Source organism: Stenotrophomonas sp. YJH_SMC_25 (genome assembly GCF_059369595.1).
Genome location: NZ_JCAFSV010000002.1, coordinates 56,173 through 390,490 on the forward strand (window position 1 = coordinate 56,173; position 334,318 = coordinate 390,490).

At 67.3% G+C, this 334,318-nt stretch carries 298 protein-coding genes, 1 tRNA gene and 2 riboswitches (1 of these 301 cut by a window edge); of the genes, 129 read left to right on the forward strand and 170 right to left on the reverse strand.

What is annotated here, in order from left to right:
• Positions 1–1,651 carry the 3' portion of a TonB-dependent receptor plug domain-containing protein gene (locus AC5P7E_RS03235; protein ID WP_005407725.1) on the forward strand. 1,208 nt of this gene lie to the left of the window's left edge, so only the last 1,651 of its 2,859 coding nucleotides appear in the window; its start codon lies off the left edge, out of view; its stop codon occupies positions 1,649–1,651.
• Between the two features lie 207 nt (positions 1,652–1,858).
• Here AC5P7E_RS03235 and rarD read toward each other — a convergent pair whose 3' ends face one another.
• Positions 1,859–2,755 (reverse strand): EamA family transporter RarD, encoded by an 897-nt coding sequence (rarD, locus tag AC5P7E_RS03240; RefSeq protein ID WP_012478888.1) that lies wholly within the window; start codon positions 2,753–2,755, stop codon positions 1,859–1,861.
• Positions 2,752–3,657, reverse strand: a complete 906-nt coding sequence (gene yedA / locus AC5P7E_RS03245) for a drug/metabolite exporter YedA (protein WP_043035189.1) — start codon at positions 3,655–3,657, stop codon at positions 2,752–2,754. The genes rarD and yedA overlap by 4 nt, the downstream gene beginning before the upstream one ends.
• A gap of 223 nt (positions 3,658–3,880) precedes the next feature.
• Between yedA and AC5P7E_RS03250 the strand changes: the two genes are divergently transcribed.
• The gene (locus tag AC5P7E_RS03250) at positions 3,881–5,215 is read left to right on the forward strand and encodes an MFS transporter (RefSeq protein WP_043035190.1); all 1,335 of its coding nucleotides are present in this window, start codon (positions 3,881–3,883) and stop codon (positions 5,213–5,215) included.
• A 67-nt stretch (positions 5,216–5,282) separates the two neighbouring features.
• Positions 5,283–5,582: a hypothetical protein gene (locus AC5P7E_RS03255; protein ID WP_005407716.1), complete on the forward strand. Its 300-nt coding sequence runs from the start codon at positions 5,283–5,285 to the stop codon at positions 5,580–5,582.
• Between the two features lie 219 nt (positions 5,583–5,801).
• Here AC5P7E_RS03255 and AC5P7E_RS03260 read toward each other — a convergent pair whose 3' ends face one another.
• From AC5P7E_RS03260 to AC5P7E_RS03275, 4 genes are all read right to left on the reverse strand, one after another.
• Positions 5,802–7,454 (reverse strand): M28 family metallopeptidase, encoded by a 1,653-nt coding sequence (locus tag AC5P7E_RS03260; protein ID WP_099484558.1) that lies wholly within the window; start codon positions 7,452–7,454, stop codon positions 5,802–5,804.
• Positions 7,455–7,559: 105 nt separating this feature from the next.
• A complete protein-coding gene (locus AC5P7E_RS03265; RefSeq protein WP_099484559.1) occupies positions 7,560–8,492 on the reverse strand; it encodes an MBL fold metallo-hydrolase in 933 nt (310 codons plus the stop codon).
• Between the two features lie 249 nt (positions 8,493–8,741).
• Entirely contained in the window at positions 8,742–9,038 is a 297-nt protein-coding gene (locus AC5P7E_RS03270; protein WP_099484560.1) for a hypothetical protein, read from the reverse strand.
• A gap of 210 nt (positions 9,039–9,248) precedes the next feature.
• Positions 9,249–10,541 carry a tryptophan--tRNA ligase gene (locus AC5P7E_RS03275; RefSeq protein ID WP_062606004.1) on the reverse strand — a complete coding sequence of 431 codons (1,293 nt, stop codon included), beginning with the start codon at positions 10,539–10,541 and terminating at the stop codon, positions 9,249–9,251.
• A 108-nt stretch (positions 10,542–10,649) separates the two neighbouring features.
• Between AC5P7E_RS03275 and AC5P7E_RS03280 the strand changes: the two genes are divergently transcribed.
• Positions 10,650–11,459 (forward strand): hypothetical protein, encoded by an 810-nt coding sequence (locus AC5P7E_RS03280; RefSeq protein WP_049449498.1) that lies wholly within the window; start codon positions 10,650–10,652, stop codon positions 11,457–11,459.
• A gap of 73 nt (positions 11,460–11,532) precedes the next feature.
• Here the strand turns inward: AC5P7E_RS03280 and AC5P7E_RS03285 are convergent, their stop codons facing one another.
• The 3 genes from AC5P7E_RS03285 to rocF form a co-directional block, all read right to left on the reverse strand.
• The gene (locus AC5P7E_RS03285) at positions 11,533–11,754 is read right to left on the reverse strand and encodes a CsbD family protein (protein WP_004153772.1); all 222 of its coding nucleotides are present in this window, start codon (positions 11,752–11,754) and stop codon (positions 11,533–11,535) included.
• 207 nt (positions 11,755–11,961) lie between these two features.
• Positions 11,962–12,099 carry an entericidin A/B family lipoprotein gene (locus AC5P7E_RS03290; protein WP_005407710.1) on the reverse strand — a complete coding sequence of 46 codons (138 nt, stop codon included), beginning with the start codon at positions 12,097–12,099 and terminating at the stop codon, positions 11,962–11,964.
• Positions 12,100–12,259: 160 nt separating this feature from the next.
• Complete coding sequence (rocF, locus tag AC5P7E_RS03295; RefSeq protein WP_005407709.1) at positions 12,260–13,180, reverse strand: arginase; 921 nt, start codon at positions 13,178–13,180, stop codon at positions 12,260–12,262.
• A 130-nt stretch (positions 13,181–13,310) separates the two neighbouring features.
• Between rocF and AC5P7E_RS03300 the strand changes: the two genes are divergently transcribed.
• Positions 13,311–13,658 carry a hypothetical protein gene (locus AC5P7E_RS03300; protein ID WP_005411961.1) on the forward strand — a complete coding sequence of 116 codons (348 nt, stop codon included), beginning with the start codon at positions 13,311–13,313 and terminating at the stop codon, positions 13,656–13,658.
• Positions 13,659–13,682: 24 nt separating this feature from the next.
• On the opposite strand, the gene AC5P7E_RS03305 is transcribed toward AC5P7E_RS03300, so the two are convergent.
• The gene (locus AC5P7E_RS03305) at positions 13,683–14,453 is read right to left on the reverse strand and encodes a DUF3011 domain-containing protein (RefSeq protein ID WP_005411960.1); all 771 of its coding nucleotides are present in this window, start codon (positions 14,451–14,453) and stop codon (positions 13,683–13,685) included.
• Positions 14,454–15,047: 594 nt separating this feature from the next.
• Between AC5P7E_RS03305 and AC5P7E_RS03310 the strand changes: the two genes are divergently transcribed.
• Together AC5P7E_RS03310 and AC5P7E_RS03315 are read left to right on the forward strand one after the other, a co-directional pair.
• Positions 15,048–15,455, forward strand: a complete 408-nt coding sequence (locus AC5P7E_RS03310) for a hypothetical protein (protein ID WP_005407705.1) — start codon at positions 15,048–15,050, stop codon at positions 15,453–15,455.
• Between the two features lie 80 nt (positions 15,456–15,535).
• Complete coding sequence (locus AC5P7E_RS03315; RefSeq protein ID WP_005407704.1) at positions 15,536–15,835, forward strand: hypothetical protein; 300 nt, start codon at positions 15,536–15,538, stop codon at positions 15,833–15,835.
• Between the two features lie 257 nt (positions 15,836–16,092).
• On the opposite strand, the gene AC5P7E_RS03320 is transcribed toward AC5P7E_RS03315, so the two are convergent.
• From AC5P7E_RS03320 to birA, 6 genes are all read right to left on the reverse strand, one after another.
• A complete protein-coding gene (locus AC5P7E_RS03320) occupies positions 16,093–16,395 on the reverse strand; it encodes an addiction module antidote protein (protein WP_005407703.1) in 303 nt (100 codons plus the stop codon).
• A 40-nt stretch (positions 16,396–16,435) separates the two neighbouring features.
• Positions 16,436–16,741: a type II toxin-antitoxin system RelE/ParE family toxin gene (locus AC5P7E_RS03325; protein WP_005407702.1), complete on the reverse strand. Its 306-nt coding sequence runs from the start codon at positions 16,739–16,741 to the stop codon at positions 16,436–16,438.
• 191 nt (positions 16,742–16,932) lie between these two features.
• Positions 16,933–17,008: transfer RNA gene (locus tag AC5P7E_RS03330), tRNA-Thr, on the reverse strand.
• 40 nt (positions 17,009–17,048) lie between these two features.
• On the reverse strand, positions 17,049–17,903 hold the full coding sequence (locus AC5P7E_RS03335; protein ID WP_005411958.1) for an SPOR domain-containing protein: 855 nt from the start codon (positions 17,901–17,903) through the stop codon (positions 17,049–17,051).
• 9 nt (positions 17,904–17,912) lie between these two features.
• On the reverse strand, positions 17,913–18,644 hold the full coding sequence (locus AC5P7E_RS03340; RefSeq protein ID WP_005407698.1) for a type III pantothenate kinase: 732 nt from the start codon (positions 18,642–18,644) through the stop codon (positions 17,913–17,915).
• Positions 18,641–19,606, reverse strand: coding sequence for a bifunctional biotin--[acetyl-CoA-carboxylase] ligase/biotin operon repressor BirA (gene birA, locus AC5P7E_RS03345; RefSeq protein WP_043035430.1), 966 nt, complete (start codon positions 19,604–19,606; stop codon positions 18,641–18,643). Before birA ends, AC5P7E_RS03340 begins: the two co-directional genes overlap by 4 nt.
• Before the next feature lie 144 nt (positions 19,607–19,750).
• On the opposite strand from birA, the gene AC5P7E_RS03350 reads away from it, so the two are divergent.
• Positions 19,751–20,029: a hypothetical protein gene (locus AC5P7E_RS03350; protein WP_005407696.1), complete on the forward strand. Its 279-nt coding sequence runs from the start codon at positions 19,751–19,753 to the stop codon at positions 20,027–20,029.
• Positions 19,996–20,787: a M90 family metallopeptidase gene (locus AC5P7E_RS03355; RefSeq protein WP_165931275.1), complete on the forward strand. Its 792-nt coding sequence runs from the start codon at positions 19,996–19,998 to the stop codon at positions 20,785–20,787. Before AC5P7E_RS03350 ends, AC5P7E_RS03355 begins: the two co-directional genes overlap by 34 nt.
• A 603-nt stretch (positions 20,788–21,390) precedes the next feature.
• Here AC5P7E_RS03355 and AC5P7E_RS03360 read toward each other — a convergent pair.
• The 4 genes from AC5P7E_RS03360 to dusA all read right to left on the reverse strand — a co-directional run bounded on the left by AC5P7E_RS03360 (position 21,391) and on the right by dusA (position 25,217).
• On the reverse strand, positions 21,391–22,815 hold the full coding sequence (locus AC5P7E_RS03360) for an ATP-binding protein (RefSeq protein ID WP_032953760.1): 1,425 nt from the start codon (positions 22,813–22,815) through the stop codon (positions 21,391–21,393).
• 25 nt (positions 22,816–22,840) lie between these two features.
• The gene (locus AC5P7E_RS03365; protein ID WP_004136763.1) at positions 22,841–23,524 is read right to left on the reverse strand and encodes a response regulator transcription factor; all 684 of its coding nucleotides are present in this window, start codon (positions 23,522–23,524) and stop codon (positions 22,841–22,843) included.
• Positions 23,525–23,597: 73 nt separating this feature from the next.
• Positions 23,598–23,972 (reverse strand): hypothetical protein, encoded by a 375-nt coding sequence (locus AC5P7E_RS03370; protein ID WP_043035428.1) that lies wholly within the window; start codon positions 23,970–23,972, stop codon positions 23,598–23,600.
• A gap of 213 nt (positions 23,973–24,185) precedes the next feature.
• Positions 24,186–25,217 carry a tRNA dihydrouridine(20/20a) synthase DusA gene (gene dusA / locus AC5P7E_RS03375; RefSeq protein ID WP_043035427.1) on the reverse strand — a complete coding sequence of 344 codons (1,032 nt, stop codon included), beginning with the start codon at positions 25,215–25,217 and terminating at the stop codon, positions 24,186–24,188.
• Between the two features lie 217 nt (positions 25,218–25,434).
• On the opposite strand from dusA, the gene AC5P7E_RS03380 reads away from it, so the two are divergent.
• Positions 25,435–25,854: a lysozyme inhibitor LprI family protein gene (locus AC5P7E_RS03380; protein ID WP_219625293.1), complete on the forward strand. Its 420-nt coding sequence runs from the start codon at positions 25,435–25,437 to the stop codon at positions 25,852–25,854.
• A 42-nt stretch (positions 25,855–25,896) separates the two neighbouring features.
• A complete protein-coding gene (locus AC5P7E_RS03385) occupies positions 25,897–27,678 on the forward strand; it encodes a peptidoglycan-binding domain-containing protein (protein ID WP_062606025.1) in 1,782 nt (593 codons plus the stop codon).
• Positions 27,679–27,971: 293 nt separating this feature from the next.
• Here the strand turns inward: AC5P7E_RS03385 and AC5P7E_RS03390 are convergent, their stop codons facing one another.
• A complete protein-coding gene (locus tag AC5P7E_RS03390; protein ID WP_043035432.1) occupies positions 27,972–28,151 on the reverse strand; it encodes a hypothetical protein in 180 nt (59 codons plus the stop codon).
• A 104-nt stretch (positions 28,152–28,255) separates the two neighbouring features.
• Between AC5P7E_RS03390 and AC5P7E_RS03395 the strand changes: the two genes are divergently transcribed.
• Positions 28,256–29,236, forward strand: coding sequence for a cation diffusion facilitator family transporter (locus AC5P7E_RS03395; protein ID WP_043035425.1), 981 nt, complete (start codon positions 28,256–28,258; stop codon positions 29,234–29,236).
• A 112-nt stretch (positions 29,237–29,348) separates the two neighbouring features.
• Positions 29,349–29,774: an organic hydroperoxide resistance protein gene (locus tag AC5P7E_RS03400; RefSeq protein ID WP_014035621.1), complete on the forward strand. Its 426-nt coding sequence runs from the start codon at positions 29,349–29,351 to the stop codon at positions 29,772–29,774.
• 148 nt (positions 29,775–29,922) lie between these two features.
• Here AC5P7E_RS03400 and mmsB read toward each other — a convergent pair whose 3' ends face one another.
• From mmsB to AC5P7E_RS03425, 5 genes are read right to left on the reverse strand one after another with little or no spacing between them, the layout of a single operon-like run.
• On the reverse strand, positions 29,923–30,813 hold the full coding sequence (mmsB, locus tag AC5P7E_RS03405) for a 3-hydroxyisobutyrate dehydrogenase (protein ID WP_043035424.1): 891 nt from the start codon (positions 30,811–30,813) through the stop codon (positions 29,923–29,925).
• The gene (locus tag AC5P7E_RS03410) at positions 30,810–31,985 is read right to left on the reverse strand and encodes an enoyl-CoA hydratase/isomerase family protein (protein ID WP_043035423.1); all 1,176 of its coding nucleotides are present in this window, start codon (positions 31,983–31,985) and stop codon (positions 30,810–30,812) included. The genes mmsB and AC5P7E_RS03410 overlap by 4 nt, the downstream gene beginning before the upstream one ends.
• Positions 31,982–32,779 (reverse strand): enoyl-CoA hydratase, encoded by a 798-nt coding sequence (locus AC5P7E_RS03415; RefSeq protein WP_005411946.1) that lies wholly within the window; start codon positions 32,777–32,779, stop codon positions 31,982–31,984. Before AC5P7E_RS03415 ends, AC5P7E_RS03410 begins: the two co-directional genes overlap by 4 nt.
• Positions 32,776–33,942, reverse strand: a complete 1,167-nt coding sequence (locus AC5P7E_RS03420; protein WP_005407684.1) for an acyl-CoA dehydrogenase family protein — start codon at positions 33,940–33,942, stop codon at positions 32,776–32,778. The genes AC5P7E_RS03415 and AC5P7E_RS03420 overlap by 4 nt, the downstream gene beginning before the upstream one ends.
• Positions 33,943–33,956: 14 nt before the next feature.
• A complete protein-coding gene (locus AC5P7E_RS03425; RefSeq protein ID WP_114618803.1) occupies positions 33,957–35,462 on the reverse strand; it encodes a CoA-acylating methylmalonate-semialdehyde dehydrogenase in 1,506 nt (501 codons plus the stop codon).
• A gap of 115 nt (positions 35,463–35,577) precedes the next feature.
• Here AC5P7E_RS03425 and AC5P7E_RS03430 point away from each other — a divergent pair, with 115 nt between their 5' ends.
• On the forward strand, positions 35,578–36,945 hold the full coding sequence (locus AC5P7E_RS03430; protein ID WP_012478808.1) for a helix-turn-helix domain-containing protein: 1,368 nt from the start codon (positions 35,578–35,580) through the stop codon (positions 36,943–36,945).
• A gap of 328 nt (positions 36,946–37,273) precedes the next feature.
• Here the strand turns inward: AC5P7E_RS03430 and AC5P7E_RS03435 are convergent, their stop codons facing one another.
• Positions 37,274–39,166 (reverse strand): patatin-like phospholipase family protein, encoded by a 1,893-nt coding sequence (locus AC5P7E_RS03435; protein ID WP_099484575.1) that lies wholly within the window; start codon positions 39,164–39,166, stop codon positions 37,274–37,276.
• A gap of 193 nt (positions 39,167–39,359) precedes the next feature.
• Here AC5P7E_RS03435 and AC5P7E_RS03440 point away from each other — a divergent pair, with 193 nt between their 5' ends.
• The 4 genes from AC5P7E_RS03440 (at position 39,360) to pncA (ending at position 43,777) form a co-directional block, all read left to right on the forward strand.
• On the forward strand, positions 39,360–40,409 hold the full coding sequence (locus AC5P7E_RS03440) for a bifunctional nicotinamide-nucleotide adenylyltransferase/Nudix hydroxylase (RefSeq protein WP_005411941.1): 1,050 nt from the start codon (positions 39,360–39,362) through the stop codon (positions 40,407–40,409).
• Positions 40,410–40,473: 64 nt separating this feature from the next.
• On the forward strand, positions 40,474–41,883 hold the full coding sequence (locus AC5P7E_RS03445; protein WP_114618802.1) for a nicotinate phosphoribosyltransferase: 1,410 nt from the start codon (positions 40,474–40,476) through the stop codon (positions 41,881–41,883).
• Positions 41,884–42,016: 133 nt separating this feature from the next.
• A riboswitch (cobalamin riboswitch) is annotated at positions 42,017–42,246 on the forward strand.
• Positions 42,247–42,407: 161 nt separating this feature from the next.
• Entirely contained in the window at positions 42,408–43,094 is a 687-nt protein-coding gene (locus AC5P7E_RS03450; RefSeq protein WP_005407678.1) for an epoxyqueuosine reductase QueH, read from the forward strand.
• A 56-nt stretch (positions 43,095–43,150) separates the two neighbouring features.
• Positions 43,151–43,777 carry a bifunctional nicotinamidase/pyrazinamidase gene (gene pncA, locus AC5P7E_RS03455; RefSeq protein ID WP_329761749.1) on the forward strand — a complete coding sequence of 209 codons (627 nt, stop codon included), beginning with the start codon at positions 43,151–43,153 and terminating at the stop codon, positions 43,775–43,777.
• A gap of 171 nt (positions 43,778–43,948) precedes the next feature.
• On the opposite strand, the gene purU is transcribed toward pncA, so the two are convergent.
• Positions 43,949–44,800: a formyltetrahydrofolate deformylase gene (purU, locus tag AC5P7E_RS03460; protein ID WP_005411937.1), complete on the reverse strand. Its 852-nt coding sequence runs from the start codon at positions 44,798–44,800 to the stop codon at positions 43,949–43,951.
• Positions 44,801–44,914: 114 nt separating this feature from the next.
• Between purU and AC5P7E_RS03465 the strand changes: the two genes are divergently transcribed.
• Positions 44,915–45,826: a LysR family transcriptional regulator gene (locus AC5P7E_RS03465; RefSeq protein WP_060380447.1), complete on the forward strand. Its 912-nt coding sequence runs from the start codon at positions 44,915–44,917 to the stop codon at positions 45,824–45,826.
• Between the two features lie 3 nt (positions 45,827–45,829).
• Here AC5P7E_RS03465 and AC5P7E_RS03470 read toward each other — a convergent pair whose 3' ends face one another.
• The 3 genes from AC5P7E_RS03470 to AC5P7E_RS03480 form a co-directional block, all read right to left on the reverse strand.
• Positions 45,830–46,930 (reverse strand): NADH:flavin oxidoreductase/NADH oxidase, encoded by a 1,101-nt coding sequence (locus tag AC5P7E_RS03470; protein ID WP_114618801.1) that lies wholly within the window; start codon positions 46,928–46,930, stop codon positions 45,830–45,832.
• 181 nt (positions 46,931–47,111) lie between these two features.
• Positions 47,112–47,927, reverse strand: coding sequence for an NAD-dependent protein deacetylase (locus tag AC5P7E_RS03475; protein ID WP_099523372.1), 816 nt, complete (start codon positions 47,925–47,927; stop codon positions 47,112–47,114).
• A 55-nt stretch (positions 47,928–47,982) separates the two neighbouring features.
• Entirely contained in the window at positions 47,983–48,384 is a 402-nt protein-coding gene (locus tag AC5P7E_RS03480; protein WP_005411933.1) for an acyl-CoA thioesterase, read from the reverse strand.
• A 152-nt stretch (positions 48,385–48,536) separates the two neighbouring features.
• Here AC5P7E_RS03480 and AC5P7E_RS03485 point away from each other — a divergent pair, with 152 nt between their 5' ends.
• Positions 48,537–49,172 carry a LysE family translocator gene (locus tag AC5P7E_RS03485; RefSeq protein WP_114618800.1) on the forward strand — a complete coding sequence of 212 codons (636 nt, stop codon included), beginning with the start codon at positions 48,537–48,539 and terminating at the stop codon, positions 49,170–49,172.
• A 39-nt stretch (positions 49,173–49,211) separates the two neighbouring features.
• On the opposite strand, the gene AC5P7E_RS03490 is transcribed toward AC5P7E_RS03485, so the two are convergent.
• The 5 genes from AC5P7E_RS03490 to AC5P7E_RS03510 form a co-directional block, all read right to left on the reverse strand.
• On the reverse strand, positions 49,212–49,469 hold the full coding sequence (locus tag AC5P7E_RS03490; RefSeq protein WP_005411932.1) for a hypothetical protein: 258 nt from the start codon (positions 49,467–49,469) through the stop codon (positions 49,212–49,214).
• Positions 49,470–49,832: 363 nt separating this feature from the next.
• A complete protein-coding gene (locus AC5P7E_RS03495; RefSeq protein ID WP_005407669.1) occupies positions 49,833–50,852 on the reverse strand; it encodes a ribonucleotide-diphosphate reductase subunit beta in 1,020 nt (339 codons plus the stop codon).
• A gap of 144 nt (positions 50,853–50,996) precedes the next feature.
• Positions 50,997–53,399 carry a ribonucleoside-diphosphate reductase subunit alpha gene (locus AC5P7E_RS03500; RefSeq protein ID WP_005407668.1) on the reverse strand — a complete coding sequence of 801 codons (2,403 nt, stop codon included), beginning with the start codon at positions 53,397–53,399 and terminating at the stop codon, positions 50,997–50,999.
• Positions 53,400–54,032: 633 nt separating this feature from the next.
• Complete coding sequence (gene zapE, locus AC5P7E_RS03505) at positions 54,033–55,133, reverse strand: cell division protein ZapE (RefSeq protein WP_044569373.1); 1,101 nt, start codon at positions 55,131–55,133, stop codon at positions 54,033–54,035.
• Positions 55,130–55,801: an alpha/beta hydrolase gene (locus AC5P7E_RS03510; RefSeq protein ID WP_049460816.1), complete on the reverse strand. Its 672-nt coding sequence runs from the start codon at positions 55,799–55,801 to the stop codon at positions 55,130–55,132. Before AC5P7E_RS03510 ends, zapE begins: the two co-directional genes overlap by 4 nt.
• 43 nt (positions 55,802–55,844) lie before the next feature.
• Here AC5P7E_RS03510 and AC5P7E_RS03515 point away from each other — a divergent pair, with 43 nt between their 5' ends.
• Positions 55,845–56,702 (forward strand): EamA family transporter, encoded by an 858-nt coding sequence (locus AC5P7E_RS03515; protein WP_114618799.1) that lies wholly within the window; start codon positions 55,845–55,847, stop codon positions 56,700–56,702.
• A gap of 301 nt (positions 56,703–57,003) precedes the next feature.
• Here the strand turns inward: AC5P7E_RS03515 and AC5P7E_RS03520 are convergent, their stop codons facing one another.
• From AC5P7E_RS03520 to AC5P7E_RS03530, 3 genes are all read right to left on the reverse strand, one after another.
• Positions 57,004–58,449: an ExeM/NucH family extracellular endonuclease gene (locus AC5P7E_RS03520; RefSeq protein WP_005411927.1), complete on the reverse strand. Its 1,446-nt coding sequence runs from the start codon at positions 58,447–58,449 to the stop codon at positions 57,004–57,006.
• A 310-nt stretch (positions 58,450–58,759) separates the two neighbouring features.
• Positions 58,760–59,278 (reverse strand): c-type cytochrome, encoded by a 519-nt coding sequence (locus AC5P7E_RS03525; protein ID WP_005407662.1) that lies wholly within the window; start codon positions 59,276–59,278, stop codon positions 58,760–58,762.
• A gap of 205 nt (positions 59,279–59,483) precedes the next feature.
• Positions 59,484–60,092: a TetR/AcrR family transcriptional regulator gene (locus AC5P7E_RS03530; protein WP_005407661.1), complete on the reverse strand. Its 609-nt coding sequence runs from the start codon at positions 60,090–60,092 to the stop codon at positions 59,484–59,486.
• A gap of 161 nt (positions 60,093–60,253) precedes the next feature.
• Between AC5P7E_RS03530 and AC5P7E_RS03535 the strand changes: the two genes are divergently transcribed.
• From AC5P7E_RS03535 to AC5P7E_RS03545, 3 genes are read left to right on the forward strand one after another with little or no spacing between them, the layout of a single operon-like run.
• Complete coding sequence (locus tag AC5P7E_RS03535) at positions 60,254–61,417, forward strand: isovaleryl-CoA dehydrogenase (RefSeq protein WP_005407660.1); 1,164 nt, start codon at positions 60,254–60,256, stop codon at positions 61,415–61,417.
• Between the two features lie 10 nt (positions 61,418–61,427).
• Positions 61,428–63,038: a carboxyl transferase domain-containing protein gene (locus tag AC5P7E_RS03540; protein ID WP_100438222.1), complete on the forward strand. Its 1,611-nt coding sequence runs from the start codon at positions 61,428–61,430 to the stop codon at positions 63,036–63,038.
• A gap of 8 nt (positions 63,039–63,046) precedes the next feature.
• Positions 63,047–65,062, forward strand: coding sequence for an acetyl/propionyl/methylcrotonyl-CoA carboxylase subunit alpha (locus AC5P7E_RS03545; protein ID WP_414490342.1), 2,016 nt, complete (start codon positions 63,047–63,049; stop codon positions 65,060–65,062).
• A 21-nt stretch (positions 65,063–65,083) separates the two neighbouring features.
• Here the strand turns inward: AC5P7E_RS03545 and AC5P7E_RS03550 are convergent, their stop codons facing one another.
• Entirely contained in the window at positions 65,084–66,253 is a 1,170-nt protein-coding gene (locus AC5P7E_RS03550; RefSeq protein WP_043035409.1) for a putative peptide maturation dehydrogenase, read from the reverse strand.
• Positions 66,254–66,396: 143 nt separating this feature from the next.
• Between AC5P7E_RS03550 and AC5P7E_RS03555 the strand changes: the two genes are divergently transcribed.
• Positions 66,397–66,702, forward strand: a complete 306-nt coding sequence (locus tag AC5P7E_RS03555; protein ID WP_033833258.1) for an NHLP-related RiPP peptide — start codon at positions 66,397–66,399, stop codon at positions 66,700–66,702.
• Here the strand turns inward: AC5P7E_RS03555 and AC5P7E_RS03560 are convergent.
• The 4 genes from AC5P7E_RS03560 to aceB form a co-directional block, all read right to left on the reverse strand.
• Positions 66,675–69,212, reverse strand: coding sequence for a putative peptide modification system cyclase (locus AC5P7E_RS03560; protein ID WP_114618798.1), 2,538 nt, complete (start codon positions 69,210–69,212; stop codon positions 66,675–66,677). The two genes, AC5P7E_RS03555 and AC5P7E_RS03560, sit on opposite strands and share 28 nt — an antisense overlap.
• A gap of 17 nt (positions 69,213–69,229) precedes the next feature.
• Positions 69,230–70,270 (reverse strand): GGDEF domain-containing protein, encoded by a 1,041-nt coding sequence (locus AC5P7E_RS03565; RefSeq protein WP_024956231.1) that lies wholly within the window; start codon positions 70,268–70,270, stop codon positions 69,230–69,232.
• A gap of 416 nt (positions 70,271–70,686) precedes the next feature.
• Positions 70,687–71,988: an isocitrate lyase gene (aceA, locus tag AC5P7E_RS03570; protein WP_114618797.1), complete on the reverse strand. Its 1,302-nt coding sequence runs from the start codon at positions 71,986–71,988 to the stop codon at positions 70,687–70,689.
• A 64-nt stretch (positions 71,989–72,052) separates the two neighbouring features.
• A complete protein-coding gene (aceB, locus tag AC5P7E_RS03575) occupies positions 72,053–73,675 on the reverse strand; it encodes a malate synthase A (protein WP_114618796.1) in 1,623 nt (540 codons plus the stop codon).
• Between the two features lie 110 nt (positions 73,676–73,785).
• Here aceB and AC5P7E_RS03580 point away from each other — a divergent pair, with 110 nt between their 5' ends.
• Positions 73,786–74,754: a LysR family transcriptional regulator gene (locus AC5P7E_RS03580; protein ID WP_005407651.1), complete on the forward strand. Its 969-nt coding sequence runs from the start codon at positions 73,786–73,788 to the stop codon at positions 74,752–74,754.
• Between the two features lie 313 nt (positions 74,755–75,067).
• Positions 75,068–75,985 (forward strand): LysR family transcriptional regulator, encoded by a 918-nt coding sequence (locus AC5P7E_RS03585; protein WP_060380489.1) that lies wholly within the window; start codon positions 75,068–75,070, stop codon positions 75,983–75,985.
• A gap of 129 nt (positions 75,986–76,114) precedes the next feature.
• Here AC5P7E_RS03585 and AC5P7E_RS03590 read toward each other — a convergent pair whose 3' ends face one another.
• A complete protein-coding gene (locus AC5P7E_RS03590; RefSeq protein WP_114618795.1) occupies positions 76,115–77,371 on the reverse strand; it encodes an MFS transporter in 1,257 nt (418 codons plus the stop codon).
• 122 nt (positions 77,372–77,493) lie between these two features.
• Entirely contained in the window at positions 77,494–78,120 is a 627-nt protein-coding gene (lepB, locus tag AC5P7E_RS03595) for a signal peptidase I (protein WP_099531056.1), read from the reverse strand.
• A 175-nt stretch (positions 78,121–78,295) separates the two neighbouring features.
• Between lepB and AC5P7E_RS03600 the strand changes: the two genes are divergently transcribed.
• A complete protein-coding gene (locus AC5P7E_RS03600; RefSeq protein WP_005407647.1) occupies positions 78,296–78,697 on the forward strand; it encodes a hypothetical protein in 402 nt (133 codons plus the stop codon).
• A gap of 3 nt (positions 78,698–78,700) precedes the next feature.
• Positions 78,701–79,147, forward strand: coding sequence for a 3-dehydroquinate dehydratase (locus AC5P7E_RS03605; protein WP_004153636.1), 447 nt, complete (start codon positions 78,701–78,703; stop codon positions 79,145–79,147).
• 380 nt (positions 79,148–79,527) lie between these two features.
• On the opposite strand, the gene dcp is transcribed toward AC5P7E_RS03605, so the two are convergent.
• From dcp to arfB, 3 genes are all read right to left on the reverse strand, one after another.
• Positions 79,528–81,684 (reverse strand): peptidyl-dipeptidase Dcp, encoded by a 2,157-nt coding sequence (gene dcp, locus AC5P7E_RS03610; protein ID WP_065183506.1) that lies wholly within the window; start codon positions 81,682–81,684, stop codon positions 79,528–79,530.
• Between the two features lie 111 nt (positions 81,685–81,795).
• Positions 81,796–82,398: a lysophospholipid acyltransferase family protein gene (locus AC5P7E_RS03615; RefSeq protein ID WP_005407645.1), complete on the reverse strand. Its 603-nt coding sequence runs from the start codon at positions 82,396–82,398 to the stop codon at positions 81,796–81,798.
• 4 nt (positions 82,399–82,402) lie between these two features.
• A complete protein-coding gene (gene arfB / locus AC5P7E_RS03620; protein ID WP_005407644.1) occupies positions 82,403–82,834 on the reverse strand; it encodes an alternative ribosome rescue aminoacyl-tRNA hydrolase ArfB in 432 nt (143 codons plus the stop codon).
• A 133-nt stretch (positions 82,835–82,967) separates the two neighbouring features.
• Here arfB and AC5P7E_RS03625 point away from each other — a divergent pair, with 133 nt between their 5' ends.
• Complete coding sequence (locus AC5P7E_RS03625) at positions 82,968–83,495, forward strand: DUF2059 domain-containing protein (RefSeq protein ID WP_005407643.1); 528 nt, start codon at positions 82,968–82,970, stop codon at positions 83,493–83,495.
• A 76-nt stretch (positions 83,496–83,571) separates the two neighbouring features.
• On the opposite strand, the gene AC5P7E_RS03630 is transcribed toward AC5P7E_RS03625, so the two are convergent.
• Together AC5P7E_RS03630 and AC5P7E_RS03635 are read right to left on the reverse strand one after the other, a co-directional pair.
• On the reverse strand, positions 83,572–84,312 hold the full coding sequence (locus AC5P7E_RS03630; RefSeq protein ID WP_005411909.1) for a pseudouridine synthase: 741 nt from the start codon (positions 84,310–84,312) through the stop codon (positions 83,572–83,574).
• 155 nt (positions 84,313–84,467) lie between these two features.
• A complete protein-coding gene (locus tag AC5P7E_RS03635) occupies positions 84,468–85,055 on the reverse strand; it encodes an O-methyltransferase (protein WP_114618794.1) in 588 nt (195 codons plus the stop codon).
• Positions 85,056–85,220: 165 nt separating this feature from the next.
• On the opposite strand from AC5P7E_RS03635, the gene AC5P7E_RS03640 reads away from it, so the two are divergent.
• The 4 genes from AC5P7E_RS03640 to AC5P7E_RS03655 are packed head-to-tail and all read left to right on the forward strand — an operon-like array spanning position 85,221 to position 88,353.
• Positions 85,221–85,832, forward strand: a complete 612-nt coding sequence (locus AC5P7E_RS03640) for a PIG-L deacetylase family protein (RefSeq protein ID WP_043035697.1) — start codon at positions 85,221–85,223, stop codon at positions 85,830–85,832.
• Entirely contained in the window at positions 85,832–86,971 is a 1,140-nt protein-coding gene (locus AC5P7E_RS03645) for a glycosyltransferase family 2 protein (RefSeq protein ID WP_043035696.1), read from the forward strand. Before AC5P7E_RS03640 ends, AC5P7E_RS03645 begins: the two co-directional genes overlap by 1 nt.
• Positions 86,958–87,563, forward strand: a complete 606-nt coding sequence (locus AC5P7E_RS03650; RefSeq protein ID WP_197590925.1) for an LbetaH domain-containing protein — start codon at positions 86,958–86,960, stop codon at positions 87,561–87,563. Before AC5P7E_RS03645 ends, AC5P7E_RS03650 begins: the two co-directional genes overlap by 14 nt.
• Before the next feature lie 4 nt (positions 87,564–87,567).
• Entirely contained in the window at positions 87,568–88,353 is a 786-nt protein-coding gene (locus AC5P7E_RS03655; protein WP_114618792.1) for a YaiO family outer membrane beta-barrel protein, read from the forward strand.
• A 52-nt stretch (positions 88,354–88,405) separates the two neighbouring features.
• On the opposite strand, the gene ubiB is transcribed toward AC5P7E_RS03655, so the two are convergent.
• Both ubiB and AC5P7E_RS03665 read right to left on the reverse strand, forming a co-directional pair.
• Positions 88,406–90,061: a ubiquinone biosynthesis regulatory protein kinase UbiB gene (gene ubiB / locus AC5P7E_RS03660; protein WP_114618791.1), complete on the reverse strand. Its 1,656-nt coding sequence runs from the start codon at positions 90,059–90,061 to the stop codon at positions 88,406–88,408.
• Positions 90,058–90,693 (reverse strand): ubiquinone biosynthesis accessory factor UbiJ, encoded by a 636-nt coding sequence (locus AC5P7E_RS03665; protein ID WP_005411902.1) that lies wholly within the window; start codon positions 90,691–90,693, stop codon positions 90,058–90,060. Before AC5P7E_RS03665 ends, ubiB begins: the two co-directional genes overlap by 4 nt.
• A gap of 427 nt (positions 90,694–91,120) precedes the next feature.
• Between AC5P7E_RS03665 and ddlA the strand changes: the two genes are divergently transcribed.
• Entirely contained in the window at positions 91,121–92,215 is a 1,095-nt protein-coding gene (gene ddlA / locus AC5P7E_RS03670) for a D-alanine--D-alanine ligase (protein WP_059034202.1), read from the forward strand.
• Between the two features lie 76 nt (positions 92,216–92,291).
• Here ddlA and AC5P7E_RS03675 read toward each other — a convergent pair whose 3' ends face one another.
• The 3 genes from AC5P7E_RS03675 to oleC form a co-directional block, all read right to left on the reverse strand.
• Positions 92,292–92,447, reverse strand: coding sequence for a DUF1328 domain-containing protein (locus tag AC5P7E_RS03675; RefSeq protein WP_005407633.1), 156 nt, complete (start codon positions 92,445–92,447; stop codon positions 92,292–92,294).
• Positions 92,448–92,528: 81 nt separating this feature from the next.
• On the reverse strand, positions 92,529–93,521 hold the full coding sequence (oleD, locus tag AC5P7E_RS03680; protein ID WP_114618789.1) for a 2-alkyl-3-oxoalkanoate reductase: 993 nt from the start codon (positions 93,519–93,521) through the stop codon (positions 92,529–92,531).
• A complete protein-coding gene (gene oleC / locus AC5P7E_RS03685; RefSeq protein ID WP_114618788.1) occupies positions 93,518–95,176 on the reverse strand; it encodes an olefin beta-lactone synthetase in 1,659 nt (552 codons plus the stop codon). Before oleC ends, oleD begins: the two co-directional genes overlap by 4 nt.
• A 104-nt stretch (positions 95,177–95,280) precedes the next feature.
• On the opposite strand from oleC, the gene AC5P7E_RS03690 reads away from it, so the two are divergent.
• A complete protein-coding gene (locus AC5P7E_RS03690) occupies positions 95,281–95,712 on the forward strand; it encodes a YkgJ family cysteine cluster protein (protein WP_005407630.1) in 432 nt (143 codons plus the stop codon).
• Between the two features lie 114 nt (positions 95,713–95,826).
• On the opposite strand, the gene AC5P7E_RS03695 is transcribed toward AC5P7E_RS03690, so the two are convergent.
• The 4 genes from AC5P7E_RS03695 to AC5P7E_RS03710 all read right to left on the reverse strand — a co-directional run bounded on the left by AC5P7E_RS03695 (position 95,827) and on the right by AC5P7E_RS03710 (position 101,311).
• Positions 95,827–96,717 carry an alpha/beta fold hydrolase gene (locus AC5P7E_RS03695; RefSeq protein ID WP_043034983.1) on the reverse strand — a complete coding sequence of 297 codons (891 nt, stop codon included), beginning with the start codon at positions 96,715–96,717 and terminating at the stop codon, positions 95,827–95,829.
• A gap of 94 nt (positions 96,718–96,811) precedes the next feature.
• Positions 96,812–97,828, reverse strand: a complete 1,017-nt coding sequence (locus tag AC5P7E_RS03700) for a 3-oxoacyl-ACP synthase III (protein WP_004135358.1) — start codon at positions 97,826–97,828, stop codon at positions 96,812–96,814.
• A gap of 103 nt (positions 97,829–97,931) precedes the next feature.
• Positions 97,932–98,249, reverse strand: coding sequence for a DUF4156 domain-containing protein (locus AC5P7E_RS03705; RefSeq protein WP_005407628.1), 318 nt, complete (start codon positions 98,247–98,249; stop codon positions 97,932–97,934).
• Positions 98,250–98,461: 212 nt separating this feature from the next.
• On the reverse strand, positions 98,462–101,311 hold the full coding sequence (locus AC5P7E_RS03710; RefSeq protein ID WP_495222823.1) for a M16 family metallopeptidase: 2,850 nt from the start codon (positions 101,309–101,311) through the stop codon (positions 98,462–98,464).
• Between the two features lie 415 nt (positions 101,312–101,726).
• Here AC5P7E_RS03710 and AC5P7E_RS03715 point away from each other — a divergent pair, with 415 nt between their 5' ends.
• Both AC5P7E_RS03715 and AC5P7E_RS03720 read left to right on the forward strand, forming a co-directional pair.
• Entirely contained in the window at positions 101,727–102,203 is a 477-nt protein-coding gene (locus AC5P7E_RS03715; RefSeq protein ID WP_005407626.1) for an XAC0231 family protein, read from the forward strand.
• A 69-nt stretch (positions 102,204–102,272) separates the two neighbouring features.
• Positions 102,273–102,752, forward strand: a complete 480-nt coding sequence (locus AC5P7E_RS03720) for a tRNA (cytidine(34)-2'-O)-methyltransferase (protein ID WP_005407625.1) — start codon at positions 102,273–102,275, stop codon at positions 102,750–102,752.
• Positions 102,753–103,159: 407 nt separating this feature from the next.
• On the opposite strand, the gene AC5P7E_RS03725 is transcribed toward AC5P7E_RS03720, so the two are convergent.
• Positions 103,160–104,323, reverse strand: a complete 1,164-nt coding sequence (locus AC5P7E_RS03725) for an acyl-CoA dehydrogenase family protein (protein ID WP_114618787.1) — start codon at positions 104,321–104,323, stop codon at positions 103,160–103,162.
• 315 nt (positions 104,324–104,638) lie between these two features.
• On the opposite strand from AC5P7E_RS03725, the gene AC5P7E_RS03730 reads away from it, so the two are divergent.
• Together AC5P7E_RS03730 and AC5P7E_RS03735 are read left to right on the forward strand one after the other, a co-directional pair.
• Positions 104,639–106,315 (forward strand): electron transfer flavoprotein-ubiquinone oxidoreductase, encoded by a 1,677-nt coding sequence (locus AC5P7E_RS03730; RefSeq protein ID WP_099485217.1) that lies wholly within the window; start codon positions 104,639–104,641, stop codon positions 106,313–106,315.
• 65 nt (positions 106,316–106,380) lie between these two features.
• Positions 106,381–106,782: a c-type cytochrome gene (locus AC5P7E_RS03735; RefSeq protein WP_005407622.1), complete on the forward strand. Its 402-nt coding sequence runs from the start codon at positions 106,381–106,383 to the stop codon at positions 106,780–106,782.
• Here the strand turns inward: AC5P7E_RS03735 and AC5P7E_RS03740 are convergent.
• Entirely contained in the window at positions 106,776–110,375 is a 3,600-nt protein-coding gene (locus AC5P7E_RS03740; protein ID WP_060380539.1) for an ATP-binding protein, read from the reverse strand. The two genes, AC5P7E_RS03735 and AC5P7E_RS03740, sit on opposite strands and share 7 nt — an antisense overlap.
• Positions 110,376–110,450: 75 nt before the next feature.
• Here AC5P7E_RS03740 and AC5P7E_RS03745 point away from each other — a divergent pair, with 75 nt between their 5' ends.
• The 7 genes from AC5P7E_RS03745 (at position 110,451) to pnuC (ending at position 119,303) form a co-directional block, all read left to right on the forward strand.
• Positions 110,451–111,089, forward strand: a complete 639-nt coding sequence (locus tag AC5P7E_RS03745) for a response regulator (RefSeq protein ID WP_005407620.1) — start codon at positions 110,451–110,453, stop codon at positions 111,087–111,089.
• A 378-nt stretch (positions 111,090–111,467) separates the two neighbouring features.
• Positions 111,468–112,238: a hypothetical protein gene (locus AC5P7E_RS03750; RefSeq protein WP_005407619.1), complete on the forward strand. Its 771-nt coding sequence runs from the start codon at positions 111,468–111,470 to the stop codon at positions 112,236–112,238.
• 112 nt (positions 112,239–112,350) lie between these two features.
• Positions 112,351–114,342, forward strand: a complete 1,992-nt coding sequence (locus AC5P7E_RS03755) for a peptidoglycan-binding protein (protein WP_114618815.1) — start codon at positions 112,351–112,353, stop codon at positions 114,340–114,342.
• Positions 114,343–114,587: 245 nt separating this feature from the next.
• Positions 114,588–114,995 carry a glycine zipper 2TM domain-containing protein gene (locus AC5P7E_RS03760; RefSeq protein ID WP_014645533.1) on the forward strand — a complete coding sequence of 136 codons (408 nt, stop codon included), beginning with the start codon at positions 114,588–114,590 and terminating at the stop codon, positions 114,993–114,995.
• Positions 114,996–115,120: 125 nt separating this feature from the next.
• Entirely contained in the window at positions 115,121–116,245 is a 1,125-nt protein-coding gene (locus AC5P7E_RS03765; RefSeq protein WP_099485218.1) for a phosphotransferase enzyme family protein, read from the forward strand.
• 123 nt (positions 116,246–116,368) lie between these two features.
• A riboswitch (TPP riboswitch) is annotated at positions 116,369–116,464 on the forward strand.
• Between the two features lie 71 nt (positions 116,465–116,535).
• Complete coding sequence (locus AC5P7E_RS03770) at positions 116,536–118,725, forward strand: TonB-dependent receptor (protein ID WP_197596191.1); 2,190 nt, start codon at positions 116,536–116,538, stop codon at positions 118,723–118,725.
• A gap of 8 nt (positions 118,726–118,733) precedes the next feature.
• Entirely contained in the window at positions 118,734–119,303 is a 570-nt protein-coding gene (gene pnuC / locus AC5P7E_RS03775; RefSeq protein ID WP_114618814.1) for a nicotinamide riboside transporter PnuC, read from the forward strand.
• Positions 119,304–119,407: 104 nt separating this feature from the next.
• On the opposite strand, the gene AC5P7E_RS03780 is transcribed toward pnuC, so the two are convergent.
• The 5 genes from AC5P7E_RS03780 to AC5P7E_RS03800 all read right to left on the reverse strand — a co-directional run bounded on the left by AC5P7E_RS03780 (position 119,408) and on the right by AC5P7E_RS03800 (position 122,985).
• The gene (locus AC5P7E_RS03780) at positions 119,408–119,824 is read right to left on the reverse strand and encodes a hypothetical protein (protein WP_114618784.1); all 417 of its coding nucleotides are present in this window, start codon (positions 119,822–119,824) and stop codon (positions 119,408–119,410) included.
• A 160-nt stretch (positions 119,825–119,984) separates the two neighbouring features.
• Positions 119,985–120,959 (reverse strand): Dyp-type peroxidase, encoded by a 975-nt coding sequence (locus AC5P7E_RS03785; RefSeq protein ID WP_012478755.1) that lies wholly within the window; start codon positions 120,957–120,959, stop codon positions 119,985–119,987.
• Positions 120,960–121,082: 123 nt separating this feature from the next.
• Positions 121,083–121,451, reverse strand: coding sequence for a VOC family protein (locus AC5P7E_RS03790; protein WP_114618783.1), 369 nt, complete (start codon positions 121,449–121,451; stop codon positions 121,083–121,085).
• A gap of 67 nt (positions 121,452–121,518) precedes the next feature.
• Complete coding sequence (locus AC5P7E_RS03795) at positions 121,519–122,286, reverse strand: helix-turn-helix transcriptional regulator (protein ID WP_114618782.1); 768 nt, start codon at positions 122,284–122,286, stop codon at positions 121,519–121,521.
• Positions 122,287–122,409: 123 nt separating this feature from the next.
• Positions 122,410–122,985: an OmpO family porin gene (locus AC5P7E_RS03800; protein ID WP_005411880.1), complete on the reverse strand. Its 576-nt coding sequence runs from the start codon at positions 122,983–122,985 to the stop codon at positions 122,410–122,412.
• A 206-nt stretch (positions 122,986–123,191) separates the two neighbouring features.
• Here AC5P7E_RS03800 and AC5P7E_RS03805 point away from each other — a divergent pair, with 206 nt between their 5' ends.
• The 3 genes from AC5P7E_RS03805 to AC5P7E_RS03815 all read left to right on the forward strand — a co-directional run bounded on the left by AC5P7E_RS03805 (position 123,192) and on the right by AC5P7E_RS03815 (position 125,479).
• A complete protein-coding gene (locus AC5P7E_RS03805) occupies positions 123,192–124,142 on the forward strand; it encodes a DUF2268 domain-containing putative Zn-dependent protease (RefSeq protein ID WP_114618781.1) in 951 nt (316 codons plus the stop codon).
• A gap of 214 nt (positions 124,143–124,356) precedes the next feature.
• A complete protein-coding gene (locus AC5P7E_RS03810) occupies positions 124,357–124,629 on the forward strand; it encodes a hypothetical protein (RefSeq protein ID WP_005407606.1) in 273 nt (90 codons plus the stop codon).
• Positions 124,630–124,786: 157 nt separating this feature from the next.
• A complete protein-coding gene (locus tag AC5P7E_RS03815) occupies positions 124,787–125,479 on the forward strand; it encodes a L,D-transpeptidase family protein (protein WP_114618780.1) in 693 nt (230 codons plus the stop codon).
• A 34-nt stretch (positions 125,480–125,513) separates the two neighbouring features.
• On the opposite strand, the gene arsH is transcribed toward AC5P7E_RS03815, so the two are convergent.
• A complete protein-coding gene (arsH, locus tag AC5P7E_RS03820) occupies positions 125,514–126,242 on the reverse strand; it encodes an arsenical resistance protein ArsH (RefSeq protein ID WP_114618779.1) in 729 nt (242 codons plus the stop codon).
• 17 nt (positions 126,243–126,259) lie between these two features.
• On the opposite strand from arsH, the gene AC5P7E_RS03825 reads away from it, so the two are divergent.
• From AC5P7E_RS03825 to AC5P7E_RS03840, 4 genes are all read left to right on the forward strand, one after another.
• Positions 126,260–126,589 (forward strand): ArsR/SmtB family transcription factor, encoded by a 330-nt coding sequence (locus tag AC5P7E_RS03825; RefSeq protein WP_005411875.1) that lies wholly within the window; start codon positions 126,260–126,262, stop codon positions 126,587–126,589.
• A 37-nt stretch (positions 126,590–126,626) separates the two neighbouring features.
• Positions 126,627–127,130, forward strand: coding sequence for an arsenate reductase ArsC (locus AC5P7E_RS03830; protein WP_114618778.1), 504 nt, complete (start codon positions 126,627–126,629; stop codon positions 127,128–127,130).
• Positions 127,131–127,143: 13 nt separating this feature from the next.
• Complete coding sequence (arsB, locus tag AC5P7E_RS03835) at positions 127,144–128,175, forward strand: ACR3 family arsenite efflux transporter (RefSeq protein ID WP_114618777.1); 1,032 nt, start codon at positions 127,144–127,146, stop codon at positions 128,173–128,175.
• A gap of 480 nt (positions 128,176–128,655) precedes the next feature.
• A complete protein-coding gene (locus tag AC5P7E_RS03840) occupies positions 128,656–129,030 on the forward strand; it encodes a hypothetical protein (protein ID WP_114618776.1) in 375 nt (124 codons plus the stop codon).
• A 60-nt stretch (positions 129,031–129,090) separates the two neighbouring features.
• Here the strand turns inward: AC5P7E_RS03840 and AC5P7E_RS03845 are convergent, their stop codons facing one another.
• Positions 129,091–129,765, reverse strand: a complete 675-nt coding sequence (locus AC5P7E_RS03845) for an Ivy family c-type lysozyme inhibitor (protein WP_114618775.1) — start codon at positions 129,763–129,765, stop codon at positions 129,091–129,093.
• 136 nt (positions 129,766–129,901) lie between these two features.
• Here AC5P7E_RS03845 and AC5P7E_RS03850 point away from each other — a divergent pair, with 136 nt between their 5' ends.
• Positions 129,902–130,357: a YybH family protein gene (locus AC5P7E_RS03850; RefSeq protein ID WP_043034939.1), complete on the forward strand. Its 456-nt coding sequence runs from the start codon at positions 129,902–129,904 to the stop codon at positions 130,355–130,357.
• A 149-nt stretch (positions 130,358–130,506) separates the two neighbouring features.
• Here the strand turns inward: AC5P7E_RS03850 and AC5P7E_RS03855 are convergent, their stop codons facing one another.
• The 5 genes from AC5P7E_RS03855 to AC5P7E_RS03875 all read right to left on the reverse strand — a co-directional run bounded on the left by AC5P7E_RS03855 (position 130,507) and on the right by AC5P7E_RS03875 (position 133,591).
• Positions 130,507–131,532, reverse strand: coding sequence for an NAD(P)H-dependent glycerol-3-phosphate dehydrogenase (locus tag AC5P7E_RS03855; protein ID WP_005407597.1), 1,026 nt, complete (start codon positions 131,530–131,532; stop codon positions 130,507–130,509).
• Positions 131,533–131,552: 20 nt separating this feature from the next.
• On the reverse strand, positions 131,553–132,071 hold the full coding sequence (gene secB, locus AC5P7E_RS03860; protein WP_005407596.1) for a protein-export chaperone SecB: 519 nt from the start codon (positions 132,069–132,071) through the stop codon (positions 131,553–131,555).
• 99 nt (positions 132,072–132,170) lie between these two features.
• Complete coding sequence (locus tag AC5P7E_RS03865; RefSeq protein ID WP_005411869.1) at positions 132,171–132,608, reverse strand: rhodanese-like domain-containing protein; 438 nt, start codon at positions 132,606–132,608, stop codon at positions 132,171–132,173.
• Between the two features lie 57 nt (positions 132,609–132,665).
• Positions 132,666–133,091: a hypothetical protein gene (locus AC5P7E_RS03870; RefSeq protein ID WP_005407594.1), complete on the reverse strand. Its 426-nt coding sequence runs from the start codon at positions 133,089–133,091 to the stop codon at positions 132,666–132,668.
• Between the two features lie 32 nt (positions 133,092–133,123).
• On the reverse strand, positions 133,124–133,591 hold the full coding sequence (locus tag AC5P7E_RS03875) for a YiiD C-terminal domain-containing protein (protein ID WP_005407593.1): 468 nt from the start codon (positions 133,589–133,591) through the stop codon (positions 133,124–133,126).
• 35 nt (positions 133,592–133,626) lie between these two features.
• Here AC5P7E_RS03875 and AC5P7E_RS03880 point away from each other — a divergent pair, with 35 nt between their 5' ends.
• The 3 genes from AC5P7E_RS03880 (at position 133,627) to AC5P7E_RS03890 (ending at position 136,820) form a co-directional block, all read left to right on the forward strand.
• The gene (locus AC5P7E_RS03880) at positions 133,627–134,436 is read left to right on the forward strand and encodes a uroporphyrinogen-III synthase (RefSeq protein ID WP_049452643.1); all 810 of its coding nucleotides are present in this window, start codon (positions 133,627–133,629) and stop codon (positions 134,434–134,436) included.
• Positions 134,437–134,540: 104 nt separating this feature from the next.
• Positions 134,541–135,518 carry a uroporphyrinogen-III C-methyltransferase gene (locus tag AC5P7E_RS03885; protein WP_012478740.1) on the forward strand — a complete coding sequence of 326 codons (978 nt, stop codon included), beginning with the start codon at positions 134,541–134,543 and terminating at the stop codon, positions 135,516–135,518.
• Positions 135,519–135,524: 6 nt separating this feature from the next.
• Positions 135,525–136,820 (forward strand): heme biosynthesis HemY N-terminal domain-containing protein, encoded by a 1,296-nt coding sequence (locus AC5P7E_RS03890; protein ID WP_012478739.1) that lies wholly within the window; start codon positions 135,525–135,527, stop codon positions 136,818–136,820.
• A gap of 110 nt (positions 136,821–136,930) precedes the next feature.
• On the opposite strand, the gene AC5P7E_RS03895 is transcribed toward AC5P7E_RS03890, so the two are convergent.
• Complete coding sequence (locus tag AC5P7E_RS03895) at positions 136,931–138,226, reverse strand: acetyl-CoA C-acetyltransferase (protein ID WP_012478738.1); 1,296 nt, start codon at positions 138,224–138,226, stop codon at positions 136,931–136,933.
• A 93-nt stretch (positions 138,227–138,319) separates the two neighbouring features.
• Here AC5P7E_RS03895 and AC5P7E_RS03900 point away from each other — a divergent pair, with 93 nt between their 5' ends.
• Positions 138,320–139,207, forward strand: coding sequence for a hypothetical protein (locus AC5P7E_RS03900; protein WP_033834616.1), 888 nt, complete (start codon positions 138,320–138,322; stop codon positions 139,205–139,207).
• A gap of 99 nt (positions 139,208–139,306) precedes the next feature.
• Positions 139,307–140,374 (forward strand): TonB family protein, encoded by a 1,068-nt coding sequence (locus AC5P7E_RS03905; RefSeq protein WP_114618713.1) that lies wholly within the window; start codon positions 139,307–139,309, stop codon positions 140,372–140,374.
• Positions 140,375–140,474: 100 nt separating this feature from the next.
• Here the strand turns inward: AC5P7E_RS03905 and AC5P7E_RS03910 are convergent, their stop codons facing one another.
• The 11 genes from AC5P7E_RS03910 to glnA all read right to left on the reverse strand — a co-directional run bounded on the left by AC5P7E_RS03910 (position 140,475) and on the right by glnA (position 152,821).
• Entirely contained in the window at positions 140,475–141,101 is a 627-nt protein-coding gene (locus AC5P7E_RS03910; RefSeq protein WP_114618714.1) for a superoxide dismutase family protein, read from the reverse strand.
• A 31-nt stretch (positions 141,102–141,132) separates the two neighbouring features.
• A complete protein-coding gene (locus tag AC5P7E_RS03915; RefSeq protein ID WP_005407586.1) occupies positions 141,133–141,702 on the reverse strand; it encodes a superoxide dismutase family protein in 570 nt (189 codons plus the stop codon).
• A gap of 93 nt (positions 141,703–141,795) precedes the next feature.
• On the reverse strand, positions 141,796–143,244 hold the full coding sequence (gene ntrC / locus AC5P7E_RS03920; protein WP_099472779.1) for a nitrogen regulation protein NR(I): 1,449 nt from the start codon (positions 143,242–143,244) through the stop codon (positions 141,796–141,798).
• Positions 143,237–144,298 (reverse strand): two-component system sensor histidine kinase NtrB, encoded by a 1,062-nt coding sequence (locus AC5P7E_RS03925; protein WP_033834635.1) that lies wholly within the window; start codon positions 144,296–144,298, stop codon positions 143,237–143,239. Before AC5P7E_RS03925 ends, ntrC begins: the two co-directional genes overlap by 8 nt.
• 114 nt (positions 144,299–144,412) lie before the next feature.
• Complete coding sequence (locus AC5P7E_RS03930; RefSeq protein WP_197596190.1) at positions 144,413–146,476, reverse strand: TonB-dependent receptor; 2,064 nt, start codon at positions 146,474–146,476, stop codon at positions 144,413–144,415.
• A gap of 107 nt (positions 146,477–146,583) precedes the next feature.
• A complete protein-coding gene (locus AC5P7E_RS03935; protein ID WP_021204073.1) occupies positions 146,584–146,898 on the reverse strand; it encodes a hypothetical protein in 315 nt (104 codons plus the stop codon).
• A 109-nt stretch (positions 146,899–147,007) separates the two neighbouring features.
• Positions 147,008–148,174, reverse strand: coding sequence for a murein transglycosylase A (mltA, locus tag AC5P7E_RS03940; protein WP_114618747.1), 1,167 nt, complete (start codon positions 148,172–148,174; stop codon positions 147,008–147,010).
• A gap of 67 nt (positions 148,175–148,241) precedes the next feature.
• A complete protein-coding gene (locus tag AC5P7E_RS03945; RefSeq protein WP_114618717.1) occupies positions 148,242–148,988 on the reverse strand; it encodes an N-acetylmuramoyl-L-alanine amidase in 747 nt (248 codons plus the stop codon).
• Between the two features lie 285 nt (positions 148,989–149,273).
• Entirely contained in the window at positions 149,274–150,704 is a 1,431-nt protein-coding gene (locus AC5P7E_RS03950; RefSeq protein ID WP_114618718.1) for an ammonium transporter, read from the reverse strand.
• A 21-nt stretch (positions 150,705–150,725) separates the two neighbouring features.
• The gene (locus tag AC5P7E_RS03955) at positions 150,726–151,064 is read right to left on the reverse strand and encodes a P-II family nitrogen regulator (RefSeq protein WP_004134334.1); all 339 of its coding nucleotides are present in this window, start codon (positions 151,062–151,064) and stop codon (positions 150,726–150,728) included.
• Positions 151,065–151,411: 347 nt separating this feature from the next.
• Complete coding sequence (gene glnA, locus AC5P7E_RS03960) at positions 151,412–152,821, reverse strand: type I glutamate--ammonia ligase (protein WP_005407550.1); 1,410 nt, start codon at positions 152,819–152,821, stop codon at positions 151,412–151,414.
• A 223-nt stretch (positions 152,822–153,044) separates the two neighbouring features.
• Here glnA and AC5P7E_RS03965 point away from each other — a divergent pair, with 223 nt between their 5' ends.
• The 3 genes from AC5P7E_RS03965 (at position 153,045) to AC5P7E_RS03975 (ending at position 155,359) form a co-directional block, all read left to right on the forward strand.
• Positions 153,045–153,839, forward strand: a complete 795-nt coding sequence (locus AC5P7E_RS03965) for an undecaprenyl-diphosphate phosphatase (protein WP_012478726.1) — start codon at positions 153,045–153,047, stop codon at positions 153,837–153,839.
• A gap of 73 nt (positions 153,840–153,912) precedes the next feature.
• Positions 153,913–154,740 (forward strand): META and DUF4377 domain-containing protein, encoded by an 828-nt coding sequence (locus tag AC5P7E_RS03970; protein WP_005407548.1) that lies wholly within the window; start codon positions 153,913–153,915, stop codon positions 154,738–154,740.
• Between the two features lie 142 nt (positions 154,741–154,882).
• Complete coding sequence (locus AC5P7E_RS03975; RefSeq protein WP_043034985.1) at positions 154,883–155,359, forward strand: META domain-containing protein; 477 nt, start codon at positions 154,883–154,885, stop codon at positions 155,357–155,359.
• Positions 155,360–155,444: 85 nt separating this feature from the next.
• On the opposite strand, the gene AC5P7E_RS03980 is transcribed toward AC5P7E_RS03975, so the two are convergent.
• The 9 genes from AC5P7E_RS03980 to AC5P7E_RS04020 all read right to left on the reverse strand — a co-directional run bounded on the left by AC5P7E_RS03980 (position 155,445) and on the right by AC5P7E_RS04020 (position 164,414).
• Positions 155,445–156,056 carry a YbhB/YbcL family Raf kinase inhibitor-like protein gene (locus AC5P7E_RS03980; protein ID WP_114618719.1) on the reverse strand — a complete coding sequence of 204 codons (612 nt, stop codon included), beginning with the start codon at positions 156,054–156,056 and terminating at the stop codon, positions 155,445–155,447.
• A gap of 10 nt (positions 156,057–156,066) precedes the next feature.
• Positions 156,067–158,136: a tetratricopeptide repeat protein gene (locus AC5P7E_RS03985; RefSeq protein WP_012478722.1), complete on the reverse strand. Its 2,070-nt coding sequence runs from the start codon at positions 158,134–158,136 to the stop codon at positions 156,067–156,069.
• 56 nt (positions 158,137–158,192) lie between these two features.
• Positions 158,193–159,182 carry a YheT family hydrolase gene (locus AC5P7E_RS03990; protein WP_032965474.1) on the reverse strand — a complete coding sequence of 330 codons (990 nt, stop codon included), beginning with the start codon at positions 159,180–159,182 and terminating at the stop codon, positions 158,193–158,195.
• Between the two features lie 52 nt (positions 159,183–159,234).
• A complete protein-coding gene (locus AC5P7E_RS03995; RefSeq protein WP_024956258.1) occupies positions 159,235–160,026 on the reverse strand; it encodes a lysophospholipid acyltransferase family protein in 792 nt (263 codons plus the stop codon).
• A 120-nt stretch (positions 160,027–160,146) separates the two neighbouring features.
• Positions 160,147–160,581 carry a hotdog fold thioesterase gene (locus tag AC5P7E_RS04000; protein WP_005407542.1) on the reverse strand — a complete coding sequence of 145 codons (435 nt, stop codon included), beginning with the start codon at positions 160,579–160,581 and terminating at the stop codon, positions 160,147–160,149.
• A 10-nt stretch (positions 160,582–160,591) separates the two neighbouring features.
• Positions 160,592–162,640, reverse strand: a complete 2,049-nt coding sequence (locus tag AC5P7E_RS04005; RefSeq protein ID WP_005407541.1) for a phospholipase D family protein — start codon at positions 162,638–162,640, stop codon at positions 160,592–160,594.
• Positions 162,637–163,254, reverse strand: coding sequence for a YceI family protein (locus AC5P7E_RS04010; RefSeq protein ID WP_114618720.1), 618 nt, complete (start codon positions 163,252–163,254; stop codon positions 162,637–162,639). The genes AC5P7E_RS04005 and AC5P7E_RS04010 overlap by 4 nt, the downstream gene beginning before the upstream one ends.
• Before the next feature lie 4 nt (positions 163,255–163,258).
• A complete protein-coding gene (locus tag AC5P7E_RS04015) occupies positions 163,259–163,735 on the reverse strand; it encodes a SixA phosphatase family protein (protein WP_005407539.1) in 477 nt (158 codons plus the stop codon).
• Between the two features lie 49 nt (positions 163,736–163,784).
• Positions 163,785–164,414 (reverse strand): nucleotide-binding protein, encoded by a 630-nt coding sequence (locus AC5P7E_RS04020; protein ID WP_005407538.1) that lies wholly within the window; start codon positions 164,412–164,414, stop codon positions 163,785–163,787.
• A gap of 123 nt (positions 164,415–164,537) precedes the next feature.
• Between AC5P7E_RS04020 and AC5P7E_RS04025 the strand changes: the two genes are divergently transcribed.
• Complete coding sequence (locus AC5P7E_RS04025; RefSeq protein WP_005407537.1) at positions 164,538–166,022, forward strand: AAA family ATPase; 1,485 nt, start codon at positions 164,538–164,540, stop codon at positions 166,020–166,022.
• Between the two features lie 586 nt (positions 166,023–166,608).
• Here AC5P7E_RS04025 and AC5P7E_RS04030 read toward each other — a convergent pair.
• Positions 166,609–167,244 (reverse strand): tetratricopeptide repeat protein, encoded by a 636-nt coding sequence (locus tag AC5P7E_RS04030; protein WP_005407536.1) that lies wholly within the window; start codon positions 167,242–167,244, stop codon positions 166,609–166,611.
• 171 nt (positions 167,245–167,415) lie between these two features.
• Here AC5P7E_RS04030 and AC5P7E_RS04035 point away from each other — a divergent pair, with 171 nt between their 5' ends.
• From AC5P7E_RS04035 to AC5P7E_RS04045, 3 genes are all read left to right on the forward strand, one after another.
• Complete coding sequence (locus AC5P7E_RS04035; RefSeq protein WP_114618722.1) at positions 167,416–171,102, forward strand: indolepyruvate ferredoxin oxidoreductase family protein; 3,687 nt, start codon at positions 167,416–167,418, stop codon at positions 171,100–171,102.
• Positions 171,103–171,263: 161 nt separating this feature from the next.
• On the forward strand, positions 171,264–171,521 hold the full coding sequence (locus AC5P7E_RS04040) for a helix-turn-helix domain-containing protein (protein ID WP_005407534.1): 258 nt from the start codon (positions 171,264–171,266) through the stop codon (positions 171,519–171,521).
• Between the two features lie 3 nt (positions 171,522–171,524).
• Positions 171,525–172,847, forward strand: a complete 1,323-nt coding sequence (locus AC5P7E_RS04045) for a type II toxin-antitoxin system HipA family toxin (protein ID WP_114618723.1) — start codon at positions 171,525–171,527, stop codon at positions 172,845–172,847.
• Here AC5P7E_RS04045 and AC5P7E_RS04050 read toward each other — a convergent pair whose 3' ends face one another.
• The gene (locus AC5P7E_RS04050; RefSeq protein WP_111174323.1) at positions 172,848–173,462 is read right to left on the reverse strand and encodes a DUF938 domain-containing protein; all 615 of its coding nucleotides are present in this window, start codon (positions 173,460–173,462) and stop codon (positions 172,848–172,850) included.
• 686 nt (positions 173,463–174,148) lie between these two features.
• On the opposite strand from AC5P7E_RS04050, the gene AC5P7E_RS04055 reads away from it, so the two are divergent.
• The 9 genes from AC5P7E_RS04055 to AC5P7E_RS04095 are packed head-to-tail and all read left to right on the forward strand — an operon-like array spanning position 174,149 to position 186,500.
• Positions 174,149–175,780 (forward strand): TldD/PmbA family protein, encoded by a 1,632-nt coding sequence (locus tag AC5P7E_RS04055; RefSeq protein ID WP_162792552.1) that lies wholly within the window; start codon positions 174,149–174,151, stop codon positions 175,778–175,780.
• Between the two features lie 30 nt (positions 175,781–175,810).
• Positions 175,811–177,445, forward strand: a complete 1,635-nt coding sequence (locus AC5P7E_RS04060; protein ID WP_005407530.1) for a TldD/PmbA family protein — start codon at positions 175,811–175,813, stop codon at positions 177,443–177,445.
• A gap of 21 nt (positions 177,446–177,466) precedes the next feature.
• Complete coding sequence (locus AC5P7E_RS04065) at positions 177,467–178,801, forward strand: TldD/PmbA family protein (protein ID WP_005407529.1); 1,335 nt, start codon at positions 177,467–177,469, stop codon at positions 178,799–178,801.
• Positions 178,801–179,511: a DUF4159 domain-containing protein gene (locus tag AC5P7E_RS04070; RefSeq protein WP_114618724.1), complete on the forward strand. Its 711-nt coding sequence runs from the start codon at positions 178,801–178,803 to the stop codon at positions 179,509–179,511. The genes AC5P7E_RS04065 and AC5P7E_RS04070 overlap by 1 nt, the downstream gene beginning before the upstream one ends.
• Before the next feature lie 16 nt (positions 179,512–179,527).
• Entirely contained in the window at positions 179,528–180,511 is a 984-nt protein-coding gene (locus AC5P7E_RS04075; protein WP_005407527.1) for an AAA family ATPase, read from the forward strand.
• A 7-nt stretch (positions 180,512–180,518) separates the two neighbouring features.
• Positions 180,519–181,415 carry a DUF58 domain-containing protein gene (locus AC5P7E_RS04080; protein WP_114618725.1) on the forward strand — a complete coding sequence of 299 codons (897 nt, stop codon included), beginning with the start codon at positions 180,519–180,521 and terminating at the stop codon, positions 181,413–181,415.
• Positions 181,412–182,533: a BatA domain-containing protein gene (locus AC5P7E_RS04085; protein WP_114618726.1), complete on the forward strand. Its 1,122-nt coding sequence runs from the start codon at positions 181,412–181,414 to the stop codon at positions 182,531–182,533. The genes AC5P7E_RS04080 and AC5P7E_RS04085 overlap by 4 nt, the downstream gene beginning before the upstream one ends.
• Positions 182,530–184,695 carry a hypothetical protein gene (locus tag AC5P7E_RS04090; protein ID WP_114618727.1) on the forward strand — a complete coding sequence of 722 codons (2,166 nt, stop codon included), beginning with the start codon at positions 182,530–182,532 and terminating at the stop codon, positions 184,693–184,695. The genes AC5P7E_RS04085 and AC5P7E_RS04090 overlap by 4 nt, the downstream gene beginning before the upstream one ends.
• Positions 184,692–186,500 (forward strand): amino acid adenylation domain-containing protein, encoded by a 1,809-nt coding sequence (locus tag AC5P7E_RS04095; protein ID WP_076738892.1) that lies wholly within the window; start codon positions 184,692–184,694, stop codon positions 186,498–186,500. The genes AC5P7E_RS04090 and AC5P7E_RS04095 overlap by 4 nt, the downstream gene beginning before the upstream one ends.
• Before the next feature lie 60 nt (positions 186,501–186,560).
• Here the strand turns inward: AC5P7E_RS04095 and AC5P7E_RS04100 are convergent, their stop codons facing one another.
• Both AC5P7E_RS04100 and AC5P7E_RS04105 read right to left on the reverse strand, forming a co-directional pair.
• A complete protein-coding gene (locus tag AC5P7E_RS04100) occupies positions 186,561–187,235 on the reverse strand; it encodes a hypothetical protein (protein WP_012478708.1) in 675 nt (224 codons plus the stop codon).
• 40 nt (positions 187,236–187,275) lie between these two features.
• A complete protein-coding gene (locus AC5P7E_RS04105) occupies positions 187,276–187,794 on the reverse strand; it encodes a hypothetical protein (RefSeq protein WP_024956323.1) in 519 nt (172 codons plus the stop codon).
• Between the two features lie 211 nt (positions 187,795–188,005).
• On the opposite strand from AC5P7E_RS04105, the gene AC5P7E_RS04110 reads away from it, so the two are divergent.
• The 3 genes from AC5P7E_RS04110 (at position 188,006) to AC5P7E_RS04120 (ending at position 191,895) form a co-directional block, all read left to right on the forward strand.
• A complete protein-coding gene (locus AC5P7E_RS04110) occupies positions 188,006–190,495 on the forward strand; it encodes a DEAD/DEAH box helicase (RefSeq protein ID WP_114618728.1) in 2,490 nt (829 codons plus the stop codon).
• The gene (locus tag AC5P7E_RS04115; RefSeq protein WP_114618729.1) at positions 190,492–191,514 is read left to right on the forward strand and encodes a ribonuclease H-like domain-containing protein; all 1,023 of its coding nucleotides are present in this window, start codon (positions 190,492–190,494) and stop codon (positions 191,512–191,514) included. Before AC5P7E_RS04110 ends, AC5P7E_RS04115 begins: the two co-directional genes overlap by 4 nt.
• A 66-nt stretch (positions 191,515–191,580) precedes the next feature.
• Positions 191,581–191,895: an I78 family peptidase inhibitor gene (locus AC5P7E_RS04120; RefSeq protein ID WP_005407518.1), complete on the forward strand. Its 315-nt coding sequence runs from the start codon at positions 191,581–191,583 to the stop codon at positions 191,893–191,895.
• Between the two features lie 67 nt (positions 191,896–191,962).
• Here the strand turns inward: AC5P7E_RS04120 and AC5P7E_RS04125 are convergent, their stop codons facing one another.
• Positions 191,963–193,951, reverse strand: coding sequence for a M56 family metallopeptidase (locus AC5P7E_RS04125; RefSeq protein ID WP_114618730.1), 1,989 nt, complete (start codon positions 193,949–193,951; stop codon positions 191,963–191,965).
• Positions 193,952–193,954: 3 nt separating this feature from the next.
• A complete protein-coding gene (locus tag AC5P7E_RS04130; RefSeq protein ID WP_005407516.1) occupies positions 193,955–194,341 on the reverse strand; it encodes a BlaI/MecI/CopY family transcriptional regulator in 387 nt (128 codons plus the stop codon).
• 191 nt (positions 194,342–194,532) lie between these two features.
• On the opposite strand from AC5P7E_RS04130, the gene AC5P7E_RS04135 reads away from it, so the two are divergent.
• Positions 194,533–195,630 (forward strand): serine hydrolase domain-containing protein, encoded by a 1,098-nt coding sequence (locus AC5P7E_RS04135; protein ID WP_114618731.1) that lies wholly within the window; start codon positions 194,533–194,535, stop codon positions 195,628–195,630.
• On the opposite strand, the gene AC5P7E_RS04140 is transcribed toward AC5P7E_RS04135, so the two are convergent.
• The 3 genes from AC5P7E_RS04140 to AC5P7E_RS04150 form a co-directional block, all read right to left on the reverse strand.
• Positions 195,589–196,239 (reverse strand): hypothetical protein, encoded by a 651-nt coding sequence (locus AC5P7E_RS04140; protein WP_223846457.1) that lies wholly within the window; start codon positions 196,237–196,239, stop codon positions 195,589–195,591. The genes AC5P7E_RS04135 and AC5P7E_RS04140 overlap by 42 nt on opposite strands.
• Positions 196,240–196,404: 165 nt before the next feature.
• The gene (locus AC5P7E_RS04145; protein WP_099523764.1) at positions 196,405–197,820 is read right to left on the reverse strand and encodes an XVIPCD domain-containing protein; all 1,416 of its coding nucleotides are present in this window, start codon (positions 197,818–197,820) and stop codon (positions 196,405–196,407) included.
• Positions 197,821–197,943: 123 nt separating this feature from the next.
• Complete coding sequence (locus AC5P7E_RS04150) at positions 197,944–199,062, reverse strand: SDR family oxidoreductase (protein ID WP_099485048.1); 1,119 nt, start codon at positions 199,060–199,062, stop codon at positions 197,944–197,946.
• A gap of 219 nt (positions 199,063–199,281) precedes the next feature.
• Here AC5P7E_RS04150 and AC5P7E_RS04155 point away from each other — a divergent pair, with 219 nt between their 5' ends.
• On the forward strand, positions 199,282–199,590 hold the full coding sequence (locus AC5P7E_RS04155) for a putative periplasmic lipoprotein (RefSeq protein WP_005407511.1): 309 nt from the start codon (positions 199,282–199,284) through the stop codon (positions 199,588–199,590).
• Here AC5P7E_RS04155 and AC5P7E_RS04160 read toward each other — a convergent pair.
• A complete protein-coding gene (locus tag AC5P7E_RS04160) occupies positions 199,568–200,623 on the reverse strand; it encodes a DNA topoisomerase IB (RefSeq protein WP_005407510.1) in 1,056 nt (351 codons plus the stop codon). The genes AC5P7E_RS04155 and AC5P7E_RS04160 overlap by 23 nt on opposite strands.
• Positions 200,624–200,734: 111 nt before the next feature.
• Here AC5P7E_RS04160 and AC5P7E_RS04165 point away from each other — a divergent pair, with 111 nt between their 5' ends.
• The 3 genes from AC5P7E_RS04165 (at position 200,735) to AC5P7E_RS04175 (ending at position 207,283) form a co-directional block, all read left to right on the forward strand.
• On the forward strand, positions 200,735–201,124 hold the full coding sequence (locus AC5P7E_RS04165) for an I78 family peptidase inhibitor (RefSeq protein ID WP_005407509.1): 390 nt from the start codon (positions 200,735–200,737) through the stop codon (positions 201,122–201,124).
• 174 nt (positions 201,125–201,298) lie between these two features.
• A complete protein-coding gene (gene gltB / locus AC5P7E_RS04170) occupies positions 201,299–205,753 on the forward strand; it encodes a glutamate synthase large subunit (RefSeq protein WP_114618733.1) in 4,455 nt (1,484 codons plus the stop codon).
• Between the two features lie 84 nt (positions 205,754–205,837).
• Complete coding sequence (locus AC5P7E_RS04175) at positions 205,838–207,283, forward strand: FAD-dependent oxidoreductase (protein WP_114618734.1); 1,446 nt, start codon at positions 205,838–205,840, stop codon at positions 207,281–207,283.
• On the opposite strand, the gene AC5P7E_RS04180 is transcribed toward AC5P7E_RS04175, so the two are convergent.
• A complete protein-coding gene (locus AC5P7E_RS04180; protein WP_087802885.1) occupies positions 207,269–209,677 on the reverse strand; it encodes a response regulator in 2,409 nt (802 codons plus the stop codon). The two genes, AC5P7E_RS04175 and AC5P7E_RS04180, sit on opposite strands and share 15 nt — an antisense overlap.
• 168 nt (positions 209,678–209,845) lie before the next feature.
• Between AC5P7E_RS04180 and AC5P7E_RS04185 the strand changes: the two genes are divergently transcribed.
• The gene (locus AC5P7E_RS04185; RefSeq protein WP_049449746.1) at positions 209,846–210,712 is read left to right on the forward strand and encodes a methylglyoxal synthase; all 867 of its coding nucleotides are present in this window, start codon (positions 209,846–209,848) and stop codon (positions 210,710–210,712) included.
• Between the two features lie 402 nt (positions 210,713–211,114).
• Here the strand turns inward: AC5P7E_RS04185 and AC5P7E_RS04190 are convergent, their stop codons facing one another.
• The 3 genes from AC5P7E_RS04190 to ttcA are packed head-to-tail and all read right to left on the reverse strand — an operon-like array spanning position 211,115 to position 213,816.
• The gene (locus AC5P7E_RS04190) at positions 211,115–211,894 is read right to left on the reverse strand and encodes a M48 family metallopeptidase (protein ID WP_060380963.1); all 780 of its coding nucleotides are present in this window, start codon (positions 211,892–211,894) and stop codon (positions 211,115–211,117) included.
• A gap of 59 nt (positions 211,895–211,953) precedes the next feature.
• Positions 211,954–212,859, reverse strand: a complete 906-nt coding sequence (locus AC5P7E_RS04195) for a recombination-associated protein RdgC (RefSeq protein WP_005411825.1) — start codon at positions 212,857–212,859, stop codon at positions 211,954–211,956.
• A gap of 36 nt (positions 212,860–212,895) precedes the next feature.
• On the reverse strand, positions 212,896–213,816 hold the full coding sequence (gene ttcA, locus AC5P7E_RS04200) for a tRNA 2-thiocytidine(32) synthetase TtcA (protein ID WP_171956739.1): 921 nt from the start codon (positions 213,814–213,816) through the stop codon (positions 212,896–212,898).
• A gap of 90 nt (positions 213,817–213,906) precedes the next feature.
• On the opposite strand from ttcA, the gene AC5P7E_RS04205 reads away from it, so the two are divergent.
• Positions 213,907–214,110 carry a YdcH family protein gene (locus AC5P7E_RS04205; RefSeq protein ID WP_005407501.1) on the forward strand — a complete coding sequence of 68 codons (204 nt, stop codon included), beginning with the start codon at positions 213,907–213,909 and terminating at the stop codon, positions 214,108–214,110.
• Positions 214,111–214,198: 88 nt separating this feature from the next.
• On the opposite strand, the gene plsB is transcribed toward AC5P7E_RS04205, so the two are convergent.
• The 4 genes from plsB to AC5P7E_RS04225 form a co-directional block, all read right to left on the reverse strand.
• Positions 214,199–216,835, reverse strand: coding sequence for a glycerol-3-phosphate 1-O-acyltransferase PlsB (gene plsB / locus AC5P7E_RS04210; protein WP_044569309.1), 2,637 nt, complete (start codon positions 216,833–216,835; stop codon positions 214,199–214,201).
• Positions 216,835–217,788, reverse strand: coding sequence for a hypothetical protein (locus AC5P7E_RS04215; RefSeq protein ID WP_012478691.1), 954 nt, complete (start codon positions 217,786–217,788; stop codon positions 216,835–216,837). The genes plsB and AC5P7E_RS04215 overlap by 1 nt, the downstream gene beginning before the upstream one ends.
• 424 nt (positions 217,789–218,212) lie before the next feature.
• Positions 218,213–218,938 (reverse strand): orotidine-5'-phosphate decarboxylase, encoded by a 726-nt coding sequence (gene pyrF, locus AC5P7E_RS04220; RefSeq protein ID WP_005411820.1) that lies wholly within the window; start codon positions 218,936–218,938, stop codon positions 218,213–218,215.
• Complete coding sequence (locus AC5P7E_RS04225) at positions 218,935–219,858, reverse strand: 5'-nucleotidase, lipoprotein e(P4) family (protein ID WP_021202272.1); 924 nt, start codon at positions 219,856–219,858, stop codon at positions 218,935–218,937. The genes pyrF and AC5P7E_RS04225 overlap by 4 nt, the downstream gene beginning before the upstream one ends.
• A gap of 101 nt (positions 219,859–219,959) precedes the next feature.
• Between AC5P7E_RS04225 and AC5P7E_RS04230 the strand changes: the two genes are divergently transcribed.
• A complete protein-coding gene (locus AC5P7E_RS04230; protein ID WP_012478689.1) occupies positions 219,960–220,613 on the forward strand; it encodes a YceH family protein in 654 nt (217 codons plus the stop codon).
• A gap of 77 nt (positions 220,614–220,690) precedes the next feature.
• On the opposite strand, the gene AC5P7E_RS04235 is transcribed toward AC5P7E_RS04230, so the two are convergent.
• Both AC5P7E_RS04235 and AC5P7E_RS04240 read right to left on the reverse strand, forming a co-directional pair.
• Entirely contained in the window at positions 220,691–221,215 is a 525-nt protein-coding gene (locus AC5P7E_RS04235; protein ID WP_012478688.1) for a GNAT family N-acetyltransferase, read from the reverse strand.
• A gap of 260 nt (positions 221,216–221,475) precedes the next feature.
• Positions 221,476–223,452 carry a UvrD-helicase domain-containing protein gene (locus tag AC5P7E_RS04240; protein ID WP_012478687.1) on the reverse strand — a complete coding sequence of 659 codons (1,977 nt, stop codon included), beginning with the start codon at positions 223,450–223,452 and terminating at the stop codon, positions 221,476–221,478.
• Between the two features lie 99 nt (positions 223,453–223,551).
• Here AC5P7E_RS04240 and AC5P7E_RS04245 point away from each other — a divergent pair, with 99 nt between their 5' ends.
• From AC5P7E_RS04245 to AC5P7E_RS04255, 3 genes are read left to right on the forward strand one after another with little or no spacing between them, the layout of a single operon-like run.
• On the forward strand, positions 223,552–224,280 hold the full coding sequence (locus tag AC5P7E_RS04245) for an SEL1-like repeat protein (RefSeq protein ID WP_049418736.1): 729 nt from the start codon (positions 223,552–223,554) through the stop codon (positions 224,278–224,280).
• A gap of 38 nt (positions 224,281–224,318) precedes the next feature.
• On the forward strand, positions 224,319–225,050 hold the full coding sequence (locus AC5P7E_RS04250; protein WP_049395482.1) for an SEL1-like repeat protein: 732 nt from the start codon (positions 224,319–224,321) through the stop codon (positions 225,048–225,050).
• Between the two features lie 9 nt (positions 225,051–225,059).
• The gene (locus AC5P7E_RS04255) at positions 225,060–225,680 is read left to right on the forward strand and encodes a thymidine kinase (protein ID WP_005407490.1); all 621 of its coding nucleotides are present in this window, start codon (positions 225,060–225,062) and stop codon (positions 225,678–225,680) included.
• Between the two features lie 549 nt (positions 225,681–226,229).
• Here AC5P7E_RS04255 and AC5P7E_RS04260 read toward each other — a convergent pair.
• The 4 genes from AC5P7E_RS04260 to AC5P7E_RS04275 all read right to left on the reverse strand — a co-directional run bounded on the left by AC5P7E_RS04260 (position 226,230) and on the right by AC5P7E_RS04275 (position 230,304).
• Positions 226,230–227,834, reverse strand: coding sequence for an OpgD/OpgG family glucan biosynthesis protein (locus AC5P7E_RS04260; protein WP_012478684.1), 1,605 nt, complete (start codon positions 227,832–227,834; stop codon positions 226,230–226,232).
• A gap of 106 nt (positions 227,835–227,940) precedes the next feature.
• The gene (gene mutM, locus AC5P7E_RS04265; protein WP_043035299.1) at positions 227,941–228,753 is read right to left on the reverse strand and encodes a bifunctional DNA-formamidopyrimidine glycosylase/DNA-(apurinic or apyrimidinic site) lyase; all 813 of its coding nucleotides are present in this window, start codon (positions 228,751–228,753) and stop codon (positions 227,941–227,943) included.
• A 19-nt stretch (positions 228,754–228,772) separates the two neighbouring features.
• Complete coding sequence (locus AC5P7E_RS04270) at positions 228,773–229,105, reverse strand: EF-hand domain-containing protein (protein WP_111174011.1); 333 nt, start codon at positions 229,103–229,105, stop codon at positions 228,773–228,775.
• Entirely contained in the window at positions 229,102–230,304 is a 1,203-nt protein-coding gene (locus tag AC5P7E_RS04275; RefSeq protein ID WP_111174010.1) for a DesA family fatty acid desaturase, read from the reverse strand. The genes AC5P7E_RS04270 and AC5P7E_RS04275 overlap by 4 nt, the downstream gene beginning before the upstream one ends.
• A gap of 151 nt (positions 230,305–230,455) precedes the next feature.
• On the opposite strand from AC5P7E_RS04275, the gene AC5P7E_RS04280 reads away from it, so the two are divergent.
• A complete protein-coding gene (locus tag AC5P7E_RS04280; protein ID WP_005407485.1) occupies positions 230,456–231,277 on the forward strand; it encodes an ABC transporter ATP-binding protein in 822 nt (273 codons plus the stop codon).
• A gap of 268 nt (positions 231,278–231,545) precedes the next feature.
• Here AC5P7E_RS04280 and AC5P7E_RS04285 read toward each other — a convergent pair whose 3' ends face one another.
• Both AC5P7E_RS04285 and AC5P7E_RS04290 read right to left on the reverse strand, forming a co-directional pair.
• Positions 231,546–232,748, reverse strand: a complete 1,203-nt coding sequence (locus AC5P7E_RS04285) for a DUF4785 domain-containing protein (protein ID WP_099472596.1) — start codon at positions 232,746–232,748, stop codon at positions 231,546–231,548.
• 11 nt (positions 232,749–232,759) lie between these two features.
• Positions 232,760–233,638, reverse strand: a complete 879-nt coding sequence (locus AC5P7E_RS04290; protein ID WP_005411808.1) for a lipase family protein — start codon at positions 233,636–233,638, stop codon at positions 232,760–232,762.
• Between the two features lie 262 nt (positions 233,639–233,900).
• Here AC5P7E_RS04290 and AC5P7E_RS04295 point away from each other — a divergent pair, with 262 nt between their 5' ends.
• Positions 233,901–234,740: an acid phosphatase gene (locus AC5P7E_RS04295; protein ID WP_005411807.1), complete on the forward strand. Its 840-nt coding sequence runs from the start codon at positions 233,901–233,903 to the stop codon at positions 234,738–234,740.
• Positions 234,741–234,852: 112 nt separating this feature from the next.
• Here AC5P7E_RS04295 and AC5P7E_RS04300 read toward each other — a convergent pair whose 3' ends face one another.
• The gene (locus tag AC5P7E_RS04300; protein WP_043035292.1) at positions 234,853–237,123 is read right to left on the reverse strand and encodes a TonB-dependent receptor; all 2,271 of its coding nucleotides are present in this window, start codon (positions 237,121–237,123) and stop codon (positions 234,853–234,855) included.
• 158 nt (positions 237,124–237,281) lie between these two features.
• Here AC5P7E_RS04300 and AC5P7E_RS04305 point away from each other — a divergent pair, with 158 nt between their 5' ends.
• Positions 237,282–238,298: a TIGR00266 family protein gene (locus AC5P7E_RS04305; protein ID WP_043035291.1), complete on the forward strand. Its 1,017-nt coding sequence runs from the start codon at positions 237,282–237,284 to the stop codon at positions 238,296–238,298.
• Positions 238,299–238,632: 334 nt separating this feature from the next.
• A complete protein-coding gene (locus AC5P7E_RS04310; protein WP_005411784.1) occupies positions 238,633–239,625 on the forward strand; it encodes a patatin-like phospholipase family protein in 993 nt (330 codons plus the stop codon).
• A gap of 39 nt (positions 239,626–239,664) precedes the next feature.
• Here the strand turns inward: AC5P7E_RS04310 and AC5P7E_RS04315 are convergent, their stop codons facing one another.
• Positions 239,665–240,150 (reverse strand): Lrp/AsnC family transcriptional regulator, encoded by a 486-nt coding sequence (locus tag AC5P7E_RS04315; RefSeq protein WP_114618735.1) that lies wholly within the window; start codon positions 240,148–240,150, stop codon positions 239,665–239,667.
• A gap of 125 nt (positions 240,151–240,275) precedes the next feature.
• On the opposite strand from AC5P7E_RS04315, the gene phhA reads away from it, so the two are divergent.
• A complete protein-coding gene (phhA, locus tag AC5P7E_RS04320) occupies positions 240,276–241,169 on the forward strand; it encodes a phenylalanine 4-monooxygenase (protein WP_005411781.1) in 894 nt (297 codons plus the stop codon).
• A gap of 110 nt (positions 241,170–241,279) precedes the next feature.
• On the opposite strand, the gene AC5P7E_RS04325 is transcribed toward phhA, so the two are convergent.
• Complete coding sequence (locus AC5P7E_RS04325; protein WP_032966127.1) at positions 241,280–242,335, reverse strand: LacI family DNA-binding transcriptional regulator; 1,056 nt, start codon at positions 242,333–242,335, stop codon at positions 241,280–241,282.
• A 238-nt stretch (positions 242,336–242,573) separates the two neighbouring features.
• Between AC5P7E_RS04325 and AC5P7E_RS04330 the strand changes: the two genes are divergently transcribed.
• From AC5P7E_RS04330 to AC5P7E_RS04345, 4 genes are all read left to right on the forward strand, one after another.
• The gene (locus tag AC5P7E_RS04330; RefSeq protein ID WP_005411799.1) at positions 242,574–243,164 is read left to right on the forward strand and encodes a cysteine dioxygenase family protein; all 591 of its coding nucleotides are present in this window, start codon (positions 242,574–242,576) and stop codon (positions 243,162–243,164) included.
• A gap of 113 nt (positions 243,165–243,277) precedes the next feature.
• Positions 243,278–243,916 (forward strand): bifunctional 4-hydroxy-2-oxoglutarate aldolase/2-dehydro-3-deoxy-phosphogluconate aldolase, encoded by a 639-nt coding sequence (eda, locus tag AC5P7E_RS04335; protein WP_005411778.1) that lies wholly within the window; start codon positions 243,278–243,280, stop codon positions 243,914–243,916.
• A 96-nt stretch (positions 243,917–244,012) separates the two neighbouring features.
• Entirely contained in the window at positions 244,013–245,041 is a 1,029-nt protein-coding gene (gene adhP / locus AC5P7E_RS04340; RefSeq protein ID WP_005411777.1) for an alcohol dehydrogenase AdhP, read from the forward strand.
• 167 nt (positions 245,042–245,208) lie between these two features.
• On the forward strand, positions 245,209–245,601 hold the full coding sequence (locus AC5P7E_RS04345; protein ID WP_005411776.1) for a hypothetical protein: 393 nt from the start codon (positions 245,209–245,211) through the stop codon (positions 245,599–245,601).
• Positions 245,602–245,672: 71 nt separating this feature from the next.
• Here the strand turns inward: AC5P7E_RS04345 and ligD are convergent, their stop codons facing one another.
• The 3 genes from ligD to AC5P7E_RS04360 form a co-directional block, all read right to left on the reverse strand.
• Positions 245,673–248,159, reverse strand: coding sequence for a DNA ligase D (gene ligD, locus AC5P7E_RS04350; RefSeq protein WP_062606458.1), 2,487 nt, complete (start codon positions 248,157–248,159; stop codon positions 245,673–245,675).
• A 3-nt stretch (positions 248,160–248,162) separates the two neighbouring features.
• Positions 248,163–249,083 carry a non-homologous end joining protein Ku gene (ku, locus tag AC5P7E_RS04355; protein WP_062606457.1) on the reverse strand — a complete coding sequence of 307 codons (921 nt, stop codon included), beginning with the start codon at positions 249,081–249,083 and terminating at the stop codon, positions 248,163–248,165.
• 164 nt (positions 249,084–249,247) lie between these two features.
• Positions 249,248–249,646: a hypothetical protein gene (locus AC5P7E_RS04360; protein ID WP_012478657.1), complete on the reverse strand. Its 399-nt coding sequence runs from the start codon at positions 249,644–249,646 to the stop codon at positions 249,248–249,250.
• Between the two features lie 146 nt (positions 249,647–249,792).
• Here AC5P7E_RS04360 and AC5P7E_RS04365 point away from each other — a divergent pair, with 146 nt between their 5' ends.
• Positions 249,793–250,131, forward strand: coding sequence for a hypothetical protein (locus tag AC5P7E_RS04365; protein WP_005411772.1), 339 nt, complete (start codon positions 249,793–249,795; stop codon positions 250,129–250,131).
• Positions 250,132–250,212: 81 nt separating this feature from the next.
• On the opposite strand, the gene AC5P7E_RS04370 is transcribed toward AC5P7E_RS04365, so the two are convergent.
• Positions 250,213–252,306, reverse strand: a complete 2,094-nt coding sequence (locus AC5P7E_RS04370) for a TonB-dependent receptor family protein (protein WP_049395278.1) — start codon at positions 252,304–252,306, stop codon at positions 250,213–250,215.
• 171 nt (positions 252,307–252,477) lie between these two features.
• On the opposite strand from AC5P7E_RS04370, the gene AC5P7E_RS04375 reads away from it, so the two are divergent.
• The 3 genes from AC5P7E_RS04375 to AC5P7E_RS04385 all read left to right on the forward strand — a co-directional run bounded on the left by AC5P7E_RS04375 (position 252,478) and on the right by AC5P7E_RS04385 (position 255,749).
• A complete protein-coding gene (locus tag AC5P7E_RS04375; protein WP_005411770.1) occupies positions 252,478–253,680 on the forward strand; it encodes an amino acid aminotransferase in 1,203 nt (400 codons plus the stop codon).
• A gap of 233 nt (positions 253,681–253,913) precedes the next feature.
• A complete protein-coding gene (locus tag AC5P7E_RS04380) occupies positions 253,914–254,930 on the forward strand; it encodes a class 1 fructose-bisphosphatase (protein ID WP_043035283.1) in 1,017 nt (338 codons plus the stop codon).
• A 108-nt stretch (positions 254,931–255,038) separates the two neighbouring features.
• Positions 255,039–255,749 carry a 2OG-Fe(II) oxygenase gene (locus AC5P7E_RS04385; RefSeq protein ID WP_024958796.1) on the forward strand — a complete coding sequence of 237 codons (711 nt, stop codon included), beginning with the start codon at positions 255,039–255,041 and terminating at the stop codon, positions 255,747–255,749.
• 62 nt (positions 255,750–255,811) lie between these two features.
• Here the strand turns inward: AC5P7E_RS04385 and AC5P7E_RS04390 are convergent, their stop codons facing one another.
• The 4 genes from AC5P7E_RS04390 to AC5P7E_RS04405 form a co-directional block, all read right to left on the reverse strand.
• Entirely contained in the window at positions 255,812–256,282 is a 471-nt protein-coding gene (locus tag AC5P7E_RS04390) for a hypothetical protein (RefSeq protein WP_197633364.1), read from the reverse strand.
• Positions 256,283–256,969: 687 nt separating this feature from the next.
• The gene (locus AC5P7E_RS04395; protein ID WP_223846460.1) at positions 256,970–257,152 is read right to left on the reverse strand and encodes a hypothetical protein; all 183 of its coding nucleotides are present in this window, start codon (positions 257,150–257,152) and stop codon (positions 256,970–256,972) included.
• 9 nt (positions 257,153–257,161) lie between these two features.
• Entirely contained in the window at positions 257,162–257,389 is a 228-nt protein-coding gene (locus AC5P7E_RS04400; protein WP_062606456.1) for a hypothetical protein, read from the reverse strand.
• Between the two features lie 114 nt (positions 257,390–257,503).
• Positions 257,504–258,100: a hypothetical protein gene (locus tag AC5P7E_RS04405; RefSeq protein WP_223846461.1), complete on the reverse strand. Its 597-nt coding sequence runs from the start codon at positions 258,098–258,100 to the stop codon at positions 257,504–257,506.
• 315 nt (positions 258,101–258,415) lie between these two features.
• Between AC5P7E_RS04405 and AC5P7E_RS04410 the strand changes: the two genes are divergently transcribed.
• Complete coding sequence (locus tag AC5P7E_RS04410; protein ID WP_138970112.1) at positions 258,416–258,721, forward strand: hypothetical protein; 306 nt, start codon at positions 258,416–258,418, stop codon at positions 258,719–258,721.
• A gap of 148 nt (positions 258,722–258,869) precedes the next feature.
• Here AC5P7E_RS04410 and AC5P7E_RS04415 read toward each other — a convergent pair whose 3' ends face one another.
• From AC5P7E_RS04415 to dnaA, 15 genes are all read right to left on the reverse strand, one after another.
• On the reverse strand, positions 258,870–259,961 hold the full coding sequence (locus tag AC5P7E_RS04415; protein WP_062606454.1) for a PA0069 family radical SAM protein: 1,092 nt from the start codon (positions 259,959–259,961) through the stop codon (positions 258,870–258,872).
• Positions 259,962–260,062: 101 nt separating this feature from the next.
• Positions 260,063–260,806: a pyridoxine 5'-phosphate synthase gene (locus AC5P7E_RS04420; protein WP_062606453.1), complete on the reverse strand. Its 744-nt coding sequence runs from the start codon at positions 260,804–260,806 to the stop codon at positions 260,063–260,065.
• Between the two features lie 9 nt (positions 260,807–260,815).
• Entirely contained in the window at positions 260,816–261,085 is a 270-nt protein-coding gene (locus AC5P7E_RS04425) for a hypothetical protein (protein ID WP_012478631.1), read from the reverse strand.
• 40 nt (positions 261,086–261,125) lie between these two features.
• Positions 261,126–262,586, reverse strand: a complete 1,461-nt coding sequence (gene cls, locus AC5P7E_RS04430) for a cardiolipin synthase (protein WP_099474034.1) — start codon at positions 262,584–262,586, stop codon at positions 261,126–261,128.
• 102 nt (positions 262,587–262,688) lie between these two features.
• Entirely contained in the window at positions 262,689–263,102 is a 414-nt protein-coding gene (locus AC5P7E_RS04435) for an ExbD/TolR family protein (protein WP_005411740.1), read from the reverse strand.
• Positions 263,103–263,105: 3 nt separating this feature from the next.
• Positions 263,106–263,531, reverse strand: coding sequence for an ExbD/TolR family protein (locus AC5P7E_RS04440; RefSeq protein ID WP_005411739.1), 426 nt, complete (start codon positions 263,529–263,531; stop codon positions 263,106–263,108).
• 62 nt (positions 263,532–263,593) lie between these two features.
• On the reverse strand, positions 263,594–264,355 hold the full coding sequence (gene exbB, locus AC5P7E_RS04445; RefSeq protein WP_005411738.1) for a TonB-system energizer ExbB: 762 nt from the start codon (positions 264,353–264,355) through the stop codon (positions 263,594–263,596).
• Between the two features lie 94 nt (positions 264,356–264,449).
• A complete protein-coding gene (locus AC5P7E_RS04450; protein ID WP_005411737.1) occupies positions 264,450–265,118 on the reverse strand; it encodes an energy transducer TonB in 669 nt (222 codons plus the stop codon).
• Positions 265,119–265,261: 143 nt separating this feature from the next.
• Complete coding sequence (locus AC5P7E_RS04455; RefSeq protein ID WP_005411736.1) at positions 265,262–266,449, reverse strand: tetratricopeptide repeat protein; 1,188 nt, start codon at positions 266,447–266,449, stop codon at positions 265,262–265,264.
• Between the two features lie 132 nt (positions 266,450–266,581).
• Positions 266,582–267,388 (reverse strand): M48 family metallopeptidase, encoded by an 807-nt coding sequence (locus tag AC5P7E_RS04460; protein WP_005411735.1) that lies wholly within the window; start codon positions 267,386–267,388, stop codon positions 266,582–266,584.
• Between the two features lie 71 nt (positions 267,389–267,459).
• The gene (locus AC5P7E_RS04465) at positions 267,460–268,305 is read right to left on the reverse strand and encodes a CPBP family intramembrane glutamic endopeptidase (protein WP_111686694.1); all 846 of its coding nucleotides are present in this window, start codon (positions 268,303–268,305) and stop codon (positions 267,460–267,462) included.
• A 67-nt stretch (positions 268,306–268,372) separates the two neighbouring features.
• Positions 268,373–270,832, reverse strand: a complete 2,460-nt coding sequence (gene gyrB, locus AC5P7E_RS04470; RefSeq protein WP_005411733.1) for a DNA topoisomerase (ATP-hydrolyzing) subunit B — start codon at positions 270,830–270,832, stop codon at positions 268,373–268,375.
• Between the two features lie 112 nt (positions 270,833–270,944).
• Positions 270,945–272,039: a DNA replication/repair protein RecF gene (gene recF, locus AC5P7E_RS04475; protein WP_062606450.1), complete on the reverse strand. Its 1,095-nt coding sequence runs from the start codon at positions 272,037–272,039 to the stop codon at positions 270,945–270,947.
• A gap of 995 nt (positions 272,040–273,034) precedes the next feature.
• Positions 273,035–274,135 (reverse strand): DNA polymerase III subunit beta, encoded by a 1,101-nt coding sequence (gene dnaN / locus AC5P7E_RS04480; protein WP_005411731.1) that lies wholly within the window; start codon positions 274,133–274,135, stop codon positions 273,035–273,037.
• A gap of 275 nt (positions 274,136–274,410) precedes the next feature.
• On the reverse strand, positions 274,411–275,742 hold the full coding sequence (gene dnaA, locus AC5P7E_RS04485) for a chromosomal replication initiator protein DnaA (RefSeq protein WP_005411730.1): 1,332 nt from the start codon (positions 275,740–275,742) through the stop codon (positions 274,411–274,413).
• 256 nt (positions 275,743–275,998) lie between these two features.
• On the opposite strand from dnaA, the gene rpmH reads away from it, so the two are divergent.
• The 6 genes from rpmH to AC5P7E_RS04515 all read left to right on the forward strand — a co-directional run bounded on the left by rpmH (position 275,999) and on the right by AC5P7E_RS04515 (position 283,818).
• The gene (rpmH, locus tag AC5P7E_RS04490) at positions 275,999–276,139 is read left to right on the forward strand and encodes a 50S ribosomal protein L34 (protein ID WP_005411729.1); all 141 of its coding nucleotides are present in this window, start codon (positions 275,999–276,001) and stop codon (positions 276,137–276,139) included.
• Between the two features lie 5 nt (positions 276,140–276,144).
• Positions 276,145–276,639, forward strand: a complete 495-nt coding sequence (rnpA, locus tag AC5P7E_RS04495; protein ID WP_005411728.1) for a ribonuclease P protein component — start codon at positions 276,145–276,147, stop codon at positions 276,637–276,639.
• The gene (gene yidC / locus AC5P7E_RS04500) at positions 276,639–278,354 is read left to right on the forward strand and encodes a membrane protein insertase YidC (RefSeq protein WP_012481686.1); all 1,716 of its coding nucleotides are present in this window, start codon (positions 276,639–276,641) and stop codon (positions 278,352–278,354) included. The genes rnpA and yidC overlap by 1 nt, the downstream gene beginning before the upstream one ends.
• A gap of 163 nt (positions 278,355–278,517) precedes the next feature.
• The gene (locus AC5P7E_RS04505) at positions 278,518–281,190 is read left to right on the forward strand and encodes a polysaccharide deacetylase family protein (RefSeq protein ID WP_114618739.1); all 2,673 of its coding nucleotides are present in this window, start codon (positions 278,518–278,520) and stop codon (positions 281,188–281,190) included.
• Between the two features lie 3 nt (positions 281,191–281,193).
• Positions 281,194–282,543, forward strand: coding sequence for a tRNA uridine-5-carboxymethylaminomethyl(34) synthesis GTPase MnmE (gene mnmE / locus AC5P7E_RS04510; protein ID WP_114618740.1), 1,350 nt, complete (start codon positions 281,194–281,196; stop codon positions 282,541–282,543).
• A gap of 159 nt (positions 282,544–282,702) precedes the next feature.
• Entirely contained in the window at positions 282,703–283,818 is a 1,116-nt protein-coding gene (locus AC5P7E_RS04515) for a glycerophosphodiester phosphodiesterase (RefSeq protein WP_005411724.1), read from the forward strand.
• Between the two features lie 112 nt (positions 283,819–283,930).
• On the opposite strand, the gene AC5P7E_RS04520 is transcribed toward AC5P7E_RS04515, so the two are convergent.
• Together AC5P7E_RS04520 and AC5P7E_RS04525 are read right to left on the reverse strand one after the other, a co-directional pair.
• Positions 283,931–284,701 carry a rhomboid family intramembrane serine protease gene (locus tag AC5P7E_RS04520; RefSeq protein WP_059033054.1) on the reverse strand — a complete coding sequence of 257 codons (771 nt, stop codon included), beginning with the start codon at positions 284,699–284,701 and terminating at the stop codon, positions 283,931–283,933.
• Positions 284,702–284,794: 93 nt separating this feature from the next.
• Entirely contained in the window at positions 284,795–285,757 is a 963-nt protein-coding gene (locus tag AC5P7E_RS04525) for a TerC family protein (protein ID WP_005411722.1), read from the reverse strand.
• 349 nt (positions 285,758–286,106) lie between these two features.
• Between AC5P7E_RS04525 and AC5P7E_RS04530 the strand changes: the two genes are divergently transcribed.
• Positions 286,107–287,276, forward strand: coding sequence for a class I SAM-dependent rRNA methyltransferase (locus AC5P7E_RS04530; protein ID WP_005411721.1), 1,170 nt, complete (start codon positions 286,107–286,109; stop codon positions 287,274–287,276).
• Between the two features lie 210 nt (positions 287,277–287,486).
• Positions 287,487–288,728 (forward strand): dipeptidase, encoded by a 1,242-nt coding sequence (locus AC5P7E_RS04535; RefSeq protein ID WP_043035318.1) that lies wholly within the window; start codon positions 287,487–287,489, stop codon positions 288,726–288,728.
• A gap of 92 nt (positions 288,729–288,820) precedes the next feature.
• Here AC5P7E_RS04535 and AC5P7E_RS04540 read toward each other — a convergent pair whose 3' ends face one another.
• The 5 genes from AC5P7E_RS04540 to AC5P7E_RS04560 form a co-directional block, all read right to left on the reverse strand.
• A complete protein-coding gene (locus tag AC5P7E_RS04540) occupies positions 288,821–290,248 on the reverse strand; it encodes an amino acid permease (protein WP_005411719.1) in 1,428 nt (475 codons plus the stop codon).
• Between the two features lie 166 nt (positions 290,249–290,414).
• Positions 290,415–291,113: a suppressor of fused domain protein gene (locus AC5P7E_RS04545; RefSeq protein ID WP_005411718.1), complete on the reverse strand. Its 699-nt coding sequence runs from the start codon at positions 291,111–291,113 to the stop codon at positions 290,415–290,417.
• Positions 291,110–291,532, reverse strand: coding sequence for a hypothetical protein (locus AC5P7E_RS04550; protein WP_005411717.1), 423 nt, complete (start codon positions 291,530–291,532; stop codon positions 291,110–291,112). The genes AC5P7E_RS04545 and AC5P7E_RS04550 overlap by 4 nt, the downstream gene beginning before the upstream one ends.
• Entirely contained in the window at positions 291,529–292,158 is a 630-nt protein-coding gene (gene leuE, locus AC5P7E_RS04555; RefSeq protein ID WP_005411716.1) for a leucine efflux protein LeuE, read from the reverse strand. Before leuE ends, AC5P7E_RS04550 begins: the two co-directional genes overlap by 4 nt.
• A gap of 14 nt (positions 292,159–292,172) precedes the next feature.
• Positions 292,173–293,144, reverse strand: a complete 972-nt coding sequence (locus tag AC5P7E_RS04560; RefSeq protein WP_049395268.1) for a LysR family transcriptional regulator — start codon at positions 293,142–293,144, stop codon at positions 292,173–292,175.
• A 91-nt stretch (positions 293,145–293,235) separates the two neighbouring features.
• Here AC5P7E_RS04560 and AC5P7E_RS04565 point away from each other — a divergent pair, with 91 nt between their 5' ends.
• Complete coding sequence (locus AC5P7E_RS04565; RefSeq protein ID WP_059035992.1) at positions 293,236–294,243, forward strand: zinc-binding alcohol dehydrogenase family protein; 1,008 nt, start codon at positions 293,236–293,238, stop codon at positions 294,241–294,243.
• Positions 294,244–294,322: 79 nt separating this feature from the next.
• On the opposite strand, the gene AC5P7E_RS04570 is transcribed toward AC5P7E_RS04565, so the two are convergent.
• Positions 294,323–294,928: a glutathione S-transferase family protein gene (locus AC5P7E_RS04570; RefSeq protein ID WP_099481640.1), complete on the reverse strand. Its 606-nt coding sequence runs from the start codon at positions 294,926–294,928 to the stop codon at positions 294,323–294,325.
• A gap of 45 nt (positions 294,929–294,973) precedes the next feature.
• Between AC5P7E_RS04570 and AC5P7E_RS04575 the strand changes: the two genes are divergently transcribed.
• The 3 genes from AC5P7E_RS04575 to AC5P7E_RS04585 all read left to right on the forward strand — a co-directional run bounded on the left by AC5P7E_RS04575 (position 294,974) and on the right by AC5P7E_RS04585 (position 297,675).
• The gene (locus tag AC5P7E_RS04575; protein ID WP_005411712.1) at positions 294,974–296,533 is read left to right on the forward strand and encodes a DNA recombination protein RmuC; all 1,560 of its coding nucleotides are present in this window, start codon (positions 294,974–294,976) and stop codon (positions 296,531–296,533) included.
• Between the two features lie 71 nt (positions 296,534–296,604).
• Entirely contained in the window at positions 296,605–297,003 is a 399-nt protein-coding gene (locus tag AC5P7E_RS04580; RefSeq protein ID WP_099484837.1) for a hypothetical protein, read from the forward strand.
• 126 nt (positions 297,004–297,129) lie between these two features.
• Positions 297,130–297,675: a glutathione peroxidase gene (locus tag AC5P7E_RS04585; protein WP_114618742.1), complete on the forward strand. Its 546-nt coding sequence runs from the start codon at positions 297,130–297,132 to the stop codon at positions 297,673–297,675.
• Positions 297,676–297,781: 106 nt separating this feature from the next.
• On the opposite strand, the gene AC5P7E_RS04590 is transcribed toward AC5P7E_RS04585, so the two are convergent.
• The 6 genes from AC5P7E_RS04590 to AC5P7E_RS04615 are packed head-to-tail and all read right to left on the reverse strand — an operon-like array spanning position 297,782 to position 301,881.
• Entirely contained in the window at positions 297,782–298,798 is a 1,017-nt protein-coding gene (locus AC5P7E_RS04590) for an MlaA family lipoprotein (protein ID WP_043035321.1), read from the reverse strand.
• Position 298,799: 1 nt separating this feature from the next.
• Entirely contained in the window at positions 298,800–299,111 is a 312-nt protein-coding gene (locus tag AC5P7E_RS04595) for an STAS domain-containing protein (protein ID WP_005414956.1), read from the reverse strand.
• The gene (locus AC5P7E_RS04600; RefSeq protein ID WP_049417748.1) at positions 299,101–299,763 is read right to left on the reverse strand and encodes an MlaC/ttg2D family ABC transporter substrate-binding protein; all 663 of its coding nucleotides are present in this window, start codon (positions 299,761–299,763) and stop codon (positions 299,101–299,103) included. Before AC5P7E_RS04600 ends, AC5P7E_RS04595 begins: the two co-directional genes overlap by 11 nt.
• The gene (gene mlaD, locus AC5P7E_RS04605; protein ID WP_099484836.1) at positions 299,760–300,284 is read right to left on the reverse strand and encodes an outer membrane lipid asymmetry maintenance protein MlaD; all 525 of its coding nucleotides are present in this window, start codon (positions 300,282–300,284) and stop codon (positions 299,760–299,762) included. Before mlaD ends, AC5P7E_RS04600 begins: the two co-directional genes overlap by 4 nt.
• 59 nt (positions 300,285–300,343) lie before the next feature.
• The gene (locus AC5P7E_RS04610) at positions 300,344–301,093 is read right to left on the reverse strand and encodes an MlaE family lipid ABC transporter permease subunit (RefSeq protein WP_005414955.1); all 750 of its coding nucleotides are present in this window, start codon (positions 301,091–301,093) and stop codon (positions 300,344–300,346) included.
• Entirely contained in the window at positions 301,093–301,881 is a 789-nt protein-coding gene (locus AC5P7E_RS04615; RefSeq protein WP_005411704.1) for an ABC transporter ATP-binding protein, read from the reverse strand. The genes AC5P7E_RS04610 and AC5P7E_RS04615 overlap by 1 nt, the downstream gene beginning before the upstream one ends.
• A gap of 189 nt (positions 301,882–302,070) precedes the next feature.
• Here AC5P7E_RS04615 and recC point away from each other — a divergent pair, with 189 nt between their 5' ends.
• From recC to recD, 3 genes are read left to right on the forward strand one after another with little or no spacing between them, the layout of a single operon-like run.
• Complete coding sequence (gene recC / locus AC5P7E_RS04620) at positions 302,071–305,418, forward strand: exodeoxyribonuclease V subunit gamma (protein ID WP_114618743.1); 3,348 nt, start codon at positions 302,071–302,073, stop codon at positions 305,416–305,418.
• Positions 305,415–309,095, forward strand: coding sequence for an exodeoxyribonuclease V subunit beta (gene recB, locus AC5P7E_RS04625; RefSeq protein ID WP_100438165.1), 3,681 nt, complete (start codon positions 305,415–305,417; stop codon positions 309,093–309,095). Before recC ends, recB begins: the two co-directional genes overlap by 4 nt.
• Positions 309,092–310,972, forward strand: a complete 1,881-nt coding sequence (gene recD / locus AC5P7E_RS04630) for an exodeoxyribonuclease V subunit alpha (protein ID WP_114618744.1) — start codon at positions 309,092–309,094, stop codon at positions 310,970–310,972. Before recB ends, recD begins: the two co-directional genes overlap by 4 nt.
• A 462-nt stretch (positions 310,973–311,434) precedes the next feature.
• On the opposite strand, the gene AC5P7E_RS04635 is transcribed toward recD, so the two are convergent.
• From AC5P7E_RS04635 to AC5P7E_RS04660, 6 genes are all read right to left on the reverse strand, one after another.
• On the reverse strand, positions 311,435–311,833 hold the full coding sequence (locus tag AC5P7E_RS04635; protein WP_005411700.1) for a hypothetical protein: 399 nt from the start codon (positions 311,831–311,833) through the stop codon (positions 311,435–311,437).
• 94 nt (positions 311,834–311,927) lie between these two features.
• Positions 311,928–313,967 (reverse strand): FUSC family protein, encoded by a 2,040-nt coding sequence (locus AC5P7E_RS04640; RefSeq protein WP_005411699.1) that lies wholly within the window; start codon positions 313,965–313,967, stop codon positions 311,928–311,930.
• 3 nt (positions 313,968–313,970) lie between these two features.
• A complete protein-coding gene (locus AC5P7E_RS04645; protein WP_114618745.1) occupies positions 313,971–315,440 on the reverse strand; it encodes an efflux transporter outer membrane subunit in 1,470 nt (489 codons plus the stop codon).
• Positions 315,437–316,354 (reverse strand): efflux RND transporter periplasmic adaptor subunit, encoded by a 918-nt coding sequence (locus AC5P7E_RS04650; protein ID WP_005411697.1) that lies wholly within the window; start codon positions 316,352–316,354, stop codon positions 315,437–315,439. Before AC5P7E_RS04650 ends, AC5P7E_RS04645 begins: the two co-directional genes overlap by 4 nt.
• The gene (locus AC5P7E_RS04655; RefSeq protein WP_005411696.1) at positions 316,351–316,560 is read right to left on the reverse strand and encodes a DUF1656 domain-containing protein; all 210 of its coding nucleotides are present in this window, start codon (positions 316,558–316,560) and stop codon (positions 316,351–316,353) included. Before AC5P7E_RS04655 ends, AC5P7E_RS04650 begins: the two co-directional genes overlap by 4 nt.
• A gap of 109 nt (positions 316,561–316,669) precedes the next feature.
• Positions 316,670–317,125, reverse strand: a complete 456-nt coding sequence (locus AC5P7E_RS04660) for a MarR family winged helix-turn-helix transcriptional regulator (RefSeq protein WP_012481667.1) — start codon at positions 317,123–317,125, stop codon at positions 316,670–316,672.
• A 685-nt stretch (positions 317,126–317,810) separates the two neighbouring features.
• Here AC5P7E_RS04660 and folE point away from each other — a divergent pair.
• The 4 genes from folE to AC5P7E_RS04680 all read left to right on the forward strand — a co-directional run bounded on the left by folE (position 317,811) and on the right by AC5P7E_RS04680 (position 324,089).
• Positions 317,811–318,422: a GTP cyclohydrolase I FolE gene (gene folE, locus AC5P7E_RS04665; protein ID WP_004141296.1), complete on the forward strand. Its 612-nt coding sequence runs from the start codon at positions 317,811–317,813 to the stop codon at positions 318,420–318,422.
• 112 nt (positions 318,423–318,534) lie between these two features.
• Positions 318,535–320,004, forward strand: coding sequence for a DUF3375 domain-containing protein (locus tag AC5P7E_RS04670; RefSeq protein WP_005411693.1), 1,470 nt, complete (start codon positions 318,535–318,537; stop codon positions 320,002–320,004).
• Positions 319,991–320,692 carry a DUF4194 domain-containing protein gene (locus tag AC5P7E_RS04675; protein WP_005411692.1) on the forward strand — a complete coding sequence of 234 codons (702 nt, stop codon included), beginning with the start codon at positions 319,991–319,993 and terminating at the stop codon, positions 320,690–320,692. Before AC5P7E_RS04670 ends, AC5P7E_RS04675 begins: the two co-directional genes overlap by 14 nt.
• A 16-nt stretch (positions 320,693–320,708) precedes the next feature.
• Entirely contained in the window at positions 320,709–324,089 is a 3,381-nt protein-coding gene (locus AC5P7E_RS04680) for an ATP-binding protein (RefSeq protein ID WP_005411691.1), read from the forward strand.
• A gap of 386 nt (positions 324,090–324,475) precedes the next feature.
• Here the strand turns inward: AC5P7E_RS04680 and AC5P7E_RS04685 are convergent, their stop codons facing one another.
• Positions 324,476–325,255, reverse strand: a complete 780-nt coding sequence (locus AC5P7E_RS04685) for a sulfite exporter TauE/SafE family protein (RefSeq protein WP_005411690.1) — start codon at positions 325,253–325,255, stop codon at positions 324,476–324,478.
• A gap of 102 nt (positions 325,256–325,357) precedes the next feature.
• Here AC5P7E_RS04685 and AC5P7E_RS04690 point away from each other — a divergent pair, with 102 nt between their 5' ends.
• Positions 325,358–325,750, forward strand: a complete 393-nt coding sequence (locus tag AC5P7E_RS04690) for a YchJ family protein (RefSeq protein ID WP_005414942.1) — start codon at positions 325,358–325,360, stop codon at positions 325,748–325,750.
• A 3-nt stretch (positions 325,751–325,753) separates the two neighbouring features.
• On the opposite strand, the gene AC5P7E_RS04695 is transcribed toward AC5P7E_RS04690, so the two are convergent.
• Entirely contained in the window at positions 325,754–327,034 is a 1,281-nt protein-coding gene (locus AC5P7E_RS04695; protein ID WP_495222824.1) for a GGDEF domain-containing protein, read from the reverse strand.
• 150 nt (positions 327,035–327,184) lie between these two features.
• Here AC5P7E_RS04695 and egtB point away from each other — a divergent pair, with 150 nt between their 5' ends.
• The 5 genes from egtB to AC5P7E_RS04720 all read left to right on the forward strand — a co-directional run bounded on the left by egtB (position 327,185) and on the right by AC5P7E_RS04720 (position 332,511).
• Positions 327,185–328,456 (forward strand): ergothioneine biosynthesis protein EgtB, encoded by a 1,272-nt coding sequence (gene egtB, locus AC5P7E_RS04700; RefSeq protein WP_049395802.1) that lies wholly within the window; start codon positions 327,185–327,187, stop codon positions 328,454–328,456.
• Complete coding sequence (egtD, locus tag AC5P7E_RS04705; RefSeq protein ID WP_062606420.1) at positions 328,453–329,427, forward strand: L-histidine N(alpha)-methyltransferase; 975 nt, start codon at positions 328,453–328,455, stop codon at positions 329,425–329,427. The genes egtB and egtD overlap by 4 nt, the downstream gene beginning before the upstream one ends.
• A gap of 84 nt (positions 329,428–329,511) precedes the next feature.
• Complete coding sequence (locus AC5P7E_RS04710; RefSeq protein ID WP_062606418.1) at positions 329,512–330,780, forward strand: lytic murein transglycosylase; 1,269 nt, start codon at positions 329,512–329,514, stop codon at positions 330,778–330,780.
• Between the two features lie 40 nt (positions 330,781–330,820).
• Positions 330,821–331,687 carry a D-hexose-6-phosphate mutarotase gene (locus AC5P7E_RS04715; protein WP_062606416.1) on the forward strand — a complete coding sequence of 289 codons (867 nt, stop codon included), beginning with the start codon at positions 330,821–330,823 and terminating at the stop codon, positions 331,685–331,687.
• 50 nt (positions 331,688–331,737) lie between these two features.
• Positions 331,738–332,511 carry a DUF2628 domain-containing protein gene (locus AC5P7E_RS04720; RefSeq protein WP_005411683.1) on the forward strand — a complete coding sequence of 258 codons (774 nt, stop codon included), beginning with the start codon at positions 331,738–331,740 and terminating at the stop codon, positions 332,509–332,511.
• Positions 332,512–332,517: 6 nt separating this feature from the next.
• On the opposite strand, the gene AC5P7E_RS04725 is transcribed toward AC5P7E_RS04720, so the two are convergent.
• Positions 332,518–333,705 carry a benzoate/H(+) symporter BenE family transporter gene (locus AC5P7E_RS04725; RefSeq protein WP_005411682.1) on the reverse strand — a complete coding sequence of 396 codons (1,188 nt, stop codon included), beginning with the start codon at positions 333,703–333,705 and terminating at the stop codon, positions 332,518–332,520.
• Positions 333,706–334,318 lie beyond the last annotated feature (613 nt).

Sequence of the window (334,318 nt, forward strand, 5' to 3'; positions counted from 1 at the left end):
CTACATGTACAACCGCAATGAAGGCGAGCGCATCGGTACCGGCAGCATGTACCAGCCGCACGTCGACCTGGCGGTCGGCCCATCCTTCATGGATGGCACCGTGGCACGCTGCGGCAGCCCGGGTGCAGTGATCGCCGGCTGCGTGCCGTGGAACCCGGCCGCGCCGATGGGCTATGCGGGCCCGGGCTCGCTGAGCAACCAGGACGTGCAGGACTACCTGTTCACCCGCTTCGTCGACAAGATGAAGAGCACCACCAAGGTCGCCAGCGCCAACATCTCCGGTTCGGTGTTCACCCTGCCGGCCGGCGACGTGATGGCCGCGATGGGCTTCGAGCACCGCAACGAAGAAGCCAGCTACACCCCGGACCTGATGGTGCAGAAGGGCCAGATTGCCGGCACCACCGGCCAGCCGACCCGTGGCGACTACTCGCTCAACGAGGTCTACCTGGAACTGCAGGTACCGCTGCTGGCCGACATGCCGTTCGCGCGTGAACTGTCGCTGGACCTGGCCGGCCGCTACACCGACTACAACACCTTCGGATCGACCACCAACAGCAAGTTCGGCCTGAAGTGGAAGCCGATCGACAGCCTGCTGGTGCGCGCGACCTATGGCACCGGCTTCCGTGCGCCGACCGTGGACGACCTGTACGGCGGTGCGGTGAAGAGCCGTGATTCGTTCACCGATCCGTGCGATACCTCGTTCGGCATTGCTGCCAGCAGCGCGACCGTGGCCGCACGCTGCCAGGCGCTGAAGGTGCCGGCTGACTTCCGCCAGCAGACCGCGTCGGAAGGCAACGTCGCCAACCGTCCGGGCCAGCAGGGCATCGCCGATTTCGACTCCGGTTCCAATGCGAACCTGAAGCCGGAAACCGCCAAGACCTGGACCGTGGGCCTGGTGTACAGCCCCGAGTTCGTGCCGGGCCTGGACGTCAGCCTGGACTGGTGGAAGATCCGCATCGACAACGCGATCGTGGGTGAGTCGGCCACCGACATCCTCAACCAGTGCTACGTGCAGGGCGTGGATTCGGCGTGCGGCCGCTTCACCCGTTCCACCAGCGCCAAGACGCTGGGTCAGGTGACGTCGCTGGACCGCTCGCTGGTCAATGCGGGCTACCGCGAAACCGCCGGCTACGACTTCAGCCTGCGTTACCGCCTGCCGGAAACCGCGTTCGGCCGCTTTGCCGCCACCTGGAACACCACCTACACCGACTACCTGGAGCAGCGCAACGACAGCGCCGCCACCACGCCGGTGGAGCAGAAGACCGGCTGGCAGGGCAACTTCCGCGTGCGTTCGACCTTCAACCTGGATTGGCAGTACGGCGACCTGGGCATCGGTTGGACCGCCCGCTACTACTCGGGCATGAAGGAAGCCTGCTCGTATGACCTGGCCGGTGGCCCGGACTGCAACATGGCCGGCTTCGTCTCGCCGTACACCGATGCGCAGCCGAGCCGCAAGGTGGGCTCCAACACCTTCCACGACCTGCAGGTGCGTTACAGCCTGCCGTGGGACGGCACCGTGTCGCTGGGCGTGAACAACGTCTTCGACCACCAGGGTCCGATCATGTACAGCCAGCCGAACAGCAGCTTCACCTACTACGGTGGCTTCGACATCGGTCGTTTCATGTACATGAAGTACCAGCAGCGCTTCTAAGCCTGCAACCGCGTTCCCGCCACCGCCATCTCTCTCTCCTGGCGGTGGATGGAAGCAGAACGGCGCCCTTCGGGGCGCCGTTCTTTTTTGGGTGGAAGCGGGTCGGATCCCTTCGCCCTGCGAAGGGCTCTGACCCCACGCGACGGATAGAACAGGGTCAGAGCCCTCCGCGTTGCGGAGGGATCCGACCCCGCAGCCCCGCCGGCGCTAGCGCTTGGCGCGCATCGTGCGGATGTTGTCACCGACGAACAGGATCAGGCCGGCCCAGATCGCGGCGAAGCCGATCGCCTTGGCAGTATCGAACCCTTCGTGGAAGAAGAACACGCCCAGCAGCAGCTGCAGGCTCGGCGCGATGTACTGCAGGATGCCGACCAGCGACAGCGGGATGCGCTTCACGCCGTAGGCGAAACCGATCAGCGGCACTGCGGTCACTGCGCCACCGAAGACCAGCAGCAGGTCATTGCGCCAGCCCCAGCCATGGAAGAACGCGCCGCCATGGCCGTTTTCCGCCCAGATCGCGAAGGCCAGCGCCGGCAGGAACAGGTACATGCTCTCCACGCCCAGGCCGGCCACCGGATCGACCGAGACCAGCTTGCGCAGCAGGCCATACAGGCCGAACGAACAGGCCAGGCCCAGCGCGATCCACGGCGGCGTACCCGCGTCGATGGTCAGCCAGGCCACGCCCACCGCCGCCATCGCCACCGCCACCCACTGCAGGCGCCGCAGCCGCTCCTTCAGCACCAGCACGCCCAGCAGCACGTTCACCAGCGGGTTGATGAAGTAGCCCAGGCTGGTCTCGATCACATGGCCGGCGTTGACCGCCCAGATGTACAGGCCCCAGTTGAAGGCGATGGTCAGGCTCGACACCAGCAGGATCGGCAGCGCGCGCGGCTGCGCGGCGATCTTCTGCCACCAGCCCAGGCGCGAGCTGATCAAGAGCCAGCCCAGCACCATCACGGTGCTCCAGATGATGCGGTGGGCGATGATCTGGAACGAGGGTACCTCGTTGAGCAGGTGCCAATAGACCGGCACCAGGCCCCAGATCACGAAGGTGGATGCGGTAACCAGCAGGCCCCGGCGTTGTTCTTTCTCGTCCATGCTCACTTCTTTCTCGTCCTTGCCATTGTCAGCACCACCACACCCAGGAGAATCACCGCCATCGCCAGCAGGTCGCGCCAGCCGAAGCGCTCGCCGTTGAGCAGCGCGCCCAGCAGCACCGCGATCACCGGATTGACGTACGCATAGCTGCCGGCCAGCGCCGGCCGCACGTTCTGCAGCAGCCAGACGTAGGCGGTGAAGGCAACGATGGAACCGAACACGCACAGGTAGGCCATCGCCAGCAGGCCACCGGTATCGGGCAGCGTGGTCGGGCGCTCGCCGACCGCCAGGCCGATCAGCACCAGCAGCACGCCACCGCAGATCATCTGCCCGGCGGCGGTCATGAACGGGCCCGGCAGGTCCAGGCCGCGCGCCCACACCGAACCGAAGGCCCAGCCGATCGGCGCGATCAGCAGCAGCACCAGCCCGGTCGGCGAGGCCGTCAGGCTGCTGCCGGCGTTGAGCCAGACTACGCCGAGGAAGCCGATGGCGATGCCCAGCCACTCACCGCGGCTGGCATGCTGCCCGCGCAGCGCCGAGAACAGCGCCATCCACAGCGGCACCGAGGCCACCGCTGTCGCGGCCAGGCCCGAGGACACCTCACGCTCGGCCAGCACCACCATGCCGTTGCCCAGCACCAGCATGGTCACGCCCATCACCACCAGGTTGCGCCACTGCCGCAGGGTCGGGTTCGGCATCTTCCAGAACAGGCGCAAGGCCAGGAACATCAGGCCACCGGCAATGATGAACCGGCTGCCGGAAACCATCGTCAGCGGCAGCGCGCCGCCGTGCAGGGCCTTGGCGATGCCCAGGTAGGTCGAGCCCCAGACCACGTAGACCAGCAGCAATGCCAGCGCGACAAGGCCACCCCGGGGGGCAGCCGCAGACGAAGAGGGGGGAACCGACATGACACACCAGGGAGCCGGGGGAAGGCGGATTCTAGGACGTTTTGAGTATGGTCCGGCACCCCGGACGGTGGCACGCTGTCATCCATCCATGCACCCTGCTCTGGTCTGCTACCCCGTGTTGACGGCCGATGCAGTACCAAGAGGGCTGCCCGGCCGCGCCGCCCCAAGGCCGGGCGCCGTTTTCCCTGCGCACGGACGCGCCGCATCGAGGATTCCCACCCAGATGAGCACCACGTCCCAACCTGCCGTACCCGCGAACGACCGCGCTGCCCTGCGCCGGTCGATCTCCAATACCCTCAAAGGCTCCGCCGGCAACCTGGTGGAGTGGTATGACGTCTACGTGTACTCGGTGTTCGCCGTGTACTTCGAATCGCAGTTCTTCTCGCCGGACGACAAGAACTCCACGATGTACGTGTGGGCGATCTTTGCCGCCACGTTCCTGATGCGCCCGATCGGTGCCTGGTTCTTCGGCCGCTTCGCCGACCGCCACGGCCGTCGGTTGGCACTGACTGTCTCGGTCACGCTGATGGCGCTGTGCTCGTTCCTGATCGCCATCACCCCCACCGCCGCCAGCATCGGCATCTGGGCCGCAGTCATCCTGCTGTTCGCGCGCCTGCTGCAGGGCTTCGCCACCGGCGGCGAGTACGGCGCCAGCGCCACCTACATGTCAGAGGCCGCCATTCCCGGCCGTCGCGGCTTCCTGTCCTCCTTCCACTACGTCACCCTGGTCGGCGGCCATGTGCTGGCCCAGCTGACCCTGCTGCTGATGCTGACCTTCTGGGGCAAGCCGGAGATCTCCGAGTGGGGCTGGCGCATCGCCTTCGGCATCGGTGGCATCGCCGCGGTGGTGGTGTTCTGGCTGCGCCGCGGCATGGACGAATCGCTGTCGGAGTCGTCGATCGAAGCTGCGCGCGAGGGCAAGGCGCAGAAGTCCGGCTCCATGTACGAGCTGTTCGTGCACCAGTGGCGGCCGCTGCTGCTGTGCTTCCTGATCACCGCCGGTGGCACCGTGGCCTTCTACACCTACTCGGTGAACGGCCCGAAAATGATCCAGAGCGCATTCGCGGGCAACGACCCGATGACCGGCACCCTGATCAACCTGGGCGTGCTGGCGTTCCTGATGGTGCTGCAGCCGGTCGGCGGCTGGCTGTCGGACATCATCGGCCGCAAGACCCTGCTGGTGTTCTTCGGTGTCGGCGGCGTGCTGTACAGCTGGTACCTGATCACCCAGCTGCCGCACCAGCACGACGCCACGCTGGCGTTCCTGACCCTGGCACTGGCCTTCGTCATCCTCACCGGCTACACCTCGATCAATGCCGTGGTAAAGGCCGAGCTGTTCCCCACCCACGTGCGTGCGCTGGGCGTAGGCCTGGGTTACGCGCTGGCCAACTCGCTGTTCGGCGGCACCGCCCCGCTGCTGTACCAGGGCGCGCTGAAGACCGGCCACGTCGACTGGTTCGCCATCTACGTGACCGCAACGATCGCGGTATCGTTGGTGGTCTATGTGTTCTTCCTCACCAACAAGGGCCCGAACTGGCTCGACGGCACCCGCAAGTAAGCGCGTTGCCGTGATCGCGGCCACCGGTGCACTGCCGGTGGCCGCTGCATCTCCCGCCACGCCACTGATGTGGATCGCGGCGGCGCTGGCCGCAGCCACGGCACTGGCCTGGCTGCTGCGCCGCCCCAACGCACAGGCCGCGTGGCCACGCACCGGGTTCGGGGTCGCCCTGCTGGTGTTCTGCTCCGCGCTGGCGCTGCAGCTGGCGGTGGACCTGGGCAGCGGCCACAGCTCGCTGCAACTGCGCCTGCATCGCGGCATCAATGCAGGGTCGCCGGTTGGCCTGCGCACGATGGTGGCGTGCTATCTGGCAGCGCTCGCTGCCGCCGGCTGGGGCGCATGGACGCTGCTGCGCCGGCGCAGGTAGTGCCGGCCGCTGGCCGGCAATCCGCAATCGGCAATCGGCAATCGGCAATCGGCAATCGGCAATCGGCAATCGGCAATCGGCAATCGGCAATCGGTAGAGTCGACTGTTGGTCGACTGCTCTCTCTGTCGGCACCGAAAAACCCGCGCTGCGCGCGATAGTCGACTGGCAGTCGACTCTACCCCCGGCGAAATGACATGACACCCCGCCGGTCCCGAGCCTCAGCGGCGGGCCGCTTCGCTCTTGTCGCGCGCGCCGCGGAACTCCGATTCCTTCTCCCACGTCGGCCAGCGGCGGCTGTTGGCCAGCTCGGCACCCAGGTCGTAGACCAGCAGAGTGTCAGCCGCGTGGCCGCTCGGATCCCAGCTCGGGGTCCAGGCATCGCAGGCCTGGTGGTAACAGTCGGCGAAATACTTCTCGCGCAGCGCGCGGCCGGCTTCAACACCGCCGTCCAGCTTGTCCAGGCCCGGGCCGATGGTGATCGCCGGCACGCCCAGGCGGGCAAAGGCGAAGTGGTCGGCGCGGTAGAAGAAGCCGGCCTCCAAGTTCGGGTCCGGGCTGTAGCTGCGACCGCGGGCCTTGGCCACGCGTTCCAGATCGCCTTCCAGCGACACCCGGCCCTTGCCCCACGAAGCGATGTCGCGGGTCGGGCCATCCGGGCTGAACATCTCGATGTTCAGCACTGCAGCGGTCTTGTCCAGCGGCGCCAGCGGATGCGCGGCGTAGTAGCTGGCGCCCAGCAGGCCCTTCTCTTCGGCGGTCAGTGCCACGAAGTACAGCGTGCGCTGCGGCTGCGGGCCGGCGGCGAACACGCGGCCCAGCTCCAGCACCGTGGCCACGCCGGTGGCGTTGTCGATCGCACCACGGCGGATGCGGTCGCCCTTGGCGTCGGCTTGGCCGATACCGAACGCATCCCAGTGCGCGGAGAAGATCACGGCCTCGTCGGCGTGTTCACCACCGGGCAGCTTGGCCACCACGTTGCGGGTGACCACCTGCTCGCGCTTGAGTGCGAAATCCACGCTCAGCTTCGCGTTGTCCAGTGCCACCGGGCGGAAGTCGGCACGCATCGCCTTGCGCTTCTCGGCATCGAAGTCGAGGCCGGCGTCGGCGAAGATCGCCTCGGCAAGTTCGCGCTGCATCCAGCCACGCAGCGGCGTGTGCTGCGCCATCGCCTCGGCCTGGCCGCGTTCGATGTCGAACAGCGGCGAGGTGCCCGAGCTCTTCACAGTGGCCCAGCCATAGGCGGCCGGCGCGGTCTCGTGCACGATCAGCACACCCTCGGCACCACGGCGCGCGGCTTCCTCGAACTTGTAGGTCCAGCGGCCGTAGTAGGTCACCGCCTTGCCATCGAACGCGCCCGGCGCATCGGCTTCGAAATCGGCGTCGTTGATCAGCACCACGGCGATCTTGCCGTGCAGGTCCACGTCCTTGTAGTCGTTCCAGTGGCGTTCCGGTGCGTCGATGCCATAGCCGACGAACACCAGTGGCGCGTCTTTGATCTGCACGCGCTTGCGCGGCTGCAGGCTCTGCAGGGTCACGTCCACGCCGTTGGCCAGCGCGCGCTTGCCCTGCTTCAGCGACAGGCTGGCCTTGGCCGGGCCGTCCAGCTGCGCGCGCACCAGCGGCACCGGCTGCACCCAGCTGCCATCCACGCCACCCGGCTGCAGGCCGTAGCTGCGGAACTGCTCGATCAGGTACTGCACCGTGCGCTCTTCGCCCTCGGTGGCCGGCGCGCGGCCCTCGAATTCATCCGATGCCAGCACACGCACGTGCCGCGACAGTGCCTGCGGATCGATGCCGCCACCCGGCAGGTCGTTGGCCGCATGGGCCAGCCCGCCGACGAACAGGCAGGACGACAGCAGCAACACGCGCATCGGATTCACGGCAGTACCACGGCTAGCTTGGAAGTCACCAGAGTGTAACGTGGTCGTGACACCACGGCGCAACCTGGGCCCACGTCATCCACGCATGGCGTGGATCTACCTGCTGATGCGGTCCAGCCAGCAGGCCAGGCCCTGCGCGTTGAGTTCGATGTCCATCGCCAGAACAGCGATCACCGCCGCATCGTCCAGCGCACAGCCATGCAGCTGTGCACGTTCCAGGTACAGCGCCTGCAGCGCGGCCAGCAGGCAGCGGTGGCGGTCGGGGCGGCCATCGCACTGGCGGCCGATGGTGGCCATCGCATCGATCTGTTCGAACAGGTCGTTGGCCAGTTTCTGCACCTGCTCCACGCGGCCGTAGTGGGTCAGGTACATCGCCTGCGGGCCATAGCCCAGCATGCGCTGGATCGAGGCCTTCATCGCTTCCGGGTCGAACTGCACCGGCGACGAGGTCGGGAAGATGAAGGCCCCCTGCGCGCTGTCCAGCTCGCGGTAGGAAATGCCGAAGGTATCGCCGGTGAACCAGCTGCGGCTGCGCGCATCCCACACGCAGTAATGGTGCAGTGCGTGGCCCGGGGTGTGCAGCAGCACCAGCTCGCGGCCGGCCAGGTCGATACGGTGGCCGTCCTCGGCCACCACCACACGATGTTCGGGAATGGCCTCGATACGACCATAGCTGCGCGCGATTTCCTCGGCACCGTACACCGCCGTGGCACCGGCAATCAGCCGGGTCGGGTCGATCATGTGCGGCGCACCGCGCGGGTGCAGCACTGCCTTTGCGTTGGGCAGCTGCTGCATCAGCAGGCCGGCGCCGCCGGCGTGGTCCAGGTGCACGTGCGTGAGCAGCAGCCAGTCCACCGCGTCAACGGCCAGACCCGCGGTGGCCAGCGCCTGCAGCATCGCCGGCACCGACAGGCCGGTGCCACAGTCGACGAACGCGGCGCGGTCGTTTTCAACGATCAGATAGGCCGCGTCGAAGTCGGGACGCTGGAAGCCGGTATCGATGGTGTGGATGCTGGGGTCGGCGATCATCGGCACGCACCTGGCAGGATCGGGAACAGACGCCCATGGTAGGCGCGCGGGCGGTCCGGGTTCGATGCGGCTTTGGTCGGGTAGTGCCGGGTTGTGGCCGGGTAGAGTCGACTGTCAGTCGACTGTCGCGCGCAGCGCGGGCTTCCAGAAGAGCAGTCGACTCACAGTCGACTCTACCAAGGGCAAGCGCAGGCAAGGGCAAGCGCAGGCCAACCAACCGCAGGTCCATCGGGTGCGCAAGGGCCAGGTTCAGCGCAATGCGAACCGCGGCCGCAGCAGCAGGGCCAGCACCAGCACCGCCAGGAATGCGCCGTAGGCGTACAGCACCGCCAGTACCTGCGGCCAGATCGGGCCGGCGCCGGGCTGTGCCAGTCCAAGTCGATACCCCCACAGCATCGAGACGATGCTCAGGGCGAAGGCCAGCAGCAGGGTGGAGCCATCGAACAGGCGCCGCCGCGGGGTGCGCGGCTGGCGCGGGAACAGCCAGTACAGGCTGCCCAGCAGCAGGAACCAGGGCAGGAACAGCAGCAGCGACAACCAGGCCATCGCAGACTCCATGTCATCGCGCCTGAGGCGCGCGGACATCATGCCATGACCTTCGTTCGCGGGTAGGGCCGGCCGCTGGCTGGCGTTTTCCTATGCAGTGCCGTGGTAGTGCCGGTCGCTGGCCGGCGTTTTCCTATGCAGTTGCCGTGGTAGTGCCGGCCGCTGGCCGGCATTTCCTATGCAGTTGCCGGCCAGCGGCCGGCCCTACCCTTACGCTTCGCGCAGCATGGCCAGGGCCGCCAGCACGGCGTCCACTTCGGCTTCCAGCTTGAACAGTTCGCTCTGCAGCTGGTCACCCTGCTCCGCCTGCTTGATCACGGCAATCAACTGCCCCGCGTCGCGCGGCGAATCGAAGCCTTCGCTCTGGATCAGCAGCGTGCCGTCACCGGCGGTCAGCTTGAAGTAGAAGCGGCCGTCCTTCTCGCGGTACTGCTTGAACAGTGGCGGTGCCACGCGGGCCACGCCGGCGTCCTCGCTGGCGATATCGCCTGCGCTGGACAGGTCACGCAGGCCCACCGCATGGCGCAGCTCGTCCAGCAGCGGTGCCGCCAGCTGCTCGCGCAGCTGCTGGCCACGGCGCTTGAGCAGCGCCTCGATCTTCTCCGGCTCGGCCATCAGCGCGTTGTAGCGCTCGCGCAGCGGCGACAGCTCGCTGTCGATGCGCTCGAACAGCTGCTGCTTGGCGTCACCCCAGCTGATGCCGGCGGCGAACGCCTTGGCGAATTCGGCGGTCTGTTCCGGGGTTGCGAAGGCCTGGTACATCTGGAACAGCGCCGAGCCCTCGGTGTCCTTCAGCTCGCCGGGTGCGCGCGAGTCGGTCAGGATCGAGAACACCAGCTTCTTCAGCTCCTCGCGCGGCACGAACAGCGGAATGGTGTTGTGGTAGCTCTTGCTCATCTTGCGGCCATCCAGGCCCGCCAGCGTCGCCACCTGCTCGTCGATCACCACGTCCGGCAGCGGGAAGTACTCCTTGCCATACACGTGGTTGAAGCGCTGGGCGAAGTCGCGCGCCATCTCGATGTGCTGGATCTGGTCACGGCCCACCGGTACCTGGTTGGCCTTGAAGATGAGGATATCTGCGGCCATCAGCACCGGGTACATGAACAGGCCGGCGCTGACGCCTGCGTCCTCGTCCACGCCTTCCTCGCGGTTCTTGTCCACCGCCGCCTTGTAGGCGTGCGCGCGGTTGAGGATGCCCTTGCTGGCGATGGCGGTCAGGAACCACATCAGCTCGGTGGTCTCGCGGATGTCGCTCTGCCGGTAGAACCACACGTGTTCCGGGTCCAGGCCACAGGCCAGCCAGCTGGCCGCGATCTCCAGGGTCGCGCGCTGGGTGCGCTGCGGGTCCTGGGACTTGATCAGGCTGTGCAGGTCGGCCAGGAAGAAGAAGCTCTCGATCCCCGGCGCGCGGCTGGCCGCGATGGCCGGACGGATGGCGCCAACGTAGTTGCCCAGGTGGGGCGTGCCGGAGGGGGTGATGCCGGTAAGGACTCGGGTGGTCATGACTGCGTGGGGTAACCTTCGATGAACGGGGCCAGTTTACCTTGCACGCCACCAACCCCGTCAGGGCCTGCGGCGCGTTCATTCACGCAACCCCGCTGGAGACACCCGATGAAACGCCTGCTGCCCCTGCTGTTGATCCTGCCCCTGGCCGGCTTCCGCCCCGCCCCGGTGCCGCCGCCGGCCTACGAGGGCGGCCCCGTGCGCATGTCTCTGGTCGACCGCGACCGCGGCACCGAATTGCGCAGCTACCCTGCCGAGGGCCAGCGCTGGGTGGCCGGCGAGCGCGGCCACCGCTACGCCGTGCGCCTGTACAACGACAGCCCGCGCCGGGTGCTGGTGGTGCTGTCGGTGGACGGCGTCAACGCCATCTCCGGCGAGGATGCCGATCCGTCGCAGACCGGCTACGTGCTCAACCCCGGCCAGCGCGCCGACATCACCGGCTGGCGCAAGAGCCAGGATGAAGTGGCGCAGTTCGTGTTCAGCAGCCCCAGCGGCAGCTATGCCAGCCGCACCGGTCGCCCGGACAACATCGGCGTGGTCGGCGTGGCGGTGTTCGAGGAAGCGCGCCGCTGGCGTCCGGATCCGATCCTGCGCCGCAGCCTGCCGCTGCCGGCACCGGCCCCGACGGCCGAAGCGGCGGCCGATGCCAGCGCCAGCAACAGCCGCATCGAGGGCTATGCCAGCAAGTCACAGGCCCCTGCGCTGGGCACCGGCCACGGCGCACGCGAGCAGTCGTCGGTACGCGATACCGACTTCGAACGCGCCAGCCGCAGCCCGGCGCAGGTTCTGCAGCTGCGCTACGACAGCGCCCGCAATCTGCGCGCGCGCGGCATCCTGGTCGATACACCGCCGTCGCGCCTGCCGCGCGAACCGCAGGCGTTCCCCAACCGCTATGTGCCGGACCCGCCGGCGCGTTGATCGGCCGCCCAGACAGCACAACGCCCGCAACCTCTCGGTGCGGGCGTTGTGCCGTGGGGGAAAACCGTAGCGCTTACTTGTAGTCCGGGTAGTCCTTGCTCACGGCATCCTGGAACTCACGGACTTCCTTCTCAGCGCGATCCTTGGCCCAGCCATAACGTTCCTGCAGGCGGCCGGCCAGATACTCGGCATTGCCTTCAGCCACATCGAAGTCGTCGTTGGTCAGATCGCCCCACTTGGCCTGGGCCTTGCCCTTCAGCTGCGACCACTTGCCGGAAATGATGTCTTTGTTCATTGCTGGGAGTCCTTGGTTGCAACGGCGTTCTTACCGTGGCTACAGCTTCGCGCAGCGGCTGTTGAGCGCCGGTCAACCGACCATGAAAGCACTGCTCACCTGCTTGAATGGTTCACTACGCTTCGACACGTACGCTGCAGAAAAACGCGCAAGAAAAAAGGCCGGGGAGGTCCCCCCGGCCTTTTTGCTTTCCGTTCCACTTCAGGCTCAACGGCCCTTGGCGGCATCTTCAACCTTTTCGCCAGCCTTCTGCACGTCCTTGCCGGCACCGGCAACGGTGTTGCAACCGGCCAGCAGGGCCACCGAGAACATCGACAACAGCATCAGGGCAACTACGCGCTTCATGGGCTTCTCCTTGGGTTCGCCGCTATACCGCTTCATTCGCGGATGGGGTTCGGTCGCTCGGCGGAAGGAGCCAATGCCACTGCCGCCGCGTGATGTGCAATCTGGCGGCAGGGGCGTGGAGCGGGTGTGAACGGATCATCGATCCGTTCAGGCGGAGAGCTCAGTCGCGCATCAGGGTGGACTTGCCGAACAGGCTTTCGACCAGGTCCACGGCCAGTTCGGCGGTGGCATTCTGCTTGTCCAGCAAGGGGTTGAGCTCGACGATGTCCAGCGAACCCATGCGCCCGGTGTCGGCAATCATCTCCATCACCAGCTGCGCCTCGCGGTAGTTCACCCCGCCCGGCACGGTGGTGCCGACGCCCGGTGCGATGCTCGGGTCGAGGAAATCCACATCGAAGCTGACATGCAGGTGGGTGTTCTCGTCGATGCCCGCCAGTGCTGCCTCGACCGCGCGCTTCATGCCGTTCTCGTCGATGTAGCGCATGTCGTAGACATCCACCTTGTGGGTCTTGATCAGGCGCTTCTCTTCCGGGTCCACCGAACGGATGCCGATCTGGTGCACCTGGATGGGGGTGATCGCCGGTGCGCTGCCGCCGAGGTGGGTCAGCGCCTTCGGGCCGAGGCCGCACAGGCAGGCCACCGGCATGCCGTGGATGTTGCCCGATGGAGTGACATCGCTGGTGTTGAAGTCCGAATGCGCATCCAGCCACAGCACGCGCAGGGTCTTGCCCTGCTCGCGGCACCAGCGTGCCACGGCAGTGATCGAACCGATGCCCAGGCAGTGGTCGCCGCCGAGCATGATCGGCATGCGGCCGGCCTGCAGTTCGGCATAGCTGGCTTCCATCAGCGCGTGGTTCCACGCCACCACTTCATCCAGGTGGCGGTAGCCTTCCACCGGCGCGGTCCACGGATTGCGCGGACCATCCAGGTTGCCCAGGTCGCGCACATCCACGCCGCGCGCCTCGAGCGCTTCCGGCAGCCCAGCCACGCGCAGCGCTTCCGGCCCCAGCCGTGCACCGCGATGGCCCGCACCCACATCGGTGGGAACGCCAATCAGCGATACGGAAATGGGATGGGCCATGGGTGCCTCCTGCGGGGGAAAAAGAAGCACAGTCTAGCCAGAGCTGTGTGACACCACTCGCGGCGGTGCAGCAGGGCCATTGCATGGCATGATGCCGCGCGGTCCCGACCACCTTTCATGGAAGATTGCGATGTCGCCCTTCATCAACACCGCCTGGCCACGCTTCTTCATGGGCGCGCTGCCCATCGCCGCTTTTGCGGTTCTGTTGAGCAGCTCGATCGATGCATCGCCGTACCGCTGGCTGATGCAGGCGACGCTCCTGCTGGTGCCGCTCTCGACCCTGGTATTCCTCGGGTTGGGTTGGCAGCGTCTGCGCAAAGCACACGCCGAACACCCGATTCTGAAAAGCGAGCTGCCCCGTGTGGCGACGGCATTGATCGGCAACGTGAAGCTGGCGGCGCTATGGTTCGGCCTGACCTTCGTTGGCATGTTCACCCTGATGCTGGCGTGGGTGTTGCTGTATAAGTCCTGCGGCTGAAGCCTGCCCCAACCCGCTGCGCGCTCAGCGTCCGCGGCGGCGAACCGGCGTCAGGCTCTGCACCTGGCCGTTGTTGCGCATCATGCACAGGAAGCGGCCGTCGGGATAATCGATGATCAGTTCCTGGTAATCGCTGCCCACCGGCATCTGGGTGACCAGGGCGCCCTGCGCGCCCTTGCGCACATTGCAGGCCCCCAGTGCGGTATCGCCTGACGGCGCCGGGGTGGTCACCGAAGACACATTGCGGAACACCGCGCGGCAGCCGCCATTGACCCACACCGAGTGCCGCGACAGGCCCCAGTTCTTGCCTTCCTCGCAGCGGGTGCGGCTGAGCTGGCGCACGATCTCCACATTGCCACGGGTATTCAGATCGCACGACACCTGCTGCTGGCCGGTGGATTCGCAAGTGACTTCGCGCGGTAGCGCGGCATCCCCGGTGGCAGCGTCGCCAGGGCGGGCGCTGTTTGTGGCGGGCGCGGGCGCACCACGGCTGCTGACCTGGCAGATGCCAGTGGCGCCGCCTCGGCCGGTGTAGCTGACCTGCGGCGAGCCGTCATCGTTGCGGCTGATCGACAGGGTGATGCCGCTGTTGGCATCGCGTGCTTCGAAATAGCGGTCGTTGAAACGTTTCAACGCCGTCTCGCGGCCTTGCACGTAGACCGGACCGCCTTCGTCGGCGTGCACATCGATGCCGCCCGGGCAGCTGGCGTTGAAGAACGGTACCGCGGCCATGGCTGGGACCACGAAGGCGGTGGATACCAGTGCGACGGTGAGCGACAGGGCATGGCGACGCATGTGCGGATCCCGAAGGGGCCCAGGATGGGCGTGTGGCGGCAGTATGCGGTGGAGCGCTGCGGGCTGTCCGTGAGGAATATCAATTTCCGGGTAGCGCGCGTGGGGATTCATGTCTGGTAAGGTGTTCTGGAAGCCCTGCCGGGGAAGTTAAGCCAGCTTTACTTCCTGGGCGATGAAAGGCCCTGCGACAGCAATGACGCACCAGGATTCATCGTTGGTTGCAGCCCCGCGCGAAATGTCGCTTCTGGCATTGCAATGCTCGAAACGGGCCAAACGCGATAATTCATTTTTCCTTTCAGATCACCCGATGCCATCGAAACAAACGACTGGCAGGCGGTGATTTCACGTGCGCATGATGAATCGCCACCTGCGAGGGTGGCCGGGACTTCCAAGCCCGTGTTGTCAACGATGTATACGCTTGCCAGCCGGCGTCGTCCTCCCAAGTACGGCGCCGGCTGGCAATCCGTTAGCCGATCGACGGCGGGCGGTGCGTGGGGGCCTCGTGCCCGCCGATTCGTTGACCCGGTCTTGGAAGCCACGCATCGCCCGCCACCCTCCTCGGGTGGCACCTCTGTTCCCGACGAGGATGCCCGCATGCCCAAGGCCCATCACCCGTACCTGACCGCCACCCTGGGCGAGGCTGCCCTGCGCCTGCCGCCCGAACTGGCGCAGCCGTTGGAAGCCGCTTTCGCCGCCGCCAACGAGGCCCCTGCGCCGATCAACCTGCCCGGATGCCTGCAGCGCATCCGCGCCGGTGATGCCGCCGACGGACAGCCGTGGACGGGGCCCGCCAGCACACCCGGCCAGGCCGTGGCCGCCGCACGCCGGGATCGCGCCGCAGTCGGCCTGGTGTCGTTGTTGGAGCTGTATCACGCCGCAGAGCGCGTGCGCGTGGACGGGGAAGAGAAGGACGATATCGGCGATGGCACGCGCGAAGGGCTGATGCTGGCCTGTCGGGGGCTGGCGGAGTATGTGGCGTTGCAGGTGGGCGGGGCTCAATAATGCGGAACATTGGCGTCTCCAACGCACAGATTCAACACGCCGCAACCCCGACGAACGAATCAGGCAGACCCGCTGCTGGAATGAGCACACCCTACCCAAACCTGAAACCTGTCCTCGTTGAGCTGCGGCTGGACGAAGTGGATTCGCGCGGCGGCGCTGTTGCCGAGATGATCGCCTCCACCGCGCGCCCCATGGCGCTGTCCATAAGCCCTGAACTCATGTGGTACAGCTTCGTGCTGAATGACAGAGCCATCGCCCGGATCCGTCCTGGAACGCGGGCGAATTGCACAATCTCATTCATCAATTACGAAGGTGCGAAGGAGGTGTTCACTTGTGGCACGTTGGCCGCCTTCGGAGACGGATCATCAACAAAGGGTTGATCCGCATCATCCGGTTTGATTGAACCTGTTCGCGCCGAATGCCTTGATCTGGCAACGGCAGACGCGTGAGGCATCAATGCGCAGCGTGGCACACAAGCTGCTTCGAGCCAGAATGGCCAAACGACTCCTCCTTTGCCGCGTCATTGAGTTGACTCACCGGCTTGGGACGAAAAAACCGCCGAAAGGCGGTTTTTTCATGCTTTTCCGTGCGCTTTACGTCCAGCGACGTGCCAACGCATCAAGGTCCGCACGTACGCTCATGCAGCGCTGGCATGCAGGCGCACACCCAGGGCACGAGTCACCTTCAGGATGGTCGAGAAATCAGGGCTGCGCTCGCCAGACAGGGCACGATACAGACTCTCCCGCGACAGGCCCGCCGCACGTGCGACCTTGCTCATCCCTTGGGCACGCGCGATATCGCCCAGCGCCTTGGCGATGAATGCCGAATCGCCGTCGCTTTCTTCGATGCATGCATCGAGATAGGCCGCCATTTCCTTCGGTGTATGAAGGTGTTCGGCCACATCAAATGCTTCGAGTTCAACTTTCTTCTTGATAGCCATGATGGGACAGCTCCAGTACTTCGGTATTGAGTCGTTTCGCCTACAACCAGTTCGATGCTCGCAGGGCACGCGCAATCTCCTTGGCCTTCTCTATATCGCGCTGTTGCGAACCCTTGTCGCCTCCGACCAGAAGAATCACCAACTGCCTGCCCCGCTGGGTGTAGTACACGCGGTAACCGGGTCCTGCATCGATACGCAATTCAGAAACGCCATCCGCCAGATAGCGGTGATCACCAGGATGGCCTTCAGCGAGCCGACCGATACGGGCCAGGATGCGAGCGCGTGCGGTTACGTCCTTGAGAGCGTCAATCCATGTCGCGAACTGACGGGTACGCTGGATCTTCATGGAGAAATGTAGCCTACTGGCTACATACTTTCAACAATCAGGTTCAACAATCAGGATCGCGCGCAGGGAAGTGCAGAGCGACGCATCACACGCCGCGAGGGAGAACAGCGGAGAAGGAAGGAGGGGGGGCGGGATCGGCGCCCGACTGGCCAACGCGCAGCCGCTGCAAAAAGAGATTGGCAGATGCCCATTGGTGCCGCTTATCCGAATCGAACGGATGACCTACTGTTTACAAGACAGTTGCTCTACCAACTGAGCTAAAGCGGCATGGGTGGATCACCGGCGGCAGCGCCGCGGTCCGGGGATTCTAGCGCAACCTTGCGCATTCCAGCGACCGGCTCTGTGCCGCCCCGCTGCGCTGCTGGGCCTGGGCCGGTTGCGTGCCTGCCGCCAGCTGCCCTTCCAGCCACCACTGCCCGGCGTCGCCGCTGGCGACAAGGCGCGGCTGGAAGCCGGCGGCCTGCACCGCCGCCATGCGCCGCTCGGCGCCTTCGCGGTTGCGGTACTGGCCCAGCGCCACGGCGTTGGCCTCCTCGCCTTGGCTGATGATGTAGTAGTCGCTCAGGCCAGCGGCGACGATGCGTTTCACGGTGGCCTGGGCTTCTTCGCGGTTGGCGGCGGCCGGCAGCATCACCCGGTAACGGGCACTGCCGCTGGCAGCAGGCTGTTCGCGCAGGCGCACCTGGCTGAGCAGCGTGCTGGCCTTGCCCTGCGCACTGGTAGCGGCGGCGCGGTCGGCGAACGGGCCCAGCGCGACGCAGCGCGGCGGCTCGGCGGCCGCGGGCGGGGTTGCGGGCTTCTCCGGTGCCGGGGTCGGGGTCGGTGCAGGCGGTGTTGCCGGCTTGGCAGCGGCAGCAACCGGCGTAGCCTCAGCCGCCTGCGGCTTGGCAATCTCCGGCTTGGCCGGGGCGGCGGGCGCCGGCGTTACAGCCACGGCCGTCTTCTCCGCCGGTTCGCGCTCCATCAACGGCGCGGTCGGCGCGGCGGCCGTGGCTTCGGCGGCCGCAGCGGCATCCACGCCACCGGGCACCCAGCGCAGCTCGGCCACGCCGGCGGGTTGCGGCGGCGGCGCAGGCTTCTGCGGTGCATCGCGCAGCAGCCACCAGCAGGCGACGCCAAGATTGAGGATGGCCAGTACGACGATCAGGGCACGGGTCAGCATGCGCGGATACTAGCCTGCGGGCTGGTGCACCGCCCAGCGGGCGAGGCCATCCAGCACCAGCGAGGGGTGGTAGTCGGCGCCAGGCAGCAACGGCATCAGCGCCGGTGCGCCGCCACCATGCACCAGCAGCGAGGGCGCAACGCCCAGCAGCGTGTGCGCCTGCTGTGCGCTGCGTTCGATCAGTGCCACGGCCGCACCATCGCAGCCGGAGGCGAGCGCGTCGGCGGTGTCGTTGGCGAATTCGCTGTAGTCACCGCCGGTAGCCGGCAGCTGCACCGCGCGGGCATGCAGTGCTTCGCGCATGGTGGTGGGCGATGCGGAAATGCGGCCACCGTGGTGCTGGCCGTCGGCGTCGAGCAGATCAATCGTCAGTGCGGTGCCCACCCCGACCACCAGCACCGGGCGCTGCGCCTTGGCCGCGGCCAGCAGGGCCAGGAAGCGGTCCACACCGAATTTTTCGGGCTTGGCATAGGCAATGCGCACACCGGCGCATTCGGCGCTGGTACGCACCACGTGCACGTGCTCGAAGCGACGCTGCAGCTGGTCCAGCATCGCGCTGGTCAGCGACGGTGCGGCCACGCTGGCCACGAACGCGGTGGTGCCGCTGGGCAGGCTGTGCGGCGGCTGTCCGGCCATGCCTTCGGCGCCATGCGCCCAGGCCTGCACGTCACCGGCACGGTCACCCTGCAACGGCGCGAACTTGAAGCGCGAGTTGCCGAGGTCGAACAACCAATCGCTCATGCCGCCCTCACGCTGACTTCGCCGGCGTGCAGCAGGCGCTCACGGCCATCGATGCGCACGCGCAAGGCGCCGTCATCAGCCAGGCCGAGTGCGGTGCCATGCTGCCACTGCCCTTCAAGTTCCACCCGTACTTCGCGACCGGCCAGCATGTCGAACGCGGCGTAGCGCGGCAGGAAGGGAGCGAGGCCTTCGCGATCGAATTCTTCCAGTGCCGGCAGCAGGCGCGCCAGCACGGCAGCAACCACCACGTTGCGGTCCACCGGCTTGCCGGCCAGCGTGTCCAGGTCCACCCACGGCTGGGTGATCTGCTCGGCGAAGGACGGCGGCATGTGCGTGTTGATGCCGATGCCGATCACCGCGCGCGCCGGGCCGGCGTATTCGCCACCGCCTTCTGCGAGCAGGCCGACCAGCTTGCGGCCATCGACCAGCAGGTCGTTCGGCCACTTCAGCTGCGCCTGGGTGTAGCCCAGGTCGTGCAGCGCTTCGGCCACGGCGATGCCGGCCACCAGGCTCAGCCCGGCCAGGCGACCGAGGCCACCGGAAAACAGCCGCAGCACCGACAGGTAGATATGCGCGGCCAGCGGCGACGCCCACGTACGGCCGCGACGGCCGCGGCCGCCGGTCTGGCGCTCGGCCAGCAGGACGCTCACCCCGCGCTGGGGCGCGCTGCAACGCAGCAATTCGGCGTTGGTCGAGTCCACTGTCCAGGCGACCTGCAGGTCGTGCAGCAGGGCTTGGACGCCGGCAGGCAGGCCGGCACGGATCGCGTCCGGGTCCAGTAGGTCGACCGGGCGGGTCAGGCCATAGCCCTCACCTGCACGCCCCTCGATGTCTACACCGGCGGCTCTAAGTCCTTGAATACGCTTCCAAATGGCCGCCCGGGTCTGGCCCAGCTCACGGGCCAGGGCGTCGCCGGAGAGGCGACCGGCAGCGAGTTTGGCCAGCAATTGGCGGTCGTCCACGGCAGCTTCCACGAAGTCAGGAAGGAATTATGCGGGAAAGCCGCCAGCGGCGCCCGCCACGCTGGGTTCCGCGGGGGCTTCCAACGGGGCGCCGGGTTCGGGCTAGAATCGGGAACTCACCTTCCCTTAACGTGGATGTCGTCAATGCGCCGTTATGCCCATTGCCTGATCCTGCTGACGATGCCCTTCGCGGCGTCTGCGACGGCAGCGCTGGACGACAGCCGCGGCGCCTGCGTGTCCTCCAACGGCGATGCCGCTTCGCAGCGTGCACCGACCGCGACCGCTTCGGCCGCCACCACCAAGCCGGCACCGGTCCGCCCGGCAGCCAGCACCAGCACGGGCGGCGGTGGCAGCGATGACGACGTGCTGCAGCGCATCCGCGCACCGAAGTGGCACAGCTACCTGCCGGGAATGTTCCGCTGATCAAGTCGTTGCTGCAGTGGCTGCGGCCTGCACCGCGGCCGATCGACGATGCACTTTGGGATGAGGCCTGCCGCCGTGCGGCCTGGCTGCGCGGTCTGGACGACGAACGCCGCGCGCGATTGCGCGTACTGGCCACGCGCTTCCTGCACGAGAAGACCATTACCCCGATCGGCGAGCTGCAGCTGGAGGCCGGCGATGGCGTGCTGCTGGCGGCACTGTGCTGCCTGCCGCTGCTGGAGTTCGGCGAGGTGGGTCTGGAAGGCTGGTCGCAGCTGATCGTCTACCCCGATGCATTCCGCGTACATCGCAGCCACATGGATGCGGCCGGCGTACTGCATGAGTGGGATGACGAACTGATTGGCGAGTCGTGGGACAGCGGTCCGTTGATCCTGTCGTGGGCCGATGTGCAGGCCGACCTGGCGACGCCGCACGAGGGCTACTGCGTGGCGGTGCACGAGATGGTGCACAAGCTGGATGCGCTGGATGGCGCGATGGACGGCACGCCGCCACTGCCGCGCGAGTGGCAGCGCGAGTGGGCAGCCACCTTCCAGCGTTCCTACGACGCCTTCTGCGCGCAGGTGGATGCCGGCGAGGAGACGTTGATCGACCCGTACGCGGCCGAGGCGCCGGAAGAGTTCTTCGCGGTGGCCAGCGAGTATCACTTCTCGGCACCGGATCTGCTGCAGCAGGCGTTGCCGGAGGTGGCCGCGCAGCTGCGGCGGTTCTACGGCGAGCCGCCAAAGTTCGAAACACGGTAGTGCCGGCCGCTGGCCGGCAACCTGGCAATGCCACCGAAGATCATGAGGTTGCCGGCCAGCGGCCGGCACTACCGGACTACGCACGCGTTGTTGCGCCAGGCGATGTCCGGCGGACGGGAACGCGTGGCTGCGGCGGTTCCACGGCGAGCCGCCGACGATCGAAACACGGTAGTGCCGGCCGCTGGCCGGCACCCTGGCAATGCCACCGAAGATCATGAGGTTGCCGGCCAGCGGCCGGCACTACCGGAACACCCTGCGTTGTTGCGCCAGGCGATGCCCGGCGGACGGGCGGGAACGCGCGGCTGCGGCGGTTCCATGGCGAGCCGCCGACGATCGAAACACGGTAGTGCCCGCCGCTGGCCGGCAACCCGGTAATGCCACCGAAGAGCATGAGGGTGCCGGCCAGCGGCCGGCACTACCGGAACACCACGCGCTGTTGCGTCAGGCGATGCCCGGCGGACGGGAACGCGTGGCTGCGGCGGTTCTACGGCGAGCCGCCGAAGATCGAAACACGGTAGTGCCGGCCGCTGGCCGGCAACCCGGTAATGCCACCGAAGATCATGAAGTTGCCGGCCAGCGGCCAGCACTACCGATTGCGAAGGTTTACGGCCCCGGCGGCAAACGCACTTCGAAACGGGCGCCGCCCAGTTCGCTGGAACGGCCGACGGCCAGTTCGCCGCGGTAATCCTTGATCAGGTCCTGCACGATCGACAGGCCGATGCCGTGGCCCTGCACGCGCTCGTCGCCACGCACACCACGCTGCAGCACCTTGCCGATGTCGTCCGGGGCAATGCCCGGGCCATCGTCGTCCACCGCCAGCAGCAGGCCTGCGCGGCGCGCGTTCGGTGCCGGCAGCGGCTGCGCGGTCAGCAGCACGCGGCGGTTGGCCCACTTGAAGGCGTTTTCCAGCAGGTTGCCGAGCAGTTCCTGCAGGTCGCCCGGTTCGCCGTGGAAGCGCGCGGCCGGATCGATGTCGAACTCGCACAGCACGCCCTTGGAGGCGTAGACCTTCTCCAGGCCACGTACGATTTCCTCGGCGTTGGACTCGATCGGAAGCGGCGCGGAGAACAGCTTGTGGCCCGACGACGCAGCACGTGCCAGCTGGTACGAAACCAGGTTGTTCATGCGCTGCAGCTGCACGTCCAGCTCTTCGCGCAGCGCGCCATCGCCCGCGCCGCTGTCCATCTGCGTGCGCAGCACCGCAATGGGCGTCTTCAGGCTGTGTGCCAGGTCGGCCAGGGTGTTGCGCTGGCGCTCGAGGTTCTCGCGCTCGCTTTCAATGAAGGCGTTGATGCTGTCGGTCAGCGGTTCCAGCTCGCGCGGGTGGCGCTCGCTCATGCGCTCGGTCTCGCCGCGCTGCACCTTGGTCAGCTCGGTGATCACGCGACGCAGCGGACGCAGGCTCCACTGCAGGATGACGGTCTGCAGCAGCAGCAGGATCAGGCCGATGCCGCCCAGGTAGAACCAGACACGGCCACGGAACACGCGCAGCTGCGCGCCCAGCGCGCGCGAGTCTTCCATCACATAGATGGTGTACGGGAATTCGGTGGCCGGGTCGGCGTCGGCGTCCCACACCAGGCCCAGGCCATAGCGGTACACCGAACCCTGGCTGCCGTCGATCTGGATCATCGGCAGCGGGCCTTCGAACACTTCCTGGCGCGGTGCCAGCAGGCCGCCGCCGACGGTGGGCAGCATCGGGCCTTCGGCGGACATCGAATTGCCCTTGCCGTGCGGCATCACCACCTGCAGGTACAGGCCACTGCCCGGCACGTCGAAGCGCGAATCCGGCGGCTGCTCGCGGATGTACAGCGAGCGGTCGCGGGTGAAGTCGATGCCGGCCGCGTACGCGGTGGCGTAGTTCTTCAGGCGCTCACGCAGGTTCGCCTTCGCCGTATCGGCGAAGGCGGCGTCGAGTGCGTAACCGGCCAGGGCCAGGAACGCGACCAGGCCCACGGACGCGGCAAGCATCTGGCGCGCCTGCAGGGAGCGCGGCCGCCAGCGTCGGAAGAACCACAGACGGCCGGACATCATGGTCTCGCCAGGCTGAGCCGGCTCAGCCCTCGTTGCGCGGAATCGCGAAACGGTAGCCGCGGCCGCGCACGGTCTCGATCGGCTTCAGTTCGCCATCCGGGTCCAGCTTCTTGCGCAGGCGGCCGATGAACACTTCCAGCACGTTCGAGTCGCGGTCGAAGTCCTGCTGGTAGATGTGCTCGGTGAGGTCGGCCTTGGAGACCAGTTCACCGGCGTGCATCATCAGGTACTCCAGCACCTTGTATTCGTAGCTGGTCAGGTCGACATTGCTGCCGGCCACGCTGACGGTCTGCGCAGCCAGGTCCAGAGCGACCGGGCCGCATTCCAGGGTCGGCTTGCTCCAGCCGGCGGCGCGGCGCAGCAGCGCGTTGACGCGGGCCAGCAGCTCTTCGACGTGGAACGGCTTGACCAGGTAGTCGTCGGCGCCCTGCTTCAGGCCTTCGACCTTGTCCTGCCAGCTCGAACGCGCGGTCAGGATCAGCACCGGGAACTTCTTGCCTTCGTCACGCAGGGCCTTGATCAGCTCCATGCCCGACATCTTGGGCAGGCCGAGGTCGATGATGCCGACATCGAACGGAACTTCGCGCCCCATGTAGAGGCCTTCCTCGCCGTCCTGCGCAGCATCGACGGCAAAGCCTTCGCGCTTGAGCCGGGCTGCCAGGGTCTCACGCAGCGGGGCTTCGTCTTCGACCAGAAGGATACGCATGAACTCTCCCTAGTGTCCTGGGTGTGGCCCGGAGGCCTGTGGGGTACGGGTTGATAGCGACAACTATCCCTGTTCAGGGGTTATCGCCGCGTAGTGATGACATATCCGACCGCGGCGTGCGCGGCTGTGAACGCGACGGTGCGGGGTCGTCCATGTAGCGGACCCGGCCCCGGTCGTCCATGTACTTCACCCGGTTGATGTCACGCCCATCGAACGGCACGCGCTCGGCGCCGAGGATGTGGCCGCCGGTGGTGCGCTGCACGCGGCGCACGGCATCGGACAGCGAGCGCTCGTCGCCACGGCCACCGCGCTCGCCCCGCTCCATCATCTCCGCGCGCCCCTGATCGCCACGCGGCGGCTGTTGCGCCAGCGCCGAAGACAGCGGCGCAGCCGCCAGCACCACGCAGGTGGCCAGGGCAATGCGGCGATGGAGGGGAGCGGAAGACATCGATGCGATCCTAGCCGAGCACGGCGATTCGTTCAAAAGTCGTAAATCCGGGAGCCGGGTTCGGGACCCGGCGCTTTACAAATCCTTTGCAAATTCTTGGTTTGGGGCAGTGAATCCGGTCTGAACTTTTCCGGCCCTGCGCTCGCGTCGTTCATCTAGGTGAACATTCGGGACGAATCGCCGCCCCTTGTCAAGTCAGGACTGTGACCGACGTCACGCTGCGGTGCGATCAGCTTCGCGTTCGGTGACCGCCAAGGCCTGTTCGATCAGGCTCCAGCCGGCGCCCGGGCGGTGTGCGCCCTCGCTCAGCACCTGGCGGAATGCGCGACCACCGGGCTGGCCATGGAACAGGCCGAGCAGATGGCGGGTGATGTGCTTCAGCGCCAGGCCTTCGCCCAGCCGCGCCTCGATGTAGGGGCGCATCGCGCGCAGCAGGTCACCACGTGCCTGTAGCGGGGCGCCGGTGTGCAGCGCCTCCAGCTGATGCAGCAGATAGGGGTCGTGATAGGCCGCCCGGCCCAGCATCACGCCATCGACGTGCGCGGCCTGCGCCTGTACCGCCTCGATGCTGGCCAGGCCACCGTTGATCACCACCGGCAGTGCCGGGCGCTCCTGCTTCAGGCGGTAGGCCCAGTCGTACTTCAGCGGCGGAACCTCGCGGTTCTCCTTCGGCGACAGGCCCTTCAGCCACGCGTTGCGGGCATGCACCACCACCATCGCCGCACCAGCGGCGACCTGGCGGTCGACGAAGCTGGCAAACACGTCGTAGTCGTTGTCCTCGTCCACGCCCAGGCGGCACTTCACCGTTACCGGGATGTCGACCGCATCGACCATGGCCGCCACGCACTCGGCCACCAGTACCGGCTCGCGCATCAGGCAGGCGCCGAAACGCCCGGCCTGCACGCGGTCGGACGGGCAGCCGCAGTTGAGGTTGACCTCGTCGTATCCCCACTCGGCGGCAATGCGCGCAGCCTGCGCCAGCAGGGCCGGATCGCTGCCGCCCAGCTGCAGCGCCAGCGGCTGTTCGCTGCGGTCGAAGCCGAGCAGGCGCTCGCGGTCGCCGTGGATGACCGCGTTGGCGTGCACCATCTCCGTGTACAGGCGTGCACCCGGCGCCAGCACGCGATGGAACACGCGGCAATGGCGGTCGGTCCAGTCCATCATCGGGGCAACGGACAGGCGCAGGGAATCAGCGTAACGGGCGGTGGCGGACGTCATCGGGGTGTTGATCGTGGAGACTAGCATTGCCAGTGAGATCAATAGTTTACACCGCCCGGCTGAATGGCGGCGGCTGGCGCCCGGATAGCGGGGCGCCCGGGCCCGAGGGCCGTCCGCAAGCCGGGCGGCGCCACCCCACAATGACGGGCAACCGGTCACAGTTGTCGCGATTCGTTGACGACGACGAAATATTGACGCCGTTATAGTCCGTCGCTCGCAATGGATTGGACGTGTGGAGCAGATGATGCAGCACAAGCGTTTGAGCAGGACCCTCGCCACCGCGCTGGCGGTCGCCGTACTGGCCATCGGCACGGCAACCGCAGCACCGGCTGCCACCGGGCTGAGCCCGGCCTTCACCACCTGCCGTGACAAGGCACAGGGTGCGATCGAGCAGGCCGCCTGCCTGACCTCGGAAAGCGCACGCCAGGACCAGCGCCTGAACCAGGCCTACCGCCAGCTGCAGGCAAAGCTGACTGGCGCAAAGAAGACCAAGCTGGTGAATGCCCAGCGCGCGTGGCTGCAGTCGCGCAGCCGCGATGGCGAACTGGATACCGCGCTGTACGACGATTCGCAGCCCGGCAACCTGCAGGGCGAGCTGAACGATGTGATGCGCCTGAGCGCGCGTGCCGACCAGCTGCAGAAGTATCTGCAGCTGCTGGACTGACCCTTGAGGGGCAGACCCTCTGACTGCACAAGGATGTAAGACATGCCAACCAACATCGATACCCATGATCTCGATGCCACCTCCGGCGCCGTGTATTTCGCCGTCGGCCGTGGTACCGAAGGTGGCCCCGCCTCCTATCATCTGGCCATCGCCGGCATCACCCAGGGCGTGACCGAACCGCACTGGGGCACGGTGAACAAAGTCGCGCAGAACAGCGGTTACAGCCTGGGCGCGATCCAGGTCGACTTCGGCCAGCGCGGCGAGTGGGCGCTGGGCGCCATCGACGGCCACGCACTGAAGGCGGGCGAGACGACCTATGTCGACGCCGTGATCGATCAGGCCAGCACCTATGCCAAGGCGCACAACCTGCCCTTCACCCAGGACCACGCCGACCTGCGCCGCGACCTGCTCAGCCACGGCAATGGCCTGAGCGGGCGCAGCTCGATCCAGTTCATCGATACCAACACGCGCGACAGCATCAACGCCTGGGCCGGTTCGGCCGAGGGCAAGCAGTGGATCCACGCGAACATCGACTACCCGCAGGTGCGCAACGCCACCCGGATCGGCATGGCGATGGTGGACGCACACGGCAGCGGCATCGCCGAGGAAAACCGCTTCGAAGCGATCAGCCTGATCGCCAAGACCGCCAACCAGTTGCCCAGCCAGCTGCCCAAGCTGCAGAAGGTGCTGGAAGAAGGCGGTGACTACGAGGCGCTGCGCGCGAAGGCCGGGCAGATCCGCGAGACCTACCAGTACTTCGACGCGCCCAAGGCCGGCGACATCGCCGTGCGCTACGAAAATGCCTACGCCAACAACAAGGACGCAATGGACCGCGCCCATGCCAAGGTCAGCAGCCGCGACTACTCGCCCGCCGGTGAGCACAATGATGCGGACATCAAGGTGGCGCTGGACCAGATCGGCGCACCGCGCCAGCAGGCCGGTTCGCAGACGTTGAAGGAAGGGTCCAGCGGCCGTGACGTGCTGAAGCTGGAGAGCAATCTGGTCACGTTGGGCTATGCCAGCGCTGGCGGCCAGCAGACGCTGAATCCGGACCGGCGCTTCGATGCCACCACCCGCAAGGCGGTGGAGGACTTCCAGCGCGCACACAACCTGGACCCGGTGGACGGCAAGGCCGGGCCAGCCACGCTGGCCGCGATCGACCGCGACGCGCGCGAACTCCAGGGCAACCTGGCCGCGCTGGGGCTGACCGACGCCAAGGGCCAGGCCATCGGCAGCGATGGCTATCTGGGCGGTGGCAGCCGCCATGCGATCAACGCTTTCCAGCAGCAGCATGGCCTGCCCGCGACCGGCATTGCCGATGCGGAAACCCGCCAGGCGCTGGCCAATGAAGTGCAGCAGCGTGCGCAGGCACAGGGCAACACCCCGGGGCAGCAGGCCGCGGCCGAGCCTGCGCGCGAGACGGTGTACCCGATGTCCGACCCGCGCAGCCCGCAGAACTGGCTGTACACCGAGACCCTGGTGCAGGTGAAGTTCGCCGAGGAAGCGCGTGGCCTGCCCTCCGGCGAGCACAGCGAGAAGCTGGCCGCTGCGCTTACCGTGGAAGCTGCACGTGCCGGCCTGTACCGGGTTGATCGCGTTGAGCTGAACCAGGATGGCTCGATGGCGCGCGCGGTGCAGGCCAATGCACTGCACGACGAAAGCGCGTTGAACCGCAATACCGCGCCGGTATCGACGGCGGACGCGATGCGCCAGAGCGTGCAGGAAAACAGCGAGCGGGCATTGCAGGTGAGCGATCAGCAGCGCGAGCAGCAGAAGATCGACCAGCAGACCCAGCAGCACGGCCCGCGGGCCATGATGGCGTAAGAGAGCGGGCCCACGGGCCCCTGAGTGCCATTGCCTTGCTCACCCCTCGTCGGCTTGAGGTCGACGGGGGCATTGGTTGAGGTGCGTCGAGGATTGTCGCAAATGCGAGGTCTTGCGCCCCGGAGCGTGCCCACGCTTCGAGGGAGTCGGCCTCGCGGTGTAATCGATCCGGTTTGATCGCGTCGACGCTTTGACGACAGATAAGTCCGTCCCGAGCTTTCCCCAAGTGGTCAGTACCCGCCATCCATAGGCGGTCTGCTTCTTGAAGCACTGCCGCCTCAGGCGGTCAGGTCTCACAGGTGGGCGTCGCGCAGATCAATCTGTACCCTCGGCGCCACGTGCTGGTAATCGAACACCGCACCCAGATGGCCGGCCGAGGCAAGGAATACCTGCCCACGCACGTGGTAGACCTGCGTGTCACCGGCATCGTAGCGCTGCATATCCCGCATGCGGCCGAGGAACTCGATGACCATGTTGGCCACGCCCTGGGCGACGCATTCGCGATCACGCTCGCTGGGCGTCTCGGCGATGTCCTCGACGTTCTGCGACGATGCCGGACAGCGGAAGACAGCGAGGCATGCCGCCGCTCTACAATCGGGCCATGGCCACCCACCGCCCGCAGTTCTTCGACCCCGCCACCGAACAGGGCGTGCTGCGCCTGTCGATCGCCGCCTCGCTGCTGCTGGCCGCCGCCGCAGTGGTATTCGGCCTGCTGGCCAATTCCTCGCTGATCATCTTCGACGGCATCTACGGCCTGATCGATGTGGTCATGACCTGGCTGTCGCTGCTGGTGGCACGGCTGATCGCGCTGTCCACCCAGACCGACGCGTTGCAGTCGAGGCTCAACCAGCGCTTCACCATGGGCTTCTGGCACCTGGAACCGATCGTGCTGGGGGTCAGCGGCACGCTGATGATCGGTGCGGCACTGTATGCCCTGGTCAATGCGGTGGATGCGTTGATGTCCGGTGGCCGCCACATCGCACTGGGCCCGGCCATTGCCTTCGCCGGGCTGTCCATCGTCGGCGAAGGCGCACTGGCCTGGTTCATCCTGCGCGCCAACCGCCGCATCGGCTCGGAGTTCATCGCACTGGATGCGAAGAACTGGGTGATCGCGGCCAGCATGTCGGCCTGCTACCTGCTGGCCTTCCTCGGCGGCGTGCTGGTGCAGGGCACGTCCTGGGCCTGGGTCGGGCCGTACATCGACCCGGCCATCCTTGCCTTCGTCTGCGTGCTGGTGATGATCGCCCCGCTCGGCACCGTGCGCCGGGCGCTGGCCGGCATCCTGCTGGTCACCCCGCCGGAGCTGCAGGCGCACGTGGATGCCGTGGCACGCGCGATCGTGGCCAAGCATGGCTTCGTCGAGCACCGCAGCTACGTGGCGCGGGTGGGGCGAGGCGAGCAGATCGAGCTGTTCTTCGTGGTGCCGGAAAACGATCCGCCGCGGAAGCTGGTGGAATGGGACCAGCTGCGCGACGAGATCGGCGACGCGCTGGGCGAGGCCTCGCCGGACCGCTGGCTGACCATCATGTTCACCACCGACCGCGAGTGGACGATCTAGGCCGACAGGACGATCGATCAAGTTTTTCGTACGCCCTGCAACCCAACGTACGCGGAAACCGGGCAAAGTAGGCTCCAACGCAAACATCCACCCACCGACCAGGAGCATCCCGATGTCCATCGAAAAGGTTCTGTACACCGCCCAGGCCACCTCCACCGGCGGCCGTGAAGGCCGTTCCGTCTCCTCCGACAACGTGCTGGACATCCAGCTGTCGACCCCGCGCGAGCTGGGCGGCGCCGGTGGCCCGGGCACCAACCCCGAACAGCTGTTCGCCGCCGGCTATTCGGCCTGCTTCCTGGGCGCGCTGAAGTTCGTGGCCGGCCAGGCCAAGGTCGCGCTGCCGGCCGACACCACCGTCACCGGCAAGGTCGGCATCGGCCAGATCCCGACCGGCTTCGGCATCGAAGCCGAGCTGACCATCAGCGCTCCGGGCGTGCCGCGCGAGCAGCTGGAAGAGCTGGTGCAGAAGGCGCACATCGTGTGCCCGTACTCCAACGCCACCCGCGGCAACATCGACGTGACGCTGATCGTTGCCTGATGGGGTGCTGCCGGCCAGCGGCCGGCACTACCAACGTAAAGAGCAAAAAAATGGGCGGATGCCGGTCGAAACCGAACATCCGCCCATCCCACCTTCGTTGTCCCACAGGGGGGCATGAGGTTGCCGGCCAGCGGCCGGCACTACCAGGTCATTTTTCGCTGGTGATGAGCTGCACGACGCTGGAGAAATCCAGCTTGCCGCGGCCGGCCTGGTGGTTCATCGAGTACAGGTTGCGGGCCACTTCGCCCAGCGGAATCGAGGCACCGACACTCATCGCCGCTTCCACCGCCAGGCCCATGTCCTTCAGCATCAGATCGCTGCCGAAACCGCCGCTGTAGCCGCGCGAGGCCGGCGCGTTTTCCAGCACGCCCGGCCACGGGTTGCACACTTCGGTGGCCCAGCTGCGGCCGGTGCTGACCGCCATCATCTGCGACAGCACCTTCGGGTCCAGGCCGTGCGCCACGCCCAGCGCGATGGCTTCACCGGTCACCGCCATGATCACGCCCAGCGCCATGTTGTTGCACAGCTTGGCGACCTGGCCGGCGCCGCTGGCGCCCACGTGGAAGATGTTCTTGCCCATCGCCTGCAGCACCGGGCGCGCGCGTTCCAGCGCGTCCTCTTCGCCACCGACGATGAAGGTCAGGGTGCCGGCCTGGGCACCGGCGGTACCGCCGGATACCGGCGCGTCGATCATCTGCAGGCCACGTGCGGCAGCGGCTTCGGAGACCTTGCGCGCGCTGGCCGGGGCAATGGTGCTGCAGTCGATGACCAGTGCACCCGCCGGAATCGCGGCGAGGATGCCGTCGTCGCCCAGGTACACGCCTTCGACATGGCGGCTGGCCGGCAGCATCGAGATCACCACCTCGGCATCGGTCAGGGTGTCGCGCGCCGACGACGCAGCACTGGCACCGGCGTCAACGGCGGCCTGCACCGCGGCCGGGACGAGATCGAACACGCGCACGCTGTGGCCGTTCTTGACCAGATTGGCGGCCATCGGGCCACCCATGTTGCCCAACCCGATGAATGCAATGCGGCTCATGCAAGGCTCCTTTCAACAAGGGGAGTGCCCAGGTCGGCCAGCGGATGCGCGGCATCGGCCCAGGGGGAAGCGAAGAAGGTGTCGGCCCACGCGCCGGTGGCCTCGGCCAGGGTGGCCGGGTTCCACTGCGGATTGCGGTCCTTGTCGATCAGCAGCGCGCGGATGCCTTCGGCGAAATCACCGTGGGCGGCGCAGTGCAGGGCGACGATGTACTCCAGGCGATAGATCGCGGCCAGGTCCTGGCCGGCACTGCGGCGCTGCAGTTCGTACGCCAACCGTGCCGAACCGGGTGCACCGGCGGCGAGAGTCTTCTGTGCGGCCTGCAACCAGGCGTCGTCGGTCTGCAGGCCGGCAATGCGCGCCACGATGGCCTGCAGGTCATCGCCCTCGCACAGCGCCTCGACCTGCGCGGCATTGGCCAGCAGCGGGCCGGTGGCGGCATCGCTGGCATGCGACTGCAGCAGATGGGTCAGGCGTTCGTGGTTGTGTGCGGCATCGCTGGACCAGGCCACCTGCAGCAGCGCATCGAACACCGCGCTGCGGCGTTCTTCGGCCACGTGCACGTCGGCCAGGCCGGCGTAGATGGCGTCGCCCGGGTTGAGCAGCGCGCCGGTCAGCGCCAGGAACAGGCCGCCCTTGCCCGGTACGCGCGGCAGCAGCCAGCTGCCACCCACATCGGGGAACAGGCCGACGGTGATTTCCGGGAAGGCCAGCTTGGAGCGCTCGCTGACCACGCGGTGGCTGGCGCCGGACATCAGGCCGATGCCGCCGCCCATCACGATGCCATGGCCCCAGCACAGGATCGGCTTGGCGTAGGTGTGGATGAGATGATCGACGCGGTATTCGACGTCGAAGAACTCGGCGGCGTAGTCGTTCTCGCGGATGTCGCTGCAGCCGGCCTCGCGGAAGGCGACCATGCTCTTGTACAGGCTGTGCAGGTCACCGCCGGCGCAGAACGCCTTCTCACCGGCACCCTGCAGCACCACCATGGCGATGCCGTCGTCGTCGGCCCAGACATTCAACTGCTTCAGCAGCAGGTGCGCCATCGGCAGCGAGAAACCATTGAGCGTACGCGGCGCATTGAGCGTGGCGATGCCGATGCGCGCGCCGTTGCCGGCCACGCGCTCCTCGAACAGCACCGGTGCGTCGTCGGCAACGGTGTCGGTGCTCATGCGTTCTTCCACTGCGCGGTGCGCTTTTCCAGGAAGGCGGTCACGCCCTCGACCTGGTCGGCGGTGTCGAACAGGTCGACGAAGGCTTCACGCTCGGCCACCAGCGCCGAGGCGTGGGTGCCGGTGCGGGTGGACTGCACCAGGGTCTTGCAGGCGGCGATGCTGGTCGGGCTCTGCTTGCCGGCCTTCTTCGCCCATTCCAGGGCCAGTGCCTTGGCTTCGCCCTTGCCGACCTTTTCTTCGGCCAGGCCAATGCGCAGTGCGGTCTCGGCATTGATGCGCTCGCCCAGCAGGATCATGCGCTTGGCCCAGCCCTCGCCGACCAGGCGCGGCAGGTTCTGGGTGCCACCGGCACACGGCAGCAGGCCGACGGTGGCCTCCGGCAGCGCGACCTGGGCGTGGTCTTCAATGATGCGCAGGTCGCAGGCCAGTGCGCATTCCAGGCCACCGCCCATGGCGTAGCCGTTGATCGCGGCGATCGACACGCCACGGAAACCGGACAGCGCTTCGAAGGCTTCACCGAAGCGGCGCGCGGCCTCGCGTGCAGCGGCCTTGTCGCCGGAGGCGAACTGGTTGAGGTCGGCACCGGCGGAGAAGAACTTCTCGCCGTCACCGGTGATCACCAGCGCGTAGATGTCGCGGTCTGCGTTGAGCGCGCCCACCAGGTCGCGCAGCGCCGACAGGCTGTGCACGGTCCAGGTGTGCGCCGGCGGGTTGTTCAGGGTGACCACGGCGGTGTGGCCATCGACCTCCACCTTCAGGCCCACGTGCTCCTGGGTACGCCAATCCTTCATCGCAGTTCCTCTTCGGTGTTGAGCAGGTGACGGGCAACGATCACCCGCATGATCTCGTTGGTGCCTTCCAGGATCTGGTGCACGCGGCAGTCACGCAGCAGGCGCTCGATCGGGTATTCGCGGATGTAGCCGTAGCCGCCGTGGATCTGCAGCGCTTCGTTGCAGACGTTGAAGCCGGCATCGGTGGCGAAGCGCTTGGCCATCGCGCACCACACGTTGGCGTCGCTGGCACCGGCATCGAGCTTGCGCGCGGCGGTGTGCACCATCTGCCGGGCGGCGACCAGCTGGGTGACCATGTCGGCCAGCTTGAACTGCAGCGCCTGGAACTCGGCCAGCGCCTTGCCGAACTGGCGGCGCTCGCCCATGTAGCGGCGCGCGGCATCCAGCGCACCCTGCGCGGCACCCAGCGAGCAGGCGGCGATGTTGATGCGGCCGCCGTCCAGACCCTTCATCGCCAGCTTGAAGCCGCCGCCTTCCTCTCCCAGAAGGTGGCTGACCGGCACGCGGACGTTTTCGAAGGTGATGCCGCGGGTGGGCTGGCTGTTCCAGCCCATCTTCTCTTCCTTGCGGCCGAAGCTGATGCCCGGCAGGTCCGACGGCACCGCAATGGCGCTGACACCGCCGGCACCGGCACCACCGGTGCGCGCCATCACCACCAGCAGCTCGGTGGCACCGGCGCCGGAAATGAAGGCCTTGGAGCCATTCAGCACATAGAAGTCGCCATCGCGCACGGCGGTGGTCTTCAGCGAGGCCGCATCGGAACCCGCACCCGGTTCGGTCAGGCAGTACGAGGCCAGCTTGAGGCCCGAGGACAGATCGGTGCCCCACGCATCGCGCAGGGCCGGCTGGCCCCACTTGGACACCATCCACGAGGCCATGTTGTGGATGCTGATGTAAGCCGCGGTCGACGGATCGACGTTGGCGAGCTCCTCGATGACGACGGCGGCGTCCAGTCGGCTCAAGCCGCTGCCGCCCACTTCCGGGTCCATGTACAGGCCGCAGAAGCCCAGTTCACCGGCCTTGGCGATCGCCTCGCGCGGAAAGATGCCCTCCGCATCCCATCGCGCGGCGTGCGGCGCCAGTTCGGCCTGTGCGAAGTCGCGCGCCGCCTCGCGGTACGCCTGCTGCGCTTCTTCCAGTTCCGTCGTCATCGAGTGGCTCATGGCTGCTCCTGCCGTTACTTCAGGCTGATCGTGGTGTTGACGCCGTGGCTCAGCGTCTCGTCATCGAACCAGCGCGCGGTGACCGTCTTGGTCTGGGTGTAGAACAGCACCACCTGCTTGCCGTACGGGCCCAGGTCGCCCAGCTTGGAGGCGCGCGAACCGGTGAACGAGAACAGCGGCACCGGCACCGGGATCGGCACGTTGATGCCGACCTGGCCGACGTCGATGTCTTCCTGGAACTTGCGCGCGGCAGCGCCGGACTGGGTGAACAGTGCGGTGCCGTTGCCGTTCGGGTTGCTGTTGACCATCGCGATGGCCTCTTCCAGCGTTTCCGCTTCAAGGATGACCAGCACCGGCCCGAAGATTTCTTCCTGGTAGATGCGCATGTCGGTGGTGACACCGGCAAAGATGGTCGGGCCGACGAAGTTGCCCTTCTCGAAACCATCGACCTGCGGCTTGCGGCCATCCAGCACCAGCTTGGCGCCCTGCTCCACGCCCGAGGCGATCAGGCCTTCCACGCGTTCGCGGGCGCCGCAGGAAATGACCGGGCCGACGTCGGTACCGGACACGGTGCCGGCGCTGACCTTCAACGTCTTGGCCTTTTCGACCAGGTCCTGCACCCAGTTGCGCGCCTCACCGACCAGCACCAGGGTGGAAGCGGCCATGCAGCGCTGGCCCGCAGCACCAAAGGCGGCACCGACCATCGCGTTGAGGGTCTGTTCCTTGTTGGCGTCCGGCAGCACCACGGCGTGGTTCTTGGCGCCCATCATGCACTGCACGCGCTTGCCGGCCAGCGAGGCGCGGTTGTAGACGTGGGTGCCGACGCGGGTGGAACCGACGAACGACACGGCCTTGATGTCCGGGTGGTCGCAGATCGCGTTGACCACTTCCTCACCGCCGTGGACGACGTTCAGCACGCCCTTCGGAATGCCGGCTTCCAGGGCAAGCTCGACCAGGCGCATGGTGACCATCGGGTCCTGCTCGGACGGCTTGAGGATGAAGGTGTTGCCCGTTGCAATCGCCATCGGGAACATCCACAGCGGGATCATCGCCGGGAAGTTGAACGGGGTGATGCCGGCGCACACGCCCAGCGGCTGCATGATCGTGTAGGTGTCCACGCCATTGGCCACGTTGTTGGCCAGCTCGCCCAGCTGCAGGTTGCCGATGGCGGCGGCGTGCTCGACCACTTCCAGGCCGCGGAACACATCGCCTTCGGCGTCCGGCAGGGTCTTGCCCTGTTCGGCGGTGAGGATGTGGGCCAGCTCGCTCATGTTCTCGCGGATCAGCTGCTGGTACTTCAGGAAGATGCGCGCGCGGGTACCGATCGGGGTCTTGCGCCAGGTCCTGAAGGCTTCCTTGGCGGCGGCGACGGCGGCGTCCACTTCGCCGGTGGTGGCGAACGGCACCTTGGCCAGCACGTCCTGGGTGGCCGGATTGATCACGTCCTGCCAGTGGGAGGTGGCCGATTCAACGAACTGGCCATCGATCAGCATGCGGATACGGGGCGCTGCAACAGTCATGACGACAATCCCACGGGGTGCGAAAGATGCTTGGCATTATTCACAGCACCCATCTCGATTTCCGGGCTGAATCCGCTTAATCTGGCCAACACGCCAGACGATTCATGTTAATTCTGTGAATTATTCAGCCACCCAGCGGCAGCTTGGCCTGCGCTTGCTACGGCTGCGCGAACAGCGCGGCTACAGCCAGGTGGACCTGGCCCGCGCCTTGGGCCTGTCGGCCAGTTACCTGAACCAGATCGAGCGCAACAAACGCCCACTGACCCCGGCCGTACAGAAGAAGCTGGGCGAGGTATTGGGCGATGTTTCCTCACTGTTCGACGAAGATGAGCCCGCTGCCCTGCAGGAAGCCCTGGGCGAGACCCTGCGCGACCTCGGCTTGGCCGAAGTCAGCGCGACCGAGCTGCGCGCCCTGGCCGGCAACCTGCCGCAGGTCAGCCGCGCGCTGCTGGACCTGCACCGCCGCCACCTGGCGCTGCGCGAGCATGCCGCCGCGCTGGAGTTCCAGCTGGGCGAGCCCGGTGCCGGCAGCACCCTGCCCGCCGGTGACCAGGTGCGCGAGTTCTTCAACCGCATGCACAACCACATCCCCGAACTGGACGAGCTGGCCGAGCAGCTGTTCGCCGAATGGGGGCTGTCGCCCGGGCATGTGGCACCGCGGCTGCGCCAGCTGCTGGCCGACCGCCATGGCGTGCTGGTGGAAGTGGCCGCACTGCAGGCCGGGCGCGAGAAACGGCAATACGATGCCGGTGCGCGGCGGCTGTGGCTGCCCGATTACCTTGAGCCCGGCCAGCAGGCGTTCCAGATGGCGGCCGAGCTGGCCCTTCACGGCTACCTGCCGCAGATCGATGCGGTAGTGGCGCGCGCTGGCTTTACCGATGAGGCACGCATCGCGCAGGCGCGGATTGGCTTGTCGAATTACTTCGCCGGTGCGTTGGTGATGCCGTACATGCGTTTCCTGCGTGCGGCCGAGGCCAGCAGTTACGACATCGAGCTGCTGGCGCACCAGTTCGGCGTGGGCTTTGAAGCGGTCTGTCATCGGCTGAGCACGTTGGCGCGGCGCAGCGCGCCCGGGCTGCCGTTCTTCTTCATCCGCGTGGACCGTGCCGGCAACGTGTCCAAACGCCATTCGGCCACCGATTTCCATTTCTCGCAGGTGGGAGGGTCGTGCCCGCTGTGGATCGTCTACGAGGCGTTCAACCAGCCCGGCCGCATCCTCACCCAGACCGCGCGCATGCCCGATGGCCGCCGTCATTTCTGGCTGGCGCGGCAGGTCAGCAGCGGGCCGGTGGGCCATGGCCAGCCACGCAAGACGTTCGCGGTGGCGTTGGGCTGCGACCTGCAGCATGCCGAACGCCTGGTGTATTCGCTGGGGCTGGATGTACAGAGCCCGGGGAACTCGGTGTCGATCGGGCCGGGTTGCCGGGTGTGCCCGCGCGAGGACTGCATGCAGCGCGCGTTCGCGCAGTTGCCGGGGCGATAGGGTTGGTTCGGCAGGGCTGCGCCCTGCACCTGCGGTAGTGCCGGCCGCTGGCCGGCAACCTCAAAAGCAACAGCGGGCTTTCCGTGGGATGGCGGGGCGGTGTCGGATTGCGGGGACGCCGTGAACCCGTCCCTGAAGTGACCCCCGGCATCCATGCCGCGGACACCCCGCAATCCGACACCCCCCCGCCTTCGACAGTTTCCTCCTGCTGCTGGAACCTGATGCTGATGGTGATGCTGATGCTGCTGATGGTGGGTGCCGACCGTTGGTCGGCACGCTCTGGCCCTGCGCGAAATGCATCCACGCATGGCGTGGATCTACTACCGGCTCAGTAGATCGGCGTCACCTTCATCTGCGGCAGCGGACGCGGTGCGCCGTCGGTAAGGTCCGGGCCGAGGTCTTCCCAGGTACGTCCCTGCTCGACCATCAACCCCCACAGCTGCTGCGAGGCCAGCCGCTTGTCTTCCGAGCCCAGCTTGTACGACGGCGGTGCCGGTTCCCCGCGGGCAACCATCGAATAGGCCGCGCGGTAGGCCAGTACCTGCTGCGCCGGATCATCGGTGCGTGCCACTTCCAGCGTGTAGCGCTGGTAGGCCGAGGCCAGGTTGCGCCAGCGGATCCAGTAGTGGTTCTCGAACGAGAACGAACAGAAGCGCGCACCGGCGAGGCTGCCCTTGTCGGCGATGCGGGTCAGCACCTCCTGCGGCATGTCCAGGTTCATGCCGCCTTCGTCGCCCTGCAGGCTGACGTGCACGATGCGGTCGCGGTAGCCCGGCGCGCGCGCCTGCAGCAGATCGCGCCAGTTCTGCATGGTCGCCACCACCGCGAACAGGAAGCGGCCCAGCTCGGCGGCCGCCAGCGGTGTGGCGATCGACTGGTAGGTGCGCTGCCAGCCGTGTCGGTTCTCGGTGGGCAGGAACACCGCGTGCTCCAGCGACTGGCGGCCATTGCTGCCGTGGTTCACCTCTTCGGCGTGCTGCGGGTAGACCAGATTGATGGCGAAGGTAGGCCAGCGCGGCAACGCGGCATCGAACAGATGGATCGGGAAATTGCTACTGATGCCACCATCGGAGAACCAGCAGATGCGGAAGGCGGTGATCACCGGGCCGCAAGCCTGCCCGGCGCTGGTCAGCCCTTCCATGCTGTCGGCCACGTTGTGCTCGGGGTCGGCCGCCGGCGCGGTCGGCTCGCAGCGTCGTTCGCGGCGTGAGGGTTCATGCAGCGGCACCGCGCTGATCAGCAGCGGGAAGCTCAGGCTCATGCGCGTGGCCACCAGCACCGGCAGCTTCGGGCCCGGCGGCAGGTGGTAGTACTGCCGACCTTCCACCTCCAGCGGCGGGCCGGCCTGCGTCACCAGCCACTGCACCACGCTGGCCGGGAACAGCTGCTCGAATTCCTCGCGCAGGAACCAGAACTGCGCGCCGCCCAGCGGCAGCGTGCGCGGCTCGTTGTGCGACACGCAGGTGGTGATCATCTGCAGGCTGATCGCATGCGGGCTGTCCGGCTCGCCGGCATAGCGCGGCGCGTCGTGCAGGTCGGCGAAGGTGAGCGGTGCATCCAGCGGCCTGCCGGACAACTGCTGCAGGCATTCGTGCAGCCACTCGGTCAGTGCCGGCGTGCGTGCATCGCGGCCGAGGCCGCTGCACAGGCCCAGCAGATTGCGTCGCGCCACGCGTGCCACACGAAGCGCGGCACCGGCCACACCCGCACCGTACGCGCACAGCAGCGACGGCAGCAGCGTGGCCGCCACCCCGCTCCAACCACCGCCCCACCAGCCCAGGCCGAGCAGCAGCGCCAGCGACACCAGCACTTCCAGCGGCGCGATCTCGAACACGGCAACGGCCAGGCACAGCAGTTTGTGCGGCAGGCTGGCATTGCCGGTCAGCACCACCAGCAGGCGATAGGCCGCGCGTGCCCCGCGTGCGGGCTGGAACAGGCTGTAGATGAAGCCGCGCCGCGACAGCTGCGCCGACACCGCCGACAACCCGCCATAGCCTGCATCGCCGGGCAGGTGCTCGCCGGCCTGCTGACGACGATCACCGCAGGCCGCCGCAGCCGCCACGGCGGCGGCGATGGCGCCGGCCGAAGTGCCGCCGATGCTCTTGAAGCGATACTCGCGCGCCAGCGCCAGTACCGCATTGGGGTACACGATGCCGCTGGTGATGCCGCCTTTCATGACCAGATCGCAGTACTTGTCCGCCACTGTCTTGCCCCCGAGCATGCCGTCCGCCGCGTGGGTGCCAGTATGGCGCAGAGGCTTCTCAGGGCCTGAGAACAACGGCGCAGTCCGCGCACGCGATGCGCCGTTCAGCAGAAAGCACGGCTGCAGGCTTGACCCGCCCCGCCATCGGCGTAGCATCTGCAGCAAGCCAAGGGACAGACCCGCGGCTGCCACAACGACATGAGGGATTCTCATGGAATTCGACTATCTCGTCTTCATCGGGCGATTCGAGCCCTTCCACAACGGCCACGCCGCCGTTGCCCGCCTGGCCCTGAGCCGGGCCCGCAAGCTGATCTTCCTGGTCGGCTCTGCCGATACCCCCCGCAGCCTGCGCAATCCCTGGACCGTGGCCGAACGTGCCGTGATGATCCAGGCCGCCCTCGATGGCCACACCGACCGCCTGCTGATCCGCCCGCTGCGTGACCACCTGTACAACGAAGCGCAGTGGATCGCCAACGTGCAGCGCCAGGTGGCTGAAGCCCTGCGCAACGACGGCGCCGCCGCCGATGCGAAGGTAGGCCTGATCGGCATGGACAAGGACGCGTCCAGCTACTACCTGCGCGAGTTCCCGCAGTGGCCGCTGGTGGACGTGCAGCACACCGCCACCCTGTCGGCCACCGAGCTGCGGCGCTACCTGTTCGAAGCCGGCGACGTCGACTTCCACGGCGCGCTGCTGATGCTGCGTGGCAATGTGCCGGCGCCGGTGTACGACATGCTCGAAGCGTTCCGCAAAAGCGCGCCTGCCTATGGCCAGCTGGTGGCCGAGTACCGCTTCATCGAACAGTACAAGGCCGCGTGGAAGGATGCGCCCTACGCGCCCACCTTCGTCACCACCGATGCGGTGGTGGTGCATTCAGGCCACGTGCTGCTGGTGCGTCGCCGCTCGGAACCCGGCAAGGGGCTGTGGGCACTGCCCGGCGGCTTCGTCGGCCAGGAACAGAGCCTGCTCGACAGCTGCCTGCGCGAACTGCGCGAGGAAACCCGGCTGAAGATTCCGCTGCCGGTGCTGAAGGGGTCGCTGAAGGGCCAGCAAGTCTTCGACCACCCCGACCGCAGCCAGCGCGGCCGCACCATCACCCACGGTTTCCACTTCGAATTCCCGGCCGGTGACCTGCCGCCGGTGCGCGGCGGCGACGACGCCGACAAGGCGCGCTGGATACCGGTGAGTGAAGCCCTGGACATGGGCCCGCAGCTGTTCGAAGACCACCTGCACATCCTGGAGTATTTCCTCGGCCGCGGCTGACAGGCCCGGCCTCCCCACTGGCGGATAGACCGCTGGTGTCACTCGACGCGAAGGAGCTTCCGTCATGCACTACCTCGATAATCTTCTCCTCAACACCGACAGCTACAAGGCCAGCCATTGGCTGCAGTACCCGCCGGGTACCGATGCCACGTTCTTCTACGTCGAATCACGTGGCGGCCTGCACGATCGCACGGTGTTCTTCGGCCTGCAGGCGATCCTCAAGGACGCGCTGGCACGACCGGTCACCCACGCCGACATCGACGACGCTGCTGCGGTATTCGCCGCCCATGGCGAACCGTTCAACGAGGCCGGCTGGCGCGATATCGTCGACCGGCTTGGCGGCCACCTGCCGGTGCGCATCCGCGCCGTTCCCGAGGGCAGCGTGGTGCCCACCCACCAGGCACTGATGACCATCGAGTCGACCGATCCGGCTGCGTTCTGGGTGCCGTCGTATCTGGAAACGCTGCTGCTGCGCGTGTGGTATCCGGTCACCGTGGCCACCATCAGCTGGCACGCACGGCAGACCATCGCCGCGTTCCTGCAGCAGACCAGCGACGACCCGCAGGGGCAGCTGCCGTTCAAGCTGCACGACTTCGGCGCGCGCGGTGTATCGAGCCTGGAATCGGCCGCGTTGGGCGGTGCCGCGCACCTGGTCAACTTCCTCGGCACCGATACCGTGTCGGCGCTGTGCCTGGCACGCGCGCACTACCACGCGCCGATGGCCGGCTATTCGATTCCGGCCGCCGAGCACAGCACCATCACCAGTTGGGGCCGCGAACGCGAGGTGGACGCCTATCGCAACATGCTGCGCCAGTTCGGCAAGCCCGGTTCGATCGTGGCGGTGGTGTCGGACAGCTATGACATCTACCACGCGATCAGCGAACACTGGGGCACCACCCTGCGCGATGACGTGATCGCGTCGGGCGCCACCCTGGTCATCCGACCCGACTCGGGTGACCCGGTGGAGGTGGTGGCCGAAAGCCTGCGCCGGCTGGATGAAGCCTTCGGCCACAGCCTCAACGGCAAGGGCTATCGCGTGCTCAACCACGTGCGGGTGATCCAGGGCGATGGCATCAATCCGGACACCATCCGCGCGATCCTGCAGCGCACCACCGACGACGGCTACGCTGCCGACAACGTGGCCTTCGGCATGGGCGGTGCACTGCTGCAGCGACTGGACCGCGATACGCAGAAGTTCGCGCTGAAGTGCTCGGCGGCGCGGGTCGAGGGTGAGTGGATCGACGTCTACAAGGATCCGGTCACCGATGCCGGCAAGACCAGCAAGCGTGGCCGCATGCGCCTGCTGCGCCGCCTGGATGACGGCAGCCTGCATACGGTGCCACTGCCGGCCAACGGCGACGACACCCTGCCGGACGGCTTCGAGGACGCAATGGTGACCGTGTGGGAGAACGGCCGCCTGCTGCACGACCAGCGGCTGGACGACATCCGCACGCGGGCGGCCGTGGGGCATTGAAGGCGCATCCCGACCGGGGTCAGAGCCCGCTGCGTGGCAGCGGGATCCGACCCCTTCCTTCCGCTGGGGTCGGATCCCGTTGCAGCGCAGCGGGCTCTGACCCCTGCGCTCTTGACCGGCGCCACCAACAGGTCCACCTTGCACACGCCGAAGGTATCCCTCCCATCGCTGCGGCGCGGGGAGGGGTTTAAACGGGAATCCGGTGAAGGCGCCTCGCGCGTCCATTCCGGAGCTGCCCCGCAGCGGTGAATGGAAACGAATCCTGCCAACAGCACTGGGCTCGCGCCTGGGAAGCGGCGGGTAGTAGGTGGGCTGCGGCCCGTGTCCATCAGCCCGAATACCGGCCCCGGCCGGGGGACACGACCGTCCCCTGACTCGACCTGGAATCTCCGCGGGGAGGTTGCCGGGGCCGTCGTCGTCCTGCGCGTGCAGGCGGTGTGGCCGCGCGCGTCCTGTTCACGGTATCCGGCCAGACCCGTTCACCCACGCGCTGATGCATGGGCCACCGCCGTTGCCGGCGGTCCATGCGGTACCTGACGATGACCGAGCTCCAACGCCCCACCCTGACCCTGCCCGCCGACGGCAAGCGCCTGCTGCTGCATTCGTGCTGCGCGCCCTGTTCCGGCGAAGTGATGGAGGCGATCACCGCCTCCGGGATCGACTACGCGATCTTCTTCTACAACCCCAACATCCACCCGGTGAAGGAGTACGAGCTGCGCAAGCAGGAGAACATCCGCTTCGCCGAGCAGCACGGCATTCCCTTCATCGACTGCGACTACGACACCGACAACTGGTTCAGCCGCGCACGCGGCATGGAAAACGAGCCCGAGCGCGGCATCCGCTGCACGATGTGCTTCGACATGCGCTTCGAGCGCACTGCGTTGTACGCGCACGAGCACGGTTACGACACCATCAGTTCTTCGCTGGGCATCTCGCGCTGGAAGAACATGGCGCAGATCAACGACTGCGGCATCCGCGCCGCCTCGCGCTATGAAGGCCTGCAGTACTGGGACTACAACTGGCGCAAGGGCGGCGGTGCCAGCCGCATGATCGAGATCAGCAAGCGCGAGCAGTTCTACCAGCAGGAATACTGCGGCTGCGTGTACTCGCTGCGCGATGCCAACCGCCATCGCCGCGAGAATGGCCGCGAGCGGATCAAGATCGGCCTGTTGTACTACGGTCAGGACGCTGGGACGCCGCAGGACGATTGACGCGCAGGCATGGGGCGGCCACGCTGGTCGCCCCTTGAGTTCGTGCTGGATCTGCCATGACCGCCCTGCCCGCCGATGTCGCCCTGCTGGTGATCGACCTGCAGCCGGACTTCATGCCCGGTGGTGCCCTGGCCTGCGACCAGGGCGATGCGCTGGTGGCACCCATTGCCGATCTGCTGGCGCAGCGCCGCTACCGCACCGTGGTGGCAACACAGGACTGGCACCCGGCCGACCATGCCTCGTTCGCCAGCCAGCACCCCGGCCAACGCCCGTTCGAGACCATCCTGCTGCACGCGCAGCCGCAGACCCTGTGGCCGGACCACTGCGTGCAGGGCAGCGCCGGTGCCGCCCTGCACCCGGGCGTGGACTGGACCGTGGCCGACCTGATCCTGCGCAAGGGCACGCGCCAACAGGTGGATTCGTACAGCGCCTTCCGCGAGAACCACGGCCCCGATGGCAAGCGCCCGGCCACCGGCCTGGCCGGCTGGCTGCATGAACGCCGCATCCGCGAAGTGCACGTATGCGGCCTGGCCCGTGACTACTGCGTGCTGTGGAGCGCGCAGGACGCGGTGAAGTCCGGCTTCCGGGTGAAGTTCCTGTGGGAGCTGACCAAGCCGGTGACCGAAGCCAACGACGTGATGGTGCGCGAGGCGCTGGGCAAGGCGGGGATCGCGATCGTCTGAGGCGTGACCGCCGGGCATGGCCCGGCGCTACCGCGCACGAAATCAGGATTCGGTAGTGCCGGGCGCTGGCCGGCAACCTCGGGATCTCTGCAGTTGCCGGCCAGCGGCCGGCACTACCGGATAGCACCCGTGGTAGCGCCGGGCCATGCCCGGCGGACGCGGGATGGGCGATTACCGGAACACCACCGTGCGATGCCCATTGAGCAGGATGCGGTGCTCCACATGGCGGCGAACCGCGCGTGCCAGCACCAGCGATTCGGTATCGCTGCCCAGCCGCACCAGTTCGCGCGGTGCCATCGCATGGTCCACGCGGGCCACGTCCTGTTCGATGATCGGGCCTTCGTCCAGGTCCTCGGTGACATAGTGCGCGGTGGCGCCGATGATCTTGACCCCACGCGCGTGTGCCTGGTGGTACGGCTGCGCGCCCTTGAAGCTGGGCAGGAAGCTGTGGTGGATGTTGATGGCACGGCCGGCCAGCGCGCGGCACAGCGTGGGTGACAGGATCTGCATGTAGCGCGCCAGCACCACCAGGTCGATGCGTTCGCGCTCGACCAGGTCGATGATCTGCTGCTCCTGCACCGCGCGTGTATCGGCGGTCACCGGCAGGTGGTGGAACGGCACCTGGTAGGACGCCGCCAGCGGCGCGAAGTCGGCGTGGTTGGACGCCACTGCTGCGATGTCCACCTTCAGCTGGCCGCTGTGGGCGCGGAACAGCAGGTCGTTGAGGCAATGCCCCTGTTTGCTGACCAGCACCAGCAGCCGCGCGCGGCGTCGGCCATCGTGCAGCTGCCAGTCCATGCCGAAGCCCTCGGCAAGCGTGGCCATGGCGGCGTGCACGGTTTCCAGCGGCAGGCCGGCATCGCGGTCGAAGTGCACGCGCAGGAAGAAGCGGCCACTCTCCTCATCGCCGAACTGCTGGGCGTCGAGGATGTTGCAGCCGTGGTCGAACAGCAGGCCGGACACGCGGTAGACGATGCCGGTGCGGTCGGGGCAGGACAGGGTAAGAATGGAATCGGGGCGCATCGCCACAGTGTAGGGCAGCGCCCTGCCCAGCGGCCGGATGATCACGGGTGCAACCGACCTGCTTGGTTCAGTACCAAGCGATACTTGGACCTTCCCGTGGCAAGCTGGTCGGTCATGAACCTGTTGCAACTGATCCGCAGCTTCACCCGCACCGCAGAGACCGGCAGTATTGCCGCCGCGGCCCGCATCCTTGGCATCAGCGCCACCGCGGTCGGCCAGAACATCAACCGGCTGGAGGCCCATCTGGGCGTACGGTTGCTGAACCGAAGTACGCGGCAGCTGGCGCTCAGCGAGGCCGGCGCGCTGTACCTGGCGCAGGTGCGCCACATCGAAGCCGACCTGGCGCGCGCGCAGGCGATGGTCACCGCCGGTGACATCGAACCGGCCGGACCGCTGCGCATCGCCAGCAGCAGCGCCTTCGGTCGCCACGTGCTTGCCCCCTTGTTGCCTTCACTGCAGCAGCGCTACCCACAACTGCAGCTGGAGCTGCGCCTGACCGACCGCGCCGTGCAGCATGGGCCGGAAGCGGTGGATGCCAGCATCCGCATCGGGGCGCAGCTGGAGGACGGCGTGGTCGCGCGGCAGCTGGCGCGTGTTCCGTTCGTGTTCTGTGCCTCGCCGGCCTACCTGAAGGCGCACGGTACCCCGCAACAGCCTTCCGATCTGGGCGGTCATCGCGGGTTGCTGCACCGCTTCCCCACCGATGGCCGACCATTGCGCTGGGGCCTGCTGAAGGACGGCCAGCGCGTGGACGCCGCGCTGCCACCGAGCATGGTCTGCGATGACATCGATGCGCTGGCGACGCTGGCGGCGGCCGGTGCCGGCATCACCCGGCTGGCCGCATTCGTGGCCGAGCCGTACCTGCGCGATGGCCGCCTGCAGGCGGTGTTCGGCGCCGACACCGCGTGGCGCCCGGAACCGATGGAGGTCTACTTCTGCGTCAGCGACCGCCGCGATTTCACCGCCAAGATCCGCGCGCTGTTCGAACACCTTCAGGCCGGCATCGCGCCGGCCTGGCGGGTGTGAGCCTCAGCGCGTCTTGAACACGCCGCGCGCGTCGCGCGGCTCGCAGCGCAGGTACTGTGGCGCCGGTTCCACGCTGTCGCGCAATGCGGCAGCGGCATGCCACGGCCAGCGCGGGTCGTAGAGGATGCCGCGCGCCAGGGCCACGGCATCGGCGTGGCGATGGCGCAGGATCGATTCGGCCTGCTCGGGCTCGGTGATCATGCCCACGGCGATGACCGGCATGCGCACCTTGGCCTTGATCGCTGCCGCGAACGGCACCTGGTAGCCCGGACCGACGGTGATCTTCTGGCGTTCGTCCAGGCCACCGCTGGAGACATGCAGGAAATTGCAGCCGCGCGCGTCCAGCACCTGGGCCAGCGCTTCGCTCTGCACCAGATCCCAGCCGCCATCGACCCAGTCGCTGGCGGAGATGCGCACGCCCACGGCGACCTTGTCCGATACCGCCGCACGCACGGCGTCGAACACTTCCACCAGCAGGCGCAGGCGGTTCGGCAATGAGCCACCGTAGCCATCATTGCGACGGTTGCTCAGCGGCGACAGGAACTGGTGCAGCAGGTAGCCGTGGGCGGCATGCAGCTCGATCAGCTCGAAGCCGAGGCGCTCGGCACGCACCGCACTGGCGGCGAAGGCGGCGATGACCTCGGCGATGCCGGCCTCGTCCAGTTCCTGCGGTGCCGGATCGGCGGCGTGGAACGGCAGCGGCGACGGCGCCACGGTGGCCCAGCCACGCGCATCGTCGGCCGGCAGCTGGCCACCGCCGTCCCAAGGGCGGTTCACCGAGGCCTTGCGACCGGCATGGCCGAGCTGGATGCCCAGCGGCATCGGCGACCAGCGGCGGACGCTGGCCAGTACCTGTGCCAACGCGGCCTCGGTGCCGTCATCCCAAAGGCCCAGGTCGGCCCAGCTGATGCGGCCACGCGGCTCGACTGCGGTGGCTTCCAGGATCAGCAGGCCGGCGCCGGATTGCGCCAGGTTGCCCAGGTGCATGGCATGCCAGTCGCTGGCGCGGCCGTCTTCGGCGGAGTACTGGCACATCGGCGCGACGACGATGCGGTTGGACAGGGTCAGGGGGCCGAACGAGATCGGCGAAAACAGCTGGCTCAAGACAGTGATGGACGACGTAGGGGATGCGTATTGCACCGCCGCACGGCTCCGGGATCAACCATCTGGATGGATCGCTGTTTCGCGGCGGCTGGTGGCCTGTGGAGTCGACTGACAGTCGACTGCATTTCCAACGGCCGTCGAGAAGCCCGCGCTGCACGCGATAGTCGACTGACAGTCGACTCTACCCAGCCGATGGTTCGATAACCGACGCCAGCGCCTCAGCACAATCGCGTTCATCCTTGAACTGCAGCAGGTCGTCTGCACGGGTGCGGCCACGGTTCAGCGCCGCCACCGGCAGTCCTGCTTTGGCCGCCGCCTGCACGAAGCGGAAGCCGGAATAGACCATCAGCGACGAGCCCACCACCAGCACGGCGTCGGCCTGCTGCAGGTGCTCGTGCACCGCCTCCACCCGCTCGCGGGGCACGTTTTCGCCGAAAAACACCACGTCCGGCTTCAACACCCCGCCGCAGTGCGGGCACCCGGGTACCACGAAGCTGGAGAAATCGGTCTCCAGGTCGGCGTCGCCATCAGGCGCGACGCCGGCCTCCAGCGCATCCCAGCCGGGGTTGGCGTCGAGCAGGCGCTGCTGGAAGTCCTCGCGGCCACTGCGGCGCTCGCAGCCCATGCAGCGCACCAGGTCCAGGCGGCCATGCAGGTCGATCACGTTACGGCTGCCGGCGCGCTGGTGCAGGCCGTCCACGTTCTGGGTCAGCAGCACCTGCAGCTTGCCACGGCTTTCCAGTGCGGCCAGGGCCTGGTGGGTACCATTGGGCCGGGCCAGGCCGAAGCGCGGCCAGCCCAGCAGGCTGCGCGCCCAGTAGCGCTGGCGGGCAGCCGTCTCGCCCATGAAGGCCTGGTAGGTCACCGGTGGCGTGCGTTTCCACTGGCCGTCGCTGTCGCGGTAATCGGGAATGCCCGAGGCGGTGCTGCAGCCGGCGCCGGTCAGCACGAACAGGCGCTGGGCGCGGTCGATGAAGTCGGTCAGTGGCGGGGTCATGGCTGCCAGATGGGGGCGCCGCAGCGCCCCCGCAAGCGCCGGTCGGTTGGCCGGGTCAGTCCGCCGGCAGCGGCGGCACCGCGATCGGGTGGCCTTCCTCGTCCAGCGCGATCATCACGAAGTGGCCGCGGGTGCACAGCTTGCGCTCGCCGCTGTGCAGGTCTTCGGCGACCAGTTCCACCTCCACCTTCATCGAGCTGCGGCCGACTTCAACGATGCGGCCGATGGTTTCCACCATCTGGCCGATGCGGATCGGCAGTTTGAAGTCGACCTGGTCGCTGCGCGCGGTCACCACGGTACGGCGCGAGTAGCGGGCGGCGGCCAGGAATGCGGCCTTGTCCATCCACGCCAGTGCCTGGCCACCGAACAGGGTGCCAAGGTGGTTGGTATGGTTGGGGAAGACGATTTCGGCCATGCGCACTTCGATGGGCGGCACGGTCTCGGGGATCGGGGTCATGGGGGAGCTTCAGTGTGGGGTGCTGCGGATTCTAAGCGACCGGCGTGACGGCCATCGGAATGCACGTGCAACGGTCACCCGGCAGCGGTGCCTGCGCAGGCCGCGCCTGCAGCAGGCGTTACACTGCGCCACGCCCACTGCCAGGACCTCCCATGCCCGCCACTTCCGACCTGCTGGCCTTTGCGCTGGTTTCGCTGGCCATGGTGCTCACGCCCGGGCCGAACATGATCTACGTCATCTCGCGCTCGATCTGCCAGGGGCCGATGGCGGGACTGATCTCGCTGGGCGGGGTGGCGCTGGGCTTCGTGTTCTACATGCTGTGCGCGGCATTGGGCATCACCGCCCTGCTGATGACCGTGCCGTTCGCCTACGATGCGCTGCGCATCGGTGGCGCGCTGTACCTGCTGTACCTGGCCTGGCAGGCGCTCAAGCCGGGTGGCCGTTCGCCGTTCGCGGTCCGCGAACTGCCGGAGGACAGCCCGCGCAAGCTGTTCACGATGGGATTCCTGACCAATCTGCTGAACCCGAAAGTGGCGGTGATGTACCTGTCGCTGCTGCCGCAGTTCCTGCACCCGGACAGCGAAGGCAGCGTGCTGATGCAGTCGATCGTGCTGGGCTCCACCCAGATCCTGGTCAGCGTCAGCGTGAACGGCATGATCGCGCTGACCGCCGGCAGCATCGCCGGCTTCCTGGCCGCACGCCCGACCTGGCAGATGGTGCGGCGCTGGCTGATGGGCACGGTGCTGGCCGGACTGGCGGTGCGCATGGCGGTGGAAGGGCGGCGCTGATCGCGGCGTGCCCTCAAGGCGATACGCCCGGCCCCGTAATCAGAACAGTTCAGCGTGGTAGAAGCTGGGTTGTGCCGACCAGGCCTTGATATCGCCACATTGCGGCACGCTGGTGTAGTACAGGCGGATGGGTATGGCGGAGACCTTCGCACTCATCAGCATGGCGTAGGTTGCCTTGCAGACCTCGGGCGGCATGCTGAAGTCGCCTTTGCTGACGATGTTGCAGACCGCGTGGATGGGCGAGACGGTGGTCGCCACGAACACCTTGCCGCTGGCATCGATGGAAACGTTGGTCACCTTGGAATCGCAGTTCGTGCCATGGGCGAGGGGCGGACAGGCGACCAGGACGGCGAACAGTCCCCCCATCCACCCACGAAACACGGTCCTGCGGGTTGCTGTTCCAGGCACTGCAGTCTCCATTGCGACCTCCGGGGTCCATTCAGTTGCGCCACCATGGCAGGACCACGCGCACGGAAACCCGGCGCTGGGATTGTCCACGCGTCATTCCTGCAGTCGCTTTCCCTTTTCCTCCAGGCCCGGCAGGGGTACGACGCACTGCCGCCACTGGTGTCCAGCGAGAATAGCTCATCCTTCTGATGCGCAACGAAAAACCCCGGCATTGGCCGGGGTTCTTCGTTGCGACAGGCCGGGCCGGTTCGATCAGAAGTTCATGTCGAAGGCGACTTCGCCCTGCACGCCGACCTGGTAGGCCGAGACGCGGCGTTCGAAGAAGTTGGTCAGCTCCTGCACGTCCTGCAGTTCCATGAACGGCAGCGGGTTGCGCACGTTGTACTTCTTTTCCATGCCCAGCTTGGCGAAGTGCTGGTCGGCACAGTGCTGCAGGTACTGGCGCATGTCGCGGGTGGAGATGCCGGCCACGCCGCCGGACAGCACGTCCTCGGCGAACTGCACTTCGCATTCGATGGCTTCGGCCAGCATGTCGTAGACCTGCTGCTTCATCTCTTCGTCGAACAGGTCCGGTTCTTCCTCACGCACCACGCGCACCGACTCGAACGCGAACTCCATGTGCGCGCTCTCGTCGCGGAACACCCAGTTGGTGCCCGAGGCCAGGCCCGGCAGCAGGCCGCGCGAACGGAAGTAGTACACGTAGGCAAAGGCCGCGAAGAAGAACAGGCCTTCGATGCAGGCGGCGAAGCAGATCTGGTTGAGCAGGAACTGGCGGCGCTGTTCGCGGGTCTCGATGCGGGTCAGGCTCTGGATCGAGTCGATCCACTTGAAGCAGAAATCGGCCTTCTTCTTGATCGAGTCGATGTTCTCCACCGCCGAGAACGCCTTGGCGCGCTCTTCCGGATCCGGCAGGTAGTTGTCGAGCAGGGTCAGGTAGAACTGCACGTGCAGCGCTTCTTCATACAGCTGGCGCGACAGGTACATGCGCGCTTCCGGCGCATTGAGATGCTGGTACAGGTTCAGCACCAGGTTGTTGGAGACGATCGAGTCGCCGGTGGCGAAAAACGCGACCAGGCGGTGGATCAGGTGGCGCTCGCCCGGCGACATCTTGCTGTGCAGGTCGGTGATGTCGATCTGGAAGTTGATCTCTTCCACCGTCCAGGTGTTCTTGATCGCGTTCCGGTACATGTCATAGAACTGCGGGTAGCGCATCGGGCGCAGGGTCAGTTCAAAACCGGGATCGAGCAGCATCTGCTTGGGCTTGTCGGCCATGGGTGTTTCCTTGAATTCCTGGGTGAGCCGCCGGGCGTGGCCCGGCGCTACCGTGGGTGTTTTTCCGCAGCCGAGCATGGCTCGGCTCTACAGGTGCGAGGTGTTCGAGTGCCGACCAACGGTCGGCACCCACCGCGCGGTGTGTTACTGGCAGGCCTCGCAGGCTTCCGGGTTTTCCAGCGAGCAGGCGATGGCTTCGTCCGGGCTGAATACCTTGGCCGGGGCCGCAGCGCTCACCGTGGTCTTGGCGATCTTGGTGGCCGGGCGCGAACGCAGGTAGTAGGTGGTCTTGATGCCCTGCTTCCAGGCGTACATGTACATGGAGGACATCGCGCCGATGTTCGGGCTTTCCATGAACAGGTTGAGCGAGGCCGACTGGTCGATGAAGGCGCCACGCTCGGCGGCCATGTCGATCAGCGAACGCATCGGCAGTTCCCACGCGGTGCGGTAGACCTCGCGCAGCGTTTCCGGAATCTGCGCCACGCCGGCGATGGAACCTTCGGCCAGCTTGATGGCATCGCGCATTTCCGGCGTCCACAGGCCCAGCTTCTTCAGCTCGTTCACCAGGTAACGGTTGACCTGCAGGAAGTCACCGGACAGGGTCTCGCGCTTGAACAGGTTGGATACCTGCGGCTCGACGCACTCGTAGCAGCCGGCGATCGAGGCGATGGTCGCGGTCGGTGCGATCGCGATCATCAGCGAATTGCGCAGGCCGTGTTCCTTGATGCGGGCGCGCAGGGCGTCCCAGCGTGCGGTGTCTTCCGGCACCACGTTCCAGGCGTCGAACTGCAGTTCGCCACTGGCGGCGCGGGTGTCGTTGAACGACGGGTGCTTGCCACGTTCCTGGGCCAGCTCGCAGGAGGTTTCCAGCGCGTGGAAGTAGATCGCTTCGGCAATCTTCTTCGAAAGGGCGCGGGCTTCGGCGCTGTCGAACGGCAGGCGCTTGCGGAAGAACACGTCCTGCAGGCCCATGCAGCCCAGGCCGACCGGACGCCAGCGCAGGTTGGCGCGGCGGGCGGTTTCGATCGGGTAGAAGTTCAGGTCGATGACGCGGTCGAGCTGGCGCACGGCCAGGCGCACGGTCTCGGCCAGCTTCTCGAAATCGAACTCGTTGTGCTCGTCGAAGTGGTTGCCCAGGTTGATCGAACCCAGGTTGCACACCGCGGTTTCATCGTTGGAGGTGACTTCCAGGATTTCCGTGCACAGGTTGGACAGGTGGATCACGTTGCCCGGACGCAGGGTCTGGTTGCTGGCGCGGTTGCACTTGTCCTTGAAGGTCATCCAGCCGTTGCCGGTCTCGGCCAGCGTACGCATCATGCGGGCGTAAAGCTTGCGGGCAGAGATGGTGCGGTTGGCCTTGCCCTGGGCTTCGGCCTGCAGGTAGGCGGCCTCGAAGGCTTCGCCGAACAGGTCGGTGAACTCCGGCACGACGCGCGGATCGAACAGCGACCATTCCTGGTCGGCTTCGACGCGCTTCATGAACAGGTCCGGCACCCAGTTGGCCAGGTTCAGGTTGTGCGCGCGGCGGGCTTCGTCACCGGTGTTGTCACGCAGCTCGAGGAAGTCCTCGATGTCGGCGTGCCAGGTTTCCAGGTACACGCAGGCCGCGCCCTTGCGCTTGCCACCCTGGTTCACCGCGGCCACGGACGAATCCATGGTCTTCAGCCACGGCACGATGCCGTTGGAGTGGCCGTTGGTCGACTTGATGAGCGAACCACGCGAACGCACGCGGGTGTAGCTGACGCCGATGCCGCCGGAGAACTTCGACAGCTGGGCGATGTCGCCGTACTTGGAGTAGATCGACTCCAGCGAGTCCTGCGGCGAGTCCAGCAGGAAGCACGAGGACAGCTGCTCGTGGGTGGTGCCGGAATTGAACAGGGTCGGGCTGGACGGCAGGTAGTCCAGGTTGCCCATGCGCTTGTACAGCGCCAGGGTCTCGGACACGTCCTCGCTCAGCGCGCTGGCGATGCGCAGGAAGAACTGCTGCGGGGTCTCGATCACCTTGCGGGTGTGCGGGTGGCGCAGCAGGTAACGGTCGTACAGGGTACGCAGGCCGAAGTAATCGAAGTTCAGGTCCAGCGAGATGTCGATGGCATCGTTGAGCTTGCGCGCGTTGGTCTGCACGAAGTTCAGCAGGCGGTCGTTGATCAGGCCGACTTCATGGCCACGGCTGACCGACTGCGAGAAGGCGTAGATTTCCTGGCCCGAGACTTCCTTGGCGATGTAGTTGGCCAGCAGGCGCGCAGCCAGGCGGCCGTACTCGGGCTCTTCACCGATCAGCAGGGCGGCGGTGCGGATGGACAGTTCGTCCAGCTCGCGGGTGGTGGCGCCGTTGTACAGGCCGGAAATGGTGCGGGTGGCCACGCGCATCGGATCGACGGCGTGCAGGCCTTCGGAGGAACGCTGCACCGCGCGCACGATCTTGTTCAGGTCCACCAGTTCGGTCGTGCCATTGCGCTTGGTCACACTCATCGCGTTGGCCGTCGGCGGCGACGTCAACAGGAATTCGCTTTCCTTCTCGATGGTGGCGCTGGATTCGGTGGTCACGGCGTGTGTCCTCTTGGCGTGATTGGTGGGTGCTCGATGCATCGGGTGACGCAGCCCGGGACATGACAGCCCAGGATGGCAGGACGGCGTCGCAGCGGATGAGACCCTGCGCCTGCCACTGCCGTTGACGATCGCGGATGGGTACCCGGGCATCCCTAGAATTGGGGTTGCTGCGACCGACGGCCACAAGATAGTGGGGGTGATGGGGCCCGTCAACGCCAAATGTAGTGAAATTCGGCAATCCCTTGCGCCGCAAGGATCGTGCCACCGGCGTCCGGATCAGACGCTTCAGACCTGCCGGAACGGGCTGCGCAGTCAAGCCCGAAAGACGTCATTGCGGTGGTACAACGCACCGCGAAAACGGAACAATGACAGCTTCACATGACAGTGATGAAACTGGCTAGGGACAACCCTGTGGATAGGTGGTGGGCAGCCGGTGGGAATCCGGTGGACGCCGGGACCGCCCGCCGGGCAGCGACGCGAGGCTGCATGTGTCGGCCAGGCCGGAGGAGCGGCCGCAGGGAAACGCCGTTGCACCCTTCCCCCGATCATTGCCGGCCAGCGGCCGGCACTACCGGAATTCCAGGGTGGTCGTGCCGGCCGCTGGCCGGCAACGCACGCCCTCAGGCCCCCTCACGCCCGGTGCGGGGTACCCAGGTACTCGGCGCTCTGCATTTCGATCAGGCGCGAGGCGGTGCGTTCGAAGGCACCTTGCAGGCGCTGGCCGGTGTACAGCTCGACCGGCGAGGTGCTGGCGGTGCAGACCAGGTTGACGTGGCGGTCGTACAGCTCGTCGATCAAGTTGACGAAGCGGCGCGCGGCATCTTCGTTCAGGCGGTCGAAGGCGGGAATGCCGCCCAGCAGCACCGTGTTGAACTCGTGCGCGATCTCGATGTAATCCGAGGGCCCGCGCGGGCCTTCGCACAGCGCGGCGAAATCGAACCAGGCGATGCTCTTGCCACGGCCGCGCACCGGAATCTTGCGGCCCTCGATCTCGATGTTGCCGGGCTTGGCCGGCTGGCCGCCGCTCAGCTCGTTCCAGCGCGTGGCCAGCCACTCATCGCTGTCGGCCGCCAGCGGTGCGCGGTATACCGGCGAGCGGGTCAGCGCGCGCATGCGGTAATCCTCGGTACCTTCGGCGTACAGCTCGACGCAGAAGCGCTGCAGCAGGCCGATGGCCGGCAGGAAACTCTCGCGCTGCAGGCCGTTGAGATACAGATTCTCGACCGCGGTATTGGAGGTGGTGACCAGGGTCACGCCCTCGGCGAACAGGCGCTCCAGCAGCCGCGCCAGCAGCATCGCATCGCCGATGTCGGTGACGAAGAACTCGTCCAGCACCAGCACGCGCAGGTTGCTGCGCCATTCCTGGGCTATCTTCGCCAGCGGGTCGCTCTGGCCCTGGTGCTCGCGCAGGCGCTCGTGGACGCTGCGCATGAAGCGATGGAAGTGGGTGCGGTACTTCTGCTTGATCGGCAGCCCGTCGTAGAACAGGTCGACCAGGAAGGTCTTGCCGCGGCCGACGCCGCCCCAGAAGTACAGGCCCTTGACCGGCTCGGGCTTCTTCCAGAACGAGGACAGGCGGTCCAGCCAACCGTCCTCGGCACTGTCCAGCAGGCCCAGGTGGATGCGGTCCAGCTCGGCCAGCGCCGCATGCTGGGCCGGGTCGTTCTGCCAGTCGCCACGGGCAACCCCTTCCGCGTACCGCTGCGACGGGGTCAGTTCCACGTCGCTCATGCCGCCGCGCCCAGCCAGTGCTTGACGCCGTGGGTCAGCGCGCCGCGCAGGTCGATCAGCTTGCGGTGGAAGAAGTGGCTGGTCTCGGGCATGCGCACCAGCTCATGCGGGAAATCCAGCGAGTCCAGCCACTGGTAGACAGCCTGCGGGTCGACGATCTCGTCCTGCTCGCCCTGGATCACCAGCCAGCGGGCCGGCGGTGCGATGCCATCGAAGTCCCAGCGACCGGCCGGCGGCGCGATCGAGATCAGCGCTTCCGGCTGCAACTCGGCTGCGGCCTTCAGTGAAACGAACGCGCCGAAGCTGAAACCGGCCAGCCACAGGCGGTCGTCCGGACGCTGGCTGCGCACCCAGGCGGCGACGGCCTTCAGGTCGTCCTGCTCGCCCACGCCATGGTCGAACTCACCGGCCGAACCACCCACGCTGCGGAAGTTGAATCGCACCGTGGCGATGCCCAGCTCGCGCAGGGTGGTGGCGGTCATGGTGACCACCTTGTTGTGCAGGGTGCCGCCTTCGGTGGACAACGGGTGGCAGATGATGGCCACGATCGGCTGCACCGGCACATCGGCCTTGGGCAGGTCGACGACCACTTCCAGCGGGCCGGCCGGGCCGTCCAGTTCGAGGCAGGCGGTTTCGCCGGGGGCGACGGGGAACGAGTGCTTGTGCATGGCACCATGATACCGTCCCCCGCCCCTGCCCTGTGCCCGTCCCATGCTCTACCTGTCTTTGGCCGTGATCTGCAGCGTGCTGGTTTCGGTGTTGTTGAAGGTGGCCGGACGCCGCCAGCTGGATGTTTCGCAGATGGTCACCTGGAACTATCTGGTGGCGGCAACGCTCACCGCCGTGGTGCTGCAGCCGCCGCTGGATTCGCTGCGCGCGCCGCACGCGCCGTGGCTGTCATTGCTGGCGCTGGCGGTGGTGCTGCCCTCGATTTTCCTGGTGCTGGGCCGCGCGGTGGCGGTGGCCGGCATCGTCCGCAGCGACGTGGCGCAGCGGCTGTCGCTGCTGCTGTCATTGGCCGCCGCCTTCCTGTTCTTCGGCCAGACTGCCACGCCGTGGAAGCTGGCCGGGCTCGGCCTGGGCCTGCTGGCGATGGTAGCCATCAGCCTGCGCCCGCGCGGACCGGCGGTGGCGTCCTCGCCCGGTGGCTGGGGCTGGCTGCTGGGGGTATGGGCTGGGTTTGCGGTGGTGGACGTGCTGCTCAAGCAGGTGGCGCTGTCCGGCACGCCGTCGATGGCGGCGGTGCTCGCCAGCTTCAGCGTGGCCTTCGTGCTGATGCTGGCGCTGCAGCTGTGGCGGCATGCGCGTGGCCGCAGCCGGCTGGCCTGGCGCAATCTGGGCGCGGGCGCGCTGCTGGGCCTGCTCAATGGCGGCAACATCCTCTTCTATGTGCACGCCCACCAGTCGATGCCGGACAACCCGGCCACCGTGTTCGCCGGCATGAACATCGGCGTGGTGGTGCTGGGCGCGCTGGTGGGCGTGTTCGCCTTCGGCGAGGCGACCACCCGGTGGAACCGCGCCGGCCTGGCGCTGGCGGTGCTGGCGATCGGGTTGATCGCCTGGGGATGAGCGTTGGTTGCGGCGGGCCATTTCCGCGCCCGCGGTGGGATGTCACTTTTCTTTTCGCGCGAAAAGAAAAGTAACCAAAAGAAACGCGCCGCCAGCCGCGAGCCGGTGCTGTGCACCGGTACCCTGCGCTTCTCGATTAACCAGGGGACGGCGCCGAACTCGCTGCGCTCAAACATCGGCGCCTCTTCGCCCCTGATTCACCTGCGATGCTCGGCTCGCTTGAAGACGGACTGGAAGATCAAAAGCAACGGCAGGATCCGTGCCGATCAAGGTCCCTCCCAGAGCAGATCCCCGCCGAACCTTATCTGTCGAAACCCAACAACAGCGGGTCGTGGTCGGAGCTGCGCCACGGGCCCTGCACGTTGCGGCCCTGGTAGCCGCTGGCGTCCTGTTCGTCGGCATTGCTGTGCCACTCGGCGGCACCGCGCAGGCGCTTGGCCATGCCCGGGCTCAGCAGCGCGTGGTCGAGGCGGCCAGTATGGCCGTTGTAGACGTAGCTGTAGGGATGCTCGACCTTGGCGACCTTGAACGCGTCCTGCCAGCCCAGGTCATGCAGGGTGCGGATCGGGTCTTCCATCGCGTAGGCATTGAAATCGCCGAGCAGCACCACGTCCTTTGCACCGGTACCGGTCGGGTCGGTCTGCAGCCAGGCGTGCAGCTGCTGCGCCGAGATCACGCGGGTGGCGTTCCAGCAGCCCTGGTTGTCGTTGCGGTCGGCGTCGGCACCGGCGGCGTCGCGGCAGCCCTTTGACTTGAAGTGGTTGGCCACCACCACGAACGGCGCGCCCTGCTTGCCCTGGAAGGCCTGCGCCAGCGGCACGCGGCTGTGCTCGACGAACGGGCCACCGGTCAGCGTGGCCGGCTTGCCCAGCGGCTGCAGGCGGCTGCTGCGGTAGATGATGCCAACCCGGATCGGATTGTCGCCGGGGCCGTTGCCGGCATCGACGAAGCGCCAGTCGCCCTGCGCGCCACGGTCGCGGTTGAGTGCGTCGACCAGTTCGGCAATGGCCGACTGCGGACCATAGCCATCGTTCTCCAGTTCCATCAGCGCGGCGACATCGGCGCCCAGCGCGTTGACCGTGGTGACCAGCTTGGCCACCTGCGCCTTGTGCTCGTCCAGCGTGCGCGCACCACGCAGGGTCGGGAAGCCACCGCCCTGGCCATCACCATTGAAGAAGTTCTCCAGGTTGAAGGCCGCCACGTGCAGGCTGCCCGGCACGGTCGGCACCGCCGGACGCTTCAGCTCCGGCAGCTTCAGCACGCCTTCGACCTGCAGGCGCGGATGGCCCTGTGCGTCCACGCGCACGATGCCCTGCACATCGCGCAGCTGCATGCCGGTGCGCAGCACCGGGTGGGCCGGCAGGTAGGCCACGCTGGCCGGGTCGCGGGCATCGCTGCCGTCGTCCAGCACCAGCCGGCGGCGCTGGTTGTCGGCCATCACCTGCTCGTAGCCGGCAGTACCCGGCGCGGCCACTTCGGTGGGCTGCCAGAGACGGCCATCGAAGGCCACGGTGAGCTGGCCAAAGCGCTCAAGGCCGTCGGTACCGGCCAGGGTGAGCGGTGCGGCGATGCGCACGCGCTGGCCATCCAGCACACGCCAGTCGGCCGGCGCGGCGGTCAGCACCACGGTGGCGCTGCTGCGCGCGGCCGAGGGCGACGCGACCGGTGCGGCCTGCGGCTGGGCCTGGGCAAAGGCGCCGGCCGGCAGCAGCAGGGACAGGGCAAGGGCGAGGGAACGGCGGCGCATCAACGGGCGACTCCATGGAAGAGGCGCACAGACTAACCCTGAAATGCGAAACCCCAGCGACGCGCGCGGTTTTGGCCTTGGCCGGCAAAGCCGCCGGCGGCAGACGGAGAACGACCGCGGCGATTGGGGCGACCGGCGGGTAGAGTCGACTGTTAATCGACTATCGCGCGCAGCGCGGGCTTTTTCGGTGGCGTTGGGAAGAGCAGTCGACCAACAGTCGACTCTACTCCCTTCCCGCGGTTCCGCCATCCCGTTCGGCGGTTCCATGTTTCGACGTTTCCGCCGTTTCGCGGTTTGGCCGTCCCGGCGCCTACTTCAGGTTGCCCAGCATCCAGTCCACGGTGGCGTGGATCTGTTCCTCGGTCAGCGCCGGGTTGCCACCCTTGGGCGGCATGATGCCGCCATCCGGGCCGGTGTAGCCCTCGATGGCGTGCTTGTAGAGGGTGTCCTTGCCCTGCGCGATGCGCTTGTCCCAGTGCGAATGGTCCAGCGTCGGCGCCATGCCCACGCCAGTGGTGTGGCAGGCGGTGCACAGGTTGTCGAAGATGACCTTGCCGTCCTTGGTGCCGCCGTAGGCCACCTGCGAGGCGGCCTTGGCCAGCGCGGCGGCCTTGGCCGCAGCCTGCGCGGCGGCGCCGGTGCTGCCGGCATAGACCGCGCCGGTGGGCGAGATGCGCTGTTCGGTGCGCTTGGCCGCAGTCGGCGACACCTCGGGCGGAATCCGGGTGTGGATGTAGGCGGCTAGGAGGATGAGGCCGAGGGTGATGGTCGCCAGCAGCGCGATCACCATGGAGAAGCGTTTCAGGAACTCCAGATCGTAATTCCGCACTCTTCGTTACCCCTGGCTGATAGTCGTTGGACCACGGCTGAGCGACTGCGTGATGGACCGAGTATAGAACGCGCTTTGCGTGCGACAACAGGCGTCACTGCTGGTGCGGCGCAACATGCCGGCCCGGTAGTGCCGGCCGCTGGCCGGCATCGCCATCCCGCCGGATGGATCGTGCAGAAGCCGGCCAGCGGCCGGCTCTACCACGTTACCGGGCGCCGATCGCGCGCAGGCAGAAGCTGCAGATCGCATCCACCAGCGCGTCTTCGTCGCGGTGCGCTTCGCGGCTGGGTGCGGTCGGGCCGACCATCGCCTCGGTGAAGGCGCCGACCAGGCAGGCGGCGGCCACATGCGCGTCCTGCGCCGGCAGCTCACCGGCGGCCACGCCCTCCTCCACCAGCCGCAGGAAGACATCCCCAAAGGCACGACGGCCACGCATGCGTTCGGCTTCCACGTCCGGGTCGACCGGCTCGACGATGAAGGCATGCGCCAGCCCCGGCCCGGCCAGGGCGCGGCGAACGAAGGCGGTGATCGCCAGCCGCAGGCGCTCGCTGGCCACCTCCGGACCACTGGCGATGCGCTCCATGATCGCGACCTCGTGGGCCACCGCGGCGTTGAGCACCTCCACGAACAGCTCGGCCTTGGACGGGAAATGGCGATAGATCAGGCCAGTGGATACCCCCGCCTGGGTTGCCACGGCGGTCACCGGGGCGTTGCGCCAGCCGCCGGTGGCGACCAGCTCACGGGTGGCCAGCAGGATCCGTTCACGGGCCCCAGCCAGGCGTTCTTCCATCAGTGCAGAGCGTTTGTAGGCCATGTTTTGATTCTGGTTTCAATTTTTGAATTTGTATTCACTTCTTATCCGAACCCCGCTACGCTGGGGTCCAATCGCCCGTGCGGGCAGCGGTCCTGCAGACCGCCGCCCGCTCCCCCGCCGGGTGCGTCCATTTCCTGCCATCCCGTCGTGGAGCCACCACAATGCACGTGCCATCCCTGAACTTCGACCTTGGCGAAGACATCGACCTGCTGCGCCAGAGCGTGGCCCATTTTGCCGCCGCCGAGGTCGCACCGCTGGCCGCCGAGGCCGATGCCAGCAACCAGTTCCCGCTGGCCCTGTGGCCGAAGCTGGGCGAACAGGGCCTGCTCGGCCTCACCGTGGAAGAAGCATACGGCGGCACCGGCATGGGCTACCTGGCCCATGTGGTGGCGATGGAAGAGATCTCGCGTGCCTCCGGCGGCATCGGCCTGTCCTATGGCGCGCATTCCAACCTGTGCGTGAACCAGCTGCGCAAGAACGGCAACGAAGAACAGAAGCAGCGCTTCCTGCCCGGCCTGTGCGACGGCAGCCTGGTCGGTGCGCTGGCGATGAGCGAGCCGGGTGCCGGTTCGGACGTGGTGTCGATGAAGCTGCGCGCCGACAAGCGCGGCGACCGCTACGTGCTCAACGGCAACAAGATGTGGATCACCAACGGCCCGGATGCCGACGTGCTGGTGGTCTATGCCAAGACCGACATGGACGCCGGCGCCAAGGGCATCACCGCGTTCCTGGTCGAGAAGGGCATGAAGGGCTTCTCCACCGCGCAGAAGCTGGACAAGCTGGGCATGCGCTCCTCGCCCACCTGCGAGCTGGTGTTCCAGGACTGCGAAGTGCCGGAAGAAAACGTGCTGGGCCAGGTTGGCGGTGGCGTGCGCGTGCTGATGTCCGGCCTGGACTACGAGCGCGTGGTGCTGTCCGGCGGCCCGCTGGGCCTGATGGCCGCGGCGATGGACGTGGTGATGCCGTACGTGCACGAGCGCCACCAGTTCGGTGAGGCGATCGGCAGCTTCCAGCTGATCCAGGCCAAGATCGCCGACATGTACGTCGGCCTGGGCGCCTGCCGCGCCTATGTCTATGCCGTGGCGCGCGCCTGCGACCAGGGCCGCACCACCCGCCAGGACGCCGCCGGTGCCATCCTGTACGCCGCCGAGAAGGCCACCTGGCTGACCGGCCAGGCGATCCAGATCCTGGGCGGCAACGGCTACATCAACGAATACCCGACCGGCCGCTTGTGGCGCGACGCCAAGCTGTATGAAATCGGCGCCGGCACCTCGGAGATCCGCCGCATGCTGATCGGCCGCGAACTGTTCCAGCGCACCCTGTAAGGCCACCGCGATGACCGTCCTGAACAGCCAGCTGCAACCGGGCAGCGATACCTTTGAAGCCAACCGCGCGGCCATGCAGGCCGTGGTCGACGATCTGCACGCCACCCTGGCGCGCACCGCGCTGGGTGGCAGCGAAGCCGCACGCGCCAAGCACACCGCGCGCGGCAAGCTACTGGTGCGCGACCGCATCGACGCCCTGCTCGACCCCGGCAGCGCCTTCCTCGAAATCGCGCCGCTGGCCGCGCATGGCATGTATGAAGACGCCGTGCCAGCCGCCGGCGTGGTGGCCGGCATCGGCCGGGTGAGCGGCGTGGAGTGCGTGATCGTGGCCAACGATGCCACGGTCAAGGGCGGCACCTACTATCCCATGACGGTGAAGAAGCACCTGCGCGCGCAGGAGATCGCCGAGCAGAACCACCTGCCCTGCATCTACCTGGTCGATTCCGGCGGCGCGTTCCTGCCGCTGCAGGACGAAGTCTTCCCCGACCGCGACCATTTCGGCCGCATCTTCTACAACCAGGCCAACCTGTCGGCGCAGGGCATTCCGCAGATCGCCTGCGTGATGGGCAGCTGCACCGCTGGTGGCGCCTACGTGCCGGCGATGAGCGACGAGACGGTGATCGTGCGCGAGCAGGGCACGATCTTCCTCGGCGGCCCGCCGCTGGTGAAGGCGGCCACCGGTGAAGTAGTGACCGCCGAGGAACTGGGCGGCGCCGAAGTGCACACCCGCATATCCGGCGTGGCCGACCACATGGCTGACAACGATCTGCAGGCACTGGCACGGGTGCGTGCGATCATCGCGCAGCTGAACTGGCGCAAGCCGGAACCGGCGATGGCGGTGCAGGCCAGCGAAGAACCGCTGCTGCCGGCACACGAACTGTACGGTGTGATCCCGGCCGATACGCGCAAGCCCTACGACGTGCGCGAAGTGATCGCGCGCCTGGTCGATGGCTCGCGCTTCGACGAGTTCAAGCCGCGCTATGGCGCAACGTTGGTCACCGGCTTCGCCCATCTGAACGGCTACCCGATCGGCATCATCGCCAACAACGGCATCCTGTTCTCCGAGTCGGCGCTGAAGGGCGCGCACTTCATCGAGCTGTGCACCCAGCGCAACATTCCGCTGGTGTTCCTGCAGAACATCACCGGCTTCATGGTCGGCCGCAAGTACGAACAGGGCGGCATCGCCAAGGACGGCGCCAAGCTGGTGATGGCGGTGGCCTGCGCCAAGGTTCCCAAGTTCACCGTGGTGATCGGCGGTTCGTTCGGCGCCGGCAACTACGGCATGTGCGGCCGCGCGTACTCGCCGAACTTCCTGTGGATGTGGCCGAACGCACGCATCGGCGTGATGGGCGGCGAGCAGGCCGCCAGCGTGCTGGCCACGGTCAAGCGCGATGGCATCGAAGCCAAGGGCGGCCAGTGGCCGGCTGCGGAGGAAGACGCGTTCAAGGCGCCGATCCGCGACCAGTTCGAGCAGCAGGGCCACCCGTACTACGCCAGCGCGCGCCTGTGGGACGACGGCGTGATCGATCCGGCCGACACCCGCCGGGTGCTGGCCCTGGCGCTGTCGGCCAGCCTCAACGCCGCCCCGCAGCAGACGCGCTTCGGCGTGTTCCGCATGTAATCCATGCCATGACCGAGCACGCTCCCATGAAGCCCGTTGCCATGTTCACCAAAGTCCTGATCGCCAACCGTGGCGAAATCGCCTGTCGCGTCATCGCCACCTGCCGCCGCCTCGGCATCGCCACCGTGGCGGTGTATTCCGATGCCGACCGCAACGCGCGCCACGTGCGCCTGGCCGACGAAGCCATCCACATTGGTCCGGCCGCCGCGCGTGAGAGCTACCTGCGCGGCGATGCGCTGCTCGACGCGGCACGCGCGACCGGCGCGCAGGCCATCCACCCCGGCTACGGCTTCCTGTCCGAGAATGCCGACTTCGCCGATGCCTGCGCCGCCGCCGGCATCACCTTCATCGGGCCGCCGGCCAGCGCCATCCGCGCGATGGGCGACAAGAGCGCGGCCAAGGCGCTGATGGCCAAGGCGGGTGTACCGCTGACCCCGGGCTACCACGGCGACCAGCAGGCACCGGACTTCCTGCGCACGCAGGCCGACGCCATCGGCTACCCGGTACTGATCAAGGCCAGCGCCGGTGGCGGTGGCAAGGGCATGCGCAAGGTCGAGCGCAGCGAGGACTTCGTCGATGCGCTGGCCAGCTGCCAGCGCGAGGCGGCCTCGGCGTTCGGCAACGACCACGTGCTGGTCGAGAAGTATGTCGAGCGCCCGCGCCATATCGAGATCCAGGTATTCGGCGACAGCCACGGTGACGCGGTGTACCTGTTCGAGCGCGATTGCTCGGTGCAGCGCCGCCACCAGAAAGTACTGGAAGAGGCTCCCGCCCCAGGCATGAGTGCCGAGCGCCGCGCCGCGATGGGCCAGGCCGCGGTCGATGCCGCGCGCGCGGTGGGCTACGTCGGTGCCGGCACGGTGGAGTTCATCGCCGGCCCGGACGGCGATTTCTACTTCATGGAAATGAACACCCGCCTGCAGGTCGAGCACCCGGTCACCGAGTACATCACCGGTACCGACCTGGTGGAATGGCAGCTGCGCGTGGCCTCGGGCCAGCCGCTGCCGCTGCGCCAGGAGCAGCTGGCCATCCACGGCCACGCGATCGAAGCGCGCCTGTATGCCGAAGATGCCGACCGTGGCTTCCTGCCCTCCACCGGCACCCTGCGCCGCCTGCGCCTGCCGGCCCCGTCGGCCCATGTGCGCGTGGATACCGGCGTGGAGGAAGGCGACAGCATCACCCCGTACTACGACCCGATGATTGCCAAGCTGATCGTCTGGGACGTGGACCGCGATGCCGCGCTGCGCCGCATGAGCCAGGCGCTGGCCGACTGCCAGGTGGTAGGCGTGACCACCAATGCCGGCTTCCTGCGCCGGCTGGTGAATACCGATTCGTTCGCGCACGCCAGGCTGGATACCGCGCTGATCGAACGCGAACAGGCGGCATTGAGCGCAGTGGGCGACACGGATGATGCCCTGTGGCAGCTGGCCGCCGTGGCCGCTGTTGCAAGCACTGCCGGTGCCACCACCGATGCCCGTGACCCGCATTCGCCATGGCAGGCACAGGACGGCTGGCGCCTCGGCGCGTCTGCGCCGCGCGTGCTGCCGCTGCAGCAGGGCGAGCGCCGGCACACGCTGAAGGTCTGGACGCAGGCCGGTGGCTGGCGCGTGCAATGCGATGACGCGGCACCGATGCGGGTGACCGGCACGGCCGATGCACAGGGGCTGGCGGTACAGCTGGGCGAGCGCCGCTGGACTCTGCAGCTGCTGCGCGACGGTGACCAGCTGTATCTGTTCGGCGCCGATGGCCAGCACCGTTTCACCCTGCATGATCCCGTGGGCGAATCAGACCACGCCGTGGCCGATGCCGGCAGCCTGCTGGCGCCGATGCCGGGCAGGATCGTCGCCACGCTGGTCGCCGCCGGTACCGAGGTCAAGCGCGGCACGCCGCTGGTGGTGCTGGAAGCGATGAAGATGGAGCACACCCTGCAGGCACCGGCCGATGGCACGGTGAAGGGCTATCGCGCCAAAGCCGGCGACCAGGTGGGTGATGGCGCGGTGCTGGTGGACTTCGACGCGGCGTGATGCAGCAGAGGCCGCGCGGGGTCAGCCCGCGCGGTCTTCAAGGTTCCAGATCACGCCTGCCGGGTCCAGTTCGCTGGTCGTCATCCGTGATGCACGCCATCCGAAACCGCAGACCGCGAGTACCCCCTCGTTGATCGTGTCCAGGCCCAGGGCACGTTCGATGGGCTTTTCGTTGATCGCTGCAGTAATGAATGCTCCCAGGCCGGCATCCGTGGCCGCCAGGTACAGCGTCTGGGATAGATGTCCCGCCTCCATCGCGACAACCCGATAGCTTTTCCCATGCTGGCGATACTTCCAGTACGTCCTGTTGAAACGCGGGGCCAGGACCACCAGCACGTGCGCATCCGCGAACCAGTGCTGCTGCCCGACCATGGACATCACGAAGTCGCGATCGATGGCCACGGGGCACTCAACCGGCATCAGTCCGTGGCCCTGCGCTCGATAGAGGTACATGCCCGCGGCAAGTCCATCGACATTGCGCACCAGCACGTAGGCTTCCACAGGATGCAGTCCGCCGCCCGAAGGTACGTTCTTCTTCAGGAACACCAGATCATCGCCTTCGCGCTGGCAGCTGCTGCTGCCGAATGCCCGTTGCAGCATCTGGCTCAGCAGGGACAGCGGCAGTGATCGGGTGACATCGAAGTTCCGGCAGGTGACGCGCCGCGCCAGCAGTGCGTCGAAATCGTTGGACTGCTGAGGCGGCAGTGGTACCAACCCAGCGTCGGCAGCGGCAGCGTGCGGTGGCGGCGGTCCCAACGTCCTGCGCATCTGCGAGGCCGTTTCGATCTGTGATTCACGCATGTTGCGAACGGCGTCAACATCCTCCCAGCGTGAGAAGGCATGCATGACCGCAGCCAGGGGGTGCCAATGCGTTGCACGCAGCCGCTCGTCACGAGCGGCAACATCGTCATCCTGTCCGCGGATCAACACCAGGCCACTGGCGATCAGCAGGTCCATCGCGGGTGAACAGGCCTCCCCTGCCTCAAGCGTGGTCCATGCACTTGGGCTCAGACTTCCCAGCAGTGCCTGTGCCGCAGCGTCCAGCACCACCGGTCCATCCAGGTGGGGGGCGAGTGCCTCCCAGGCAAGCGTGCGCACCAGCCCATCACCACCGCGCAGCAGGCCCTCAAACTCAAACCGGATCTGCTCGGTGGGCTGTACCACTACGATCGCGCAGCGCCTGACATCCATCGGATCAGCCCTTCCTTCATCGTGAATCCACGTTATCGAACCGCGACCCGATTCCTTTACATCTCCCGCTCTACCCTCTCAAGAACCGCTTTGCCAAGCCGACATCACCACTGCCCCTCGACACTCCATGGATGCAGGACACAATGCCCACGTTGACGCTCTCGCTGCCGGTCGCAAGGACGCTGGTTCAGCGCCTCGCCACCGATGACACCTTCCGCCAGCTCTTCGCCACCGACACGGCTGCCGCGATACTGCTGGCTGGACACGTTCCATCCAACCCGGCTGACCTTCAGCAGTTCGTCCAGGATTGCTGCAAGAACATCTGCCTGGCGGAGAAAGACGTCATCGCACAGGCCGAAGACCAGATCATCGCCATGCTGACCAGTGGTACCGGCTACTCCGTGCCGATGCTGGAGGACGGTTACGGCTCGCCGCGCACGCTGCGCTGAGGCATCGAGGCCATGGTGTCGGCGGCCTCGATTGCCGGCGCCGCCATGAGCCTCCGCACATCCACTACGTTAAGCGCCTGCAGGCAGAAGCTGCATTGCGCTTCTGCATATGCAAATCCGGGGCGATCACGCAGCCAACGCGTCTGCTCCTGGGCAACATCCTTCAGGCCCGCCTCCAGCGCCAGGTCACGCACTGCCAGCCGCACCTGCAGGCGTGGCTGCTTCTTCAACAGCGGTACGAGCAGGTCCAGCCCGGCCTGGGGCCGGCCCTCATGCTGCATCATCCGCCCGGCCAACAGGGTGACGTACTGGCGCAACACGCTGCTGTCAGGGAGATCCTGAAGCGCGTTCATCCGGGCCTGGACCGCCTTGGCCGGTGCGGCATCGCCCAGTCTCAGTGCCAGCAAGGCTGCCGCGTGTGCTGCAACCAGGCGATCCACTACCTCCACCGCGGGTTCGCCGCTCAGCTCTGCGAACGGCGCGGTCGCGGCCACGCGCGCCACCATCAGCGCCTTCGACCTTCTGCCGGCCATCATGTAGGCGACGGCCAGGGGCATGTCGAAGTTGTACCGATCCATGCCCTGGCGCTGTCCGGCAAGCATCCTTCCCTGTTCGGCGAGCTTGATGGCGCCCTCGACATCGCCTTGGTCAAGCGCAATCGTGGTAGCGAAATTGCCAGCATGGAAGTTGCCTGGATCGATCCGCGCAAGCAGCGCATTGGCCTTCTCGAACTCGGAACGCGCTGCCGCCACCGTCGCCTGGCGCATCAATGCACCTTCCCAACCATTGCCGGCGGCACGACTGAACGCGATGTCAGCCTCTGCGTAGCGCTCGCTGGCCAGCAAGGCGCGGCCGTACTGGTCCTGCGCGATCTCAGGCAGCTCGACCCTGCTTTGTGCAACACGCCTGGAAAGCGCCAGGGCCTCGGCAAGGCGGTTCTCGTGGAAAAGATTCAGACCGGCGTTGTAGCTTGCAGGCATGTAATCCGGATACAGCTCCGCCATGCGCGCCCAGCCATCGGTGGCGCGATCCGGATCACTGATCTGCAGCGCCCAGTTCTGCACGTACAGGCGCTCGCGTGGCGTAAGGTGCCCTGATCGACGATCAGCCTCTGCCAGCAGACGCCGGGCATCGCGGTAATTCATCATGGCGAAGCGACAGCGGGCTTGGCCCAGCCATGCCAGGGCGAACTCAGGATCGACCTCGATCGCCTGCCCGAAGAATGCCATCGCGCCGTTGAAATCTCCTCGGCTGTAGCGCTTCTGGCCCAAGGCAAACGCACGCAACGCATCCATGCTGCCCGTGGTCACCTCCGGCAGGGATTGGCTGTCGCGCTGGATCAATGCGGGCTCTTCGCCCAGGCGATCGCGCAGCTGGCGCGAAACATCGTCCACCGCCGCCAGTACCGCACCCGCCTTCGCATCGGCGGATACCACGGCCAGGGTGCGCAGCGTCGACGGCTCGACCACCTCCACGCTGAAGCGGGTTCGGCCGCCGACATCGGTCGCCGATGGCACGAACACCAGGCGGGCGCCCGTGCGCACCGCCACAGCGGCGGCATCGCGACGTTCACGGACACCGCGATCCGGCGGTTTCCGCATCATCTCAAGGGTGCGGCCGACGCGGTCGTCACTGACGACGTTGACGTAGCGGGACTGCTCGAGACTGATCCGGAACGCCTGGTCCAGGGCGTCATCGAGCAGTCGATTGCCGGTGAGGTTATGCAGCCCGCCGAGCACCACCCAGTCGCGTTCGGCGAACGCGATGGCCGGCTGTGGCCGGGTCAGCAACCAGACGCCAAGCACTGCGGCCAGCAGTACGGCGGCCTGCGCCGCCATCGCCAGCGGACGGCGCCACAACGGAAGATCACGCCGGGCCTTGGCCGTGTGCCGCAGCCGCCCCGGGGTGGGCATGCCCGCCGCCTGCACGCCGTAGACTTCGGCTGGCTGGCTCACGCCCTTGAAGCGCCATCGCCCGAACGACCGCCATTGCAGGCCTTCAGCCATCGCGCCCAGCGACCCACTGGAGCGACGCACGATGGATTCGGCCACCGCCGAAAGCAGGATCTGGCCCGGGCGTGCCAACTGCATCAGGCGCGCCGCCGTCGGCTTGGCCAGGCCTTCGACTTCAATCGCCTTGGCGCCAGCCCGCACTGCCTCGGCGCTGTTCTCCCAGGTCAGCACATCGCCCACATGCAGACCGGCCCGCGCCTGCAGATGGATCTCGTGTCTCTGCCCCAGCGGCTGCAGCCCACGCTGGTAATCCAATGCGAAGCCAAGCGCGTCGATCGGGCGCTCGAACAGCATGAACAGCCCGTCGGAGCGATCGATCAGCTGGCCGTTCCAGCGCTGCTGCAGCGCCAGCACCAGGCGGTCGTGTTCCCGGAACAGTTCGGCGGCAGCGACATCGCCGATGCGTTCGACCAGCAGCAGTGAGTCACACAGGTCGGTGAACAGCAGGGCGCGCAGTTGCTGGTTGTGCGGCGCCGACGTTCCGTTGTCGCCATTCATCGCCTATGTCTCCCGATCTAGGGTGAGTCCACTGCGTCTGCCCAACGCAGGCAGTTGCCACCATCACGCTTGGCCTGGTACAGCGCACGATCCGCGCTGGCGTACCACTCGCTCCAGCCCGCATCCGGGTCCAGCAGGCTGGCGCCGATGCTGACCAGGCTGACGTGCGGCGTGCCGTGGCTGCGCTCAAGCAGGCCGTGTACCGCGCTGAGGATGAACTCTGCCGCGTGCTGCACGATCTCGTGGTTGCCACGACGCAGGATCAGGCAGAACTCGTCACCGCCGAGCCGGCAGGCCAGGTCCTGCTCGCCAGCCATCGAGCGCAGGATGTTGCCCATGCTCTGCAGCACGCGATCGCCGGCCTGGTGGCCATGGCGGTCATTGATCTGCTTGAAGCGGTCGCAGTCGATGAGCAGCAGCGCCTGCGGCAGCCCACTGCCATCGGCGCGGCATTCCTGCAGGTACAGGGTGAGGCCACGGCGGTTGTGCAGCCCGGTCAGTTCATCGGTACGCACCAGTTCACGGGTGTGGGTCAGCTGGTGGGTAGTGATGTACAGATTGTCCAGCGCGGTTTCCAGATCATGGTTGCGCCGGCGCAGCTGGCTGATCAGGGCCTGTTCGTTGGTCAGCACGCGCATGATCGTGCGGCGCAGGAAGTAGGCGACCAGGCCCGGATCGGATTCCACCAGACGATGGAAGTCGGCGGGCCCCAGCTCAAGCACCTCGCAGTCCACCAGGGCGCGCGCACTGGCGCTGCGCGGGTGATCACCCACCAGCAGGCCCAGCTCACCGAAGAACTCCTGCTGCCCGAGGGTCTTGATCACCAGGTCCTCGCCGAAATCCAGTTCGATCTGGCCTTCCAGGATCACGTACATGCGCTCGCCACGGTGGCCACGCTGGAACAGCCACTGCCCGGCATGAAGCTTGCGTGGACGGGCAAATCTGGCGAACAATGCGACCTCGGCATCGGACAGCAGCGCATGCACGATCTCGGCCATCGCCACCCGGGCGATACCTGACGTCACATCACTGTTCTCGGCCGCACCCCTGCCGGTCATTCCCTGCACCCGCCGCCAGCGTCCCCTGGTGAGCCGCGGAGCATAGCACCGCTTTAAAATGTGCGCCCTATCTCATTTTGAGCCGTGTGGTCCGCTTTCCCGGTGTGAAGGCGCACGGTGGCCGTTCTGCCCGCCACGGTCCAGGGAAAAGTCGTTCCGGATCAATCTGATGGCCACCTTCACAGGGTTTCGGCCAAGTTGCCGGACTGTGGGGTGCGCTGGATTGACGCTGCATGCGTTCATCGCGTTTCCATCGATACAACAACGCCGGCAGGTCCCCCGACCGGCCGGCGTTGCCTGGCCCTTCCCTGGCCACCCTGATCGCTCTGAGGCCCGGTAGTGCCGGCCGCTGGCCGGCAACCCATCGATGTTCCCGAAGTCCATGTAGTTGCCGGCCAGCGGCCGGCACTACCCGCTCAGGCGGCGCGTTCGCTGCGGCCGCCGTGGAACTGCTCTTCTTCGGTCGAGCCGGTCAACGCGGTGGTCGAGGACTGGCCCTGCTGGATCGCCTGGGTCACGGCATCGAAGTAGCCGGTGCCGACCTCGCGCTGGTGCTTGACCGCAGTGAAGCCACGCTCGGCCGCTTCGAACTCGGCCTCCTGAAGTTCCACGAACGCGCTCATCTGTCGGCGTGCATAGCCGTGGGCCAGGTTGAACATGCCGTAGTTCAGCGCGTGGAAGCCGGCCAGGGTGATGAACTGGAACTTGTAGCCGTAGCTGCCCAGCTCGCGCTGGAACTTCGCGATCGTTGCGTCGTCCAGGTTCTTCTTCCAGTTGAAGCTGGGCGAGCAGTTGTAGGCCAGCAGCTTGCCGGGGAACTTCGCATGGATCGCCTCGGCGAACCTGCGGGCGAACTCCAGGTCCGGCTTGCCGGTCTCGCACCACACCAGGTCGGCATAGGGCGCGTAGGCCAGGCCGCGGCTGATCGCCTGGTCCAGGCCATTGCGGGTCTTGTAGAAGCCTTCCACGGTGCGTTCGCCGGTGGCGAACGGCTTGTCGTTGCCGTCGATGTCGCTGGTCAGCAGGTCGGCGGCTTCGGCGTCGGTACGCGCCACCAGCAGGGTCGGCACGCCCAGCACGTCGGCAGCCAGGCGCGCGGCGTTGAGCTTCTCGATCGCCTCTCGGGTCGGCACCAGCACCTTGCCGCCCATGTGGCCGCACTTCTTCACCGAGGCCAGCTGGTCCTCGAAATGCACGCCGGCGGCGCCGGCCTCGATCATCGCCTTCATCAGCTCGAACGCGTTGAGCACGCCTCCGAAACCGGCCTCGGCATCGGCCACGATCGGCTGCAGGAAGTCGATGTCATCCTTGCCTTCGGCGTGGTGCAGCTGGTCGGCGCGCAGCAGCGTGTTGTTGATGCGCTTGACCACCGCCGGCACCGAATCGGCCGGGTACAGCGACTGGTCCGGATACATCTGGCCGGCCAGGTTGGCGTCGGCCGCCACCTGCCAGCCGGACAGGTAGATCGCCTTCAGCCCAGCCTTGACCTGCTGCATGGCCTGGTTTCCGGTCAGTGCACCCAGCGCGTTGACGAACTCGCGCTCATGCAGCGATGCCCACAGCTTCTCCGCGCCCAGGCGGGCCAGCGAATGCTCGATGTGGACGGTGCCGCGCAGGCGCACCACGTCAGCGGCGCTGTAGTTGCGCTTGATGCCTTCCCAGCGCGGGTTGGTATCCCAGTCGTGCTGGATCTGTTCGGCAGTGGGCAGCTTGCTCATGTCTTTCTCCAGTTCGGTTCGTGCGTGCAGCGGGGAGGGAAACGGCGGGATTGCGGGCAGTCGGTCAGTCGATGCGCGCGTAGGCCGGCAGGGTCAGGAAATCGGTCAGTTCGTTGCTGCGGCTCAGTTCGGCCAGCAGCGCGATGGCTTCACCGATGCGTGCACCACCGGGCAGCGCGGCGGTATCGCCCAGCCGCGCCGGCAGCTGCGCCAGCGTGGAATCCAGCAGGGCCAGGTCGATCGCGGTGCCATCGTCCAGTTGCTGGCCCGGCGTGTGCAGCCACTGCCACAGCTGGCTGCGGCTGATCTCGGCGGTGGCCGCGTCCTCCATCAGGTGGTGGATCGGCACGCAGCCGTTGCCATCCAGCCAGGCGGCCAGGTAGCGCACGCAGACTTCCACGTTGCCTTCGAAGCCGGCACGGGTGATGGTGCCCGGCGGCCGTGCGATCAGCTCATCGCGACCGACGCGCACGTCCTGGCGCAGCACGCTGTGCTGGTTCGCGGTAGGCATGTGCTCATCGAAGATCGCCATCGCCACCGGAATCAGTGCCGGGTGCGCGACCCAGGTGCCGTCATGGCCGGCGGTCACTTCGCGCAGCTTGTCGGCGCGCACGCGGGCCATCGCCTGCTCGTTGGCGGCGGCATCGTTGTTGATCGGGATCTGCGCGGCCATGCCACCCATCGCATGCGCACCGCGGCGATGGCAGGTCTGGATCAGCAGCTCCGAGTACGCCTTCAGGAACGGCTGGGTCATGGTCACCTGGCCGCGCTCGGGCAGCACGCGGTCGGCGTGGCGGCGGAAGGTCTTCAGGTACGAGAAGATGTAGTCCCAGCGCCCGCAGTTCAGGCCGACGATGCGGTCACGCAGCGCGTGCAGGATCTCGTCCATCTCGAACACCGCCGGCAGCGTTTCGATCAGCACCGTCACCTTGATCTGGCCATGCGGCAGGCCGAGCATGCCTTCGATGTGCGACAGCGCGGTCTCCCACAGCGCCGCCTCTTCCATGCTCTGCAGCTTGGGCAGGTAGAAGTACGGGCCGCGGTCCTTCGCCTGCAGGGTGCGGGCGTTGTGGAAGGCGAACACCGCCGCGTCGAACAGGCCACCGGCCAGCGGCTGGCCGTCGATGGCCACGTGCTTTTCGTCCAGGTGCCAGCCGCGCGGGCGCACGATCAGCACCGCCTGCTCGTCGTACGGGCGCAGGCTGTAGTGCTTGCCATTTGCAGCGGTGAATTGCAGGTCACCGCGCACCGCCGCCGCCAGCGACTGCTGGCCGGCCAGCAGGTTGCGCCAGGTCGGCGAGGTCGAATCCTCGAAGTCGGCCATGAACACCTTGGCGCCGGAGTTCAGCGCGTTGATGACCATCTTCGGGTCGGTCGGGCCGGTGATCTCGACGCGGCGGTCCTGCAGCGCGGCCGGCAGCGGGGCAACGCGCCAGTCGCCGTTGCGGATCGCGGTGGTGTCTTCGCGGAAGTCCGGCAGGCCGCCCTGGTCGAAGAACGCCTGGCGCTCGCGGCGGGCCTGCAGCCGTGCCTGCCGGTCCGGTTCCACCGCACGGTGCAGCGACACCAGCAGGGCCAGCAGCGGCGCCGGCAGCACGGTGTCCTGGCCGGCCACGCGGGTCGCCAGGGCGATGCCGGGGGTAGCCTTGCTGGCAGGGGTGGGAACAGCGGAAGCGACGGCGGACATGGGGCGACTCCAGCGGTGGGGGAACGTCTCCACGGTGCCGCTGGGCCGGAGTATTTGGCAAAACAGTTTTTGCAATGTTCTACATAAGTTGTGCTAATACTCGTGACACGATGAGCACACGCACCCCGCCAAGTCCGCGTTTTTCCTACAAATCCGACCGGCTGAAGCCGCTGCGCGCGTTCTGCCAGACCGTGCGCCTGGGTTCGGTCTCACGGGCGGCTGAGGCACTTTTCGTCAGCCAGCCGGCGATCAGCCTTCAGTTGCAGGCGCTGGAACGGGAGCTGGGGGTGCCGCTGTTCGAGCGCAGCGGGCGGCGCCTGGTGCCCAGCCGCGAGGGCCAGCTGCTGTATGAAATGGCGCAGCCACTGGTGGAAAACCTGGACGGGCTGGAGGCGCGCTTCCGCGACAAGGTGCGCGGACTGGATGCGGGCGAACTGAACATCGCCGCCAACAGTTCCACCATCCTCTACCTGCTGCCGAAGATCGTCGAACGCTTCCGCCTGCATCACCCGGACGTGCGCCTGACCCTGCACAACGCGATCAGCGCCGACGGCACCGACCTGCTGCGCGAGGATGCCGCCGACCTGGCGATCGGTTCGATGACCGATGTGCCGGCCGACCTGAGCTACGCCCCGGCCTACCGCTTCGAGCAGGTGCTGATCGCACCGCACGATCATCCGCTGGCCAGTGGCGGCGAGCTGGAGCTGGCCGACATCGCGCGCTATCCGCTGGTACTGCCGCCGAAGCGGCAGATCACCTATCGCCTGGTGGACCAGGTGTTCCAGCGCCACCGCATCGCCTACACAGTGGCACTGGAGGTCGGCGGCTGGGAGGTGATCAAGCAGTACGTGGCGATGGGCATGGGCATTTCGATCGTGCCGGCGCTGTGCCTGAACGAGGCCGACCGCGAGCGGTTGGCGGCGCGGTCGATGAAGCGCTGGTTCCCGGAACGCAGTTACGGGGTGATCGTGCGCCGGGGCAAGGCGCTCTCGGCGCAGGCGCGGGCGTTCATCGAGCTGATCCAGCCGGAGTTGTTCAGCCCGCGCGATTACGACCAGAGCGGGCATTCGGAGCGGTAAGGGGTGTTCGGCAGGGCTGCGCCCTGCACCTGCCGAATCAACGTCAACGGCAACGGCAACTGCAACGTCAAAAGCCGGGCTTCCGTGAGTTGGCGGGGTGGGTCCGGTTGCGGGGGACGCTGCAAGTACGTCCCTGTAAGCTCGGTCGCCGCATCCATGCGGCTCACGCCCCCGCAACCGGACCCACCCCGCCTTCGACAGTTGGTTGCTGCTGTTGGTGCCAGCTGCTGTTGGTGGGTGCCGACCGTTGGTCGGCACGGGATCGGATCCCATCTCTGATTCATTTCCGGCTGACGATGAATAAACTGGCCGCATGTCCATCGAACTCCGCCACCTGCGTTACTTCCTCGCTGTTGCCGATACGCTGCACTTCGGCCAGGCGGCGGAGCGGCTGGGCATGTCGCAGCCGCCGCTCAGCCAGCAGATCCGCCAGCTGGAGGACCTGATCGGTGCGCGCCTGTTCGTGCGCAGCCATCGTCGTGTGCAGCTGACGCCTGCGGGCGAGCTGCTGCAGGAACGTGCACGCGCCATCGTGCAGCAGGTGGAGACGGCGGTGGACGAGGTACAGCGCGCGCAGCGCGGTGAGCAGGGTGAACTGCACATCGGCCTGACCCGCGCCACGCCGCTGTCGCCGCAGATTCCGCGTTCGATCCTGCATTACCGCCAGCAGTATCCGCAGGTGCGGCTGCAGCTGAGCGAGATGAACACCCTGCAGCAGATCGACGCGCTGCTCGACGGGTCACTGGATGTGGGCATCATCCGCAAGCGCGCGTTGCCACCGGAACTGGTGGCGCACAGCCTGTTCGTCGATCCACTGGCGTTGATCGTGCATGCCGGGCACCCGGCCCTGCACCGGCTTTCGAAGCAGGGCACGCTGTCGCTGCGCGACTTCGCGCAGGAACCGTTCGTGGCATTCCGGCGCAGCGCGGGCGCGGGCATCCACGACCACATGATCGCGTTGTGTGCGGCTGCCGGATTCACGCCGCGCATCGTGCAGGAGGCGGGTGAAGCCTCGACGCTGATCAGCCTGGCCGCCGCGGGCCTGGGCGCCGCGATCCTGCCGTCTTCGTGCGATCACATCCGGGTGGAAGGATCGCGCTTCGTGGCGCTGGCCGATGCCGGTGCCCATTCGGAAGTGCAGCTGGCGTGGCATCGCGAACGGGTAACCCCGTTGATCCGCAATTTCGCCACGCTGCTGCGCGGGGCATTCGCCGATAGAGTCGACTGTTAGTCGACTATCGCGCGCAGCGCGGGGTTTTCGCGATCTGATGGAAGAGCAGTCGACTAACAGTCGACTCTACCTCGGCAAACCCGCCACACCGTGGTTGCCGGCCAGCGGCCGGCACTACCGTGCGTTGGGTCACGCCGTGACCGGCTGTGGCGCGCGCTGCTGCAGCGTCCAGACGATGCCACCGCCGATCAGGGTCAGCGCGGCGGCGAACGCACACACGCCAAGCCAGTCCCAGGCTGCATAGGCCAGGCCACCCACACCGCCCAGCACGCTGGACCCCAGGTAGTAGGCGAACAGGTACAGCGCCGAGGCTTCCGCACGCATCGCACCGGCGCGGCTTCCAACCCAGCTGCTGGCCACGGAATGACCACCGAAGAAGCCGAAGGTCACCAGTGCAATACCCAGCGCCATCGTGCTCAGCCACGGCATCGCCAGCAGCGCGATGCCGGCGCCGATCAGCGCGAACGAGATCGACAGGATGCGGCCGCGTCCGTAGCGCGTGGCCTGCTGGCCCATCCACGCCGAACTGAAGGTACCCACCAGATAGACGCTGAAGATCAGCCCGACCACGGTCTGGCTGAGATGGTAGGGCGGCGCCAGCAGGTGATAGCCCAGGTAGTTGTAGAGGGTGACGAACACGCCCATCAGTACGAACGAGGTGGCGAACAGCCACGGCAGGCCCGGGTCGGCGAACAGCGTGCGCCAGCGCGACGGCAACTGGCGCAGGCCATCACGGCGGGGCTGGAAGTGACGCGACGGCGGCAGCTGCAGCCACAGCAGCACGGTGCTGGCCACGGCGATGATCGAGACCACACCGATGCCCCAGCGCCAGCCCCAGTGATCGGCGATGATGCCGGCCAGCAGGCGCCCGCTCATGCCACCGATGGCGTTGCCGCCGATGTACAGGCCCATCGCCAGGCCCAGCGCACGGCTGTCCATTTCCTCGACCAGGTAGGTCATCGCCACCGCCGGTACGCCGCTCAGCGCCAGGCCAAGCAGGGTGCGCAGCACCAGCAGCGTGGTCCAGTCGTCCACCAGCGCGGTGCACAGCGACAGCATGGCCGACGCCAACAGCGCAACGATCATCAACGGGCGACGGCCGACCGCGTCGGACAGCAGGCCGGCCAGCAGCATCGCCACCGCCAGCGTGCCAGTGGTCAACGACAGCGACATCGCGCTGCCGGCGGCAGACACGCCGAAGTGGCGGCTGAACTCGGGCAGCAGTGGCTGCACCGTATACAGCAGGCCGAAGGTGGAGAAACCGGCCAGGAACAGCGCCAGCGCAGTGCGACGGAAGGCCGGCGTGCCCTGCTGGATGCGGGTCTCGGCGATAGGATCGACAGTGGGGGGGCGGCGTTCGAGGGCCGCCGCGGTTTCGCCAGTCATGGGATCGATGGGCCGGTGGGGCGGCCGGGCGTGGGAGGGAACGGGCCCAGACTAGGCCCGTCCATCCAGTCGATCCATAACCCGATAAGTCAGGATTGATATGCCTGACGTATTGATTCAGCTTAGAGACGCTGCCACTCGAAACCGTCGCCGCGGCGGTAGTACACCGCCACCGCGCGGCCGTAGACCTTGTCGGCATCTACGAAGCCGAAGAAGCGGCCATCGAAGCTGTTGCCACGGTGGTCGCCCAGCACCAGCACCTTGCCGGCCGGTACCACCAGATCGGCGATGTCCGGACCGCCGCCCATGTCCAGGTCCAGGCGGGCATGGCGCTCGCCGAAGGCTTCCACATCCTGCAGGTCGGCGATCTGCAGTGGCTGGCCATTGATGCTCAGGTGGCCCTCGCGCATCTGCACATGGTCACCGGCCACCGCCGCCACGCGCTTGATCAGCCGGGTGCCATCGGCCGGCGAATCGAATACCGCCACTTCGCCGCGCTGCGGCGTGCCGGTGGACATCAGTTCCCTGCTGGTGAATGGCAGGCGCAGGCCGTAGGCGCGCATGTCCACCACCACCCGGTCGCCGGGCTGCAGGGTCGGCTGCATCGAACCGCTGGGCACCACGTAGTGGTTGGCGAGGGTATCGCGGGCGGCGGCGAGCAGGCCAAGCATCACCAGCAACGGCAGCGCCTCCTTCTTCAGCCAGGCCAGCGCGCGATCGGAAAAGGGAGGGCGGGCAACGGCGTCCATGGCAGGCTCCGGGTGGGTGGTAGCTGCATCAGACCACACACGGGGGGAGAGGTTCCCGGTAGTGCCGGGTTACGCAGGTTTTACGCGCGGGACCGGCCGCGGGCATCGCACCTTTACGGCCAGCGCGCGCATCGTGTGCCCACCGCGCCGCAGGGCGCATTCCGCAAGGTGTTGTATGACCCTCCTGGTGATCCGCCACGCATCTTCGTCCGCGCCGCGCCCGCAATTGCCGGCGCAGCTGAACGGCCATCGCGTGCTGTGCAGCGACTGCGCCAGCCTGTCCGAAGTGCGCCAGTGCCTGTGCCAGCCGCAGGCGCGTTCGGCCGACTGGGTGCTGCTGGATGTCGGCGTGGCCGACGAGGCGCAATGGCAGGCCGAGGGCGGTGCGCTGCAGGCGGCGCTGGAACGGCTGCCGGCGCAGTACATCGAGTTGCAGGCACCCAGCGAGCCCGGCCTGGAGGCGCGCCTGCGACTGCAGCATGGCCCCGCGGCGGTGGTCATCGACCAGCGCAGCCAGCAGGCCGGTTATCCGTTGTCGCTGGCCATCGTCGGCCGCCGCCTGGCGCAGGAGGGCTGAGCCATGTCGATCTTCATCATCCGTGGCCCGGAAGCCGCCGGTGCGCTGATCCGTACCGCCATGCCGCTGCCGGCACCGGTACTGAAGTCGTTGGTGCACCGGGCGATCGACGCCGGCACCAGCGTGGCGATACGCGCCTGCGGCTCGGAACAGGAACTGCTGGACGCCCTGCGCGTGGCCGACCACAGCCGCGGCGAGGTGACGCTGCTGGACCCGGGTGCGTGTGCAAACAGCCTGCGTCTTCAGCGCCTGCTGCCCTACCTGCACAACGCCTACGTGGAAGTACATGACGACGGCGCGGTGGCCGAGCCGTGCCTGCCGGCCGGTGTCGGCCAGCGCCTGGGCATCGCCGCCGGGTACGGTGCGCAGAGCTATGTGCTGGCGCTGGACATCGCGCTGGATCACCTGGGGCTGGCCGAACAAGCCAACCGGGTACACGTGGGGACGTGATGGCCGGGCTGTGCCCGGCACCCGGTAGTGCCGGCCGCTGGCCGGCAACCTCAACAGCAACAGCAACAGCCAAAGCCGGTTTCCTGGGGGATGGCGGGGTGGGTCCGGTTGCGGAGACGCTGCAAGTACGTCCCTGTAAGCTTGGCCGCGGCATCCATGCCGCGGACACCCCCGCAACCGGACCCACCCCGCCTTCGACAGATCTCCGCGAACTGTCGGAACAGCATGGCCTGCTTTTGGTAGGTGTCGACCTTGGTCGATACATGGATCCACGCCATGCGTGGATGAGCGGCAAACTGCGGAATCTGTCGATGGTATCGATTCAACGAAAAACGGCGGGGTTTCCCCCGCCGTTATTTCTTTCGTACTCCAGGTCGCGCTTATTTCAGCCCGCGGAACTTCAGCAGCGGTTCCACCGACGGGTCCTTGCCGCGGAAATCGCGGTACAGGGTCGACAGCTCCACGCTGTTGCCGCGCGAGAGGATCTTGTCGCGGAATTCCTGGCCATTGGCGGCGGTCAGGCCACCGTGTTCGGTGAACCACTGGTAGGCGTCATGGTCCAGCACTTCCGCCCAGAAGTAGGCGTAGTAGCCGGCCGAGTAACCGCCACCCCAGATGTGGTCGAAGTAGGTGGTGCGGTAACGCGGCGGCACCTGCGGCAGGTCGACCTTGAACTTCTTCAGCGCGCTCGCTTCAAAGGCGCCGACATCCTGCAGCGGCGCGTCAGCCTTCTGCGTGTGCCAGGCCAGGTCCAGCAGTGCAGCCGACAGGTACTCGGTGGTCGCATAGCCCTGGTTGAAGCTGCGTGCCTTGAGGATCTTGTCGACCAGCTCCTGCGGCATCGCCTCGCCGGTCTTGTAGTGCTTGGCGTAGTTGGCGAACACCTTCGGGTCCAGCGCCCAGTGCTCGTTGAACTGCGACGGGAACTCGACGAAGTCGCGCGAGGTGGCGGTGCCGGCGATCGACGGATACTTCACGTTCGAGAACATGCCATGCAGTGCATGGCCGAACTCATGGAACATGGTGGTGACGTCGTCGAAGCTGATCAGCGCAGGCTGGCCGGCGGCCGGCTTGGTGAAGTTGCAGACGTTGTAGACCACCGGCTTGGCGCCGGTCAGGCCGTCCTGCTCGACGAACACGTCCATCCAGGCGCCGCCGGACTTGCTGTCACGCTTGAAGTAGTCGGTGTAGAACAGGGCCAGCGAGGTGCCGTCCTTGTCGAAGACTTCGTACACCTTCATGTCCGGGTTGTAGGTCGGAATGTCGGTACGCGGCTTGAAGGTGATGCCGTACAGCTGGGTGGCGGCGTAGAAGACGCCGTTCTGCAGCACGTTGTCCAGTTCGAAGTACGGTTTTACCTGCGACTCGTCCAGATCGTACTTGGCCTTGCGCACCTGCTCGGCGTAGAAATCCCAGTCCGAGGCGGCAACCTGGAAACCGCCCTTCTGCGCGTCGATCACCTTCTGGATCTCGCCGGCTTCGGCGCGGGCCTTGGCGGTGGCGGCCGGCACGGTGTCGGTCAGCAGCTTCAGCGCGGCGGCCGGGGTCTTGGCCATCTGGTCGCCCAGCTGGTAGTCGGCGAAGGTGTCGAAGCCAAGCAGCTTGGCCTTCTGCGCACGCAGCTGGGCCAGGCGCTGCACGGTCTGCCGGGTGTCGTTGGCATCGCCGCGCTCGGCGCGGGTTTCCGAAGCCTTCAGCACGGCGGCACGCTGGTCGCGGTCACTCAGCGAGCCGAGCACCGGCTGCTGGGTGGTGTTCTGCAGCGGCAGCAGGAACTTGCCATCCAGCTTGCGCTCCTTCGCTGCGTTGGCGGCGTTGTTGATCGCATCCTCGTCCAGGCCGGCCAGCTTGGCCTTGTCGTCGACGACCACGGCGGCGGCCGCGGTGGCAGCCACCAGGCGAGTATGGAACTGGGTGGAGAGCGTGGTCTCTTCCACGTTGAGCTTGCGCAGCGATGCCTTGTCGGCGTCGGACAGCTGTGCACCGGCGCGCACCAGGCCATCGTAGTAGTGCTCGACCAGGCGCTTCTGCACCGGATCCAGTTCAAGGGTGTCGCGCTGGTCATAGATCGACTTCACGCGCGCGAACAGCTTCGGGTCGAGGTTGATCTCGTCCTGGTGCGCGGCCAGCTTCGGCGCCACTTCTTCCTGGATCTTCTGGCGTGCATCGTTGGTATCGGCCTGGACCAGGCCGAAGAAGATGCGCGACACGCGGGTCAGGGTCTCGCCGCTGCGCTCCATCGCCACGATGGTGTTGTCGAAGGTGGCCGGCTCGCTGCTGTCGGCAATCTTGCGAACGTCGGCCAGGTGCTGGCGCATGCCTTCTTCGAAGGCCGGCAGGTAGTCGCTGTCCTTGATCTTGTCGAACTGCGGCGCCTGGAACGGCAGCGTGCTAGCGCTCAGCAGCGGATTGGTGGAGGCTTCGGCCGGTTGCTGGGCCGGGGCTTTCTGGGCATCGGACACGGGGGTGGACTCCTTGCCGGAACAGGCCGCCAGCGCCAGGCTGATGGCGGCGGCCAGGACTACGGTACGCGACATGTAAAACGCTCCTTGGGCAGACGGTATGGAATACCAGCCCTCCACCCTACTCCTGTCGCGCTCGCCCGGCATGTGCCGGACGTGGCGTCTATGCGACGGCCTGCGACCGGCTCAGACCGTGCCGCGGGTCTTGCCGATCCACGGCCGGTAGAACTCGCGGATGGCGGCCATGTCGGCAGCATCGTCGCCGGTCGGCTGGAACAGCGGGCCGATGCCGATGGTCTTTTCCGGGTAATGGAAATAGGCGGCCAGGATCGGCACGTCGGCCATCCGGGCGATCTTCAGGAAGCCGGCCTTCCACTCCTTCACCGCCTTGCGGGTGCCCTCGGGGGTGATGGCGAACCACATCTTCTCGTTGTTGCGCAGCAGGTCCACCGCCTGGCCCACCGTGCCCTGCGGCGAGCTGCGGTCCAGCGGGATCACGCCCAGCTTGTGCAGCAGCGGCCCCAGCGGCCACCAGAACAGCGAGGCCTTGCCCAGCACCTTCACCTTCATGCCCAGCGCGATCTTGGCCGCCATGCCCCACAGGCCGTCCCAGTTGGACGAATGCGGCGCGATGATGAACACCAGGCGCGGGATGTCAGGCAGGGTGCCGGTCACCTTCCAGCCGCCCATGCGCAGGGTGCAGCGCGCCAGCCAGCGCAGGAAGGCATTGGGTTTGACCTGTGGCATCTGCGGCGGCACGGCCGGCAGCAGCGGAGTCGGGTTGTTCAAGCAATCACTCCCAGTCACGTGATGAGCGCCCGCGCTTGATCTGCGCGCGCCCGCGTTTGGCGTCCAGACGACGCAGTTTCGACCCGAGGGTCGGCTTGGTGGCCTTGCGCGGTTTGGGCACGCTCAGCCCGGCCTGGATGAAGGCCGCCAGCCGCTCGCGCGCATCCTCGCGATTGCGATCCTGGGTGCGGAAACGTTGCGCGTCGATGACCAGCACGCCTTCGCCGGTCATGCGCCGGTCACGCCGCGCCAGCAGGCGCGTGCGCAACGGTTCGGGCAACGAGGGCGAGTTGGCCACGTCGAAACGCAGTTCCACCGCAGTGGAGACCTTGTTGACGTTCTGGCCACCGGCACCGCTGGCACGCACGAACCGCTCGACGATCTCGCCGTCGGGGATTTCAAGCTGCGCGTTGATGGTGACCGGTCCACTGCCCATCCGCGCATTGTAGCGGCAGCCACGTGTCGGAGTGCGCATCGCGCGCCGTATGCCGCCGATCAGGTACCGAACACGCCGCCTTCGCCTTGGCTGCGGGTATGCTGGCCGTCCCATGTACCGCAGGAAGCTTCGCATGACCCGCTCCGCACCCGCCCTGCCCTCCCTGCTGCGCCGCGCCGCCCTGCTGCTGGCGCTGGCCGTGGCCAGTGTCCCCGCCCTGGCCGCGCCGCCGACCGATGGCGACATCAACCGTCTGCTGTCCGCGTCACGTGCGCAGAGCATGATCGACACCATGCTGCCGCAGATCGAGGCGATGCAGCAGCAGCAGTTCCAGCAGGTGGCCGCACAGCGCCAGCTCAATGCCCAGCAGCAGGAGCAGCTGAAGCGGATCCAGGCACGGACCAGCCAGACCCTGCGGCAGGCACTGTCCTGGCAGCAGCTGCGGCCGATGTACGTGGACCTGTACAAGAAGACTTTCAGCAAGGAAGACGTGCTGGCGATGGCCGAGTTTTACGAGAGCGCGGCCGGCCAGAGCCTGCTGGACAAGACCCCGGCCCTGATGCAGAACGTGATGGTGGCGATCCAGGCGCGCATGCAGCCGCTGTTCGCGGACCTGCAGAAGGACCTGGAAGCGATCGTCAACGAGCCGGAAAAGAAGTGAGGTCGTGCCGGCCGCTGGCCGGCAACCTCGTACGGTTGGGATCAGGCAGATGCCGGCCAGCGGCCGGCACTACCGTCTATAGGTCCACCTGCCAGCCGAACAGGTCCAGCGCCTTCTGGAACTCACGATCCAGCGGCGCACTGACATCCACGTTGCCACCCTCAGGATGCGGGAAGCGCAGGCGCTCGGCGTGCAGCAGCATGCGGTGCACGCCCTGCATGCGGAAGATGCGGTTGTGGCGGCCATCACCATGGCTGGTGTCGCCGATCATGTGATGCGACAGGTGCTTGAGGTGCCGGCGGATCTGCCGGAAGCGCCCGGTCTGTGGCTGGCAGCGCAGCAACGCATAACGCGAGCTGGTGAATTCACCGACCGGCACCGACAACTCTCCGGTGGCCAGGCGCTGGAAGTCGGTGACCGCCGGCTTTTTCACCGGTTTGCCCGGGCCGCCGTCCAGATCATGATCGACCTGCCAGGCGAGTTCGGCCGGCCAGCCCCGGCAGACGGTCAGGTAGTCCTTCAGCACCTCGCCACCCATCAGCGCCTTGCCCAGCGCACTGGCGGTCTCGCGGTCAAAGGCCAGCAGCAGGCAGCCACTGGTGGCCCGGTCCAGGCGATGCACGAGGAAGATCGGGCGGCCCAGCTGCTCGCGCAGGCGGTCGGCCAGGAAGTCGTCTTCGCCACGGGCCAGCTTGCTGTCGTGGACCATCAGCCCGGCAGGCTTGTTGACCACAGCCAGGCGCTCATCCAGGTGCAGCAGCTGCAGGGGCGCGGTTTCAGTCTCGACCGCGGCGAGGGTATCGGGTTCGGTGCTCACGGCGGGATTATCGAGGCTGGGCACTGAATACGGTAGAGCCGGCCGCTGGCCGGCTGCCTGCGGATCGTCTGGCTGCTGGGCTTGCCGGCCAGCGGCCGGCACTACCGGATCAGGCGCGGGCAGCACTACCGGATCAGGCGCGGGCAGCACGGCGGTCAGGCGTTGCGTACGGCCAGCAGCTCGCCGTTGCCCACCGGCACCAGGCTGGTGCTGAAGTTCGCGTCAGACTCCAGCAGCACGCGCAGCGGTTCCATCTCTCCCGCATGCGAGGTGGCGTTGTCCACCACCAGCAGGCCACCCGGCCGCAGCACGCGGCGCAGCTGCGGCCACCAGCCGGCGTATTGCCCGCGGTCCGAATCGAGGAACAGCAGGTCAATGCTGGCATCGGCGGCCTCTGCCAGCCACGGCCCGGCATCGCCGTGGACCAGCGTGATGCGATCGGCCAGGCCACTGCGCGCGAAGGTGTCACGCGCCATCGCCGCCTTGTCCTCGGCGTATTCCAGCGTGGTCACGTGGCCGTCGATGGCGGCGGCGGCCTCGGCCAGCCACAGCGTCGAATAGCCGTTGGAGGTGCCGATCTCCAGTACGCGGCGCGCAGTGCCGAAGCGCACCAGCACCGCGAGGAATTCGCCCGTATCTGGCGTGATGTTGAGCATGCGGCGGCCGCGTTCGACTTCACGGGCGTCGTTTTCGGCACCGAAGTGGGCCAGTTCGTTCTTCAGTTCCGACAGTTCCAGGGCCATTTTCCGCTGAGCTCGCCATGACGCAGCGTCCATTCTTACCCGAATCCCGGAATTTCGTATGAATCCTAGAGCTGCTGCATTTTCACGCTGAGATAGTTTCCGCCTCCTTCGCGCGGGGACAGCATGCCTGGCCGCCGCGCACCCGGCTTCCGCTAGGACACGGCCATGACATTGAACATTCTGGCAATCGGTGCCCATCCAGATGACATCGAACTCGGTTGCGGTGGCAGCCTGGCAAAGCTCGCTCGCGCCGGCTCACGCATCCATGCACTGGTACTCAGCCGCGGCGGCCGGGGCTGCCACGCCGGCATCGATCGCAGCGATGAATCGCATCGCGCCCTGCGCCGGCTCGGGGTGGCCGAGGTGATCCAGCAGGATTTCCCGGACACGCGATTCCCCGCCTGCCGCAACGACATCATTGCGTCGATCGAACAGGTCTGCACGCTGATCGAACCAGGCCGCATCTACACGATGTGTGGTGAGGATCATCACCAGGACCATCGCACCGTTCACGAAGCGTCGATCATCGCCTGCCGCCACATTCCGCAGATCCTCTGTTATGAGAGCCCCAGCACCCTGCCGCAGTTCGCGCCGCAGGTGTTCGAGGACATCAGCGCGCAGCTGGAGCTGAAGATCCACGCGCTGCGCGAGCATGCCAGCCAGGGCGATCGCCACTACATGCAGGAAAGCCACCTCCGCTGCCATGCGCAGTTCCGTGGCCAGCAGATCGGCATCGGTCCCAGCGAGGGCTTCCTGCCCTACCGTCTGGTGCTTTGATGAAGACGCTGTTGTTCCTGGCCATGTGCGCTTTCATCCTGGTACGAATCTGCGTGCAGGCCTCGCGCCGGCCCAGCACCCGCCTGTACAGCATCGACGCGATCGTGCCGGCCTACAACGAAGCCCCATGCCTGGAGCGCTCGCTGGCCAGCCTGCTGGAAAACCCGTACGTGGCGCGGGTGATCTGTGTCAACGATGGTTCCACCGACAACACGGCTCAGGTGCTTGATGCGCTGCAGGCGCGCTGGCCCGGGCGCCTGGTGGCCGTGCACCAGGCCAACACCGGCAAGGGCGGTGCGCTGATGCACGGGCTGCAGCACGCAACCGCCGAGCAGGTGTTCCTGACCGATGCAGATACCCATATCGATCCGCGCAGCCATGGCCTGGGTTATCTGCTGGCCGAGATCGAGCGCGGCGCCGATGCGGTTGGCGGGGTCCCCTCGTCCAGCCTGCAGGGCGCCGGCTTCCTCCCCCATGTGCGCGCCAGCCTGAAACTGCCGATGATCGTGATCAAGCGCAGCTTCCAGCAATGGCTGGGCGGCGCACCGTTCATCGTTTCCGGCTCGTGTGGCCTGTTCCGTACTTCGGTGCTGCGCAAGGTCGGATTTTCCGATCGCACCCGCGTGGAAGACCTCGACATGTCCTGGTCGCTGGTTGCGCAGGGCTATCGGGTTCGCCAGAGCATCCGCTGCGTGGTCTACCCGCAGGAATGCAACACGCTGGTGGAGGAATGGCGGCGCTGGCGACGCTGGATCGTCGGCTATGCGGTATGCATGCGCCTGCATCGCCACCTGCTGCTGACACGCTTCGGCATTTTCAGCATCCTGCCGATGATGCTGCTCGCCCTGGCCGGCATCATGCTGTCGCTGCAGGTATGGTTCGGCGCGGCCCGGCTGCACGGACCGGGTGGCCTTGCCCTGTCGGTGATGCCGCTGTTCTGGACCGGCATCGTCATGCTGCTGGCAGTGATCAGTGCCATCCACCACCGACGCGCGTGGCTGGTGCCGGCGGCGGCCTTCTCGATGCTGTATGTACTGCTCGCCTATGCGATCTGGCTGTTTCATGGCCTGGCGGGGCTGTTCACCGGCCGCGAACCCGTGCGCGACAAACCGACGAGGTACCCGCATGTGGTGGAATGACCTCGCCGCGATGGCCGAGGCACTGTCGACACTTGCGCCCCACACTGATCCCCACGCGGGGGTCTCGCCACGGGCCACCCTGCAGGGCGCCGTACGGATCGGTGCCGGCAGTCGCATCTGCGACGGCGCCCATGTCCAGGGTCCGGTGTCGATCGGCCGCGACTGCCTGATCGGCAACAACGCACTGCTGCGCGGCCCGCTGTGCATCGGTGACGGCACGCGTATCGGCTTTGCCAGCGAACTGAAGAACGCACGGTTGGGCAACCAGGTCAGCATCGGCCCGCAGTGCTTCATCGCCGACAGCCGCATCGATGACCGGGTCTATCTCGGCGCCCTGGTGCGTACCAGCAACCATCGCCTGGATGGGGCAACGGTCACCGTCCACATCGACGACACCGTCATCGACAGCCAGCGCGACAAGCTCGGCGCCTGGATCGGCGAAGGTGCCGCGCTGGGCGTCGGCGTGATCATCCTGCCCGGCCGCATCGTCGCGCCGGGAAGCCAGTTCGGGCCGCGCATCACCGTGGAACGAAACCTGCCGCCCGGCCGCTACCGGCTGCTGCAGTCATTGCATTCCCAACCCCTGGAGTAACCCCATGCGATTGATCATCCGTGGCGCACTGCCATGCGCCCTGCTGCTGGCTGTCTGCAGCGCCCACGCCGGCGTCGACCGTGTCACGGTGCAGCTGGACCATGCCGACTACAGCGATGGCTTCGGCAAGCGCGACGTACAGACCGTGGACGTGGCCGGACGCAGTGGCGGCAGCCGCTGGCACCTGGGGTTGGCCCATGGCGAGCGTGACTACGGCAGCAGGCGATTCAGCGGCAACCGCATGCAGGGCTCGCTGCACCATCGCTGGAGCCCGCGCCTGTCCACCCGCACCGCTGTCACGGCATCCAACGATGATCCGGTGTTCGTCAACCGCCAGGTCAACCAGGACATCCAGTGGAAAGTGACACCGCAGACCGTACTGAGCGTGGGCGGCAAATACGCCCAGTACCATGCCGGCGCCCATGTGAGCGGCTGGTCGGTGGGTGCCTCGCATTACTTTCCGCGCGTGACTGCCTCACTGCGCCACGAGCGGCACCGCCAGTCCAATGGACCGGATGGGCATGGCACCACACTGTCGCTGCGGCTGAAGGATGGGCAAGGCCGTGGTTCGACCCAGCTGTGGCTGGGCAGCGGCACGTCCGGCTATACCGCCGAGTCCGATCCGCTGCTGCTGCGCGAGCACGATGCACGGCGTGCCTTCCTGCGCCGCAGCCAGCCATTGGGTGAGCATCTGGTGCTGGACGTGGGTATCGGCAAGACCTGGCACAAGACGCGCCTGGACAGCTTCCAGAGTGTGCAGTCGCACCTGGGCCTGGGCTACCACTGGTGAGCCTGTAATTGATCGGCGGCGTACCGTGCCGCCGATCTTCAATCTGCCGGGGTCAGCGCCACCACGCGCGCACCAGCGCCACCACGCCGACCGCACCGGACAGCCAGCTCCACGCCGGCACGTCGCCCCAGTACCAGCCCGGCGGCTGCAGCACATACATCAGTGCAGCGATGGCGAGCAGGCCCACACCGGTGATCGCGCCAACGGCGCGCTTCTGCAGGCGCTGCAGGCTGGCGTCGAGCGCGACCAGATCGCGCGAACGCATCGCCAGTTCGTGGCGGCCTTCCACCTGCTGGGTCAGCCAGGCGTGCACCAGCCGCGGCATGTCCGGCGCATGGGTCATGATTTCCGGCAGGCGCTTGCCCAGCTCGCGCACCACCCGGCGCGGGCTGTAGCGCTCGCGCAGGATCTTCGCCAGCACCGGCTTGGCCACCGCCCAGATGTCGATCTGCGGGTCCAGCTGGCGGCCGACGCCCTCGATGTTCAGCAGGGTCTTCTGCAGCAGGATCAGCTGCGGCTGCAGCGTCAGCTGGTAACGCTGGGCCACCCGGAACAGCTTCATCAGCACTTCGGCCAGCGAGATCTGCGACAGCGGACGGGTGAAGTACGGCTCGCACACTGAACGCACGGCCGCTTCCAGATCGTCGATGCGTACGTGGTCGGGCATCCAGCGTGCCTGCACGTGCAGTTCGGCGATGCGGCGGTAATCGCGGTTGAAGATGGCCATGAAGTTCTCGGCCAGGTAGTACTGATCTTCCTGCGAGAGCTGGCCCATGATGCCGAAGTCCAGCGCGATGAAGCGCGGATTGGCACGGCGCGCCGGATCGGTGTCGACCCAGATGTTGCCGGCGTGCGCATCGGCGTGGAAGAAGTTGTCGCGGAACACCTGGGTATAGAACACCCGCACGCCCTTGGCGGCCAGCGCCTTGCGGTCGATGCCGGCCTTGTCCAGCGCAGCGATGTCATCGGACGGAATGCCCCAAACACGCTCCAGGGTCAGCGCGCGCTCGGCGGTATGGCTCCAGATCACTTCCGGCACGTACAGGTCGTCGCTGTTTTCCCAGAAGCGGCGCAGCACGCTGGCATTGGCGCCTTCGCGCTGCAGGTCCAGCTCGGCGGCCAGGGTGTTCTCGACCTCGGCCACCACTTCGCGCGGCCGGATCTTGTCGGCGCGCGGATGGGTGCGCTCGACCAGGGCGGCCAGCGAATTGAGCAGGGCGATGTCGGCGTCGATCTGCTTCTCGATGCCCGGGCGAAGTACCTTGACCACCACCTGGCGGCCATCGGCCAGCGTGGCCGCATGCACCTGCGCGATCGAGGCCGAGGCCAGAGGTTCGGTGTCGAAGCTGGCGAAGGCCTCGCTGACCGGCAGGCCGAGCGCGTCCTCGACGATGCGGCGCGCGGTCTCACCATCGAACGGCTTGACCCGGTCCTGCAGCAGGGTCAGTTCGTTGGCCACGTCCGGCGGCACCAGGTCGCGGCGGGTGGACAGGATCTGGCCGAACTTGACGAAGATCGGGCCGAGATCCTGCAGCGCCAGGCGCAGGCGCGCACCGCGCGACTGCGAGGCGATGCTGGCCGAGGCGCGCGGCACGAACGGCTTGGCCAGGCGCAGCCAGCGCTCGGCCGGCGTGTCCTGCAGCAGGTCGTCGAGGCGGTAACGCAGGATCACCCGGCCAATGCGGCTGGCCCGCAGCACGGCCTTCATGCGGCACCCCGCAGGCGCTGCACGCGTGCACCAAGGCGCTCCACGTCATCGCGCAGCACATCCACGTCGTCGTGGAAGGCATCCAGCTCGGCGCGCGGCACCACATCGCGCGACTCCTCGGTGATGAACTCAGCGGCGCTGTGGGCCAGGTCGATCGCCCCCTGGCGCGCGTGCTGCAGGGCGCTGCGCAGGGTGTTGGCGACCTGCACGCCCAGTACTTCGCCGAATACGCTGACGAAAGGCTGCTGCCAGTCCGGATCGAAGCCCTTGGCCAGCTGCTGCAGGCGGCGCGCCAGCTCGGCATCGCCGGCCACGCGCACGCGGCCCTTGCCGTTGTTGTCGCCGCGCCGCGCGTTGGCCAGCAGCGGCAGCTGCGCCAGCACGCCGGCCAGGCTGCTGCGCACGGCCAGGTCGGCTTCCTGTGCATCCACCGGGCCGACCCGCAGCTGGTCGCCGTCGACGCTGATGCGCATCGCCAGCGACGGCGCTTCCAGGGTCAGGTCGATATGCCGGCCGTCGAGGCTGGCCAATGCATGGCGGGTATCCGGATCCAGCGCCAGCGCGCGGTTCAGGGCGATCTGCAGGGCGCGGCCAGCGACCGGCTTGAGGGACTTGAGCAGGGAGAGAGCCATGTGTGCATTCTACCTGCGTGGGTGGGGGGCTTGGGCCGGGCTGCCGGGCTGCCGGGCTGCCGCCCGGCACCCGTGGTAGTGCCGGCCGCTGGCCGGCAAGATCAACATCAAAAGCTGGCTATCCGTGGGATGGCGGGGTGGGTCCGGTTGCGGGGGACGCTGCAAGTACGTCCATGTAAGCTCGGTCGCCGCATCCATGCGGCTCACGCCCCCACAACCGGACCCACCCCGCCTTCGACAGTTTCCTGTCGTCCGTGGGGTCGGATCCCGTTGTAGCGCAACGGGCTCCGACCCCTGTTGATGGGCCATGAGGACGGTAGATCCACGCCATGCGTGGATGGATTTGTGGTTCATCTGTGCCTCACGCGGAGGGCCGATGAAGGTTCATGCTATGGGGCCACGCAACGCACAGGACATCGCATTCCCCATGGCACGGACCCGGGTTGGCATTATTTTCGGGGGCAAGTCTTCCGAGCACGAAGTTTCGCTGCAGTCGGCGAAGAACATCCTCGATGCGCTTGATCGCGAGCGCTTCGAGCCGGTGCTGGTCGGCATCGACAAGCAGGGCCAGTGGCATCTGAGCCAGCCGGATACCTTCCTGATCAATGCCGATGATCCGTCGCGCATCGCGCTGCATCGCTCGGGCCAGTCGCTGGCGGTGCGCCCGGGCGCCGAGCAGGCGCAGCTGCAGCCGTCCGATACGGCCAGTGCGCTGGGCCAGATCGATGTGGTGCTTCCGATCGTGCACGGGCCACTGGGCGAGGACGGTGCGCTGCAGGGCCTGCTGCGCATGGCGAACCTGCCCTTCGTCGGTTCGCCGGTACTGGGCTCGGCGGTGGCGATGGACAAGGACGTGACCAAGCGCCTGCTGCGCGACGCGGGGCTGCAGGTGGCGCCGTGGCTGTGCATCCGTCGCCATCAGGCCGCGGAGGTCGATGCCGATGCGGTGATCGCCCAGCTCGGCCTGCCGCTGTTCGTGAAGCCGGCCAACCAGGGTTCGTCGGTGGGTGTGAGCAAGGTCAAGGATGCGGCGGGCTTTGCCGAGGCACTGGCATTGGCGCTGCGCTACGACCACAAGGTGCTGGTGGAATCGGCGGTGGTCGGCCGCGAGATCGAATGCGCGGTGCTGGGCAACGAGCACCCGCAGGCCAGCGTATGCGGCGAGGTGGTGGTGCACGACGAGTTCTACGCCTACGACACCAAGTACATCAATGCCAATGGCGCTGACGTGGTGGTGCCGGCCGACATCGACGCCGCCACCCAGGCGCGCATCCAGCAGATCGCGCGGCAGGCCTACCAGGCGCTGGAGTGTGCGGGCATGGCGCGCGTGGATGTGTTCCTCACCGCAGACGGCGAGATCGTCATCAACGAGGTCAACACGCTGCCGGGCTTCACCCGCATCAGCATGTACCCGAAGCTGTGGGGCGCCAGCGGTGTTGACTACACCACGCTGATCACGCGCCTGATCGAACTGGCGCTGGAACGCCATGAGGCCGATCGCGGGCTGCAGAGCGCTGTGTAACGTGGTGATCGCCCGCAGAGTCGAGCATGGCTCGACTCTGCGGAAAGCGATGCCGGCCAGCGGCCGGCACTACCGGCTAGCCTCGCTTGCGGAACATCGAGATCACCGCAAGGATCAGGAACACCACGAACAGGATCCAGGCGATGTTCGTTGCGGCGCCGGCGATACCGGAGAAACCCAGAACGGCGGCGATGATGGCGATGACAAAGAAAATGATGGCGTAATGCAGCATGGCGCTCCTCGCGGGTGGTCGAGCCTTGGATGGCGTGGGTCCATCCTCCCGATCCTGCGGTGTGCAACCAGTGACGGCGATCTAAGCAGCAGATGAAGCCTTCAGCCTGCGCAGCCCTTCTTCGATGCTGACCTGCGGCACATAGCCGAAGTCACGGCGGGCGGGCTCCATGCTGTACCAGTGCGGCGTGCACAGCTGTTCGGCCAGGAACCGGGTCAACGGCGGCTCGCCACGCAGGCGCAGCAGCGGCCACAGCCGCTCGCAGATGGCGCCGATACGGTACGCGGTCTTGAAGCTGATCGCCTTGTCCACGGTCGGTGCACCCACCGCCTGCAGCAGCTTGTTGACCAGCTCGCGCATCGGCAGCGGTTCGCCGTTGGAAATGAAGTAGGCCTTGCCTGCACATGCGGCACCGGGCGCCAGTGCCTCGAAGGCGAGGAAGTGGGCAAGCGCGGCGTTGTCGATGTAGGTGGTATCGACCTTGTTGCTGCCATCGCCCACGAGGCGCAGGCGGCCCTGTCGTGCACGTTCGGCCAGGCGCGGTACCAGTTGCTGGTCGCCAGGGCCCCAGATCAGGCGCGGACGCAGCGCCACCGTCGCCAGCGAGGCGTCATTGGCTGCCAGCACGCGCTGTTCGGCAATCGCCTTGGTGGCCGCATAGGGCGCCTGGAAATCTTCGCCGTACGGCACCTCGTCGGCGCCGAGGCCTTCCACCGGGTGGGTGGCCCGGTGCGTCACGCTGGGCGTGGAGGTGTAGACCAGCCGGCCGATACCGTGCGCACGGCAGGCGGCGATGACGTTGTCGGTGCCGACCACATTGGCCTGGTGGTAGCTGTCATAGCTGCCCCACGCACCGGCCTTGGCACCGTTGTGGAATACCGCATCGACGCCGGCCACCGCATGCAGGACCGCCTGCGGGTCGGCCAGGTCGCCACGGATCTGGCCCACGCCCATCACCTGCAGCTCCGGGTAATGGCTGCGGTTGAACGCCAGTACCTGGTGGCCACGTTTGACCAGCCCGCGGCACAGCGCCTGGCCAAGGAACCCACCACCACCGGTGACCAGGATCTTCATGCGCGCTTCTCCAGTTCGACGCTGGCCCAGACGGCGAGCTTCTCGCGGCCGATCTTGGCGTTGTGACGGATATCGACGGGGAACGCCGGATGCACCAGGAAGTGCTGCAGGCCGGCCTCAGGCGTGCGCGCTGCGGCATGCGCACGCAGCGCTTCCTGCAGCGCCGGGCTGTCGGACTGGCCGCGCAGCAGTTCCACGCACAGCACCGGCACCTGCGCACCGGCGGCGCCGACACCGACCAGCGCGGTGCGCGCCACGCCTGCGACGGTGTTGAACACCGGCTCGACCTGTTCGGTGTACAGCGGTCCGCGCGCGGCTTCCACGCGCTGCGTCTTGCGCCCGCAGAACCACAGGCGACCCTGCGCATCGAAGTAACCGACGTCGCCCATGCGATGCACCACGCGGGTGCTGCCATCGGCCAGCGTCTCGCGGATCTTCGCTGCAGCCGTGGCCTGCGGGCGGTTGAAGTAGCTGTCGGTGGCGGTCGGGCCAGCCACCGTGATTTCTCCCACTTCGCCAACCGCCAGCACGCGCGCCTGCGACCAGTCGGCCAGCGGCGCGTCATCGATGGCGATGATGCGCACTTCGTTCGGCGCCACCACGCTGCCCACGCAGGTGCCGGCACCGGCCTCGGTGGCGGCGCGCGTGCGTTCCAGCTCGCGGCCTTCGACCACCGCCACCGGCAGGCACTCGGTGGCGCCATACGGCGTCCAGAACTGCGCGTCGGCCGGCAGCAGGCTGCGGATGGTGGCGACCACGTCCGGCGGCACCGGCGCACCCGCCGAGGTCACCCGGGTCACCGTCGGCAGCGGCCGGCCATGCTTCGCCAGCACCCGCATCAGCGCCGGCGAGCCGAACAGCTGGGTCACGCCGAAGCGCTGGATGGCGTCATGCAGGCGGGCCGGGTCGGCCTGTGCCGGCCGGGTCGGGTCCATGTCCGGGATGACCGAGGTCAGGCCCAGCGCAGGATCGAACAGGGCGAACGGCGGGAAGGTCGGCAGGTCCACCCCGCCCGCTTCCATGCCGAAGGCGCTGCCCAGCAGCTGGATCTGGCCGACGAAGTGGCGGTGGCGGTAGACCACGCCCTTGGGCACGCCGGTGGAGCCGCTGGTGAACAGGATCGCGGCCATGTCCTCGCCGTCGGTGGCGGCCAGCATCGGCCCACCCTTGGCGCCGGCGCGCTCCAGCGCGGCCAGCGTGGTCCCGCCCCAGCCGAGGCGGCGGCCCACGGTCACCAGGCGCGCCGCCGAGGGGGCCCAGCGCAGCACCAGCCGCGCCACGTGCGCCAGCGGAATGCCGATGAAGGCCTCCGGCTGCGCCTCGTCCAGGCACTGCTTCAGCGCGCGCCTGTCGATGCCCGGGTCGACCAGCACCGGCACCGCGCCCAGCTTGAACAGGGCAAACATCAGCAGGAAGAACTCCGGCGACGGCCGCACCATCACCACCGTGCGCACTCCACGGCCGATCCCGTAGCCGGCCAGGCCGGCCGCCATGGCGTCGCTGCGGGCGTCCAGCTGGCGGTAATCCAGGGTCACGTCGTAGGCGGCCATGCCGTTGCCGGCGCCACGGCGGCCAGGGCAGCGGATGGCGATCTGATCAGGCCGTTCACGCGCCAGTTCAGGCAAGCGGGCGGCAATATTGCAGGGTCGGTTCATCCGTTCATTGTCGCCGCTTACGGAATTTCTTGCGCGGCGGCCCACTTCGTGGAAAATCCGCACCCTCGTTCCTGATTCCGACTGCCGCCCGAGGCGGCTTGCCCATGCAACATCCCTGCATGACCTGCGGCGCCTGCTGCACCCAGTACCGCGTGGCCTTCCACTGGATGGAATCAGACGAGGTCACCCCCGGCGGCGTGCCGCACCAGCTCACCGAGGTGCTGGACCCGCACCGCCTGTGCATGCGCGGCACCCATTCCAAGCCGGTGCGCTGCGTGGCGCTGGATGCGCAGATCGGCGTGTATTCACGCTGCACCATCCATCCCAACCGGCCCAGCGTGTGCCGCGAGGTGGATGCATCGTGGGAGTACGGCAAGGCCAGCCCGCAGTGCGACAAGGCGCGCATCGCCTATGGCCTGGATCCGTTGACGCCGGCCGACTGGCGCTGGCGCGATGACGCCGACAACGACGACGACCATCCGGACGACAACGGCAACAGCCCTTCCTCGCCGCCGCAGGCGCCGGTCGCCGCGTAATGGTAGTGCCGGCCGCTGGCCGGCAACCTCATCAACCGTTCGGGTGTGCCGACCAACGGGCGGCGCCCACCGGAAGAGGAAGGGGTGGGTGCCGACCGTTGGTCGGCACACCGATCAGATCGGGTTCTTGTCCAGAAAGGCGCGGATCTCCGGCACCAGCACCTCGTGCTTGTCTTCCAGCACGTAATGCCCGGCATCCTCGAACGCATGTACCTGGGCCCGCGGCAGCGCGGCCTGGAAGCCCTTCAGGAAGTGGTGGTCGAACACGAAGTCGCGCAGGCCCCAGCCGAGGAAGGCCGGCCGGTCGGCGAACGACGGCAGCGCCTTGCCGGCACGCTCCAGCAGCGACCACGCCTTGTCGGCCGGCGACAGCGGGATGTCCTGCATGAAGCGGATGGTGCTGATGCGGTTGGCCCAGCTGTTGTACGGCGACACGTAGGCGCGGCGCACGTCGGCCGGCATCTTCCGCTCCACGCCCAGCCACGAGGCACCGGAGGAGAACGCGTTGAAGGTCCGGATGATCCACTCGCCGATCTTCCAGTGGCGGCCCAGCGCGATCTGCCACGGCATCTTCTTCGCCGCCGGCATCGGGAATGCAGCGGTATTGAGCACCACCAGGCGCTTGACCTGGTCGTGGTGCGACAGCGCCCAGCCGAAACCGATCATGCCGCCCCAGTCGTGCACCGCCAGGGTCACCGGACCGGTGATGCCCAGGTGCTTGAGCAGCGCATCGAGGTCGTCCACGCGCGACTGCAGCGTGTACTCGTAGCGGCTGTCATCGGGCTTGTCCGACAGGCCCATGCCGATGTGGTCCGGCACGATGCAGCGGTACGTGTCCGACAGGCCGGCGACCAGCGTGCGCCAGTAATAGCTCCACGACGGGTTGCCATGCACCATCACCACCACCTCGCCGTCGCGCGGGCCTTCGTCGAGATAGTTCATCGACAGGCCGGGGCGTACCTCGAAGCGCTGCGGGTGGGCGGGGTAACCGGGAAGCTGGGACATCGGATCGCACCTGTAGAAAGGGCCGGTAAACCGGCCCTTGAACACTTGGAAAAATCATCGCTGCCCGTCGTGCAGCAGGTCAGCGGTGACTCTTTTACCAGACCACTTCAGCCATCGAGCAGTTCAGGCCCGAGCCGATACCCAGAAGCGCGATGCGATCGCCCTTCTTCAGCTTGCCCAGCTGCTTGAGCTTGCTCAGCACGATCGGCACCGAGGCCGGGCCGATGTTGCCGTGCTCGCCGAAGATGGTCATCACCTTCTTCGGGTCGATGCCGAAGTTCTTGATGAACGCGGCGGTGTGCGGCTGGCTGACCTGGTGGATCACGAACTGGTCCAGCTCTTCCACGGCCCAGCCCAAGGCGATCTTGGCAGCGGTGAAGGTCTTCTGTGCCAGCTTGATGCCTTCGATCAGCAGCAGGCGGGTGTCGGTGACCATGCGGTCCAGGTTGCCCAGGCACAGCTGGTTCCACTCGGTGGCCGAGCGCGTCACGCCGCCCTTGTAGCGCGGCGCGTCCGGCACCAGCTCCGAGCGCGCCATCACCATCGCCGCGGCACCCGAACCGGTGGTCAGGGCGGCCAGCTCGTTGCGGAAATCGTCAGCGGTGACGTCCGGGGCGGTCATGCGCTCCAGGGTCTTCTCGTACACCAGGTTGGCGGTCTCGCCGTCCACCACCAGCGCGTAGTCGATGTCGCCGCGCTCGATCATGCGCGCGGCGATATCCATGCCGTTGATGAAGGCCAGGCAGGCATTGGCGACGTCGAAGGTCATGCACTCGTCGCTGACGCCGAGGTTGCCCGAGACGATGGAAGCCGTGGACGGCTCCAGGTAGTCGCGGCTGACCGAGGTGTTGACCAGCAGGCCAACCTGCGTCGCATTGATGCCTGCGTCTTCCAGTGCCTTGCGGCCTGCCATGGTGGCAGCGTCGGACGCCAGCACGCCGTTGTCCCACAGGCGGCGCGCGTGGATGCCGGCGATGTCGCCGAGCACGTCGGTGCGGATACCCAGGCGATCCAACGTCGGCTGCAGGCGTTCGTTGATTTCCTTGGTGGTCAGCGTATGCGGCGCGTCGACGTGTGCCAGGCCGGCGATCGAGACATTCTTGAAGAGCATCGAGGTTAGCGCCAAGGCTCAGGCAAAAGGGGGCGCTATTCTATAACCCCCGGGGCCTTCACCGCATCTTTACGAATTCAGCCTTGGCCGTATGGTGAAGCGTTCAGCGCGGCGGGCACTGGAATGCGGCGAAGCGCTGGCTGCCATCGGCCGGGGCCGCGGCGGCCTGCACGGCATTGGCGCCGGCGCTCGGGGCCTCGTTGCGGGCCAGGGTTTCCAGCTCTTCCTGCACGCGCAGCGGGTTGCGGTTGTAGAAGCCGACCTTGCTCTTCACGGTCACCACCACCTCGCCCTTGGCAATGCAGCCAGCGGGAACCGGGCCTGCCGGCAGCACGCGGGTCGCCTTGCCGGCCGGTTCGATCGGCACCCAGGTACAGGCGGTGACGGTGAGCAGCAGGGAGGAAAGCAGCAGAACGCGCATGGGCAGATCCTGGAAGGGTATGGAGGGATTCTGCCTGAACCGCCTGAATCGGGGGTAGCCGGTGGGGGAACGGATCCCCCGCAGGGGGTTGTGACCCCGCCTTCGGGTCACGGCGTTGCCGGCCAGCGGCCGGCACTACCAGAGCAAGGTTGCCGGCCAGCGGCCGGCACTACCTGGGGAGGCCTGCCCGCGGGGGCGGGCAGGCGCATCCCTCATTTCTTGACCGGGTTGCCTTCGGCGTCGATCACCGTCACCTCGCCCAGGTTCAGCGCACGCACGGCCGCTTCGGTCTGCTTGAGATCACCCACCACCACCCAGGTCAGCGCCTGTGGCTTGATCTCGGCGGCGGCCTGCTGCACCTGCGCCGGGGTCATCGCCTCGATCTCGGCCTTGCGACGCAGCACGTAGTCGTCCGGACGCTTGAACTGCACGATCGAACCGATGGTCGAGGCGACCGCGCTGGCGGTCTCGTAGGCACCGGGCAGGCTGAGGGTCTGGATGTTGCGGATGCGGTTGACCTCGGCGGCGGTGGCCGGCTTGCTGCCATCGGCGAACGCGGCGATTTCCTTGCGCATTTCCGCCATCGCCGGGCCGGTCTTGTCGATCTGCACCGGCGCGCTGGCCATCCACGGGCGCTGGCCCACCGAGTTGATCGCGCTGCTGCGCGCACCGTATGACCAGTGCTTGTCCTCACGCAGGTTCATGTTCAGGCGCGAGGTGAAGTCGCCGCCGATCACGCCGTTGGCAATATCGAAGCGGGTCGAGCTGGTGGCGCTGGACGGCGCCACCACCTGCCCTGCGAACAGGTTGGCCTGCACCGCACCCGGCTGGTCGATCAGGAACACGCGCGGGCCCTTCGGCAATGCCACATCGGTGGCGGCCTTCACCTGCGGGGCGTCGCCCGCAGCCTTCCAGTCGCCCAGCTGCTTGTCCAGCAGCGGCACGATCTCGGCCAGGGTGGTGTCACCGACCACGATCAGGGTGCCGTTCTGCGGCCGCAGCCAGTCGTGGTGGAAGTCGACCAGGTCTTCGCGGGTCAGGCCGTTGATCGCTGCTTCGTCACCGCTGCCGGTGAACGGAATGGCATACGGGTGGCCCTTGCCGTACAGCAGCGGCGGCAGCACGCGCATCGCCACCGCACCCGGGTTGACCTTCTCCTGCTGGATGCCGGCAATCCAGCTCGCCTTGACCCGGTCGATCTCGCCCTGCTCGAAGCGCGGTTCGCGCAGCAGGTCCCGATACAGCGCCAGCGACGGTGCCAGGTTTTCCTTCAGCGCCGACAGGTCCACGCTCATGGAGTCCAGGCCGGCCGAGGCATCCAAGCTGGCGCCCAGTGCGTCTGCGGCATCGGCGAAGGCCAGCGAGCCGAGCTTGCCGGCGCCTTCGGTCATCAGGCTCATGGTGAAGTTGGCGGTGCCCGGCTTGCGGCCCTGGTCGGCGCTGAAGCCACCCGGGAACTGGTAGCTGAACTGCACCACCGGAATCTCGTGGCGCTCGGCCAGGATCACCTGGGTGCCGTTCTTCAGCGTGGCGCGCTGCAGCGCCGGGAACTTCAGCTGCGGGAACTCGCGGGTCTGCGGTACGCCGGCCTTGCGGTCCACCTGCTCGGGCAGCGTGCTGTACTTGGGGTCCACCGCCGGCACGTTGAACGGCTTCGGCGCCTGGCTCGGGTCTTCCTTCAGCGCCACGCGCTCACCCGGTGCAATCACCAGGGTGTGGCTGCCCTTGTCCAGCCACTGCGCGCCCAGACGGCTCAGATCAGCAGCACTGGCCTTCTCGATGTTGGCCAGCGAGGTGCGGAAGCAGCCCGGGTCGCCGGTGAACACCGCGCACTCGGCCAGTGCGCCGGCCTTGCCGCCGAAGCCGCCGATGCGTTCGATGCCGCGGATGAAACCGGCGCGGGCACCGGTCTTGGCGCGTTCCAGCTCGGCCGCGGTCGGGCCCTGCTTGATCAGCCGGTCCAGTTCCTCGTCGATGATCTTCTCGACCTTGGCAGGGTCCTGGCCCTGCTTGACCGTCGCCATGATCACGAAGTTCGAACCCAGCTGCGACGTCGACAGGCCTGCCGCGATGCTGTCCACCAGCTTGTCCTGGTGCTGCAGGCGCTGGCTCAGCCGCGAGGACTTGGCGCCGCCCAGTACCTGCGCGAACAGCTGCAGCTGATCGACCTCGGTGGTACCGACCTGCGGCACGTTCCAGGCGCGGTAGATACGCGCCTGCGGCACCTTGTCGGTCATCGTCTCGCGCGTATCGGTGCTGCGCTTGGCCACGTTCACCGCCGGCTGCGCCATGGTCGGGCCGGCCGGGATGCTGCCGAAGTACTTGCCAACCTTTTCCTTGGCGGTGGCCAGGTCGATGTCGCCAGCCAGCACCAGCACGGCGTTGTTCGGGCCGTACCAGGTGCGGAACCAGGTCTTCACGTCATCCAGCGACGCCGCGTTCAGATCGTTCATCGAACCGATCACGCCGTGGTGGTACGGGTGGCCAACTGGATACAGCGCCTTGTTGAGCTGGTCCCAGGCCTGGCCGTAGGGCTGGTTCTCGCCCTGGCGCTTCTCGTTCTGCACCACGCCACGCTGCTCGTCCAGCGCCGCCTGGTCGATCGCACCGACCAGATGGCCCATGCGATCCGATTCCATCCACAGCGCCATGTCCAGCGCAGTGGTGGGCACGTTCTCGAAGTAGTTGGTGCGATCGGTATTGGTGGTGCCGTTCTGGTTGGTGGCGCCGACCTGCTTGAACGGCTCGAAGAATTCGCCGTCGTGGTTTTCGCTGCCCTGGAACATCAGGTGTTCGAACAGGTGCGCGAAGCCGGTGCGGCCGGCCGGTTCGTCCTTGCTGCCGACGTGATACCAGACGTTGACCGCGACGATCGGCGCCTTGCGATCGGTGTGCACGATCACGCGCAGGCCGTTGGGCAGGGTGAACTGCTCATACGGGATATCGACCTTGGCCGGTGCGGCCGGCTTTGCCGCCAACGCATGGGAAGGCACAAGCGTGCCCAGGGCGGTGCTGAGGGCAACGGCCAGCAGCGCAGTGCGCGGGCGAAGGGCGAGAGACATATCCGGATCCTTGGTCACATAGGTGAACCCCGATCCTAGCGTGCGCGCGCAACGGCAGGAATCGGTCGCCAGTCACTGGGGGTGTTTGCCCCTGTGCGCCATCCGCAGCGCCGATCTGCCCTGTCCGAGCCGTCACAAGCACCCGCCAGCAACGTCCGGACAGTGTCCGCAGCACATCGAATGGACAGGTGTCCGCCCGCCGGACACTTTTCGATGACCATAAAACCCTTGCAAATCAATAATTAAAAGTTGGCACGGGGATTGCTTGGTACTTCCTGCACCAGGAAGGGCTTCAGACAAAAGCTGACTGAAGACTGAACAAACGCAGGAAATCGAAAATTTTCCTTGCAAGCCCAGAATTGGTGTACTACCTTACTACCACACCACTGATCACCAACACTAAACAGGCCCCGTCATGAACGCCAAGACCATTGCCATCGCCATCGCCCTGATCGCCGGCACCGCGGTTGTTTCGTCGGTGCAGGCCTCCGAATCCATCAAGACCCTGTCCACCGTGCAGGTTCGCCCGGCCGCCGACCAGCTGGCCCAGCAGGCCTGGGAACAGGCCAGCGGCATCCCGACCCTGGCCACCGTGGAAGTGCGCCCAAGTGCCGACCAGCTGGCCGAGCGCAGCGGCTACGTCGCCGCCCCGGTCGCCGCCGCGATGCCGATCACCACCCTGGCCTCGGTGGAAGTGCGCCCGAGCCTGGAACAGCGCGTCGCCCTGGCCGCCGAACTGGAAGCCCAGCGCTACGCCGCGACCCTGGCTGCCGCCGCCACCAGCGTCGCCAACCAGGTGATCGTCAACCTGCCGGCCCTGCAGGTGCGTCCGAGCGCCGCCGACCTGCAGGCCCTGGCCACCGAAACCGCCCAGGTCCTGCTGCGCCCGTAAGCGGTGCCGCCCTGCCTCGCGCAGGGCGTGCGCCGTAAAGGCGGCGGTCGTCGCAGGTACACTGCGCCGATGAATGCCGCGCCCCAGTTCCACGTGATCCTGTTCCAACCGGAAATCCCGCCCAACACGGGCAATGTGATCCGGCTCTGCGCCAACACCGGCGCGCAGCTGCACCTGGTCGAGCCGCTCGGCTTCGCACTGGAAGACAAGCAGCTCAAGCGCGCCGGCCTGGACTACCACGAGTATTCGCGCCTGCAGGTGCACCCCGACCTGGACACCGCGCTGGCGCGGATCGCACCGAAGCGGTTGTTCGCCCTCAGTACGCGTGCCAGCGTCCGCTATGACAGCGTGGCGTTCGAAGACGGTGATGCCTTCCTGTTCGGCCCGGAAAGCCGCGGCCTGCCGCAGGACGTGCTCGATGCCTTGCCCGATGGCCGCCGCCTGCGCCTGCCGATGCGGCCGGACAACCGCAGCCTCAATCTTTCCAACACCGTTGCCGTGGTGATGTACGAAGCGTGGCGGCAGCATGGGTTTGCCGGCGGCGCGTAACGCCACGCGTCTCTCTTCTGCCTGGTCGTTGCTGTGGCGGGCGCATGCGCTCATGGGCGTTACTTTTCTTTCCGCGCGGAAAGAAAAGTAACCAAAAGAAACGCGCCGCCATCCGCGAGCCGGTGCTGCGCACCGGTGCCCTGCGCTCCTCGGCCCGCCGGGGGACGGCGCGGAACTCGCTGCGCTCAGACACCCGCGCCTCTTCGCCCCCGCCGGACCTGCGGTGCTCGGCTCGCTTCAAGGCGGACCCAACAGCCGCGCGGTACAGGCTGTCCTTGAACCCATCTCGGTACGGTGCGCGGTTCGGTACACCGATCGCTCGCCTGCGAATACGCTACTGGGCAATGCCGGCCAGCGGCCGGCACTACCAACTCAATGCCGGCCAGCGGCCGGCACTACCGGTGCACTCAGAACGCGTTGATGCCGGTCAGTTCGCGGCCGATCACCAGCTGGTGCACGGTCTCGGTGCCTTCATAGGTGATCACCGATTCGAGGTTCAGCGCGTGGCGGATCGCCACGTGTTCGGTGGTGATGCCGGCGCCACCCAGCAGGTCACGGCATTCGCGGGCGATGTCGATCGCCATGCGGCAGTTGTTCCACTTGGCCAGGCTGACCTGCTGCGGCTGCAGCTGGCCGGCTTCCTTCAGGCGGCCCACCTGCAGGGCCAGCAGCTGCGCGGTGGTGATGCGGCGGGCCATCTCGGCCAGCTTGATCTGCGCGCTCTGCGTGGCCGCCAGCGGGCGACCGAACAGCACGCGCTCCTTGGCATAACCCAGTGCTTCATCCAGGCAGGCAATCGCCGCACCGATCGGGCCCCAGCTGATGCCATAGCGGGCCTGGGTCAGGCAGCCCAGCGGCCCCTTCAGGCCCTTCACGTTCGGCAGCCGGTGGCTGTCAGGCACGCGCACGTCATCGAAGAACAGCGCCCCGGTCAGCGATGCGCGCAGGCTCATCTTGTGCTTGATCTCCTGCGTGGTGAAGCCGGCCATGCCCTTTTCCAGCACGAAACCCTGGATGCCGTCCTCGGTCTGCGCCCAGACGATGGCCAGGTCGGCCACCGGGCCGCTGGTGATCCACATCTTGCTGCCGCTGATGCGCCAGTCGCTGCCGTCACGCACCGCGCGGGTCTTCATGCTGGCCGGATCGGAACCCCCATGCGCCTCGGTCAGGCCGAAGCAGCCGATCAGTTCGCCGCGCGCCATCGCCGGCAGCCACTGCTGGCGCTGTTCCTCGCTGCCATAGGCGTAGATCGGGTACATGCACAGCGAGCTCTGCACCGAGACGAAGCTGCGCAGGCCCGAATCGCCGCGCTCCAGCTCCTGGCAGATCAGGCCGTAGCTGACCGCGCCGAGGCCACCACCGCCGTACTCGGTCGGCAGGGTCGCACCGAGCAGGCCCAGTGACGCGATCTCCGGCACCAGTTCATCGGGGAAGCGGGCCTGGTCGAAGGCATCGCCGATGATCGGCAGCACGCGCTCGTTGGTGAAACGGGCGACGCTCTCCTGCACCGCGCGCTCTTCCTCGTTGAGCAGGGAACGGACATCGAACAGATCGTACGGATGCAAAGCCATGGCACTCACGCGCAGTCAGGACCGGGCCATTGTCGGTCATCCGCAAGCATCGCGTCTGGTAGGTGTGGACCTTGGTCCACACGGATGCAGGTCCGGGCGGTGAAACAATGTGCCAACCAAGGTTGGCACCTACCCGGCCACGAGCATTACGCTGCACCGCAGCAATCATGACGTGAACATCGGCGATCTAGCTCGATCACGCGCGTCCCGGTACCCTGACACATTCAAACAACCGTTTCGCCCGTGGCCGCACGCGCGATTCCCAGGCACCGCCGGTGGCCCCGATGCCGGCCCTACCCACGAGTCATGCAATCGATGAGCGCTGAAGCCAACGCCCTGCCCCCGCGTGAAGTAATGGAATTCGACGTGGTGATCGTCGGCGCCGGCCCCGCCGGCCTGGCCACCGCGATCCGCCTGCGCCAGCGCGCGATCGAAGCCGGCCGCGAATTGTCGGTGTGCGTGCTGGAGAAGGGGTCCGAACCAGGCGCGCACGTGCTGTCCGGCGCGGTGATGGATCCGCGCGCGCTGACCGAACTGTTCCCGGACTGGGCCGAGCGTGGCGCACCACTGAAGCAGAAGGTCACCCGCGACGAATTCCTGTTCCTCAGCGAAACCGGCGCACGCAGCACGCCCAACGCGCTGCTGCCGGAGTGCTTCCACAACGAAGGCAACTACATCATCAGCCTGGGCGAAGTGACCCGCTGGCTGGCGCAGCAGGCCGAGGCGCTGGAAGTAGCGATCTTCCCGGGCTTTGCCGCCGCCGAAGTGCTGTATGGCGACAACGGTGAAGTGATCGGCGTGGCGACCGGCGACATGGGCATCGAGAAGGACGGCAGCATCGGCCCGGCCTTCGAGCGCGGCATGGCGCTGCACGCCAGGTACACGATCTTCGCCGAAGGCGCACGCGGCCACCTGGGCCGCCAGCTGATCGCCCGCTACAAACTCGACGAAGGCAAGGATCCGCAGGCCTACGGCATCGGCGTCAAGGAGCTGTGGCAGATCGACCCGGCCAAGCATGAGCCGGGCCTGGTGGTGCATGCCGCCGGCTGGCCGCTGGACAGCGACACCTACGGCGGCGCGTTCCTGTACCACGCCGACGGCGGCAAGGTCGCCATCGGCTACGTGGTCGGCCTGGACTACAGGAACCCGTGGCTGAGCCCGTTTGAAGAGTTCCAGCGCTTCAAGACCCACCCGTCCATCCGCAAGCACCTGGAAGGCGGCACCCGCATCGGCTACGGCGCGCGCGCGATCACTGCCGGCGGTCTGCTGTCGCTGCCGAAGACCGTGTTCCCCGGTGGCGCGCTGGTCGGCTGCGAGGCCGGCTACCTCAACGCCAGCCGCATCAAGGGCAGCCACGCCGCGATCAAGACCGGCATGCTGTGTGCCGACGCCGCGTTCGATGCACTGGCCGCCGACCGCCAGCACGATGAACTGAGTGCCTACCCGACGGCGTTCGAAGCCAGCTGGCTGTTCACCGAACTGCAGCAGGCCAAGAACTTCAAGCAGTGGTTCAAGAAGGGCCAGACCGTGGCCACGCTGATGACCGGCGTGGAGCAGTGGCTGCTTCCCAAGCTGGGCGTGCGCAACCCGCCGTGGACCCTGCACCGCACCCAGCCCGACCACGCCTGCCTGGAACCGGCCGCCAAGCACACCCGCATCGCCTACCCGAAGCCGGATGGCGTGCTGACCTTCGACCGGCTCAGCTCGGTGTTCCTGAGCAGCACCAACCACGACGAGAACCAGCCCAGCCACCTGACGCTGAAGGACCCGAGCATTCCGGTGAAGGTGAACCTGGCCGAGTACGCAGGCCCGGAAGCGCGCTACTGCCCGGCCGGCGTGTACGAGTTCGTCGGCGAAGCCGACAGCGCGCGCCTGCAGATCAACGCGCAGAACTGCGTGCACTGCAAGACCTGCGACATCAAGGACCCCACCCAGAACATCGTGTGGGTGACCCCGCAGGGCGGCGGCGGCCCGAACTACTCGGGCATGTGAACGCCACGGGCTGCGACCGAGCGTCGCAGCCCGTCGCTTGCCACGCACCGCTATCCTGCCCGCCCATGCGTGCATCATTCCTGCTCATCGCTGTTGCCGTGGCCCTGGCCGCCACGGCCTGCCAGCGCCCGCCTGCAGCGCCCGCCACGCCGGAACAGGCGCAGCAGCAGGCCATGCAACGCGCGTTCGAGTTGTGTGCCGGCTGCCACACCGTGCAGCCTGGCGGCATCCACCGCTTCGGCCCGAACCTGCACGGCGTGATCGGCCGGCGCGCCGGCAGCCTGCCCGACTACGGCTATTCCGACGGCATGCGCCGCGCCGACATCACCTGGTCCGCGCAGACCCTGGATGCGTTCCTGCAGTCGCCCACCCATGTTGTACCGGGCACACGCATGTACAACGCCTTCCCCAGCGCCGAACGCCGTGCGCTGGTGATCGCCTACCTGCAGCAGCAGTCGGCTCAGTGAGCCAGGCGCTGCAACTGCTGTTGCAGCCGCGCCACGAATGCCGCCACCGCGGTGAACAACGGCACCGGATCGGTCTCGGCCGCATCCTGCAGGCGCTCGACCAGGGCATTGGCCTGCGCGGCCAGCACCGTCGCTCCCACCGCGCCCAAGCCACCGGCCTGGCGATGCAGGTGCAGCGCGGCAGCCTCACGGTCGCCGGCCTCCAGCGCGCGCTGCACAGCGGCCAGGTCACCTGCACTGGCCTGCAGCAGGCTGTCGCGCAACTGCTCGGCCACCGCACGTGAGCCGAAGCGCCGCTGTAGGCTGTCCAGATCGGGCAGCGTCCTGTCATCGACGGCAGCGGACTCGGCCAGCGGCTCCTCGAACCGTTGCCCCTGCGCCTGCGGCAACCAGCGCAGCAGTGCCGCGCGCAGTGTCGCCAATGACAATGGCTTGGCCAGCACCTCATCCATCCCGGCTTCACGGCAACGACGTGCATCGTCGTCCAGCACGCTGGCGGTCAGCGCCAGTACGGTCAGCCGCGGCTGGCCGTTGCGGCCTTCGCGTTCGCGCAGCAGGCGGGTGAAGGCGAAACCATCCAGTACCGGCATCCGGCAATCGGTAATGACCAGATCAAAGTGCTCCGATGCCAGGCGATCCAGCCCCTGCTGGCCATCGCCGACCAGCACATGCGGTACACCCAGTTGCTGCAGCCGCCAGGCCATCATCGCCTGGTTGGTCGGATGATCTTCGATCACCAGCACGCGTGCCTGGCGCAGCGCCGGCGGCAGCAGCGCCGCCTGTTCCTGCTCGGCGACCAGCGCTTCAACATCACTGCTGCCGGCTTCCACCAGCGACAGCCGCACCTCGGCGCGGGTGCCCTCGCCCAGCGTGCTGTGCAGTTCCAGCTCGCCGTCCATCATCTGCACCAGGCGCTGGCAGATGCTCAGGCCCAGGCCGGTTCCACCGTGGTCGCGCTGGATGTACGCACCGGCCTGGGTAAACGGCGCAAACAGGTGCTGCAGCTGTTCCGGTGCGATGCCGATGCCGGTATCGGTGACGCTCAGGCACAGCGGCTGGCTGCCGTCTTCGGCGGTCGGCCCCAGCACTTCCAGCTGCAGCCGCACTTCGCCGCGCACGGTGAACTTGATGGCGTTGCTGAGCAGGTTGAACACGATCTGGCGCAGGCGCACGCCATCCACTTCGTGCGCGGCTGCCAGCTGCGGATCAATCTGCACGTGCAGGTCCAGCCCACGTGCACTGGCCTGCGCCGACAACAACCGGCACACGCTTTCCAGCAACGGCCGCAGCGGCTGCGGTACCGGCTCCAGCCGCAATGCGTTGGCCTCCAGCCGCGAGTAGTCAAGGATGTCGTCAAGGATCTGCCGGAGCATCTGCGCCGAATCCTCGATCACGCCAAGGATGCGTTTCTGTTCTGCATCCAGCGGTGAGTGCGCCAGCACTTCCAGCATCCCCAGCACGCCACTCATCGGCGTGCGGATCTCATGGCTCATGGTGGCCAGGAAGCGGGATTTCGCCTCGGCCGCCTGCTCGGCCTCGGCCTTGGCTGCGGTCAGGGCATCCGCTTGTGCACGAGCCTCGCTGGCATCCACCCAGTAGCCACTCCAGGTCACCACACCGGCTTCGGCGGCATAGGGTTGCGCCTGGGTGCGCACCCAACGCGGGCCTGCTCCATTGCCCCGCAGGCGGAATTCCAGCATGAGCGGTGCGAACTGGTGCGCGGCCTGTTCGACCGCCTGCAGGATGCGCGCGCGATCGTCCTCTTCGACGCGTTCCAGCAACATTGTGGCGTCCTGCTCAGCCTGCTGCCGGGTGATCCCGAACAGCGCCTGGAGGTCACCGGCAATGAACGGGAAGCGGAGCGTGCCATCAACCTCGCGACGGGCCTGGTAGACCACGGCAGGCAGGTTGTCGGTCACTTCGGCCAGGCGCTGCTCCAGCTGGCGGCGCCCGGCCACCTCGCGGCGCAGGCGCCAGTAGCCGATGCCATGCACCAGCAGCGCGGTCAGCAGCACCAGCAGCAGCGGTACACCCCAGCGCAGCGTGCTTCGCCAGTCGATGCCGTTGTGGTACTCCACCGCCAGCCAGTCGCCGCGCAGCGCTTCGCGCTCGCGTGGCGTCATCTGCAGCAGCAAGCGATCGAAGGTCGTGGCGAGCGCCGCATGCCGGCGCTCCACGGCCAGTGCCAGCTGGTCGTTGAAGCCCGCGGGCGCGGCAACCTGCAGGCGCCCCGGGAAACGCGTGCGCAGCAGGTGGTCGACCAGGGCCAGATTGCCCACGTAGGCGTCGGCCTCGCCATCGATCAGGCGTTGCATGGCCTGTTCGGCACTGCGCGCGGCGACGATCCTGGCCTGCGGCGCCTGCTGCAGCACGTAACCGCGTACGCGCTCCGGATCCGACAGCAGTACGCGCTTGTCCTGGAGGTCGGACAGGCCCAGCAGCGCCGGGCTGTCGTGGCGGCTGACGATCACGTTCGGCACGCTGATGAAGGGTTGGCTGTACACCCAGTCCGGGCCCAGATAGTGCGAATCGACCGGAATGCCCATCACCGCCTGCAACTCGCCGCGGCGCGCCTTCTCGCGCACCTCGTACCAGTCATGGCTGTTCTGCGCCTGCAGGTTGGCACCGGCCTGCATCAGCCGCGCCAGGTACTCGCTGGCCAGGCCGCTGGGCCTGCCATCCTCGTCAGCGAACGACAATGGGGCGGCGTTCGGCGCGAAGCCGATCTTCAACGGCTGTTGCAGAACCCGCTTCTCGGCCTGGCTGAGCGCCAGCTGCGCCGATGCCGACCACTGCGGCAGGGGCAGCCAGCGTTGTGCCAGTGCATCGCGCTGGGCCTGGCTGGTCGCGGCCAGCGCCAGGTCCAGCGCTTCGGCCAGCGGTTGCTTGCTGTTGGGAACGCCGAAGTGCATCCGTTCGGGGGGCAGGTCGCTCGGACGCAGCAGGACGACACCCTGCAGGTGCTGGCGTGCGATCAGTTCGGTGGCAACGTAGGCATTGCCTATGTAGACATCAGCTTTGTCGTCTCTGACCATCTGCAGCGCAGCCAATGAGCTGTTTGCGACAAGCTGCACCGCACGCGGGAAACGTGCCCGCACCTGCGGTCCGGTCAGGAAATCCTGCTCGATGACCACCCGCAATCCGTCCAGGTCGGGCATGTTCGAAGCACGCAGATCGCCCGGCCTCCCCACCAGCGCCAACGGCGCCTCGCCATAGGCAGCGGTATAGACCATGCACTGGGTGCGGTCGGCACTGAGACCGACATTCATTACCACGTCGATCTCGCCACGACAGGCCGCATCCAGCACGGATGTCCAGTCGGAATAACGCCTCGCCTCGACCTTCACACCCAGCTGACGGGCGAGAAGCGACAGATAATCCGGCCCCAGGCCAACCTGGTGGCCATCACGGAGGGACTCGAACGGCGGCCAGCCGCTGTCATACTGGCCCACGACGATGCTTGGATGGGCGGCGAGGTACTCGCGCTGCAGGGGACTGAGCGGCAACAGCCCGGGCACTGCCTGTGCCAGCGCCACGGGCAGCACCAGCACGGCCAGCAGCAGGACCAGCCCGCGAACAGCCCAGCTACGCATCGGCGTCGATCTCCTAGAATCCTGACAGGGCCGCGATGGTCGCGGCCCGGCTTGCCCGGTGGCCATACTAGAGCAATGAGCTTGCGCATCATCATCGCAGACGACCACCCTGTGGTCCGTATCGGTACCCGCGCCGTCATCGAATCGAGCGGGGTCGGCCGCGTGGTCGGCGAGGCTGACAGCGCGCAGGCGCTGATGGCCCTGCTCGGCAGCCAACCCTGCGACCTGCTGGTGACCGACTATTCCATGCCGGGCAGCCCACAGGCCGACGGCTTCGCCATGATCGGCATGATCCGCCGCCGCTTCCCCGACCTGCCGGTGCTGATGCTCAGCGTCTCCAACAACCTGGCGATCCTGCGCATGGTGCTCGACAGCGGCGTGCTCGGCCTGGTCGACAAGAGCTCGTCGATGGACGAACTGCCGCAGGCCATCCAGGCGGTCTATCGGGGCCAGCCCTACATCAGCCGGAGCCTGCGTGAGCGGGTCGAGGCTGCGGGCAGCTGGCGCATGCGCGAGGGCGACGGCAAGCCGTTGTCGCCACGCGAGGTGGAAGTGCTGCGGCTGCTCGGCACCGGCATGACGGTGAAGGAGATCTCGCTGCAGCTGCACAAGAGCGTCAGCACCATCAGCCGGCAGAAAGGCGACGCCATGCTCAAACTGGGCCTGAAGGGCGACGCCGAACTGTTCGACTACCTGCGCGACGGCAAGATCTGAGAACCAGATCACACTGTGAGGGGATCTGTCACCGCCCTCTTTGACCGGCCGTCGTTCTGTGCCAAGATGACCCGGCATGGGTTTTCAATGCGAGGTCGAAGGAATCGACCGGCTCATGTCCTCGCTCCCGTCCCAGGTGGATGGGGTGCGGTTTCCTGCCGGCCGTCTGGCCCGGCAACGCTGACCATGGAGAGGCGCATGCATCACCCCCCCGAGCCATGTTGGACCCTGCCGTTGCGGCCCCTGCGCGCATTCGCGGCGTGCCTGCTCGTCTCTCTTTCCGCTGCGGCCTGCAGCGCCGCCGATCCGGCCCCCTCGTCCTCCCAGCCTGGCGCTCCCGTGCAGGCTGCCGATGCGCCCCGACAGGATGTTGCCCCGATGCAGAACACCTCTCCCGACACCGCCGTCACCCCGCCCGACGCGCCGACCGTGATGTATTTCACCTACCAGGTGGACGGTGATGGCGCGACCTCCTACGAGGTCCAGAACGGCAGCGTGGCGACCTTCTGGTTCGGCCACACCTTCACCCTCGATGGCACCACGTATTACACGGGTTTCTCCTGGGATACCCGCGAGCACTACGGCAAGCCGGGCGAGCAGTCGCCGGCCGGTCCGGATGATCGCGCCAACCTCGCCGAGGCCACTTTCGTGCTGGCCGGCGCCGACGCGAAGAAGCCATGGAAGTTCCGCGGCCAGGAATGGACCATCGGCGCGCTGGGCGCGTACGACAAGGCCGACGATGTCGATACCCGGCGCAAGCCGCTTGAACATCGCACCGCCGACGGTCGCCTGCTGCTGGCGGTGCCGACCAGCAGCTTCGACCGCGGCATCAGCAGCACCGGCTATGCACTGCTGCTGTTCAACCCCAAGCGCAGCGAAGACGACGTGGACAGCAAGGTCTGGCGCTATGTCGGCTCGGTGCGTACGGGCGAGGACAACAGCGCCGCCTGCGACGAAGGCAACGTAATGCCCTGCACCGACAGCGATGGCGAACTGGCCTTCGCTGCCGACGGCAACGGCCTGCCGCGACTGACCGTGACCTTCAAGGGCACCACCATCGAAGGCCCCGGCAAGACCCGTGCGCTGGGTGCCGGCGACGCCGTGCACTACACCTTCGACAGCGCGACCCAGCAGTACGTCGCGCCCTGATAGCACCCGCCCACGCGCGGGTTTCCTGTTGACCGACATGTTCTTGACTCACGGATGAGTCCGGTTGGCGATTCGCGGCATGCGCCGCTCCATCAACCCCGAGGAAAACGTCATGGCACAGCATGACTACAGCAGAAAGGAAGTCCTGGACATCGTCGAGCAGGTCGCCCGGCAGAAAGGCCTTCCGGTCGATGACTTCATGCGCTTCGCGCACATCGAGACCGGCGGCACCTTCAACGAGCGCGCCCACAACACCTCGTCCGGCGCCAAGGGCCTGTTCCAGTTCGTGCCCGGCTCCGCGCGCCAGTACCACCTGACCGGCCACGAGTTCGACCCGACCCGCAACACCGAAGCGGCCGCAAAGATGTACCAGGACAACCTGGACTCGATGGCACGCCGCAACGAGCGCACCGGCCACCCGTACCTGTCCGGAGGCAGTACGCCGACCGGCCTGGACCTGTACCTGGCCCACCAGCAGGGCAGCGCCGGCTATGGCTCGGTGCAGACCGCGATTGCCACCGGCACCTTCGGCGTGGTCCGCAACGGCCACGGCGAAGAGATCAACATGCGCCGCAACGTGCTGAACCAGATCGGTTCCGACGCGAAGGCGCTGACCGGCCACACCCTGGCCGAGATGCGCGGCATGAACGATGGCGAACTGGCGCGGGCGTTCTCCAGCTACTACATCCACAAGTACGCGGCGATCAGCATTCCGGAAAAGAACATCGCCCCGCAGACAGTGGCGCCGGGCCAAAGCCAGGCCCCGGCAGCGCCTGCACAGGCCAGCGCAGCCGTGGCGGCGGGTGCAGCCACGCTGGCGGCAACCACAGCGGCGGCTACCGCGCCGAAGCCGGGCATCGAACTGCACGCCGCCTACGAGGCCGGCGTGAAGTACGACCACGTGAAGTACGCCATCAACATTCCGGGTCACGCGCTGTACGTACCGGGCAAGACCGGCAAGAACGTGGAGCAGGGTTACATCGACTGTTCCGGCTGGGTCGGCACGCTGCAGAACCGCACCATGGACGAGATCAACCAGAAGGCCGGGCATGCGGTCTTCAGCAAGGCCGATCGTATCGACCTGGGCAACCTGGGTTCCGGCGGCATCGTGCGCAAGGCATTCGACCAGTCCGGCGTGCTGCTTGACCGCGACGCGATCCTCAAGCCCGGTGCGCTGAAGGAAGGCATGATCATCGGCCTGGATACGGCCAGGACCCGCCACGAGCACTGGAACGGCATCGACCACATCGTGATGGTGGTGCGCGACCCCACCACCGACAAGCTGCTGATCAGCCAGTCCACCGGCAGCAAAGGCGTGCACACCATGCCCGTCGAGGACTACCTCAAGCAGGTGAAGGACCACCCGAACTGGAAGCTGTACGCCTCCGATCCGCTGTCCAAGGCGCGCGACCTGCTGGAAAGCCGCACCCAGTCGCATGAGCAGACCCAGGGTAAGCCTGCCGCCGAGCACAAGGCCGCTGCCACCCCGCACGCCGAACTGTACAAGCAGGGCGCACACAGCGAGGGCGTGCGCACGGTGCAGGAGCAGCTGGGCCACCTGGGCTACGTCGGGGCCGATGGTAAGCCGCTGGTCGAGGATGGCCGCTTCGGCCGCAACACCGACGCGGCGGTGCGCCAGCTGCAGAAGGACAACGGCCTGGTGGCCGACGGCATTGTCGGGGCGAAGACGCTGGAGGCCATCAAGGAAGCCCGCGAGCGCCCGCTGCTGAACGACGAACGGCACCCGCGCAATCCGCTCTTCATCCAGGCCAGCAAGGGTCTGGAACTGTTGCCGGCCGGCACCTTCAAGGATCGCCACGCGCTGGAAAGCGCCGCCGCGGCCCTGACCAAGGAGGCGCACGCCGCCGGCCTGCAGCGCATCGACACGGTGGTGCCCAGCCCGAACGGTGAACGCCTGTTTGCCGTGCAGGGCACGATCGGTGACCCGGCGGCCAGCCGCGTGGCGGTGGAGGCCCGAGCCGCCAGCGAGCAGAGCATCGCGCTCAGCAGCGGTGCCGTGCAGGGCGCGCCGAACGTGCTGCACCAGCAGCAGGACGCGCAGCAGGAACAGGCCCGCCAGACGCAGAAGGCGATGGGCGTCTGAGCCCGCAACGCCTTGGCAGAGAAGGGAGGGCCACGTCCGCGTGGCCTTTTCCCTTTCTGCCAGCTGAGCGGCCGAGGCCGCTTTCAGCCTTGCTTCATGCCGCCTGCCGCTAGATGAATGCGCAAGCCGCACGGTGGACCAGGCAATGTTCCGGCAATGTTGGAACGTCAGCGTGGTCTCCACGGCAGCCGGGGCGCCCGCGCCCTCCCTGCCCAGCGTGGCATGCACCTCACAGGAGAACGAACATGCTCAGTACTTCCACACTCAGCTTCCGTGGTCTGGCGATGGCCCTGGCACTGGTGGCCGGTGTCGCCGTGGTCAGCGATGCCAGCGCGATGTCGAGGAAGGACAAGCGTACCCTGGTCGGTGCCGTGGTCGGTGGCGTGGCCGGCAACCTGCTCTCCAACGGCGATCCTGCGGCCACCGTCGGTGGTGCCGTGGCCGGCGGCGCGATCGGCAACCTGACCACCTCCGACCGCCGCGACCGCCGTTACTACGACAATCGCCGTTACGACGACCGCTACGATCGCCGTTACGACCGTGGCTACTACCGCAGCGGCTACTACGACCGCGGTGATGACCGTCGCTGGCAGCGCGAGCGCTACTACGACAACCGCTACTACCACGACCGCGGTCGCCATCGCGGCTGGTAAGCAGCGCGGCATCTCCCATGCCGATGCACGGACGGGCGGGTCGATGACCCGCCCGTTTGCGTTGGCCGCGTGCATGGCGTTGAATGCGCAGCCTTGGATGTGACTTTCCCCACTGGGGCTTCGGCATGACGTCTTCCTCCCACCGCGTGCAGGGCCTCAACAACGACGAGGTCGCTGCCGACTGGCCACCGATCAGCGCGGCGGACATCGCGTGGCTGCGCCAGCACTACCCGCAGCTGGACGAGCGCAGCCAACCGCACTGGCACAGCCCGCGGCCGCTGTCGGCTGCCGCCATCGTCAACGGCGCGAACGGAGCGGTGTTCGTCAAGCGCCATCACCACAGCGTGCGCAGTGCGGCCTGCCTGGAAGAAGAGCACCACTTCATCGCCCATCTCGCCGCAGCGGGCGTACCGGTGGTGCAGGTGCTGCCAGCGGCCGATGGCCACACGGCGGCCGAACATGGCGAATGGACGTTCGAGCTGCATGCGATCGGCGTCGGCGAGGACCTGTACCGCGACGCCGTGTCGTGGTCGCTGCTGACCGATGTCGCGCAGGCCCGCGAAGGCGGGCGCACACTCGCGCAGCTGCACCGGGCCGCCGCCAGCTACCACGCGCCCCAGCGCAGCACCCATGTGCTGGTCGCGCGCGACGATCTGATCCGTGCCGACGATCCGATCGCGGCCATCAAGGCAGGGCTGCACGAGCGTCCCGGGCTGGCCCGCTACCTCGCGCGCATTCCATGGGAAGCGCAGCTGCAGCGCGACGTGCTGCCGTGGCATGCCGGCCTGGCCGAGCGCCTGCGCGATGAGCCACGGTTGTGGGCGCACAACGACTGGCACGTTTCCAACCTGCTGTGGCGCGATGGGCAGATCAGTACCGTGCTGGATTTCGGCCTGGCCTCGCCCACCAGTGCGCTGTTCGACCTCGCCACGGCGATCGAGCGCAACGCGGTGGCGTGGCTGGAACTGGAGCGCGGCATGGAGGCGGTGCGCATCGATATCGCGCTGGCCCTGCTCGACGGCTACCGCCAGGTGCTGCCGCTGTCGGCGGCACGCGTGCACCTGCTGGCCGACCTGCTGCCGATGGTTCATTTCGACTTCGCACTGTCCGAAGTGGAGTACTTCGAAGGCGTCACCGGCTCGACCGCCAATGCCGACGTCGCGTGGCAGCCCTTCATGCTGGGGCATCCGGCGTGGTTCCACAGCGCGCCGGGACAGGCACTGCTGCAGGCGCTGCACGCGGCGGCGTGACCCGGTTGGCGCACCATTGGGGTCAGATCCCTTTCCTGCGGAAAGGGATCTGACCCCGCAGCCTGGACCCCGCAGCCTGAAGGACGCCGGCTCGCAAATCCGTACCATTTGTAGTGAAATGGTCACCTGAAGCGGGGGTGCCTGGATCTGCCAGGCTGAGAGAGTCCCTTGGAACCTGATCCGGTTTGCACCGGCGTAGGGAGCTTTGAGCCGCAGCCACACCCCCATCATGGGCCCTGTGCACCTGCGCGCCGTCGCTTCGTCTCCCTTGTTGTCCGAAGACGAACCGAATGAACCGCTGCCTGCGCCCCACCCTGCTCTCCCTCGCCCTCTGCGCTGCGCTGCCACTGCACGCCAGCGAGGCCGATGCGTCCCCTGATGCGGCTGCCACCGGCGCCGAGCGCTCGCCCACCGAACTGGCGGCGGTACGCGTGCAGGCCGGCAAGCCGAAGGCCGATACCTCACACGTGAACGCCTTCGGTGGCGGCAGCTGGAAGGACACGCCGGCCTCGGTGAACGTGCTTGAGCGCGATTACCTGGACCGTCGCCAGGTGCGTTCGCTGTCCGAGCTGGCCAGCAACGATGCCTCGCTGGGTGATGCGTATGCGCCGGTGGGTTACTACCAGAACGTCGCCATCCGTGGCTTTGCCCTGGACGCCGCCACCGGCTACCGCTTCAACGGCCTGTCCATCGCCGGCGAACAGCGCCTGGCGCTGGAGAACGTGCAGTCGGTGGAGATCCTCAAGGGTGAAGCCGGCCTGGCCGCAGGCGTGATGGCGCCGGGCGGCATCATCAACTACATCGGCAAGCGCCCGGCCGAAGTGCGCACCGCCACGCTCAGTACCGATTCGGAAGGCTCGCGCTACGTCGCCGTCGATGTCGGCCACTGGATCACCCCGCGTTTCGGCCTGCGCCTGAATGCCGCATGGGATTCCAGCAACTCCTATGTCGAGCACGCCGACGGTCGCCGCAACTTCTACTCGCTGGCCGCCGACTGGCTGATTGGCGAGCGCGGCAAGCTGGAAGTGGATGCCAACTACCAGACCAGCTCGCAGCGTTCGGTGTCCGGCTACCAACTGCTGGGCGCACGCGACCTGCCGCGTGGCGTCGACCGCGAACACCTGCTGGGTTACCAGCCGTGGCAGCGCCCGGTGGATATCGCCAGCACCAACATCACCGTGCTGCATACTTACGACTTCAACGAGGCCTGGCAGTCGCGCGTCTCGGTCGGCCACAGCCGTTCGGTGATCGATGACAACGTCGCTTTCGCCTACGGCTGCTACTACGCCGTGCAGTGCGCCGATGGCAGCGTGCCGGGCAACTACTTCGCGCCCAACGGCGACTACGACGTCTACGACTACCGCAGCCCGGACGACACCCGCCGCAACCAGCAGGCCCGTGCCGAGCTGCGTGGCCGCTTCGAGACCGGCAGCGTCGGCCATGAGCTGACCGTCGGTGCCGACTACTTCCGCCGCACCGTGGACAAGCGCCCGAGCGTCAACGAGTACGTCGGCACCAGCAACATCCACGAAGCACCGGTGCCGGTATTCGCGCCGTCGCCGAAGATGCCGGGACCGTCCGCACGTCGCCTGGACAGCCGCCAGACCGCGTTCTTCGCGCTGGACCGGATGAGCTTCGGCGATGACTGGCAGTGGCTGGCCGGTGGCCGCTTCGTGCGCCTCGATGAGCGCGCCTACGACAAGCGTGGCACCCCGCAGCGGCACAGCCGCTTGTCGCGCTTCCTGCCGCAGACCGCGGTGGTGTGGAAGGCCACCGACCAGCTCAATGCCTATGCCAGCTACGTGCGCGGCATTTCGCTGGGCCAGGAAGCGCCGTTCTGGACCAGCAACGCCGACACCTTCCTGCCGTCCGTGCAGTCGCGGCAGCTGGAAGTGGGCGTGAAGTACGTGCCGGTCGAAGCGCTGACCCTGGGCGCGGCCGTGTTCCGCATTTCGCAGCCGTACCAGTACGCCAGGCCAGACAGCAGCGACGTCGGCTACACCTTCGTCGAGGAAGGCACGCAGACCCACACCGGCCTGGAGCTGACCGCCAACGGCCAGCTGACCGACGCACTGCAGATCGTGGCCAGCGCCAGCGTGCTGCAGGCGCGCGCGCGCGACACCGGCACCCCGGCCTATGAAGGCCATCAGCTGGTGAACGTGCCGAAGGTGCGCGCCAGCGTGCACCTGGCCTATGCGCTCCCGTTCGTGCAGGGCCTGGATGTGACCGGCGGCTGGCGCTATGCCGGTGCCAACGTGGCCCGCGCCGACGGCGGCGTACGCGCACCGGACTACTCGGTGTTCGATGCCGGCCTGCGTTTCCAGCATCGCCTGCACGAACGCGCGGTGACCTGGAACCTGTCGGTGGACAACGTGTTCAACCGCTTCTACTGGCGCGATACCGGCAGCAGCGGCGGTGACTACTACCTGTTCCCCGGCGCACCGCGACAGGCCCGCCTGTCGGTGACGTTCGCGCTGTGAGCGGCGTGATGCTCGAGTGGACCGCCGCACTGTGCAGCATCCTCGGCGTCTGGCTGATGGCCCGGCGCCGGCTGGCGGCGTGGCCGGTGGGCCTGCTGTCGGTGGCGCTGTATGGCCTGGTGTTCGCCGAGGCCAAGCTGTACTCGGACACCCTGCTGCAGATCGCCTTCGGTGGTTTCCTGGTCTATGGCTGGCTCAACTGGCGACAGCATGCCGCCGATGAGGGCAGCATCCGCATCGTGCCGCTGGCACGCGGCACGCTGCTGCGCGACCTGGCCATCGGCCTGTCCGGTGGCGTGGCGCTGGGTGCAGCCATGCACAGCTTCACCGACGCTGCCCTGCCGTGGTTGGATGCGCTGCTGACCGGTCTGAGCCTGGTCGGGCAATGGTGGCAGGCCCGCCGCCACGTGGCCTGCTGGTGGGTGTGGATCGCAGTGGACGTGGTCTATGTGGGTGCGTACCTGTTCAAGTCGCTGCACGTGACCGCCGCGCTGTACGTGTTCTTCCTCGGCCTGGCCGTGTTCGGCCTGCGCGCATGGAGCGCCGCCGCTCGCGAGCCACAGGTGGCAACGCAGTAGAGCCACGCCATGCGTGGCTGGGCTACCGGTAGTCGCCAACCTTGGTTGGCGTGCGTGCCGACCAAGGTCGGCATCTACCCAGAACATCCACGCATGGCGTGGATCTACTGGGTAAGCACCAAACCCAGCCGCAGCGGCTGGCGCATGTCGGCCGGTGGCGCGGCCTGCAGGGGTGCACTCTGCAGGGTCGCGCGCAGGTCGGCGTCGACCTGGGCATCGCCCAGGCTGTCGAATTCCAGCTTCGAGATGCGGCCATCCGCCGCGATCCACACGCTCACCGGTAGCGGCGTGGGTGCGTCCGGATGTGCCTGCAGCCATTCCAGCACGCGCTGCGCCTGCGGGTCCTGCTCCTGCTGCAGGCGCTGCTGCAGCAGCCCCCCCACGGCGGCGGCATAGGCCATCCAGTGTGCAGGGGCTTCCTGCGCGGAAACGCTGGCACTCCCCAGTGCCAACGCGCCGAACAACGCGGCCAGTGGCCGCCACCAGCGGCGTGCACCGGTTGTGTTCCTTGCCATCGCCATCGCCCGCCCCTGCGCTCTCATCCAACGGCTGATGGTCGGCGCGGTAGATGACAGGCAGATGGCGGCACAGTAGAGCCACGCCATGCGTGGCGTGGCGTGGCGTGGCGTGGATCTACTGGAACAGAGCGGCCAGTAGCATGCGCAAGGACGAGAGCCGCGATCAGTCGCCCAGGTCGGCCAGCACCTTGCGCGAGGGCGCGAAGAAGGTCACGCCGGTGGTGGCGGTGGAGAAATCAAGGATGCGGTCATGCAGCGGTGCGGGATTACCGATGAACATGCGCTCGAGCATCTTCTCGATCACCCACAGGCGGCGCGTGTAGCCGATGAAGTAGGTGCCGTACTCGCCGCGACCCGGGTTGGCGAACGGCATGTTGTCGCGCAGGATCTCGTGCTCGCCGTCGGCATCCTCGATGGTGCACAGCGTCTTGTGCGACTTCTGCGCATCGGCCGGCGCATCGTCCAGCTCGATGTTGTCGTGCTTGGTGCGGCCGATGATCGCTTCCTGCGCTTCGGTCTTCTGCGCGCGCCAGGCATCGAGGTTGTGCAGGTACTTCTGCACCACCACGTAACTGCCGCCGGCATGCTCCGGGTCTTCCTCGCCCACGATGGTGGCTTCCGGCAGTGACAGCCCTTCCGGGTTGGCGGTGCCGTCAACGAAATCGAGCAGGTCGCGGCCATCGAAATAGCGGAAGCCGGCCACGTCATCGACCGTCTCCACCGCATCGCCAAAGGCCATCAGCAGGTTGCGCTCGAACGCCACGATCAGATCCATCGTGCGTGCACGGATGTGGTACAGCAGGTCGCCCGGCGTGGACACAGCGGTATGGGTCGCGCCCTTGATCTCGCGGAACGGCTGCAACTCGCGCGGCGGCGTGGTGCCCACCAGCGGCTGCCACACGCGGTGGCCGATGGCCACGTTGCAGGTGAAGGTGCGTTCGATCTCGCGGATGGCGGTGTTCTTGATCAGGTCGTCGGTGCTGGCCAGCACCTCGCGTGCCTTGGCGATCGACGCCTCGTCATCCTTCACCTTCAGCACCAGGAACGCCGCCGAATGGGTCAGTGGCGCGGTGATCTGCTGCGGCTCGTTGTCGAGCGTGTGGTTGACGGCGGTGATCGGTGCGGGCTGGGAGTTCACGGCGGTTCCTGCTGGCTTGAGGCGGGCGCATCGCGTGTGGCGATGTGCGGGCGATCATAGCGGAACCGCCTGACCGGGGACGGAGCGGTTCTCGTTCCGTCCACCGGCGAAGCTACGAAGGCCTCAGTCCACATCACTCCAGACCGCCAGTTCGTAGCCATCCAGATCGCGGAAGTGGAAGCGGCGACCACCCGGGAAGGCGAACACCGCCTGCACCACCTCGCCACCGGCGGCGATCACGCGTTGCTGTGCATCGGCCAGGTCCGCGCAGTAGAGGATCACCAGCGGCCCCCCGTGGGCACGCACCGCCGCGTCGGCCACGAAGCCACCTTTCAGACGGCCGTCGTCGAACTCGGTGTAGGCCGGGCCATAGTCGGTGAAATGCCAGCCGAACACCTCGCCGTAGAAGCGCTTGCTACGGTCAATGTCGGCGACGTTGAATTCGATGTTGTCGATGCGGCGTTCGGCATCGTGGGGCGCGGCAGGATTCATGGCGTGGCTCCGTGGTGGGAGCCCAGCATCGATCAATGCAGCACAGTGGTCTTGAACAAAACGGCCATCATTGTCCCCACTCCAGGCGCAGCTCGCTGGCGGTCATGCCCGCCAGTTCACGCGCCTCGCGGCTGAGATGGGCTTGGTCGGCATAGCCGGCATCAGCGGCCAGCATCGCCAACGAATGCAGTGGCAGCGCGCGACTCTGGCGCAGGAAACGTTGCAGCCGCAGGATCCGCTCCAGCGTCTTGGCGCCGTAGCCGAACTGCGACTGGCTGAAACGCCGCAGGCTGCGCGGGCTCAGGCCCAGGTGCGCCGCCAGCGTATCCAGCGTGGCATTACCCGCGGCGAGCGCCTGGAACAGGACATGGGCGCGCTGCGCCGGCATATCGAGCGCGGCCGCACCCATGTGCTGTTGCAGGCAGTGCGCCATTCGCTGCAGGCGCTGTGCAGGCGCGGTGTCGCCGATGGAGGCCGCCGCCTTGTTCGCCCACGCGCCCGTCAGGTCGGCCAGTGGCACGGCCTGGCCGATGATCCCGGCCAAGGGCAGGCCCAGCGCGGCCAATGCCTGGCCGGGACGGAAGCGTGCGCCCAGCACCTGCGCACCGGGTGCCAGCGCCGGGTGCGCGGCCACGCGGTCCGGGCCGACGACGAACAGCGCACCGTCGCGCCAGAGGATATCCACGCAGCCATCGGGCAATACGGTGATGTGCCCATCGGCATCGGCAGGAAGCTGGCTCTGCCACAGCTGGCCAAATTGGCCGCGCAGCGGCGCAGGCGCCAGATGCTCCTGGTAGGTCGTGCCGGTGCCTGCAAGAGAGGAAGGGGCGCCCATGCCGCATTGTGGCGCCACGGGGCCCATAAAAGTGAAGCCCGGCGCGAGGCCGGGCTTCGGTTGGCGTGTGGGAGAGAGAGAGAGTCACACGCCAGCACAACACGCACTAACGACAGGCGTTTGTTACCAGGTGAAGCGCGGGCCCACGAACCACTCGCGGTCGCCGGCCTTGGCCAGCTTCACTTCGCCACTCAGGCCCCAGTTCTGGTTGAACTTGGCGGTGGCGCCGACACGGCCATAGAACTCGCCGTCCGGGTTGATGCCGTGCTTCTTGGTGTAGTCCTCGTAGCCGGCCATCACGTAGCCTTCCACGTACGGGTTGAACGCGGTGCGCACGCCAACTTCGGTCGAGTAGCCGTTGAAGTCCAGGCCATGCTTCATGTCGAACTTCTGGTACGCAACGCGAGCCACCAGGTCGGTGTTCGGTGCGATGCCGTAGTTGTAGCCGGCGCCGATGCGCCACTGGTCGACGTCATTCTTGAACTTGTCGGTCTCCTGCGCGCTGTAGTCGCCGAAGATGTGGAAGTTCGGGTGCACCGCCACCGAACCCTTCACCTTCCAGCCGTCGGCGTCGCCGCCCTTGGCATCGGTGTTCACGTAGCCGCCTTCAACATAGTTGTACGACAGGCCATCGGTTGCCGATGCAGCGAACGGCAGAGCAGCCAGAAGACCCAGGGCGAGCAGCGAATTCTTGTTCATCGGGACACACCTTTAATTATTTTGGTTTCGTCGGCCGCCTCCCGGGAGGGGGAGAGAGAAGAGGCGGTCGACAGGTGTGAATTATCCGTTAGGGGGTCTAATCAACCCTGAATATTGAACTGACTGGTGTATAAATAAGGCTGGCGTTCAGGGAACTCCGCATGGGACCGCTGTCGGCTTCTTGCGCGCACCACGCTCGATGCTTGATGCGGTCACTGATCCTGATCGCCTCGCCGGTTGCGCTGCCGCAGGCACAGGCGGCTGAGCGCATCGTTGCTACCGGGCACATCGTCGTACAGACAGACGATGTCACGCGCTTCTTCAAGGTGCTGGACGCCAACCAAGGGCGCCCAAGCGCCGATGATCTGCAACACGGCTATCTGGATGCGGGTACGGATGCCCTGCGCAGCTTCACCGACCGCCGTATCGGCTCGATGGAGCGGCTGGCCAGGGCCATCCAGGACAAGCCGGCATTGTTTGCGAAAGCGAGAACCTGCGCGACCGCATTGCCATCGATCCGCACGCGCGTCGCCGCTGCCGTCGATCGACTTGGCGCCCTGTTGCCGTCTGCGCGCTTTCCCCCGGTCACCGTACTGGTGGGCCGCGGCAACAGTGGTGGCGTGACTACCGAAGCGGGTGTGGTCATCGGACTGGAAGCACTGTGCAACGCCGACTGGATGCAGACCGACGTAGGTGACCGCTTCGTGCATCTGATCGCGCATGAGTATGTGCACGTGCAACAGCCCGGTGCACGCGTGGACATCGAGCAGCCCACCCTGCTCTATCAGACCCTGCTGGAAGGGGGCGCCGAATACGTGGCCGAACGGATCTCCGGGCAACCGGCCAACGCGCATCTGCAGCGTTGGACACAGGGTCGCGAGTGTGCGCTGGAGCGCGCGTTCCTGCAGGACAGCACGGGTACCGATCTTTCGAGGTGGCTGTACAACGGTCCCGGCGACGATGCGCGCCGCGGAGATCTCGGCTACTGGATCGGCTATCGCATCGCCCATGCCTACGTTGCGCGCGCGGCCGACACGCGCAGCGGCGTCGCCGAACTGCTGGATGTCCAGCCTGGGAACGCTGCAGCGCTGCTGGAAGCAAGTGGATGGCAACCTGCGTGCGGAGCAGGCGGAAGCACGCAGACGCGCATGCCGTGATGCCGGCTTCATGCAGGTGAATGGGTAACGTTTAACAGGCGCAAGGCGCCCCGCCGATGCAGATCAGTTCGCTTGATCCCGCTTGTTAAGGTTTGTTGATCTACAGGCCTTCACAGCCCATCCACGTACTCAAATTCCAGCTGAAAGCACGGGCTAGCGCCGGGAACAAACGCCGCTATATTCCAGCTTCCCCAGACGAAGGAGGGAGTTGGAAATGAAACTGACCAAGCAGCACATCAACGCAGCACGCGCCATCACCGTCGCCATCGTGGCCACCGTAAGCCTCGGCGCTTGCGCCACCTACAAGGACGAGTTCGCAACCATCAACTCGCGCCTCGATCAGCTCGACGTAAAGGTGCAGGGCGCTGCCCAGAGTGCCGAGTCCGCCAACCAGTCGGCGCAGCAGGCCAACCAGCGTCTGGACCAGATCGAAGGCCGCGTACAGCAGCTTGAAAGGGCACCGGCCGGTCGCAAGCCGCGCGGCTGATAGCTCCCTCATCCTTTGAATTGATCCACCTCTGTATCGGGAACCAGTGGCCTTCGCCGGCCACTGGCATCCTTCCACCCAGGATTGCATTGCAAGGAGCCGTCCCATTCGTACCTCCTCCTCCCCTGAACGCCGCGTCCTCCATGCCGCACTGGCGATGGCACTGGTCGTTGCGTGTAGCGGCGCAGCCAGCGCCAAGGGCAAGGACAAGGAAGCGCCTGAACAGCGAATTGCCGCCGTTGATGAACTTCCACCCGACCAGAGCGTGTCCGAAACAGTGATCGAGCTGGCCGGCTGGGTGGTTGCCAGCAAGGACAACCAGGGCTACCCGTTCGCAATCATGGACAAGGCCGCCGCGCAGGTCCTGATCTTCGGCGGCGACGGTAAGCTGCGCGGCGCGGCACCGGCGCTGTTCGGTTCGGCCATCGGTGATCACTCGGCCCCTGGTGTTGCCAAGCTCGCACTGAGCGCGATTCCCGGCCATGACCGCACCACCCCTGCCGGCCGTTTCATTGGTGGCTACGGCCCCTCCGACGATGCCGGGCGCGTGCTGTGGGTGGACTACGATTCCGCCGTCTCGATGCACCCGCTGCCGCCAGGCACCCCGAAAGAGAAACGCGCCCAACGGCTGGCAACGCCGACGCCGGACGACAACCGCGTCACCCACGGCTGCATCAACGTCTCGCCCGCGTTCTACGAGCAGATCGTGCAGTCCACGTTCGAGAAGGGCGGTGTGTTCTACATCCTGCCGGACAAGGATTCGATCGCGGAGACGTTCCCGGAGTTCGCGCAGAGCCGTGGCGATGCGAAGGACGAAGACGAGAAAGGCGCGCGGCGCGCAAGCAAGTAGAAGTCGGTAGTGGAAAGCGTTTGCGTACCGGAAGTCAGGAAGCCGCAGCGCCCGCCGCCCGCACCAATGCAGCGGCATGCGCATCGCCCTTCCTCTCGCTGTAACGGTCCACCAGGTAGTCCGTCCTGCCACGCGTCAGCAGCGTGAACTTCACCAGCTCTTCCATCACATCCACCACCCGATCGTAGTACGGCGAGGGTTTCATCCGGCCGTCGTCATCGAATTCCTGCCAGGCCTTGGCCACCGACGACTGATTGGGGATGGTCAGCATGCGCATCCAACGGCCGAGCACGCGCAACGTGTTGACCGTATTGAACGACTGCGAGCCGCCACTCACCTGCAGCAGCGCCAGCGTCCTGCCCTGCGTGGCCCGCACGCTGCCATCTTCCAGCGGCAACCAGTCAATCTGGTTCTTGAACACGCCGGTGACCGTGCCATGCCGCTCGGGGCTGACCCAGACCTGGCCTTCCGACCACTGCGACCATTCGCGCAGTCGCTGCACTTCAGGGTGGTGCGGGTGCACGCTGTCCAGCATGGGCAGCGCATGCGGATCGAACACGCGGGTCTCGCACCCCAGGTGACGCAACAATCGCTCGGCTTCCAGCGCCAGCTTGCGACTGAACGACTGCGGCCGAAGCGAGCCGTAGAGCAGGAGGATGCGTGGCGGTCCAGGATCAGCCGCGGCGAGCTGGTGGTGATCGGGCTGGGGCAGCGAGGCGTCTACCAGATTCGGTAGATGAGGGCTTGTGATGGGCTTATTCATTCGATTATTCTAGAAATATGGAAACGTTGAATGCAATTGCTGCCCTGACTGCCCTGGGCCATGCCACCCGCCTGGCTGCCTTCCGCCTGCTGGTGGAGGCTGGCCCGGCAGGTCGCATGGCGGGCGACATCGCCACGGCCCTGCAGGTCCCCCCAGCCACGCTCAGCTTCCACCTGAAGGAGCTGGTGCAGGCCGGCCTGGTGGAGAGCGAAAGCCAGGGTCGCCATGTCTGCTACCGCGCCAACTTCAATGCGATGAACGGCTTGATCGAGTACCTGACGCACAACTGCTGCGCGGGCTCGCCAACCGAGCAATGCATGCCCACGGCGCCCGCCTGCAAGGGCTGACCCCACACAGATCCTCTCCACTCAAGGCAATTGCTCCATGACCCGCAATGTCCTGTTCCTCTGTACCGGCAACAGCGCCCGCAGCGTGCTGGCCGAAGCCACCCTGCGTGCATGGGGCGGCGATCGCTTCACCGCCTTCAGTGCCGGCAGCCAGCCCACCGGCCAGGTCAATCCGTTCGCGCTGGCACAACTGCATGCCGAAGGAATGCCCATTGAAGGGCTGCGCAGCAAGTCGTGGGATGAGTTCGTGGATGCGGCACCGATGGATCTGGTGATCACCGTGTGTGATGCAGCCGCAGCGGAAGCCTGCCCTGTGGTGTTCGGTGACTTCGTCCGCAGCCACTGGGGCCTGCCCGATCCGGCCGCCGTGGCAGGCAGCGATGCCGACAAGACCGCAGCCTTCGCGCTGGCCCATGCCATCGTGAAGGCGCGGCTGCGTGCGCTGCTCACACTGCCTGCATCATTGTGGTCCGACCGCGAGACGCTGCGGCACGCGCTGGACCAGATCGGCCAGTTGTTGCCGGCCGACGGCGCGCAGTAACGGTGCCACTGCCATGAGCCTGTTCGAGCGGCACCTGACCCTGTGGGTTGTGCTGTGCATTGCGGTCGGCACGCTGCTGGGCCACGTCCTACCCGGTGCCTTCGCGGTGCTGGCCTCCGCCGAAGTCGCCAAGGTCAACCTGCCGGTTGCCGCGCTGATCTGGCTGATGATCATCCCGATGCTGCTGAAGGTCGACTTCCGCGCGATGCGCCAGTTGCAGCAGCACTGGAAGGGCATCGGGGTAACACTGTTCATCAACTGGGCGGTCAAGCCGTTCTCGATGGCGCTGCTGGGCTGGCTGTTCCTGCGCCATGCCTTCGCGGACTGGCTGCCCGCAGCACAGATCGACAGCTACATCGCCGGTTTGATCCTGCTGGCGGCCGCGCCCTGCACTGCCATGGTGTTCGTCTGGAGCAACCTGTGCCGCGGCGATGCCAACTTCACCCTGAGCCAGGTGGCGTTGAACGACGCGATCATGGTGGTTGCCTACGCGCCGGTGGTTGCACTGCTGCTGGGCCTGTCGGCGATCACCGTGCCCTGGGATACGCTGCTGCTGTCGGTGGGCCTCTACATCGTGGTGCCGGTGCTGGTGGCGGCGTTGCTGCGGCACTGGATCCTTTCTTACAGTGGCGAAGCGGGCCTGCAACTCGCGCTTCGAAGGCTGGGGCCGCTGTCCCTGTCCGCGCTGCTGCTGACGCTGGTGGTGCTGTTCGGGTTCCAGGGCCAGCAGATCGTGAAGCAACCGCTGGTGATTGCGTTGATTGCAGTGCCGATCCTGATCCAGGTCTACTTCACTTCAGGCCTGGCCTACCTGCTCAACCGCCGCTTGGGCGTGGCGCATTGCGTGGCCGGCCCGTCAGCGCTGATCGGGGCCAGCAACTTCTTCGAGCTGGCTGTGGCCACAGCGGTGGGACTGTTCGGCGTGCACTCGGGAGCGGCGCTGGCCACCGTGGTGGGTGTGCTGATCGAGGTACCGGTCATGCTGTCCGTGGTGCGGATCGTGAACCGTACACAAGCCTGGTACGAGAGACGCGAAGAGCACTGACAGATCAAAGTGTGTGGGAATCGATTTACGTTCTTCGCCCCGCACTGTCGTCATCGACTTGGTGGGGTGCCCGTACGCCACGTCATCAACTTCGACCCATGTCGCATATTCCCCATGCCGCTACGGCCGTTGCGGCGCCTGCGTCTGCGACAGCTTAACAGCGTGCAAAAATGCCAAAAGCGTCTTTGATCAAGCGTTGAATGCAACTGTTCTGATTGGCACCGCGCAGCAGCACGCGTACAGATGACGTGCCATCGAAAAAGGATGGCCGGGCTTCGAAAACCCGTGCGCTTGTTTGACAACGCTTGCCCGCCGGCGTCACCCCTCGTGGCGCCGGCGGACAATCCGTCTGCCGGCTATGGCGGGCGGAGCGTGGAGGCCCTGTGCCTGCCGGTTTCAACAAGCGCCCGGTTTTCGAGCCACGTCTCCGCCCGCCACCTTTGCGTGGCGGCTGCCGTCTGTCCTGCACGGAGCATTGCCATGAGCACACCCGAATCCTCCCGACTACGCACGCAGTACGTGCCCGCCAGCGCGGACGCGCCTTCGGAAGCACTGCACCCGCACGATCCGCACGGTTTCATCGCCACGCTCGACCGCATCGGCAAGGGCGCGGCCGCCGACGGCCAGCCCTGGCCCGAACGTCATCAGATGCCAGGGCGCCGCATGGCGCTGGCCGACGCGGACTGTGCGTTGGCCGGGCTGCGCGTGGCGCTGGAAATGCTGCTGGCTGCCGAGCGCGTGCGCCAGAACGGACCCGACGAGGAGTACGTGGGCGACCGCGTGATGGAGGGCCTGATGATGGCCAGCCTGTCGCTGGCCGCACAGGTCAGCGCACGCATGCGGCCGGAAGGGTAATACGGGGAACAACGCACACTGCAGCGCCGTGCGCGGCCCGGCGCTGCGGCGCGCGCCACATCACTCGCAGAGCGCGCTGTCTTCCTTCAACGCGGCATCCTGCAGTGGTTGGCGCTGTTCGATCTGCGCACGCTGTTCCGCCGTCGGCTCGCCCAGCCACCACACACGGCAGCGCGCGGTAAGACGGCCGACCAGCTTCGACTGATCGGGCGAGTACAACATCGCCAACGCGGTGCCAGGGCAGTCGTGGGCCTGGCAGGCGGTGTAGAACCACCACGGCTCACCCTGCAGCACTACCAGTTCGCCAGGACCGCTGGGCCCGCTCAACAGGCGTTCGCGCAGCGATGGAATCTCCTTGTCAGCGGATTCGGCTGCGGCCGTGTTCTTCATCAGGGCGTTGAACGCGGCCAGCACCTTCGGATCCTTGCGGCCGCAGTCGTCCACGGTATTGCCGCCCACCAGGGTGAAGAAATGCGTCGCCAGCGGGTTGTCCGCGCAGGTGAGTTCCCCGCCGGCGCTCGGGTCTTCCGGTTCGCCTTCGTTGTCCCACACCGAGGGGTCCACACCGTCTTCGGCGGACGGTTCCTTCTCGACCACCGTCGCCGCGGCGGCCGGTGCTTCGGCGGTCGGTGCCGGCGCCACAGCAGGTGCAGTCTCGCCAGTCTTCTCCGGTGCCTGTCCGCAGGCTGCCAGCAGCGCGGCCATCATCGCCATCCCTGTGATTCGCATCTTCATTCCGTGTCCTTGTCTGATCTGCGCTGCGTCCGCCGAATCGGCGGCCGCGTGATTCTAACCAGCGGCGCGCTAGGATGCGTCTGAAGCCTTCCCATCATCGCCAGGGCCTGGACGCATGCGCCGCACACGACTCGCCATGATCTTCTGCAGTGCCCTGCTGATGGCATCGCCGGCAATTGCCCACGATGCAGAAGGCGCGAAGCCCGCACAGCCGCTTCCCGATATCGCGCTGCCCGCACCGCTGGACCGTGTACTGCGCGACTACGAGCAGGCGTGGCGCACGGGTGATGCCAAGGCATTGGGTGCGCTGTTCGCCGAGGATGGCTTTGTGCTGCAGAGCAACCAGCCGCCGGTGCGAGGCCGCAGTGCGATCGAGGCCGCGTATGCCGGCCAGGGCAGCAGTCCGTTGCGGCTGCGTGCCTTGGCGTATGCGGTGGAGGGGAATACGGGCTACATCATTGGTGCGTACAGCTACGGCAACAACGTGGGCGATACCGGCAAGTTCACGCTCACGTTGAAGCGCGTGGGGGATGGGCCGTGGCTGATCTTTTCGGACATGGACAACACCAGCGCGCCGCCACGGGCGCGGTGATCGGCGTTGCAGTAGATCCACGCCATGCGTGGATATGCAGCGCGCGTGATGCCAAGCAAGCTTGGCACCCACCAAAGCCTGTCTCCCGTCCGGCACCCGCGTGTACTCCCTGATGAAAAAACCCCGGCACGTAGCCGGGGTTTTTCGATTCACTTGAACAGCGTGTCCGGGTATTCCGGTTTCTGTTCCCGCGCCAGCAATGCGCGCAGGCCTTCTTCCGGCGTCTGCTCGCCATGCAGCACGGCACGCACGCGGTCGGAGATCGGCAGGTCGATGCCATGGCGGCGCGCCTGTCGCATCACTTCGTCGGCGGTCTGCACCGATTCGACCACCTGGCCGATTTCGCGCACGGCATCCTGCAGCGTCTGGCCACGGCCCAGGGCCAGGCCCAGGCGGCGGTTGCGCGACAGGTCGCCGGTGCAGGTCAGCACCAGATCGCCCAGGCCCGCCAGGCCCATCAGCGTTTCCGGCTTGGCACCGATGGCAGCGGCCAGGCGCAGCATCTCGTTGAGGCCACGGGTGATCAGGCCGGCACGGGCGTTGAGGCCCAGCTGCATGCCATCGGCCACGCCGGTGGCCACGGCCAGCACGTTCTTCATCGCGCCGCCCAGCTCGGCACCGACCATGTCGTCGCCGGTATAGGCGCGGAACGCCGGGCCATGCATCGCCTCGGCCACCGTCTGCGCGAACTCGGGCACGTCGCCGTGCACGGTGATCGCGGTCGGCAGGCCCTGGGTGACTTCCTTGGCGAACGACGGCCCGGTGACGACGGCCAGCGGCACGTCCTCACCCAGCACTTCGCGCGCCACTTCATGCAGGAAGCGGCCCGAACCGGGTTCGAAGCCCTTGGTGGCCCAGGCCACGCCGGCACCGGCCGGGCGCAGCGGCGCCAGCGCACGCACGGTTTCGCCGAAGGCATGCGAGGGGGTCACCACCAGGATCCAGGCCGCGCCCTCCACCGCCGACGCCAGGTCGGTGGTGGCACGCAGGCTGTCCGGCAGCGGGATGCCCGGCAGGTAACGCGGGTTCTCGTGGCGCTGGTCGATGGCTTCGACCACGGCAGCATCGCGCCCCCACAGCACGGTCGGATGACCGTGCCGTGCGAGCAGGCTGGCCAGCGCGGTTCCCCAGGAACCGGCGCCAAGCACGGCGATCTTGTCAGCGGTAGTGCTCATCCGTGACGTCGCGGCAGGAATCAGGCGTTGCCAGCCGGCTCGGAGTCAGCCAGCGACGGTGCGTCGCCCTGCTCCTGGCGCTGGCGCAGGGTTTCTGCGTACAGGCCTTCGAAGTTGATCGGCTGCAGGAAGAACGGCGGGAAGCCGCCAGCCTGGATCAGGTCGCTGATCAGCTGGCGCACGTACGGGAACAGGATATTCGGGCACTGGGTGCCGAGCAGCACGTCGATCGACTGCGGGTCCAGGCCGACCAGGCCGAACACGCCGGCCTGCTTCACTTCGGCCACGTAGGCGGTGCGCTCACCGGCCTGGCAGGTCAGGGTCACGGCCAGCACGACTTCGAAGGCGTTCTCACCCAGGCGCTGCACCTGCTGGTTCAGGTTCAGCTGCAGCTCCGGCTGCACCTGGTCATTGAAGATGGTCGGGGCGTTCGGCGACTCGAAGGAAACGTCCTTGACGTAGATCTTCTCGACGGTGAAAGCGGGGCCGGTGGCGGCATCGACCGGCGCAGCAGCGCCGTTGGTGATCTCTTCGGACATTTCCAGTAACTCCAATGAATGCAATGAAAACGATGGTCGAATTACTGCGATGGGGGCGGGATCAGGCCCATACAAGGCCGGATCCGCCACCTGCGGCAATCAGTTGCGGCCCTTGACCAGCGGCAGCTCGGCCTGCTGCCAGGCGGGAATGCCGCCGTCGAGCACGTAGACCTTCTCGAAGCCGGCCTTCTTCAGCGCCTTGGCGGCGGTTTCCGAGGCGTTGCCGCTGCGGCACACCAGCACCACCGGCGACTGCTTGGCGTTGGCCACCAGCTTGTGGTCCGGGCCGAAGGCACTGGCCTGGGCGTTGCGGCTGCCGGCAATGTGGCCCTTCTCGAAGTCCCCGCTGGCCGACAGGTCGACCACCACCGTGCCGCCCGCGTTCATCAGCTGGGTCAGTTCGGCGGGCTTGATGCCCTTGAAGCCCCGGAACAGGCGGCGGATCTCGGTGACGATGATGGCCACGGTCAGGCCGACCAGGGCCGCGGACAGCATCGGGTTTCGGCCTGCAAAGGCCAGCAACTCTTCGTAATTCACTCAGGTCACGGGTCGATTAAGCGGGCGCCGATTGTCGCACAAGCCGGACGCGGCCCGTCACTGCCCCTTCCACAGGTCCGGCAGGCCGGCGGTCTGCCACCAGCGCTTGGCCTCCGGATCCCAGCGCCAGCGCTCGACCACCATCACGGTGCGTTCGGCCTGCGTGTTCTGGTTGATCACCCCGATTTCGACCCGGCGCTCGACCAGGCCGCCTTCCAGCGCCGCGCTGCTGCGCTCGCGGTAGGACGACACGCGCAGCTGCGCGTAGCGGTTGAGCTCGAACTCGGTGGGCGGCTTTTCCTTGCGCAGCTTGGGATCCAGATAGCCGATGGCATCGTCCATGCTGCCCCAGCGGATGGTGGCGCCGTAGGCGATCTGGGTCTCTTCCAGCAGCTTGCGCTGCTTGCGGCTCAGGTCGTCGGCCGAAGCCACGGCACTGACCAGCAGCAGGGAACACATCAGGAACTGGATGAGGCGGCGCATCGGTGGTTTCCCCAGAACGTCAGCCTGCCATCCTACCCTTTGGCGAAGGCAACAAAGCGACCGCTGAACTCGGCGGCAGGCTTGCCATCGGCACCGGGTTGGGTGGCGATGATGCTGATGCGGGCCTTGCGGCGCTGGCGGAAGGTGTTCAGGAAGGCGTCCCAGCCGGTGGCCTCGGCCGCTTCGGCGTGGGCGTGCAGGTCTTCGTAGACCGGGGCCAGGTAGCGCAGGTTGCTGTCGGCCACGTAGACCTCGGCATCGTGGCCGGCCAGGCGCAGGCGCAGGCTGACCAGCGCCCAGCCGGACAGGGTCAGCACCGAGGCCAGGCTGCCACCGAAGGCGTTGCCCTTGTCGTTGACGTTGGCGGCCAACGGCGCGGTGATGCGCAGCACGCCGTCGGCATAGCCGTCGAGCTGGATCTGCATGGCGCGCACCGCCGGCATGCAGTCCAGCACGTCCTGCAGGGCGGCCAGCGAGGAAGTCAGAGCATCAACGGACATCGGAGCAGAGACCACGACAACGAAGGGCCCGCATAATGCAGGCAATGGCCGACCATACGATACCCACTGGCGCCGCCGGTTCCGACGCGGGCTGGACCCTGGTTTCACTGCGCCCGCAGGGCCAGCATGTGGCGCTGCGCCGCGCCGTTGCTGGGCTGGGCGGGCATGTGCTGGCCCTTTCGCCGTGGCGCCTGCAGCGCCTGAAGGGCACGCCAGTGGTGCGCCAGCTGCAACGCGCGCTGAACTGCGATCGGGTGGTGTTCACCAGCCCGGCCGCCGTTGCCGCAGCCGCGTCCCTGCTGCCACTGGCCGAGGCGCAACGCAGCCCGTGGCTGACCGTGGGCGAAGGCACCGCGCGCGCACTGCGGGCGCAGGGCGTCGGCGAGGTGCATGCACCGCAGCGGATGGACAGCGAGGGCCTGCTGGCGCTGCCGGTGCTGGCCGAGGTGCAGGGCCTGCGCATCGGACTGGTCACCGCCCCCGGCGGACGCGGCCTGATTGCTGCCCACCTGCAGGCCGCAGGCGCCACGATCGAACGTGCCGATGTCTACCAGCGCCGCCTGCTGCGCCTGTCGCCCCGCACGCTGGCTCGATTGGCGCATTCAGCGCAGCCGTGGGTGCTGGCGGTGAGCAGTGGTGAGGCGTTGCTGCATTTCTGGCAGCAGCTTCCGCCGGCATTGCAGCAACGCCTGCAGGCCCAGGCCACCGTCGTCGTGGCCAGCGAACGGCTGGGCGATCAGGCGCATGCACTGGGGCTGCAGCGCGTGGTGCGCGCGGCCGGGCCCACCACGGCACAGCTGGTGGCCGCTGCACACGCCATGCTCACCGTCCCGGCAGCGACCTGAACAGGGACGTGGGTCACGCTTGCCGCTGTGGTCGGCAACAGTGATGCTGTGCACAACGCGGCCTGCCGGATCCTGACCGGCGACGTTGCCGACAAGGAAGCCCCATGAACGAGACTCCGCCCGTTTCCCCGCCCCGTCGACCCGTGCGCTGGCTGCTGCCGCTGGCCGGGGTGGTCGTGCTTGGCGTGGGCGGCTATGCCGGCTGGTACGTCTGGCAGCAGCAACAGCACGAACAGGAAGCGCAGGCACAGACCATGGCCGTGCAGCTGCAGGGCCTGGAGGCGACGCTGGATGCACTGCGCCGCGACCAGCGCGCGACCAGCCAGCGCCTGCAGGATGCGGCGACCACCAACCGCGTGCTGCGCGACGAGATGCTGGGCCTTTCGCAGCGCAGTGCGCTGCTGGAAGAGAACCTGGCCAAGCTGGCCGACAGCGCCAACCAGGGCCGCCAGGCGGTACAGCGCGATGAGGCCGAACTGCTGCTGACCCAGGCGGCGCAACGGCTGAATTATGCCGACGACGTGGAAGGCGCGCGCCGCCTGTATGCACAGGCCGCCACCGCGCTGGCCGATCTGCCCGACAGCGATGGCCTGAACCTGCGCCAGGCATTGGTGCAGGAGCGCGATGCACTCGATGCGCTGGGCGCCGGCCCGCGCGTGCAGTCGCTGCAGCGGCTGGATGCCTTGGCCAGGGCACTGCAGGGGCTGCCGTCGCAGGTGACCGGCAACGCTGCGACCGACACCGCAAAACCGTGGTGGCAATCGACGCTGGCCCCGTTCGTGGACATCACCCCGAGCCGCCAGAATGGCCCGCTGACCGCCGCCGAACGTCGCAATGCCGACGACGCCCTGCAGCTGGAACTGACCCTGGCGCGCGCCGCGATCGAACGCGGCGACCGCACGGGCCGCGATACCGCACTGGAACGCGTGGAGCACTGGGCACAGCGGCGCTGGCCGGATTCACCGGCCCTGCGCGCGCAACGTGCTGAACTGAAGGCCTTGCGCGAGCTTCCGCTGCAGGCCAGCAACACCGTGCTTGGCAGCACCCTGCAGCAACTGCGCACCCAGACCGACCGGAGGTAATCCCGCATGAAACCCCTGCAATCCCTGGTTGTGCTGTTGCTGGCGGTGGCCATCGGCGTGGTGGCCGCGCAATGGCTGGGCGCCGATGACCTCAACCGTTTCGGTGAAGTGACCCTGCGCTACGGCGGTTACGACTACCACAGCAACCTGCCGAAGGTGGCGCTGCTGTCGGTGATCGCAGTGCTGGTGCTGTGGCTGCTGTGGAGCCTGATTGCCGCACCGTTCCGCGCCTGGGGCCGCTACCGCCGCAAGCAGGGCCGGGTGCGCCTGATCGACGGCCTGCAGGCCTACGAGCACGGCCAGTGGCAGCGTGCCGAGAAGCTACTGGATGGCGCTGCCAAGGACCCGGAAGTGAGCGCGGTGGCGCTGGCCAATGCCGTGCGCAGCGCACAGGCACGTGCCGACGGCCCCGCCGGTGAAGCGCTGCTGCAGCGTCTTGGCGAGAGCGATGCCACCCTGCAGGCACTGCTGCGCGCCGAACAGCTGCTGGCGCGCGATCTGCCGGTGGATGCGATCAATGCATTGGACGTGGCGGCGATCCAGCCGCTGCCGCCGCGCGGCCTGTGGCTGCGTACCGAAGCGCTGGCGCGTGCCGGCCGCGCACACGAGGCCTATGGCCAGCTGGGTGCGCTGCGCCAGAGCAAGGTACTGCCGGCCGAATCAAACAGCGAACTGGAAGCCCGCCTGGCCGCACAGGCGCTGCTGGAAGCGGCCGACGTCAACGCATTGGCCGCACAGTGGGAAGCCACGCCGAAGGCGCTGCGGCCGACCCCGGACGTGGTGGGCGCCTATGCCAGCCGCGCGGTGGCCCTGAACTGGGATGAGCCGGCGCTGCTGGCGCTGGAACAGGCGCTGGACCAGCGCTGGGACGACGAACTGGTGGCGCTGTACGGCCGCCTGCCGGCCGAGCGCCTGGCCACCCGCCAGGCCAACCTGGCGCGCTGGCGCAATGTGCATGATGGCTCGGCCGCACTGCATCTGGCGCAGGGCCGCGTGGCCCTGGCCCAGCAGCAGTGGGATGCCGCCGATACGTTCCTGCACGAGGCCATCGCCGCCGGCGCCGGTGCCCCGGCGTGGGAAGCGCTGGGCGAACTGTTCGCGCAGCGTGGCGAGCACGCGCTGGCCGCGCAGTGCCTGGCCAATGCGCTGCGACTGCAGCGCGGCGAGGACAGCGTGGCGCTGGTGCGCGGCAGCGAGGCGCCGCTACGTGCCACGGTGGAAGAGCAGCCGATCGCGGTGCAGCCGCCAGTGTATGACGCCAATGAAGAGCGCGACGAGTTCGGCAACCCGCGGTTGCCGTGAGGCGTGCCGACCAACGGTCGGCACCCACCGGAGCAACAAAAAAAACGCCGCCCATTGGGCGGCGTTTTCGTACCAGCGCTGCCGGCCAGCGGCCGGCACTACCGTGATGCTCAGCGTTCGACGATCGCCACCACGCCCATGCCGCCGGCGGTGCAGATCGACACCAGCGCGCGGCCACCGCCGCGTTCGGCCAGCTGCTTGGCTGCGGTAGCAATCACACGTGCACCGGTGGCGGCGAACGGATGGCCGGTGGCCAGCGACGAGCCCAGCAGGTTGATCTTGTCCGGGTCGATACGGCCCATCGGCGCATCCAGGCCCAGGCGGTTGCGGCAGTAATCCTCGCTCTCCCACGCACGCAGGGTGCACAGCACCTGTGCAGCGAAGGCCTCGTGGATCTCGTAGATGTCGAAGTCCTGCAGGGTCAGGCCATTGCGCTTGAGCATCTCCGGCACGGCCACGGTCGGTGCCATCAGCAGGCCTTCGCCATGCACGAAGTCCACCGCAGAGACGTGCGCATCGCGCAGGTACGCCTGCGGCTCATGGCCGTGCGCACGCGCCCACTCTTCACTGGCCAGCAGCACCGCGGCGGCGCCATCGGTCAACGGCGTGGAGTTGGCGGCGGTCAGGGTGCCACGGCCGGAGACCTTGTCGAAGGCCGGCTTCAGCGTGGCCAGCTTTTCCAGCGAGGTATCCGGACGCAGTATGTTGTCGCGCTCGACGCCACGGAACGGTGCGATCAGATCGTTGAAGAAACCGCGCTCATAGGCAGCGGCCAGCTTCTTGTGCGAGGACACCGCCCACTCGTCCTGCGAGTCGCGCGAGATGTTCCATTCCTTGGCCATGTCCTCGCAGTGGTCGCCCATGCTCTTGCCGGTGCGCGGCTCGGCCACGCCCGGGAACTCGGGCTTGAGCTCGGAGAACTTGAAGCCGGAAGTGAGCGCGCGGATCTTGTCGCCAGTGCTCTTGGCACGGTTGGCGGCCAGCAGGCGCGCGCGCAGCTTCTTGCCGTAGACGATCGGCACGTCGGAGGTGGTGTCCGAACCGCCGCCGATGCCCGATTCGATCTGGCCCAGCGCGATCTTGTTGGCGACGGTGATGATGCTGTCCAGCGAGGTGCCACAGGCGCGCTGCAGTGTGATGCCCGGGGTCAGCGGCGACAGGCCGGACGACAGCGTGGCTTCACGGCCCAGGTTCCAGTCGCTGGAGTGCTTGATCACCGCACCCATCGCCACTTCACCCAGCTGCTGGCCGTGCAGGCCGAACCGTTCGACCAGCGCGCCCAGCGTACGGACCGACATGCCGAGGTTGCCGACATCCGAATACGCGGTGTTCTGGCGGCAGAACGGAATGCGGACGCCACCGAGGATGGCGACGGGACGAGCGTTGGGCATGGAGATACCTGGCATGGATGAGGGTGTCTGCAACATGGCCTGCACGGCGGAGCAGGCATAATGGAGCCAAGTGTAGCTGCCGCCCTGTGATGGGCCAACCGTGGAACCATGAGCAAACCCGACCCCGCGATGAATGCCCTTGGCGTGCTGGCCCTGGAACTGGCCGGCGGTGAAATCCCCCGCCAGGCGGTACTCAGCGCCGAACAGGCCGGTGAACTGGCCGATCGCGTCGGCCGCGACCTGTCCAAGCTAGTGCCGCAGGTGGCCGAGCTGGACCTGGTGTTCGCCGCCGCCCATTTCGACCCGGCCGAGGTGCTGCGCCCGGGCTGGCCGATCCATCGCCGCCTGGAAGAACTGCAGATGCGTGCGCCGGGCCGCAACCAGGGCCCGCGCCTGCTGGCCTTTGGTACCGACGCCCAGGGCGACGTGCCGCTACCGTTCCAGGCCGACGCCAGCCTGGTGGGCGGCGGCCTGCGCGTGGTGCCGTTCCTGCTGACTGGCAGCGACGTGGCGACGACCAATGCGGTGGCCGAGGCGCTGGAAGACACGCTGCTGGCCAACGGCATGGCCCATGCCGACACTGCGTTGATGGCGCAGAACACCTTCGGTGCCCGCATCGAGCACGCGCGCTATTTCACCGTGAATGATCTGGCCGCGATGATGTCGATGCAGTACGACAACCAGGGTCTGGCTGCGCTGTGGCCGCTGATCGAGACCGCGATCATGGCCCCCGGTGAAGACGAATGGCTCAACGCCGCGCCCGAGCCGCTGCTGCGTTACACGCATGGCGAAGCACGCATGGCGCTGTTCGATCCGGCCGGCTGGTGCGCGCACTACGATTACGGCAAGAACGATTGCGACCGCCTGAAGGGCATCTACGAGCAGTTCCTGATGCGCCAGCGACAGATGGCCGCGGTGCTGGAAGCACATGGCGTGCCGGTACTGTTCGTGCACTGCGAGGCCGGCCAGGACGCGCGCGAACTGCTGGCGCGCTGATCAAGCCGCACCACGCGCCGCCAACCGGTTCGGCGGCGCGATGTGCCACCATTGCGGGCTTGTGCATGGATCACTCATGCGCGATCAAGGACGAACTGCATGCTGTATACACTTCAATGCGCAGGGCTGACCCTGCTTGCCGCAGCCGTCTGTGGCCTTCCGATCATGGCCCAGGCAGCGGTACCGGTTGCCGCGACACCCACCTGCACAGTTGCGCCGGCCTTCGCTGCTGCCGTGGCGGAGCCCGAGGTCTATGACAGCCATATCAGCTTCAGCAACACGGTCAAGGTGCAGGTCAACGTCGATGCGCAGGGCCGCGCCCACGATGCGCGCGTGCTGAACGGCTCCCACAACCGGGTGCTGGATGATGCAGCCCGGCAGGCGGCCCTCAGCTGGAAGTATCAGTGCAAGGGCCTGGGCGGCATCGCGCAACCGGTCGTGCCTGTTCCGGAACCGGCTTGCCGGCTGGACCGCCTTAGCTGGGCGGACAACGAACCCAGGTTCTCCAGCGCAGTGCGGTCCAGCGGTTTGCGCGGCTCGGCGGAAGTCTGGTTGCGCCCGGTGGCCGGCGATCCGGCAAAAACGGAGGTGAAGATCGGCCGGAGCAGCGGGGATGCACGCATTGATGACACGGTGCTCAACGCCGCACGGAACTGGCGGCTGACCTGCCCGCCGGACGCGCCCGTGAAGCACCCCTGGATCAGCTTCACCCAGTCATTCAACTTCGAACCGCGGCGCCAGCCAGCGGCCACGGAGGCATCAGAGCCGGAGCCAGATGATGTGGTGATTGCAAATGATGCCCTGCTGGAATTCGGCACCGTCGCCGGCTTCGTCGAAGCGCTGCCGAAGATGAAGGGTGTAGATCTTGCGCCGGATCAGTCGAGTCAGCCGGGGATGACGCTCTACAACACCAGTCTTGGCGCGATCATGCGGGAAATCGAGATGACCGAGGGACGGTTGAAGCCGGTGACCATGACCCACTGGCTGGTGATGGTGCCGCCCCACCGCACGGCACCGGCCGTGGTGCGCACCTTCAAGCGCGAAGTGATCGATGCCAAGACGGGCAAGGCCCACATGCAGACCGATATCTCGATCCTGTGTGAAAGCGGCCCTGCCGAATGCGCTGAACTGCGGCAGCGACGCGACACATTGCTGCGATCCCCCTGACCGCAGCAAAGGCAGCCGAGCATCGGCTCGGCTCTACAGGAAGGGATGCAAGAAAAACGCCGGCTTGCGCCGGCGTTTTCCATTTCCAGCAGGAGCGCGCTTACGGCGCCTTCTGGATCACCGCACACGCCAGGCGCGCGCCGGCATTGCCGGTCGGCTGGGTCTTGTAGTCATCCGCATCGGCGTGGACGATCAGGCCACGGCCGATGATGTCGAAGTCATCACCCTTGCCGATGTTCACGTTGCTCGACACCGGGCCGTCGATGGTGGCCACGCCCTTGTCGTCGGCCTTGATGTTGGGCATGTCGCCGCCGTGGTGCGGATCGGTGGCGACACTGCCGTGATCCTGCTTGCCCGGGTTGAAGTGGCCACCGGCGCTCATGCCGTCCGGGGCGCTGCAGTCGCCCTTCTCGTGAATGTGGAAGCCGTGCTCGCTGCCCGGCTTCAGGCCGCTGATCTGGCCGGTCACGTGGACCTTGCCATCGACCACCTTGAAGGTGACGCTGCCCTTGGTCTCGTTGCCCTGGGTCGGTGCCAGCTCGGCGCTGGCCGTAGCATCTGCAGCCGGTGCAGCCGCCGGGGCCGGCGTTGCAGCCGGTTCGGTGGTGGCACCGTCGGCCGGCGCGGCCGGCGGGGTTTCAGCCTGCGGCGCGGCCGGCTGCTGGTTGCAGGCCGCCAGGCCCAGCGCAGCAATGGCTGCGAACAGCGAAGTGTGGATCAAGCGCATGGAATCTCTCCCTGGATGATGCCTGCAGTGATCAGCGGACAACCCGGATCACGCCACAGGCGATGCGGACGCCGGCATTGCCGGCGGGCTGGCTGCGATAGTCGTCGGCGTTGGCATGCACGACCAGTGCACGTCCGGCGATATCGGTGGCGGCGCCTCCGCCAAGGGTAACTCCCTTGAGGTGGATATCGACGTTGGCGCGGCCCTGGGCGTCGGCACGCAGATTGTCCATGTCGCCCAGGTGGTGCTTGCCGGTGCCGGCGCGGCCATGCGCGGCGCCACCGGGGTTGAAGTGGTTGCCGGCACTGCTGGCATCCACCGCACTGCAGTCGCCGCGCTCGTGGATGTGGAAGCCAGCCTGCTGCATCGGCTGCAGGCCACCGATCAGGCCGGTGATGTGGATACCGCCGGGCTCCACCATCAGTGCGATGCGGCCACTGACAATGCTGGCCGAGGCCGGCGCAAGATTGGCCTCGCCCTGCTTCGCTGCGCTGACCACGGTCGGCGGCGGCGGAGTAGGTTCGGTCTTTTTCGGCGCGCTGCCACAGGCAGACAGCAGCACGGCGGCGGACAACGGCAGGATGGCAAAGGACAGACGCATCAAAGACTCCTTGCAGATGACACTAAGCGTTGCATCGTCCATGAACGATCAACGGTTCGGCAAGCGGGCGCGAGGATCGCGTGCAGGGGCCGTTCAATGGCCCCCGCGGCGGCGCCCGGCGCCCAGCTTGCGGGTAAGGGTATTGCGGCCAAGGCCCAGGCGGGCCGCGGCTTCGGCACGGCGGCCGTGGGTGATCTGCAGCGCGGCCTCCAGCAGGGCATGGTCGACCCGCTCGCGCACCTGCGCGTGCAGCCCTTCCACGCCTTCGGCCAGCTGACGGCGTGCCCATTCGGCCAGCAGCGCTTCCCACTGCCCCGGATCGGCGCTGGTGGTGCTGCTGCGACGACCGCGCGTACGGTTGAGCGCGGTATCGACGTCGGCCACGCCGATGGTGTCGGCGGCCGCCAACGCCGCCATCCGCCAGCACACGTTTTCCAGTTCGCGCACGTTGCCCGGCCAGTCGTGTTCGCGCAGCGCCTGCAGTGCGGCCGCGGTCAGGCGCTTCGGCGGCGTATCCAGCTTGCGCGCGGCGGCGGCCAGGAACGTACTGGCCAGCTGTGCGATGTCCTCGCGGCGCTCGCGCAGCGGTGGCAGCTGCAGGCGCACCACGTCGAGGCGGTGCAGCAGGTCGGCGCGGAACTTTCCTTGTGCAACCAGCCCTTCCAGGTCCTGGTGGGTGGCGGCGACCACGCGCACGTCGACGCGGATCAGTTCACGGCCACCGACGCGGAAGAACTCGCCCTGCGCCAGCACGCGCAGCAGCCGGGTCTGCAACGGCAGCGGCATGTCGCCGATCTCATCCAGGAACAGCGTGCCGCCATCGGCCTGCTCGAAGCGGCCGATATGGCGGCGCTGCGCGCCGGTGAAGGCGCCGGCTTCGTGGCCGAACAACTCGCTTTCCAGCAGCTCGGACGGGATTGCAGCGGTATTGAGCGCGACGAAGGGCCCCTGCGCGCGCGGTGATTCGCGATGCAGCGCATTGGCCACCAGCTCCTTGCCGGTGCCGGTCTCGCCGGTGATCAGCACCGCCAGCGGTGCCTGCGCCAGGCGACCGATGGCGCGGAACAGCGCGCGCATCGGCGGGGTATCGCCCACCAGTTGCGGCGGTTGGTCGCTATGCGCTTCGGCCGCAGGTGTGGCCGCCGCCAATGCCGGTGCGACGGCCGGCAGCACCCGTTGCGCCAGTGCCACCGCATCGTCCAGATCGAACGGCTTGGACAGGAATTCATGCGCGCCACCGCGGAACGCGCCGGCCGTGCTGGCTACATCGGTATAGGCCGACATCACCACCACCGGCAGCTGCGGCAGCGCGGCCTTGAGCTTGTCCAGCAGCACCAGGCCATCGTCGCCGGGCATGCGCACATCGGTGAACAGCAGCGCCGGTGGCGGGCCTTCGCTCAACGCCTGCAGGGCGGGTGCGGCGCTGTCGAAATCGAGGACCTGGTAGCCCGCCTCGCGTAGCGCGGTGCACAGCACGAAGCGCACGGCCCGATCGTCATCGACCACCCAGATGCACTGCGGGGACGAAGAGGACTCAGACATCGCGCGGGACCTCCTCGGCCGGGGCGGCGCCGCTGACGATCGGCAGCAGCAGAGTGAACACGGTATGGCCCGGGCGCGAGCGGTAGGTCAGCGTGCCGCGATGCTCGCGCGCCACCTGCTGGGCCAGCGCCAGGCCCAGGCCAGTGCCTTCGGCACGGCCACTCACCAAGGGCAGGAACAGGTGTTCAGCCAGTTCCTCGGGAACGCCACGGCCGTCGTCGGCGATTTCCAGGCGCAACGCCAGCGTGTGCAGCTGCTCGGCAATGCGCACGCCATGCTCCACGCGGGTGCGCAGGGTGATGTTGCCGGCGCCGGCCTGGATCGCGTTGCGCACCAGGTTCCAGACCGCCTGGGTGAGGCGGTCGGCGTCACCATGGAATTCGGGGATGCTGGGGTCGTAGTCACGCTGCAGGCGCACCGCCCAGCCGGCTTCGCTCTCGGCCAGGCGCAGCACGCGTTCCAGCGCGGCATGGATGTTCAGTTCGGCATGCGGCGCGGCCGGGGCCGGCGACAACAGCTGGTCGAGCAGGCCGTTGAGGCGCTCGATCTCCGAACCGATCAGTTCGATCAGCTCACGTTCGCCGGCGTCGCGCTGAGCGGCACGCCGCGCCAGCAGCTGCGCCGCGCCCTTCAGCCCGGCCAGCGGATTACGCAGTTCGTGGGCCAGCCCCTTCAGCGCCGCGCTGAGCGCGCTGGGCAGCGCCTGGGTGGGATCGAGTCCTGGGAACTCATCGACCGGATGCGCCTCCAGCAGCCAGCCGCCATCGTCGCGGCGGCTCATCCAGCCCTCGGCGAAGCGCGGCGCCTCGCCGGGCACCGCCAGCGCCAGCCGGTTCAGGCGCAGGCTGTCGCGCTCGTCGCGGGCCAGGAAATGGGCCAACGCCTCGCCCTGCACTTCCAAGGCGACCAATGGCCGACCCAGCAGGCGCCGGACGCTGACGCCCAGCCAGCGGGCGAAGGCCGGATTGCAGCCGGCAATGCAGCCATCGGCCCCGGCCCAGGCCAGCGGCGTGCCCAGGGCATCGAGGGACGGCGGGGGTGCGGGGTCGGACATTGCACCAATGTAGTGCAAAACAGGGGTCCGGGGTCGGATCCCTTTCCGTGAGGAAAGGGCTCTGACCCCTGCCGCAGGTCGAGCAAGCTCGACCACTACCAGATGCGTGGCCGGTTACAGCTTCATGTTCAGGCCGACGAACACGCTGCGGCCCGGGGCCGGCGAGAACATCGGGCGGGCGCGGTCCCAGAAGAAGCTGTCGTACCAGGCGTAGGCGTACTGGCGGCCGGTGACGTTCTTCAGCTGCAGGTCCACGCTGAAACGCGGGGTGAGCTGATAGGCCGCACTGAGGTCGAGCACGGCGAAGCCACCGAACTTGCCGGCCACGTTGCGTTCTTCCAGGTAGTAATCGCCCTGTGCACGCGCCTGCAGGCCCAGCCGCAGCGCATCCGTGGCGCGGTAATCCACACCCAGATTGCTGATATGGCGCGGGGTGGCAGCCACTTCGCGGCCCTGCAGGGAAATGCCGGCATCGCGGTCGTCGCGGGTGATCTTCGCTTCCTGGTAGGCGTGCGAAGCCCATACCGTCCAGTCGTCGCCCAGTTGCAGGCTCAACTGCGCATCCACGCCTCGTCGGCGGGTCTTGCCCAGGGTGACCGTGGTGCCAGTGGCCGGCATGTTGGATACCTCGTTTTCCGCGTCCTGCTGCCACACCGCCAGGCGCGCCTGGGCGCCCTGGAACGGCTGGAACTTCAGGCCCAGCTCCATGCCGGTGTTGGTGGACGGCTGCATCGGTGCCTGCCCGGGGGTGAGGTAGGCCGGCGCGGTGGACCCGGTCAGTACCTGGAAGGTGCGGCCCCAGTTCGCGTAGACGTGGGTGGTCTGGCCCAGGCTGTGGATGATGCTCAGCTTGGGCTGACCGATGGTGCCGTAGTCCTGCAGGCGTCCGCGGACGCCGTTCATCAGGTGCGTGCTGCCACTGAAGCGATCGATACGATAGGCCGGCACGATCTTCCAGGCCTCGACCGGCTGGTAGATGGCCTGCACGTAAGCGCCCCAGTTGTCGAAGCTGTGGCGATCGTTGTTCTGCACCCGCGCCGGCGGCTGGCTGAAATCAGTGGGTTCGGCGTAGGCGTAGCGCTCGCGGATGTAGCCGTTGTCCTGCTGCTCGTAGTTCAGGCCGCCCTCGACAGTAAGCGCGGAACTGGCCTGCCAGGTCAGGGTGCTGAGCAGTCCGGCCTGACGCTCGTCCCACATGCGGCGCTGGCGCGGCAGGTTGCCGGTGGGCAGGTCGCTGAAGGTCACGCGGCGGTCGTCTTCATAGCGGTTGTAGTAGAGCCGCGTGCCGAAGGTGAGTGCGTCGGACAGCTTCAGGTCGACGTGCGCGGCGATCTGCCGCATGTCGCGGTCATCGCCATCATTGCCGTTGCGCAGCTCGCTGCCACGGCGGAGCGTGCGCAGTTCCTCGGCGGTCATGAAGCCCGGTTCGTCGGCCTCATGGTGGTAGGCGCGCGCCGTCAGGCCCACGCGCAGCCCTTCGTCCAGCGTGCCGAAGAACCACTTGCCGCCCAGCGAGTACTTCTTCGAGGTGTCGTGGTCGCGATAGCCATCGCTGGCCTGGGTGCCGACAAAATAGTTCTGCGCGAAGCCATTGGCTTCGCGGCCAACCGCCAGCTGTGCATCACGGGTGTTGTAGCTGCCGTAGGCCAGGCGCGCATCGGTGTAGCTGCCGCCTTGGCGCGTACCGAAGTTCACGTTGCCACCGATGTTGTGCAGCCCATAGCGCGGGTCGTTGGTCCCGCGCACCACTTCGATGTAGCTGATGTCCAGCGGGAACAGCATGTCGATGAAGCGCTGGTTGCCGCTGTTGACGTTGCTGGGGATGCCATCGATCAGCGTCTTGATGGCATTGAGGTAACCCTCGCCGTTGAAGGCGCGGAAGCTGACCTTGCCGGATTCGGCGCCCTGCCGGGTTTCGGTGAGCTGGATGCCGGGCATCTGCCCGAGCAGTTCCCAGCTGTGCGAGACGTTGCGGTTTTCGATCTGGTCTGCACCCAGGACGTCCACCGAGGTCAGCACCTGGTGCGCACTGAGCTGGCCTTCGCCGTGCTGGTGCACCTGCACCTGCACCTGCACCTGCACCTTGCCGAGGGTGAGCGCGGCATCGGCGGACTGTGCGAAAGCTTCAGGGGCGAGCGGCGCGGCCGCCAGGGCGGCCACAAGGGTGGGAGTCTTCATGGGAAGGGGTGGCTGCGGTGAAATGTAATCATATAACATTTCACATGCCCACTTTTGCAGCGTCGAGCAAGGCTCGGCGCTACAAGGGCGGGTGCCGGGGGCTTGGATTACACCGGGTAGCCGGTGGCTTCCCGTGCCTTCTTCCAGGCGGCTTCGAATTCACGCGCGGAGATTTCGTCGTCCTCGTCGAAATCCAGGAACGACACTGGCTGGTCGGCCAGCAGGAAGCGGTCGTCGCTGTGGGCATGCTCGTCGGCCCAGACCATCCTGGTGCCGTAGATTTCCACTTGGCGCACGATCTTCTCGCCACGGGCTTCCATCAGCACGTTGCCCTTGCCCAGGCCCGATTCGGCCCAGTGCTTGTAGTACTTCTTTGCGGCGGATTTCGCGCCGGGTTTTGCGTTGTGCTTTGCGTAGGTCATTGCAGGGGTCCTGGCCGCAGGCGCGGCCGGAAAGTTCGGAATGGCGCCATTATCAGGCATCCGGGGTCAGAGCCCTTCCCTTTGGAAAGGGATCCGACCCCCTGCTGGTTCAGTTCGGCAGGGGCACGCCCTTCGGCCACAGCATCCAGATATTGCCCTTCTGCTTCATGTCGCCGGCCAGCTTGCCGGCGGCATCCCCGCTGCCCCAGTACAGGTCGGCGCGCACCTCACCGGCGATGGCGCCGCCGGTGTCCTGCGCGGCCACCGGGCGCACCACCGGGGTGCCGTCCGGGCGCGTGGTGGAGAGCCACAGCAGGCTGCCCAGCGGCACCACGCTGCGGTCCACCGCCACGCTGTAGCCGGCGGTAAGCGGCACGTTCAGCGAACCACGCGGGCCTTCCGGGCTGTCCGGGTTGCGCACGAAGAACACGTAGCTGGGGTTGCTGCGCAGCAGTTCCGGCACGCGCGCGGGATTGGCCCGTGCCCAGGCGCGGATCGCGTCCATGGTGACGTCTTCCTTCTTCAGCTGGCCCTGGTCCACCAGCCAGCGCCCGATGGCGCGGTAGGGGTGGCCATTCTGTTCCGCATAGGCCAGACGCACCTGCTTGCCATCGGCCAGGCGCACGCGGCCGGACCCCTGGATCTGCAGCAGCTGCAGGTCCATCGGGTCGGTCAGCCAGGCCAGCACCGGGGCGTTGGCGCCCTTGGCCGCGATGGTGCCGGCGTCGTCATAGGGCTTGAGCACCTTGCCTTCGACGCGACCGCGCAGGCGCTTGCCCTTCAGTTCCGGGTAGAGGCTCTCCAGCTGCACCACCACCAGATCATCCGGCGTGCCGTAGACCGGTACGGTCGCCGTGGCGGTACGGGTCAGGCTGCCGGCATAGATCGGCTCGTAGTAGCCGGTAATCAGTCCGTCGGCCTGGTGGCCACCGGCACGCAGCGCATAGGCATCGAGGTCGCGCTGCAGGAACTGGCGGATCGCGGCCGGGTCCTTGTCTGACACCGCTGCGGCGGTGGCGCAGGGTTTGGCCCAGACCGCATCGTTCTTCAGGCGGGTGCAGCTGCTGCGCCAGGCAACGAAACCGGCCTGCAGATCGCTGTTTGAGACCGCTGGCAGGGCTTTCCAGTCGACCCTGGCGTAGGTGGCCGCCGGCGGTGAGGTCGGCGTGGGCGCTTCGGAACCCGTGCGGGGAGCGGTGGTGGCGCAACCGGCGAGCACCGCCGCTGCCAACAGGGTCCAGTGCTTGCGCTTAAAGAAGGTAGCGGAATCGATCATGCCGCCATGGTGGCGGGCCGGCCGCTGGGCGGCAACCCAGCGCGGGGTCAAGCGTTCATGCGCGGGGTCACGGTGTCTGCAGCAGCAGCGAATGCAGGATGCGCGCGTCTTCGGCATCCAGCGTCTTTGGCAGGTCGTCGCGGCCGCGGAAGCGGCGGTGGAATGCAGCGACAGTGGCTTCACGGTTGTCCAGCGGATAACCGAAGCGGGCCAGCGCATTCCACGCGTCGAAGCCTTCCGGTGCCGCGCCGTCAGCGGCGCGCGGCCATACCCCGAAGCCAGCCTCGGCCAGCTGTTGCCAGGGGAAGAAGCGGCTCGGATCCTGCTTGCGCGTCGGCGCCAGGTCGGCATGGCCGATCACCTGTCGCGGCGGAATGTTCAGGCGGGTGGTGAGATCGCGCAGCAGCACGATCAGCGATTCGATCTGCGCCGCACTGAACGGGCTGCGGCCATCGTTGTCGAGCTCGATACCGATGGAAGCCGAGTTGAGATCGGTGATGGTGCCCCAGCGCCCGGCGCCGGCGTGCCAGGCGCGGCGCTCATCGGCCACCAGCTGGTAACGATGGCCATCGGCGCCGACCAGGTAATGCGCACTGACCGGTCCACCGCTGTTGGCTGTACGCAACGTATGCAGGCTCTGCTGCACCGACTTCTGCTCGGTGTGGTGGATGACGATGATGACCGGCGTGCGCGCGTTCTGGTTGGGTGATGGCACCCAGGTGGCGAGCGGGTTGCGGGTTTCCTGCGGCGCGGAGGCACAGGCAGCCAGCAGCAGGCAGGCCGAGAGCATCAGGACAGTGCGGATCGGGTGCATGGCCTGATTGTGCGCGATCAGGCGCGATGATGCATGCCGCCGTGCAGAGCAAGCTTGGCACCCACCAGAGAGGATGCGGTAGATCCACGCCATGCGTGGATGGGCTACCCGCTGTGCCGACCAACGGTCGGCACCCACCAGAGCAGACCCAGACCCTGTGCCAAGCAAGCTTGGCACCCACCAGAGCAGGAGCAGTGCCAGGCAAGCTTGGCACCCACCAGAACAGTAGAAGTGCCGACCAACGGTCGGCACCCACAACATCAATGCAGTAGCTCCGCCGCTACTTCAGGCCTCGTAGGCGGATTCGCCGTGCGAGGTCACATCCAGGCCGGTGCGTTCGGCCTCTTCGGTCACGCGCAGGCCAACCACGCTGCGCACCACCAGCAGGATCAGCGTGGTCACCACCGCCGACCACACCACGGTGAGACCGACGCTGACCACCTGCACCCAGACCTGGTGCGCGATATCCAGATCCGCCTTGGTACCACCCAGCGACTGTGCACTGAACACACCGGTAAGGATCGCGCCGACGATGCCGCCGACACCATGCACACCGAACACGTCGGCGGTGTCATCCACTTTCAGCAGGCGCTTGAGGCCCGTGACGCCCCAGACGCAGACCACGCCGGCGACGAAGCCGATGATGATCGCGCCGAGTGGGCCGACGGTGCCACATGCCGGGGTGATGCCGACCAGGCCGGCCACCGCGCCCGAGGCCGCGCCCAGTGCCGACGGCTTGCCCTTGCTGATTGCTTCCACCAGCGTCCAGCCGAGCACCGCAGCTGCCGTAGCCAGCACGGTATTGAGGAAGGCCAGCGAGGCCACGGTATCGGCCGCCGCCGCCGAGCCGGCGTTGAAGCCGAACCAGCCCACCCACAGCAGCATTGCGCCGATGTAGGTAAACGGCACGTTGTGCGGCTTCAGCGCGGTCTGGCCATAGCCCAGGCGCTTGCCGACGAACCACGCGGCAACCAGGCCTGCAACGCCCGCGTTGATGTGCACCACGGTACCGCCGGCGAAGTCGATGGCACCCAGCTCACCCAGGTAGCCGCCACCCCAGACGATGTGGGCCATCGGGATGTAGCTGAGGGTGAACCACAGCGCCGAGAACAGCAGCACCGCGCGGAACTTGATGCGCTCGGCGAAGGCACCGACGATCAGCGCGGTGGTGATACCGGCAAAGGTCGACTGGAACGCGACGAACAGATAGTCCGGCAGGCCCTTGATCGGTGTGTTGCCGACCGACTCGGGGGTGAAGCCCTTGAGGAAGGCGAACTCGGTGAACGACCCGAAGAAGGGATTGCCCGCGCTGAACACCGCGCTGTAGCCGTAGGCCACCCACAGCAGCAGCACCAGCGAGAACACCACCAGGATCTGGCTGAGCACCGACAGCACGTTCTTCGAGCGCACCAGCCCGCCGTAGAACAGGGCCAGGCCCGGCACCACCATCAACAGCACCAGCAGGGTGGAGGTGAGCATCCAGGCCACGTCGCCATGATCATAGGCGGCGGCCGCTTCGGCCACGGCCGGTGCAGCGGCTGCAGCTGCAGGGTCCTGCAGCGGTTCAACGGCCACGCTTTCGCTTGGCAGCGGCGACACCTGCGCCTGGGCGTGGGCATTGCCCGGCCAGGCACCCGCGGCCAGCGCGCTGAGCAGCATCAACAGGCACACGATATGGAACCGGGCTTGCCACCCGGTGAGAAGGCGCATCTTCATGGGGGAGTCTCCGGAAGGGGGTTACAGCGCGTCGGCACCGATTTCGCCGGTGCGGATACGGATGACCTGTTCGACGGCGGTGACGAAGATCTTGCCGTCACCGATCTTGCCGGTGCCTGCCGACGATTGGATCGCTTCGATCACCGCATCGGCACGCTCGTCGGTGACCACGGTTTCGATCTTGATCTTGGGCAGGAAGTCGACGACGTACTCGGCGCCGCGATACAGCTCGGTGTGGCCCTTCTGGCGGCCGAAGCCTTTCACTTCGGTCACGGTGATGCCCGACACGCCTGCATCGGACAGGGCCTCGCGGACCTCGTCGAGCTTGAACGGTCGGATGATGGCGGAGATCAGTTTCATGCGCATGTCCCGAGGGTGGATGGGGCCAGCGCGCCAGTGCGCGTTGGCATCAGGCAACCACGGGTCATCAGGATGATGACCGTGGCTGTTGCACCGGACACGTACAGGGCCGGGACGGCCGTGCCTCTCTCCTTGCACGACCGACGCGGGAGGGAGGGCGGCCCTGGTCGCGTATCCGGTCTCTCTCTTGCCCCTGGATAAGCGGGCCAAAGGCCCGCGTTCCAATGCAGCGGACTGACAGTCCGCTCTACAACGGCGGGCCTGCGCCCGCCTTGCGGCTCCCCAGCCGCGAAAACGGAAGCGATGGCGGCGGGTGGGAGGGGGAAGCCCACCGCCATCGCATCCGGTCAGCTGGCGTAGTACAGCTGGTACTCCAGCGGGTGGGTGGCCGCGCGGAACTTGGTCACTTCCTGCATCTTCAGCGCGATGTAGCCGTCGATGAAGTCATCGCTCATCACGCCACCGGCCTTCAGGAACTCGCGGTCCTTGTCCAGCGCTTCCAGCGCCTGGTCCAGCGAGGAGCAGACCTGCGGGATCAGCTTCTCTTCTTCCGGCGGCAGGTCGTACAGGTCCTTGTCGCTCGGTGCGCCCGGGTCGATCTGGTTCTTGATGCCGTCCAGGCCGGCCATCATCAGCGCAGTGAAGGTGAGGTAGCCGGACTGGATCGGGTCCGGGAAGCGCATTTCGATACGGCGCGCCTTCGGGTTGGAGACCCACGGAATGCGGCACGAGGCCGAACGGTTGCGGGCCGAATAGGCCAGCATCACCGGCGCTTCGAAGCCCGGCACCAGGCGCTTGTAGCTGTTGGTGCCCGAGTTGGCGAAGGCATTGATGGCCTTGGCGTGCTTGAAGATGCCGCCGATGTACCACAGCGCCAGCTGGCTCAGGCCGCCGTAGCCGTCACCGGAGAACAGGTTGGTGCCGCCCTTGGACAGCGACTGGTGCACGTGCATGCCGCTGCCGTTGTCGCCGACGATCGGCTTGGGCATGAAGGTGACGGTCTTGCCGTTGCGGTGCGCGACGTTCTTGATCACGTACTTCATGCGCAGCAGTTCGTCGGCCTTCTGCACCAGGGTGCTGAACTTGGTGCCGATCTCGCACTGGCCGGCGGTGGCCACTTCGTGGTGCTGCACTTCCACTTCGATGCCGACCTGTTCCAGGGTCTTGCACATCTCGGCGCGCAGGTCGTGCAGGGTGTCGGTCGGCGGAACCGGGAAATAGCCGCCCTTCACGCCCGGACGGTAACCGCTGTTGGCGCCGTCGTACTTGGCGCCGCTGTTCCAGGCGGCTTCTTCGGAATCGACCTTGAAGAAAGTGTTGCCCATTTCATTGGCGAAACGGACAGAGTCGAAGATGAAGAATTCCGGCTCCGGGCCGAAGAACGCGGTTTCGGCAATGCCGGAGGACTTCAGGTAGGCCTCGGCGCGCTTGGCGATGCCGCGCGGGCAACGGCCATACGGCTGCATGGTGGCCGGGTCGAGGATGTCGCAGCTGATCACGATGGTCGGATCGGCGTAGAACGGGTCGACGTAGGCGCTGGCGGTATCCGGCAGCAGCACCATGTCCGACTCGTTGATGCCCTTCCAGCCGGCGATCGAGCTGCCATCGAACATCTTGCCTTCTTCGAACAGCGACGGTTCGACGATGCTGACCGGGAAGGTCACGTGCTGCTCGACACCACGCATGTCGACAAAGCGCAGATCGACGAATTCGATCTGGTTGTCCTTGATCAGCTTCTCAACGTTTTCCACGGACATCGGTACGACCTCGGATGGGGATGAATGCCTGCTGAGGTAGAGCAACGACCGTGCCAACTTTTTACAGCCCGCAAGTCATTGATTTCAAAAAGAGTGCCCCGGACCGGTGCAAATTGGTGCGCACCAATGAGGTGCGCCCGCCACCAGACGCACCCGTTTGGTGCAGCACGGATCGTCTATCCTCTCGCCCTTCTTCCTTCCGCCGCGCGTGCACGCACCGTCCATGTCCGACCTGCTCTCCGCCCTGCTGCTGGGCATCCTCGAAGGCTTGACCGAGTTCCTGCCGATCTCCAGCACCGGCCACCTGCTCATCGCCCAGCACTGGCTGGGTGCCCGTTCGGACTTCTTCAACATCGTCATCCAGGCCGGCGCCATCGTGGCCGTGGTACTGGTGTTCCGCCAGCGCCTGCTGCAGCTGGCCACCGGCTTCAACCAGCGCGGGAACCGCGAGTACGTGTTCAAGCTGGGCGCGGCGTTCCTGGTCACCGCGGTGGTCGGCCTGGTGGTACGCAAGGCCGGCTGGTCGCTGCCGGAAACGGTCAGCCCGGTGGCCTGGGCGCTGATCATCGGTGGCGTCTGGATGCTGCTGGTGGAGGCCTACACCGCGCGCCTGCCCGACCGCGACCAGGTGACCTGGACGGTGGCGATCGGCGTCGGCCTGGCGCAGGTCGTGGCCGGCGTGTTCCCCGGCACCTCGCGCTCGGCCTCGGCCATCTTCCTGGCCATGCTGCTGGGCCTGAGCCGCCGCGCGGCCGCCGCCGAGTTCGTGTTCCTGGTCGGCATTCCCACCATGTTTGCCGCCAGCGCCTACACCTTCCTGGAAATGGCCAAGGCAGGGCAGCTGGGCAGCGAGGACTGGGCCGACGTGGGCGTGGCCTTCCTTGCCGCGGCCATCACCGGCTTCGTCGTAGTGAAGTGGCTGATGGGCTACATCAAGTCGCACAGGTTCACCGCCTTCGCGATCTACCGCATCGCACTGGGCGCGGCGCTGCTGCTGTGGTTGCCCTCCGGCAGCTGAACAGCACCGGGGCATGGCAACCCCGTTGCCGGCCCTACCCCGTTTCCCCCACGGTTCCCCAAGGAGAATCACCATGAACCGCAAGCTCACCCTGCTCCTCCCGCTGGCCCTGATGGCCGCCTGCAGCCAGACCCCGGCACCGGCCGGCACCGGCGGCGACGACGTGGCCCCGGCCGCGGCCAAGGCAGCAGACCAGCAGACGCTGGCGCACCTGGATGCGCAGCGCCTGCAGAGCCAGCACTGGCTGCTGCAGCAGGCCACCGGCGCCGACGGCAAGCGCATCGACGCGCTGTTCGCCCGCGAAGACAAGCCGGTCACCCTGGACTTCGCTGATGGCCGCCTGTCGGTCAGCAACGCCTGCAACCACATGGGTGGCGGCTACACCCTGGCCGACGGCAAGCTGACGGTCAGTGCGATGGCCTCGACCATGATGGCCTGCACCGACAAGGCGCTGATGGCGCTGGACGAGGCCGTGTCGAGCCGCCTGCAGGGCGAGCTGAAGGCCGAGCAGGATGCCGATGGCAAGCTGACCCTGACCACCGCCAAGGGCGACGTGCTGGTGTTCAACCCGGAACCGACCGCTGAAACCCGCTACGGCGGCGCCGGCGAAACCGTGTTCCTGGAAGTGGCTGCGAAGACCGAGAAGTGCTCGCACCCGCTGATCCCGGACTACCAGTGCCTGCAGGTGCGCGAAGTGAAGTTCGACGACAAGGGCCTGAAGCAGGGCGAGCCGGGCAAGTTCGAGAACTTCTACGGCAACATCGAGGGTTACACCCACGAAGACGGCGTGCGCAACGTGGTGCGCGTGAAGCGCTACGAGGTGAAGAACCCGCCGGCCGATGCGCCGTCGCAGGCGTACGTGCTGGACATGGTGGTCGAGTCGGCCATCGAGAAGAAATAAAACGATGGAAGGGCGGCCGAGAGGCCGCCCTTCTTCATGGTCGGTAGTGCCGGCCGCTGGCCGGCTGCCCTGCGCGGCACCGCCAACACACGGATGCTGCCGGCCAGCGGCCGGCACTACCCGGATGCATCGGGAGATCGGCATGAAGCACGTCCCCGTCCTCATCATTGCTGCGCTGCTGGCCATGTCCGCGAATGTGGCCGCTGCCAGCACGCCCAGCACGCCCAGCACCGATCAGCTTGAAGCGCACCTGTGGCAACTGGTGCGTGCCACCAACGCGCAAGGAAAGCGCATCGACGCGTTGTTCGTCCGCGGTCGCGCGCCCTACACACTGCGCTTCCAGTCCGGTTTCATGAGCGAGTTGAACCTGTGCAACCACGTCAGCAACGAGTACCGGCTGCAGGGCAACCTGCTGATCCTGCGCAACAGCGTGCAGACCACAGCGCTATGCGTCGATCAGAGACTGCCCACGCAGCAGAAGCTCGCCGGAAAGCTGATGCACGGCGAAGGCTCGGCACCGACGCTTGCGCTTGACGACCGCGGCGCGCTGGTGCTGCGCAACGCGAGGGGCGACACCGCAGTGTTCGAACCGGCGGCGCTGCAAGCGGATGGAAGGTAGCGCCGGCCGCTGGCCGGCATCTTCCCTGTGTTGCCGCCGTTGCCTGCAGCAGCCGGCCCGCGGCCGGCTCTACCCTGTGTGCTGCTCAGCGCAGCGCCGGGTTCAACGTGTAGGTGCCGTGCAGTGCGGCTTCGGCCAGCACGTGGCCGTGCATGGCGCGGTACGCGTCGGCGGCGGTGAAGTGCTGCGGCAGGTCCAGCGACGCCACGTCCAGCGCGAATACCCGGAAGAAATAGCGGTGCATGCGCTCGTCGTTGAACGGCGGATACGGGCCGTCATAGCCCAGGTAATCACCGGCCATGTCCGGGTTGCCCGCGAACCAGCCGGTGAAGTCGTTCAGGCCCTGGCGGCTGCCGGCCGGGCCGGCGGGTGCGGGCTTGCCCTTCACCACGAAGCCGTCGCTGCAGCTGCCAGCGGCGATCTCCTGCACCGTGGCCGGGATATCGGCCATCACCCAGTGCACGAAATCGCAGCGCGGCTGGTCGCGCGGCACGCTCATGTCGCCGCGGCCAACCGTCTCCGGCACGGTCGGTACGTCCGGGTCCACGCATACCAGCAGGAACGAACGGGTGCCGGCCGGCGCCCCGCTCCAGGCCAGGTGCGGGTTGCGGTCCGGGGCGAAACCGTTGGCGTCGCCCGCGGCGAACTCACGATCGATCGGTGCGCCGTTGGTCAGGCTGTGGCTGGTCAACTGCATCGGACTATCCTCACTCTTCCGGGTAACCCAGGCGCACCGCAACCGGGGTGAGCTGGGCGAAGGCGGCGCTCATCACGTCGCGGTAGTTGCGCCAGTGGCCGGCAGGCAGGCGGGGGGCTCCCAGCTGTGCCGCCGGCGGCATCGGCCGCTCGAACAGGCGGCCCAGCAGTTCGGCCATCGCCTGCGGATCGTTGCCGATCTGGTCGATGCGCAGCAGCACGTGCGGGTACAGGTCGTCCTCATGCAGCGTGGCGATCTGGGTCAGCGCGCGGGTCAGCCATTCACTGGCTTCGGCCAGCGACGTCATCGCCAGCGGCGCGGCGGCACCGTAGGCCACCCAGTCCAGCAGCATGTCGCGCGGGTCGCGCAGCACCAGCACCAGGCGGCCCTGCGGCAGCTGCGGGCGCAGCGCCCACAGCAGGGCGTTGTCCCACCACAGCAGCCAGTCGATCACGGTGTCGCTCTGCAGGCCACGTGCCGGCAGCTGTTCACGCCAGCGCTGCACCAGCCGCTCCGGCGTCAGCACGCCTGAGGCCAGGTCCTGCAATGTGTTGTAGTTCTGGAACGCATCATCGGGCGGCGTGTTGGTGTAGCGGTCGCTGCGCAGCACCGGGCTGGCAGCAGCCAGGCCGGTCGCCACCCGCTCAACGCCCGAACCCGGCGGGCCCCAGAGGAAGATCGGCGCGGAGCTGGCATCGCCGTCGATGCTGCCCTTGTCCGGCCAGCTCGGCGGGGACTTGGCCTGTGGCGGCAGTGGCAAGCGCTGCGGCGCCTGGTCAGCCTGCAGCGACAGCCAGGTGCGCAGGGCGTCCTGCGGCTGCCCGGCGCGGTCCTGGATCTCGCCCATCCACGTCCGCAGGTCGGCGCGATGCTCTTCCGGCGCCAGCTCGATCAGCGCCTGCACGCGGGCCACGGCGGCGGCGGGATCGCGCTGCAGCAGGCCTTCGACCAGCCGGGTCTCGCCGCTGACGCGGCCCGGTTCCAGGCTGACGATGCGTTCGGCGATCGCTTCGGCCTGAGCATGTTCGCCGGCCATGTCATGCAGGCGCAGGCGCGCCTCCAGGGCCGGCAGATGCGCGGGCATCGCCGCCATCCAGCGCTCGACCGCGGTCACGGCGCTTTCGCTGCCCACCTGCTCGATGGCCAGCCGTGCCAGCCACACATCGTGCAGCTGGTCATCGGTATCCAGTACCGCATCCAGGCGTGCACGCGCTTCATCCTCGCGCCCCAGGCGCTGCCATGACATCAGCAGCAGCTGCAGCACCTGGCGGTCTTCCGGCTGCGTCTCCAGCAGCGGCAGCAGGTAGTCCAGGGCCTGCAGCGGCTGGCCATTGCGCAGCGACAGTTCACCCGCCAGGCGGCGCATCGACGGTACGTCCATCTCCGGCTGCTGCAGGGCCACCTGCATGGCTTCGGCGGCGGCCGGTACGTTGCCCTGGCGCAGTGCCAGCTGCACCACCAGCCCATGCAGCGAGGACAGCGACGGATTGAGTTCCAGCACGCGGCGGAACGACTGCTCTGCAAACGCCAGCATGTCCTTGCCCAGGTAGGCAAAGCCCAGTGCGTACAGCACGCGGGTATCGTCCGGCAGTGCCTTGCTGGCAGCCGACAGCAGCGCCAGTGCACGGTCGGCGTCACCGCGGCGCAGTGCAACCATGCCGTCGATGGTCAGCAGTTCCGGATGATCCGGCTCCACGCGCGCGGCCAGGGTGGAGATGCGCTGCGCTTCGTCGAAGTCATTGCGGCCGATCGCCAGGTGCGCCTGCATCAGATAGGCGGAGAACGAGTTCGGATCGAGGCCGGTGGTGCGCACCAGTGCTTCGTCGGCACCCTCGAACTGGCGCAGTGCCAGCAGCAGGCCGGCATGCTGCAGGTGCAGCTGGGCGTCGTCCGGGGCCAGCCGCAGCGCCTGCTGCAGGGCCTCCATCGCCTCCTCGGCGTTGCCCTGCTGCTGCAGCGCAAGCGCCAGCCAGCGGTGGGCGTTGGCCTGGCCGGGTTCGTCACGGGTCCACGCCTGGGCCAGCTGCACGGCCTGGTCGGCCTGGTTCTGGCGCAACGCTTGGATGATCTGGTCTTGCATGGCAGTCCGGTTCAAGTGCAAAGCCGCATTGTAGCGGGCTGCGCGCTGTCGCCGGTTCAGGCCTGCAGGACCCGCTGCAGGCGCTGGGCGACCCAGCGCTCGGAGAAGCCGTCGCCGCGCCAGTTTTCGATGAACCCGCAGTGGCCGCCCCAGCAGGCGGTTTCCAGGCGCGCCTGGCCCGGCAGCTGCCAGTTGCTGAAGGTCGCGTACGGAATCACCGGGTCATCCTGCGCCATCAGGATGTCGGCCGGTACCTGCAGGGTCGACAGGCGGTCGCCGGCGATCGAGTAGCCGTCGAAATAGGCCTGCAGCGAACCGAAGCTGGTGTGGCGCTCGACCAGCCAGGCGGTCAGCGCGCGGATGTCCAGCTTCAGCACGCGGTCGTCGCAGTCGCTCAGCTCGGGGAACAGATCGCGCTTGCGGCGCAGCGAGCCGGCCCACTTGCGGCGGAAGTACCAGTCGTACATCGCCGGGCCGTTCTCGATGCTCTCCATCGTCAGCGCCGGGTCCAGCACCGGGCACACCGAGGCGACGCGCAGCAGCGGCACGCCGGCCGCCGGCGCGCGCAGGGCCAGGCGCAGCACGAAGTTGCCACCCAGCGAATAACCGGCGGCCACCAGCGGCAGCTGCGGCCAGCGCTGGGCGATATCACCCGCGGCGTGCACCACTTCATCGATGAGATTGGAGTGGAAGATGCCGGGGTTCAGGTGATGGGTGTTGCCGTGGTCGCGGAAGTTCAGCCGCACCACGTCGAAGCCCTGCTCGATCATGCGCGCGGCGGCCATGCGCATGTAGCTGGATTCGGCACTGCCTTCCCAGCCATGCAGCAGCAGCGCGATGCCCTTGGGCTCGCGGCCTTCGACATGGCTGTGCCAGCCCTGCAGGCGCACGCCATCACCACCATCGAGGATCAGCTCTTCGCTGACCGCACCGGTGGCCGCCAGCAGCAGCAGGCCGCGCTGCAGGCGCATGCGGCTGGAGCTGAGCATCGACTGCAGGTGCGGATTGCGCAGCCAGCGCGGCGGCTGATAGTCAGCCGCATGCAGCGTCGGCGTACCGGCGTCCAGGACAGGTGGCGGGATCAGGGCCACCGCAGCCTCACCCGGCGCTCATGGCCGCCACGATGCGCGCGCGCGAGGTTTCCGCGATGCGCCGACGGCCTTCCAGGTCCTGTGCACCGATCGGCGCCAGGAAGTGCACTTCCGCACGTCGCGCCGGCTCGCCGAGCAGGCGCAGGAAATTGGCAAAGAAGCTCTCGTTCGGACCGAACGCGACGATGGTCTGCGCGTCGCCCTTCGCCCCGTACACCAGGGCCACCGGCTGCACCGGCACGCCGGTCTCGACCGCGGCCTGGAAGATGCGGGCGTGGAACGGGCCCACTTCGTGACCGCCGCGGGTCCGCCCTTCCGGGAACACGCCCACGGCCTTGCCCTCGCGCAGGCGGTCGGCCATCACCTGCATCACGCCACCGAGCGATTCGGTGTTGCCACGCTGGTGGAAGATGGTCTGGCCACGCGCGGCCAGCCAACCCACCAGCGGCCAGCTGGCGATCTCGCGCTTGGCGACGAAGCCCATCATGCGCTGGCTGTGCAGGATGCAGATATCCACCCAGCTGACATGGTTGGCCACGAACAGCACGGCACCGGGCAGCGGCGCGCCGACCTGCACCAGGCGGAAGCCGAAGATCCACATCAGCCCGCCCTGCCACCAGTTGACCACCTTGGCGCCGAAGGTCGCCTCGCCCACGCGCAGTTCGCCCCACGGCGGAAGCATGCCGATCAGGATGAGCGGCAGGAACACGATGATGTGGACCAACAGCAGCGGTACGCGGTACAGGTAACGGCACACACGCGCCACGCCGCCACGGGGGGCCGGAGTGGGGGAAGTCATCCGCGCACGATACCGGAGGGCCGTCATCGCTGCCAGCCGATTTAGGCCATAACCGCCATCGACCGGGGCAATCGGCGGGGAACGCTGGGTTCCGCTGCCGTCAACGAGCCCCAGGGGGGCTCAGCCGTGACCGGCAGCCACCACCGCCAGGGTCAGCCGCGAGATGCATACCAGGCGGCCCTGCTCGTCCTCGATGCGGATCTCCCACAGCTGGGTGCTGCGGCCGACGTGCAGCGCGCGGGCGGTGCCGGTGACCGTGCCCGAGCGCACGGCACGCACGTGGTTGGCATTGATTTCCAGGCCCACGCAGACCTGCTTGCCGGTATCCACGCACAGGTTGCCGGCGCTGCTGCCCAGGGTCTCGGCCAGCACCACCGAGGCACCGCCGTGCAGGATGCCGTAGGGCTGGCGGGTGCGCTCATCCACCGGCATGGTGGCCTGCAGCCAGTCCTCGCCGGCGGCACTGAAGACGATGCCCAGGGATTCAATCGCCGTGTTGCGGCTGAGCGCGTTGAGCTGCTCGATGGAAACGGCTTCGCGGAACACCTGGGCCATGCGGGTACCTTCAGAGGATGGGAACGAGACCGGCGCCGAATGCGGTCAGCATGCGCACCAGCAGCCACTTCGGGCCGACGTTGACTTCGGGGAAGTCGCCGACGGCGACGTAGCAGCGATGGAAATCAGGATCCTGCCGCGGCAGCGGCTGCGGGCACTCCGGGCCGGGCTTGAACTCGTAGTCGGTGGCGTAGCGCCAGGGCCAGAAATCAAGGATGGGCAGCGCTTCGGAGGCCTTGCCGACGCTGTAGTTCAGCCCCGACAGCACCGGTGGCTTGGCCCGTGGCGCCACCGTCCAGGAGTTCTGTGGGTGGGTGTCACGCAGGATGCTCTGCGCCAGTTCCTCGGCAAAAACCGGGTCGTCGATGATCACCGCGCCTTCGGTGTTGTAGTTCTCGCTGCGCGGATCGAAGTTGTGGGTGCCGACCACGCCGATGCGGCGGTCGACCACCAGCGACTTGGCGTGCAGGCCCATGCGCGCGCCCTTGCGGGTGACCGGCAACGGCTTGTTGACCGCCTTGCTGCCCAGGAACGACGGCCGCGTCTCGGTGCGCAGCAGGCGCGTTTCCACCTCGCTGCCGGCGGCGCGACGGCGTGCGCGTGCGTTGTCGTAGGCACCATCGCTGTGGCGATTCAACGGGCCCTGCCTGCTGCCGGCATCCGAACCACTGCTGCTGCCACCGCGTGCGTTGCTGCCGGCAGCACTGCCACCGATCAGCGGATTGCGACCGCCCTCGTCTTCCCCCCCGGGCGCAGCGATCGGGTCGGGCAGCAGGTTGCGGTAGTCAACCGGCGCGTCCAGCGGGAACGGCTTGTATTCGAAGATGTTGAAGCCCAGTTCGCGCATGTTGCGCCGCTTGTACTTGTACGACAACGCATACACGATCGGGTTGTCGGTCGCCGCCAGGCTGTTGCTGGACACCACCACGCGCGGTGGCTGCGGGCGCTTGCGCAGTTCACGGAACAGCTTCTGCGCCGGCTTGGACAGCACCAGGTACGGCGTCTGCAGGATCACTTCCTTCTGCGCACTGGCGATCAGCGCATCCAGCTGGGGCTCGGTCACATGCTGGCCGGCCAGCGGTGCATCGGCCTTCTCGCGGCGATGCTTGCGTGGCAGGTCGGCCACGTAGCGCACCGAAGCCACCGGTAGCGCGGTATCGACGAAGGAACGGGTGACGAACTCGGTGTCGTTGGCTTCGGCACTGACCCGCTGTACCCGTTCCGGGCGGCGGAAGCTGGCCGGCGGCAGCGTTGGCACGCCCTCGCGCAGCAACGTGCGGCCCACGTCGTTGAGGCGCTCGGCCGGCACGCTGCGGTGTGCGCGCCAGAACGCGTCGAAGTTGGCCGCCATCGCACGTGCTTCCGGGCCGGCGATCAGTACATCGCGGTCGCGGAAGTTGTACTCGCGGTCCCAGTCGTAATAGTCGTCCTGGTAGTTGCGGCCACCGACCACGCCGATCGCATCGTCGATCACCAGCAGCTTGTTGTGCATGCGCTGGTTGAACCGGCGGAAGCAGCACAGCACGCTGCCGGCATAGTCGAAGTAGTTCAGCCGGGCCTTGCCGAAGGTCGGGTTGTAGACCCGCAGCTGGAAGTTCTGGTGGGCGCCGGACAGGGCGCCGAGGATCTGCAGGTCGGAGATCGCCGAGAGCTGGTCGATCAGCAGCCGCACCTTCACCCCGCGCCGCGATGCGGCCAGCAGTTCGTCGATGACCAGACGGGCGCTGTCGTCCTTGTCGAAGATGTAGGTCTGCAGGTCGATGCTGCGGGTGGCGCTGCGCAGCAGGTTCAGGCGTGCGACCAGGGCGCCCTCGCCCTCATCGAGCAGGGTGGCGTAGTGGCGCGGTCGTTCCGGGGTGGATTCGGTGAACGCCCGGCCGGCCAGCGCCCGCAGCGGCGAATCCTGTGCACAGCGGTCTGCACGCTGGCAGTCGACCACGGTCGAACGTGCCTGCACGGCGATTGCCTCGGCGCGGTCGCGCTCGGCATTCGACAGCGATGCACAACCGCTGCCCAGCAACACGGTTGCCAGCGCCAGTACACGCAGCAGGAGGTTCACGGTTTCGGCGCCTCGCTCAGGCGCGCACGCAATACGAAAGTCACTCGGTCACTCAAGGCAAGCTGCCAGCTGTCCATGCCATACCGGCCTCGCTGCACGGTACCGCGGCCGACGACGTCGCAATCATAGCCGGGTCGGGCGCACTCCGCCTTCTCGACCTTCAGTGTCTCGGGGTGGCTGATCCCGCGCAGGGTCAGCCGGCCGTTGATGTCGCCACCACTCTCCACGGTTTCCGGCCAGTACGGCAGCGAGTCGAACTCGACCACCGGATGGCGGCCGGCATCGAAGAACTCCTCGCCGCGCATCCATCCGGTATAGCGCGCCTTGCCGGGGATCTCGACCGAGCGCGTGAACATCTTCAGGTGCACCTGGTGGCGGCCGTCGGAGAGGATCTCGATGCGCCCTTCGAAGTGCGGGAACAGGCCTTCGATACGCTGCCCGAAACGGGTGCGCACCTCGAAGCCGATCTGCGAACGCTGGGTATCCAGGCGCATTACCCGGTGCGCTTCGGCGACCACCGGTGGCAGGGTGGTCGGCGTGGGCACGGCCGCCCAGGCCGGGCCGAGTGCCAGCAGCGCGGGCAGCAGATAGCGGCTGCGCCGCGCCAGGCTCATCGGATCACGGCCACCAGAATGCGTTCAGGCTGGCCACGCCTGGCTCGATCGAGGCCTCGCGCGGGAAGCCGAGCACGGCGATGCCGGCCGGCGGCATGCCGCGGTAGTCGCTGCTGGTGCCCTCGGTCATCAACGCCACCAGCCGCTCCAGGCCCGGGTTGTGGCCGACGATCAGCACCCGGTCGAGATCACGGCGGTCGTCCACCAATGCCGCCAGGGTGCCGGGGGTGGCTTCGTAGATGCGGTCTTCCAGGCGCTTTTCCACGTAACCGATGGTGCCGAGCACGGCTTCCAGGGTTTCGCGGGTACGCCGCGCCGGTGAGCACAGCACGCAGTCCGGCAGCAGGTTGTTCTCCTTCAGCCACTTGCCGGCGGCTTCGGCTTCGGCGAGCCCCACCGGCGACAACGGCCGGTCGAGGTCGGCCTGGCCGGGGGTAGCCGGTTCGGCATGGGCATGGCGCAGCAGGATCAGTTCACGCATCGCGGGTTTCCATGAAGAAGAGGATGCAGCAGGAAGAGTGACGCAGGCATCAAAGCTTGAGCCAGGACAGCAGCGGCTCCCAGTCGGCCTGATGCTCGCGCACCTGGGCCGAGCGGTAGTCGAACAGGCTGCGGCCGAGGCCGGTCATGACCACGTAGCTCTGGCTGTCACGCAGCTGCGCGACCACCGGGTACGGCCATTCGGCCAGCATCTGCAACGCCTGCTGCGAGGTCTGGGTCCAGGGCTTGGTGCGGTTGAGGACCAGCCCCACCGGCAGCTTGCGGCTGTGCACCCGCGGGTTCTGGGCCAGGCTGTTGAGGAAGCCGACGATGGCTTCGATGTCGAGCGCCGAGGGCAGCACCGGCACCACCACCGCGTCGGCAGCGTCAAGAAAATGGGGGATATCGTCGGCCAACGCACCCGCCGGTGCATCGATGATGACGGTTTCGGTGCCATCGGGCAGCTTCTGCGCCCACTGCTTCTTCCGATACACATCAATGGGGAGCACCGCGCTTTCCAGCCCGGCCCGCCGTTGCGCCCAGCGGGTGCTGGAGCCCTGAGGGTCGGCGTCGGCGATCACCGTGGCCCTGCCCTGCAATGCCGCGTACGCGGCCAGGTGGGTGGCGACGGTGGTCTTGCCCACCCCGCCCTTGGAACCGGCCACCAGGATCGTCTTCATGCCAGCCTCGCTTCCGGGTACGTGCCCCGAGCGTACACCGGCGGTGGTGACGGGAGGTAGCACCGCGCTGAACCTGCGGCCATCGCCTTTGCTATCGTGGCGCCCCCGAAGGATCGAACCGGCATGAGCGAGCTGCAGGACCTGAGCGCACTGATCCGCGCCAACACCCCCCTGATCGTGATCGAGACCCAGGACGAGGGTCGCATCGTCGACCTGTTCCGGCAGACGCTGATGCACGTCTGGCGGGCGCTGCACCGGTGGTCGATCACCGAGGGTCTGCGCCGCATCGACCTGGACAGCGAAGACCCTCCGGTCGGGCCACCCGATGCCAGCGCGGCCCTGCAGATGATCCGCCAGGCGGACCAGCGCGGGGTCTACCTGCTGCTCGATTTCCACCCCTACCTGGGCTATGCCAGCCACCAGCGCGCCCTGCGCGACCTGATCCAGCGCCGCCACAGCGAACCGCATGTGCTGGTGCTGATCGGCGCCAAAGTAGAACTGCCGGCCGAGCTGGAAGCACTGGCGGTGCGCTTCAACCCGCGCCTGCCCGATGCCAACGCCCTGCTGAAGATGCTGCGCGAGGAGGCCGACGCCTATGCGCGCGAGCATGGCGGCCGCCGGGTAGAAGTCGACAGCGAGGCGGTGAAGAAGATCCTGAAGAACCTGCAGGGCCTGAGCCTGGTCGATGCCCGGCGCATCGCCCGGCAGCTGATCTACGCCGACGGCGCGCTGCGCGACGACGACCTGCCGCAGCTGGCACGGCTGAAGTTCGAGCTGCTCAACCGCAGCGGCCACCTGTTCTTCGAGCATGACAGCGCGCGGTTCGGCGACGTGGCCGGCGCCAACCGGCTCAAGCGCTGGATCAACCAGCGGCGTGTGGCGTTCATCGCTGGCTCCGCACCGGCCGGGCTGGACCCACCGCGCGGCATGCTGCTGCTGGGCGTGCAGGGTTGCGGCAAGTCGATGCTGGCCAAGGCCACCGCCGCCGGTTTCGGCGTACCGCTGCTGCGCCTGGACGTGGGCGCGCTGTACAACAAGTACCACGGCGAGACCGAGGCCAACCTGCGCCAGGCCTTGGCCTCGGCCGAGCAGCTGGCGCCCTGCGTGCTGTGGATGGATGAAATCGAGAAGGGCCTGGCCAGCGGTGGCGAGGACGGTGGCGTGTCACGCCGCGTGCTGGGCCATCTGCTGACCTGGATGGCCGAGCGCAAGGCACCGGTGTTCATCGTGGCGACTGCCAACCAGGTGCACGAGCTGCCTGCCGAGCTGCTGCGCAAGGGCCGCTTCGACGAGATCTTCTTCGTTGACCTGCCTTCGCCGGAGGTGCGCGTGGAACTGCTGCGACTGCATCTGGGTCGGCGCCAGCTCAATGCCGACGACTTCGCGCTGCCAGCGCTGGCGGCCGCGGCGAATGGTTTCTCAGGTGCGGAGATCGAGCAGGCGATCGTGGCCGGGCTGTATGCGGCGCACGCCGAAGGGCGGCCGCTGGATACCGAGCTGCTGATGAACGAGATCCGTGCGACGCGGCCGCTGTCGGTGCTGATGGCCGAGCAGGTCGAGGCACTGCGGGCATGGGCGTCGGGGCGGACGGTTTCCGCGGACGATTGAGGTTTCCAGCGAACGGCGCAGCCCCTCGTGGCTGGTCGCTGAAAGCAACAGCCGCAGTTGGCCGGGCGGGTAGGCCGCGCAGGGGACGCTGCAAGTACGTCCCTGTAAGCTCGGTCGCCGCATCCATGCGGCTCACGCCCCTGCGCAGCCTACCCACCCGGCCCCTGACAGTTTCCGGGGGCGATCAGCCACGTAGAAGGAAGAAGAAGAGCAAAAGCGCTTGGCTGGCTGCTTTTTGTAGAGCCGAGCCCACGCTCGGCTGCGCTTCGATCAGATATCGAATACTCGATTCCGATGCAGATTCATCCACGCATGGCGTGGATCTACCGTGTCGACCAAGGTCGACACCTACCAACAGCAGCGTTGAACCGTCAGAGGTGGGGCGGTGTGGGTTGGCAGGACCGTTGGCGCCATGGATGGCGCCATCGAGCCCCCAGGGACGGGTTTACGGCGTGTCCTGCCAACCCACACCGCCCCGCCATCCCGCGGATTGCCCGCTGTTGCTGTTGCTTCGGCTGTTGCTTCGGCTGTTGCTTCAGCTGTTGCCTCTGCGGGTGCCGGGTGCAACCCGGCCGAACCTCCTCCCTCAGGGCCAGGCAGGCGGTGCGGCCGCCCAGGCCTGCTGCACCTCGGCCAACGACGCGCGCTCATCCTCGCGCCACTGCGGCAGCAGCTGCGCGTAATTGGCACTGGTGCTCCATTGCGACGGCTCGGTACGCACTGCTGCGGCATACCACTGCACGGCCTCCTGTTTCTGCCCCATCCGCCATAGGGCCAGCGCGTACGTGGGTGGCACCCAGCTGGGCTTGCTGCGCGCATTGCCGGCCGACGACAACCATTGCTCCAGCGCCGCCTCCGGCTTGCCCTGGCGCAGCAGGTCCCAGCCATAGTTCCAACGCACGCTGCGGCCCGCGCTGCTCTGTGCCGGCGCCTCCTTCAGGGCCTCGCCATACAGCTGGTCGGCCAGCTCGGCACGGCCCTGGGTGCTGGCCACCGAAGCCAGCTGCACGGTGGCTTCCACCGCGCGCCGGCCGCGCTCGCGCAACCTCACCAGCTGGGTGACCAGCTCATCGCCCTCGCCCTGCATCGCCACCATCGGTGCCGCCGCCAGGTCGCTGTCAAAGTAGAACTCCTGTGGTGCCGGCATGGCCGGCGCGGCCCACGCCGTGGCCGCTCCCGAGGCCAGCAGCACGCTGGCCAGGATCTTTCCTGGAACTGACATCCCTTCTCCCCAGGCTGCACAACCGCAGCCTCCCTCTCTCGCCCCGATCCTAACCCCAGCAGCGGCGCGGGCGCGAGTGCCGGGCCCACCACGGCCCCGCTGCTACAATTCGCGCCTTTCCCGCCGCGTGCCCGCACGCGGCCGGTGCCAGCCGATCCTACCGGGCCAGCCATGACCAGTACCGCGCAACTCACTTCGCCCTCCTCCGCCGACCTGCTCGACCGTGATTACACGCTCGACCACAAGTACACCCGCAACGAGGGGCGGATCTACCTGAGTGGCGTGCAGGCGCTGGTGCGGCTGCCGCTGATGCAGCGCCTGCGCGATGCCGCCGAAGGCATCGACAGCGCCGGCTTCGTCAGTGGCTACCGTGGCAGCCCGCTGGGTGGCTTCGACCTGGAACTGTGGCGCGCGCGCAAGCATCTGGAAGCGGCCAAGGTGAAGTTCACCCCCGGCCTGAACGAGGACCTGGGCGCCACCATGGTATGGGGCACCCAGCAGACCAACCTGTTCCCCGGCGCCAACGTGCAGGGCGTGTTCGGCATGTGGTACGGCAAGGGACCGGGCGTGGACCGCTGCGGCGACGTGTTCAAGCATGCCAATGCGGCCGGCACCTCGCGCTATGGTGGCGTGCTGGCACTGGCCGCCGATGACCATGCCTGCCGCAGTTCGACCCTGCCGCATGGCAGCGAGGACGAGTTCGTCAGCGCGATGATGCCGGTGCTGAACCCGGCCGGCGTGCAGGACATCCTCGACATGGGCCTGCTGGGCTGGGCGATGAGCCGCTATACCGGCCGCTGGGTCGGCTTCAAGACGATCGCCGAGACGGTGGAATCGTCGGCGTCGGTGCAGGTCGATCCGATGGCGCGCCGCATCGTGCTGCCGGAAGACTTCGAGATGCCGTCGGGTGGCCTCAACATCCGCTGGCCGGACCCGCCGCTGGACCAGGAAATGCGCCTGCACCGCTATGCGGTGAAGGCCGCGCAGGCCTTTGCCCGCGCCAACGGCATCGACAAGGTGGTGATGGATGCGCCGCGCGCGCGGCTGGGCATCGTCACCACCGGCAAGAGCTACCTGGACGTGCTGCAGGCGCTGGAGTACCTGGGCCTGGACGAAGCCGCGTGCGCCGACATCGGCATCCGCGTGTACAAGGTCGGCATGACCTGGCCGCTGGAACCGCAGGGCATCGCGCGCTTCGCGCAGGGGCTGGAAGACATCATCGTGGTGGAGGAGAAGCGTGCCTTCATCGAGCGCCAGATGAAGGAACAGTTCTTCAACTGGCCGGCCAGCTGGGGCCAGCGCCCGTCCATCGTCGGCAAGTACGACGAGAGTGGCGAATGGATCCTGCCGTCCACCGGTGAACTGACCCCGGCCACCATTGCCGGCGTGATCGGCCGCCGCATCCAGAAGTTCTTCAACAACGAATCCATTGAACAACGCCTGCAGTGGATGCAGCAGAAGGAAGCCGAGCTTGCGTTGCCGCGCGCCAGCTTCCCGCGCGTGCCGCACTACTGCTCGGGCTGCCCGCACAACACCTCCACCCAGGTGCCGGAAGGCTCGCGGGCACTGGCCGGCATCGGTTGCCATTACATGGTGACCTGGATGGACCGCAGCACCGACACCTTCACCCACATGGGCGGCGAAGGCGTGACCTGGGCCGGGCAGGCGCCGTTCACCGATACCCCGCACGTGTTCCAGAACCTGGGCGACGGCACCTATTTCCACAGCGGCTCGCTGGCGATCCGCCAGGCGGTCGCGGCCGGCGTCAACATCACCTACAAGATCCTCTACAACGACGCGGTGGCGATGACTGGCGGCCAGCCGGTGGACGGCCCGTTGAGCGTGCCCGACATCGCAAAGCAGATGCGCGCCGAAGGCATCCACACCATCGTGGTGCTGTCGGACAACATCGGCAAGTGGACCGGCCAGCGCGAGCACTTCCCCAGCGACGTGGAGTTCCACGACCGCAGCGAACTGGAGGAGGTGCAGAAGCGCCTGCGCGAAGTGAAGGGTGTTTCGATCCTGATCTACGAACAGACCTGCGCCACCGAGAAGCGTCGCCGCCGCAAGCGCGGCAAGCTGGAAGATCCGCAGAAGCGGGTGCTGATCAATTCGCTGGTCTGCGAAGGTTGCGGCGACTGCGGCAAGAAGAGCTTCTGCGTGTCGGTGCTGCCGAAGGAAACCGAGTTCGGGCGCAAGCGCGAGATCGACCAGTCCAACTGCAACAAGGACTATTCGTGCGTGAACGGGTTCTGCCCGAGCTTCGTCACCGTACACGGTGGCCAGCCGCGCAAGGGCAGCAAGCGCGATGCCTCCACGCTGCTGGACAATCTGCCGGCACCAACCATCCGCGGCACGCTGGAACAGCCCTGGAACATCCTGATCACCGGCGTCGGCGGTACCGGCGTGGTGACCATCGGTGCACTGCTGGGCATGGCCGGCCACCTGGAAGGCAAGGGCGCGACCGTGCTCGACCAGACCGGCCTGGCGCAGAAGGGTGGCGCGGTGACCACGCATATCCGCATCGCACGCCGCCCGGATGACATCCACGCCGTGCGCATCGCCGCCGGTGAAGCCGACCTGGTGCTGGGTTGCGACATGGTGGTGGTCAACGACTACTGGGCGCTTTCGAAGGTGCGCGCCGGCCGTTCGCAGGTGGTGCTGAACACCTACGAAGCGATGCCGGGCACGTTCACCACCCGTCCGGACATGCAGTTCCCCGCCGCCGACATCATCGCCGGCGTGCGCGTAGCCCTGGGCGGCCAGGAGCCGCTGCTGCTCGATGCCACCCAGCTGGCCACCGCGCTGCTGGGCGATGCCATCGCCGCCAACCTGTTCATCCTCGGCTACGCCTGGCAGCAGGGCCTGGTGCCGCTGTCGTTCGAGTCGCTGATGCGCGCCATCGAACTCAATGGCGCCGCCGTGGCGATGAACCAGCAGGCCTTTGCCTGGGGCCGCCTGGCCGTGGTCGACCCGCAGGCCGTGCAGCAGGCCGCCGGCCTGGTGCGCAACCGCCACACCGATACCGAGTCCACCCCCGGCCCGCTGCATCCGCTGCCGCCGGGCGAGTGGGAGGGCAACGAATGGGGTGCCACCGCGGCACCGCGCAACACCGGCGACGAACGCGAGCTGCGTGGCTTGCCCTCGCACGGTGGCGACGTGGCATTCCTGCCGCTGGACGACTCACGCCTGTCGCGTTCGCTGGACGAAATGATCGAGCGTCGCGCCGCCTTCCTGGTCGATTACCAGGACGCTGCCTACGCCAACCGCTACCGCAGCCTGGTCGAGCGCGTGCGCGCCGCCGAAGCCGAGCGCATCGGCGGTTCCACCGCGCTGACCGAGACCGTCGCCCGCTACCTGTTCAAGCTGATGGCCTACAAGGACGAGTACGAAGTGGCCCGCCTGTACACCAGCGGCGACTTCCAGCGCCGCCTGCAGCAGCAGTTCGAGGGCGATTACCAGCTGCGCTTCCACCTGGCGCCGCCGCTGTTCGCGAAGAAGGACGAGCAGGGCCGGTTGCTGAAGAAGGAATACGGCCCGTGGATGTTCAAGGCCTTCGGCCTGCTGGCCAAGCTGAAGTTCCTGCGTGGCGGCCGACTCGACGTGTTCGGCCGCACCGAGGAACGCCGCATGGAGCGCAAGCTGATCGGTGACTACGAGGCGACCGTGCAGGTGCTGCTGGATGGCCTGGATGACGACCGCCTGGCGCTGGCGGTGGAGATTGCCAGCATCCCCGAGCACATCCGCGGCTTCGGCCACGTCAAGGAAGCCCACTTCGCGCAGGCCAAGGCGCGGGAAGCCACGCTGCTGGCGCAGTGGCGGAACCCGAAGGCACTGCACATCGTGCAGGTGGCTTGACGCGGCGCTGCGTCATGGAAAGGCAACCTATAGGTTGCATAGCGATATAGCAATCGATAGGTTGCCTCCTCAGCGAGAAAGCGATAGGTTGCTTGTCGTAAAGCAACCTATCCTTTGCGTACGCGTTGGCGTACGGTCATCTTTCCTTGAGGACTGCCGGTATGGACAGGCCGCTGCACACAGTGAGGACAGCCCAACAACTTGCGCCCCTGATGCGTGCTTTCCGGCGCCAGGCGGGCCTGAGCCAGGCTCAGCTGGCGGAGCGACTCGGGATCAGCCGCCAGGCAGTGGGCGCGCTGGAACGCGACCCTGCATCGGCAAGTTTTGAACGCCTGATGCGGATCTGGGCGGTGCTGGGTCTGGAGGTCAGCCTCCAGCAACGAAGTCCCCAGGAGAACACGTCGTCATTGGAGTGGTGAGCCATGGGTACGCTGCAGGTCTGGATGAATGGTGTGGAAGTCGCACTTTGGGATGATGTCCGGAACGGGTCATCCCGGTTGTCGTATGTCAGCCAGTGGATCAGCTCGCCCCAGTCCCGACCGTTGTCGCTCTCTCTACCCCTGCTCCCAGATGGCGAGAGCCATCGGGGCAGCGTCGTCAACGACTACTTCGATAACCTTCTTCCCGATAACGTCGCCATACGCAACCGGATCCGCGACCGGTTCGCCACGCGCGGCAGCGATACGTTCGATCTTCTTGAAGCCATTGGACGGGATTGTGTCGGCGCAGTGCAGCTGTTGCCGCCAGCGCGTCCACCCGAAGACATCCAGCAGATCACGTGCGAGGTGTTGGACGAAGCAGGTGTCGCTACGATCCTGCGTCAGGTGACGACAGGGAACCTGCCTGGCGCACCCAGCCGTGATGATGCATTCCGCATTTCCATCGCCGGTGCGCAGGAAAAGACCGGTCTTCTGCTGCATGCTGGCAAATGGTGCATTCCTACCGGCAACACACCATCCACTCACATCTTCAAGCTGCCGCTTGGCATTGTTGGCAACATGCGGGCAGACATGCATCAGTCCGTGGAGAATGAATGGCTGTGCATGCATCTGCTTTCCGCCTTTGATATCCCCGTGGCCGAGACGCAGATGGGCCGCTTCAACGACCAACGTGCTCTCATTGTCGAGCGGTTTGACCGTCGCCTGTCTGCCGACCGCCGGTGGTGGCTGCGACTGCCACAGGAAGACATGTGTCAGGTCTTTGGTCTGCCGGCTGCCAGAAAGTATGAATCCGATGGCGGCCCCGGTATCGTTCCGATCATGGATCTGCTTCGACAGTCCGAACACCCCGAGGATCGCGCGATCTTCTTCAAGACGCAGATTCTTTTCTGGATGCTGGCCGCAACCGACGGCCATGCCAAGAATTTCAGTGTTCACCTGGAAGCCGGTGGACGCTTCCGCCTGACGCCCGTCTACGACGTGCTGTCGGTATATCCCATCCTCGGCAGGGGACCCAATCAACTCGATCCACGAAACGCACAGCTCGCCATGGCCGTACATGGCAAGAACCGCCACCGGAAACTGCACCTTGTGCGACGGCGGCACTGGAATGAAACCGCGCGCGCCTGCGGCGTTGCCGATGGTGCAGAACCATGGATCAAGACATTGATCGCGGCCGTCGAGCCCGCCATCCAGCAGGTCACCCGTCAGCTCCCGGATGACTTCCCCTCAAACGTGTCCGAACCGATTTTCAACGGACTTCGTGCTGCGGCAGCACGCCTTTCCAGCATGGCCCCCGAGGCTTGATCACCCCAACCGCCACAGCAGGAGGCGGTTGTTGGCCGGCATCACCACGTCGCGCAGGCGGGTGAAGCCGTTGTCCTCGGCCAGCGCCTGCACGGCTTCCACATCGCGTATGCCGCTGCGCGGGTCACGTGCCTTCAGCCACGCATCGAACTGCGCGTTGCTGTCGCTGGTGTAGCGGCCGCCGTAGTTGAACGGGCCGTAGACCGCCAGCAGCGCACCGTGGCGCAGCAGCGGCGGCAGCGCGGCAAACAACGCCTGCACGTGCTCCCAGCCCATGATGTGCAGGGTATTGGCAGTGAACGCCGCATCGAACGTGCTGCCCTGTGGCAGGCTGAGCCCGGGCGCCGGTGGCAGTTCCACCTGCAGCGCCGCCGGCGGCAGCAGGTTCAGCAGCGCCGCCTCGGCGCGCCAGGCCTCGATGCCGGGCAGATGGTCCGGGTGATCGCTGGGCTGCCAACGCAGCCACGGCCAGCGCTCGGCGAAGAAGGCCGCATGCTGGCCGGTGCCACTGCCGATCTCCAGCACCCGATGGCGGTCGCCCATCCACGGGTCGAGCGCGGCCGCGATCGGTTCGCGGTTGCGTTCGCAGGCTTCTGAATACGGCTTGCTCGACATCAGGACGGGGTCCAGGCGGGGTCGGCTCCATTGTGCACGAGGGGGTGTTGCTCGGCAGGGCTGCGCCCTGCACCCGCAGAAGCCGGAGCAACGGCAACAGCCAAAGCAACAGCAACAGCGGGCTTCCTGTGGGATGGCGGGGTGGGTCCGGTTGCGGGGGACGCCGTAAACCCGTCCGTGGGGGCTTGGCCGCGGCATCCATGCCGCGGACACCCCCGCAACCGGACCCACCCCGCCTTCGACAGTTGGCCGCGATCTGTCGGAAACACTCTTGGGGTCAGATCCGTTTTCCGCAGGAAAACGGATCTGACCCCGAATTTCATTCGATATCTGACAGATGTGCCGACCAACGGTCGGCACCCACCAACAGCCACCGGCCAGCTGTCAGAGGTGGGGCGGTGTGGGTGGGCAGGACCGTTGGCGCCATGGATGGCGCCATCGAGCCCCCAGGGACGGGTTTACGGCGTGTCCTGCCCACCCACACCGCCCCGCCATCCCTCAGCAAGCCCGCTGTTGCTGTGGCTGTTGCTCCGGCTCTGAGCAGGTGCAGGGCGCAGCCCTGCCGAAACACCCCCAACCATGACTGCAGTCACTTGTCCCCACGCCCCGCGCTGGCGAAAGTCGAGGAGTTGACGTGATCGGTCCGGCCCATTGCCAACCGCACGCAAGCGAGAGAGAGAAACGCTGTGCAACGACGTGAGTTCCTGGCTTTTTCCGGTCTGGGCCTGGCGGGCCTGCTGCTGCCGCATTCCCGTGCCATCGCCGCCGAGCAGCTGCTTGCCCCGGTCGATACCGCCCAGCGCAGGCGCCTGGCGGACGTGGCGCTGGCCACCGCACGCACCGCCAAGGCCAGCTACTGCGATGTCCGCATCGGCCGCTATCTCAACCAGTCGGTCATCACCCGCGAACACCAGGTCGGCAATGTGACCAACCGCGAGTCGTCCGGCGTGGGCGTGCGCGTGATCGTCAACGGCGCCTGGGGCTTCGCCGCCACCCATCAGCAGACCGAGGCCGCCGTGCGCGCCGCAGTCGAGCAGGCGGCCGCGATCGCACGCGCCAACGCCAGCATCCAGACCCGGCCGGTGCAGCTGGCGCCGACGCCGTCGGTCGGCGAGGTGCGCTGGCAGACCCCGATCCGCAGGAACGCAATGGCGGTGCCGATCCAGGACAAGGTCGAACTGCTTCTGGCGCTCAACGCCGCCGCGCTGAATGCGGGTGCCGACTACATCAATTCCACCCTGTTCCTGGTCAACGAACAGAAGTACTTCGCCTCCAGCGACGGCTCGTTCATCGACCAGGACATCCACCGCATCTGGCTGCCGTTCACCGCCACCGCCATCGACAAGGCCAGCGGCAGGTTCCGTACCCGCGCTGGCCTGTCCTCGCCGATGGGCATGGGCTACGAGTTCCTCGATGGCGATGCGAGTGGCAAGGTGCAGCTGCCCGGCGGCATCACCGCCTACCGCGATTCCTACGACCCGGTCGAGGACGCCATCGCGGCCGCCCGCCACGCGCGCGAGAAGCTGAAGGCGCCGTCGGTAAAGCCCGGCAAGTACGACCTGGTGCTGGACCCGTCCAACCTGTTCCTGACCATCCACGAGAACGTCGGCCACCCGCTGGAGCTGGACCGCGTGCTCGGCTACGAAGCCAACTACGCCGGCACCAGCTTCGCCACCCTGGACAAGCGCGATGCGGGTTTCCGCTGGGGCAGCGACATCGTCACCTTCTTCGCCGACAAGACCCAGCCGGGCAGCCTCGGCGCCGTCGGCTACGACGATGAAGGGGTGAAGACGCAGCGTTGGGACCTGGTGCGCGACGGCATCCTGGTTGACTACCAGGCCACCCGCGACGAGGCCCATATCCTCGGCCGCGATGCATCGCATGGCTGCAGCTATGCCGATTCCTGGTCCAGCGTGCAGTTCCAGCGCATGGCCAATGTCTCACTGGCACCGGGCAAGCAGCCGCTCAGCGTCGAGGACATGATCAAGGACGTGGAGAACGGCATCTGGATCCACGGCCGCGGTTCGTATTCGATCGACCAGCAGCGCTACAACGCGCAGTTCGGCGGCCAGCTGTACTACCAGATCAAGGACGGAAAGATCGCCGGCATGGTCGAGGATGCGGCCTACCAGATCCGAACGCCGGAATTCTGGAATGCCTGCACGGCCATCTGCGATGAACGCGATTTCCGCCTGGGCGGTTCGTTCTTCGACGGCAAGGGCCAGCCTGGCCAGGTCTCGGCGGTCTCGCACGGTTCGTCCACCACCCGCTTCAACGGCATCAACATCATCAACACCGCGCGCAGTCTCGGCGCTTGAGCCACCCATCCTTCGACATGGAGAGCAGCCTTGCAAAGACGTGACTTCCTGGCCCTGACCGGGCTTACCGCGGGCGGGCTGATCGTGCCCTCCTTCTTCGGCAAGGTGATCGCTGCCGAACAGCTGCAGAGCTCGCTGGACCTGGGGCTGAAGAAGCGCCTGGCCGATGCGGCGCTGGCCGCCGCCCGCCAGGCCGGCGCCACCTACTGCGACGTGCGCATCGGCCGCTACCTGCGGCAGTTCGTGATCACCCGCGAGGACAAGGTGCAGAACGTGGTGAACACCGAGTCCACCGGCGTGGGCATCCGCGTGATCGTCAACGGTGCCTGGGGCTTTGCCGCCACCAATGCGCTGGGTACGGCCGATGTGGCCAAGGCCGCGCAGCAGGCGGCGGCGATCGCCAAGGCCAATGCCGGCGTGCAGACCGCGCCGGTGCAGCTGGCCAAGGCGCCGGGCGTCGGTGAGGTGAGCTGGCGCACGCCGATCCGCAAGAATGCGATGGAGGTGCCGATCAAGGACAAGGTCGGCCTGCTGCTGGACGTCAACGCCGCCGCAATGGGCGCCGGTGCCAGCTTCGTCAACTCGATGCTGTTCCTGGTCAACGAGCAGAAGTACTTTGCCTCCACCGACGGCTCCTACATCGACCAGGACGTGCACCGTATCTGGGCGCCGATGACGGTCACCGCCATCGACAAGTCCAGCGGCAAGTTCCGCACCCGTTCGGGCCTGTCCTCGCCGATGGGCCTGGGCTACGAGTACCTGGATGGCGCCGCCGCAGGCAAGGTGGTCGGCCCCAATGGCGTGGTCAACTACAGTTCTTCCTACGACATGAAGGAAGACGCCATCGCCGCTGCCAGGCAGGCGCAGGAAAAGCTGAAGGCACCGTCGGTGAAGCCGGGCAAGTACGACCTGGTGCTCGACCCGTCGCATACCTGGCTGACCATCCACGAATCGATCGGCCATCCGCTGGAACTGGACCGCGTGCTCGGCTACGAAGCCAACTACGCCGGCACCAGCTTCGCCACCCTGGACAAGCGCGAACAGCATTTCCAGTACGGCAGCGAACTGGTCAACATCTTCGCCGACAAGACCCAGCCGGGCAGCCTCGGCGCGGTGGCGTACGACGATGAAGGCGTGAAGTGCAAGCGCTGGGACCTGATCAGCAACGGCAAGCTGGTGGACTACCAGACCATCCGCGACCAGGCCCACATCCTCGGCAAGACCGAGTCCGACGGCTGCTGCTATGCCGACTCGTGGTCCAGCGTGCAGTTCCAGCGCATGGCCAACGTGTCGATGGCACCGGGCAAGAAGCCATTGAGCGTGCCGGACCTGATCAAGGACGTGGAGAACGGCATCTACATCATCGGTGATGGTTCGTTCTCGATCGACCAGCAGCGCTACAACGCGCAGTTCGGCGGCCAGCTGTTCTACGAGATCAAGAACGGCCAGATCACCCGCATGCTGGAAGACGTGGCCTACCAGATCCGCACGCCGGAGTTCTGGAACGCCTGCACCGCCGTGGCCGACGAGCGCGACTACCGCCTGGGCGGTTCGTTCTTCGACGGCAAGGGCCAGCCGGGCCAGGTCTCGGCGGTCTCGCACGGTTCGTCCACCGCGCGCTTCAACGGCATCAACGTCATCAACACCGCACGCAGCCTCGGCTGATCGGTCAGGAGCCCTTACACCATGAGTATCTTCACCGAAGCCCAGGCCAAGGCCATCCTCGACAAGGTCATCGCCCTGTCCAAGGCCGACGAATGCACCGCCGTGCTGGCCGGCGCGATCGACGGCAACATCCGTTTCGCACTGAACAATGTCTCCACCAGCGGCATCGTCGACAACACCGAACTGGCGGTCACCGTTGCGTTCGGCAAGCGCGTCGGCACGGCCTCGATCAACGAGTTCGACGATGCCGCGCTGGAACGCGTGGTGCGCCGTGCCGAAGACCTGGCCCGCCTGGCCCCGGAGAACCCGGAGTTCATGCCGGCCATCGGCAAGCAGACCTACCGCGCCAGCCCCACCTTCAGCGAATCCACTGCCGCGATCGATCCGGCGTTCCGTGCCAAGGTTGCCGCAGATTCAATCGCGCCGTGCCGTGGCCATGGCCTGATCGCCGCCGGCTTCCTCGAAGACGGCCAGGGCTTCCAGGCCACCGCCAACAGCAACGGCAACTTCGCCTACCAGCGCACCACCAACTTCAATTACACCTGCACCGTGCGCACCGAGGATGGCCGTGGTTCGGGCTGGGTCGGCCGCAACCTGAAGGATGCGGCTGACTTCAAGGCGGACCAGGACATCCGCATCGCCATGCGCAAGGCCACCGAATCGGCCGAAGCCAAAGCGCTGGAACCGGGCAAGTACACGGTGATCCTGGAGCCGGCTGCGGCGGCCGGCCTGATCAGCTTCATGATGAACTTCTTCAGCGCACGCTCGGCCGATGAAGGCCGCAGCTTCCTGTCCAAGAAGGGCGGCGGCAACAAGCTGGGCGAGCAGGTCTACGACCCGCGCGTGACCATGATCGCCGACCCGTGGCACCCGGACGCACCGGTGCTGCCCTGGGACAACGAGGGCCTGCCCCGCGAGCGCATGGCCATCATCGAGAACGGCAGGATCGCCAACCTGGACTACTCGCGCTTCTGGGCGCAGAAGCAGGGCAAGACCGCCAAGGCGTCGCCGGGCAACCTGCTGATGAGCGGTGGCGACAAGAGCACCGCCGAACTGGTTCGCGGCACCCAGAAGGGCATCCTGGTTACCCGCACCTGGTACATCCGCATGGTGGATCCGCAGACCGTGCTGCTGACCGGCCTGACCCGCGACGGCACCTTCTACATCGAGAACGGCCAGATCAAGCATCCGGTGAAGAACTTCCGCTTCAACGAATCGCCGGTGATCATGCTCAACAACATCGAAGAGCTGGGCAAGCCGGTGCGCGTGGCCGGTGATGAATCCAGCTACGTGATGATGATCCCGCCGATGAAGCTGCGCGATTTCACCTTCACTTCGCTGTCCGACGCGGTCTGATGGATCGCCGGGCCTGCCTGCGCTGGTTGGCCGCTGCCGCTTCGGCGGCGGCGGCGCTGCCAGCCTGGGCACAGGCAGGCCCGCGCAGTTCGCGCTACGACTTCTGGTTCACCCGCCTTCAGTACGACTCCGGTGACTGGGACGTGGACGCGCGCATGCCGTCCAACCTGATCACCTCGCTGATCGACTACACCTCGCTGCGCGTGGACCCGCAGGAACACGTGGTGGCGCTGGCCGACCCACGCATGCTGGAAGCGCCGTTCTGCTACCTGGCCGGGCACACGCTGGTGGAGTTCAACGCCGCCGAACGGCAGAACTTCGTGCGCTACGTGCGCAATGGCGGCTTCGTCTTCGTCGACGACTGCAACCACGATATCGACGGCCTGTTCGCTACCTCGTTCGAGGCGCAGATGGGTCGCCTGTTCGGGCCCAGGGCATTGCAGAAGCTGCCCAACAGCCACCCGCTGTACCGCAGTTTCTTCCGCTTCCCGGATGGCCCGCCTGCCACCAGCTTCGAACTCAACGGCTGGGGCGACGACCTGGTGCACGACTACCTGAAGGGCATCGAGGTCGACGGCCGCCTGGGCCTGCTGTACAGCAACAAGGACTACGGCTGCGAGTGGGACTACGACTGGCGCAACAAGCGCTTCCTGGCCGAAGACAACACCCGCTTCGGCGTCAACATCGTGATGTACGCGTTGAACAACTGATAGGACCTGCACGCCCATGACCTCCCCCGACCTCGATTCCCTGCTGCCGCGCCTGGATGAGCTGCGCGCCGCGCTCGCACGCGCAGTAGTGGGCCAGAACACCGTGGTCGAGCAGCTGCTGATCGGCCTGCTGGCCGGCGGCCACTGCCTGCTGGAAGGCGCACCCGGGCTCGGCAAGACCCTGCTGGTGCGCTCGCTCGGCCAGGCACTGGAGCTGCAGTTCCGGCGCGTGCAGTTCACCCCCGACCTGATGCCCAGCGACATCCTCGGCACCGAGCTGCTGGAGGAAGACCACGGCACCGGCCATCGCCACTTCCGCTTCCAGCAGGGCCCGATCTTCACCCACCTGCTGCTGGCCGACGAACTCAACCGCACCCCGCCCAAGACCCAGGCCGCACTGCTGGAAGCGATGCAGGAGCGCACGGTCAGTTACGCCGGTACCACCTACGCGCTGCCCGCGCCGTTCTTCGTGCTGGCCACGCAGAACCCGATCGAGCAGGCCGGAACCTACCCGCTGCCGGAAGCGCAGCTGGACCGCTTCCTGCTGCACGTGCTGGTGGATTACCCCAGCGAAGACGAGGAGCGGCAGATCCTGGAACAGACCACCGGCGGTGCCACCGACGCGGTGCCGAAGGTGATGGATGCCGACGCGGTGATCGCGCTGCAGGCCGCGGTGCGCCAGGTGCATGTCAGCCCCGATGTGCTCGCCTGGATCACCCGCCTGGTGCGCGCCAGCCGGCCCGGCGACGGTGCTCCGGCGGCGATCAACCAATGGGTGAAGTGGGGCGCCGGCCCGCGTGCCGGCCAGTCGCTGGTGCTGGCAGCGAAAGCGCGCGCACTGCTGCAGGGCCGTTTCGCCGCCACCCGCGAGGACGTGCAGGCGCTGGCCGCGCCGGTGATGCGCCATCGCCTGCTGCTGTCGTTCGCCGCCGAGGCCGAGCAGAAGCGTGCCGACGACGTGGTCGCCGCGCTGCTGCAGGCCGTGCCCTTCCCGGGTTGAGCCACGCGTGAACGCAGGTACGCCGTTGACCCTGCCGCCCGAACTGCGTGCGCGCCTGCGCATGTTGCGGCTGCGGCCGCGCCTGGCCAGCGGTGCCAGTGGCATCGGCCAGCACGCCAGCCGCAGCCGCGGTGCCGGCCTCGAATTCGCCCAGTACCGTGCCTATGAGCCTGGTGACGAACTCCGCCAGATCGACTGGAAGCTGTATGCACGCTCGGACCGCTTCTTCGTGCGCGAGTCCGAACGCGAAAGCCCGATCACGGTCTGGCTGCTGCTCGATGCCACCGCCTCGGCCGGCCAGGCGGATCGCGCGGCACCGCAGCACTCGCGTCTGGACCATATGCGCGGCGTGGCCGCGTGCGTGATTGAGCTGGCCTTGCAGCAGGGTGACCGTTTCGGCCTGCTGGCGATCAATGGCGATGGCCTGCAGCTGGTCCCCGCGGCGAACGGCGCGCGCCAGCGTGATCGCGTGCATCTGCAACTGCACGCCCTGCAGGCGCGCGGCGCCTGGCCTGCGGCCGATCGCCTGCGCCCGCTGTGGGAGCGCGTGCGCCCGGGCGACCTGCTGCTGGCAATCGGTGATGGCTTCGACGACGCCGGCATCGTGCTGCTGGAACAACTGGCCAGCGCGCGCCGCGAAGTGGCACTGCTGCAGATCCTCACCGCCGACGAGCGCGACTTCCCGTTCGACGCCGGCCACCGCTTCCGCGACCCGGAGACCGGCGAGGAACTGCTGGGCGATGGCGCGGCGATCCGCGCTGACTACCTGCAGCGCTTCGTCGACGCACGCAGCGCATTGCATGCGCGCCTGCAGGCCAATGGGATTGCCAGTGCCACCGGCTGGCTCGACCAGCCGCTGGACCAGGCGCTGCAGGCGCTGTTTGGCCGTGGGGGCGATGCATGACCCTGCTGTTCCCGCTCGGCCTGGCCGCGCTCGCTGCAGGGTTGCTGCCGCTGCTGATCCACCTGGCCCGCCGCCATCCCTACACGCCACTGGATTTCGCCGCGCTGCGCTGGCTGCGCGCGCAGATCCGGCCGCGCCAGCGCATCCGCTTCGATGACTGGCCGTTGCTGCTGGTGCGCCTGCTGTTGCTGGCCGCGCTGGCCCTGCTGCTGGCACGACCTGCGTTGACTGGCCCGACGGCGCCTCCCGCTGCATGGACCGTGGTAGCGCCGGGACTGGATGCTACGGCCCTGCGTGGAACGGCCGAGGATCGCAACTGGCACTGGCTGGCACCCGGCTTCCCCGGCATCGATCAGGCGCCACCTGCATCAACCGCCCCCCTGCCCAGCCTGTTGCGCGAACTGGACGCGCAGCTGCCCGTTGGCACCGCATTGACCGTGCACGTTCCCGATCCCCTGCCCAGCTTGGATGGGGCCCGCCTGCAGCTGTCGCGCGACGTGCAATGGCACACGCAGCCGATGCCGGTCACTGCGCAGCCGAGTGCCGCGACGTCGCCGCGCCTGCGCGTGCACAGCGATGCTTCGGCCACTGCCCAGCGCTGGTTGAACGCACTGCAGCGCGCGTGGGGCGTGCAGGCACCGCTTGCTCCGCTGCCGGCGGATGCCCTGCCGGAGCGCGGTGAGATCGGCGTGTGGAGCCGCAGCGATGCACTGCCGGCGAACTGGCAGGCGTGGCTGCGCGGCGGCGGTCGTGTCTTGACTGCCGGCAAGCCTGCTGCCAGCGCCAGCATCCTGCTGCGCGATGCCGAGGGCGCACCGCTGCTGTGGCAGCAACGCATCGGCCACGGCTATCTGCTGGCGCTGCCGGGTGGCTGGGATGCCGCCAGCAACCCTGCGCTGCGCGATCCGCGCCTGCCACGTGCCCTGCTGCTGGCGCTGCAGCCGCCTACGGCCCCGCGCCTGGGCGATGCACGTGACCAGGCACCGCAGCGGACCGCATTGCCTGCTGCAACACCACCGCTGCGTGAGCCCACGCCTTGGCTGTTGCTGGCCGTCGTGCTGCTGTTCGCGCTGGAACGCTGGATGGCCAGCAGCGCCCGGCGCAGGGTGGCCGCATGAACACCCTGCAGCACGCCTGGCAACGCGCACGCCGCCGCCGTGCGCTCATCACCCTGCTGTTGGGCCTGCCATGGGCGCTGGCCGCCACGGTGCTGGCCCTGCGTCTTGCAGGCTTCGATATCGCCTGCGTCGTCGGCACGGTCAGTCTGCTCGCCTGCGCGGTCTTCGCCACTGCGCGTGCCCGCCAGCTTGACCGGCAGTGGCTGCAGCGCCAGCTCGATGGCAGCGGTGCCAGCGAGGACAGTGCCGATCTGCTGTTCGCCGATGCCGCCACGCTCAATCCGCTGCAGCAGCGCCAGCGCACGCATGTGCTGGCCATGCTGGAATGCGCGATGCCGGAGCTGCGTCCACGCTGGCCGCGTGGGGCATTGGCGCTGTGCTGGATCGCAGGCCTGGCCATTGTTGTGCTGGCATTCGGCTGGCCACGTTCCAGTCCCGGCTCCGTGCCTGTCCGCACGCCGGCGCCTGGCAGCGCTGCTGCTGCGGCCCCGCTGCGCCTGCAGTCCACCCGCCTGCGCATCGACGCGCCGGCCTATACCGGCCAGGCCACGCTCACCCAGAATGCGCTGGATGCGAAGGTTGCCGCCGACAGCCGGCTGTCCTGGTCCCTGCGCTTCGACCGCGCCCCGGACAGGGCATGGCTGCAGTTCCACGATGGTCGCCGGTTGCCACTGAGCGAGCGCGAAGGACAATGGCAGGCGCAGGATGTGGCACGTATGCCGCTGCTGTACCGCGTGGTGAGCGAACCGGCACTGGCAGAGACCCGCCTGCATCGGCTGGATGTGGTGGCCGACCGTGCACCCAGCGTGCGCGTACTGGAGCCCACGGCCAGCCTGGTGCTGGGCACGCCGGGGCAACGGCAGTGGGCACTGCGCTTCGAGGCCAGCGACGATTACGGTGTCGCGGCGCAGGCAACGCTGTCGATCACCACCACCCAGGGCAGCGGTGAGAACATCACCTTCGTGAAGCGCAGCGTCACGCTTGCCGGCAGCGGCGAAGCCACCGCGCGACGTTTCGCCCACACCCTTGATCTGGCTGCGCTGGGCGCGCAGCCCGGCAACGATGTGATCGCCCAGCTGGAAGTGCGCGACAATCATGCGCCCATGCCGCAGACCGGGCGCAGCAGCAGCGTGATCCTGCGCCTGCCCAGTGCTGAAGTCGCGCTCGGTGCGGAGCTCGAGGGCCGCATCAAGAAGACCCTGCCTGCGTACTTCCGCAGCCAACGGCAGATCATCATCGATGCCGAAGCGCTGATCCGGCAGCGACGCAGCCTGGCCGCCGAGGACTTCGTGAAGCGCAGCGATGCGATCGGTGTCGACCAGCGCATCCTGCGTCTGCGCTACGGCCAGTTCCTGGGCGAGGAAAGCGAAGGTGCGCCGAAACCGCCGCCGACCAGCGACCTGCCCACCAGCGATGCGCCGACCGCAGACGGCCACAACGACGATCACGAACACGACCATGGCGCGCAGGCCGGCGCGCAAGACGACCATGGCCACGATCATGGCAGTACAGCCAACGCAGATATCCCGCCGGTGTTCGGCAGCGAGACCGACGTGCTTTCCGAATACGGGCACACACATGACCACGCCGAGGCGACCACCCTGCTCGATCCGCAGACCCGCGCCACGTTGAAGGCCGCGCTGGATCAGATGTGGTCGGCCGAAGGCGAGCTGCGCCAGGGCCGCCCGGAGCAGGCGCTGCCATTTGCCTACAAGGCGCTGGGCTTCATCAAGCAGGTGCAGCAGGCCGAGCGCATCTACCTGGCCCGGGTCGGGCCGGAGCTGCCACCCATCGATGAAAGCCGCCGGCTGGGCGGTGATCGCGCCGGACTGGCCAGTCGTGAACTGCCGTTGGCCGCGCGAACCCCGCCGGACCCGGCCATCGTTGAAGCCTGGCAACGCCTCGGTGATGACAACGGCGCACCGGATCTCGATGCGCTGGCGGCCTGGCAGCAGCGCAACGCCGCCTACCTGCCCGATGCACTCGATCTGGCTGCGGCCATCGAGCAGCTGCGCATCGAGCCCGACTGCGGCGACTGCCGCCAGCGCCTGCGCGCACAGTTGTGGCGGGCGCTGCAGCGTCCGCTGCCACAGGCGATGCGGCGCAGTGCCGCCGATGCGATGGGCCAGCGCTACCTCGACGCGCTGGAGGCGCAGCCATGAATGCCTCCGCTGTGAACCTGTGGATTGCACCGGCACTCGCCCTGATCGTGGTCATCGCCAGCGTGCGCCAGCTGCGTGCGGACACTGCGCACCCCGGCCGCCGGTGGGTCGTGATCGCACTGCAGATCATCGTCGCCACGCTGCTGTATTTCTGCCTGGCGCCCCCCACCCGCCAGCAGCCCGCAGGGGGGCTGGTCGTGCTTGGCGTCGATGCGGGCAAGGCCGGCGCACTCCCGGCCAGCGAAGGCCCGCTGTTGCTGTTGCCGGAAGCTGCCGATGTGCCCGGCGCACAGCGCGTACCCGACCTGGCCACCGCGCTGCGCCAGCATCCGGCCGCCACGCTGACGCTGGTCGGTGCGGGCTTGGTCGCACGTGACCGCGACGCGGTGCTGCCGCCGGATGTGCATTGGCAGGCTGCACCGGAGCCGCGCGGCTGGATCGCGCTGCAGCCGCCGGCCGATGTCGCACCCGGTGCCCGCTTCGACGTGCAGGCACAGGCGCGTGGCGCGGCCAAGGCGAAGGCCGAACTGCTCGACCCGGCCGACAGCGTGGTCGATCGCACGGAGGTTGCCGACGACGGCCGCGTGCAGCTGAGTGGTGTCGCCCGCGCCGAAGGCCGCAGCGTGTTCCAGCTGCGCCTGCTCGATGCCGACGGCCATGTGGTGGACAGCGTACCGGTGCCGCAGCAGACCCTGCCGTCCGCACCGCTGCGCCTGCTGGTGCGCGCCGGCGCGCCGGGTCCAGAGCTGAAGTACCTGCGGCGCTGGGCAGCCGATGCAGGCATCCGTGTGCAGGTGCTGGCGGATACCGGGGCCGGACTCAGCATCGGCGATGGCGCGGTGTCGATCGATGCAGCATCGCTCACGCGCAGCGATCTGTTGCTGCTGGACGAGCGCAGCCTGGCGGCATTGAGTGCGGGCCAGCTGGCCGCCGTGCGCCAGGCGCTGCGCGATGGACTGGGCGTGCTGGTGCGCAGTGCGGGCGCACCTTCGGCCAGCGCGCGGCAACGCCTTCGCGATCTGGGCCTGCCAGTGCAGGGTGATGGCAGCAGCCACTCCCTCGAACTTCCCGGCGATGGCGAAAGCGCGGTCCTCGCCGCACGCCGTGGCCCGCTCGCCGCTGGCACATTGCCGACCGGCTACGGCGAAGAGGCCGACCGCAGCTCGCACAGTGCCGCGCTGCCTTCGCTGGAAGCACTGGCGTTGCAGGCGCCGGGCAGCAACGCGCTGCTGCACGATCGGGGCGGCCAGACCGTCGGCGGCTGGCGCGCGGTCGGCAAGGGCCGCATCGGCCTGCTGCCGCTGACCGACAGCTGGCGCTGGGTGCTGGCAGGCCGCGATGACCGCCACGGCGAACTGTGGAGCGACGTGGTTGCCACGCTGGCACGCGCGCAGGGCAGCGGTGATGCGCTGTGGTCACCACAGCCGATCAGCTGGGCAGGCGAACGGCAGGCGCTGTGCGGCGTGCAGGCGCCGCTGCAGGCCTTCAACCCGCGTGGCGACAGCGTGCCGCTGATCGCCGATGGTGCAACGTCGGCGCTGCGCTGCGCCGGCTGGTGGCCCCGTGAGGCAGGCTGGCAGCGCCTGCGGCATGGCGACAGTATCGTCTGGCGCTATGCATTCGACCCGAAGGACGCACCTGCACTGCATCGGCAGGCGATGATCGATGCGACCACGCAGGCGTTGGCCTCCAGCACGTCGGCGAACGCGTCGGTGATGCAGCCCGTGCCGGGCTCACGCTGGCCGTGGTGGCTGGCGTTCGTGTTGTGCGCATCGCTGCTGTGGTGGCTGGAACGGCGGCGCTGACCCCGGGGTCGGATCCCTTTCGCCCGCGAAAGGGCTCTGACCCCCTCCGTCAGGCGTTCTTCAACGCGAGCCCGCGCGCCGGTACACGCCGTTAAAGCGCACGTTCATGCCACCGCATTCGCTGTTGTCGGCCACGATCAGCACCTCGCCCAGCGAATGCACGCGTACCTTGCAGGTATCCTCGACGAACTCGACGTCGGCACCGCGCGGCGCGGCGCGCGCTTCCACCTGGCCCATGTTCGGTCCGTAGGGACGCTGCTCCGGCGTGGGGTTGGCGGAGGGCCAGTAGGCGTCCCCCTCCACATGCAGTTGCCCACCCTGCACGGTGATGCGCAGGCCGTTGTCGCCGTCCTTCCAGTTGCCCGCCCAGTCCTGCAGCGACGGCACGGCCACCGGCAATGGCTGCAGCTTGCTGCGGTCCACCCAGCCGGCACTGCCACCCACCCTGTTCGGGAAGAACGCGCAGCGATAAGCGCCCAGGTCGCGCCCGGTCACCACCGTATCGCCGTTGACCACATAGCTGCGCTGTCGGCAGGCCGGTTCGCCCTTGGCCGGGCAGCCGTCCATGTCGCCAAGCAGGTACAGGCGCGGAGCATCGACCACCCGTGCCAGTGCGAACCGGCTCTGTTCGGACGGGAACGCGCCATTGCGGCAGGCGCCGTCATCGGCGATGCCGGAAGCGAAGGCGGAGGCCGGCAGCAACGCGGCCAGCAGGCAGAACGAACGCAGGGACATGGCGATGGCACCGATGGGGAAGCCGGCAGGATATACCGGCCTACTTCACCGGCGACGCATCACCCGCACCTTGCTCCTGGGAGAACCGCAGCGCACGCTGCTGCTGTTCGGCACTCAGCTCCGGCGGTGGCCGCGCCACCGCGGCCTGGATCTGCGAAGGCCCGCCGGTGAGTTTGTTGATTCCCTTGGCCGCCGCCATCACACCCTTGACCACGCCCATCATGATGTAGCCGCCGCCCATGCTCACCTGCTCCGGCGATGGCGGTTCGCTCCAGTCACGGCTGAAGCGGTTGTCGCCGAACTTCACCGGGTTCTTGAAGCGGTAGAGATCCAGCGGCTCGTCTTCCGGCTTGAGCGCACGCACTTCGCCGAGGGTGGTGACGTTGTCCTGCGGCAGAGCGGTGGAGATCGGTGCGGTGGTTGCCGCCGAAGCATCCACCGGGGGAACGGGCGCCGGATCGGGCACCGCCACCGGCGCGGCCTGCTGCGCCTGCGCGATGCCGGCCAGCAGCATGCCGGCCAGGAGGGCTCCCTGCGTTCCACGTCGTGCCACAGCCATCCACCTGTTGGTTGCGTCCAGCGCCCAAGGATACGGATGCCGGCTTCAGATTTCGTTGCTGCACTGGCAGCTGTTCAGCCAGGGGAGATGCGGCGACGCCACGGGACGCCGGCACTGAACGGTTCACGCCCTCCGTGTGCGGTGTCTCACATCCTGAGACGTGAGTGTGGTGCCATGTGACCCCTCGCAATCCGTCCCGGCTCCATCTTCCATGGCCTACGAACTCGCCAAGCGCACCGCCGATGCCGAGCAGAAGCTCGCCACGCGCGACGGCCTGCCCGCCCGCGACGGCGCCCTGCTCAGCGCGCGCCTGCAGCGCCGCTACCAGGACCGCATCACCGGCAGCTTTGCCATTCCCGGCCGCGAAGGCCGTTATGCGCCCATTCCCGATTCAGTTCCGCCTGCCCTGGCCGCTGCGCTGAAGGCGCGTGGCATCGAACAGCTCTACAGCCACCAGGCCGAAGCCTGGGAGGCCAGCCAGCGCGGCGAGCACGTGGCCATCGTCACCCCCACCGCCAGCGGCAAGTCGCTGTGCTACACCCTGCCGGTGGTCAGCGCGGCAATGCAGGACAAGGCCAAGGCGCTGTACCTGTTCCCGACCAAGGCACTGGCCCAGGACCAGGTGGCCGAGCTGCTGGAACTCAACCGCGCCGGCGATCTGGGCGTAAAGGCCTTCACCTTCGATGGCGACACGCCCGGCGATGCACGACAGGCCATCCGCCTGCATGGCGACATCGTGGTGTCCAACCCGGACATGCTGCACCAGGCCATCCTGCCGCATCACACCAAGTGGGCGCAGTTCTTCGAGAACCTGCGCTACGTCGTCATCGACGAGGTACACACCTACCGCGGCGTGTTCGGCAGCCACGTCACCAACGTGCTGCGCCGGCTCAAGCGCATCTGCGCGTTCTACGGCGTGCAACCGCAGTTCATCCTGTGCTCGGCCACCATCGGCAACCCACAGGCGCATGCCGAGGCGCTGATCGAGGCCCCGGTGACTGCCATCACTGAATCCGGTGCGCCCAGCGGGCCGAAACAGGTGCTGCTGTGGAACCCGCCGGTGATCAATCCGGACCTGGGCCTGCGCGCCTCGGCGCGCTCACAGAGCAACCGCATCGCGCGCATCGCGATCAAGTCCGGGCTGAAGACCCTGGTGTTCGCGCAGACACGTTTGATGGTGGAAGTGCTGACCAAGTACCTGAAGGACATCTTCGACCACGACCCGCGCAAACCGCCGCGCATCCGCGCCTACCGCGGTGGCTACCTGCCCACCGAGCGGCGCGAGACCGAGCGCGCGATGCGTGCCGGCAACATCGACGGCATCGTCAGCACGTCGGCACTGGAACTGGGCGTGGATATCGGCAGTCTGGACGTGGTCATCCTCAACGGCTACCCCGGCAGCGTGGCCGCCACCTGGCAGCGCTTCGGCCGCGCCGGCCGCCGCCAGCAACCCGCACTGGGAGTGATGGTGGCCAGCTCGCAGCCGCTGGACCAGTATGTGGTTCGCCACCCGGACTTCTTCGCCGAGGCCTCGCCCGAGCACGCGCGCATCGCGCCGGACCAGCCGCTGATCCTGTTCGACCATATCCGCTGCGCGGCCTTCGAACTGCCGTTCCGGGTCGGCGATGGCTTCGGCCCGATCGATCCGGAGGTATTCCTGGAAGCGCTGGCAGAGACAGAAGTGATCCACCGCGAAGGCGAGCGCTGGGAATGGATCGCCGACAGCTATCCGGCCAACGCGGTCAGCCTGCGTGCGGTGGCCGACGGCAACTTCGTGGTGGTCGACCGCAGCGATGGCCGCCAGCAGATCATCGCCGAGGTCGATTACTCCGCCGCCGCGCTCACTCTGTACGAGGGCGCCATCCACATGGTGCAGTCCACGCCGTACCAGGTGGAGACGCTGGACTGGGAGGGGCGCAAGGCCTACGTCACCCGCACCCACGTGGACTACTACACCGACAGCATCGACTTCACCAAGCTCAAGGTGCTGGACCGTTTCGATGGCGGCGTGGCCGGCCGTGGCGATTCGCATCATGGCGAAGTGCACGTGGTGCGCCGCGTGGCCGGCTACAAGAAGATCCGCTATTACACCCACGAGAACATCGGCTACGGACCGGTGAACCTGCCCGACCAGGAACTGCACACCACTGCGGTGTGGTGGCAGCTGCCGCAGGCGCTGCTGCTGCGCGCGTTCGCCAGCAAGCAGGATGCGCTGGATGGCTTTCTCGGCGCCGCGTATGCACTGCACATCGTCGCCACCGTGGCGGTGATGGCCGATGCGCGCGACCTGCAGAAGTCGGTGGGCAACGGCGATGGTTCCTGGTTCGCGATCGCCGACCAGAGCGGCCGCGGCCAGCTGCGCGGCAGCGAGGGCGATCCCGGTGGGGTGGAGCTGCTGCAGGAGTTCGTGCCCACCGTTTACCTGTACGACAACTTCCCCGGCGGCGTCGGCCTCAGCGAACCGCTGTGGCAGCGCCAGGCCGAACTGGTGCAGCGCGCGCGCGAACTGGTGCAGCGCTGCGACTGCAGGGCCGGCTGCCCGGCCTGCGTGGGCCCGGTGCTGGCCGCGCAGGAAGACGATGAGACTTCGCCGCGCGCGCTGGCGCTGCGCGTGCTCGACCTGTTCGATGCCGACGCCTGCCAGCACGTGCCCGACGTGGTGGTGACCTCGCGCGACCCGATGGAGCTGCTGGCACCGTGAGCCTGAGCCTGGACAAGCTGCGCCTGCTGCGCAGGCAGGCCGGCGACACGAAGGCGAGCACACCGGCCGCGCCGGACGTGCCCCCTGCGCCACCGGCGCCCGTGGCCGCGAACGATGCGCGGCAACCACCGGCCGAACGTTCGGTGTTCGCCTGGGTCGAACAGGAGATCCGCCACAAGCCGACCGGCGCTGCGGTCTCCACACCGGCACCCGCACCGCTGCGTCGGCCGGAAGTGGGCGGTCTGCATCGCCTGCTCGGCCTGCGTTCGCGCGGTGGAGCCGCGCCGGCGCGCGCCAGCGCGCAGGATCGTCAGCTACCCGGCGAGGAGATCGCGCCGGGCCTGTTCCTGATCGAATCGCTGCAGCCGCAACCAATCCCGACCGCCCCGCTGTCATTGGCCTTCGCCAAGCGCGAGGACCAGCACGTAGCTGCGCGCGACCTGCTGTTCTTCGATACCGAGACCACCGGCCTGGCCGGTGGCACCGGCACGCGTGCCTTCATGATCGGCGCCGCCGACTGGCACGTGTGCCCGCAACGTGGCCAAGGCCTGCGCATCCGCCAATTGTTGATGTCGGCCATGGCCGCCGAGGACGCGATGCTGGCCACCTTCGCCAGCTGGCTGCAGCCCTCCACCGTGTTCTGCAGCTACAACGGCCGCAGCTACGATGCGCCGCTGCTGAAGGCGCGCTACCGGCTGGCGCGCCAACGCGATCCGATCACCGCGCTGGACCATGTGGACCTGCTCTACCCCACCCGTCGCCGCTATCGCGGCACCTGGGAGAACTGCAGGCTGTCCACCATCGAGCGCCAGCTGCTGCGCGTGGTGCGCGAGGACGACCTGCCCGGCTCGGAAGCGCCGGGCGCATGGCTGCGCTTCCTGCGCGGCGGCGACGCGGTGAACCTGCGCCGGGTGGCCGACCACAACCATCAGGACGTGGTGACCCTGGCCCTGCTGCTGCAACGGCTGGTGCACGAGGAGCAGCGCGAGCGCGAGACGCTGGCGCTGGTCGGTCAATAGGCCTTGACGCGGCCTGACGGTGGCAGCGGTGACACTGCCGCCACCATCCACGCCTGGAGCCCGACGATGCGCCTCAATCCCCTGGTCCTGCTCGCCATCCTGCCCTTGGCCGCCTGCAGTCATGCCGGCAGCAGCACCTCCCGTGATCCCGCGCCAGCGCCCGTGGCCGATGCCGCGCACGAATGCAAACCGGAGGCGCTGGACGCCTTCACCGGCAGGACCGCCGACGAAGCCACGATCAAGAAACTGGTGGCTGACAGCGGTGCGCGCAATGCTCGGGTGGTCAAGCCGGGCATGGCGGTGACCATGGACTTCCGCCAGGACCGCGTGACCGTGCAGGTGGATGCGCAGAACCGCATCGAGCGCGCCAGCTGCGGTTGATGTTCCCAGGGTAGTGCCGGCCGCTTGCCGGCACCCCCCATTGCCGGCCAGCGGCCGGCACTACCGATCAGAGTCGCTCGGCCTTGCCACTGGCCAGTGCGCGCGCGATCACCTGCTGCGCCTGCTGCGATGCCTGCGCATGCACGCGTGCCTGGCGCTCGCCCAACGCGGCCTGTTGGCTGCCCAGCGCCGCCTGGCGGCTGGCCAGTTCAGACTGCTGGCTGGCCAGACGCTGCATGGCGCGGGTGCGGCTGGCACGCGCGGTTTCGTTGTCCACTTCCTGCATCGCACGACGCGCCTCGGCGGCAGCCTCACGTGCGGCCTCACGTGCAACCGCCGCGTCGTTGGTCGCGCCCCGCGCCGCCTTCGCCGCTTCGGCCGCCGCTTCGCGATTGATGTCATGCGCGGCCATCGCACTGCGCGCGGCCTCCGCTGCGGCCAGTGCCAGGCGGCGCGCCTCTTCACCCTGCAGACGCCCCATCTCACCCATCTGCTTGCCCAGGTCGCCCTGCTGGCGGCCCAGCGCACTCTGCTGGCGGCCCAGTTCGCTCTGCTGGCGACCAAGGTCCGCCGCACCGGCATAGGCGCGCTGCAGCGACTGGATCAACATCGGGTCGCGCACCACATAGCGCTTGTCGCCCTGGCGGAACCACAGCGCCGGGCCCTTGCCGAGCTGCCTGCGGGCCACCATCACGTCGTCCATGCCGCCGTTGGCGAAGGTCGAATCACCATCGACCAGCACGAAGGCCTCCCGGGGCGACTTGCCCAGATCGAGGCGACCGTAGGTCGTGATGGAGGAGGTGGTGGTCGTGCCGTCATGGTCCTCATCCATGCCAGCGGCATCGTCGACATCGGCCACATCGGCATCGTCAGGACCGGAGGGTTCTTCCATATCGGCCGGTTCTGCGGGCGGTGCGGGAGCCACCGGCTCGGCCGGAACGCGCGCGGCCGAGGCTGGTGCGGGCGGGGCTTCCGGAGCCTTCGGCGGGGGCGGCACCACGGCCTTCGGGGCGGCCGGAGGTGCGGGCGGGGCCGGCGGCACCGGCGCTGCGACCAGCCGCATCGGTGCCACGCCCACCACCACCACCACAGCGGTCAGCGCCACCGCCAGCAGACGCGGGCAGGACCGATGCGACTGCAGCGAAAGCAGGCGACGCTTGAGGCTGGTGGTGCTCGGTGCGGCGCTGGCCACGCCCAGATGCGGCTGCGGGGCCACGCCCAGCTGCAGCAACAGGCGGCCATAGGCCTGGCGGCTGGCGCCATGCTGGCCGACCACCGCCGCGTCCACGGCTTCCTCGCGGGCCTGCGCGTATTCGCGCACCGACAGGCGCAGCAGCGGGTGGAAGAAGAACAGGTGCTGGGCCAGCGCGGGCAACAGGCCCCATTGCAGGTCACGGCGCTGCAGGTGCTGCAGTTCGTGGGTCAGTGCCAGGTCCAGCGCATCGCCCTGCAGGACGTTGTCGCCGGCCGGCAGCAGCAGCACCGGCCGGAACGGCCCGACCAGCTGCGGTGCGTCCACCTGCGTGCTCATCCACAGCCGCGGCGCACGGCGCACGCCGTGGGCATCGGAGGCCAGCTGCAGGGCCTGCACCAGCGCCTCGTCCTCGCAGGGATACGCCGCAGCCAGCAGTGCGCGGCAGCGGCGCCACTCACCGAAGGTGCGCAGCGCCATCACCAGCACGCCGGACAGCCACAGCGCGGACAGTGCGACTGCCCACCATGCAACTGCCGGTACTTCGGCCGTGGGCAGCGGCATCGCGGCCAGCAACTGCGCAGAGGCCTCCGGGGCCAGCGGGTAGACGATGTCAGCGGCCACGTCGGTCGCGGTCATCGCCACCGCCTGCGGCGCCGGCAGCCAGGCCAACTGCAACGGCTGGCTCCAGAACAGGCCGAGCACGGCCTGCAGCGAGACCAGCCACCACAGGCGGCAGCGGGTCGCCGCCGACAGCGACGGCAGCGCGCGGCACAGGCCGTACACCAGCGCCACCAGCAGCACGGTCTGCAGGCTGGTCCAGCCCAACCGTTCCAGCATCGGGATCAGCATCGTGGTGTCCATGGCTCAGCCCTCGTGGCGACGCGATTGGAGTTGGGCGACCAGCGCTTCCAGCTCGGCCAGTTCGTTGTCGCTGACCTGCTGGCGCTGCGACAGGTAGGCCACGAACGGCGACACCGAGCCCTGCAGGGTGTTGTCGACGAACTGGGCCACGGCACCCTGCAGCACGCTCTGCGGGCCACGGGTGGCCTGGTAGCGGTAGACGCCGTCCTGCTGCCGGCGCTGAAGATACCCCTTCGCCCGCAGCCGCTCCATCATCGTCAGCACGGTGGAACGGGCCAGGCCGCGGGCCTCGCCGTAGCCACTGGCGACCTCGCCGACCGTGGCCGGCGCATGTTCATCGATGTACTGCAGCAGGGCCAGTTCCTGGTCCCCGATGGTCTTGCCACGCATGACACCACTCCCTTGACTACACGTGTCGTCACTGTCAGCTTGACGACAACTGTAGTCAACCCCCCGGAAGTCATGGGCCGACGAACGGTAGGCACCACCGAGCGCTTAAACCTTTGACCCGCCCGCTGCATCCGATCCGCAACGCCCCGCTGGAATTCCGCATGTCCCGCCCAATGCTCCGAGTCCTGCTCATGCTCATCAGTGCACTGCCCTTCGCCGCTGTCTCTGCCAGCCAGGACCAGGCCAACGACCAGACCCGCCGCCTGATCCGCCAGATCATGCTGGAGCAGCGCATCCCGGGATTGCAGATCGCGGTGGTCAAGGACGGGCAGACGGTGTTGTCCGAGGCCTACGGGCTGGCCAACGTGGAGAACAGTGTGCTTGCCTCGCGCGACACCCGTTTCCCGCTCAATTCGGCCACCAAGGCGTTCACCGGCGTGGCCGCCGCGCAGCTGGCCCAGCAGGGGCAGCTGGATCTGGACGCACCGGCCTCGCGCTACCTGGATGACCTTCCGCCAGCGTGGAGAGACGTACGCATACACCAGCTGCTGGCGCATACCTCCGGCCTTCCGGACATCCTTGATGCGAAGGGACTGCTGGGCGGTGGCTCAGAAGCGCAGGCGTGGGCGGCCGTCACTGCGCAGCCGCTCGAAGCCGAACCCGGGCAGCGCTTCGCCTACAACCAGACCAACTACGTACTGCTGGCACGGATCATCGCAAAGCAATCCGGCATGCCCTACGAACGTTTCCTCGCCACCGGCCAGTTCAGCAGCGCGCGCATGGCCCGCACCACCTTCGGCGACAGCTACGACCTGATTCCGGATGCGGCGACGATGTACAGCCTGGCCCCGCGTGCCACCGACGCTGCGGATGCACCGTCCCGCCTGTCGCACTGGTTCTACGACATACCGCCTTCGCTGTGGGCCGGTGGCGGCATCCTCACCACCGCCGACGACACCGCGCGCTGGCTGGTCGCGCTGACCGAAGGTCGCCTGCTGCCGGAGACCGCCCTGCGGCGGATGTGGAGCGCAGAGCGCCTGGCGGATGGCCGTGCCGGCCCGTGGGCGGGGGGCTGGCCGGTACTGCGCGCATCGCCCGACCTTCAAGTGGCCGGTATCGGCGGTGCGCGCTCGGCGTTCGTGGTCTATCCCGAGCGCGGCGTGGCGGTGGTGGTGCTGACCAATCTTGTCGGTGCCAATCCGCAGCAGTTCATTCCACGCATTGCCGATTTCTATGCGCGCGATGCATCAACGCCCAGTCACGAACGGGTCGCCCCTGCACGGCAATAGCGGGCTGTCATCGCAAGGCCATAGCCCGGCCGGCACGGTCCTGGCCACTTCGAAGTGATCCTGGTTCCAGCGCAGGAAACCGCCGTGGATGACATTGCCATGGTCGAAGCTGCGCGCAGCGTCGGCCAATGGCTGCTCGGGGTCGGCTTCGGCCACCCAGCGCACCACCGGCACCTTGTCCAGCTGCCCGATGAAGGCGAACAGATCGCCCGCGCCCCTGTCCTGGTAAGCCGTCATCGTCGCCGCATCAGGCAGCTCGGCCTGCGCCAGCAACGACGCGGTGACATCCTGCAGCGGTGCGGCTCCCTGCGCGATGTAGGCGCGCATGCCCGTGGTGGTTGCTGGGCAGTCCTGCAGCTGCACGAGATACCCGGTGGTACCGCCACTGCTGGAGAACGAGCGCATCCAGTAGCGGAAACGCGGTCCGCTGCGATCGGTGACCATGAAATCCTGCTGGCCACCCTGCGCGGGAATGGAAAGCACCTGCGCATTGCCGGCACTCTCCACGTTGCACTTCAACTGCGCCAGCACCCGCCTGGCCGGTTCGGGCAGCGCAGCGTAGCGGCCGCCGGAATGGGCGCTGCCGGAAGCTTCCGGTAACGCAGGCAATCCGCGTTCAGTGGGTCCTGCCTGCGCAGGCAAGGTCTCCGGTTTCGCCTCAGGCTTCGCAGCGGGTGCGACCGGCACGGTGTGCTCCCCGGCGGGTGCGCATGCGCTGCACGCCAGCAGCAACACCCACGGCAAACCGGACATCAAGGGTAGACGGACCATCCTTCAACGTCCTCCCATCGCGGGTGCTTCGTGCTGCTGTGCCGGCGCGGGCACGGGTGCACCCTGTTCGCGCGCTTGCTGCTGCAGCTGGCGCAGGCTGGTTTCCACCGCAGTCTCGCGCACCTCGGCTGCGTTGACGCCTGCGCGCACGGCCGCCGGATCGCCCGGACTGCCCTGCACCAGGAACAGTGTCTCACCCGCAGCGCGGCCGCCACTGGGATTGCTGGCCACGATCTGGTCGACCCGGGTGATGCCTGCGGCCTTCGCTTCGCGCAGCATCACCAGGCTGTAGTCATCGGCGTGCTCGGCGTAGCGCCCACCCAAGGCCTGCAGGTGCGTGCTGATCTGCTGCTGCAGGGCATGGTCGCGGTGCTGCGGCTGCCGGGGATCGTCATTGGCCGCGAGCGGCGTGTCCTGTCCCAGCCCGCGCGCCTGGCCCGGCGCAACCGAGGTCAGCACATACTGCCAGCGGTTCTGCCCGGGGGTGCCGCGTACCGTCGCCACGAAGTCGTCGTACTCACCGCCGCCGATGGTCTGGCAGCCCGCCGAATCGGTATTGGACCGGCTGCCACGATGGATCTTGAAGGTGTCGTTGAGGTCCTGCACGCCCTGGGTATCGCGCGCATCGAACCAGCCATCGCCATTGCTGTCGCGCTCCACCCGTCCAGCGCCGGCGGTGATGGCCGCCTGCGAAGGGCGCAACGCGAACTCATCGGGATGGCCGTTGCGCGGATGCGTGGTCGCGCGCATCTCGGTGGTGCCTTCGCCCAACCGTCCAAGATCCTTGACCCGGTCGCCGTTGACGTCCTCGCCCTCGGTCTTGGTACGCGGCGCCACGTTGCCGAAGCCAGAGCTGCGTGGCGTGGTCTTGGCGTGTCCGTCGTACTGGGCGGTCGGTTCTGTCGTGGCCTGGTTGAACTCGCGCACATGGCCGTGGCCCTGCGCATCCTTCCACAGCACCACGATGCGGTCGTCGTAGACACCACGTCCTCGCGCCTCGGTGGTGCGGTTCTCGTCGCGCAGCCCCAGCACCACGCGATCCTGCGTGGCCATCGCATCGTTCGCCGCGGCGTTGCCGCGCTGGGCCACGATGCTGCCATACACGTCGTACTGCTGGGCCTGGCTCAGGCCCGCAGTCTCCGCGGCGTCGGGCATGCGCGGTGGGCGCGTCGCGTCGCTCAGGCGATCCAGCATCGGGTTGACCGTGGCCGCGTCGGTGGCGGATACGCCACCACTCCGTCGCAGCGCCTCAAGCTCGGTGGCGCCCCGCGCCGCGATGTAGCGATCCAGCGATTCCTGCACCACCCCACGCTGGCCGTTGTGCAGGGCCTCCAGGCGGGCGGCCGCGCCACGGGCATCGTTCTGCCGCAACAGGGCGACGACTTCATCGGCCGCTGCGTTGATATCCATCTCCGGCATGATCTTTCCCTGAACGTGATCGGTATGGGAGTCCAGCCTACCCCACCGCACCGGCGCAGCCGTTGACACACGCCACACACCTGCGCGAAGCCCCGTTCAGCAGACGCCACGCCGTAGTGCTGTTCACCCGCGTGGCCCACCCATCACCGGCAGGATCACCCCGCTGATGTAACTGGCACAGGCCGGCGAGGCCAGGAACACGTAGGCCGGCGACAGTTCCTCGGGCTGCGCAGGCCGGCCCATGTCGCTGTCCTTGCCAAATTCCGCCACGTCCTGCGCCGGCTTGTCGGCCGGGTTGAGCGGCGTCCATACCGGCCCCGGCGCCACGCAGTTGACCCGGATGCCGCGCGGCAGCAGCTGGCTGGCCAGCGATTTGGTGAACGCGTGGATCGCGCCCTTGGTCGCCGAGTAATCGATCAGCGCCTTGCTGCCGAAGATTCCCGTTTCCGAACCGGTGTTGATGATGCTGGCGCCCTCGCCCAGATGCGGCAGCACCGCGCGCGCCATCTGGATGTACCCGCCGATGTTGGTCTGCAGGGTCTCCTGCAGGTGCGCGTCTTCCAGGTCTTCCAGCCGCTCGCAGTGCAGCTGGAACGCGGCGTTGTTGACCAGGATATCGATGCCGCCGAACGCCTTGGCCACCTGCTTCACCGCTTTGTTGCAGAAGCGCGGATCGCGCACGTCACCGGCGATCACCACGCAGCGACCGCCTTCGCGCTCCACGTGCTGGCGGGTGATGTCCGCGTCCTCGGCCTCGTCCAGGTGCAGCACGGCCACGTCGGCACCTTCGCGTGCGAACAGCACCGCCACCGCGCGGCCGATGCCGGAATCGCCACCGGTGACGATCGCACGCATGCCCTGCAGTTTGCCGCTGCCGGTGTAGTCGGGTGCAAGGAAACGCGGCGCCAGCTCCAGTTCGTGTTCGTGCCCGGGCTTGGCCAGCTGCTGCGCCGGCATCGCCTCCGGCTGGCGTCGTGCTCCGGCCTGGGTCGCGGTCTTCTTTGTTGCCTTCTTGGTTGCCTTCTTGGCCGCGCGGGCGTCCTTGGCCTTCTCCTGGTCCTGCAGGCGCCGCTGCCGTGCCGCAACGCGGGCGGCGCGGGGATCGCTGGCGGCGGCCTTGCGGGTTGCAGTCTTCACCACGCGCGGGCGATCAGGGTCGGCGATGGTCCTGGTTGCAGTGCTGCCTTTGCGCACCTTGGGTGAGGCTTTGCGGCGGGCGGGGGTTTTCCTGGTGGTGGCCATGCAGGTCTCCTCGGGGGGGGGGAATGGGATTGCCGGCCAGCGGCCGGCACTACCGGGCGCATGCGCCGCAGTACCGGGGGCGGCATCCGCCGCTCCTGCAGTGTCTCCGCCCCTGCTGTTGGCGGCAGTGAGCGCGCCGTGTCCATGATGTGCACGGCATTCATTCCGCCACCACGTGCGCCGTCGCACCCTGCACGCAATCACACAAGGAACGCCTCCATGAAACACGCCATCGCCACCGCCGCCGTCTGCTTTGCCCTCGCCGCCTGCAGCAGCACACCGGTGGCCCAGGTACAGCCGATCGACGGTGTGATTTCCGGCCAGTGCCACAGCGACAGGGTGCGCGGCGCACTTGGCCTGGCCGCGTCGGACGCCACCGTCGCACGCGCACGGGTGGACAGCGACAGCCTGCACGTACGGGTACTGCGCCACGACGGCCCGCGGGTGCCGCCGGCCAGCGAAGGCGGCGACCGCCTGACCATCGAAAAGGGCCGCACCAACAACATCACCGCGATCTACTGCGGCTGAGCCGGCGCGCCCTGCGCAGCACGCGCAGGGTCGCCTGTTCCCACTGGCGCGGCCCACGCAGGCCGGCCAGCGTGGCCAGTTCGCCGCGCTCCCAGCCGGCGAACACGCAGGGGTCGATATAGGCCTTGCGGCACACCGCCGGGGTATTGCCCAACAGCGACGCCACTTCGCACACCACCGCGCGCTGCGCCTGCGCCAGTGCGCGCTGGCTGGCCGGTTCCGGCAGTTCGGTGGCGGCAAACGCCTGCACCGCCGCAACCGTCCCGCCCCAGGTGCGGAAATCCTTGGCAGTGAAGTCCTCGCCCATCACCTCGCGCAGGTAGTCGTTCACCGCGCCGGAGTCGACCGGCTGCAGCGCACCGTCGTCATCGCGGTACTGGAACAGGGCCTGCCCCGGCAGCTGCTGCAGGCGCCGCACCAGCAGCCCCAGCCTGCGGTCGCCCACGGTGACCTCCTGCAGCTGCCCGGACTTGCCGCGGAAGCGCATGCGCACGCGGCCACCGCGCAGCAGCTCCAGATGCCGGTTTCGCAGTGTGGTCAGTCCGAACGAACGGTTCTGCTGCGCATAGGTCTCATTGCCGACCCGCACCAGCGTGTCCGCCAACAGTGCGACCACCATGGCCAGCACCTTCTCCTTCGGGAAACCGGGGCGCTTGAGATCCCGCGACAGCCGCCGCCGCAGAGTAGGCAACGCCTCGCCAAAGGCGATGATGCGATCGAACTTGCCTGCATCGCGCTCCCTGGCCCAATCGGGGTGGTAACGGTACTGCTTGCGACCGCGCGCATCACGACCGGTGGCCTGCAGGTGGCCGTTGGCGTGGGCGCAGATCCACACCGCGGTGTAGGCCGGTGGGATCGCCAGTGCGCGGATGCGTTGCAGGGTGGTGGCGTCGCGTATCGCGTGGCCATCAGCATCGCGGTAGCTGAAGCCCTTGCCGGCGCGGCGCCGGCTGATGCCCGGCTGGGTGTCGTCGACATAGCGCAGGCCGGCCGCGCGCGCTGCCTGTCGTTCGGGGGTGGAGGGAGTTGGCATGCCGCCAGTGTCGCCGTCGCCATGCCGCGATCCTGTCGATAACACAAGACAAACACGTGAGGGCCGGTTCGCCGCTATGCTCGGGTCTTCACAACCCCTTCCGGAGTCATGATGTCGTTCCCGATTCGCGCCCGTTCGCTCTCCGCCCTGTTGCTGCCGGCCGTGCTGGCCCTGACCGCCTGCCAGGCACCGGCGCTGGATGAACAGGATTCGGCCACCGCCCACGCCCAGCAGGCCGCCGAAGCAGCCAAGGCGCCGGCCGACGACGCCGGCAAGGCCACCGAGGCTCCGCCGGTCGGCACCTGCGATGCCAGCCAGGTACAGAGCCTGGTCGGCCAGGCCTACACCGATGCCCTCGGCAAGCAGGCACAGGAAGATGCAGGTGCCAGCCAGGTGCGCGTGCTCAAGCCCAATGATGTGGCCACGATGGAGTTCCTCGGCGACCGCCTGAACATCGAAGTGGACGACAAGGGCGCCGTCAGCGGCGTGCGCTGCGGCTGAGTCCCGCCCCGCGCCGGCACTGGGTTGCCGGCGCGTTCCGTTGCACCTGCAACCGTGTATTGCGGCGTTGCAGCAACCTGTGATCTAGTCGAGGCATCCGGTGGCCTCACGATGCGCTCCAGGGAATGAGCGGGGACGAGTGTCGCCGCCAACCCTATACGCATCGAGGTAGAGATGGCCCCCCGCAACCGCCAAGGGCTTTACGACCCGCGCTCCGAGCGCGATGCCTGTGGATTTGGCATGGTCGCCCAGCTCGACGATCAACCATCGCGCCTGTTGGTTGATACCGCCATCGCCGCGCTTTCGCGCATGACCCACCGTGGCGGTGTCGCTGCCGATGGCCTGACCGGTGATGGCTGCGGCCTGCTGCTGCGCCGCCCCGATGCGTTCCTGAAACTGCTGGCGAGTGAGGCCGGCATTGCCGTCGCCGCACGCTTCGCGGCCGGCCTGGTATTCCTGCCGCATGACGCCGACGCTGCGCAGGCCTGCCGCGCGCAGCTGCAGGCGCAGGTGGAAGCGGTGGGCTGCAAGGTCGCTGGCTGGCGCGAGGTACCGACCGACGACAGCGTCTGCGGCCAACTGGCGCGCGACACGCTGCCGCGCATCGAGCAGGTGTTCGTCGATGCCGGGGTTGGCAAGGATGATGCCGGCTTCGCACTGGCGCTGTTCCTGGCCCGTCGCCGCAGCGAACAGCAACTGCGCGAACACGCCGACTTCTACGTCGCCACCCTCACCCCGGATGCGATCAGCTACAAGGGCATGGTGCTGCCGGACAAGCTCAGCCGCTTCTTCCCGGACCTGCAGCGCCGCGAGCTGGCCTCCAGCGCGATCGTGTTCCACCAGCGCTTCTCGACCAACACGCTGCCGCGCTGGCCGCTCGCCCATCCGTTCCGCATGCTCGCCCACAACGGCGAGATCAACACCATCGAGGGCAATCGTCGCTGGGCGCAGGCGCGCAGCAAGGTGTGGAAGACGCCGCGCTTCGATATTGGTGAATTCGACCCGGTCATCTCCATGCACGGTTCGGATTCGCAGAGCCTGGACAACATGCTGGAGCTGATGGTCGCCGGTGGCATGGAGCTGATCCAGGCGCTGCGCATCCTGGTGCCGCCCGCCACCCAGTCGCTGGAATTCAAGGACCCGGACCTGGCCGCGTTCTACGAGTTCCACGGCCTGAACAGCGAGCCGTGGGATGGCCCGGCCGGCATCGTCGCCTGCGACAGCCGCTATGCGGTGTGTACGCTGGACCGCAACGGCCTGCGCCCGGCGCGCTGGATGCTGACCGCCGACCGCCACTTCCTGGTCGCCTCCGAGGCCGGCGTGTGGGAAGTGCCGACCGAACGCGTGGTGCGCAAGGGCAAGCTCGGCCCCGGCGAGATGATCGCCATCGACCTCAAGCGCGGCGACCTGCTCGACTCCGACGCGGTGGACCGCATCAACCGTGGCCGCGCGCCGTACAAGCAGTGGCTGCAGCAGGGCGTGACCTACCTGCAGACCGAACTGATCGACCCGTCGCTGGTGGAAGAGCCGTTCGACGAAGCCACCCTGCGCAGCTACCACAAGCTCTACCAGCTCAGCAGCGAGGAAGTGGAGCAGGTGCTGCGGCCGCTGGCCGAGACCGAGCAGGAAGCCACTGGCTCGATGGGCGATGACACGCCGATGGCGGTGCTGAGCCAGCGCAGCCGCCCGCTGTACGACTATTTCCGCCAGGCCTTCGCGCAGGTCACCAACCCGCCGATCGATCCGCTGCGCGAAGACTGCGCGATGTCCCTGTCCACCCAGCTCGGCAAGGAGACCAACATCTTCCATGCCGGCCCGGAGACGGTGAACCACGTCATCCTCAACTCGCCGGTGCTGAGCCAGCGCAAGCTGCGCCAGCTGCTGAAGATGGAGCAGTACGTGCAGGCCAACCGCCTGCTCGACCTGTCCTACAGCGAGGACGAGGGCCTGCGCGCCGGCATCGAGCGCATCTGCAGCGAGGCCGAACAGGCCGCGCGCGATGGCATGGTGATGCTGCTGCTGTCCGACCGCTACCCGGTGGCCGGGCGGCCGATGGTGCACGCGCTGCTGGCCACCAGCGCCATCCACCACCACCTGTCGCGGCTGGGCCTGCGCTGCGACGTGAATCTCATCGTCGAGACCGGCACCGCGCGCGACCCGCACCACATGGCCTGCCTGCTCGGCTTCGGCGCCACCGCGGTATACCCCTACCTGGCCTACCAGACCCTGTTCGACCTGGGCCGCCGCGGCATCCTCAAGCTGAGCAAGGGCGGTGAGCAGTCGCAGATCGGCCGACGCTACCGCAAGGGTGTCTACAAGGGCCTGTCGAAGATCATCTCGAAGATGGGCATCTGTACCGTGGCCAGCTACCGCGGCGCACAGCTGTTCGAGATCATCGGCCTGGAACCGGAAGTGGTGGACCTGTGCTTCCCGGATACGGCCTCGCGCATCGGTGGCGCTGGCTTCGCGCGCCTGGATGCCGACGCACGCGAGCTGTGCGCACAGGCCTGGGACGCGCAGCAGGACGTGGACGTGGGCGGCCTGCTGAAGTACGTGCACGGCGGCGAGTACCACATGTACAACCCGGACGTGGTCACCACCCTGCAGCGCGCGGCCCGCAGCGGTGACCCGCGTGCGTGGCAGCAGTACTGCGATGCCGTGCATGCACGTCCACCGTCGGCGCTGCGCGACCTGCTGGAACTGGTGCCGGCGGCCACGCCGGTACCGCTGGACGAGGTGGCTCCGGCCAGTACCCTGTTCCCGCGCTTCGATACCGCGGCGATCAGCCTGGGCGCACTGTCGCCGGAAGCACATGAAGCATTGGCCATTGCCATGAACCGCCTCGGCGGCCGCAGCAATTCCGGCGAAGGCGGTGAGGATCCCGCCCGCTATGGCACCGCAAAGCGCAGCAAGATCAAGCAGGTGGCCTCCGGCCGCTTCGGCGTCACCGCCGAATACCTGGTCAACGCCGAAGTGCTGCAGATCAAGGTCGCGCAGGGCGCCAAGCCCGGCGAGGGCGGCCAGCTGCCGGGCCACAAGGTGAACGAACTGATCGCGCGCCTGCGCTATGCCCGGCCCGGGATCGGCCTGATCTCGCCGCCGCCGCACCACGACATCTATTCGATCGAAGACCTGGCGCAGCTGATCTACGACCTCAAGCAGGTCAACCCGACCGCGCTGGTGTCGGTGAAGCTGGTCAGCCATGCCGGCGTGGGTACGATCGCCGCCGGCGTGGTCAAGGCCGGTGCCGACCTGATCACCATCTCCGGCCACGACGGCGGGACCGGTGCTTCGCCGGTCAGCTCGATCCGCTATGCCGGCGTGCCGTGGGAACTGGGCGTGGCCGAAGCGCACCAGGCGCTGCTGGCCAACGACCTGCGCGGGCGCACCCTGCTGCAGACCGATGGTGGCCTGAAGACCGGCCTGGACGTGGTCAAGGCCGCGCTGCTGGGCGCGGACAGCTTCGGCTTCGGCACCGCGCCGATGATCGTGCTGGGCTGCAAGTACCTGCGTATCTGCCACCTCAACAACTGCGCCACCGGCGTGGCCACCCAGGACGAGCGCCTGCGCGAGAACCACTTCACCGGCCAGCCCGAGCGCGTGGAGAACTTCTTCCGCCTGCTGGCCGAGGAAGTGCGCGGCTGGCTGGCGTACCTGGGCGCGCGTTCATTGGAAGAGATCGTCGGCCGTACCGACCTGTTGCGGCAGATCGAGGCCGCGCCGCGTGACGGCGTGCGCGTGGACCTGTCGCGCCTGCTGGCCGATGCCCGTTACGAGGGCAGCCACTGCGCCGCCCAGCGCCTGTACGAATCGCCGGACAGCCTGGCCACGCAGATGGATGGCCTGCTGGCGCCGGCCATCGAGCACAAGCGCGGCGGCGAGCATCGCTTCCTGATCCACAACACCGACCGCAGCATCGGCACCCGACTGGCCGGTGCGGTGGCGCGCGCGCACGGCAACCAGGGCATGGCCGAGGCGCCGCTGGAACTGCGCTTCCGTGGCAGCGCCGGGCAGAGCTTCGGCGCGTTCAACGTGGGCGGCCTGCATCTGGAAGTGGAAGGCGAAGCCAACGACTACGTCGGCAAGGGCATGGCCGGCGGCCGTCTGGTGGTGCGCCCGCCGCGTGGCGCGCGCTTCGAAGCGCGCAGCACCGCGATCATCGGCAACACCTGCCTGTACGGCGCCACCGGTGGCGAGCTGTTCGCCGCTGGCCGCGCCGGCGAGCGTTTCGCGGTACGCAATTCCGGCGCGCTGGCGGTGGTGGAAGGTGCCGGTGACCACTGCTGCGAGTACATGACCGATGGTGTGGTGCTGGTACTGGGCAAGGTCGGCCTGAACTTCGGTGCCGGCTTCACCGGTGGCCTGGCCTACGTGCTGGACGTCGACCGCGATTTCGTCGACCGCTACAACCACGAGCTGATCGACATCCATCGCGTCTCCGCCGAGGGCTTCGAGAACTACCGCCAGCACCTGCACCGCCTGATCGGCCGCCACCGCGAGCTGACCGGCAGCATCTGGGCGCAGCAGATCCTGGACGAGTTCCGCGATTACATCGGCAAGTTCTGGCTGGTCAAACCGAAGGCCGCCAGCATCGAGTCGCTGACCGAAACCCTGCGACGCGCCGCGTAACGGTAGTGCCGGCCGCTGCCGGCAACCCAGGACCACGTAGTGCCGGCCGCTGGCCGGCGACCGCAAAACACCACAGAGCCCGCCATGAGCCGCAAGCACGCCTTCCAGTTCCTCGACCTGCCCCGCACCATGCCGCAGCGCATTCCGGTGGAACTGCGCACGTCCGGCGACTGGGGTGAGTTGTACGGCAAGTTCGGTAAGGAAGATGCCCAGTACCAGGCCGGTCGCTGCCTGGACTGCGGCAACCCCTACTGCAGCTGGAAGTGCCCGGTGCACAACGCCATTCCACAGTGGCTGCAGCTGGTGCAGGAAAACCGCATCCACGAAGCGGCCACGCTGTGCCACAGCACCAACCCGCTGCCGGAAGTGTGCGGCCGGGTCTGCCCGCAGGACCGGCTGTGCGAGGGCAGCTGCACGCTGGAAGAGTTCGGTGCGGTCACCATCGGCGCGGTCGAGAAGTACATCGTTGATACCGCGCTGGCCACGGGCTGGCGCCCGGACCTGGGCGCGGTGCAGCCGACCGGCCGCAGCGTGGCTGTGATCGGCGCCGGCCCGGCCGGGCTGGCCTGTGCCGACCGTCTGGCGCGCGCCGGCATTGCCGCCGTGGTCTACGACCGCTATGAGCAGATCGGCGGCCTGCTGCAGTTCGGCATTCCCAGCTTCAAGCTGGACAAGGATGTGATCCACCGCCGCCGCGAAGTGCTCGAGGGCATGGGCGTGCAGTTCCGCCTCGGTGTGGAGATCGGCCGTGACCTCAGCGTGCAGCAGCTGCTGGACAGCCACGATGCGGTGTTCGTCGGTACCGGCGCCTACCGCTATACCGACGGTGGCCTCGACGGCCAGGACCTGAAGGGCGTGCTGCCGGCACTGCCGTTCCTGGTGCAGAACAGCCGCATCGTCGGCGGCGATGATCCGAAGGGCCGGCCGATTGCCGGCTGGGAAGACAGCATCGCCCTGCCCGACCTCAACGGCAAGCGCGTGGTGGTGCTGGGTGGCGGTGATACCGGCATGGACTGCGTGCGCAGCGCGGTGCGGCTGGGCGCGGCCAAGGTCACCTGTGCCTACCGCCGCGACGAAGCCAACATGCCCGGCAGCGCGCGCGAAGTGGCCAATGCGCGCGAGGAAGGCGTGCGCTTCCTGTTCAACCGCCAGCCGCTGTCGATCGAAGCCGGCGCCGACGATGAGGTGATCGGCGTGACCGTGGTCGAAACCCGGCTGGGTGAGCCCGATGCCAATGGCCGCCAGAATGCGGTGCCGATCGACGGCAGCGAATCGCTGCTGGAGGCCGATGTGGTGATCATCGCCTTCGGCTTCTCGCCAACCGTGCCGGTGTGGCTGGCCGAGCACGGCGTGGAAGGTCGGTCCAACGGCCGCATCGTGGCTGGCGGCAAGGACCGCCTGCCATTCCAGACTGCGCACCCGCGCCTGTTCGCCGGCGGTGACGCAGTGCGTGGCGCCGACCTGGTGGTGACCGCCGTGGCCGAAGGCCGCGACGCCGCCGCCAGCATCATCCGCCTACTGGCGCACTGATTCCGGCGCCAGCAGCACGGCCAGCAAGCCCCGTAGTTCCTGCGCCGCCACCGGCTTGGCCAGGAAATGATCGATGCCCGCTTCGCGGCAGGCCTCGCGGGTGCGATCCAGCGCGCTGGCCGTGAGCGCGATGATCGGGACCTGCGCGCGAACCGCGCAGGCGTCGGCGCGGATGGCCCGTGCCAAGGCAAAGCCATCCATGTGCGGCATGTGGCAGTCGGTGATGACCAGGTCGAACGCCCGCGCCTGCCAGGCCTCGAAGGCCTGGCGACCATCGGTGCAGGCGTGCACCTGCAGACCCAGATCATGCAGGCGCTGCTCCAGCAGATGCAGGTTGGTGGGGTGATCTTCAGCTACCAGCACCCGGGCCGACGACAGTGGCCGCGCCGCCTCTGCCGGAAGCGGCAATGCCTCGGCAGGCAACTCACAGGCGTCCAGATCCAGTTCCAGCCACACGGTGGTGCCCTTGCCTGGCGCGCTGCGCAGGCACAGTTCTGCTTCCATCGATGCAGCCAGTTCACGGCAGATCGCCAGGCCCAGGCCGCTGCCGCCGAAACGGCGCGTTGTCGATGCCTCGGCCTGGGTATAAGCAGCGAACACCGCCTGTTGCCGTTCCGGGCTGATGCCCACCCCGCTGTCACTGACCTGCAGGCGAAGACGTTGGCCGCCATCGTGCTGCTGCAGCACCTGCACCTGCAGATCCACGCCGCCATGCTCGGTGAACTTGAGCGCGTTGCCGGCAAGGTTGAACAGGATCTGGCGCAGGCGCAGGCCGTCGGCCAGCGATCCGGCCTGCAATTCCGGATCAAGTTGGATCCGCAGATGCAGGCCCCGGCTGGCCGCCACCGGCATCAGCAACTGCTGCACCGCGCGCACCAGTGCCGCCACGTTCGTGGGTCGCAGCTGCAGCGGCAGTGCCTGCAGCCGTTGGCTGTGCAGCACGTCGTCCAGGATCTGCCGTAGCATCTGGGCAGCATCACCCACGGTCACCAGGACCTGTTGCTGGCGATGATCCAGATCGCTGCCCTCCAACCGCTCGAGCATGCCCAGCAGGGTGCTCATCGGCGTACGGATCTCGTGGCTCATGGTTGCCAGGAAGTGGGCCTTGGCCAGGGCTGCCTGCTCGGCCGCACGGCGCGCCTCGGCCAGCGCATGGGTGCGCGCCTGCACTCCGCTTACGTCGATCCAGTAGCCACTCCACTCGACGTCGCCGCTGTCCAGGGACAGCGGCCGTCCATGCGAGTGGACCCAGCGCCAGCCTTGTGGCGAGCGCGTGCGGAAGGTGACATCGATCGGGCCCCGCGCCAGGGCAGCGGCGTCGACGGTGTCCATCAGCCGCGAGCGATCATCGGGATGAACCGCTGCCAGCAGGCGCTGATGATCGATCAGGGCGGTTTCCACGCTGATTCCGAACAACGCCTGCACGTCACCTGCGATCTGGGGAAAGCTGTAGTGGCCGGTGGCAGAGCGACGCGCCTGATAGACCACCGCTGGCAGGTTCGAGGTCACCTCCTGCAGGCGTTGCGCAGCCACGCGGCGACGCTCGCTCTCGCGATGCACGCGCCAGTAGCCGAAGGCGTACACCAGCATGAGCGCCAGCAGGGTCAGCGAGGCCGGCACCAGCCAGCGCAGGGGGGACGCAGAGGGCGGGTGTCGCGGCTGGTTCGGCAGCCAGGACGTGCGGATCGCCTCGCGTTCGTTCGCGGTCAGCTGCGACACGGTCCGCTCGAACACCGGGATGACGTCGGCGCAGGCGGGCACGGTGGCCAGCACCGGCGCGTCGTCGATTCCGGCCGGCGCAGCGATTACCAGCGGCTCGCCCTGATAGTGGCGCAACGCGGCCTCGACCTCTCCAAGATTGGCGACCACGGCATCGACCAGGCCCGTGCCCAGCAGTGACAGGGCGTCGTCGATGGGGGCGGGGGGCAACAGCTGCACGCCAGACGCCTGTTCCGTCAGCGCCCCGACCAGCGACAGCGGGTCGGGACTGGCCACGGTGCCTCCGCGCAACGCCTCCAGGCCCAGCACCGGCGATGCATCCCGGCGCCGCACGATGACCTGTGGCAGCTGCACGTAGGGCGCACTGGCCACCCACCCCGTCGGCAACTGCGAGCGCGACCAGCCCAGCAGTGCCTGGACGTCGGGCGGCACCGTTCCCTCGGCGATGGCGGCGGTTGGCAATGGCTGCATCTGCAGTGGTCGCTGCGCGCCCAGCAGCTTCAGGTACTGCGCGCTGAGCCCGCGCGGCTGGCCCTGCTCGCTGGAGGACAACGGCGCGCGGTCGGCGGGCCAGGCAATGCGCAGCGGCGTCCTGCAATCCGCAGCGGCGGCCAGGGCAGGCAACAGCAGGCCGGCCACGACCGCGGTGGCGGCACGCAGGCCAGCGGCGTTCACGATGGGCATCCTCTTCTGGCGGGCGGAAATGAACGGCCGCGCAGCGGTACCGCTGCCTCGTACGCTAGCGGCGCGTGGACGAGGCGCAATGAAGAAAGTTGTAAAAACACCAAGATAGGTGAATGGCGACATACACTGCCGCTTTCACCCGTATCTGCGGAGCATTCGATGCGCATCGGCCTGGCTGCCAACCGTCTCCATCACCACGACGCGCGCGCCGCCCTGTTCCGCTGGCTGCGCGTCAGCGAACCCGGCCTGCGCGAGCTGGGCGTGTCGCTGCACGCGGTCGGCCGCACCCATGACGCGATACAGCGTCAGGGCTTCCTGACCGGATACGCGGGCCTGCATCGCTACCCCTATGGTCGCGAGGGTGGCTTGATGAAGCTGGTGGCCGAGGTGGTTGGCATGGGGCCGGATCGGACACTGGATGGCGCGGTCTACCTGATCGATCCGGTCGATCCATCCTCGGTGTTTCCGGAAGCCACGGCGCTGAAGCGGCAGTGCGTGATCCACGGCAAGCCTTTCATTTCCACCGTGGCCACCGCGCGCGACTGGATCGAGGTGGAACGCATCCATGCCGGACTGGCTGCCGATGCTGGCGCCGACGACCTGCATGCGTTCGAAGGACAGACGCTGGCGCTGATCGCGCACGACGCGATGAAGCCGGCGATGCTGGCCTTCGCCGATGAGCACTTCGATGTGCTGGCGCGGTTCGGTGAGCGGGTGGCAACCGGAACCACCGGCCAGCGCTTGAACGAGCTGGCGTGGAGCCGTGGCTGGCCCAGCGATACGCCCTGGGTGACGCGCTACCAGAGCGGCCCGATGGGCGGCGATGCGCAGATTGCCGACCGGGTACTGGAAGGGCGCTGCCAGCGCGCGATCTTCTTCGAGGATCCGCACGTAGCGCGCCAGCATGAGGCGGATATCCAGCTGCTGGAGCGCGCGGTGACGACGGTGACCGACCAGGCGGTGTGCATTACGGCGCCGCGGGTGGCGGCGCGCTGGGCGGCGGCGGCGGCGTTGCGGGCGAGGTGAGGATTTCGGCCAACGGCTGAGCCCCTCGTGGTGGGTGGTATCCGTAGGCAAAGCCGTGCTTGGCCGGGCGGGGTGGATTGCGCAAGGGTCGCTGCAAGTACGTCCTTGTAAGCTCGGTCGCCGCATCCATGTGGCTCACGCCCCTGCGCAACCGACCCCGCCCGGCCACGGACAGATTCCGGTGTGCCCACCACGGAAGAAAGAAAAGAAGAGCAGGAGCGGGTCGCGCGCTGCGCGCGCTCCATGGCGCGTTGCCATGGTGGGGAATGCCCATTCTTTGCGCAGCATCGGGCTTGCTCGACCGCTCAGCACACGCTCTGGAGTGAAGCCCCTTCTGTTGAAGGGGCGCGCCGAAGGCGGGGGTAGAGGAAGAATGCGTGGGCAACTGCTGTAGCGCTGGCGCTACAGCAGTTGCCGCAGCATCGCCTTCAGTCGGCGGCCTTCCAGCTGGAAGTAATCGCGCTGTTCGCGCCAGGCGGGGAAGCGTTGTTCCACTTCGTGCCAGAACGCGGACGAGTGGTTGGGCTGGATCAGGTGGCAGAGCTCGTGCACCAGCACGTACTCGAAAGCCTCAGGGCGGCCCAGTACCAGCGCCAGGTCCAGTGCCATGCTGCCATCGGGGGCGAGCGAGCCCCATTGCGAGGACATCACCTTCAATCGCAGGCGGCTGGGTGCGCGCGGCAGTGTGGGCAGGTACTTCGGCAGCCAGCGGCCGACGTCGGCGCGGGTCTGTGCTTCGTAGAACTCGCGCAGCAGGCGGCGCAGGGTGGCGTCACCACCACGTGTCGGCCACTGCACGCAGGCACCATGCGCGTCGATCTCCAGGCGCGCGTAGCGGCCTTCCTGCCAGCGCAGCGGCAACAGTTCGCCGCGCAGCGGCAGCACGCCGTCTTCGCCGGGCTGCAGCGGTGCCGGCAGGCCCTGGCCCTGGTACTGGCGCAGCTGCAGTGCCAGCCAGTCGCGGTGCTGTTCCAGGAAACGTTCGCCCATCACCAGGCTTGCGCGCGGTGGCAGGGTCAGGCGCGCGCCGCGTTCGTCCACGCTCAGCTTGATGCGGCGCGCACGCGGATCGCGCACGCGCAGTACCTCGATCTCGGCATCCTCCAGGCGCAGGCGAACGGTGTCGCGCTGTACGGTGGCGGGCGGGGTCGGGCTGATCAGGCGGCGCAGCAGACGGCTCATGCGCCCAGCATAGCGCCGCTTCGGGCCGCCGGATGACCGGCGGCCGTCGGGCTGCCTGTTCAGTCAGCCTTGCTGAGCTTGAAGGCTTCTTCCAGCAACAGGAACAGACGGCGGATCTCGGCGCTCTGCAGGGCGAAGCGGGCGTCGAACTCGGCGCGGCGGCCGTCTTCGTCGGCATGCTCCAGCTGGTCCAGGGCACCGTCGAGGAACTTCAGCTTGCGCACGATCAGGTCGTCGCCGATGACGAAGGACAGGTTGTCCTCGAAGATCAGCGCCAGCTTGGTCACCTGCTTGCCGGCATCCAGGTGCTTGTCGATCTCATCGCAGCGCAGTTCCTGGTGCTGGCACTTGACCACCGCGCCGCCTTCCACCGGGTCCTTCATCTCGCACTCTTCGCCCAGGCTCAGCCCGGTCGGCAGCGGCTCGCCGGCGATCCAGCCGGTCAGGATCGAACGCGGCGCGACTTCGGCGTTCAGCGGCATCGCCGGGAAGCTGCCGAGCAGGCCGCGGATGTCGGACATGAAGTACTCGCCGGTCTTGCGGCTGGAGGTATCCACCGCGACGTAGCCGTGCTGCAGGTCGATGAAGGCGTCGTTGCGCGAGGACTTCACGAAGGCGCGCGGCAGCAGTTCATGCAGCAGGTCGTCCTTCATCCGCTTGCGTTCGCGGCCACCCGGGCGGCGGCCTTCCTTCTCCTCGATCTCCTCCAGCTTGCGCTCGAGCAGGTCGTTGACCACCGCCGCCGGCAGGATCTTGTCCTCGCCGCCCACGGTCAGCCACAGGTGTTCGGCGATGCGGTGGGAGAGCAGTTCCTTCTCCTCGCGGCCGAACGGCGAGATGAAGCCGCGCGAATTCATTTCCAGTGCGCCGACCGGCTTCAGCAGGGCGTGCGGCAGCAGCGTGTCGACTTCGGAAAAATCGGTGGTGGTCGGGAAACGGAAGAACGTCAGGTTGCGAAAGAACATGGAATTCCGGATGGCAAAGAGGAAGGGCGACCGACCTTAAACGGTGGGCGTCTCGGGATCTGCGTCGGCGTCGGCCGGGGAACCGGCCAGCCAGGCATGGGCGTCGGGCAGCGGCGCGTCGTCGCGACGGCCCAGCGCCATGAAGTCGAACAGGGTGGTGTCGGCCAGCTGCGAGGGCCGGACTTCGCCCATGGCGCGCGCGATCTGCTCGATGCGGCCCGGGTGGTCCTTCTCCCACTGCTTCAGCATCAGGCCGACCTGGCGGCGCTGCAGGTTCTCCTGGCTGCCGCACAGGTTGCAGGGAATGATCGGGAACTGGCGTGCCTGCGCGTAGTCGACGATGTCGCTCTCGCGCACGTAGGCCAGCGGCCGGATCACCACATGCTTGCCGTCATCGCTGCGCAGCTTCGGCGGCATGCCCGACAGCTTGGCGTGGTGGAACAGGTTCATGAAGAACGTGGCCACCATGTCGTCGCGGTGGTGGCCCAGCGCGATCTTGGTGAAGCCGTGGGTCTCGGCGTAGTTGTACAGCGCGCCACGACGCAGGCGCGAGCACAGCGAACACATGGTCTTGCCTTCCGGGATGACCCGGCTGACCACCGAATAGGTGTCCTGCTCGATGATGTGGTACGGCACGCCCAGCCCGGCCAGGTACTCCGGCAGCACGTGCTCGGGGAAGTCCGGCTGCTTCTGGTCCAGGTTCACCGCCACCAGCTCGAACGGCACCGGCGCCTTCTTCTGCAGCTGCAGCAGCACGTCCAGCAGGGTGTAGCTGTCCTTGCCGCCGGACAGGCAGACCATCACCTTGTCGCCGGCCTCGATCATGCCGAAGTCGGCAATCGCCTCGCCGACCTGGCGGCGCAGGCGCTTGGCCAGCTTGTGCTGCTCGCGCTCGGCCACGCGCGGATCGCGGGCGGCGCGTGGCTGGGGATCAGGGAGGGAAATCACGGCACTCATGGGCTCCATTCTAACGGCTCGGAGCGGCCACGGCCGGGGGTCGGGATTCCCCTCTCCCGGCGGTCATCATCGCTGTGTATCCTCGAAGCCGTGGATACCTACGACCCCGCCGAGATTGTCGAACGCCTCGCCGCCCTGCGCGCCGAGCACCGCCTGCTGGATGAACAGATCACCCGCATGGCCGCCAACGGCGAGGACGAGCTGGAAGCCAAGCGCCTGAAGCGGCGCAAGCTGCAGTTGAAGGACTGCATTGCCAGGCTGGAAAGCCTGCAGATTCCCGACGAACCGGCCTAAGGACCGTCCTGGTGGGTGCCAACCCTGGTTGGCACGGCTGGAAGGTGTGGACCAAGGTCCACACCCACCGCATGGCCCGGCGCTGCCTTCAATCCTGCGGCGCCGGCTCGTCCGGGCGCGCTGCTTCCGGGCTGACCCGTTCGATGGTGTGGCGCAGCTCGCGGCCGAGGATGAACTTGGCGTCCTTGGCCCAGGCATCCAGGCGCTCGTCGAACAGCAGCTTGCTGTTCTCGTCCGGCCACACCAGGCGCAGTTCGCGCAGCTTCTGGATGAAGCCGCGGAACAGGGTGCGGTCGAAGAACTCCGGCGCGGCCGGTGCATAGAGCAGACTCAGACGCTGCGCCGCCTGCTGGCACAGGCTTTCCAGCTCGGCCGCGCCCAGCACGCCCGGGCCGTTCTTCACCAGCACCGAAATGGCGATGTAGTAGCGCTCGAAGGCCTGCTGCAGCGAGTGGCCGATCGCACGCAGGCGGAACACCTCGTCGGTCTGCCCGGTGTTGCGCGCCAAGATGCCGCCGTCGTCGTCATTGACGTTCTGCAGCAGGCCCTCACGCACGAACACGTTGATGGTCTGGTCGATGCGCTGTGCGAATTCGTCCTCGCTCCACGGCAGGAACAGCTCGGCCTGCAGGAACGGGTACACCGTGCGGCCCAGCTGGACCAGGCCGGTACGGCTCATGCGGCGGTTGTTCTGGAAGCAGCAGGCCACCCACGACGAGGCGGTGAACAGGTGCAGCACGTTGTTGCGGAAGTAGCTCAGCAGCACCGCGGTATCGCCGCTGACGCTGAGCACGTCGCCCAGCGGGTGCTTGATGCGGGTGAGGACGTTGATTTCCTCGGCGTGGGCGATGATCCGCTCCGGCGAGTGCGGGGTCACCGTCACCCGGTCCGAATACGGCATCTCGACCAGCAGCGTCTTGCACAGCTCGATCTGCGCGATCAGGTCGGCCTCGCCCATCGCGTGCTTCGGCGTGGACAGCAGGGCCAGCGCCAGCAGGTTGATCGGATTGACGTCAGCTGCGCCGTTGATGCGCACCTGGATGCGTTCGGCCAGCGTGTCCACCGTGGTCGACAGCCAGGCTGGCTTCTCGTCCTCGGACACCGCCTCGCCCTTCCACTCCGGCGCCTTCTCGGCCAGTACGTCGTTCAGTGCGATCGGTTCGCCGAAGTTCACCACCACCTGGCCGTAGTTCTGCTTGAGCACCTTCGGGATGCCCCACAGCAGCGACCAGATCGATTCCTTTTCCTTCGGCCGGCCGGACAGTTCGTCCAGGTAGCTGCCGCCTTCCATCAGCTTCTCGTAGCCGATGTAGATGGGCTGGAACAGCACCGGCTTGCGCGGCTGGCGCAGGAACGCACGCAGCGTCATCGAGATCATGCCGCCCTTGGGCTGCAGCAGTCGGCCGGTACGCGAGCGGCCGCCTTCGACGAAGTACTCCAGCGAGTAGCCGCCGGCCACCAGCTGCGCGACGTACTCACTGAGCACGGCCGAGTACAGCGCGTTGCCACGGATCGAGCGGCGGATGAAGAACGCACCGCCCTTGCGCAGCAGGGTGCCGACCACCGGCAGGTTCAGGTTGATGCCGGCCACGATGTGCGGCGGCACGATGCCACGGTCGTACAGCAGGTAGGACAGCAGCAGGTAGTCCATGTGGCTGCGGTGGCTGGGCACGTAGACCACTTCGTGACCCGGCGCGGCGGCCTTGAACTTGTCCAGATGGTGCACCAGCACGCCCGCATAGATGCGGTTCCACACGTGGCTGAGCATGAAGCTGGCCGAGCGCACCACCGGGCTGGAATAGTCCGCGGCGATTTCCCAGGCGTAGGCGTGTGCCTTCTTCCAGGCATCGGCCGTCTTCGAATTGTCGCGCTTGGCCTGCGCGGCGATCGCTTCGCGCACCGGTTCGGCGGCCAGCACCTGGTCCACCAGCAGGCGACGGGTCGACAGGTCGGGGCCGATCACCGATTCACGGATGCGGCGGAAATGGGTGCGCAGCACGCGCTGCAGCTTGCGTACCGTGCGTTCCGGCTCCAGGCCTTCGTCGATGATGGAACGCAGCGAGATCGGCGGCGCGAAGCGGACGATGGTGCTGCGGCCATTGAGCAGCACCGCCAGCAGGCGGCGGAAGCGGCCGACCAGCGCCCAGTTTTCCGAGAACAGCACCGCGAACCAGCCGCTCTGCTTGTCCGGCGCGCGGCCGACGAAGATCGACACCGGCACCAGGTGCACGTCCAGGTCATCGCGCACGCGATGTGCCTGCAGGACCTTGGCCAGCGAGTCGGAATGGGTCTTGGCACCGCGCTGCTCGGGGATCAGCGAATTGCTGGAGCTGCGCCGCGACAGCGCCAGGTAGGCGCGCTTGCGGCCGGTCGGGTCACCGGCCAGCGGCACCAGCGGCGACGGCAGGCCGGCCTGGCGGCAGGCCTTGTCCAGGATCAGCGCGTTGGACAGGCCGTAGTCTTCCAGCACGTACATGACCGGGCGGCCATCGTTGTACTGGCCCGGGTCTTCCGGCTCGATCTTCAGCGACAGCCACGGCTCGACCAGGCGGCCCAGCAACCGTGCCCACAGTGGGCGTCGGCCGGCCGGACGCGCGTGCACGGGCGGCGGTACCGGGTTCGGGCCGGTACCGGTCGAGGGGGACGCCGGCACCGTATCGGCGGGCGTCGACTGGGATTCTTCGCCGGGGAACGGCAGCGGGTTCTGTTTCGACATCGGCGCCATTATGGCTTAGGCGGCGGCGTTGCCGCTTCCCCACCCTCGGCGGGGGCTTCAGCCGGCGACGGCGACGCAGCGGCGCGGGCCGCCTCGGCCTTGCGCAGCAGCGCGTCGGTGTCGGCCAGGGTGCGGGTCAGGTACCAGTGGCCTTCGCGGCGGCTCAGCGGCAGCTGCAGGCTCATCTCGCGACCGGCGAGGTCGTAGCGCAGGCGTACCAGGGCGTTGTCACCTTCCACCGACAGCAGTTCGCCGCGCACGCTGCGCAACGCGTCGTCCACGCCCAGCCCGTAGCTGCCCAGCACCGCCTTGAGGGTGTGGATGAACGGCGCCAGCTGCGCCAGGCTGCCTTCCATGCCCGCGGCCTGCAGGCCGGCTTCGTCGTCGAAGCCGACCTTGTTGGCGGCGCCGACCAGCGCGGCGATGGTGCTGCGTGCGCGGGCCCGGTCACTGATCGGGGCACCCTGCGCCCAGCTGGCCAGGGTTTCGACCAGGGCGATGTAATGCGCCTGTTGGCCAGGCGTATAGCCCTTCTGGTGGCGAAGGTACTGCACACCGAAGTTGCCCATCGATTGCGCGGCCTGGCGAACCGCGCCGGCCTGTCCGGCCAGCTGGCGATCGAAGCTGCGCTGCAGTTCGGCGCTGGCATTGGGCTTGCGCAGTGCGGCCAGCATCGGCAGCAGCTGGTCACCCAGCGGCAGTTCGGTCAGCGGCCACTGGCTGTGGCCTTCGGTCCAGGCCTGTTGCAGGCGCTGGTACTGGCTGGGCGGTACCGACAGCTTTGCATAGCCGACCAGATCGTCCTCGGCCAGGCGCAGCGCCATGGCCTGCACCGCCGCGACCGGCTCGGCCGCCGGCTTGGCCGGGTCCTGGGCCGATTCACGACACGCCGCCACGGCCAGCAGCAGCATGGCTGCCAGCCCCCATCCACGCGCAGACCTTCCTCGCACTGCCACGCTCATGCACTCGGACTCCCCGGACCGGTCCGCATCTTGCGGCCTGTGACGTGACAGCGGCAAGCCGGGACGTCACGGTTTCCGCTGTTGCTTGTGCAAGTCACTGATGGGAATAAAAAAAGAGCCGGGATCACGGGGATCACAGGCTCTTCAAACCGGCGCAGGGCCGGTGGACAGTGTTGTGGCACATGTCCGGCCCGAGGACCGGATGGCGGCGATCCTACGCTGCCGCTCAAGTTAAGGCAACACTTCACGTAGTGCGGCCTAAATTATTGATTTTATTGATCGTCCTGATGCCTGGCATGGAGGCCATGAAATCTACGGCAGGTTTTGCGGCGATTCGGGCACAACCGCTCGGTGGACGGATGCAGAAACGCCATCCCGCGCGGGTCGGGATGGCGTTCGGGCCTGCAGCCTGCGCAACGGAATCTCAGCGCGCAGCCAGCGCCGACGCGATTTCCTGCTGGATGGCCCGCGCCGCGGCCTGCGGATCGGTGGCCAGGCGGATCGGGCGACCAACCACGATGGCATCGGCGCCATCGGCAAAGGCCTGGGCCACGCCAACGGTACGCTTCTGGTCATCGCCGACCGGGCCACCGGGGCGGATGCCCGGGCAGACGATCGAGAACCCGGCGCCGGTAGCGGCGCGGATCGGGCCGGCTTCCTGGCCCGAGGCGATCACGCCATCGATACCGGCCGCCTGCGCGGCCAGCGCGCGTTCGACCACTACGTCCACCGGTTCACGGTCGATGCCCATCTGCGCCAGGTCCGGGCGGCCCATCGAGGTCAGCACGGTCACCGCCAGCAGGCGCATGTCGCTGCTGTTGGCGGCGGCGCAGGCTTCCATCATCGCCGGGTGCCAGCCGTGGATGGTGGCGTAGCTGACCGGCCACTGCGACAGGCGCTTGATCACCGCCGCGGCAGTGGCCGGGATATCGAAGAACTTCAGGTCGACGAACACGCGCTTGTCGCGGCGGGCCAGCTCGTCCAGCACCTGGAAGTACTCGCCCGACGCCAGCAGTTCCATGCCGATCTTGTAGAACGCCACGCTGTCGCCGAGGCGGTCGACCCACTCCAGCGCCTGCGCGCGATCAGGCACGTCCAGCGCGAAGATCAGGCGCTCGTCATCGCGCAGCGGCAGCGGCGCGCGGCTCACGGCGCGTAGTCCAGGGCAGCGCGCTTGGCGTCGTGGCGGGCCTGGCGCGACTGGCTGTAGTCATTGTTGAACTGCGCCGGCTCGAAACCGCCGTAGGTCGGGTTCGGCAGCATCCACCAGCGCTCGCCGAACCAGTCGTGGTACTGCTGCAGCAGGGCGTCACGGCCTTCGTTGGTGTTGGCGGTCACTTCCACGAAGTCGCCCAGCTGGTCGCCGAACTGCATCAGCACGCGGTACTTCTGCCCGGCCAGGCGGCGGCGGCAGTTCTTCTCGCTGCCGGCCTGCTCGCAGCCTTCGACCACGGTGCCCAGGCCCAGGAACACGCTGTCATCGGCCACCGGCAGGCCCTGCTCGCGCAGGTTGGCCAGGGTCGCGTCCTTAAGGTGCACGGCGCGGTTGGAGATGTACAGCAGGGTTACGCCCTTGGCGTTGGCGGCCTTGGCGAAATCGACCACGCCCGGAATGGCCTTGGCCTTCTTTTCGGCCACCCACTGGTCCCAGCTCAGCTCGTCGTATTCCTTGCCGTCGCGCACCAGGCGCGCCTGGTAGGGCGAGTTGTCCAGCACGGTCTCATCCACGTCCAGCACCACGGCCGGCTTCAGGCCCTTGGCCTCGTTGCCGCGTTCCTCCGGCACCAGCGCATCCCAGTGCGCTTCCTTCAGCGCGGCGTCCAGGTGGTCGGCGGCGGCGCGGTAGGTCTGCTCGGTGATTGCCTTGTACTCCTGCGCGCGCTGCATCCACAGCACGGCGTTGAGATTGTCGTTGGCGGTCGCATCAAGCGCGCCATCAGCCTTGGCAGCGGCGGCCGGGGCCTCCGGGGCAGCGGCTTCGGCAGCAGGCGCATCCACGCGCTTGCAGGCGGACAGGCCCAGCGCCGCAGTGGCGAGCAGGGTCAGGGACAGGGAAACGGGACGACGCATGGATTCACCGGCAATCAGATATACCGGCGCATTTTACCGGCAAAGGCGGCCCCGGGACGGCTATGCTTGGCGGTTGACCCGTTGCCCTTCCGGAGGCCGCCATGACCGATTCCGTCCAGACCCCCGACGTCCCCCTGCTCGACGCCGTGCAGGCCCGCCTGCTGGGTTGCCTGGTGGAAAAGGAGGCGACCACGCCGGACACCTATCCACTGACGGTCAATGCCGCCCAATCGGCTGCCAACCAGAAGACTGCCCGCGAGCCGGTGATGAACATCGACGCCGGCAGCGTGCAGCACGCGCTGCGCCAGCTGGAGGCGTTGGGCCTGGCCCGCCAGCACTTTTCCTCGCGCGCGGACCGCTACGAGCACCGCCTGCAGGCCGCGCTGGACCTGACCCGGCAGCAGACCGTGCTGCTGGCGCTGCTGTTGCTGCGTGGGCCGCAGACGCTGGGCGAACTGATCACGCGCAGCGAGCGCCTGCACCGCTTCGCCGACACCGACGAAGCCCGCCACGCCATCGAGCGCCTGCAGCAGCGCGCGCTGCTGGTGGTGCTGCCGCGTGCCAGTGGGCAGCGCGAAGACCGCTACATGCACCTGCTGTGCGGGGAAGTGGACGGTGCGGCGCTGGCGGCCAGGTACGCCAGCAGCGGCGGTGGCAGCAGCGATGCAGCCGACCCGGGCCTGGCCGAGCGCGTGGCCCAGCTGGAAGCGGCCGTGGCCGAACTGCAGGCACAGCTGGCCGAACTGCGCGGCTGAGGGGTGGGTGCCGACCGTTGGTCGGCACTGCATCTGAATCGTGCCGACCAACGGTCGGCACCTACCAACATCAGGGGTCAGATCTGCGCCGCACCCGGCGTGGCATACAACCGGCTCGGGCTGTCCACGCCCGGCAGCTGGATCACCCCGCGCTCCTGCATGCCCAACCCCAGCAGGATCTTCCCGGACACCACGTTGTCCAGATCGGTGATGCCATACAGATCGTGCAGGCCCAGCCCAGCGCGCGCATGCGCGAACACTGCCCGCGCCGCCTCACCGGCATAGCCCTGCCCGGCGAATTCCGACAGCACCGCATAGCCGATGTCCGGACCCGGCAGCCCATCACGCCGTACCAGTCCGGCATTGCCCAGCCAGGCACCATCGGACAACCGCTCGATGGCATACATGCCAAAGCCATTCAACGCATAGCTGTGCAGCACACGCAGCGCGATGTAGTCCCGCGCCTGCTCCTCACTGCGCACATTGCGGTCGCCAATGAAGCGCACGAAGCCCGGATCATTCAACAGCGCCAGCATCGGCGCCGCATCGCGATCAGGCTCGATGGCACGCAGGCGCAGGCGTTCACTCTCGATCGGTTGCACAGGTGGACCTCCAGCCGAAACCCCGATTCTGCCTCAACCCCGGCTGCTGCTTTTGATTTTCTTTGCATTGCCGTGGAAGGAAGCGCCCGGCATCTGTCAGAGGCCGATCGGGGTGGGTTCGCGGGGGTATCCGCGCCATGGATGGCGCGGCTAAGCCCCCAGGGACGGGTTCACGGCGTCCCCCGCGAACCCACCCCGATCGGCCACACTGCGGAACCAACGCGTGCTCCACCACGGAGGGGCGGCGCCGTTGGAGCGCCCTAGTCGAACAACGCCTCGATCGCCGCCAACCCCGCACTCGCCCGTTCCTTCTTGCGCGCCGCATCGGCCACCGGATCAGCGCCATCACGCTGGATCTCCTCCGCCGGGATCTCATCGAAGAACCGGCTCGGCTTCAGCCGCACATGCTCACCGAACTTGCGCGTCAGCTTGCTGTAACTCATCCACAGCTGGATCTTGGCGCGGGTGATGCCCACGTACAGCAGCCGCCGCTCTTCCTGCAGGTTGCCCTCGTCCAGGCTGACCTGGTGGGGCAGCACGCCATCCTCGCAGCCCACGATGAACACGTACGGGAATTCCAGGCCCTTGGAGGCGTGCATGGTCATCATGCGCACCTGGTTGCCGCCCTCGTCCTTGTCGCTGCGTGACAGCAGCGCCAGCTGGCCGGCCAGGTCGGCCGCGGTGGCACCGCGCGGGCCGCCCTCGAACCACTGTGCCAGTTCCTCGATGTTGTTGGCACGGCGCTGGTAGCTGGCTTCTTCCTTGGCCTGCTGGCGCAGTTCGCTGAGCAGGCCCGATTCCTTGGCGACCTTGCGGATCATGTCGCCCGAGGTGACCTGACGCATCTGCGCGCGCAGGTCGCGCAGGATGTCGGTGAAGCGCGCCAGGCTGTTGGCGGCGCGCGGCGGCAGCTGCTGCAGGGCGCCGATCGCCTCGGCAGCCTGTGCCATCGGCATGTCCTTTTCCTGCGCCAGCTCGGCCAGCCTGGCCAGCGTGCCGGCACCGACATCACGCTTGGGCGACTGCACCGCACGCATGAACGCGGTGTCGTCGTCCGGATTCACCAGCAGCCGCAACCAGGCCAGCGTGTCCTTCACTTCCTGACGCTCCAGGAACATGGTGCCGCCGGTCAGGTGGTAAGGGATGCGCAGCAGCTGCATCGCCTTTTCCAGCGGCCGTGACTGGAAGTTGCCGCGGAACAGGATGCAGAAATCACTCCAAGGCACGTTGCGCGACTGCGCCACGAAGGCGATCTCGGCCGCGACCTTTTCCGCTTCGTGCTCGCTGTTGCGGCATTCCCATACGCGGATGCGTTCACCGTCGGCCTGGTCGCTCCACAGCTTCTTCAGGTGCTCATGCGGGTTGTTGGCGATCAGCGCATTGGCGGCGCGCAGCACGCGGTTGGAGCAGCGGTAGTTCTGCTCCAGCTTGATGATTTCCAGCGCAGGGTAGTCGCGCCCCATCTGCTGCAGGTTTTCCGGGTTGGCACCGCGCCAGGCGTAGATCGACTGGTCATCGTCACCCACGCAGGTGAAGTTGCCCTTGTCACCGGCCAGCTGCTTGAGCAGGCGGTACTGCGCGTCGTTGGTATCCTGGCATTCGTCCACCAGCAGGTAGCCGATGCGCTCGCGCCAGGCCAGCGCGATCTCCGGATTTTCCTCCAGGATCTGCACCGGCAAACGGATCAGGTCATCGAAGTCGACCGCGTTGAACGCCGTCAGGCGCAGCTGGTAGCGCTCGTAGACGCTGGCCGCTTCCTTCTCGCGGTTGCTGCGCGCGGCGGCCATCGCCTGCTCGGGCGACAGGCCGGCGTTCTTGGCGCGCGACACCAGGTTCTTCATGTCCTCGATGTCGTCGGGCTTGGCCCCGTACATCAGGTCCTTGATCTGCGCAGCGGCATCATCGGCATCGAAGATCGAGAAGCCACGCTTCAGGCCCACGGCCGCGTGTTCGATCTGCAGGAACTTCAGGCCCAGCGCATGGAAGGTGCAGATGGTCACCTCGTCGGCGTCCTGCTCGCGCAGGCGCTTGGCCACACGCTCGCGCATTTCCTTGGCCGACTTGTTGGTGAAGGTGATCGCTGCGATGCGGCGTGCCGGGTAGCGGCCGCTGCCGATCAGGTGGGCGATCTTTTCCACGATCACGCGCGTCTTCCCGCTGCCCGCGCCGGCGAGCACCAGCAACGGACCTTCGATGTGCAGGACGGCGGCGGCTTGGGGGGGATTGAGACCGTGCATGGGAATGGGATTGTAGCGGGGCCGCAGCGGGCGGACCTGACTTGCATGCACGCCGTTCCTAAGCTATTGATTCGCCACCGGAGCACTGGAGCCAGGTGCATGCGCCCGACCGCCTCTGCCGCCCTGCTGGGCACCCTGCTGTTGCTGCTGGCGCCGTTGGCTGCCCGCAGTGCGGACTGCGCGCCCGATGCTGGCGCGTCGTTGCGGTCGGCGCTGATGACCCCGGGCTTCCTGCAGGCTCATCCTGACCTGCACTGGCGCGAGCTGGGCCTGCAGTCGTGGCGCCAGGGCCGGCCCGATCATGCGCTGGTGCGTTTCAAGCGGGCGGCCGCGCACGCCGACAAGCTGTCGCAGTCGCTGGTCGCGCGCATGTACCAGGAAGGCACGGGTACCGCCCCTGATCCGGTGCTGGCCTACATCTGGATGGACCTGGCCGCCGAACGCGGCTACCGCGACCTGCTGCTGGAGCGCGAGCGCTACTGGAACCGCCTGGATGCCGCGCAGCGGCAACGGGTGCTCGCCGAAGGGCCGGCGCTGTATGCGGCCTACGGCGATGCCACGGCCAAGCCGCGCATGGAGGCTGCCATGCGCGTGGACCGCAGCGGCATGACCGGCAGCCGTACCGGCTGGGTCAGCTCGATGCTGCAGGTGGAACTGTCCGACGGCCCGGAAGCCGGCTGGCCCACCCGTGGCGATGACTACTATCGCGATGCCTACTGGGACCCTGCAGCGTACTGGTGCATGCAGGACCGCATCTGGGAACAGGAGTTCCGCGGCCGCAGCGTCGAGGTCGGCCCACTCAGCCCCGTGGAAGGCGCGGGGCGCTGACGTTCGTATTCCATGGTCATTGCCAGGAGGGCGATCATATGAAAGCGAAGCAAGCTCCACGCTTCTGCCTGCTGCTGGGCCTGTCGATGGCCGCTGCCGTGACCGCCAGGGAATGCCCGGTGGAGGCCCCGCGGCAGATCCCGCCAACCGTCCTGACCGGAGGCTTCTTCGATGCCCATCCGGACCTGTTCTGGCGCAGCATGGCCCAGCGGGCCGAACGGGACAGGCAGCCCGCCAGGGCGCTGGATTACTACAAGCGTTCGGCGCGCTACGCCGACAAGTTCTCCCAGGCCATGGTGGCGCGGCTGTACCAGGAGGGCGTCGGTACCCGGGCCGATCCGGTGATGGCCTACATCTGGATGGACCTGGCCGCCGAGCGCATGTATCACGACTTCCTGGTGCTGCGGGAGCACTACTGGGCACGCCTGGACGCACTGCAGCAGGCACAGGCGATCGAGCGCGGCCAGCAGGTCTATGCCGACTATGGCGACCGCGTGGCCAAGCCTCGCATGGAGCGCGCCCTCAGGGACGGTCGCCAGCAGATCACCGGCAGCCGCCTCGGGTACGTGAGCTCCGGCCTGATCGTCGTCCAGCGCCGCGGCAACGAGCAGGGCATCGTGACGCCGGGCAGCATCGTCTACGACAACGACTACTGGCGCGCCGCCGACTACTGGTGCCTGCAGGACAACTACTGGCGCCCCGCGCTGACCCCCAGCGTCGAGATAGGACGGCCGGACGCGGTCCGCGACGACAAGGCGGTGGACGACTAGAATTGGGCGATGGCCAAGCTCTATTTCTACTATTCGGCGATGAACGCCGGCAAGACCACGACCCTGCTGCAGAGCGCGCACAACTACCGCGAACGCGGCATGCGGGTGGCGATCCTGACCCCGCGCCTGGATGATCGTGCCGGCGCCGGCGTGGTGGCCTCGCGTATCGGCCTGCGTGCGGACGGCATGGCCTTCGACCGTGACACCGACCTGCAGCACTGGGTCGAACAGGACCTGGCCGCCAACGGCCCGATGGGCTGCGTGCTGGTGGATGAAGCACAGTTCCTCACGCGCGCCCAGGTCTGGCAGCTCAGCGAGGTGGTCGACCAGCTGCGCATTCCGGTGCTGTGCTACGGCCTGCGCACCGATTTCCGCGGCGAGCTGTTCGAGGGCAGCCAGTACCTGCTGGCCTGGGCCGACGAGATGCAGGAGATCAAGACCATCTGCCACAGCGGGAAGAAGGCGACGATGACCGTGCGCGTAGACGAACATGGCCATGCGGTGAAGGATGGCCCGCAGGTGGAGATCGGTGGCAACGACCGCTACGTGTCGGTCAGCCGTGCCGAGTTCAAGAAGATCACCCGCGGGGAAGGGCGGATCGATCCGGCGCAGGCACCCCTGCCGCTGTAACGGGTGTTCTTTTGCAGGGCTTGCAGCCCTGCACCCGCGGTAGTGCCGGCCGCTGGCCGGCAACAGCAACAGCAAGAGCTGGCATTGCGTGTGATGGCGGGGCGGTGTCGGACTGCGGGGACGCTGCAAGTACGTCCCTGTAAGCTTGGCAGCCGCATCCATGCGGCTGACACCCCGCACTCCGACACCGCCCCACCTCTGACAGTTTCACGCGGCTGTTGGTGGGTGCCGACCGTTGGTCGGCACATCTGTCAGATATCGAAATTCATCTATCGAAATTCATCTGGGGTCAGAGCCCGTTGCGCAGCAACGGGATCCGACCCCGTGCTCCGACAGATCGCGGAGGTCTGTCGAAGGCGGGGTGGGTCCGGTGGCGGGAGTGTCCGCGGCATGGATGCCGCAGCCAAGCCCCCATGGACGGGTTTACGGCGTCTCCCGCCACCGGACCCACCCCACCTACCCTCAGGAAACCAGCTTCTGCTTCGGCTGTTGCTGTTGCTTTGACCTCGGCAGGTGCAGGGCTGCAAGCCCTGCAAACCCAACCCCCTCTTAGTACAGCGTGCGCTCCGGCGCACCGGCCGGCGGCGGGGTGTACTGGTACAGCCAGGTCTCGGTCAGGGTCTTGCCGCCACTGCGCAGGAACAGGCGGATGTCGATCTGCTCGGTACTGCCCTCCGGCGGCACCAGGTCGAACATCGCGCGGTAGCCGTTGATCTCGCGCAGCGGACGCGCCGACACGATCTCGACCCGGCCGCGGCTGGCTTCCACCACCGCCTCGACCTCGCCCTTGTCGATCAGCCTGGCCAGCTCGCCACCTTCGAAGTCCACCGCGAAGCGCCAGCTGAAGTACTCGCGCTTCTTGCCGACCACGCCACCCAGGCCGGTGCGGCTGGCCACGCAGTGCGCCAGCGGCGGCCGTGCCGGCGGTTCGGCACCCCAGTACAGGCGGTAGCCGACCAGCAGTTCCTGGCCCGGCTGTGGTTTTTCCTTCGGGTTCCAGAACGCCACGATGTTGTCGAAGGTCTCGTCCACGGTGGGGATCTCCACCAGCTGCACCGAGCCCTCGCCCCATTCGCCCTTCGGCTCCACCCACAGGCACGGGCGCTTCTCGTAGAACACGCCGTCGTCCTGGTAGTGGTCGAAGTTGCGGTCGCGCTGCAGCAGGCCGAAACCACGCGGGTTGCGGTCGACGAACATGTTGAAGCGCAGGTTGCGCGGGTTCAGCAGCGGCCGCCAGATCCACTCGCCGGCACCGGTCCACAGCGACAGGCCGTCGGTGTCGTGGATCTCCGGGCGCCAGTCCCAGGCCATGCGGCGGTCGTTCTCACCCACCTGGTACATGCTGGTGCACGGGGCGATGCCCAACCGCTCGATCGCCTTGCGCGGGTACAGCGCGCTGTCGATGTCCATCAGCAGCACGTCGCCATTGGTGATCGCGAAGCGATAGGCGCCGGCCACGCTGGGCGAATCCAGCAGGCCGTAGACCACAATCGTGTCCGAATCAGCCGAGGGTTGTTCCAGGTAATAGGCGATGAAGTCCGGGAATTCCTCCGGCTTGCCCATGCCGGTATCGATTGCCAGGCCACGCGCGGACTGGCCGTACTGGCCTTCCTTGCCGACGGCGCGGAAGTAGCTGGCGCCGAGGAAGGCGGCGAAATCGCGATCGGTGTCCTTGCGGGTGTTCAGGCGGAAACCGGCGAAGCCGAGATCGGCCGGCAGCTCGCCGTCCTTGATGCCGCTCTTGCCGTAGTTGAAGGCCGCGCCGTCATAGGCCAGCTCCTGCGCCTTGCCGTCGACCACGTCGAACATGCGCACCGGCGAATGGAAGTACAGGCCCAGGTGGAAGAACTTGGCCTGGAACTTGCCCGGCTGGTCGGCCCACAGCGCATGGTCCTGGCGGTAACCGATCGATTGGTACTGGTCCCAGTCCAGCCCTTCCAGGCGGCCCGGCAGCACCCGCTTGTGGCTCTTGTAGGGCGCCTGTGCCAGCGCGCGCGCCTGGCCCTTCAGGGTGGCGAAGTCGAACGGCTGCGGTTGGCCGAGGCGGCGCAGGCCCATCTGGCCGCTCCTGCTGGCCGCGCACGCGGGCAGGGACGGCAGGCCGAATGCAGCCAGGGCGAGGGAGGCATTGCGGATGAAGTCGCGTCGTTGCATGCAGGCGCGTCAGGCACAGAGGGGAAGGTCGGCCATCATAGGCAGACAAACGTTAACGGGCAGCGGAGACGTGCCCTGCCCGTTCAGCTGCCGCTGGCCGCCCGCCTCAGCGCTGGCAGCGGCTGCACCAGACGCTGGCGCGCTGGCCGATGGTGGCGTGCTTCAGCGCGCGGCCACAGTTCGGGCAGGGCAGCCCGTCACGGCCGTACACCAGCAGTTCCTGCTCGAAGTAACCCGGCGCGCCATCGGGGCTGATGAAGTCACGCAGGGTGGTGCCACCACGGGTGATGGCGTAGCCGAGGATCTCCTTCACCGCATCGGCCAGCCGCTGGTAGCGCTCGCGCGAGATTTTCCCGGCCTCGCGCAGCGGACTGATGCCGGCCTTGAACAGGCTTTCGGCGGCGTAGATGTTGCCCACGCCCACCACCACCGCCTGGTCCATCAGGAAGGTCTTCACCGGCGCGCTGCGGCCACGGCTGCGGGCGAACAGGTAGTCCCCGTCGAAGGCATCGTCCAGCGGCTCCGGGCCCAGCCCCTGCAGCAGCGGGTGGACTTCGCCGGCCGGCTGCCAGAGCAGGCTGCCGAAACGGCGCGGGTCGTTGAAGCGCAACAGGCGGCCGTTGTCCAGGCTGATATCCACATGGTCGTGCGCGCGCAGCGGGGTATCGCCGGGCAGCACACGCAGGCTGCCGGACATGCCCAGGTGCAGCACGGCGCTGCCGATGGCGGTGTCCAGCAGCAGGTACTTGGCGCGACGGCGGATGTCCTCGATGCGCTGCCCCGGCAGCAGCTCGGCCACTTCCGGCGGAATCGGCCAGCGCAGGTCGGCGCGGCGCAGGATCACGCCATGCACGCGGCGGCCCTGCAGGTGCGGCGCCAGGCCGCGGCGGGTGGTTTCGACTTCGGGCAGTTCAGGCATGAACCGATTCTACGCCCGCTCAGCGTGGCGGCGCCCCCAGTTCACGGGCATCCAGGACGCCATCGCCGTTGGCATCCTGCTTATGGAAGCGCTGCACGATCACCTGCCGCTGCTGCTCGCGGCGGATCGCCCTGCCCTTGCCACCGGGCAGCTCCTCGGCGCTCAGCACGCCATCGCCATTGCGGTCCATGCGGTCGAAGGCATACAGCATCCACTGCACGTACTCGGCCTCGCTGACCTTGCCGTCGCCATCGCTGTCCATCCGCTGCAGGTAGCTGGCGGTATCGGTGACCTGGGCCAGCGCCGCACCCGGTAGCAGCACCGCCAGCAGAACGCCGTACCCTGCCCTCACGCGCTCACCAGGCTGTAGCCCTTCAATCGCGCAGCGTAGGCCTGCAGCGCCGCGATTCCGCTTTCCTCGGCCTCGCGGCACCAGGCCTGCAGCTGGTGCAGGCGCTCGGCGGCATCGTGGCCGCGGGCCTCGAGCAGCGCCGCCAACCGCGCGCGGTACTCGACCAGGGTGCGGATGCGCGGGCGCTGTGCCACCCATTCGCTGAGCTGGGCACGACTGTCCGGCTTCAGCCAGCGGCCATCGTTGACCAGGCCACGGCGCAGCCGGCGCGGCAGCAGGCGCCGCAGCTTGGCCCCAGCGTGGGCGGCTTCCTCGCGCAGGGCCGGCATGAACACGTTGCGCTGGTAGTCGGTCATCGCCTGGAAGCGGTGCGAGAGCAGCGCCTTCAGGGTCTCGGCATCGGGCACGGCGATGTTCGGGCGTACGTCCATGGCCGGTGCAACGCGAAGCACCTTGGCCAGGCGCAGCGCCTGCAGCAGGCGGATCGCACTCCAGCCGATGTCGAATTCCCAGCGCCGCATCGCAAAGCGCGCCGAACTGGGGAAGGCATGATGGTTGTTGTGCAGCTCCTCACCACCGATCCAGAACCCCCACGGCGTCAGGTTCGTGGAGGTATCGGCCGATTCGTAGTTGCGGTAGCCCCACCAGTGGCCCAGGCCATTGACCACGCCCGCGGCCCAGAACGGGATCCACGCCATCTGGATCGCCCACAGGGCCACGCCGGGCAGGCCGAACAGCACGCTGTTGATCGCCAGCAGCAGCACCGGGCCGAGCGTGGCGTGCGGGGTATACAAATGGCGCTCGATCGCATCATCCGGGGTACCGCGCCCGTACTGATCGATGTCCGCGCGCATGCCGCGTGCTTCCCGGTACAGCTCCACGCCATGCCAGAACACCGTGCCGATGCCGCGGGTGACCGGGCTGTGCGGGTCGTCCTCGGTCTCCACCTTGGCGTGGTGCTTGCGGTGGATGGCCACCCACTCGCGGGTGATCATCGAGGTGGTCAGCCACAGCCAGAAACGGAACACGTGGGCCAGCGCCGGGTGGAAATCGACGCCGCGATGGGCCTGGCTGCGGTGCAGGTACAGGGTCACCGAGAAGATGGTGATCTGGGTGAAGACCAGCAGCACGCCCAGCATGGCCCACCAGCCGAGGCCGAGCACACCACCGGTCAACAGGGACATCAGGGCATCGGGCATGGCGGCTCTCCGTATCGACGCGGGGATGGCAGACATCATGGGCGCTTGCGTTGCAAACTGCATCCCTGCGGCGGTGATTGCCACCGTCATCCGTGGCACCGTTCACAGTTGGGGACCTGAGTTGTCGAGCCTTGATCCACGCGCCAGCACCATGGCTGCCGCTCCGTCTGTTGCGGAGCTGCCCCCCTTGATCGAACTGGACCGCGCCACCGTGGTGCGCGGCCAGGTGAAGGTGCTGCACGGGCTCAGCCTGCGCATTGCGCAGGGCCAGCACACCGCCCTGCTCGGCCCCAACGGCTGCGGCAAGTCGACCTTCATCAAGCTGATCACCCGCGAACTGTATCCCCTTGCACAGGGAGACGGCTCGGTGGCGGTGAAGGTGCTGGGCCAGAACCGCTGGCAGGTGGACCGGCTGCGTTCGCAGCTGGGCATCGTCACCGGCGACCTCAGCAGCAATCTGGCCGACATGCCCGGGCTGACCGTGGAACAGGCGGTGCTGTCCGGCTTCTTCGCCAGCTACGTGGTGCCGGCCTTCCGCGAAGTGACCGCCGACATGCGCACGCGCGTTGGCGAGACACTGGCGATGACCGGCGCCCTGTCCCTGCGCGAACGCGCCTATGCCGAGCTGTCGGCCGGCGAGACCCGCCGCGTGCTGATCGCCCGCGCGCTGGTCAACCGGCCGCAGGCGCTGCTGCTGGACGAGCCATCCACCGGGCTGGACCTGGTCGCCCGCGAACAGCTGGTGGCGACCATGCGGGTGCTCGCCCAGCAGGGCATCACCCTGGTGCTGGTGACTCACCACATCGAAGAGATCATTCCCGAGATCGAACGCGTGGTGCTGCTGCGCGACGGCCGTGTGCTGGCTGATGGCACCCGCGCCGAACTGCTGCGCAGCGCGCCGCTGTCGGCGGTGTTCGGTGGCGCGATCACCGTGTGCGAGCAGGAAGGCCGGCTGACCGCGTACGCGGGGTGAGGCGGAGCCCTCGGGGAAACAAGGGGCCTGGAAACCGATAGGCCTGGGAGACCGACGGCGGTAGAGTCGACTGTTGGTCGACTATCGCGCGCAGCGCGGGATCTTTGCGATCCAGGCGAAAGGCAGTCGACTAACAGTCGACTCTACCCCGTCGTGGTGTCATTCCCGTCGTGATGTCATTCCCGCCGTCACGCCATTCCCGTCGCGATGCCATTCCGTCGCCATGCCGGTGCAGCGGGCCGGATGTTCCGGCCCGCCACCGCCTTGCTCAGAACCTCAACGCCAGCGCGCGTGACTCGATCGGTGCCATCCGGCTCTGATCCTGCAGCTGCAGGTCGCGCAACTCGTACGGCGCACCGAACCCAGCCGGCAACGCGGCCTGGTCGAACGGCAGCACCAGCTGGCCACGCCCCGGTCCATCGAACCACGCGGCTGCGTGCGCCTGCGCCACCGGCTTCAGCTGGCCATCGCGACCGGTGGCATACAACGTGCCACGCGCCTCGTAACGACCGGCGGCTGCCACCTGCAGCGGCAGCGCTACCTGGCGGCTGGCCGGGTCCGGTGCCGCCTGGCCACTGAAGCGCGCAGTGGGCCGCGCCACCGCGAAGGCCACCTTGCCATCGCGCAGCACACCATCGGCCTGGGCGAACACCTGCAGTTCCCACAGCCCCTGCACGTTGCCGACATCAGCCGGAATCCGCACCTGCGCACGCAGGGCACCGTCGGTGGTGCGCAGCAACCGCTGCGGCCAGCTGCGGCCATCGGGCGCGACCAGCAGGGCTTCACCACCCAGGCCGCCACGACGCGAGGCCAGCTGCGCGGTGGTGGCGCCGTCTTCCAGCAGGCGTGCCTGCAACTGCACGTTGCCACCGGCCAGCACCTGCGCCTGGTTGGCCTGCACTTCCAGCCGCAGCGGGCTGTTCGGCTCCAGCACCTGCACCACGTAGCGGCCCTGTGCCTGCGCGCTCTGCAGCGTGTACGCACCGGCGGCACTGGTCGCGCCGGTGCGCAGCATGCTGCTGCCATCCCTCACCGGCATGCCGGCCTGCTGCAGCGCGCGCGCGTCGACACTGCGGGCCATGCTGCTGCGGCCCGCCGGGTCGCGCACTTGCAACGCATTCGCCGGCACTGCCCGCGCGCCTTCGGCCGGGCTCAGCTGGATCACCGCATCGGCGGCCGTCAGCGGTAGATCGATGCCGCGTTGCAGCTGCGCGCCATCGACCTGCTGCCAGTAGCTGCGGCTGACCGAGGCATACGGCGTAGCCGCCTGCAGCGATTGCGCCGGGTCCAAGGCCCAGGCGAAGGACAGCGGTGCGCGCTCGCTGTCATCGGCCGGCACCGGCGCGGCAACCAGCGCAGCGGGCACCTGGTCGCCAGCACGGGCGGCCTGCAGCGGCTGCGCGGCCTGCGCTGCGGAAAGGGACAGTGCTGCCAGCACGGCGCCGGCCAGCAGGGTGGATTGAATCGTCATGGTCGTCTCCCTCACTGGGTCAGGTCGTTGCGCAGCAGGGTGCCGAGGCCGAAGCACTCGCGGCGGCTCTGGTTGTGGCTGAGCGGTTCTGCGCCCTGGGTACGCGCCTTGTCGGTGAACCAGGTGGTGCCGGCGGCCTTCTGGCTGCTGCACTCCAGGAAGCCATCGGAGCAGGACGACAGCCAGTTCTGGGTGAACTCCAGGCCGACGTTGGCGGCATAGCCGCCGCAGTAACTGTTGCTGTCCCACACCGCCGATTCCACGTCGCTGCCGACCACCGCGCGGAACGGCTTGGGCAGCGCCGGGCGACCGGCCGTGCCATACAGGTTCTGCGCGTTGTAGGTGGCCATGCTCGCCACCTGCTGCTGGCGCACCGCGTCGTTCTTGTAGCCCAGCAGCCAGCCCAGCGAGGTTTCAAAGGTGTTGCCGTTGAGTACCGCATCGGCCAACGGCGTACCCGCCGAGGAAGGGGCCAGCGCGGTGACCTTGCGCACCGTGCGGATGATCTTCGGATAGCGGCTGTCGTAGGTCGGGTTGGACAGGATCCAGCGCACCACATTGCCGCCGTTGGAATGGGTGATCACCACCAGCTGGGTGATGCCACGGCTGTCGATGAAGCTGGTCAGCTGGTTGGCCAGGCAACCGGCAGCTTCGGGCTTCCACATGTACTGGGTGAAGTCACAGTTGATGACCACGTAGTTGCTGCTGTTCGGCAGGCCCTGGCGCACGGTGTCGATGATCGCCGGCTGCCAGTAGTCCTGGGTGGCGTTGGTCTGCGCGCCGGTGCCATGCACGAAGGCCACGCCGACCACGTCGGCGGCCTGCGCCTGCGCTGTTGCAAGCCCGAGGAGCAGGGCCAGGACGGTACTTCCTGTTGCGGTGCTGCGCATCGCTTCTCTCCCTCTGTCTTCGGATCCCCCCGACCCGGCTGGAACTGGACGGCCCTGGCGCTTGCCGTTGTGCCGATGCTCGCGGTGCAGCGGCGTGAAAGTCCGTGCGCTGCGCCCGGAATCAGGAGACTGACGTCAAACGATGACGCTTTTCATATCGCGACAATGACCATGCCGGGTCTGGCCGTATGACCGATGGCCACTGCAGTGTCGTATGGGGGCTGCGATCATGGCGCGTTGTTTTCTCTCCCGGAGCCTGTCCATGTCGCTGATTTCCCACCCTGCCCGCCCGCTGCTCGGCCTTGCCGTCGTCGCGGCCCTGGCCGGTTGTGCCGCCACCGCCACCAAGCCGACCGCCGTCGAAGCCAACATCACCACCAAGGCGGTGGGCTATCTGGACAAGAGCGCGGTTCCGGCCAGCCTCGACCTGGTACCGGCACCACCGGTGGCCGGTTCGGCCGCGCTCGCCCTGGACGAGCAGGTCAGCCGTGAAGCCCGCGCGCTGCGTGGCAGCCCGCGCTTCGCCCAGGCCGGTGTCGATGCGGAACTCGGTTTCCCCGAAGGCGCCAACCACTTCTCCTGCGCCGCCGACATCGACGTCGATGCGGTGAAGACCCCGGCGCTGTATCGCCTGCTGGAGCGCAGCCGGATCGACGCCAGTGCGGCGACCAAGGCGGCCAAGAACCACTACCAGCGCCCGCGCCCGTTCATGGTCAACGGTGAACCGACCTGCTCGCCGAAGGACGAGGAAGGCCTGCGCAAGAACGGTTCCTACCCATCCGGCCACACCTCGATCGGTTGGGCCTGGGCACTGATCCTGTCCGAGATCGCGCCGGACCGCGCCGATGCCATCCAGGCCCGTGGCCGCAACTACGGCGAGAGCCGCCTGGTCTGCAACGTGCACTGGCAGAGCGACATCCTCGAAGGCCGCTTCATGGGCGCCGCCGCGGTGGCCCGCCTGCACGACAACGCTGCGTTCAACAAGGACCTGCTGGCCGCACGCAAGGAAATCGCCGCCGCACGCAAGGCCGGCCTGCACTCCAGCCGCGATTGCACTACCGAGAATGCGGTGCTGAAGGTGCGCCCGCAGAGCGCGCTGTAAGCGCGCGCCGGATCACTCGTTGCCGGCCAGCGGCCGGCACTACCAATGGGCGTAAGGAAGAAGGGCCGGCATTGCGCCGGCCCTTCTTCATTGCATCAACGCAGCCACCGCATCAGAACTTCGCGGTGAACTCCACGCCCCAGGTACGCGGCTCGTTGAGGAAGCCGGTCAGGTTGTTGAAGTCGATCGCACCGACCACGCGGGTCTGGTTGGTCAGGTTGCGGCCGAACACGGCTACGTCGTACTGGCCGTAATCCCAGTTGTAGCCCAGGCGCAGGCCGCCTTCCAGCGAACTACGGCCGCGGAATTCCGGCGACTCGTAGATGAAGAAGTTCACCGCGCTGCGGTAGGCCCAGTCCGTGTAGGCATACAGCTCGCTGCCATCGCTGAGCGGGAAGCCCACGCGCAGGGTCGCGTTGTGGATCCACTTCGGCGCCTGCGGCAGCGGGTTGCCGTTCACCAGCGCATAGGTCTGGCCGTTGATCACCGTGGTCGGGTCGTTGATGGTGCAGCCACCGCCGCAGATCGCCACCGCCAGATCCTTGTCCTTGATCTCGGTGTCGTTGTAGCTGCTGCCGAAGGTCAGCAGGACGTTATCGGCCAGGTAGGCTTCCAGGTCCAGTTCCACGCCCTGGCCGATGGTCTTGTCGGCGTTGAGCAGGGTGGCGGTGTTGTTGCTGCCACCCACCGCGATCAGCTGCTGGCCGTCGACGTTGTAGCGGAACACGCTCAGGCCCAGGCGCGCGCGGCGCTCGAACAGGTCGGCCTTGATGCCGGCTTCATACGAGATGACCTTCTCCGAATCGGCCTGCGACAGGCCCGGCGCGAAGGCCAGGCGGCCCTGGATCGACGGTGCGCGGAAACCCTTGGCCACGCGGGCGTAGGCGTTGATGTCGTCGGTCAGCTTGTAGACGCCGCTGACATCCCAGCTGACGTCGTTGACGTCGGTGTTGGCCAGGTACGGGCCGCTGACCGGGGTGCCGAACGGAACGGCCTGCAGCACGCTGGCGCTGAAGTCCTTCTTGTCCTGGGTGTAGCGCACGCCGGCGCGCAGCTTGAAGCGATCGGTGACATCGAAGTCGCCCGAAGCGAACACCGCCCACGCCTTGTTGCGCTGGTTCTGCACCACGTGGCCGGTCTGTGGATTGCCCGGGGTCAGCGAGTCGTAGTTGAAGTTGTTGATGGTCACGTCTTCATCGAAGTAGAAGACGCCGGCCTGCCAGTCGAAGCGGCCCCACTCGTTGGACTCGATCCGCACTTCCTGCGTCCACTGGCGGTGGTGCGGCAGGCCGTCGGCCGACTCCGAAGAGAATGGAATCAGGCCCGGGCCGTAGTTGCCGGCACCGAGGAAGGCCGCACCGTAGCCGCCGTCGATGTCGCCACGGTTGAGCGATTCGGCGGTCTCGTAGCCGGTGATCGAATGCAACGTCACCGAGCCGAGGTTCCACTGCAGGCGCGCGCTGCCGCCCCAGGTTTCCAGGTCGGAGAAGTTGACGCCGTCGTTGGCCACCTTGTCGCGGTCGAAGTTCTCGACCAGCGAATTGCCACCCTTCTGGATGATGTTGGCGCGGAACAGGCGGGCGGTGCCGTTGAGCTTGCGCTTGTGCAGGTTGAACAGCGCTTCGAAGTCGTCGCCTTCGTACAGGAACTGCACGCGGCCGGCGGCTTCGTCATAGCCTTCGAAACCACTGTTGGGGGCACCGGCGCGGGTGTTGTCGACCCAGTCATCGCGGCGCTGGTAGATCGCCGAGACACGTGCCGACCAGCGGTCGGTAAGCGGCCCGCCGTAGGCGCCCTGCACGTTCCAGCTGTTGTAGCTGCCGTAGCCCACGCGCACGTAGCCGTCGGCATCCTGCGACGGTCGCGCCGAATCGAACTTGACCACGCCGGCCGGGGTGTTGCGGCCGAACAGCGTGCCCTGCGGGCCACGCAGCACTTCCACGTTGGCCAGGTCGAACAGCGGGAAGCCCTTCAGCAGCGGGCTTTCCTGCACCACGTCGTCATACACCAGCGACACCGGCTGCGAAGCATTGAGGTCGAAATCGGTGTTGCCCAGGCCGCGGATGTAGAAGCGCGGGAAGGCACGGCCGTAGGACGACTCGATGTTGAGGCTGGGCACGCGCGCGGCCAGGAAGCGGATGTCATCGCCGGCCGAGCCGAGCACATCCAGCTTCTCGCCCTGGATCGCGCTCAGTGCGACCGGTACGTCCTTGGCGTTCTCGACGCGGCGCTGCGCGGTCACCTGCAGGGCATCGAGGGCAACCGGATCCTTGGCGGCGGGGGTTTCCTGAGCGGCTGCTACCAGCGGCAGCAGGGCGGAAAGAGCGGCAACGAGGGGGCGCGCGACCGGAAGGCGGCCACGGGAAGTACGGGTCGGGGACATGGCGGTAGGCTGTGTTTGGAGGGGTGGTAAAACGGCGCTACCAGATAATTGTTGCAATACAGCACCTACGCCGCAAATGCCCGCCGTTCATGGCCCCGTCGCCGGCGCCCCCGGGCGCTCGCTAGACTCGGGGTTTCCAACGCGAAGGACCCGCCGCCATGACCCAGTGGTACTTCCATGCCTCCGCCCAGGCCGAGCGCATCGGCCCGCTTGATGACGAGGCCGCGCGCCGTTACGCGCAGGCCAATCCGCGCGCGCTGGCCTGGTGCCAGGGCATGAGCGGGTGGACGCCGATCGCCGAGGTGGCCGAGCTGCAGGCGCCGGCCCCGGGCATGCCCAACACCCCACCGCCGGTCCCCGCCGGCGTCAGCGGCCGCGCCGACGACATCGAGTTCCGCATCGTCGGCCATGAAATGCAGTTCGTGGAGATCGAGCTCGACCCCGGCGAGAGCGCCATCGCCGAGGCCGGCGCATTGATGTTCAAGGACGCCACGGTACAGATGGACACGGTGTTCGGCGCCGCCAACGGCGACCAGGGCGGCGGCTTCATGGGCAAGGTGATGGCCGCCGGCAAGCGCGTGCTGACCGGCGAGAGCCTGTTCGCCACCGTCTACACGCAGAGCGGGCACGGCAAGGGCAAGGTCGCCTTCGCTGCGCCCTACCCGGGCACGGTGCTGGCGATGAAACTGGACCAGCACGGCGGCCGCCTGATCTGCCAGAAGGACAGCTTCCTGGCCGGTGCGCGCGGCGTGCAGATCGGCGTGCAGTTCCAGCGCAAGATCATGACCGGCCTGTTCGGTGGTGAGGGTTTCATCATGCAGAAGCTGGAAGGCGACGGCTGGGTGTTCATCCACGCCGGCGGCTGCGTGGTGGAACGCGAGCTGGCTGCCGGCGAGCGCCTGGACGTGGATACCGGCTGCGTGGTGGCCTACCACCCGACCGTGGACATGGACGTGCGCCGTGTTGCGGGCATCAAGAGCATGCTGTTCGGCGGCGAGGGCGTGTTCCTGGCCACGCTGACCGGCCCAGGCAAGGTCTGGCTGCAGTCGCTGCCGTTCTCGCGCCTGGCCGGCCGCATGTGGATGGCCGCGCCGCAGGGCGGTGGCCAGAACCGCGGCGAGGGTTCGGTACTGGGCGGCCTGGGCCGGATGCTGGACGGCGACAACCGCTTCTGACCGCCTCCGGTCGTGCCGGCCGCTGGCCGGCAACCCCATGGACCTTGGCGCGCATCCCGGTCGTGCCGGCCGCTGGCCGGCAACCCCATGGACCTTGGCACGCATCCCGGTAGTGCCGGCCGCTGGCCGGCAGCCCCATGGACCTTGGCGCGCATCCCGGTAGTGCCGGCCGCTGGCCGGCAGCCCCATGGACCGTTGCCAGTTTCCCTATGGTTGCCGGCCAGCGGCCGGCACTACCTTTATGAATGGGCGATATTTCCCACCCTGCCCGCCCCGCCACGGCTTCGGTATGCTGGCGCCCTTTCCTGAATCCGGCGCCGCGAGCGCACTGCCGATGAGCCTGTTCCGCCCCCGCATGCTGCTGTCCGTCGCCCTGATCGGCCTGCTGGCCGGCTGCGGTGGCGATCCGGTCCGCCCCACGCCGCCGCCGGCGCCGACCGTGGTGCCACAGGCCAAGCCGGTGAAGATCGGTATCGCCCTCGGCGGTGGCGCGGCCAAGGGCTTTGCCCACATCGGCGTGATCAAGATGCTGGAAGCCAATGGCTTCGAACCGGCGGTGGTGTCCGGCACCAGTGCCGGCAGCGTGGTCGGCGCGCTGTACGCCAGCGGCATGGACGCGTTCCAGATGCAGAGCAAGGCGGTGGCGCTGGATGAAGCCAGCATCCGCGACGTGCGGCTGTTCTCCGGTGGCCTGGTGCAGGGCCAGAAGCTGCAGGACTACGTCAACGAACAGGTTGCCAACCGTCCGGCCGAACGCCTGAAGAAGCCGTTCGCCGCCGTCGCCACCCAGCTGGAAACCGGCGAGCGGGCGATCTTCGTGCGCGGCAACGTCGGCCAGGCGGTGCGCGCGTCGAGCAGCATTCCCGGCGTGTTCGAACCGGTGAAGATCGGTGGTCGCAACTACATCGATGGCGGCGTGGTCAGCCCGGTGCCGGTGGATGCCGCGCGCCAGCTCGGCGCCGACTTCGTGATCGCCGTGGACATCTCCAGCAAGGCCAGCGGCAAGGCGCCGACCGACATGCTGGGCATCGTCAACCAGTCCATCTCGATCATGGGCCAGCGCCTGGGCGAACAGGAACTGGCACGCGCCGACATCGTCATCCGGCCGAAGGTGCTGGACATCGGCGCTGCCGATTTCAGCCAGCGCGGCACGGCGATCCTGGAAGGCGAAAAGGCCGCGATGGCCGCGATGCCGCAGATCCGCGCCAGGATCCAGCAGCTGCAGCGCGCACGCGCCGCCGCAGCGGCACCGGCACCGGTAGCCGCACCGAAGTGCGAGGAAGCCTCGCGCCTGGGCAAGCTGATGGGCCGCAAGGACAAGTGCTGATCCCTTGATGCCTGGCCACCGGGCATGCCCGGTGGCCGCTCAGGACTCCAGCTGCGAAAGCGGCAATGCCTGGAAGCCCTTCACCGTGCGCAGCACGAAGCTGGAGTTGGCATCGGCCACGCCACCGGCGTTGAGCAACCGGTCCAGCAGGAAGCGCGAGAAGTGCTCCAGGTCGCGCACGTAGATGTGCAGCAGGTAGTCCATGTCGCCGGTCAGCGCATGGCAGGCCACCACCTCGTCCCACGCTTGCACGCTGTCCACGAAGTGGCCGATGGCGGCCTGGTCGTGCTTTTCCAGCTGCACGCGCACGAAGGCCTGCAGGCCCAGCCGCAGCTGCCGCGGCTCCAGCCGCGCGCCATAGCCGACGATCACACCCTCGCTTTCCAGCCGCTGCAACCGCCGCAGGCAGGCCGAAGGCGAAAGATTCACCCGCGCCGCCAGTTCGGCGTTGGTGGCGCGCCCATCCCGCTGGATTTCAGCCAGCAGGCGTATATCCGTGCGATCAAACTGGACTTCTCCGGCCATTGTTGCCCCGCAACATGGTGAGTACGCAAGGATATTGCGCCAACAGGGCCAACGGGCGCAACTTTTGCAACCCTGTTGCGCGTGCTCTGCCCTAGCATCGTAGGCATCCCGTCAAGGAGTGCCCCATGGACCTCGCCCAGCCCCGCCGCGTCGAACACCAGCAGACCGACAAGGGCTACGTGCCGGTGTACACCACCGCGCTCGTCGAGCAGCCGTGGGACACCTATACCGCCGACGACCACGCCACCTGGAGCACGCTGTACCAGCGCCAGCGTGAGCTGCTGGTCGGCCGCGCCTGCCAGGAGTTCCTGGATGCACAGGACGAGATGGGCATGAGCGCGCACATGATTCCGCGCTTCGACCAGCTCAATGAAGTACTCGGCGCCGCCACCGGCTGGACCCTGGTCGGCGTTGAAGGCCTGCTGCCGGAACTGGATTTCTTCGACCATCTGGCCAATCGCCGTTTTCCGGTGACCTGGTGGATCCGTCGCCCGGACCAGATTGATTACATCGCCGAGCCGGACCTGTTCCACGATCTGTTCGGCCACGTGCCGCTGCTGATGAACCCGGTGTTCGCCGACTACATGGAGGCGTACGGCCGTGGCGGCGTCAAAGCCCACGCGATCGGCCCGGACGCGCTGCAGAACCTGACCCGCCTGTACTGGTACACGGTGGAGTTCGGCCTGATCGATACGCCCGAAGGCCTGCGCATCTACGGCGCCGGCATCGTGTCGTCGAAGGGCGAGTCGCTGTACTCGCTGGAATCGGCCGCGCCCAACCGCATCGGCTTCGACCTGCAGCGGATCATGCGCACGAAGTACCGCATCGACACCTTCCAGAAGACCTACTTCGTCATCGACAGCTTCGAACAGCTGATGCAGGCGACGTCGCCGGACTTCACCCCGATCTACGCGGCACTGGCCGACCAGGCGCACCTGCCTGCCGGTGACGTGCAGGGCGATGACCGCGTGTTCCAGAAGGGCACCGGCGAAGGCTGGGCCGACGGCGGCGACGTGTAAGCGCACGGCGTACAGCGCTTCGCATTGAAAGGAAAACGGCGCACCTGGATGCGCCGTTTTCGTTGTTGCCTGCCTGCGCCATTGCAGCGGCGCAGGCGAGGGCAGGGCACTCAGGCGTCCACGGCGCGGCAGGAACCACGCACCATCAACTGCGGATGCACGCTGGCTGCGGTCGGCGCATCCGGCAGATCGGTCTGCACCAGCATCGCTGCGGCCATGCGGCCGATGTCGGACACGTGGCGGCGCACCGAGGTCAGCGGCGGCCACAGCCGCGAGGCCAGCGGGCTGTCGTCGTAGCTGACGATCGACAGCTGCTGTGGCACGGCAATACCCGCACGCAGCGCGACCTGGTAGACACCGGCCGCCATCTCGTCGTTGCCGGCGAAGATCGCACTGGGGCGGCGTTCCCCCAGCAGCAACCGTTCGGCGGCATGCACGCCGGATTCGAAGGTGTCGCCCGCTTCCAGCACGCGCTCGCCCGGCAAGGTCAGCCCCACCTGGGCCAACCGGTCAAGGAAGCCATGGGTACGCTCACGCGCCGCGCGCCGGTCACCCGGCCCGGCGATCACAGCGATGTCGCGGTGGCCGAGCGAGAGCAGGTAGCCCGCTGCTGCTGCCGCGCCATCGCGATCGTGGGTGACCACCGCCTGCACGTCTTCTTCCGACGCATGCGCGTTGATCCGCACGTAGCGGCAATCGATGTCGTCCAGCATCTGCGCGAGTGCAACCGATTCGGATGCACGCGGGCCGAGGATCACCCCATGCAGCTTCTGCTGCTGCACGAAGCGGCGCACGCCCTGCGCGCACTCCGGGTCCTGACTGTCGCAGGGATGCACCACCAGCTCATAGCCGGTGCCGCGCAGCGCTTCCAGCGCGCCGTGCTGCAGGTCGACAATGCATTGGGCGCCGGGGTCGTCGTACACCAGCCCGATCAGGAAGGAACGGCGGAACGCGAGTCCGCGCGCCAGGGGGTCGGGCACGTAACCGACCTCGCGCATCAACGCCTCGACCTTGTCGCGGGTGTCTTTGCGCACCAGCGGCGAGTTGTTGATGATTCTTGAAACCGTTTTCTTGGAAACTCCCGACAGTCGTGCGATGTCGTTGATCGTGGCAGCCTTGCCTTTCGATGCCGGCAACGCGGCATCGCTCATATTTCGCACTGACATGTATAGAACCAGGTAAGTCGGAGAATTCTAGCCTTGCGCCCGTCGGGCGCGAAGTTGCGGAATGTCGCAGCTGGAGCGGCACAGACCGTGTTCGACACGTTCCACCGCGTGGGGTTCCATTGTGATCGCTATACTGCGTTTGCATCTGAACCGTTTTTCACGCGTGCTTGCCATGAATGCGGGTGCCACGCGCGCGAACACCAACATTCCCTTAACCATGCTCCGCTACAGTCGGGGCATGGACCTGCAGACTTCTCCGTTTCCGGCGTTCCGTGGCCGCGACCGGTTGATCGCCGCAGTCGACGCGGCGATGACCTCCGGTGATGCCGGGCGCATCACCGCCGACCTGCAGCTGGCGCTGCAGGAAGCCATCGCGGACAGCCGCATCGAGCTACCCGAATGCGTGCACCGTCCGGTCAGTGATCATTACGCGCGACGCCCGCTGTACCACAGCCAGGAACACGGCTACAGCGTGATTGCCATGAGCTGGGGCCCAGGGCAGGGCACGCCGCTGCACGACCACGATGCCATGTGGTGTGTGGAGGGCGTGTGGTTGGGGGAACTGGAGATCACCCGTTACGAGCTGCTGGAATGCGCCGGCGAACGCTGGCGCTTCCGACGCCACGCCGCGCTGCGCGGGGGCTGCGGCAGCGCCGGCAGCCTCATTCCACCTCACGAATACCACACCCTGCGCAATGCCAGCGATGAAGCCCTGGCCATTTCGGTGCATGTATACGAAGCGCCGATGGAACGTTCCGCGGTGTTCGACCCGCTTGGGGGTGACTGGTACCAGCGCCGCATCCAGGCACTGCAGGCCGACGCAGTCTGAATCCGCCGCAGGGCAGGGTACCAGCACCTTTGCAGCGCGCATGGCATCATGCGCCGCTGCGCTGCCGGACCCGGCGGCGATCCGCGATGCCCCATCGGGCAAGGAGCAAGACCATGTCCAGCGCTGATCCGCGCCTGCGCGCGCTGTTGAAGCTGGCACCGGTGATTCCGGTGTACACCCCCGAAGATGTGAATGAGGCGGTCGAAGTGGCCCAGGCGCTGTTCCGCGGCGGCCTGCCGGTGATCGAAGTGACGCTGCGCACGCCGCAGGCGCTGGATGCGATCAAGGCCATGGTCGAGGCCGTGCCCGATGCTGTCATCGGCGCCGGCACCGTGCTCAACGCCACGCAGATGCAGGCGGCGAAGCAGGCCGGCGCGCGCTTCGCGGTGTCGCCCGGTGCAACGCCGGCGCTGTATGCCGCCGCGCGCGATGCCGACCTGCCGTACTTGCCCGGTGCCGCCACCGCCTCGGACCTGATCCTGGGCCTGGAGCACGGCACGGACACCTTCAAGTTCTTCCCGGCGGTGCAGGCCGGTGGCGCTGCGTTGCTGGCGGCCTGGCACGGCCCGTTTGCCGACGTGCGGTTCTGCCCGACCGGTGGCATCAGCGCGCAGACCGCGCCGCAGTTCCTGCACCTGCCCAACGTGCTGTGCGTGGGCGGTTCGTGGCTGACCACCCCGGCGCTGCTGCAGACCCGTGACTGGGACGCCATCGAACGACTGGCGCGCGAAGCATCGGTGCTGGCCAGCTGAACCTGCTGCACGGATCTTCAAAGGTTTGATCGTGATCAAAGCGCCGGCCTCGAGCCGGCGTCATTCTGTGGGCAAGCGCACTGCGGAGATCCGAACATGCAATCCACCATGAAGGCCGCCGTCGTACGCGAGTTCGGCAAGCCGCTGGTCATCGAGGAAGTCTCGGTACCGCGCCCGGGGGCGGGCGAGGTGCTGGTCAGGATCGAGGCCTGTGGCGTCTGCCACACCGACCTGCACGCCGCCGAGGGCGACTGGCCGGTGAAACCGAACCCGCCATTCATCCCCGGCCACGAGGGCGTGGGGCACGTCGTGGCCGTGGGAGGCGGGGTAGGGCACGTCAAGGAAGGCGACAGGGTCGGCATCCCCTGGTTGTACTCGGCGTGTGGCCATTGCGAACACTGCCTGGGTGGCTGGGAAACGCTGTGCGAGACGCAGCGCAACACCGGTTACTCGGTCAACGGCGGCTTCGCCGAGTACGCACTGGCCGATGCCAACTATGTCGGCCTGCTTCCGAAGGAAGTGGGCTTCGTCGAGATCGCGCCGGTGCTGTGCGCCGGCGTGACCGTCTACAAGGGCCTGAAGGTGACCGACACCAAGCCCGGGGACTGGGTGGCGGTTTCCGGCATCGGTGGCCTGGGCCACATGGCGGTGCAGTACGCCCGTGCGATGGGCCTGAACGTGGCTGCGGTGGACGTGGACGACAACAAGCTGGCATTGGCCCGGCAGCTCGGCGCGCAGATCACCGTGAACGCGCGTACCACCGATCCGGCCGCATTCCTGAAGAAGGAGATCGGCGGTGCGCACGGCGCCCTGGTCACCGCAGTGTCGCCCAAGGCGTTCGAACAGGCTCTGGGCATGGTCCGCCGCGGTGGCACCGTGTCGCTCAATGGCCTGCCGCCCGGCAACTTCCCGCTGGACATCTTCGGCATGGTGCTCAACGGCATCACCGTGCGCGGCTCGATCGTCGGCACCCGGCTGGATCTGCAGGAGTCACTGCAGTTCGCCGCCGAAGGCAAGGTCGCAGCCACGGTCAGCACCGACCGCCTGGAAAACATCAACGACGTGTTCGCGCGCATGCACGCGGGCACCATCGAAGGCCGCGTGGTGCTCGACTTCGCCGCCTGACTGCCTGTGCATGGCCGCCGCTGCTCCGTACCCCTCTCCCACGGGCATGGCGGCCATGCCGATCCATCGGTAGTGCCGGCCGCCGGCCGGCAAAACCCCAGTCGGTTCGGTAGTGCCGGCCGCTGGCCGGCAACGCGGGCACTCTGTGGCAGCCGTACAATACGCGCATGCCTGGCCTGCTCAAGACCCTGTTCCTGTCCATCGTCGCCCTGATCGGCGGCGTGCTGTCGCTTGCGCTGGTCAGCAGCGTCGCCGGCTGGCTGCCGCCGTTGCTGGGCCTGTCGCCGGACAGCAACAGCGTGCAGCTGGGGTGGGACCTGGCCTTCAGCGTACTCGGTGGCGTCGCCGGCATTTCCTTCGCCACCTATTACGCACCGTGCTGGCCGCGTTCACATGGCTTCTCGATCTGGTCGCTGATCGCGCTGGGCTGTGGCTACGCGATGTGGACGGCGGGTGCGGACTTCCCGTTCTGGTTCGTCATTTCGCTGTTGGCATCGCTGCCGTTGCAACTGCTGGTCGGTTGGTGGTTCGGGCGCCGCCCCTCGCGCGATCTGCGCTGAGCGCATGCAGGTAGTGCCGGCCGCGGGCCGGCAACTGCAGGATGGCCGAGGTTGCCGGCCAGCGGCCGGCACTACCGCTTCAGCGACGGCAGCCTCTGCTTCAACCGCGCGATGCCCTGCCATGGGTCACCCTTCAGCCGCTTGGCGCGCGCCAGCGCCTTGGCCATCGGAAACGCGTCGGCCGCGCTCACCCGGGCCAGTTCTTCCCAGCGCAGCGGCACCGCCACGCCGGCAGCATCGCGCGCGCGCAGCGACCACGAACACACGCTGGTGGCACCGCGTGTGTTGCGCAGCCAATCGATGAAGATCACGCCGCCGCGCTTGGCCTTGCTCATCGTCGCCACGTAGCGATCAGGCTGCTCCAGCGCCATTGCCTGCGCGAACGCCTCGCAGAACGCCTTGGCCTCGTCCCAGCCAGCCTTGGGCTGCAGCGGCACCACCACGTGCACGCCCTTGCCACCGGACAGCCGCACGAAGCTCTGCAGGCCCACCTCCTGCAGGCGGTCACGGACATCGCGCGCAGCGGCCTTCACCTGTGCCCAGCTCACCCCTTCGCCGGGGTCGAGATCGAACACCAGACGATCCGGGTGCTCGGGATCGGCCACGGTCGCGCCCCACGGATGCAGTTCCAGGGTATTCATCTGCACCAGCTGCAGCAGGCCCCGCGCATCGTCGACGTAGACGTAATCCTCGCGGCCGCTCTTCTGCTGCAGGGGTACCGCATGTACCGCGTCCCCCAGGCCGGGGCCATGGTGCTTCTGGAAGAAGCAGGCCTTGCCCACGCCGTCCGGGCAGCGCAGCAGTGACAGCGGACGTCCGGCAATCTCGGGCAGGATCCAGCGCGCCATGCGTTGGTAGTAATCGGCCACGTCACCCTTGCGCAGTTTCTGCCTTGGAAACACCACCCGCTCCGGATGAGTGATCTCGACCTCGCCTCCGGTTTCGGTATCTGCGGTGCTCATTCCCAGGTCCTCCTTCTGCTTGTCGCTGCGCAGTCGCTTGAAACTGGCCTGGCGCAGCAGGCCTTCCTTGCCCCAGCCACGGAAGGCCACCTCGGCAACCGCCACCGGCTTCACCCAGCGTACGCTGGCAGCGCGGAACGGCACATGCGCCGGCAGCTGCAGCACGGGCGTCTTCACCGCCGAGGGCTGCAGTGCCTTGAGGAGCGCGCGCAGGCTTTGGTCGTCGAAACCGGTGCCAACGCGGCCCACATAGCGCAAGCCGCCCTTGTCCGGCGTCGCCAGCAGCAGCGAGCCGAACCCCACCCGGGAACCCCTGGGTGCCGTGTAGCCGACGATCAGGAACTCGTCGGTGTCTTCGTGCTTCACCTTCACCCAGCTGCGCGCGCGGGTATTCACGTACGGGGCATCCACCTGCTTGCTGACGATGCCTTCGAATCCGGCCTTGCCACTGGCATCGAACACCTGCGGGCCATGGTCGATCACGTGCTCGCTGAAGGCCAGGGTGCCAGGCGCCGGCCCAATGAGCTCTTTCAGGAGTGCTTTGCGCTCCAGCAACGGCGCACGACTGATATCCGCTCCAGCCACGCCCGGAAGATCGAACACGATGTAGCGCAGCGGTTGCTTCGAGCTGCCGTCGATCACCCGCTGCAACGCTGCGAAGTCACTGCGTCCTTCCTTGTCCAGCACCACCAGTTCGCCGTCCAGGCGTGCATCGCGCACCGGCAGCGCCTGCACGGCCTGCACCACTTCGGGAAAATCATCGGTCCAATCCAGACCATTGCGGGAGCGCAGCTTGACCTCACCATTGTGCAGATCCGCCAGCAGGCGATAGCCATCCCACTTGATCTCGTGAAGCCAGCGGTCGCCGTCCGGCGCACTGTCGCGATGATCGGTCAACTGCGGTTTGAATGCATGCGGGTAGGGTGCGTCACGTGCGCCGTGCAGTTGCAGCGCGCGTGCATGCCAGCGCACATCGGCCTTGCGTGTGGTCGTGCGTGCGACGGGTGCAGCTCGCGCCGTCTTGTCCGCGGAACGCTTCTTCGCCGCAGGTGTTCGTTTGGGCATCGGTGCCGTCAGCAGGTCATCCGCCTCCGCGTCGCGCGCTTCCCCGTCACCGCGCTTGATCAACAGCCACTGCACCTGGCGTCCTTTCATCGCGGTCCGCACCAGCTTCCAGCCACCGGCCAGGCGTTGTCCATGCAGCACGAAGTCGATCTTGCCCGCCGCCAGTGCCTGCAGTGGATCGCCTTCACAGGCCCAGGTGCCGTGATCGAAGACTTCCACGTGGCCCGCACCATAGTGGCCTTCAGGAATGTCTCCCTCGAAACCGGCGTAGGACAGCGGATGGTCTTCCACTTCCACGGCCAGCCGCTTTTCACCGACGCGCAGGGAAGGCCCCTTGGGCACCGCCCAGCTCTTCAGTACGCCGTCCATTTCCAGGCGGAAGTCATAGTGACGCGAGCTGGCATGGTGCAGCTGGATGACAAAGGTCGGCCGCCGCTTCGGGTCGCCCGGTGCGGGCGTGTCGTCGGGCTCCGTTGTCTGCCCGGCGCCACCGCCAAGCCGGCGTTTGCGCCGATACTGGTGCAACGACATGGCTCACCCCGCCTTGCGTCGGGGTGCGGTCTTCTTTGCAGCCTTCTTGGTTGTCTTCTTTACGGCCTTCTTCACTGGCGACTTGGCGGCTGCTTTGCGCGTTGCGGCCTTCTTCGCTGGCGTTCGCTTGTTCGCATCCAGGCTCTTCTGCAGCAGCGCCATGAAGTCGACCACATTGGTACTGGCGTCCTCGCGCGGTGCCGGCTCATCGTCCACCCGCGTGGTGCCGCCCTTGGACTTGATGCGCTTGTTCAACACCTGCTGCAGGCGCTCGCGGAATTCATCGTGGTACTGCGACGGATCCCAGTCGCCGGCCATCGACTCGATCAACTGCTCGGCCATCGCCGTTTCCTTGCTGGTGATGCGGTAGTCGGACAGTTTGCCGGTGGGCAGCTTGTAGTCCTCGGGATCCACCAGTTCCTGCGGATAGCGCAGGATCATCAGCACCAGCGCGTCCTCATGCGGCATCACCGCACACAGGTATTCGCGCGTACGCACCACCACTCGCGCGATGCCCACCTTGCCGGTGCTGCGCAACGTTTCGCGCAGCAGCACATAGCCCTTCTCGGCCTTCTTGCCGGGCACCAGCAGATACGGTTTCTCGTAATAGCGCGGGTCGATCTGCGCCGCATCCACGAATGATTCCACCTCCACCGCTTCGTGGCTTTCAGGCGCGGCCGAGCGGATATCACCTTCCTCCAGCACGACATAACTGCCCTTGTCGTACTCATAGGCTTTGACGATGTCCTTCCAGGGCACTTCCTCGCCGGTGTCGGCGTTGACCCGTTCGAAACGGATCGGCTTGCGGTCGCGGGAATCGAGCATGCGGAACTGCAGGTCGACCTTGCGTTCGCCGGACATCAGCGACACCGGCACGTTGAGCAGGCCAAACGACAGCGTGCCGGTCCAGATCGGGCGGGCCATGGGCGTACCTTTGGCGGAACAGGGCATCCAGCTTCGGATGGGCGGTGTAAACCACCCGTGTCGATACCGTGCACGTGGGTTCTACGCAGATGCGGTAGTGCCGGCCGCTGGCCGGCAGAGCTCGCGGCCTGAAGTTTCCTGGGGTTGCCGGCCAGCGGCCGGCACTACTGCAGCAACGGCCTCACCGCCGCCGCCGGAATATGGTCCAGCGCGCGCCAGGCGTCTTCCACCACCGGCCGCGCCTGCGACCAGCCCAAGCGTGACTGCCCGCGCATCTGTTCCCAGTGCTCGGCCAGTTCCTCGCAGGTATCGGCGGCATCACCGCGTGGCCAATCCGCAGCATGCGTGGTCAACGCGAAGGCATACACCGGGCACAGGTCGCGCCAGTTCCGGTGGCTCTGCCCGCGGCGCTCCTCGTAGTCGCTGAGCATGTACTGCAGGTAGTCCTGCGCCACCGCCTGGGGGTCTTCATGGCGACGCGTACGGCGCTGCGCGCTGCGCTGGCCGAGCGGATCGAGCAGGGCGTTGAACACGGACGGTGCGGGTCGTTCAAGACGGGGCATGGCCGGCTCCTGCAGCGGGGGCGGGTGGGCAGGAATACGCGCGGTGCCGTTACCGGGGGGTGAGCGAGATGTTCATGACGCCAGGTTCGCAACGGCTTTACCTGCGGGGCGGTGTAGTGGAATCCCCCAAGGGCAGGTACCAGACCATGAGCCGAGAGACCTCGCGAGACCCGCTGCGGGAGAACCACCCGCCCATTCCCGGCGAGCAGCGCGGCAAGCGCGATGCCGACAACGCCGACTACCGCGGCACCGGCGCGCCGTTCTTCGATGCCGAGCACGACCACCTGCCGGTGAAGCACGAGGCTGAACAGGCGGCCCAGGACCGCAAGGATGGTGGCGACCGCCATCGCGGTGGCCAGGAGAGCCCGCTCAAGCGCCGTGAACGCAAGCAGCGCGCCAGCGACAACCAGGACGAGGCGCTGGAGGAGACCTTCCCGGCCAGCGACCCGACCTCGCCGTTCGTGCCAGCCAAGGCCCCCGACTGACCGGTAGTGCCGGCCGCTGGCCGGCAACCTCTGGGCTGCCCTACACAGAGCGATGCCGGCCAGCGGCCGGCACTACCCCTTTCAGCGCCACGACCATTGCAGGCCGACGTTGGCTCGCCGTCCCGGTCCTGGCTCGTAGAAGCGACCATTGCCGTCATTGACGATCACCGAGCCGATGTAGGCCTGGTCCAGCACGTTCTCCAGCCGGGCGAAGGCGCGCAGCTCGCCGCCCGGCAGCGTCCATCGACGGCCGGCTTCCAGGTGCAGCAGGGCGTAGCCCGGCGCGCGCTCGGTGGCCACGTCATTGACCACGGTATCGCTGCTGGCCGTTGCCTCCAGCGCCCACTGCCAATCGGCAGGGCTCCACTGCAGCCGGGCGAAGGCCTGCTGGCGCGGCACGCCGGGCAGACGGCTGCCTGCAGCGACCAGGGTGTTCGAGGTCAGGTACGGCGAGCGCACCTGCGCCTGCAGCCAGGTCCACGCCAGCTGCAGTTCCAGGTGCTCGGCCAGCGGCTGTCGGTACTGCAGCTCCAGCCCCTGGCGGCGGGTGCGGCCAATGTTGCGGTAGGTGCTGCGTCCGCCGATATTGCTGGCAACGGCCAGCTCGTCGTCGGTATCTGCACGGAACAGGCTGATATCGAGTTGGTTGCCATCCTGTGCGTGCCACTTGCTGCCAACCTCGATGGAGCGGCTGCGCGCGGCGGCCAGATCCAGTGCCAGCCCGGCTTGGCCGTCGGCGCGATAGCCCAGTTCGTTGAAGGTGGGGGTCTCGAAACCACGCCCCACGGCCGCGTGCAGCCGCCACTGCGGGCTGGCCTCGAAGCTGACGCCTGCCACCGGCGTGGTCGCCTGGTAGCGGCGGTGGCCACTGTCGTCGGGGTTGGCGCCGACGATGTAGCGGTCATTCGATTCGAATCGCACGGCGCTGTGGCGCAGCCCGGCCAGCAGCGACCAACGCGGGCTCCATTGCCACCAGGCCTGGGTGAACTGATCCACGTTCTGCACGACGTCGATCTGGTCACGACGCAGCCGCCCACGCACGCCCAAGGCGCTGCCGATGAAGTTCTCGAAGCCGGTGCGGTGCTGGCGCTGGCGGTCGGCGCTGAGCCCGGCTACCAGGTCCAGCGGTCGCCCGGCCAGATCACCGTGCCAGCCCCAGCGCGCGTCCAGCCCGCCATAGCCGCCCTGCAGATCGATCACGCCGCCGGCATGCAGCGGGCTGTTGGTCTGGGGTGCCGGCGGAATCGGCAGGTACTGGCGTACCGCGCGCTGGCCGGCATAGCCCATCAATTGCCAGCGCTGCGCTCCCGTTTCACGGGTCCAGCGCAGGCCGGCCTGCTGCTGGCGCACGGTTTTGCGGGTGTTGTACTGGTGCGCGACTGCCGTGGCCTGGCGCGGATCAGCCGCCACCTGGGCACGGGTCAGGCCCAGCGGATCCTGCGCATCGGGGGCGTCAAGCGCATTGAGCAGCAGCTCCAGCCGCCCGCCGCCCAGCTCTCCACCGATGCGTGCGTTGAGCGATTCACGGCGCGCGCGGCTATGGTCCCGCCAGCCATCGGTGCGGAAGTGATTGGCGGCGATGTTGTAGTCCAGCACTTGACCGGCACCCTTCAGCTGCGCACCGACACTGAGCGTGTTGTCGGCGCCGGCATTCACGCGCAACCGCCAAGGGTCGCCGGCCTGGCCCTGCGCGCTCCAGACCTGCAGCACGCCGCCGGAGGAATTGCCGTACAACGCCGAGAACGGCCCGCGCAGCACCTCGATGCGCTCGGCGCCCAACAGGCTGGCATGCGACAGCTGACCCTGGCCGTCAGGCATGGTCGCCGGCACCCCGTCGATCAGCACCCGCACCCCGCGCACGCCAAAGGTCGAGCGTGCGCCGAAGCCACGAATCGACAGCTGCGTGTCCTGGGCGAAGTTCTGCCGGTCACGTGCCAGCAGTCCGGGGACCCCGGCCAAGGCCTCAGACAGCTGCGCGCCGGTGCCCGCGCGGCTGGCGTCGATCCAGACCGTGTCCTGGCTGGCCGGCAGCGCAAACGGATCGATGCCCGGCACCCGGGCGGCCTGTACCTGCACCGCAGGCAGGGCGGTGGGCGCAGGCTCGGCCACCGCCGTCCAGGGCGACAGCAGCAGGGCGGACAGCGGCAGGCAACGGTGTCGTGCGGCGGGATTCATGATTCAGGTTGATGGATCGGGCGGCAACGCACGCCATGGTACGGGGCCGCGGATGACGATGGCGGCGGCCAGCCCCGGCAGGCTTTGTTACGATGGGCTGTTTCCGGCCGAAAAGCCGCGGACCGCGTAGCGCACTTCCTCCCCCTTTCCGTCTACCGAACGAGTACCGCCGTGTCCTTCTTTGCAAACGTGGAACTGGTCCCAGGCGACCCGATCCTGGGCCTGACCGAGGCGTACAACGCCGACAGCCGCCCGACCAAGGTCAACCTGGGTGTGGGCATCTACTACGACGAGAGCGGCCGCATTCCGCTGCTGCGCGCCGTCAAGCAGATCGAGCAGCAGCTCGCCGCCGAGGCCAAACCGCGCGGCTACCTGCCGATCGATGGCCTGCCGGCGTACACGCAGGCGACACGTGAGCTGGTGTTCGGCAAGGACTCGCCGCTGCTGGCCGCCGGCCGCGTCACCACCGCACAGACCGTCGGCGGCAGCGGTGCGCTGCGCGTCGGCGCCGACGTGCTGAAGAAGCTGCTGCCGCACGCCACCGTTGCGCTGAGCAACCCGAGCTGGGAAAACCACCGTGCGGTGTTCAGCGCCGCTGGTTTCGACGTGCTGGATTACACCTACTTCGACCCGAGCACCCATGGCGTCGATTTCGACGGCATGCTGGCCGACCTGGGCAAGCTGGACGCCGGCACCGTGGTGCTGCTGCACGCCTGCTGCCACAACCCCACCGGTGCCGACCTGACGGTCACCCAGTGGAAGCAGGTCGCGCAGCTGCTGAAGGACAAGCAGCTGTTCCCCTTCATCGACATGGCCTACCAGGGCTTCGACAAGGGCATCGAGCAGGACGGCGCCGCCGTGCGCATCATCGCCGAAGCCGGCATCGACAGCTTCATCGTCGCCAACTCGTACTCCAAGTCGTTCTCGCTGTACGGCGAGCGCGTGGGTGCGCTGTCGATGGTGGCACCGACTGCCGCTGACGCCAAGGCGGTGCAGTCGCAGGTCAAGCGCGTGATCCGCACCATCTACTCCAGCCCATCCACCCACGGTGCTGCGCTGGTGGCCGGCGTGCTGACCAACCCGGAACTGCGTGCGATGTGGGAGCAGGAGCTGACCGAGATGCGCGAGCGCATCCACGCCCTGCGCCAGGGCCTGGTCGAGAAGCTGGCTGCCGCTGGCGCGCCGCAGTTCGGTTTCATCAACGAACAGGCCGGCATGTTCTCCTACTCCGGCCTGAGCCGCGAGCAGGTCGAGCGTCTGCGCGACGAGTTCGGCATCTACGCCGTCGGCACCGGCCGCATCTGCGTGGCGGCGTTGAACCAGAACAACCTGGAATACGTCGCCAAGGCCGTGGCCACCGTCGCCAAGGGCTGAAACAACGCTCCAGTAGCTTGAAGACAAAGGCGCCGAAAGGCGCCTTTGTTTTTTTGCTTTTGCTCTTGCCTTTGCCATCCCCACCGCGCTCGCGGCGAACCCTGAAGCGCGTGGGAGGGGGAGGCGCCACGAGTGCAACGCATCTGGAAACGATTACGCCTTCCCGCGCTCACGCACGGCCCCGCCATACGGGCGACAATAGGCGTTTTCCCGCTGCCGAGACCTGCCCGCTCATGTCCCGTACTTCGTTGACCCGCTTCCTGATCCAGGAACAGCACGCCGGCCGCATCAACGCCGACCTGCGCCAGCTGATCGCGGTCGTCGCCCGCGCCTGCACCAGCATCTCCATCGCCGTCAGCAAGGGCGCCCTCGGTGGCGTGCTGGGCGATGCCGGTACCGGTAACGTGCAGGGCGAGGCGCAGAAGAAGCTGGACGTGATCAGCAACGAGATCCTGCTTGAAGCGAACGCCTGGGGTGGCCACCTCGCCGCGTGCGCCTCGGAGGAAATGGACCACAGCCAGCCGGTGCCGGACATCTACCCGCGCGGTGATTTCCTGCTGCTGTTCGATCCCCTCGACGGCAGCTCCAACATCGACGTCAACGTCTCCGTCGGCACCATCTTCTCGGTGCTGCGCTGCCCGACCAATGTCGAACTGCCGGGCGACGACGCCTTCCTGCAGCCGGGCAGCAAGCAGATCGCCGCCGGCTACTGCATCTACGGGCCCAGCACCCAGCTGGTGCTGACCGTCGGCCATGGCACCCACGCCTTCACCCTGGACCGTGAGAAGGGCGAGTTCGTGCTGACCACCGAGAACATGCAGATTCCGGCGGCTACCCAGGAGTTCGCGATCAACATGTCCAACCAGCGCCACTGGGAAGCACCGATGCAGGCCTATGTCGGTGATCTGCTGGCGGGCAAGGAAGGCACGCGCGGCAAGAACTTCAACATGCGCTGGATCGCCAGCATGGTCGCCGACGTGCACCGCATCCTGACCCGCGGCGGCATCTTCATCTACCCGTGGGACAAGAAGGATCCATCCAAGGCCGGCAAGCTGCGCCTGATGTACGAGGCCAACCCGATGGGCCTGCTGGTCGAACAGGCCGGCGGCGCCGCCTGGACCGGCCGCGAGCGCATCCTCGACATCCAGCCCGACCAGCTGCACCAGCGCGTGCCGGTGTTCCTGGGTTCGCGCGAGGAAGTGGCCGAAGCCGTGCGCTACCACCGCGCGCACGACGACGCGCAGGGCTGATTGGCGGTTGCCTGACGACGGTCATGGCAGATCGATGACATGACCGTGGGGTGACACCGAGGGCGGCAAACGGCACCATCAAGCCGTTGCCGCCTAAGGAATGCACGCATGCACGAGCAGGGCCCGGTCGATTTCATCGAGGTCATCCACAACGCGGTCCCCAGCGAGGTCTGCGCGGCGATCGTCGAGCGCATGCGGGCGGCGCGTGGCCTGCAGCCCGGTGCCGTGGGCAGTGGCGTGTTCCCGGAACTCAAGCACAGCAAGGATCTGCGCATCAGCGGCCTTGATGGCTGGCAGGATGTGGACCATCAGCTGCAGCACGCGGTGTTCAACGGCCTGCTGACTTATCTACGCCGTTATCCACAGGCGTTGATCGCGCCGCTGATGTTGCAGATCCAGGACAGCAAGGGCCAACCGCGACGCCTGTCTGCCGAGGACTTCCCTGACATGCCGCAGCAGCAGCTGGCCGACCTGGCCCGCACCTGCCTGCGCCCGGGCGCCATCAACCTGCAGTGGTATGCGGCGGGCGAGGGCGGTTACCCGTACTGGCACTGCGAGCTGTACCCCAAGGATGCGCAGGCCGAGACCCTGCACCGGCACGTGCTGTGGACGCTGTACCTCAACGAGGAATTCGAAGAGGGCGAGACCGAGTTCCTGTTCCAGGGGCGGAAGATCGCACCACGCACCGGCAGCCTGCTGATTGCGCCGACGGCGTTTACCCATACCCATCGCGGTAACAGGCCGCAGGGGGGGGACAAGTTCATCGCGACGAGTTGGATCCTGTTCCAGAGCGCGCAGAAGTTATTTGGGGGACGGTGAGGTCATCGTACTCCTCCCGATTGGAGCCGATATCCAGGCAAGTTCGTTATGCCGTCGGTGGTTTACCGGGCCTCAGGAGAGCAGTAGTAGTCGCCGCCCCTGTCCGAGTCCCAGTAGGTTCCTCCATAGAGCTTCACCGTACTGCCTCTTGTCGTCAGCTCTACCGAGCGCGCCAGGCGATCCTCGCAGAAGACCATCAATCTGTAATGGCGCTGCCGTTTGTCTTTCTGCAGTCGCCACCGCTTCTCTGCGGCTTGTTTGATGAAGAAAGCGGCGATCTGCTCTGGATCAGATTCGAGTTCGGCGTCGAAGACGGCCCCCAGGAACGTGACCTTCGGTAAGAACTTAACGTTCGTGGGATGGCTCCCTGAAGGAAGTTCAAAGGTCTCGGTAGCAGCGCGCAGTTCTGATTCTGTTGGCTTTCCGGTCCAATCGCCACCTCCAATGGATCCAAACATTGAAAGATAGGTACCGCCTATCAGGGCCGCAATCACAGCGTATAGAAGCAAATGAGCCAATGATTTCTTCTTCACCAACCATTCCCCCAATCGCCATCCTTCTTAGACAGCTCACCCGGTGATGCACCGCCGCCAATTCCAATACCAATTTCAGTGGAAGTTCCACCGCCGGCGGAATAGTTGATACCTCCACCAACTCCAGCTCTACATTAGGGCTTCGGCTTCCTCCACGGTCTGATCAGGGTTTTGTACATGACCCAGGCAATCCAGCCGCAGACCAACCCAACCCCAGCGACAGTGATTTCCTCTTCCCCGAAAGGAGATCCACTTACCCCTTGATAGACGACGAAGACAGTTGCTCTCAACGACAACAGGGCAAATATCACTACAGGTGCCCAAAGTATGAACTTCATCATTCCCCCGTGTGCAATGCATGGACCCATGCTCGACAACTGGCCGTCTAGACTCTCTGTCCCGACATCTGCGGCATCATGATCTTCTTGCATGTACGGATTACCGGCATGAGGTTCCTCTTTCCGCTCTTGCCTCCGCGGTACTACCGCCGAGAATCGATGTCAGAAGAGGCAGCATTTTCCCTCAGAACGCGGTGCCAGGACGCGTAACTCCAAGCTTTCCATGCTAGCTGTTGCAGCTTCCAGAACCCGAAAGCCATCAGCCTCAGATTGGCTGTTGCAAGCGGCCGTGGCAAATAGAGTCCAGCTTGCTCGACTTCGCTCCAGATAGAGTCGGGCGGGCTCGACGCTACCGCGGGCGACGGCGATAGAGAATCCCGCCTGCCACAGCGCCGAACACCGCCACACCGAAACCAACGAGCTCTTCTTCTCCAAGCGCGTCGCCGGAGATCGGCTTGCCGCCCGTCAGCAACAGAAGGTTCAACGGAAGCATCCACAGGAACGCGATGCCCAGCCAGTAGATGATCTTCATGTCATGTGCTCACGGGTCCGGATACATCGACTTGAACCAGTAGGCGGATCTGTTCCGCATCCATGAGCTGAATTCTCCCGTCTCCAGTTTCCGCAGCTGGCGCATGTCTATTCCATAGCGCTGGAACAGCGAAATCAACTCTCTCATATCTTCGTCATCCACAGCCGACGGATCAACAGAGACGTTGATCGTCCTGAGGAACCCTTCGACAGACACCACGCCCGGAATCTGGTTCAACCTGGAGAAGAACGCATCCTCGTCCAGTCGTGATTAGAACCTCAGGGAATGAATTTCTATTTTCAGCATTGCCAGTCGTCGCAGAAGTGATTGCATGCAGGCAGTTCCACCCGGCTATCGGGTGGGACCAAAGGATCCCCAGAGATCGTCGTTTCCTCCTTGCCAGGCACTGAGCTTCTCGACAGGGATTTCCTTCAGTTGACAGGTGAACTGGAGATAGAAGGAACGGTCTTCTTTTCGATAACTGTTCCACCCGACAGCCGTCACTTTGACTTCCATCCGATTATCGCGCTCATGCGGCTGATGTAGTTCTACGTCGACTGAATCGGACAGCCAGTTGTCTCCCTTGTGCACAAAGCCCGCGCCGCCACTGGTGAGGCGTGCATCCACTACCTCCGGCGTCCCTTCCGACGAGGGCGCGTATCGCTTCAAGCTGCCTGTGATCTTGATGTACTGCTGGGAGTCGATCACGCCTGGCGACTCCGAGAAGAGGCGCAGCAGAAGGAGGGTATCGGTGCCCTTGCGCACCCTCTGACCTGTATCTGCCACCCACAGACGCTGTTCGAACTCGTCCAGGCCAGCCGGCATGTCAGTGACGATCGCGGCCTGCGGAACGATGATGCATTCGTGAATGGAGCGAGCTTCCACCTGCACGCTCGCAAGGTAGAGAAGGAGACCACTGGCGTGGAAGCAGTGAGTGCGTTTCATCATGTACAGCACGTTCGTGCGGATTCAGTTGCGCGAACGTCTGGAGGGGTGTGCCTGTTCGAAGGGGGATGCCTCCGGATCATGCACTCCCGTCCATGCATCAAGCTGCTCCAGAGACAATGGCTTGGCTCTCAGATGCTCTGACACTGTGGTCGGTGCCTCGCACTCTCCCGGCCACTGCAGTGGGCTTGCAGAGCGAAACGTTGCATCGACCTGGACCTCGATGCCGAAGTCTCCTGCGGAAACCACGGTAATCTGCCCTGCGACCGGCACTGCGTAGCAGCCCGTCTTTCCGGCAAACGCGCTGGACCCTCTGCTATGGAACATCCGTACTCGATCATTTGGGACAGAGAACCGGTCGCCTGCTTTCGCATCAGCGGGGAGCTGGATCGTGAGCTTGCTGAAGGTGGAACGGTCGGTCCTCCACGACGTGCGGAATCGTCTCAGCCCGATCACTCGGCTGTCCCCGGCAACGATCTGGTGACAAGCGAAGAGCCGCTGGCGCGGCTCGACCGTAAGGCAGGTGGGGTCGCGCATGGCAGCGTCTTCAACCACAAACGCACGGGCAGCCTCTGCATCGGTACCACAGAAAAGCAGAAACGCACCACAGCTGAAGGCATGTGAGCGCTTCATGTGCGAACCGATTCGTCGTCAAGCGAACGGCATCGCACTGTCACGGATCCTGGGTCATCCATCTGCATCCCTCCCTGGCTTGCAGGCCATCCGGCCAAGCGCAGATTGTTGCCGGTAAGCCGGGCAGCGGTCCAGCGTTCTAGAACAGACTTCCCTGCGGCGAATCCTTCTTCGGCGTCAGCGGCTTCACGAACCGGCTGCAATCCAGCTTCGGCCAATGGCTGTTCTGCGCATTGAAGCCGAGACGCTTTCGCGCCAGCTTGAAGCGGTTGTTCAACAGATCGGCATACACGCCCTGGCCACGCATGCGGGTGCCGAACTGGCTGTCGTAGTCCTTGCCGCCGCGCAGCTGCTGGATGGTACTCATCACATGTGCGGCGCGATCTGGATGATGGGTGTCCAGCCAGTCGCGGAACAGCGGCGCCACTTCCAGCGGCAGGCGCAGCAGCACGTAGCCTGCGGTGCTGGCGCCAGCATCGTGCGCGGCCTCCAGCACGGCTTCCAGCTCGCTGTCGTTGATCCACGGAATCACCGGCGCCACCATCACACCGACCGGAATGCCCGCTTCATGCAGGCGCTTCATCGCACGCAGCCGTGCATGCGGCGCCGACGCGCGTGGCTCCAGCTTTGCGGAGAGATGCGGGTCCAGCGAGGTCACCGAGAAATGCACGCTGACCAGGTTCTCCGCCGCCAGCGGTGCGAGCAGATCGATGTCGCGCTCGACCAGTGCGTTCTTGGTGATCAGCGAGAACGGATGCCTGGTTTCCAGCATCACTTCGATCAGCTGGCGGGTGAGCTTGAACTTGCGTTCGATCGGCTGGTACGCATCGGTGTTGATACCCAGCGCGATCGGTTGCGGAACGTAACCCGGCTTCGACAACTCCTTGCGCAGCAGCTGCGGCGCATTGGTCTTGGCGAACAGCTTGGTCTCGAAGTCCAGGCCTGGCGACAGGTTCAGATAGGCGTGCGAGGGGCGCGCGAAGCAGTAGGAGCAGCCATGCTCACAACCGCGGTACGGATTCACCGATTGGCTGAAGCCGACGTCCGGTGAGGTGTTGCGACTGATGATGCTGCGTGCGGTCTCGGCACGTACTTCAGTGCGCAGGCGTGGCGCGAGGAATTCCTCGCTCTCATCGACCGCCCAGCCGTCGTCCAGCGCCTCGCTGACGGTGCTTTCAAAGCGCCCGGCAAGGTGGGACGTGGAACCTCGGCCCTTGATCGCGATACCCATTGCGGCAGGTTACGCCGCAGCCGTCTCAATGGCTGCGACGGCTGCCTGAAGGGTTCAGCGCGGTGCTGCGTCGAGCATGGCTCAACGCTACAGGGGAGCGGTCAGAGCAACGCCAGGTACCCGCGCACGGTGGCATCCAGCCCGTCATACAGTGCCTCGCCGATCAGCGCGTGGCCGATCGACACCTCCAGCACGTCTGGCACGTGAGCCAGGAAATCGCGCAGGTTGTCCTGTGACAGGTCGTGCCCGGCATTGACGCCCAGGCCCACCGCCTGCGCCCGCCGCGCCGCAGTGGCGAACAGTTCCAGCATCGCCGCAGCGTCGCCGGCCGCGTGTGCTTCGGCGTAGGGGCCGGTATACAGCTCGACACGATCTGCACCGACGTCGGCCGCCTGCTCCAGCAGTGGGTTGCCAGCATCGACGAACAGGCTGACCCGGCAGCCCATCGCCTTCAGTTCGGCGACCAGTGGTCGCAGCCGCTCGGCATCCCGCTCGAAGTCGAAGCCATGGTCGGAGGTGATCTGTCCATCACCATCCGGCACCAGCGTCGCCTGCGCCGGGCGGGTCTGCGCGCACAGCGGCAGCAGGCCTGGGTAGCCCTCGCGCGGCGGTGCGAACGGGTTGCCTTCGATGTTGAACTCGACACCACGCGCGCGGGTCAGCGTGGACAGCGCCAGCACGTCCTCGGCGGTGATATGGCGGCGGTCCGGCCGCGGGTGCACGGTGATGCCATGTGCACCGGCATCCAGGCAGGCCTGGGCGGCGCGCACCACGTCCGGTTCGGCGCCGCCGCGCGAATTGCGCAGGACGGCGATCTTGTTGACGTTGACGCTGAGCTGGGTCATGGAACGGAACTACTTGGAAAGAGGGGACGGATCGTGGTCGTTGGCGTCGGCATTGCGGCGGGCCTGGGCCTGCTCGCGCAGGCGGCGCAGCTCCTCGGCATCGACAAGGGTGGCAGGGTCCCGCTGAAGGTCGCCGAAGCGGGCTACATAGCGACCGCGCACCCAGGCCAGCAGGAAGGCGAGGGCGGCCAGCAGGCACAGGGTCATCAATGCGGCGCTGGGGGTCTTCAGGGCGAAGGCGAAACAGCCCAGCGCCAGCAGCAGGTACAACCAGTACATAGTCGGGCTCCCCGGATGATCGCCGCAGTGTAGCGCTGCGTCAGAGCAGCGGCGAGGCCAGCCGGGCGAAAGCCTCGGGCAGGCGGTGCAGCCACAGCGAACGGCCGGCCTGGTCGTGCACGCGGGTGGCGCGGTCGAACTCTCCCTGCAGCAGCCCGGCCAGAGCGGCGACACGGTCACGGTCGCTGATCATCATCGACAGCTCGAAGTTCAGGCGGAAGCTGCGGTGGTCGAAGTTGGCGCTGCCGACGATGCAGACATCGTCGTCGGCGATGAAAGCCTTGGTATGCAGCATGCGCGGGCCGTACTCGTAGATCTTCACCCCGGCGTGCAGCAGTTCGTCGAAATAGGAGCGCGCGGCCTGGGTGACAAACCAGGAGTCGCTCATCTTCGGCACCAGCAGGCGCACGTCCAGTCCACCCAGTGCCGCCGAAGTCAGCGCCATCCGCGCCGCTTCGCCCGGCACGAAGTAGGGCGTCACCAGCCACACGCGCTCGTGTGCTTCCTGGATGGCCGCCACGTGCAGGCGGTGGATCGTTTCCCAGCCCGAGTCCGGGCCGGAGACCAGCACCTGGGCGTTGATCGCACCATCGCCGCGCAGCGGCATGTCAGCCGGCCACAGACGGGCAATGTCCATGCGCGAGGGATCCTGGCCACTGGCATAGAGCCAGTCCTCGGCGAACACCAGCTGCAGGCTGCGCACGACGTGGCCGCGGATGCGCATGTGCAGGTCGCGGTAGGCGTTCGGCTTGCGGCTCTCGTCTTCATCGTCGGTGATATTGATGCCACCGGTGAAGGCCAGCCGGCCATCGACGATCACCAGCTTGCGGTGCGTACGCAGGTTCAACCACGGCCGCTTGAACGGCTTCAGCAGCTGCCGCGGGTGGAACCAGACCGCCTCGCCACCGGCATCGATCAGCGGCTGCAGGAAGCGGCGAGGCAGGGCGGAAGAACCCACTGCATCCAGCAGCAGGCGCACCTGCACGCCGGCACGGGCGCGCTCGACCAGGGCGTCGCGCAGGGCGGTGCCGGCATGGTCCGGATTGAAGATGTAGTACTCCAGGTGCACGTGATCGCGAGCCTGCGCCACCGCTTCCAACAGAGCGGCGTAGGTAGCGGCACCATCCACCAGCCAGGTCACTTCGGTCGCGCTGCTCGGCGCCAGGCCCGTGGTGGCCTGCGCGATCTTGGCCAGCTCGGTGCAGTCGGCATCCGGTGGGCAGACATCGCTGTAGTGCTCCATGCCCGAACGTGCGCGTCCGCGGCGCAACCGTTGCCGCTTCACCTTCTGCGGGCCCAGCAGGTAGTAGATGAACAAGCCGAGGTAGGGCAGCAGCGCCAACGACAGGATCCAGCTCAACGTGGCGACCGGCTCACGCTTCTGCAGCATGATCCAGCCCGCCAGCGCGAACAGATACAGCAGGTAGGCCACCGCCAGGATCGAGCCAAGGTGGGCGATGCCGTCGAGCCAATGACGCAGGGTGTCGAAGAGGGCGAGCATCCGCCGATCATAGCGGTCCAGGCCGGCAGGCATAAAAAAAAACGCCCCTGTCTCCAGGGGCGTCTGCAGTCGCGTCATGACTGTTGTGTTGCGGTGTAGCGATTACTGCTGCACAAAACCGATCTTCTTCATCTGAGCATTCTTCGCGGCGGCCAGAACCTTGGCCATCACGTCGTACTCGGAATCCGGGCTGGCGTCGATGCGCAGTTCCGGCTGGTTGGTCGGGTCACGCTGGACCTCCTGCTCCATCCGCTGCTGCAGCTCGCTGGTATTGATCGGGCTGTTGTTCCACGAGACCTGGTTGCTGGCGTCGATCTTCAGTTCGATCGGCGGCGGCGGTTCGACCAGCTGCGGCGGTGGGTTGAGCACGCGCTGCGGCAGGTCGACGGCGATCGGGTACGTCATGATCGGCGCGGTCACGATGAAGATGATCAGCAGAACCAGCATCACGTCCACGAGGGGCGTGACGTTGATGTCTGCCATGGGGCCCTTGCCACCACCACTACTGAATGCCATGGCTTATTGCCCCTTTTCTTTGGTCGCGACGAAGCCGACGTCCAGCATGCCCTGCTCCTGCGCGACCTTGGTCAGGTCGTTGATGACGCGCATCTTGGTGGTGCGGTCACCACGCAGGTTCAGCGGCGGCTGCGGGGTCTGCTGGGCGGCGGTCGCCAAGCGCGACTCGAGAGTCTGCTTGTTGATTTCTTCGTCGTTCCAGTAGATCGAGCCGTCTTCCTTGACTGCCAGGGTGATCGGTCCGGAACGCTTTTCAGCGTCTTCCGGCTTCTGGATCAGGTTGGCTTCCGGCAGATCCACCTTGACCTTGTGGGACATCAGGGGCGCCGTGATGATGAAGATGATCAGCAGCACCAGCATCACGTCCACGAGGGGCGTAACGTTGATGTCGGCCATGGGGCCGCCGCTGTTACCACTACTGAAAGCCATAACGGGCTCCGTCTAGATCTTGGTGACTACTTACGTTCGTCGCTGGGTGACGCGCGCCGCAATTAGCGGACGCGCGAGCCGGTGGCGAAGAAGTCGTGCAGGTCGTGCGCGAAGGTATCGAACTTGCTGATGGTCGCGCTGTTGATCTTGCTGAAGAAGTTGAAGGCGAACACGGCCGGGATCGCGACGAACAGACCGATCGCGGTCATGATCAGCGCTTCACCCACCGGGCCTGCAACGGCGTCGATCGAAGCGGAGCCGGTGGCACCGATCTTGATCAGGGCGCCGTAGATGCCCCACACGGTACCCAGCAGACCGACGAACGGAGCGGTCGCACCGACGGTGGCCAGCAGGGTCATGCCCGACTGCAGCTTGTTGCTTTCGCGGGTGACGGCCTGACGCAGGGCGCGGTCGACGAACTCCGAACGGCTCAGGTTCTCACCCACGCCGCCGGTGGCGCCGCCTTCAGCGCGCTGGTGGTGCGCAGCAGCCTGGGCAGCGTCCAGAGCGATCTTCGAGAACGGCTCCGAAGCCGGCTGCTCTTCCATGGCACGGATGGCGTCCTGCGCGTTCGGGGTATCCCAGAACAGGCTGACGACGCGATCAGCAGCGCTCTTCAGGCGGGTCGCACGGAAGATGTTGATGACGGTCCAGTACCAGGACATGGCCGACATGGCGATCAGGGTCAGCAGCACGACCCAGGAAACCGCGAAATCACCCGGCTTGGTGGTCATTTCGTGGATCAGGTGCTCGAAGCCCATCTGCGACAGGGCGTTGGACGGATTGCCCCCGGCAGCAGCGGCGATGAAAATTTCCTGCAGCATGACGCTTACCTTTGTTGTGTGTGGTGATAAAGGGTGTAGCTAAGCTAAACAATCGAACCGGGAGCGGGGGTGGCCATGCGGCCACCCGGGCGCATCAGTTCAGCGCAAAGTTGACCGGGACGCGAACGCGACCTGCCGCCTTCTTACCGCCAGATTCAGCGGCGTTGAAGCGCCACTTGCGAGCCGCTTCCATCGCGGCACGGTCCAGGTCGCGGTTACGGCTGGACTTTTCCACCGTGACATTGGTGACGTTGCCGTTGGCATCGACATCAATGATCAGGATCACTTCGCCCTGGATACCCGCGCGGAAGGCGGCCGGCGGGTAGCGCGGCGGATTCATGGCCTTCGACGAGATGTCCACGCTGGCCTCGATCGAGGTCGCAGGTGCCGGCGGCGCGGGGGGCGACGGCGGGGTGACGATATCGCTCGGGCGCGGCTCCGGCACGTCCACGACCGGCGCCTGCGGCGGCGGCGGGACCGGCGACGGCTTCGGCGGCGACAGATTCTTCACCGGCGGCGGCGGAGTATCGGTCGGCGGCGGCGGCGGCGGCGGCGGGGGCGGCGGCGGCGGCGCATCGACGATGGTCACCATGACGTTGCGCTCCTTCTCAGCCACGGCCTTGGGAGCCACGGCGGGAATGAGGAGCATCATGAAGGCGGCCAGATGCAGGGCAATTACAAACGCGATGCCGACGATGCGAGGCCAGCTCAGCCCCTTGTCATCGGGTTGTTCGTACCGGTGAACGACTAGTTGTTCCGTCATGCGCCAAGAGCTCAATAGTGGGGCCGGGATGCCGGGGGCGGAATCCCTGATCAGCGGTGCATGACACCGCAGGAACCTCCAAGCTTATACCAATCCTGAGCGCCTGCGCATCAACTGGGCAGGCATTCAGGCGTTATTCCTACTTACTTCAGGTTGATGATTTTCTTGGCATCAGCCTGGTTCTTCACACCCTTCGCCAGCGCCTGCTGGGCGGCCTGCTTGGCCTCCGGGATGCGACCTTCGGCATGCAGGACGCGTGCCAGGTTCAGGTAGGTCTCACCGTCCTTGGACAGCGGGGCAGCCTTCTGCCACGCATCGATCGCCTGCGGCACCTGGTCGGAGTAGTAGTAGGACTGGGCCAGCGCCAGGTAAACCTGGTAGTCCGGCTTCAGGATGCCCTTCTGCAACCCTTCGTTGATGACCGCGATGACGTCCTTTTCCTTTTTGTCGGTGTTGGCATAGATGGAGTACAGCTGCTTGTACTCGCGCTCTTCGGTGAGCTGGCCGCTGCTGCGCAGCTTGTCCATCACCGCGGCCGCCTTGTCCATCTGGTCGGCCTGCATGTACATGCTGGCCAGGTTCAGCTGGGCCTTCTTGTCGTTCGGGTTCTTGGCGGCCAGCGCCTCGGCTTCCTTGACCGCTTCGCCGGACTGGCCGGCTTCGGACAGGGCCGCCATCAGCAGCTGGTTCCAGTTGTCCTTCGGTTCGGCGGAGCCGGCGATGGCCTGCTTCAGCACCGGAATCGCTTCCTGGTAGCGCTCCAGCTGGTACAGCGCCTGGCCCTTGGCGATCAGTTCTTCCGGCTTGGTCGACTTGCTCTCGGCGAAGTACTTGTCGAGGGTTGCCAGGCCTTCGGCTGTTTGGTCTTCCTGCAGCTGCAACTGGCCCAGCATCAGCATCGACTGGAAGTGGCCGTTGTTGTCCAGGCCGTTGAACTGCAGGACCTGCTTCAGGTAGGCGATGGCAGCCGGGGCGTCATCGGTCTGGTAGGCAGCCTGCGAGGCCAGCTGCGCGGCCAGCGACTTGTCGTACTCGTTCGCGGCGCTGTCAGCCAGGATGGCGTCGGCCTGGGTGCGGGTTTCCGGGAACTTTTCCTTGTTGTAGCTGTCGATCATTTTCTGCAGCTTGCTGCCCATCTTGGCCGAAGCCTTGACCGTCGGCTCCTGGCGGGTCGCGTTCGGGTACAGCGCCTCGGCCTTGGCCTGCTTGCCGCCACGGTTGCCGCGCTCGGAGGAACGCGAGGACTGCGCGAAGGCATCGGTGACCACGGCGCCGGTCAGGGCGGTCGCGACGAGGACGGAAAGCACAGCTTTGTGGTTACGGAAAATCATCGTTCACCTCGATCGAACCGCCGGTTAGCGGCAAAGTCGGACTGTCAGAAAAATCTGAGCCGCCAAACGTATCAGAAACAGATGGCGTGAGAAATCGTTTTATGTGCTGCAATACAGCATAGAACTGCGCACTCATCCGCACTTTGGCCGTAGCCCGGCCGCCTGCGCCTGCTGATAGACCGGCGTCAGGCCCGGGGCATCACGTCGCAGTTCCTGGATCCGGTTGGCCGGATCCGGGTGGGTGGACAGCCATTGCGGGCTGCGACCGCCGCTGGCGGCCATCATGTTCTGCCACAGGTCGACCGCCTGCGCCGGATTGAATCCGGCCTGGGCCATCAGTCGCTGGCCGATCACGTCAGCCTCGCTTTCCTGCGTCCGCGAGCCCGGCAGCAGGAAGGCAGTCTGCGCGCCCATGCCACCGAGCTGGTTGACGGTGCTGGCAGCACCTTCGCCGTAGGCTGCGCCAGCCAGCGCGCCGAGCACGGCCAGCCCGGTCTGCGCACCCATCTGGCGGGTGATGCGCTCTTCGTGGTGGCGGGCGATGACATGACCGATTTCATGGCCGATCACGGCAGCCAGCTGATCCTGGTTCTTGGCCACGGTGAAGATGCCGGTGTTCACGCCGACCTTGCCGCCGGGCAGGGCGAAGGCGTTGGGCTCCTTGTCGACGAATACCGCCGTCTCCCACCGTACGCCACGGTATTGAGCTGGCAGCTGCGCGACCAGGGCGTTGACCACGCACTGCACGTAACCGTTCTGGCGGCCGTCGGTGCTGATCTTTTCCTTCTGCTTGGTTTCGGCGAACGCCTGTGCGCCGAGCTGGTCCAGCTGCGCCTGCGAGACGCCGCCCACCATCTGCCGGCGACCGGTAGGGGAGGTGGTGGTCGCGCAGGCGCTGACCAGGGTGGTGATGACAAGGGCCAGCAGCAGTTGTTTCATGGAAACTCCCCCGTGTTCATATGCGGAGTGTGTAGCGTAGCGGCTTAATCTTTCGTCAAGCGGACGCGGCGTTACGTTGACCCCAGGAACACCATCGCGGCAAGGGCGACCGCATTGTTCAGCGCGTGGGCGGTGATCGCCGCCCACAACGTGCCGGTGCGCCGGTAGAGCCAGCAGAACGCAGCTCCCATGCCACCATAGACCAGCCACAGCTGTGCGATTTCGGCCGGGCCATTGGCACTGGTGCCAGGGATCTCATGGATCAGGGCAAACGCGAGGCTGCTCAGTACCACGCCCAACCCTGGTCGCCCGGCCTGCCACAGGCGGCCAAACAGCACGCGGCGGAACAGCAGTTCCTCGTAGGCCGGCGCCAGGACCACCGCGAACAGCACCAGGAACAGCGGGAAACGTGCGATCGCGCTCTGCATCAGCGCCAGATTGGTGGGGACCGGCTCGACGCCGAACTGCTTGGCCAGGAAGGCGATGCCGTTGCTGCCGAGCACGATCAGGGTCGCCACCAGCAGGGTCCAGCCCCAGGTGGAGGGGCGGCGCAGCGCCTGGCGCGAGGCGTGGCGCTCGGCGGCGTTGGCCGGCCGTCGCCAGAAGTACAGCAGCAACGCGGCGCCACCGGTGGCGAACAGTGCCATGAGAATCTGCGCAAGCGCGCCGGGCTGGCCCAGTGACGCCGCGACCGAACTGGCGTCGGGTGCGCCAGCGCCAGCCTGCGCGTTCGCGTAACCAACCACCACGCCACGGTACAGGCCCCACAGCAGGCCGCTGACCAGGCTCAGGCCGAACAGGGTGACAGCGGCGATGCCCAGGTCGATGAAGAACCCCGCCAACGGCGAAATGGCACGCGGCGCGGCAGAAGCCGGCGGAACCGGGGGCGGAGCGGAAACCGGGGCGGATGCTGACATCAGGTACCTGTGTTCAAGAGTCGAAGGCCGGCGCGCCTCCCCGCGCGCCGGCCGTGTCCCGATTGTGTCAGATATCCAGGTTTGCGACCTTCAGCGCGTTGTCTTCGATGAAATCGCGACGCGGTTCGACGACATCGCCCATCAGGGTGCTGAAGATCTGGTCGGCTGCGACAGCGTCCTCGATACGCACCTGCAGCAGTCGGCGGGTTTCCGGGTTCACCGTGGTGTCCCACAGCTGCTCCGGATTCATTTCACCCAGACCCTTGAATCGCTGGATCTGGCGGCCGCGCTTGGCCTCCTCGAGCAGCCAGTTCTGTGCCTTGGCAAAGCTGTCGACTTCGATCGACTTGGCACCGCGGGAAATGGTCGCGCCTTCGCGGACCAGACCGTGCAGCAGCTTCGATGCCTGGTGGATCGCGCGCAGTTCGCCGCTTTCGAAGGCCGACATCGGCAGCACCTGGATGTGCTGTTCGCCCATGTGGCGACGGGTCACCAGCACAGCGGCCGGGCGCTCGTCGTTGGCTTCCTGCAGCTCCAGCGTGAAACGCGGGCTGCCCAGGCTGCCCTGGTTGAGGCGCTTGGCCAGTGCATCCAGGCCCTCGCCTTCGCCGGCAGCGCGCAGGCTTTCCAGGTCCATCGGCACGAAATCGACCAGCGCTTCAAGCAGGTTGCGGTCGTAGCGATGTGCGTTGCGCTCGATCGAATCCAGCGCGGCCGCGTAGGCCAGCAGCAGCTTTTCCAGCGCAAGGCCTTCGATGCCGGGCTCGCCGGTGGCCGGCACCAGCGCAGCGTTTTCCACCGCGCTGCTGGCCAGGTAGCTGTCCAGCGCCGGGTCGTCCTTCAGGTACAGCTCCTGCTTGCCCTGCTTGATCTTGTACAACGGCGGCAGGCCGATGTAGACGTAACCGCGCTCGATCAGCTCCGGCATCTGACGGTAGAAGAACGTCAGCAGCAGGGTGCGGATGTGGGCGCCGTCGACGTCGGCGTCGGTCATGATGATGATCTTGTGGTAACGCAGCTTGTCCGGGTTGTACTCGTCTCGGCCGATGCCGGTGCCCAGCGCGGTGATCAGCGTGCCGACCTGGTCGGAGGACAGCATGCGGTCGAAGCGCGCGCGTTCCACGTTGAGGATCTTGCCGCGCAGCGGCAGCACCGCCTGGTTCTTGCGGTTGCGGCCCTGCTTGGCCGAGCCACCTGCCGAGTCACCCTCGACGATGAACAGTTCGGACAGCGCCGGATCCTTTTCCTGGCAGTCGGCCAGCTTGCCCGGCAGGCCGGCGATATCCAGCGCGCCCTTGCGGCGGGTCAGGTCGCGGGCCTTTCGCGCCGCTTCACGTGCGCGCGCGGCGTCGACGATCTTGCCGGCGATCGCCTTGGCTTCGTTCGGGTTCTCCTGCAGGAACTCTTCCAGGCGCGCACCGAAGGCGTTTTCCACCGCCGGACGCACGTCGGAGCTGACCAGCTTTTCCTTGGTCTGGCTGGAGAAGCTCGGGTCCGGCACCTTCACCGACAGCACCGCGATCATGCCTTCTCGCATGTCGTCGCCGGTCAGGTTGATCTTGGCCTGCTTGGCGATGCCGTTCTGCTCGATGTAGTTGTTGAGCACACGGGTCAGCGCACCGCGGAAACCGGCCAGGTGGGTACCGCCGTCCTTCTGCGGAATGTTGTTGGTGAAGCAGTACATCGTCTCCTGATAGGAGTCGGTCCACTGCAGCGCCACATCCACGACGATGCCGTTGTGCTCGCCGGTGACTGAAATGACGTTCGGGTGCAGCGGCGTCTTCAGCTGGGCCAGATGCTCCACGAAGCTGCGGATGCCACCCTCGTAGTGGAAGTCATCGCGACGGCCGTCGCCACGTTCGTCGGCAAGGACGATCTTGACGCCGGAGTTCAGGAACGACAGTTCGCGCAGGCGGCGGGCCAGGATGTCGTAGTGGAACTCCACGTTGTCGTGGAAGGCGACGGTGGACGGCCAGAAGCGCACGGTAGTGCCGCGCTTGGTGGTGGTTTCCAGCTTGGCCAGCGCGGTCACTGCGGCGCCGTTGCTGAATTCCTGCTGGTAGTGGAAGCCGTTCTGGAACACGTCCACCAGCAGCTTCTGCGACAGCGCGTTGACCACGCTGACGCCGACGCCGTGCAGGCCGCCCGAAACCTTGTAGCTGTTGTCGTCGAACTTGCCGCCTGCGTGCAGGACGGTCATGACGACTTCGGCTGCAGACACTTCGCGACCGAGCTTGGCACTCATCTGCTCGTGCTTGCCAGTCGGGATACCACGGCCGTTGTCGGACACCGAGACCGAACCGTCGGCGTGGATCGTCACCGCAACGTGGTCGGCGTGGCCGGCCAGCGCTTCGTCGATCGAGTTGTCGACGACCTCGAACACCATGTGGTGCAGACCGGTGCCGTCATGCACGTCACCGATGTACATGCCGGGACGCTTGCGGACAGCCTCCAGGCCTTCCAGGGCGGTAATGCTGTTGGCGTCGTAATTGCCGTTGTTTGCCGGGGTGTTCTGTTCGTCGCTCATTGCGCTTGCCGTAGGCTCCGCAGGTCGGCCACCGCTTGGAGCGATGTGCCGAGAATGAAAGGATTCCAACCCGAATTATACCAGCCGGGGTCGAGCGGCCCTGGTGTGCCCACTATGGCACAGCCACGATCTGTGCATGTTCCACGTGGAACCGGGCGATGTGGGTCAGGTCCAGCAGCGCCGCCGGGGTTTCGGTAGCGGTGATGAAGATCTGTGCCGGCCCATTGAGCAGGCGCTCCAGCACCCGCGCCTGATGGGTGCGATCCAGCTCCGAGGCCAGATCGTCCAGCGCGATCACCGGCCATTCGCCGCGCTGTTCCGCATAGTCCTCGGCCTGCGCCAGCAGGCAGGCCAATGCCGTCAGCTTGGCCTGACCACGGGACAACGCATCACGGCCCGGAATGCTGTGGAAATCCACACTCCAGTCTGCCCGGTGTGGGCCGACCGAGGTATAGCCGGCCTGCCGGTCACGTTCGCGGGCCAGAAGCAGGGCATCGGCCAAGGGAAGCTCATGCCGCCGCCAACCGGGGCTCAGTTCCAGACCCTGGATGCCGAGTTGCGGAGCCAGGCTGGCGGCCAAGGCCACCGTGCGCTGCTGCAGACGCTCCAGGTAGTGCTGACGGCGGCTGGTCAGCGGTTCCCCGGCCTCGGCCAGCTCGTGATCCCAGGTATCGAGCATCCGCGACGGCCCGCCCTGCTTGAGCAGAGCATTGCGCTGCTTCAGCGCCCGGGAATAGCGGCGCCACAGGGAGAGAAAATCCGGTTCCACGTGGAACAAGCCCCAATCGAGGAAACGCCGGCGGGGTTCGCCACCCCCACTGACCAGTGCATGGCTCCCCGGCTCGAACGTCACCACGGCCAGCGCTGCGCAGAGATTGCCCAGCTGCGCGACGTCTTCACCGTCCAATCGCCCCTTCCAGTCCTGGCCACTGTGGCGCAGCCCGGCCTTTCGGCGGTGCGGCGGGTGATCGCCACGCTGTTCGTCCCATTCCACGAAGATCTCCAACGCTTCCTGGCCCTGGCGCACCAGACCGTCACGCACTCGGCCACGGAAGCTGCGCCCGTAGGCCATCAGGTGCAGGGCTTCGAGCACGCTGGTCTTGCCGGCACCGTTGTCGCCGGTCAGCAGGTTCAATCCAGGCTGGGGCGACAGGTCCACCGCACTGAAGCGACGCAGTTGGTGCAGGGCGAGGCGGCGGATAAGCATGGGGCGCGAAAGACCATCCGCACGAGGCGGTAGTGGGGCAGGGAATCCATCAGCTTACTGCATCGGTCAAGCCAGCCGTGGCGCGCCAGACATCGCCACTGTGCTGAAGCCTCCGCCTGGCAACCCTACGCGTGTTCCACGTGGTGGCGCTCCCTCGTCTGGGCTCGCCTGGGTCTGGATATGCCCGGGAATCCTTGAATTCTGAGCGGCGGCGCAGGGTACAGGCCTTCAGATTTCAGCGATTTCAGCCTCATTCCGCGAGCATCGCCAGGTGCCCTCGACGGTGGGTTGCGCGAACACCGCGCGGATTTCTTGAAATCTACGATGCGATGCCGTGGAGGGTTCCACAGATTTCAAAGAATTCAGCCCGTTCGTTTCACGCTGTCCACAGCGGGTCTGTATGACTTATACACAAGGTATGGGCAAACTGTGGATAAAAAAGCCCTTTTGCCCGATCTGCCAAACTATCCACAGGTTCCCCCCCAGCCTGAGGGGCCTCTATACAGGGGGTTTCAGCTGCATAAATCTCTTGAAAATCAATTGGATAATGCATTTTTCCACGAAATCTGGGCCCACCATCACCACCATGCTTTAGATTTATACCCAGATTTAGAAGCTAGGCCAGCTCTGATCCGGCCCCAACCAACCCTGTGGACAGTGACGTCTGCAGATGAAGCAACCACTGCGATAGCGGATGCGATCCGCTTCATCCATCCGACCAGATCGGGTCACCCTCAATCAGGCTGAAGACCCGGAACTGCGTACTCGACCGAAGTTGGCTGGGCAGCGCCCAGGTCAGCAACCTGGATTCCTAACGCGCAGGGCCGATTGCATCGGAGGGGCAACCAAGAACAATCGGCAAGCAGCAATCTCGAGCAAGACATTCGCCCAGACCTGGAGATTCCGCGATCCCCGATGCTCCACGTGGAACCTGCAAAAAAAAACGCCCGGGGAGATCCCGGGCGTCCTTCGGTTCCACGTGGAACAGGCTGCTGTCAGAGACGCAGCGGCATCACCACGTGACGCGACTTCTCGCTGCTGGATTCACGAACCAGCGCAGAAGAGTTGGAATCGCGCAGCTGGATGATGACCTCCTCATCGCGCAGCGCGGAGAGGGCGTCCAGCAGGTAGTTCACGTTGAAGCCAATGGCCAGATCACTGACCGTGGTGTCGGCTTCGATCTCTTCCTGGGCTTCTTCCTGTTCCGGGTTGTGCGCGCTGATCTTCAGGTTGCCCGGCGAGACTTCCACGCGGATGCCGCGGTACTTCTCGTTGGACAAGATCGCGGCGCGCTGCAGCGAGGCACGCAGTGCTTCACGATCAACCTTCACTTCGCGGTCGGCACCGATCGGAATCACCGCTTCGTAATCCGGGAAACGACCGTCGATCAGCTTCGAGGTGAAGGTGACATCGTCGCGCTTGACGCGCACGTGGCTGCGGCCGACTTCCAGTTCGATCTCGCGATCGCCGCTCTCCAGCAGGCGCTGCAGTTCGGTCACGCCCTTGCGCGGCACGATGATCTGGCGCTTGGAACCGCTGGGCTTGGCCAGATCGGTTTCACACAGGGCCAGGCGATGGCCGTCGGTGGCGACCGTGCGCAGCGCATCGCCGCGCAGGTCGAACAGCAGGCCATTGAGGTAGTAGCGCACGTCCTGCTGGGCCATCGCGAACGCAGTGCGCTCGATCAGTTCCTTCAGGGTTGCTTCGCCGATGGCCACGCGCTCGGTGGCTTCCACTTCGTCCACCGACGGGAAGTCGTTGGAGGGCAGGGTGGCCAGGGTGAAGCGGCTGCGGCCGGCCTGCACGGTGATCTTGTCACCGGTCTGCGAGACGGTAATCCGGCTGCCGTCGGGCAGGGCGCGGATGATCTCGAACAGCTTGCGGGCGGGAATGGTGGTTTCGCCGTCCTGGGCATCTTCAACCGCGATCCGCGACACCATCTCCACTTCCAGGTCGGTACCGGTCAGCGACAGCTGGCCGTTCTGCACCTGGACCAGGAAATTGGCCAGAACCGGAAGGGTCTGGCGGCGTTCGACCACGTTGACGACCTGTGCCAACGGCTTGAGAAAGGCTTCGCGCTGCAGTGTGAAACGCATGTGGTTCCGTGCCCCTATGCTTTAAAAAATGTGGAATAAATCAAAAGCTTGGTGGTGCTGGTAGAGACAGAATCGCTGGAAAACAACGCTAAGTCCTTGTAAATAAAAGGATTTCAGGCATCGAAACCCTCTGTATTACCGACCCCCAGGGGGTGGGGAAAGCTGTGGATAAAACCGACGCGATCTCAAACGCCATTTTTATCCACAACGTGTCCCGCGCTTGCTACCGGATTCTGCACCGTTTTGTGCGATGACGCCTCATCGGCATCCGTGCATCATTCGCTCAACTTCCGGATCAGCTTGTCCCAGTCCTCGCGGAGCTTGCCGTCGGTTTCCATCAGGGTCCGGATCTGGCGGCAGGCATGCAGCACCGTGGTGTGATCGCGACCGGCAAAGGCATCGCCGATCTCGGGCAGGCTGTGCTCGGTCAGTTCCTTGGTCAGGGCCATGGCGACCTGGCGCGGGCGTGCCAGCGAGCGGGTCCGACGCTTCGACAGCAGATCCTTGATCTGCAGGCCGTAGTAGTCGGCAACGGTTTTCTGGATGTTGGGAATGCTGATCGCCTGCTGCTGGGCGCGCAGCAGGTCGCGCAGGGTTTCCTGGGCGAATTCGGTGGTGATCGCGCGGCCGGTGAAATTGGCGCGGGCGGTCAGGGTATTGAGCGCGCCTTCGAGGTCGCGCACGTTGGAGCGCATCTTCTTGGCGATCAGGAACGCAACATCATCGGGAATCTCGGCACCGCGTTCGCGTGCCTTGGCCAGCACGATCGCGGCGCGGGTCTCGAAGTCCGGCGGTTCGATCGCGACCGACAGGCCCCAGGCAAGCCGCGACTTCAGGCGCGCTTCCAGGCCCTCGACTTCGCGCGGATAGCGGTCGCAGGTCAGGATGATCTGCTGCTTGCCATCGAACAACGCGTTGAAGGTGTGGAAGAACTCTTCCTGGGTGCGGTCCTTGCCGGCGAAGAACTGGATGTCATCGATCAGCAGCGCGTCCACCTGCTGGAACTGGCGCTTGAACTGATCCATGGTCTTTTCCTGCAGGGCCCGGATCATCGCGCTGAAGAACTGTTCCGAACGCAGGTACAGCACCTTCGCGCCCGGATTGGCCTGGCGCATGGCGTTGCCGGCGGCGAACATCAGGTGGGTCTTGCCCAGGCCGGTGCCCCCGTACAGCAGCAGCGGGTTGTGCGCGCGGTCGCCCGGCTTCTGCGCCGCCTGGAAGGCGGCGGCCAGGCCCAGCTGGTTGCTGCGGCCTTCGACGAAGTTGGCGAACGTGTAGTGGTTGTCCAGGTTGCCGGCGAACGGCACCTGCGGTTCGCTGGACACATGCGCCGACGGCGTGGAAACCGGCGCGTTCTGCGCCTCCACAGGGCGCGGGCGCGAGCCGATTTCAAGAAAAACGTCGCTGAAACCGGCGAAGTGCGCCAGCAGTTCGCGGATCCGGGCCAGGTACAGCTCGCGGACCTGGTCGACAATGAAGGCATTCGGTGCATACAGCACCAGGCTGTCCACGCGCAGATCGGCCTGCAGTGGCTTCAGCCAGGTATGAACGTCTTCCGGCGGGAACTCCGCTTCGAGGCGCTCGAGACTACGGGACCAAGCATCCATCAGCAATAATCGTCCGGTGGCCGGGGCATGGACGCGACAAGGCGCCCAAACACAGGCCTGAAAGGGGGGGAAATGGATGGCTCAGACTACCACCGAGCGCCCGCCTTCGGAATGCTTGTCCCCTACTTATTCACAAAAACATCCACAGCTATTGCACAGCCCGGTGAATTCGCGTAGCTGCCAGGGGTTGACTTGGGGCAGGGTACCTCTCTAGAATTTCCGGTTCTTTCCGTCCCATTCATACGAGAGGCCCCCAATGGCCACGAAGCGCACCTACCAGCCCAGCAACCTCAAGCGTAAGCGCGACCACGGCTTCCGTGCCCGTATGAAGACCGCTGACGGCCGCAAGATCCTGTCGCGTCGCCGCGCCAAGGGCCGCAAAGTCCTGAGCGCCTGATTGCCATGCCGCACCCCGCGGCAGACGCAATCCCTTCGACAGTGAATACTGCAGACCCGCGCAAGCGATTCCCTCGCTCTGCGCGGGTTCGCACGCGTGCCGAATACTCAACGGTCTTCAACGGCGCCCGCCGTGTGTCCGATCCGCTGATGACCCTGCACTGGCTGCCGGCTGACCGGCCGGCCAGGCTGGGTCTGGCGGTTTCCCGCAAGGTTGATCCGAACGCCGTCGGGCGTAACCGGATCAAGCGCGTCCTGCGCGACATCCTGCGTCAGACACGTACCGACATCCAGCCAGGCGACTTTGTCGTCGTGGCTCGTAGTGCTGCGCGTTCCGCCAGCAACGACGAGATCCGCCAGGCCTTCCTGCGCCTGCTGCGTCGCCTGCGTGCATTGCCCACGCCGGGCGTGGACGGCACAATGCCGCCGCCTGATGGCATCGCAACTCCTTCTTTGACCGAGCCGGCATCGCGTCCCGGCCCCGCCGAGCCTGTCCGCTGATGAACCAGACCCGCGTATTCCTCATTTTTGCCTGGCTGATGGTGGCCGTGCTGCTGTGGATGGAGTGGAGCCGTGAAAAGGCTGCTCCGACCCCGGCACCAACCACCACGTCGGCCCCGGCCGCCGCACAGAGTGTTCCGGGCGCGAACCCCGGCGCCATCCCCAGCGCCCAGGTGCCGGGCGCCCCCGGCCAGGCCGCCGCACAGGCCCAGGCCAGCGCTACCCCGGCCAGCCAGCGCGTGACCGTCACCACCGACGTGCTGCGCCTGGTGCTCGACGGCGGCCGCGTGCTCGACGCCGAGCTGCTGCAGTTCCCGCAGACCAAGGACGAAGGCAGCCCGCCGGTCCGCCTGCTGACCGAAGACCCCGCGCACCCGTACAGCGCGATCAGTGGCTGGGCCAGCGAAGACAGGAACACCCCGGTCCCCGGCGCCGACGGCTTCAAGCTGGTGGGTGACACCAAGGACTTCGTGCTGGCCAAGGGCCAGAACGAGCTGCAGATCCCGTTCGTGTGGACCGCCGACAACGGCGTGACCATCAAGCGCACCCTGACCGTCTCGCGCAACGAGTACGCCGTGCGCTTCAAGGACGAAGTCAGCAACGCTGGCGCCGCGCCGTGGAACGGCTACGTCTACCGCACCCTGGACCGCACCCCGACCATCCTGTCGCGGAGCATGACCAACCCCGATTCCTTCAGCTTCAACGGTGCCACCTGGTACGACAACGACAAGAAGTACCAGCGTCGTGCGTTCAAGGACTACCTGGAAGACGGCACGCTGAACCAGAACATCACCGGCGGCTGGCTGGCAATGCTGCAGCACCACTTCTTCACCGCCTGGATCCCGCAGAAGGACCAGACCGCACACTACGTGCTGTCGCAGGTGGCCGGTCGTGACCTGATCGAAGCGCGTGGCCCGGCCTTCACCGTGGCCCCGGGCCAGTCCACCAGCACCGAAGCCCGCCTGTGGGTCGGCCCGAAGCTGGTCAACCTGATCGCCAAGGAAGACGTGCCGGGCCTGGACCGCGTGGTCGACTACAGCCGCTTCTCGATGATGGCGGTGATCGGCCAGGGCCTGTTCTGGGTGCTGAACCAGGTGCACAAGCTGGTCGGCAACTGGGGCTGGGCGATCGTCGGCCTGGTGGTGCTGCTGAAGCTGGTGCTGTACCCGCTGTCGGCAACCCAGTACAAGAGCGGCGCCAAGATGCGTCGTTTCCAGCCGCGCATCGCGCAGCTGAAGGAACGCTATGGCGATGACCGCCAGAAGTTCCAGACCGCGATGATGGAGCTGTACAAGAAGGAAAAGATCAATCCGATGGGGGGCTGCCTGCCGATCCTCATCCAGATGCCGATCTTCTTCGCCCTGTACTGGGTGCTGGTGGAATCGGTCGAACTGCGCCAGGCGCCCTGGTTCGGCTGGATCCAGGACCTGACCGCACGCGACCCGTACTTCATCCTGCCGGTCATCAACGTGGCAGTGATGTGGTTCACCCAGAAGCTGACCCCGGCACCGGGCATGGACCCGATGCAGCAGAAGATGATGCAGTTCATGCCGCTGGTGTTCGGTGTCATGATGGCCTTCATGCCGTCCGGCCTGGTCCTGTACTGGGTGGTCAACGGCGGCCTGGGCCTGCTGCAGCAGTGGTGGATGACCAAGCGCCATGGCGGCGAGCCGGTCCCGGCCACCACCGCGCCGGCCCCGGTCAAAAAGAAGTAATCCCGACCTGTAGAGTCGACTGTTAGTCGACTGGCAGTAGAGCAGTCGACTAACACTCGACTCTACTACCGCCCCGGTCGATGAGAAGCCCGCCGCAAGGCGGGCTTTTCGCATGCGGCGTTAGAATCGCCGGCACACCGTTCCTCCCACCTTCGAGTCCACCATGCAGCGTGCGTCGTCGTTCCGCCTGTTCCTGCCGTCGCTGTTGTTGACCCTGGTCGTTGCCGGCTGTGGCGACAAGGACGCGAAGGCGCCGGCGACCACGGTCACCCAGCCCAGCGCGCAGGCCGCGGCCGCCGCCGATCCCGCCGCTGCACCGTTGCTGGCCGCGCTGCAGAAGCAGCTCGACGGCTACCGCCGCATCATCGTGCTGCTGTCCGACGAGGAACAGCAGTCGGCTGCCGACCGCGGTACCTCCACGCGCGTGGGCCAGCAGCTGTTCCACGATGGCCTGGAACAGCGCACGGCCATCGCCGCGCAGTTCGACACGCTGCTGCGCGGCTCCAGTCCGCAGCGCTTCGCCACCCTCGGCACCGTGCTGGACTACATCGAGTCGGCGCCGGAACTGTTCGACGCCGACCGCCTGGCCTTCCGCGAAGTGCTGCGTGACCTGCATGAACGGGTCGGCACCGATTCGTCGCTGCCGGCGGTGAAGCTGCACCAGCGCATCGGTGAGGACCTGGAGGCGCTTGATGAGATCGAGCGCAACTACAACCAGGAACTGACCCGCATCTTCAGCCGTTTCGAGCGCACCCGCGCCATCGAACTGAAGCGTGAGAAGTGGGACGACTACATCGCCCACCTGCACAAGGACTACAGCCGCGAAGCGATCCTGCGCGACTATGGCGTGATCGAGCCGTACCCGATGTCGATGAAGGACAGCGACCGCGAGATCTTCGGCCGCGACCTGCCGGCCAAGACCGTTGTGCTCACCTTCGACGATGGCCCGCACAAGGCCTACACCGATGAAGTGGTGGCCATCCTCAAGCGCTACGACGTGCCGGGCGTGTTCTTCGAAGTGGGCCGCAACCTGGGCAAGGTCGAGGCCGACGGCAAGGTCAGCCTCGGCCCGATGGCGAAGATCAGCCGCAACCTGATGGAAGAGGGCTATGCGGTCGGCAATCACAGCCTGACCCACGCCCAGCTGTCGCGGACCACCGGTGACGCGCTGCGCCAGCAGGTGCTGGACACCGACACGCTGCTGAAGGATGTCGACAGCAAGCGCGCGCCGCTGTTCCGCTTCCCCTATGGCGCACGCAATGCCGAAGGCCTGCAGCTGCTCAACGAAGCCGGGCTGAAGTCGATCATGTGGAACATCGACTCGATGGACTGGGCCGACCCGGTGCCGGAATCGATCGTGCAGCGCGTACTCGACCAGGTGAACAAGGAGCAGCGCGGCATCATCCTGTTCCATGACATCCACGATCGCGCAGTGAAGGCGCTGCCGCAGATCCTCGACCGGCTGATCGCCGAGGGTTACCAGTTTGCCGGCTGGAACGGCCGCGACTTCACCGTGGCCCGTGCGCGCAAGGGTGATGCCGCTGCCGCCACCGTCACCACCGGCTACGAGAAGTCGTGGGCGATCGTGGTCGGCATCGACAACTACGCCAAGTGGCCGAAGCTGGAATACGCCAGCCATGATGCGCAGGCGGTGGCCGATACCCTGACCGGGCAGTTCGGCTTCCCGTCCTCGCAGGTGATCGTGCTGAAGAACGAGCAGGCCACGCGCAACAACATCCTCGCGGCCTTCCACGACCGCCTGGCTGACGATCGCACCGGGAAGAACGACCGCGTGTTCGTATTTTTCGCTGGCCATGGCGCGACCCGCCAGCTCGCCTCCGGGCGCGACCTCGGCTACATCATCCCGGTCGATTCGGATCCGAAGGAGTTCGCCACCGACGCGATTGCGATGACCGACATCCAGAACATCGCCGAAAGCATGCAGGCCAAGCATGTGATGTTCGTGATGGATGCCTGCTACAGCGGCCTGGGCCTGACCCGTGGCGGCCCGTCGTCGTCGTCGTTCCTGCGCGAGAACGCGCGTCGCAGCGCGCGGCAGATGCTGACCGCCGGTGGTGCCGACCAGCAGGTGGCCGATGCCGGCCCCAACGGCCACTCGGTGTTCACCTGGGTGCTGCTGCAGGCGCTGGCCGGCAAGGGTGACCTCAACGGCGACGGCCTGATCACCGGTACCGAGCTGGCCGCCTACGTGGCGCCGGCCGTATCGGCGGTCTCGCACCAGACCCCGGCCTTCGGCAGCCTGCCCGGTTCGCAGGGCGGCGAGTTCGTGTTCCAGGTGCCGGACAGCCAGGAATTCCTCAATGCCGATACGCGCCAGCTGACCGCCGATGCGATCGCGCTGAACAACAAGGTGGAGGCCGCCAGCGAGGCCAAGGGCAGCCAGGCACCGGTGACGGTGGCTGACCTGCAGGGCGGCAAGGCCAAGCTGGTAGTGCCCTCCGCCGGACCGGCGTCCGACCGCCAGCGCGCGCAGCAGGCCAACGACCGTGGCCTGCAGCTGTACCGCGAGAAGCAGTACGACGAGGCAGCCGCGCAGTTCACCGAAGCGCTGAAGCTGCGTCCGGACTTTGCCCAGGCCGCCAACAACCTCGGCTTCGTCTACTACCGTCAGCAGCGCTACGCTGAAGCCGCACGCTGGCTGGAGAACACGCTGAAGATCGATCCGTCGCGTGCGGTGGCCTATCTCAACCTGGGCGATGCCTACTTCAACGCCGGCGACAAGGCCAAGGCGAAGCAGGCCTACACGACCTACCTGGCGCTGCAGCCGCAGGGCAGTGGTGCCGCGCAGGCACGCGCGCAGCTGGAGAAACTCTGAACCATGAACGACGCGATCCGTACCGACACCATCGTGGCCATCGCCAGCGCTCCGGGCGCTGGCGGTGTCGGCCTTCTGCGCCTGTCCGGTTCGCGCGCTGCGGCGATCGCCCGCGCGCTGGGTGCGCCTGCACTGCGCCCGCGCCATGCACACTATGCGCGCCTGCGCGACGCCGATGGCGACGTCATCGACGATGGCATCGTGCTGTGGTTCCCGGCGCCGAACAGCTTCACAGGCGAAGAGGTGGTGGAACTGCAGGGGCACGGCAGCCCGGTACTGCTGCAGCAACTGGTCGCGCGCTGCATTGCGCTCGGTGCGCGCCAGGCGCGGCCGGGTGAGTTCAGCGAACGCGCGTTCCTCAACGGCAAGCTCGACCTGGCCCAGGCCGAGGCCATCGCCGACCTGATCGCGGCCGGCGACAACCGCGCCGCACGCGCCGCGCGACGTTCGCTGGATGGTGTGTTCTCGCGGCGCATCGACGCCGTGTTCGAGCAGTTGGTGCTGTTGCGCATCCACGTGGAAGCAGCCATCGACTTCGCCGACGAACCGCTGGATACGCTCGGTGGCGCGCAGGTGCGGCGTGGGCTGGAACAGGCGCGCAGCGATCTGGCCCTGCTGCGCCGCGATGCCGAACGCGGCCGTCGCCTGCGCGATGGCCTGCACGCGGTGCTGATCGGTCCGCCGAACGCCGGCAAGAGTTCACTGCTCAACGCGCTGGCCGGCAGCGAACGCGCCATCGTCACCGACATCGCCGGTACCACCCGCGACACCCTGCGCGAAACCATTCGCCTGGACGGCCTGGAGCTGACCCTGGTCGACACCGCCGGCCTGCGCGACGGGGGTGACGCCATCGAACGCGAAGGCATGCGCCGCGCCCACGTGGAAATCGAGCGCACCGATCTGGCGCTGATCGTGCTGGATGCGCGCGATCCGGCGGCTGGCGAAGCGGCGCTGGGCGAGGCCGTGGCGGCGGTGCCGCACAAGGTCTACATCCACAACAAGTCGGACCTGCTGGAGGCGTTGCCGTCGCTGGACGATCCGGACCGCGTGTTCGTTTCGGCCTCCACCGGCGCCGGGCTCGACGATCTGCATGCGCGTCTGCGTTCGATCGCTTCGGCCGGGGCAGGGGAGCAGGTGGACGGCGAGTTCTCCGCGCGCACGCGGCATGTGGATGCGATTGAACGCGCGCAGGAGCACGCGCAGCGCGCCGACGGCGAGCTGGCGCACGAGCACCTGGAGCTGGCCGCCGAGGAACTGCGGCTGGCGCATGACGCGCTGGGCGAGATCACCGGGCAGATGAGTGCCGATGACCTGCTGGGCAGGATCTTCTCCAGCTTCTGCATCGGCAAGTAAGCCTTGGTAGTGCCGGCCGCTGGCCGGCAACCCAGCCGAACGAGCTTCTCGGGATCGCTACGGAGTCGGAGCCCCTGCGGGGATCCGACCCCAGGTCCCCCACCTGTCACATTGCCGCCGCATACTGACGCCCATCACATACCGCTTGGGGAAGTCGCAGTGAAGTCGTGGGGTTGTGCGTTGCTGTTGTCGCTGGCCGTGGCACCATCGGTGGCCATGAGTGCTGAATCCTCCACCCCGGCCGCGCACAAGGTGTCGGTCTATGGCCATCGCGGGGCGAGCGCGTTGCTGCCCGAGCACACCCTGGCCGCCTATGCGCAGGCGATCGCCGATGGCGCCGACTACATCGAGCCGGACCTGGTGATGACCAGGGACGGAGTGATGGTGGCCCGCCACGAGAACGAGATCAGCGGCACCACTGATGTGGCCTCGCATCCCGAATTCGCCAGCCGCCGCACCAGCAAGGTCATCGACGGGCAGAAGGTGGACGGCTGGTTCACCGAAGACTTCACCCTGGCCGAGCTGAAGACCCTGTACGCGCGCGAGCGCCTGCCGGAACTGCGCAGCACCGCCTATGACGGCCAGTTCCGCATCGCCAGCCTGGACGAGATCCTCGCATTCCTTGTCCAGCAGGCCGGGCGTGCCAACCGTGGCATCGGCCTGGTGCCGGAGATCAAGCACCCGACCTACTTCCAGTCGATCGGCCTGCCGATGGAAGACAAGCTCCTGACCGCGCTGCGTGGCAATGCCTATACCAACGTCGGCCCGGTCACCATCCAGTCGTTCGAGACCGCCAACCTGCGCTACCTGCGCGGCAAGATCCCGCGCGGCAGCAACATCCGCCTGCTGCAACTGCTGTGGAAGGGCGACACCCAGCCGGCCGACATCGCCAAGGCCGGTGGCAAGCTGACCTACGCGCAGATGATGACGCCGGCAGGACTGAAGGACATCGCCAGCTACGCCGACAGCATCGGCCCGGAACTGCGCTCGATCATTCCGCTGGATGCCAAGGGCGCGCTGAGCACTCCGACCACGCTGGTACAGGACGCACATGCAGTGGGCCTGATGGTGATTCCGTACACCTTCCGTCCGGAGAACCACTTCCAGGCCAGCAACCTGCGCAAGGGCGCCGACAACGCGCGCAATGCCGAGGGTTCGATTGCCGAGATGCGTGCCTATCTGGCCACCGGCATCGATGCCTTCTTCACCGATGACCCGGCACTGGGCCGGCAGGCGGTGGATGGCATGGGCGCGGCGGGGAATGCGGCGAACTGACGGACTCTGGTAGGTGCCAACCTTGGTTGGCACACTACAACCGCGCCGACCAAGGTCGGCCACTACCGGTTCATGAGGGTGCCGGCCAGCGGCCGGCACTACCGGGGCATTTTCAGCCGCGCGGCTCGTCTGGCCGGCGGAACGGGATCACCACGTAGTCCTGACCTTCGCGCGGCTGCCACAGCACCGGCACGCGCTGCGGTGACGGCGGTTCCAGCTCGTCGTCGGCCAGCGGTTCGGCCTCGTCTTCTTCGTCTTCCCAGCTGTAGCGCGGGCGCGGCGGCAGCGGGTCGGCGTTGCGGAACAGCAGCGCGGCGATGATGCCGGCGAAGGCGCCGCCCATGTGCGACTGCCAGGACACGCCGTCGGCGTGCGGCAGGATGGTCATCAGCATGCCGCCGTAGAACAGCATGCCGATCAGGCCGGTGGCAATCGCTGCACGGTCGCGGCGCAGCAGGCCCAGGCTGGCCAGCAGGAACATCAGGCCATGGGTGACGCCGCTGGCGCCCAGGTGCACGCTGCCCGGATTGCCCAGCATCCACGCACCGATGCCCGAGCCCAGCCACAGCAGGGGCAGGGCGCGCACGGTGGCTTTCGGGTAGACGCTGCCGGCCAGCGTGCCCAGGATCAGGATCGCGATGCTGTTGGCGGCGATGTGCTCGACCGAGGCATGCAGCATCGGGCCGCCGATCAGGCCAAGCAGGCCCTTGGCTTCCAGCGGCGCGACCGCCCAGGGCCGCCAGTCGAAGGTGCCCTGCAGGGCGAACACGGCCACCAGCACCAGCACGGCGGCCAGGCTGACATTGAACGCCCGCAGGATGCGCGAGCGGTCATTGCGGGGGGCCGGTACGTCGCCGGCGGGCAGGGGCGCGTTGTTGTCCATACCTCAGCAATGGCGGTGACTGGCGCGAAACCAAGGCCACCGCAACGGGAGAGTGGGTGAGGCCGGCGGGACAATCCCGCCGGCCGGCCATGATCAGGCGTGGCCGGAGCCTTCCTTCGGCGGGTACTTCAGGCTCAGTACCACGGTGGCGGCGATGATCACCGCGACCACGCCCAGCGACACCGGCGTCGGGATCTTGAACAGGTCGATGATCATCATCTTGATGCCGATGAAGCCCAGCACCAGCGCCAGGCCATACGGCAGCAGGTGGAAGCGGTCGGCCATGCCGGCCAGCAGGAAGAACATCGCGCGCAGGCCCAGCACCGCGAATACGTTGGAGGTGAGCACGATGAACGGGTCGGTGGTGATCGCGAAAATCGCCGGGATGCTGTCCACGGCGAAGATAACGTCGGTGACCGCGATCAGGATCAGCACCGCGAACAGCGGGGTGAACCAGCGCACGCCGTCGCGCTTCACGCTCAGTGCGTTGCCGGCATAGTCCGGCAGCAGGCGCAGGTGCTTGCGCATCCAGCGCAGGGCGGGATTGGTTTCCAGGTCCGGCTCCTGGCCGGCGGCGAACCACATCTTCCAGCCGGTGAACAGCAGGAAGGCGCCGAACACGTAGAGCAGCCAATGGAACTGGCTGATCAGCACGCTGCCGGCGAAGATCATGATCGTACGCAGCACGATCGCGCCCAGGATGCCGATGATCAGCACCTTCTGGCGCTGCTCCTCCGGCACCGCGAAGTAGCTCATGATCATCAGGAACACAAAGATGTTGTCGACCGCCAGCGCCTTCTCGACCAGGTAGCCGGTCAGGAATTCGAGGCCGACCTTGTTGGCCACCACCTGGCCGGCGGTTTCATTCAGGTAGTACCAGAGGCCCGCATTGAACAGCAGGGCCAGCGCTACCCAGCCGATGGACCACCACAGGGCCTCCTTGAAGGTGACCTTGTGCGGTCCACCATGGCGCATCAACACGAGGTCGACCAGCAGGGCGATGACCACCACCGCTGCGAAGCCGCCCCACAACCACACGTTACCGATCGTCTGCATTGGGAATGTCCGTTGGAAAGATGAATGCCAGGCCGGACGGCGAGGATCTGCAACGGAGGATCGGGAGGGGGATCCAGGGACAGAGCTTCGCCAGTACGGCGAAGGTCTCGCTCGCAGTTCCAGTCGGCTGGAACTGCCGTTGCACCGGAGCCTGCGGGCTCGAAATGACGGCGACAACGTCTGGGAGCTACTCCCCTTCTGGCGCCGATTCTGCCGTCTGGCCCCGCCGCCGTCAAATGGGGGAGGCCAGGGGTCGGATCCTCAAAGGGGCTCTGACCCCATTGTCGCCACACTGGGGTCAGAGCCCCTGCGGGGATCCGACCCCCGGCGCCCGGTTTACAATGGGTGGATGAATACCCCCCTTCCGATTGTCCGCCTCAAGAATGCGTGGCGTTCCAGCCACCCGTGGATCTTCCAGAAACTGGTCGAGAAACCGACCGTCCGGCCCAAGCCCGGTTCCATCGTCGACGTGGTCGGCATCGATGGCGAGTTCATTGGCCGCGGGTTCTACAACGGGCACTCGCGCATCGCCGTGCGCATCCTCGAAACCGACCAGAACGTGCCGGTCGATGCCGGCTGGTTCTCGCGCAAGATCGCCCAGGCGGTGTCGCTGCGCCGTGAGGTGCTGAAGCTCGACGCGGTCTCCGACGCCTGGCGCGTGGTGCACAGCGAAGGCGACGGCCTGTCCGGCCTGGTGGTGGATCGCTACGGCGACCTGGTGGTGGTCGAGTTCTTCGCCGCCGGCATGTTCCGCCACCGCGAATGGATCTACGACGCCCTGCGCGAGCAGTTCCCGGGCTGCCGTTTCCACAGCTTCGCCGACGAACACGTACAGAAGCAGGAGAGCTTCGACTTCCACGGCAACACCACCACCGAAGCGTCGGTGATCACCGAGTACGGCATCAAGTTCCGCGCCGACCCGGCCGGCGCGCACAAGACCGGTTTCTTCGCCGACCAGCGCGAGAACCGCGAGTGGCTGAGCCAGCAGGTGGAAGGCAAGAGCGTGCTGGACCTGTGCTGCAACACCGGCGGTTTCGCCGTGTATGCCGCTGCGCGTGGCGCTTCGGAAGTGGTCGGCATCGACATCGATGAGGACGTCATCCAGATCGCCAAGGGCAATTCGCGCCTGAACAACGTGCGCCCGAAGTTCATCCAGTCCGACATCTTCCCGTGGCTGCGCGACGCCGCCAACCGCGGCGAGCAGTACGACGTGGTGATCCTGGATCCGGCGAAGATGACCCGCGACCGCGACCAGGTCATCACCGCGCTGAAGAAGTACCTGGACATGAACAAGCTGGCGCTGGGCGTGGTCAAGCCGGGCGGCCTGTTCGCCACGTTCTCCTGCACCGGCCTGGTGGCCGAGGACCAGTTCCTCGACATGCTGCGCCGCGCGGCCTATTTCTCCGGCCGCACGATCCAGATCCTGAAGGTCGCTGGTGCGGGTCCGGACCATCCGTTCATGGCCCACGTGCAGGAATCGCGTTACCTGAAGGCCGTGTTCTGCCGCGTGGTCGACTGACCGCGGGACGATGTAGAGGCGAGCCGCGCCACCTGATCCTGGGGGCGCCATTGTTTCGAACGCATCGCAATGCGCGGGAAGCTGGCCGCTGGGCCGTGAATACGATTCATGCTCGACTCGCGGTGCCTGGCAGCCGAGCGTGAGCCCGACTCTACAAATCTGCTGGCTGCAGCGCTATGGTCGGGCTCTTCCCATTGCCGGTGAGAGCCCATGCCATCGTTGCGCCACCTGTCCGTCGTGCTTGCCCTGGCGCTGTGTGCGCCGCTGTCGGCTCATGCCATCGAGTTCAGCGCACAGGAACTGGCCCGCGCCAAGGCGCTGCAGCAGCGCCTGGTCACACTCGACAGCCATCTGGATACGCCGGCCAATTTCGGCCGGACCGGCTTCGACATCGAGCAGCGCCACGACCGCAACGCACTCTCGCAGGTGGACTACCCGCGCATGGTCGAGGGCGCGCTGGACGGTGGCTTCTGGGCCATCTACACCGATCAGGGCGACCGCAGCCCAGCCGCGCACCTCGCCGAGCGTGACCATGGCCTGCAGCGGCTGCTGGAAATCCGCGAAATGCTGGCCGCCAATCCCGAGCGTTTCGCGCTGGCATTGACCGCCGATGACGCGGCACGCATCAAGGCCGCCGGCAAGCGCGTGGTCTACATCAGCATGGAAAACGCCAGCCCGCTGGTGGAAGACCCCAGCCTGCTCTCGTTCTACCACCGTGCCGGCCTGCGCCTGCTCAGTACCGTGCACTTCGCCAACAACGAGTTCGCCGATTCGGCCACCGACCCCAAGGGAGCGGAATGGAAAGGCCTGAGCCCGGCCGGCAAGGACCTGGTGCAGCAGGCGGTGAAGCTGGGCATCGTGATCGACCAGTCGCATGCGTCCGACGCGGTGTTCGATGACCTGCTGGCAATGATGCCGGTGCCGTTCGTGCTGTCGCACAGCTCAGCCAAGGCGGTCTACGACCACCCGCGCAATCTTGATGATGCGCGCCTGCGCAAGCTGGCCAAGGCCGGCGGCGTGATCCAGGTGAACGCCTATGGTGGCTACCTGATCGACACCGCAAAGACGCCCGAGCGCAAGCAGGCCGAGGAAGCGCTGAGTAAGCAGCTGGGTGGCTGGGAAGGCATGGGCATCGAGCAGGGTGTTGCCCTGCTGAAGGCCGAACGGGCGCTGGACCACGAGCACCCGGTGCGCCATGCCAGCCTCGACGACTTCTTCGCCCACTTCGAGCACATCCTCAAGGTGGTCGGCCCCGAGCACGTGGGCATCGGCCTGGACTGGGATGGCGGCGGCGGCCTGAGCGACCTGCCCGATGTCAGCCAGCTGCCGAAGATCACCGCGTGGCTGCTGCGCAAGGGTTACACCGAGCAGCAGATTGCCGGCATCTGGGGCGGCAACCTGCTGCGGGTGATGCGCCAGGCGCAGGACTATGCGGCAAAGCAGGGCGGTTGACCGCCCTGTGGTAGTGCCGGCCGCTGGCCGGCATTGCCCGTATCAACAGGATGAGAGGTGCCGGCCAGCGGCCGGCACTACCGGTGATCCGGTTATTTCGCGATCAGCGCGTGGCGACGGCTGTACAGGAAGTACAGCACCAGGCCGGCCACGTTCCACAGCAGGAAATACAGCTGGGTGGTGTGCGGCAGGCTGAGGAACAGGTAGATGCAGCCCAGTGCGGCCAGCGGGCCGACCACGAAGGCCAGCGGCGTGCGGAACGTGCGCTCGCGGTTCGGCTCGCGCAGGCGCAGCACCACCAGGCAGATGCCGACGGCGGTGAACGCGGCCAGGGTACCGGCGTTGGCCAGCGCGGCAATCTCGTCCAGGCGCGCCACACCGGCCAGCGCCGACACCACCACTGCGGTGAACAGCGTGGTCGCCACCGGCGTGCCGGTGCGCGCGTTGACCTTGGACAGGCCACGCGGCAGCAGGCCATCACGGCTCATCACGAAGAAGATGCGGCTCTGGCCGTACAGGAAGGCCAGCAGCACGGTCGGCAGGGCGATGATCGCGATCACGCCGATCACCATCGCCGCGGTCGGATGGCCCAGCTGGCGCATGATCAGCGCCAGCGGCTCGGCGCTGTGGCCAAACACGGCGTAGCTCATCGCACCCACGGCGGCCAGCGCCACCAGCACGTAGACGATGGTGCAGCCGATCATCGAACCGATGATGCCGATCGACAGGTCGCGGCCCGGGTTCTTGGTTTCCTCGGCGGCGGTGGAGATCGCATCGAAGCCGTAGAAGGCGAAGAAGATGATCGCCGCCGCTGCCATCACGCCGTGCTCGACGCCATCGGGGCCCATCGACTTGGCGAAGCCATACGGCATGAACGGCTGCAGGTTGGCGCTGTCGAAGGCGGGCAGGGCCACGGCCACGAAGATAGCCAGCGCGATCAGCTTGAACACCACCAGGATGGCGTTGAGGGTGGCGCTTTCCTTGGTGCCGGCCATCAGCATGCCGGCCACCAGCCAGGTGATGATGATCGCCGGCAGGTTGATCATGCCGCCTTCCACGTGCGGGCCGGCCGCCAGCCAGGCCGGCAGGTGCACGTTCCAGCCGAACTGGGTGTGGACCCATTCGAGGAAGCCGACGAAGTAGCCGGACCAGCCCACCGCCACCGTACTCACCACCAGCGAGTACTCCAGGATCAGACTCCAGCCCACCACCCAGGCAAACACCTCGCCCAGCGCACTGTAGCTGTAGGTGTAGGCACTGCCGGCGGCCGGCATCATCGTCGACAGCTCGGCGTAGGACAGCGCCGCACAGGCGCAGACCGCACCGGCGATGGCGAAGGAGATCAGCACGGCCGGGCCGGCCAGGTTGGCACCGACGCCGATCAGTGTGTAGATGCCGGTACCGACGATGGCGCCAATACCCAGCGCGATCAGGTGCGGCCAGCTGAGCGTCGGGATCAGACGCCTGCCGGCCTCGTGGACGGTGACGGAATCTAGGGACTTGCGCCGGAACAGGGACATGCAGGCCTCGGAAGGGGTGACTAAGAACGACAAGTTCCCGAGTGTGACCGAACGCAGCGCAGCATTACCACTGACGGGGGTCATGCATGGCGGGGCGCGCGCTGCACCCCGGCCACGCTGCCGGAATCGGCACAAATGCTGGCAGGGTTCGAAATGATTCGATCCCTCAAGGCGAGCCCGGAGGCGATTGAAGTACGAGAGCAGGGGCCAGATCGATGCTGACCCGCTGCGGATCGATCACCGGCGCCGCACCTTGGGTTCTCAACTGGGCCACCAGCACTTCGAAGCCATGCGCGCGGCCGAACGCGTGCTCGTCCAGGGTCAACGGCAGCAGCTGCAGGAAGTCGAATCGTCCCGATGGCAGTTGCTGGGGTCCCGGAAAGTGCAATGACGGAACGAAGACGGCCGCCTGCAGCATGCTCCCTGCGTGATCCACCGGCCCCCCCAGCTTCAGCCTGTCCCATGGCGCCAACGGATTGCCGGGCATGCGCGAGTGGCACAGCAGCAGGTGGTACGCGGTGAACCAGCGCAAGGTGGTCAGCGCCCACGTCGCTTCATCCTGCGTCTCAAGCATCAGTTCGATGCCCCACCCCGAATCTCCATCTTCGTGCCGCCCTTCCCAGGGGTTGGACAGGCCGGTGCTGACATAGATCCAGTGCCGTCGATCACCGTGCGGAGGGCACGCATTGACGCCGACATGCAGCCAGCGCGGGTCGATCTGCTCCTGCTTGAAGACGTTGCGCAGCAGATCCATGTCGAGGGGGTAGATCCCCGGTCCGGTATCGCCGAACAACCGCCGGTACAGCGTCTCCTCCCGATACTCCCAGCTGCGCTCCAGCAGGGTGTCGTCGTCGATGGTGCTCACTCAGCCACCCTGCCGGGCCAGCGGCAGCCGTCTTCCTGCCAGGCTTCGGGGTCGTCGTGGAAGGTGGTGCTGCGGCCATCGCGGGCGCGTTCGTAACGCAGATCCAGCACCAGGGCACCCTGCGTGCTCAGCAGGTAGCGGCCGTTGAGGCGTCCGTCGATGCGTTCTTCCCAGACGCTGTCGAACTGGTACGGGCGATCTTCGGCCAGCACCGTGGTCTCCATCGAGATCCGGTGCAGGGGCAGGCGCTCGCGCTGCCCGGCGTAGCGCACATCGGCCCGGCCGTCTTTCAGCCAGCGCCATTCCAGGTGGATGCTGTCATTGCGACCGCCGCTCAGGCAGCGATGGTCCTGCACGGTGGTGCCAGAGGCGGTGCCGGCGAGCAGTAGTGCGACCGCGGTTGCCAGCCAGGCCTTCATCCGTTCAACCCCAACCGGATGCCGAACCCGACAAGGAACAGGCCGGCCACCCGGCGCAGCGCATCGCTGATGCGCGGATGCTGGATCAACCGGCGGCGGGCCAGGTTGCCCACACCGATCAGCATCGAGCAGTAGGCGATGCTGACCACCAGGATGATGCCGGCCAGGGCCGCGAAGGTGGCGATGCCCTGGTGCGCCTTCGGATCGATGAACAGCGGCAGGAAGGCCATGTAGAACAGGATCGCCTTCGGGTTGAGCAGGCTGACCAGGATCGCCTGCTGGAAGTAGCGGCCCGGCTGCATGCGGATCGGGCCGGCGTCACCGCCCTCGTGCTTCGGCGTGCGCAGCAGGCTGATGCCCACCCATACCAGGTAGGCCGCACCCAGGTACTGCACAGCGTGGAAGACCAAGGGGTTGGCCTTCAGCAGTGCGGCGACACCGGCCAGCGCCAGCCACATCAGGATCTGGTCACCGACCAGCAGGCCGGCCAGTGCGGTGTAGCCGCCGCGCACGCCGCCACGGCCGGTGGCGGTCAGCAGGGTGAAGGTGCCGGGGCCGGGCAGGGCGAGAAACACCAGCACAGCGACCAGAAACGTCCACAGGTCCTGGATGCCCATCCACGGCATGGCGGTGTTCTCTCTTACGGGGGGCTGCCATTGTCGGCCAGCACCGGGGTGGGCGACAGGGGGTGGGGGAGTCCATCGGGCATGCCAGACAGCAGCGGTTGCAGGTGCTGGCGCAGCTGCGCATGCAGCTGCCGCACCGCCGGCGAGAACTGCTTGCGGTGCGGGCACACCAGCTGCAGCGGAATGTGGCTGCCGACGCCGTCGAGCAGCAGCTGCAGGCGTCCGGCCAGCACGTCTTCGCGCAGGTCCAGCCAGGATTTGTAGGTGATGCCTTCGCCGGCCACCGCCCAGCGCCGCACCACGTCGGCGTCGTCGCAGACCAGCGGGCCGCGCACCGGGATCACGGTGCGGCGCCCTTCGACCTCGAACGACCAGCGATCGTAGGCGCGGCCACTGAGCTGGTAGACCAGGCAATCGTGCTCGCGCAGTTCGTCCAGGCGCACCGGCGTGCCCCGTCGCTGCAGGTAATCGGGCGAAGCCGCGAGCACACGACGGTTGCCTTCGAGCAGGGGCAGGGCCACGTAGCTGGCGTCGTCGAAGTGGCCGATGCGGATCGCCACATCGACCGGATCGCGGAACACGTCGGCCACTTCATCGGACAGCCGCAGGTGCAGGCGCAGCCGTGGATGCGCGGCTCGGAACGCGGTCAGCCACGGCAGCAGCAGGTTGCGACCAAAGTCCGACGGCGCCGACAGCTGCAGCGTGCCATGCAGTTCGGCGTCCTCGCCCTGCACGCGGGCCCGCCCTTCGCGCAGGGTAGCCAGCACCTCCTGCGCATACGGCAGGTACAGCGCGCCCTCGCCGGTCAGGCGCAGGCTGCGGGTGGTACGCACGAACAGGCGCAGGTCCAGTTCGCGTTCCAGCCGCGCCACGGCTGCAGCGACCTGTCCGGGTAACAGATCGGCCTCGCGGGCCGCCTGGGAGAAGCTGCCCAGTGCGGCCGTGCGGACGAACAACTGCAGGTCGTCGAAGCGGATCATCTTCATTGCCGGAGTGAAAGTGCTGCCCGATTCTGCGCCTTTCTGAGCGACCGTGCGCGGCGCAACCTGTGCACTCCTTCCCCACTGGACCGCTGCCATGCGCGCCATTGCCTACACCCACGCCGGCCTGCCGATCGACGACACCCGGGCCCTGATCGATATCGAACTGGAACTGCCGCAGCCCGGCCCACGCGACCTGCGGGTGGCGGTGCGCGCGGTGGCGGTGAACCCGGTCGACACCAAGGTCCGCCGCGGCGTGGCCACCGACGGCCCGCGCGTGCTGGGCTGGGACGCGGTCGGCATCGTCGACGCGGTGGGCAGCGAGGTCACCCTGTTCCAGCCTGGCGACGCGGTCTACTACGCCGGCGTGATCGACCGCCCGGGCAGCAATGCCGAGTACCAGCTGGTGGACGAGCGCAGCGTCGGCCGCAAGCCGGCCAGTCTCGACGATGCGGCCGCCGCCGCGCTGCCACTGACCGCGATCACGGCCTGGGAGCTGCTGTTCGACCGCCTGCGCATTCCGGAGGGCGGCGGTGAAGGCCAGACCCTGCTGGTGATCGGTGCTGCTGGCGGTGTCGGTTCGATCCTGGTGCAGCTGGCGCGGAAGCTGACGAAACTGACGGTGATCGGCACCGCATCGCGCCCGGACACCCAGGACTGGGTGTATGCGATGGGCGCGCACCACGTGATCGACCACAGCCTGCCGCTGGCCGAGGGACTGGCACGGCTGGGCATCAGCGAGGTGCAGCACGTGGCCAGCCTGACCCACTCCGACCAGCACTACGCGCAGATCGTGGAGCTGCTGGCGCCGCAGGGCCAGTTCGGCCTGATCGACGATCCGGGCCAGGTGGACGTGATGGCGCTCAAGCGCAAGGCACTGTCACTGCACTGGGAGTCGATGTTCACCCGCCCGCTGTACAAGACCGCGGACATGCAGCGCCAGCACGACCTGCTGAACCGGGTGGCCGAGCTGATCGATGCCGGCGTGCTGCAGACCACCCTGGGCGAGCATTTCGGGCGCATCGACGCGGCCAACCTGCGGCGCGCGCATGCGCTGCTGGAGAGTCACCGCGCCAAGGGCAAGATCGTGCTGGAAGGCTGGTAAGGCCGGGTCGTTCCCGCGCCCTTGGGGTCGCTCTTGGGATCAGATCCCTTTCCCCCGGGAAAGGGATCTGACCCCTGCCTCAGGCCACGCCGTTGTCGACGTGTTCGGCGAAACCGGGCTGCTGGCGCAGGCGTTCGAACCACGCCGCGAGGTGTGGCAGCGCGGGCTTGTGGCCGGGCGTGCTGCGCCAGCGCTGGGTCGACAGCCCCAGCACGATATCGGCGAGGGTAAAGGTGTCGCCCGCCACATAGCCGTCGGAAGCGGCCAGCTGTGCATCAAGCACCCCCATCAACCGGTTCCACTGCGCCAGGCTGGCCTCGGCGCGGGCATCGTCCGGGTAGTCCGGATGCTGGCGCACGCGCGCCATGAACACATGGCGCCAGGCGCTGTTGAGGTCGCTGGACTGCCAGTCCATCCACTGCTCCACCCGGGCCCGGGCCTGCGCTGCTGCGGGCAGCAGGTCGTCACGGCCGGCGCGGGCAGCCAGGTAGCGGCAGATGCTGTTGGACTCCCACAGCACGAAGTCGCCATCGCGCAGCACCGGCACCTGCCGGTTCGGATTCAGTGCGGCCAGCAGGTCCGCGGGTGGCGCAGGCTCGTGGCGCAGGGGCAGATCCAGCCCCGCGCACAGCCACAGCACCTTGCGCACGTTGATGGAGGTGGGCTTTCCGTACAGAGCGAGCATGGTTCTGGCGCAGCAGCTGAGACTCCGCCAGCCTACACTTGCCCCATGCAAACCGAATATCTGCTCATTGGCGGCCTTCTATTGGCCGTGCTCATCCTGCAGCTTGTCGCCCTGCTGCGCCGCCCGCCGCACGACCGCCTCGAACAGGCGGTGCGTGAGGAGGCGCGCGCCGGGCGCAGCGAGCTGCGCGAACAGCTCGATGGCTTTGCCCGCGCGCTGACCGATCTGTCCACCCGCACCGACCAGCGCCTGGACCTGCTGCGCGAGGCGCTGGGCGAGGACGCCCGCAAGGCGCGTGCCGAGGCGGCGGAGAGCCAGCAGCGTGGCGCCGCACTCATGGGGCAGCGCCTGCAGGAACTGCGCGGCCAGCTGGAAACCTTCGGGCAGCAGCAGGAAGCGCGCATCCACGCCTTCGGCCAGCAGCTGCAGGAACTCACCGGGCGGACCGATACCCAGCTGGGCGCGCTGCGCCAGACCCTGGTGGACGATGCGCGCAAGGGTCGTGAGGAAGGTGCGCAGTCGCAGCAGCGCCTGACCGAAAGCCTTGGCCTGCGCCTGCAGGAACTGACCCAGCGCAACGAACAGCGCATCGCCGAGATGCGCGCCACGCTGGAAGAGCAGCTGCGCGCGCTGCAGAACGACAATGCGCAGAAGCTGGAGCAGATGCGCCACACCGTGGACGAAAAGCTGCAGTCGACGCTGGAAACACGCCTGGGCAACTCCTTCAAGCTGGTTTCCGAGCGCCTGGAACAGGTGCAGCGCGGTCTTGGCGAGATGCAGCAGCTGGCCACCGGCGTTGGCGATCTCAAGCGTGTGCTGACCAACGTCAAGAACCGTGGCAGCTGGGGCGAAGTACAGCTGGAGAACATCCTCGAACAGACGCTCACCCAGGAACAGTACGCGCGGGCAGTGAAGGTACGCCCGGACAGTGGCGAGATGGTCGATATCGCGGTGCGCCTGCCGGGCCGCAGCAGTGACGACACGCCGGTGTGGCTGCCGATCGACTCCAAGTTCCCGCGCGAGGACTACGAGCGCCTGCTCGACGCGCAGGAACAGGGTGACGCCGAGGGCGTGCGCCTGCAGGGCATCCAGCTTGAACGCGCGGTGCGCGTGCAGGCCAAGTCGATCTGCGACAAGTACATCGCGCCGCCGCACACCACCGACTTCGCGGTGATGTTCCTGCCCACCGAAGGCCTGTATGCCGAAGTGATCCGGCGCCCGGGCCTGGTCGACCTGTTGCAGCGCGAGCACCGCGTGGTGGTGGCTGGACCGACCACGGTCACCGCGCTGCTCAACAGCCTGCAGATGGGCTTCCGCACGCTGGCCATCGAGCAGCGTTCCAGCGAGGTGTGGAGCCTGCTGGGTGCGGTGAAGAGCGAGTTCGGCAAGTTCGCCGGCATTCTCGAAAAGGCCGAGAAGCAGATCACCACGGTCGGCCGCAGCATCGGCGAAGCCAGCCGCAAGACGCGCACCATCGAACGGCGCCTGCGCGGCGTGGAGTCGCTGGCGTCAGAGCAGGCGCAATCCCTGCTGGGCGGCCTGGCCGATGCTGATGCCACGGCCGAGGACGAAGGCAACGAAGGCGACGACGGTGACGAAGCCTGAGCTACGTCGACACGCCGCCTGCATGGTCGATGCGTATGCTGGCGGCCTGTCCTACTGGATCAGGTAACGCCATGCGCCTGCGCCTCTGCACCAGTCTCATCCTGACCGCGCTGCTTGTCGCCTGCAGCAGCGCACCGCCGGCTGCCAATCCGGCGGCGGCACCTACCGCAGCCACCAGCCCCGAAGCGGCCGAGGCCTACCGCGAAGCGCGCGATGTGGACTGCCAGGCCGCTGGCGGTACCCTGCAGCGGCTGGGCCGGCTGCAGCGCGAACAGTGCGTGATTCCCTACGCCGATGCCGGCAAGGCCTGCAGCCGCAAGAGCGACTGCACGGGCCAGTGCCTTGCCGGCGGCGAAGTGGCGGTTGGCAGCCCCGCCACCGGCACCTGCCAGCGCGATGCCCGCCAGAACTTCGGCTGCCGCCAGCGCATTGATGAGGGCAAGGCGCAGGGCATGATCTGCGTGGACTGATCGTAGTGCCGGCAGCCTCATGAACCCTTGCGAACGATCGCACGATTGCCGGCCAGCGGCCGGCACGACCGACATCGCGCGGCGCTATGCTGGTGGGCCATTCCCCGCTGTTGCCGGAGCCCCCGCGTGAGCACTTCGATCCAGAACATTTCCCTCACCACCATCGACGGCCAGCCGTCCTCGCTTGCCGACTACCAGGGCAAGGTACTGCTGCTGGTCAACGTCGCCTCCAAGTGCGGCTTGACCCCGCAGTACGAAGGCCTGCAGGCGCTGTATGCGGAAAAGCACGCACAGGGCCTGGAAGTGCTGGGCTTCCCGGCCAACAACTTCCTCGGCCAGGAGCCGGGCAGCGAAGCGGAGATCCAGCAGTTCTGCCAGCTCACCTACGATGTCAGTTTCCCGATGTTCTCCAAGATCAGCGTGGCCGGTGACGACACCCACCCGCTGTACCAGCAGCTGATCGCTGCGCAGCCGCAGTCGATCGGCGAAGGCCCGCTGCGCGAGCGCCTGGCCAGCAAGGAGATTCCGATCCACGCCGCGCCGGCGGTGCTGTGGAACTTCGAGAAGTTCCTGGTCGGCCGCGACGGCAAGGTCATCGCCCGCTTCGCCCCGGACGTGGCGGCTGACGACGCGCGCCTGCGCGAAGCCATCGAAGCCGCGCTGGCTGCCTGATCGGCCGGGGTCGGATCCCTTTCCACGGGAAAGGGCTCCGACCCCACCCACGGCGCCAAAGAAAAACCCCGCCGAGGCGGGGTTTTTCATGCGTCGCTGACAGGACTCAGTGCGTCCACTGCGGCATCGGCATCGCATCGACCGGGATCGGCGAATTGGCGTCGTCGTGGCCACGCTCGCGCTTGCTGCGCAGATCGTTCTCGATCTGGTAGTTGCGACGCTGCATCCATGCATCGCGCACCAGCGAGTACTCGTCCACGGCAGTGTCACGCAGGTCGTCGATCGCCAGCAGCTGCGCGCGGGTATCGACCAGCTGCAGGCCCTGCAGGCCGATGCGGACCTTGTCCTCTTCGATACGGCGGATCGGCGACAGCGGAATGTCGCCGGCCAGGCCGAACACGTCGCGCACGGTACGCGGGCCGAAGAACGGCAGTTCCACGTAGCGCGAACGACGCCAGCCCCAGGCACCCAGGGTCTGGCCGAAGTCCTCATTGCGGCGCGGCACCATCGCCTTGCTGGCCGGATCGAACAGGCCACCGATGCCCAGCGTGCTGTTCATCAGGAAGCGGCCGAGGCTGTCCCATGCATCGGCACCGCGGCCCTGCAGCAGCTGGTTGGTGATGGTCACCGGCGCGCGCAGGTTGCTGAAGAAGTTGCTGACGCCGGTGCGGGCGAAGCGCGGCACCACGTGGGTATAGGCGGTGGCCAGCGGACGCGCGACGCCGCGGTCGACCGCGTTGTTGAACTTGTGCACCTTGCGGTTGAACGGTTCCCACGGATCGTAGGCCGCTGCGTTGGTGGTGTTGCCGGCACCGCCATAGAGGGCATCGAAGTCGTCATCGCCACCGGGCGCGGTGGCGGCTGAGGTCTTCGCCGCGCTGCCGTCGCCGCTGTCGGTGGGAGCAGCCGGCGACGATGCGGCAGCAGCCGGCGGATTGGCCACCGGCGCGACCAGGGCAGCGTCAGCCGTGCCGGCATCGGTGGCCGCGACGGCGGGCGAGGTGGAAGAACTGGCCGGGACCACGGTGCTGGCTGCCGGTGCATCGCTGCGCGCGGGCTTGCCGGCACAGGCGGTGAGGGCGGTGGCCAGGACGATCAGGGGGAGAGTGCGCACGACGTTCATGTCAGCTCGCAGCAGAAGTAGCGTTGAAATCCAGGTTGGGCGACAGCCGGTAGGCCGCGCTCAGTTCGTTGTAGCCAGCCGGCGCGCCGGTGATCACCAGCGGATGGCCGGCCTTGCGCGCACGTGCCGCCAGCTCGGCCAGCAGGGCCAGGCCGGCGCTGTCCACGCGTTCGACCTCAGCCAGATCCAGCCGTGCCAGCTTTGCCGGCAGGGCCTGCAGCTGCGGCCATAGCGCGATCACCGCAGCGCGGTCGAGCACCCCGCGCAGGCGCAGGGTGTCGCCTTCCAGCAGCGCCAGTGCGTTACTTGCCATTGCCCGCGGGCCCGGCCTGCATGCTGCCGCTGTGCAGCTCGCTGGCCACCTGCTTGATGCCCTTCTGGCGCAGCGGGGTGTCGAACTGGTTGCGGAACGTCTGCACGTAGGAGATGCCTTCGATGTTGACGTCGAAGATCTTCCACTGGCCGTTCACGTTGCGCATCCAGTACTCGACCGGGGTCGGCTCGCTGCCGGCACGCACCAGCTCGGTGCTCACGCGCACGCCGCGGTTGCCCGGCAGCGGGCTTTCACCCTTCAGGCGGAAGCTCGGCTTGCCCTGGATGTTGAGCAGGGTCGAACCGTAGCGCTGCATGAGGCTGTCGGCCATGGCATCGGCGAACAGCTTGATGTCGGCATCCGAGGCACCACGGGCGTGCGGGCCCAGCACCAGGCGCGCGGCATAGTCGCGGTCGAAGGTGCGGTTCAGTTCGCTGTCGATGTAGTTGCGCAGGCTGGCCGGGTTGCTGCCGAATTCGCTCCTGCGCTGCTGCAGGGTGGTGAGGATGCGCGTGCTGGCATCGATCACCACCTTGCCGGCCTGGCCCTGCGCCGCGGCAGCGGCGGGGGCGGCGGCCTGGGCCTGGGCGAGGAACGGAGTAGCCACCAGCAGCGCCGAGGCGAGCAGGGCCGGGATCAGTTTCATCTTCATGGTTGCGGTTCCGTTGCAGGCGCCTGCGCGCCATCGTTGGGCTTCTGAGCAGCGCCGCCACCGGCGCCGCCACTGAACATGTACTTGCCGACCAGCTGGATCAGGTCAACCGCCGGCTGGGTGAAGACAATTTCGTCGCCGGCCTTCAGCACGTCCGGATCACCGCCCGGCTGCAGTCCGATATAGCTCTCGCCGAGCAAACCACTGGTGAAGATGCCGGCCGCGGTGTCCGCCGGCAGGTCCTTGACCTTGCTGTCCATGCGCAGGGTCACGATCGATTCGAACTTCACCGGGTCCAGGTCGATGGAGGCGACCTGGCCGACGGTGACGCCGCCGATCTTCACCGGCGCCTGCTTGCGCAGCTGGCCGACCTGGGAGAAGCGCGCCTTCAGCTCGTAGCCCTGGCTGCCCCAGCTCCAGCGCTGGTTGGTCGAGGCCACCGCCAGCACCATCAGCGAGGCCAGGGCCAGCAGCAGGAAAGCGCCGACGGAGAATTCGAGTCTGGGACCGCGGATGGCCATGTGGATTACCTGATCGAGTCGTGGTGGCCGCGCGCGCCTGCGCACCGCCGGTGGAGGGGTTAGGTGAACAACATTGCCGACAGAACGAAGTTGAACATCAGCACCAGCAGCGAAGCGTTGACCACTGCACGGGTGGTCGCCACCGACGTGCCTTCAATGGTCGGCTCGGCATGGAAACCAACATAGGCGGCGACCAGCGCGGCGGTGCCGCCGAAGATCGCCGACTTCAGCATCGCCACGCCGAAGTCATCCCAGAAATCGACGCTGTTGCGCAGCGCCGACCAGAACACGCCATTGTCCAGGCCCAGCACGTGCACGGCCTCGAAGTAGCTGGCACTGATCGCCAGCGAGCAGAAGATGCCGGTCAGCAGCGGCACGGTCAGCACCGCCGCCCAGAAGCGTGGCGCCACGGCCTTGGCCACCGGGTCGATCGCCATCAGCTCCAGCGCCTTGATCTGGTCGGTGGCGCGCATCAGGCCCAGCTCGGCGGCGATCGAACTGCCGGCGCGGCCGATGAACAGCAGCGCGGTCAGCACCGGCGCCAGTTCGCGGTACAGCGACAGGCCAAGCAGGGTCGACAACGCGTCGGCCGCGCCGAAGGTGGTCAGCGTGCGGTAGCCCTGCAGGGTCAGCACCAGGCCGACGAAGGCGCCACCGACGGCGATGATCGGCAGCGAGCGCGCGCCGATCTTGTAGATCTCGCGGGTCAGTTCGGCCAGGAAATCACGGGTCGGCAGGGAACCGCGCAGCACGGTCAGCGAGAACAGCCCGGCGCGGCCCAGCGAGCGGGTGGCTTGGACGAACGGCATCAGGCAACCCTCGCGCGTGGCGCGGCATCGAACGGAATCGGGCCATCCGGCTGGCCATGCAGGAACTGCCGCAGCAGCGGATCCTGGCTGGACTGCAGTGCCTCGGGCGTCCCTTGGAACACGACGCCGCCATTGGCGATCGCGATCACCTGGTCGCAGATCGGCAGGGTCTCGTGCACGTGGTGGCTGACGATGATGCTGGTCAGGCCCAGGCTGTGGTTGAGGCGCTGGATCAGGCTCATGATCACCCCGGAGGCGATCGGGTCCAGCCCGGTCAGCGGCTCGTCGTAGATCATCAGTGGTGGGTCCAGCGCCAGCGCACGGGCCAGCGCCACGCGGCGCGCCATGCCGCCGGACAGTTCGCGCGGCCAGGCGTCGGCGGCGGCCAGCAGGCCCACCGCATGCAGCTTCATCTCCACCAGCCGGCGCAGCACGGCGGCCGGCAGGCGGGTATGCGTACGCAGCGGCAGGGCGACGTTCTCGGCCACGGTGAGGTCGGTCAGCAGACCATTGCCCTGCAGCAGCACGCCCACGCTCTTGCGCATCTCCAGCAGCGCGCTGCTGTCATGCGGGATCGGCTTGCCGAACAGGGTGACGTCGCCGGCCACCGGTCGCAGTTCGCCGGTCAGCGCCGCCAGCAGGGTCGACTTGCCGCTGCCGGAGGGTCCGAGCACGGCGGTGATGCTGCCCTGCGGCACCTGCAGCGACACGTCACGCAGGATCGTGCGTCCGCTCCGGTCGATGCGGACGTTGGACAACTGCACCAGACTGGAGGTGGAAGCCGACATGGGCACCATTAACGTTTTTTAGACATCGAAGGATCGGGCCAGCCGGCTGAACATAAGCAGACTGGACGGTGCAGTATTGTTGCACGGCAGAGCGTGGCGCAGGCCGGGACAATCGGCCGGCAGCCCGGAACAATCCGTACCGTCGATGGGCCGACCATTGAATACTGCCTGCCGTCCTGCACACTGTGCATGATGAGTGACCCAGGCAGCGATTTCCGCCTCTACCATTCCAACTCGCTGGACGTGCTGGCCGCGCTGCTGGCGCGCAACGTGCGTGCGCCGGTGCCAGGCCAGCCATTGCTGGCGCCGGAAGTGGTGTTGATCCCGCAGGTGGCGATGCGCCGCTGGCTGCAAGCGACACTGGCCGCCGAATTCGGTGTCGCCGCCAACCTCGAATTCCTCACCCCGGGCGAGTTCGTGGCCCGCGCGCTGAAGGCCAACGTCAGCGGCGAGCAGGACGATCTGGACGCGGCCGGCCTGCACTGGAAGCTGTACCAGGCCCTGCGCGACCCGACATTGCTGGCGCAGCCACCGATGCGTGCGCTGCAGTCCTATCTTGCCGGCGGTGACGCATTGAAACCCTGGGCGCTGGCCGGCGAGCTGGCCTCGGTATTCGAGAAGTACCAGGCGTGGCGCCGTGACTGGCTGCTGCGCTGGGCAGCCGGTGCCGATCCTGCCGACCCGCAGGCGATCCTGTGGCGCACCATCACCCAGGGCCACGACTACCGCGCCCGCCGCATCCAGGAATACCTGGACCGTTTCGAAGGTGCCGGCCAACCGCTGCCGAAGGGCTTGCCACCGCGCATGTCTGCGTTCGCAACGCTCAACATCTCGCCCGACGTGCTGCGGGTGATGGCCACCCAGGCGCGGGTGGGCGAGCTGCATTTCTATATGCCTACCCCGGTGCAGTCGTACTGGGGCGACCTGCAGACGCTGGCCGAGCGCCTGCGCAGCGGCGCACCGGACCCCTTCGGCGAAGCGGCCGGCGAGAACCGCCTGCTGGAAGCCTGGGGTGCGGCCGGGCGCGACTTCATGGCGGTGCTGGGTAGTTACGAGGTGGTGCATCCGGCCGGCGAGATCGCTGCCTATTCCGATCCGGAGGAGGACACCCGCCCGATCCTGGACGAAGGCGGCCTGTCCGACAGCCTGCTGCATCGCCTGCAGCGTGACCTGTTCCACCGCCGTGCGCTGCCCTCGGGCGCGCTGCGCGACGGGCTGCGCAGCGACGACCCCAGCCTGCAGGTACACGCCTGCCACACCCGCCTGCGCGAACTGCAGGTGCTGCATGACCAGCTGCGCAGCCTGCTGCAGGACCCGCGCTTCGACCCGCCGCTGCAGGCGCGCGAGATCGCGGTGCTGGCGCCGGACATCGATCCCTATGTGCCGTACCTGGAAGCGGTGTTCGGCGGTCGCGGCGGCGAGGAGGAACACATTCCGTATGCGCTGGCCGACAGCAGTCCGCTGGCCGGCGAGCCGTTGGCCGATGTGTTCGTGCACCTGCTGGGCCTGCCGGTCTCGCGCTTTGGCTTGAACGAAGTGCTGGACCTGCTGGCCAGCGCGCCGCTGGCCGAGGCGGCCGGGCTGGAAGCGGTGGACTTCGACCGCCTGCATGGCTGGCTGCAACAGGCCGGTGCACGCTGGGGCCTCGATGCGAAACACCGCAACCAGCACCAGGCACCGGCCGACGACGCCTACACCTGGCAGTTCGCGCTGGATCGCCTGGTACTCGGCCACGCCACCGGCAGCGAGGCCGACCTGGCCGGCGTGGCGCCGTGGATCGAACTGGAAGGCGGTGCGCTGGACGCGCTGGACCGGCTGCTGCGCCTGCTGCGCGTGCTGGCGATCTACCAGCGCCGACTGGGCGAGCTGCTGACCCCGGCGCAGTGGCGGCAACGCCTGCTGTCGCTGCTGGATGCACTGCTGCCCACCGCGCCCAGTTCCCCCAACAGCCAGCGCGCGCTGGAGCGCCTGCGCAAGCTGCTCAACCAGTTCGCCGAAGATGCCGCCAAGGCCGGCTTCGAGGAAGGCGTGCCGCCGGAGGTGGTGCGCGCGCACTTCGCCGGCGCGCTGGGCGAGGCCGATACGCGCGCACCGCTGCTGACCGGTGGCATCAGTTTCGGCCGCATGGTGCCGATGCGCCTGCTGCCGTTCCGGGTGATCTGCGTGCTCGGCCTCAATGATGGCGATTTCCCGCGCCGTGACCCCGCTGCCGGTCTCAACCAACTCACTGCCGAGCTGGATACGCCGCGCCGCCGTCCGGGCGACCGCTCCACCCGCGAGGATGACCGCTTCCTGTTCCTGCAGCTGTTCGCCGCCGCGCAGGAGGTGTTCTATCTCAGCTATCTCGGCGCCGATCCGCGCGATGGCAGCGTGCGCGAGCCGTCGGTGCTGGTCAGCGAACTGATCGATGCCGCCGCCGCGTATCACCTCGATCCGCCTGCGGCGGTCCGCGACTTCACCGTGCGCCACGCCCTGCAGCCGTTCTCACCGGCGGCGTTCGGTGATGGCGATCCGCGTCGCTTCAGCTATCGCCGCCAGTGGCACCCAGCCGCCGGTCGCCTCACCGGCCAGCGCGGTGGCCTGCAGCCGTGGTTCGATGCACCGTTGCCGCCGCCGCTCGACGACGCGGTGGAGGAGGAGGTCGCGCTCGATACCCTGCGCCGCTTCCTGTGCGACCCGGCCGGGCAGTTCCTCGCACAGTCGCTGGGCCTGCGCCTGGCCGACGAGGTCGAGGAGGTGGATGACCTGGAACCGCTGGTGCTGTCCTCGCGCGGGCCGGAAAAGCGCAGCGTGCAGGCGGCGGTAGTGCGCGCCACGCTCAGCGGCGATACCGAGCCGTTGTACCCACGCCTGCGCGCGCGTGGCCTGCTGCCGTCGGGTCCATTGGGCGAGCGTCAGTTCGAGGTGGAGCAGTTGAAGACACGCCCGTATGCCAGTGCGCTGCTGGGCTGGATGCAGGGCGAACCACTGGAAAGCCGTCGCTACGAAGTGGACATCGATGGCGTGCGCCTGCATGGCCGCGTGGCCGATCGGCATCCGGAAGGGCTGGTGCGCTTGCGTGCCGGCACGCTCAATGGCAATGCAGTGATCCGCCACGGCCTGGACTGGCTGCTGGCGAACGCGGCGGGCGACGCGCTGCCGCTTGTGCAGTTCCATGATGGTGGCGACGCCGGTCCCGGCCCGCATGTACTGCCGGCACTGAGCGTTCCCGCTGCACGTGCGGCGCTGCGTGCGCTGCTGCAGCTGCGCCAGCGTGGCCTGCGCGAGCCGCTGCGCTTTGCCCCGTACACCGGTTGGGTGCTGTACAACGCGCCAGCAGAAAAGCAGCGCAGCGAAGGCTGGAAGCAGTGGCACGGCAGCGACCGCAGCTGGGGTGAATCCAGCAGCGACGCCTGGCAGCTGCTGCTGCGGGGTGCCGACCCGTTCGCTACCGAGGCCAGCTACGCTGACCTGCTGCGCAACAGCCAGGTGGTCTTCAGCGCGGTGCGCGAAGGCCGCGCTCTCGGCACCGAAGCACGCCAGGAGGGCAGCGCATGAACACCGCCATCGCCGAAGACGGCCTCGAATCCCTCAGCCGCGATCCCTATCTGGCGCTGTCGCTGGAGGGCATCCGGCTGATCGAAGCCAGCGCCGGCACCGGCAAGACCTTCACCCTGGCCACGTTGTTCACCCGCCTGGTGGTGGAGCAGGGCCTGCGCATCGGCCAGATCCTGGCGGTGACCTTCACCGATGCCGCCACCCAGGAACTGCGCAAGCGCATCCGCGAGCGGCTGGCGCTGGCCGCGCGCCTGGTCGACCTGGAAGCGGCCGACGGTGAAGCACCGGAGGTACGATTGACGCGCGACGTGCTGCAGCGCCATCTGCGGGGCGGCACCGAGAGCGCCGCCGCACTGAAACGCCGCCTGCAGGTGGCCGCAGACGAGATCGACCTGGCGTCCATCTTCACCATTCATGGTTTCTGTACCCGCGTGCTGCGCGAGCATGCGCTGGAAAGCGGCCACACCTTTGATCCGCCGGAACTGCTGGCCAGCGACCGTGAACTGCTGGAGGAGCTCGCGGCCGATCTGTGGCGCGTGCATGCCAACGACCCGGCCACGCTGGAGCCGCTGACCTGGCTGTGGTCCAGCCCCGACGCGCTGGCCGCCGATCTGCGCGCGCTGCTGGGCACACCGCCGCTGCATCCGCTGCCACGGCCGACGGCGCTGGCCGATCCACGCCCGGCATTGCAGAGCGCGGCGGAAGCACTGTCCGCAAGCGTGCGCGAGCATGGCGAGCAGTTCTTCATCGACCTCTGCGATGCCGTCGACAACAAGTGGCTCAACGGCGTGTCATACAAGCTGGGCTGGCTGCACGCGCTGGGCCGGCAGCTGCTGGCCTGGGCCGAGCGCGCCGACCCGCGCGAGCTGCTGGCCAGCGATCGCCTGCCGGCACTGCTGCCGGAGGTGCTGGCCGACAAGACCAACAAGAAATTCCCTGATCGCACGCCGTCGTCGCCATTGCAGGCGCCGTTGGCGCGCTATGTCGCGCTGCTGGCCGAACGCGATGCCTGGCTGCGTGGTACCGCGCTGGATTTCCTGCACACGCTTCGCGCCGAAGCCACGCAGCGCCTGCAGGCGCTGAAGCGTACGCGCCGGGTACAGACCTACGACGATCTGATTGATGGCGTAGCGCTCGCACTGGAAGGCCCGCAGCGGCTGACGCTGGTCAGGCAACTGCGTGCGCAGTACCGCATCGCGCTGGTCGATGAGTTCCAGGACACCGACGATCGCCAGTGGGGCATCTTCCACACCGTGTTCGGCGATTCGCCGGAGGTGCGCGAACTCGGCCTGGCGCCGGCGCTGTTCCTGATCGGCGACCCCAAGCAGGCGATCTACGGTTTCCGCGGTGGCGACATCCACACCTACCTGAAGGCCAAGCAGGTGGCGCAGCAGGCGCCGGTGCTGGACCAGAACTTCCGCTCGCGACCGTCTGTGTTGCGCGCGTTGCAGGCGCTGTACGACAACGGTGGCGAAGACGCCTTCCTCGAACGCGACATCCGGTTCGAGCCGGTACGGCCCGGTGGCGTGCGCAGCGATGCGGACTACCTGCGCGACGGCCAGGCCGCCAAGGCACTCACCCTGCGCGTGCTGCGCAGTGGCGGTGACAAGGCGATGAGCGCCGATGCCTCGCGCGATGCGGCGACCCAGGCCTGCGTGGCCGCGATTCACCAGATCCTGGTCGATGCGCGCGCGGGAAATGCCGTGTTGCGTGGGCGACCGGTGCAGCCCGGTGATATCGCGGTGCTGGTGCGCTCGCATCGCGAGGCCACCCTGGTACAGCGTGCGCTGGCCGCGGTCGGCATTCCCGCGGTGGCGGCCGGCAAGCAGAGCCTGTTCGCCACTGCTGAAGCCCGCGATCTTCGTGCGCTGCTGCTGGCACTGCTGCAACCGGCCGACGAAGGCCGCCTGCGTGCAGCGCTGGCCACCGTGCTGCTTGGCCAGCGGGCCAGCGCGATCGCGGCAATGGAACGCGAAGGTGACCTGCAACGCGGGTTCCAGGCACAGCTGCTGCATTGGCGCGAGCGCTGGCAGCGCGGCGGACCGTTCGCAGTGATTGCCGATGTCTGTGCCGCACAGGGTGAACGCCTGCTGGCGCTGATCGATGGCGAGCGCCGCCTGACCAATTACCTGCAGCTGGGTGAACTGCTGCAGGAGGCTTCGGCGCAGGCGCTGGGCATGCATGGCCTGCTGGACTGGCTGCAGGGGCAGATGGCCAGTGCCGACCAGGATGACGAGCAGCAGCTCCTGCGCCTGGAGTCGGATGCGCGCCGCGTGCAGATCATCACCCTGCACAAGAGCAAGGGCCTGGAGTATCCGCTGGTGTTCCTGCCCTTCGTCGGCATCGACGGCGGCGCGCCGAACACCGCCCCGCACTGCACCGTGCACTTTGGGGGCCAGCGCCAGCTGCACTGGAAGCTGGACAAGGACGAGGCCTGGGAAGCGGCCAACGCGCAGCGTGAGCGCGAGCAGCGTGCCGAGGATGCGCGCCTGCTCTATGTGGGACTGACCCGCGCCGAGCATGCGCTGTGGATCGCCGTGGGTGATCTGGCCGGGCTCGGCAGGACGCGTCTGGCGCCACTGCTGGGTGACCTGCAGGCGCTGCGCGCGCACGCCGATGTGCATATTGATGACAGCGAGGCACCGGCCGCGCTGCCGCAGCTGGCGGCCGAAGTGGAAGGTGACCTGCCGGCGGTACGTGCACTGACCCGGCGCGTGCCGCATGACTGGTGGGTGTACAGCTTCACCCAGCTGGCGCATGCCGATGCGGGCGCTGGCAGTGATATTGAAGCGGCCGCCACCGAGCTGCCGGCACCGGCCGCCGACGAACCGGCCGGCCCGGAGCTGCCGCTGGAACCGGCGCTGCCGGAACCCGCCGCGGCCGTCGAAGACAGCGTGCCGATCGACCCGCGCTTCATGGGCAGCCGCTTCGGCAATGTGCTGCACGAGGCGATGGAGAACGTCGACTTCGTTGCCTGGGGTGACTGGCAGCCGGGCAGGGAAGCGCCCGAGGGGCAAGCCGAGGTGCTACGCAAGGCGCTGCACGACGAAGGCTATGCCGACGTCGACCTGGACGATGGCGTGGCCGTGCTGGTGCCGCTGGTCGGCCACACGCTCACCGTGCCGCTGCCCGAAGGCGGCGCCCTTTACAGCCTGGGCGAAGGCGAGCGGCGCGCGGAAATCGACTTCCATTTCGCCATCGAGCCGACCACGGTGCCGGCGCTGCTGCAGGTGCTGCATGCCCACGGTGTTTCCAGTGGTCGTCGAGGCTTCGGCCAGCGCCGCCGCCTGGAAGGGCTGATGACCGGCATGATCGACCTGACCTACGTGCGCGACGGGCGCTGGTACGTGCTCGACTACAAATCCAATCGTCTGCCCGGCTACAGCCCGGACCTGCTGGCCATCGCCATGCGCCACAGCGAGTACGACCTGCAGGCGCTGATCTATACCGTGGCCCTGCATCGCTGGCTGCGCTTCCGCCTGGGCGCGGCCTACGACTACGAGCGTGACATGGGCGGCATCCGCTACCTGTTCTGCCGCGGCCTCGATGGCACCGGCAACGGTGTGCATGTGGACCGTTTCCCGCTGGCGCTGGTAGATGCACTGGATGCGTTGTTCGCCGGTGGCGAACAGGCCCAAGCCGAACTGGCCGCACGTGCCCGTGGGGCCAGCGCATGAGCCTGCTGAAGGAACTGCACCAGAAGGGCCTGCTGCGCACCCTCGACCACGCGTTGGCGACCAGCCTGATGCGGCTGCGCGGCGACACGCCGGAGAGCGTGGCGCTGGCGGCGGCGCTGGCCTCGCTGGCGGTGGCGCAGGGCCACGCCGGCTTCGATCCGGCGCAGCCGCAGCGCCTGCTGGAAGGGGTGCCCGAGTGGCCCGCCGCGCAGGAGTGGCTGGCACAACTGCGCGCATCGCCTTGGGTGGCTATACCCGAGCAGGCCGACGCCATCGCCGAGGATGCGCCGCTGGTGCTGGAGAACGGCCTGCTCTACCTGCGCCGCTACCGCGAGTACGAACGGCAGTTGGCCGCCGGGCTGCAGCGCATCGGCCGGCATCCGCTGCCGGCACCGGACATGGCAGCGCTGGCACCCTTGTTCGCGCAGCTGTTCCCGCAGGCATCGGGCAGCGAGGATCACCAGGCCCGTGCCGCCGGCGTGACCCTGCGCCATCCGCTGGCGCTGGTGACTGGCGGCCCCGGCACCGGCAAGACCACCACCATCGCGCGCCTGTTGCTGCTGCTGGCGGCGCAGGCCCGGCATGCCGGCCAGCCGCTGCCCGAAGTGGCGCTGGCCGCGCCTACCGGACGCGCCGCCGAGCGCATGGCCGAGAGCCTTCGCGTAGCCGTGCAACGTCTGCAGGAACAAGGAGTGGATGCGACGTTGTGCGCGGCATTGCCCAGTACCGGCACCACCCTGCATCGCCTGCTCGGCGTGATTCCCGATTCACCGCGCTTCCGCCAACACGCTGATAATCCACTGCCGGTGGATGTGGTGGTGGTCGACGAAGCGTCGATGATCGATCTGCCGATGATGGCCAAGCTGGTCGACGCGATCGCCAGCGGCACCCGCCTGATCCTGCTTGGCGACCCCGATCAGTTGCCCTCGGTCGAAGCCGGTGATGTGCTCAGCGCGATCCTGCGCGCCAGCGGTGATGGCATCGGCACCCGCGCCGATGATGCGCAGGCACTGCAGGGTCTGTTGGCACCGGCCACGTTGCAGCCGCAGGCCACGCCGCGCGCCTTCGCCGGCCGCCGCGTGCAGCTGCAACGTGGTTACCGGCAGAGCGATGCGCTGGACCTGGCACCGCTGGCGCATGCCGTGCGCGAGGGCGACAGCGGTACCGCGCTGCAGCTGCTGCGCAGTGGTGAACTGGCCGGCGTGCATTTCCACGAAGGCGAAGCCGATCCACTGCGCGGCCAGCGCGAGCACCTGCTGGGCCATTGGCGTGCGTTGGCCGACGCCGCCGATCCGGTGCTTGCCCTGCAGCAGGCCGGGCGACTGCGCGTGCTGACCGCGCTGCGCGAAGGCCCGCAGGGTGCGCGCGGGCTCAACAGCCGCATCGAACAGCTGCTGGCTGGCAACACCCCGGGATACTTCCAGGGCCGCCTGCTGCTGGTCACCGAGAACAGCTACCGGCACCGCCTGTTCAACGGCGATATCGGCATCTGCCTGCGCGATGGCAGTGGCGCGATGGTGGCCTGGTTCCCCGGCGACACGGTCGAGCAGCCGCGCGCCTTCCACCCGGCCGCACTGCCCGCGCACGAAAGCGCCTTCGCGATGACCGTGCACAAGGCGCAGGGCTCGGAGTTCGATGAAGTGTGGCTGCAGCTGCCGCGCCAGGACAGCCGCGTGCTGTCGCGCGAACTGGTCTACACCGGCCTGACCCGCGCCCGCCAAGTGCTGCATGTGGCGGGCAGCGCAGAGGTGCTGCAGGCCGCATTGAAACGCCACGCCAGCCGATTGGGTGGCCTGGCCTGGCGGCTGGGTACGGAAGCGGTGGCCGAAGCACCGGTGCGCATCGAACAGCCCACGATGCAGGGCCAGTTGTTCTGAATCGGGGTCGGATCCCGTTCCCATCGGGAACGGGCTCTGACCCCTTCACCTGATCGCCAGGCAGAAGCAGTCGAGCATGGCTCGACTTTACAACAGCGTACTTCGATCATTCCGACGTTCATCCACGCATGCCGGGATCTACCGTGTCGACCAAGGTCGACACCCACCAGAGCAGAACGCCGTGCCGGCAGATCGCAGGAAACTGTCGAAGGCGGGGTGGGTCCGGGTGCGGGGGCGTGAGCCGCATGGGCCCGAGGCATGCCTCGGGCGGGTTGGGCAGGACGCCCAACCCCGGTCTTGCCGTGTGCGCAGGACAGCGCACACGAGCAAGCGGCGACCAAGCCCCCATGGATGGGTTGACGGCGTCCCCCTCAACCGGACCTACCCCGCCATCCCAAGGAATACCCGCTTTTGACGTTGACGTTGCCTCGGCAGGTGCAGGGCGCAGCCCTGCCGCCACACCTATTCCGCGATCAGTACCAGCCCATCCGGGAACACGATCGCCGCTTCATCAGCACTCACGTCGAAGAAGCCCACGCCGTGCTTCTCGGCCAGGTCCTGCACGCGGCCGTGCGCGCGCTCGGCCACCGAGTACGCGAAGGCGCCATAGATCACCTGCCGGCCGATGCTGTACTCGGTCACTTCGGCACGATCGTCATCGTCGTTGCTCAATGGGCCGTCCATCGGCGGGAATTCCTGCGCCATCTCCGCGAACCACGCTCGCAGCGCGGGGCTGCTGACTACCGGGTCGTCGTACTCGTGGCGTTCGTTCCACTGCGTCTGCTTTTCGAACCAGGCGATGAATGCCGTTGCCTCACGTGGGGCGGCACTGGCCTCGAACACCATCATGTCGTAACTCATTGAACCATCCTGTTGCAGCGCCAGGGTCGGATCCCTCTCCGCAGGCGAGGGCTCTGACCCCTGCGCGGGGTCTGTGGCTGCACAGGGTATCGCGCTACGGCTGTCCGGCTGCACTCATCGCCAGGCCCGGCGCCAGCGCCTTCGCCTCCGGGAACAGCGCGAAGCGCAGGCCGATCAGGCCCATCAGGGCTTCATCGCGGGCCTTGCAGGCGGCCACGCTACCGACCCGTCCCAGCGAGGTATCCAGCCGCTCGCGCAACGCGTCGGCCGCCACAATCGGCTTGCGCGCGGCGATCTGCCGCCGGTAGTGCACGGCGACCTCTTCCAGAATGTGCTCGACCGCCTCGCGACTGCGCTCGGGCAGTTCCAGCCGGGCGCGGCGCAGCTGCAGGATGTTCAGGCCGATGCGTGCTTCATTGAGCATGTCCACCGAGGCGATGTCGCTGCCCTCCGGCGTTGCCGCCAGGCGCGGCGCGAGCAGGCCGAGCAGGTCAAGCATGCGCGCGGCGAAGCGCTGGCGGTCCTGCTGGCCACGACCTTCGGCGGCTTCGGCCAGCGTGGTCCAGCCCTGCCGCACCAGCCGGCGCGCGGTCCACTCGGCGCCCACCGAACGGAACAGGCGGGTCATCACCACTGCAAAGCCAATGCCGATGAACATCGCGATGGACGAGTTGAGGAAGGTCTGGATGTTGGCGCTGTAGGTGTTCTGCAGGCTCAGCAGCGCGGCCAGGTTGACCGTCAGCGGCAGCGCGAACAGCGCGCTCTTGGGGTGGTGCAGCATCAGCCCCAGCGGCAGGAACGCCACCGCCAGCACCAGCGCCAGCAGGCCGAAGTCGTGCACGGCCGGGAACACGCCGAACAGGTACACGCCGGCCACCACCGAGGCGACCATCGCCCACACCAGGAACGACACCATGCTCGGTGCCGGATCGTCCTGCGCGGCGAAAAATGCGGCGGTCACCGCGGCCATCATCGCGCCGTTGCCGCCGCCTTCCCACCCCAGCGCGATCCACAGCACGCAGTAGCTCATCAGCGCCACGCCGGCACTGAGCGCTGAGAACAGCGCCATGCCGTAGTCGACGTGCTTGTCGGCGGCTACGCGCTCAGTGCGGATGCGGTAGTGCGCACGGTCCAGCGGCGCGGTGCCCTGGTCGATCGCGTGCTGCAGGGTGCGGCAGTCCTGCCACAGGTCCACCAGTTCCTCCAGGCGCAGCAGCAGGCTGGCCAGCTGCAGGTGCTGCAGGTCGCGGTCCACCTGCGGCTTCAATGCACTGATGCGCGCGCGCAGGCGCGCGTATTCGCTGGCGTTGGTCGGGCCATCCAGCCAGTCGTGGATGTCATCGACCAGTGCCGGCAGCCCCTCGGGCAGGTCCTGGCCGTCGCTGCGCAGCGCACTCAGGCGGTCGGCAATCGAGGACAGCACCGGCAACAGCAGCAGCATGCGCTCGCGCAGCCGCTCCATCGACACGGCCGAACCGGCATGGCGCGGGTCGTCGCGGCGCAGGAACTCGATCAGCGCCTCGAACTGCACCAGGTCGGCGGCGAGCCGGTTGCGCGGCGCGTGCGCGCGGCCGCGTTCAAGGATCTGCCGGCACCACTGCGCCGCGTCCTCCATCCAGTTGCCGATGCGGGCGCGCAGCATCGGGCGTACCGAGGCCGGGAACAGCAGCGAAGCAAACAGCACTGCCACCACGGTGCCGAGGATGATCTCCTCGCTGCGGGCCACCACGGTGTCGAAGATGGTCTCCGGCGAGGTCACGGCCGGGAAGCCGATGAAGGCGGTGGTGTAGCCGGCTAGCAGGAACGCGTAACCGCGCGGGCCGCGGTTGAGCAGGGCCATGAACAGGCACCCGGCCAGCCAGATCGACATCGCCGCGCTCAGCACCAGCGGCGTTTCCACCAGCGCCGGCAGCACCAGCAGGGTAGCCAGGCCGGCCACCAGGGTGCCAACGATGCGGTACACGCCCTTGGCGCGGGTTGGGCCCAGCAGCGGCTGGCTGACGATGTACACCGTGCCCATCGCCCAGTACGGGCGCGACAGGTTGCCGGCCATGGCGATGTACAGCGCGGCCACCGCGGCCAGGTAGGTCTTGATCGAGAACAGCCAGGCCTGGCGATCGGTCAGCGCGTTCATGGCTTACTTCGCCGAGGCCTGTGCGGTGGACGGCGCGGGCGGGGCAACCGATGCCTGCCAGCCGCCACCCAGCACCAGGAACAGATGGATCTGGTCGCGCGAGACCTGCGCTTCGGCGGCGGCCAGGGTGGCGTCGCTGGTGGCCAGGCTGCGGTCGGCATCCAGGCTGGACAGGTACGGCGTACGGCCACCCTGGTACAGCCGGCGGTTCTGCTCGGCGGCCAGTGCGGCCTGCTCCTGCGCGATGCGCAGCGACTGCAGCCGGCGCAGGTCCTGCGCATAGCGGTCCAGCGCGGTCTGGGTCTCGCGCAGCGCCTGCAGCACGGTGTGGTCGAACTCGGCCAGCGCGGCATCGGCACCCGCCTCGGCGGCGTGGATGCGTGCGTGCGTGCCGGACGACGGCAGCGTCCACGAGATCAGCGGGCCGATCGACCACTGCTGGGTCATCGGCGTGCCGAAGTCTTCCAGCAGGCCGGCGGCACCCACCGAGGCACCCAGGCGGATGTCCGGGTACAGCTCGGCGGTGGCGACCCCAATCCGCGCCGTGGCCGAGGCCAGCTTGCGCTCGGCCTGGCGCACGTCCGGGCGGCGCTGCAGCAGCGCCCGGCCATCACCGACCGGCAGCGGCTGCGCCAGGCCGGGGGCGTGCGCACAGTCGATCACGCCGGCTGGCAGCTGGCCCGGGGTTTTCCCAAGCAGCGCGGCCAGCGAATAGGCGGCCGCCGAACGCTGCGCGCGTAGCGGCGGCAGTGCCGCCTCCAGCAACGCTACCTGCGCATTGGCGCGGGCCAGTTCCGGCGGCGTGCCGCGGCCGGCCGCGATCAGGCGCTCGGTGACCGTGCGGCTGCGCTGCTGCAGCTGCAGCGAATGCTCGGCCACGTGCAGTTCGTGGTTGGCGTGGCAGATTTCCAGGTAGCTGTCGGCGACCTGCGCGACCACGCTGACCTGGGCCAGGTCGCGCGCCGCAGCGACCGACTGCTCGTCGGCACGCGCTGCCTCGGCGCCGCGCTTGAGCTTGCCGAACAGGTCGAACTGGTAGCTGACCGCGAACTTGCCATCGGCCAGGTTGATCACCGGCAGCTCGTGCTCCTGCAGGAACGATTCGGCCGACAGCTGCGCGCGGCTGACACCGGCCTCGGCCTCGTACTCAAAGCCACCGGCGTCCAGCGCTTGTTCGTACATCGCCGCGGCACGATGCAGGTGTGCATCGGCGGCCTTCAGTTCCACGTTGTCACGCAGCGCCTGGGTGATCAGGCCGTCCAGCACCGGGTCGTTGTACAGCGACCACCAGCGGTCGGGCAGCGCCTGGTTGGCGGCCACCTGCGGGTTCTGCGTATCGATGAAGGCTGTATTGGCCTCCGGGCGCTTGAAGGCCGACCCTTCCGGCAGGGCGTAATCCGGGCCGACGGTCCTGCAGGCCGCCAAGCTGGCCAGCGCAACGATCAGACCGAGACGGGGCAGGGCGGCGTTCACAGGCCCGCCTGTGTCGGCGCAGTGCCGGCCTTGTCGTTGTGCGGATGGCGGCCGGTGTCCACGGTCACCGTGGCGGTGCGGCCGGCGATCAGTTCCACGCCCTTGGGTACTTCGTCGATGGCGATGCGCACCGGAATGCGCTGTGCCAGCCGCACCCAGTCGAAGGCCGGGGTCACGTTCGGCAGCAGGGTGCTGCCGTTGCTGCGGTAGCGGTCCTCGATGCCGGCGGCGATGCTTTCCACGTGGCCACGCAGCGGGGCCGACTCGCCCATCAGGCGGATGTCCACGCTCTGCCCCGGGGCCACGCCGCGCAGGCGGGTTTCCTCGAAGTAGCCATCGATGCGGAACGAGCCGGTATCCAGCAGCGCCAGCACCGGCTTGCCGGCCACCACGTAGTCGCCCACGCGCAGGGTGCGGTCGTTGACCCGGCCATCGGCCGGCGCGCGCACCTCGGTGCGGCCCAGGTTGAGCTCGGCCAGGTCGACCGCCGCCTGTGCGGTGGCCAGCGCCGCCTGTGCGGCCTGCAGCTTGGCGCGGCGCACTTCGGCGTCCTCGGCGGCGACCAGGTCCTGCAGGCTGCGGTCACGGCCGATCTCGCGGCGCAGCTGCGCCACCGATGCCTGGCGCTCGGCCAGGTTGGCGCGGGCCTGCTCCAGCGCGATGCGGTAGCGGGCGCGATCGACCACGAACAGCAGGTCACCCTTCTTCACCGCCTGGTTGTCGGCCACCTGCACCGTTTCCACCAGCCCGGACACGTCCGGCGCCACCTGCACCACGTCGGCACCGACATGGGCATCGCGGGTCCATGGCTCATCCATGTAATAGACCCAGAGCTGGCGCAGCACCAGCAGGGCGATGATCACGGCTGCGCTGGTGAGCAGCACCGGCAGGGTCTTCTTCACGATCTTGTTCACGATTGCATCCAACGCAGGAGGTGGAACAGCAGGCCAAGCACGATCCCGTACAGCGCCAGGTTGAACAGTGGCGGGTGCCATATATGGCGATAGGCACCGGCACGCTGCAGCAGCGCATGCAGGCCGCTGTTGACCAGGTAGGCCAACAACATCAACCCGAGCAGGGTCGGGACGAACACTCCGTGGAGACTGAATTCACCGGGCATCGGTAGGGGCGGGGGCGAGGTGGGGGGAGGGGAGGAACAACGAAACAACGGCAACGGGCAAAAGCCGCTGGCGTGTGCACGGCAGCGGCGGTGTTCAGGGGCAGCGGTCTTACGTGATGCGGTCGGCGGCCTCGGCCAGCAGGCGCCATGCCTTCAGCACGGCGTGCAGTTCATCCATGGAAAGCTCGCCGAACACGTCCTGGCGCAGGCCGATCAACTGGTCTTCCAGCTCGCTGACCAGCGCGTGGCCCGCGTCGGTCAGCCACAGCAGGTTGGCGCGGCGGTCGCTGGCGTCGCTCTCGCGGCGGACCAGGTCGCTGGCGCACAACTTGTCCAGCAGGCGCACCAGGGAGGGTCCTTCCATGCCCAGCTGCTGCGCCAGCGCCACCTGACGGATGCCACCGCCGGAGCGGCCGATCATCAGCAGCGGCATGGTGCAGGCGGTGGAGATGCCGTAGCTGCCGAGCCGGCTGTCGGCCAGGCGCTGCCACTGCCGCCCTGCGTACAGCAGGCCGGAGCTGAGCTGCATCTGCAGCACGGTGCGCTCGTCGAGGGGTCGGTCCATAAGAGATAGATAGGATACTACTAATTTCATTCCTATCAATAGGTTTTTCTGAATGGGTGGGTGTAGTGAGGAAAGCGTTGCGCCTGCCTGGTGTCGGGTGGGGCAGCGGGCGCCGGACGGTGCAGGACACGCCGTGAACCCCCCTCCGGGGTCCGGCCCAGCCGCTGGCGGCTGTGCGTTCGGGCGCTTGCGAGGCATGCCTCGCAAGCAAGCGCCCTCACCCTTGGGGGCTCGGCCGCGGCATCCATGCCGCGGACGGTCCTGCCCCGCCCGGCCCCCGCTGCCTTCCCATCCCCCCGCGAGCGCGGTGGGTTGGCTCTTGGAAGCAAGAGCAGAAGCAGTGCGGACCAACGGTCCGCACCCACCAGGGCAGTGGCCAAAGCAGCCGCACGAAGTATTTCCGAAGCCATGAAACCCAGCTTTTGACCCCGCTCTCGAGCGGTCCGGCCGCGCCCGCAGGAAACTGTCAGGGATGGGGAAGGGCGGCAGGGCAGGACCGTGAGGCGCATGGATGCCCCGACCGAGCCCCCATGGATGGGTTTACGGCGTGTCCTGCCCTGCCGCCCTTCCCCATCCAGACCCGTAACAGGCAGGCGCCGCCAGACCCCCGATGAACCCGACCAACAGGACGACCCACCCCCCGGTCGGGTACGATGCTCGCCCCCCGTTCGGGACGCTGTACGCAATGAGCAAGAACAACGAAAAGGCCGCCCCGCAGGGCGACGTGACCCAGGACCAGGCCGAGGATGCCGTGCGCACCCTGCTGCGCTGGGCCGGTGAGGACCCGTCCCGTGAAGGCCTGCTGGATACCCCCCGCCGTGTCGCCGAAGCCTATGGCGACTGGTTCAGCGGTTACCGCGACGACCCGCGCGCCTACATGGAGCGGACCTTCGAGGAAGTGGCCGGCTACGACGAGCTGATCGTCCTGCGCGACATCGAGTACGAAAGCCACTGCGAGCACCACATGGCCCCGATCATCGGCCGCGTGCACGTCGGCTACCTGCCGGCCGGCAAGGTGGTGGGCATCAGCAAGCTGGCCCGTGTCGTCGAAGCCTACGCCCGCCGTTTCCAGGTGCAGGAGAAGATGACCGCGCAGATCGCCCAGTGCATCCAGGATGTGCTGCAGCCGATCGGCGTCGGCGTGGTCGTCGAAGGCGCCCACGAGTGCATGACCACCCGCGGCATCCACAAGCGCGGCGTCAGCATGGTCACCTCCAAGATGCTGGGCAGCTTCCGCGACGACGCGCGTACCCGCGCCGAGTTCCTGCGCTTCATCGAAGTGGGCGGCAAGCGCTGAGCCGCTTGCCCGCACCACGCCGGCTCCTGCAGGCCGGCATGCCCACGGCTGTCCACGCGGCAGCTGTGCATGGCGGTTTGTCCCTGTCAGCCCTACAGACTTCTTTCGCTGCATGAAGCATCGCGAACGCATTGCCCGTTACCGCCACCTGCGCGAACAGCCCCAGTGGAAGCTGCTTGCCGCCGACCACGCTCCGGAAATCATCGGCCTGCTGCAGGGCCTGCTGATGGACGGCGAGCGCACGCTGCCGTCCTCGGTACTGAACGAGCGACTGCAGCGCGCGCTGGACCAGCTGGCCGGCGATGAACTCTCGCGCGAGCTGCCGCGCACCGCCCAGGCCTACATCGCGCACTGGCTGGCCCAGGGCTGGCTGGAACGCCGTCTGCCCGAAGGCGCCGACCAGGAGCAGTACGAGCTGGCGACCGCGGCACTGCAGGCGATCCGCTTCGCCGACGGCCTCGAGCAGGCCCGCGTGGCCGCCACCGAAAGCCGCCTGGCGCTGGTCATTGAGCAGCTCTCGGCGCTGGCTGCGCAGACCGAAGCCGATCCCGATGCGCGCCTGTCCGCGCTGCACGACGAGCGCGACCGCATCGATGCCGAAATCGCCCGGGTCGGCACCGGCCGCGTGGTTGCGCTGGACGGCAAGCGCGCGCTGGAACGCACCCGCCAGATCATCGGCCTGGCCGACGAGCTGACCGAGGACTTCCGCCGCGTGCGCGATGACTTCGAGCAGCTCAACCGCGATTTCCGCGAACGCATCATCGACGACGAGGGCGAGCGCGGCGATGTGCTGTCGCAGCTGTTCGAAGGTGTGGATGTCATTGGCGAAAGTGACGCCGGGCGCAGTTTCCAGGCCTTCTGGCGCCTGCTCAACGACGCCGAACAGAGTGCCCAGCTCGATGCCGCGCTGGAAGCGGTGCTGGCGCGCGGCTTCGCCCGCCGCCTGGACCGCAACGAACGCAACTTCCTGCGCAGCTTCACCAGCACCATGCTCGAGCGCGGTGGCCAGGTACACGACGTCCTGCAGAACTTCGCGCGCAGCCTGCGCGGCTTCGTGCAGAGCCGTGGCTACCTGGAACAGCGCCGCCTCAACCAGTTGTTGAAGCAGGCGCAGTCCGAAGCGCTGGCCCTGCGCGACGAATTCCCCGCACAACGCGGCATCGGCCGCGACCTGCAGCTGACCACCAGCCGCCTGCGCTCGTGGTCGCAGTGGAAGCTGCATGATCCGCGCAGCGCCCAGGTCGACGGCAATGTCGAGTACAACGACGCGGCCGCGATCAGCCTGGAGAGCGTCGGCGACCTGGTCGCTTCGTCCGAAATCGACTTCCGCACCCTGCGCCGCGACCTGCACGACCTGCTCGATGCACAGCCGCGGCTCAGCATCGCCCAGGCCCTGTCGCAGCGCGAGGCGCCGCAAGGTCTTGGCAGCGTCATCGGCTATCTGTCGCTGGGCACGCGCTTCGGCAACGTGGTCGCCGGCGAGCAGGAGCTTGCGCAATGGCGTGGTGGCGACGGCCAGGTCCGTCGCGCCCGCATCCCGCTGGTTTGGTTCACCCAGGAGAGACGCCATGAGCTGGCATGAAGATCCCATCGACGCAGCGCAGGCCGACGTGGCGGAAGACGCCTACGAGGCCGAACCGGTGGCGGCCGTGGCGCAGCCCCGCCGTGGCAACGACGTGTACTACCTCGGCGATACCGGGCGCCTGCCGCTGGACGCACGCCGCGCGCTGTGCCAGCTGCTGATCGGCCCCAGCATCGACCAGCTGCGCCACGCCAAGCTGTGGCCGGCACTGATCCGCAGCGAGGCGGCCATCCGCTCCTCGCTGGCGGACCTGTTCCTGGAACTTGTGCTCGACCGTGACAGCGGCGTGGCCTTCACCCGCCAGGCCGATACCGAAGACGTGGATGCGCCGGTGCTGCTGCGCACCTCGCCGCTGACCTTCATCGACTCGGTGCTGCTGCTGTACCTGCGGCAGCAGCTGGCCGAGGCCGATGCGCGCGGCAACCGCGCGGTGGTCGCCGATGCCGAAATGGCCGAAGCACTGGCCATCTACGAAAAGAACCTGTCCACCGACCGCGCCGGCTTCAACCGCCGCGTCGCCTCGGCGGTGCAGAAGATGAAGGACAACCACATCCTGACCCGCCTCAGCGGCCAGGAAGACCGCCACGAAGTCTCGCCGGCGCTGAAGCTGCTGTTCTCCGCCGAAGACGTGTCCCAGCTCTCGGCGGTCTACCGCCAGCTGCGCGAAACCCCGGCCGCCGAGGCCTGAGAGACCCGACCATCGCATGGCTATCTCCAAGCACACTCCCGCCCTGTTCAACGAAGGCCTGCCGGACCCGCGCCTGCAGCAGTTCCGCATGCGCCGCCTGCAGGTGCACAACTGGGGCACCTTCAACGGCCTGACCGAAGTACCGATCGCCGAGCGCGGCTTCCTGTTCGTCGGACGTTCCGGCTCGGGCAAGTCGACACTGCTCGATGCCATGTCCGCGCTGCTGACGCCGCCGGCCATCGTCGACTTCAACGCTGCTGCGCGTGAAGCCGAGCGCAGTGGCCGCGACCGCAACCTGGTGTCCTACGTGCGTGGCGCGTGGGCTGACCAGCAGGACAGCGGCACCGGCGAAATCGCCACCCAGTACCTGCGCAAGGGCGCCACCTGGACCGCACTGGTGCTGGAATACCGCGCCGGCGATGGCCGCGTGGTCAGCCTGGTGCGCCTGCTGTGGATCTCCGGCAACGGCACCTCGGCCGGTGACGTGCGCAAGCACTACATGATTGCCGAGCGCCCGTTCGACATCGCCAAGGATCTTGGTGGGTTCGACCTGGACCTGCGCAAGCTCAAGCAGAAGCTGTCCGACCTGCACCACTTCGACACCTTCTCCGGCTACGCCGAGCGCTTCCGCGACCTGCTCGGCATCGACAATGAGATGGCGCTGCGCCTGCTGCACAAGACGCAGTCGGCGAAGAACCTGGGCGACCTCAACGTCTTCCTGCGCGACTTCATGCTCGACACGCCGAAGACCTTCGACGCCGCCGAGCGCCTGGTCAGCGACTTCGCCGAGCTCGATGGCGCGCACCAGGCGGTGGTCACCGCCCGTCGCCAGGTGGAGACCCTGCTGCCGGCACGCGCCTACTACAACGACCTGAAGGAAATGCACCGCCGGCGCGGCGACGACGAAGCCCTCAAGCTTGGCGTCGACAGCTTCCGTGAAAGCCGCCGCCAGGCGCTGATCGAAGCGCGCCTGCGCGAGATGGACGTGCGTGACCGTGGCCTGCTTGGCGAAGAAGCCCAGCGCCGTGCCGCACTGGACAATCACACCGAGCGCCTGGCCGAACTGGAACTGCAGCGCCGCCAGCAGGGTGGTGAGCGCATCGAAGAACTGGAACGCGAGCAGGGCCGCGCCGAAGCCGAGCGCGACCGCCGCCAGGCCAAGCGCGAGCAGGCAAGCCTGGCCGCGCAGCAGCTGGGGGCCGAACTGCCGGACGACGCACACGGCTTCGCCGAACTGGTTGAGCGCGCACAGAACGAGCTGCAGGACCGCCAGCGCGCCTCTTCGGCGCTGGACGATGCGATCAGCGATCGCCTGGGTGGCAAGCGCGATGACGAGCGCCGCTTCGGCGAGGTCCGTGCGGAACTCGAAGCGATGCAGCGCACGCCCTCCAACATCCCGGCGCCGATGCAGAAGCTGCGCGCGCGCCTGGCCGAGGAAACCGGCATCGCTGAAGCGGCGCTGCCGTTCGTCGGTGAACTGATCCAGGTCCGCTCGGAAGAGCAGGGCTGGCAGGGTGCCATCGAGCGCGTGCTGGGTGGCTTCGCGCTGTCGCTGCTGGTCGACGACAAGCATTACAACGACGTCGCCGAGTGGGTGAACCGTACCCACCTGGGCATGCGCTTCACCTACTACCGCGTGCGCCGCAACGATGATGCGTTCGCCCGTGAGCCGTCGGCGAAGTCGCTGCTGCACAAGCTGGAACTGCGCGAACACGTGTTCGAAAGCTGGCTGCGCCGCGAGCTCGGCAAGCGATTCGACTACGAGTGCGTGGATGCCAAGCAGCTGCGCAACGTCGACCGCGGCATCACCCGCGAAGGCCAGGTCAAGCATCCGGGCGACCGTTTCGAGAAGGATGACCGCAGTGCGGTGGGCGACCGCCGTCGCTGGATCCTCGGCTTCAACAACCACGACAAGGTGGGCGCCTTCGAGCGCGAAGCTCAGGAACTGGCCAAGCGCATCGCCAGCTGCGAGACCGACATCGCGCGCCTGCGTGGGCAGCGTGACCGCGACAACGAACGCCGCCTGGCCTGCCACGAGCTGGTCAGCATCAGCTGGAACGAGATCGACATCGCCGCCCCGCAGCAGCGCCTGAGCGACATCGAGGCCACGCTGCGCGACCTGCGCGAAGGCAATGCCGACCTCGCCAAGCTGGCCAAGCAGATTGACGCCGTGCGCGCCGACATCGAGCAGGCCCGCCGCACCTATGAAGACGTCCGCGTCGAGCGCGGGCAGCTGGTCAAGGAACGCGACCGCCTGGACCGCGCGCGCCAGCAGAGCCGTGCGCTGGTGCTGCCGAGCCTGGCCCAGGAGCAGGAAGCCGGCCTTGCCGAGCGCCTGCAGGAGCAGGGTCCGCTCAGCCTGGAAACGCTGGAAGCGCACATGCGCCAGGTCAGCAACGCGCTGAACGAGCAGCTGTCGTCCTCGCAGCAGGACCTCAACCGCATCGAGAACCAGCTGATCGGCTGCTTCCGTCGCTTCATCCAGCAATGGCCGGAGGAATCGGGCGACTTCACCGTGTCGGTGGCCTCGGCCGAGGACTTCCTCGCACGCCTCGAACGACTGGAGCGCGATGGCCTGCCGCAGCACGAAGAGCGCTTCTTCGATCTGCTGCAGAACCAGAGCAAGAACAACCTGCTGGCCCTGCAGCGCCACAGCGCCGAGGCCCGCAAGTCGATCGGCCAGCGCCTGGACGAAGTGAACGCCAGCCTGGAACAGGTGCCGTTCAACCGCGGTACGTTGCTGACCATCGAACTGAGCGACCGTCGTCTGCCGGAAGTGGGCGAGTTCCAGCTGCAGCTGCGCGAAGTGCTGTCGCAGCAGCAGACCGAGCAGCGCGAGCTGGCCGAATCGCAGTTCACCGTGCTGCGCCAGCTGGTCAACCGCCTGGGCTCGCAGGAAGGCGAGGACAAGCGTTGGCGGGAGCTGGTGCTGGACGTGCGCATGCACGTGGAGTTCATCGGCGTCGAGCTGGATGCGGAAACGCGCCAGCAGGTCGAGATCTATCGCAGCGGCGCCGGCAAGTCCGGTGGTCAGCGCCAGAAACTGGCTACCACCTGCCTGGCGGCCGCGCTGCGCTACCAGCTCGGCGGTGCTGACAGCCAGCTGCCCAGCTACGCCGCAGTGGTGCTCGACGAAGCCTTCGACAAGGCCGACAACGAGTTCACCGCCCTGGCGATGAACATCTTCGACAACTTCGGCTTCCAGATGGTGGTTGCCACCCCGCTGAAGTCGGTGATGACGCTGGAACCGTTCATCGGCGGCGCCTGCTTCGTCGAAATCAGCGGTCGCCACGACTCCGGCGTGCTGCTGATCGAGTATGACGAGGAAGGCAAGCGCCTGAAGCTGCCCGAGCGCAGCCGCCAGCAGGCCAACGAACCGGAAGAAGCCGAGGCCTGACCTGGCCGATTGAAGGGGAATGCCGGCCAGCGGCCGGCACTACCCATGGGCGGGGTTCATGACCTGATCGGATGGGGATGCCGGCCAGCGGCCGGCACTACCCATGGGCGGGGTTCATGACCCGATCGGATGGGAATGCCGGCCAGCGGCCGGCACTGCCCATGGGCGGGGTTCATGACCTGATCGGATGGGGATGCCGGCCAGCGGCCGGCACTGCCCATGGGCGGGGTTCATGACCTGATCGGATGGGGATGCCGGCCAGCGGCCGGCACTATCCATGGGCGGGGTTCATGACCTGATCGGATGGGGATGCCGGCCAGCGGCCGGCACTACCCATGGGCGGGGTTCATGACCCGGTAGTGCCGGCCGCTGGCCGGCAACCGCGTTCACGCAGCGCGGAACGTATCCCACGCCATCCGCGCGATCAGCACCACCACCAGCCCCACGAACAGCTTGCGGATGAACGGCGTGCCGCCCTTCAGCGCCAGGCGCGTGCCCACCACCGAGCCGATGATGTTGGCCGCCGCCATCGGCAGCGCGAACAGCCACAGGATGTTGCCGGTCGGCACGAAGAACGAGATCGCCGCCACATTCGTCGCCAGGTTCACCACCTTTGATGCCGCCGAGGCGCGCAGGAAATCCAGCCCGAAGAAGCGCACGAACAGGAAGATCAGGAAGCTGCCGGTGCCCGGCCCGAAGAAGCCGTCGTAGAAGCCGATCGCCGCACCGATCGCCAGCGCGATCACCAGTTCGCGGCGACCGATCTCCTGCGGACGGTGCAGCGCGCCGAAGTCCTTCTTCCACAGTGTGTAGGCCAGCATCGCGACCAGCAGCACCAGCACCAGTGGGCGCACCGCGTCCTTGGGCAGCAGGCTTACCGCGGTGGCGCCGGCGAAGGAGAAGATGAAGGCCGTGCCGGCCGCGAACAACACCGGCTTCCACGGGAAGCGCACGTTGCGCGCATAGCGCCAGGCGGCCGCACCGGTACCGAACATCGAACTGAACTTGTTGGTACCAAACAGCATCGCCGGCGTCTGCTGCGGCAGCACCGTGAACAGGCCAGGCAGCTGCACCAGCCCACCGCCACCGACGGCGGCATCGACCAGCCCGGCGATGAAGGCGATGACCACCAGCCACCACAACTCAGGGGGAACCAGTTCCAGCACGGCGATCAATCGATATGGGGGCGCGACAGCATACGCCTGTCCTGCACTGGTTGACCGGTGCCCCGCGTGGATCCATCCGCACAACCCGGCGACAATGTCCGCATGAGCCGAAAACCCACCGATCCCTGCCCCTGCGGCCTTCCCGCCGAGTACGCCGCCTGCTGTGGCCGTTTCCATGCCGGTGAGGCCGCCCCCGATGCCGAGCGCCTGATGCGATCACGTTACAGCGCCTATGTGCGGGGGCTGGCGGACTATCTGCGCCAGAGCTGGCATCCGGATACCCGTCCGGCCGAGTTGTCGCTGGATGATGCACCCGGCCAGCGTACGCATTGGCTGGGCCTGACCGTGCACGAGCACACCGTCACCGGCGCCGACAGCGCCGAAGTGCGTTTCACCGCCCGCTACCGCGTGGGCGGCGGCAGCGCGGTGAAGATGGCCGAGCACAGCCGCTTCCTGCGCGTCGACGGCCGCTGGTACTACCTCGACGCGGTGTGAGCCTCAGCCGCCGCGTGCCGCCAGCACGCGCTGGCCGGCATGCGCGCGGACCTGGTTGCGGCCACCGTCCTTGGCTGCGTACAGCGCCTGGTCGGCGGCCTTGATCACTGCCGCTGGCCGCTCATCCACGCGGCTGTCTGCCAGCCCGATGCTCACCGTCACCTGCACCGTCTGCCCGCTTCCGCCGCGTCCGCGCTGCCGGCGCCCCGTTTCATCGTCGCGGCTGCGTGTGCTCCGGTCGCGCAGCTGCATGCGGGTGTCCTCGATGGTCTGCCGCAGCGCCTCGACTGCATCCACGCAGGCGGCTGCGGGACGATCCAGGAACACCACCGCGAACTCCTCGCCGCCATAGCGGAACGCCCGGCCACCATCGCCCACCCGGCCCAGGCGCGAGGCCACCAGGCGCAGCACATCGTCGCCGGTGTCGTGGCCGTGGGTGTCGTTGAACGACTTGAAGTGGTCCACGTCCACCATCGCGATGCTGTAGGTGCCGCGCGCCCGCTGCAGGGTCTCATTGAAGGCGCGGCGCCCCGGCAGGCCGGTCAGCTCATCGCGGAAGGCCATATGGAAGGACTCCTGCAGCATCGCGCCCAGCATCAGCAGCAGGGCCGCGCTGGCCAGTGCCGGTAGCAGCACCGGCTGCAGGAACACCCGTGGCAGCATCCACCACAGGCACAGCAGGGCCAGCAGCATCGCCGTGTGCAACGGGCGCGGATGCCGCCAGGCCTGCCAGCCCAGCGCGGCGGTTGCCAGAAGGAACAGCAGCGCTGGCAGCTGTGCCAGCGCGTTCCAGTCGGCCGGAATCCAGCTCCAGTGGCGGTTGGACAGCAGATCGTGCATGCCCCGGGGTTGCTGCGTGGCCAGTAGCAGGAAGATCATCAGCCCGGTGCCACTGGCAACACCCCGCAGCAGCAGGTCGCGGCGGCGCCGCCCGCGCTCGGGCCACAGTGCCAGGCCCGCGAACAGCAAGGGCAACCAGGCCGAAATGGCATGGAAGCGCAGCGGTGTCAGCGCCGTGACATGGCCGCTGTGCAGATAGCCGCCCACGTCCTGGTGCAGCAGCGCGAACATGACCGCCACCACCAGCAGCAGGCAGAGCGTACGCACCTGGTGGTAGAGCAGGGCAAGGCCGGCGCCGAGGCAGGCCAGCAGCCAGGGCAGGATGCGTTGGGCCGGACTGGCAACGTCTTCGTTGCCCAGTGCTGCCCACAGCACCACGGCAACCAGCACGGCGGGCAGCACGAACAGGTAATGCGCAGGCTGTCGGAGCGGATGCAGGGGCAAGCAGGAATTCCAGCGCGGTGACGACGCGGCCGCAGCATTGCCGTTAGCGGCGTTCGCACCGGCTTCTTGAATGCGGGATGGTCACGCATGTGAACGCGTTGACGTCGAACGATGACATCGCACTCACCCTGTTGCGCAGATGCTGCCCGGATGGACAGCGTAGCCACCGCCGTCGCTGCCCCGCAGCGCGATCTCGCCCGCCAGTACGCATGTGTGCGGAACCGCAGCATGCACCTGGCAGCCCCCCTCAGCGCCGAAGATGCCATGCTGCAGAGCATGGCCGATGCCAGCCCGAGCAAATGGCACCTGGCCCACACCACCTGGTTCTTCGAACGCTTCGTGCTGGCCGGCTTCCCACCCGCACCGGCGCATGACCCTGCCTGGGACTACCTGTTCAACAGCTACTACAAGAGCCTCGGCCCGGCGCATGCCCGGCCGCAGCGTGGGCTGCTGTCGCGGCCATCGCTGCAGCAGGTGCGCGACTACCGCCAGCAGGTCGATGCACAGGTGCAATCGCGGCTGGCGGCAGGCGACCTTGATGAGCAGGCACTGCAGCACCTGCAGTTGGGCCTGCAGCACGAACAGCAGCACCAGGAACTGCTGCTCACCGACATCAAGCACGCGTTCTGGTGCAATCCGTTGCAGCCGGCCTACCGCGAGGACCTGCAGCCTGCAACCAGCGCTGCCAGTGCGCAGGGCTGGATCGAGTCGCCCGAGCGCATCGTCACCATCGGCGCCGCAGCCTGGCCGCAGCACACCGCCTTCGCCTACGACAACGAATCGCCGGCGCATCGCGTGCTGCTCCCCGCGCACGCACTGGCCGAGCGCCCCGTCAGCAATGCCGAGTACCGCGCCTTCATCGACGCCGGTGGCTACCGCGAACCGCGCTGGTGGCTCAGCGAAGGCTGGGCGCTGCGCGAAGCCGAGGGCTGGCAGCACCCGCTGTACTGGGATGACGCCCTGCAGCGCGAGTACACCCTGGGCGGTTGGCGCGAACTGGATCCGCATGCGCCGGTCTGCCACCTCAGCTACTACGAGGCCGATGCCTGCGCCCGCTGGGCCGGTGCGCGCCTGCCCAGCGAGTTCGAGTGGGAGGCTGCCGCCGCAACGCTGCCGCCTCGCGGTCATTTTGCCGATGACGATCGGCTGCACCCGCAGGCTGCAGGGGGCAGTGGACTGCGTCAGCTGTTCGGCGATGTATGGGAATGGACCCACAGCGCGTATGGCGCCTACCCGGGCTTCCGCCCTTTCGCCGGCAACCTCGGTGAATACAACGGCAAGTTCATGTGCGGGCAATGGGTGCTGCGCGGTGGCAGCTGCGCCACGCCGCGTGGCCACGTGCGTGCCAGCTACCGCAACTTCTTCATGCCCCCGGCGCGTTGGCAGTTCTCCGGGCTGCGCCTGGCCAGGGACCTCGCATGAGTACGGTGCACGACGCACTGCAGGCGCTGACCGATCTCACCCCCAGCCGCCAGCAGATCCTCACCGACGTGGTGGCCGGGTTGTCGCGCACGCCGCGCCAGCTGCCGTCCAAGTACTTCTACGATGCGCGCGGCTCGCGCCTGTTCGAGCAGATCACGCAGACCGCCGAGTACTACCCCACGCGCACCGAGCTGGCCCTGCTTTCACGGGTACTGCCGGACATCGCCCGAAGCGTCGGGCCGCACCTGCACGTGGTGGAACTGGGCAGCGGCAGTGGCCGCAAGACCGCGTTGCTGCTGGCCGCCCTGCACGACCCGGTGGCCTACACGCCCATTGAAATCTCGCGTGCCGCGCTGCTGTCCAGCATCGACCACCTGGCCCCGGCGCTGCCCGAGGTGGAGATGCTGCCGGTCTGTGCCGACTTTACCCGTCCCGTCGCCGTACCCATGCCCGAACGCGAACCCGCGCGACGGCTGCTGTTCTTCCCCGGTTCCACGCTGGGCAACTTTGAAGGCGAAGACGCGGTCGCGCTGCTGCGCGCGATGCGCCAGACGATGGGCCGCGACGGCCTGGCTCTGGTCGGCATCGACCTGCACAAGAATCCGGCGCTTATCGAAGCAGCCTACAACGATGCGCAGGGCGTCACCGCCGCATTCACCCTCAACCTGCTGGCCCGGCTCAATCGCGAGATCGGCAGCGACTTCGATCTCGACGGATTCCGTCACCGCGCCCGTTACAGCACCGCGCGGCTGCGCATTGAAACCGACCTGGTCAGCCAGTGGGCGCAGGACGTCCATCTGGATGGCCGGACCTTCCATTTCGAGGCCGACGAACCGATCCGCGTCGAATACAGCCACAAGTACACCGACGAGAGCTTCGAAGCGCTGCTGCAGCCGGCTGGCCTGCAGGTCATGCAGCGCTGGGATGCTGAAGGCCCGGCCTATGGCCTGCGCCTGTTGCGTGCCATCTAGGGCGGACGGCCAGCCGGTACCGCTTCAGGTTCAGCAGCACCGCTACCCCTAAGATGGCCGTGCAACGGCAACACGGAGGACGCCATGCCCATTCTGACCACGCTCGGCCTGGCGGCCGCTCTTGCCTCGGCGCCGACAGCGCCCGCCGCGCCTGCCGGCGACATCGATCCGGCGTTCAGCCGCTGCCTGTCGGGCCTGCAGGCCACCGCTGTGACACAAGGCATCAGTCCCGACCGTTTCAACGCGATCACCGCCGGCCTCACCCCGGACCCGAGCGTGCTCGGCCTGCTCGATGCACAGCCCGAATTCACCACGCCGATCTGGGATTACCTGGCCGCGCTGGTCGACCGCCAGCGCGTGGCTGATGGCCGCGCCCTGCTGCAGCAACATCGCGATCTGCTTGATCGCGTCTCCGCGCAGTATGGCGTCGATCCGGCCACCATCGTCGCGGTCTGGGGGGTGGAGAGCGACTATGGCCGCGTATTCGGCAAACGCCCGCTGCTGCAGTCGCTGGCCACGCTTTCCTGTGCCGGCCGCCGCCAGGCTTTCTTCCGTGGCGAACTGCTGGCGCTGCTCAAGCTCATCGATCGCGGTGACCTGCAGGCCCAGGGGCTCACCGGCTCCTGGGCCGGCGCCTTCGGGCACACCCAGTTCATGCCCAGCACCTACGCCCGTATCGCGGTCGATGGTGATGGCGATGGCCGCCGCGATCTGGTCGGCAGCATTCCTGACGCGCTGGCCTCCACCGCCAACTATCTGAAGCGTGCCGGTTGGCGCAGTGGCGAACCGTGGGGCATGGAAGTCCGTGTTCCCGCCGGCTTCAACGCCAGCCAGGCCGGCCGCACCCAGCGTCGCGCCCTGGCCGACTGGCGTGCGCAGGGCGTGACTGCGCTGGATGGCAGCGTGTTGGCTCCGGCCAACCTGCCGGCGGATGCGCGCGCCGCGCTGCTGCTGCCGGCCGGCAACAAGGGCCCGGCATTGCTGGTGTTCCGCAACTACGACGCGATCTACAGCTACAACGCCGCCGAAAGCTATGCGCTGGCGATCGCGACGCTGGCTGACCAATTGCGTGGCGGCAACGGGTTGGCCACCGCCTGGCCGACCGATGACCCGGGCCTGGGCCGCGATGAGCGCCGCCAGCTGCAGACCCTGCTGCTGGCCCGCGGCCACGATATCGGTGCCGCCGACGGCATGATCGGTACCGCCACGCGCCGCGCGATCCAGGCCGAGCAGCAGCGCCTGGGCTGGAGCGAGGTGGACGGCCGCGCAGGCCAGCGCATCCTGCGCACGCTGCAGGAAGAGGCGACCGCCATCGCACCCGCTGGGCAGAAAGCCTTGCCGGCGGCACGTTGACCGCGACATCATCGCCGCGGTCTTCAAGGAGCGTCATCGCATGCAGTCGAATCCGGACATCAGCACCGGCCTGTATCACGGCCTGGAGGCCTGGCAGGTGCGAACCGCCAACGCCACGGCGGTCGTCAGCGTGTTCGGCGGCCAGCTGCTGTCGTTCATTCCCGATGGGCAGCCCGATCTGCTGTGGCTTTCGCCCACGCGCGCCGAGCTGCCCACGCCCATCCGCGGTGGCGTCCCGGTGTGCTGGCCGTGGTTCGGTCGCCAGGGCCAGAGTGCCGATGTACCGGCGCATGGCCTGGTACGTACCGCGCGCTGGGAGCTTCTGCAGGCCAGCCAGCGTGATGATGGCGAGGTCGAGCTGCAGTTGGCGCCTGCGCCCGGCGCCAATCGCGGCCTGCGCCTGCAGATGCAGCTGCGCATCGGCCGCCAACTGCGCCAGCAGCTGGTCACCGAGAACACCGGAACCTCGCCGGTGACCTTCACCCAGGCCCTGCACAGCTATTTCCGGGTGGGCGATGCCAAGCGGGTCGAGGTCGAGGGCCTTGACGGCCTGCAGTACCTGGACAAGTACGAGGACTATGCGCAGCTGCGCCTGCAACAGGGACCGTGGTCATTGCGCGATCCACGTGATCCCGGTCGCAGCGATCGCATCTACACCGGTGCCGGCGGCCATTACGTGCTGCATGATCCCGTACTGCAGCGGCGGATCGAGATCCGCAGCGAAGGCAGCCAGACGCTGGTGGTCTGGAATCCGGGCGCCGAGGCGGCAGCCAGGATGGCCGATGTCGGCGAGGGCTGGCGCGATTACGTATGCCTGGAAGTGGCCAACGCAGGCCCGGAGCAGATTACGCTTGCGCCGGGTGCGCGCCATCAGCTGGTGCAGACCCTGGGCAGTACCGCGCTGTAGGCGCGGACAACGATTTCAGTTTGTCGATGCAGGTAGCAAGGACGGAAAACATGCAGGAAGCACAATGGTGGTACGCCAATGGCAGGCAGAGCAGTGGGCCGGTGGATCTGGCCGGTCTTCGCCAGCTGCAGCAGGAAGGGACGGTTACGGCGCGCACCCTGCTCTGGTGCGAAGGCATGCCCTCATGGCGGCCGTTGGCGGAACTGGAGCAGGCTTCCACCCCCGTCGAGGTGGCTCCGGCCCTGGATATCGACGCAGCCCCTGCGGTTGAGGGCATCGCGCCGGATGTCGGCGATCCGTCCGATCCCTATCGTGCGCCGGCCGCCGCACCGGACAGGGCTGCGGCTGCCGGGCTGGAGGGCGAGATGGCCTTGTACGCCAGCGTGGTCGGCGGCAACTTCCCGATCTATCGCCAGCGCTGGCGGCTGGATCAGGGCGTTGCCACGGGCAGTGGCACCTGGCATTGGCCGGCCTTCCTGCTCGGGCTGATCTGGATGATGTACCGCAGGATGTACCGCCTGGCGGCGATGTGGGCTGGCCTGCTGCTGCTGATCAGCGTGGTGGAGACCTGGCTGGATGTGCCGGATGGCCTGTCGCTGGTCATCACCTTCGCGCTGAGCATCACCACCGGCATCTTTGGCAACAGCTGGTACCTGGCACACTGCCAGCGCCTGATCGCCCAGGCCCGTGCCGTCACCGGCGACGATGATGCACGGCTGCGCAGCGAGCTGACCGCGCGTGGCGGCACCAGCGTGGTCGCCACACTGATCGCCATCGTCATCGCGGTGGCGCTGAGCATCGTCGGCGCAGCATTGGCCGGGTAGGGTGGGTCAGCGGTCCTGACGGGGCCGCAGCACCAGCAGGCACAGCGCACCGGCCACCAGGCCCCAGAACGCCGAGCCGATGCCGGCCAGTGAGACGCCCGAGGCGGTGACCAGGAAGGTGACCAGTGCCGCCTCGCGGTCCCGCTCTACCGCCAGCGCACTGGCCAGGCTGTTGGCGATGGTGCCGAACAGCGCGATACCGGCCACGCAGGCCACCAGCTCCTTGGGGAAGGCAGCGAACAGTGCGGCTACGGTGGCACCGAACAGCCCGATGACGATGTAGAAGGCACCTGCCGCCATGGCGGCGGTATAGCGTCGTGCCGGGTCCTCATGGGCATCACGGCCCATGCAGATCGCGGCGGTGATTGCCGCCAGGTTCAGCGCGTACGCACCGAACGGCGCCAGTAGTGTATTGACCACACCGATCCAGCCGATCAGCGGCGACACCGGGGCGTCGTAGCCGGATGCCCGCATCACCGCCACGCCCGGAATGTTCTGCGAGGCCATGGTGACCACGAACAGGGGCAGGGCGATGCCGGCCACCGCGGTCCAGGACAGGGATGGGGTCACCCATTGCGGTACCGCCAGTTGCAGCTGCACCTGCTGTGCGTGCAGCAGGCCACGGCTGGCCGCAATCGCGATGCCGACCAGCAGGGTGGCGATGACCGCATAGCGCGGGAACAGGCGGCGTCCGGCCAGCCACGTGGCGAACATGGCCAGCGCCAGTACCAGCTGGGTGTTCATGGCCACGAACACGTCCAGACCGAAGCGCAGCAGCACCCCGGCCAGCATGCCGGCGGCCAGCGCCATCGGTACCCGTTGCATCAACCGGGCGAAGATGCCGGAGAAGCCAGCCAGCATGCCCAGAACCGCAGCGAGCAGGAATGCGCCGGTGGCCTCGGAAAGAGATGCGCCGCCGGCACCGACCACCAGCATCGCCGCGCCCGGTGTCGACCATGCGGTCACCACCGGTACCCGATAGCGTAGTGACAGCCCGATGCAGGTGACACCCATGCCCAGTCCCAGTGCCCACATCCATGAGGCGATCTGCGCCTGATTGGCACCGACAGCTTGTGCAGCCTGGAACACGATGACGGCCGAACTGGCGAAGCCGACCAGCACAGTAATGAAGCCGGCAACGAGGGCCGGTACTGAAAGGTCGCGCCACCACGCTTGCCGCACCTGCATGTTCATTGCCGTCTCTCCACTGTGCATCCGTGCATTGATAGCCCTTGTGGCGTTGACCGCGCAACGCGCGGTCAACGCCACAGTGATCTTCGAGCGTATGCCATGCGTGACGTTGCCTTGGTTCTGTCATCACCCTGCAAAAAAATGCTTGACGAAATCTGCAGGATCTCTAGAATTCGCTCCCTTGCTGCAGCGCACCGCTTCTTCGGAAACGGCACGCAAACAGCAACGCCACCACCGACGAACGAGATGATCGAACGAAGGTGTTGACGGACTCGAAAAGTCCGGCATAATAGGCGGCTCGCAACGACGAAAGGCCTTCGGGTCCAACGCCGAAGCAGCATCGGCAACAACGTCCACCCCGGTGAGACGGCCTTGAAAAAAGGTGTTGACGAAGCGGAAAAGCCGGCTATAATGGGCGGCTCGCTACGAAGGAAACTTCGCAGCACACGGGAACGGCGCTGAGGCCACTTCCCCGGATCTTTGAAAGTATGCGCAGGTATCTTGTGAAGGCGCCTGCAGGAAGGATGATTGTCCATCTTGCAGACGTTTGATCAAGCAACTATTAATTGTTTTAAAGCAAGCGATACGTTGCCAGAATCAATCATCTGCAGCTTTA

Excerpts from the sequence above, each read along its gene's own strand:
- AC5P7E_RS03930 (WP_197596190.1), bottom strand. The coding sequence starts at position 146,476 with ATGAAGACTCCCACCCTTGTGGCCGCCCTGGCGGCCGCGCCGCTCGCC.
- AC5P7E_RS03910 (WP_114618714.1), bottom strand. The coding sequence starts at position 141,101 with ATGCGCTTGATCCACACTTCGCTGTTCGCAGCCATTGCTGCGCTGGGC.
- dnaA (WP_005411730.1), bottom strand. The coding sequence starts at position 275,742 with ATGGATGCTTGGTCCCGTAGTCTCGAGCGCCTCGAAGCGGAGTTCCCG.
- AC5P7E_RS04690 (WP_005414942.1), top strand. The coding sequence starts at position 325,358 with ATGAGCCGAAAACCCACCGATCCCTGCCCCTGCGGCCTTCCCGCCGAG.
- AC5P7E_RS04030 (WP_005407536.1), bottom strand. The coding sequence starts at position 167,244 with ATGTCAGTTCCAGGAAAGATCCTGGCCAGCGTGCTGCTGGCCTCGGGA.
- AC5P7E_RS03735 (WP_005407622.1), top strand. The coding sequence starts at position 106,381 with ATGCGTGCATCATTCCTGCTCATCGCTGTTGCCGTGGCCCTGGCCGCC.
- AC5P7E_RS04215 (WP_012478691.1), bottom strand. The coding sequence starts at position 217,788 with ATGAGCGTGGCAGTGCGAGGAAGGTCTGCGCGTGGATGGGGGCTGGCA.
- oleC (WP_114618788.1), bottom strand. The coding sequence starts at position 95,176 with ATGAACCGACCCTGCAATATTGCCGCCCGCTTGCCTGAACTGGCGCGT.
- arfB (WP_005407644.1), bottom strand. The coding sequence starts at position 82,834 with ATGGGCAGTGGACCGGTCACCATCAACGCGCAGCTTGAAATCCCCGAC.
- rnpA (WP_005411728.1), top strand. The coding sequence starts at position 276,145 with ATGCCGCACCCCGCGGCAGACGCAATCCCTTCGACAGTGAATACTGCA.
- recD (WP_114618744.1), top strand. The coding sequence starts at position 309,092 with ATGAGCCTGCTGAAGGAACTGCACCAGAAGGGCCTGCTGCGCACCCTC.
- AC5P7E_RS03690 (WP_005407630.1), top strand. The coding sequence starts at position 95,281 with ATGCAACATCCCTGCATGACCTGCGGCGCCTGCTGCACCCAGTACCGC.
- AC5P7E_RS04105 (WP_024956323.1), bottom strand. The coding sequence starts at position 187,794 with ATGGCTGTGGCACGACGTGGAACGCAGGGAGCCCTCCTGGCCGGCATG.
- AC5P7E_RS04410 (WP_138970112.1), top strand. The coding sequence starts at position 258,416 with ATGGAACATCCGTACTCGATCATTTGGGACAGAGAACCGGTCGCCTGC.
- AC5P7E_RS04565 (WP_059035992.1), top strand. The coding sequence starts at position 293,236 with ATGCGCGCCATTGCCTACACCCACGCCGGCCTGCCGATCGACGACACC.
- AC5P7E_RS03655 (WP_114618792.1), top strand. The coding sequence starts at position 87,568 with ATGCGATTGATCATCCGTGGCGCACTGCCATGCGCCCTGCTGCTGGCT.
- AC5P7E_RS04635 (WP_005411700.1), bottom strand. The coding sequence starts at position 311,833 with ATGAGTTACGACATGATGGTGTTCGAGGCCAGTGCCGCCCCACGTGAG.
- AC5P7E_RS03480 (WP_005411933.1), bottom strand. The coding sequence starts at position 48,384 with ATGACCCCGATCCCCGAGACCGTGCCGCCCATCGAAGTGCGCATGGCC.
- AC5P7E_RS04125 (WP_114618730.1), bottom strand. The coding sequence starts at position 193,951 with ATGGACACCACGATGCTGATCCCGATGCTGGAACGGTTGGGCTGGACC.
- AC5P7E_RS04380 (WP_043035283.1), top strand. The coding sequence starts at position 253,914 with ATGTCCCGTACTTCGTTGACCCGCTTCCTGATCCAGGAACAGCACGCC.
- AC5P7E_RS04435 (WP_005411740.1), bottom strand. The coding sequence starts at position 263,102 with ATGGCATTCAGTAGTGGTGGTGGCAAGGGCCCCATGGCAGACATCAAC.
- AC5P7E_RS04610 (WP_005414955.1), bottom strand. The coding sequence starts at position 301,093 with ATGCCGTTCGTCCAAGCCACCCGCTCGCTGGGCCGCGCCGGGCTGTTC.
- AC5P7E_RS04155 (WP_005407511.1), top strand. The coding sequence starts at position 199,282 with ATGAAACACGCCATCGCCACCGCCGCCGTCTGCTTTGCCCTCGCCGCC.
- AC5P7E_RS04550 (WP_005411717.1), bottom strand. The coding sequence starts at position 291,532 with ATGAAGGCCTGGCTGGCAACCGCGGTCGCACTACTGCTCGCCGGCACC.
- AC5P7E_RS03515 (WP_114618799.1), top strand. The coding sequence starts at position 55,845 with ATGCTCTACCTGTCTTTGGCCGTGATCTGCAGCGTGCTGGTTTCGGTG.
- AC5P7E_RS04315 (WP_114618735.1), bottom strand. The coding sequence starts at position 240,150 with ATGGCCGGAGAAGTCCAGTTTGATCGCACGGATATACGCCTGCTGGCT.
- AC5P7E_RS03635 (WP_114618794.1), bottom strand. The coding sequence starts at position 85,055 with ATGGCCCTGGAACTGTCGGAACTGAAGAACGAACTGGCCCACTTCGGT.
- AC5P7E_RS03805 (WP_114618781.1), top strand. The coding sequence starts at position 123,192 with ATGCGGTCACTGATCCTGATCGCCTCGCCGGTTGCGCTGCCGCAGGCA.
- AC5P7E_RS03740 (WP_060380539.1), bottom strand. The coding sequence starts at position 110,375 with ATGCGTAGCTGGGCTGTTCGCGGGCTGGTCCTGCTGCTGGCCGTGCTG.
- AC5P7E_RS03675 (WP_005407633.1), bottom strand. The coding sequence starts at position 92,447 with ATGCTGCATTACGCCATCATTTTCTTTGTCATCGCCATCATCGCCGCC.
- AC5P7E_RS03440 (WP_005411941.1), top strand. The coding sequence starts at position 39,360 with ATGGAATTCGACTATCTCGTCTTCATCGGGCGATTCGAGCCCTTCCAC.
- AC5P7E_RS03520 (WP_005411927.1), bottom strand. The coding sequence starts at position 58,449 with ATGCGCCGCCGTTCCCTCGCCCTTGCCCTGTCCCTGCTGCTGCCGGCC.
- AC5P7E_RS03800 (WP_005411880.1), bottom strand. The coding sequence starts at position 122,985 with ATGAACAAGAATTCGCTGCTCGCCCTGGGTCTTCTGGCTGCTCTGCCG.
- AC5P7E_RS03875 (WP_005407593.1), bottom strand. The coding sequence starts at position 133,591 with ATGTCCGTTGATGCTCTGACTTCCTCGCTGGCCGCCCTGCAGGACGTG.
- AC5P7E_RS03755 (WP_114618815.1), top strand. The coding sequence starts at position 112,351 with ATGGCACAGCATGACTACAGCAGAAAGGAAGTCCTGGACATCGTCGAG.
- AC5P7E_RS04325 (WP_032966127.1), bottom strand. The coding sequence starts at position 242,335 with ATGTCAGTGCGAAATATGAGCGATGCCGCGTTGCCGGCATCGAAAGGC.
- AC5P7E_RS04085 (WP_114618726.1), top strand. The coding sequence starts at position 181,412 with ATGACCCTGCTGTTCCCGCTCGGCCTGGCCGCGCTCGCTGCAGGGTTG.
- AC5P7E_RS03650 (WP_197590925.1), top strand. The coding sequence starts at position 86,958 with ATGTGGTGGAATGACCTCGCCGCGATGGCCGAGGCACTGTCGACACTT.
- leuE (WP_005411716.1), bottom strand. The coding sequence starts at position 292,158 with ATGCCGTGGATGGGCATCCAGGACCTGTGGACGTTTCTGGTCGCTGTG.
- AC5P7E_RS03530 (WP_005407661.1), bottom strand. The coding sequence starts at position 60,092 with ATGGCCTACAAACGCTCTGCACTGATGGAAGAACGCCTGGCTGGGGCC.
- AC5P7E_RS04455 (WP_005411736.1), bottom strand. The coding sequence starts at position 266,449 with ATGATTTTCCGTAACCACAAAGCTGTGCTTTCCGTCCTCGTCGCGACC.
- recC (WP_114618743.1), top strand. The coding sequence starts at position 302,071 with ATGATGAGTGACCCAGGCAGCGATTTCCGCCTCTACCATTCCAACTCG.
- AC5P7E_RS03640 (WP_043035697.1), top strand. The coding sequence starts at position 85,221 with ATGACATTGAACATTCTGGCAATCGGTGCCCATCCAGATGACATCGAA.
- AC5P7E_RS03870 (WP_005407594.1), bottom strand. The coding sequence starts at position 133,091 with ATGCGCCGCCTCATCCAGTTCCTGATGTGTTCCCTGCTGCTGGTCAGT.
- AC5P7E_RS04245 (WP_049418736.1), top strand. The coding sequence starts at position 223,552 with ATGCGCCCGACCGCCTCTGCCGCCCTGCTGGGCACCCTGCTGTTGCTG.
- AC5P7E_RS03315 (WP_005407704.1), top strand. The coding sequence starts at position 15,536 with ATGAGCACACCCTACCCAAACCTGAAACCTGTCCTCGTTGAGCTGCGG.
- AC5P7E_RS04525 (WP_005411722.1), bottom strand. The coding sequence starts at position 285,757 with ATGCAGACGATCGGTAACGTGTGGTTGTGGGGCGGCTTCGCAGCGGTG.
- AC5P7E_RS04150 (WP_099485048.1), bottom strand. The coding sequence starts at position 199,062 with ATGGCCACCACCAGGAAAACCCCCGCCCGCCGCAAAGCCTCACCCAAG.
- AC5P7E_RS04710 (WP_062606418.1), top strand. The coding sequence starts at position 329,512 with ATGCCCATTCTGACCACGCTCGGCCTGGCGGCCGCTCTTGCCTCGGCG.
- purU (WP_005411937.1), bottom strand. The coding sequence starts at position 44,800 with ATGCGCCCCGATTCCATTCTTACCCTGTCCTGCCCCGACCGCACCGGC.
- AC5P7E_RS03815 (WP_114618780.1), top strand. The coding sequence starts at position 124,787 with ATGGCACTGGTCGTTGCGTGTAGCGGCGCAGCCAGCGCCAAGGGCAAG.
- AC5P7E_RS03855 (WP_005407597.1), bottom strand. The coding sequence starts at position 131,532 with ATGAGCACTACCGCTGACAAGATCGCCGTGCTTGGCGCCGGTTCCTGG.
- aceA (WP_114618797.1), bottom strand. The coding sequence starts at position 71,988 with ATGAGCAAGCTGCCCACTGCCGAACAGATCCAGCACGACTGGGATACC.
- AC5P7E_RS04720 (WP_005411683.1), top strand. The coding sequence starts at position 331,738 with ATGCAGGAAGCACAATGGTGGTACGCCAATGGCAGGCAGAGCAGTGGG.
- AC5P7E_RS03485 (WP_114618800.1), top strand. The coding sequence starts at position 48,537 with ATGCCCGCCACTTCCGACCTGCTGGCCTTTGCGCTGGTTTCGCTGGCC.
- AC5P7E_RS03935 (WP_021204073.1), bottom strand. The coding sequence starts at position 146,898 with ATGACCTACGCAAAGCACAACGCAAAACCCGGCGCGAAATCCGCCGCA.
- AC5P7E_RS03275 (WP_062606004.1), bottom strand. The coding sequence starts at position 10,541 with ATGACCACCCGAGTCCTTACCGGCATCACCCCCTCCGGCACGCCCCAC.
- ligD (WP_062606458.1), bottom strand. The coding sequence starts at position 248,159 with ATGTCGTTGCACCAGTATCGGCGCAAACGCCGGCTTGGCGGTGGCGCC.
- phhA (WP_005411781.1), top strand. The coding sequence starts at position 240,276 with ATGGACCTCGCCCAGCCCCGCCGCGTCGAACACCAGCAGACCGACAAG.
- AC5P7E_RS04600 (WP_049417748.1), bottom strand. The coding sequence starts at position 299,763 with ATGAAGATGAAACTGATCCCGGCCCTGCTCGCCTCGGCGCTGCTGGTG.
- AC5P7E_RS03585 (WP_060380489.1), top strand. The coding sequence starts at position 75,068 with ATGTCCATCGAACTCCGCCACCTGCGTTACTTCCTCGCTGTTGCCGAT.
- AC5P7E_RS04450 (WP_005411737.1), bottom strand. The coding sequence starts at position 265,118 with ATGACGGAACAACTAGTCGTTCACCGGTACGAACAACCCGATGACAAG.
- AC5P7E_RS03545 (WP_414490342.1), top strand. The coding sequence starts at position 63,047 with ATGACCGAGCACGCTCCCATGAAGCCCGTTGCCATGTTCACCAAAGTC.
- mlaD (WP_099484836.1), bottom strand. The coding sequence starts at position 300,284 with ATGGCCATCCGCGGTCCCAGACTCGAATTCTCCGTCGGCGCTTTCCTG.
- AC5P7E_RS03810 (WP_005407606.1), top strand. The coding sequence starts at position 124,357 with ATGAAACTGACCAAGCAGCACATCAACGCAGCACGCGCCATCACCGTC.
- AC5P7E_RS03600 (WP_005407647.1), top strand. The coding sequence starts at position 78,296 with ATGACCCTCCTGGTGATCCGCCACGCATCTTCGTCCGCGCCGCGCCCG.
- AC5P7E_RS04570 (WP_099481640.1), bottom strand. The coding sequence starts at position 294,928 with ATGCTCGCTCTGTACGGAAAGCCCACCTCCATCAACGTGCGCAAGGTG.
- recF (WP_062606450.1), bottom strand. The coding sequence starts at position 272,039 with ATGCTTATCCGCCGCCTCGCCCTGCACCAACTGCGTCGCTTCAGTGCG.
- AC5P7E_RS03710 (WP_495222823.1), bottom strand. The coding sequence starts at position 101,311 with ATGTCTCTCGCCCTTCGCCCGCGCACTGCGCTGCTGGCCGTTGCCCTC.
- AC5P7E_RS04100 (WP_012478708.1), bottom strand. The coding sequence starts at position 187,235 with ATGTCCCTGCGTTCGTTCTGCCTGCTGGCCGCGTTGCTGCCGGCCTCC.
- AC5P7E_RS04345 (WP_005411776.1), top strand. The coding sequence starts at position 245,209 with ATGCCTGGCCTGCTCAAGACCCTGTTCCTGTCCATCGTCGCCCTGATC.
- AC5P7E_RS04090 (WP_114618727.1), top strand. The coding sequence starts at position 182,530 with ATGAACACCCTGCAGCACGCCTGGCAACGCGCACGCCGCCGCCGTGCG.
- AC5P7E_RS03700 (WP_004135358.1), bottom strand. The coding sequence starts at position 97,828 with ATGCTCTTCAAGAATGTCTCGATCGCCGGCCTGGCACACGTCGACGCG.
- AC5P7E_RS03395 (WP_043035425.1), top strand. The coding sequence starts at position 28,256 with ATGCCGCCGCTCTACAATCGGGCCATGGCCACCCACCGCCCGCAGTTC.
- AC5P7E_RS03560 (WP_114618798.1), bottom strand. The coding sequence starts at position 69,212 with ATGAATGGCGACAACGGAACGTCGGCGCCGCACAACCAGCAACTGCGC.
- AC5P7E_RS03465 (WP_060380447.1), top strand. The coding sequence starts at position 44,915 with ATGAACCTGTTGCAACTGATCCGCAGCTTCACCCGCACCGCAGAGACC.
- AC5P7E_RS04070 (WP_114618724.1), top strand. The coding sequence starts at position 178,801 with ATGGATCGCCGGGCCTGCCTGCGCTGGTTGGCCGCTGCCGCTTCGGCG.
- ddlA (WP_059034202.1), top strand. The coding sequence starts at position 91,121 with ATGGCACGGACCCGGGTTGGCATTATTTTCGGGGGCAAGTCTTCCGAG.
- AC5P7E_RS04460 (WP_005411735.1), bottom strand. The coding sequence starts at position 267,388 with ATGAAACAACTGCTGCTGGCCCTTGTCATCACCACCCTGGTCAGCGCC.
- AC5P7E_RS04615 (WP_005411704.1), bottom strand. The coding sequence starts at position 301,881 with ATGTCGGCTTCCACCTCCAGTCTGGTGCAGTTGTCCAACGTCCGCATC.
- AC5P7E_RS04255 (WP_005407490.1), top strand. The coding sequence starts at position 225,060 with ATGGCCAAGCTCTATTTCTACTATTCGGCGATGAACGCCGGCAAGACC.
- adhP (WP_005411777.1), top strand. The coding sequence starts at position 244,013 with ATGCAATCCACCATGAAGGCCGCCGTCGTACGCGAGTTCGGCAAGCCG.
- AC5P7E_RS03305 (WP_005411960.1), bottom strand. The coding sequence starts at position 14,453 with ATGCGTCGCCATGCCCTGTCGCTCACCGTCGCACTGGTATCCACCGCC.
- AC5P7E_RS03915 (WP_005407586.1), bottom strand. The coding sequence starts at position 141,702 with ATGCGTCTGTCCTTTGCCATCCTGCCGTTGTCCGCCGCCGTGCTGCTG.
- AC5P7E_RS03360 (WP_032953760.1), bottom strand. The coding sequence starts at position 22,815 with ATGTCCGGCCGTCTGTGGTTCTTCCGACGCTGGCGGCCGCGCTCCCTG.
- AC5P7E_RS04715 (WP_062606416.1), top strand. The coding sequence starts at position 330,821 with ATGCAGTCGAATCCGGACATCAGCACCGGCCTGTATCACGGCCTGGAG.
- AC5P7E_RS04010 (WP_114618720.1), bottom strand. The coding sequence starts at position 163,254 with ATGAGCCTGGCGCGGCGCAGCCGCTATCTGCTGCCCGCGCTGCTGGCA.
- AC5P7E_RS04670 (WP_005411693.1), top strand. The coding sequence starts at position 318,535 with ATGAAGCATCGCGAACGCATTGCCCGTTACCGCCACCTGCGCGAACAG.
- AC5P7E_RS03845 (WP_114618775.1), bottom strand. The coding sequence starts at position 129,765 with ATGAAGATGCGAATCACAGGGATGGCGATGATGGCCGCGCTGCTGGCA.
- egtB (WP_049395802.1), top strand. The coding sequence starts at position 327,185 with ATGGACAGCGTAGCCACCGCCGTCGCTGCCCCGCAGCGCGATCTCGCC.
- AC5P7E_RS04580 (WP_099484837.1), top strand. The coding sequence starts at position 296,605 with ATGCGCCTGCGCCTCTGCACCAGTCTCATCCTGACCGCGCTGCTTGTC.
- gltB (WP_114618733.1), top strand. The coding sequence starts at position 201,299 with ATGGCCCCCCGCAACCGCCAAGGGCTTTACGACCCGCGCTCCGAGCGC.
- glnA (WP_005407550.1), bottom strand. The coding sequence starts at position 152,821 with ATGTCCGTGGAAAACGTTGAGAAGCTGATCAAGGACAACCAGATCGAA.
- AC5P7E_RS04640 (WP_005411699.1), bottom strand. The coding sequence starts at position 313,967 with ATGAACGCGCTGACCGATCGCCAGGCCTGGCTGTTCTCGATCAAGACC.
- AC5P7E_RS03790 (WP_114618783.1), bottom strand. The coding sequence starts at position 121,451 with ATGAATCCTGCCGCGCCCCACGATGCCGAACGCCGCATCGACAACATC.
- AC5P7E_RS03320 (WP_005407703.1), bottom strand. The coding sequence starts at position 16,395 with ATGGCTATCAAGAAGAAAGTTGAACTCGAAGCATTTGATGTGGCCGAA.
- mmsB (WP_043035424.1), bottom strand. The coding sequence starts at position 30,813 with ATGAGCCGCATTGCATTCATCGGGTTGGGCAACATGGGTGGCCCGATG.
- AC5P7E_RS03825 (WP_005411875.1), top strand. The coding sequence starts at position 126,260 with ATGGAAACGTTGAATGCAATTGCTGCCCTGACTGCCCTGGGCCATGCC.
- AC5P7E_RS03250 (WP_043035190.1), top strand. The coding sequence starts at position 3,881 with ATGAGCACCACGTCCCAACCTGCCGTACCCGCGAACGACCGCGCTGCC.
- AC5P7E_RS03380 (WP_219625293.1), top strand. The coding sequence starts at position 25,435 with ATGCAGCACAAGCGTTTGAGCAGGACCCTCGCCACCGCGCTGGCGGTC.
- gyrB (WP_005411733.1), bottom strand. The coding sequence starts at position 270,832 with ATGAGCGACGAACAGAACACCCCGGCAAACAACGGCAATTACGACGCC.
- AC5P7E_RS03550 (WP_043035409.1), bottom strand. The coding sequence starts at position 66,253 with ATGGATGTCAGGCGCTGCGCGATCGTAGTGGTACAGCCCACCGAGCAG.
- dnaN (WP_005411731.1), bottom strand. The coding sequence starts at position 274,135 with ATGCGTTTCACACTGCAGCGCGAAGCCTTTCTCAAGCCGTTGGCACAG.
- AC5P7E_RS03400 (WP_014035621.1), top strand. The coding sequence starts at position 29,349 with ATGTCCATCGAAAAGGTTCTGTACACCGCCCAGGCCACCTCCACCGGC.
- AC5P7E_RS04040 (WP_005407534.1), top strand. The coding sequence starts at position 171,264 with ATGGACAGGCCGCTGCACACAGTGAGGACAGCCCAACAACTTGCGCCC.
- recB (WP_100438165.1), top strand. The coding sequence starts at position 305,415 with ATGAACACCGCCATCGCCGAAGACGGCCTCGAATCCCTCAGCCGCGAT.
- AC5P7E_RS04575 (WP_005411712.1), top strand. The coding sequence starts at position 294,974 with ATGCAAACCGAATATCTGCTCATTGGCGGCCTTCTATTGGCCGTGCTC.
- AC5P7E_RS03900 (WP_033834616.1), top strand. The coding sequence starts at position 138,320 with ATGAGCAAACCCGACCCCGCGATGAATGCCCTTGGCGTGCTGGCCCTG.
- AC5P7E_RS04405 (WP_223846461.1), bottom strand. The coding sequence starts at position 258,100 with ATGATGAAACGCACTCACTGCTTCCACGCCAGTGGTCTCCTTCTCTAC.
- mltA (WP_114618747.1), bottom strand. The coding sequence starts at position 148,174 with ATGATCGATTCCGCTACCTTCTTTAAGCGCAAGCACTGGACCCTGTTG.
- ku (WP_062606457.1), bottom strand. The coding sequence starts at position 249,083 with ATGGCCCGCCCGATCTGGACCGGCACGCTGTCGTTTGGCCTGCTCAAC.
- AC5P7E_RS04095 (WP_076738892.1), top strand. The coding sequence starts at position 184,692 with ATGAATGCCTCCGCTGTGAACCTGTGGATTGCACCGGCACTCGCCCTG.
- secB (WP_005407596.1), bottom strand. The coding sequence starts at position 132,071 with ATGTCCGAAGAGATCACCAACGGCGCTGCTGCGCCGGTCGATGCCGCC.
- AC5P7E_RS03745 (WP_005407620.1), top strand. The coding sequence starts at position 110,451 with ATGAGCTTGCGCATCATCATCGCAGACGACCACCCTGTGGTCCGTATC.
- AC5P7E_RS03390 (WP_043035432.1), bottom strand. The coding sequence starts at position 28,151 with ATGGTCATCGAGTTCCTCGGCCGCATGCGGGATATGCAGCGCTACGAT.
- AC5P7E_RS03840 (WP_114618776.1), top strand. The coding sequence starts at position 128,656 with ATGAGCACACCCGAATCCTCCCGACTACGCACGCAGTACGTGCCCGCC.
- eda (WP_005411778.1), top strand. The coding sequence starts at position 243,278 with ATGTCCAGCGCTGATCCGCGCCTGCGCGCGCTGTTGAAGCTGGCACCG.
- AC5P7E_RS03335 (WP_005411958.1), bottom strand. The coding sequence starts at position 17,903 with ATGCTGACCCGTGCCCTGATCGTCGTACTGGCCATCCTCAATCTTGGC.
- arsH (WP_114618779.1), bottom strand. The coding sequence starts at position 126,242 with ATGAATAAGCCCATCACAAGCCCTCATCTACCGAATCTGGTAGACGCC.
- AC5P7E_RS04250 (WP_049395482.1), top strand. The coding sequence starts at position 224,319 with ATGAAAGCGAAGCAAGCTCCACGCTTCTGCCTGCTGCTGGGCCTGTCG.
- AC5P7E_RS04045 (WP_114618723.1), top strand. The coding sequence starts at position 171,525 with ATGGGTACGCTGCAGGTCTGGATGAATGGTGTGGAAGTCGCACTTTGG.
- AC5P7E_RS03290 (WP_005407710.1), bottom strand. The coding sequence starts at position 12,099 with ATGAAGCGCGTAGTTGCCCTGATGCTGTTGTCGATGTTCTCGGTGGCC.
- AC5P7E_RS03890 (WP_012478739.1), top strand. The coding sequence starts at position 135,525 with ATGAAACCCCTGCAATCCCTGGTTGTGCTGTTGCTGGCGGTGGCCATC.
- AC5P7E_RS04145 (WP_099523764.1), bottom strand. The coding sequence starts at position 197,820 with ATGCCGGAGATGGATATCAACGCAGCGGCCGATGAAGTCGTCGCCCTG.
- AC5P7E_RS03385 (WP_062606025.1), top strand. The coding sequence starts at position 25,897 with ATGCCAACCAACATCGATACCCATGATCTCGATGCCACCTCCGGCGCC.
- AC5P7E_RS03420 (WP_005407684.1), bottom strand. The coding sequence starts at position 33,942 with ATGAGCCACTCGATGACGACGGAACTGGAAGAAGCGCAGCAGGCGTAC.
- AC5P7E_RS03955 (WP_004134334.1), bottom strand. The coding sequence starts at position 151,064 with ATGAAACTGATCTCCGCCATCATCCGACCGTTCAAGCTCGACGAGGTC.
- AC5P7E_RS04560 (WP_049395268.1), bottom strand. The coding sequence starts at position 293,144 with ATGAAGATGATCCGCTTCGACGACCTGCAGTTGTTCGTCCGCACGGCC.
- AC5P7E_RS03780 (WP_114618784.1), bottom strand. The coding sequence starts at position 119,824 with ATGGCGATGGCAAGGAACACAACCGGTGCACGCCGCTGGTGGCGGCCA.
- AC5P7E_RS04360 (WP_012478657.1), bottom strand. The coding sequence starts at position 249,646 with ATGCCCCGTCTTGAACGACCCGCACCGTCCGTGTTCAACGCCCTGCTC.
- AC5P7E_RS03905 (WP_114618713.1), top strand. The coding sequence starts at position 139,307 with ATGCTGTATACACTTCAATGCGCAGGGCTGACCCTGCTTGCCGCAGCC.
- AC5P7E_RS04225 (WP_021202272.1), bottom strand. The coding sequence starts at position 219,858 with ATGCGTCGTCCCGTTTCCCTGTCCCTGACCCTGCTCGCCACTGCGGCG.
- AC5P7E_RS03925 (WP_033834635.1), bottom strand. The coding sequence starts at position 144,298 with ATGTCCGACCCCGCACCCCCGCCGTCCCTCGATGCCCTGGGCACGCCG.
- AC5P7E_RS03625 (WP_005407643.1), top strand. The coding sequence starts at position 82,968 with ATGACCCGCTCCGCACCCGCCCTGCCCTCCCTGCTGCGCCGCGCCGCC.
- ntrC (WP_099472779.1), bottom strand. The coding sequence starts at position 143,244 with ATGTCTGAGTCCTCTTCGTCCCCGCAGTGCATCTGGGTGGTCGATGAC.
- AC5P7E_RS03270 (WP_099484560.1), bottom strand. The coding sequence starts at position 9,038 with ATGGCCTGGTTGTCGCTGCTGCTGTTCCTGCCCTGGTTCCTGCTGCTG.
- egtD (WP_062606420.1), top strand. The coding sequence starts at position 328,453 with ATGAGTACGGTGCACGACGCACTGCAGGCGCTGACCGATCTCACCCCC.
- AC5P7E_RS04595 (WP_005414956.1), bottom strand. The coding sequence starts at position 299,111 with ATGGCAAGTAACGCACTGGCGCTGCTGGAAGGCGACACCCTGCGCCTG.
- AC5P7E_RS04305 (WP_043035291.1), top strand. The coding sequence starts at position 237,282 with ATGACCCAGTGGTACTTCCATGCCTCCGCCCAGGCCGAGCGCATCGGC.
- dcp (WP_065183506.1), bottom strand. The coding sequence starts at position 81,684 with ATGTCGCGTACCGTAGTCCTGGCCGCCGCCATCAGCCTGGCGCTGGCG.
- AC5P7E_RS04165 (WP_005407509.1), top strand. The coding sequence starts at position 200,735 with ATGTCGTTCCCGATTCGCGCCCGTTCGCTCTCCGCCCTGTTGCTGCCG.
- AC5P7E_RS03795 (WP_114618782.1), bottom strand. The coding sequence starts at position 122,286 with ATGGGCGCCCCTTCCTCTCTTGCAGGCACCGGCACGACCTACCAGGAG.
- AC5P7E_RS03535 (WP_005407660.1), top strand. The coding sequence starts at position 60,254 with ATGCACGTGCCATCCCTGAACTTCGACCTTGGCGAAGACATCGACCTG.
- AC5P7E_RS03605 (WP_004153636.1), top strand. The coding sequence starts at position 78,701 with ATGTCGATCTTCATCATCCGTGGCCCGGAAGCCGCCGGTGCGCTGATC.
- dusA (WP_043035427.1), bottom strand. The coding sequence starts at position 25,217 with ATGCTAGTCTCCACGATCAACACCCCGATGACGTCCGCCACCGCCCGT.
- rpmH (WP_005411729.1), top strand. The coding sequence starts at position 275,999 with ATGGCCACGAAGCGCACCTACCAGCCCAGCAACCTCAAGCGTAAGCGC.
- AC5P7E_RS04275 (WP_111174010.1), bottom strand. The coding sequence starts at position 230,304 with ATGCCCGATGCCCTGATGTCCCTGTTGACCGGTGGTGTGCTCGGCCTC.
- AC5P7E_RS04075 (WP_005407527.1), top strand. The coding sequence starts at position 179,528 with ATGACCTCCCCCGACCTCGATTCCCTGCTGCCGCGCCTGGATGAGCTG.
- AC5P7E_RS04185 (WP_049449746.1), top strand. The coding sequence starts at position 209,846 with ATGCGCATCGGCCTGGCTGCCAACCGTCTCCATCACCACGACGCGCGC.
- AC5P7E_RS03850 (WP_043034939.1), top strand. The coding sequence starts at position 129,902 with ATGATCTTCTGCAGTGCCCTGCTGATGGCATCGCCGGCAATTGCCCAC.
- AC5P7E_RS03580 (WP_005407651.1), top strand. The coding sequence starts at position 73,786 with ATGAGCACACGCACCCCGCCAAGTCCGCGTTTTTCCTACAAATCCGAC.
- AC5P7E_RS04520 (WP_059033054.1), bottom strand. The coding sequence starts at position 284,701 with ATGGACAACAACGCGCCCCTGCCCGCCGGCGACGTACCGGCCCCCCGC.
- AC5P7E_RS04050 (WP_111174323.1), bottom strand. The coding sequence starts at position 173,462 with ATGTCGAGCAAGCCGTATTCAGAAGCCTGCGAACGCAACCGCGAACCG.
- AC5P7E_RS03945 (WP_114618717.1), bottom strand. The coding sequence starts at position 148,988 with ATGCACCCGATCCGCACTGTCCTGATGCTCTCGGCCTGCCTGCTGCTG.
- AC5P7E_RS03445 (WP_114618802.1), top strand. The coding sequence starts at position 40,474 with ATGCACTACCTCGATAATCTTCTCCTCAACACCGACAGCTACAAGGCC.
- pncA (WP_329761749.1), top strand. The coding sequence starts at position 43,151 with ATGACCGCCCTGCCCGCCGATGTCGCCCTGCTGGTGATCGACCTGCAG.
- AC5P7E_RS04295 (WP_005411807.1), top strand. The coding sequence starts at position 233,901 with ATGTCGCTGATTTCCCACCCTGCCCGCCCGCTGCTCGGCCTTGCCGTC.
- AC5P7E_RS04725 (WP_005411682.1), bottom strand. The coding sequence starts at position 333,705 with ATGAACATGCAGGTGCGGCAAGCGTGGTGGCGCGACCTTTCAGTACCG.
- AC5P7E_RS04660 (WP_012481667.1), bottom strand. The coding sequence starts at position 317,125 with ATGGACCGACCCCTCGACGAGCGCACCGTGCTGCAGATGCAGCTCAGC.
- folE (WP_004141296.1), top strand. The coding sequence starts at position 317,811 with ATGAGCAAGAACAACGAAAAGGCCGCCCCGCAGGGCGACGTGACCCAG.
- AC5P7E_RS04465 (WP_111686694.1), bottom strand. The coding sequence starts at position 268,305 with ATGTCAGCATCCGCCCCGGTTTCCGCTCCGCCCCCGGTTCCGCCGGCT.
- AC5P7E_RS04370 (WP_049395278.1), bottom strand. The coding sequence starts at position 252,306 with ATGAATCCCGCCGCACGACACCGTTGCCTGCCGCTGTCCGCCCTGCTG.
- AC5P7E_RS03285 (WP_004153772.1), bottom strand. The coding sequence starts at position 11,754 with ATGAACAAAGACATCATTTCCGGCAAGTGGTCGCAGCTGAAGGGCAAG.
- AC5P7E_RS03750 (WP_005407619.1), top strand. The coding sequence starts at position 111,468 with ATGCAGAACACCTCTCCCGACACCGCCGTCACCCCGCCCGACGCGCCG.
- AC5P7E_RS04280 (WP_005407485.1), top strand. The coding sequence starts at position 230,456 with ATGGCTGCCGCTCCGTCTGTTGCGGAGCTGCCCCCCTTGATCGAACTG.
- AC5P7E_RS03425 (WP_114618803.1), bottom strand. The coding sequence starts at position 35,462 with ATGACTGTTGCAGCGCCCCGTATCCGCATGCTGATCGATGGCCAGTTC.
- pnuC (WP_114618814.1), top strand. The coding sequence starts at position 118,734 with ATGCTCGAGTGGACCGCCGCACTGTGCAGCATCCTCGGCGTCTGGCTG.
- AC5P7E_RS03300 (WP_005411961.1), top strand. The coding sequence starts at position 13,311 with ATGTCGCCCTTCATCAACACCGCCTGGCCACGCTTCTTCATGGGCGCG.
- ubiB (WP_114618791.1), bottom strand. The coding sequence starts at position 90,061 with ATGAAGGCCGTGCTGCGGGCCAGCCGCATTGGCCGGGTGATCCTGCGT.
- AC5P7E_RS03725 (WP_114618787.1), bottom strand. The coding sequence starts at position 104,323 with ATGGCTTTGCATCCGTACGATCTGTTCGATGTCCGTTCCCTGCTCAAC.
- AC5P7E_RS03565 (WP_024956231.1), bottom strand. The coding sequence starts at position 70,270 with ATGACCGGCAGGGGTGCGGCCGAGAACAGTGATGTGACGTCAGGTATC.
- AC5P7E_RS03475 (WP_099523372.1), bottom strand. The coding sequence starts at position 47,927 with ATGACCCCGCCACTGACCGACTTCATCGACCGCGCCCAGCGCCTGTTC.
- AC5P7E_RS03510 (WP_049460816.1), bottom strand. The coding sequence starts at position 55,801 with ATGCACAAGCACTCGTTCCCCGTCGCCCCCGGCGAAACCGCCTGCCTC.
- AC5P7E_RS03265 (WP_099484559.1), bottom strand. The coding sequence starts at position 8,492 with ATGATCGCCGACCCCAGCATCCACACCATCGATACCGGCTTCCAGCGT.
- AC5P7E_RS03985 (WP_012478722.1), bottom strand. The coding sequence starts at position 158,136 with ATGCAAGACCAGATCATCCAAGCGTTGCGCCAGAACCAGGCCGACCAG.
- AC5P7E_RS04590 (WP_043035321.1), bottom strand. The coding sequence starts at position 298,798 with ATGAACGTCGTGCGCACTCTCCCCCTGATCGTCCTGGCCACCGCCCTC.
- AC5P7E_RS03895 (WP_012478738.1), bottom strand. The coding sequence starts at position 138,226 with ATGCCAGGTATCTCCATGCCCAACGCTCGTCCCGTCGCCATCCTCGGT.
- AC5P7E_RS04535 (WP_043035318.1), top strand. The coding sequence starts at position 287,487 with ATGCCATCGTTGCGCCACCTGTCCGTCGTGCTTGCCCTGGCGCTGTGT.
- AC5P7E_RS03310 (WP_005407705.1), top strand. The coding sequence starts at position 15,048 with ATGCCCAAGGCCCATCACCCGTACCTGACCGCCACCCTGGGCGAGGCT.
- AC5P7E_RS04065 (WP_005407529.1), top strand. The coding sequence starts at position 177,467 with ATGAGTATCTTCACCGAAGCCCAGGCCAAGGCCATCCTCGACAAGGTC.
- exbB (WP_005411738.1), bottom strand. The coding sequence starts at position 264,355 with ATGCTGCAGGAAATTTTCATCGCCGCTGCTGCCGGGGGCAATCCGTCC.
- AC5P7E_RS04130 (WP_005407516.1), bottom strand. The coding sequence starts at position 194,341 with ATGCGTGGCAAGACCATCGGGGACCAGGAACTGGCCCTGCTGCAGTAC.
- AC5P7E_RS04260 (WP_012478684.1), bottom strand. The coding sequence starts at position 227,834 with ATGCAACGACGCGACTTCATCCGCAATGCCTCCCTCGCCCTGGCTGCA.
- AC5P7E_RS03645 (WP_043035696.1), top strand. The coding sequence starts at position 85,832 with ATGAAGACGCTGTTGTTCCTGGCCATGTGCGCTTTCATCCTGGTACGA.
- mnmE (WP_114618740.1), top strand. The coding sequence starts at position 281,194 with ATGAACGACGCGATCCGTACCGACACCATCGTGGCCATCGCCAGCGCT.
- AC5P7E_RS04035 (WP_114618722.1), top strand. The coding sequence starts at position 167,416 with ATGACCAGTACCGCGCAACTCACTTCGCCCTCCTCCGCCGACCTGCTC.
- AC5P7E_RS03880 (WP_049452643.1), top strand. The coding sequence starts at position 133,627 with ATGCAGGCAATGGCCGACCATACGATACCCACTGGCGCCGCCGGTTCC.
- AC5P7E_RS04175 (WP_114618734.1), top strand. The coding sequence starts at position 205,838 with ATGAGCCGCAAGCACGCCTTCCAGTTCCTCGACCTGCCCCGCACCATG.
- AC5P7E_RS04505 (WP_114618739.1), top strand. The coding sequence starts at position 278,518 with ATGCAGCGTGCGTCGTCGTTCCGCCTGTTCCTGCCGTCGCTGTTGTTG.
- AC5P7E_RS03370 (WP_043035428.1), bottom strand. The coding sequence starts at position 23,972 with ATGTCTTCCGCTCCCCTCCATCGCCGCATTGCCCTGGCCACCTGCGTG.
- AC5P7E_RS03350 (WP_005407696.1), top strand. The coding sequence starts at position 19,751 with ATGCGCCGTTATGCCCATTGCCTGATCCTGCTGACGATGCCCTTCGCG.
- AC5P7E_RS03260 (WP_099484558.1), bottom strand. The coding sequence starts at position 7,454 with ATGCGCGTGTTGCTGCTGTCGTCCTGCCTGTTCGTCGGCGGGCTGGCC.
- yedA (WP_043035189.1), bottom strand. The coding sequence starts at position 3,657 with ATGTCGGTTCCCCCCTCTTCGTCTGCGGCTGCCCCCCGGGGTGGCCTT.
- AC5P7E_RS04655 (WP_005411696.1), bottom strand. The coding sequence starts at position 316,560 with ATGCCCGGTGAATTCAGTCTCCACGGAGTGTTCGTCCCGACCCTGCTC.
- arsB (WP_114618777.1), top strand. The coding sequence starts at position 127,144 with ATGAGCCTGTTCGAGCGGCACCTGACCCTGTGGGTTGTGCTGTGCATT.
- AC5P7E_RS03760 (WP_014645533.1), top strand. The coding sequence starts at position 114,588 with ATGCTCAGTACTTCCACACTCAGCTTCCGTGGTCTGGCGATGGCCCTG.
- AC5P7E_RS03590 (WP_114618795.1), bottom strand. The coding sequence starts at position 77,371 with ATGACTGGCGAAACCGCGGCGGCCCTCGAACGCCGCCCCCCCACTGTC.
- AC5P7E_RS04120 (WP_005407518.1), top strand. The coding sequence starts at position 191,581 with ATGCGCCTCAATCCCCTGGTCCTGCTCGCCATCCTGCCCTTGGCCGCC.
- AC5P7E_RS04425 (WP_012478631.1), bottom strand. The coding sequence starts at position 261,085 with ATGTACTGGTTGTACCTGCTGCTGGCGCTGGGCTGTTTCGCCTTCGCC.
- AC5P7E_RS04000 (WP_005407542.1), bottom strand. The coding sequence starts at position 160,581 with ATGGCCCAGGTGTTCCGCGAAGCCGTTTCCATCGAGCAGCTCAACGCG.
- plsB (WP_044569309.1), bottom strand. The coding sequence starts at position 216,835 with ATGGCGCCGATGTCGAAACAGAACCCGCTGCCGTTCCCCGGCGAAGAA.
- AC5P7E_RS04365 (WP_005411772.1), top strand. The coding sequence starts at position 249,793 with ATGAGCCGAGAGACCTCGCGAGACCCGCTGCGGGAGAACCACCCGCCC.
- AC5P7E_RS03540 (WP_100438222.1), top strand. The coding sequence starts at position 61,428 with ATGACCGTCCTGAACAGCCAGCTGCAACCGGGCAGCGATACCTTTGAA.
- AC5P7E_RS04190 (WP_060380963.1), bottom strand. The coding sequence starts at position 211,894 with ATGAGCCGTCTGCTGCGCCGCCTGATCAGCCCGACCCCGCCCGCCACC.
- AC5P7E_RS04135 (WP_114618731.1), top strand. The coding sequence starts at position 194,533 with ATGCTCATCAGTGCACTGCCCTTCGCCGCTGTCTCTGCCAGCCAGGAC.
- AC5P7E_RS04420 (WP_062606453.1), bottom strand. The coding sequence starts at position 260,806 with ATGACCCAGCTCAGCGTCAACGTCAACAAGATCGCCGTCCTGCGCAAT.
- AC5P7E_RS03885 (WP_012478740.1), top strand. The coding sequence starts at position 134,541 with ATGAACGAGACTCCGCCCGTTTCCCCGCCCCGTCGACCCGTGCGCTGG.
- AC5P7E_RS03450 (WP_005407678.1), top strand. The coding sequence starts at position 42,408 with ATGCGGTACCTGACGATGACCGAGCTCCAACGCCCCACCCTGACCCTG.
- AC5P7E_RS03340 (WP_005407698.1), bottom strand. The coding sequence starts at position 18,644 with ATGAGCGATTGGTTGTTCGACCTCGGCAACTCGCGCTTCAAGTTCGCG.
- AC5P7E_RS04240 (WP_012478687.1), bottom strand. The coding sequence starts at position 223,452 with ATGCACGGTCTCAATCCCCCCCAAGCCGCCGCCGTCCTGCACATCGAA.
- AC5P7E_RS03995 (WP_024956258.1), bottom strand. The coding sequence starts at position 160,026 with ATGACTTCCCCCACTCCGGCCCCCCGTGGCGGCGTGGCGCGTGTGTGC.
- aceB (WP_114618796.1), bottom strand. The coding sequence starts at position 73,675 with ATGTCCGCCGTCGCTTCCGCTGTTCCCACCCCTGCCAGCAAGGCTACC.
- AC5P7E_RS04300 (WP_043035292.1), bottom strand. The coding sequence starts at position 237,123 with ATGTCCCCGACCCGTACTTCCCGTGGCCGCCTTCCGGTCGCGCGCCCC.
- AC5P7E_RS04540 (WP_005411719.1), bottom strand. The coding sequence starts at position 290,248 with ATGTCCCTGTTCCGGCGCAAGTCCCTAGATTCCGTCACCGTCCACGAG.
- AC5P7E_RS03365 (WP_004136763.1), bottom strand. The coding sequence starts at position 23,524 with ATGCGTATCCTTCTGGTCGAAGACGAAGCCCCGCTGCGTGAGACCCTG.
- AC5P7E_RS04675 (WP_005411692.1), top strand. The coding sequence starts at position 319,991 with ATGAGCTGGCATGAAGATCCCATCGACGCAGCGCAGGCCGACGTGGCG.
- AC5P7E_RS03555 (WP_033833258.1), top strand. The coding sequence starts at position 66,397 with ATGCCCACGTTGACGCTCTCGCTGCCGGTCGCAAGGACGCTGGTTCAG.
- AC5P7E_RS04530 (WP_005411721.1), top strand. The coding sequence starts at position 286,107 with ATGAATACCCCCCTTCCGATTGTCCGCCTCAAGAATGCGTGGCGTTCC.
- AC5P7E_RS03830 (WP_114618778.1), top strand. The coding sequence starts at position 126,627 with ATGACCCGCAATGTCCTGTTCCTCTGTACCGGCAACAGCGCCCGCAGC.
- AC5P7E_RS04230 (WP_012478689.1), top strand. The coding sequence starts at position 219,960 with ATGACCGATTCCGTCCAGACCCCCGACGTCCCCCTGCTCGACGCCGTG.
- cls (WP_099474034.1), bottom strand. The coding sequence starts at position 262,586 with ATGCTCGCCCTCTTCGACACCCTGCGTCATTGGCTCGACGGCATCGCC.
- mutM (WP_043035299.1), bottom strand. The coding sequence starts at position 228,753 with ATGCCTGAACTGCCCGAAGTCGAAACCACCCGCCGCGGCCTGGCGCCG.
- AC5P7E_RS04285 (WP_099472596.1), bottom strand. The coding sequence starts at position 232,748 with ATGACGATTCAATCCACCCTGCTGGCCGGCGCCGTGCTGGCAGCACTG.
- AC5P7E_RS03415 (WP_005411946.1), bottom strand. The coding sequence starts at position 32,779 with ATGAAGGATTGGCGTACCCAGGAGCACGTGGGCCTGAAGGTGGAGGTC.
- AC5P7E_RS04440 (WP_005411739.1), bottom strand. The coding sequence starts at position 263,531 with ATGGCTTTCAGTAGTGGTAACAGCGGCGGCCCCATGGCCGACATCAAC.
- AC5P7E_RS03975 (WP_043034985.1), top strand. The coding sequence starts at position 154,883 with ATGAAGCACGTCCCCGTCCTCATCATTGCTGCGCTGCTGGCCATGTCC.
- zapE (WP_044569373.1), bottom strand. The coding sequence starts at position 55,133 with ATGAGCGACGTGGAACTGACCCCGTCGCAGCGGTACGCGGAAGGGGTT.
- AC5P7E_RS03765 (WP_099485218.1), top strand. The coding sequence starts at position 115,121 with ATGACGTCTTCCTCCCACCGCGTGCAGGGCCTCAACAACGACGAGGTC.
- AC5P7E_RS04385 (WP_024958796.1), top strand. The coding sequence starts at position 255,039 with ATGCACGAGCAGGGCCCGGTCGATTTCATCGAGGTCATCCACAACGCG.
- AC5P7E_RS04195 (WP_005411825.1), bottom strand. The coding sequence starts at position 212,859 with ATGTTCTTTCGCAACCTGACGTTCTTCCGTTTCCCGACCACCACCGAT.
- AC5P7E_RS03770 (WP_197596191.1), top strand. The coding sequence starts at position 116,536 with ATGAACCGCTGCCTGCGCCCCACCCTGCTCTCCCTCGCCCTCTGCGCT.
- AC5P7E_RS04415 (WP_062606454.1), bottom strand. The coding sequence starts at position 259,961 with ATGGGTATCGCGATCAAGGGCCGAGGTTCCACGTCCCACCTTGCCGGG.
- AC5P7E_RS04015 (WP_005407539.1), bottom strand. The coding sequence starts at position 163,735 with ATGCGTGAACTGATCCTGCTGCGCCATGCCCATGCCGAACCGGCTACC.
- AC5P7E_RS03980 (WP_114618719.1), bottom strand. The coding sequence starts at position 156,056 with ATGCAGTTGACCAGCCACAGCCTGACCAACGGCGCACCGATCGATCGT.
- AC5P7E_RS03720 (WP_005407625.1), top strand. The coding sequence starts at position 102,273 with ATGAATGCCGCGCCCCAGTTCCACGTGATCCTGTTCCAACCGGAAATC.
- AC5P7E_RS04680 (WP_005411691.1), top strand. The coding sequence starts at position 320,709 with ATGGCTATCTCCAAGCACACTCCCGCCCTGTTCAACGAAGGCCTGCCG.
- AC5P7E_RS03280 (WP_049449498.1), top strand. The coding sequence starts at position 10,650 with ATGAAACGCCTGCTGCCCCTGCTGTTGATCCTGCCCCTGGCCGGCTTC.
- yidC (WP_012481686.1), top strand. The coding sequence starts at position 276,639 with ATGAACCAGACCCGCGTATTCCTCATTTTTGCCTGGCTGATGGTGGCC.
- AC5P7E_RS03695 (WP_043034983.1), bottom strand. The coding sequence starts at position 96,717 with ATGTCCCAGCTTCCCGGTTACCCCGCCCACCCGCAGCGCTTCGAGGTA.
- AC5P7E_RS04290 (WP_005411808.1), bottom strand. The coding sequence starts at position 233,638 with ATGCGCAGCACCGCAACAGGAAGTACCGTCCTGGCCCTGCTCCTCGGG.
- AC5P7E_RS03435 (WP_099484575.1), bottom strand. The coding sequence starts at position 39,166 with ATGCTCGGGGGCAAGACAGTGGCGGACAAGTACTGCGATCTGGTCATG.
- AC5P7E_RS03970 (WP_005407548.1), top strand. The coding sequence starts at position 153,913 with ATGAACCGCAAGCTCACCCTGCTCCTCCCGCTGGCCCTGATGGCCGCC.
- AC5P7E_RS03730 (WP_099485217.1), top strand. The coding sequence starts at position 104,639 with ATGAGCGCTGAAGCCAACGCCCTGCCCCCGCGTGAAGTAATGGAATTC.
- AC5P7E_RS04310 (WP_005411784.1), top strand. The coding sequence starts at position 238,633 with ATGAGCCTGTTCCGCCCCCGCATGCTGCTGTCCGTCGCCCTGATCGGC.
- AC5P7E_RS03665 (WP_005411902.1), bottom strand. The coding sequence starts at position 90,693 with ATGGCTCTCTCCCTGCTCAAGTCCCTCAAGCCGGTCGCTGGCCGCGCC.
- AC5P7E_RS03255 (WP_005407716.1), top strand. The coding sequence starts at position 5,283 with ATGTGGATCGCGGCGGCGCTGGCCGCAGCCACGGCACTGGCCTGGCTG.
- AC5P7E_RS04110 (WP_114618728.1), top strand. The coding sequence starts at position 188,006 with ATGGCCTACGAACTCGCCAAGCGCACCGCCGATGCCGAGCAGAAGCTC.
- lepB (WP_099531056.1), bottom strand. The coding sequence starts at position 78,120 with ATGGACGCCGTTGCCCGCCCTCCCTTTTCCGATCGCGCGCTGGCCTGG.
- AC5P7E_RS03325 (WP_005407702.1), bottom strand. The coding sequence starts at position 16,741 with ATGAAGATCCAGCGTACCCGTCAGTTCGCGACATGGATTGACGCTCTC.
- AC5P7E_RS03965 (WP_012478726.1), top strand. The coding sequence starts at position 153,045 with ATGTCCGACCTGCTCTCCGCCCTGCTGCTGGGCATCCTCGAAGGCTTG.
- AC5P7E_RS04160 (WP_005407510.1), bottom strand. The coding sequence starts at position 200,623 with ATGCCAACTCCCTCCACCCCCGAACGACAGGCAGCGCGCGCGGCCGGC.
- AC5P7E_RS03705 (WP_005407628.1), bottom strand. The coding sequence starts at position 98,249 with ATGCGCGTTCTGCTGCTTTCCTCCCTGCTGCTCACCGTCACCGCCTGT.
- AC5P7E_RS03495 (WP_005407669.1), bottom strand. The coding sequence starts at position 50,852 with ATGGCCGACAAGCCCAAGCAGATGCTGCTCGATCCCGGTTTTGAACTG.
- AC5P7E_RS04020 (WP_005407538.1), bottom strand. The coding sequence starts at position 164,414 with ATGAAGACGATCCTGGTGGCCGGTTCCAAGGGCGGGGTGGGCAAGACC.
- AC5P7E_RS03950 (WP_114618718.1), bottom strand. The coding sequence starts at position 150,704 with ATGAAGATGCGCCTTCTCACCGGGTGGCAAGCCCGGTTCCATATCGTG.
- oleD (WP_114618789.1), bottom strand. The coding sequence starts at position 93,521 with ATGAAGATCCTGGTCACCGGTGGTGGTGGGTTCCTTGGCCAGGCGCTG.
- ttcA (WP_171956739.1), bottom strand. The coding sequence starts at position 213,816 with ATGAGTGCCGTGATTTCCCTCCCTGATCCCCAGCCACGCGCCGCCCGC.
- AC5P7E_RS04330 (WP_005411799.1), top strand. The coding sequence starts at position 242,574 with ATGGACCTGCAGACTTCTCCGTTTCCGGCGTTCCGTGGCCGCGACCGG.
- AC5P7E_RS04025 (WP_005407537.1), top strand. The coding sequence starts at position 164,538 with ATGAGCGAGCTGCAGGACCTGAGCGCACTGATCCGCGCCAACACCCCC.
- AC5P7E_RS03715 (WP_005407626.1), top strand. The coding sequence starts at position 101,727 with ATGAACGCCAAGACCATTGCCATCGCCATCGCCCTGATCGCCGGCACC.
- AC5P7E_RS03410 (WP_043035423.1), bottom strand. The coding sequence starts at position 31,985 with ATGAGCACCGACACCGTTGCCGACGACGCACCGGTGCTGTTCGAGGAG.
- AC5P7E_RS04395 (WP_223846460.1), bottom strand. The coding sequence starts at position 257,152 with ATGAAGATCATCTACTGGCTGGGCATCGCGTTCCTGTGGATGCTTCCG.
- rocF (WP_005407709.1), bottom strand. The coding sequence starts at position 13,180 with ATGGCCCATCCCATTTCCGTATCGCTGATTGGCGTTCCCACCGATGTG.